This is a genomic window from Atopomonas hussainii, from assembly GCF_900109735.1.
GTDB lineage: Bacteria > Pseudomonadota > Gammaproteobacteria > Pseudomonadales > Pseudomonadaceae > Atopomonas > Atopomonas hussainii.
Genome location: NZ_FOAS01000001.1, coordinates 1 through 359612, shown reverse-complemented (window position 1 = coordinate 359612; position 359612 = coordinate 1). Strand labels below are relative to the sequence as shown.

The 359612-nt window shown below is 60.1% G+C and carries 331 protein-coding genes, 1 tRNA gene, 1 rRNA gene and 1 pseudogene; 158 read left to right on the top strand and 176 right to left on the bottom strand.

The window, feature by feature from the left end:
- Both BMX80_RS01665 and BMX80_RS01660 read left to right on the top strand, forming a co-directional pair.
- A partial coding sequence (locus BMX80_RS01665) for a transposase (RefSeq protein ID WP_139213987.1) occupies window positions 1–190 on the top strand: 190 nt, incomplete at its 5' end.
- Between the two features lie 196 nt (window positions 191–386).
- Window positions 387–824, top strand: a complete 438-nt coding sequence (locus tag BMX80_RS01660; RefSeq protein WP_074864392.1) for a hypothetical protein — start codon at window positions 387–389, stop codon at window positions 822–824.
- Window positions 825–999: 175 nt separating this feature from the next.
- On the opposite strand, the gene BMX80_RS01655 is transcribed toward BMX80_RS01660, so the two are convergent.
- Entirely contained in the window at window positions 1000–4698 is a 3699-nt protein-coding gene (locus tag BMX80_RS01655; protein WP_074864390.1) for an EAL domain-containing protein, read from the bottom strand.
- 433 nt (window positions 4699–5131) lie between these two features.
- On the opposite strand from BMX80_RS01655, the gene BMX80_RS01650 reads away from it, so the two are divergent.
- Window positions 5132–6046: a LysR family transcriptional regulator gene (locus BMX80_RS01650; RefSeq protein ID WP_071871457.1), complete on the top strand. Its 915-nt coding sequence runs from the start codon at window positions 5132–5134 to the stop codon at window positions 6044–6046.
- On the opposite strand, the gene BMX80_RS01645 is transcribed toward BMX80_RS01650, so the two are convergent.
- Window positions 6047–6886: a substrate-binding periplasmic protein gene (locus BMX80_RS01645; protein WP_074864387.1), complete on the bottom strand. Its 840-nt coding sequence runs from the start codon at window positions 6884–6886 to the stop codon at window positions 6047–6049.
- A gap of 102 nt (window positions 6887–6988) precedes the next feature.
- Between BMX80_RS01645 and BMX80_RS01640 the strand changes: the two genes are divergently transcribed.
- The 4 genes from BMX80_RS01640 to BMX80_RS01625 all read left to right on the top strand — a co-directional run bounded on the left by BMX80_RS01640 (window position 6989) and on the right by BMX80_RS01625 (window position 12186).
- Window positions 6989–8083, top strand: coding sequence for an FAD-dependent oxidoreductase (locus BMX80_RS01640; RefSeq protein ID WP_071871459.1), 1095 nt, complete (start codon window positions 6989–6991; stop codon window positions 8081–8083).
- Window positions 8084–8189: 106 nt separating this feature from the next.
- Window positions 8190–9380 carry a DesA family fatty acid desaturase gene (locus BMX80_RS01635; protein WP_071871460.1) on the top strand — a complete coding sequence of 397 codons (1191 nt, stop codon included), beginning with the start codon at window positions 8190–8192 and terminating at the stop codon, window positions 9378–9380.
- A gap of 192 nt (window positions 9381–9572) precedes the next feature.
- Window positions 9573–10553 (top strand): sensor domain-containing diguanylate cyclase, encoded by a 981-nt coding sequence (locus BMX80_RS01630; RefSeq protein WP_074864385.1) that lies wholly within the window; start codon window positions 9573–9575, stop codon window positions 10551–10553.
- A gap of 235 nt (window positions 10554–10788) precedes the next feature.
- Window positions 10789–12186 carry a pectin acetylesterase-family hydrolase gene (locus tag BMX80_RS01625; protein ID WP_074864383.1) on the top strand — a complete coding sequence of 466 codons (1398 nt, stop codon included), beginning with the start codon at window positions 10789–10791 and terminating at the stop codon, window positions 12184–12186.
- Here BMX80_RS01625 and BMX80_RS01620 read toward each other — a convergent pair.
- A complete protein-coding gene (locus BMX80_RS01620) occupies window positions 12174–12881 on the bottom strand; it encodes a hypothetical protein (RefSeq protein WP_083394199.1) in 708 nt (235 codons plus the stop codon). The two genes, BMX80_RS01625 and BMX80_RS01620, sit on opposite strands and share 13 nt — an antisense overlap.
- A gap of 98 nt (window positions 12882–12979) precedes the next feature.
- Here BMX80_RS01620 and BMX80_RS01615 point away from each other — a divergent pair, with 98 nt between their 5' ends.
- Complete coding sequence (locus BMX80_RS01615) at window positions 12980–13714, top strand: substrate-binding periplasmic protein (protein ID WP_083394198.1); 735 nt, start codon at window positions 12980–12982, stop codon at window positions 13712–13714.
- A gap of 41 nt (window positions 13715–13755) precedes the next feature.
- Here BMX80_RS01615 and BMX80_RS01610 read toward each other — a convergent pair whose 3' ends face one another.
- Complete coding sequence (locus BMX80_RS01610) at window positions 13756–14145, bottom strand: PaaI family thioesterase (RefSeq protein WP_074864381.1); 390 nt, start codon at window positions 14143–14145, stop codon at window positions 13756–13758.
- Window positions 14142–16454, bottom strand: coding sequence for a Tex family protein (locus tag BMX80_RS01605; RefSeq protein WP_074864379.1), 2313 nt, complete (start codon window positions 16452–16454; stop codon window positions 14142–14144). The genes BMX80_RS01610 and BMX80_RS01605 overlap by 4 nt, the downstream gene beginning before the upstream one ends.
- Window positions 16455–16618: 164 nt before the next feature.
- On the opposite strand from BMX80_RS01605, the gene ompR reads away from it, so the two are divergent.
- Together ompR and BMX80_RS01595 are read left to right on the top strand one after the other, a co-directional pair.
- The gene (gene ompR / locus BMX80_RS01600) at window positions 16619–17353 is read left to right on the top strand and encodes an osmolarity response regulator transcription factor OmpR (RefSeq protein WP_071871467.1); all 735 of its coding nucleotides are present in this window, start codon (window positions 16619–16621) and stop codon (window positions 17351–17353) included.
- Between the two features lie 47 nt (window positions 17354–17400).
- Entirely contained in the window at window positions 17401–18654 is a 1254-nt protein-coding gene (locus BMX80_RS01595; protein WP_074864427.1) for an ATP-binding protein, read from the top strand.
- Between the two features lie 58 nt (window positions 18655–18712).
- Here the strand turns inward: BMX80_RS01595 and BMX80_RS01590 are convergent, their stop codons facing one another.
- Window positions 18713–19690, bottom strand: coding sequence for an NADPH:quinone oxidoreductase family protein (locus BMX80_RS01590; protein WP_071871468.1), 978 nt, complete (start codon window positions 19688–19690; stop codon window positions 18713–18715).
- Between the two features lie 247 nt (window positions 19691–19937).
- Between BMX80_RS01590 and BMX80_RS01585 the strand changes: the two genes are divergently transcribed.
- Window positions 19938–20312: a flagellar basal body-associated FliL family protein gene (locus BMX80_RS01585; RefSeq protein WP_235821587.1), complete on the top strand. Its 375-nt coding sequence runs from the start codon at window positions 19938–19940 to the stop codon at window positions 20310–20312.
- A gap of 90 nt (window positions 20313–20402) precedes the next feature.
- On the opposite strand, the gene rmf is transcribed toward BMX80_RS01585, so the two are convergent.
- Window positions 20403–20618, bottom strand: coding sequence for a ribosome modulation factor (rmf, locus tag BMX80_RS01580; protein ID WP_074864375.1), 216 nt, complete (start codon window positions 20616–20618; stop codon window positions 20403–20405).
- Between the two features lie 252 nt (window positions 20619–20870).
- Window positions 20871–22439 (bottom strand): glutamate--cysteine ligase, encoded by a 1569-nt coding sequence (gshA, locus tag BMX80_RS01575; protein ID WP_074864373.1) that lies wholly within the window; start codon window positions 22437–22439, stop codon window positions 20871–20873.
- A 279-nt stretch (window positions 22440–22718) separates the two neighbouring features.
- Here gshA and BMX80_RS01570 point away from each other — a divergent pair, with 279 nt between their 5' ends.
- The 3 genes from BMX80_RS01570 to BMX80_RS01560 all read left to right on the top strand — a co-directional run bounded on the left by BMX80_RS01570 (window position 22719) and on the right by BMX80_RS01560 (window position 25951).
- Window positions 22719–24752, top strand: coding sequence for an alkyl/aryl-sulfatase (locus BMX80_RS01570; RefSeq protein ID WP_074864371.1), 2034 nt, complete (start codon window positions 22719–22721; stop codon window positions 24750–24752).
- A gap of 169 nt (window positions 24753–24921) precedes the next feature.
- Window positions 24922–25401, top strand: coding sequence for a DUF3299 domain-containing protein (locus BMX80_RS01565; RefSeq protein ID WP_074864369.1), 480 nt, complete (start codon window positions 24922–24924; stop codon window positions 25399–25401).
- Window positions 25402–25411: 10 nt separating this feature from the next.
- The gene (locus BMX80_RS01560; RefSeq protein WP_139213986.1) at window positions 25412–25951 is read left to right on the top strand and encodes a hypothetical protein; all 540 of its coding nucleotides are present in this window, start codon (window positions 25412–25414) and stop codon (window positions 25949–25951) included.
- A 54-nt stretch (window positions 25952–26005) separates the two neighbouring features.
- Here BMX80_RS01560 and BMX80_RS01555 read toward each other — a convergent pair whose 3' ends face one another.
- Both BMX80_RS01555 and BMX80_RS01550 read right to left on the bottom strand, forming a co-directional pair.
- On the bottom strand, window positions 26006–27373 hold the full coding sequence (locus BMX80_RS01555; RefSeq protein ID WP_074864425.1) for a glutamine synthetase family protein: 1368 nt from the start codon (window positions 27371–27373) through the stop codon (window positions 26006–26008).
- Window positions 27374–27526: 153 nt separating this feature from the next.
- Complete coding sequence (locus tag BMX80_RS01550) at window positions 27527–28918, bottom strand: aspartate aminotransferase family protein (protein ID WP_074864365.1); 1392 nt, start codon at window positions 28916–28918, stop codon at window positions 27527–27529.
- A 124-nt stretch (window positions 28919–29042) separates the two neighbouring features.
- Here BMX80_RS01550 and BMX80_RS01545 point away from each other — a divergent pair, with 124 nt between their 5' ends.
- The gene (locus BMX80_RS01545; RefSeq protein ID WP_074864363.1) at window positions 29043–29690 is read left to right on the top strand and encodes a GntR family transcriptional regulator; all 648 of its coding nucleotides are present in this window, start codon (window positions 29043–29045) and stop codon (window positions 29688–29690) included.
- Between the two features lie 97 nt (window positions 29691–29787).
- A complete protein-coding gene (locus BMX80_RS01540; protein WP_074864361.1) occupies window positions 29788–30468 on the top strand; it encodes a Fe2+-dependent dioxygenase in 681 nt (226 codons plus the stop codon).
- Between the two features lie 201 nt (window positions 30469–30669).
- Here the strand turns inward: BMX80_RS01540 and BMX80_RS17790 are convergent, their stop codons facing one another.
- Window positions 30670–31824 (bottom strand): autotransporter outer membrane beta-barrel domain-containing protein, encoded by a 1155-nt coding sequence (locus BMX80_RS17790; RefSeq protein WP_175474867.1) that lies wholly within the window; start codon window positions 31822–31824, stop codon window positions 30670–30672.
- Window positions 31825–32718: 894 nt separating this feature from the next.
- Between BMX80_RS17790 and BMX80_RS01530 the strand changes: the two genes are divergently transcribed.
- The 3 genes from BMX80_RS01530 (at window position 32719) to BMX80_RS01520 (ending at window position 36031) form a co-directional block, all read left to right on the top strand.
- Window positions 32719–33612 (top strand): alpha/beta fold hydrolase, encoded by an 894-nt coding sequence (locus tag BMX80_RS01530; RefSeq protein ID WP_074864357.1) that lies wholly within the window; start codon window positions 32719–32721, stop codon window positions 33610–33612.
- A gap of 71 nt (window positions 33613–33683) precedes the next feature.
- Complete coding sequence (locus tag BMX80_RS01525; protein ID WP_074864354.1) at window positions 33684–35444, top strand: histidine kinase N-terminal 7TM domain-containing diguanylate cyclase; 1761 nt, start codon at window positions 33684–33686, stop codon at window positions 35442–35444.
- 23 nt (window positions 35445–35467) lie between these two features.
- A complete protein-coding gene (locus BMX80_RS01520; RefSeq protein ID WP_074864352.1) occupies window positions 35468–36031 on the top strand; it encodes a cysteine hydrolase family protein in 564 nt (187 codons plus the stop codon).
- A 27-nt stretch (window positions 36032–36058) separates the two neighbouring features.
- On the opposite strand, the gene BMX80_RS01515 is transcribed toward BMX80_RS01520, so the two are convergent.
- Together BMX80_RS01515 and uvrD are read right to left on the bottom strand one after the other, a co-directional pair.
- Complete coding sequence (locus BMX80_RS01515; protein WP_074864351.1) at window positions 36059–36274, bottom strand: dodecin; 216 nt, start codon at window positions 36272–36274, stop codon at window positions 36059–36061.
- Window positions 36275–36336: 62 nt separating this feature from the next.
- Window positions 36337–38508 carry a DNA helicase II gene (gene uvrD, locus BMX80_RS01510; protein WP_074864349.1) on the bottom strand — a complete coding sequence of 724 codons (2172 nt, stop codon included), beginning with the start codon at window positions 38506–38508 and terminating at the stop codon, window positions 36337–36339.
- A gap of 173 nt (window positions 38509–38681) precedes the next feature.
- On the opposite strand from uvrD, the gene BMX80_RS01505 reads away from it, so the two are divergent.
- The gene (locus tag BMX80_RS01505) at window positions 38682–41552 is read left to right on the top strand and encodes a bifunctional diguanylate cyclase/phosphodiesterase (protein ID WP_074864347.1); all 2871 of its coding nucleotides are present in this window, start codon (window positions 38682–38684) and stop codon (window positions 41550–41552) included.
- Here BMX80_RS01505 and BMX80_RS01500 read toward each other — a convergent pair.
- The 4 genes from BMX80_RS01500 to BMX80_RS01485 form a co-directional block, all read right to left on the bottom strand.
- The gene (locus BMX80_RS01500) at window positions 41549–42031 is read right to left on the bottom strand and encodes a GNAT family N-acetyltransferase (protein ID WP_074864345.1); all 483 of its coding nucleotides are present in this window, start codon (window positions 42029–42031) and stop codon (window positions 41549–41551) included. The genes BMX80_RS01505 and BMX80_RS01500 overlap by 4 nt on opposite strands.
- 45 nt (window positions 42032–42076) lie before the next feature.
- Window positions 42077–42604 carry an acyl-CoA thioesterase gene (locus BMX80_RS01495; RefSeq protein WP_071871483.1) on the bottom strand — a complete coding sequence of 176 codons (528 nt, stop codon included), beginning with the start codon at window positions 42602–42604 and terminating at the stop codon, window positions 42077–42079.
- Between the two features lie 188 nt (window positions 42605–42792).
- Complete coding sequence (locus tag BMX80_RS01490; RefSeq protein WP_074864343.1) at window positions 42793–43116, bottom strand: DUF3301 domain-containing protein; 324 nt, start codon at window positions 43114–43116, stop codon at window positions 42793–42795.
- Window positions 43113–43649, bottom strand: a complete 537-nt coding sequence (locus tag BMX80_RS01485) for a DUF3299 domain-containing protein (protein WP_139213992.1) — start codon at window positions 43647–43649, stop codon at window positions 43113–43115. Before BMX80_RS01485 ends, BMX80_RS01490 begins: the two co-directional genes overlap by 4 nt.
- 91 nt (window positions 43650–43740) lie before the next feature.
- Here BMX80_RS01485 and BMX80_RS01480 point away from each other — a divergent pair, with 91 nt between their 5' ends.
- Window positions 43741–44373: a YceH family protein gene (locus BMX80_RS01480; RefSeq protein WP_074864339.1), complete on the top strand. Its 633-nt coding sequence runs from the start codon at window positions 43741–43743 to the stop codon at window positions 44371–44373.
- Window positions 44370–44765 (top strand): ACT domain-containing protein, encoded by a 396-nt coding sequence (locus tag BMX80_RS01475; protein WP_074864338.1) that lies wholly within the window; start codon window positions 44370–44372, stop codon window positions 44763–44765. Before BMX80_RS01480 ends, BMX80_RS01475 begins: the two co-directional genes overlap by 4 nt.
- A gap of 16 nt (window positions 44766–44781) precedes the next feature.
- On the opposite strand, the gene BMX80_RS01470 is transcribed toward BMX80_RS01475, so the two are convergent.
- The gene (locus tag BMX80_RS01470; protein WP_074864337.1) at window positions 44782–46131 is read right to left on the bottom strand and encodes a GGDEF domain-containing protein; all 1350 of its coding nucleotides are present in this window, start codon (window positions 46129–46131) and stop codon (window positions 44782–44784) included.
- A 228-nt stretch (window positions 46132–46359) separates the two neighbouring features.
- On the opposite strand from BMX80_RS01470, the gene hemB reads away from it, so the two are divergent.
- Together hemB and ppk1 are read left to right on the top strand one after the other, a co-directional pair.
- Window positions 46360–47370 (top strand): porphobilinogen synthase, encoded by a 1011-nt coding sequence (gene hemB, locus BMX80_RS01465; protein ID WP_074864335.1) that lies wholly within the window; start codon window positions 46360–46362, stop codon window positions 47368–47370.
- A gap of 57 nt (window positions 47371–47427) precedes the next feature.
- Window positions 47428–49584 (top strand): polyphosphate kinase 1, encoded by a 2157-nt coding sequence (ppk1, locus tag BMX80_RS01460; protein WP_074864333.1) that lies wholly within the window; start codon window positions 47428–47430, stop codon window positions 49582–49584.
- A 64-nt stretch (window positions 49585–49648) separates the two neighbouring features.
- On the opposite strand, the gene BMX80_RS01455 is transcribed toward ppk1, so the two are convergent.
- Both BMX80_RS01455 and BMX80_RS01450 read right to left on the bottom strand, forming a co-directional pair.
- Window positions 49649–50539 carry an SDR family NAD(P)-dependent oxidoreductase gene (locus BMX80_RS01455; protein WP_074864331.1) on the bottom strand — a complete coding sequence of 297 codons (891 nt, stop codon included), beginning with the start codon at window positions 50537–50539 and terminating at the stop codon, window positions 49649–49651.
- On the bottom strand, window positions 50536–52077 hold the full coding sequence (locus tag BMX80_RS01450) for a flavin-containing monooxygenase (RefSeq protein WP_074864329.1): 1542 nt from the start codon (window positions 52075–52077) through the stop codon (window positions 50536–50538). Before BMX80_RS01450 ends, BMX80_RS01455 begins: the two co-directional genes overlap by 4 nt.
- A gap of 110 nt (window positions 52078–52187) precedes the next feature.
- Between BMX80_RS01450 and BMX80_RS01445 the strand changes: the two genes are divergently transcribed.
- Window positions 52188–52895 carry a TetR family transcriptional regulator gene (locus BMX80_RS01445; protein WP_074864327.1) on the top strand — a complete coding sequence of 236 codons (708 nt, stop codon included), beginning with the start codon at window positions 52188–52190 and terminating at the stop codon, window positions 52893–52895.
- Here BMX80_RS01445 and BMX80_RS01440 read toward each other — a convergent pair whose 3' ends face one another.
- Window positions 52896–53735 (bottom strand): metal-dependent hydrolase, encoded by an 840-nt coding sequence (locus tag BMX80_RS01440; RefSeq protein ID WP_074864325.1) that lies wholly within the window; start codon window positions 53733–53735, stop codon window positions 52896–52898.
- 229 nt (window positions 53736–53964) lie between these two features.
- On the opposite strand from BMX80_RS01440, the gene BMX80_RS01435 reads away from it, so the two are divergent.
- Window positions 53965–55197, top strand: coding sequence for a TIGR03862 family flavoprotein (locus BMX80_RS01435; protein ID WP_074864323.1), 1233 nt, complete (start codon window positions 53965–53967; stop codon window positions 55195–55197).
- A gap of 52 nt (window positions 55198–55249) precedes the next feature.
- On the opposite strand, the pseudogene BMX80_RS17785 reads toward BMX80_RS01435, so the two are convergent.
- From BMX80_RS17785 to BMX80_RS01400, 8 genes and pseudogenes are all read right to left on the bottom strand, one after another.
- Window positions 55250–55459 (bottom strand): annotated as a pseudogene (locus BMX80_RS17785) (alanine--glyoxylate aminotransferase family protein); the annotation flags it as partial.
- Window positions 55460–55609: 150 nt separating this feature from the next.
- Window positions 55610–57370, bottom strand: a complete 1761-nt coding sequence (locus BMX80_RS01430; RefSeq protein WP_074864321.1) for a J domain-containing protein — start codon at window positions 57368–57370, stop codon at window positions 55610–55612.
- A 2-nt stretch (window positions 57371–57372) separates the two neighbouring features.
- A complete protein-coding gene (locus tag BMX80_RS01425) occupies window positions 57373–59067 on the bottom strand; it encodes a molecular chaperone HscC (RefSeq protein WP_074864423.1) in 1695 nt (564 codons plus the stop codon).
- 264 nt (window positions 59068–59331) lie between these two features.
- Window positions 59332–61272, bottom strand: a complete 1941-nt coding sequence (locus BMX80_RS01420) for a sensor histidine kinase (protein ID WP_074864319.1) — start codon at window positions 61270–61272, stop codon at window positions 59332–59334.
- Window positions 61269–62132 (bottom strand): transporter substrate-binding domain-containing protein, encoded by an 864-nt coding sequence (locus BMX80_RS01415; RefSeq protein WP_074864318.1) that lies wholly within the window; start codon window positions 62130–62132, stop codon window positions 61269–61271. Before BMX80_RS01415 ends, BMX80_RS01420 begins: the two co-directional genes overlap by 4 nt.
- A 111-nt stretch (window positions 62133–62243) precedes the next feature.
- The gene (locus BMX80_RS01410) at window positions 62244–64136 is read right to left on the bottom strand and encodes a PhoX family protein (protein WP_074864316.1); all 1893 of its coding nucleotides are present in this window, start codon (window positions 64134–64136) and stop codon (window positions 62244–62246) included.
- A 94-nt stretch (window positions 64137–64230) separates the two neighbouring features.
- The gene (locus tag BMX80_RS01405; RefSeq protein WP_074864421.1) at window positions 64231–65121 is read right to left on the bottom strand and encodes a peptidoglycan DD-metalloendopeptidase family protein; all 891 of its coding nucleotides are present in this window, start codon (window positions 65119–65121) and stop codon (window positions 64231–64233) included.
- 133 nt (window positions 65122–65254) lie between these two features.
- Window positions 65255–66154, bottom strand: a complete 900-nt coding sequence (locus tag BMX80_RS01400; RefSeq protein WP_071871500.1) for a response regulator — start codon at window positions 66152–66154, stop codon at window positions 65255–65257.
- 133 nt (window positions 66155–66287) lie between these two features.
- On the opposite strand from BMX80_RS01400, the gene BMX80_RS01395 reads away from it, so the two are divergent.
- Together BMX80_RS01395 and BMX80_RS01390 are read left to right on the top strand one after the other, a co-directional pair.
- Window positions 66288–66779: a copper chaperone PCu(A)C gene (locus tag BMX80_RS01395; RefSeq protein ID WP_074864314.1), complete on the top strand. Its 492-nt coding sequence runs from the start codon at window positions 66288–66290 to the stop codon at window positions 66777–66779.
- A gap of 73 nt (window positions 66780–66852) precedes the next feature.
- Window positions 66853–67338: a hypothetical protein gene (locus BMX80_RS01390; protein ID WP_074864312.1), complete on the top strand. Its 486-nt coding sequence runs from the start codon at window positions 66853–66855 to the stop codon at window positions 67336–67338.
- On the opposite strand, the gene BMX80_RS01385 is transcribed toward BMX80_RS01390, so the two are convergent.
- The 9 genes from BMX80_RS01385 to BMX80_RS01345 form a co-directional block, all read right to left on the bottom strand.
- Entirely contained in the window at window positions 67335–68642 is a 1308-nt protein-coding gene (locus BMX80_RS01385) for an ATP-binding protein (RefSeq protein WP_071871503.1), read from the bottom strand. The genes BMX80_RS01390 and BMX80_RS01385 overlap by 4 nt on opposite strands.
- Window positions 68643–69257: a chemotaxis protein CheC gene (locus BMX80_RS01380; protein ID WP_074864310.1), complete on the bottom strand. Its 615-nt coding sequence runs from the start codon at window positions 69255–69257 to the stop codon at window positions 68643–68645. It abuts the gene before it with no gap.
- Entirely contained in the window at window positions 69257–69616 is a 360-nt protein-coding gene (locus BMX80_RS01375; RefSeq protein ID WP_071871505.1) for a response regulator, read from the bottom strand. Before BMX80_RS01375 ends, BMX80_RS01380 begins: the two co-directional genes overlap by 1 nt.
- A gap of 97 nt (window positions 69617–69713) precedes the next feature.
- On the bottom strand, window positions 69714–70451 hold the full coding sequence (locus BMX80_RS01370; protein ID WP_071871506.1) for a hypothetical protein: 738 nt from the start codon (window positions 70449–70451) through the stop codon (window positions 69714–69716).
- 311 nt (window positions 70452–70762) lie between these two features.
- Entirely contained in the window at window positions 70763–71488 is a 726-nt protein-coding gene (phoU, locus tag BMX80_RS01365; protein WP_074864309.1) for a phosphate signaling complex protein PhoU, read from the bottom strand.
- A gap of 110 nt (window positions 71489–71598) precedes the next feature.
- Entirely contained in the window at window positions 71599–72432 is an 834-nt protein-coding gene (gene pstB / locus BMX80_RS01360; protein ID WP_071871508.1) for a phosphate ABC transporter ATP-binding protein PstB, read from the bottom strand.
- A gap of 57 nt (window positions 72433–72489) precedes the next feature.
- Entirely contained in the window at window positions 72490–74166 is a 1677-nt protein-coding gene (gene pstA, locus BMX80_RS01355) for a phosphate ABC transporter permease PstA (RefSeq protein ID WP_139213991.1), read from the bottom strand.
- Between the two features lie 18 nt (window positions 74167–74184).
- Window positions 74185–76470 carry an ABC transporter permease subunit gene (locus BMX80_RS01350; RefSeq protein ID WP_074864305.1) on the bottom strand — a complete coding sequence of 762 codons (2286 nt, stop codon included), beginning with the start codon at window positions 76468–76470 and terminating at the stop codon, window positions 74185–74187.
- Window positions 76471–76605: 135 nt separating this feature from the next.
- Entirely contained in the window at window positions 76606–77574 is a 969-nt protein-coding gene (locus tag BMX80_RS01345) for a phosphate ABC transporter substrate-binding protein PstS (RefSeq protein WP_074864303.1), read from the bottom strand.
- A gap of 274 nt (window positions 77575–77848) precedes the next feature.
- On the opposite strand from BMX80_RS01345, the gene BMX80_RS01340 reads away from it, so the two are divergent.
- Complete coding sequence (locus tag BMX80_RS01340) at window positions 77849–78268, top strand: acyl-CoA thioesterase (protein ID WP_071871512.1); 420 nt, start codon at window positions 77849–77851, stop codon at window positions 78266–78268.
- An 8-nt stretch (window positions 78269–78276) separates the two neighbouring features.
- Here BMX80_RS01340 and yrfG read toward each other — a convergent pair whose 3' ends face one another.
- The gene (gene yrfG, locus BMX80_RS01335; protein WP_074864301.1) at window positions 78277–78936 is read right to left on the bottom strand and encodes a GMP/IMP nucleotidase; all 660 of its coding nucleotides are present in this window, start codon (window positions 78934–78936) and stop codon (window positions 78277–78279) included.
- A gap of 71 nt (window positions 78937–79007) precedes the next feature.
- Between yrfG and nudE the strand changes: the two genes are divergently transcribed.
- Both nudE and cysQ read left to right on the top strand, forming a co-directional pair.
- The gene (gene nudE, locus BMX80_RS01330; protein WP_074864299.1) at window positions 79008–79577 is read left to right on the top strand and encodes an ADP compounds hydrolase NudE; all 570 of its coding nucleotides are present in this window, start codon (window positions 79008–79010) and stop codon (window positions 79575–79577) included.
- On the top strand, window positions 79567–80388 hold the full coding sequence (gene cysQ, locus BMX80_RS01325; protein ID WP_074864298.1) for a 3'(2'),5'-bisphosphate nucleotidase CysQ: 822 nt from the start codon (window positions 79567–79569) through the stop codon (window positions 80386–80388). Before nudE ends, cysQ begins: the two co-directional genes overlap by 11 nt.
- Window positions 80389–80394: 6 nt before the next feature.
- Here the strand turns inward: cysQ and BMX80_RS01320 are convergent, their stop codons facing one another.
- Together BMX80_RS01320 and BMX80_RS01315 are read right to left on the bottom strand one after the other, a co-directional pair.
- Entirely contained in the window at window positions 80395–80847 is a 453-nt protein-coding gene (locus BMX80_RS01320) for a thioesterase domain-containing protein (protein ID WP_074864296.1), read from the bottom strand.
- 139 nt (window positions 80848–80986) lie between these two features.
- Window positions 80987–81862, bottom strand: a complete 876-nt coding sequence (locus tag BMX80_RS01315; protein WP_071871517.1) for a MaoC/PaaZ C-terminal domain-containing protein — start codon at window positions 81860–81862, stop codon at window positions 80987–80989.
- Window positions 81863–82099: 237 nt separating this feature from the next.
- On the opposite strand from BMX80_RS01315, the gene BMX80_RS01310 reads away from it, so the two are divergent.
- Together BMX80_RS01310 and BMX80_RS01305 are read left to right on the top strand one after the other, a co-directional pair.
- The gene (locus tag BMX80_RS01310) at window positions 82100–83059 is read left to right on the top strand and encodes an AraC family transcriptional regulator (protein WP_074864419.1); all 960 of its coding nucleotides are present in this window, start codon (window positions 82100–82102) and stop codon (window positions 83057–83059) included.
- 99 nt (window positions 83060–83158) lie between these two features.
- Entirely contained in the window at window positions 83159–83599 is a 441-nt protein-coding gene (locus BMX80_RS01305) for an abscisic acid-deficient protein Aba4 family protein (protein ID WP_074864293.1), read from the top strand.
- On the opposite strand, the gene BMX80_RS01300 is transcribed toward BMX80_RS01305, so the two are convergent.
- Complete coding sequence (locus BMX80_RS01300) at window positions 83581–83835, bottom strand: DUF2061 domain-containing protein (protein ID WP_071871519.1); 255 nt, start codon at window positions 83833–83835, stop codon at window positions 83581–83583. The genes BMX80_RS01305 and BMX80_RS01300 overlap by 19 nt on opposite strands.
- Before the next feature lie 95 nt (window positions 83836–83930).
- Window positions 83931–84380, bottom strand: coding sequence for a YHS domain-containing (seleno)protein (locus tag BMX80_RS01295; protein WP_074864291.1), 450 nt, complete (start codon window positions 84378–84380; stop codon window positions 83931–83933).
- Between the two features lie 180 nt (window positions 84381–84560).
- On the opposite strand from BMX80_RS01295, the gene BMX80_RS01290 reads away from it, so the two are divergent.
- Entirely contained in the window at window positions 84561–86534 is a 1974-nt protein-coding gene (locus tag BMX80_RS01290) for a sensor domain-containing diguanylate cyclase (RefSeq protein ID WP_074864289.1), read from the top strand.
- A gap of 56 nt (window positions 86535–86590) precedes the next feature.
- Here the strand turns inward: BMX80_RS01290 and gyrB are convergent, their stop codons facing one another.
- From gyrB to dnaA, 4 genes are read right to left on the bottom strand one after another with little or no spacing between them, the layout of a single operon-like run.
- Window positions 86591–89011, bottom strand: coding sequence for a DNA topoisomerase (ATP-hydrolyzing) subunit B (gene gyrB / locus BMX80_RS01285; protein WP_074864287.1), 2421 nt, complete (start codon window positions 89009–89011; stop codon window positions 86591–86593).
- Window positions 89012–89015: 4 nt separating this feature from the next.
- Entirely contained in the window at window positions 89016–90119 is a 1104-nt protein-coding gene (gene recF, locus BMX80_RS01280) for a DNA replication/repair protein RecF (protein WP_074864285.1), read from the bottom strand.
- Complete coding sequence (gene dnaN, locus BMX80_RS01275) at window positions 90119–91228, bottom strand: DNA polymerase III subunit beta (protein ID WP_071871523.1); 1110 nt, start codon at window positions 91226–91228, stop codon at window positions 90119–90121. Before dnaN ends, recF begins: the two co-directional genes overlap by 1 nt.
- Before the next feature lie 23 nt (window positions 91229–91251).
- Window positions 91252–92718 carry a chromosomal replication initiator protein DnaA gene (dnaA, locus tag BMX80_RS01270; protein WP_071871524.1) on the bottom strand — a complete coding sequence of 489 codons (1467 nt, stop codon included), beginning with the start codon at window positions 92716–92718 and terminating at the stop codon, window positions 91252–91254.
- Window positions 92719–93255: 537 nt separating this feature from the next.
- Here dnaA and rpmH point away from each other — a divergent pair.
- The 21 genes from rpmH (at window position 93256) to glmS (ending at window position 113178) form a co-directional block, all read left to right on the top strand.
- Window positions 93256–93390 (top strand): 50S ribosomal protein L34, encoded by a 135-nt coding sequence (gene rpmH, locus BMX80_RS01265; RefSeq protein ID WP_071871525.1) that lies wholly within the window; start codon window positions 93256–93258, stop codon window positions 93388–93390.
- A gap of 12 nt (window positions 93391–93402) precedes the next feature.
- The gene (gene rnpA, locus BMX80_RS01260) at window positions 93403–93801 is read left to right on the top strand and encodes a ribonuclease P protein component (protein ID WP_139213990.1); all 399 of its coding nucleotides are present in this window, start codon (window positions 93403–93405) and stop codon (window positions 93799–93801) included.
- Window positions 93794–94036 (top strand): membrane protein insertion efficiency factor YidD, encoded by a 243-nt coding sequence (gene yidD, locus BMX80_RS01255; protein WP_071871526.1) that lies wholly within the window; start codon window positions 93794–93796, stop codon window positions 94034–94036. The genes rnpA and yidD overlap by 8 nt, the downstream gene beginning before the upstream one ends.
- Window positions 94037–94039: 3 nt before the next feature.
- Window positions 94040–95713 (top strand): membrane protein insertase YidC, encoded by a 1674-nt coding sequence (gene yidC, locus BMX80_RS01250; protein WP_074864282.1) that lies wholly within the window; start codon window positions 94040–94042, stop codon window positions 95711–95713.
- Between the two features lie 66 nt (window positions 95714–95779).
- Window positions 95780–97141: a tRNA uridine-5-carboxymethylaminomethyl(34) synthesis GTPase MnmE gene (gene mnmE, locus BMX80_RS01245; protein ID WP_074864280.1), complete on the top strand. Its 1362-nt coding sequence runs from the start codon at window positions 95780–95782 to the stop codon at window positions 97139–97141.
- A 493-nt stretch (window positions 97142–97634) separates the two neighbouring features.
- On the top strand, window positions 97635–99527 hold the full coding sequence (gene mnmG, locus BMX80_RS01240) for a tRNA uridine-5-carboxymethylaminomethyl(34) synthesis enzyme MnmG (RefSeq protein ID WP_074864279.1): 1893 nt from the start codon (window positions 97635–97637) through the stop codon (window positions 99525–99527).
- Window positions 99527–100162 (top strand): 16S rRNA (guanine(527)-N(7))-methyltransferase RsmG, encoded by a 636-nt coding sequence (rsmG, locus tag BMX80_RS01235; protein ID WP_074864277.1) that lies wholly within the window; start codon window positions 99527–99529, stop codon window positions 100160–100162. Before mnmG ends, rsmG begins: the two co-directional genes overlap by 1 nt.
- A gap of 12 nt (window positions 100163–100174) precedes the next feature.
- Window positions 100175–100972, top strand: a complete 798-nt coding sequence (locus tag BMX80_RS01230; protein ID WP_074864275.1) for a ParA family protein — start codon at window positions 100175–100177, stop codon at window positions 100970–100972.
- 9 nt (window positions 100973–100981) lie between these two features.
- On the top strand, window positions 100982–101854 hold the full coding sequence (locus BMX80_RS01225) for a ParB/RepB/Spo0J family partition protein (protein ID WP_074864273.1): 873 nt from the start codon (window positions 100982–100984) through the stop codon (window positions 101852–101854).
- Between the two features lie 150 nt (window positions 101855–102004).
- Window positions 102005–102406 carry a F0F1 ATP synthase subunit I gene (locus tag BMX80_RS01220; protein WP_074864271.1) on the top strand — a complete coding sequence of 134 codons (402 nt, stop codon included), beginning with the start codon at window positions 102005–102007 and terminating at the stop codon, window positions 102404–102406.
- An 18-nt stretch (window positions 102407–102424) separates the two neighbouring features.
- Window positions 102425–103288 (top strand): F0F1 ATP synthase subunit A, encoded by an 864-nt coding sequence (atpB, locus tag BMX80_RS01215; protein ID WP_074864269.1) that lies wholly within the window; start codon window positions 102425–102427, stop codon window positions 103286–103288.
- 68 nt (window positions 103289–103356) lie between these two features.
- On the top strand, window positions 103357–103614 hold the full coding sequence (gene atpE / locus BMX80_RS01210; RefSeq protein WP_067035513.1) for a F0F1 ATP synthase subunit C: 258 nt from the start codon (window positions 103357–103359) through the stop codon (window positions 103612–103614).
- 51 nt (window positions 103615–103665) lie between these two features.
- A complete protein-coding gene (locus tag BMX80_RS01205; RefSeq protein WP_071871534.1) occupies window positions 103666–104136 on the top strand; it encodes a F0F1 ATP synthase subunit B in 471 nt (156 codons plus the stop codon).
- 12 nt (window positions 104137–104148) lie between these two features.
- Window positions 104149–104691, top strand: coding sequence for a F0F1 ATP synthase subunit delta (locus BMX80_RS01200; RefSeq protein WP_071871535.1), 543 nt, complete (start codon window positions 104149–104151; stop codon window positions 104689–104691).
- An 11-nt stretch (window positions 104692–104702) separates the two neighbouring features.
- Window positions 104703–106247, top strand: a complete 1545-nt coding sequence (gene atpA, locus BMX80_RS01195; RefSeq protein WP_071871536.1) for a F0F1 ATP synthase subunit alpha — start codon at window positions 104703–104705, stop codon at window positions 106245–106247.
- Between the two features lie 50 nt (window positions 106248–106297).
- Window positions 106298–107158, top strand: a complete 861-nt coding sequence (atpG, locus tag BMX80_RS01190) for a F0F1 ATP synthase subunit gamma (RefSeq protein ID WP_074864267.1) — start codon at window positions 106298–106300, stop codon at window positions 107156–107158.
- 33 nt (window positions 107159–107191) lie between these two features.
- The gene (gene atpD / locus BMX80_RS01185) at window positions 107192–108568 is read left to right on the top strand and encodes a F0F1 ATP synthase subunit beta (RefSeq protein ID WP_074864266.1); all 1377 of its coding nucleotides are present in this window, start codon (window positions 107192–107194) and stop codon (window positions 108566–108568) included.
- A gap of 42 nt (window positions 108569–108610) precedes the next feature.
- Window positions 108611–109036: a F0F1 ATP synthase subunit epsilon gene (locus BMX80_RS01180; RefSeq protein WP_074864264.1), complete on the top strand. Its 426-nt coding sequence runs from the start codon at window positions 108611–108613 to the stop codon at window positions 109034–109036.
- Between the two features lie 105 nt (window positions 109037–109141).
- Entirely contained in the window at window positions 109142–110503 is a 1362-nt protein-coding gene (gene glmU / locus BMX80_RS01175; protein WP_074864261.1) for a bifunctional UDP-N-acetylglucosamine diphosphorylase/glucosamine-1-phosphate N-acetyltransferase GlmU, read from the top strand.
- A 67-nt stretch (window positions 110504–110570) separates the two neighbouring features.
- The gene (locus BMX80_RS01170) at window positions 110571–111329 is read left to right on the top strand and encodes a DeoR/GlpR family DNA-binding transcription regulator (RefSeq protein ID WP_074864259.1); all 759 of its coding nucleotides are present in this window, start codon (window positions 110571–110573) and stop codon (window positions 111327–111329) included.
- Between the two features lie 13 nt (window positions 111330–111342).
- Entirely contained in the window at window positions 111343–113178 is a 1836-nt protein-coding gene (glmS, locus tag BMX80_RS01165) for a glutamine--fructose-6-phosphate transaminase (isomerizing) (RefSeq protein WP_074864257.1), read from the top strand.
- A 124-nt stretch (window positions 113179–113302) separates the two neighbouring features.
- Here glmS and BMX80_RS01160 read toward each other — a convergent pair whose 3' ends face one another.
- The 3 genes from BMX80_RS01160 to BMX80_RS01150 all read right to left on the bottom strand — a co-directional run bounded on the left by BMX80_RS01160 (window position 113303) and on the right by BMX80_RS01150 (window position 116009).
- Window positions 113303–114067, bottom strand: coding sequence for a substrate-binding periplasmic protein (locus tag BMX80_RS01160; RefSeq protein ID WP_074864254.1), 765 nt, complete (start codon window positions 114065–114067; stop codon window positions 113303–113305).
- Between the two features lie 71 nt (window positions 114068–114138).
- Entirely contained in the window at window positions 114139–114945 is an 807-nt protein-coding gene (locus tag BMX80_RS01155; protein ID WP_074864253.1) for a DUF4824 family protein, read from the bottom strand.
- Window positions 114945–116009 carry a DUF2157 domain-containing protein gene (locus BMX80_RS01150; protein ID WP_074864251.1) on the bottom strand — a complete coding sequence of 355 codons (1065 nt, stop codon included), beginning with the start codon at window positions 116007–116009 and terminating at the stop codon, window positions 114945–114947. Before BMX80_RS01150 ends, BMX80_RS01155 begins: the two co-directional genes overlap by 1 nt.
- 248 nt (window positions 116010–116257) lie before the next feature.
- Here BMX80_RS01150 and cydP point away from each other — a divergent pair, with 248 nt between their 5' ends.
- From cydP to BMX80_RS01095, 11 genes are all read left to right on the top strand, one after another.
- Window positions 116258–116506, top strand: a complete 249-nt coding sequence (gene cydP / locus BMX80_RS01145) for a cytochrome oxidase putative small subunit CydP (RefSeq protein WP_071871546.1) — start codon at window positions 116258–116260, stop codon at window positions 116504–116506.
- Window positions 116484–118049, top strand: a complete 1566-nt coding sequence (locus tag BMX80_RS01140; RefSeq protein ID WP_074864250.1) for a cytochrome ubiquinol oxidase subunit I — start codon at window positions 116484–116486, stop codon at window positions 118047–118049. The genes cydP and BMX80_RS01140 overlap by 23 nt, the downstream gene beginning before the upstream one ends.
- 10 nt (window positions 118050–118059) lie before the next feature.
- Entirely contained in the window at window positions 118060–119202 is a 1143-nt protein-coding gene (cydB, locus tag BMX80_RS01135; protein ID WP_071871548.1) for a cytochrome d ubiquinol oxidase subunit II, read from the top strand.
- A gap of 12 nt (window positions 119203–119214) precedes the next feature.
- Window positions 119215–119331 (top strand): cytochrome bd-I oxidase subunit CydX, encoded by a 117-nt coding sequence (gene cydX / locus BMX80_RS01130; protein ID WP_071871549.1) that lies wholly within the window; start codon window positions 119215–119217, stop codon window positions 119329–119331.
- Window positions 119324–119614, top strand: coding sequence for a cyd operon YbgE family protein (locus BMX80_RS01125; protein ID WP_083394191.1), 291 nt, complete (start codon window positions 119324–119326; stop codon window positions 119612–119614). Before cydX ends, BMX80_RS01125 begins: the two co-directional genes overlap by 8 nt.
- A 65-nt stretch (window positions 119615–119679) precedes the next feature.
- Entirely contained in the window at window positions 119680–120804 is a 1125-nt protein-coding gene (locus tag BMX80_RS01120) for an aminotransferase class V-fold PLP-dependent enzyme (protein ID WP_074864246.1), read from the top strand.
- A 211-nt stretch (window positions 120805–121015) separates the two neighbouring features.
- Complete coding sequence (locus BMX80_RS01115; RefSeq protein ID WP_139213985.1) at window positions 121016–121636, top strand: leucine-rich repeat domain-containing protein; 621 nt, start codon at window positions 121016–121018, stop codon at window positions 121634–121636.
- A gap of 96 nt (window positions 121637–121732) precedes the next feature.
- Window positions 121733–122545, top strand: a complete 813-nt coding sequence (locus tag BMX80_RS01110; protein WP_074864244.1) for a helix-turn-helix domain-containing protein — start codon at window positions 121733–121735, stop codon at window positions 122543–122545.
- On the top strand, window positions 122542–122979 hold the full coding sequence (locus BMX80_RS01105; RefSeq protein ID WP_074864243.1) for a VOC family protein: 438 nt from the start codon (window positions 122542–122544) through the stop codon (window positions 122977–122979). Before BMX80_RS01110 ends, BMX80_RS01105 begins: the two co-directional genes overlap by 4 nt.
- A gap of 54 nt (window positions 122980–123033) precedes the next feature.
- Window positions 123034–123531, top strand: a complete 498-nt coding sequence (locus BMX80_RS01100) for a hypothetical protein (RefSeq protein WP_074864241.1) — start codon at window positions 123034–123036, stop codon at window positions 123529–123531.
- Between the two features lie 141 nt (window positions 123532–123672).
- Window positions 123673–124770: a TRAP transporter substrate-binding protein gene (locus BMX80_RS01095; RefSeq protein ID WP_074864240.1), complete on the top strand. Its 1098-nt coding sequence runs from the start codon at window positions 123673–123675 to the stop codon at window positions 124768–124770.
- A gap of 786 nt (window positions 124771–125556) precedes the next feature.
- Here the strand turns inward: BMX80_RS01095 and BMX80_RS01090 are convergent.
- Together BMX80_RS01090 and BMX80_RS01085 are read right to left on the bottom strand one after the other, a co-directional pair.
- Window positions 125557–126081 carry a DUF3806 domain-containing protein gene (locus BMX80_RS01090; protein ID WP_074864238.1) on the bottom strand — a complete coding sequence of 175 codons (525 nt, stop codon included), beginning with the start codon at window positions 126079–126081 and terminating at the stop codon, window positions 125557–125559.
- Window positions 126082–126389: 308 nt separating this feature from the next.
- A complete protein-coding gene (locus BMX80_RS01085) occupies window positions 126390–126656 on the bottom strand; it encodes a hypothetical protein (protein ID WP_074864235.1) in 267 nt (88 codons plus the stop codon).
- 359 nt (window positions 126657–127015) lie between these two features.
- Here BMX80_RS01085 and BMX80_RS01080 point away from each other — a divergent pair, with 359 nt between their 5' ends.
- Both BMX80_RS01080 and BMX80_RS01075 read left to right on the top strand, forming a co-directional pair.
- Entirely contained in the window at window positions 127016–127684 is a 669-nt protein-coding gene (locus BMX80_RS01080; RefSeq protein ID WP_074864233.1) for a c-type cytochrome, read from the top strand.
- A 266-nt stretch (window positions 127685–127950) separates the two neighbouring features.
- Window positions 127951–128355, top strand: a complete 405-nt coding sequence (locus BMX80_RS01075) for a MerR family transcriptional regulator (protein WP_074864231.1) — start codon at window positions 127951–127953, stop codon at window positions 128353–128355.
- A gap of 138 nt (window positions 128356–128493) precedes the next feature.
- On the opposite strand, the gene BMX80_RS01070 is transcribed toward BMX80_RS01075, so the two are convergent.
- Genes BMX80_RS01070 through BMX80_RS01020 form a run of 11 tightly spaced genes read right to left on the bottom strand, consistent with a single transcriptional unit; the run spans window position 128494 to window position 143082 of the window.
- Window positions 128494–131109: an efflux RND transporter permease subunit gene (locus BMX80_RS01070; RefSeq protein ID WP_074864229.1), complete on the bottom strand. Its 2616-nt coding sequence runs from the start codon at window positions 131107–131109 to the stop codon at window positions 128494–128496.
- 15 nt (window positions 131110–131124) lie between these two features.
- Complete coding sequence (locus BMX80_RS01065) at window positions 131125–131961, bottom strand: outer membrane lipoprotein-sorting protein (protein ID WP_074864227.1); 837 nt, start codon at window positions 131959–131961, stop codon at window positions 131125–131127.
- Between the two features lie 31 nt (window positions 131962–131992).
- Window positions 131993–133264: a DUF1302 family protein gene (locus BMX80_RS01060; protein ID WP_074864225.1), complete on the bottom strand. Its 1272-nt coding sequence runs from the start codon at window positions 133262–133264 to the stop codon at window positions 131993–131995.
- Window positions 133265–133266: 2 nt separating this feature from the next.
- On the bottom strand, window positions 133267–134031 hold the full coding sequence (locus BMX80_RS01055) for an SDR family NAD(P)-dependent oxidoreductase (protein WP_074864223.1): 765 nt from the start codon (window positions 134029–134031) through the stop codon (window positions 133267–133269).
- On the bottom strand, window positions 134028–134768 hold the full coding sequence (locus BMX80_RS01050) for a 3-oxoacyl-ACP reductase family protein (protein WP_074864222.1): 741 nt from the start codon (window positions 134766–134768) through the stop codon (window positions 134028–134030). Before BMX80_RS01050 ends, BMX80_RS01055 begins: the two co-directional genes overlap by 4 nt.
- A gap of 9 nt (window positions 134769–134777) precedes the next feature.
- Window positions 134778–137645 carry an aminotransferase class III-fold pyridoxal phosphate-dependent enzyme gene (locus BMX80_RS01045; RefSeq protein WP_074864219.1) on the bottom strand — a complete coding sequence of 956 codons (2868 nt, stop codon included), beginning with the start codon at window positions 137643–137645 and terminating at the stop codon, window positions 134778–134780.
- A 19-nt stretch (window positions 137646–137664) separates the two neighbouring features.
- Entirely contained in the window at window positions 137665–138873 is a 1209-nt protein-coding gene (locus BMX80_RS01040) for a beta-ketoacyl synthase N-terminal-like domain-containing protein (RefSeq protein ID WP_074864218.1), read from the bottom strand.
- On the bottom strand, window positions 138870–140162 hold the full coding sequence (locus BMX80_RS01035; protein WP_074864217.1) for a beta-ketoacyl-[acyl-carrier-protein] synthase family protein: 1293 nt from the start codon (window positions 140160–140162) through the stop codon (window positions 138870–138872). The genes BMX80_RS01040 and BMX80_RS01035 overlap by 4 nt, the downstream gene beginning before the upstream one ends.
- Window positions 140159–141223 carry a hypothetical protein gene (locus BMX80_RS01030; RefSeq protein WP_074864215.1) on the bottom strand — a complete coding sequence of 355 codons (1065 nt, stop codon included), beginning with the start codon at window positions 141221–141223 and terminating at the stop codon, window positions 140159–140161. The genes BMX80_RS01035 and BMX80_RS01030 overlap by 4 nt, the downstream gene beginning before the upstream one ends.
- A gap of 3 nt (window positions 141224–141226) precedes the next feature.
- A complete protein-coding gene (locus tag BMX80_RS01025) occupies window positions 141227–142504 on the bottom strand; it encodes a beta-ketoacyl-[acyl-carrier-protein] synthase family protein (protein WP_074864213.1) in 1278 nt (425 codons plus the stop codon).
- An 8-nt stretch (window positions 142505–142512) separates the two neighbouring features.
- The gene (locus BMX80_RS01020) at window positions 142513–143082 is read right to left on the bottom strand and encodes an acyl carrier protein (RefSeq protein WP_074864211.1); all 570 of its coding nucleotides are present in this window, start codon (window positions 143080–143082) and stop codon (window positions 142513–142515) included.
- Window positions 143083–143280: 198 nt separating this feature from the next.
- On the opposite strand from BMX80_RS01020, the gene BMX80_RS01015 reads away from it, so the two are divergent.
- The 4 genes from BMX80_RS01015 (at window position 143281) to BMX80_RS01000 (ending at window position 147326) form a co-directional block, all read left to right on the top strand.
- Complete coding sequence (locus BMX80_RS01015) at window positions 143281–143631, top strand: DUF3147 family protein (RefSeq protein WP_074864208.1); 351 nt, start codon at window positions 143281–143283, stop codon at window positions 143629–143631.
- 155 nt (window positions 143632–143786) lie between these two features.
- Window positions 143787–144743, top strand: coding sequence for a TAXI family TRAP transporter solute-binding subunit (locus tag BMX80_RS01010; protein WP_074864207.1), 957 nt, complete (start codon window positions 143787–143789; stop codon window positions 144741–144743).
- Between the two features lie 166 nt (window positions 144744–144909).
- Window positions 144910–146940, top strand: coding sequence for a TRAP transporter permease (locus tag BMX80_RS01005; RefSeq protein WP_074864205.1), 2031 nt, complete (start codon window positions 144910–144912; stop codon window positions 146938–146940).
- On the top strand, window positions 146934–147326 hold the full coding sequence (locus BMX80_RS01000) for a DUF1850 domain-containing protein (RefSeq protein ID WP_074864204.1): 393 nt from the start codon (window positions 146934–146936) through the stop codon (window positions 147324–147326). Before BMX80_RS01005 ends, BMX80_RS01000 begins: the two co-directional genes overlap by 7 nt.
- 125 nt (window positions 147327–147451) lie before the next feature.
- Here BMX80_RS01000 and BMX80_RS00995 read toward each other — a convergent pair whose 3' ends face one another.
- Genes BMX80_RS00995 through folE2 form a run of 6 tightly spaced genes read right to left on the bottom strand, consistent with a single transcriptional unit; the run spans window position 147452 to window position 152504 of the window.
- Entirely contained in the window at window positions 147452–148789 is a 1338-nt protein-coding gene (locus tag BMX80_RS00995; protein ID WP_074864202.1) for a dihydroorotase, read from the bottom strand.
- Window positions 148782–149213: a phosphoribosyl-AMP cyclohydrolase gene (gene hisI, locus BMX80_RS00990; protein ID WP_074864200.1), complete on the bottom strand. Its 432-nt coding sequence runs from the start codon at window positions 149211–149213 to the stop codon at window positions 148782–148784. Before hisI ends, BMX80_RS00995 begins: the two co-directional genes overlap by 8 nt.
- Entirely contained in the window at window positions 149210–150079 is an 870-nt protein-coding gene (locus BMX80_RS00985; RefSeq protein ID WP_074864198.1) for a metal ABC transporter substrate-binding protein, read from the bottom strand. Before BMX80_RS00985 ends, hisI begins: the two co-directional genes overlap by 4 nt.
- Window positions 150080–150091: 12 nt before the next feature.
- On the bottom strand, window positions 150092–150952 hold the full coding sequence (locus tag BMX80_RS00980) for a metal ABC transporter permease (protein WP_074864196.1): 861 nt from the start codon (window positions 150950–150952) through the stop codon (window positions 150092–150094).
- Window positions 150952–151617: a metal ABC transporter ATP-binding protein gene (locus tag BMX80_RS00975; protein ID WP_074864194.1), complete on the bottom strand. Its 666-nt coding sequence runs from the start codon at window positions 151615–151617 to the stop codon at window positions 150952–150954. Before BMX80_RS00975 ends, BMX80_RS00980 begins: the two co-directional genes overlap by 1 nt.
- The gene (gene folE2, locus BMX80_RS00970; protein WP_074864193.1) at window positions 151614–152504 is read right to left on the bottom strand and encodes a GTP cyclohydrolase FolE2; all 891 of its coding nucleotides are present in this window, start codon (window positions 152502–152504) and stop codon (window positions 151614–151616) included. The genes BMX80_RS00975 and folE2 overlap by 4 nt, the downstream gene beginning before the upstream one ends.
- A gap of 94 nt (window positions 152505–152598) precedes the next feature.
- Between folE2 and zigA the strand changes: the two genes are divergently transcribed.
- Complete coding sequence (zigA, locus tag BMX80_RS00965) at window positions 152599–153804, top strand: zinc metallochaperone GTPase ZigA (protein WP_074864191.1); 1206 nt, start codon at window positions 152599–152601, stop codon at window positions 153802–153804.
- Window positions 153804–154445 (top strand): DUF1826 domain-containing protein, encoded by a 642-nt coding sequence (locus BMX80_RS00960; protein ID WP_074864190.1) that lies wholly within the window; start codon window positions 153804–153806, stop codon window positions 154443–154445. Before zigA ends, BMX80_RS00960 begins: the two co-directional genes overlap by 1 nt.
- 32 nt (window positions 154446–154477) lie before the next feature.
- On the opposite strand, the gene BMX80_RS00955 is transcribed toward BMX80_RS00960, so the two are convergent.
- Both BMX80_RS00955 and BMX80_RS00950 read right to left on the bottom strand, forming a co-directional pair.
- Complete coding sequence (locus BMX80_RS00955; RefSeq protein WP_074864188.1) at window positions 154478–154837, bottom strand: hypothetical protein; 360 nt, start codon at window positions 154835–154837, stop codon at window positions 154478–154480.
- Window positions 154838–154868: 31 nt separating this feature from the next.
- Window positions 154869–155354: a GNAT family N-acetyltransferase gene (locus BMX80_RS00950; RefSeq protein ID WP_074864187.1), complete on the bottom strand. Its 486-nt coding sequence runs from the start codon at window positions 155352–155354 to the stop codon at window positions 154869–154871.
- 97 nt (window positions 155355–155451) lie between these two features.
- Between BMX80_RS00950 and BMX80_RS00945 the strand changes: the two genes are divergently transcribed.
- Window positions 155452–156402 carry a CobW family GTP-binding protein gene (locus BMX80_RS00945; protein WP_074864186.1) on the top strand — a complete coding sequence of 317 codons (951 nt, stop codon included), beginning with the start codon at window positions 155452–155454 and terminating at the stop codon, window positions 156400–156402.
- Here the strand turns inward: BMX80_RS00945 and BMX80_RS00940 are convergent.
- Window positions 156399–157001: a nitroreductase family protein gene (locus BMX80_RS00940; RefSeq protein WP_074864184.1), complete on the bottom strand. Its 603-nt coding sequence runs from the start codon at window positions 156999–157001 to the stop codon at window positions 156399–156401. The two genes, BMX80_RS00945 and BMX80_RS00940, sit on opposite strands and share 4 nt — an antisense overlap.
- Before the next feature lie 109 nt (window positions 157002–157110).
- Here BMX80_RS00940 and BMX80_RS00935 point away from each other — a divergent pair, with 109 nt between their 5' ends.
- The gene (locus BMX80_RS00935) at window positions 157111–157485 is read left to right on the top strand and encodes a winged helix-turn-helix transcriptional regulator (protein WP_074864182.1); all 375 of its coding nucleotides are present in this window, start codon (window positions 157111–157113) and stop codon (window positions 157483–157485) included.
- A gap of 59 nt (window positions 157486–157544) precedes the next feature.
- Here the strand turns inward: BMX80_RS00935 and BMX80_RS00930 are convergent, their stop codons facing one another.
- From BMX80_RS00930 to BMX80_RS00900, 7 genes are all read right to left on the bottom strand, one after another.
- Entirely contained in the window at window positions 157545–159086 is a 1542-nt protein-coding gene (locus BMX80_RS00930) for a phosphoenolpyruvate carboxykinase (RefSeq protein ID WP_074864180.1), read from the bottom strand.
- 194 nt (window positions 159087–159280) lie between these two features.
- The gene (locus BMX80_RS00925) at window positions 159281–159901 is read right to left on the bottom strand and encodes a TIGR04282 family arsenosugar biosynthesis glycosyltransferase (RefSeq protein ID WP_074864178.1); all 621 of its coding nucleotides are present in this window, start codon (window positions 159899–159901) and stop codon (window positions 159281–159283) included.
- Window positions 159898–160581 (bottom strand): TIGR04283 family arsenosugar biosynthesis glycosyltransferase, encoded by a 684-nt coding sequence (locus BMX80_RS00920; protein WP_074864176.1) that lies wholly within the window; start codon window positions 160579–160581, stop codon window positions 159898–159900. The genes BMX80_RS00925 and BMX80_RS00920 overlap by 4 nt, the downstream gene beginning before the upstream one ends.
- On the bottom strand, window positions 160581–162722 hold the full coding sequence (locus BMX80_RS00915; protein ID WP_074864174.1) for an FAD-dependent oxidoreductase: 2142 nt from the start codon (window positions 162720–162722) through the stop codon (window positions 160581–160583). The genes BMX80_RS00920 and BMX80_RS00915 overlap by 1 nt, the downstream gene beginning before the upstream one ends.
- A 30-nt stretch (window positions 162723–162752) precedes the next feature.
- Window positions 162753–163715: an arsenosugar biosynthesis radical SAM (seleno)protein ArsS gene (gene arsS / locus BMX80_RS00910; protein WP_074864172.1), complete on the bottom strand. Its 963-nt coding sequence runs from the start codon at window positions 163713–163715 to the stop codon at window positions 162753–162755.
- A 106-nt stretch (window positions 163716–163821) separates the two neighbouring features.
- Window positions 163822–164988 (bottom strand): HDOD domain-containing protein, encoded by a 1167-nt coding sequence (locus tag BMX80_RS00905; protein WP_074864170.1) that lies wholly within the window; start codon window positions 164986–164988, stop codon window positions 163822–163824.
- Between the two features lie 3 nt (window positions 164989–164991).
- Window positions 164992–166200 (bottom strand): HDOD domain-containing protein, encoded by a 1209-nt coding sequence (locus BMX80_RS00900; RefSeq protein WP_074864168.1) that lies wholly within the window; start codon window positions 166198–166200, stop codon window positions 164992–164994.
- A gap of 259 nt (window positions 166201–166459) precedes the next feature.
- On the opposite strand from BMX80_RS00900, the gene bcsQ reads away from it, so the two are divergent.
- The 11 genes from bcsQ (at window position 166460) to gltS (ending at window position 183414) form a co-directional block, all read left to right on the top strand.
- A complete protein-coding gene (gene bcsQ / locus BMX80_RS18025) occupies window positions 166460–167692 on the top strand; it encodes a cellulose biosynthesis protein BcsQ (RefSeq protein ID WP_328586293.1) in 1233 nt (410 codons plus the stop codon).
- 45 nt (window positions 167693–167737) lie between these two features.
- Complete coding sequence (bcsA, locus tag BMX80_RS00890; RefSeq protein ID WP_074864413.1) at window positions 167738–169879, top strand: UDP-forming cellulose synthase catalytic subunit; 2142 nt, start codon at window positions 167738–167740, stop codon at window positions 169877–169879.
- Complete coding sequence (gene bcsB, locus BMX80_RS00885; protein ID WP_083394189.1) at window positions 169876–172284, top strand: cellulose biosynthesis cyclic di-GMP-binding regulatory protein BcsB; 2409 nt, start codon at window positions 169876–169878, stop codon at window positions 172282–172284. Before bcsA ends, bcsB begins: the two co-directional genes overlap by 4 nt.
- Complete coding sequence (gene bcsZ, locus BMX80_RS00880; protein ID WP_074864166.1) at window positions 172284–173450, top strand: cellulose synthase complex periplasmic endoglucanase BcsZ; 1167 nt, start codon at window positions 172284–172286, stop codon at window positions 173448–173450. The genes bcsB and bcsZ overlap by 1 nt, the downstream gene beginning before the upstream one ends.
- The gene (locus BMX80_RS00875) at window positions 173429–177463 is read left to right on the top strand and encodes a cellulose biosynthesis protein BcsC (RefSeq protein WP_074864165.1); all 4035 of its coding nucleotides are present in this window, start codon (window positions 173429–173431) and stop codon (window positions 177461–177463) included. Before bcsZ ends, BMX80_RS00875 begins: the two co-directional genes overlap by 22 nt.
- A 12-nt stretch (window positions 177464–177475) precedes the next feature.
- Window positions 177476–178126, top strand: coding sequence for an SGNH/GDSL hydrolase family protein (locus BMX80_RS00870; protein WP_074864163.1), 651 nt, complete (start codon window positions 177476–177478; stop codon window positions 178124–178126).
- Window positions 178127–178174: 48 nt separating this feature from the next.
- Window positions 178175–178837 carry an SGNH/GDSL hydrolase family protein gene (locus BMX80_RS00865; RefSeq protein ID WP_074864161.1) on the top strand — a complete coding sequence of 221 codons (663 nt, stop codon included), beginning with the start codon at window positions 178175–178177 and terminating at the stop codon, window positions 178835–178837.
- Complete coding sequence (locus tag BMX80_RS00860) at window positions 178837–179493, top strand: alginate O-acetyltransferase AlgF (RefSeq protein WP_074864159.1); 657 nt, start codon at window positions 178837–178839, stop codon at window positions 179491–179493. The genes BMX80_RS00865 and BMX80_RS00860 overlap by 1 nt, the downstream gene beginning before the upstream one ends.
- A 10-nt stretch (window positions 179494–179503) precedes the next feature.
- A complete protein-coding gene (locus tag BMX80_RS00855; protein WP_074864157.1) occupies window positions 179504–180919 on the top strand; it encodes an MBOAT family O-acyltransferase in 1416 nt (471 codons plus the stop codon).
- 11 nt (window positions 180920–180930) lie between these two features.
- Window positions 180931–182064, top strand: coding sequence for an alginate O-acetyltransferase AlgX-related protein (locus BMX80_RS00850; RefSeq protein WP_139213983.1), 1134 nt, complete (start codon window positions 180931–180933; stop codon window positions 182062–182064).
- Between the two features lie 171 nt (window positions 182065–182235).
- Window positions 182236–183414 carry a sodium/glutamate symporter gene (gene gltS, locus BMX80_RS00845; RefSeq protein WP_217641963.1) on the top strand — a complete coding sequence of 393 codons (1179 nt, stop codon included), beginning with the start codon at window positions 182236–182238 and terminating at the stop codon, window positions 183412–183414.
- Here gltS and BMX80_RS00840 read toward each other — a convergent pair.
- From BMX80_RS00840 to BMX80_RS00825, 4 genes are all read right to left on the bottom strand, one after another.
- On the bottom strand, window positions 183411–184400 hold the full coding sequence (locus tag BMX80_RS00840; RefSeq protein ID WP_139213982.1) for a GGDEF domain-containing protein: 990 nt from the start codon (window positions 184398–184400) through the stop codon (window positions 183411–183413). The two genes, gltS and BMX80_RS00840, sit on opposite strands and share 4 nt — an antisense overlap.
- Window positions 184401–184586: 186 nt before the next feature.
- Entirely contained in the window at window positions 184587–185867 is a 1281-nt protein-coding gene (gene gabT, locus BMX80_RS00835; protein ID WP_074864152.1) for a 4-aminobutyrate--2-oxoglutarate transaminase, read from the bottom strand.
- A gap of 258 nt (window positions 185868–186125) precedes the next feature.
- Entirely contained in the window at window positions 186126–187583 is a 1458-nt protein-coding gene (gene gabD, locus BMX80_RS00830) for an NADP-dependent succinate-semialdehyde dehydrogenase (RefSeq protein WP_074864151.1), read from the bottom strand.
- A gap of 203 nt (window positions 187584–187786) precedes the next feature.
- Window positions 187787–188791, bottom strand: a complete 1005-nt coding sequence (locus BMX80_RS00825) for an AraC family transcriptional regulator (protein WP_074864149.1) — start codon at window positions 188789–188791, stop codon at window positions 187787–187789.
- A gap of 137 nt (window positions 188792–188928) precedes the next feature.
- Here BMX80_RS00825 and BMX80_RS00820 point away from each other — a divergent pair, with 137 nt between their 5' ends.
- Complete coding sequence (locus BMX80_RS00820) at window positions 188929–189978, top strand: fatty acid desaturase (RefSeq protein ID WP_074864148.1); 1050 nt, start codon at window positions 188929–188931, stop codon at window positions 189976–189978.
- A 43-nt stretch (window positions 189979–190021) separates the two neighbouring features.
- Here BMX80_RS00820 and BMX80_RS00815 read toward each other — a convergent pair whose 3' ends face one another.
- The 5 genes from BMX80_RS00815 to BMX80_RS00795 form a co-directional block, all read right to left on the bottom strand.
- A complete protein-coding gene (locus BMX80_RS00815) occupies window positions 190022–191206 on the bottom strand; it encodes an acetyl-CoA C-acyltransferase (protein ID WP_074864146.1) in 1185 nt (394 codons plus the stop codon).
- 10 nt (window positions 191207–191216) lie between these two features.
- Window positions 191217–191657, bottom strand: coding sequence for an acyl-CoA thioesterase (locus tag BMX80_RS00810; RefSeq protein WP_074864143.1), 441 nt, complete (start codon window positions 191655–191657; stop codon window positions 191217–191219).
- Between the two features lie 228 nt (window positions 191658–191885).
- Window positions 191886–193049: an iron-containing alcohol dehydrogenase gene (locus BMX80_RS00805; protein WP_074864141.1), complete on the bottom strand. Its 1164-nt coding sequence runs from the start codon at window positions 193047–193049 to the stop codon at window positions 191886–191888.
- Window positions 193050–193069: 20 nt separating this feature from the next.
- Complete coding sequence (locus BMX80_RS00800) at window positions 193070–194848, bottom strand: acyl-CoA dehydrogenase C-terminal domain-containing protein (RefSeq protein WP_074864139.1); 1779 nt, start codon at window positions 194846–194848, stop codon at window positions 193070–193072.
- Window positions 194845–196080 carry a 3-hydroxyacyl-CoA dehydrogenase gene (locus BMX80_RS00795; RefSeq protein WP_074864137.1) on the bottom strand — a complete coding sequence of 412 codons (1236 nt, stop codon included), beginning with the start codon at window positions 196078–196080 and terminating at the stop codon, window positions 194845–194847. Before BMX80_RS00795 ends, BMX80_RS00800 begins: the two co-directional genes overlap by 4 nt.
- Window positions 196081–196174: 94 nt before the next feature.
- Here BMX80_RS00795 and BMX80_RS00790 point away from each other — a divergent pair, with 94 nt between their 5' ends.
- The 3 genes from BMX80_RS00790 to BMX80_RS00780 all read left to right on the top strand — a co-directional run bounded on the left by BMX80_RS00790 (window position 196175) and on the right by BMX80_RS00780 (window position 198623).
- On the top strand, window positions 196175–197080 hold the full coding sequence (locus tag BMX80_RS00790; protein ID WP_074864407.1) for a LysR family transcriptional regulator: 906 nt from the start codon (window positions 196175–196177) through the stop codon (window positions 197078–197080).
- Between the two features lie 57 nt (window positions 197081–197137).
- Window positions 197138–197986 (top strand): helix-turn-helix transcriptional regulator, encoded by an 849-nt coding sequence (locus BMX80_RS00785; protein ID WP_074864135.1) that lies wholly within the window; start codon window positions 197138–197140, stop codon window positions 197984–197986.
- A gap of 79 nt (window positions 197987–198065) precedes the next feature.
- Complete coding sequence (locus BMX80_RS00780) at window positions 198066–198623, top strand: YbhB/YbcL family Raf kinase inhibitor-like protein (RefSeq protein WP_074864133.1); 558 nt, start codon at window positions 198066–198068, stop codon at window positions 198621–198623.
- 88 nt (window positions 198624–198711) lie between these two features.
- Here the strand turns inward: BMX80_RS00780 and BMX80_RS00775 are convergent, their stop codons facing one another.
- Entirely contained in the window at window positions 198712–200061 is a 1350-nt protein-coding gene (locus BMX80_RS00775; protein WP_074864131.1) for a DUF1329 domain-containing protein, read from the bottom strand.
- Window positions 200062–200071: 10 nt separating this feature from the next.
- Window positions 200072–201958 carry a DUF1302 domain-containing protein gene (locus BMX80_RS00770; protein WP_074864129.1) on the bottom strand — a complete coding sequence of 629 codons (1887 nt, stop codon included), beginning with the start codon at window positions 201956–201958 and terminating at the stop codon, window positions 200072–200074.
- Between the two features lie 139 nt (window positions 201959–202097).
- On the opposite strand from BMX80_RS00770, the gene BMX80_RS00765 reads away from it, so the two are divergent.
- On the top strand, window positions 202098–203138 hold the full coding sequence (locus BMX80_RS00765; RefSeq protein WP_074864127.1) for an AraC family transcriptional regulator: 1041 nt from the start codon (window positions 202098–202100) through the stop codon (window positions 203136–203138).
- Between the two features lie 36 nt (window positions 203139–203174).
- Here the strand turns inward: BMX80_RS00765 and BMX80_RS00760 are convergent, their stop codons facing one another.
- From BMX80_RS00760 to BMX80_RS00725, 8 genes are all read right to left on the bottom strand, one after another.
- The gene (locus BMX80_RS00760) at window positions 203175–204653 is read right to left on the bottom strand and encodes a DUF1254 domain-containing protein (protein WP_074864125.1); all 1479 of its coding nucleotides are present in this window, start codon (window positions 204651–204653) and stop codon (window positions 203175–203177) included.
- Between the two features lie 172 nt (window positions 204654–204825).
- On the bottom strand, window positions 204826–207369 hold the full coding sequence (locus BMX80_RS00755; RefSeq protein WP_074864122.1) for a LuxR C-terminal-related transcriptional regulator: 2544 nt from the start codon (window positions 207367–207369) through the stop codon (window positions 204826–204828).
- A 100-nt stretch (window positions 207370–207469) separates the two neighbouring features.
- Window positions 207470–208831 carry a DUF1329 domain-containing protein gene (locus BMX80_RS00750; RefSeq protein WP_074864121.1) on the bottom strand — a complete coding sequence of 454 codons (1362 nt, stop codon included), beginning with the start codon at window positions 208829–208831 and terminating at the stop codon, window positions 207470–207472.
- Window positions 208832–208851: 20 nt separating this feature from the next.
- Window positions 208852–210690: a DUF1302 domain-containing protein gene (locus tag BMX80_RS00745; RefSeq protein WP_074864119.1), complete on the bottom strand. Its 1839-nt coding sequence runs from the start codon at window positions 210688–210690 to the stop codon at window positions 208852–208854.
- A 217-nt stretch (window positions 210691–210907) separates the two neighbouring features.
- On the bottom strand, window positions 210908–212242 hold the full coding sequence (locus tag BMX80_RS00740) for a spinster family MFS transporter (protein ID WP_074864117.1): 1335 nt from the start codon (window positions 212240–212242) through the stop codon (window positions 210908–210910).
- A gap of 167 nt (window positions 212243–212409) precedes the next feature.
- Window positions 212410–213627, bottom strand: coding sequence for a CaiB/BaiF CoA transferase family protein (locus tag BMX80_RS00735; protein WP_074864115.1), 1218 nt, complete (start codon window positions 213625–213627; stop codon window positions 212410–212412).
- Complete coding sequence (locus tag BMX80_RS00730; RefSeq protein ID WP_074864113.1) at window positions 213615–214517, bottom strand: extracellular catalytic domain type 1 short-chain-length polyhydroxyalkanoate depolymerase; 903 nt, start codon at window positions 214515–214517, stop codon at window positions 213615–213617. Before BMX80_RS00730 ends, BMX80_RS00735 begins: the two co-directional genes overlap by 13 nt.
- Before the next feature lie 79 nt (window positions 214518–214596).
- Window positions 214597–215769, bottom strand: a complete 1173-nt coding sequence (locus tag BMX80_RS00725; protein WP_235821585.1) for an acyl-CoA dehydrogenase — start codon at window positions 215767–215769, stop codon at window positions 214597–214599.
- A 238-nt stretch (window positions 215770–216007) separates the two neighbouring features.
- Between BMX80_RS00725 and BMX80_RS00720 the strand changes: the two genes are divergently transcribed.
- Together BMX80_RS00720 and BMX80_RS00715 are read left to right on the top strand one after the other, a co-directional pair.
- Window positions 216008–216084, top strand: a tRNA-Arg gene (locus BMX80_RS00720).
- Window positions 216085–216201: 117 nt separating this feature from the next.
- Window positions 216202–216945, top strand: a complete 744-nt coding sequence (locus tag BMX80_RS00715) for a class I SAM-dependent DNA methyltransferase (protein ID WP_074864109.1) — start codon at window positions 216202–216204, stop codon at window positions 216943–216945.
- A 25-nt stretch (window positions 216946–216970) separates the two neighbouring features.
- On the opposite strand, the gene BMX80_RS00710 is transcribed toward BMX80_RS00715, so the two are convergent.
- The gene (locus BMX80_RS00710; protein ID WP_217641962.1) at window positions 216971–217402 is read right to left on the bottom strand and encodes an acyl-CoA thioesterase; all 432 of its coding nucleotides are present in this window, start codon (window positions 217400–217402) and stop codon (window positions 216971–216973) included.
- Window positions 217403–217485: 83 nt separating this feature from the next.
- On the opposite strand from BMX80_RS00710, the gene BMX80_RS00705 reads away from it, so the two are divergent.
- Window positions 217486–218907, top strand: a complete 1422-nt coding sequence (locus BMX80_RS00705; protein ID WP_074864107.1) for a rhomboid family intramembrane serine protease — start codon at window positions 217486–217488, stop codon at window positions 218905–218907.
- Here the strand turns inward: BMX80_RS00705 and BMX80_RS00700 are convergent.
- Window positions 218904–220331, bottom strand: coding sequence for a tetratricopeptide repeat protein (locus BMX80_RS00700; RefSeq protein WP_074864104.1), 1428 nt, complete (start codon window positions 220329–220331; stop codon window positions 218904–218906). The two genes, BMX80_RS00705 and BMX80_RS00700, sit on opposite strands and share 4 nt — an antisense overlap.
- A gap of 73 nt (window positions 220332–220404) precedes the next feature.
- Window positions 220405–222033, bottom strand: coding sequence for a methyl-accepting chemotaxis protein (locus tag BMX80_RS00695; protein ID WP_074864102.1), 1629 nt, complete (start codon window positions 222031–222033; stop codon window positions 220405–220407).
- A 195-nt stretch (window positions 222034–222228) separates the two neighbouring features.
- Between BMX80_RS00695 and BMX80_RS00690 the strand changes: the two genes are divergently transcribed.
- From BMX80_RS00690 to BMX80_RS00680, 3 genes are all read left to right on the top strand, one after another.
- On the top strand, window positions 222229–223071 hold the full coding sequence (locus tag BMX80_RS00690; RefSeq protein ID WP_074864100.1) for a CvfB family protein: 843 nt from the start codon (window positions 222229–222231) through the stop codon (window positions 223069–223071).
- A 126-nt stretch (window positions 223072–223197) separates the two neighbouring features.
- Complete coding sequence (hexR, locus tag BMX80_RS00685) at window positions 223198–224070, top strand: transcriptional regulator HexR (protein ID WP_074864098.1); 873 nt, start codon at window positions 223198–223200, stop codon at window positions 224068–224070.
- A gap of 101 nt (window positions 224071–224171) precedes the next feature.
- On the top strand, window positions 224172–224366 hold the full coding sequence (locus tag BMX80_RS00680) for a PA3496 family putative envelope integrity protein (RefSeq protein ID WP_071871625.1): 195 nt from the start codon (window positions 224172–224174) through the stop codon (window positions 224364–224366).
- A 5-nt stretch (window positions 224367–224371) separates the two neighbouring features.
- On the opposite strand, the gene BMX80_RS00675 is transcribed toward BMX80_RS00680, so the two are convergent.
- Window positions 224372–225295 carry a LysR family transcriptional regulator gene (locus BMX80_RS00675; protein ID WP_074864096.1) on the bottom strand — a complete coding sequence of 308 codons (924 nt, stop codon included), beginning with the start codon at window positions 225293–225295 and terminating at the stop codon, window positions 224372–224374.
- Between the two features lie 305 nt (window positions 225296–225600).
- Between BMX80_RS00675 and BMX80_RS00670 the strand changes: the two genes are divergently transcribed.
- The 9 genes from BMX80_RS00670 to BMX80_RS00630 all read left to right on the top strand — a co-directional run bounded on the left by BMX80_RS00670 (window position 225601) and on the right by BMX80_RS00630 (window position 232962).
- Window positions 225601–227016, top strand: a complete 1416-nt coding sequence (locus BMX80_RS00670; protein ID WP_074864094.1) for an acetyl-CoA carboxylase biotin carboxylase subunit — start codon at window positions 225601–225603, stop codon at window positions 227014–227016.
- Window positions 227017–227070: 54 nt separating this feature from the next.
- Window positions 227071–228873 carry a sodium-extruding oxaloacetate decarboxylase subunit alpha gene (gene oadA, locus BMX80_RS00665; RefSeq protein WP_074864092.1) on the top strand — a complete coding sequence of 601 codons (1803 nt, stop codon included), beginning with the start codon at window positions 227071–227073 and terminating at the stop codon, window positions 228871–228873.
- A gap of 69 nt (window positions 228874–228942) precedes the next feature.
- A complete protein-coding gene (locus tag BMX80_RS00660) occupies window positions 228943–229884 on the top strand; it encodes a sodium-dependent bicarbonate transport family permease (protein WP_074864090.1) in 942 nt (313 codons plus the stop codon).
- Window positions 229885–229892: 8 nt separating this feature from the next.
- Window positions 229893–230195: a P-II family nitrogen regulator gene (locus tag BMX80_RS00655; protein ID WP_074864088.1), complete on the top strand. Its 303-nt coding sequence runs from the start codon at window positions 229893–229895 to the stop codon at window positions 230193–230195.
- 33 nt (window positions 230196–230228) lie between these two features.
- Entirely contained in the window at window positions 230229–230618 is a 390-nt protein-coding gene (locus BMX80_RS00650) for a DUF4345 family protein (RefSeq protein WP_074864087.1), read from the top strand.
- Between the two features lie 57 nt (window positions 230619–230675).
- Window positions 230676–231713, top strand: a complete 1038-nt coding sequence (locus tag BMX80_RS00645) for a methyltransferase domain-containing protein (protein WP_074864085.1) — start codon at window positions 230676–230678, stop codon at window positions 231711–231713.
- Window positions 231710–232309, top strand: coding sequence for a hypothetical protein (locus BMX80_RS00640; protein WP_074864082.1), 600 nt, complete (start codon window positions 231710–231712; stop codon window positions 232307–232309). The genes BMX80_RS00645 and BMX80_RS00640 overlap by 4 nt, the downstream gene beginning before the upstream one ends.
- A gap of 17 nt (window positions 232310–232326) precedes the next feature.
- On the top strand, window positions 232327–232620 hold the full coding sequence (locus BMX80_RS00635; protein WP_071871633.1) for an antibiotic biosynthesis monooxygenase family protein: 294 nt from the start codon (window positions 232327–232329) through the stop codon (window positions 232618–232620).
- 84 nt (window positions 232621–232704) lie between these two features.
- On the top strand, window positions 232705–232962 hold the full coding sequence (locus tag BMX80_RS00630) for a hypothetical protein (protein ID WP_217641961.1): 258 nt from the start codon (window positions 232705–232707) through the stop codon (window positions 232960–232962).
- A 28-nt stretch (window positions 232963–232990) separates the two neighbouring features.
- Here BMX80_RS00630 and BMX80_RS00625 read toward each other — a convergent pair whose 3' ends face one another.
- Complete coding sequence (locus BMX80_RS00625; RefSeq protein ID WP_074864080.1) at window positions 232991–233971, bottom strand: asparaginase; 981 nt, start codon at window positions 233969–233971, stop codon at window positions 232991–232993.
- A 31-nt stretch (window positions 233972–234002) separates the two neighbouring features.
- A complete protein-coding gene (locus tag BMX80_RS00620; RefSeq protein ID WP_074864078.1) occupies window positions 234003–235418 on the bottom strand; it encodes an aspartate ammonia-lyase in 1416 nt (471 codons plus the stop codon).
- Window positions 235419–235609: 191 nt separating this feature from the next.
- Between BMX80_RS00620 and BMX80_RS00615 the strand changes: the two genes are divergently transcribed.
- Window positions 235610–236515, top strand: a complete 906-nt coding sequence (locus BMX80_RS00615) for a LysR substrate-binding domain-containing protein (RefSeq protein ID WP_074864077.1) — start codon at window positions 235610–235612, stop codon at window positions 236513–236515.
- Window positions 236516–236523: 8 nt separating this feature from the next.
- Here the strand turns inward: BMX80_RS00615 and BMX80_RS00610 are convergent, their stop codons facing one another.
- The 8 genes from BMX80_RS00610 to def all read right to left on the bottom strand — a co-directional run bounded on the left by BMX80_RS00610 (window position 236524) and on the right by def (window position 243782).
- Window positions 236524–237828 (bottom strand): NAD(P)/FAD-dependent oxidoreductase, encoded by a 1305-nt coding sequence (locus BMX80_RS00610; RefSeq protein ID WP_074864075.1) that lies wholly within the window; start codon window positions 237826–237828, stop codon window positions 236524–236526.
- A 140-nt stretch (window positions 237829–237968) separates the two neighbouring features.
- Window positions 237969–238352 carry a hypothetical protein gene (locus BMX80_RS00605; RefSeq protein WP_074864073.1) on the bottom strand — a complete coding sequence of 128 codons (384 nt, stop codon included), beginning with the start codon at window positions 238350–238352 and terminating at the stop codon, window positions 237969–237971.
- Window positions 238353–238480: 128 nt separating this feature from the next.
- Window positions 238481–239119 (bottom strand): thiopurine S-methyltransferase, encoded by a 639-nt coding sequence (gene tmpT / locus BMX80_RS00600; RefSeq protein WP_074864070.1) that lies wholly within the window; start codon window positions 239117–239119, stop codon window positions 238481–238483.
- Window positions 239120–239123: 4 nt separating this feature from the next.
- Complete coding sequence (locus tag BMX80_RS00595) at window positions 239124–239432, bottom strand: tetratricopeptide repeat protein (protein WP_074864068.1); 309 nt, start codon at window positions 239430–239432, stop codon at window positions 239124–239126.
- Window positions 239433–239579: 147 nt separating this feature from the next.
- Window positions 239580–240953, bottom strand: coding sequence for a Trk system potassium transporter TrkA (trkA, locus tag BMX80_RS00590; protein ID WP_074864067.1), 1374 nt, complete (start codon window positions 240951–240953; stop codon window positions 239580–239582).
- Between the two features lie 20 nt (window positions 240954–240973).
- Complete coding sequence (gene rsmB / locus BMX80_RS00585) at window positions 240974–242272, bottom strand: 16S rRNA (cytosine(967)-C(5))-methyltransferase RsmB (protein ID WP_074864066.1); 1299 nt, start codon at window positions 242270–242272, stop codon at window positions 240974–240976.
- Window positions 242269–243216 carry a methionyl-tRNA formyltransferase gene (fmt, locus tag BMX80_RS00580; protein WP_074864064.1) on the bottom strand — a complete coding sequence of 316 codons (948 nt, stop codon included), beginning with the start codon at window positions 243214–243216 and terminating at the stop codon, window positions 242269–242271. Before fmt ends, rsmB begins: the two co-directional genes overlap by 4 nt.
- A gap of 53 nt (window positions 243217–243269) precedes the next feature.
- Entirely contained in the window at window positions 243270–243782 is a 513-nt protein-coding gene (gene def / locus BMX80_RS00575; RefSeq protein WP_074864062.1) for a peptide deformylase, read from the bottom strand.
- A 152-nt stretch (window positions 243783–243934) separates the two neighbouring features.
- Between def and BMX80_RS00570 the strand changes: the two genes are divergently transcribed.
- The 5 genes from BMX80_RS00570 (at window position 243935) to aroE (ending at window position 248642) form a co-directional block, all read left to right on the top strand.
- Window positions 243935–244960, top strand: coding sequence for a LysM peptidoglycan-binding domain-containing protein (locus tag BMX80_RS00570; protein WP_074864060.1), 1026 nt, complete (start codon window positions 243935–243937; stop codon window positions 244958–244960).
- 57 nt (window positions 244961–245017) lie between these two features.
- On the top strand, window positions 245018–246118 hold the full coding sequence (dprA, locus tag BMX80_RS00565) for a DNA-processing protein DprA (RefSeq protein WP_074864059.1): 1101 nt from the start codon (window positions 245018–245020) through the stop codon (window positions 246116–246118).
- A 187-nt stretch (window positions 246119–246305) separates the two neighbouring features.
- Window positions 246306–246860, top strand: a complete 555-nt coding sequence (locus BMX80_RS00560; RefSeq protein WP_074864057.1) for an L-threonylcarbamoyladenylate synthase — start codon at window positions 246306–246308, stop codon at window positions 246858–246860.
- Between the two features lie 19 nt (window positions 246861–246879).
- Entirely contained in the window at window positions 246880–247806 is a 927-nt protein-coding gene (hemF, locus tag BMX80_RS00555) for an oxygen-dependent coproporphyrinogen oxidase (RefSeq protein WP_074864055.1), read from the top strand.
- Entirely contained in the window at window positions 247806–248642 is an 837-nt protein-coding gene (gene aroE, locus BMX80_RS00550) for a shikimate dehydrogenase (RefSeq protein WP_074864053.1), read from the top strand. The genes hemF and aroE overlap by 1 nt, the downstream gene beginning before the upstream one ends.
- A 212-nt stretch (window positions 248643–248854) precedes the next feature.
- Here the strand turns inward: aroE and BMX80_RS00545 are convergent, their stop codons facing one another.
- On the bottom strand, window positions 248855–250816 hold the full coding sequence (locus tag BMX80_RS00545; protein WP_083394188.1) for an alkyl/aryl-sulfatase: 1962 nt from the start codon (window positions 250814–250816) through the stop codon (window positions 248855–248857).
- A gap of 102 nt (window positions 250817–250918) precedes the next feature.
- On the opposite strand from BMX80_RS00545, the gene BMX80_RS00540 reads away from it, so the two are divergent.
- The 6 genes from BMX80_RS00540 to BMX80_RS00515 all read left to right on the top strand — a co-directional run bounded on the left by BMX80_RS00540 (window position 250919) and on the right by BMX80_RS00515 (window position 256477).
- Complete coding sequence (locus BMX80_RS00540; RefSeq protein WP_074864051.1) at window positions 250919–251863, top strand: LysR family transcriptional regulator; 945 nt, start codon at window positions 250919–250921, stop codon at window positions 251861–251863.
- Window positions 251864–252005: 142 nt separating this feature from the next.
- Window positions 252006–252863, top strand: a complete 858-nt coding sequence (pbpG, locus tag BMX80_RS00535; protein WP_083394203.1) for a D-alanyl-D-alanine endopeptidase — start codon at window positions 252006–252008, stop codon at window positions 252861–252863.
- A gap of 276 nt (window positions 252864–253139) precedes the next feature.
- The gene (locus BMX80_RS00530; RefSeq protein WP_074864047.1) at window positions 253140–254123 is read left to right on the top strand and encodes a phospholipase C/P1 nuclease family protein; all 984 of its coding nucleotides are present in this window, start codon (window positions 253140–253142) and stop codon (window positions 254121–254123) included.
- Window positions 254107–255363 carry a peptidylprolyl isomerase gene (locus BMX80_RS00525; RefSeq protein WP_074864044.1) on the top strand — a complete coding sequence of 419 codons (1257 nt, stop codon included), beginning with the start codon at window positions 254107–254109 and terminating at the stop codon, window positions 255361–255363. The genes BMX80_RS00530 and BMX80_RS00525 overlap by 17 nt, the downstream gene beginning before the upstream one ends.
- Entirely contained in the window at window positions 255360–255938 is a 579-nt protein-coding gene (locus tag BMX80_RS17655; RefSeq protein ID WP_074864042.1) for a hypothetical protein, read from the top strand. The genes BMX80_RS00525 and BMX80_RS17655 overlap by 4 nt, the downstream gene beginning before the upstream one ends.
- A gap of 83 nt (window positions 255939–256021) precedes the next feature.
- Complete coding sequence (locus BMX80_RS00515) at window positions 256022–256477, top strand: 3'-5' exoribonuclease domain-containing protein (protein WP_071871657.1); 456 nt, start codon at window positions 256022–256024, stop codon at window positions 256475–256477.
- 9 nt (window positions 256478–256486) lie between these two features.
- Here BMX80_RS00515 and BMX80_RS00510 read toward each other — a convergent pair whose 3' ends face one another.
- Window positions 256487–257317 (bottom strand): extracellular medium-chain-length polyhydroxyalkanoate depolymerase, encoded by an 831-nt coding sequence (locus tag BMX80_RS00510; protein WP_074864040.1) that lies wholly within the window; start codon window positions 257315–257317, stop codon window positions 256487–256489.
- 183 nt (window positions 257318–257500) lie between these two features.
- Between BMX80_RS00510 and BMX80_RS00505 the strand changes: the two genes are divergently transcribed.
- Both BMX80_RS00505 and BMX80_RS00500 read left to right on the top strand, forming a co-directional pair.
- Entirely contained in the window at window positions 257501–259252 is a 1752-nt protein-coding gene (locus tag BMX80_RS00505) for a DUF1302 domain-containing protein (RefSeq protein WP_175474864.1), read from the top strand.
- Window positions 259253–259264: 12 nt separating this feature from the next.
- Window positions 259265–260626 (top strand): DUF1329 domain-containing protein, encoded by a 1362-nt coding sequence (locus BMX80_RS00500; protein WP_074864037.1) that lies wholly within the window; start codon window positions 259265–259267, stop codon window positions 260624–260626.
- A 21-nt stretch (window positions 260627–260647) separates the two neighbouring features.
- Here the strand turns inward: BMX80_RS00500 and BMX80_RS00495 are convergent, their stop codons facing one another.
- Window positions 260648–261277, bottom strand: a complete 630-nt coding sequence (locus BMX80_RS00495; protein ID WP_071871661.1) for a TetR/AcrR family transcriptional regulator — start codon at window positions 261275–261277, stop codon at window positions 260648–260650.
- A 110-nt stretch (window positions 261278–261387) separates the two neighbouring features.
- Here BMX80_RS00495 and BMX80_RS00490 point away from each other — a divergent pair, with 110 nt between their 5' ends.
- On the top strand, window positions 261388–262194 hold the full coding sequence (locus BMX80_RS00490) for an alpha/beta fold hydrolase (protein WP_074864036.1): 807 nt from the start codon (window positions 261388–261390) through the stop codon (window positions 262192–262194).
- Here the strand turns inward: BMX80_RS00490 and BMX80_RS00485 are convergent.
- A complete protein-coding gene (locus BMX80_RS00485; protein ID WP_074864035.1) occupies window positions 262174–262596 on the bottom strand; it encodes a PA0061/PA0062 family lipoprotein in 423 nt (140 codons plus the stop codon). The genes BMX80_RS00490 and BMX80_RS00485 overlap by 21 nt on opposite strands.
- A 61-nt stretch (window positions 262597–262657) precedes the next feature.
- Complete coding sequence (locus tag BMX80_RS00480; protein WP_074864034.1) at window positions 262658–263200, bottom strand: gamma carbonic anhydrase family protein; 543 nt, start codon at window positions 263198–263200, stop codon at window positions 262658–262660.
- 49 nt (window positions 263201–263249) lie between these two features.
- Between BMX80_RS00480 and prlC the strand changes: the two genes are divergently transcribed.
- The 6 genes from prlC to BMX80_RS00450 all read left to right on the top strand — a co-directional run bounded on the left by prlC (window position 263250) and on the right by BMX80_RS00450 (window position 268465).
- The gene (gene prlC / locus BMX80_RS00475) at window positions 263250–265298 is read left to right on the top strand and encodes an oligopeptidase A (RefSeq protein WP_074864033.1); all 2049 of its coding nucleotides are present in this window, start codon (window positions 263250–263252) and stop codon (window positions 265296–265298) included.
- Window positions 265295–265561 (top strand): YheV family putative zinc ribbon protein, encoded by a 267-nt coding sequence (locus tag BMX80_RS00470; RefSeq protein WP_074864032.1) that lies wholly within the window; start codon window positions 265295–265297, stop codon window positions 265559–265561. Before prlC ends, BMX80_RS00470 begins: the two co-directional genes overlap by 4 nt.
- 217 nt (window positions 265562–265778) lie before the next feature.
- Window positions 265779–266219, top strand: a complete 441-nt coding sequence (locus BMX80_RS00465; RefSeq protein WP_074864031.1) for a nitroreductase family protein — start codon at window positions 265779–265781, stop codon at window positions 266217–266219.
- A 113-nt stretch (window positions 266220–266332) separates the two neighbouring features.
- The gene (locus BMX80_RS00460) at window positions 266333–267223 is read left to right on the top strand and encodes a DMT family transporter (RefSeq protein WP_074864030.1); all 891 of its coding nucleotides are present in this window, start codon (window positions 266333–266335) and stop codon (window positions 267221–267223) included.
- Entirely contained in the window at window positions 267220–268083 is an 864-nt protein-coding gene (locus tag BMX80_RS00455) for a bifunctional helix-turn-helix domain-containing protein/methylated-DNA--[protein]-cysteine S-methyltransferase (protein WP_074864029.1), read from the top strand. Before BMX80_RS00460 ends, BMX80_RS00455 begins: the two co-directional genes overlap by 4 nt.
- 175 nt (window positions 268084–268258) lie before the next feature.
- Entirely contained in the window at window positions 268259–268465 is a 207-nt protein-coding gene (locus BMX80_RS00450; RefSeq protein WP_074864028.1) for a hypothetical protein, read from the top strand.
- Between the two features lie 4 nt (window positions 268466–268469).
- On the opposite strand, the gene BMX80_RS00445 is transcribed toward BMX80_RS00450, so the two are convergent.
- From BMX80_RS00445 to glyQ, 5 genes are read right to left on the bottom strand one after another with little or no spacing between them, the layout of a single operon-like run.
- The gene (locus BMX80_RS00445) at window positions 268470–268703 is read right to left on the bottom strand and encodes a DUF333 domain-containing protein (protein WP_074864027.1); all 234 of its coding nucleotides are present in this window, start codon (window positions 268701–268703) and stop codon (window positions 268470–268472) included.
- The gene (locus BMX80_RS00440) at window positions 268696–269469 is read right to left on the bottom strand and encodes a lysophospholipid acyltransferase family protein (RefSeq protein ID WP_074864026.1); all 774 of its coding nucleotides are present in this window, start codon (window positions 269467–269469) and stop codon (window positions 268696–268698) included. Before BMX80_RS00440 ends, BMX80_RS00445 begins: the two co-directional genes overlap by 8 nt.
- 31 nt (window positions 269470–269500) lie before the next feature.
- Window positions 269501–270037 (bottom strand): D-glycero-beta-D-manno-heptose 1,7-bisphosphate 7-phosphatase, encoded by a 537-nt coding sequence (gene gmhB, locus BMX80_RS00435; RefSeq protein WP_074864025.1) that lies wholly within the window; start codon window positions 270035–270037, stop codon window positions 269501–269503.
- A 2-nt stretch (window positions 270038–270039) separates the two neighbouring features.
- Window positions 270040–272091 (bottom strand): glycine--tRNA ligase subunit beta, encoded by a 2052-nt coding sequence (glyS, locus tag BMX80_RS00430; RefSeq protein ID WP_074864024.1) that lies wholly within the window; start codon window positions 272089–272091, stop codon window positions 270040–270042.
- Window positions 272091–273038: a glycine--tRNA ligase subunit alpha gene (gene glyQ / locus BMX80_RS00425; protein ID WP_071873114.1), complete on the bottom strand. Its 948-nt coding sequence runs from the start codon at window positions 273036–273038 to the stop codon at window positions 272091–272093. Before glyQ ends, glyS begins: the two co-directional genes overlap by 1 nt.
- 122 nt (window positions 273039–273160) lie before the next feature.
- On the opposite strand from glyQ, the gene BMX80_RS00420 reads away from it, so the two are divergent.
- Genes BMX80_RS00420 through BMX80_RS00410 form a run of 3 tightly spaced genes read left to right on the top strand, consistent with a single transcriptional unit; the run spans window position 273161 to window position 275600 of the window.
- Complete coding sequence (locus BMX80_RS00420; RefSeq protein ID WP_074864023.1) at window positions 273161–273715, top strand: DNA-3-methyladenine glycosylase I; 555 nt, start codon at window positions 273161–273163, stop codon at window positions 273713–273715.
- A 56-nt stretch (window positions 273716–273771) separates the two neighbouring features.
- Window positions 273772–274659, top strand: a complete 888-nt coding sequence (locus BMX80_RS00415) for a lysophospholipid acyltransferase (RefSeq protein ID WP_074864022.1) — start codon at window positions 273772–273774, stop codon at window positions 274657–274659.
- Entirely contained in the window at window positions 274659–275600 is a 942-nt protein-coding gene (locus BMX80_RS00410; protein WP_074864021.1) for an L-threonylcarbamoyladenylate synthase, read from the top strand. The genes BMX80_RS00415 and BMX80_RS00410 overlap by 1 nt, the downstream gene beginning before the upstream one ends.
- Here the strand turns inward: BMX80_RS00410 and BMX80_RS00405 are convergent.
- From BMX80_RS00405 to BMX80_RS00395, 3 genes are all read right to left on the bottom strand, one after another.
- Complete coding sequence (locus BMX80_RS00405; RefSeq protein WP_074864020.1) at window positions 275597–276034, bottom strand: PaaI family thioesterase; 438 nt, start codon at window positions 276032–276034, stop codon at window positions 275597–275599. The two genes, BMX80_RS00410 and BMX80_RS00405, sit on opposite strands and share 4 nt — an antisense overlap.
- Window positions 276035–276102: 68 nt before the next feature.
- A complete protein-coding gene (locus tag BMX80_RS00400) occupies window positions 276103–277068 on the bottom strand; it encodes an NAD-dependent epimerase/dehydratase family protein (protein WP_074864018.1) in 966 nt (321 codons plus the stop codon).
- 89 nt (window positions 277069–277157) lie between these two features.
- A complete protein-coding gene (locus tag BMX80_RS00395; protein ID WP_074864016.1) occupies window positions 277158–278387 on the bottom strand; it encodes a nucleoside recognition domain-containing protein in 1230 nt (409 codons plus the stop codon).
- Window positions 278388–278454: 67 nt separating this feature from the next.
- On the opposite strand from BMX80_RS00395, the gene BMX80_RS00390 reads away from it, so the two are divergent.
- Window positions 278455–279111 (top strand): DUF3313 domain-containing protein, encoded by a 657-nt coding sequence (locus tag BMX80_RS00390; RefSeq protein ID WP_074864014.1) that lies wholly within the window; start codon window positions 278455–278457, stop codon window positions 279109–279111.
- A gap of 3 nt (window positions 279112–279114) precedes the next feature.
- On the opposite strand, the gene BMX80_RS00385 is transcribed toward BMX80_RS00390, so the two are convergent.
- The 7 genes from BMX80_RS00385 to BMX80_RS00355 form a co-directional block, all read right to left on the bottom strand.
- Window positions 279115–279903 carry an N-acetylmuramoyl-L-alanine amidase gene (locus BMX80_RS00385; protein WP_074864012.1) on the bottom strand — a complete coding sequence of 263 codons (789 nt, stop codon included), beginning with the start codon at window positions 279901–279903 and terminating at the stop codon, window positions 279115–279117.
- A gap of 3 nt (window positions 279904–279906) precedes the next feature.
- Window positions 279907–280497: a MarC family protein gene (locus BMX80_RS00380; RefSeq protein WP_071873192.1), complete on the bottom strand. Its 591-nt coding sequence runs from the start codon at window positions 280495–280497 to the stop codon at window positions 279907–279909.
- 96 nt (window positions 280498–280593) lie between these two features.
- Entirely contained in the window at window positions 280594–282363 is a 1770-nt protein-coding gene (locus BMX80_RS00375; RefSeq protein ID WP_074864010.1) for a sensor domain-containing diguanylate cyclase, read from the bottom strand.
- Between the two features lie 68 nt (window positions 282364–282431).
- On the bottom strand, window positions 282432–283274 hold the full coding sequence (locus tag BMX80_RS00370) for an endonuclease/exonuclease/phosphatase family protein (RefSeq protein ID WP_071873124.1): 843 nt from the start codon (window positions 283272–283274) through the stop codon (window positions 282432–282434).
- A gap of 3 nt (window positions 283275–283277) precedes the next feature.
- On the bottom strand, window positions 283278–283898 hold the full coding sequence (locus tag BMX80_RS00365; RefSeq protein ID WP_071873125.1) for a thiol:disulfide interchange protein DsbA/DsbL: 621 nt from the start codon (window positions 283896–283898) through the stop codon (window positions 283278–283280).
- 129 nt (window positions 283899–284027) lie between these two features.
- Window positions 284028–284636, bottom strand: coding sequence for a c-type cytochrome (locus tag BMX80_RS00360; protein WP_071873193.1), 609 nt, complete (start codon window positions 284634–284636; stop codon window positions 284028–284030).
- Window positions 284637–284684: 48 nt separating this feature from the next.
- Entirely contained in the window at window positions 284685–284990 is a 306-nt protein-coding gene (locus BMX80_RS00355) for a c-type cytochrome (protein WP_071873126.1), read from the bottom strand.
- Between the two features lie 193 nt (window positions 284991–285183).
- Between BMX80_RS00355 and yihA the strand changes: the two genes are divergently transcribed.
- Window positions 285184–285834, top strand: a complete 651-nt coding sequence (gene yihA, locus BMX80_RS00350) for a ribosome biogenesis GTP-binding protein YihA/YsxC (RefSeq protein ID WP_074864008.1) — start codon at window positions 285184–285186, stop codon at window positions 285832–285834.
- 257 nt (window positions 285835–286091) lie between these two features.
- Here the strand turns inward: yihA and BMX80_RS00345 are convergent, their stop codons facing one another.
- From BMX80_RS00345 to BMX80_RS00330, 4 genes are all read right to left on the bottom strand, one after another.
- Window positions 286092–287528, bottom strand: coding sequence for an NAD(P)(+) transhydrogenase (Re/Si-specific) subunit beta (locus tag BMX80_RS00345; RefSeq protein ID WP_074864006.1), 1437 nt, complete (start codon window positions 287526–287528; stop codon window positions 286092–286094).
- The gene (locus BMX80_RS00340; protein WP_071873129.1) at window positions 287529–287840 is read right to left on the bottom strand and encodes an NAD(P) transhydrogenase subunit alpha part 2; all 312 of its coding nucleotides are present in this window, start codon (window positions 287838–287840) and stop codon (window positions 287529–287531) included.
- A gap of 11 nt (window positions 287841–287851) precedes the next feature.
- Window positions 287852–288973, bottom strand: coding sequence for a Re/Si-specific NAD(P)(+) transhydrogenase subunit alpha (locus BMX80_RS00335; RefSeq protein WP_074864004.1), 1122 nt, complete (start codon window positions 288971–288973; stop codon window positions 287852–287854).
- Window positions 288974–289378: 405 nt separating this feature from the next.
- Window positions 289379–289750, bottom strand: a complete 372-nt coding sequence (locus tag BMX80_RS00330) for a cupin domain-containing protein (protein ID WP_071873131.1) — start codon at window positions 289748–289750, stop codon at window positions 289379–289381.
- A 203-nt stretch (window positions 289751–289953) separates the two neighbouring features.
- Here BMX80_RS00330 and BMX80_RS00325 point away from each other — a divergent pair, with 203 nt between their 5' ends.
- From BMX80_RS00325 to BMX80_RS00310, 4 genes are all read left to right on the top strand, one after another.
- Window positions 289954–291447, top strand: coding sequence for an aldehyde dehydrogenase (locus BMX80_RS00325; RefSeq protein ID WP_074864002.1), 1494 nt, complete (start codon window positions 289954–289956; stop codon window positions 291445–291447).
- Window positions 291448–291528: 81 nt separating this feature from the next.
- Window positions 291529–292722 carry an MFS transporter gene (locus tag BMX80_RS00320; protein ID WP_235821584.1) on the top strand — a complete coding sequence of 398 codons (1194 nt, stop codon included), beginning with the start codon at window positions 291529–291531 and terminating at the stop codon, window positions 292720–292722.
- Window positions 292706–293299: a GNAT family N-acetyltransferase gene (locus BMX80_RS00315; protein WP_074864000.1), complete on the top strand. Its 594-nt coding sequence runs from the start codon at window positions 292706–292708 to the stop codon at window positions 293297–293299. The genes BMX80_RS00320 and BMX80_RS00315 overlap by 17 nt, the downstream gene beginning before the upstream one ends.
- A gap of 32 nt (window positions 293300–293331) precedes the next feature.
- On the top strand, window positions 293332–294069 hold the full coding sequence (locus tag BMX80_RS00310; RefSeq protein WP_139213981.1) for an alpha/beta fold hydrolase: 738 nt from the start codon (window positions 293332–293334) through the stop codon (window positions 294067–294069).
- 173 nt (window positions 294070–294242) lie between these two features.
- Here the strand turns inward: BMX80_RS00310 and BMX80_RS00305 are convergent, their stop codons facing one another.
- The 3 genes from BMX80_RS00305 to BMX80_RS00295 all read right to left on the bottom strand — a co-directional run bounded on the left by BMX80_RS00305 (window position 294243) and on the right by BMX80_RS00295 (window position 296962).
- On the bottom strand, window positions 294243–294713 hold the full coding sequence (locus BMX80_RS00305) for an SRPBCC family protein (RefSeq protein WP_074863996.1): 471 nt from the start codon (window positions 294711–294713) through the stop codon (window positions 294243–294245).
- A 309-nt stretch (window positions 294714–295022) separates the two neighbouring features.
- Entirely contained in the window at window positions 295023–296327 is a 1305-nt protein-coding gene (locus BMX80_RS00300; RefSeq protein WP_074863993.1) for an NAD(P)/FAD-dependent oxidoreductase, read from the bottom strand.
- A gap of 146 nt (window positions 296328–296473) precedes the next feature.
- A complete protein-coding gene (locus tag BMX80_RS00295; RefSeq protein WP_071873137.1) occupies window positions 296474–296962 on the bottom strand; it encodes a winged helix-turn-helix transcriptional regulator in 489 nt (162 codons plus the stop codon).
- 147 nt (window positions 296963–297109) lie between these two features.
- Here BMX80_RS00295 and dadA point away from each other — a divergent pair, with 147 nt between their 5' ends.
- The 5 genes from dadA (at window position 297110) to BMX80_RS00270 (ending at window position 301015) form a co-directional block, all read left to right on the top strand.
- Window positions 297110–298408 carry a D-amino acid dehydrogenase gene (dadA, locus tag BMX80_RS00290; RefSeq protein ID WP_074863991.1) on the top strand — a complete coding sequence of 433 codons (1299 nt, stop codon included), beginning with the start codon at window positions 297110–297112 and terminating at the stop codon, window positions 298406–298408.
- Window positions 298383–298733, top strand: coding sequence for a RidA family protein (locus BMX80_RS00285; protein ID WP_074863989.1), 351 nt, complete (start codon window positions 298383–298385; stop codon window positions 298731–298733). The genes dadA and BMX80_RS00285 overlap by 26 nt, the downstream gene beginning before the upstream one ends.
- A gap of 12 nt (window positions 298734–298745) precedes the next feature.
- Window positions 298746–299813 (top strand): alanine racemase, encoded by a 1068-nt coding sequence (alr, locus tag BMX80_RS00280; RefSeq protein ID WP_074863986.1) that lies wholly within the window; start codon window positions 298746–298748, stop codon window positions 299811–299813.
- Window positions 299814–299917: 104 nt separating this feature from the next.
- Window positions 299918–300466 (top strand): cupin domain-containing protein, encoded by a 549-nt coding sequence (locus tag BMX80_RS00275; RefSeq protein WP_071873141.1) that lies wholly within the window; start codon window positions 299918–299920, stop codon window positions 300464–300466.
- Window positions 300467–300592: 126 nt separating this feature from the next.
- Window positions 300593–301015 carry a c-type cytochrome gene (locus tag BMX80_RS00270; RefSeq protein ID WP_074863984.1) on the top strand — a complete coding sequence of 141 codons (423 nt, stop codon included), beginning with the start codon at window positions 300593–300595 and terminating at the stop codon, window positions 301013–301015.
- 60 nt (window positions 301016–301075) lie between these two features.
- On the opposite strand, the gene BMX80_RS00265 is transcribed toward BMX80_RS00270, so the two are convergent.
- On the bottom strand, window positions 301076–302179 hold the full coding sequence (locus tag BMX80_RS00265; RefSeq protein WP_074863983.1) for a TRAP transporter substrate-binding protein: 1104 nt from the start codon (window positions 302177–302179) through the stop codon (window positions 301076–301078).
- A 555-nt stretch (window positions 302180–302734) separates the two neighbouring features.
- On the opposite strand from BMX80_RS00265, the gene BMX80_RS00260 reads away from it, so the two are divergent.
- Both BMX80_RS00260 and BMX80_RS00255 read left to right on the top strand, forming a co-directional pair.
- Window positions 302735–303280: a TRAP transporter small permease subunit gene (locus BMX80_RS00260; protein ID WP_071873144.1), complete on the top strand. Its 546-nt coding sequence runs from the start codon at window positions 302735–302737 to the stop codon at window positions 303278–303280.
- The gene (locus BMX80_RS00255; protein ID WP_074863980.1) at window positions 303273–304649 is read left to right on the top strand and encodes a TRAP transporter large permease; all 1377 of its coding nucleotides are present in this window, start codon (window positions 303273–303275) and stop codon (window positions 304647–304649) included. The genes BMX80_RS00260 and BMX80_RS00255 overlap by 8 nt, the downstream gene beginning before the upstream one ends.
- Window positions 304650–304706: 57 nt before the next feature.
- Here the strand turns inward: BMX80_RS00255 and BMX80_RS00250 are convergent, their stop codons facing one another.
- On the bottom strand, window positions 304707–305531 hold the full coding sequence (locus BMX80_RS00250; protein WP_074863977.1) for a hypothetical protein: 825 nt from the start codon (window positions 305529–305531) through the stop codon (window positions 304707–304709).
- A gap of 204 nt (window positions 305532–305735) precedes the next feature.
- On the opposite strand from BMX80_RS00250, the gene BMX80_RS00245 reads away from it, so the two are divergent.
- The 4 genes from BMX80_RS00245 (at window position 305736) to BMX80_RS00230 (ending at window position 308803) form a co-directional block, all read left to right on the top strand.
- On the top strand, window positions 305736–306764 hold the full coding sequence (locus tag BMX80_RS00245; RefSeq protein WP_074863974.1) for a zinc-dependent alcohol dehydrogenase family protein: 1029 nt from the start codon (window positions 305736–305738) through the stop codon (window positions 306762–306764).
- Complete coding sequence (locus BMX80_RS00240; protein WP_083394185.1) at window positions 306757–307119, top strand: hypothetical protein; 363 nt, start codon at window positions 306757–306759, stop codon at window positions 307117–307119. The genes BMX80_RS00245 and BMX80_RS00240 overlap by 8 nt, the downstream gene beginning before the upstream one ends.
- Before the next feature lie 70 nt (window positions 307120–307189).
- Window positions 307190–307666, top strand: a complete 477-nt coding sequence (locus BMX80_RS00235; protein ID WP_074863971.1) for a GNAT family N-acetyltransferase — start codon at window positions 307190–307192, stop codon at window positions 307664–307666.
- A gap of 87 nt (window positions 307667–307753) precedes the next feature.
- Window positions 307754–308803, top strand: a complete 1050-nt coding sequence (locus BMX80_RS00230; protein WP_074863965.1) for an MBL fold metallo-hydrolase — start codon at window positions 307754–307756, stop codon at window positions 308801–308803.
- Window positions 308804–308832: 29 nt separating this feature from the next.
- Here BMX80_RS00230 and BMX80_RS00225 read toward each other — a convergent pair whose 3' ends face one another.
- The gene (locus BMX80_RS00225) at window positions 308833–310224 is read right to left on the bottom strand and encodes a 3-oxoacyl-ACP reductase (protein WP_235821583.1); all 1392 of its coding nucleotides are present in this window, start codon (window positions 310222–310224) and stop codon (window positions 308833–308835) included.
- A gap of 196 nt (window positions 310225–310420) precedes the next feature.
- Here BMX80_RS00225 and BMX80_RS00220 point away from each other — a divergent pair, with 196 nt between their 5' ends.
- Entirely contained in the window at window positions 310421–311701 is a 1281-nt protein-coding gene (locus tag BMX80_RS00220) for an acetyl-CoA C-acetyltransferase (protein WP_071873150.1), read from the top strand.
- A gap of 244 nt (window positions 311702–311945) precedes the next feature.
- Here the strand turns inward: BMX80_RS00220 and BMX80_RS00215 are convergent, their stop codons facing one another.
- On the bottom strand, window positions 311946–312749 hold the full coding sequence (locus BMX80_RS00215; protein ID WP_235821582.1) for an amidohydrolase family protein: 804 nt from the start codon (window positions 312747–312749) through the stop codon (window positions 311946–311948).
- A gap of 240 nt (window positions 312750–312989) precedes the next feature.
- On the opposite strand from BMX80_RS00215, the gene BMX80_RS00205 reads away from it, so the two are divergent.
- Complete coding sequence (locus BMX80_RS00205; RefSeq protein ID WP_139213980.1) at window positions 312990–315755, top strand: S8 family peptidase; 2766 nt, start codon at window positions 312990–312992, stop codon at window positions 315753–315755.
- A 15-nt stretch (window positions 315756–315770) separates the two neighbouring features.
- Here BMX80_RS00205 and BMX80_RS00200 read toward each other — a convergent pair whose 3' ends face one another.
- From BMX80_RS00200 to trxA, 4 genes are all read right to left on the bottom strand, one after another.
- Window positions 315771–316760 (bottom strand): CDP-6-deoxy-delta-3,4-glucoseen reductase, encoded by a 990-nt coding sequence (locus BMX80_RS00200; RefSeq protein ID WP_071873154.1) that lies wholly within the window; start codon window positions 316758–316760, stop codon window positions 315771–315773.
- Complete coding sequence (gene ubiD, locus BMX80_RS00195) at window positions 316757–318226, bottom strand: 4-hydroxy-3-polyprenylbenzoate decarboxylase (protein WP_071873155.1); 1470 nt, start codon at window positions 318224–318226, stop codon at window positions 316757–316759. Before ubiD ends, BMX80_RS00200 begins: the two co-directional genes overlap by 4 nt.
- Window positions 318227–318289: 63 nt before the next feature.
- Window positions 318290–319549, bottom strand: a complete 1260-nt coding sequence (gene rho, locus BMX80_RS00190) for a transcription termination factor Rho (protein ID WP_071873156.1) — start codon at window positions 319547–319549, stop codon at window positions 318290–318292.
- A gap of 210 nt (window positions 319550–319759) precedes the next feature.
- Window positions 319760–320086 carry a thioredoxin TrxA gene (gene trxA, locus BMX80_RS00185; protein WP_071873157.1) on the bottom strand — a complete coding sequence of 109 codons (327 nt, stop codon included), beginning with the start codon at window positions 320084–320086 and terminating at the stop codon, window positions 319760–319762.
- Window positions 320087–320298: 212 nt separating this feature from the next.
- Here trxA and ppx point away from each other — a divergent pair, with 212 nt between their 5' ends.
- Entirely contained in the window at window positions 320299–321798 is a 1500-nt protein-coding gene (gene ppx / locus BMX80_RS00180; RefSeq protein ID WP_074863950.1) for an exopolyphosphatase, read from the top strand.
- 39 nt (window positions 321799–321837) lie between these two features.
- Here ppx and hslU read toward each other — a convergent pair whose 3' ends face one another.
- The 5 genes from hslU to BMX80_RS00155 all read right to left on the bottom strand — a co-directional run bounded on the left by hslU (window position 321838) and on the right by BMX80_RS00155 (window position 326275).
- A complete protein-coding gene (hslU, locus tag BMX80_RS00175; protein WP_074863947.1) occupies window positions 321838–323178 on the bottom strand; it encodes an HslU--HslV peptidase ATPase subunit in 1341 nt (446 codons plus the stop codon).
- 22 nt (window positions 323179–323200) lie between these two features.
- Complete coding sequence (hslV, locus tag BMX80_RS00170; RefSeq protein WP_074863943.1) at window positions 323201–323737, bottom strand: ATP-dependent protease subunit HslV; 537 nt, start codon at window positions 323735–323737, stop codon at window positions 323201–323203.
- A 157-nt stretch (window positions 323738–323894) separates the two neighbouring features.
- A complete protein-coding gene (locus BMX80_RS00165) occupies window positions 323895–324689 on the bottom strand; it encodes a thymidylate synthase (RefSeq protein WP_074863939.1) in 795 nt (264 codons plus the stop codon).
- Entirely contained in the window at window positions 324686–325480 is a 795-nt protein-coding gene (gene lgt, locus BMX80_RS00160; RefSeq protein ID WP_074863936.1) for a prolipoprotein diacylglyceryl transferase, read from the bottom strand. Before lgt ends, BMX80_RS00165 begins: the two co-directional genes overlap by 4 nt.
- A 12-nt stretch (window positions 325481–325492) precedes the next feature.
- Window positions 325493–326275: a sulfite exporter TauE/SafE family protein gene (locus tag BMX80_RS00155; RefSeq protein ID WP_074863933.1), complete on the bottom strand. Its 783-nt coding sequence runs from the start codon at window positions 326273–326275 to the stop codon at window positions 325493–325495.
- Between the two features lie 133 nt (window positions 326276–326408).
- Here BMX80_RS00155 and BMX80_RS00150 point away from each other — a divergent pair, with 133 nt between their 5' ends.
- The gene (locus BMX80_RS00150; RefSeq protein WP_074863930.1) at window positions 326409–327167 is read left to right on the top strand and encodes an NRDE family protein; all 759 of its coding nucleotides are present in this window, start codon (window positions 326409–326411) and stop codon (window positions 327165–327167) included.
- Window positions 327168–327308: 141 nt separating this feature from the next.
- Here the strand turns inward: BMX80_RS00150 and BMX80_RS00145 are convergent, their stop codons facing one another.
- From BMX80_RS00145 to ureE, 5 genes are all read right to left on the bottom strand, one after another.
- On the bottom strand, window positions 327309–328481 hold the full coding sequence (locus tag BMX80_RS00145; protein ID WP_074863927.1) for a benzoate/H(+) symporter BenE family transporter: 1173 nt from the start codon (window positions 328479–328481) through the stop codon (window positions 327309–327311).
- A 160-nt stretch (window positions 328482–328641) separates the two neighbouring features.
- Window positions 328642–329208 carry a HupE/UreJ family protein gene (locus BMX80_RS00140; protein WP_074863924.1) on the bottom strand — a complete coding sequence of 189 codons (567 nt, stop codon included), beginning with the start codon at window positions 329206–329208 and terminating at the stop codon, window positions 328642–328644.
- 15 nt (window positions 329209–329223) lie between these two features.
- Window positions 329224–329838: an urease accessory protein UreG gene (gene ureG, locus BMX80_RS00135; RefSeq protein WP_071873167.1), complete on the bottom strand. Its 615-nt coding sequence runs from the start codon at window positions 329836–329838 to the stop codon at window positions 329224–329226.
- A gap of 33 nt (window positions 329839–329871) precedes the next feature.
- On the bottom strand, window positions 329872–330546 hold the full coding sequence (locus BMX80_RS00130; RefSeq protein ID WP_139213979.1) for an urease accessory protein UreF: 675 nt from the start codon (window positions 330544–330546) through the stop codon (window positions 329872–329874).
- Window positions 330543–331046 (bottom strand): urease accessory protein UreE, encoded by a 504-nt coding sequence (gene ureE, locus BMX80_RS00125; protein ID WP_074863917.1) that lies wholly within the window; start codon window positions 331044–331046, stop codon window positions 330543–330545. The genes BMX80_RS00130 and ureE overlap by 4 nt, the downstream gene beginning before the upstream one ends.
- A 284-nt stretch (window positions 331047–331330) precedes the next feature.
- Between ureE and BMX80_RS00120 the strand changes: the two genes are divergently transcribed.
- Window positions 331331–332323 carry a substrate-binding domain-containing protein gene (locus BMX80_RS00120; RefSeq protein ID WP_175474863.1) on the top strand — a complete coding sequence of 331 codons (993 nt, stop codon included), beginning with the start codon at window positions 331331–331333 and terminating at the stop codon, window positions 332321–332323.
- A 7-nt stretch (window positions 332324–332330) separates the two neighbouring features.
- Here the strand turns inward: BMX80_RS00120 and ureC are convergent, their stop codons facing one another.
- The 10 genes from ureC to urtA all read right to left on the bottom strand — a co-directional run bounded on the left by ureC (window position 332331) and on the right by urtA (window position 341670).
- The gene (ureC, locus tag BMX80_RS00115; protein ID WP_074863913.1) at window positions 332331–334031 is read right to left on the bottom strand and encodes an urease subunit alpha; all 1701 of its coding nucleotides are present in this window, start codon (window positions 334029–334031) and stop codon (window positions 332331–332333) included.
- Complete coding sequence (locus BMX80_RS00110) at window positions 334031–334336, bottom strand: urease subunit beta (protein ID WP_074863908.1); 306 nt, start codon at window positions 334334–334336, stop codon at window positions 334031–334033. Before BMX80_RS00110 ends, ureC begins: the two co-directional genes overlap by 1 nt.
- Entirely contained in the window at window positions 334333–334851 is a 519-nt protein-coding gene (locus tag BMX80_RS00105; RefSeq protein ID WP_074863906.1) for a GNAT family N-acetyltransferase, read from the bottom strand. The genes BMX80_RS00110 and BMX80_RS00105 overlap by 4 nt, the downstream gene beginning before the upstream one ends.
- Before the next feature lie 15 nt (window positions 334852–334866).
- Entirely contained in the window at window positions 334867–335169 is a 303-nt protein-coding gene (gene ureA, locus BMX80_RS00100) for an urease subunit gamma (RefSeq protein ID WP_071873174.1), read from the bottom strand.
- Window positions 335170–335201: 32 nt separating this feature from the next.
- Window positions 335202–336041, bottom strand: a complete 840-nt coding sequence (locus BMX80_RS00095; protein ID WP_074863904.1) for an urease accessory protein UreD — start codon at window positions 336039–336041, stop codon at window positions 335202–335204.
- A 16-nt stretch (window positions 336042–336057) separates the two neighbouring features.
- On the bottom strand, window positions 336058–336756 hold the full coding sequence (urtE, locus tag BMX80_RS00090) for an urea ABC transporter ATP-binding subunit UrtE (protein WP_074863901.1): 699 nt from the start codon (window positions 336754–336756) through the stop codon (window positions 336058–336060).
- Between the two features lie 24 nt (window positions 336757–336780).
- Window positions 336781–337605 (bottom strand): urea ABC transporter ATP-binding protein UrtD, encoded by an 825-nt coding sequence (urtD, locus tag BMX80_RS00085; protein WP_083394183.1) that lies wholly within the window; start codon window positions 337603–337605, stop codon window positions 336781–336783.
- Window positions 337602–338684: an urea ABC transporter permease subunit UrtC gene (urtC, locus tag BMX80_RS00080; RefSeq protein ID WP_074863898.1), complete on the bottom strand. Its 1083-nt coding sequence runs from the start codon at window positions 338682–338684 to the stop codon at window positions 337602–337604. The genes urtD and urtC overlap by 4 nt, the downstream gene beginning before the upstream one ends.
- A 3-nt stretch (window positions 338685–338687) precedes the next feature.
- Window positions 338688–340256, bottom strand: a complete 1569-nt coding sequence (urtB, locus tag BMX80_RS00075; protein WP_074863895.1) for an urea ABC transporter permease subunit UrtB — start codon at window positions 340254–340256, stop codon at window positions 338688–338690.
- Window positions 340257–340398: 142 nt separating this feature from the next.
- A complete protein-coding gene (urtA, locus tag BMX80_RS00070; protein ID WP_074863891.1) occupies window positions 340399–341670 on the bottom strand; it encodes an urea ABC transporter substrate-binding protein in 1272 nt (423 codons plus the stop codon).
- A gap of 489 nt (window positions 341671–342159) precedes the next feature.
- On the opposite strand from urtA, the gene argS reads away from it, so the two are divergent.
- From argS to BMX80_RS17650, 3 genes are all read left to right on the top strand, one after another.
- Window positions 342160–343899, top strand: a complete 1740-nt coding sequence (argS, locus tag BMX80_RS00065; RefSeq protein ID WP_074863887.1) for an arginine--tRNA ligase — start codon at window positions 342160–342162, stop codon at window positions 343897–343899.
- A 2-nt stretch (window positions 343900–343901) separates the two neighbouring features.
- Window positions 343902–344501 (top strand): SPOR domain-containing protein, encoded by a 600-nt coding sequence (locus BMX80_RS00060; RefSeq protein WP_074863882.1) that lies wholly within the window; start codon window positions 343902–343904, stop codon window positions 344499–344501.
- Between the two features lie 71 nt (window positions 344502–344572).
- A complete protein-coding gene (locus BMX80_RS17650) occupies window positions 344573–344854 on the top strand; it encodes a hypothetical protein (protein ID WP_139213978.1) in 282 nt (93 codons plus the stop codon).
- Between the two features lie 68 nt (window positions 344855–344922).
- Here BMX80_RS17650 and BMX80_RS00055 read toward each other — a convergent pair whose 3' ends face one another.
- Window positions 344923–346281, bottom strand: coding sequence for a GTPase/DUF3482 domain-containing protein (locus tag BMX80_RS00055; protein WP_074863879.1), 1359 nt, complete (start codon window positions 346279–346281; stop codon window positions 344923–344925).
- On the bottom strand, window positions 346278–347636 hold the full coding sequence (locus BMX80_RS00050) for a DUF2868 domain-containing protein (RefSeq protein ID WP_074863877.1): 1359 nt from the start codon (window positions 347634–347636) through the stop codon (window positions 346278–346280). Before BMX80_RS00050 ends, BMX80_RS00055 begins: the two co-directional genes overlap by 4 nt.
- Before the next feature lie 89 nt (window positions 347637–347725).
- Between BMX80_RS00050 and BMX80_RS00045 the strand changes: the two genes are divergently transcribed.
- Window positions 347726–348247 carry a dihydrofolate reductase gene (locus BMX80_RS00045; RefSeq protein ID WP_074863875.1) on the top strand — a complete coding sequence of 174 codons (522 nt, stop codon included), beginning with the start codon at window positions 347726–347728 and terminating at the stop codon, window positions 348245–348247.
- A 16-nt stretch (window positions 348248–348263) separates the two neighbouring features.
- Here BMX80_RS00045 and BMX80_RS00040 read toward each other — a convergent pair whose 3' ends face one another.
- The 7 genes from BMX80_RS00040 to BMX80_RS00010 form a co-directional block, all read right to left on the bottom strand.
- Window positions 348264–351275 carry an ATP-binding protein gene (locus BMX80_RS00040; RefSeq protein ID WP_074863872.1) on the bottom strand — a complete coding sequence of 1004 codons (3012 nt, stop codon included), beginning with the start codon at window positions 351273–351275 and terminating at the stop codon, window positions 348264–348266.
- Complete coding sequence (locus tag BMX80_RS00035; protein WP_074863869.1) at window positions 351272–352237, bottom strand: ABC transporter substrate-binding protein; 966 nt, start codon at window positions 352235–352237, stop codon at window positions 351272–351274. Before BMX80_RS00035 ends, BMX80_RS00040 begins: the two co-directional genes overlap by 4 nt.
- Window positions 352238–352431: 194 nt before the next feature.
- On the bottom strand, window positions 352432–354270 hold the full coding sequence (gene ilvD / locus BMX80_RS00030) for a dihydroxy-acid dehydratase (RefSeq protein ID WP_074863866.1): 1839 nt from the start codon (window positions 354268–354270) through the stop codon (window positions 352432–352434).
- A gap of 133 nt (window positions 354271–354403) precedes the next feature.
- Window positions 354404–355252, bottom strand: a complete 849-nt coding sequence (locus tag BMX80_RS00025) for an ABC transporter permease (RefSeq protein WP_071873188.1) — start codon at window positions 355250–355252, stop codon at window positions 354404–354406.
- An 8-nt stretch (window positions 355253–355260) separates the two neighbouring features.
- Entirely contained in the window at window positions 355261–356493 is a 1233-nt protein-coding gene (locus tag BMX80_RS00020) for an ABC transporter permease (protein ID WP_074863864.1), read from the bottom strand.
- Window positions 356494–356551: 58 nt separating this feature from the next.
- Complete coding sequence (locus BMX80_RS00015) at window positions 356552–357625, bottom strand: ABC transporter substrate-binding protein (protein WP_071873190.1); 1074 nt, start codon at window positions 357623–357625, stop codon at window positions 356552–356554.
- Window positions 357626–357673: 48 nt separating this feature from the next.
- Complete coding sequence (locus tag BMX80_RS00010; RefSeq protein WP_074863862.1) at window positions 357674–358792, bottom strand: ABC transporter ATP-binding protein; 1119 nt, start codon at window positions 358790–358792, stop codon at window positions 357674–357676.
- Window positions 358793–359454: 662 nt separating this feature from the next.
- On the opposite strand from BMX80_RS00010, the gene BMX80_RS00005 reads away from it, so the two are divergent.
- Window positions 359455–359612, top strand: a 16S ribosomal RNA gene (locus tag BMX80_RS00005); the annotation flags it as partial.

Sequence of the window (359612 nt, the reverse complement as noted above, 5' to 3'; positions counted from 1 at the left end):
GAAAGCCAAAGTGCGCGCCAAAGTCGAGCATCCCTTTCACGTGGTTAAAAATCTGTTTCATTACCGCAAAACGCGCTATCGCGGTCTGACGAAAAACACGGCGCAGCTGTTCAGCCTGTTTGGCTTCGCGAATTTGCTGCTATCCAAGCGACATTTGATGCGTGCTCACGGGATAAATCCGTCTTGCTGACGGGAAATGGCCTCTACGGAGGCTGCGCTAACGCCAAAAGGCGCTAGTCATGCGGGGAATCGAGCTGGTTTTCTGATTTTGCGCTGCGAATCGGCACTGGTGCTGGTGTGAGGCTTAATAAATCAGCGTTTCCCTAAATAAAGACGAATTCTTTATTTTTAAGTTATTAGTCAAAGGTGAGCCTTCTAGCAAAGACTTGAAGTTCAAGATCGTCGCAGATGACTTGCCACCAGAATTAAAGATTCAGCGTCTAACGCATAATCAGATCGAGCGAGAGTCAAAAAACGAGAAAAGTGGATTTGAACTGGAAAATTTAATTGCCGGTCTAGTGTTTTTGGCGTTTGCGTTCTTTTCCGGGATTTTATCTCACTACATTCCAAGTGACGCCCTACCGGAGTTGTCTAACGCAAAATTACAATGGATAAATCATTTACCCATCATGAGCATCGCATCCTTTGCTGGATATATTCTAACAGGTATATTAACTCTAATCGGAGGAGCACTTACTTTTGGCGCGATTTTTGGGAATTTTGAATTCCCTAGAAGTAAAAAATTTCGCCTACCTAACGAGTTCGCGATTGGTAGCTATGGTATACGGCAAATAGCGTTTGAAGATTCTATTATCGTCGAGTGAGAAATTGCTAACAAGTCAATGCAGCCGACCGCTAGTGCGGCGGATGATTGAAGCGTTGAATACGGTACGCCTTGCGCTTGAGCCGTTCGCCGATTAACTCAGACCCCGTTTAGGCTTCACTGATAAATAAAAACGCCGCTGCATCTGCAGCGGCGTTTTTTATCAGCTGAGCACATTAGCCGGTCTTTTGTTTATCCGGTGTGCCGAGCTTCTCGCTGATCCACTGGCGGAAGTCGGCGGCCTCCAGCGGTTTACTCCACAGATAACCTTGGCCCAGATGGCAACCGCGCTCGCGGAGGAATTGCCACTGCGGGTCGTCCTCCACGCCTTCGGCCACCACCTCTAAATGCATCTGCTTGGCGATGGCCAGCATGGTATCCACCAGCACCACGTCGTTGCTGTCTTTGGGCAAGTCACGAACAAAGCTGCGGTCGATTTTTAGCCGGTCCAGTGGCAGGCGCTTAAGGTAGGTGAGCGATGAATAGCCGGTGCCGAAATCGTCGATAGCAAACTGCACGCCGAGCGCTTTGATGCTGCGCATCAGGCTGATGCCTTTGTCGACGTCATACAGCATGCTGCCTTCGGTGATCTCCAGCTCAAGCAGTGAGGGGGCAATCCGGTGGCGGCTGACGGCGCTGACCACATCTTCGCGCAGCTGATCGTTGCGCAGCGATTGCGAGCTTAGGTTGACCGCCATGCGCAGCGGTCGTGAAGGCCACAGACTTTGCCAGCGGGCTTGCTCGGCACAGGCTTGGTCGATCACCCAGCGGGTTAGCTCGGTCATCAGGCCGACTTCTTCGGCCAGCGCGATAAAGCGATCTGGCGGCACATTGCCCAGCAAGGGGTGCTGCCAGCGCAGCAGTGCTTCGGCGCCGGTGGGGTGCCCGGTGTGCATGTCCACTTGCGGCTGGTAGACCAAGCGCAGCTGGTTGCGGCGCAAGGCGTGGCGAAGCTCGTTTTGCAGCGTAAGGCGCTCGTCGAGGCTTTCCTGCACTTCTGCAGAGAAAAACCGCAGCGTGTTACGCCCGGCGCCTTTGGCCAGATACATAGCCGCATCGGCTTGGCGGAACACATCTTCGGCTTCTTGTTCGCATTGCGGGAACAGGCTGATGCCCAAGCTGGCGCTGATGGCTAGCTCCAGTTCGCCAACCGGCAGGCTGTCTTGCAGGCCGTTGATCAGCTTGGCGGCGATGCGCGTGGCGAGGTCGATGGCCTGCTCACGTGACTCGCCTAAGCCATCCAGCAGCACGACAAACTCATCGCCACCGATACGCCCGAGGGTGTCTTCATCACGCAGGCGTTCACGCAGGCGCTTGGCGGTAGCACACAGCAGTTGGTCGCCTAAGGTGTGGCCGAGGCTGTCGTTGACGTGCTTGAAGTGATCGAGATCGATCAACAGCAAGGCGCCAAATTGATTTTGCCGGCGCGCACGGGCCATGGCTTGTCCGAGCCGATCGTTGAGCAATACTCGGTTCGGCAGACCAGTGAGCGCATCATGAAAGGCCAATCGCTCGATTTCTTTCTGGTAGCGCAAACGGTCAGAAATATCGTTAAAGCTGGCGCGCACCAGCGGCCGCGCACCGGGCATGCGAATCAGCCGCACCTCACAGGTGCGCGCATTGCCTTCGGCGTTTAGCAGTTGCCATTCAAACACCGGCTGGTGGCCTTCCAGCGCTTGCTGGAAGTATTCGCCAAGGTCCGGCAGTTCGACTTTTTGCTGTAGGCGCTCGCGCAGGGCCTCGATGCTTTTGCCGTATAAACTTTCTCGCCGGCAGCGCAGTAGGCTTTCGGCATGGCCGTTGGCTTCGACGATGCCTTGCTCGGCATCCCAGAGAATGATCGCCTCGGGGGCGAATTCGACCATCGCGCGGTAGCGCTGCTCAGCTTCACGCCGTTCGGTGATGTCTTCAATCAGGCCAATGCAATACTCCAGCTGGCCTTGGCGGTCGCGCACGGCCTGCACCAGCAGGCGTGCGTAGACCACTTCGCCATCGGCGCGACGGTAGCGTTTTTCCAGCTCGTAGCTATCGCGCTCACCGGCTTCCAGCTCATGGAAGAGGCGCAAGTCTTTGTCGAGGTCTTCCGGGTGGGTCAGCTGGCGCCAGTTGAGCTTGAGCATTTGCTCGCGGCTGTAACCGAGCATCTGGCACAGGCGCTGGTTGACCTCGAGCCATTGCTGGTGGGGCGAGGTCAGCGCCATGCCCAAAATCGGCGCATCGAAGAACAAGCGCAAACGCTGGTCTTGATCGCGTAGCTGCTGCTGCGTGGTGCGCCATGCGCTGATGTCTTGAATGGCGCCGTAGAGGCGGGTTGAGCGGCCATTTTCTTGCTGCACAAAGCCTTTAATGCGTAGCCAGATCAGGCGTTTTTGCGCAGTTTTCGCCTGCACTTCAAAGTCGAAAGGTTCGCCATGGCTAACCGCGTGGCGCATGGCTTGCCGCACGCGCAGGCGGTCGTCGGCAAGGTAAAACTGCAAGGTGCTTTGCAGCGTGGGGGTGAAGCTGCTGGGCACATCGAGGATGTTGTATACGCCGTCGGTCCAGAAAATGTCTTCGCTGCCCACGGCCCACGTCCAGCCGCCAATATCGCTAATGGCCTCGGTTTGGCTGAGCACACGGGCTTGGCGCAGCTGGGTTTCGCGGCTGTGCATGAGCTCGTGCATTAAGCGTTCGCGAGCGGTGACATCTTGATGGAGCAAAATAAAGTAGCGCCCGTGGCGGGCATTGATTAGCGGTGCGAGGGTGATTTCGTCCCAGAACAGGCGGCCATCTTTGTGGTACTGGCGCACCACCACTTGGCAGGGCTCGCCGTTGGCCATGGCTTCGCGCAGCAACAGCATGCCGCCTTGGGCGAGGTCTTCGCCGCTTAAGCGCTCGTCACCTTGGCCAATCAGTTCGCCGGCACTGTAGCCGGTCATGTTTTCGTAGGCTTGGTTAACGTAGCTGATGGGCCGGTTGAGTGGTTCGGCGTTCATCACCACCACCCCCAGCGGACAGGCGTTGAGCACTTGGCGGCTTAAATCCAGCTCTGACTGAATCGATTTGCGCCAGCGATAGGCGCGGCGCAAATCACTGAGCAGGCGCCCGAGCAGCGCGCAGCTGCCGCTGATCAGGGCGAGATAGGTGAGCTCTAGGTTCTGCAGGGCTTCGCCTTCTTGCGGCAGCGCGATTAACCACAGCCCTGCCACGCCAATCGCCAAACTGGCGCCGGGCATGGCGGCTAATAGAGCACTGCCAAGCATGATAAAGCTGATCAGCAGCAGGGCTTCTTCGGCCGGGATGACATGCAACAGGGCCAGCGTGGGCAGGCTAAGCAGCAGCATCCACAAGGGTGGCCGTTGCGGTGCCTTAAGGCCGGCACTCATCGAGCGCATGGCTTTGGGGTTGACCCAGCGGCTGGCAAAGCTCAGCAGCGGCACTGCTAAGCAAATTAGCAAAGCCAGTTGGGCAACGCTGTTGGCGAATAACTGCTGCGCGGTGCCCCATTGGCAGAGTGCCGCCACCACGCTGGTAACCAGCGCCAGCCAGAGCAGGCGCTGCACGGCCGATAGCCGCAGCAATTGCTGATCAAACGGCGCCCAGCGCAGCATGGCCACGGCCGCAAGCAGCGGTAGGCCGTGAGCGAGCAGCAACGGCAGGGTCAGCGGGACTTGCCACAAGGTGCTCAACAACAGCAACAGTAACGGTTGAATAAGCAGCACCGGCCAGCCGAGCCAGCACAGTGCGACCACGCTGACCGCAAGGCCGGCAAATGCCGTGACCGGATGGCCCTGTTGCAGCAAATACAGATCCGCGCTTTGTGCCACTGCCCACAACAGCATCACTGCTAACCATGCCTGGGGGGCAACGGACAGGCGGCGAGAGCCTTTTTCCATGAGCATTCTCCTTGCCTCATGTAAAAGGTAGTCACTGCCACGCCAAGCGCACGGCCAGCGCATGCCGGTAAATGACCAGCGGTAGGGCAGAAGGGCTTGACGTCAACTTTGCCGCCAAGGTGTCGGTTTTAAGGCACTTCTACGGCTGTTTGATAAATGGATATTTAGCGGCTATCTACGACAATTGACGGCGATCATGCGGCTAATATGTGAGCATTATGTTTTCTGCTTGAGTGGCTTTTGCAGCGTCATTACCGCTTGCTGTTAATGGCTTTAAGCAAATTCTGATTTGGAATATTGCCGCGCCATAGCGGCGATCTGCGCCGCTTGACTGAACGGCTGTGACGACAGGGGCCGAGTGCGCGTACCGAAACATCCGCTCAGCCTAGGTATACTCAGCGACAAAGCCAGCGCCGATGATGTCGAGGTAGGGATGAACCGCAACGATCTGCGGCGAATTGATCTGAATTTGCTGATTGTGTTCGAAACCATGATGCACGAGCGCAGCGTGACGCGAACCGCCGAGAAACTGTTTCTCGGTCAGCCAGCCATCAGTGCTGCGCTAGGGCGTTTGCGCGGGATCTTTAACGACCCCTTGTTTGTGCGTAATGGCCGCCTGATGGAGCCCACCGCGCGGGCGCAGGAGTTGTTCGAGCTGTTGGTGCCGGCGCTGGATTCAATCTCTAACGCGATCAGCGCCACCAGTGACTTCGAGCCGGCCAACAGCGATGCGGTGTTCCGCATTGGCTTAAGCGATGAAGTGGAGTTTTCCCTGCTGCCGGCGCTGCTCAAGCGTGTGCGCATCGAAGCGCCCGGAGTCAGCTTAGTGGTGCGGCGGGTGAACTACCTGACGTTGCCGGGCTTGCTGGCCTCCGGCGAGATCACCGTGGGGGTCAGTTACAGCGAAGACCTGCCCGCCAACGCCAAACGCAAAACCTTGCGCCGCAGCCAGCCGCTGTTACTGCGCGCCGACACCGCGCCCGGCGCGTTAACCCTGGATGACTACTGCCGTCGGCCACACGCGATTGTCTCGTTTGCCGGTGACTTGCACGGCTTTATTGATGACGAGCTGGCGAAAATCGAACGCAAGCGCCGCATGGTGCTCGCCGTGCCGCAATTTAATGGCTTGGCAAGCTTGCTCGGCGGCACCGATATGTTGGCGACAGTGCCGGACTATGCCGCCAAAGCCTTGGTGGCCATGGGTGGCTTGCGCTCAGAGCCGCTGCCGTTTGCCGCGCAGAGTTATGAGCTGTCGATGGCGTGGAGCGGCGCGCACGACAACGACCCGGCCGAACGCTGGCTGCGTTCACGACTTCAGATGTTTATCGGCGACCCAGACAGCCTGTAATCAAGGCTGGCGTAATAAATAGCTGCACTGGGGGCACTGGGTTTGTTGCTGCACGTAATCTTTGGCCATTTGGTAAATCTCGCCAGTGCCGTGCATCTCCAGCAGGCGATCGTTGAGCTGCTCCATGAAGTCCCGCCAGTAGGGATAGCGCGCGGCAAATTGCTGATTAAAGCCAACGTACACAGCCTGTTGTGACACCGTGGCGGTATCGCGAATCTGCATTAACTCAGCCAGCACAGCATCATCTTGCACGCTGTTTTGCAGCCGTTTTAGCTCTAGCCGTGTGGATAGCCGGTCGTTAAGAAAGCAATCGCTGCGCCCTTTGGCCATCATCAGCACATTCAGCTCTGTCGAGCGGGCATACACCTCCGTCAGGTGGCCGCCTGCTAACAAGTGCTTGTAGTGTTCGCCGCCTTGGTCGTAGCCGCTAGTTTGGCTGATGCGCAAGCCTTGAAAGGCTTCCGGCCAACGTGCGCCGGGGCCTGAGGGCGAACGCTGAAAGTGACAATGCACAGCCACAGTCTCCTCAAACAGCGCCACGCTGTAGGGCCACATAAAGGGGCGCGTCTGCGGGTGCCAATACGGCGGGTAAATCGCCATCACCTCGCCGCGCTCCAGCGCTTTGAGCGCGCGCTTCCAAGGCTTGGGCTCGATACGCACCTCATAGTCGGGCATGCGGCTGAAGGCTTTGCGCAAAATTTGCGCATACAAACCCCGCGCCTGCCCCTGTTCGCTGAACGAATAGGGTGGATAGGCGTCGTCGGCGTACAGCACGACCTTTTGTGCTGCCGCAATGAATGGGCTGATACACAGCATCAGCACAACAGCGATTGCGCGCATGCAGAGTCTCCCGAGCATGGTCTGAGTGTAGACCACAGGGCTGAACTGGCAGACTGCCAGTAGCCCAGCCACACTGAAAGTATGTGATAAGGGGGAAGGCCGATGAAATCATGCGATGTGGTGTTGCTGGGTGCCGGGCACGCGCACTTGGGCGTGCTGCGCCTGTGGGCTGCCGGCCAGCGCCCGCCGGGGCGCATTGTGTTGATAAGCCCGCAGCCGTATGCGTGGTACTCGGGCATGTTGCCGGGGCTACTCAGTTGGCGTTATCAGGCGGAGGATTGCCGCATTGCGCTGGAGCCTTTGTGCCAAGCCGCCGAAGTGGAGTTAGTCAGCGGCAATGTTGAGCACCTCGATGCGCGGCAGAGTTTGGTGCACTTAGACAGCGGGCAGCTGGTTAAAGGGCGTTTTATTTCGGTCAATTTGGGTGGGCAAACGCGTCTGCCGCCGCTGCAAAACCCCACGCTGGATATCCTCAGTGTGAAGCCGTTTAGTCAGTTTTTAGCCGGCTGGCATCGCTGGCAGCAAGAAGGTCATAGGTCGTTAGCGATTATTGGCGGCGGCCCGGCCGCCGTGGAGTTAGCGCTGGCGCTGAGCAATCAACCGGTTGGCCAAGAGTTAGCGCTGATCTGCCAAGGCGAACTGTTAAGCCAACATCCGCCCGGTTTGCGCCAGCGGGTGCGGCGCTTGCTGGCGTTGCAGGCAGTGGAGCTACGCGAGCACAGCCAAGTGGAGTGCGTGCAAGGCGATAGTGTGCGCGTGGCCGGCGGGCGCAGCCTGCCCTACGAGCGCCTAATCATGGCCACCGGCAGTGCGCCGCTAAGCTGCTGGCAAAGCAGCGGGCTGGCGTTAGATAAGCAGGGTTTTATCAGCGTTAACCCGCAGTTGCAGGCACTGCACCACAAACACATCTTCGCCGTGGGTGATAGCGCCAGCTTGCCCGGCGCGACGCGTAATGGCGTGTATGCGGTGCGCATGGGCCCAGTGCTAGCGGCCAACTTAAGCGCCAGCCTGAAAGACAAGCCACTGCAAGCCTACAAACCGCAGGCGCAAAGCTTGGCCTTGTTGTCGGATGGCAGCGGCGGCGCCTTGCTCAGTTGGCATGGCTTGAGTGCCAGTGGCCGTTGGGTGGGTTGGTGGAAGCACTGGCTCGATCAGCGCTTTATGCAGCGTCATCGCATCGCCGGCTTGCCCGCTTAGCAGACGCTTCGTCGTAAGAACTGAATCTGCGTTCATTTTCCGTCATAATGCCGGCCACGGCGTCTATTCAGGCGCCCTCTGGCAGTTCATCTGAGGATTCATGCCCATGTGGTACAACGGTTTGCTCGACCTTTCTGGTTGGCAATTAGTGCTGGTCATCCTGGCGCTGACGCACGTCACCATCGTCAGTGTGACGGTTTATCTGCACCGCTACTCGGCGCACCGCGCGCTGGATTTGCACCCGGCTTTGCAGCATTTCTTCCGTTTTTGGCTATGGATGACCACCGGACAAAACACCCGCGAGTGGACCGCGATTCACCGTAAGCACCACGCCAAGTGCGAAACCAGTGAAGACCCACACAGCCCGCAAGTGCTGGGTTTGATGACCGTGCTACGCCGCGGCGCCGAGCTGTACCGCGACGAGGCCAACAACCAGCAAACACTGGAAACCTACGGCAAAAACTGCCCCGATGACTGGATCGAGCGTAACGTCTACAGCCGTTACACCTTCGGCGGTATCGTGCTGATGGCGATCATCGACCTCGCCCTGTTCGGCGTACTGGGCATGACCGTATGGGCCGTGCAGATGATGTGGATTCCCTTCTGGGCCGCCGGGGTTATCAACGGCATTGGCCACTTCTTCGGCTACCGTAATTTTGAATGCAGCGATGCGGCCACCAACATTAGCCCGTGGGGCATCTTGATTGGCGGCGAAGAGCTGCATAACAACCACCACACCTACCCCAACTCGGCCAAGCTGTCGGTCAAGCCGTGGGAGTTCGATTTGGGCTGGGCCTACATTCGCCTATTCAGCGCGCTGGGCTTAGCCACCGTGAAGCGCACCACGCCGATTGCCCACCGTGTGGAAGGCAAAAACAGCCTTGATCTGGATACTGTTATGGCGATTGCCAACAACCGTTTTCAGGTCATGGCCGAGTTCCGACGTACTGTGATTGCGCCTATGGTGCAGGCAGAAAAAACTCGCCTAGAAAGCAAGTTCAGCGGGATTGGCCGCAGTGCCAAACGCCTGCTGGCGCGCGAAACCAGCCTGCTCGATGCACGGCACAAAATGCGTTTAGAAACCCTGTTTAGCCGCAGCGATGCGCTCAAGCAGGTGTACGAAAAGCGCCTAGCCCTGCAAACCATCTGGACCGAGCGCCGCAACAACGCCCACGAGATGCTCGAAGCCCTGCGCCAGTGGATTGCCGAGGCCGAAGCCAGCGGCAACCAAGCGCTGCAAGCGTTTGCCGAGCAACTGAAGAGCTACTCGCTGCGCCCGGCCATGCAGCCGGCCTAAGGCGTGGCTCGCGCCATTAGCGAGCCAGCCCATGATAGCCCTTTGCAATAAGCCCACTTTTTAGTGGGCTTTTTTGTTCTTTCAGTCAGCCACGGCCCTGCCGCTAGACTGGGGTAACTCATTGCTGGGCATACCCCGTTGCAACCGGAGTCCAGCACAGCCAAGGAAGCGAATACGCGGGACAGGTGTTCTATGGTGGTAGGCAAAGACCACCGCGCAAGTCAGCCAGCAACCACTGACAGTGCGGCGCAACTTGGCCAGTCGCTGCATAGCGTAGAGCTGCAGCTACTGGTACGGCAGCTGAATATTCTCAACCGCTTGCTCGCTACGGTGCCGTCGGTGTTATGGGTGTTTGACCCCAACGCCGAGCGGGTGTTGTACGTCAGCCCCGCCTATGAAGAGGTCTTTGGCTTACCGCTCGGCCAAGTGTTGGAAGACTGCGAGCATTGGTACTCCGTGGTGCATGCCGACGACGTAGCCGCCCTCAAGGCCAGCGTTAAGCGCACCATCGAGCATGGCGAAACCCAAGAACAGGAATATCGCATTCTGCGCGACGGCAAGCTGCGCTGGATTCGCGACCGCAGCTATTTAAGTGCCGACGATGACGACGGCCGCCCGCTGGTGGTCGGCATCGCCGAAGACATCACCGAAAACAAACACCTGCACTGCGAGCTGGAACGCTTGGCCACCGAAGATGGCTTAACCCAGTGCCAAAACCGCAATCACTTTATGCGCTGTGCCGGCTTTGAGCTGACACGCGCACAAGAGAATGGCTTGCCGCTGGGCTTTTTGATGCTCGATGTCGATGACTTCAAACAGATCAACGATGAGCACGGCCACCAAGTCGGCGACCAAGTATTGCGTCAGCTGGCCGAATGCGGACGGCATGTGCTGCGCCGTGGCGACCCGTTTGGCCGCGTGGGTGGTGAGGAATTTGCCGCGGTGTTGGTCAATTGCCCACCGGCACAAGGACGGCAAATTGCCGAGCGCTTGCGCGATGCCATCAGCGTATTAACAGTGAAAAGCCTGCAAGGCCCAGTGCAGATCACCGCCAGTATCGGCCTATGCTGGCTGCGCCCCGGTGATTATCTCGATGGCCTGTATCGCCGTGCCGATCAAGCCATGTATGCGGCGAAAAGTGCCGGCAAGAACTGCATTATCGAGTGCCATTAAGCCCGCAAACCCTCTGCCTGCCTGCGTGCTGGCGATGCTGATCGCCAGTCACTATTTCCCGCGCCTGCCTAATAGCTAATCCGTCTTTCAAGGGCCATGGTGCGGGCAAAAGCTGAACTATCGTTGACTTTGCCGTGCTGCATGGCGGCCCCTGTTTCCCCGTTGTACTCAGTGGATACAGGCTGGCCGATGGTCTGGCCAGCCCTCGCATAACAAGAACATGAGGGACTCTCACATGCGTTTGCCTAGGCAATCTCACTCCTTGCTCGCCGCCCTAAGCCTGTCGTTGCTGTGTGCCGTGCCCGCCCACGCGGAGCTTGGCGACTACAACTTCTGGACCACCCTGAAACACCTCACCTCGCCGCCCAAGGCGGATAACAAGGTCAGCGCCGCGCAGCGTGTTGGCCCGTACCCGATGCTGGCCAACCCGTCGGGCTTCCCCAGCAGCTTTAAGCCGGGCCTGTATTGGAGCTGGCAGAAGGTCGAAATGGCGCCGCAAACCGGCGCGGTGTGTGGTGATGGCTCGCCGTATAAGTTCTTCGTTAACCGCGTGCCCAACACCAGCAACACGATTATCTATTTAGAAGGCGGCGGCGCGTGTTGGGACTACGCCAGTTGCAGCGGGCAAAGCGGCATTCGTGGTGCGCGTAACCCCAACGGCATCCCGGATAACTACATGAGCTTGCTCAACCCCGGCGCCAGCCTAGTCAGCCCATTTGTGGTGCGCCTGCACCCGTGGACGCGCACCAAAAGCCAGAACTGGAACATGGTCTATGTGCCCTACTGCACCGGCGATATTTACGCTGGCGACAAGGTGGCGGTGTACCCCAACCCCAGTGATGCGGCCAAGCCCCTGGTGTGGCACCACAACGGTTTGCGCAATATGCGCGCGACCTTGGGTTGGTTAAAAGACAACCTGCAACGCCCAGCGCAGTTGCTCACCACAGGTTGCAGTGCCGGTGGCGCCGGCAGCCTGAATAACTACGCGGCGATTCGCCAAGACATGGCGCCGAATAAGGGTTATCTGATCAACGACTCGGGGCCGATCTTCACCGCGCTGGCTAATGGCAGCAATCAGGACTACCCCTCCAAACCGCTGCAAGCGCTGATTCGTGGCGCCTGGGGGTTGGACAGTGGCCCGCTGGGGTATTTGCAGAGTCGCCTACCGGGCTTCAACCCCAATGACTTGGGCACCCTGTATTCGGCGCTGTCCAGTCATCTGCCCAGCGACCGCTTAGGCCATACGCATTTCTGGCAAGACCAGAACTATTCGGGCTACTCCTACGAGCGCTTCTACGGCGACATCATCAACGCGCCGGACCAAGCCACTAAGGAGGCGCGCATCACCGCCCGCTGGAGTGTGGATACCGGTCGGCTGAAAACCCAGTTAGCGAGCCTGAATAACTTTGGTGGGTATTTCCCGCAGTACCGCGCGGTGAATGAAAGCCACTGCACCACCATCATCGAGTTCGCCAACGCGGATATTCAGGAGCAAAACCTGCAACTGGATAACTTCGTCAATAACGTACTCGAAGGCTCAGGCCCGGTGCTCTCGGCCAGCGAAAGCAGCGATGCCGCCGACCGCGCCAAGCCGTTTAACTTGCTTTACTACCTGCTCAATCAATTGCTCTGAGGCGCGTTCTGCGAGGTGCCGCTGGCTTGTGCCAGCGCTGCCTCGCGGGCGCTTTGCAGGCGCTGACGGAGGTATTCGTCACGGCTTACGCCTAAGGGCAAGGCCGCTTCGTTCATGGCCATCACCTCGCTGACGATTTCGCTTTCTTGGCTTTTATACAGGACGAAGGCTTGTGCCTCGACGGCGTCTTTTAGGCCGGCCTGCACCCGCTCGGCACTGCGCTGCCGGTAGCGCGCCACTAAGGCATCGGCGGCGGCTTTCTGGCTGGCTTCATCGCCGCCACGGGCTTCGATCAGGGCGAGATCCAATAACAGCGCTTCATTGAGCGCCAGTTCGCCACGGCCCTCGCGCTCGGCAATCGCTGCGGCGAACGCCTCAATTTGTGCATCCCGCTGCGCTTCGCTGAGCTGTTTGGCTTCGCTTAAAAAGCTGCGCAGGCGGGTGGCAAAGGCCAAGTTGTCTTGGTAGTGCTGGGTTTCTGGTGCGTTTAATAGCGCTTGTTGCTCGGCACTTAAGGCGTCTTCTGGCTGTGCGGGGTTTGCGCTGTTGGCAGGCATTGCTGTGGCCGCTGGCGCGTTGTTGGGCGTCGCCGCTGGGGTGTTGGCGGTGTACAGCCACCAGCCGCTGCTGCCGAGCACTAGGCCAGCGGTTAAGGTAACGAGGGCACGAGCGAGTGGTGTTTTAAGCGGGGTCATCGGTCTTCCTTGTGCAGCGCAGCGCAATGCCGGTGGGCTTAGTCTAGGCTCAGAAACAGGGCACAGCGAATCATCAACACAGGTGCTAGGGATTAGCGATGCACACTTTCAGGATGTTATTGGTCGGTATGCTGCTCGGCGCTGTGGGGCATGCCAGCGCTAGTCAAGCCACGGCGCCACTGCGGGTGGTAACGGCCGATGGTCCGCCGCATATGAGTGCGGCCACGCAAACTGGTTTAGATATCGACATTGCCCGTGCCGCCTTGGCGCGTGCCGGTCACGCCGTCACCCTTAACTTTATGCCGCTGAACCGTGCGTTTGCCTCGCTGCAGGCGGGCAAGGCCGATGTCATGCTGCCGTACTTTAATCAGCCGCAAGAGGGCCTGTACCTCTCGCAGCCGTATCTGCATTACCGGCCAACGGTATTTGCTCACGCAAATGCTAAAGAGGTGCGGGTCAGCACGTTAAGCGACTTGGCGCGTTATCGGGTGGCTACCTTTCAAGGTGCACGTGGCTATTTTGGCCCAGAGTTTGTCGCCGCCGTCGAGCAGTCGCCGGACTACAGCGAAGTGCAAAACATGGGTTCGCTGGTGGATATGTTGGGTTTTAAACGGGTGCAAGTGGTGGTGTTGGATTACTGGATTTTCCAGCATTACTACCGCGACAAGCGCCATAGCTACCCATTGCGCGCGTTAGAAGAGGTGATCCCGGCGGTGCCGGCGGTGGCGGTATTTAACGACCGCGCTTTGCGCGATGCCTTCGACCGAGGCTTAGGGATGCTTAAAGAGACCGGCGAGTATGAAACCTTGCTGGTGTATTACCAGCGCCATTAAGGCGCCTCCGGTTTAATCGGCGCCTACTGCACTTAAGCTGTTCAGCCGGTAAGCCGCGCAAACGTCGCTAAGGTTTTCACCACCAGTTTGCCCTGCTGCACTACTTCCGCCTCCAGCACTAAGGTGCGTTTGCCGCTGTGCAGGATGCGCGCGTGGCAGTCCACGCTGCCATCGGCTACGGGGCGGATAAAGTTCAGCTTGCACTCCACCGTTACGCACGGCTCGGCCTCGCCAAAGCGCTCGAAGCAGGCCAGGCCCATGGCGGTGTCGGCCAGCGCCATCAGTGCGCCGCCGTGCAGCATGCCGGAGAGGTTGCGCAGCGCAGGCGTCACCGTCATGCGCAGGTGGGTGGTGCCCTCCTGCGCGGCCAACACCTCGATACCGAGGTGCTGGCTAAACGGGCTGCCGACAAAGCCGGCGGGCAGGCTCACTTTTTCAGCTGCTTGGCGTTAGCAAACAGCGCGGCCATGGCGTTGTTAGCCGGAGCCGCTTGTTGCTTAGGCGCCGCAGCGCGGGCGTTGCCTTGGCCACGACCACGTTGGCCGCCGCGTTGGCCTTCGACCTTCTCGCCGGGGGTGTCGTCCATGCGCATCGACAGGGCGATACGCTGGCGGGGGATGTCCACCTCCAGCACCTTGACGCGCACTACGTCACCGGCTTTGACCACTTCGCGCGGGTCCTTCACAAAGGTGTGCGACAGCGCGCTGATGTGCACCAGGCCGTCTTGATGCACGCCGATGTCCACAAACGCGCCGAAGTTGGTCACGTTGGTCACCACGCCTTCCAGCTGCATACCGAGCTTTAAGTCGTGCAGGGTTTCCACGCCGTCTTGGAAGCTGGCGGTTTTAAACTCAGGGCGCGGGTCGCGGCCGGGTTTATCCAGTTCTTTGAGGATGTCGGTGACGGTGGGCAAACCGAAGGTTTCATCGGTGAACTTAGCCGGATCCAGACGCTTCAAGAAGCTCGAATCACCCAACAGGCCGCGCACATCGCGGCTGGTATCGGCGGCAATGCGCTGCACCACCGGGTAGGCTTCCGGGTGCACGCCGGAGGCATCCAGCGGGTTGTCGCCGTTCATCACGCGCAAGAAGCCCGCCGCTTGCTCGAAGGTTTTCTCGCCCAAACGCGCTACTTTGAGCAGCTCGGCGCGGTTGTTAAACGCGCCGTGGGCATCGCGGTGGGCGACGATGTTCTGCGCCAGCGTGGCATTCAGGCCCGAGATACGCGCCAGCAGCGGCGCGGAGGCCATGTTGACGTCCACGCCGACGGCGTTCACGCAGTCTTCCACCACCGCATCCAGCGAGCGGGCCAGTTTTAACTGCGACACATCGTGCTGGTACTGGCCCACGCCGATGGCCTTGGGCTCGATCTTCACCAGCTCGGCGAGCGGGTCTTGCAGGCGGCGGGCAATCGACACCGCACCACGCAGCGACACATCCAGCTCGGGGAATTCCTTGGCGGCCAATTCCGAGGCGGAATACACCGAAGCGCCGGCTTCGCTGACCATGATCTTGGTCAGGCCCAAGCCCGGCACTTTTTTGATCAGTTCGGCGGCCAGCTTGTCGGTTTCGCGGCTGGCGGTGCCGTTGCCGATGGCGATCAGTTCGACACCGTGTTTGGCGCACAGCTTGGCCAATACCGCGAGGGCTTCATCCCAACGATTGCTCGGCGCGTGCGGGTAGATGGTGGCGGTGTCGAGCAGCTTGCCGGTGTTATCGACAATCGCCACCTTGCAGCCGGTGCGCAGTCCAGGGTCCAGGCCCAGGGTGGCGCGCGGGCCAGCCGGGGCGGCAAGCAGCAGGTCTTTCAGGTTGCTGGCAAACACGCGAATCGCTTCGTCTTCGGCGGCTTCACGCAGCTCACCGAGCAGCTCGGTTTCTAGGTGGGTGTAGAGCTTAACTTTCCACGTCCAGCGCACCACGTCGCTCAGCCATTTGTCGGCAGCGCGGCCTTGGTTGGCGATACCCACGTGGCTGGCGATGATCGGCTCGGCCGGGTGGGCCACGCCCGGTGCTTCGTCACCGACTTTCAGGGTGACGCTCAAGATGCCCTCGTTGCGACCCCGGAAAATCGCCAGCGCGCGGTGCGACGGCACGCCTTTAAAGGCTTCGTCGTGCTCGAAATAGTCTTGGAACTTAGCGCCTTCGCTTTCTTTGCCGGGGCTGACGCGGGCGGTAAGGGTGGCGTCTTGCTTGAGCAGGCGGCGCAGCTTGTCGATCAGCGCGGCGTCTTCGGCAAAGCGCTCCATCAAGATATAGCGCGCGCCTTCCAGCGCGGCCTTCACATCGGCCACGCCTTGCTCGGCATTCACAAAACCGGCAGCGAGGGCTTCCGGGTCTTGCGTCGGGTCATCGAACAGGCTGTCGGCCAGCGGGCCGAGGCCGGCTTCCAGGGCGATCTGGCCCTTGGTGCGACGCTTGGGTTTGTAGGGCAGGTAGAGGTCTTCGAGGCGGGTTTTGGTGTCCGCGCCGTTGATCTCGCGGGCCAGCTCCGGGCTCAGTTTGCCTTGCTCGTCGATGCTGGCGAGGATCGCCGCGCGGCGCTCTTCCAGCTCGCGCAAATAGCGCAGCCGCTCTTCTAAGTGGCGCAGCTGGGTGTCATCCAAGCTCCCGGTCACTTCCTTGCGGTAACGGGCGATAAACGGCACGGTGGAGCCTTCATCGAGCAGGGCCACGGCGGCCTGCACTTGTGGTTGACGTACGCCAAGTTCCTCGGCGATGCGCTGGGCAATACTGATCATGCGGCGGCTAAACTCTAAGCGATTGAAAACGCTCGATTATAACCAGCGGGGCGGCGAGCGCGAGCCGCATGGCCAAGGCTTGTGTAAAGTCTTGCAAAGATTGCGCACTGGGCCGACCGCCGGCACTGGGCCACAATGCCACGTCTGAAAAGGGAGAACAGCCAATGACTGAGGTGACCCCGGTAGAAAACGGCAAAATTCTGGTCGTGGACGACGATGCCCGACTGCGCCGTTTGCTGGAGCGTTTTCTAGAAGAACAAGGCTTTAGCGTGCGCGCGGTGGAGAACACCGAGCACATGAACCGCATGCTCGAACGCGAGCACTTTAATTTGGTGGTGCTGGATTTAATGATGCCCGGCGAAGACGGCATCAGCGCCTGCGCGCGTCTGCGCGCCGAAGGCAACCCGATTCCGGTGATTATGCTCACCGCCAAAGGCGATGAAGGCAGCCGTATCGAGGGCCTAGAAACCGGCGCCGATGATTATCTGCCCAAACCCTTTAACCCGCGCGAGCTGCTGGCGCGGATTAAAGCCGTGCTACGTCGCCAAGCGCCCAGCGTGCCCGGCGCGCCGGTGAATGAAGAAGCCGAAGTGAGCTTTGGTGATTACCGCCTCGACTTAAGCACCCGCCAGCTGCACAAAGGCGACGAGGTGAGCATGCTCACCAGCGGCGAATACGCGGTGCTGAAAACCCTGGTGCAGCATCCGCGTGAGCCACTCTCGCGCGACAAGCTGATGCAGCTAGCGCGCGGCCGCGAGTGGGACGCGCTGGAGCGCTCCATCGATGTGCAGATCTCCCGTCTGCGCCGCATGATCGAGGTCGACCCGTCTAAGCCGCGCTATATCCAAACCGTGTGGGGCGTGGGCTACGTGTTTGTTCCGGACGGCACTAAGTCGTGACGGCGAATTGGCTGCCGCGCAGCATCTTCGCGCGCACCTTGCTGTTGATGCTGGTGGTGGTGCTGCTCTCCAAGGTGCTGACCTTTCTGTATTTGTGGGCCAATGAAGATGCCTTGGTCGATCGCCATTACAGCGTGAATACCGCCCGGGTGATCAAAAGTTATTGGGCCACCGATGCCGAAGACCGCGAGGGGCTACTCAAGGCGCTGGATATGCGCACCGTGGATGACGCCGGTGTGCCAGATGGCGAATACCACTGGCCGTACAACGACATCTTCCAGCGCCAGTTAGAAGAAGCCCTCGGCGGCCCGGCAGAAGTGATTCTGCGCGTGGCCAACGAAAGCCGCATGTTGGTACGCGCGCCACAGCTGGGCCCGCAGTGGCTGGAGTTTCCCTTATCGCCGCACCCGCTGCGTGGCAAACGGGTGTGGAATATCTTGGGCTGGCTGGCGGTGATTGGCTTGGCCTCGACCTTATCCGCGTGGTTCTTGGTCAACCAGCTGCTGCGCCCGTTTGAAAAGCTCAAACAAGCCGCCGGCGCCGTTGGGCATGGCGGCAAGATGCAGCTCAACTTAGGGCGCGAGCCCAGCGAGATGACCGAAGTCTATGAAGCCTTTAACCGCATGAGCGACAGCATCGACCAAGCCGCGCTTGAGCGCGAACTGATGCTGGCGGGGGTTTCCCATGACTTGCGCACACCACTAACGCGCATGCGTTTAGCGCTGGAATTGGGCGCGGTCGATGACCCAGAAATGCAGGACGACATGATCCGCGATATCGAGGACATGAACGAAATCCTCGACCAGTTCATCGCCTTTATCCGCGACGGCCGTGATGAAAGCGAAGAGTCGGTCGACCTTAACCTGCTGGTCAGCGAGGTGGTCGCCGGCTTTAACCAGCGCGAGCAATGCGTAAGCCTCAAGCAAGAGGAGATTCCCCTGCTACCGCTACGCCGCGTGGCCTGTAAACGCATGCTCAGCAACTTAGTCGGTAACGCGCTGAAGTACGGCGGTAAAGCCGTGGAGGTGCGCACCTTCACCGAGCAAGACAGCGTGCTGCGCTTCAGCGCTGTGGTCAGCGTGGTGGACCGTGGCCCCGGGGTGACGGAAGACGATATCGAGCGGCTGTTCCAGCCCTTTGCCCGGGGTGATCAGTCGCGTGGTTCTAGCCAAGGCTCCGGACTGGGCCTGTCGATTGTGCGGCGCATCGCGCAATTGCATGGCGGCAGCGTAGAGCTGAAAAACCGCCAAGGCGGCGGTTTAGAGGCTCGGCTGCGATTGCCCTTGCCGCTAGAAGATTAACGCCGCGCCCCGGCCACGGGCTTAAGCGTGGCCGGGGGCGCATCCAAGCGCGCTGCTTTTAGCGCACCTTCACCACGACTTTGCCCACCGCCTTGCGCTGGCCTAAGGCGTTGATCGCTGCGGCGTAGTCTTCTAGGCCGTAGGTTTGCGACACCAGCGGCTTAATCTGCCCTTTGGCGTACATGGCGAACAGTTCTTGGAAGTTGGCCAAGTTGGCTTCTGGCTCGCGCTGGGTGAAGGCACCCCAGAACACGCCTACCACACTGGCGCCCTTTAACAGGGTGAGGTTGATCGGTAGCTCTGGAATGCGCCCGCTGGCAAAGCCCACCACCAGCAAACGGCCACGCCAGTTGAGGGTGCGTACGGCTTCATCGAACAGGTCGCCGCCTACCGGGTCGTAAATCACATCCACACCTTGGCCGTTGGTGAGCTTGCGCACCGCGTCTTTCAGGCTGGTTTCGCTGTAGTTGATCAGCTCGTCGGCACCGGCGTTTTTCGCCACCTCGAGTTTTTCCGCACTGCTGGCGGCGGCAATCACCCGCGCGCCCATGGCTTTGCCGATTTCCACCGCAGCCAGCCCCACGCCGCCGCTGGCGCCGAGCACCAGCAAGGTTTCCCCGGCTTGCAGATTGGCGCGCTGCTTAAGCGCATGCATTGAGGTGCCATAGGTCATGCTAAAGGCCGCGGCGGTGGCGTAGTCCATCGCATCGGGCATCGGCAGCACGTTGTAGCCGGGCACTGCCACTTGTTCGGCAAAGCTGCCCCAGCCGGTTAAGGCCATCACCCGGTCGCCGGGTTTCAGGTGGCTGACTTTCTCGCCGACTTCGGCCACCACGCCTGCAGCCTCACCACCGGGCGAGAATGGGAACGGCGGCTTGAATTGGTATTTGCCTTCGATAATCAGCGTATCGGGAAAGTTAACCCCGGCGGCATGCACATCTAAGAGGATTTCATTTTTCTTGATGGTGGGGCTGGCGACGTCTTCCAACACCAGATCTTCAGCAGGGCCAAAGGCTTTGCACAACACAGCTTTCATGCGGGGTCTCCCGGGTGTTCTTTTGCTTATCGAAGCAGTGTAGAAAGCGCAGCCTTGATCACAAGCAGCATCCTTGCGGCTGATAGCTAGGGCATCACGCGGATGATTGCTAGCGGCGCTGCCTTTTGCCGCCAGTGAGCAGGGCAGCTAAGCTTGCTGCAGTGCGAATCAATTGGCCGTTCGGCCCCCGGAGTGCTTTGTGAAAAAACTGACTGCCCTGTTGGCTGCCGCCTTATTAGCCCTCGCCATGCCCGTGCTGGCCGAGGAAGAAGAAGCCGCCGAAGGCGAAGCCCCACCCAAGCCCCAAGCGCAGTACGTGACCATGACCCCGGCGTTTGTCGGCAACTATGGCGTTGGCCCACGGATCAAGTTTTTTAAGGCCGAAGTGTCGTTGCGGGTGAGCAGCGACGAAGCCAAAGCCCAAGTCGAAGCCAACCAACCTTTGCTGCGCAACCAACTGGTGATGCTGTTTAACAGCCAACCTGATGAGGCCTTGGCCAGCGTCGAAGCCAAAGAAGCGCTGCGCAAACAGGCACTGGCCGAAGTGCAAAAAGCCTTAAAAGAAGAAACCGGCGCCGAGCAGGTGGAAGACTTGCTGTTTACCAACTTGATTGCGCAGTAACGCGCGCGAGTCTGTGGGACTACAAAAGCCCCGCCGGTTGAGCCGGCGGGGCTTTTTATTGCAGAAAAATCGCTGGGGAGCAGCGCCTGGTTAGGCGCTGACGCGTTGATGCAAGAGACGTTGCTGCTGGCCATCTTCCCAACCGGCATGCCATGCCGCAGCAGGTACTTCAGCAGGGTAGGGGCAGCGCGCCTGCGGACGCGTAAGACCGGCCATATACCCTTGTTGGTAAGCCTTGTTGAGGCTTTCCAAGCTCCACTCGGTTGAGACGTCAGGCACTGGCTGGGGTGCGTGTTCCTTCGCCATGGTAATGCCGTCGCGTTAGTGAATACGCGTTAAGCATAGCCCCGGCACAGCGCTGCACCGCGATGGCGATATAGTGGCTGTGACCTGTGTCACATTTCGCCAGCCAGCCTAAGACCAGTGGCCGCTAAGCCGGTATCAGCGGTGCCTGTCTTCGCTGGGCGTTGCTTAAAAAGCTCGGCAAATCAGCGTGTTGCTGCAGCTTAGTGGCAGTAGCGGCGGGCTTAAACGGATAGCGAATAAGCCCGCATGCACTTAGTGAACTTGCGCCACGTAGTCGGCAACAAAGCGATCCATGTCCACCGCCGGCTCGGCTTCCAGCGCGGCTTGCGCGGCCAGTGAGGCGGCGGCGCTGGCTTGGAATTGACTGTGCTGCGCAGGGGCCAGCGGCTGCTCGCGGTAATCCGCCGCATGCTGCGCGGCTTGCTGCCGGGCGAAGGTGAAGAAGGCGCAGTGCTCACGCTTGAGCTGGCTGAGCACCTTAGCCGAAGGCGTTAAGGCCGGGTCGGTCAGGCGCTGGCGCATGTGGCTAAGCGCTTCGTGATGGGCATGGCCGCCATAGGCGTGGTCCAGTGCTATCGCGCAGGCTTCCATGGCATCGAACAGGCATTCGCCCCAGTCGCGCAGGGTACGCGGGCGGCCGTTTTCGCTGAGCAATAAACCTGGGCGACGGCCTTCTTTCACGGTTAAGGCAAAGTTTGCGGTGCTTTCCCGGCATTCTTCACCGGTCATCGGCGGGCTTTCGTGCAGAGCGCAGAACAGCAAGAAGGTGTCGAGGAAATGCGCTTGCTGAGCATCGATGCCCAGCGGCAGAAAGGGGTTGATATCCAACAGACGCACTTCCACGTACTGCACGCCACGCCGGCCGAGTGCTTGCAGTGGGCGTTCGCCGCTAGCGGCGACGCGTTTGGGGCGAATGGTCGAGTAGTACTCGTTTTCGATCTGCAACAGGTTGGTGTTGAGCTGCTGCCATTGGCCGTTTTTCTTCGTGCCGATTGCCGCATAAGTGGGGTAAGGCGTGCTCACCGCATGGCGCAGGCTGTCGAGGTAGGTGTCCAGCTGGTCGTAACAAGGGGTGAGGCTCGACTGCGCGCTGTTTTGGTAGCCCAAATCACTCATCCGCAAGCTGGTGGCATACGGCAGGTACAAGGTGTGTTCGTCAAGCTGGTCAAGCCCGTGCGGGCGGCCTTGCAAGAAGCTGGCGCACACCGCTGGCGAGGCGCCAAACAGGTACATCAATAGCCAGCTGTAGCGGCGAAAGTTACGGATCAGATCGATATAGGCTTGCGATTGGTAGGCCTGCGGCGCGTCGTGATTGTCTTCGGCGCGTTGCAGCAGCGGCCACAGTTCATCGGGCAGCGAGAAGTTGTAGTGAATGCCGGCGATGCACTGCATGGCCTTGCCATAACGCACCGCCAAGCCTTGGCGGTAAATGGTTTTCAGCTGGCCGATGGGGCTGCTGCCATATTGGGCGATGGGGATATCCGCCTCGGCCGGCAGTTTGCACGGCATGGAGTGCGTCCACAGCAGCTCTTCGCCCAGCTCGGTGTAGGTGAAGCGTTGGATGTCATCCAGCTCGGCCAACGCGGCTTGCGGTGTGCTGTGCGCGGCGGTGATGAACTCCAGTAGGGCTTCCGAGTAATCCGTGGTGATCTGGCTGTGGGTCAGCGCCGAACCCAGTGCCTGCGGGTGTGGCGTCATGGCCAAGCTGCCATCGTGATTGATGCGCAAACTCTCTTTTTCTAAGCCGTGATGGCACTGCCGGAGTAGCTCAGGGGCTTGGGATTGCAGCAATGCGAGGCGCTGGGTGAGCAAGCTATGCACGGCGGAGTTCCTTAAACAGTATGAATGGCCACTATGGGGGCGCACTGCGACAAGCTCAAGGCTGGTGTGCGCTTGTGTGATTGACGGGTTTGCCGCGGCGGCGTTACAGCGTGCCTTAGCTGGCTGACGCTCGCGACACCGCTGGCCCTGCTGCAGTGCATGAGCGGAGGCCATTGTTAAGCAGTGCTTAAAGCACTTATTCGCTTGAGTGCATCGTTTCTCGGGCACTGAAATGGACAATGGCGTTACGCCCATCACGCCCGTTTTAGGAGTCTGGAAATGCACAAGACCACCCTCGCTCTTGCCGTAGCCTCTCTGGTGGCCGTACCGGCTTTGGCTGCCTTCAATGCTGAGCAGAAGCCTGCCACTGAACATACCAAGCAGTTCCAGAACGAATTACGCGCCTCGTTACCGTTTGCCGACCAGCAAGACTGGGCTCTGGCGCAGAAGGGCTTTATCGCCCGCGAAGAAAACCTCGAGATTAAAAACGCTGACGGCAAAGTGGTCTGGGAGCTGGGCAACTACCAATACCTGACCCTTGGTAAAGACTGGGACAGCATCCACCCGAGCATGCAGCGCCAAGCCGAGCTGAACCTCAAGCACGGCTTGTTCAAAGTGCGCGAAGGGGTTTATCAGGTGCGTGGTTACGACTTAGCGCACATCACCTTTATTCGCACTAAAACCGGTTGGGTGGTGCTCGACTCGCTGACCATTCCAGAAACCGCTCAAGCGGCGTATGCGCTGTTCAAGCAGCATGTGCAAGACGGCGATCTGCCGATTAAAGCGGTGATCTACTCGCACTCCCACGGTGATCACTTTGGCGGTGTGAAAGGGGTGATTTCGCAGGCCGACGTGGATGCCGGCAAGGTGCAAGTGATTGCCCCACGGCGCTTCTCCGACTTTGCCATCGCCGAGAACGTCTTGGCCGGTAACGTGATGGCCCGCCGGGTGCAGTTCCAGTACGGCAATACCTTAGCCAAGAGCGAGCTGGGCCAAGTCGATGCGGCGATCGGTAAGGGCGTGGCCAACGGCGGTTTGTCGCTGATTCTGCCCACCTATGAGGTCAATCAGGATGAAGAAACGCTGACCATCGACGGTGTCGAGTTCGTCTTGCAAAACGCCGACGACACCGAAGCACCGTCGGAAATGAACATCTACATCCCCAGCATCAAAACCTACTGGGGTGCCGAAACCACCGTGGCCGGCCTGCACAACATCTACACCCTGCGTGGCGCCTTCACCCGTGACGCACTGGCCTGGGCCAACGCCATCAACAAGGCGCTGTACTCTTTCGGTGGCGAAGCAGAAACCCTGATTGCCTCGCACGGTTGGCCGCGCTGGGGTAATGCACACATCCGCGATTACCTCGAAAAGCAGCGTGACATGTACGGCTACCTGCACGACGAAACCCTGCGCCTGATGAACCACGGCGTGAGCATCAGCGACATGCAAGATGAGTTCTGGGTGCCGCCGGTGCTGGCTAACGAGTGGTACCTGCGTGGCTACCACGGCTCTTACCACCGTAATGCCAAGGCCGTGGTGAACAAGTACATTGGCTACTTCGACATGGACCCGGCCACCCTGCTGCCGCTGGATAAGCAAGAAGCGGGTAAGCAGTACGTCGCGGCATTCGGCGTCGACGCCATCATGGCGGCCGGTAAAAAAGCCTACGACGAAGGCAACTACCGTTGGTGCGCCGAGATCGTCAACAAGGCGGTCATGGCCGATGGGAACAACATGCAGGCGCGCTATTTAGCCGCCGACTGCTACGAGCAGTTGGGCTACCAGAGCGAATCCTCCGGCGAGCGCAATACCTTCTTGGCCGGCGCCTTAGAGCTACGCCAAGGCGTGGTGAAGGCGGCAACGGTTAAAGCCGTAACGCCTGATGTGCTGGCGGCGATGCGCGTGGGCGACTTCTTGAACTTCATGGGCGTACGCCTGAATGGCCCGAAGGCCGCTGCGGATAACTTCGCGTTCAGCGCCACGCTGATCATGCCCGACGAAGGCAAGCAGTACGCGCTGGATCTGAAGAACGGCCGCCTATCGAACATCGAAGGGTTCGCCGCGCAGAACCCGACCTTCACCCTTGAACTGACTCGCGCCGACTTCACCCGCCTACTGACCAAGCAAGTCACCATGCAGGAGCTGCTCAAAACCGGTCAGGCCAAAGCCACTGGGCAAATCGAGGTGTTCGGCAAGCTGACCGCTTATCTGGATGACTTCGACGCCTTCTTCCCGATGGCCCTGCCGGTGGATCACAGCGGCTACAGCTACGGTAAGAGCAAGACCGGGGTATCGCCGATCAACCGTTAATCTCAACCGGCAACGCACCCCGCCAGCAACGTCGGCGGGGTTGGGTATGCCGCGTTGCAGGCTGCGTTTGTAAAGCACGGCTTAATCGAGTGTTACGGCTGACGCTGTGTTTCGCCGCCTAAGGCCTAGGCATCATGCAATCAAGCCATTGCTTAGCGAGGACAACACCATGTTGCGCCGACTCACCGCCCTATTGTTTAGCCTGTCATTCAGTGTACAAGCCGCACCGTTAGCGCTGGATTGGCTCGATCTGGTGCCCGCCGCTGAGCGCAATGCGCAAACCAGCCAGCCACTGTTGCTGCCAGCCCCGCACGAACAAATGCGCTTTGCGCAATCCATGGCGGGCAGCATGCGCGCAGAGCTCGACCAACAAACGGTGCAGCTCACCGGCTATGTAGTGCCTTTGGAGGGTGACTTTGAAACCGTCACCGAATTTCTCCTGGTACCCTTTGTCGGCGCTTGCGTGCATGTGCCGCCGCCACCGCCCAATCAACTCGTGCATGTGGTGTTTGAAAAAGGCGTTGCCGCCACCGCCCTGTGGGATGCCGTGGTGGTGGAAGGTGTGCTGAGTGTCGAGAACAGCGCCACCGACCTTGCCGAAACCGGCTACCAACTGCGCGGCCAACGTGTCTCCGTGCTTAAGCCTTGAGGAAACCGTCATGGGAAAATTTCGCCACGCTATTACCCGAACCGCTTTAGCCTGTGCCTTCACGGTGAGCACATTGAGCAGTGCCTGCGTGATGGATGGCGCCACCGATGGTGTCCTCAGCACCGTCCCGAAAGACACCTTCGCAGTGGCCAGCGCGATTAACCACGCCGTGCAGCAAGGCACCTTGCAACTGCTGCCGGCCTCGGCCAACCGCCTAACCATGGTGTTTTGGCAGTTGGAGAAGCAGCTACAGCGCCACTACCAAGGCGAGCAATTCAATGTCTACCTGTACGAGCTCAGCGGTAATCACTACATGCAGCTCAAAGCCGATGGTGAAACGCTCGAACTAATCGCCCACAACCCGCCAACCCGCGATGAGCTACTGGCCGACACGCCGCTGATCGTCAGCGATATCGACGTGCTGCAAGCCCTGCTGATGAAACGCCTAAGCTTTGCCGCTCTAGAGGAGCATGGCCTGTATGCCAGCCAAGGCAGCAGCCAAGGCGTGAATGCCGCCAAACAGCTGTTTGCGCGGAGTTTTAAAGGCTGAGAGGCACCCTAGATGCCTCTTGGATGAGCGGTAAGCGCCTAACCACTAAAACCGTTAAGCGTGCTGCAAATACCAGCGCCAATCCTGCTCGCCGACTTCGCCCATAAACTGGCGGTATTCGGCGAATTTAATCGCCAGATACACCCGCAAGAAGTCTTCGCCCAGCGCCTCTTTGGCCCAAGTCGATTGCGCCAAGCGGCTCAGTGCGCCGAGCCAGTCGGTGCTTAAGCTGTCGCGTACTTGCGCGTAGCCGTTGCCTTCGATGGCTGGGCCGGGGTCGAGCTGTTCGCGGATGCCCTTGTGCATGCCCGCCAGCAGCGCGGCGGCAGCCACGTAAGGGTTGGCATCGGCACCGCAAATGCGGTGTTCGATATGCCGACTATTGGGGTGCCCGCCCGGCACGCGGAACGACACCGTGCGGTTATTCACCCCCCAGCTTTTCGCCAGCGGCGCGTAGCTGTTGGCCTGAAAGCGGCGGTATGAGTTGGCGTGCGGGCAGAACAGCGCCAGCGCGTCGTCGAGGGTGGCCATCATCCCGGCAATGGCATGGCGCAGCAGCGGCGTGCCTTGTGGGTCGTCGCTAGCCATTAAGTTGTTGCCCTGTGCGTCGGCCAGGCTCACGTGCAGGTGCATGCCGCTACCGGCCAGATCGGCGAAGGGCTTGGCCATAAAGCAGGCGTCCATGCCGTGTTGGTTGGCCACGCCTTTGACTACGCGCTTGTAGCGCACGCCTTCGTCGATGGCTTGCAGCACGTCGTAGCGGTGTTCGAGGGTGATCTCGACTTGCCCCGGCGCGTATTCAGAAATCGTCGTGCGGGCCGGCAGGCCTTGGGCTTCGCAGGCGCGGTACAGGTCATTCAAGAAGCCTTGCAGCTGTTCTAATTCGAGCACGCCATACACTTGGGTTTGCTGCGGGCGTTGGCCGTTACCTTGGCGGCCCGGTTGCGGGCGCTCATGCGGTTGGCGCTGTTGGTCGAGCAGGTAGAACTCCAACTCCACGGCCATCACCGGATGGTAGCCGTCGGCTTTCAGGCCGTCGGCAACGCGTGCCAGCAGCAGGCGTGGGTCAGCCACTGCGGCGGGCAGGCCGCGCTCGGGGTGCATGCAAACCTGTAGTTGCCCTGTGGGCTCGGCGCGCCAGGTTTGCAGGGTGAGGCTGCCGGGCAGCGGGTAAGTCCAGCAGTCGGCATCGCCGACTTCCCAGACTAAGCCAGTGTCTTCGACGTCTTCACCTTGAATGGTCAGGCCGAGAATTGTGCTGGGCAGCGGGCGGCCATCGCGGAACACCGCCAGCAGTTCGTCGCGGTGCAGCAGCTTGCCGCGTGGCACGCCGTTGGGGTCGATCAGAAACAGCTCGATATGCCGCACGTCAGGGTGCTGGGCGAGGAAGTCGAGGGCTTCCTGAGGATCGGCGAATTGCATGGTGAAGTCCTTGCTTTGCATTCCCCTCGCCCTTTGGGAGAGGGGCTAGGGGTGAGGATTGTTCAGGCGACGCTACTAAGCGGTATGTGTCGAGCTTCCCTCACCCCGGCCCTCTCCCTAAGGGAGAGGGGGCAAGAGCCGCCCGAGAACGGCTTACAGCCGCGCGCCGGGTATCGCCAGCAGGTCGCTAATGGCGCCGTCCAGCGTGCTGATCAGCTGATCCACATCGTGTTCACTGGTGCTCGGGCAGCACAGCGTCATGTTGTGGAACGGGGTGATCAGAATGCCGCGGTTGATCAGGTACAAGTGGATGGCCATCTGCAACTCGTCGTGGAAGGCGGCTTCGGCCTCGGCGCCGGTGCGCGGCGAGACGGGGCAGAACTGGAACTCGCTGCGCGCGCCTAGCTCAGTCACCGACCACTTAAGGTTGTGCTTGGCGATCAGGCTGCGGAAGCCATCGGCCAGCCGCTTAGCCAGCGGCAGCATGTGCTCGTAGGCGGCTTGGGTCATCACCTGTTCAAGGTTGGCGCGCATGCAGTGCATGGCCAGCGCATTGGCCGACAGCGTGGTGCCCATGCCGCTGTGGCCGTGACCGTGACTGTCTTGCTGCGCACTCTTGCGCGAGGCGGCCATGCGCTCGGCCATCTCGGCGCTACAGCCGAAGATGCCGCACGGCACGCCACCGGCGATCGGTTTGCCGACCACGAAGAAGTCCGGGTCGAGGTTCCACAGCTTGGTGCAGCCACCGATATTGGTGGAGATGGTGTGGGTCTCGTCGATGATCAGCAGCGCACCGTACTTGCGCGTCAGCTCGCGGCACTGCTGCATAAAGCCCGGCTCGGGCAGCACCATGCCGATGTTGGTCATCGCCGGCTCACAGAGCAGGGCGCAGACATCCCCCTTGGCTAGCGCGGCTTCCAGGGCGGCCACATCGTTAAAGGGAATGGCGCGGCTGTGCTCGGTAAGGTCGTAAGCCTGACCGACTAACCCCGAGCGGTGCACGGTGGCACCGTCGCGGCAGCGCACCATCACGTCGTCCACGGTGCCGTGGTAGCAGCCGTCGAACACCAGCAGGGTGTTCTTGCCGGTCACCGCACGGGCCCAGCGCAGCACGTAGCGGTTGGAATCGGTGGCGGTAGCGGTGACTTGCCAGTACGGCAAGCCGAAGCGCGCGGCCAGCAGCTCGCCGCAGACCACCGCATCTTCGCCGGGCAGCATGGTGGTCAAGCCGTTGTTAGCTTGCTCGGCAATGGCTTTGGCGACGGGGTCCGGCGAGTGGCCGAACATAGTGCCGGTGTCGCCCAGGCAGAAGTCGATGTACTCGTGGCCGTCCACATCATAAAAGCGCGCCCCTTTGGCGCGTTCGACGAACAGCGGGCAGGGGGTCGACCAGTCGGCCATCCAGTGCATCGGTACGCCGGCATACAGCGATTTGCGCGCGCGCTCGGCGAGCCGCACCGACTTGGGGTTGCGCTCGAGAAAGCGTGCGCGCTCACGAGCGGCAAAGGTTTCTACGGCGGCGGGGCTAATACCACTGGCAGTCATCACGGCCTCCCATCAGGGCGTTGTATATTTTGCACGCATTCTTGAATTTGTGATCACAAAAAGTCAATATGCCGCCCATCTACTCGATTAACACCCGGATCAACGCCAGCCAGCGCTCAAAAAAATGCACGACGACAGCGAAGCCAATCGGCAACTTCAGGTCTATCACGCCCTGCGCCAAGCGCTGCTGGATGGCGAATTACAGCCCGGCCAGCGGTTAAAAATCCGCGATTTGGCCGAGCACTACGCCGCCAGCACTATGCCGGTGCGCGCCGCGTTGCAGCGTTTGGTGGCCGAAGGCGCATTGCGCAGTGCACCGCAGCGTTCGGTACAGGTGCCGGTATTGCGTCGTGAGGAATACCAACAGTTACTCAGTGTGCGGTTAGCGCTGGAGCCCATGGCTGCCGCCCAAGCGTTACCGCGCTTAACCCCAGACGAGCGCGCGGCCTTGGGGGCATTGGTGCAGCGCATGGCCAGCGCGCTTAGCCAGCAGGATGCCGCCGGCTATCTGCGCGGCAATGCGGATTTTCACCTGCGCCTATACCGTGCCTGCGGCAATCCGGTGCTGCTGCGGCTGATCGAAGGCTTGTGGCTGCAAGTCGGCCCGGTGTTTACCCAGTTATTCAACGATCAACGCTTGCACGCCGGTCTGAATGCCGCGCACGAGGCGGCGTGGAAGGCGCTGCAAGCCGACGATAGCCCAGCCTTAGCCCGCGCCATTCACGATGACTTGGCCGACTGCGGCGAGCTACTGGCGCATTTGCTGCCTTAAGGCGTCCTTTAAACGTGCTGACTGATCAATAGACGGCAAGCTGCTTGCCTGTGCAGGGCGATTGCATAACCATGCCCGCAATAAACAAGGGGGCATTATGCTGCTACGCATTCCACAGGTATTAACCCTAGAGCAGGTCGATCAGTGCCGAGCGTTGCTGCGCCAAGCCAACTGGCAAGACGGCAAAGCGACCGCTGGGCCGCAGGCGGCGCGGGTGAAAAACAATCACCAAGTGCCAGCCGACAGCCCCGAAGCGCAGCAGATGGCGGCGCTGATTATTCAGGCGCTGCAAAACAACCCGCTGTTTATGAGTGCGGCGCTGCCGAGCAAGATCTTGCCGCCTAAGTTCAGCTGCTACCAAAACGGTCAAGCCTATGGCGCGCATGTGGATAACACCGTCATGCGTATTGAGAGTGGTGAAGCCTTACGCGCCGATGTGTCGGCTACCTTGTTTCTCACCCAGCCGGAGGAGTACCAAGGCGGCGAGTTGATTATTCACGACAGCTTTGGCGAGCAGCAGATCAAGCTCGCCGCCGGTGATTTGCTGATCTATCCCTCAGGCAGCCTGCACCAAGTGGCTCCTGTTACTAGCGGCGTGCGTTTGGTGGCGTTCTTCTGGATTCAAAGCCTTGTGCGCAGTGCAGAGCAACGCCGCACCTTGTATGAGCTAGACGGCCTCGCGCAGCAATTACGTGGCGAATTGACGGCAGAGCATGCCGGCCTGACCAAACTGTCGGGCATTTACCAAAACCTGCTGCGCCAGTGGATGGATAGCTGAAGGCAACAAAAAGCCCCCGAGCAGCACGCTACGCCAGACTGTGTGAAAACTACTGCACTTGGCTATGCGGCGTTAAAAACAGGCTCAAAATGCTCATTTACCACACGTAAACTGCGCTTTTTCGCTTGTTTTTGCCTTGCCTAGCCTGCGTTCGCGACGTTTTCACTCAGCCTGATGCGGGGGCTTTTGTGGCGCTAAAACTTAGAAGTCGTAGCGCACAGAAGCCTCGACGGTATTCGCGTCGAAGTCTTCACGGCCAAGGTAGTCGTAGCTCACGCCAAAGGTGGTGTTGCCCAGCGCATAGCTGGCACCCACGCCCACTTCATAGCTGGTGCGTGCCGGAGTAGCACCTACCGACAAGAACGGCGAGCCACCGGCAACGAAGGTCGAGGTGGTGCTAACGCTGTCAGCAATAAAGTCGTGATACACCATGGCGGTGGCTTCCGGCTGCAGGACGCCGCTACCCAGCTCCAGTGCACCAGCAATACGCGCACCGGCACCTAACTGGCCGATCTCAAAGCGCTGCTCTTCGACGTTTAGCGACGCCAGTGAGCCCTTTTCGCGGTAGCTGTCGGTATCCACACGTCCATAACGAGCGCCAACACGCGGCTCCAGCAGCAAACCGTTGTCGAGGTTAAAGCCGTAGCCGCCGACTACATCTAGGGCGATGGACTGGCTGTCGTAATCCGCCTCGGCCTTAGTGCCGGCGATATAGCGCTGGCCGTCGTTGTGCTGCAAACCTGCTGTCAGGCTGCCGTTCACGAAGTAGCCATTTTGTGCAAAGCCACCGTACGCGGTGATGGCATGGCCGTCGATCTCGGTGCTATTGCTGTCGCCGCTCACATTGCTGTGCAGGTAGCTGTAGGCCAAACCGACGGTGAGCTGCTCGTTTAGCTTGCCGTCAAAGCCCAAGGCCATGCCGTTAGATTCAGCATCGAACCCCGCCACTTGCTGGCGCATATCTTGATCAGCCTTGCTGTGCAGGGCTTTCATCCACAAGCCTTGCTCGGCGAGTAGGTCGCCCGAACTAGCGCCTTGCAGGCGGTTATACGATTGCTGCTGCATTTGATGCGCTTGTTGCTGCGGGGCGAAGACATTGCCACCGTTAACCTGCGGCACTAACTCATCGCTGGTTTTACGCACTTGCTCGGCATTACCGGCCAGCGCGTCGAGCACCGGGTTGTTGGGGTTGTTGCCCGCTAATGTGCTCAGTTGCGGTAATAGTGCAGAACCAGCGCGCTGACCGTTGGGGGTGCCGCCGAATTGGTATTGACCCGCCACGCTAATGTTAGCGCGTAAGTCATTGCTGGTGGCTAACCAAGAATTAACCGTTAATAACGGAGAGTCGCTTAGCACTTGTAATCCGGGTGCTGAGAAGGTTTCGCCGGCAGCACTTAATAATACATAACCTTTATTGTTGACGGCAAAGTCGGAGCCTTTGGGCTTAAGGAATACTTGGCTGTTGCTGCCTAAATTAATTCCGCCGCTAGCTGTGAATAGCGGTGTGCTATTGTCGCTGCTGACTTGTAGGCGAATGATGCTGTTAGGTGCTGTGGATAAGGATCCGCCGGTGCTGGCGTTGGCTTTGCTGATATTGAGTTCTTTTAATCCAGTTAAGTGGCCAGATATTGTGCCGCCGAACCAATTTAGAGTGGTGTAGTTACCACCATTAATTGCGTGATTGCCGCTGATAAAGCCAGAAAAATGATTAATTTCTAATGGGATGCTAAAATTGCTCTGGATTCCAGCAGTTGCGCCGCTTATTTGTACATGGTTGTTAATTGTGTTTACTCTGCCAAATAAAAAAATCTCCACTCCGTAAGAGCTTCCGTCAATTATCCCTCGGTTCTCCAGTGTGTCAACGGTTGCATCAACCCTAAGAGCAGAATCACCCAAAATTATAGTTGTATTTGGGATGGTTACTAACTCGCAATTACTGCTAATTCTTTGGTCGTTAGAACTGGGTAGGTTTAAATGGCAGCTAGTCCCCCATGCAGAGTGACTGGCACCAGCAACGGCAAGCGCTAATAGGGTTTTCTGCAGGGAGTGTGTATTGGGCATAGAGGCAGGCTCAAAAAGTTGTAGTTGTTTGGAAAGGTTCTTTTTTGCCCGACAATTTTAGGGCGATGCGAGATCAAAATGCCACTTGGCAGGCGGCTTTGGCGGTGTGCGTTGGTCGGCTGGTGGTGATTTGCTGCCTCACTTAAGGCTGTTTACACTGCCAGAAAGCAATCAAACGAGCGTTTAAGCATGGACCTGATTTCTTGGTCGCACGCCTGTTCGGCAGGCTTCACCCAACGTGGTCTACGCAGCGCGCCCAGTGGCAAGCCGGTGTTGCACTTCTTGCACGGCAATGGCTTTTGCGGTGGGGTGTACTGGCCCATGCTGGCGCCGTTGGCTGAGCACTTTGATCTGTTTTTAAGCGACACCCAAGGCCAAGGCGATAGCGATCACGGCGGGCGTTTTCATGGCTGGAATCGCACCGCCGAGCTGTGCGTTGAAGCTTGGCAGGCGTTTGCCGGTGAATACGCCGGCGTGCCAATCTACGCCGTGGGGCATAGCTTTGGCGGGGTGCTGACCAGTTTGATGCTGGCGCAACACCCTGAGCTGTTTCGCCGTGCGGTGCTGCTCGACCCTGTGCTGTTTACCCCCAAGCTGATCGGCGTGATGGCGCTGTCGGACGTGGTGGGTTTGTACTCGCGCAATAAACTGGCCACGGCCACGCGCAAGCGCCGCTCGCACTGGCCCGATCGCCAAGCGGTGGTGGAGGGCCTGCGCGGTCGCGGCATGTTTAAAGGCTGGACGGAAGACGCCCTGCAAGCCTTCGCCGAACACGCGCTCAAGCCCGCCGCCGATGGTGGGGTAGAACTGAAATGCCGCCCCAGCCGCGAGGCCGAGGTGTTCAGCTCGTTCCCGCGGCGCTTGTGGTCGAGCCTGAAGAAAGTCCAAACCCCGGTTCAAGTTATCTACGGCGAGCGCACTTATCCCTTTGTTGGCGAGGCCGTGCAGCGCTGGCGTGCCATTAACCGTAACGCCAGCGGTTTACAGGTGCCGGGCGGGCACTGCTTTATGCAGGAATACCCCGCAGCCAGCGCCGAGCGAGTATTGGCTTTTTTGCACGCGCAAGCAGCCGTTGATGCCTAACAGCGAGGCGCTGTTTCGCCTCGCTCGGATTAAAACGCTAGCATGGCGTTAAGCACACCAGAGTCCGCGATATGGATTGGCAAGTCCTCTACATGCTGGGCGTACTGGTTGCCCTGATTGCCTTAGCCGGAGCCGGTCTGCACGCTTGGCGCTATCGTCATCTGGGCACCGCCAAGCCCTTGCTGTTTTTCGTCGCCACCGCGTGGTGCTGGTCGCTGTGCGTGGTGCTGATGGCCACGGCCAGCCCGGCCTTCGCCATCCATTGGTTGAAAGTGAAGTACCTGTTTATCGGCATGACGCCGGTGGGCGCGTTTATTTTTGTGCTGTGCTTTACCGGTGGCGAGCGTTGGTCGCGACCGGGCCTGTGGGCGGCCATGCTGGCGCTGCCGTTGGGCACCCAGTGGCTGCTGTGGAACCCCGCCACCACCACGCTCATGCTGCAAGACGTGCGCTTTACCCGCATCGACGCCCTCACCTACACCGACACGCTGATTTTTGGCCCCTACTACTGGTTATTCACCGCCTACGGCTATCTGCTGATTCTCGCCGGCATCTGCCTGACATTGGCCACCTTGTGGAGTGGCAACCCCTTACTGCGCCGCCAAGGCGGGCTGCTGGCGGCGGGCTTGCTGATGCCCTTGATCGCCAACGTGCTGCTGATCACCGGCTTAGTGCCGCGCCAGTACGACTTAGTGCCGCTGGGCCTCGCGCTGGCCGTGGGCATGTTGTGGCTGGCCATGCTGCGCTATCAGCTGTTTAACGTGCTGCCGGTGATGCGCAACCGCGCCCTCGATGCGGTGCGTGATGGCGTGTTGGTGCTCGATACCCATCAGCGCGTGGTGGATATGAACCGCGCCTTTGCGCAGATGACCGGCGTAGCGAGCAACCATGGCCTAGGCCGCTTACTGACGCAGGCTTTCGCCAGCCAGCCGCTGCTGTGTGAGCATTTAACCCAGCGCTTGGGCGACACGCCGGTGGCGGTGAGCAGTCAGGCCTTGCTGCAACTGGCCGGGCATGATTACGAGCTGGACGTCAGCCCCATCTTCAACACCCGCCAGCAACTGCAAGGCCACACCGTAACCCTGCACGACCTTAACGACCGCGTGGCTCTGGAAGCCCAACTGCGCGCGCGCAATGCCGAGCTGGAACAAGCCAACCTCGACCTGACCCAACACAGCCTCACCGACCCGCTCACCGGGCTGCGCAACCGCCGCTTTGTGCTGCAACACATAAGCCACGACCTCGAACGCTGCTGTGAGCGTTACCGGCGCTGGCAGGATGAAGGGCATAGCGAACGCCCGGATGACGCCGACTTAATCGCCTTTTTAGTCGATATCGACCACTTTAAAGAGGTCAACGACAGCTACGGCCACAACGCCGGCGACAGCGTATTGCAACAAGTGCAGGCGCGTTTGCAACGAGTGTTTCGTGAGGATGATTATTTGGTTCGCTGGGGCGGCGAAGAGTTTCTCGTTGTCACTCGCCAAGTGCCGCGCCAGCAAGCCCCGCAGCTGGCCGAGCGGCTGCGTTTGGCGTTTGCCGAACAGCCGTTTCGCTTAAGCAATGGCCAACCGCTGCGCAAAACCTGCTCGGTAGGTTTTGCCTGCTACCCCTTTCTGCCCCACGAGCCGAATGCCGTTGGCTGGCTGCAAGTGATCGATCTGGCCGACCAAGCGCTGTACCACGCCAAACAAGCGGGGCGTAATCGCTGGTTTGGCTACCAAGCCAAGCCCGACGCCCGCAGCGACGCGGTGCTGCCGTGGCTGCAAACCCCCGCCGCGCAACGCGAACAGAGCCCGTGGCTGACGCTGTTTGATCAGTCCGGGCAGTAATCATTACCTAGGGATAGGACCGTATGCCGTTACCTGCTCTGCTACTCATTGATATGCAACGTGGCATGCAAATGCCGTCATTACCGCCACGCAATAACCCACAGGCCGAGCACGTCATCGCTCAGTTATTGCAGGTGTGGCGCGCGCGTGGCGCACCGGTGGTGCATATGCGTCATCTTTCTCGCACGGTGGGCTCGGTATTTTGGCCCGGCCAAGTCGGTGCCGAGTTTCAGCCAGAACTCGCGCCCTTCGCTCACGAGCATGTTGTGGATAAACACGTGCCGGATGCCTTTGTGCACAGCAACCTAGAGCGCTGGCTGCATGTGCGCGGGATTAGCGAACTGGTGCTGGTCGGGGTGAGCACCAACAACTCGGTCGAGGCCACAGCCCGCAGCGCAGGCAACCTAGGCTTTGCCACCTACGTGGTGGCCGATGCCACGTTCACCTTCGCCAAGAGCGACTTTAATGGTGTGCCGCGCAGCGCCGAGGAAGTGCACGCCATGGCGCTGGCTAACCTACAGGACGAATACGCCCACGTGCTTAACAGTGCGGCGGCGTTGCAGCTATTGGCTGAGGCCGCGATCTAGGCAGGCGCTGATTAAAGCAGAGGCTCCCTAGCTGCCCTCAATGCGAAAACCAATCTTCAGCCCCACCTGATAGTGCGCCACCTTGCCATCGAGAATGTGGCCACGGGTTTCGGTGACTTCGAACCAGTCCATGTTCTTAATGCTTTTGCTGCATTCGGCGAGGGCGTTGTTGATGGCGTCTTCGATGCTGGTTTTCGATGAGCCAACCACTTCGATTTTTTTGTAGGTGCGATGGTCAGACATGACAGAACCTCCGGTGAGTGTTCTGTCAGCCTAGTCGCTGCCAGTGGCCTATGCCTGTCTGCTTACAACCCTTCCAGCTTGGCGTAGGCGAGCATCAGCCACTTCACCCCTTGATCGCCAAAGTTGACCTGCACGCGGGCCTGCGCGGCGCTGCCTTCGAAGTTGAGGATCACCCCTTCGCCGAACACGCTGTGGCGCACGCGCTGGCCGAGGGTGAGGCCGGTGTCCGGCACTTCGGCGCCGGCAAACGGGCTTAAGTTAGCGCGCGGTTGGCCGCCGAAGGGGCGGTTAACGCTGGTTTGCAGGCGCACTTCGCTCAGGGTTTCCGGCGGCATTTCGCGCACAAAGCGCGAGACCTTGTTGTAGGTCTCGTTGCCGTACAGGCGGCGGGTTTCCGCGTAGGTGATCACCAAGTTGCGCATCGCGCGGGTGATGCCCACGTACGCCAAGCGGCGTTCTTCTTCTAAGCGGCCCGGTTCTTCGAGGCTCATCTTGTGCGGGAACAGGCCTTCTTCCATGCCGGCCAAGAACACCAGCGGGAACTCCAGCCCTTTGGCGCTGTGCAGGGTCATCAGCTGCACACTGTCTTCGTATTCGTCGGCTTGCGTGTCGCCGGCTTCCAGCGCGGCGTGGTCGAGGAAGTCGGCTAAGGGCGACAGCTCAATCTCTTCGTTCTCGTAAGCACGCGCGGCGCTGACCAGTTCTTCGAGGTTTTCCACCCGCGCTTGGCCTTTGTCGCCTTTTTCTTCGCGGTGGTAGGCGATCAGCCCGGACTGCTCGATCACGGTTTGCGTCATCAAGCCCAGCGGGAAGGTTTCCACTTTGGCGGCGAGGTTTTCGATCAACTCGATAAACGCGCCTAAGCTGCTGGCGGCGCGGCCACTGACGCCTTTGTTGGCGACCAGCTGCTGCATACCACGCCACATCGAGAGGCCTTGCTCGCGGGCATGCTGGCGCAGTGCTTCGACGGTTTTTTCGCCGATGCCGCGTGGCGGTACGTTGATCACCCGTTCCAGCGCGGCGTCGTCATCGCGCAGGCGAATCAGGCGCAGGTAGGCCAAGGCGTTTTTGATTTCTAAGCGATCAAAGAAGCGCTGCCCACCGTAGATGCGGTAGGGCACTTTCTCGCGCAGCAGGGCTTCTTCAAGCACCCGCGATTGCGCGTTGGAGCGGTACAGAATGGCGATTTCGCTGCGTGCTAAACCTTCGCGCACCGCTTGCTCGATGCGCTCGACAATAAAGCGCGCTTCATCGTGCTCGTTAAACGCGGCGTACAGGGCGATGGCCTCGCCTTCGCTGTCTTCGGTCCACAGTTCTTTGCCCAAGCGCCCGGCGTTGTTGGCGATCAGCCGGTTGGCGGCTTTAAGAATGGTGCCGGTGGAGCGGTAGTTCTGCTCCAAGCGAATCAGCTCGGCGTTGGGAAAGTCGTCAGTGAACTGCTGGATGTTCTCGATGCGCGCGCCGCGCCAGCCGTAAATCGACTGGTCGTCATCGCCGACCACCATCAGGTTGGCGTTGTTGCCGGCCAGATGACGCAACCAGGCGTATTGCACGGCGTTGGTGTCTTGGAACTCGTCCACCAACAGGTGCTGAAAGCGTCGCTGGTAGTGCTCCAGCAAGCTGGGGCGATTGCGCCATAGCTCCAGCGCACGCAGTAGCAGCTCGGCAAAGTCCACCGCGCCGGCGCGCGCGCAGGCGGCTTCGTAGGCTTGGTAAATCTTCTGCATGGTGGCCAGAAACAGATCACCGCTGGGCTGGATGTTGTGCGGGCGCATGCCCTCATCCTTCTGCCCGTTGATAAACCATTGCGCCTGTTTGGCCGGCCAGCGCTGCTCATCTAACTGCAACTCGCGCAGCACGCGCTTAACCAAGCGCAGCTGGTCGTCGCTATCGAGGATCTGGAAGTTCTCCGCCAAGCCAGCCTCTTGCCAGTGCTGGCGCAGCAGCTTGTGCGCCAAGCCGTGGAAGGTGCCCACCCACATGCCCGCCGGCTCGTGGCCGAGCATTTGCGCGATACGCGCACGCATTTCATGGGCGGCCTTGTTGGTGAAGGTCACCGCCATGATGCTGTGCGGCGCGGCCTGCACCACCTGCAATAAGAAGGCGATGCGGTGCACCAGCACGCGGGTTTTGCCCGAGCCGGCGCCGGCCAGCACCAGTTGTTGACCGAGCGCCGCGCTGACGGCGTCGCGCTGGCCACTGTTGAGATGATCGAGAAGATTAGAAACGTCCATGGGCCGGCATTCTACGGGGCCAGCCAAGCGGGCGGCAAACCACGCCGACCACCCGCCGGTGCAGCACCAAAGTTAGGCTCAAGGCCATAACTTGTCCGACAAGACGGCTTGGGTCGCTGGGCACTCCTAGGTATGCTGGGGGCTCCCTTGGGTCCGATACTTATAAAAAACCAATGACCGCCGCACTGTCGTTTGTGCCGCTTCGGGAAGCTGCCGCCGAGTTATCCGCCCGCTACGCCATGGAATTACGCGTAGCACGGACCAATCTGCTCTATCAGGGCTCCCGCCTGCCCACCTTATTAATGCTCTTGGCCGTGACCAGCTGCGCGGTGCTGCATTGGCAACAACAGGCCAATGTTTGGCTGTTGGTGTGGCTGGGCACCGTGGGCGTGTTGGCGTTATTGCGCATCACCCAAGTGGTCGCGTTCGAACGTGCCAGCCTCAGCCGCAAAGCCTCGCGGCATTGGCGGGTGAACTTTTTAATTGGCGCCTTGCTGTCGGGCATCAGTCTGGGCTTAACCGCGTTGTTTATTCAGGAAGTGCCGGGGTTTATCCAGCAAATGCTGGTGTATGGCCTGCTTGCCTGTGCGGTGCTCAGCGCCAGCGTGGCCTATGCGGTGAGCGTACCGGCCTTCTTAACCTTTGCCTTGCCCAGCTTGCTGCCGGCGAGCGTGTTTCTGCTTAGCCAAGAGGGCGCTTACGCCAGAGGCTGGGGCTTGCTCGGCCTGATCATGCTCGCCGGGCTGGTGCTGATTGCGTGGCAAATGCACCGCTTAATTCAGCACAACCTGTTACGCCGTTTTCAGCATCAAGCGCTGATCGAAACCCTGCAGGAAGCCAATAACCGCAGCGATCAACTCAACAGCCATCTGGCCGAAGAAGTGCAGCAACGCCGCCGCGCCGAGCAAGCGCTGCGCGAAGCTCATGACGAGCTAGAGCAGCGCGTGGTAGAGCGCACCGCCGCCTTGCAGGCCACCAGCAGCGAGCTGACCGCCAGCAAAGAACGCCTCGACCTTGCCCTGGAAGCCAGCCGCTTGGCGCTGTGGGACTGGGATTTAGACACCGACCAAGTGTTCCACTCACGTGTGCAAGAGCTGTTCGGCGTCGAGCCTGAGCTGGTCACCGGCATGCTTAAAGACCTGCGCCCGCGCCTGCACCCCGACGATGTGCCGCTGCTGCGCAAAGCCCTGATGGACCACCTGCGCGGGCAAACCAGCGAATACATCGTGGAATACCGCGTACGGCATAACGACGGCCACTGGGTGTGGCTGGAAGACCGTGGCCGCGCAGTAGCCCGCGACAGCGCCGGGCGCGTGCACCGGATGCTCGGCACCCGCCGCGACATCAGCCTGCGCCGCCAGCGTGAAGACCAACAGCGCTTGGCGGTGACGGTTTTCGATGCCGCCAGCGAAGGGATTTTTATCCTTAACGTGGAAGGCGAAGTGCTGTCGGTGAACGATGCCCTGCTGAAGATCACCGGCCAGCGCCGCGAGCGCGTGGAAGGTTTTCGCATCGACGAAATCGCCGGCAACTTCGACCTGCTCAAGCGCTATCTGCAAATTCGCGGCGAGCTGATTCGCGTCGGCCGCTGGCAGGGCGAACTCAGCGGCACCCGCGAAAGCGGCGAGCACTACCCGCAATGGCTGGAGATGACCGTGGTGCGCAACGCCCAAGGGCGCATCACCCATTTTGTCGGCTTCCTCACCGACCTCTCGGCACGCCGTGCTATCGAAGACCGACTGCGTTATTTGTCGCACTACGACCCACTCACCGGCTTGGCCAACCGCGCGCTGTTCCGCGAGCGCCTGCATCAAGCCAGTCAGCGAGTGCGCCAGCAGGGGCGCAATCTGGCCTTGCTGCATATCGATCTGGACCGCTTTAAGCACATCAACGAAAGCCTCGGCCAAGAGTTTGCTGACCGCGTGTTAACGCAAATCGCCCAGCGCCTGACCGAAGCGGTGCCCGAAGCCGAGATGCTCGCACGCCTGTCGGCCGATGAATTTGCCTTGCTGATCGACCACCACACTAGCCTGTCGGCGCTGTCGCGCATTGCCAGTCGCTTGCTGAGCAAGATCCGCGAGCCGCTGCAGCTGGACGGCCACGAACTGGTGCACAGCGCCTCGGTAGGTATCAGCCTGTATCCAGACAACGCCCGCGAAGTGTCGGCACTGATGAGCCAAGCGCAGCAGGCCATGCAGCACGCCAAGCATGTTGGCGGCGACACCTTCCAGTTCTACAGCGACAACCTGCAAGCCTGTACCGTGGAGCGCTTACAGCTGGAAAACGACCTGCGCAAAGCAATTCGCGAAGAACAACTGGCGGTGTACTTCCAGCCCAAGCTGGATGTGCGCACCGGGCAGGTGTGCGGCGCCGAAGCCTTGGTACGCTGGCGCCACCCAAGCCTTGGCTTGATTGCCCCTGCGGCGTTTATCACCTTGGCCGAAGAAACCGGGCTGATCGCCGCGATTGGCGAATATGTGCTGCGCGAAGCCTGTCGCAACGCCTGCCAATGGCGCGAAGCCGGGCTGGATGAACTGCGTGTGGCGGTGAACTTATCGGCCCAGCAGCTGCGCCAAGGCAACTTGGTGTCGTTGGTGCGCGGCATTCTGCAAGAAACCGGTTTAGCCCCCCATTTGTTGGAGCTAGAGCTGACCGAAAGCCTGCTGCTGGATAACCTCGACAGCACCTTGCTGACCCTCAACCAGCTGAAAAGCTTGGGCGTGGGCTTAGCCATTGACGACTTCGGCACCGGCTATTCGTCGCTCAGCTACTTAAAGCGCCTTCCGGTGGATAGCGTGAAGATCGACCAATGCTTTGTCAGCGACTTACCGCGCGAAGGCGAAGACGCGGCGATTATCCGCGCCATTATTGCGCTGGCCCATGCGCTGGACTTACGCGTGGTGGCCGAAGGCGTGGAAGAACACGCACAACTGGCCTTCCTTAAGGCGCAGCAGTGCGACGAAGTGCAGGGCTATCTGATCAGCCCGCCGCGCGATGCGGCGGCTTTTGAACGTTTATTGGTCGAGCAGCAGGCGCTGGCTTAATCGGTTTGCGCCGCCAGCCAGTAGTGCCGCTCTGCGCCGGGCTCGCTCGGCTCGGGGCGAAACCCCAGCTTGAGCAGCACCCGCGCCGAGGCTGGGTTGTCGGCACTATGACAGGCATACAGGCGCTGAGTGGGCCGGTTGTGCGCGGCCCAAGCGCACACGGCGGTGGCAGCCTCGCAGGCCAAGCCCTGTCGCCAATAGCGTGGGTTTAGCCAATAACCGAGCTCCCAAACACCCACTGCACGCGCGGTTAAACCAATGGCGCCGAGCAAGGTTTGCTCGGCCCAGATCAGCCAGTGCAGGTCGCGGCTGTGTGCAATAGCCGCCAGCCAAGCCTTGGCATCGGCCTGCTGATACGGATAGGGCAAACGCGTGTGCTCGGCAATCGCCGGGTGATTGGCGCAATAAGCGAGCGCTTGGGCATCCGCCGATTGCGGCGGTTGCAGGCGCAGCCTAAGGGTATGCAGGGTGGGGTGCATGGCGGCCTTCCTTGGGGTGAGCCGCCAGCATGGCAGGTTGCCGGCTTACTGCAATGTCTGCCGAGTCTCTTTGCTGCTTTCTTCGTGCAGCAGCGCGGCTTGTTTAATCGCCTTGTGGCGTTGCTGCATTTCTTCACGCAGCTGCCGGCGCAGGCGGGCGGCTTCGAAGCGGCGGCGTTCGAGGTCGTTTTCCGGAATCAATGCCGGCACGGCTTGCGGTTTGCCTTGGGCATCTAAGGCCACCATAGTGAAATAGCAGCTGTTGCTGTGGCGTTTGGCGCGGGTTTGGATGTTTTCACAGGTGACCTTAATGCCGATCTCCATCGACGAGCGCCCGGTGTAATTCACCGAGGCGTGAAAAGTCACCAGCTCGCCCACATGCACGGGGCGACGGAACATCACTTGATCGACGGAGAGCGTCACCACATAGCTGCCGGCATAGCGGCTGGCACAGGCGTAGGCGACTTCGTCGAGGTATTTGAGCAAGGTGCCGCCGTGTACATTGCCGGAGAAATTGGCCTTATCCGGGGTCATTAGCACGGTCATCGACAGCTGGTGGGCAGGTTCGCTCATGGCGGTATTGGCTCGGTTGGCGGAACAAGCGCAGAAAATTCTGCCCTTTGCACAGCGAAAACCATGCCAGTGCACGCAGCCGCTCTAGATCAGGGCATTAGTGCGAAACGCGCCCCCATAGCGGGCGGCCCTGTGCCGTATTTCGGGGCGCACTTGCTGGCCTATGGCCTGCTTTGGTGCGCGCCGGGCTACTCGGGCATGCGGTGCGGCGCCATGGTAATCGTGCCTTGGCGGGCGCCGCGCAGCTCTACGGTGCCAGGGTAGCGGTCGCTGCCATCGGCGCTGAATTCAAAGCGGTAAATGCGTTGGATATACCAGCGGCCATTATCGCCACGCCTCACGCGCAGCTGGTTTAAGGCGATGGTTTGGTCGAGCAGTTGCACATCTAAGCGCTCGCAACGGCGCCGCGCGGCCAGTAATGCGGCTTGGCGCAGGCTGCTGGCGCGCATCCACCACGCCACGCCACAGCCGAGCAGGAGGAAAGCCGCCACATGGCCAAGGCTTAAATTCATGGTTGTTCTTCGGTTAGCAATTGCACGCTAGAAGCCTGCATCACGTACGCGGCGTCGGCCAGTGGGTCGCTCACGCTTTCGATGCGCAACTCGCCGCTGACTTCGATGGGGATGTACAGGTCTTCAATCAACAAGCCCTCGGCAAAGCTGACCAGAATGATCTGGTTCGGCGGTGGCGGCGGTACATGAATACACGCCCCGGCGTAGGGCACCAGAAAGAATTCGCGGCTTAGGCCTTGGCCGTCGCTATCCAGTGGCACGGGGTAACCGGCGAGGCGAATCTGCTGCTTGTCCAGCGCCGCCACAGTATTGGCGGAATACATAACCGCTGGCAGGCCGGGCGCTTGTTTCATGCCGCCGGGGGCAGAAAAATCGCCGGGGCGTTCGGGGCTCACGCCGTGGTCGATATCGGGCATGTTTTCCAGCGCAATCCGATCGGCTGCGGGCATCAGTTCTAGCCAATCCAGCTCGCGCGGCTCGGCATACAGCCAGCTGCTGGCGGCGATTAGCAACACGGTGGTGAGGTGGCGCAGTGATTTCAAGGGCGCTCTCCAAAAGCGTGAGGTCTGTTTGTCGGTGATTGTGCGGTAAAGTTCAAGCGATCAATTTGCCGGAAGTCATCCTATGAGCGCTGTAAACCTGAATGAAACCCCGCTGACCGCCATCGAGGCACGCGTGCTGGGCTGCTTGGTGGAAAAACAGGCGACCACGCCGGAAAGCTACCCGCTGACCTTGAACGCCGTGCAGCTGGCCTGCAACCAAAAGACCAGCCGCGAGCCGGTGATGAACCTACAGCCCGGCGAAATTGCCCATGCCCTGCGCGAGCTAGAAAACCGCGGCATGGTCAAACTGGTGATGGGCAGCCGCGCCGACCGCTGGGAGCAACGCATGGACAAAGCCCTTGAGCTGGTCCACGCCCAGCTGGTGCTGCTGGCGCTGCTGCAACTGCGCGGCGCGCAAACCTTGGGCGAACTGCTCACGCGTAGCAATCGCCTGCACAGCTTTGACAACACCCAAGAAGTGCAGCATCACCTAGAACGCCTGATCAGCCGCGAACTGGTCTGCGTGTTGCCGCGCCAAAGTGGCCAGCGTGAAGACCGCTACATGCACCTGACCTGTGGCCCAGAAGCCGTCGAACAAGCCGCGCAAAGCAGCGCCAGCGCCGCCGCGGCAGTGGCCGACGACCGCCTGAGCCAGCTCGAAGCGCGCATCGCCGAGCTGGAAGAACGCCTCGCTGCGCTGGAAGCCGCGCAATGAGCGGCGAGCGCGATCTCGCCCGCTTGCTGGCCAGTCTTAAGCCGCAGCTGCATGCTCAGCAGTATGTATACGTGGCGTTAGGCGGCCAGTACGGCGACTTCGCCGAGTACCAGCCGCTGGCCATGGTGCGCGAAGACGAAGGCATGACCTTAGTGGTGCCGCAAACCGTCGCCGACCAGCACCAGCTGATCTACCACGCAGTGTTTGCCTGCATCAGCCTTACCGTGCATTCCAGCCTAGAGGCCGTCGGTTTAACCGCGGCGGTGGCCACGGCACTGGCCGAGCAGGGCATTAGCGCTAACCTGCTGGCGGGCTTTTATCACGACCATATTTTGTTGCCGGCGGCGCGCGCCGAGCAAGCGATGGCCGTGTTGCAGGCCTTGGCCCGGTAGCGTGCGGGCCAGAGCGCTAGTTCGGCGCTTTCGGCATTAAGGTCATATTGGCGGGGTGGCATTGATCGCTAGTACAGATTTGGTTACGCCCGGCATGTTTGGCTTGATAGAGCAGCTCATCGGCACGTTGCAGCAAGACGTGCGGCATATCCACCTGCCAAGTGCTCAGACTGCACACGCCTAGGCTGATGGTGACAATCGGCACCACGTTGTCGCGGTGCGGCAAAGCAAGGTCGCGCACGCGCTGCAATAGGTTATGGGCCTGCGCTAGCTGCTGCAAACACACATCACCGGCAGGGTGGCCATAACGGTCGTTGTAGGCCTTGAAGTTATCCACATCCACCATAATCAGGCTGATTGGCTGCTGCGAGCGCTGCATGCGCAGGCATTCGCTGAGTAAGTCGTGCTCAAACTGACGGCGGTTATCCAGCCCAGTTAACGGGTCGGTGTTGGCCGACACCTCCAGCAGCGACAAGTTGTTTTCCACTCGCTGCATAAGGGTATTGAAGGCTTTGGCGAGCGCGCCGAACTCATCGTCATAGCGCACCGTGAGGCGGTTATTGCCTTGCCCAAGAGTAAACTGCTCAGTGCGCGCCACCATGCCCAGGAGCGGGCGCACAATGCGCCGTGAGATCAGCAGATGGAATGCAGTAGCGGTGGCAACGCCAGCCAGCAACACCACGATCAGCCAAACACTGAACAGCAAGCGCTGATCCTCGGCGCGTTGCAGGGCTTTAACTTGACGTGCCTCTAACAGCGCAAACGCTTGCTCAATGGGCTGCATAATGCCGCGCTTGGCGTCTAGATAAGTTTTGTCGTACAGCAGTTTGGTGGCCATGCGTGGCTCTGCCGGGCCTTCGCGAGTGAACTTGCCGTAACTGTCGAGAAAGCGCCCGTGCGCGGCGTGGATGGCCAGTTGCTCGCGCTCCGTCAGGGCTATCGAACGGCGCTCAGCCAGTGCCAGCAGTGTGCGCTCTTGCTCGGTAAAGGGCAGTTCATGCAGCTGCTGTTCGAAGTCGGCAATGCTGCTATGCGGGCCATCCCAATGAGTTGAGCTGAGCCAATCTTGTTGTAAGTCTTGCTGCCAATTGAGCGATGGCGTTGTACCGCTACGCAGTGCCAGCAGGTCATTGAATAAACGGTGGTAGACCGGCTTTAAGGTGATCACCGCAGTACGCGCATAGCGGGTGAGGTCGTCGGAACTTTCCTGTAGCTGGTGCGTTAAAGCGTGCGCGCGTTGATAGTCGCGGCGCTGTTGGTCCAGTTTGTCGTAGGCGTCCAACAGGCCAAACACGCCAATAAGCGCAAGCGCCAGCAGCACAGAGGCCAGCGCAGAAAGGCTAATGAGCAAGCGTTGAATCGACACACAAGCACCACAAGTGTGACAGGGCGTTTATTCAGTAAAGCTGTTTTTCGCGCCGTTGCGAGCCGTATGGCCGCATAGCGTGTGTCGCGGTTGTCCTAGGTGGCTGCTCTAGGCGGTTGCGCGAGCGCACTAGGCCTGACCCAAATCAGCCACCGCCGTCATGATTCGGTCATAATGACCGACTAGATTTGTCATATTGCCTCTGCCTGGCAGAGTCTGGAGTTGCCTGTGTCGTTCAGCCCTGTTGCCCGTCAGTTTCCGCAGACCCGTTTACGCCGCATGCGTCGTGATGCGTTTTCGCGCCGTTTGATGCGTGAAAACCAGCTGACGGTCGATGACCTGATCCTGCCGGTGTTTGTGCTCGACGGCAGCAACCAGCGCGAAGCCGTGGCCTCGATGCCGGGCGTGGAGCGCTTGTCGATCGACCTGCTGCTGGCGGCGGCTGAAGAATGGGTGGCGCTGGGCATTCCCGCACTAGCCCTATTCCCGGTTACGCCGCTGGAAAAGAAATCCCTCGACGCCTGTGAGGCGTGGAGCGCCGATGGCATTGCCCAGCGCGCCACCCGTGCGCTGAAAGCGCGCTTCCCGGAGCTGGGGGTGATCACCGACGTGGCGCTCGACCCGTTCACTACCCACGGCCAAGACGGCATCATCGATGACAGCGGTTATGTACTGAATGACATCACCACCGCTGCCTTGGTGAAACAAGCGCTGTCGCACGCCGAAGCCGGTGCCGACGTGGTAGCCCCATCAGACATGATGGATGGCCGCATCGGTGCCATTCGTGAGGCGCTGGAAGCCGCTGGGCATGTGAATACGCGCATCATGGCCTACTCGGCCAAGTACGCCAGCGCTTACTACGGGCCGTTCCGCGATGCGGTGGGCTCGGCCGGTAACCTCGGCAAAGGCAACAAGAACACCTACCAGATGGACCCCGCCAACAGCGACGAGGCCCTGCACGAAGTGGCGATGGATTTGGCCGAAGGCGCCGACATGGTGATGGTCAAGCCCGGCATGCCCTATCTGGACATCGTTCGTCGGGTCAAAGATGACCTCAAGGCGCCGACGTTTGTCTATCAAGTCAGTGGTGAGTACGCCATGCACATGGCCGCCATCCAGAACGGCTGGTTGAGCGAGGCAGTGATTTTAGAGTCGCTGCTGGCGTTCAAGCGCGCCGGGGCCGATGGCATTCTCACGTATTTCGCGGCCGATGCCGCACGGATGTTACAGCGCAGCTAACAGCCTTGGCGTGGCGGGATGCCGCGTCATCGCCTTGGCGACGCAAGGAAGAAACGTATGACACTGCCAGGCGCCCCCGAAACCCTTGTGGAAGCCGCCCTCGAAATGACCAGCGAAGCCCCCGCCGTGGTTGCCCCCACGCCGCCGGATCTGAACGACCCGAGCTTGTATATTCACCGCGAATTGTCGCAGCTGCAGTTCAATATCCGCGTGCTGGAACAAGCCTTCGACGAGCGCTACCCGCTGCTGGAGCGGCTGAAGTTTTTGCTGATTTTCTCCAGCAACCTCGATGAGTTTTTCGAGATTCGCGTCGCCGGCTTAAAGAAACAAATCAACTTCGCCCGCGAACAAGCCGGCCCCGATGGCCTGCTGCCGCCGCAAGTGTTGGCGCAGATCAGCGAGCTGGTGCACGAGCAAGTGGCCCGCCAATACGCGGCGCTGAATGACCTGCTGTTGCCGCAACTGGCTGAGCACGGCGTGCGTTTTATTCGCCGCCACGAGTGGAACACCAAGCAAAAGCAGTGGGTGCGGCGTTTCTTCCGCGAGGAAATCGTGCCTCTGATCGTGCCGATTGGCCTCGACCCCACGCACCCCTTCCCGCTGTTGGTGAACAAGAGCCTGAACTTTATCGTCGAGCTGGAAGGCGTCGACGCCTTTGGCCGCGATTCCGGCTTGGCGATTATTCCTGCGCCGCGTTCGCTACCACGGGTGATCCGCATGCCCGATGAGATTGCCGGGCCGGGCGATAACTTCGTGTTCCTCTCTTCGATGATTCACGCCCACGCCGATGACTTGTTCTCTGGCATGAAGGTGAAGGGCTTTTATCAGTTCCGCCTCACCCGTAACGCCGACTTGTCGGTGGATACCGAAGACGTCGAAGACCTGGCCCGTGCCCTGCGCGGCGAGTTACTGTCGCGCCGCTACGGCGATGCCGTGCGTTTGGAAGTGGCCGATAACTGCCCGAAACACTTAACCGATTACCTGCTGCGCCAGTTTGGTTTGTCTGAGGCCGAGCTGTACGAAGTCAACGGCCCGGTGAACTTAACCCGGCTGTTCGGCATCACCAGCTTGCCCAGCCGCCCGGAGCTGCAGCACCCGCCGCTGGGCCAGTCGCTGCCCAAGGCGCTGGTGGATAACGAAGACCTGTTCCGCGTGGTGGCCAAGCAAGACATCCTCTTGCTGCACCCGTATGAGTCGTTCACCCCGGTGGTGGACTTCTTGCGCCGCGCCGCCAAAGACCCGCACGTGTTGGCTATTCGGCAAACCTTGTACCGCACCGGCGCTAACTCCGAGATGGTCGATGCGCTGGTCGAGGCCGCGCGCGCCGGTAAAGAAGTCACCGTGGTGATCGAGCTACGCGCGCGCTTTGATGAAGAGTCCAACCTGCAACTGGCCAGCCGTCTGCAACAAGCGGGCGCGGTAGTCACCTACGGCGTGGTGGGCTACAAAACCCACGCCAAGATGCTGCTGATTCTGCGCCGCGAAAACGGCGAGCTGGTGCGCTACGCGCATTTGGGCACCGGCAACTACCACGCCGGTAATGCGCGCTTGTACACCGACTACAGCCTGCTGACCTCCGACGAGGCGCTGTGTGAAGACGTCGCCAAGCTGTTTGCCCAGCTGATCGGCATGGGTAAAACCCTGCGGATGAAAAAGCTGCTGCACGCGCCGTTCACTCTGAAGAAGGGCATGCTCGACCTGATCCAACGCGAAACCACCAATGCGCAAGCCGGCAAACCGGCGCACATCATCGCCAAGGTCAACGGTTTAACCGACGAGAAAATCATTCGCGCGCTGTACAAGGCCAGTCAGGCCGGGGTGAAGATCGACCTCATCGTGCGCGGCATGTGCTGCCTGCGTCCGGGTATCCCCGGGGTGTCACACAATATTCAGGTGCGCTCGATCATCGGCCGCTTCTTAGAGCACAGCCGGGTGTATTACTTCTTGAATCACGGCGGCGAAGAACTGGCGTTTATGTCCAGCGCCGATTGGATGGAGCGCAATCTGGATAAGCGCGTCGAGACCTGCTTCCCGGTGGAGGGCAAGCGCCTGACCCAGCGGGTGAAGAAAGAGCTGGATGTGTTCTTAACCGACAACACCCAAGCTTGGCTGCTGCAAAGTGATGGCAGTTATGTGCGGCAAAACCCCAGCGGCAACCAAACACCGCGCAATGCGCAGGCCACCCTGCTGGAGCGCTTAGCGGCGACTAAATAAGCGCCTTGCTGCCCTGCTCACAACGCCCCGATACCGCGTGTATACGGGACGTTGTGCTTCTGGCTTACGGTGTTTCCGCCTTAGCGTGGGCCGTTGCCGCGCCTTGCTGCTTAAGCGCTTGGGCGCGCATTTTGCCGCTCAGCCACACCAATAACGCCTGATAGGCGCTGGGCATTAAACGCTGCATGAGATCGGTGGCCTTGGCGTCGATGCCAATCAGCACCCGACGGCGGTTTTTCTCCACAGCACGAATGATGACCTGCGCGGCTTTTTCCGGCGAGGTCCGCAGCAATTTGCCGAACTCGGCGCTGGCCTCGGCGGCGCTCTTGCCGGCCACGCTGCGCACGCTGTCGTTCATCCGCGCGCTGTTGGCGATATTGGTGCGAATGCCGCCGGGGTGCACGCAGGTGGCGCTAACGTTGGCCGCGCTTAAATCCAACTCTTGGCGCAGCGACTCGGTAAAGCCGCGCACGGCAAACTTGCTGGCGTTGTAGGCGCTCATGGTCGGTTGGGCGAACAGGCCGAAGATGCTGGAAATGTTCACCACATGGCCAGCTCCACTGGCTTTTAAGTGCGGCAAGAAGGCCTTAGTGCCGTACACCACACCCCAAAAGTTGATGCCCATCAGCCACTGGTAATCGTCCAGGCTGTTGCCTTCCACCGTGCCGGACTGTGCAACCCCAGCGTTGTTAAACACCAAGTTGATCTGCCCGTGCTCGGCGGCAGCGGCATCGGCCCAGGCCTTTACCGCCTCGGCATCGCTAACATCCACCACGTGCTGGGTGATGCGCACGCCGTAGCGGTTAGCCAGTTGTACTGTGTCTGCCAGCCCTTGCGCGTTGATATCGGCCAACGCCAGATGGCAGCCGCGCCCAGCTAAGGCACAGGCCAAGGCGCGGCCAATGCCGGAACCGGCGCCGGTAATGGCGGCGACTTTATTGTGCAGGTGCTTCATGCGTTGGCTCCTTCTGCCTCGGGCTGGGGTTGTGCTTGGCGCAGCGGGTGCTGCACGCGGTCAAAGTGATAGGCCGCCGGGTCGAAGTGACGGGTAATCTGGCGGAAGCGCCAAGTAAAGCCCGGCCACACCGTGCAGTTGCGCCCGCTCACCGGGTGCAAGTACCAACTGTTGCAACCGCCGCTGTTCCACACGGTGGGGCCAAGCTGGTTTTGCAGGCGCAGGTTGAAGGCTTGCTGGGCTTCGGCCTTAGGTTCGAGGCTATCCAGCCCGTTGCGCTGGAGCAGCTGCATGGCGCTGAGCACGTAGTGAATTTGCGACTCGATCATGTACACCATCGAGTTATGCCCCAGCCCGGTGTTGGGCCCCATGAGGAAGAATAGGTTGGGGAAGCCCTGCGTCATGGTGCCTTTGTAGGCTTCGGGGCCTTGCGGCCAAGTATCGACCAAGTCGATGCCGTCACGGCCAAACACGCAGCCGCGCGGAATCGGGTCGTTGGGAGTAAAGCCGGTGCCGAAGATGATCGCATCGACCGCTCGCTCCACGCCTTGGCTATCGACAATGCTGTGTGGGCGAATTTCGCCGATGCCGTTATCCAGCACGCTCACGTTGGCTTGCTCCAGCGCCGGGTAGTAATCGTTAGACAGCAGAATGCGTTTGCAGCCGATGGTGTAGCTGGGCGTTAACTTGGCGCGCAGGGCGGGGTCTTTGACTTGTTTGCGCAGGTGTAGGCGCGCGACCCACTCGACCAGCTTCATCGCCTTGGGGGTGACGGCAAAGCCCAACACGCGGCTTTCCAGCAGGCTGTACAACCCGCCGCGCCAGAGTTTTTGCAGCCACGGCCAGCGGGCGAAACGACGTTGCTCGGCGGCGGAAATATCCCGGTCGGGCTTGGGCATGATCCACGGCGGGGTGCGCTGGTACAGATCCAACTGGGCTACCTCACGCTGAATCTGCGGCACGAATTGAATCGCCGAGGCGCCGGTGCCAATCACTGCCACGCGCTTGCCGCGCAGCTCGTAGTCATGGTTCCAGTCTTGCGAGTGAAAGCGCTCGCCTTTAAAGCTGGCCAGCCCCGGCAGCTCGGGGATCGACGGAATCGACAGCGCGCCCATCCCCGACACCACATAGCGGGCGCTGAACTGCCGACCATCGGCGGCGGTGAGCAGCCAGTGCTGCTGTGCTTCTTGCCAATGCAAGGTACGAATCTCGCAGCCCAGCTGGGTTTGTTCGGCCAGCGCGTACTTGTGCCAACAGCGCTCTAAGTAGGCTTTGATCTCCTGCTGCGGGGCGAACATGCGCGTCCACTGCGGGTTAGGCTCAAACGAGAAGGAATACAAGTGCGACTGCACATCGCACGCGCAGCCGGGGTAATGGTTAACGCGCCAAGTACCGCCGACGCCCTGTTCTTTGTCGAACAGAAGAAAATCATCGAGGCCTTGCTGACGCAAACGGATAGCCATGCCGAGGCCGGAGAATCCAGTGCCAATAATGGCCACTTGGCAATGCTGCACTGGGGCTGACGCGGGCGCATTCATGTTGCAGACTCCTGATTGTGGTTATGTGGTCTACAGCTGTGCACTGAAGGTAGACACTTGTATACTTTGCGTCAAGCGATTGTCTGACAACCCCCATCCAAGGTCGGGATATGCCCAGCAGTGATACGTCTTTAGAAAGCCCCGCCAGCGAGTTCGCGCCGGGTAAACGGCAACTGCTGCAAGCCGCGCTGCGTCTGTGTTGCGACAGTCGCAGCCTAAGCAGCTTGGGCCTGCGCGAGCTGGCCCGCGAGGCGGGGTTGAACCCAAACACCTTCTATCGCCACTTCAGCGACATCGACGATCTGGGCCTGACCTTGATTCGCGATATCGGCACTCAGCTACGCGGCCCGTTGCGCGCTTTGCGCCAGCAAGCCGCCGCGCGCGCCAAGGGCGATAACAAGCTCAGCGTGCCGCGTTTGTTCGGCATCAACCTGATCCGCAGTCGTCGCGTGGTGCATGAAACCGTGCAGCTGTTTTTCGATTTTGTCGATCAGCAGCCCGAGGCGTTTATCGTCGGCATTCGTGAGCGTTACGGCGCCTCACCGGCCTTGCGCCAAGCGCTCAGTGAAGTGATGAACGGCTTTGCCGCCGATATGCGTGAGGACATCCGCGACCTCAAGCTGATGCCTACCGGTATCAGCGACAGCCAACTGGCGGTGATTTCCGAGCAGATCACCCATCATCTATTCCAGATGGCGCTCGATTACCTGAGCACCCCGGCCCGCCAGCACGAGCTACGCCAGCAAGCCGAGGAGCATATCCTCATGCTGGCCAGCGGCGCTGCGGTGTTGCAGCGCCTCGGCCAGCTGCGCTTGTAATCAGGCGGCGCTGGGCAGGCTAAAGCCCAAACGGCGCCGCCAGTGGTTTTCTAGGTCGCGGGTGTCTTGCTGGGCGGGGTGGAAGCCCGGCTTGTAGTACTCCAGATACGGCTTGAGCAAGCCACGCACATAACCGTGGCGACCGAACAGGGTGGTCAAGCCATAGCGCCAGCTGCGCCAGTTAGTCAGCTGACCATCACGGCGCAGCAAACCGAGCTGGAACCACGCGATCACGCCAATAAAGGTCAGGCTGGTGACCGCCATCGACAGCACCCGGGTGAAGTAGCCGCCGCCAATCGCCTGATAGGCATCGTAGGCCACCGACTTGTGTTCGTTCTCTTCAATCGCGTGCCACAACCACAGGCGGTACATGCGCGGGTCTTGCATCTGCAGGCTGATGTCTTCGCGCTTGAGCAGCTGCTCGGCCATGGTGGCAGTGAAGTGTTCCAGCGCGCAGGTCACCGCGAGGTTCATCTTCTTGGTGCTAAAGCGGGTGACGAATTCCATCAGGTATTTGATGCGCAGCTCTAAGGTATGCAGGTCGATGTTATGCGCCTGGGCATACTCGTTATAGGTGGCGTGCTCCTTAGAGTGCATGGCCTCCTGACCGATAAACGCGCTGATGTCTTTTTGCAGCTGAGCATCGGTAATTTGCTCGCGCACGGCACGCACGCTATCGACAAAGAACTTCTCGCCATAGGGGAACAGCGACGACAGGTTGTTCATGAAGTGGGTCATGAAGGGGTTGCCGTTCCACCAATATTTGTCGGTGTCGGTAAAGCTGAAATCCATCCGCCGCACGGGGAAGTGGGCGGTCACTTTGGCACTTGCTGAGGTCATCTTGGGCTCCTGGCGTGGTTTATTAGTGTTATCGCCACGCGTGATTGAACAGGGCGCCGCGTTCCTCCGTGAACAGCAGCGTTGGCACTATTGATCAGGGTTGCCACCCTCACCACCAACCAATGGCGGGGTCAGTCGCACGGTGACCGAAGCGTCACAGGGCATGGCCGATTTGCCTAAGCCCGCTTGGCTGCCGACAATAGTCGGCACTTCATTGCTGTGATTGCTTATGCCTAACCCCTCGCACACCGTTGCCGTGATTGGCGCCGGCCCCGCCGGCTTGATGGCCGCCGATATCATCAGCCGCGCCGGCGTGCCGGTGGCGGTTTACGACGCCATGCCCTCGGTGGGGCGCAAGTTCCTCTTGGCGGGCATCGGCGGCATGAACATCACCCACAGCGAAGCGCTGCCGGCGTTTATTGGCCGCTATGCGCCCGCGCAAGACTGGGTGGCCGATTGGCTGGCTGACTTCAGCCCCAGCCAACTGCGCGAGTGGATTCACGCGCAGGGTATCGAGACGTTTGTCGGCAGCTCTGGGCGGGTGTTCCCCACCGACATGAAAGCCGCGCCGCTGCTGCGCAGCTGGCTGTCGCGGCTGCGCCAACAAGGCGTGCAACTGCACCCGCGCAGCCGCTGGCTGGGTTGGCATGCCGACGGCAGCTTGCGCATTGCCCAAGGTGACACCGAGCTGAGCATTCAGCCCAGCGCCTGCGTGCTGGCCTTAGGCGGCGCCAGTTGGGCGCGGTTGGGTTCCGATGGCCAGTGGCAAAGCCTGCTCGCCTCGCGCGGCGTAGCGCTGAGCCCGTTACAGGCAGCTAATAGCGGTTTTACCTGCGTGTGGAGTGAGCACCTGCGCAGCCAATTCGGCGGTGCGCAGTTAAAGCCGCTGGCAGTGCATTACCGCGATGAACACGGCCAGCCGCACAGCCTGCAAGGCGAGTGCGTACTCACCGAACACGGCATCGAAGGCAGCCTGATCTACGCCATTTCGCGCCTGCTGCGCGAAACCATTAACCGCGACGGCCAGGTCACCATTGGCCTCGACCTGCTGCCACAGCGCACCCAGGCCGACATCCAACAGCGCCTGAGCAAACCGCGCGGTAAACAAAGCTTGGGTAAGTTTTTACGCGCTCAGCTAAAGCTGGATGCCGCCAAAGTCGCCCTACTGCACGAGCTGAGCAGCGCCGAGCAACGCCAAGACCCAGCCACCTTAGCGGCTCTGCTAAAACACCTGCCGCTGACCCTCACGGGCCTACGCCCTCTCGACGAAGCGATCAGCACCGCCGGCGGCGTGCAACGCGCGGCGCTGAGCGATGACTTGATGCTGCAGGCGCTACCCGGCACCTTCTGTGCCGGTGAAATGCTCGACTGGGAAGCACCCACCGGCGGCTATCTGCTCACCGCGTGTTTTGCCAGTGGGGTGAGAGCGGGGAATGGGGTTTTGCGCTATTTACAGCGCTAATTGAAGCATGCGGCCATGCCCAGCAAACAGGAGGCACCGCCTCCCGCAGCCTTTACAACTGCTTTAACGCCTCTTCGAGGCTAGCCATGGTGCGGCTGACGTTGTGCAGTTTGTCGAGGCCGAACAGGCCGATGCGGAAGGTAAAGAAGTCTGCGCCTTCGTCGTATTGCCGCGGTTCGCCGCCGGCCACTTACAGGCCGATGGCGGCAAACTTGCTGGTATTTTTGATCGCGGGGTCTTGGGTGTAGCTGACCACCACGCCGAGGGGGCAGCGACACTCTTGTAGCTATTCTCAGCCAGCAAGCGGCGCTTGATCAGCTCAAGTGCGAACCTCTTTGGCAGCAGTTGGAGCAGCGGTATTTGCAGTGAGATTTACGCTCAGCAGCCAATCCAAAACCCCGTGTGAGGCTCTCTAGTTATCACCTACCGAACGTTTAGCTGCTTTCATCTGCTCAAGCTTAATACATCCATTTCTAACGACCATATTGCTCGCATATTGCTCGCAATGCGCTGTGCTGCTGGCTGGATCAACGTCCTCTGGCTTTACTTTGATTAAACTCATCCCCCAGTAGATCAGCAAAAGCGTAAAGCACACCCATAAAGCTTCTTTATGCGCTTTCCAACTCTGCACTAAATCAGCCAACCACCGATCAATTAGCATCGCTGGCAAGCGAACGCTGTAATGCACAAACGCCAACCCTGTGCAAAACACTACCCCGCTCAGAAGCAACGAATACGGCAAAGATAGCCGACTCATACCTGCACTCAGCAGTCCAAGCCCTGCAGCAGAAACTCCGTGACGCAAGAGCAATATACCCGCGCCCTGCCGGTTTAATACTTGTGGCAATAGAGCATTGCTTAGCCTCACATCCATTTCAGTAAGTTTTCGCGCGAAAAACCTCCAGCCACGATACAACAACCTAGATAACAAAAAGCCTATGGAAGCCACCCAAATTGCGTCGATCAGCGCAGACCATCCTGTTTGAGCCGAAAACACGCCTAATCCGCTCAGCTCAACGGCCAGATGAACCAGAAAAAACAACAGCCAAACCATGCCGTCCAGATTGCCCCAGCCCGGGCCAGGCTGCCACTCACGCCAATCACGCAAGCCCTTTTCACTTAATTGCTCAAGCACACCCTGATAGCGGTACTCCAGCAGGTCGCTCAAATGCGAACAGGCTTTCCAGTCGTTATCGTCAAAATGCTCTACCAACACTCGGCACTCGCTAGGAGCCAAAGGCTTGAGCAACAACCAAGCAGCACGCGCCTCGGCTGAGCAGGGCCAAAAATCATTAATATGGCCACGCAATCGGCGCAACAACTCAAACTCATCACAACGCTGGAGTAACTGCTGCCATTGCCAAGCAGGGCATGGCGGCTCTTGGCCTGCGATATGCCAGCCCAAACCATTAGCCAGCTGTTCAAAAAAGGTTGGGGTCCAGCTCTGCTCATCCAGCAACCAGTGCACCAAGTGCTGCTGAAACCAGTTTTGCTGATCAAAAGCACTCAACCATGGGCTCTGCGCCGCCTCCACGAGCAACTTAGCTGCAGTGGATGGGTTTTGCGCCAAAGTGTTCTGAACAGTCTGCAAGCACCCGTGCAGCCAACGCTCCAGCAAGTAATTGCCAGTAGCCTCTGATATTTGCAGTATCTGCCATGGGGTCAGCCAATGGAGTCGGCGCAAAGCCCACTCCGTCATCGCCAAGGCATCTTCGCGGCCACTCAAGCACAACGTTAATAAATGTTGCTCAAACAGTAGGCGGTAACCCTCGGCTTCCGCTTGAGCCAAACAAGCATCTAACGATGCAGGCGTGGCTTCAGCCAGCATCGCCACCACCTCGGGCTCTAGACTACGCTCTTGCTCATGCGGCGTTACAACCTCCAAGCAAGCCGGTGCCATGCTTTCTTTCGGCTTAATTTCGGCTGTATTGGCGTTAAGCTCCAGCGGAGCAAATCCTGCTTCGCTCTGTTCTTCAGAGCTACTATCTTGTTCGTAGTCCTGACGCCAGCGAATAGCCAGTAACGCCTGCTCATAGGCCTCGCGTAAAGCTTGAAATGCGCTCGGTGACTCCTCCGGACGATGCCGTTTGAGCAATTGGGCATAACGCCTTTTAACACTGCGCTCATCGCTATCAGCGGCAAGCTCGAGCACCTCCCAGCAATTACCGGACATGCTTAAATCCCCACATCCAATTCGCTCAAATGGCGTTCGATGGATTTGCGCAGCTCGCGAATCTGCCGCTCATCTTGGCTATTCAAAACCTGATGGAAGTCCTGTGCCATCTGTCCGAAGCATTGCCGAAGTTCACCCAAATGCTCTTGATACAAGCGCTCAATGCGGGCCAGTAGCAAGCTATTAACCTGCTGATCTCGGGGGTGCACTTTTAAGCTCTCTAGCTCGCTCAAGCGCTGAGCAATCTCTGCTGGACTCAACACGCCAGCGTTATTCTCTATGATCAGATTACGAGTTTCACCGGTCATAGGGATGCTGACCTGCACATCCAAAAGACCACTATTGTCATAGGTAAAGCGCACATCCAAGGTGACTTCACCGGCCTTACGCGGAGGCACAGCAATGCTCAATTCGCCAAGGTAGATATTGTCTTTCACCAAGCGGCTCTCACCCTGATAAATCTTCAACAGCACCTGTTGCTGATTGTCATGCAGGGTTTGCAGCTCCCTCACCTTGCTTACCGGCACCACCGTATTGCGTTCAATAATCGGAAAATAATGCCCAGCTTCGGTTTGTTGGCCGAACTGCACTGACGTTTCCACGCCCAGGCTATACGGGCAAACATCCGTGAGCACCACCTCTTCCAGTGCCGCCGCCCGCGCTTTTAACGCCGCCTGAATTGCTGCACCCTGGGCGACCACCTCATCTGGGTTCAGATTCAGCGAAGGGAAACGCCCAAATAAACTGGCAACCAGCTTACGCACTAACGGCATGCGGGTACTACCGCCAACCAAAATCACCTCATCTAGGTCACTAACTCGTATGCGGGCGTCACGCAGGGCACGATCAATTGGCGCGCGCAGTCTACTCAATAACGGGGAAACCACTTCATGCAGGCTATTTTGATCAATCTCTAGGCACAGCTCGCGCTCGCCTTGTAGCACCCGAAATATTTCTCGCTCTTGCTGACCTAAGGCATGACGCACACGCTGAGCTTCGCGCCGTAAGCGCTGGTTAAAACCATGCTGGTGTAGATCCAGCAGGTGACCCGCACTACTCTGCGCAGCCACAAAATGCGCCACCAACGCATCATCAAAGTCTTCGCCACCAAGGAAGTTATCGCCGGCGCTAGCACGCACCTCCATAACGCCCTCGAATAGTTCAAGAATGGAAACATCAAAGGTGCCACCGCCCAAATCAAACACTAAGAAGGTGGTTTCATTTTTTTGATGTACGCCGTAAGCCAATGCCGCTGCAGTCGGCTCATTGATCAGCTTCTCAACCTTCAGCCCAGCAAGCTCTCCGGCAATGCGAGTGGCCTTGCGTTGGGCATCGCTAAAGTAGGCAGGCACACTAATGACTGCCTCCGTCACTGGCTCGCCAAAAGCTCGCTCAACATCCGCCTTAAGACTTTTCAACACCAGCGCAGAAAGCTCTTCTGGACGAAAGCGCCGAGCCCCTAAACGCACATCGTGGGCGCTACCCATATAACGCTTGAACAACGCTGCGGTGAGCTGCGGATGAGTTTGCAAGCGCTCTCTCGCAACTTGGCCAACCAACACTTGTCCATCGTCATCCAACCCCACCACGCTGGGGGTTAGAAAGTGGCCGAGAGCATTAGGCACCAGCTGCGCTGCATCCTCACGCCATACCGCGACGAGGCTATTAGTAGTGCCAAGATCTATACCCACGATCATGTCGAACATCACTCCCTTGATGAGAAGAATCGCCAGCCGCACAGCCAGCACAAAGCTGACGATTTGAACCCAGCTAAGCGCCCGGGTAAAGGAGTAATCGCGTTACAGCCTAGAGATTATGGGCAATCTAAATAAGGTGCTCGGGGGCAACCACGAAGAACGAATTTATTGGCAACCGACAAAGGTTGAGGCATCTTTTTAGCAAACCAGCAGCGCTAAAAAGGCGCGTTTATATCGCTTCTCCGCGATGGCACTTTAGATAGCCTACTCCGCCGCCAACAAGCGGAACCAAAAACACGTGCCCTGTTCGGCATCGCTGGTGAAACCTATTTCGCCTTTCATGGCCTCTACCAAGGCGCGGCTGATGCTTAAGCCAAGGCCTGTGCCTTCGCGCTGGCGGCGGTCGCTGCCGTCGGCTTGGCGGAACGGTTGGAAGATATGCGCGCGAAATGCCTCTTCAATCGGCGGCCCTTGATTAGTGACGGATAAGCGCACACCTTCGCTATCGCGGTTGAGGCTAAGCAGCACTTGCGAGCCGGTGTCGGCAAACTTCGCGGCGTTGGATAGCAGGTTGCTGAGCACCTGCTGCACGCGCAGCTCGTCGCCCAGCGCGTAGAGGGTTTGCGCTGGCGGCTGGAAAACAAAACGCACCTGATACTTAGCAGCGTAGGGCTCTAGGGTGACCAAGCTTTCACGCACGGCGGCGACCATATCCAACGGTTTTGCATGTACCTCCAAACGGCCGGCGCGGAGTTTTTCTAGATCGAGGATTAGGTTGACCAGCTCCCCGAGGCGTTTGGTGTTGCGGGCGGCAATGTCGAGCAGGTTTCTGCCGGCTTCCGGCAGGTGCTCGGCTTGGGTGTGGCTTAGCAAATCCAGCGCGCCGCGCATGGCGGTTAGCGGGGTGCGCAGTTCATGGCTAACGGTGGCGACAAACTGGCTCTTGAGCTGGTCGAGTTCTTTTTGCGCGGTGATATCGCGCACCACACCCCACCAGCGTTGCTGCCCGGTGCTGTGCGACTCTACCCGTCCGAGCAGTTGCAGCACCCGCACGGCTTGGACTTGCTCGTTGGGCGCGTAGTCCAGCTCTAGCTCCCAGGGGGCGCCACTGACGCTGGCTTTTTGCAGGGCACGCAGCAGTAATTGCCGGCTTGCCGGGCTGAAGTGCGGCATGAGGCTTTCCCACGTGCGCGGCTGCGACTGGCCGAGAATATGCGCCAGCTGGGCCGACCAATACACTTTGCCGCTGGGCCAATGCTGCTCCCAAGCACCGAGGCTGGCGAGGCTGCCAGCTTCTTCCAGCAAGCGCCCTTGGTGGCTGAGTTCGCGCTGCCGTTGGCGGCTTTGCTCTAGCGCGCTGGCCAACAGCAGGGGGGCCAGTACAGTGAGGACGATCGGCACGTAAGTCCACAGGCTTTGCCAGTGCGCGGTGATCGGCGGCGGAATGAAGTGCCCCAGCGCCAGCATGACATTGATGGTTAGCCCCGTAAGCCACACCGCCAGCCCGGTGAGCAGCACTGGCGCAAGCATGGCGCACAACAGCAGCGGCAGCATGACCAAGGCAAACGGGAAGGGCAGTTGGGTCAGCGCCAACAAGGTCACGGCCTGACACAGCACCAGCAAGCTGAGGCTTTCTGGCCAGCCGAAGCGGCGAAGGTTTTGCAGCGGTTCGTGGCGCAAAGCCAGCAACAAAGGCAGCAGGGTGATCATGCCCAGCACATCGCCTTGATACCAACTCAGCCACAGCTCGGCATAAGGCACGGGCACAGTCAGTTTTAGCACCGCAGCGCCGAGCGCGGCGCCAAACATAGGTGTCAGCGCGCCGGCCAAAGCCAGCAGCTGCAACAGGGCTAACGGGCTGTGCGCCAGCTCGGCCAAGATGCCGATGCGCCGCAGTAACCACGCCGTTACGCTGATTTCCAACAGATTGCCCGGCACGAACTGCACCGAATGCAGCAACGTATCGCCACTGAACCAATTAGCCGCCGCATTACCCAGCGCGATAGCCACCAGCAACACCAGCCAGTCGGCGCGTGGCGCGGCCAATAGCATGGCCACGGCAAAGGCATTGGCATACCACACGGCAGCCACGGCGCCCGGCTGCTGCGAGAGAAAAATCCCCAGCATGCCGAACAAGCAGTAACCACAAGCGGCCAACGGCGCCGCCTGCTTAAGAGGTAAGCGCAGCAGGTGATTGGCCGTCATGCCGTTGGCAACCGACGCTGACGCCGCCACAACGCCCATGCCGCCAAGAAGGCCGCCAGCAGTAAGCCAAACAGGCCGACGGTTTGCGGGGTTAGGCCGGGGTGTTCTTGCCGCGCCAGCGCATCACTGGGCATCCAACGGTTGATAATCTCTAAGCGTTGCGGCTGTTCAATCGCCGCTAGCCCCGCCTCTAGCGCTTGGCCAAGGGCCTCGTCATCTTTGCGATAGGCCATGCTCAGCGGGTAATCAAAGCCCACCGCGGCACCGAGTTGCAGGCCCTCTAGCGCCTCTTGTTTAACGATAAAACTGACGCTGGCAATGTCGGCCACCGCGGCGTCGACCTCGCCCGCTAAGAGCTGCTGCAACGCCACGCCGTCTGAGGGAACCGCCTGCCAGTTGATCTGCGGATACGACTGCCGCACAAAGGCTTCCACCGCATAGCCTTTGCCCACGGCAACTTTGGCCCCGCTCAAGGCGGCCAAACTCAGGCGTTGTGCGCTATCACTGCGGTCCACCACAACGGCTGGAATCTGCACATAGGGTTTAGTGAACCCCAAGTATTTGGCCCGCTCGGTGGTTGGGCGCAACGAGCTGACCACATCGACCTGGCCTTGCGCGACATCTGCAAGAATCTCGGCCAAAGGTTTAGCCGGCAGAATATTCAGCGTAAGGCCCGCATGGCGGCTGATTTCTTGCAGAAAATCCAACGACAGGCCGGCTATCTGACCATCGTCCTGCTGGAAGATAAACGGGCCGTAATCGGCCTCGGGGGCAAAGCGTACCTCTTGCGCCTGCACGGCACCGGCACACAGCCAGACACTGGCAAACAACACCGCAGCACCGCGCAATAAGGCCGACATAGAGCACTCCTTAAACAATTAACCCACCAGCCACGAGGGCGACTGGTGGGTTAACTATAGGCGCTATGCCGCCGCAGTGCCGACGGCTTAGCGGCAGCACAGCGGCGCACGTTACCCGCCGATGATGCCGCCATCCTCACGGGTGATAACCACCACGCTAGAGCGTGGCATGCCGCCATGCGGGAAGTGCGACGGGGCTTTTTCCTCGCCGGGGTGCTGAATGCCGACGAACATGGCGGTGTGATCGGGGCTAAAGGTTAGCCCGGTGATCTCGCAGGCGATCGGCCCAGTCAAGAAACGCCGCACTTCGCCGCTGTTGGGGTCGGCGCAGAGCATTTGGTTATTGCCCATGCCAGCGAAGTCGCCTTGGTTGGAGTAATCGCCGTCGGTTTGAATCCACAGCCGCCCGTCAGCGTCGAAGCCGATGCCATCCGGGCTGTTGAACATATTGTCGGCGTCGATATTCGCCGTGCCTGCGTAAGCTGTGCCGGGGTGCACGCTGGGGTTACCGGCCATAAGGAACAAGTCCCAGCTGAACGTCTCACTGGCATGATCGCCGCCAGCCGGCGCCCAGCGCAGGATCTGCCCGTAGTGATTGGCCGCGCGCGGGTTTGGCCCGCCCACGGGCTGGCCTTCAGTGCCACGGTTTTTGTTGTTGGTGAGGGTACAGAAGGCCTGCTGACCACTGGGGTGCACGGCCACCCACTCGGGGCGATCCATGGTGGTGGCGCCCACTACCGTTGCGGCTAAGCGGGCGTGAATCAGCACGCTGGCCTGATCGGCAAAACCGTTTGCCGCGGTCAGGCCGTTGTGCCCGTGCACCAACGGCAGCCAGCGGCCTTCGCCACGAATCTCGCCGTCTTTGGCGCTGAACTGCGCCACGTACAAGGTGCCGTCATCCAGCAAGTCGCGGTTGGCTTGCGGGTTGCTCTTATCGAAGCGCTGCGCCGAGACGAACTTGTAGAGGTGTTCGCCACGTTCGTCATCGCCCAAATAGACCACCACACGGCCATCGCTGTTGATGTGCAAGGCGGCGTTTTCGTGCTTGAAGCGGCCCAGCGCGGTGCGTTTTTTCGGCACCGACTGCGGATCGCGCGGGTCGATCTCTACTACCCAGCCGTGGCGGTTGGCTTCGTTGGGCTCTTTAGCCAAGTCGAACCGCGCATCGAAGGCATGCCAGCCAAACCCGGCATCCACGGCGGCAATGCCATAACGCTTCTGCGCGGCGCTAAGCGCCAGCGCCGGGTCTTGGCTGCCGAAGTAGCCGTTGAAGTTTTCTTCGCAGGTTAAGTAGGTGCCCCACGGAGTTTCTCCGTTGGCACAGTTGTTAAAGGTGCCGAGCACGGCGCGACCGCTGGGGTCGGCTTGGGTTTGCAGCAGAGCATGGCCGGCGGCAGGGCCACTCAGCTGCATCGGCGTATTGGCGGTGATGCGGCGGGTGTAGCGGCTATCCAGCACGCGCTGCCAGCGGCCGTCTTTAAGAGCGATTTCGATGATCGACACACCGTGCGCCGCTTGGTCGGCACGCACATCCGCAAGGCTGGTCACTTTGCCGGCGGGCAGCAGGTATTCCTGATTGGTGTACTCGTTATTGATCGCCAGCAGGGCGCGGTCGGCAGCCAGCGGGAAGAAGCTCATGCCGTCATTGTTGTCGCCAAACTGACGGCTCTGCGCCGCCTCGCTGCGCTCGCTTTCGCTAAACGCCGGGGCATCGGCAAACAGCGGGTCGCCCCACGATACGAGCACCTCCCAACGGTAGCCTTGCGGCAGGCGCAGGGTGTCTTCGCCAGAGGCGCTAATCGCGTTAAAGCCCAGCAACGGGCTGTTAGCCGCAGCGGCCACTGCGTGGCTTAGCGGGTTTAAGGTGAGAAAACTCGCAGCACCGGCCGTCGCGCCCACGCCGAGAAAACGGCGGCGGCTCAAGGCGCGGTCGATCAGCGCGGTCAGCGCCGGGGTTGAGTTACGGGGGTGGTTACGTTGGTCTTGCAGGTCAAAACGGCTCATCGGGCAATCCTTCGGTCTTGGGCCAAGGTCTTGCCGCAGGGTGCTGCGCGGTTATGACGACGACATAACCAAAAGATGTCCAAATGATGACTGGCTAATCACCACCCACAGCGAAATTGGGCAGGCTGTTAACCGGTTGGCTGAAGTCGAAGGGAATCGACTCGACGGCCAGGCCAACGTTGCGCTGCACCACAAAGTGCAGGTGCGGCCCGGTGCTGTTACCGGTGTTACCGGAGCGCGCGAGCAGCTGGCCAACCTTGACCCGTTCGCCTTCCAGCACCTTCACCGAGCCACGCATCAGGTGCAGGTACACGCTCATGGTGCCGTCTTCATGCAGCACGCGGACGAAATTACCCGACGGGTTATTACCCCGGCCGCTCTGCTGGTTTTCGGTTTTTACCACCACCCCAGCGCGGGCGGCGACAATCGGCGTGCCCACCGGCATGGCGATATCCATGGCGTAGCGGCCTTTGCGGGTGAAGTGGCTGTATTTGCCGTTGGCGCCTTGGGTTAAGCGAAACGGCCCGCCACGCCAAGGCAGTGGGTAGGCGTAGTTTTTCGGCAGCAGGCGCGGGTCACCCAAGGCGGTTTTTAACCGCGACTTGTAGCGCATCGGCTTGCTGACATCACGCGGGGCCAAGGTGAGCAGGCGGATTTTGCTGCGCGGCGGCAGCACCCAGGTCAACGGTTGATCCGGCGCGCCGCTGACGTTGCTTAAGCCCGACAGGCTCAGCTCGATTTGTACCGGCGCATGCAGTTGGTTATCGACGATCAGGGTTTCGCCGGCTTCGTGCTTTTTGCTGCTGAGTTTTACTTGGCTTTCGATGCGCTCGACCATGCGATCACGAAACTGAAACACTTCCGCGCCGGGCGCCGCTTGGTCGCTGTAGGTCACCACGCCGTTTTTATCGACGTACTTGTACACCGTCAGCGCCATCACGGGGGCCGACATCACGAGCAAGGCACTGGCGCCAACAGCAAACATCAATAAACGCAGCATGGCCGTGGAACACATTAAGAACAGGGATTAAAAAGACTAGCAGGGCAGGGCGCACACCGCGAGGGCCGTGGCTTTGGGCTGTGAAACAGCGCACCTGATTAACCCTGCCGAGCGTGCCTTAAGCACCGGGGGAGTAATGCTTCTGTACCGAGCCACGAGCGATCAGCCGTGACAGGTAATCGAGCTTCTGCGGGTCTTTATCAACAAAGCGAAACAGCACCAGCAGCCACTCGCTGGCCGGGCTGTTTTCCATCGCCGCGACACTGTGCAGATAGCCATTTAAGCGCGCCACTTCGTTGTCTTCGCCCTGTTGCAGGTCGAGCACGGCGGACTCCAGCACCTGCGGTAACGGCTCCTGCACTTTCACCACCAGCTGTGCTTCTTTAAGGCTCAGGGCTTTGATCACGCATTCGCAGCTGCTGTTGGGCAGGCGCAACGTGCCTTGCCCACGCCCTGCTGGGGCCGGCTTGGCAGGTTTCGCCGCAGGCGTTGCCGGGGCAGCGGCAGGCGGCGCGCTGGCGGCTGGCTTGCTGGGTGCCACGACTTCCGCCTTGCCACCGGTTAAGGCGCTCAGCGAGTCGCCACCAAAACCTGTGCTGGCCGGTTTTGCCGCCTGCTGCGCTAATAACTGCAACTTGCCGGCTTTGGCCAAGGCTTTCTTAACTTTGGTGACCAGTTGATCGTTAGAGAAGGGCTTGCCGATGTAGTCGGAAACGCCCGCCTGAATGGCCTGCACGACGTTTTCTTTATCGCCACGGCTGGTGACCATAACAAACGGCACCTTGGCGGTTTTTTGCTCGCTGCGCACCCAAGTCAACAGCTCTAGACCGCTCATTTCCGGCATTTCCCAATCGCACAGCACCAAGTCAATCGGCACCCGCGCGAGAATTTGCTGCGCCTTACGGCCGTTGATCGCCTCTTCGATCTGCACGCCGGGAAAATGCGAACGCAGCCCCTTTTTCACCAGATCACGAATAAACGCGGCGTCATCGACCACCAGCACCGTTACTTTGCTCATAGGGACTCCCAAAAACTTACCTCAAGCATAGTCGCTAACTGCCAAAGGCACGCGGCCAATGTGACAACCTGCCACAGTAAGCAGCCCCTATCGGCATGCTAGGCTGTGCGCTTTAATCTTTTTCGGAGACGCCATGCGCCGTTTGCTCGCCTTGTTTGCCGCCGCCACCCTGCTCAGCGCCAGCCCTTGGACACTCAGCCATGAATACCAAGCCGGCGCTCTGCATATTGATCACCCGTGGGCGCGCCCGCTGCCACCCGTGGCCCCCAATGGCGGCGCTTATCTGACCATCATGAACCACGGTGGCGAAGCGGACCGCTTATTAGGCGCGCGCACCGAGCGCGCCGCCGTCACGGAAATTCATACCCACGTACACGAAAACGGCTTGATGCAAATGCGCCAAGTCGATGCTGTGGATATCCCCGCGCACGGCACCGCCACCCTGAAACCCGGCGCTGATCACCTGATGCTGATGGGCTTAACCGCACCGCTGGCCGAAGGCGATAGCTTTGCCCTGACGCTGATTTTTGAGAAAGCCGGCGAAGTGCAGGTCGAGATCAAGGTTGAGCAGCCCGCCAGCGCCGCACAACCTGCCGCCGCGCACGACGCACACCAAGGCCACTAAGGCGCACGCGGCTTGTCCTTGTTGGGCGCCTTGGTTAATGTGGGTAGCTTATTTCCCCCTGCCAAGGACGCCCATGCGCAAGCCCCTTCTTCTTCTCGTGTTTAGCCTTTTACTCAGCGCCTGCGAGCAACCCGAAGCGGAAGTTAAAGCGCTGGTGGCCGATAGCGCCGAGCAACGCATCTGGGCCTTTATTCACTTTAATGTGCCTAGCGAAAGCGGCATGGACAGCTACTACTATTACGGGCGCATCGCCCAACCGCTGTATCGGCTGATCAAAAACAACCGCGCGCAGCGTGGCTTTATCACCCTGGAAGAGGTGCGCTACTGGGGTAACGACGACAAAATTCACGCCTACGCCGACCGTGAAAACACCGGTGAAATGGTGTTTCGCATCGAAGACATCAAGCAAATCGAGCTGATCGCCAATCCGCCGCAGGTGGGTTTAGGTTACGAGCAATACCGCGAAGCTAAGCCGCAAACGCCAAGCCCCAGCGAAGCCGCCCCGCCGGCTAGCGAAGCCCCGGCAGCACCCGGGCGTTTCCCCGCTAAGGCCAGCTAAGCGCTGGCCACTTCTGCAGCTTTAGGCTGGGTCTTGGGCAACCAGACGGTGAACGTGGTGCCCTGACCGACCACGCTACTCACCTCGAGGCGGCCATGGTGTTTGTTCACAATGCTGTAGGCCAGCGATAAGCCAAGCCCGGTGCCCTTGCCCACCGGCTTGGTGGTAAAGAACGGCTCAAATAAGCGGCCAAGGTTTTCTGCGGCAATACCGCAACCGTCATCTTGCACCTGCACAAACACTTCATCGTCGACTTGGCCAGTGCGCAGCCAGATATGACCGCCTTCGCCCAAGGCGTGTGAGGCATTGATAATCAGGTTCATAAACACTTGGTTGAGCTGCGCGCCGATGGCTTCCACGGCGGGAATATCGCCGTATTCCTTGATAATGTCGGCGCGGTATTTGATCTCGTTCCAGATCACATTCAGCGTGCTGTCGAGGCCCTGATGCAGGTCGGCCATGTTCCATTCGCTGCTATCGACATGCGAGAAGTCGCGCAGATCGACGACGATGCGCTTGACCCGATCCAGCCCGCCCTGCGATTCGCGAATCAACTCGGCCAAGTCTGAGATTAAGAAATCTAAATCGGCCTTTTTATTCAGCGCCGCCAGTTCGCTTTTTAGCGCCTCGTTGCCGTGTTGCTCGATCAGCGCTTGATAGCTGTTGATCAGCGCAAACACTTCATCGACATAGCCTTTAAGCGAGCCTAGGTTGGAGTTCACAAAGCCCACCGGGTTGTTGATCTCGTGGGCAACGCCGGCAGCCAGCTGGCCGATGGCGGCCATTTTTTCTGATTGCAGTAATTGCGCTTGGGTTTCTTCCAAGCGCTTGATCAGCCGTGCTTGTTCTTCTTTTTCGGCGCTTAGCAGGGCATTGAGCTCGGCCAGCTCCAGTTGCTGCATGGCGATATCGGTGGCATCGGTCAGCGCTAGGCACACCAAGCGAATCACTCCATCGGCCTCACGCAAGGGGAAGAAGGTCGCGTTCTGGAACATCTTCTGCGCTTGTCCGGTAATCGGTCGGCTACCGGCAAAATTGAACGGGTGCGGGCGCTGCTGCCAGCTACTGAACGCCATGTTCTCGAGCATAAACACGCTATCGAGCTTCTTGCGCAGCCACGGCTCGGGCAGATCGGGGAATAACTCGCACAGCGCTTTGCCCAGCGCCTGTTCAGGGCGTAAGCCGGAATTGACCGCCATGAAGTCATTCCAGAAGTGCACCCGCGCTTGGTCATCCAGCAGCACAACACCCATGTTGATCTGCTGCAGGATCGAAATCAGCGTTGGGCTGCTGACTTCACTCATTTAAAACTCACTCAGCAGTTTATCGACCGCTTCAATCACCACAGCCACCGAATCATCGGTGATGCACACCAACAGATCGCAGGTGAAGCTGTGCGAGGCCACTTCAAAGCGCACCTCCAATACCAGCGACTGGTAACCCTGGGCAATTTGCTCCGCGAGCACTTCGCGCAGCGCCTTAGCGCGGGCCATTAACGACGGCGCGCCAAAGCTCACCATGGCTTGAATTTGCGCCGCCAAGCCATTGATACACGCGCCGGTGAGGATGTTGGTGACATCCATCAACAGCTCGTCGCCACTGGCGACATCATTGTTTTCATAGCCCATTAGCTCGGCCAGTTCACCGGCACCGCTGACAGCAAAACACACCAACACTTCGCCACGTAACTTGCCGAGAAACGATTGCCGAGTCACCAATTGAGGTTCATCGCCAATGCCCAAGTCAGTAAGGACTTTATCCAGCGTCTGCGTGACGGCATGCACGCGCGGCACCGACAGGGTTACAAACGTGCCGGTCAACCGCGCTAAGCGATCGGCACTCTGGCCCATGGCGACGTTCATTAGCTCCTGCAGCGCATCGCGCTGGTCTTCGCTCAATACCGTGAGTTGGCTGGTCATCAGATTAGGCCCACATCAAATAGCGCCTTCTCCATGGCCTCAGGGGTGATGGGTTTCTTCACAAAGGCGGCCGCGCCTAAGCTGCGCACGCGCTCTTGTGCCAGCGGCTGAATGTCCGCGCTGATCACAATCACAATGGCGTTGGCATCCTCTTTTTTTAGCGCCTCAAGGGTATTGAAGCCGTCCATTACCGGCATGGTGAGGTCGAGGAAGATCACCTCGGCCAAGCCATCATGAAAGGCATCTAAGGCTTCCGCGCCGTTAGCTGCTTGGGTGATCTGGGTGGCAAAGCCTTCTGGTAAGGCTTTAAGCACCAGTTTGCGCGACATGCTGGAATCATCAACGATCAGTACTTTCACGGGCGCCCTCCGTCGTCACCGTGCCGTTAGTGTCTGATCTAAGTAAGGTAGGTTTTTGCAGATTTCGCCAGTCGCACTACGCAACTGGCGAAAAACCTTATTGCAGTTGGGCAATCCGCGCGGTCAATGCACGCGCATGGCGATCGACCACCAAGGGCGCATAGGCACGCCCAGAGCGGGTGCCGACCATCACACCACCGTCGTTGGTGTTCATGTCACTGAGCGCCACTTTAAGAAACTTCCAGCGCCCTTGGGCTTTGCTGTCTTGCAGCTCGGGGTTCTTGGTTTTGTCGGTGAGCGATGCTTCGATGCTGCTGATCAGCACTTGCTCGTTCTGCCCCATGTACATATCCGGGCGCTCGCGCAGTATCTCGAACAAGCCAAAATAAGCCCGGTATAGATACTGCACGGTGAGGTATTCGATACGCGACGAAAGGCCGGTCACCGCCTCACCACCGCTGGCATCGACACTGGCCAGCAGTACATCACGCAGTGAAGCGGCCAAGTCTTCGGGGTAGCTCCACGGCATGTCATCTTCGTTGGGGCCAAAGGTCAGCCCTAAGCGCAGCTGACGATCCAGTTCGGCGTGCTTTTGCGCTAACGCTGGGGTGCTGGCCGGCAAAGCGGCCATTTGGTTGGCCAACTGCTGCAGGTCTTCGCGCAGACGCTGGGAATATTTTTCTTGCAGGCCTTCACCGCGGTAGAGCAGCAGGCTGTTGACCGCTTGGCAGGCTTCGGCTTGAAACAGGTCATAGGGTGAATCCGCACTGTGCGCAGGCACAGCTAACAGCGTCAGGCACAAGAGCGCACAACGACGCAGTACGACACGGAGCATGGCAGGGTTCCCTTTGTTGTTGTTCTCGGGATGTTGTGCCGGGCACAACTTTAACCATGCCACTGTAACCACTGGGCGGTCACAGCTCACTCATTACTAAGAGTGATTTTTATGCCGAGCGGGCCACATAGCAGGCAGCCGAAAGTGCTGGCTGCGATTTGCCGGCAGAGAGTGTTTCTTGAGGTGACACGCAGAAAAAGACCCCGGTTCTAAGCCGACACACAAGGTGAACCGGGGTGGATTGGTGCGACAGCGCCAGTGGCTGCCGACTTAAGCTGGAAGACGCTGACGAAAGCCGCGTCACGAACCGCTTATCGACCGCGCTGGACTTCTTCTTCCATGCGGGTCAAACCGATGTGACGCACGTCGGTACCCTGCACCAGATAGATCACCAGCTCGGCGATGTTGCGGGCATGGTCGCCGATTCGCTCCAGCGAACGCAACACCCAGATGACGCTGAGCACGCGCGAGATCGAGCGCGGGTCTTCCATCATGTAAGTCATCAGCTCGCGCAGCGCGCTTTTGTATTCTTGGTCGACGGCTTTGTCTTGCTGCGCCACGGTAAGGGCCAGCTGGGCATCGAAGCGGGCGAAGGCGTCCAGCGCCTCTTGCACCATCTTGCGTACTTTGTCGCCGATGTGGCGAATCTCAACGTAACCCTTGGAGTTATCACTGGCACCTTCGCTGAGCTCAATCGCGCGCTTGGCGATTTTCGACGCTTCGTCGCCGATGCGCTCCAGATCAATCACCGACTTGCTGATGCTGATGATCAAGCGCAGGTCAGAGGCCGCCGGCTGACGACGAGCGAGAATGCGCACGCACTCTTCGTCGATATTGCGCTCCATCTGGTTGATCTGATCGTCGATCTCGCGCACTTGGGTGGCTAGGCCGGTATCGGCATCAATCAGCGCGCTGATGGCGTCGGTGACTTGTTTTTCCACCAAGCCGCCCATGGCCAACAGGTGGCTGCGGACTTCTTCCAGCTCTTCGTTGTATTGCTGGGAGATGTGATGAGAAAGCCCTTCTTTATCGATCATGTTTCGCTCCGCGAACGCCGGTCAGATGCGCCACCGGCCAAAAATAGTTACCCGTATCAGCATAGCGGCTTGGGCGCAAAAGGCCGGCAAGCCGCCGTTCAGGCGCGGCCTTAGCCGTAACGACCGGTGATGTAGTCTTCGGTCTGCTTGATGCTCGGGTTGGTGAACAGGGTGTCGGTGTCGCCAAACTCGACCATTTTGCCCATGTACATAAAGGCGGTGTAATCCGACACACGCGCCGCCTGCTGCATGTTGTGGGTCACGATGGCGATGGTGAACTTGTTCTTCAGCTCGTAGATCAGTTCTTCCACCTTAAGGGTCGAGATCGGGTCGAGCGCCGAGCACGGTTCGTCGAGCAGCAGCACTTCTGGCTCTACGGCGATAGTGCGGGCAATCACCAGACGCTGCTGCTGACCACCGGACAAGCCCAGTGCCGATTCGTGCAGGCGGTCTTTCACTTCGTCCCACAGCGCCGCGCCTTTGAGAGCCCACTCGACGGTTTCGTCGAGCACACGCTTTTTGTTGATGCCCTGAATGCGCAGGCCGTACACCACGTTCTCGTAGATGCTCTTGGGGAACGGGTTGGGCTTTTGGAACACCATGCCCACGCGGCGACGCAGCTCGGCGACATCCACGCCTTTTTCGTAGATGTTCTCGTTATCCAAGAGGATTTGCCCGTCGATACGGCAGCCATCCACCAGATCATTCATGCGGTTGAAGCAGCGCAGCAGGGTGGATTTACCGCAACCCGACGGGCCGATAAACGCCGTTACGCGCTTGCGCGGAATGCTCAGACGAATATCGTGCAGGGCTTGTTTGTTGCCGTAGTACAGGTTCAGACCCGGCACATCCAAAGCTACGGTTTCATCTTCCAAACGCAGCACTTGTTTGCCACGACCCAGTGCTGCCATGTCGATGCCGCGGGATGGGTTTTGCTGTTGCATGATCTACTCCAGTGAGAGCGTTGGCCTGCCGCTTAAGCAGCAGGCACAGGCGTTCAATTAGTGTTCCAGCGCCTTGTACTTTTCGCGCAGGTGATTACGGATAGCGATGGCCGAGAAGTTAAGCAGGGCAATCACGATCACCAGCAGCAAGGCGGTGGCGTACACCAGCGGGCGCGCTGCTTCGACGTTGGGGCTCTGGAAGCCGACGTCATAAATATGGAAGCCCAAGTGCATGATCTTCTGATCCAAATGCAGGTAAGGGTAGTTGCCATCCAGCGGCAGGCTGGGGGCCAGCTTAACCACACCGACCAGCATCAGCGGTGCCACTTCACCGGCGGCACGCGCCACGGCGAGAATCAAACCCGTCATCATCGCCGGGCTAGCCATTGGCAGCACGACTTTCCACAGGGTTTCGGCTTTGGTGGCGCCTAAGGCCAGCGAGCCTTCGCGCACCATACGCGGAATCCGCGCCAGGCCTTCTTCAGTGGCCACGATCACCACCGGCACGGTGAGAATCGCCAAGGTCAGCGAGGCCCACAGCAAGCCGCCAGTACCCAGCGTCGGCGCCGGCAAGGCTTCGGGGAAGAACAGCTGATCGAGCGAACCGCCCAGCACATAGACAAAGAAGCCCAAGCCAAACACGCCGTAGACAATCGACGGCACACCGGCCAAGTTGTTCACCGCAATGCGGATCACCCGGGTCATGGCACCTTGGCTGGCGTATTCACGCAGGTACACCGCGGCGATCACGCCGAACGGGGTGACGAACACGGTCATCAGCATGACCATCATCACGGTGCCGAAAATCGCCGGGAAGATACCGCCTTCGGTGTTCGCTTCACGCGGGTCATCGGCGAGGAATTCCCACAACTTGCTGCCGTAATGGCTGATCTTCTCACCCAAGCCCATGCCGTTAGGGCGATAGGCGCGGACGATTTTGCCCAAGTTGATTTCAACTTCGCGGCCATCGCTGATCACGAACACGGCGCTGTCACGATTGAACTGGCCATGCAGGGCGGTGAGCTCGGCCTCCAGCACCTTGTACTGGGCATCCAGCTCGGCGCGTGCGGCATCCAGATCGGCTTGGGCGGCCGGAGTCAGTTGCTCTTTAAGCTCCAGACTACGCTGCTGCAAACGCAGTTTTTCCAGGCCGTGGTTGATCTTGCCGATGTCTTTCTTTTCTAGGCGCATCACGTCGTGGTGCAGGTCTTCGACGCGCTCCAGGCGTTCTTCCAGCGCGGCCCACGCGGCATCACCTTCGGCGACCTGTTGACCGTTTTCTTTCACGCTCAGCAGACGGCCGTAGAAGTTGCCCCACTCACGGCGCTCAACCGCCACCAGCTCAGCCGGGTAGCGCTTGTTTTCCAGCCAATCGTCGACGATCCAGCTGAAGTCGGCGCCAAACTGCTCGCGGTTGCCGACCTTCATCAGCTCACGGGTCATAAACTCCGGCGCATCGTCAGCCACCGGGTAGCCGGCGCCGCGCAGACGAGCGCTGGGCACTTCTTCTTGCTGCACCACCTCGCCGATCAGCACCTTGGCGCTTTGCCCGGGGATGACGTAGTCGGCTTCGAGGATGTCCGCCGGCCAGAAGTGACCCAAACCGCGCACAGCGATCAGGGTCAGCAGGCCGATGGTCATGATGATAGCGATGGCCACGGCGCCGCCGTTGAGCCACACCATCGGCGCGCCGCTTTTAAACCAGCCGCCGAGTGTTTGTTGTTTACGCTTCAGAGACATGTTTTGGCTCCCTTACAGCGAGGCGTATTTGTTGCGCAGGCGCTGACGAATCAGCTCTGCCAGCGTGTTCATCGCGAAGGTAAACAGCAGCAGCACCATGGCGGCCATAAACAGCACGCGGTAGTGAGTACTGCCGACTTCCGACTCGGGCATCTCGACGGCGATGTTGGCCGACAAGGTGCGCAGACCTTCGAAGATGTTGAATTCCATGATCGGTGTGTTGCCGGTGGCCATCAGCACGATCATGGTTTCGCCCACGGCGCGGCCCATACCGATCATCAGCGCGGAGAAAATGCCCGGGCTGGCGGTGAGAATCACAACGCGAGTGAGGGTCTGCCACGGCGTAGCACCCAAGGCCAGCGAGCCGTAGGTGAGGCTCTTCGGCACGCTGAAGATGGCGTCTTCGGCAATCGAATAAATGTTCGGAATCACCGCAAATCCCATCGCCAAGCCAACCACTAAGGCGTTGCGCTGGTCGAAGGTGATGCCCAAATCGTTGGTCAGCCACAGGCGCATATCACCGGCGAAGAAGGCGTTCTCCATCACCCCGCTCATGCTCAGGCTAAACCAGCCGATGAACAGCACCACGGGTATCAGCAGCGCGGCTTCCCAGCCATCCGGCACGCGCAGGCGGATGGACTCCGGCAGGCGGCTCCAGCCGAAGGCGGCGAGCAGCATGCCCATTGGCATGAGTATCAATAGGCTGAAGATGCCGGGTAGGTTGTTCTCCACAAACGGGGCGAGGAACAAACCGGCGAAGAAGCCCAAGATCACCGTCGGCAGCGCTTCCATCAGCTCGATCACCGGCTTGACCTTGCCGCGCATCTGCGGAGCCATGAAGTAAGCGGTGTAGATGGCCGCACAGATGGCCAGCGGGGCGGCCAGCAGCATGGCGTAGAAGGCTGCTTTCAAGGTGCCGAAGGTCAGCGGCGAGAGGCTCATCTTCGGTTCGAAATCGTTGTTGGCGGCAGTGGATTGCCAGATGTACTTAGGCTCGTCGTAGCTTTCGTACCAGACCTTCTCCCACAGCGCGCTCCACGATACTTCCGGGTGCGGGTTATCCAGCGCCCACGGCTTGAACTGGCCGGCTTCTTCAATCAACACGCGGTTCGCGCGCGGCGACAGGGTAAACAGGGCTTTACCCTCAGCCGCCGGCTCCACCAGCAAGGTGCGGTGCGCGGTACTGTGGAAGACGCCCAGCTCGCCTTGACCGTTTAAGGCGACGAAGCCTTTGCGGCGGTCTTCAGCAACAATCTGCTGGACGGGGCTATCGCCCAGCTGGAAGGTGCGGATTTCCTTAAGCCCGGCCACGCCGTCTTCATCACGGGCCATAAACCACTGGCTGATACCGCCTTTACTGTCGCCGACCAGCAGCGAAATACCGCCAAGCAAGGGCGTCGCAGCGGTTACTTCGGTGTCGCCATCGGCTTCTAGCTTGTAACGACCATTGAGCTGATTGCTGCGCAGATCGAATACGTCAGCTTTGGCACGGCCGTTAAGCACGTACAGCCACATGTGGCGTGGGTCGATGAACACGTCTTTGATCGGGTCGGCAATCTGCGGCAGGGCAATGCGCTCTTGCTCCACCGTGGTTTCGCCGGTGAGGAAGTTCTCTTCTTCACTGATCGACAGCAGCATCAGCTCGGCGCCCACCGTAGCGGCCAGCAGCTTGGCATCGCCTTTATCGCTAAAGGCGACATGCTCCAGCGCACGGCCTTGCTCATCCATGCTGATTGGCGCTTCACCCAGCGGGTATTGCAGCTCGGCACTGATGGTCTTCACGTTGTTGGGGTAGGTGACCTTATAAAAGTGCTTAAACACTAAGGCCTGACCGTTGGACAAACCCAACACCACGCGGTCGGTACCGGGCTGGTCTTCGGCGTACGAGGTAATGCTCGCGCCTGCCGGCAACGGCAGCTGGAAGCGCTTACGCTCGCTGCCATCTTTAACGTTAAAGAACACCACTTGGCCGTCGCGCCCTAAGCGCATGCCGACCTTGTTTTGCTCTTCAATCGACAGCAACAAGGGTTCGCCCGCTTCGCTCAGCCAAGCAGGGCTTTGCGCTTTTTTCTCGGCAAGTTCGGCGCCGGAGAACACCGGCAGCACCACCCACGCAAGGTAGAAGAAGATCAGCGTCACGGCACCCAGCACGGCCAAGCCGCCAAAGGTGACATACCAACGCGCGAGGCGGTCTTTCAGCGCGCGCAGTTTGCGCTTGCGCTTGAGGGCTGGCGTATTGAAGTCGATACGCTGGGTAGAGCTTTTTGCAGACATGGAGGGCTCGGCCAGATTAGTTATGCGGGCATACCCTAACGGGCTTGTGTGACAAAAAGATTACAGCCATTTGACGCGACAAAGCCCGCCGACGGGATCACCGTCAGCGGGCTTGGCCTCCTTGCCTGCTAAGTCTTGCTTAGCCTGTCTTGGCCTTTATTACAGGCCCAGATCCTTCAGAGTCTTTTCAACAACCTTGGCCGGAACCGGGATGTAACCGTCCTTAACCACGATTTCTTGACCAGACTTGGACAGCACCATCTTAACGAATTCGGCTTCCAGCGGGCTCAGCGGCTTGTTCGGTGCCTTGTTCACGTACACGAACAAGAAGCGCGACAGCGGGAAGTTGCCAGACAGAGCGTTGGCTTCGTTAGCGTCAAACGCTTCGGCGCCTTCTTTCTTAGCCAGCGGAACAGTCTTTACCGAAGCGGTCTTGTAGCCGATGCCCGAGTAACCAATGCCGTTCAGCGACTGGCTAACCGACTGCACCACAGAGGCAGAACCGGGCTGCTCGTTAACGTTCGGCTTGAAGTCACCCTTACACAGGGCTTCTTCTTTGAAGTAACCGTAGGTGCCGGATACCGAGTTACGACCAAACAGCTGAATCGGCTTGTTGGCCATATCGCCAGTCAGGCCGACGTCACCCCAGGTTTTGATCTCTTTAGCAGCGCCGCACAGGCGAGTGCTGGAGAAGATCGCATCCACTTGCGCCATGGTCAGGCTCTGGATCGGGTTGTCTTTGTGCACGAACACGGCCAGGGCATCCACAGCCACCGGAATGGCGGTCGGCTTGTAGCCATGCTTTTCTTCGAAGGCCTGCAGCTCAACGTCTTTCATCTTGCGGCTCATCGGGCCGAAGTTGGCAGTGCCTTCAGTCAGCGCCGGCGGCGCAGTGGAGGAACCGGCCGCTTGGATCTGAATGTTCACATTGGGGTAATGCTTTTTGTAATCCTCGGCCCACAGAGTCATCAGGTTAGCCAAGGTGTCCGAGCCGATGCTCGACAGGTTGCCGGATACACCAGCAGCCTTTTGATAAGTTGGCAGAGCCGGATCAACACCTGCGATAGCGCTGGTCGCGGTACCGGCGGCAACAACGGTCAGGGCCGCCATCAAACGCTTCAATTTCATGCCTTTGCTCCTTGTCAGCAAGGGTGGTGGGTTTGTTGGGAGAGCAGTCTCCGCTGAATGCATGACGAGTCTATGAAGCGTATGTGACAGTTCGATGAACGCTAGAAACTTTTGCGCTAAGCAGCTGCCCAACCAGCACACGCCGTGTGTGCCAATACTTGCCTAACACTGCGCAAACCTTGCACGAATAGCCAAAAGCATGGTCGAAGCCCGACTCTGCGGTCGGTATACTGCCAACAGAAGAACGACACTGATAACAATAAGATCCGTGACCATGCTGGAAGAACTCGATAACGACCAGGATCAAGACCTGGACGAACCTACCCCCCAAGGTGTGCTCGCCATGCAGCTCACCGCACTGCCGCGTGACACCAACGCCTTTAACGATATTTATGGCGGTTGGCTGGTCAGCCAGATGGATCTCGCCGCCAGCAGCAGTGCCAGCCGCATTGCCGGTGGACGCATTGCCACCGTGGCCATCGACCGCATGGCCTTTATGGTGCCGGTGAATGTCGGCGCGCAGTTGGCGTTTTACACCCAAGTCGAAGAGGTCGGCCGTAGCTCCATCAAGGTGCTGGTCGAAGTCTGGAGCGACGACCCGCAAGCCATCGAGCGCCGTAAAGTCACCGAGGCGCTGTTTGTGTTTGTCGCCATCGACGCTCACGGCCGCACCCGCGCGGTGCCGCAGAAGTAAGCAGCGGCTTATAGGCCACTGAGCAGCGCGCGGTAATCCTCCACGGCGGCAAATTCTTCGGTGTCTTTCGGGCCTTTTTGGCTATCCGGTTGGCGCACCGCCAATAGCTGCGCCACGCCAAAGCGCTGCGCGCTACGCAGCACCGGCAGGCTGTCATCAATAAACAAGCTGCGCGCGGGGTCTATGCCCGTATCACTCACCAGTGCCTGCCAAAACGCCTGCTGCTCTTTGGGAAAGCCATAGTCGTGCGCGCTGATTAAGCGCTCGAAGTAGGGCGCCAACTCGACCCGCTCCAGCTTGAGCGACAGCGAATCGCGGTGCGCATTGGTGATCAACAACACGCGCTTACCGCTGTGCTGTAAGGCCTGCAAAAACGCCGCGGCATCGTCACGCAGGCTGATCAAATGCATGATCTCGCGTTTTAAGCCCACAATCGGCAAGTCCAGCTCACGCGCCCAGTAATCCAAGCAATACCAACTTAACTGACCTTGCTGCGCCGCAAACAAGGGGTACAACTCAGCCTTGGCGTGCTGCAGGGTAAAGCCGTGCTTGTCGGCGTAGCGGGCGGGCAGGTGCTCTAGCCAGAAGTGGTTATCAAAGTGCAGATCGAGCAAGGTGCCGTCCATATCGAGCAGCACGCAATCGAGCGCATTCCAAGGTAACTGCATGTTGAAGATTCCAAGGCCACAAGCCGCGATTCAGATCAGCGTATGATAACCGTTCACTTAGGGAGAGCCGCATGCGCGAAAAACCAACCGTCCTGAGCCGCGAGATTGTCGCTCGCAGCCGCTTGTTTGCCGTCGAGCAACTGCAGCTGAAATTCACCAACGGTGTGGAGCGCACCTACGAACGCTTGGCCGGCAAAGCCAACGGCTACGGCGCGGTGATGGTAGTTGCCCTGCGTGACGCCGATACCGCGCTGTTGGTGGAAGAATACTGCGCCGGCACCGATGCCTACGAACTATCGCTGCCCAAAGGCCTGATCGAGCCGGGTGAAGACGTGCTCGACGCCGCCAATCGTGAATTAAAAGAAGAAGCCGGCTATGGCGCGCGGCATTTGGAGCACTTAACCGAGCTGTCTTTGTCGCCAGGGTATATGAGCCAACGCATTCAAGTGGTGCTCGCTTGGGACCTGTACGAAGAAAAACTGCCCGGCGATGAACCCGAACCCATGGGCCTCGATAGCGTGCGTCTAAGCCAGCTCAGCCAGCTGGTCAACCACCCGCAATTCAGCGAAGGCCGTGCCCTCGCCGCGCTGTATTTAGCCCGCGATGTGATTGCTCAACGAGGTGGCCTGCATGCACGCTGAACTGCCGTTAAACGCCCTCAAACAACTGGTGCGCGAGGCCGGCGCGGCCACCCTGCCGTTCTGGCAGCAAGCCATTGATGTCGAGCGCAAAGCCGATGACTCGCCCGTGACCGCCGCCGACTTAGCCGCCAACCGCGTGCTGATCGACGGGCTAGCGCAGCTCACCCCGGATATCCCGGTGGTGTCTGAAGAGTCGTGCAGCATTCCCCTCGCCACACGGCAAGGCTGGTCACGCTGGTGGCTGGTCGACCCACTGGATGGCACCAAAGAATTTATCAGCGGCAGCAGCGAGTTCACCGTCAACATCGCGCTGATCGAAGCGGGGCGCGTGGTGTTTGGTGTGGTTGGCGTGCCAGCGCAAAACCTGCTGTATATCGGCGGCGCCGGGCAGGGCGCGTGGCAAGAAGATGCCGACGGCGTCCTGCATGCCCTGCAAGTGCGTAGCCAACACACTCCGTTGCAGGTGGTGGCCAGCAAGCGCCACAGCAGCGCCGAACAAGAGGCGCTGTTGGCCTCGCTAGAGCACAGCGTTGGCGCCTTCGAGCGCATCAGCGTCGGCAGCTCATTAAAGTTCTGCCAACTGGCCGCCGGCCAAGCCGATCTCTACCCGCGCTTGGCGCCCACCTCGCAGTGGGATACCGCCGCCGCGCAAGCCGTGCTGGAAGGCGCCGGTGGCTGCGTGTTGCGTTTAGATGGCAACGTGCTGGAGTACCCCGCCGCCGACAGCTACCTCAACCCGCACTTTATTGCCTTACCGGCCCAAGCCCCGTGGCGGGCAACGCTGCTTAAGGCTGCGGCGAGGTTGGCTTAAAACCGTTTAGCGGTGCAACACATACTGTCCGCTAAAGCTGACCACTTCTTGGTTGTCACACAGCACACGGCTCTGCAGGTTTAGCCGCGCGCGGCCGTGGCGTTGGTAGACCTTGAGAAACTTCTCCCACGCCGCGTCACCCGGGTCGCTGCATTCGCTGACCACATCGCCTAACGCCGGCACGGGGTAATCCACGGCGCCTTGCTGAATCACGATATGGCCGTCGTTAATGCCGGCTTCGTGCAAGCGCATATGCAACCAGCCCCAGCCGGCCAGCACCGCCGCGCAGTACAAACTGCCGCCAAACATGCTGCTTTTGTGATTGATGTTGGCCGCCAAGGGAATACCGAGGCGTAACTGACGATCTTCCCAGCTCAACACCCTGAGCCCCATGGCGCGGGTTAGCGGAATATCGTGATGAAGAATGGCTTCCAGATAGCGGGGAGTGGCCTGCGCCATACCAGGTTCCTTGTGAGTTCTTTTCGCAACAAGGAGTCAGACGCTAAAAGGTGACCAATAGGTCACCATCACACGTAGCAATAGCGCAAAAGGCTAAGTTGCTATGTCAGGGTCGTGTCAGTCAGCGCGGCGCCGGCCACTAGCGTAAATAGTCGAGCTGGCCTTGCAGGTGCAGCTCAGCGCCATCGGCGCTGTACAAGGCAAAGGCGGTTTTATGCTCGTTACGCTTGGCCTCACGCAGGCTCAGTTCAGCAGGGAGAAACACCGGGCGCTTAAACTCAACCGCCACCTGCACAGCGCGGCGCTCTTCGACCGGCAACAGCTTGGCTAAGGTACGTGCTTTAAGCCACATGCCGTGGGCGATATGACGCTCAAAGCCAAATAGCTTGGCGCTCAGCGGGTGCAAGTGAATCGGGTTCAAGTCACCAGAAATACGCCCATAGGCACGGCCTAAACTGCCGGGCAAATCCCAACGGGTGGTTTCTTGCAATCCTTCCAGAGCATCGTCGACAACCGGCTGTTTAACCGCCTGCGGGCCACTGGCAGGCTTGCCACGGAACAGGTTGACGCTTTCGCTGCGCCAACAGCATTCACGCCCAGACCAAATCTCACTGTGAATGCTAAAGGTTTGCCCTTTGGCATGCGGGCGCAGCTCGCCCAAATAACAGCGCACGCGTAGGTTCTCGCGCGGCCACAACGGACGCAGTTGCTCGATACGGTTGCTGACGTGGACTAAACCCAGTAACGGAAACGGGAAAGCCTTGTCGGTCATCAATGCCAAGTGCAGCGGAAATGCCAACATATGCGGATAACTGACCGGCAACGGGCCTTGCCCGGTGAAGCCACAGATATGCCGGTAGTGCTGTACATGGCGAACATCAACGCGCTGGTCATCCAGCTCGATAGCCAATTCGGGTAACGGTGCCTGCCCGTCTGCCTTATGCAGCAAGGCACGCGCATACAAGCCCGTCATTGCTGGACTACGTTGTAAGCGCAGCAGAGTATCGCCAGCCATCTGTTTCCTCCGTCTTGGCTACTACGTCAAAACCTGATTAAGCCCAGGTACAGCCGCAAGACTGCCAATATGCCCAGCCGCGCAACAATGGCGGTACTGCCCAAAAGGTGGGCTGCCCGGCCAACGGCGCGGCTTTGCACATGGCTCAGCGCCCAGTAGGATGGGCACTTTGTTACGAGAAGAGTTTAAGCCGTGCTGACGGATTCTGGTGTGTTACTTCGTCTGATTTTGCAGGCCATGACCCGTGCTGGCATTGATGTGCCCACCCTGATTCAACGTTGTGGCCTGCGTCTAGCCGATCTGGAAGACAAGCGCTTACGCACCCCGCACGCCGCGCAACAGCAGTTCTGGCAAGTGCTGCAAGAACTCACCGATGACCCGGATATCGGCCTCACCTTGGCGCGGCATTTACCGGCCTACCACGGCCAAGTGCTGGAATATTTATTCTTGAGCAGCCCCACCTTTGGTGAAGGTTTGCGCCGCGCCATGAACTACGAACGCCTGCTTAGTGATGCCTTACAAGGCCAACTTCGCCGCGACGGCGAGGTCGCCATTCTTAGCCTCAATCTACCGGCCGACAGCCAACGACCGTTCATCGAATTACTCGCCTTTGGCGTGATTGAGTTTTTCCGCAAGCTCACTGCCGATAGCTTTGCGCCACTGGCCCTGCATTTCTCGTTTAAACACGGTGCCAACGCCGAGCAATACCAAGCGCTCTATGGCTGCCCGGTATTGCTCGGCCGCGAAGAAAATAGCCTGCATTTTCCTGCGCACTGGCTAGACACCCCCAGCCCGCACGCCGAACCTGAACTGCTCGCCTTACACGAGCAAGTGGCCAGCGAACGGGTCGCCGAGCTGGAACGCCAAGACCTGATCTACGCGGTGCGCAAAGTGATTGCCGAGCACTTAGAAAGCGGCGAGCTGAGCCTTGAGCAAGTCGCCGAACAACTGGGGTTACGTTCGCGTTTATTGCGCTCGCGTTTAGCCAGTGCCAACAGCAGCTTCAATCAGATTTTGGGCGACTATCGTTGCCGCTTGGCGAAACGCTTATTGGCCGGTACGGATGAGTCCATCGACCAGATTGTCTACCTCACCGGGTTTTCCGAGCCGAGCACCTTTTACCGTGCGTTTCGCCGTTGGACGGGGCAAACCCCTGTCGAATACCGCCGCAGTCGGCGCGGTGTGAGTGATAGCTAAAGCCGTCAAGCTTCGCTTCTAGAGCCTTATTCAGCGCCGAAATAATTCGCCCGCAGGCGACTAAAATCAGGCACAACAGAGGCTTTTGAGGGGCAGATCATGACGTTATCGCAACCACGCTTATTTCAGCTCGCTAGCCTCACCGCAGGTGCCGGCTGGCTGATTTTGATGGCATTGCCGATGTGGGCCAGCGGACCGCTGTTTGTCCTCGGCGTCGCCATTGTGCTGCTCTGCGTGTTGTATGCGGTGAGCTTGCAACAAGCGCTCACCAGCCGCGCAGAACCGGGCAGTGGTAAACCCGGCTTCTTTACCCTTAAGGGCGTGCTGGCATTATTTCGTAATCCCAAAGCCGTGTTGGCCGCTTGGGTGCATATTCTCGCCTTTGACCTGCTGGCCGGGCTGTATATCCACCAACAAGGGGTAGCGCAGGGCATGGGCCATGTTTGGCTGCTGCCCTGCTATGTGCTGGCCATGCTGTTCGGCCCACTGGGGCTGCTACTGTTTCTCGGCCTCAGCCAACTTCACGCCGGCATACAGTAACCGGCCATACAGTTATGGTCGTACGCCGGCAACGGTTGCTGTTTCAGCGCCTCTGCTGAAGCAATGCGCTGCTGGCGGCGTAGCCAAAACTTCTCGTGAAAATAGAACGCCACTGTGTTCACCGCAGGCTCAAGCACGGCAATCGCACCGCCTACCCAAGCACTGCCCGACAATGCGTAGGCCATACCAAACGCCACGGAAAAATGCACAACGGCGAAACTGGCTGTCTTTTGCATGCTGCACCTCGGGTCTACTGTGGAATAGGCCTTCAGTGTCACGCGGCAAACGTATAGTTAAAAATGATTATCAACTATACAGTCGATAGCCTTTCTCACTTATGCAAAACCGCCGGCCAATTCTGGTTGGCTTGGGCAATCTTGTTGCTTTGGTCTTTTTCCCACAGCTTAAATGAGCTGGGATTGTTGTTGAGGTACAGCTTACCGTCGACCACTTTCCAGCTGTTCACCCGTGGCGAGGTAGTAAAACCATGGGCCACGGCAAACGCACAATACCCCCCATACTGCGGGGCATAAGCCGCAGGATTTGCCACAAAGGCTTGCCGATTAGCCGCATTGGCGAAATACCAAGTCAGCCCTTGCCACTGATACTCGATATCCGGCTTACCTTTTAGCGCATTGGCCCCGGCGGGCAGGCTGTAATAAGCCACCACATCAAAGCCCTTCAACGCGGTTTTGCCATCGTGGGAATACACCGGCGCCGTAGCGGCCCACAGTGGAAAACTCATCATTAAGGCGCATAGGCCGGCTAATAGGGTGCGCATGCTGATCCTCTTTGGCTGCTTGCCGGCAACACCGGCGACCAGCAATAGATGCACACACCCGCACGATGTTACACAGCGCTTAGCACGCCATAGCTCTTTGCCAGCTATGCTCAGGCTAGTGATGGCTGTGCGCGGCCCATTTGGCTGCAGCTCAGCGTTGTCCGCTAGCGTTGAGACTGCATGAACACAGCCGAATCCAACTCCAGTACCAAACACTCCATCCGCCGCCACATCATGTGGCGCGGCGCTTTACGCAGTCTTGTGGTTGCCTTAGTGCTCGCGTTGGTCAGTTATTACCATGCCATCAGCCTGCTGGAAGGCGAAACCCGAGCCCAGCTACAGCAGTACATTATTGAACGCGGCAAACTAGACTCCGCCCCCTTTAACCAAACCGAGCTCTATCACCAAGCGATCGAAAAAGTTCTGCTGGAGCAATTAAACAAAGTGCCGATCAAACAGGGTGTAGCCCAGTTTGATCAGTATTTTGAGCAGTGGCCTGATAAGACATGGCGCACTAAGCAGCCGTGGTACGACGGCAAGGTCGCCGCCGACGGGCTTTATCACGAGGGTTTCACCGCCTTTATCGGGCACGACGTGCAGCTCACTGATGAATATCGCCACCGCACCGCTGTTATGGTCGGCCTGTTGGATTGGTACGGCAGCGCGCTGATCGCCACCGAGCAATACATCAATTACTACCTCTCCACGCCAGAAAACTTCCTCGTCGGCGAGTTTGTCGGCGTGCCGTATATGCATCAGGTGCCCAGCGATACCTACTTCCCCGATGAAGTCTTTGTCGCCCTAGCCGACGCGCGCAATAACCCCAGCCGTCAGTTGGTGTGGAGTGAGGTGTATTTCGATAGCACCGCGAAAATGTGGATGGTCAGCTGCCTAAAGCCGGTTTACCGCGCCGGCGAACACATCGCGACATTAGGGCAAGACATCCTGCTCGATGACTTTATCAATCGCACCCTCAAGAAAGCACAACAGGGCACCGAGAACCTCGCCTTCAACAGCCGTGGCGAGCTGATTGCCTACGGGGCGCTACAAGAGCAAATCCTCGCGGCCGGTGGCGCTTTGGTCTTAGGCAACGACCAGCCTCAAATAAGAAACCTAGTACTTAAAGTCATCAAACAAGGCCAATCCAGTGGCGTAGTAGAGATCGCCGATGCCTATGTGGCCTTTACCCACTTGCAGGGGCCTGACTGGTATCTGGCCAACATTTACCCCAAACACTTACTGCAAGATAAAGCCCTGCTCGCCGCCAGCGTTATTTTTGCCATCGCCTTACTCGGCCTACTGAGCGAGTTTGCCGTGCTCTGGCACCTCATCACCCGTTATGTGCTGCAGCCGTTGCAGCACTTCACCCGCGTTAGCCGCGCCGTTGATCACGGAGATTTCCGCGCCTTGCAGGAGTCCGACATGCTCAAGCGTGACGACGAATTTGGTCTGCTTGCACGCCATCTACAAGGCACCGCGCAAGCCCTGTTAAAAGCCCAAGACGCCGTGGTGGATTCTCACGAAGAATTAGAACGGCTGGTGACCGTACGCACGGCTGAGCTCACCTCGGTTAACGAGCGGCTTGCTCGACTCGCCATCACCGATGAGCTTTCTGGGTTATTTAACCGCCGGCACTTTCAACAAAAACTGCCGCTCGAACTGGCCCGCTTAGCCCGCCATAACAATCGGCAAATCTGGGCGGTGTTTGCCTTACTCGATGTCGACCACTTCAAGCAAATCAACGACCGCTACGGCCACAGCAGTGGCGACTGTGTTATCCGAAAATTGGGCGCGAGCTTACACGGACAAATGCGCCGAGCAGGGGATAGCGCCTACCGCATCGGCGGCGAAGAATTCGCTGTTTACACCACCTTGGTAGAGCCGAATGTCGAACTTATCCAAGAACTCGCCACACAAATGCTCGACAGCATTCGCAGCATTGAACTGCATGAAGAAATCAGCCACTTCGAAGGCCCGCTAACCGCCTCCATCGGCATGGTCTGTTTACCCAGCGGCCACGAGCCGCTCCAGCTCGACCACCTCTACAAACTGGCTGACCAAGCCCTCTATCAAGCCAAGAATGCAGGCCGTAACCAAGCCCATCTCATCGTCCAACGCGCAGCAGAACAACTCGAGCATTACAGCGTTAACTAAGCGTCCATAAAAAACCCCGGCAAGCCGGGGTTTTTACATTACTGCTAACTTGGCCGTTAAACGTCCAAGTTAGTCACCGCTAGAGCATTGCTCTCAATAAAGTCACGACGCGGCTCTACTGCATCACCCATCAGGGTGTTGAAGATTTGGTCGGCGGCGATCGCATCTTCAATGGTGACCTTAAGCATACGGCGCACGTTCGGGTCCATGGTGGTTTCCCACAACTGGTCTGGGTTCATCTCGCCCAGGCCCTTATAGCGCTGAATGCTGTGGCGCTTAGTGCTTTCGGTCATCAGCCATTCGAGGCCTTCTTTGAAGCGCGTTACCGGCTTAGTGCGCTCGCCACGCTGAATGTAAGCGCCGTCTTCCAGCAGACCATTCAGTGCTTCGCCCAAGTTGGCGATGCTCTTGTAGTCATTGCTGGCGAAGAAATCACGGTTGAAGGTGATGTAGTTCGACAAGCCGTGGGCCACGGTTTCGATCACTGGCAGCCACAGGTGACGCTCTTTGTCTTCGTGCAGGCTGGCGGTATAGGTGAAGCCTGAGCTTTCCGCAGCGCTTAAACGCGCTTGCAGGCCTTCTAACCAAGCTTGCATCACCGCTTGATCAGCCAGCTGCTCAACACCCACGCGCGGCAGGTAGATGAAGTGCTCTGTCAGCTCTTGCGGGTACAACCGCGCCAGACGCTTAAGAGTTTTCATCACGCCACGGTATTGGTTGACCAAGGCTTCCAGCGCTTCGCCCGACAGGCCCGGGGCGCTTTCGTTAACGTGCAGGCTGGCATCTTCCAAAGCCGACTGAGTCATGTATTCGTCCATGGCTTCGTCGTCTTTGATGTACTGCTCTTGCTTGCCTTTCTTCACTTTGTACAGCGGCGGCTGCGCGATATAGATGTAGCCTTTCTCGATCAGCTCGGGCATCTGGCGGAAGAAGAAGGTCAGCAGCAAGGTACGGATGTGCGAACCGTCGACGTCAGCATCGGTCATGATGATGATGTTGTGGTAGCGCAGTTTGTCGATGTTGAACTCTTCACGACCAATGCCGCAGCCGAGGGCGGTGATCAGGGTGCCGACTTCCTGCGAAGACAACATCTTGTCGAAGCGTGCTTTCTCGACGTTAAGGATCTTACCTTTAAGCGGAAGAATCGCTTGGGTCTTGCGGTTACGGCCTTGTTTGGCCGAGCCACCCGCAGAGTCACCCTCCACTATGTAGAGTTCAGACAGCGCTGGGTCTTTCTCTTGGCAGTCGGCCAACTTGCCCGGCAGACCGGCGATATCCAGCGCGCCTTTACGGCGGGTCATTTCACGGGCTTTACGCGCCGCTTCACGAGCACGCGCGGCGTCGATCATTTTGCCGACCACCAGCTTGGCTTCGTTGGGGCTTTCCAGCAGATAATCGGCGAAGTATTTGCCCATTTCCTGTTCGACGGCGGTTTTTACTTCTGAGGAAACCAGCTTGTCTTTGGTCTGCGAGCTGAATTTTGGGTCTGGCACTTTCACCGAGATGATCGCCGTCAAACCTTCACGGGCGTCGTCGCCAGTGGTGTTGACCTTCATCTTCTTCAGCAGGCCTTCCTGCTCGATGTAGGTGTTCAGGTTGCGGGTGAGGGCAGAGCGGAAGCCCGCTAAGTGAGTACCACCGTCACGCTGCGGAATGTTGTTGGTGAAGCAGAGGATGTTCTCGTTAAAGCTGTCATTCCACTGCATGGCCACTTCAACGCCAACGCCATCTTCCTCACGCTGACAGGTGAAGTGGAAGATGTTGTTCACCGTGGTTTTGTTGGTGTTCAGGTACTCAACAAATGCCTTAAGACCACCGTCGTAGTGGAAGGTTTCCTGCTTACCGCTGCGCTCGTCCTTCAGCACGATGCACACACCGGAGTTGAGGAACGACAGTTCGCGCAGACGCTTGGCGAGAATATCCCAGCTGAAATGGATATTGTTGAACGTGGCCGGCGAGGGCTTGAAGTGAATCTCGGTGCCCGAACCTTCGGTTTCGCCCACCGGTGCGAGCGGCGCTTGCGGCACGCCGTGGTGGTAGGTTTGCTCCCACACTTGGCCGGCGCGGCGAATGGTCAGCTGCAATTCTTCCGACAGCGCGTTCACCACCGACACACCTACGCCGTGCAAGCCACCGGACACCTTATAGGTGTTGTCGTCGAACTTACCGCCGGCGTGCAGCACGGTCATGATCACTTCGGCTGCGGAAACGCCTTCTTCTTTATGGATATCCACCGGAATACCACGGCCGTTGTCACGCACGCTGATGGATTCATCGGGGTGGATGCTAACCAAGATTTCCGAACAGAAACCTGCCAATGCTTCGTCGATTGAGTTATCGACGACTTCAAACACCATGTGGTGCAGACCTGTCCCATCATCGGTGTCACCGATGTACATGCCCGGACGTTTGCGTACGGCATCCAGGCCTTTCAGCACTTTAATACTGGAACTGTCGTACGATTTTTCTTCGCTCATGCCTTCACTCCTGATGGGCTAAGGTCTGTGTTATTCGTCCATGTTCCACGTGGAACATGGCAAGCGGCGTGTCCTCACGCCAGAAACTTTCTATTTGTGCAGCCTCAACGCCGGTAATAAACACTTGGCAATCGAGCGCTTCCAGCAAGCGGCACAACGCACGCCGATGCTGTTCATCTAACTCCGAGGGCAGGTCATCGACCAAATACACACAACGCCCCCGTTTAACCGCCTGCAACAAATGCCCTTGGGCGATACGCAACGCACAGACTACTAACTTCTGCTGCCCCCGCGACAACACATCGGCCGCATTATGACTGCCAATGCGCAAACGCAAATCAGCACGCTGCGGACCCGCTTGGGTATAACCCAACTGACGATCGCGCTCTAAGCCAGCCTGTAAGACCTCGGCCAGATCGCGCTCTTTATCCCAGCCTCGCGAGTAACTTAACGTCAGCCCAGACAGGTCAATCAGCTCAGCCAGCACCTGCTCAAAGGCTGGCTTTAACTGCTGCAAATAGGCTTGACGTAGGCGGTCGATTTGCTCGCTGGCGGTGACCAATTCGCGGTCCCACGCGGCTTGCAAAGCGGCGTCCATTCTACCATGCCGTAGCCACGAGTTTCGCTGCCGTAGGGCAGTCTGCAGGCGCTGCCAGGTAGGAAGAAACTGATGTTCCACGTGGAACACACCCCAATCCAAAAATTGCCGACGCACTTTCGGCGAGCCTTCCAGCAAACGAAAACTATCGGGGTTAATCAGTTGTAGCGGCAAACACTCGGCCAGTGCAGCCGCGCTGCGTAGATTTTTCCCGTCTTGGCGAATAACAAATTCACCTTGGCGATCACGCTGCACGCCTAACTGCGAGCGCAGGCCATCGGCAAACAGCACTTCACCAAACAGCTGGCAATGCGCTTGCTCGTATTGAATGACGGGGGTTAAGCGTGTGCTGCGAAAGGAGCGGGCCAGGCCCAGCAGATGGATAGCTTCTAGCAGGCTGGTTTTGCCACTGCCATTCGCACCAAAGAGAAGATTGATTCGAGGGGAGGGGGTGAGGTTCACGGGGTGCAAGTTGCGCACCCCACTGACACTCAAACGCGTTAGAGCCATTACAGGCGCATAGGCATAACAACGTAGTGACAGTCGTCGCTGTCGCCTTCTTGCAGCAGGGCGCTGCTGTTGGAATCGCTCAAGGTCATGCGCACGGTTTCGCTGCCCATCACACCCAGCACATCCAATAGGTAGCTGACGTTAAAGCCGATCTCTAACGAGCCACCGGCGTAATCAACGGCGACTTCTTCTTCGGCTTCTTCCTGCTCAGGGTTGTTAGCCTGAATTTTCAGCAACGCTTCCGACAGGCCTAAGCGAATACCACGGTACTTTTCATTGGACAGAATCGCGGTACGGCTAAAGGCTTCTTTCAACGAGTTACGCTCACCAACCACCAGCTTGTCGCCACCACGCGGCAGAACGCGCTCGTAATCGGGGAACTTGCCGTCCACCAGCTTTGAGGTGAAAGTGAAGTCACCACTGCCGGTGGTCGCGCGAATATGGTTGCTGCCGAGCACAATGCGCACATCAGTATCCGGCTCGCTCATCAAACGGGCTAATTCCAAAATACCTTTACGCGGCACAATCACTTGGTGTTTGTCTTGGTAATCAATACCGGCATCCAGCGTGCACATGGCCAAGCGGTGACCGTCGGTGGCTACGGCGCGCAGCTTGCCTTGCGCCACTTCCAGCAACATACCGTTTAGGTAATAACGCACATCTTGCTGCGCCATGGCGAAGCTGGTGCGGTCAATCAGGCGTTTGAGCTTGGCTTGCGGTACTGAGAAGTTCAGAGAGCCTGGGCCTTCTTCTACGGTAGGGAAGTCATTGGCTGGCAAGGTAGACAAGGTAAAGCGGCTGCGACCGGCTTTGACCAGCAGCTTTTGCTCGTCCAGACGCACGTCGATCATCACGTCGCTGGGCAAGCTTTTGCAGATATCCATCAGCTTGCGCGCTGGTACGGTGATCTCACCGGCTTCGGCGGGCTCTTCCAATTCAACGCGGCCTACCAGTTCGACTTCAAGGTCGGTACCGGTCAACGACAGCTGTTGGCCTTCCACCACCAGCAGCACGTTAGACAGCACTGGCAGGGTTTGCCGACGCTCAACCACACCGGCTACCAGCTGCAGCGGTTTTAACAAAGCTTCTCGATTGATAGTGAAATGCATGTTTCGTCCCTCTGTAGCTGCTATCAGGTGGTCAGTGTACGCAACAGATTTTTGTAGTCTTCGCGGATGTCTGCATCGCTTTCGCGTAATTCAGCAATTTTGCGACAAGCATGCAACACCGTGGTGTGATCGCGCCCGCCAAAGGCATCACCAATTTCCGGCAAGCTGTGGTTGGTTAGCTCTTTTGACAACGCCATCGCCACCTGGCGTGGCCGCGCTACCGAACGGGTGCGCCGCTTGGAGAGCAGATCCGCCACTTTAATCTTGTAGTACTCGGCCACCGTGCGCTGGATGTTATCAATGCTGACCAGTTTATCTTGCAGGGCCAATAAGTCTTTTAATGATTCGCGGATCAGCTCAATGGTGATCTCACGGCCCATAAAGTGCGCGTGGGCTATCACCCGCTTGAGCGCGCCTTCCAACTCACGCACGTTGGAGCGAATACGCTGAGCAATAAAGAACGCAGCATCCGGCGGCAAGTCGATGCGCGCCTGCTCGGCTTTTTTCATCAAGATGGCGACGCGAGTTTCTAACTCCGGCGGCTCGACGGCTACCGTCAGGCCCCAACCGAAGCGCGACTTTAAGCGTTCTTCCAGGCCGTCGATTTCTTTCGGGTAACGGTCGCTGGTCAAAATCACCTGCTGACCACCTTCAAGCAGCGCGTTAAAGGTATGGAAGAACTCTTCCTGCGAGCGCTCTTTACGGGCGAAAAATTGAATATCGTCGATCAGCAGGGCGTCCACCGAGCGGTAGTAGCGCTTGAACTCGTTGATCTGGTTCATCTGCAGCGCTTTCACCATGTCAGCGACAAAGCGTTCGGAATGCAGGTAGACGATCTTCGCGTTGGGGTTCTTCTTTAATAAGTGGTTACCCACCGCGTGCATCAAGTGGGTTTTACCCAAACCTACGCCGCCGTACAAAAACAGTGGGTTGTAACCATGCTTGGGATTATCGGCAACCTGCCACGCCGCCGCGCGGGCGAGCTGGTTAGATTTACCCTCAACAAAGTTCTCGAAGGTAAAACCACGGTTTAGATAGCTGGTGTGCTTAACCACTGGCTCGGCAGCGCGAGGGGCACTGCTTGAGCTAGTTGGTGCTTCGCGCAGCACCTCTTCAGCAGAGCCCGAGGCAACCTCTTGTAGTAAAGCCGGGTTGCTCACCGCAGCCGGCGCTTGGGTGCGGGGGGCTTCATTAATAGCAGCAGATGGTGTGGCGACAGCGCGAGCCACTTGCGGCTTAGCCGCACGCTTGCTGCCGATTAGCAGTGACAAGGCCGGCACAGACTCCACAGCCATCTCACCCATCAATTCTAAAATGCGCGACAGGTACTTTTCATTCACCCAGTCGAGCACAAAGCGATTGGGGGCAAACACCCGCAACTCATCGACGTCGCCTTCAACCTGCAACGGGCGTATCCAAGTATTGAACTGCTGGCTGGGCAACTCATCACGCAGGTGATCAACACACTGCTGCCAAAGCTCTACGGACACGCCGTCTCCTTGCTGGTGGGGGTCAGCTAAAAGAGCCATTTTAGCCCTGCCTTAGACCACTTATCCACACCCAATAAGGCAAATAATTGGCTTGACAATCAGCCACTTAAAGGTGACCAACGATACACAATGAGCGCCCTAAGCATTGTGGAAAACTGCTGAAAAACCCTGCCTATAAGCCTGTGTGCAGCGAGGTGGATAAACCCGCTGTGGAAAAACCGCCATTCTATCCACTGCTGATCAGCAGCTTAGCGACAAGACCACGACAGCTTACGCACAGACTTACAGAGCGCTGTAAGCCTTGCTAGTCATGCCTCTTGCAGGGTTATCCACAGATCGAGCCGCACTTATAAGCTTTAACAAACACTATCTTTTTAAAAATTCATTCTTTTATTTTTAATTAGCTTGGCCCTCAGACGACGAAAAGCACTCAAGCAAATTGACCTTGGCAAGACCTTTCCTTAGAATTGCCGGTCCTTTGGAGGGGGGTCTGCAGTTGGCAGGCTCGCCATAACTTATTCACCCAGGTACATCACCATGAAGCGTACTTTTCAACCCAGCGTCCTGAAGCGTAAGCGCGTACACGGTTTCCGTGCTCGTATGGCCACCAAAAACGGCCGTCAGGTTATTGCTCGCCGTCGCGCCAAAGGCCGTAAGCGTCTGACCGTCTAATTGAACCCGCTGGTGGCCGATCAAAGCTTCAGCCGCGATAAGCGCCTGCTTACGCCGCGGCAATTCAAAGCAGTCTTTGATGGCACCACCGGCAAGGTTCCTGGCAAGCAGGTTTTATTGCTTGCTCGCGCGAATCAGCTAGACCACCCTCGCATTGGCTTTGTGATAGCTAAAAAGAGTGTGCGTCTAGCTGTTGAGCGTAACCGCCTGAAACGGGTTATCCGCGATAGTTTTCGCCGCCATCAAGATGTGATCGGTGGTTGGGACATCGTGGTTTTAGCGCGTAAGGGCATGGCCGATAGTGATAACAGTGAGCTGCACGCGCATTTCGCCAAGTTGTGGAAGCGCTTTTCCCGCCTCGCCACTCATCTGCCTGCTGCCAAAGACAGTCCCGCTCGCCGCAATGCGTAGTCTGGCCCTCGGCCTGATCCGCGTATACCGCTATGCCATCAGTCCTATGATGGCCAGCCACTGTCGCTTTTATCCCAGCTGCTCCTGTTACGCTCAAGAAGCCATCGAACGGCACGGTCTTGCGCGTGGCGGCTGGCTAACAGTGCGCCGTTTGTCGCGCTGTCACCCTTGGCATCCCGGAGGGTATGATCCGGTGCCTGAACATCCTTCCCGCCCTTCTTCGATGGCCGAATAGCTCATGGATATCCAACGCTCCGTCCTGATTGTCGCTTTAGCGGTGGTGTCGTACTTCTTGGTTCTGGCTTGGAACGAAGACTACGGCCAGGCGCAATTGCCGCCAGCTGCGTCGAACGCTCAACCCCTCAACAGTTTGCCGACGGACGTGCCCAGCACAGCCACCGCCAGCAATGATGATGTGCCGGTGGTTGCCAGCAGCACCGAAACTCCGGTGGAAACCAGCAAAGCCAGCACTGCGCTAATCACGGTGAACACCGACACCCTGCAACTGGCGATCAACCCAGTGGGCGGCGATGTGGTGCATCTGAACCTGCCGCAGTACCCGCGCAGCCTGAAGAACAAAGACGTTCCGTTCACCTTGTTCGATAACGGCCAAGAGCGTGTGTACGAAGCACAGAGCGGCCTGATCGGCGTGAATGGCCCCGATGCCTCTAGCGTTAGTCGCCCACTGTACAGCGCTTCTGCCAGCGAATACCGCCTGGCCGATGGCGAAGACAAGCTGGTGGTTGATCTGAAGTTCAGCGCCGATGGCGTTAACTACACCAAGCGTTTCAGCTTTGTACGCGGCAGCTATCAGGTGGATGTCGAATACCTGATCGACAACCAGAGCGATAGCGCTTGGAACGGCAATCTGTTCGCGCAGATCAAGCGCGATAACAGCGCCGACCCATCGTCCAGCACCGCAACTGGCATGGCCACTTTCCTTGGTGCTGCGCTGTGGACGCCGGATGAGCCGTACAGCAAGTTGAGCATGTCCGACATGGACAAAAACAACCTGCGCGTTGATGTACAAGGTGGCTGGGTCGCTTGGCTGCAGCACTACTTTGTCACCGCATGGGTACCGAGCGCCGAAGGCCAGCACATTGTGCAGAGCCGTAAGGACAGCAAAGGCAACTACATCATTGGCTTCACCGGGCAGACCTTAAGCGTTGCTCCGGGCAGCCATGAAACTGTAGCGCTGAAGCTCTACGCCGGCCCGAAAATCCAAAGCACCTTGGAAGCCCTGTCACCGGGTCTTGAGCTGACTGTCGATTACGGTTTCCTCTGGTGGTTGGCCCAGCCGATTTTCTGGCTGCTGGAACATATCCACAGCCTGCTAGGCAACTGGGGCTGGTCGATCATCGTGTTGACCATCCTGATCAAGCTGGCGTTCTTCCCGCTATCCGCCGCCAGTTACCGCTCCATGGCCAAGATGCGCACCTTAGCGCCGAAGATGCAGTCACTGCGCGAGCAGTACGGCGACGATCGGCAGAAGATGTCGCAAGCCATGATGGAGATGTACAAGAAAGAGAAGATCAATCCGCTGGGCGGCTGCTTGCCGATTCTGGTGCAGATGCCAGTCTTCCTCGCCCTGTACTGGGTGCTGCTGGAAAGCGTCGAGATGCGCCAAGCGCCGTGGATGTTCTGGATTCACGACTTGGCGGTGATGGACCCGTACTTCGTGCTGCCGATCATCATGGGCGCGAGCATGTTCATTCAGCAGACGCTCAACCCCACCCCGCCGGACCCCATGCAGGCCAAAGTGATGAAGATGCTGCCGATTATCTTCACCTTCTTCTTCCTGTGGTTCCCGGCTGGTCTGGTGCTGTACTGGGTGGTCAACAACGTCTTGTCCATCGCTCAGCAGTGGTACATTACCCGCCAGATCGAAGCGGCTGCCGCGAATAAAGCCTAAGCGCTCGCGGCCCTTGCAAACGCCCCCTCGTGGGGCGTTTTGCGTTTCACTCAGACGAGAAAAGTTATGCACATCAGCACCGATACCATCGCCGCTATTGCCACCGCCCCCGGTCGCGGAGGCGTTGGCATCGTGCGCGTGTCTGGCCCTGCGGTAAAACAGATTGCCGCGCAGCTGTGCCGAACGGAGTTAAAGCCACGCATGGCCCATTACGGCGCCTTTCATGGCCCACAGGGTGTGCTCGATGAAGGGCTTAGCTTGTTCTTCGCCGGCCCGCACTCGTTTACCGGCGAAGATGTGCTGGAGCTACAAGGCCACGGCGGCCCCGTGGTGCTTAACCTACTGCTCGACGCCTGTGTGAATGCCGGCGCGCGCCTGGCCAAGCCCGGTGAGTTCAGCGAACGGGCCTTTCTCAACGATAAGCTCGACCTAGCTCAAGCCGAAGCAATTGCCGACCTGATCGAAGCCAGTTCCGTACAAGCCGCGCAAAATGCCCTGCGCTCCCTGCAAGGCGCGTTCTCGGTACGCGTCAACGAACTGAGCGAAGCGCTGATCGAACTGCGTATGTACGTAGAAGCGGCCATCGACTTTCCCGAAGAAGAAATCGACTTCTTGGCCGATGGCCATGTGCTCAGCAAGCTCGATGACGTGGGCAACAAACTGCTCGCCGTGCAGCGCGAAGCCGGCCAAGGCGCCTTGTTGCGCGATGGCATGAACGTGGTGATTGCCGGGCGCCCGAATGCTGGTAAATCCAGTCTGCTGAATGCCTTAGCGGGCCGCGAAAGCGCCATCGTCACCGACATTGCGGGCACCACGCGTGACATCCTCCGCGAACATATCCACATCGATGGCATGCCCCTGCATGTGATTGATACCGCTGGCCTGCGCAGCACCGACGATGCGGTGGAAAAAATCGGCGTCGAACGGGCGCTGAAAGCCATTCACGAAGCCGACCGTATCCTCTTGATGGTCGATGCCAGCGACCCGCAAGCAGCCGATCCATGGGCCTTGTGGCCGGAGTTTCTCGACCAGGCGCCCGACGCCAGCAAGGTCACGCTGATCCGCAACAAGATCGATTTGCTCGGCGAACAACCCAGCCAAACCGAAACCGAACACGGCTTGTTACTGGGCTTATCGGCCAAGCAAGATCAAGGCTTGGACTTGCTGCGCGAACACCTCAAAGCCTGCATGGGCTATCAGCAAACTGCCGAGAGCGGCTTCAGCGCACGTAGCCGGCACCTGCAAGCGCTTAAACAAGCGCAGGCCTATCTGGACAACGGCCGTGCCCAACTACTCGGCAGCGGTGCTGGTGAGTTGCTTGCCGAAGACTTGCGCTTAGCGCAGCACGCCTTAGGTGAAATCACCGGGCAGTTCACCCCCGACGACCTTCTCGGGCGTATCTTCTCCAGCTTCTGCATCGGTAAGTAAGTCCCACGTACGCATAGAGTGCCTACCCGTTTAGCCGGGTGGGCAGCTTTGCCGTGGGCGAAAACTACGCCAACGCGCTATCCACACGGCGACTTAAGCTCTGTGGAAAACCGCCCCTAAGCCCTGCCCATAAGTGCTCGATAAAGCCGTGGAAAACTGACCCTGTGGGTAACTGGCACTTTCATCCCCAAGCTTTGTACAGGCTACACCAAGGATTTGCCCTGCTCATACACAGACTTAGTAGGTGCCTCTAGATCAGTAAAATCAAGGCTCTTAGCGGGTTATCCACAGAAAACTGCTTAGCTATTAATGAAAAATAAAAATAAGAAAAAATATATATTCATTTTTTTATTTTTAATCGTGCCTCATCCACAGCGCGGGGAAGCACGCAGACTGGCATTGGTCATTTTTTGGCCAGAAGCGCTTCTGACTTAAGAAACCTTGCCTGTATACTGTGCGGCTCTCTTTAACCTGCCCAAGGCAGAGGTGTGCGGTGGATTTTCCCAGTCGTTTTGACGTGATCGTGATCGGTGGTGGCCATGCTGGCACTGAGGCTGCGTTAGCCGCAGCACGCATGGGCGTTAAAACCCTGCTGCTCACCCACAATGTAGAAACCCTTGGGCAAATGAGCTGCAACCCCGCTATCGGTGGTATCGGCAAAAGCCATCTGGTGAAAGAAATCGATGCTTTGGGCGGCGCCATGGCCATGGCTACCGACAAAGGCGGCATTCAGTTCCGCGTGCTCAACAGCCGCAAAGGCCCAGCGGTACGCGCTACCCGAGCGCAAGCCGATCGCGTGCTGTACAAGGCGGCGATTCGCGAAACCTTAGAAAACCAGCAGAACCTGTGGATCTTCCAGCAGGCTGCTGATGACTTGATCGTCGAGAACGAACAAGTGCGCGGCGTCGTGACGCAAATGGGTCTGCGCTTCTTGGCCGACAACGTGGTACTGACCACCGGCACCTTCCTTGGCGGACTTATCCACATTGGCCTGCAGAATTACTCAGGTGGTCGCGCCGGTGATCCGCCGTCGATTGCTTTAGCCAAGCGTTTACGTGAATTACCGCTGCGCGTTGGCCGCTTAAAAACCGGCACACCACCGCGTATCGATGGCCGTAGTGTGGATTTCTCGGTGATGACCGAGCAGCCGGGCGATACGCCGACGCCGGTGATGTCGTTCCGTGGCTCGTTGGCCGATCATCCGGCACAAGTCAGTTGCTGGATTACCCACACCAACGCGCGCACTCACGAGATTATTCGCAATAACCTCGATCGCTCGCCGATGTACTCCGGTGTCATCGAAGGCGTAGGCCCGCGTTATTGCCCGTCGATTGAAGACAAGATTCACCGCTTTGCCGATAAAGATCAGCATCAGGTGTTCTTAGAGCCGGAAGGCCTGACCACCCACGAGCTGTACCCCAACGGGATTTCCACCTCGTTACCGTTCGATGTGCAGTTGGAGATCGTGCGCTCGATTCGCGGCATGGAAAACGCGCATATCGTGCGCCCCGGCTACGCCATCGAATACGACTTCTTCGACCCTCGCGACTTGAAGCACAGCCTAGAAACCAAAGTGATCGGCGGCCTGTTCTTCGCCGGGCAGATCAACGGCACCACAGGTTACGAAGAAGCCGGTGCGCAAGGCTTGCTGGCCGGCATCAACGCCGCCCGCCGTGCGCAAGAGCTAGACGCGTGGACTCCGCGCCGCGACGAAGCCTACATCGGCGTCTTGGTCGACGACCTGATCAGCATGGGCACTCAAGAGCCCTACCGTATGTTCACCTCGCGCGCCGAATACCGCCTGATTCTGCGCGAGGACAACGCCGACCTGCGCCTCACCGAACAAGGTCGTCAGCTGGGTTTAATCGACGATGCTCACTGGGCGGCCTTCTGCGCCAAACGCGAAGCTATCGAGCAAGAGCAACAGCGCCTGAAAACCTCATGGGTGCAGCCTAATACGCCGGTGGGTGAAGCCATCAGCCAGCGGTACGGCACCCCGCTGAGTCACGAATACAACCTGCAAGATTTGCTGCGCCGCCCGGAAATCGACTACGCCAGCCTAGCCGAGCTGACCAACAGCCCGGTGGTGGATGCGCAAGTCGCCGAGCAGGTAGAGATTCAAACCAAGTACGCCGGTTATATCGACCGCCAGCAGGAAGAGATCGACCGCCTGCGCCGCAGCGAGTCGGTAAGCTTGCCGGCCAATCTGGACTACAGCGCCATTTCCGGCTTGTCGAAAGAAATCCAAGCCAAGCTCAGCCAGGCGCGGCCGCAAACCTTGGGCCAAGCCTCGCGTATTCCTGGGGTAACACCGGCTGCAGTGTCGTTATTGCTGATTCACCTGAAAAAACGCTCGGCTGCCAAGCCGTTGGAGCAAAGCGCTTGATGGCTGTGGATAACCCTCATCGCGCCGCCTTAGTGCGCGGTGCACAAGCGCTTAACCTGAGCTTTAGCGAGGCGGTGATCGAGCAGTTGCTCGCCTATCACGCGCTGTTGGTGAAGTGGAATAAGGCCTACAACCTCACCGCCGTGCGCGACCCGCAGGAAATGATCGAGCGCCACTTGCTTGATAGCCTCAGCGTGCTGCCGTTTATCGAGGGGCAGCGCTGGGCCGATATCGGCAGTGGCGGCGGCATGCCCGGCATTGTGCTGGCGATTGTCTACCCCGAACGGCAGTTCACCTTGGTCGATAGCAACGGCAAAAAGACCCGCTTTCTCCAGCAGGTGAAAATGGAACTGGGCCTAAGCAATGTCACTGTGCTGCATAGCCGCGTAGAGCAAGTCGAACTGCCTGCGCTGGATGGCATCGTCTCACGGGCGTTCAGTTCGTTACACGACTTCACCCACTGGACACGCCACTTGGGTAATAATCAAACCCGCTGGCTGGCCATGAAAGGGCTTTATCCACAGGATGAACTGGCAGAGTTGCCGGCAGATTTTCAGCTGCTGACGTCACACACCCTGTCGGTGCCGGGTTGCGAAGGTCAGCGTCACCTGTTGATATTGCAGCGCAAGGATTGAGGGGGAGCTGACATGGGTAAGGTATTGGCGATTGCCAACCAGAAAGGCGGTGTGGGGAAAACCACCACCTGCATTAACCTCGCGGCTTCGCTGGTAGCCACCAAGCGCAAAGTGTTGCTGATTGATCTTGATCCGCAGGGCAACGCCAGCATGGGCAGCGGTGTGGATAAACACACCTTACAGCGCTCGGTGTATGACGTGCTGATGGATGAATGCGAGCTGACCGATGCCCTGCAAACCTCGGAAAACGGCGGTTATCAGGTGTTGCCCGCCAATGGCGACCTAACCGCCGCTGAAGTGCAGCTGCTGGAAATGAAGATGAAAGAAAGTCGCCTGCGCTATGCCCTATCGGCGGCGCGCGACAAGTTTGACTTCATCCTCATCGATTGTCCGCCATCGCTCAACATGCTCACCGTCAATGCCTTGGTCGCCGCCGATGGCGTGGTGATCCCCATGCAGTGTGAGTACTACGCGCTGGAAGGCCTGTCGGCGTTGGTCAACACCATCAAGCGTATAGGCCAAGTGCTCAACCCCAGCCTGAAGATCGAAGGCGTGCTGCGTACCATGTACGACCCGCGCAATAGCCTGACCAACGATGTCTCGGCGCAGCTGGTGCAGCATTTCCCTAATCAGCTGTACCACACAGTGATTCCGCGTAACGTGCGTTTGGCTGAAGCGCCTTCGTTTGGCATGCCGGTACTCAGTTACGACAAGCAATCTAAAGGGGCGATTGCCTATTTGGCCTTGGCAGGCGAGATCAATCGCCGCCAAGAAGTGGCCAACAAAGCCATCCCCGCTCCAGCACTCTAAGGACTGACAATGGCCAGCAAAAAACGTGGCCTAGGCCGCGGCCTGGATGCCTTGCTCGGCGGCGCAGCCGTCAGCCAGATTGAACAAGACGTTCAAAACACCGACAAAAGCTTACTGCGTGAGCTGCCGTTGGATTTAGTCCAGCGTGGCCAATATCAGCCGCGTCGCGATATGGACCCACAAGCGCTGGAAGAACTCGCCGCGTCGATTCGCGCGCAAGGCGTGATGCAGCCGATTGTGGTGCGTCCGATTGCTGGTGGCCGTTACGAGATCATCGCCGGTGAACGCCGTTGGCGCGCCAGTCAGCAAGCCGGCAAAGACAGCATTCCGGCCGTGGTGCGTGAAGTGCCTGACGAAGCCGCGATTGCTATGGCGCTGATCGAAAACATCCAGCGCGAAGACTTAAACCCCATCGAAGAAGCCATCGCGCTGCAGCGTTTGCAGCAAGAGTTTGAGCTCACCCAGCAGCAAGTGGCCGATGCCGTCGGTAAGTCGCGCGCCACCGTGGCTAATTTGTTACGTCTGATTGCCCTGCCGGATGAAATCAAAACTCTGCTCAGTCATGGCGACTTAGAGATGGGCCATGCCCGCGCCCTGCTTGGCTTGCCAGAAGACCAACAAGTGGATGCCGCTCGTCGGGTTGTTGCCGAAGCGCTCAACGTGCGCCAGACCGAAGCCTTAGTGCGTGGCTTGCTCAAAGACAAACCCAGCAAACCGGCGGCAACCGCTCAAGATCCAGACATTCAGCGTTTGGAGCAACGCCTTGCCGAAAAGCTTGGCGCGGGTGTGCAAATCAAGCACGGCAGCAAAGGCAAGGGTCAGCTGGTGATTCGCTACTCAAGCTTGGATGAATTGCAGGGCGTTTTGGCGCACATCCGCTAAGATGACCAGATTTGGTGCGCCAAGTATGGATTGCAAGGCCTTTGCGGTTGATGCCGCCGGCAAAGCTCCCTATACTTTGCGCGCTTTTTTGCGGCATTTTTCATGCCTGTTTTTTAAGTTGTGGCTCAAAGCATTGAGCGTGGGGAAAGAATGACTGCAAGAACACCTGCCGTTCTGCCCTTGTACCGACTGCCAGTGTTTCCTGTCCTGGTAGCTCAGTTCGCGGTTGCTGTGCTGTTGGCGTTGCTCGTTACCTTGGTTTGGGGCGTCACAGCAGGCAAATCGGCTTTGTTAGGCGGCTTGGTGGTCGCTGTGCCGACGCTGTACTTAGCGCGTAAAGCCTTTCGTCATCAAGGTGCGCGAGCAGCACGCGAGATTGTCCGCGGCTTCTATGCGGGCGAAGCCGGTAAGTTGGTGTTTAGCGCCTTCTTGATGGCAGTGATTTTTGTAGGGGTGAAACCATTGCATGCGCCGGCGTTTTTCGTCGCCATGCTGCTGACGCAAGCGACCAGCTGGTTCGCACCCCTGCTACTGAAACTTAAAAAAACTTAAAACCTTCGAGGCAAACTCATGGCAGGCAGCGCATCGGATTATATCCAGCATCACTTGCAGAACCTGACCTATGGCAACCATCCGGTTAACGGTTGGAGCTTTGCGCACACCGCGCAAGAAGCCAAGGAAATGGGCTTCTGGGCATTCCACGTGGATACCCTAGGCTGGTCGGTCGTTCTGGGTCTGATTTTCATCTTCTTGTTCCGCGCTGCGGCCAAGAAAGCCACTTCGGGTCAGCCGAGCGGCTTGCAGAACTTCGTTGAAGTCATGGTCGAGTTCGTTGACGGTAGCGTCAAAGACACCTTCCACGGCCGTAACGCCTTAATTGCTCCGCTGGCATTGACCATCTTCGTCTGGGTTTTCCTGATGAACCTGATGGACTTGATTCCGGTGGACTGGCTGCCGATGGCTGCCGCCAAGATTGCTGGCGACGACCACCTGTTCTTCCGTGTTGTACCCACCACTGACCCGAACGCCACCTTGGGCTTAGCCTTCAGCGTGTTCGCCTTGATCATCTTCTACAGCATCAAGGTCAAAGGTATCGGCGGCTTCTTGGGTGAACTGACCCTGCATCCGTTCGGTTCCAGCAACAAGCTGGTCCAGGCGCTGTTGATCCCGGTGAACTTCCTGTTGGAATTCGTCACCCTGATCGCCAAGCCAATCTCTTTGGCACTGCGTCTGTTCGGTAACCTCTACGCTGGCGAGCTGATTTTCATTCTGATCGCCGTGGTCTTCAGTGCCGGTTGGGTACTGGGTCTGTTCGGCGTGGCGCTGCACTGGGCTTGGGCTGTGTTCCACATCCTAGTTATCGTGCTGCAAGCGTTCATCTTCATGATGCTGACCATCGTTTATCTGTCGATGGCGCACGAAGATAACCACTGATTTTGCTTTAACCCTTAACCACAACTCACCACAACCCTTAATCACACGACGTAGTGTCGGGAGGAAAAATGGAAACTGTAGTAGGTCTGACCGCTGTTGCTGTAGCTCTGCTGATTGGTCTGGGTGCTCTGGGCACCGCGATTGGCTTTGGTCTGCTGGGTGGCAAGTTCCTGGAAGGCGCTGCGCGTCAACCGGAAATGGTGCCAATGCTGCAGGTTAAGATGTTCATCGTCGCAGGTCTGCTTGACGCCGTAACCATGATCGGTGTTGGTATCGCCCTGTTCTTCACCTTCGCAAACCCCTTCGTTGCTCAGGTAGCTGGCTAATTCGCCGAGTGCGATTGGTTTAACTGAACAACGAATAAGCGAGGTGTTGGCGTGAATATCAATGCAACTCTGATCGGCCAATCCGTAGCTTTCTTTGTATTCGTGCTGTTCTGCATGAAGTATGTATGGCCTCCGGTCATCCAGGCTTTGCAGGAGCGCCAAAAGAAGATCGCTGACGGCTTGGACGCTGCCAACCGTGCATCGCGTGACCTTGAGCTGGCCCAAGAAAAAGTGGCCGCTCAACTGCGCGATGCTAAGGCTCAGGCAGCCGAGATCGTCGAGCAAGCGAAGAAAACCGCTAACCAGATCGTCGAGGAATCGCGCGATCAGGCCCGTGCCGAAGGCGACCGCCTGAAGGCTCAGGCCAAAGCGGAAATCGAGCAGGAACTGAACCAAATCAAAGACGCCCTGCGCGCCCAATTGGGTGGCCTGGTTGTCGCTGGTGCGGAGAAGGTCCTCGGCGCTTCCGTCGATCAAAATGCACATGCGGAGCTGGTCAACAAACTGGCAGCCGAACTCTAAGCGGAGGCGACCATGGCAGAATTGACCACCCTGGCGCGCCCTTACGCGAAAGCGGCTTTTCAGCACGCAGTCGCCGCCCAACAGCTGACCCAATGGTCTGGCATGTTGGGTTTGGCTGCGGCGGTAACCGCTGACAACACTATGCAGGCTTGTTTAAAGGCCCCGCAGCTGACTAACGAACAAAAGGGCCAAGCCCTGATGGACGTATGCGGCGAGGAGCTCGACCAGGCAGCACGCAACTTTGTAAGCGTGCTGGCGGAAAACAAGCGTCTGGAGCTGTTGCCAGAGATTGCCGTGCTGTTTGAGCAGTACAAGGCTGAACAGGAACAGAGCGTTGACGTCGAGGTGACTTCCGCCTTCGCGTTGAACGCTGACCAGCAAGACCAACTCGCTAAGGCACTCAGTGCAAGGCTCCGTCGGGAAGTGCGTATGCAAACCCGCGAAGATGCCAGCCTGATTGGCGGCATCGTTGTCCGTGCCGGAGACCTCGTCATTGACGGCTCCGTACGTGGCAAGCTTGCCCAATTGGCCGAAGCGTTGAAATCAAGAGTTTGAAGGGGCGGAGCATGCAGCAACTGAATCCTTCCGAGATCAGTGACATCATCAAGCAGCGCATCGAGAAACTCGATGTGTCCTCCCAGGCGCGTAACGAAGGCACTGTTGTCAGCGTTTCCGACGGTATCGTCCGCATCCACGGCTTAGCCGATGCGATGTACGGTGAAATGATCGAGTTCCCAGGCGGCCTATACGGCATGGCCATGAACCTCGAGCAGGACTCCGTAGGTGCCGTAGTACTGGGTAACTACCTGGGTCTGGCCGAAGGCATGACCGCAAAGTGTACTGGCCGTATCCTCGAGGTACCGGTTGGTCCGCAACTGCTGGGTCGTGTCGTAGACGCCCTGGGTAATCCGATCGACGGCAAAGGCCCGATCAACGCTGAAGCCAGCGACGCCGTTGAAAAAGTGGCGCCGGGCGTAATTTGGCGTAAGTCGGTAGACCAGCCGGTTCAGACGGGCTACAAGGCGGTTGACGCCATGATCCCGATCGGCCGTGGCCAGCGTGAGCTGATCATCGGTGACCGTCAGATTGGTAAAACCGCGATGGCCGTTGACGCCATCATCAACCAAAAAGACAGCGGCATCCGCTGCGTCTACGTAGCTATCGGTCAGAAGCAATCGACCATCGCTAACGTAGTGCGCAAGCTGGAAGAAAACGGCGCTCTGGCGAACACCATCATCGTGGCTGCCAGTGCTTCCGAATCTGCCGCGCTGCAGTTCATCGCACCGTACTCCGGTTGCACCATGGGCGAATACTTCCGCGATCGCGGTGAAGACGCCCTGATTGTGTACGATGACCTGTCTAAGCAAGCTGTGGCTTATCGTCAGATTTCCCTGCTGCTGCGTCGTCCGCCGGGCCGTGAAGCCTACCCGGGTGACGTGTTCTATCTCCACAGCCGTCTGCTGGAGCGTGCATCGCGCGTTTCGGAAGAATACGTTGAGCAGTTCACCAAGGGCGCTGTGAAAGGCAAGACCGGTTCTTTGACCGCTCTGCCGATCATTGAAACCCAAGCCGGTGACGTGTCGGCCTTCGTACCGACCAACGTGATCTCCATTACTGACGGTCAGATCTTCCTGGAATCGTCGCTGTTCAACTCGGGTATCCGTCCGGCCGTTAACGCCGGTATCTCGGTATCTCGTGTAGGTGGCGCGGCGCAGACCAAGGTGATCAAGAAGCTGTCTGGCGGTATCCGTACCGCACTGGCTCAGTACCGTGAACTGGCGGCTTTCGCCCAGTTCGCTTCTGACCTGGACGAGGCAACTCGTAAGCAGCTGGAGCACGGTCAGCGCGTTACCGAGCTGATGAAGCAGAAGCAGTATGCGCCGATGTCCATCGGTCTGATGGCTGTCAGCCTGTATGCCGCGGAAAAAGGCTTCCTGGCCGATGTTGAACTGGAAAAGATTGGCGCGTTCGAAGCAGCCCTGTTGGCCTACTTCCAGCGTGAAAAAGCCGATCTGATCGCTCAGATCAACGTAGCGGGTGACTACAACAACGATATCGAAGCCAGCATTAAAGAAGGCATCGAGAAGTTTAAGGCCACCCAGACCTGGTAAGCCGCAGCGGGGGCGTAACGCCCCCGTCTGTCCAAACCGATAGGTGATACATGGCAGGCGCAAAAGAGATTCGCACCAAAATTGCGAGCATCAAAAGCACGCAAAAGATCACTAGCGCCATGGAAAAGGTAGCTGTGAGCAAAATGCGCAAAGCACAAATGCGCATGGCTTCCAGCCGCCCCTATGCGGAGCGTATTCGTCAGGTGATTGGTCACCTGGCTAATGCCAACCCCGAGTACCGCCACCCGTTTATGGTGGATCGCGCCGTTAAGCGCGTGGGTTACATCGTGGTCAGCTCCGACCGTGGTCTGTGCGGTGGTCTGAATATCAACCTGTTCAAGTCGCTGGTCCGCGATATGTCTTCTTGGAAGACTCAAGGCGCGGAAATCGACCTGTGCGTGGTGGGTAGCAAGGGCGCTTCCTTCTTCCGCAATTACGGCGGCAACGTGGTGGCTGCAATCAGCCATCTCGGTGAGGAGCCCTCCATCAACGATCTGATTGGTAGCGTTAAGGTCATGCTCGACGCTTACCTCGATGGTCGTCTTGATCGCCTGTTCGTAGTGAGCAACAAGTTCGTTAACACCATGACTCAGAAGCCGACCGTGGAACAGCTCGTTCCGCTGCAAGCTGATGAGGACACGAGCCTCAAGCATCACTGGGACTACATCTACGAACCCGATGCCAAAGCCATCCTGGATGGTCTGATGGTGCGCTACGTAGAGTCTCAGGTGTACCAGGCTGTGGTTGAGAACAGTGCCTGCGAACAAGCCGCGCGGATGATTGCAATGAAGAACGCAACCGATAACGCCGGTGACCTGATCAGCGATTTGCAGCTGGTCTACAACAAGGCGCGTCAGGCTGCGATTACCCAGGAAATCTCCGAGATCGTCGGCGGCGCTGCGGCGGTTTAAGCACAGGTTTCAGTCTCTTAGAGGAACCAAATGATGAGTAGCGGACGTATTGTTCAAATCATCGGGGCCGTGATCGACGTGGAATTTGCCCGCGATCAGGTGCCGAACGTCTACGACGCCTTGAATGTTGAAGGCGTAGCAACAACCCTAGAAGTCCAGCAGCAGCTGGGCGACGGCATCGTTCGTTCGATCGCCATGGGCTCGACCGAAGGCCTCAAGCGTGGCCTGAGTGTTAACAACACTGGCAAGGCCATCACCGTACCGGTCGGTAAAGCGACTCTGGGCCGGATCATGGACGTGCTGGGCAACCCGATTGACGAAGCTGGCCCGATTGGCGAAGAAGAGCAGTGGGAAATCCACCGCGCTGCGCCGAGCTACGCCGAGCAAGCTGGCGGCAACGAGCTGCTGGAAACTGGCATCAAGGTTATCGACCTGGTTTGCCCGTTTGCTAAGGGTGGTAAGGTTGGTCTGTTCGGTGGTGCCGGTGTGGGCAAAACCGTAAACATGATGGAACTGATCCGTAACATCGCCATCGAGCACAGTGGTTACTCTGTGTTCGCCGGTGTGGGTGAGCGTACTCGTGAGGGTAACGACTTCTACCACGAGATGAAGGATTCCAACGTACTGGACAAAGTAGCCCTGGTATACGGCCAGATGAACGAGCCGCCGGGTAACCGTCTGCGCGTTGCACTGACCGGCCTGACCATGGCTGAGAAGTTCCGTGACGAAGGTCGTGACGTACTGTTGTTCGTCGACAACATCTACCGTTACACCCTGGCCGGTACTGAAGTATCCGCACTGCTGGGCCGTATGCCTTCTGCAGTAGGTTACCAGCCGACCCTGGCCGAAGAGATGGGCGTACTGCAGGAGCGTATTACCTCCACGCAGAAAGGCTCGATCACTTCGATCCAGGCCGTTTACGTACCTGCGGATGACTTGACTGACCCGTCCCCGGCGACCACCTTCGCCCACTTGGACGCCACCGTTGTACTGTCTCGTGACATCGCCTCGCTGGGTATCTACCCTGCGGTTGATCCGCTGGACTCTACTTCGCGTCAGCTCGACCCGCTGGTCGTTGGTGAAGAGCACTACAGTGTTGCTCGCCAGGTGCAGTATGTTCTGCAGCGCTACAAAGAGCTGAAGGACATCATCGCGATTCTGGGTATGGACGAACTGTCCGAAGCCGACAAGCAACTGGTAAACCGTGCTCGTAAGATGCAGCGTTTCCTGTCGCAGCCGTTCTTCGTGGCCGAAGTCTTCACCGGCGCGCCAGGCAAGTACGTGTCGCTGAAAGACACCATCGCAGGCTTCAAAGGCATCCTCAATGGCGACTACGATCACCTGCCAGAACAAGCGTTCTACATGGTAGGTAGCATCGAAGAAGTTATCGAGAAAGCCAAGAAACTGTAATTGAGTGCGCCCGTTCGCGGGCGCCTACTTGAGGCGAGTACTATGGCTATGACAGTCCACTGCGACATCGTAAGCGCGGAAGAAGAAATCTTCTCCGGGCTGGTTGAAATGGTTGTGGCACACGGCAACTTGGGTGATCTGGGTATTGCACCCGGTCACGCGCCGTTGATCACCGACCTGACGCCGGGCCCGATCCGTGTGATCAAGCAGGGTGGTGAAGCCGAGGTGATTTACATCTCCGGTGGCTTCCTGGAAGTCCAGCCGAACATGGTGAAGGTTTTGGCCGACACCGCCATTCGTGCCGGCGACATCGACGAAGCGGCTGCCCAGCAGGCGCTGAAAGATGCCGAAAAAGCACTGAATGAAAAAGGCGCCGAGTTCGATTACGGTAATGCCGCTGCTCAGTTGGCCGAAGCCGCTGCTCAGCTGCGTACCGTGCAGCAACTGCGCAAAAAGTTCGGCGGTTAAGCCTGCGCTGGCCTTTGTGCCAGACAGCGCTTCATCCTGCTGTGAGAAAGGGGTAGCCTTGGCTACCCCTTTTTTTATTCCTGCATTGTTTCACGTGAAACCCTTATGACTTTAGAAGTGATTATTCTCGCGGCCGGCCAAGGCACGCGCATGCGTTCGGCCTTGCCGAAAGTACTCCATCCGGTAGCGGGCAAAGCCATGCTGGGCCACGTGATCGATGCGGCGCGTGAGCTTAAGCCGAGCAAAATTCATGTGGTGATTGGCCACGGCGCCGAGCTGGTACGCGAGCGCCATGCCGCGCCAGACATTAACTTTGCCGTGCAGGCCGAACAACTCGGCACCGGCCATGCAGTCGCGCAAGCGCAGCCAGAGGTAGGCGAGGGCAGTACTGTGCTGGTGCTGTATGGCGATGTGCCGTTGATTCAAGCCAGCACCTTGCAGCGCTTACTAGCGCAAGTGACACCGGAGCAGATCGCCTTGCTCACGGTGAACCTCGCAGATCCCACCGGGTACGGCCGTATCGTGCGCGGCGCCGATGGCGCGGTGCAGGCCATCGTCGAGCAAAAAGACGCCAGTGAGGCGCAGAAGCAAATCCGCGAAGGCAACACCGGCATTCTCGCCGTGCCCGGCGCACGTTTGGGCGATTGGCTAGGTCGCTTATCCAATAGCAATGCGCAGGGCGAGTACTACCTCACCGACGTGATCGCCATGGCCGTTAGCGATGGCCTGCGGGTTGCCACCGAGCAGCCCAGCGGCGAAAGCGAAGTGCTCGGTGCTAACGACCGTGTGCAGCTGGCGCAGCTGGAGCGCTTCTACCAAGCGCGCCAAGTGGAAGCTTTAATGCGCGCCGGTGCCACCGTACTCGATCCTGCGCGCTTAGACGTACGCGGCAACGTGAGCGTCGGTAAAGACGTGCTGCTGGATGTGAACGTGATTCTCGAAGGCAACGTCGAGCTGGCCGATGGCGTGCAGGTTGGCGCGCACTGTGTGCTGAAAGATTGCCGCATTGGCGCCGGCACGGTGATTAAACCCTTTAGCCATATCGACGGTGCTGAATTGGCAGCCGATTGCGACATCGGCCCCTACGCGCGCTTGCGCCCTGGCACGGCGCTGGCGGATGGGGTGAAGGTAGGCAACTTTGTCGAGACTAAGAAAGCCAAGATTGCCGCTGGCTCTAAGGTCAATCACTTGTCCTACATTGGGGATGCCGAGGTGGGCACGAACTGCAACATCGGCGCCGGAACTATCACCTGTAATTACGACGGGGTGAACAAGTTCAAAACCGTGCTCGGTGATGACGTCTTTATCGGCTCGAACAACTCGCTGGTGGCGCCAGTCACTATCGGCAACGGCGCGACGACGGGCGCAGGTTCGACCGTGACGCAAGATGTGCCAGATGGCGCACTGGCTGTGGGGCGTGCCAAGCAGCGCACGATTGATACGTGGAAGCGACCCGTTAAGCAGTAATGGCTTGCCTCCCGTAAGACGCTTATGTTTTGATTCGCCCACTTAACTTACGAATCGAAACTTAATTGTGACGAAACGCAACACCGCACAGCGCCGCCATCAGATCCTCGCCTTGCTTAATGAGCAGGGCGAGGTCGTTGTGGATACCCTAGCGGCACGGTTTAGCACCTCGGAAGTCACCATCCGCAAAGACCTCGCCGAGCTGGAAAAACTCGGCTTGCTGCTGCGCCGTTATGGCGGAGCGGTGAGTTTACCCAGCGAGTTCGCCCACGAGCCGAGCATCGCCCCGGTTAAGCAGCAGATCGCCAAAGCCGCCGCCAGCTGTATTCGCGAACACAATCGCATCTTGGTGGATTACGGCAGCACTACCGCAGCATTGATTCCTGAGCTGGCTAACAAGCGTGGCCTGCTGGTGATGACTAACTCACTGGCGGTAGCTAACGCGCTGCGCGAGTTGGAAAACGAACCTACCCTGTTAATGACCGGCGGCACCTGGGACCCACATTCGGAGTCCTTTCAGGGCCAAGTGGCGGAGCAGGTTTTGCGTTCGTACGACTTCGACCAATTGTTTATCGGTGCCGATGGCATCGACCTCAATCGTGGTACCACCACCTTCAATGAGCTGCTTGGCCTATCCCGTGTGATGGCCGAGGTGGCGCGCGAGGTGGTAGTGATGGCTGATTCGAGCAAAATCGGCCGCAAAATTCCTAATCTGGAGCTGCCGTGGGCAGGCATCCAGACCTTAGTAACCGACAGTGCTATCAGCGCGGAGGCTGCCGAACAGATTCGCAGCCACGGGGTAAAGCTGATCATTGCCAGCGAATAAATGGAGAGTAGCTATGTGTGGGATTGTTGGCGCCATTGCCGAACGTAATGTCAGCGCGATTCTGATCGAAGGCCTCAAGCGCTTGGAATACCGTGGCTACGACAGCGCAGGTGTGGCGCTGATCAACACCTCTGGGCAACTCAAGCGCGCCCGCCGCACCGGCAAAGTGGCTGAGCTAGAAGGCGCTCTTGAGGCCAGCCCGCTGCCCGGTAGCCTCGGCATTGCCCATACCCGTTGGGCCACCCACGGCGTGCCGAGCGAAGCCAACGCGCACCCGCATTTTTCTGGCGACAGCTTGGCGGTGGTGCATAACGGCATCATTGAAAACCACGAAGTGCTGCGTGATGAGCTTAAAGCCTTGGGCTATGTGTTCACCTCGCAGACCGACACCGAAGTGATCGTGCACTTGCTGCACCATAAGCTGAAGCAATTCGATGACTTGGCTGACGCCCTTAAAGCCGCCGTGCAAGAGCTGCACGGTGCCTATGGCCTCGCGGTGATTTCTGCTGCGCAGCCCGATCGCTTGCTGGCCGCGCGTAGCGGCAGCCCGTTGGTGATTGGTTTAGGCATTGGCGAGAACTTTTTAGCCTCCGACCCGCTGGCCCTGCGCCAAGTGACCGACCGCTTTGTCTATTTAGAAGAAGGCGACATCGTCGAGCTGCGCCGTGAGAGCCTGCAACTGTGGGACAGCCAAGGCGAACCCGTCGAGCGCGAGACCGTGCAGTTCAAAGACAGCGCCGAAGCTGCCGATAAAGGCCAATACCGTCACTACATGCTGAAAGAAATCCACGAGCAACCCGCCGTGGTGCAGCGCACGCTGGAAGGCCGTTTAGGCCAGCAGCAAGTGCTGTCCAGCGCCTTTGGTGCCGAAGCCGACGCGCTGTTTAAGCAGATCAAAGCGGTGCAGATCATCGCCTGCGGCACCAGCTATCACGCCGGCATGGTGGCGCGTTATTGGCTGGAAGACCTCGCCAAGCTGCCTTGCCAAGTAGAAGTAGCTAGCGAATACCGTTACCGTCCCGTGGTGGTACAAGACAGCACCCTGTTCATCACCATCAGCCAGTCTGGCGAAACCGCCGATACTTTGGCCGCCCTGCGCATGGCCAAAGAGCTGAACTATCTGGCCAGCCTGACCATCTGTAACGTCGGCACTAGCTCGCTGGTGCGCGAGTCGGATCTGGCCCTGCTGACCAACGCCGGCCCTGAGATTGGCGTGGCCTCCACCAAAGCCTTCACCACCCAGCTGGTCGGCTTGCAGCTGCTCACCTTGGCCTTAGCGCAAACGCGCGGCACCTTGAGTGCGGCACGCGTTGCCGAGCTGGTCGCAGGCTTGCGTCAGCTGCCGAATAAACTTGAAGAAGCTTTGGCGATGGATACCGTGGTCGAGCAGGTCAGCCAGCGCTTTGCCGAGAAACACCACACGCTGTTCTTGGGCCGTGGCACGCAATACCCGGTAGCGATGGAAGGCGCGCTGAAGCTCAAGGAAATCTCTTACATTCACGCCGAAGCTTATCCCGCTGGCGAGCTAAAGCACGGCCCGCTGGCCTTGGTGGACAGCGACATGCCGGTGGTCACCGTAGCGCCGAACAACGAGCTGGTGGAAAAGCTCAAATCTAACCTGCAGGAAGTGCGCGCGCGCGGCGGTGAGTTGATTGTCTTCGCCGACAAACAAGCCGGGCTGCATGACGAGGAAGGCTGCAGCGTGATTGCCATGCCGCATATCGATGACATTCTGGCGCCGATTTTGTACACCGTGCCGCTACAGTTGCTGTCGTACCACGTGGCGGTGCTCAAGGGCACGGATGTGGATCAGCCGCGTAACTTGGCCAAGAGTGTGACGGTGGAGTAAAGCTAGGGGGCTTGCTTACGCGCGCTCGTTTCAGCGTTTGCAGCGAGCGCGCTAAGCCTAGCGGGTTACGGATTTTTGCGGGTTTTGCCTGTGCTCACCTGAGGGTGTTTGGGCCTACCGCCTTTTAGCGCAAATACCGCTGCTCCAACTGCTGCCACAGCGGCTCCCGCTTGAGCTGATCTAGCGCAGCTTGCCAATCGCGGATCAGTGCATCTTCGGTATCCAGATTAAACGCTAAATACAAATCATCCCGCGCGAGTACCCAGGCGATTTGCAGCTCGTCCGGGTCGTAGCTGAGCAGCCGGGCTTTTTCGCGGGCGCTGGCGACGGTGGCTACCCACAGGTTGATGCGGCCTTTGTAGAGGCGGTGGATGTTGGGCGTGCCGGCTTCGTCGGGCAGGGCGGCGGCGGCGGTGTCTAAGTTGGCAAAGCCGAGGCTCATTAGGGTGTAGTGGTAGGCGCTGTTTTCTTGCACGCCGATGCGCTCAAGGCTGCGCGCGTCTTCAAGGCGGCTAAGGGTGATGGGGCGGTCGCGGTGGGCGAGTAAAGCAACATTGGCGCTGGTTAGTGGGCCGACCCATTTGTAGCGTGCGGCGCGTTCTTCGGTGCGGTAGATGGAGAAAAGCCCGCGGTTCGGGGCTTTCTCCACATCTTGTAAGGCGCGGTTAAACGGCACCACGCGAATATGCAGGGGTTGCTTTAAACGCCGGCTGAGTTCTTCGAGCACGGCCACGCTAAAGCCATCAGCGTGCTCGTCGTTGCCGTAGTTATAGGGCGGGAAGTTTTCCGTATACAGGGTCAGACCGGTGTGTTCGGCGCTGGCCTGTGGGCTGAGGCCGCAGAGCGTCAGCACTAGGCTGAGGGCTAGGGTAAAACCGCGAACCGGCATGGCGACGCGAACTCCTTGTCTTTGGCTTCCTGCCGGTTCTTCCATTGTGTGGATTGATCTTAGCAGTGGGCTTATTCGGCCAGCCAGGGTTCGTAACGTTGGCCATAATGCACGCTGATAAAGCGACTGCTCTGGCTGTCTTGCCAGCGTTGCGGCCAGTCGGCCAAGCGTTCGCGCCAGCTGGCCGGCACGTGAATATGTTCGTTTAGCAGCTGCGGGAAGGCCGTGTAGTAAGGCTCTTGGTGTTCATGATTAGCGTAGCGCACACCCGGTGAGACACGGCCGGGCACGATCAGGTAGCGGCTGCGGTCTGGGTAGCGCTCACGCAGCCGCGCGGCATCGCTGTCGGCGTCGAGCAAAATTAAGCGGCTGGCTTGCGTGCGCTCGTGGTGCGCGGCGCGTTGGGCGTCGTCTAGCTCGCGTTGGCGCTGTTGTTTGTCGCTGAGTTTTCGCAGTGCTTCGGTGGCTTTGGCTACGGCGTCGTCGGCTTGTTTCAAGCGGGTTTGATAGGCGGGGCCATCCAGCTCAAGCAGCAAGTACGCAGGGCGACTGAGTTGGCGGATATAACGCTCGCGCTCGTCGTGGCTAAACCCCTTGGGCACGTTAAAGCCGATATTGTGCAGCGCGGCTTGGCTAAGCCACGCCGAGTCATAGCGCCAGTTGAAGTCTGGGTATTGCCAGCGCAGCTCAAGCAGCAGGCCGCTGTCGTCGCCTTCATCGAGCAGGCGGCGTTGGTCTAGGCGCAATTCGCGCTCGCTGAAACGCAGACTGCTGTCCGGCACGCCGGCGCGGTTTTGCCAAACGCCCGCCAGTACGATGGCATTCGTGCCCAAAATAACGGCCAAGCCCAACCACAGGCTGCGACGTGGGGTGAGCATTAGACACCTCCTTGTAGCTGGCGGCGCCAGCGGGTCAGTAGCACCAACAGCAGCAATGAGATCAGCCCCAGCAGGAGGAAGAACAGGTACTTAGGCAGTAGCTCCCACCACCAGTCGAAGAACTTGGTGTACAGGTACAGCAGCAAGAACACCAAGCTGGTGTTGCGCACATCGCTGTGGGCGAACTTAACCCCGGCGGCCACGCCCAGTGCGCTAAGCACAAAGGCGAGGGTCTGGTAGAGCAGTTCGATGCTGCTGGCCGACCACGGCAAGTAACTGCTTTCGCCCCAATAACCGAGCACCAGCAAGGGAATGTACAAGCACAGCAGCCCGGCAATCCGGTAGGTGGCGGCAAAGCCGTACCAGCGCTGTTGGCTGAGCAGTGCAGGAATACTCAGTAGCAAGACGCTGGCGGGGAAGAAATGCTCCGGCCGCTCGCCCACGCTGAGCCAATACACCCCGCCCCAAGCGCCGACCCGCGCGGCAATAAAGGCCACCAAGCAGGCAATCGCCGCCACCAACAGCAAGCGCAAGCGACACTGATAGGCCAGCAACAAGGCCAGCGCGCCCCACGGCAGCAAGGCTTTGTCGCTGGGGGTGATATTGAAGATTTGCCCGAGCAAACTGAGGTTCAGCACGAAGGCGGTAAAACACAGCAGCGCCGCCAGCTTGCAGTAATAGCCGCTGCGATCGACCTGATTCAGCCACAGCGTTAGGCCTAAACTGGCCACGCTGCTGCCAATCAGCACGGCCACTTGGCTGGGCGTGTTGAACAACCCCCAAAAGCGGTAGAACAAGAAGAACAAGGCACAGGCAAAGGCCAACGCGCCAAAGAGCGAGGCCACGCGCATGCCCAACGACAGTTGCTCGCTGCGCGCGCTGGTGTCGATATCCAGTTGCTGACTAAAGCGTTCGAGTAAGCGCTGGTGATGTTCGCCCAAGCGCTGCCGCTGGCTGTCGTTAAGGCTCAACACCTGTTGGCGTTCGAGCAGCTCTAGCTCGGCATGAAAGGCATGGATTTGGCTGGCGCGTTGCTGCGCCTGTTCGCGGGTCACTTCGCTCATACAGCTCCTCGTTGCACGGCCCACGCTGGGCCAGCCTTGTGCTGTGCGCACTGTAGCCCAGAATGGCTGCCGATGTTGTCGGCTAGGCCGCAGCGTCGGCCTTGCGGCTTGGCGGCTTAAGCTGCAGTTTGTCGTTGTTCACAATCAAGAAGCGGCCCCTGCGACATTTAGCCGCAGCGTGCACAGGCTCTGCAGGGCTTAACATTGTGTTACCAAATGACCCAGGGCTTTGCCCGAGGAGTGCGGCCATGCCTGCACTGCCGTCTACCCCTTCTGTGCCTGCTCGGCCTTGGTGGCGCATCCCGCTGGTGCGCGAGTTGGCCGTGGTGGTGTTGATCAAACTGGCCGTGCTGCTGGTGATCCGCGCCTATTGGTTTGCTGCCCCTACGGTGCCCGTCGATGGCACCGCGCGCGTCGCCGAGCGCCTGCTCGGCAGCGCTACCCCGAATCCCGTAAGCCTAGAGGAAAACCGCGATGATCTCAGAAGCGGTCGTTGACCTGTCGCGTCTGCAATTTGCTATGACGGCGATGTATCACTTTCTGTTTGTTCCGCTCACCCTGGGGCTGGCGTTTCTGCTGGCGATCATGGAGTCGGTGTATGTGATGACCGGCAAACAGGTCTATCAGGACATGGTGAAGTTCTGGGGCAAGCTGTTCGGCATTAACTTCGCCTTGGGCGTCACCACCGGCCTGACCATGGAATTCCAGTTCGGCACCAACTGGGCCTACTACAGCCATTACGTGGGCGATATCTTCGGCGCGCCGCTGGCCATCGAAGGCTTGATGGCGTTCTTCTTGGAATCGACCTTTATCGGCCTGTTCTTCTTCGGCTGGGAGCGCCTGTCCAAGCTGCAACACTTGGCTGTGACTTGGCTGGTGGCGATTGGCTCGAACATGTCGGCGCTGTGGATTCTGATCGCCAACGGATGGATGCAGAACCCGGTGGGTGCCGAGTTCAACTACCAGACCATGCGCATGGAGCTGACCGACTTCGGCGCCTTGCTGTTTAACCCGGTGGCGCAGGTCAAGTTCGTGCACACCGTGGCCGCCGGCTACGTGACCGGGGCGATCTTCGTGCTGGCGATCTCCAGCTACTACCTGCTGAAGAAGCGCGACCAAGGCTTTGCCCGCCGCTCGTTTGCGATTGCCTCGGCGTTTGGTTTGGCGTCGATTCTCTCGGTGATCGTGCTCGGCGATGAGTCTGGCTACGAGGTAGGCGACGTGCAAAAAACTAAGCTCGCCGCCATCGAAGCCGAATGGGACACCCACCCAGCCCCGGCCGCCTTCACCCTGATCGGCTGGCCCAATCAGGAAGAACAGCGCACCGACTACGCGGTGAAGATCCCCTACGTGCTGGGCCTGATCGCCACGCGCTCGATTGATAAAGAAGTCACCGGCATCAAAGACCTGTTAGTGCAGCACGAGGCGCGCATCCGCACTGGCATGCAGGCCTACGGCTTGCTCGAACAGCTGCGGGCGGGCGACACCAGTGACGCTACCCGTGCGGCCTTCGAAGCGGTCAAGCAAGACCTCGGCTACGGCCTGTTGCTGAAGAAGTACACCGCCAACGTGGTGGATCCCACGGAAGCGCAAATCCAACAGGCCGCGCTGGACACCATCCCCAACGTGTTCAGCTTGTTCTGGAGCTTCCGCGCTATGGTCGGCGCCGGTTTCCTGATGTTGGCGCTGTTCGCCTGTGCCTTCTGGGCCTCGGCGCGCAAAAACGAAGAACGCAAACCGTGGCTTTTAAAGTGGGCGTTGTTCAGCCTGCCGCTGCCGTGGATTGCCGCGCAAACCGGCTGGTACGTGGCCGAACATGGCCGCCAGCCGTGGTCGATTGCCGAAGTGTTGCCCACCCATTTGTCGGCTTCTAGCGTGAGCAGTGCCGATGTGTGGGGCTCGCTGCTGGCGCTGATTGCCTTTTACAGCGTGCTGCTGGTGATCGAGATGTACCTGATGATCCGCTTCGCGCGCTTGGGGCCATCCAGCCTGCACACCGGGCGCTATCACTTCGAACAAGCCCAACCGGCGCACGCCTGAGGAGGCCACCATGTTTGATTACGAAATGCTCAAACTGATCTGGTGGGTGCTGGTCGGCGTGCTGCTGATCGGCTTTGCCCTCACCGATGGTTTCGACCTCGGTGCCGCCGCGCTGCTGCCGATTGTTGGCAAAACCGACGACGAGCGCCGCGTGGTGATTAACACCATCGCCCCGCACTGGGATGGCAATCAGGTGTGGCTGATCACCGCCGGTGGCGCGCTGTTTGCCGCGTGGCCCTTGGTGTATGCCGCGGCGTTCTCTGGCTTGTACTGGGCCTTGCTGCTGGTGCTGTTTGCCTTGTTCGTGCGCCCGGTGGGCTTTGATTACCGCAGCAAGCTGGACAACACCCGCTGGCGGCAAAGCTGGGACTGGGGCCTGTTTGTTGGCGCACTAATCCCGTCTGTGGTGTTCGGCGTGGCGTTTGGCAACCTGTTCCTCGGCCTGCCGTTTGGCTTTGACGACACCCTGCGCTCCAGCTATCAGGGCAGCTTCTGGCAGCTGCTCAGCCCGTTCGCTCTGCTCGCCGGGGTGGTCAGCCTGAGCATGCTGATGCTGCACGGCGGCACTTGGCTGATGATGCGCAGCGAAGGCGCCATCGCCGCGCGCAGCCAACGCGCCGCGCAAGTCTGCGCGCTGGTGTTCTTGGCGGCGTTTATTGGCTGCGGCGTGTGGCTGTGGCAGGGCGATATCGTCGGCCTGCATATCAGCCAAATCGGCGCCGTAGACAGCGCGCTGAATCCGCTGAACAAAACCGTGCTGGCCGATAACCCCGGTTGGTTGGCCAACTACCAGCTGTACCCGCATACCAAGTGGGCGCCCATGTTGGGCATTCTCGGTGCGGCGCTGGCCTTTGCTGCCGCCACCGCTGGGCGTGGTGGCTTTGCCTTCGCCGGCTCCAGTCTCGCGATTGTCGGCACCCTGTGCACCGCCGGTTTTGCCTTGTTCCCGTTTGTGATGCCGTCGAGCCTTGATTTGGCCTCTAGCCTTACCGTGTGGGACGCCGTGTCGAGCCACAAAACCCTCGGCATCATGCTGGTGGCGGCGTGCATCTTCGTGCCGCTGATCCTGCTCTACACCCTGTGGAGCTACGCCAAGATGTGGGGCAAGGTCAGCACCGCGCATATCCAAAACAACTCGCACAGCCTGTACTGAGGAGCACAACCTATGTGGTACTTCACCTGGATACTCGGCGTGTTGCTAGCTTGCAGCCTCGGCATCATCAATGCCCTGTGGCTGGAAACCACCCAGAACCTCGACAGCGAAGTCGATGAGGATGCCTAACGCCTTCAAACACCCAGCGGCGCGCGGGCTGTCTTGCCTGCTCGCCACGCCGCTGGTGTTGGTGCTGCTGGTGCATCCTGGGCTGTTTGTGGATGCCAGCGGGCAGTACAACCACAGCGCGCTGATGTGGCTGATGCTCGGCTTAAGCGCGGCGATTGTGCACGGCGTGGGCTTCGACCCGCAGTCGCGCCCGTGGCGCTGGGTGTTTCAGCCGCTCGTCGCGTGGCCGCTGATGGCCTGGGGTTATGTGCTGCTGGCGCAAGCGCAAGGTGTTGCCCTGTAATCGCGCACAGGTCTGGTAAGCTGCCCTTCTTTACCGTTGACAACTGTATATAGAAGGAACGCTCTATGCCCGCCCTGCTGCCGCAACCCGATGCCGATGGCCTGCTGGAATATTCGGTGGTTTACACCGACCGTGCGCTTAACCATATGTCACAGCGCTTTCAGGGCGTGATGCGTGAGCTGTCCAGCACCTTAAAACAGGTGTACGGCGCCGATGCCTGCGCCATCGTGCCTGGCAGCGGCACCTTCGGCATGGAGGCCGTAGCCCGCCAGTTTGCGCAAAACCAGCACTGCTTGGTGATCCGTAATGGCTGGTTCAGCTTCCGCTGGAGCCAGATCTTCGACATGGCCCAGCTGCCAGCGAAAACCACCGTACTCAAAGCCCGCCCCATCGAGAGCGGCGCCGAAGCGCATTTTGCCCCTGCACCGATCGACGAAGTGGTCGCTACTATTCGTGCGGAAAAACCCAGCCTAGTGTTTGCCCCGCACGTGGAAACCGCCTCCGGCATGTTGCTGCCCGATGACTACCTGCGCGCCGTGGCCGATGCCGTGCACGAAGTCGGCGGCTTATTCGTGCTCGACTGCATTGCCTCGGGCTGCTTGTGGGTGGATATGCGCAAAGTAGGTGTCGACGTGCTGATCAGCGCGCCGCAAAAAGGCTGGAGCGCCACCCCGTGCTGCGCCATGGTGATGCTCGGCGAGCGTGCGCTGGCGCGTATCGAACAGACCACCAGCAACAGCTTCGCCTGCGACCTGCGCAAGTGGCTGGAGATCATGCGTGCCTACGAAAACGGCGGCCACGCCTACCACGCCACCATGCCCACCGACGGCTTGGCACAATTGGCGGCGATCATGCGCGAAACCGCCGAGTACGGCTTCGAAAAAGTGCGTGATGAGCAACTAGAACTAGGCCGCGAAGTACGCCGCTTGCTGGCTGAGCACGGTTACAAGAGCGTCGCCGCCCCCGGCTTCGAAGCGCCCGGCGTGGTGGTCAGCTACACCCAAGACCCGGCGATCAAAAACACCAGCAAATTCGCCGCCATCGGCCTGCAAGTGGCCGGCGGCGTACCACTGCAATGCGACGAAGGCGCGGATTTCTCCACCTTCCGCATCGGCTTGTTCGGTCTCGACAAACTGCACAACGTCAGCCGCAGCGTGGCCAGCCTAGAGGCCGCGCTCAAGCAGCTGTAAGGCGCCCGGCGCCAGCGGGCTGGCGTGTTGCCGGCCGCGCTGGCGCGGCGGTGCTGCCCCTGACTGCTCTCCGGGCGGTTCTCGGCCTGCTCGCCTAGCCGGTCTACACTGTCTGGCGCGCTACGAAGACGAGGGAACGGCTATGCCAGAAATGCCAGAACCAGCCGAGTACCGGGACAATCAAGCTTGGGACACTTGGCCAGAGTGCGTGATGACCCTGGCCGAGGTGCCGCTCGACGCGCGGCGGGTCTCGTTTCGCCGCGAGCGGCATTCGCAGCGTGGCCTAGCTGCGCGCGGGGCGATCGAGCAGCTGGTGGCCAAACAGGTCAATCAGGCGTTTGTGCAGGAAATCGCCCAGCTCAGCGCGCTGAGCTACCTGGAAATCCATGACCTGACGGCCACCGACCTGACGCCCTTGGGTCAGTTGAAGCAGCTGCGCACCTTGAAGCTGATCGATGTTCGCGCGCCCTGCGCTTGGGAGCCGCTGCTGGAGTTGGCGAGCCTGCGCCGGCTGTTTATCGAGAACGCCAAGCACCTGCATCGGCTCGACGCTTTCCAGCAGGCTCACCAGTTGATCGCCCTCGGCATCGAAGGCGGGATGTGGCGGCAACAGCGTCTCGCCTCGTTGGCCCCGCTGGCCGGGCTGCGGCGCCTCGAGGCGTTGTTCTTGACTGCCGTCAAGCTGGACGACCCGGCGCTGCACTACCTGGCTGAAATTCCCCGCTTGCGCCTGCTGGACTGTGCCCGCTTTGCCCCGCAGGAAAACTTCGCCGACCTCCGGCGCTTGCGGCCCGAGCTGGTCTGCCGCTGGTGTGAGCGTTACGAGGTATAGCGCCGCGCCGTTGCCTGGTTGGAGCCGCTCGGGTGCTCGCGCCTGGCGGGCCGTACGGGCTAGGCTAGAGCCTGCACAGGAGGATCTATTGAGGCGATGAACTTACCCCCACCTGCGGTGCAGCTGGCATTACCGGCAGCCCCGTTGCGGCCTTACATCAGCCACTATTGGCTGGGCTTGGACAACCGCGACGACACTTTCGCCATCAGCCCCGATGGTGCGGTCGATGTCGTGCTGGTGATCGGCCCCGGCGATTATCGGCTGCGTGCGTTTGGCACCACTACGCACTGCACCGAGGTGCCCCTGGAGCGCGCGCAGCACTACTTGGGCATTCGCTTTCGGGCAGGGCAAAGTCGGCACTTTCTCGCCGCCAAGGCGTTGGAGCTGACCAACACGGTGCAGCCCGCCGATGACGCGTTCGCCGTGAATTTCAATTGGTTGGCCGCCGATCTGCCCGCGGCAACCCTGTTTGCCCAGCTGGACAGCACGCTTGTCCACTATCTGCTGCGCCATCCTGCCGTGCCTTCTCGGCTGGATGCCGTTGTGCGCTATGTCGAGCAGACCCCAGGCCCGCTCACGGTGAGCGAATTGGCGGCGCTGTATTGCAAGAGTCGCCGGCAATTTGAGCGCGCCTTTCGCGACACGGTGGGACTGTCGCCGAAGCTGTTCGCCGCGATCTTGCGCTTTCGTCGGGCAGCGGCGTTACTGGTCGGCAGCCCGTTACCGATTGCGCAGATCGCCGCACGCCTAGGCTACGTCGATCAAAGTCATCTAAGCCACGACTGTGTGCGCTTTGCCGGGCTGCCGCCGGCGCGCGCGCGGACAGATGCCGCATTTTTACAAGACCCCAGTTATCGTGCTCCGCATCCTTCAGACTCCACTTACTTGGACGAAGGAGTCCTGCGATGAAGATCACCAGCCTGTATCCCGTCATCATGAGCCACGATGTGGCGGCCTCGGCGGCTTTCTGGACAGCCCATTTTCCGTTGACAGTCACCTTCGACTCGCCGTGGTACGTGAGTTTGAAAACCACGCAGGCGGCCTGTTTTGAAATGGCGTTTCTCGACCCGCAGCACCCCAGTGTGCCGGCGGATTTCCGTGGCAAAGTGAGCAATGGCCTAATCATCAACTTGGAAGTGGAAGACGTTGATGATGAATACCAGCGGCTATGCCAGGCGGGATTGCCAATGCTAGTAAACCTGCGTGCCGAAGACTTTGGTCAGCGGCATTTCATCACCGTGGACCCCAATGGGGTGTTGATCGATGTGATTGCGCCTGTTCTGCCGTCGACAGAATTTGCGCACAACTACACTGCGCAGGCGTTGGCTGAGCTTGGCAAGTAACTCCCGGCAGCTACCGTCGCGCTAACTAAGCGGTGCTCTAACAGAAGGTTATATATGCCCGTCGCTACCTCTGTCCCCGTCGATTCCTTGTTGGCCAGCTACCAAGCCAGTGGTGCTTTCACCGATTGCTACACGCTCACGGTGCCTGGTGCTATTACATTGCCTGTGTGGATCGAAGCCTTTTACACCTCGCGGCTGTTTAAGGTAGAGCGTGGTCTGATTGGGCTGCTGATGGGCATGCCTGCAAGTGATGCACTGGCGCGGCAGTTAGCGCTTGGCGAATTGCTGCACTTCTCGGCATGGCAGGTGAGCGCGCGTAGGCCGCAGGAGATTGTCTTGGCGGTTGGACGCACACGTTCGTGGTTGAGCGTGCAGCCGCTGCCAAGCAATCCACCGGCGACACGTCTATTTTTTGGCTCGGCGGTTGTCCCGCTGCAACCGAGCGGAAAACTGGGAGTGGGCTTTCAGGCGTTGACAGGATTTCATCGCCTGTACTCGCGCTGCTTATTGGCCAGCGCTGCACAGAGACTAACCGCCATTACCGCAGGCTAAGTAATGGGTTCTGCGTTGCTCGTCATCGGCGTAATTGCTGATCTGGTTACACCTCACGAGCAAGGCTTCTACCGCTAGACTGGCAGGTCACTTTGCGGCTTGGCATAGTGCTGCCTGCCTTACCAATAACAAGGAACGCTAATGAAACGTCGTGAACTGATCGGTGCTGCGGGTTTGGGCTTGGCGGCGCTGGGTTTGTCGGCCTGCAAACAAGAAGAACAACAAGCGCCGGCAAGCGCAGGCAAGCCTGAGCAACAGCGCTTTGAGTGGAAGATGGTCACCGCGTGGCCGAAAAACTTCCCCGCCTTGGGCACCGGTGCGCAGCGCTTTGCCGATATCGTCACGCGCATGAGTGGCGGGCGCTTAACCATTAAAGTGTTCGCCGGCGGCGAGCTAGTGCCGCCAATGGAAGTGTTCGACGCCGTGTCGCGCGGCACCGCGGAAATCGGCCACGGCGCGGCGTATTACTGGAAGGGCAAAGTCGCCGCCGCGACCTTCTTCACCACTGTACCCTTTGGCCTGTCGGCGCAAGAAATGAACGCCTGGCTGCACAAAGGTGGCGGCCAAGCCCTGTGGGACGAAGCCTACGCCCCGTTTGGCGTGAAGCCCTTTGCCTGTGGCAACTCGGGCATGCAGATGGGCGGCTGGTTCAACAAGCGCATCGACAAGGTGGAAGACCTCGCCGGGCTAAAAATCCGTATGCCGGGGTTAGGCGGCGAAGTGTTGGCTAAATTGGGCGCAACCCCGGTGATCATGCCCGGCAGCGAGATCTTCACCGCGCTGCAAACCGGCGCCATCGACGCCACTGAGTGGATCGGCCCCTACAATGACTTAGCCTTTGGCCTGCACAAAGCCGCCAGCTACTACTACGCGCCGGGCTGGCAAGAGCCGCAAGCGGTGCTGGAGCTGCTGATCAACCAAACCGCGCTCAACCAACTGCCCGACGACCTCGCCGCCATCGTGGTAGAAGCCGCGCGCAGCTGTAACGCCGACATGCTCGACGACTTCACCTTCAACAACGCGCAAGCGCTGCAAAGCCTGAAAACCGAAGGGGTGGAGTTTGCCCAATTCCCTGACGAGGTGATCAAAGCGCTGCGCACCGCCAGCGAAGAAGTGCTGGATGACTTTGCCGCGCAAAGCGACTTGGGCAGCCGCATTTGGGCATCGATGAAGGCCTTCCGCGCGCAAGCCAGCGAGCTTAGTGCGCTGACCGAGCAGCAGCTGTACAACTGGCGCTAAGCTCAACTCAGCTCACGATGTGACTGCAGGGCGGTCATATCGTGGGCCGCTGTTTACCTTGCTTATCCTCTAACCTGTTGAGCATTCACTAAGGTTGCATTGGGTCTGCAAAGCGATGGGCTTTGGTGTTTTGGCGTTAAGCAGATTGCCGAGTTTATCGAGCCTTCTTGTTTCGCCCTTCCCGGGCGAGTCACTTTTGCCAGTCGCGGCAAAAGTAACCCAAAACGCTTGCCCCACTATCCGGTCCAGCTTCGCTGGATTCCTTCGCTCCGGCAGGCTTACGCAGGGCCACGGCGAAGGGCTATCCCTAGCCCATCGCCGCTTGCGCCGCATCCCTGCGGCTTACCCCGCTCCAGCCAGCCTGCACTCAGCCGGATAAAAGGGGCAGTTGGTGCGCGCTGAATCAATGGCATTCATATTCAACACCCGCACCCAACCCTCTCCCTCAAGGGAGAGGGCTTAAATGCAAACGCCTAGTCCAAGCTAATCAGCCGTTTTCCCCCCTCTCCCTTTGGGAGAGGGCCGGGGTGAGGGAATAACAAACAAGTAATAAACAAACATCAATCTAGACGTGCAAACCGCCAAACCATCGACCTGCACCAATGCCCCCTCCAGCAGGCCTGGAGCGAGGGAACTCGGCGCAGCCGAGCCAATGTTGGGGGCCTGTTTCTTGTGCTTACTATTCTTTCGCAAAGAATAGTAAGTCGCCGGGAGGCGAAAGCAGAACTAACAATGAAACACAGGCAACGAACTACATTATAAATTTCCTACTTTTTATTTTTAAAGCTAATTTCTATTTGCTCTGCTATTTTCGATTCCATGCTTAGCTGTGTAGTAAATTCCGACCATAATCCTAGCTTCCGTAAGGTCTATGCGCTTAGCAACAGATGAGAATGGAAATACTTGAGTGCCTCTTTCATTATCTGTCACCGCATAGTCAGTACCATACTTGTCGGATACGATAACCCACTTTAATCCAAAGTCTGCGGCAAGCCTTTCTCCAAGATAAGCACCAAGAATCGCTATGACCTCACGTTCGCTGTAGTCACTCACGTCATCATTCCGCCAGTGCATAACCGCTTGATCCAGCGTTTCGAGCGACAGAATTGTTACTACTGGCAAGTATTTCTGTTGGAAGTTAGAAGCCTCGCGGGCAAGAGCAGAGATCTCTGAAATAACATTAGCCTTCACTGGGGAGATATCTTGCTGAAAGGGCTCCTCAGTCCGGTGCTCGGCGACTACTTCGCCAGTCGGTGTTTTAATTACAACTTCGTTTGGATCATCTGTTTTTGTACCACCATAGGATGTCATGTGTACACATAAGAGTAGTAGATATGCGGGTAAGGTAGTATTTCGGATAGCGGTTACGGGTATTGTATTTAAAATACTCAATTCTAGTTACCAATTTGCTGTGGGGCATAATTGTGATTACATATTGCGATGCAAATGTCTCTATTGCCGCTTTACAGAGGTGTCACCACACTGACTGTTAAGCTGGCGGCTCCGTTTCTCTACTGCTTACTTTAATTATTTTTCACGCCCTTTGGTATGGTTTATGGCTAATAGTTGATTTACAATCTATCCCTCTTGTAGAGGTGGTTGATATATTTGTCTTGTTTTTATTGTGTGCCGGTGGTGTATGAGAAGATAAGGCCGCATGCTATTGATACTGCTAGGCCTTTTAAGAAAAGTTTGGCGCCGTAGTTTGCATAGTCCCAGTGTGCAATAGAGAAAATAATGCTGGCTGGGGCAAATAGTAGAATGCTCAGTCCCCAGGCTATATGCTTTGCGAATGCGGAGGTCATGATGAATACATGGCCAACGAATAGCATGGTTATGCCGATTAGCGCTCCGCAGGCGGCCATGATTTCTATGGGGTTTTCCATATTACGTCCTTGTTATGGTCTTACTTTATTGCTTGTAGGTTTGATTTTATTGGTCAAGCAGAGTTGTGTGTTTTTATTGTTTGCTTGTGTGGAGAAAAGAGTTGCCGAGTTCTCCGCCCAAAAGCTCACATATCACTTCACCTTGCTTGCCAAAAAATCACCGAAGGCTTTACATCGAAACGCAGCGTTGCTTAGTTAGAAAAACAAAAAATCAATGTCACTAGACACTACCCGCCCTCCACCCCAAAAGTCCATTGCCACAACAGCCATCAAGCATGGCTGCTCAGCCAACCACCCTTGACCTTCCCCCAAGGTCAAACCTAACACTGCGGCAACTAGCCAAGATGAGGAGCCACCCAGTGCGAAATGTCATTGCCACGTTAGTTATCACCGGGGTTGCGGTTACCGCAGCGGCAGCGGGTGTGGTGTTGTCCGGGGCGATTAATGTCGGGGCCGATGACCCGCACAGTGATGTGGTGCACCAGATCTTAGGAGTGGCGCGCGAGCGTTCCGTGGCGCGGCGGTCGGCGGGGATTGCGGTGCCGCCGTTGGATGATGCCGAGTTGATCCGCCAAGGCGCGGGTAACTATCAGGCCATGTGTATTGGCTGCCACTTGGCGCCGGGCGTGGCGGTGACCGAGCTAAGCCAAGCGCTGTACCCCGCGCCGCCGAATTTGGCCACGGCCAACCCGCCGCGCGACCCGGCGCAAAGTTTTTGGATGATCAAGCACGGCATTAAAGCCAGCGGCATGCCGGCGTGGGGCAAGAGCATGGCCGATGAGTACATCTGGGGCATGGTCGCGCTGTTGCAGCGTTTGCCGCAGTTAAGCGCCGAGGAATACCAAGCCTTAGTGGCTAGCAGCGATGGCCATCAACACGGCGGCGGTGAAAGCGCCATGCACGACCACACTGGCAGTCATCACCCACAACCTGATCACACCGACCACGCCGAGCACGCGGCACCAGCCGCGCCGGCGGCTAACGAGAACAGCCACGTGCACCCCGACGGTAACGTTCATCAGCACTGAGTAAGCTGCGTTTGCGCATGGCGTGAGCCAATACGGTGCGGCATAGCGTGCGCTGCACGCATGCAGTGCGTGGTGCACTGAAGGATCGAACGAAAAACCTGCGCCGGGCCCTTGGCGCAGTGATTGCTTGCATTGCGACTTGTCTGTTTTTTGACTTTTAATGTCGCCGTCACAAAAATGCAGCCTCAGGTCGCCAAGCTGTACGGCGAGTGATCAATGCTGCGCCGAGTTCAGCCTGGCTTGGCGCGCTCTGCAATGGAAGGCATATGTATATCGGAAAAGCAGCAGAGCTGTCGGGTACGACCATCAAGTCGATTCGTTATTACGAAGACATCGGCTTGCTGCCCCAGCCCAAGCGTGAAGGAAAATACCGGGTCTACGATCCGGCCAGTGTCGAAGTGCTGCGCTTTATTAAGTGCGCTCAGCAGTTGGGCTTCAAGCTCAAGGAGCTGCAGCATATCTTGCGTGACTACACCGGCGGACGTTTCCCCTGGGACTTGGCCCAAGCCGAGATTCAGCGCAAGAAGCGTGAGATCTGCACGGAAATCCTCCAGCTAGAAACGGTTTTTAACGCCCTAGAGGTGTTCGAGGAAGACCTGCAAGCGTCGCGGCACGAGTGCCCGCTGGAAGCCGAAGCTCTTGAGCTGAAAAAAAAACGCCAGTCTGCGTAGGCCTCAGTTGCTTATTGCAGCGCATGTTGCGGCGTTATGTGCCGGCGGCGGCCAGTTCGCTGGAGCGCTGTGCATTACACCGTGGTGTGGCTGGCCGCTTATCCCGGCGCTTGGGGATAAGCGGCAGCAGCGCACGGTTTAGCCCTCGCTAACTAAGTTGCCAGCAGGACTCAAGACCACTTCGTTTGGCGCGTTAAGTGGGCGGACGGCGGCAAAGAACCACGGTGCCACTAAGGTGATTACCAGAATGGTCATGATGCCGCTGATCAGCAGGGCCAAGGCGACCAACATGCCCAGGTCGATAATTGGCTTGTAGTCGGAGAACAACAAGGCCAAGAAGCCGACCGAGAAGATCACCACGTTGACAATCGTCGAGCGCCCCACGCTGTGCATGGCGCTAAGAATGGCCGCGTCGATAGCTTGGCCGTGCTCGACGTAGCGCTTGATGCGCGACAGCAAGTGCACCGCGTAGTCGACCACGCCAACCACTAGGAAGGTCACCAGTGCGGTACCGATATTCAGCTCGATATCGAACAGGTACATGCCGGCGTACAGGCTTACCGAGGTGCATAGCAAGGTCAGCATGCCGAGCAGGCCCAAGCGTACCGAGCGCAGCCAGAACATCATCATCCCGCCGACCACCAGCATGGCCAAGGTGAAGCTCAGCACTTGGCCACGGGTGATCTCTTGCAGCACGCCGGTCCAGATTACGGGGGTGCCGGCGTGGGTGATTTCCAGATGCGCCGGCTTGTTCTCGGCCAGCCAAACGTCGAGGCGGTCGAGCAGGCTCTGGTAATCGCTGGCCACCGAGGAGGTCATGGTGAACAGGGTCAGGGCCTTGGAGTAGTCGGCGTTCAGCACGTTGGTCAGGTCTGAGCCGCCGCCGTTTTCAAACAACATCACGTGTTGGGCGATCAGGTCGTTGCCGTCCACTTCAAATTGCTCGATTTGGCCGTCGTCATCGCGGCTGCGTATTGTCTCGCGCGGGCCGGGTACACGCAGATAAGCGGGCTGCATATCGTTAAGCACCAGATTCATGCGCTTCACATAGGTAGCCAGCGAGTAGCCGTAGCTGATATCCGGTTGTGCGCGCAGGAACTGGTCGAGCTTGTCGATGAAGGCCACCACTTCAACGTCCAGCACACCGCGTGGTTTTTTGCTGTCGATGGCAATCCAGCCGGGGGCGGTGCCAGCGACATGGCGGTTAATGAATTCATCGGAGATGCGGATGGCGCTGTCTTCTTTGAAGTAGGCGATGCCCGAGTCTTCGATTTTGACGTTAAAAGTCAGCACGGTAGCGACGGCCATCAGCGGTAGCAGCACCAGCAGAGCCAGTTTACGCCGGGCAATCAGGCGGCCGCACAGGCTAACCAAGGCAACGGAAATAAGCGAAGGCTTGCTCGCTGCTGCCGCTTGCGACTTGCTGTCACGGCCCCAGAGGCTAATCCACGCGGGAATCAGGATCAGCGAAATCAACAAGGCCACGGCCAGCCCCACCGACATGAAAATGCCGAAGTTACGGATGCTGACGATGTTGGTCATGGTGGAGATGACGAAGGTGGCGATGGTGGTCATGGTGGTCAGCACCACCGGCATGGCCATCAGGCGCATGGTTTCGCGGTTGGCTTCGCGGTTGTTTAAGCCGGCTTTTTTCTGCTCGTAGTATTCGGCCATCACGTGCACGGCGTCCGAGCAACAGATGGTGAACAGGAACACCGGCAGCACGCTGGTCAGCAGGTCAATCGGCACATCCAGCAAGGCCATGCAGCCTAGCGTCCACAGGGTGCAGAGCATGATGTTGGTCAGCGGCAGCACGACGCCTAAGGTCTTGCGGAAGAACACCAACAGCAGCGCGGTGATCAGCAAGAAGACCACCGGAAACAGCACGGCCAGGTCGTGGTCGATGATTTCTTGTTGGGCGCCGATGAAGATCGGCATGCCGGCGATAAACACCTCGTCGGTGAACTCGGGGTGCTCGGCTTGGTAGTCGGCGACGATCTTGCGGAAGATCTGGTAAGCACGTAGCTGCGCTTGGGCGTCATCTTGTTTGGTGCCGAGTTCGGCAACCAGCAGGGCGACGGTTTTGTCCGTTGAGATCACGCCGTTGAGCATCAGCTCGTTGTTCATGATCTCGCTTTCGACCTCGGCCGGGTTCATGTCATAGGCGCGCAGGGTCTTGTGGATGAGGATTTCGCCATCCTGACTGAGCAGGATGTTTTCCAGATCGCCCATCGAGGCCATCTCACGGATGGGGTTAACCCGTTCGGTGAGAAAGTCGAGAAATTGCCGGTCTTGCGGGTGCCATGCTTGGGCATGGGCGTGGTCGCGCAGGGCTTGCAGTTGGCGGTAGTCGTTTTGGCTGAGGCCCTCGGCCTGAATGTCGGCAAACAGTTGCTGCGCCTGCTGATCGGCAGGGTGTTTGGCCAGCAGGTTGGCCAACTGCTGGGCATCTTGCTCGTTGCTTAGCACCACCAAGCGCGCGGCTTGCGAGAGGGCGTACAAGGCATTCAGCGAGGTGCGGTTGAACACTCCCTGCGGGTTATGCAGTGACACCATCACCGAGTCGAAGGTGCCGGTGAATTCTTGCTGCAAGTCGATGATGGTTTTGCGTGCCGGGTGGGTGTCTTTGAGCAGATACGGGTTGGTATCGGAAGTCAGTGAGCCCAGCGCATAGGTGAAGTAGGCGGTGATGGCGAACAGCAGGAGCAGCAACGCCTTGGCATAGCGCTCGACAAAATCTAAGTAACGTTCCATGTGGACAATCCCTGCTTAGCGGGCGGAGGTTTGCAGGGCGCTGACATCGCTGGCTTTCAAGCCGCGACGCAGGGCGCTCTGGGTGAACAGGCGGTCTTCCAGCAACACGTTGTAGCGCAGGTCGGTAAAGCGCATTTCTGAACGGGTGCCGTCGATGAAGTGCTCGGTTTCACTGAGGGTGATGCTGTCGATGCCGTCGATGGTGCTGACTTCTTTGGTGCGCATCTGCTTGATCAGCACATCTTTCACGTCATAGAAGTTTTGCTGCATGACCAAGTGGTTTTGCTTGTCGATCCACACCTTGAGCTTGTTGTAGCCGGTCTTGGTGAGAATCGCTGGCGACGCAGGCTCACGCTCGATCACATAGCAGTCGCGGCCTTGCAGGGTTTCTTCGCCGACTAAGGTTTGCCGGTAATCATTGACGCGGATTTTGTCGAGGTCGGCGTAGGTGTAGTCGCTGCCCATAAACGCGCCGCGCTTGTCGGTGGTGGAGATGCGTCGGGTCTGTCGGCTGATCGGCAGGTACATCCACTGGCTGTCTTCTTGTTTTAGGGCTTCGTGGGGGTTTTCGATATGAAAGGCCACGTTGCGCACATCGCTGGGCGAGCTAAAGAACATGCTGAATTTGTCGCTGTCGGCATAGTCTTTTTGCAGGTAGGTGAAGTCGCGTACGCGGCTGTTGCCTTGCTTGTCATGCAGGATCAATGACACCTGCGAAATAAAGCTGTGACCGTCGTGACGGTCGCGGGCCTGCTGCATGATTTGTTCGGCATTGGGGGCGTTTTCCGCGTGGACCACACTGCTGATCAGCAGGCAGGAGGTAACGCAGAGACGCTTGAGTGAGGGTGACATGTGACTCTCCTTGTAGTGTTTGGGCTCGGGGTTAAAACAGGTAGCCGGCAGACAGGCGCACTTGGTCGTGCTGGCGGTAGCTGCCGAAGGCTTGCTCGCGGTTGCCGAAGAACAGGTCGATCTCCAGCCCTAACTTGAGCCAGTCAGCGGGCTTGTAGGTGAAGATGCCTTGCAGCAGGGTGTTGTCGTCGGCTGGGGGCGAGAAGGCCATCACTAGGCGGGTTTTCAGCCGGTCTTGCAGATGGCTGCCTTCGCCAGACAGAGTGAACAGGCGGTCGCGCTCGGGGGTGAGCATGCCCGGCTGCCATTGCAACAGGTGCTGCTCTTGCCACTGTGCGGAGAGCAACCAGTCGCGCCACAGGTAATCCACGCCCAGCAAGCCCTTGAGCATGTTGCTCTGGTCGCTGCCGTGGCTGCGGTAAGGGTTGGTGACTTGCCAGTTGTCGAAGTAGGCCAGCTCGCTGCGAATCACCAAGCTGTAGCCGGGGTCGATGGCGATGCCGCTGCCGAGCATGCTGTAGCGCGGATGGCGCGCCTGCACTTGGCTGCGGCCATCGGCGGCAATGCCGGTGATGGCATATACCGGGTCTTGCTGGCGGCTGTTGAGGCCGACCACGCTGACGTCTACTGAGCCGAGCTGACCGTTGGCGCTAAGCCCATAGGCGAACTTTTCGCTGCCGTGGTACTGCTCGCTGCGCTGGGTTTCGAACAGGCTCGGATCGGGGCGGGTAAACACTGGGCCGTCGAATTCGCTGCCTTCGGCGGGCCAGCGGTTGGCTTTGCTGTCGGTAATCCACAGGGCTTCCAGCTCCCAGTCACCCAGTGGGTGCACGAGGCGCGCCATGGGCAGGGCGATGCGGCTGTCTTCCAGCAAGGCGGTGAGGCCTTCGCGGTAATCCAACGGGTTGACCTGATCGAGCACGCGCAGCTCGTCGGCACGCCCCCATACCACTTGCTGCCAACCTAAGGTCAGCTCGCCATCGCCAAGGCGATGCCCCCAATACAGGTGGCGCCAGTCGGCGGTGAAGCGATAGTCGTCGCGGGCGGCATCGCTGTAGGGTTGATCGCCTTCGTAGCGCGCGTCGTAGCGTACGCGCGCTTTGGCTTTGTAGAAGCTGTCGCCCCACGAGTCTTCTAGGCTCGCCTTCAGGTACAGCTGTTTCTGCGTAATGGCCTCGTCGCCATGCAGGCGCACGGCGCTGGCTAGGCCAACTTCGCCATCCCAGTAATCCGGCTGCAGGTCGGCCAGCGCGGCGGCGCTGCACAGGCTGAGCACGCTCAGTAGAGCCAATCCACGTGGCATGCTCACATCCCCAAACCAACGCCGCCGTCGAGCAGCAGGCTTTGCGCCGTCAGTGCGCCGGCTTCGGGGCTGATCAGGTAGCGCACCAGCGCGGCCACTTCGGCGCTGGCAATAAAGCGCCGCAGCGGCAGTTTTTTCCGCGCATTGCGTTGGATTTGCTCGGCGCTGAGCCCGGCAATCTTCGCTTGCATGGCCAACTCTTGTTGCAGCATGGGGGTATCGACCCACGCCGGGAGGATGGCGTTGACGGTGATCTGCCGAGGCGCTAAGTCCAGTGCCAGCGCTTTGGTCATGCCGACCATGCCGTGTTTCGAGGCGCAGTAGGCGCTGTTGCGCACCTTGCCAGCGCGGCCGAGGATCGAGGCGATATTGATGATGCGTCCGTGATCGGCCATCAGCGGCACGCACAGCGAGGTGACGTAGAAGGTGCCGTTGAGATTAACGTCGATCACCCGTTTCCAATTGATCAGGTCTTCCGGCTCGTTCTCGTTGCAGATGCCTGCGCTGTTGACCAGCACATCCACGTGGCTGATGCGCTGGCCGAGCTCGTTAAGCAGGCTTTGCAGGCTCTCTAGGTTGCTGATGTCGACGGCATGCGCTTCGATCTGCGCCGGCCATGGCTGGCTGTCGACCCAGCTGCACAGGTGGTCGAGATCCATATCGAGGAGGATCAAACGGTGTGCGCTGTCGGTGGCCAAATCTTCGGCAATCGCTCGGCCAATGCCTTTGGCGGCGCCGGTAATCAGAAAGGTGCGTGGTGTACTCATGGCATTTTCAACCCGCCGTTGAGGGCGATCACTTCGCCAGTGAGGTAGTGCGCTTGGGCGATAAACAGCAGCGCTTGGGCGATTTCTTCGGGTTCGGCATAGCGTTTAACCAGCAAACGCTCGTGGATGGCCTCGGCTTGGCTAGCCACCAGCGCGGTGCTCATCTCGGTATTAACGATGCCCGGGGCAATGGCATTGACGCGGATATTGCGCGGCGCCAGCTCGACCGCCAGAGCGCGGGTCAGCGCCTCGACACCGCCTTTGGCAGCGGCGTAGTTGCTTTGCCCTTTGCCGGGTTTCTGCGCCGCCACCGAGCTGAGGTTGACGATGCAGCCTTGGCGCTGGCGCAGCATGCTCGGCAGCACTTGCTGGCAGCACAGCAAGGTGCCGATCAGGTTGGTTTGAATCACCAGTTGCAGGTCAGCCAGCGGCATGCTGGCGAGTAAGCCATCGCGGGTGATGCCGGCGTTGTTCACCAGCAGGTCGATGCGCGGGTATTGGCTTTCGATCTCGGCAAAGCAGTGCTGAATGCTCGTTGGCTCGGCGATATCGCAGGCGTGCGCGCTGAAACTGGCCTGCGCGTAAGCGCAGCGCAGTTCTTCCAGCAACGTGGCGGCGGCGACGTGATCGCGCTGGTAGGTAAACGCCACCTGATACCCCGCGGCGGCTAGGCTGCGCACGATGGCGCGACCGATGCCGCGGCTGCCGCCAGTGACGATGGCAATGGGCTGAGTCATGGGCTGTCCTTACAGAGAGTTAGCAGTTTTGAATTGCGCCAAGCCGAAGCCATGCGCGGCGGCCAGGGCGCGGATCTGCTGCACCTGCTCGCGGTCGATATCGCCGTAGGAGAAATGCTGGCGCGTGCCGTTTAGGCCCATCAGCACCGACTCGGCCATGCAGGCGTACAACTGGTCGTGCTGCAGATAGGCGCGCACATGCGCGGGCAGGCCATCGCCGAGCGGGGTCTGCATGATGCCGCCGTGCATGTAGAGCACGTCGGGGCGCTGTGTGCCGATGCTTTGCACCACGTTGAGCGGCACGGCGATGTCGCACACCACGCTGTTTTCGGCGAAATGCTCGGCGCCCAAGAACGGCTCAGCGGCATTCGCCGCGCACAGCACGATGCGCGCCTGCTGCAAGGTGCTGAGGTCGTTGCTCAGGGTGATGAAGGGCGTTGCGTTGGCATGCTGGGCGACGAACTCGAATACCTGCTTGCCCAGCGCAGGGCTGTTGGCATGCTCGGCCAGTAAGCGATCGAAGCCGCTCAGGCGTTGCAGGCGGTCGGCCAAGATATCGTCATGGGTGTTGCCTTGCAGCACCGCGCGGGCGGCGTCGGCGTAGATCAGCTGGGCGGTTTTCTCCAGTCGGCGCAGCGAGCCATCGCGACCGCTGCCAATCAGAATTAACTGGTCGACCTGGCGCGACAACAGCGAGGCATAGGTCGAGGCGATGTTGCCAGCGGCGCCTACCACAGCAGCGGTTTCGCGGTTCAGTTGCAGGCCTTGTTGCTGGCAACCCTGCTCAATGGCTTCCAGGCCCATGCCGATGGTCAGTGCGTTGCCTGAGGTGAGTGCCACGTCATTGATCTGTAGTGCTTGCGCGTTATTGGTGACGATCGAGGTGTACATACCCAAACCGGCCACCCGGCAGCCGTCGGCGCGGGCATCTTTGATGCGCTCGCTGATCTCGCGGCGAATCGGCTCCAGATCACCGCTGGCCAAGTAGGCCGACATGGCGTTGGAGTCCATGCACAAGGGGTACAGGCTGAACTCCACGGCGGTGCCTAGGCGCGAGCGGATCAGTACCGGGCCAATCGGTGCCGAACGCCGTTCCGGCGCCATGCGCTGAATAAAGCTGCGTTTTTGTTCGGGGCTCAGTGGCGCCAGCGAGGGATCAACATCGCTGAGCATGTCGGCGTCGATCAGGTGGTTGATAAACGCCACCTTAGTCACCACCGCCGGGTGCGCGTTGAGCGCTGGGGCGGCGGCGGTGCTGAACTGCTCGCCACGCTCGGCCAGTTGCGGAATCTGATCGGCGCACACGCCTGCGGCCAGCGGCAGCGAGTCGCGGCGGCGCAAGTGTTCGCAAACCCGCTGCAAAGCGCCGATCAGACGATCGATCTGCGCCAAACTGATGCACGCCGGTGGCTCCAGGCGGATAACGTTGGAGTTACTGCCCGACGGCGCCACCCGCAAGGCTTCGTGTTGCAGCAGGTAGCCGGCGATGATGTAGCCCAGCGCCTCGTTGTATTGCGCGGAGATCTGCACCAGCGAGCCGGTTTTGCTCAGGTCGTGCAGTTCGACGCCGAGCAGCAGGCCGCGGCCGCGCACATCGGCGATCACCTCGGGGTAAGCGGTGTGCAGCTCTTGTAGCGCGCTTTTCAGGTAGGCGCCTTTGTGGGCGATGTCCTTGAGCATGGCGCCGTCGTTGGCTTGCAGACGCCGCAGGGCGCTGAGGGCGATCTGGCAGGACACGTCGTCTTCGGCAAAGGTCGAGCTGTGGATATAGCTGAAGTCGGGCTGGTAATGGCTGGCGCGAATCAGGGTCACGGCGATCTTCGCCAAACCACCGCCGAGCGCCTTAGATAAGCAGTAGTAATCGCCTTGCAGATTGAACTGACTGCTCGCCAGCAGGCTGCCGGCACGGCCGAAGCCGGCCTGCACTTCATCGATGATCAGCGGGCATTGCAGTTGGTTGCTGAAGCGCCGCACGCCCAGATAAAACTCGGCGGGGAACTCATTGATGCCGCCTTCGCCTTGGATCGGCTCCAGCAGCACGGCGGCGATGCGCGACTGCGCATGGCGCACCAATTGCCAGCCTTCTGCACAGGCTTGCAGGCTCAGCCAAGCTTGCTGGTGGCGTTGTTGCAGCTGGGCAAACTGCTCGGGCTGCGCCGGGTCGAGGAAATCGACCTGCAGGCCGAAGCGTGCAAACGGCTGGCGGTATTGCTTGCCGTGGGTCAGCTGCACGGTATTCACCAGCTTGCCGTGGAAGCTGCGTTTAAGGGCGACGAACACCGGCGCACTTTGCAGCACTTGCAGGTTGTGTTGGCGCAGGGCTTCAGCCAACTGGCGCAGCGTGGCGCTGTCCAGCGAAGCCGGCAGTAGGCCGGCGGGTATGTCGAGGCTGGCTAGATCGAGCAGTTGATAGGCCTGCTCGCCGCTGCTCAGCTGTGCCAGTTGGTAGTCCAGCGCATCGAACTGTTCTTGTAATTGCTTCTGTCGGCAGTATTCGGCGTGCTTGACGGCAATCTCTACGGCTTCGGCGCCGCTATTGGAGAAGGTGCTGATGTAGCGCTCGCGGTTGTTTAGCTCGGCATTCAGCGCATCGCTCAGGGCATGCGCGAGCTCGCCAGCGGCGCCGCGCACCGACATCTGGGCGTTGAACGGGATCTGCGCTTCGAGCAATTGGCAGTATTGGCTGACGAACTCGGGGTCGTTATGGCCGAACAGCGCGGCGCCGTAACCGCCGAGAAAGTCATCCACGGCGACTTCGGCGCCGTCGGCGTTGCGGTAAAACAATTGACTGCCGCTGGCGCGATGAAACTGCTGCTGCAAGCCCAGCGCCTGCATCAGCTCAACGTATTTGGGGCGAACGTAATCGCGGTAATCCATGACAAGCACTTCCTTTGAATTAGGCACTAAGCGGGTGATAGGTCAGGTGGTAACAGGCACTGAAACCGTTGCTGTCGCGGTTCAGCACGGCAGCGCGGCGCAGCACAGCCGGCGTGCTGCGCTGGCGGGCCAGTGGCAGATCGTTAGCGACTGGTTGCTCTAGGCCGCAGATCGCTGGCACGCATTGCGCCTCGAGGCTGCGCCGCGCTAACAGCACATCGACCAAGCTGGGCGCGCCACTCAGACAGCCGGTCAAGCCTTGGCTGGCGCTGATTTGCTTGGGTGCGATGCGCCGCAGGCTGGCGCATAAAGCGCGGTCGTCGTTCGGTTGCGCGCGGCTGCTGCACCACAGCACGTCTGGCGCTTGCGGTAGTGGCAAGCGGGCAAAGTCGGCGTGGCCATCCAACGCATCTAGGGTGACGTGCGGGCCTGCGGGCAAATCGGCTTGGCGGCGCAGCACCAAAGCCACCGCGCCGTCGCCGCCGATGGCGCCTTGGGCGTTGGCATCGAAGGGCTGGTAGTGGGCGTTGCCGTTGTGGCTGATCGCGCCCCCATGGGCCAGCTTGGCGAGGGCCAGTGGGTCTAGCTCGCTACCGGCGGCCAGCACCAGCGCAACATCCACGCGGCCTGCCTGTAAGGCTTCGCAAGCGGTGCGCAGGGCGGCCAAGTTGCCGGACACGCCTTGCATAAAGGCGTTGCACTCGCCTTGCAGTTGCAAGTTAAGGCTGGCCACGCCGGGCAGGCCGTTACTTAGGCTGGTGAGCACTAAAAACGGGTTCAAGGCGTTATCACGCAGCACCCGGCGGCTCAGTTGCACGGCGTCGAGGCCGTGCGCCTGGCGGCATTCCCGCAGTAGCTCGTGGTAGGCGTCCAGCGCCGGGTGGGTGTAACCGCCTTGGCTGCAATACAAACCAAAACGCAGTGGGCTGTTCGCGGGCTCCAGTTGTGCTTCGTTGAGTGCTTGTTGCAAGGCGCTCACCCCCCAGACCACCGCCGGGGTGCTGTAGCGGCGCAGATTAGGGGCTAAATCGGCCAAGCTGCGTTGATGCGTGGCTGCGCTGATTTGTCCGTAGGTAGGTATTTTGCGGCTGTGCAGCAGTGGGCTGTCGAGGGCACTGATACCGCTTTGTGCTTGCTGGGCGGCTTGCCAGAGCGCCGCGCTGCCCCAGCCGGTGGCCAGCACGCAACCGGCGCCGCTGATGGCGATGGCTGAAGTGGCGGGGCTCATAAGCGTGCCTCCACATATTTGCCGACCACCAGCGCGGTGTTCAGCCCGCCGAAGCCAAACGAGTTACTCAGCGCGTAATGCACCGGCTGGTCTACGGCTTGGTTGGCGCAGTAATCCAGATCGCAGTCTTCACCGGGGTGCTGCAGGTTGACGGTTGGCGGGATTCGATCATCGCGACAGCTCAACGCACTGCAGATCAGCTCGGGTGCGCCGGCGGCGGCAATCAAATGGCCAAATTGCGATTTGTTGGCGCACACGCGCAGGCGTTGATAGTGCTGCTGTTCGGCAAACACTTGCTTGATGGCTAGGGTTTCCGTGGCGTCGTTGAGCGGTGTGGAGGTGCCGTGGGCGTTAACCAGGTCGATCTGTGTCGGCGCCAGTTGAGCATCGGCCAGCGCCGCACGCATGGCCAAAATGGCCCCGCGGCCATTCGGCTCCGGAGCGGTGACGCGGTAAGCATCTAAGCTGCTGCCATAGCCGAGCAGCTCGGCGTAGGGGGTGGCGCCGCGCGCCAGGGCGTGCTCAAGGGTTTCCAAGACCAAGAAGCCACCGCCTTCACCGGCCACCAGGCCGCTGCGATCACGGTCGAACGGTCGGCACAGGTCGGCGCCCCAGCGTTGCTCGCTGCTGGCCGCGCCAAGCAGGTACAGCGCGCCTAGGGTATCCAGATTCAGCACCGAATCGGCACCGCCGGCCACGGCCACCTGTACCTCGCCACGACGCAGCAAATACAAGGCATTGCCGATTGCCTGCGCGGCGCCGGCGCAAGCGCTGCTGATGTTCAGTACCGGGCCGCAGCAGCCAAAGTCGTCGGCAATCACGCGTGCTAGGCGGTCATTACTTTGCCGGAAGGTGCCTTCGTGATGCAGCGCCGCGCGTTGCGCGAACAGCGTTTGCCAGCTTGGCGCTGCATCGCCGTTTAAGCTCAGGCGCATGTCGGCGAGCATGTGTTGCGGCGCACCAGAGGCGGTCAGCACGGCGGCGTGTTGCAGGGCGCTGGCGTTAAGACCGCTGTCGCGTACCGCCTGACTGGCGGCGATCCAACCAAAGCGCGTGCGGCGTTCCAAGTCGGTGTGCCAAGCCGGGTGCTCGGCCAGCTCCGTGGGCAGTTGTTGCATATCCACTGGTGCGGCATAACGCACTGGGAAGCTGTCGTCGCTGAGTTCTTCCGGCTGCCAAGGGCGGACGCAGTGTTCGCCTTTAAGCATGCGCTGCCACAGGCTGGGCCATTCGAAGCCGAAGCCGGTGACGGCGCCCATGCCGGTGATGACTATCCGTGTGCGGCTCATGCGTGGGCCTCCTGAGGGCTAAGGTGCAGTAGCAACAGACCGAGGTGGCCCTGTCGGCTGTGACTGCACAGCAGCACATAGCGCGCTTGTTGCGCGGCGGTGTGGCTGGGGTGGGCGCAGGCATAGGCGATGTCGGTCAGCGGGCTGCTGGCGCCGAGGTCGCCGGTGTGGCTGCGGCTGCTGTGTAAGCGGCAGCCGGGTAACAGGGCCTGTAGCAGCGGGTCGCTGGGGTCGGCCACCACCAGCGCTAAGTCGCTCAATTGCAGGTGCGCTTGGCTCAGGCAGGCGGTTAGCCGCTCTTGGGCAATGGCCAAGGCATCTGCCCCAACAGGGCAATAGGCGCGCACGCAGTGCTGCACGCTGATCTGCCAAGCGTCGGCACTCGGCTGCTGACTAAGTAGCAGCGCGGCGGCACCTTCGCCCAATGGTGTGAGCGGTGGCTGGGCTTCTTCACGCAGGTACACGGCGGGGGTCAGGTTAGGACTGCTGCTGATCACCAGCGCACTGTCGGCACGGTCTTCGCGCAGGAGTTGCCACGCCTCGTAGAGCGCGTCGAAGGCGGCGCTTTCTTGCGCGCAATAACCGGCCATCGGGCCGTGACAGGCGAGGGCTTCGGCGACATAGGACATCACGCTGCTGTTGAGCAGCGTCAGCGCATGCAGCGGTGGGGTGTTGTTGAACAGGCTAGCCAAGAGGGCGTCGGGGTTTTCGCCCAGTGCGGCGATGGCATCCCAGCAGGGACTCGGGGCATCGACTTCCGGTAATGCCGCGCACAGGGCTAAGCGTTCGGGGGCGCTTGGCAGGGCCTGTACGGCGGGCGCCAAGCGGGCTACGCAGTCGAGCAGGCGCAGGCCTTGGTCTTCGACGCTGCGCTGAATCTTACGGTCGTAGAGGCGGCGCTCAAGCGCTGGGGTCTCGACGTGAAAGGCGGTTATTTGGTTAGCAAAAGCTAACGGGCTGGGTGTGGGCGCGGGGCCGAACAAAGCGTCGACGCTGTTACCGGCGGCATTCAGCAGACTGCTGGCCTGTAGGTAAACCGCGCGGGGAGCTGGTTGGGTCATGGTTTAGGCTCTCCCTAGCACGATGGCGCTGTTGATGCCGCCAAACCCGAAGGAGTTGGACAGCACGGTGTTGACGGTTTGCGTTTGCACTTGGGCGTGCAGGTTCAGGTGCGGGTATTGCGCGCCGTCGGCGTGGTAGTTGAGTGTCGGCAACTGCACGCCGTGGGCGATGCTTTGCAGCGACAGCACCGCTTCGATGGCACCGCTGCCAGCCAGCGAGTGGCCAACGGCAGACTTGTTGGCGGTCAGCTGCAGCTGCGCGAGGTGGTCGGCAAACACTTGCTCCAGCGCCAGGGCTTCACAGCTGTCGTTAACGGCGGTGGAGGTGCCGTGCAGATTGACCTGATCAATCTCGCCGGGCGTTAGGCCGGCATCGGCCAGTGCCGCCTGCATGCACAGGGCGTATTTACTGCCGTCGCGGCTACTGGAGGTCATCTTCTCGGCTTCGCAAAGGTTGGCGTAGCCGAGCACTCGACCCAGCGATACGGCTTGGCGCCGTTCGGCATGCTCGCGGGATTCCAGCACCAACATCGCGGCCCCTTCGCTGAGCACAAAACCGCAGCGATCACGCATAAACGGCCGGCTTTGCGTGTCTGCGGGCCAATCGCCCTTCGCGCACAAGGCGCCGAGGCTGCTGAACATGTAGTAAGGCAGCTCATTGGCCATCAGTTCGGTGGCGCCACACAGGGCAATATCCAGATGACCGTCGGCAATCGCGCGGTAAGCGCTACCGATGGCCATGGTGCCGGCGGCACACGCATCGGCGTGGGTGGCGATGTGTTGGCCAACGCCTAAGTAGTCCGCTAGGTGTTGGGTTTGCTGATCGACCCGCCAGGCGAAAGGTTCGCGCTGGCTGCTCGGGTGATCGAGGTAGGCATCCAGATCGACGCGGCCGTGGGCATCAAAGTACTGGCTAACCACGTCGAGCTCTTGGGCGCTGGCACAGTATTTATTGGCGCCGATAAACAAGCCGCTGCGTGGCTTGGCTAAGCTCTGCCGGTCGAACTGGGCATGCTGCAGGGCCTGCTCGGCGACATATTGCGCCAGCGCGGCCTGACGCGGCTGGCCGCCGCAGGGTTGCTCCAGCGCGGCATAGATGGCTTGCCACTGCTGACTATCGAGATAGCCAGCGGCGGTGTTGGCGAAGCCTAGCTCGACGAACAGCGGATGCGCGCGAATGCACGATTGTTCCTCACAGAGGCGGGTAAACAGCGCCTGGGCATTGAGTGCCATAGGCGCTACTAGGCCGTAGCCGGTGACGTGAACTTCGCGGGCCAGCATGTGACCTCCTAGGCTGGCTCGCCGGCTTGTGTGGCCATAAAACCCGCAACCAGCTGGCGCGAAACGTCATCGCCATCCAGTGGGGTTAGGCGGCCGCTGCAGTCACCACACACCACTTGTTCACGCTCGTTGACCGCTGCGTGATGCGAGCCGCATTGCGGGCAGGTATCGGGTAGGTAGTTGAACAGGTTGTGGCACTGCTGCGCCCAGTTGCGCACGGTGGTTTGCGCAAACACTTCGGTGGGCTTCATGCCGACGCGCAGTTGTTCGGCGCTGTAAGCGCTAAGACTGTTGCGCAGCAAGGCCACGCCGCTGGCGGTGAGGCCTTTGTTTTCGACGAGGCCGTCGAGGTCGCCATTCAGTTCGCTGGCGTGCTCCAGTACGCTGGTTTTGGGCAGGGTGCAGCCGTACTTACGACCCAGTTGGAAGCTCAGGTCAACGATATCCAGCGAGTCGGCGGACAGGTCATCGACGATGCGGTGATCAGCTTCGACTTCGTCCAAGTCGAGTGCCAAAAGTTGAGCTAGGATGCTACGAGTGCTGGTGATGACGGCGTTCAGATCCAGTGGGTTGTTCATATCAACTCCTTTTTATGAGCCATACACGAGGTGAAAGCGCTGCGCTCTAGCGCGGGGCATTCACGCAGCCCGGGCACGCTAAAGTCTCTCCTTAGGGGGAGAGTCAACCCTTGCGAGGGCATTTGGCGCTAAACGGTCGTGGCACTGCGGTCTAGCTCACACAGCAGAGCGAAAATCCCGGTTTAGAGGGCTTGCGGCATGGCGTATCTGATCAGCAAATACCTGATTACAGCCGGTTTAGTGGTGCTGGTTTCTGAGCTGGCCAAGCGCAGTGATCGGCTGGGGGGCTTATTGGCGGCGCTGCCGCTGGTCACGGTGCTGACGCTGATTTGGCTGTATGTCGAGCAACAGCCGCTGAGCAAGATTGAGAACCACGCGTGGTACACCTTTTGGTATGTGCTGCCGACCTTGCCGATGTTTTTAGTCTTTCCCTTTTTGCTGCCGCGCTTGGGCTTTTGGTTGGCGTTGTTGGCTTGCTGCGCGATCACCGCGTTGTGCTTTCTTGCCTTGGCGTGGGCATTACGGCTGTGGGGCGTGCATCTGTATTGATGGCGGGTTTTCGCCACGGTAAAGGCTGCTTTTGGCGGATATCCGCCAGCTGTTCTGACTAAACACCCGCGCTAGAGCGTTGCAGGCGCTGGCACAGGCCCTGCAATAGCCCATCCCGTCGAACAACAAATCCAACACGACTGGGAGAAACCCTCATGCGTTTAGCCAAGCGCCTCGGCCTGTTTGCGGCTGCTGCCACCCTCACGGCCAGCACCGCAGTACTCGCTGCACCGACCTTTATTAACATTCTTACCGGCGGCACCAGCGGTGTGTATTACCCCATTGGCGTGGCCTTGTCGCAGTTGTATGGCGAGCATATCGACGGCGCTAAGCCCTCGGTGCAGGCCACCAAAGCCTCGGTAGAAAACCTCAACCTGCTGCAAGCCGGGCGCGGTGAGCTGGCCTTAGCGCTGGGTGATTCGGTGGCCGATGCGTGGGCAGGCGACAGCGAAGCAGGCTTTAAAGCGCCGCTGAAGAAGCTGCGCGCGATTGCCGGCACTTACCCCAATTACATCCAGATCGTTGCCAGTGGTGAGTCGGGCATCAAGACGTTGGCTGACCTCAAGGGCAAGCGCATTTCGGTGGGTGCACCGAAGTCCGGCACCGAGCTAAACGCCCGCGCCATCTTCAAAGCGGCGGGCCTGAGTTACGAGGACATGGGCAAGGTGGAGTTTCTGCCTTACGCCGAGTCGGTGGAGCTGATCAAAAACCGCCAGCTGGATGCCACCTTGCAGTCCGCCGGTTTGGGCATGGCGGCGATTCGTGATTTGGCCTCGGTGATGCCGATTGAGTTTGTCGCCGTGCCCGCTGACGTGGTGGCCAAGATTGGCAATGCCGCGTACCAGCCGGCGAGCATTCCGGCCGGCACCTATGAAGGCCAAGACGCCGACGTGGCCACTGTGGCGATCACCAATATCTTGGTTAGCCACAGCGGTGTGTCGGATGAACTTGCCTATCAAATGACCAAGCTGATGTTCGACAACTTGCCGCGCTTAGTCACCGCGCACTCGGCGGCCAAAGACATCAACCTCGCGGCTGCCGCGCAGAGTCTGCCGATTCCGCTGCATCCGGGGGCGGAAAAGTTTTATCAGGAGCAGGGCTTATTGCCCTAAGTGCCGGGGCAGTGCTGCGTGATGGCGTAGCGCATTAACCCCGCCCTTGCCGAGCGGTGAGGAAGCGCCGGTTTCTCTCGTCCGGTGCTCTGCTGGGCAAGGGTATTTTTCTTCAGGCGGGCAGGCTGGGTTTCTAGCCTGCCGGCACTAGCTCCGCGAGTGGCGTATGTCTGCACCTGCTAACGATCTTGAGCAAAGCCCCGCACAGTGGCCCAAGGCGCTGTTTGCCGTGGCGTTGTTGTTTTCTGTTTTTCAAATTGTCACGGCGGCCTATCACCCGGTGTCGACGCAGGTGCTGCGCTCGGTGCATGTGGGTTTTTTGCTGCTGCTGATTTTTCTCTGCTACCCGCTGTGGGGCCGTGCGCGGCCGTGGCGGCCGCTAGCGTGGTTGCTCGGTTTGGCCGGCATGGCCACCGGGCTGTATCAGTGGTGGTTTGAGGCGGATTTGATTCAGCGCAGCGGCGAGCTGACCGACCTCGACATGCTCACCGGCCTGCTGCTGATTGGCTTAGTGTTTGAGGCCGCGCGCCGCGTGATGGGCCCAGCACTGCCGCTGATTTGCGCGGCGTTTTTAGCCTACGGCCTGCTCGGGCAATACCTGCCCGGCGACTTGGCGCACCGCGGCTATGGCCTCGATCAGGTGGTCAATCAGCTGTCTTTCGGCACCGAGGGCCTGTACGGCACGCCCACCTATGTGTCGGCCACCTATATCTTTCTGTTCATTCTGTTCGGCTCGTTTTTAGAGCAAGCGGGCATGATCAAGCTGTTCACCGACTTCGCCATGGGCTTGTTTGGCCACCGCTTGGGCGGCCCGGCTAAGGTGTCGGTGTTTTCCTCTGCATTGATGGGCACCATCACCGGCTCGGGCGTGGCCAATGTGGTCACCACCGGCCAGTTCACCATTCCGCTGATGAAGCGCTTTGGCTACAAACCGGCGTTTGCCGGTGGCGTGGAAGCCACGGCGAGCATGGGCAGCCAGTTGATGCCACCGGTGATGGGCGCGGTGGCGTTCATCATGGCGGAAACCATCAACGTGCCGTTTGTGGAGGTGGCCAAGGCGGCGCTGGTGCCGGCCTTGCTGTACTTCGGCTCGGTATTTTGGATGGTGCACTTAGAGGCCAAGCGCGCCGCGCTGGTCGGCCTACCGAAAGACCAATGCCCCAACCCATGGGCGGCGCTTAAGCAGCGCTGGTACCTGTTGATTCCGCTGTTGGTGCTGATTGCCTTGCTGTTCTCCGGGCGCACGCCGCTGTTCTCCGGCACTGTGGGCTTGGCGCTCACGGCGATTGTGATTCTTGGCTCGGCGGTAATTTTGCGCGTGTCGGCGTTCAAGCTGCGCGTGGCCTTTTGGGTGGCCTTGGGGCTGATCTGCGCGGGCTTCTTTCAGCTCGGCATCACCTTAGTGTTCGCTGTGATCGCCGCGCTGATCGGCCTGTGCTGGTGGGTAAAAGGTGGCCGCGACACCTTAACCCTGTGCCTGCATGCCTTGGTAGAAGGCGCGCGGCATGCCGTGCCGGTGGGCATCGCCTGCGTGTTGGTAGGGGTGATTATTGGCGTGATCTCACTCACCGGCGTGGCTACGACCTTTGCCGGATACATTCTGGAGCTAGGCCGTGACAACCTGTTCCTCTCGTTGCTGCTGACCATGCTCACCTGCTTGGTGCTGGGCATGGGTATTCCGACCATTCCCAACTACATCATCACCAGCTCGATTGCCGCGCCGGCCTTGTTGGAACTCGGCGTGCCTTTGTTGGTCTCGCACATGTTCGTGTTCTATTTCGGCATCTTGGCTGACCTTACTCCGCCGGTGGCGCTGGCCTGTTTTGCCGCCGCGCCGATTGCTGGCGAGAAGGGCTTAAAGATCAGTTTGTGGTCGGTACGTATCGCCATGGCTGGGTTTGTCGTCCCCTTCATGGCCGTCTACGCCCCAGCGCTGATGTTGCAGGGGGATGCCGGCGTGCTGGCTACCCTGTATTTAATCGGCAAAGCCGTGCTGGCGATTGGTTTGTGGGGCATGGCGGCGATTGGTTATTGGCGTGGCGTGTTGCCGTGGTGGCAGCGTCTGCTCGCTTTGGCGGCCGGCGGCAGCTTGATTGTGGCGCTGCCGGTGACCGATGAAATTGGTTTTGCCTTAGCGGCCTGTGTGCTGGGCCTGCACTGGTGGCAACAGCGGCGCGCCGAGGCCGCCGCGTGCTAGGCCTGTGCATGGGTTTAGCCGGGGCCGTGTGGGCCGAGTTGCCGGTGGCCGAGTTCAGCTTGGCCTGGCAACACAGCATCGAAAAGGTGCGTTGGGAAGAAGATTACCGCGTCACGCCAGCCGGTTTGCAGCTGGGCTGGGCGCGGGTGAAAGGCAGTGGCGCCGGTATGGAAATCCCGGCCGACGCCACCCTACGCGAGGGAGCTTGGCATTACCTGCGCCAAGTGCCACCCTTGCAACCGCTGCGCTTGGGGCGTACCCCCGAGGCCGGCGATTATCAGCTATGCGTCGATGGACGCTGCCAAGCCCTCAGTGTTTGGCTCGGCCCGCCACAAGCGGCCGAACCGGCGCTGGAACTGTGGAGTTGCGCGGTGCACTCCCCCTGATTAGTCAGGTAAGTACGGCCACAAGCCGTGCTAGCCGCCCGCGTCACCTCGCGCGGCGTAAGAGGAAAACCCCCATGGGCCTTGGCCTGCGGGGGTTTTGTTCTTTTTGCGGGCTTAACGAGCCCTTAAGCGCGTTGGAATAACAACGGTAAGCCCTGACAGTCCTCTTGCACTCGCCCGGCGTGCCACGCCACTTGGCCGGAGACTAGCGTGGTGCGCACCGCATGGCGAAAGCGGCGGCCCTGGAAGGGTGTCCAACCGCAGTGCGCCAGAATCGGCTCGGCCTCTACCGGGCGCGGCTCGGCTAAGCGCTCAATCAAGGTCAGATCGGCCCAATAGCCTTCGCGCACATAACCACGCTGGGCAATGGCAAAGCGCTCGGCCACCGCATGGCTGGTTTTTGCCACTAAGCGCGGCAGGCTCAGCACGCCGTCGGCGACTAACTCCAGCAGTGCTGGTAAGGCGTGCTGCACCAGCGGCAAGCCTGCGGGTGCTTGCAAGTAGGGGCGCTGTTTTTCTGCAAGGGTGTGCGGCGCGTGGTCGGTGCCGATGATATCCAGTCGATCGCACAGCAGCGCTTGGCGTAGCGCCGCGCGGTCGCTGGTTTGCTTCACCGCCGGGTTGCACTTGAGCAAGTGACCGAGCGCGGCATAGTCGCGGTCATCGAAGAACAAGTGGTGGACGCAGACTTCTGCGCTGATCTGCTTGTTCGCCAGTGGGCCGGGTTGGAACAGGCTCAACTCGCGGGCGGTGGTCAGGTGCAACACATGCAACTGGGTGCCGAAGCGCTTGGCCAGCTCGACGGCCAGCTTGGAGGATTGATAGCAGGCCTCGGCATCGCGAATCAGCGGGTGCTGATCGGCGGGGATGTCGTCGCCAAAACGTGCTTGCCACTGCGCCTCGCGCTCGCGGATGCGCGGCGTGTATTCGCAGTGAGTAAGTAGCGGGGTGGGGCAGTCGCGAAACAGTCGTTCCAGCGAGGGCAAATCATCGACCAGCATGTTGCCGGTGCTGGCGCCCATAAACACTTTCACTGCCGCCACACGGTTGCGCTCGAGGCGCGCCACGGTGTCGAGGTTGTCGTGGCTAACGCCAAAGTGAAACGCATAATTGGTTTTCGCGCAGCTGGCAGCGCGCCGCTCTTTGGCCGCTAGCGCGTCTAGCGTGAGGGTGGCGGGGTGGGTGTTGGGCATGTCCATCACGCTGGTGATGCCGCCAGCTACTGCGGCGGCAGACTCACTGGCGAAGGTTCCCTTGTGCGGCGCGCCGGGGTCACGAAAGTGCACTTGGTCATCAATCATGCCGGGCAGCAGGTATTGGCCTTGGGCGTCGATTTCGCGCTTGGCCGCGCGCTGGATGCTGCTGGCGATCTGCTCGATACGCCCGTGGCTAACCAGTACATCGGCGTCGAACTCGCGGCCTTCATTAACGACCCGCGCGTTGCGAATCAGTACATCAGCCATTGGCGCTGCCCTCGTGGCTTGGTGCGGCGCAGTTGACGGTTAAGCCGTGCTGATCCAGCGTGTGATAAAAGCAGCTGGCACGTCCGGTGTGGCAGGCGCCGCCGTGTTGCGCAACACGCAGCAGCAGGGCATCGCCGTCGCAATCGAGGTGCGCGCTGATTAACCGTTGGCGGTGCCCGCTGGTGGCACCTTTGCGCCACAACTGTTGGCGCGAGCGCGACCAATAACAGGCCCAACCGCTGGTGAGGGTTTCCTCCAGCGCGGCGCGGTTCATCCATGCCAGCATCAGCACTGCGCCGCTGTCGTGTTGCTGAGCAATGGCGGCGATTAGCCCTGCGTCGTTCCACGGCAGGGCGTCGAGCACTTCAAGCAGTGGCCGCTGCGTGCCGGCAGCGGCGTATTCCAGTTGCTGCCACAGGCTCATGGCGCCAGTGCTGCTAACAGGGTGTCGAGGTTGTGGCGGAACATGCCCAGATAGCTGCTGGCCGGACCTTCGGCGGCGAGGGCGTCGGAATACAAGGTGCCGCCTACGCTGGCGCCGGCTTCTTCGGCGATTTGCTCAATTAAGCGCGGATCGCGGATGTTCTCGACAAACACGGCGCGCACGCCTTGCTGACGAATCTGGCGAATTAATGTGGCCACTTCGGCGGCGCTGGGCTCGTCGTGGGTGGTTAAACCCTGCGGGGCAATAAAGCGCAGCTGCCATGCTTGGCCTAGGTAGCCAAAGGCATCGTGGCTGGTGACGATAGTGCGCTGGCTGGCCGGCACGTTGGCAAAGCGCTGTGTGGCCTGTTGCAGCAGCACGTGCAGCTGCTTGAGGTAGGCATCGCGGTTGGCGGTGTAATGCCGGGCGTTGGCCGGGTCATGCTGGCTCAGCGCCGCGGCGATGTTGCGTACATACAGCTCGGCGTTGGTCAGGCTCTGCCAAGCGTGCGGGTCGGGTACACGCTGGCCGTCTTCGTCGGTCATCAGGGGCACAATGCCGCGGGTGGCTTCAATGTGCGCGGCCTTGCTCTCGCTGCTGGCCAGTAAGCGCGCGAGCCATGGCTCAAAGCCCAAGCCATTGCTGATCACCAGATCGCTGCGTTGCAGCAGGCGCGCATCGGCCGGGCTAGGTTCGAAGTGGTGGGCATCTTGGTCGGCGCCCACTAAGTTAGTCAGCTGAATATGCTCGCCGCCCACGGCGCGGGTTAGGTCGGCGAGAATGCTAAAACTGGTCACCACCTTGAGTGGTTCGGCGGCAGTAACGTTGCTGAGCAGCAGCAAGAGGCAAGCGATCAAGGCGCGCATGCAGGGTTCCTTTTAGGTTGGGTGAGGCAAAGCCGGGGTGCGACACAGCCCATGCACAGGGCCAAACAGCACGGAAAACAGGTAGGCCGCGCCGGCCAGCAGCACGATGCACGGGCCGCTGGGCAGGTTGGCGTAATACGACAGCAGCAGGCCCAGCCACACGCAGGCAGCGGCCAGCAGTGCGGCAAGCAGCAGTAGACTGGGTAAGTGGCGACTCCAAAAACGCGCCGCCACCGCCGGCAGCAGCATTAAGCCGACCACCATCAGCGCGCCGATGGCGTGAAAGCCGATCACCAGATTGAGCACCACGAGGCTCAAAAACAGGCCATGTACCAGCGGCCCAAGGCGACTCACGCTGCGCAGAAACAGCGGGTCTAGGGTGTCCAGCAGTAGCGCCCGATAGATCAGGGCGAGCAGTGCCAAACTCAGCCCGGCGACGGCCAGCATGGCGGTTAAGGTGTGCGCATCCACCGCCAGCGCCGAGCCAAACAACAAGTGCAGCAGATCGATTTTTTGCTCTGCCAAACTAAGCAGCAGCACGCCACCGGCCAGCGAGATGGGGTAGATCGCCGCGAGGCTGGCCTCCTCACGCAGACCAGTGCGACGGCTCACCCAGGCAGCCAATAACGCCATGCCCAAGCCGGCAGTTAGGCCGCCGAGCACCAACAGCGGCAGGCTCAGGCCAAAGCACAGAAAGGCCAACGCGGTGCCGGGCAGAATGCCGTGGGCGACCGCATCACCAATCAGGCTCATGCGCCGCAAGATCAGGAACACCCCCAGCGGCGCGGCACTGCTGGCCAGTGCGATGCCGCCGAACAAGGCGCGGCGCATAAAGGCAAACTCGGCAAACGGCTGCCAGAGCGCGTCGAACATCAGGCCACCTGATAGTGCGGCTGGCTGCGTAGCTGATTAAGCGGCGCGTACACGCAGCCGTGGGCCGACAGCAGCAAGGCGTTGTCCAGCCGCGTGCTCAGGTGGCTAAGCCCATGACTGACCACCAGCACGGTGCGGCCCTGCGCTTGCCAGGCGTGCACGCGCTGCCAGAGCAGGGTTTGCCCGTCGGCATCCAACGCGGCTTCGGGCTCGTCGAGCAGCAGCAGTTCGGCGTCGCACAACTCCAGTCGCGCCAACAGCGCACGTTGTAGCTGCCCGCCAGAGAGCTCAGCCAAGGGCTGCTCGGCCAGCGCGCTGATCTGCCACTGCGCGAGTGCTTGCTCCAGTTGCCTTTGCCGCGTGGCGCGCGGCTGTTGCGAGCGCCATAGGCCGCTGGCGACTAACTCGCGCAAGCGCAGCGGAAACTGCCGGTCGAAGCCCTGTTGCTGCGGCAGTAAGGCGCTGCCACCGGGGCGTTGGCAGCGCACTTCTAGCCGCCCGCTTAGCGGCGGCTGCAAGCCGGCCAGTACCTTAAGCAAGCTGCTTTTGCCGCAGCCGTTATGGCCGATGATGCCGGTCAGACTGCCGGCCGCCAGCTCGAGGCTTAGCGGTGGGGTCAGCGGGCGCCCCGCAGGCCCCCATTGCAGCGCATGGCAGCGAATCATAACGGCGCCTGCCAGCGACTGCGCGCCACGGCATCGTGCGCATGCAGGCTTTCGGCATGCACCACGGTGAGGTCAAAACCCAGCAGCGCGGGGTGGTTTTCCAGTGCGTTATGCAGGCGCCGCGCGGCGTCTTCGCAGAACATCAGGTTTTGCCCGTTGGCCAAGGCGAAGGCTTGCTCGTCGGCGCGTTTAACGGCGGTTTGTAGCGCGGTGCCAAGGGCTTTTTCGGCGCTATCTAGCAGCTGGGCAATCGGCAGATTGCTCAGCGTGGGTGCCAGTTGCAGCTGCAAGGTGGCGGTGCTGCGTTGGCTATGCGGCGTGGCGACAATCCCTTCAGCGCTGCCGAGCCATGTGCTGATGGCAGCATGATCGAAGCTTTTGCCCGCAAAATAGCGCGCAAATTGCTGCTGAATCAGCTGCCGCGCTAATGCCGCCGAGCACGGGCAGGTGGATGAGTAGCCGATGTCGAGGGTCAAGCTCAGCTGCAAACCGTTGGCGCCGAGCTCCGCGGCAATGCTCAGTGGGTAGGCGCGCCAGCCAGACAGCGGGCTCACCAGCGCCGGGCGTTGAATCAGCACCTCGCCGTGCAGGCGGATATACGCACGCTGCGCCATGCCTTGGTGGTAGTCCAAAAACTGTTGCAGCACGGCGCGCAGCCCGCCAACGTCGAGCGGCTGTTCACTTAGCGACTCCAAAGCCAGATACAAGCGCGACATATGAATACCGCGCACGCCGGGGGTATCTAAGCTCACGCCGGCATCCACTTTGGCGGCCAAGGTATGTCCCAGTAGCTGAATGGGCAAGGCGATACCTTGCATGCCAACCCAGTCCAGCGGCTGGGCGTGGGGGTGAAGTTGCGCGGCAATATCGGGCAGGGCGGCGGTCATAGAAGGCTCGGTTGGTCGGGTGGGTCTTGCGTTAGAAATGTTATGTTATAACAATATAAAAACACACCCATCGTCAAACCGCAGGACTCATCCCATGGATACCCGCCTACCCGTTACTGTGTTGTCTGGCTTTTTAGGCGCCGGCAAAAGCACCTTGCTCAATCATGTGCTGAAAAACCGCGATGGCCTGCGCGTGGCGGTGATCGTTAACGACATGAGCGAGATCAACATCGACGGCAGCGAAGTGCAGCGCGATGTGAGCCTGAACCGCGCCGAAGAAAAACTGGTGGAGATGAGCAACGGCTGTATCTGCTGCACCCTGCGCGAAGACTTGCTGGCCGAGGTCAGCCGCCTTGCCCAAGAAGGCCGCTTCGATTACCTGCTGATCGAATCCACCGGCATCAGCGAGCCGTTGCCGGTGGCGGAAACCTTCACCTTCCGCGATGAGCAAGGCCAGAGCCTGGCCGACATGGCGCGGCTAGATACCATGGTCACAGTGGTCGACGGGGTGAACTTTCTGCGTGACTTCCACGCCGCCGAAAGACTGGCCAGCCGAGGCGAAACGCTGGGTGAGGACGATGAACGCTCAATCACCGACCTGCTGATCGAGCAGGTGGAGTTCGCCGATGTGCTGCTGATCAGCAAGATCGACCTGATCAGCCAAGCTGAGCGTGAAGAACTCAGCGCCATCCTGCGCCGCCTGAATACCCACGCCGAGATTGTGCCGATGGTGATGGGCCAAGCGCCGCTTAAGCAGATCCTCAACACTGGCCGTTTCGACTTCGAGCGCGCCGCGGCAGCCCCAGGTTGGCTAAAAGAAATCCGCGGCGAGCACGTGCCGGAAAGCGAGGAATACGGCATTGCCTCCACCGCCTATCAAGCGCGTCGGCCGTTTCACCCCGAGCGCTTCTTCAACTTCTTGAATCAAACGTGGAGCAACGGCCGCCTGCTGCGCTCCAAAGGTTATTTCTGGCTGGCTAGCAAGCCCGAGGAAGCCGGCAGTTGGTCGCAGGCTGGCGGCTTGATGCGCTACGGCTACGCCGGGCGCTGGTGGCGTTATGTGCCGCGCGCCAACTGGCCGCAAGATGCCGAAGGCCGCGACTTAGTAGCGCAACATTGGCTGGGTGAGCACGGCGATTGCCGCCAAGAGCTGGTGTTTATTGGCCAGAACATCGACTTTGTGCGCCTACGCGCCGAGCTGGCTGCCTGCCTGCTAAGCGAAGCGGAATACGCCGCCGGCATCGACAGCTGGCGGCGCTTGCCCGATCCGTTCGGCGCGTGGCACGAGGAAGCAGCCTAATGTATGCCCTCAAGCTACGCCAACCGCCACAGCAGCATTTGGCCGCCAGCCCGGCGGTGCTCGCCGATGTGTTGGACGACAGCGTTAACTTGGCCGTCTGGCAGCGCGAATTAAGCCCGAAGGTCAGCGCCTTTGCTCAGCAGTTGTTGCTCGCCGAGCCGCAGCTGGCGCTGGCTTTTACTTGCGAAGCGGATGGCGAAGGCTTGCTGACGCCGCTGGGTGACGCCATCCCCGGTGCGCAGCTGCCCGGCTACGCCGAGTTTTGCGCCGACTTGGATTGGCTGATGAATGCCTTTGTCTGCCTGCTCGGCGCGCAGCGCATTGGCATGCGTTTGCGCAGTCTAGCCAGCCCCATGTGTCCGCGTTGGCATGTCGATCATGTGCCGCTGCGCCTGATCAGCACCTACAGCGGCCCGGCTAGCCAATGGTTGCTCGAAGGCGCGATGGATCGCCGCCAACTCGGCTCTGCAGCCCACGAGCCGCAAGACCCCAGCGCAGCACAACATCTGCAAGCCGGTTGGGTGGCGTTAGCCAAAGGGGAAAAGTGGCAAGGCAACGAAGGCGCCGGGCTTATCCACCGCTCGCCCGCCGTGCCCGATGGCGCACGGCGCTTGTTGCTAACGATGGACTGGTTGGCGTGATGTGGGCTTTCGCTAAGGAGGCGTAGATTTAATCAACGCCTCCCTAAGTCGTGCCACTGACCGTGATACTGCTTTTCACAGGCCACGCTTAAATAAACGCCGTCGCTGGCATGCCCGTAATAGTGAATATGCTGGCGATACGGCGTACCTTGCACTTGTGCATTGCGGCACACGCCGTAGCTTTCCGCCGGGCACTGCTCGACAAAGCTTACGGTCACCACTTTGCCCTTGAGCTGCGGCTGACAAAAGCCGCTACTGAACAACTGCTTAGGAATGCTCACGTTCTCTTGGCACAGGCGCACGCTTTGGTGGTCATCAATGGGCGTCTCCACCACACAGGCTTGCGCCCACACCCAAGACGGCAACATCGCTAACACTAACCCTGCACGCATAACCGCTAGCTCCAAAAAATCTGCGCGCAGCCTAGCATGGGATAGCTCGGCGCAGGTGTAGCAGCATCACAGCGCGGCCTTGCCAGTCTTGGCGGGGCTCCATGGCGAAGGGGCTAAAGCCGAGTTGTTGGTAGCACAACAGGCCGGCGCTGTTGTGGTTAAAGCAGGCCGCGCGTAGCTCGCGGATGGCAAAGTTGGTGCGGGCTAAGTGCTCAAGATGCTCGATCAAGGCGCGCGCCGCACCTTGCCCGCGCGCCGCTGGCGCAACGACAAGGTTGCCCAAACTGGCGTATTCGCCGGGCACTACCTTGAGCAGGTTGGCGTAGGCCACAGGTTGCTCGTCACGGAGTAGTACGATGCCGTGCTGGCGCTCGGCCAAAGCGCTGGCGAGCTGCGCGGCACCTAAGGGAAAGTGCGCCTTAGGGAAGAAGTAAAACAGCGTTTCGGCGCTCTCGGCAAAACCGCTAATCAGCGGCAAGTCGGCCGGGGTAACGGGGCGAGCGGTAAAGGCGGGCATAGGGATCATCCTGATCAAGCCGGTAAGATGGTTAAGCTGAATATTTTTATACCGAGGCGCTGATTAAACCAGTGTCTCCGCAAGGACACGCAAGCACATGTTGGTCAACATCCCCACCACCTTAATTGCCGGCTCGTTGGGCGCGGGTAAAACCAGCGTGCTGCGCTATTGGTTAGCCAATAAACCGGCCGATGAGCGCTGGGCGGTGTTGATCAATGAATTCGGCCAGATCGGTCTGGATGCCGCTTTGCTAGAAGGCAGCGGCCAAGGTGCAAAGTTGGCCGAAGTGGCCGGTGGCTGCGTGTGCTGCGTGAATGGCGCGCCGCTCACCGTGACCTTAAGCCGCTTGCTGCGCCAAGCCAAACCGCAGCGCTTGTTTATTGAAACCTCTGGCCTTGGTCACCCTGCCGCGTTGGCCGCGCAACTGGCCGCGCCGCCGTGGCAAGGCGTGCTGGCGCTACAGCCGGTGTGCGTGGTGTTGGACGCCGAGCGTTTGCAGCGCAACGAGCCGCTCAGTGAACAACTTGAAGACTGTCTGGCCAGCGCGGCGCCGCTACTGATCAACAAGAGTGAGCTGCTCAGTACTGCCGAGCGGCAGGCTGTGCAGGCACGCTTTGCCAATGCGCAACTGATCAGCCACGGGCAGACGCCGTGCCCAGCGGTGTTAAGTGCGGCGCAGGCGGGTAACCCGCTGTTGCCCAGCGCAGGCGCGCCATTGGGCGAGGTGTGGCTCGACCCCAGCCAGCCCATCGTCGCTATCCAACAGCGCGAAGAAGGCTGGAGCATCGGCTGGCGCTGGCACCCCAGCCAGCGCTTTAACTTGTCGGCGTTAAGCGATTGGCTGCAGGGGCAGCGTTACCTGCGCGCCAAAGGCATAGTACAAACCGTCGAAGGTGCCGCCGCTTGTAATCTCACCCCCGGCCAAGCTATCGACTGGCAGCCCAGCCCGTGGCGGCGCGACTCGCGCTTAGAGCTGATCTTTAGCCAGCCGCAGGACGCGCCAGCACTGAGCCAGTCGCTGCGTCAGTGCTGCGCCAGCCAGGCTTAGAAGCGATCGCGGATGACCACCTCGCCCAGCGGGCGTTGCACGCCGCGTGGCCAGGCCGGCTGGGTGGCTTTGCCCACCGCCAGCATCAGGCTGATGGCGTGGTCTTCCGGTAACTGGATGAGTTCGGCGACTTTCGCGAAGTCGAAGCCATCCATCGGGCAGCTGTCGTAGCCTAGGCCGCGTGCGGCGAGCATCAGGGTCTGCGCGACGATGCCGCAGCTGCGCATGATTTCATCGCGCTGCACCTGTGGTTTGTCGCGGTAGTAGCCGTCGATTAAGGGCACGATGAAGTCTTGTACTGCGCTGGGGGCGTGCGTCCAGAGCTGTTCGGGTTGCTTGCTCCAGGCGTTCAGATCGGCGCACAGCACAATCAACAGCGAGGCGTCGGTGACTTGCGCTTGGCCCAACGCTGCTTCGCGAATTTGCTCGCGCAGGGCGGGGTTTTCCACCACCACAAAACGCCAGTGCTGCAGGTTAAACGCGGTGGGCGAGAGGCGCGCCAGCTCAAACAGCTGGGCTTGTTCGGCGGCGCTTAGGCGGTGTTCGGGGTCGAAGTGTTTCACCGCGCGGCGGCTTTCGATGGCTTCGAAGATATGCATGGGCGTTTGCTCCTGACGGGTAGGTAAGTCAGGGGCATGCTAGTGCAATGCCTGCAATCGTGTAAGTATGCACTTTTATGGCCTATACATACCTAAAGGTAACTATCCCATGACAGAGGCGCAGAAGGTGTTTTCCGGTTGCCCGGTGGAAGTGTCGCTGGATGTGATCGGCGGCAAGTGGAAAGGCGTGATCGTGTTTCATTTGCTGCAAGGCACGCAGCGCTTTAATCAATTGCAACGGCTGTTGCCGGGCATCAGCCAGCGCGTGTTGACTAAACAACTGCGCGAGCTGGAGAGCCATGGCCTGGTGGTGCGCACCGTGCACCCTGTGGTGCCGCCGCATGTGGATTACGCCTTGAGCGATCTGGGTCGGCAGCTGGCGCCGGTGATTGCCGAGCTAAAGGTTTGGGGGCAGGCGTTTTTGCAGGCCGGTGGCGAGCCGCAGCGTTGCGATGAGGCGCAGTGGCAGGCGCCAAACGCATAACGGTTTAGGCATAAAAAAACGCACCCCTCGGGGTGCGTTTTTGTTCGCTGGCGCGGCGCTTACAGCTGCGGGCCGGCGGCCTTGATGGCCTCGGAGACATCGAACTTCTGGAAGTTATCCACAAACTGCTTGGCCAGGGCTTTGGCGGCTTCGTCGTAAGCGGCACCGTCGGCCCAGGTGTTGCGGGGGTTGAGTAGCTGGGTTTCAACGCCCGGTACGGCCTTGGGCACGTCCAGATTGATGATATCCAGGTGCTCGGTCTCGGTGTCGATCAGCGCGCCACTTTGGATGGCAGCAATCACGCCACGCGTGGTGGGAATGCTGAAACGCTGGCCAACGCCATAACCACCGCCAGTCCAGCCGGTGTTAACCAGATAGACCTTAGAGCCGAACTCTTTGATGCGCTTGATCAGCAGCTCGGCGTATTCGCCAGCCGGACGCGGGAAGAACGGTGCGCCGAAGCAGGTCGAGAAGGTCGACTTGATGCCGCCGCCCGAGCCCATTTCGGTCGAGCCCACCAGCGCGGTGTAGCCAGACAGGAAGTGGTAAGCGGCCTGCTCGTTGTTGAGGATCGACACCGGCGGTAGTACGCCAGTCAGGTCGCAAGTCAGGAAGATCACCGCGTTCGGCTCGCCGGCACGGTTCAGCTCGGCACGCTTCTCGATGTGCTCGCGCGGGTAAGCGGCGCGGGTGTTTTGGGTCAGGCTGTCGTCGGCGTAGTCAGCAGTGCGCTGCTCGTTGAGCACGACGTTTTCCAGCACGGCGCCAAACTTGATGGCGTCCCAAATCACTGGCTCGTTCTTCTGCGACAGGTCGATGCACTTGGCGTAGCAGCCGCCTTCGATGTTGAACACAGTGCCTTTGCCCCAGCCGTGCTCGTCGTCGCCGATCAGGAAGCGGCTCGGGTCGGCAGACAAAGTGGTCTTGCCGGTGCCAGACAGGCCGAAGAACAGGGTCACGTCGCCGTCATCACCGACGTTAGCGGCGCAGTGCATCGGCAGTACGTCTTTTTCTGGGAGCAGGAAGTTCTGCACGGCGAACATGGCTTTCTTCATTTCGCCGGCGTACTGCATGCCTGCCAGCAGCACTTTGCGCTTGGCGAAGTTGAGGACGACCACGCCTTCAGAGTTAGTGCCATCACGCTCCGGTACGCATTCGAAATGCGGCGCGTTGATGATCTGCCAGGCTTCTTTGCCTTTGGGGTTGTAGTTGTCCGGACGGACGAACAACACGCGGCCAAACAGGTTGTGCCAAGCGGTTTCGGTGGTCATACGGACCGGCTGGTAGTGCTCTGGGTCGGCGCCCACGTGCACGTGCGATACAAAGCTGTCGCGCTCTTCGAGGTAGGCTTCCACGCGCTCCCACAGGGCATCGAACTTGTCGGCCGGGAACGGGCGGTTGATGTTGCCCCAGGCAATGGCGTCTTTGGTGCTGGCTTCTTCGACGATGAAGCGGTCCATCGGCGAACGGCCAGTGCGGGCCCCGGTCTTGACTACCAGTGCGCCGGTATCGGCGAGATCACCTTCACTGCGGCGAACGGCCAGTTCTACCAGTTCAGCGGCGCTAATGTCGGTGTAAACGCGAATGTTGCTATCGGTCATCTAGTTACCATCGGCGGGGGCCGATTCCTCCGGTAATTCACTGTGCGACAGGTTTGCCGCAGAGGCTGGATGCAAGGGGGCTGCGGCAAAGAGCGCGGATTATGCCAGATGTAGCCAGTCAAATCGACTCACTACCTGACAGCCTGTCGTGAATGCCTGGTATCGCCGGGTTTGTGTGGCGAACGGCGGCGAAATCAGGGGCATTCGGCGACCAGCGAGTCGAATTTTTGTAGTGCGCGCAGGCGCTGTAAATCGGCGCCGTCGTCGATATCCCACAGGCTGGGGTTAAGGGTCAGCGATAAACCGCTGCATTGGCAGGCGCGTTGGCTTTGCGCCAGCACTTGCGGCGTGCTCCAAGCGATGTCGGTAAACGGTGCCGCGTGCACGCGGTTGAGGCCGATCAGCACATAGCCGCCGTCATCGCTGGGGGTGAGGGTGATATCGCTGTGCCGCAGGCTGTGCTCGGCGTGGCGCAGTTGCTCGGCATCCAAGAAGGGGCAGTCGCTGCCGATCAGCAGGGCCGGGGTGCCCAGTTGGGTAAACGCATGTTGCATCCGCGCGCCTAAATCGCCTGGGCATTGCACGCTGAGCTGGGCGTTAAATGCTGCGGCCAGCGCTTGCAGTTCGGGGTGTTCGGCATCGGGGCTGACATGCAGGTGTAACTGCTCGGTATACGCCGCCGCATGGGCCAGCGTATGGCGCAGCAGGCGCCGGTACAGATCACAGGCGGCCTCGGCGCCTAAGCTGGCGGCGAGACGGGTTTTCACCGTGCCCGGCACCGGCGCTTTGGCCATCACAATCACCGGCAGGCTCATGGCTTGCTGCTGCCGTAATAACGTGCGGCCAGCGCGGCGGGGTCGGCGCCTAGCCAGTAGCGCAGGCGCAGTGACCACATCAGGCCAATGGTGCGCAGCGTGCCGTGCTTGAGCCAACGGCGGCTGGAGGTGATCAGCGGCGTGCCGATGGCGGCGAAACGGCCGCTACGTTTAAGGCGTTGGCATAGCTCGATGTCTTCCATCAGCGGGATGGGCGCATAGCCGCCAAGCTGCTGGAATAAATCGCGGCGCACGAAGATGGCTTGATCGCCGGTGGCGATGCGGGTCAGGCGGGAGCGCCAGTTCATCAACCGCGCCACCCAGCGCAGCAGGAAGCTCGACGGCGCTAAGCGTACGTCGAAACGGCCCCAATCCGCGTGCTGTACAGCGGCTTGGATTAGCGCAGCAAAGTGTTCCGGCAGTTGAGTATCGGCATGCACAAACAGCAGCACCTCGCCTTTGGCAACGGCGGCGCCGGCGTTCATCTGCTGCGCGCGGCCGGGCGGGCTGCTGAGCACCTGATCGGCCAAGGGTTGCGCCAGTGCCACGCTGTTGTCGGTGCTCTGGCCGTCCACCACGATCAGCTCCAGTGCGCCGCGCTGGGTTTGCAGGCTGTGCAGCAAGCTTGCCAGCGCAGTGGCGTCGTTGCGCACCGGAATAATCAGCGACAGCCACGGCATCACGACAAACGCCAGCGGTGGAACTTGCCCAGCAGGTTGAGCACGCCTTGCGGGGCGTGGGCGCGTTTCCATTCACCGGCGGCGTATTTATTGGCCTCGGCCAGCGTGGGGTAGATGTGAATGGTGCCGAGAATTTTGTTCAGCCCATAGCCGTGCTTCATCGCCGCCACGTATTCGGCGATCAGGTCGCCGGCGTGCTCGCCGACGATAGTGACGCCGAGGATTTTGTCTTTGCCGGGCACGGTGAGCACCTTCACAAAGCCATGCGCGGCTTCGTCGGCAATGGCGCGGTCGAGGTCATCGATGCCGAAGGTGGTTGCTGTGTAAGCAATACCTTGGGCTTTGGCGTCTTGCTCGTTAAGGCCCACGCGAGCGACTTCCGGGTCGGTGAAGGTGGCCCAGGGGATCACCCGGTAATCCACCTTAAAGCGCTTAAACGGTGCAAACAGCGCATTCACCGCGGCGTACCACGCTTGATGTGCGGCGGCGTGGGTGAATTGATATGGCCCGGTCACATCGCCCACGGCGAATACGTTGGGGTACTTGGTGGCCAGATGCTCATCCACCGCTAAGGTGCCGTTGCTGCGCACCTCAAGGCCCAGTTCTTCCGCGCCATAGCCGGTGACATTGGCCACGCGGCCGAGGGCGATCAGCACTTCGTCGAATTCAATCCGCACCGGCTCGCTGTGCTCTTTGGTGCGGCAGTACAGCACCTTAGTGCCGTCTTCCACGGCAAAGCGCTGCGCTTCGTGGCCGAGGCGCAGGTCGATGCCTTCGGCGCGGAACTTAGCCATTACGGCTTCGCTGGCGTCGTCATCTTCACGCGGCAGCAGGCGGGCGCCGCGCTGCACTTGAATCACTTGACTGCCCAAGCGGTGGAAGGCTTGCGCCAGCTCGCAGCCGATTGGCCCGCCGCCGAGCACCAGCAGGCGCTTGGGCTGCTCGCGGATTTGCCAGATGGTGTCGGAGTTATACGCGCCGACGCTGTCGATGCCCTCTAGCGCGGGCATCAGCGGGCGGGCGCCGGCGGCGATGATGATATTGCGGGTGGTCAGGCGCTGGCCGTTGACTTCTACCTCCCACGGCGAGAGGAGCTTGCCGTTGCCTTGGATGCACTCGACGCCGAGGCCGGTGTAGCGCTCCACCGAGTCATGCGGTTCGATGGTGTTGATCACCTGCTGCACGCGCTCCATCACTTTGGCGAAATCCACCTGCGCTTGTGCGCCGCTAAAGCCCAGTTGCTCGGCTTTTTTTAGCTCGGCGGCAAATTTGGCCGAACGAATCAGCGCCTTCGACGGCACGCAGCCGGTGTTCAGGCAGTCGCCGCCCATCTGGTGTTTTTCGATCAGGCTGACGTTGGCTTTCACCGCCGCAGCGATATAGGCGCTGACCAAGCCGCCGGAACCGGCGCCGATCACCACTAAGTTGCGGTCGAACTGCTTAGGTTTAGTCCAGCGCTGATACACGCGGCGCGCCTTGAGCATATCGAGCAGCTTGCGCGCGATGAGTGGGAACACGCCAAGCAGCACGAAGGCGCCGAGCACGCCGGGCGACAAGATGCCGCCGAGCGAGTCCAGCTGGCCCAGCTCGCGGCCGGCGTTCACGTACACCAAGGTGCCGGGCAGCATGCCCAGCTGGCTTACCCACCAGAAGGTGCTGGCGCGCAGCTTGGTTAAGCCCATCGCAAGGTTAATCACGAAGAACGGCACCACCGGCACTAAGCGCAGGGCGAACAGGTAGAACGCGCCTTCGTGCTCGACGCCTTGTTCGATGCCGCGCATGGCGCTGGCGAACTTGTTCTGCACCCAGTCACGCAGCAAGAAGCGCGACAGCAGCATGGCCAGCGTGGCGCCTAAGGTGGAGGCGAACGAGACAATCACAAAGCCTTCCAACAGGCCAAACAGGGCACCGGCGAGTAAGGTCATTAACGCCGCGCCGGGCAGCGACAGCGCGGTGACCAACACATAAACGGCGAAGAACACCCCAGCGGCTAGCCACGGGTGGGCCTGCACCTGCGCGGTGAAGGCGGCTTGTTGGCCTTTGAGGTAGTCCAAGGTAAAGAACTGGCCAAGATCGAAGGCGAAAAACGCCGCAATGGCAGCGATCAGGGCGATAACGATGAAGAGTTTGCTAGAGCGCATGGGGTAACTGCACCTTGATTGATAGAGGGGTTAAGCCAGTGCGCCGCCGCAACTGGAGCCTTGCCCGGCGGTGCAGGCAAAGCAGTGGTCGCGCGTGACGATGGGGTTGCCGTCTAGGCGTTGCGCGAGCAGGTCGCGCAGGTGGCTGCGCTCGCGGCCAATCAGCGGCAGTGGCAGGTCGAGCATCTGGTTGAAGTCGCAGTCGTACAGGTAGCCCTGATAGTCGACGCTGACCAAGTGCTTGCACATCACCGCCGCGAGGTTGTCCTCGCGGTAGCTGTCGCGCAGCAACTGCATGTAGTCGTGAAAGGTGCCCTTGCTGATCAGGGTGCTGCCAAAGCGCTGAATCGGCATGTTGGTGATGGTCAGCAGGTGGTTAAAGACGATGCCGAAGTCCTCCTCAAGGTGCGCCTTGTAGGCTGCCTCTAAGTTGGCCTGCGGCGGTGGCAAGCTGGGGCCTTGCGGGTTGTAGACCAAATTAAGGATCAGCCCGCTACCTTCGACGCCATAGCCTTGCGCATTGAGCGCTTGTAGCCCGGCGATGCTGCGCGCAAACACGCCGTCGCCGCGCTGCGCATCAACGTTGTCGCGCGCATAGCAGGGCAGCGAGGCACTGATCTCGACCTGTTGCTTGGCGAGAAACGCGGCCAAATCGTCATGGCCTGGCTCGCTCAAAATGGTCAGGTTGCAGCGGTCGATCACTTGCAGGCCTTCTGCGCGCGCGTGTTGCACCAGCTCACGAAAGCGTGGGTGCATTTCTGGTGCGCCACCGGTGAGGTCGAGCGTCTGCACCGCGTGGGTGGCAATCACTTGCTGGAGCAGCGCCAGGGTGGCGTCGTCCATGCGTTCGGTGCGCGTTGGCCCGGCATTCACGTGGCAATGCAGGCAGCGCTGGTTACACTCGTAGGTCAGGTTGACTTGCAGGGTGGTCAGCGCGCCGCGAGTCAGCGGCGGAAAGTCCAAGGCGTTGAGTAAGGGCAGCGTCGCGTGCACGGTCACTCCAAAGGGTTAGTCCTGTGCTTAAGACGTCAGTGTGGCGGCTGTGTTACAGCGGCGCCAGTTTGCTTTGCGCCTGTGATGGGCGGCTATTACGCGCGGCTTAGGCGCTGGGCTCGCGCAGGCGGGTGGCCTCGGCTTGGCTGAGGCCGAGCATCGACAGCAGGCGCGGCAGTTGTTCGTCCGGGTTGTCGATGCCGGGTAAGCGCAACAAACAGCCGGCGGTATGCATGATGCGCCGGTCGCGGCCGACCTGACGCTCGTCGAGAAAGTACACCGCAGCAATCAGCTCGCGCAGCGCTAAGGGCAGGCGCCACTGCACTTTTAAGCGGGCGGCAAAGGGCCGACTGCACTCCTCCAGCGCTTCGTGCAGGGCTTCTGCGGGCAGTGGATTGCCGTCATCCAGCCAACGCTGCGCTTGTTGCAGCACGGTCAGTTCGCCGATGCAGTGCAGCAGCGCGGCGGTGTAACAAGCTTCGCCGGGGATATGGCAGGTTTCCGCGAGGCGCAGGGCTAGCTCGGCCAGTTGTTCGGCTTGCTGCCACAGTTGCACACCATAAGGGGCCAGCAGCGGCTGGCTGAGCGTACAGCTGTGGCGCAATGCTTGGCCAAGGGCGAGGTTTAAGCTGTGCGCAATGCCTAAGCGCAGCACGGCGTTGCGCAGGTCGGTGCACTCTTCGCCGCGGGTGTAAGCGGCGCTGTTAGCGACGCGCAGCAGATAGCTGGTCAGCGCGGGGTCGGCTTGGGCGAGGTTAAACAGGTCTTGCAGGGCTTGCTTGTCGGGTTCTTGGCAGCGTTCGAGCAGTTCGACCAGCGGCTGATTGATCGGTAGCTCCAGCTGGTTATCCAGCAGGCGACGTAAGTAGTTAGGAAAGCGCTCCACCGCTGGCGCGGGGCTATAGTCTTCGGCTTGGCCGAGCAGTGGCTCAAGACGGCGCATCACGCGCACCACTTCCAGTGGCTTACTAATAAAGTCGCTCAAGCCATCGCGCTTGGCTTGAGTCAAGCTGCTGCGATCAACTTGTGCGCCAACCATCACGACTTTCAGTTGCGGGTGCTTGGCATGCAGCGCATGCAGCAGGTTCAGGCCGCTGGCGTCCGGCAGTTGCCATTCGCACAGCAGCAGGTCAGTGCGAAATTCGCCGATAAAGTCACGCGCCTCGCTGGCCAGCTGGCATAGCTGCACATCGGCATCGGGGCGCAGTTTGAGCAGCATGACCTTGAGCAGGTCGGCGGCCCATGGGTCGGCATCGGCGATCAGCACTTGCATGGATTAAGCCTCGGCCAGTGGCATGTGCCGTACCGCTTCTAATAAACCGTCGGCAATCGAGCGCCCTAGGTTGAGTTGGCGCAGGCATTTGTTGAGCAGCGCTTCGCGTTCGCTGTCTTCCTCGGGGCTTAATAGCAGTGCGGCGCTGCGCATCACCAGATCAGCCTTGTCGGTCACTTGGCCGCCCATGCCATATAAGGCACCGATGCGCTGACGTAGCCCCAGTGGCAAGCGCCAGTTGGCTTTTAAGGTGGCGCTAAAGGGGCGGCTAAAGCGTGCCATGGCAGCGTCGAGCATGGCTTCATCCAGCGTTTGCTCGGTAGCGAGCCAGCTTTGGCTTTCAAATAACACCACCAGCTCGCCGATATTGCTCAGCAGAGCCGCGGTGTAGGCTTCTTCGCTGTTGTCGCCCACTTGCGCCGCGAGTGCTTGGCACAGCTCGGCCAGTTCACGGGTGCTTTTCCAGAGCGCTTCGCCACGGGCCTTTAATAGCGGGTCGGTGAGGTTGCTGGCTGGGCTTAGGGCCACGCCGAGGGCAAGGTTCAAGCTGGTGTGTAACCCCAAACGTTGCAGTGCTTGGGACAAGGTAGTGAGGGTGGTGCCTTTGAAATAGTCGCCACTGTTGGCGGCGGCGACTAAGCGCGCGGTGATCGCAGGGTCGCGCTGCCAGAGGGCGCTTAAGCTGTCGAAGTCCTGCTCGTCGGGGCGCATGCTGCGTTCTAGGGTTTCTTGCAGGGTGGGGCTGAGCGGTAGCTCCAGCTCTTCATCGCTGAGGCGGTCGAGGTATTCCTCTAGACTCAGCTCGGCCAAGCTGTTGATGTTTTCGCTGTCGCCCAAATAAGGCTTAAGGCGGCTGAGCACTTGCTCGACGGAAAACGGCTTGGCGATAAAGTCGGTCAGGCCTAGGCGCACAGCCTCCATGACGCTGCGCTTGTCGTTGCGCGCGGTAACCATAATAAAAGGTACTTGCAGGGTTTTATGGATGCCGTTCTGCCGCTCGCTCTTGCGCACTGCTTCGAGCAAGTCCAGTCCGTTCATGCCGGGCATGTTCCAGTCCGAGAGCACCAGCTCGGCACCGTGCTTCTGCCAGTGCTGCCAACCCGCTAAGCCTTCTTTGCACAGGGTGATGTGTGCATCGCTGCGTTGATTGCGCACTAAGCTGGTCAGCAGCTCGGCCATCCATGGGTCGTCTTCAATAATAAGAACCTGCATCGGTTCCACCTTATGCGAGGCTTGGTTTTGTTGAGCTTAGCTGGTGAATGAGACGATGGTCAGACAGAAGCTGCGTTGGCTGTTATAGCAAGCAGAAATAAGGTTGCAACGCAATAGCAATATTGGTTATCGAATAACCATCAGCTTGACATCATCTAGACAAGTCTTGATTATGCGCAACATTTTGTAATAGCCAGAAAATGTGATTTAAGTCAATTTCCTGGCAACAAACTTTTGACTAATGCAGTCAGGTGTAGTCATGAGCGCTTCCGATATCGCCAGCTTATTCAAGAAATTTGGCGGCAGCCCCGCCCAATATCAGGAAATTACTCAGGCTGAGACCGAGAAGGCCTCGCAGAAGCGTTGGCCTTCGATGTTCGGTGGCAAAAAAGCCGCTGCACAATCGGACGTGCCGGCCGATGAGCCTGAGCAGCAACCCGCTGCCGAGCCAGAGGTAGCGCCGGCCGCGCCTATTGCCGAGCAACCCGCGCCTGCCGCCCCAGCCCCGGCTGCGGCGCCTGAGTCTAAGCCTGCACCTACGCCCAGCAAAAAACCGAGCGCTAAGACCCCCGACGCCTGGTCTTCTGCTGGCCTGCAAAGCTTGCTGGCCAAGCTTGCCGATGAGGCCAACAAGCCCGCCACCCCAGAGCCGGAACAGCCCAAAGAGCCCGAGCCGGTTGCTGCCGCGCAACCGTTGCGCAGTAAGCCTGAGCTGAGCGAGATCAAAGTCGTTGCCGTGGTGTCAGGCAAGGGCGGCGTGGGCAAGAGCACCATGGCGGCGAATATTGCCGCTGCGCTACAAAAGGTCGGCCGCCCAGTGCTGGCGATTGATCTGGACCCGCAAAATGCCCTGCACCATCACTTCCAGCCCGAGGGCGAGGTTAGTGAAGAGCAAGGGGTTGTGTGTTTTCAGCAAGATTGGCGCGAGCAAGCGGTGCCAACCAAAGATGGCGTTTTTGTCTTGCCGTATGGCTTGGCCGATGAGGCCCAGCGGCGCATTTTTGAAGCGCAACTGGCCGATGACCCGCTGTGGCTGGCTTATCAGCTGAGCGATTTGCAGCTGTCTGAGGGGGCTGTGGTGGTGATCGACACCCCGCCCGGCCCGTCGATTTATCTGCAGCAAGCGCTGACGGTGGCCAATGTGGCCCTGGTGGTGAGTTTGGCCGATGCGGCTTCGTACACGGCGCTGCCGATGATCGACCGCTTGATCGCCTCGTACACCGATGAGCGCGATGACTTTGCTGGTACCGCCTATGTGGTCAACCAAGTTGACCAGTCGCGCCAGCTGAACAAAGACATCACCCAAGTGATGCAGGGCTTGCTGGGCGAGCGTCTGATTGGCCGCATCACCCGCGATCAGTCGATCAGCGAAGCGCTGGCCTATAACCGTAACGTGATGGATTACGATCCGCATGGCCGTGGCTGTCGGGATATTCTCGACTGCACTATGGCCCTGGTCGGCTACTTCGCCAGTGATGACGAAGGCGCCTAATACATGAGGCCATGGCGCAATGGGCAATTCACCCAGCTGAGCCACATGGCAGTCCGCATCAGCGCCACCCTTTGGGCGCAGGTGTTGATTGCCGTGCTTGCGGTGCTGGTGGTGTCCATCACGGTGATCGCGCCTTTGCCCTTGGAAGAGCAAATGCTCTTCACCGCCGCCTGCATGACCGTGGCGCTGATCCTGCGCCGCAAAGCCAGCCGCTTAGCCGTATTGGCGATGATCATGATGTCGGTGATCGCTTCGCTGCGTTACATGTACTGGCGCTTAACCAGTTCGCTGGGCTTCGAGCACTGGCTCGACATGGCCTTCGGTTATGGCTTGGTGCTGGCCGAGCTCTACGCCTTGTTGGTGCTGCTGCTGGGTTACCTGCAAACCGCCTGGCCACTGCAGCGCAAGCCTTATCCGCTGCCGCAAGATCAAGCCTTGTGGCCGTCGGTGGATGTGTACATCCCCACCTATAACGAGCCGCTGGACATCATCCGCTTAACCGCGTTTGCCGCGCAGGCGATTGACTGGCCAAAAGACAAGCTGAATGTTTACGTGCTGGATGATGGCCGCCGTGACGAGTTCCGTGAGTTCTGTGAAAGCGCCGGCATCGGTTACATCATCCGCCCGGATAACTTCCACGCCAAAGCCGGTAATCTGAACCACGCGCTGAAGATTACCAAGGGCGATTACATCGCGATTTTCGATGCCGACCACGTGCCCACGCGCTCGTTCTTGCAGGTGGGCATGGGCTGGTTTTTGCGCGACCCGAAGTTGGCGATGCTGCAAACGCCGCACTTCTTTTTCTCCCCCGATCCGTTTGAGAAAAACCTCGAAACCTTCCGTTCGGTGCCCAACGAAGGCGAGCTGTTTTACGGCCTCGTGCAGGACGGCAACGACCTGTGGAACGCCACTTTCTTCTGCGGCTCGTGCGCCATCATCAAGCGCGGCCCGCTGGAAGAGGTCGGCGGCATCGCCGTAGAAACGGTGACCGAAGACGCGCACACCGCGCTGAAAATGAGCCGCTTGGGCTACAACACCGCCTATTTGGCGCTGCCGCAGGCCGCCGGTTTGGCGACCGAGAGTCTCTCCGGGCATATCGGCCAGCGGATTCGCTGGGCGCGTGGCATGGCGCAGATCTTCCGTACCGATAACCCACTGCTCGGTGGTGGCCTCAAGTTTGGTCAGCGGCTGTGCTATCTGAACGCCATGCTGCACTTCTTCTACGGGTTGCCGCGTTTGGTGTTCCTCACGGCGCCGTTGGCGTATTTGTTTTTTGGCGCGCAGATCTTCCAAGCCAGTGCGCTGCTGATCATGGCGTATGCGTTACCGCACATTTTGCTCGCCAGCGTCACTAACTCGACCATCCAAGGGCGCTTCCGCCACTCGTTCTGGAACGAGGTCTACGAGTCGGTGCTGGCTTGGTACATCATGCGCCCGGTGTTGCTGGCGATGGTTAACCCCAAGCTGGGTAAGTTCAACGTGACCGCCAAGGGCGGGGTGATCGAGAAAGGTTACTTCGACTGGAAGATGGCGCGGCCCTACATCGTCGTGCTGCTACTCAACGTGATCGGCATTGTGGTGGGCTTGAGCAAGCTCGGTTTTGCCGCCGATAGCGACGTGGTGGCGACGCTGCTGATTAACCTAACGTGGACGCTGTACAACATCATCATCAGCGCCGCCTCGGTGGCGGTGGCTGCCGAAGCACGGCAGGTGCGCGTCGAGCCACGGGTGTACGCCAACTTGCAGGCCACGCTGGTGCTCAGCAACGGTAAGACGGTGGTCTGCGCAACCCACGATTTTTCTCAGCGCGGGATTGGTATCACCCTGCCGGATGGGGTGGACGTGCCGCAAGGCGAGCAGGTCTTGGTGTCGCTTTTGCATGACCAAGAAGAATGCGCCTTCCCGGCGTTGGTGGCGTTTAGTCGCGGGCCAACCTTAGGTTTAAGCTTTGCCAACCTGAGCATCGAGCAACAGCGCGAGCTGATCCGCATGACCTTTTCGCGGGCCAATACGTGGGCGGCTTCGTGGGGTGAGGGGGTTCCCGACACACCGCTGGGCGCGCTGGCTGAAGTCTCGACCATTGGTTTGCGCGGCTTGCGCTTGTTAGGCCGGGCCACCGCTAACGAAACCCTGATTCATTTACGCAGCCTGCTGGCACAACTCAAGGCTTCTGTGAGGAGCACATGACATACACCTACGGAAAGATCCTTGTTCTCGCCTTAGCGTTGTGCGGCGGCTTTTCTACGGCGTGGGCCGAAGAAGAGTACGACTACAGCGAAGACGCGGCCTACGAAGAGGGCGCTGAAGGCGAAGAAAGCGTCGTGGACGTGGACTGCGTGCCGCCCGCCGAAGGCGAGGAAGCTGCCGAAGGTGAAGAGTATGCCGAGGGTGAAGAAGCGGCTGAAGGCGAAGAAGCCAGCGTCGATGATGGCTGCCTCGATGCTGAAGAGCCGTTTAACCCGACCTTTAGCGCTACCTTGGCGCAGTTGGGCATCAACTACACCATGCAGCTGCGTGGTATCGAAGGCAGCGATAGCGTCAGCTTCGATGTGCGCGCCGATCAGGTCGTCAGCAAAGCGCGGGTAAATCTGGAATACAGCTACTCGCCCGCCTTGATCCCAGAGCTGTCGCAACTCAACGTGATGGTCAATGACCAGCTCGCCACCAGCTTGGCCTTGCCGCAAGAAAACGCCGGCTCGTTGCAGCAGGCCGTGGTGGATATCCCGCCGCACCTGATCACCGAATTTAACCGCTTAAGCCTGCAGCTGATCGGCCACTACACCATGGAGTGCGAAGACCCACTGCACACTAGCCTGTGGGCCAAAATCAGCACCAGCAGCAGCCTCGAGATGGAAGCCACGCCCATCGTGCTGCCGGATGACTTAGCCAAGCTGCCGCTGCCGTTCTTCGACCCGCGTGATTCGCGCCAGTTACAGCTGCCGTTCGTCTTCACCAGTACGCCGGACAACCTCACGCTGGAGGCCGCCGGTGCGGTGTCGTCCTGGTTTGGTGCGCTGGCGAGCTACCGTGGTGCGCGTTTCTCCGCGACCCTTAACGAGCTGCCCAGCGAGGGCAGTGCGATTGTCTTTATGACGCAAGCGGCGCCGCTGGAAGGCTTGGAAGTAGAGAGCCTCGATGCGCCGGTGGTCAGCATCCAAGCGAACCCCAATGACCCGTACGGCAAGCTGCTGATTATCTCCGGGCGTGATAGCGAGCAACTGCGCACGGCGGCACTGGCCTTAGTCACCGGCAGCCAAGCGATGGCCGGCCCCAGCGCTCGTGTGGACGGCTTGGTCAGCCTAAAAGCGCGTAAGCCTTACGACGCCCCCAACTGGCTACCGAGTGATCGCGCGGTGCAACTGGGCGAGCTGTTGGAAGCGAAAAAGCTCAGCGTGGCCGGTTACAACCCCGGCACCATCAAGTTCCCGCTGCGCCTGCCGCCGGATCTGTTCACTTGGCGTGACGAAGGCATTCCGCTGCACCTGAAATACCGCTACACCCCGCAGCCGGTGTCGACCAATTCATCGCTGTTGATCAGTGTCAGCGGCAAGTTCATCAAGTCGGTGCCGCTGCCTTCGCAAGAGCACTACAAAGACGATCAGGCCTTGCTCGAGCGCCTGCAAAGCGATGACAGCCTGCTCAAAGAAGTGCAGCTGCGCGTGCCGGTGAACAATATCCCGCAGCGCGCCGACCTTGAGCTGCGCTACATGTACGACTACATCAAGCAAGGCGACTGCCGCGACATCATCATCGACAACATGCGCGGCACCATCGAACCCGACTCGACCATCGATATCAGCGATTACGACCACTACATCGTGATGCCGAATATGGGCGTGTTCCAGAGCAGCGGCTTCCCCTTCACGCGCATGGCCGACTTGTCGGAAACCGCCGTGGTGGTCGCCCCGTCGGTGAGCCTTGAAGAGTTGGGTCTGTTCCTCGATGTGATGGGCCGCTTTGGTGAATCCACCGGCCTGCCGGCCAGCGCCTTTACCGTGAGCCAAGGTGAAGACGACAGCCTGCTGGACGGCAAAGATATTCTGCTCATCGCCACGGCCGGCAATCAGCCATTGCTGCAACGTTGGGCCGAGTACTTACCGGCCAGCTTACAAGCCGGCAGCAGCTTCGAGTTCTCTGACTTGGCCTACCGCCTGCGCACTTGGATTAGCCCCGACGACCGGGTTAACCGCCGTACCGCGCGCAATAGCGTGGCGCTGGGCAGTGGCGGTGCCGGTGCTTATCTGGCCGGCTTTGAGTCACCGCTGGGCAGCGGTCGCAGCGTGGTGGTGTTAGCCGGTGCCAACGGGGAACACTTGGCCAATATCGCCGGCGCCTTGCGTGGCGACAGCGAATACGACCAGCCCGTGCAGGGCAGCCTGGTGGTGGTCAACGGCACGCGCGTTAACCCGCTGGTGGCGGAAGACGAATACTACGTGGGCAGCCTCGGCATCGTGCGTTACTTGCAGTGGCTGTTAGCAAGAAACTTAGGCTGGATGGTGTTCTTCACCGCCTTGGGCGTGTTGCTGGCTAGCGTGTTCCTCTACCTGACCCTCAAAGCCCGCGCCAATGCGCGCCTTAAGGATGCCCAGTGATGTTGCGCAGTCTGCTGCTTAGCGTATGTCTGTTGACTAGCCTGTCGGCGCAGGCTGCGGTGCAGTGCACGGCCGCTTGGCCGCATTGGGAGTTGTTCGCCAAGCAGTGGATTCAACCCGATGGGCGTGTGCTGGAATCGAGCCTAGAGAAAAACCACAGCACCTCAGAAGGTCAGTCCTACGCGTTGTTTTTTGCTTTGGTCGCCAACGACCAGCAACGCTTCGCGAAGATTTGGCGCTGGAGCCGCGAGAACCTTGCCGGTAATGACCCGGCGAATATCTTGCCGGCGTGGCACTGGGGCCAAGGCAAAGATGGCCAGTGGAAAGTGCAAGACCCGAACTCGGCCTCCGACGCCGATTTGTGGTTCGCCTATGCCTTGCTCGAGGCCGACCGCCTGTGGAAGAAACCGGCCTACCGCGCCGATGCCATGGCGCTGCTTAAGCTGATCAAAGAGCGTGAAATCACCGAATTACCGGGTATTGGCCCGGTGTTGTTGCCCGGACCGATTGGTTTTTCCCACATTGGTCATCTGTGGCGCATTAACCCCAGCTACCAGCCGGTGTCGATGATGCGCCGCCTGCAAGCGGTGGACCCGCAGGGCCCGTGGCAGGCAATCGCTAACCTCACCCCGCGACTGATGATAGAAAGCGGTGAACACGGTTTTGCCCCGGACTGGATCGGCTATCGTGCGGTTTCGCCGCAAGCCGGCATGTTCACCACCGACCCCATGAAGGGTGATATCGGCAGCTACGATGCCATTCGCGTGTACCTCTGGGCCGGCATGACGCACCCCAGCGACCCCTTAGCTAAGCCTGTGTTGCAGAGCTTGTGGGGCATGGCGCGGGCCACGGCCTCCAGCGGTGTGCCGCCTGAAAAAACCAATGTGCAAACCGGCCATGTAGAAGGCGAAAGCCCCAGTGGCTTTGCTGCGGCATTGGTGCCGTATTTCCGTGCGTTGAACCAGCCGTGGCTGGAAGAGCTGCAATACCAGCGCGCCATTGCCGCGCTGGATCAATGGCAAGCCGGCACCGGCCGTGCACCTTTCTACTACGATTACATGCTGACCCTGTTTGGCCTTGGTTGGGCGGATGGGCGCTTCTCTTTTACTGCTGATGGCCGTGTGCAGCCATATTGGGAGTCTCCATGTTCCGCTACCGCCCGTTAACACTGGCGCTCATCGCCACTGTTGCTGTAACGAGCGCACAGGCCGAAACCACCGACCCAGCAGCCTTGCTGATTGAGCAAGGGCATTTCTGGCAAGCGCAGGAAAAGCCCAAACGCGCCAGTGAGGTGTGGCACAAGCTGCTGGTGATTGACCCTGCCTCGCCGGATGCCCTGTATGGCTTAGGCCTGATTGCCGTGCAAGAAGCGAAGAAGAGCGTCGCGCAGGGCTTTCTGCAACAACTGCAAGCCATTGACCCGTTGCCGCGTCAGGCGCTGATGCTGGAACAAGATATCCACCTGCTCGACCCCGACAACCAAGCGTTGATCGATGAGGCGCGCCTGCTGGTGGAAGAAAACGAGCGAGAAAAAGCCGCCGAGGTGTATCGCCGCGCATTGGGCAATCGCCCGGCGCAAGGCATGATCGGCCGTGAGGTGTTTAACAACTTAGGTTTTGTGGAAAAACACTGGCCCGAAGCTCGCGCCGGCTTTGAGCGTCTGCAGCGTGAATTTCCTGCCGACCCCTACACTAAGCTGTTCTTTGCCCAGCATTTGGCGCGTCGTTTAGATACCCGTAATGAGGGTGTGCGCTACCTCGAGAAGCTGGCGCAGCGTGACGATATCGGCGGTGCTGCCGAAGAAACCTGGCGGTTAGCCCTGACCTGGATGGGCCCGCCGGACAAGAGCCGTCAGCCCTTGTTCGAGTCGTTTCTAAAGACCCATCCCGATGACGAAGAAATCCGCGAGTTGCTGGCCGAAGGCCGTCGCCGTGGACAGGCGTCTAACAACAAGGCCGCAGCGGCACAGGTGTGGCGCCGTGATCCGGTGCTGGATCGCGCCTTAAAGGCACTGGAAAAAGGCGATATGCAGGCGGCGGAAACCGACTTCACCGCCTACCTAAAAACCAAGCCCAAAGACCCCGATGCCTTGGGTGGCCTAGGCATTGTGCGTCAGCGCCAAGACCGCCTAGAAGATGCCGAAGTATTGCTCACCACCGCCGTGCGTAATGGCGGCGGCCGCGCGTGGCAAAGCGCGCTGAATGATGTGCGCTACTGGTCGCTGCTCAAAAGCGCGCGGCAGAATATCGAGCGCAGCCGGCTTAGCGATGCCCGCGCGCAACTGGAGCAAGCCCGCAAGCTCAAGCCCAACGACGTTGAGGCGGTGCTGACCCTAGCCGACATGCAAGCTCAGCAAGGCCAACTCAAAGAAGCCGAGGCCAATTACCGTTTGGCGCAGCGCTTGGGCGAGCAAAAAACGCGCGCTTTGCGCGGCTTAGCGCAGGTCATGGGCCGCCAAGGTAAAGCCAGTGAAGCACTGGGTTTGCTGCAAGAACTTCCGGCCAGCGAGCGCGGTAAGGTGGGCAATATCGCTCAACTGCGCGCCGAAGAAGCGCTGCAGCGCGCCCGCATTGCCGAGCAACGTGGCGACACCAAAGGCATGCGCGCCGCTTTAGAAGCCGCGCTGAAAGACGACCCCGACAACGCCTGGGCACGCTTTGCCTTAGCGCGTTTGTACGTCGATATGGGCGCCATCGGCGAAGCGCGCAGCCTGATGGATGGCCTGCTAGCGAAAAACCCCAAAGACCGCGATGCCCTGTTCACCAGCGCCTTGCTGTCGGTGCACTTGGAAGAGTGGGAGCCGGCCAGCAAGACGCTGGCGAAGATCCCCCACGATCAACGTGATGAGCAGATCAACAATCTGCAAACCGAGGTCGACTTTAACCTGCAGCTGCAGCGGGTAGAAAAGCTCTTGAAGGTTGGCCAGCGCCCTGAGGCGCGCGCTTACCTGCGTCGCCTAGAGCCGATGATGCAAGGCAAGTCGGCACGCATTGTGGCCGTGGCACGCGGCTACGCCGATGCCGGCGATGGCCACCGCGCCACCGCCTTGATGCGCGACTTGCTGGCGCGTAGCTCCGGTGATGACTTGTCGTTGCTGCTCAGCTACGGCGGCGTGCTGCTGCGCGCCGAGCAAGATGTTGAAGTCGGTGGCTTGCTGCGTGACCTGCAAGGGCGGCAGATGACCACCGAGCAGCAAAAGCAGTATGCCGACTTGCTGTTCTACTACCGCGTACGCCAAGCCGAGCAACTGCGTTTGCGCGGCGAGCTGGCCGAAGCCTATGACGTGCTGTCGCCGGCCTTGGCGCAGCGTCCGCAAGATCGCTTGGCCCTGGCTGCGCTGGGGCGCATGTATGGCGCATTCGGTGATACGGCGAAAGCCTTGGAAATTTTCCGCCCGCTGGCTAAGCGCTTCCCGGACGATGCCAATATCCAAGTCGGCGCTGCCGACATGGCGGCGCAGCAATACGAAACCAGTTATGCCGAAGACGCCCTTGAGCAAGCGTTAAAGCTCGCTCCCGAAGACCGCGACATCCTGACCACCGCGGCGCGGGTGTACCGTTTCTTGGGCCGCACCGGCACCGCAGAAGACCTGCTGCGCAAAGTGGTCGCCCAAGAAGCGCGCGACAAGAAGCCTGAGTACGTGGCCGCTGCGCAACCGGCTACGCCGGTGAATCCGTTTGCGAAGCCGGGGCATGTCAGCGCCCCGCGGGAAAACATTCCTACCCCGGTACAAAATCGCCCTGTGGCGCTGCGTAGCACCAGCACAAGCAGCAGTGCCGTGCCGCGCCCGGTGGTCAGTCAGGCGATTCCTGCGCCGGTCACCAGCAGCTCGCCGAGTGCCCAGCCGTTTAGCCGCGAAGCGCCGGTTGCTGCCAGTCGCTATGCCGCGCCGGTCGAACAGCGCACGGCCTATCAGGCCGATAGCAGTCAATCCCGCGCCGCAGTGAATCCGTTTGTCGTGCCGGTGGGCGAGGACGAGCCCGATCCACGTGCCGGCATGAGCGAAGTGGCTAAGGCATTGGATGACATCATCCAGCAGCGCAGCCCATACGTTGCCCAAGGTCTGCAAGTGCGCAGCAATGACAGCGAGACGGGCTTAAGCCAGATGACCGACATTCAGGCGCCGTTCGAAGCCAGCATGCCGATTGGTGATCAGCGTATTGCCCTGCGGGTAACCCCGGTGTCGCTGAATGCCGGCTCGGTGGATGGCGAAGCGCGCAGCCGCTTTGGCGGTGGGCCGATTGCCAGCCAAGCGGTGCCCAATGGCTCGCCAGGTTCGCAGAAAGACTCAGGCGTGGGTTTAGCGGTGGCCTTGGATAGCGCCCCGCATGGCTTGAAAGCCGATTTGGGGATCACCCCCGAGGGCTTTTTGTACAGCACCGCCGTGGGCGGCGTGAGCGTGCAGCGCACGTTTGCCGGCCACCCCAATATGCATTGGAGCTTGAGCGCCTCGCGCCGTGCGGTGACCGACAGCGTGTTGTCGTTTGCCGGCACCCAAGACCGCCGCACCGGGCAAAAGTGGGGCGGCGTGACGGCCAACGGTGGCCGTGCGCAAATCAGTTACGACGACCGCAAAGTGGGTGCCTACGGGTATGCCTCCATGCACCGTTTACTGGGGCATAACGTCGAAGACAACACCCGCGCCGAAGTCGGTGCCGGTGTGTACAAGTACCTGCAAAACGACGAAACCACGCAAACCACCGTGGGTCTCAGTTTGCTGGGGCTTAAGTACCGCGAAAACCTCGGTCAGTTCACCTATGGCCACGGCGGTTATTTCAGCCCGCAGACGTTTGTCTCGTTGGGTGTGCCGGTGGCGTGGTCGATGCGTGACAAAAACTGGTCGGTGCAGCTCAAAGGCTCGGCGGGGATGCAGGTCATTCAGCAAGACTCGGCGGATTACTTCCCCGGCGATGCGGCCATGCAGGCACAAGCCAGCAGCATCTTGGGTTATCCGGCGGAATACGCCAGCAACACCAGCTCCGGGATTGGCTACAGCTTTAGCGGCGCGGGGGAATACCGCGTCGACCGCAATGTGTTTGTCGGCGGCCACTTTGGCTTAGACAACGCTCAGGATTACCGCCAATGGAATGGTGGCCTCTACTTACGTTACATGCTGGAAGACATCACCGCGCCGATGCCGCTGCCTGTCTCCCCGTATAAGTCTCCGTATTCTCAATAAGAAGGTTATTTCATGGCGTCTTCACTGCTGGCTGGTTTGTCTATTTTGGTCATTGGCGATAGTCACATGGCCACCCCGTATTACCTAATCGATGGCCTGCACAGCGATCTGCAGCGCAAAGGCGCTAACGTGCACTCGATTGGGGTGTGCGGTGCCAATGCTGGCGACTGGCTGAAAGTCACCAAGGGCGGCTCTTGTGGTGCCGCCGAGCGCCGTGGCAAAGACAAAGCCGTCTCGCTGCGTGGCGCTAAGGCGCAAACCACGCCGATCAGCGAGCTGATCAAGCAGGACAAGCCGGATTTGGTATTGATCGTGATGGGCGACACCATGGCCAGCTACGACAAGCCGTCGTTCTCCAAAACCTGGGTATGGCAGCAGACCTCCAGCCTGACCAAAGCCATCGCCGCCACCGGCACTAAGTGTGCGTGGGTTGGCCCGAACTGGGGTACCGAAGGCGGCAAATACGGCAAGACCTTCCCGCGGGTGAAGCAGATCTCGTCGTTCCTGTCGGCCAACGTTGCGCCGTGCAGCTATATCAATTCATTGAAGTTCTCTAAGCCCGGTCAATGGGCAACCACGGATGGCCAACACCTCACCCAGCAGGGCTACAAGCACTGGGGTGCAGCGATTAGCAAGGAGCTCGAAGCGGTACTGAAAAAGTAATCCGCTCGTCAGTCAGCCTTATCACCACTGTTCATCGAGGAGTATCCGATGCCTGCCTCCGTTCTTGCCGGTTTGTCTTTGTTAGTGCTTGGCGAAAGCCACATGAGCCTGAATAACCACCTCACCCAGCCGCTTAATGCTGCGCTGGTAGAAAAAGGTGCCAACGTCTATTCCATCGGTGCCTGTGGCGCCAGTGCCGCCGATTGGCTGGTGACCAAAAAGGTCGACTGCGGCGCGGTGCAGAAGAACAAAGAGAAGCTCAAGCTCAACGGCAGTGGTGCCACCACTACGCCGATCAAGCAGCTGATTGCTACCCACAAGCCCGACGTGGTGGTGCTGGTGATTGGCGACACTATGGCCAGTTACGACAAGCCGGCGTTCCCCAAAGCCTGGGCCTGGCAGAGCGTCACTAAGCTGACCAAAGAAATCGCCGCCACCGGCACTAAGTGCGTGTGGGTTGGCCCGGCTTGGGGTAAGGCCGGTGGCATGTACCACAAGAACGACCCGCGCACGGTGCTGATGTCCAAGTTCCTCGCCTCTAACGTGTCGCCGTGCACTTACGTTGACTCGCTGAAGATGTCCAAGCCCGGTCAGTGGATCACCACCGACGGTCAGCACTTCACCGTGGCCGGTTACAAGGCGTGGGGTAAAGGCATTGCTGAGGCGATGAGCAAGCTGCCGGCCAGCAGCCTGAAGAAAGGGGCTAAGTAATGAAGCGCGCATGCTGGGCAGTCCTGTTGGGCCTGCCGCTGCTGGCGCAAGCCGCAGAAATCCCGCTGTACCCTACAGGCCCCAGTGAAGATGCCGCCTTCTTGCGCTTCTTCAATGCCGGTGAGCAGCCGTTAGCGCTGAGCGCCGCTAATGGCGCCAGCCTGACCTTGGATGCTCAGCAGCGCGCCTCAGACTTTCTTACGGTGCCTGCCGGTAAGCCGATTCAAGGCACCCTTAAGCAAGGTGAGCAGAGCGCCGAGCTGGATGTCAGCGTCGAGCCCGGTGAGTTCGCCACTGTGATTGGCTTGCCCAGCGCGGCTGGCTTGAGCCTGCATACCCTGCGTGAGCAGCCGGATGACTTCAACGCACTGAAGGCCTCGCTGGCCTTCTACAACGCCGATGCCAGCTGTGCTGATGCCAGCCTGCAAGTGGCCGGGCGCGCGGTGGATATCTTCAAGGCCGTTGCCCATGGTGATGTGCAACGTCGCTTTATCAATCCGCTAAAGCTCAGCGTGCAACTGCAATGCGCGGGCACTGCCGCCGGTGCGCCGTTAGAGCTGGGCCAGCTAGAAGCTGGGCAGCGCTACAGCGTGCTGCTGGTGCCGTCGGCCCAAGGCCCGCGCCTGTTTCAGGCCGTGGATAATTTAGCGAACTGATGCCGACAACATGGTCTTCACCTCCCTCGAGTTCCTGACGCTCTTTTTACCGCTGGTTCTGCTGATCTATGTGCTCTCGCCCACGCAGTGGCGCAACGGCGTATTGCTGATCGGCAGCTGGGTGTTTTTTGGCTGGCTCAGCCCGATGTTTATGCTTCTGCATACCGTGCTGACAGTGATCACTTGGGTAGGTGGTCTGCTAATCGATCGCGCGCCGCTCGGCTCCAAGAGCCGGGTGCGCTGGTTGACGGCCATGATCGTGCTCAACGTGCTGGTCTTGTGCTGGTACAAGTACTCCAACATCCTCGCCGCGACCCTCAGCGAGTTGCTGATCTCGCAGGGCGCCATGCCACTGGAGTGGCAGAAGGTAGCCTTGCCGGCGGGCTTGTCGTTTATCGTCCTGCAGGCGATTTCCTACTTGGTCGATGTGTACCGGCAAACCGTTAAGGTCGAGCGCAGTTTTGTCGACTATGCGACTTACCTGCTGATGTTTGGTCAGTCCATCGCGGGGCCAATCATTCGTTACAGCTGGGTGAGCGAGGAGCTGTCGCATCGGGGCTTAAGCTGGGGCAATTTCAGCCTCGGCGCGCGGCGCTTCATGATTGGTATGAGCATGAAGGTGTTGGTGGCCGATAGCCTGTCGCCAGTGGTGGATGCCGCGTTCGCGCTGCCCGAGCCGAGCTTTGTCGATGCTTGGGTGGGCTGTCTGGCCTATTCGCTGCAATTGTTCTTCGACTTCGCTGGCTACAGCGCCATGGCCATCGGTATCGGCCTGATGCTCGGCTTCCACTTTCCGGAGAACTTCAATCGGCCGTATCTGGCCAGCAGCATTCAAGACTTCTGGCGCCGCTGGCACTTGTCGCTGTCCAGCTGGATTCGCGATTACTTGTACATCCCCTTCGGTGGCAATCGCGGCAGCAAGTGGATGATCTACCGCAACCTGCTGCTGACCATGGCGATTGCTGGTTTGTGGCACGGTGGCGATAGCTGGAACTTCCTGCTCTGGGGCACGGCGCACGGTGTAGCGCTGTGCGTGGCGCGTATCTGGGCTGGCGCCGGTTGGTTCCGCATCCCCACCGCGTTGTCGCATGTGCTGACGCTGCTGTTTGTGGCACTGGCCTGGACGCTATTCCGCGCGCCGGACTTCGCCACGGCGATGACTATGTATGCCGGGCAGTTTGGCCTCAATGCCTTTGCGCTGGGCGATGCCCTCGCGGCAACGCTGCGCCCGACCCACGCTATCGCCGCCTTGCTGGGCGTGTTCTGCGTAGTTGCACCTATCTATCAGCAGCGTTTCGAGAACCGCTACGGGCACCATGCGCTGTTCGTTGTGCTGGGTTCTGCGTGGCCGGTGCTGGGTTTCTTGCTGTCGTTCGCCCTGATCGCCAGCCGTGAAACCGTGCCCTTCTTGTACTTCCAGTTTTAAGGCCAGAAGCGATGACTGATACCCACAATTCAGCAGCCGAAGCTTTAACCGCCAAGCTCAGCCCCCTGGCGGGCATGGTGATGCTGGTCTTCTTCGTGGCGGGGTTGGCCTCGGTGATTTGGTCCGTGGTCAGCGGCAAGGTTGCGGTTCAGCCGCCCAAAGAGCTGACTAACGAGCAGCTGTTTAATGGCGCCTTTACCCACCGCATTGCCGATGAGCTGGCCAATGTACCGTTTGCCGAGCAAGCCGCTAACTTAGAGCGCGCCGCTAGCTGGCTGGCGATTGGCGACACCGGCACGCGCGTGCGTCGTGGCTGTGACGGCTGGCTGTTTTTGGCCGATGAAAACCGCATCCACCACCATGCAGAGGCCAATGCTGCGGCCAAAGCAGAGAAAGTCACTGCCGTGCGTGATTGGCTGGCCAAGCGCAACATCAAGCTACTGGTCGCCGTAGTGCCGGATAAAAGCCGCATCGCTAGCGAGCAGCTGTGCGGCTTAGCGCGCTCGGCGCAACTGGCTGAGCGGGTGAAGGATTGGCAAGCCCTGCTGGCGGCGCAAAACGTCCCGGTGTTGAACTTGGCCGAGGTCATGGCGCCGCTGGGCAGTGACGCCTTCTTGCGCACCGACACGCACTGGAGCGAGCTGGGCGCCGCAGCCGCTACTCAGGCGATTGCCGCCGGGGTAAGCGCGCAGGGCATCAGCGCGACACCCGCGCAGCAGCTCAAACGTGAGGCCGGCGAAGCGCAGCTTTGGCATGGCGACTTAGTGCGCTTGGCGGGCCTCGATTGGCTGCCGGTAGCTTTGCGCCCTGCGGGTGAGCAATTGGCCGCGTCGACCTTTACCGTGCAGGAACAAGCCAGCGATGAGCTGAGCTTGGACGACCTGTTTGGTGACAGCCAACTGCCCAACATCGCGTTGATTGGCACCTCGTTCTCGCGTAATTCCAACTTCGTGCGTTTGCTGGAGCAAGCCCTCGGCGCCAGCATCGGCAACTTTGCCAAAGATGGCGGCGAGTTTTCCGGTGCGGCCAAGGCGTATTTCAGCGGCAAAGAGTTCAGCCAAAGCCCACCGCAGTTAGTGATTTGGGAAATCCCCGAGCGCGATCTGCAATCGCCGTATGTGGATGACATCGCACTCGCCGACTAAGCGCGGCGGGGTTCGAGAAAGGCTGCGTGGCGTTCGCCCGCAGCCTTTTTTCTTGCCCTCCATCAAGGCATGGGCAGAAAGCCCCAGCCGCTAAGGCCACCCACGCTAAGCTAAAGGCTTTGCTATTTAGCGGGGGGCGCTATGCCAGAGCAGATCAATTTGGGCGGGGCTATGGGTCTCGCCTTAGCGATTATTGCCTTGTGGCTGGGCATGGCGGTGAATGCGCGGGTGGGTTTTTTAGAGCGCTATAACATTCCCGCTGCTGTCACTGGTGGCTTGCTGATTAGCTTAGTGCTGAGCTTGTTGCAGGCGCTGGCCGGTTTGCAGGTGCAGTTCGATTTGGCCCTGCGTGATCTGCTGCTGATTGTGTTTTTCAGCACCATTGGTTTGTCGGCGCGGTTACGCGCCTTGTTGGTGGGTGGTCGCGCGTTAGCGTTAATGCTGCTGTTGGCGGTGGCGTTTTTGCTGCTGCAAAACGTCGTCGGGGTGGGCATGGCGGTGGCGTTTGACACCCACCCGGCGTACGGCTTGATTGGTGGCAGCATCTCGCTGGTGGGCGGGCATGGCACCGCGCTCAGTTGGGGGCAAGTGTTTGCCGACGAGCTTGGCTTAGAAGATGCCGCCGGCCTAGGGATGATGTTTGCCACCGCCGGGCTGATTACCGGCGGCTTATGCGGCGGCCCGCTAGGCGCTTGGCTGATTAAGCGGCATAACCTCAGCAGCACGGAAAAAACCGTGGAGATGGCGCACATCGAAGCCCACGGCACCCTGACCTACCTGATTAACGTGCCGGACTTTATGCGTGCGCTGTTTTTAGTCGCGCTGTGCTTTGGCGTGGGCGCGCAGGTTAACGACTGGTTAATTGGCTACAACGTGCGCTTGCCGGGCTTTCTGACCGCCATGCTGATGGGCATCGTGATGGCCAATGTGCTGGATGCCAGCGGCGTTAAGCTCGACACCCGCCCGGTGGATTTAATGGGCGCGATCAGTTTGCAGCTGTTTTTAGGCTTATCGATGATCAGCATGCCGCTGCTAGAGCTGCGCAGCGCCTTTGGCGCGGTGTTCCTCGTCATGCTGCTGCAAAGCGTATTGATTGTGGCGTTTACCGTGCTGGTGATCTTCCGCGCGCTGGGCCGTGATTACGATGCCGCGTGTATCAGCGCGGGGTTTATCGGCATGGGCCTAGGCGCCACACCGGTGGGTATCGCCAACATGAACGCGATCACCGACAAGTTTGGCCCCAGCTCGAAAGCCTTCTTGGTCATCCCACTGCTCGGCGCGTTCTTTATCGATATCGCCAACGCCAGCGTGGTGCAGTTTCTGCTCGGCTTGCCGCTGTTTAGCGGTTAGAACAAATCGATGCTACCGGTCTCGGGGTTAATGGTTTGCGTGGCGCAAATCTGGTGGTAAGCAAACACTTGGTTGCGGCCCCGATGTTTGGCTTGATACAGCGCCTGATCGGCCTCACCCAGCGCTGTGGCGGCACTGCCTTGGTTGAGTAACTGGCAGTAGCCGATGCTGAGGGTGACGCTGTCGAGCTGGGGAAAGCGATAGCGTTCAACATCGCTGCGAAAGCGCTCTAGAGCACCCAGTGCGCCGTCTTCATCGACACCGCCGAGCAGCACGACAAACTCTTCGCCGCCGTAGCGAAAGAGTTGATCTTGATTGCGGAAGGCGCCCTGCATTAATTGGCTGACGGTGAGCAGCACCTCATCGCCAAACAGGTGGCCTAGTGTGTCGTTGATCTGCTTGAAGTGGTCGATGTCCATCATCGCCAGCCAGTACTGGCCACCGGTATGCGGGGTGCGGCGATTGAGTAATTGATGGATGCCTTCTTCCAGCTGATGGCGATTGAACAGGCCGGTAAGGCGATCACGGTTCTTTTCGCGCAGCAGTTCGGTGAAGTTTTCCACAATGCGAATCAGGCTGCCGATCACCTTACGGGCTTGCCCCGATAAGCGCGTGGTGCGCAGGGCTAGCAACGCGTGGGTTGGGGTGAGGGTGTCGAGCCGGCTGAGCGGGTACAGGTAATACTCGCCATACACGCCGGGCTTACGCTCGGGGTCATAGTGCAGTGTGTGGCGCAGCGAATAGAGCGGATGTTCGGCATGCAAGGGGCTGCCGTTGTGCTCGGCAAACTGGCCATCCAGCAGGGCGCCGTACTCAATCAGCTCGCCATCGTGCCACGTCAGTAGGTGTAGACGGTCTATCTGTGGGTAGATTTCGCCAATGGTTTTCAGCAGGGCTGCTTCCACTGTCTCTAACGAGCGAAGCGCGGTGATGGCTTCTAGGGCGGCAAGTAAAGGGTCATTGGCCATGCCGGGGTCTCGCAGCACGGCAGCGGCCTTCGTGGCGTTGCCGAGAGGGTTGGTTAAGACCAGCTCCCAGTTGGTCGTGTAGCCGAGACAGTCGGTGATATTGCTTAGTGTAGAAGAGAGTTGCGTACGCGATATGGCATTTGGCTATACCGCAGGCCTAAGCCGCCAACCGCTCAGCAGAGGGGTTGGCGGCGGGCGCTGTGTTTACGCCAACTCGGCGAAGCACTCGGCGATAATCGCCATGCCACGGTCGAGCAGCTCGTCGCTGGCGGTCAGCGGTACGAGAATACGCAGCACGTTGCCGTAGGTGCCGCACGACAGCAGGATCAAGCCTTTGTCACGCGCGCGGGCGACGATCTTGCCGGTCAGCGCCGCATCGGGTTTGTGCACATCGCCGCCTTCAAACAGCTCCACGGCCACCATGGCGCCTAAGCCGCGCACATCGCCAATCGCTTTGTGCTTGCTCTGGATAGCCTTAAAGGCATTGGTCAGGCGCTCACCCACCGCTTGGCTGCGGGCCAGCAGGTTTTCTTCCTCGAACACGTCCATTACCGCCAACGCGGCGGCGCAGGCAATCGGGCTGCCGGCATAGGTGCCGCCCAAACCGCCGGGGGCGATGGCGTCCATGATTTCAGCCTTACCGCACACGCCGGACACCGGAAAACCACCGGCAATCGACTTGGCAAAGGTGGTCAGGTCGGGGGCGACGCCCATTTGCTCCATAGCGAAGAAGGTGCCGGTACGGCCCGCGCCGGTTTGCACTTCGTCGGCGATCAGCATAATGCCGTGCTCGTCGCACAGTGCGCGCAGGCGCTTGAAGAAGCTCGGCGAGGCGACATAGAAGCCGCCTTCGCCTTGCACTGGCTCAAGAATAATCGCTGCGATGTCACACGGCTCGGCATCGTTTTTAAAGATGCGTGCGATGCTCGCCATGGCGTCGTCTTCGCTCACACCGTGCAGCTCGCAGGGGTATTGGGCGCGGAACACCGGGCCGGGCATCAGGCCCATGCCGGCGGAGTAGGGGACTTTCTTGCCGGTTAGCGCGAGGGTCGCCATGGTGCGGCCGTGGTAGCCGCCGGTGAAGGCAATCACGCCTTCGCGGCCGGTGGCGGCGCGGGCCACTTTCACGGCGTTTTCTACCGCTTCGGCGCCGGTGGTCACCAGCAGGGTTTTCTTAGCGAAATCACCCGGCACCTTGGCGTTGATCTTCTCGCACAGCTCGACGTACGGCTCGTAGGCCAGCACTTGGAAGCAGGTGTGGGTGACCTTTTTCAGCTGGGCTTCCACAGCGGCGATGATCTTCGGGTGCAGGTGGCCGGTGTTGAGCACCGCAATGCCGCCAGCGAAGTCGATAAATTCGCGGCCTTCAACGTCCCAAACCGTAGCGTTCTCGGCGCGATCGACGAAGATCGGGTGAATCTGCCCTACGCCACGCGGCACGGCGGCGTTACGCCGTTGCATCAGCTGCTCATTGTTTTGGCTCATGGTGTTCCTCATGTTCAAGCTTGCCGTGCGGCACGGCAGAGTTAATAAAGCAGCGCAGCGGCCGGAGTGGCCGACACAGCCGCTGCGCAAAACGGTGACTGCATAGTGCAGCGATTAGGGAGGCGCTGATTTAATTGGCGAACGGTTCAAGCACAAGGCGTACGGAGCACAGCAACCGAGACATACCGCTTGGTAGGCGAGGTTGCGAGCACCGCACAACGCAGTGATTGAGCCGTGCAGACATTAAATCAGTGCCTCCTAGATGCCCATGCACAGGTATTTCAGTTCCAAATACTCTTCAATGCCGTGGCGCGAGCCTTCGCGGCCAAGGCCGGAGCTTTTCATGCCGCCAAACGGCGCTAGCTCGGTGGAGATCAGGCCGGTGTTGATGCCCACCATGCCGTACTCCAGCGCTTCGGCAACACGGAACACGCGGCCCAAGTCGCGCGCATAGAAGTAAGCGGCCAAGCCAAATTCGGTGTCGTTAGACTGGGCGATCACATCGGCTTCATCGCTAAAGCGGAAGATCGGCGCCAGCGGGCCGAAGGTTTCTTCGCGGGCCACGGCCATCTCGCGGGTCACGCCAGTGACGATAGTCGGCTCGAAGAAAGTGCCGCCAAGTGCGTGCGGTTTGCCGCCGGTAATCACTTGGCCGCCTTTGCTCACCGCGTCGTCCAAGTGGCGCTGCACTTTGGCCACTGCGTTGGCGTCGATCAGCGGGCCGGTGGTGACGCCATCTTCCAGACCATTGCCGACTTTCAGTTTGGCCACCGCCTCGGCAAGCTTGGCGACAAAGGCGTCGTAAACGCTGTCTTGCACGTACAGGCGGTTGGCGCACACGCAGGTCTGCCCAGCGTTGCGGTATTTGCTGATCATCGCGCCTTCTACGGCGGCATCCAGATCGGCATCGTCAAACACGATAAACGGCGCGTTGCCGCCCAGCTCCAGCGACAGCTTTTTAATGCTCGGTGCGCATTGCTCCATCAGTTTCACGCCCACGCCGGTGGAGCCAGTGAACGACAGCTTGCGCACGATGGGGTTGCTACACAGCTCACCGCCCACATCACGCGAGGCGTCGACATCGGCGGTGATCACGCTGAACAAGCCCTTGGGCAGCCCCGCGCGTTCAGCCAGCTCGGCCAGTGCTAAGGCTGAGAACGGCGTTTGCGGCGCAGGCTTAAGCACCATGGCGCAACCGGCGGCCAACGCAGGGGCGGCCTTACGGGTGATCATGGCGCTGGGGAAGTTCCACGGGGTGATCGCCGCAGCCACGCCAATCGGCTCGCGCTGCACGATGATGCGCTTGTCCGGTTGATGGCCGGGGATGGTCTCGCCGTACACGCGCTTGGCCTCTTCGGCAAACCACTCAATAAAGGAGGCGGCGTAAGCCACTTCGCCACGCGCTTCGGCCAGCGGCTTGCCTTGCTCGCAGGTCATGATGCGGGCGAGGTCTTCTTGGTGCAGCATCAGCAGCTCAAACCACTTGTGCAGCAGCTTGGCGCGCTCTTTGGCGGTGCGCGCACGCCAGTCTTTTTGTGCAGCTGCGGCGGCCTCGATGGCGCGGCGGGTTTCCGCTGCGCTCATGTTCGGCACGCTGCCCAGCAGCTCGCCGGTGGCGGGATTGCGGATTTCATAGCGCGCGCCGTGATCGGCCTCGCACCAGTGGCCATCCACATAGGCTTGCTGGCGGAACAGGCTGGCGTCTTGCAATTCCATCGGTCATCTCCTGACGGTTGCTCAAGATGAGCAACGTTAGTGTTCAAAAAGTCAAACAAATCGTAGGCGTAGCCGCTGCGTTCGGCAATAGCCTGTTCAACAAAAACAACAAAATAGATCAAAAGCATGAGCCGTGTTTGCTGCGCTGGCGGCGCAGTTTGGCGTTTCGCGCGGCATTTGCTCGGCGTTCGATATCGTGAACGTTAGCTGGCGTGGCGGGCGCGCCATTGGCTGGGGCTACAACCCAGCCAACGGCGAAACGCGCGGCTAAAGCTGCTGCTGTCGGCAAAACCAAGCAGATAGGCCACCTCACTGATCGACAAACGCGGGTCGGTCAAGTGCTCGCAGGCTAAGCGCTGACGGATGCTGGCGAGCAGTTGCTCGAAGCTGCGTTGCTCGTCGTGTAAATGGCGCTGCAGGCTGCGCAGGCTGACGCACAGGCGTTCGGCTATGCGCTCGGCGCTGGGTTCGCCGGCGGCTAAATGCTGGCTGATTTGCGCTTCGACACGTTGGCTCCACGGGCGTTGCAGCAGCGCCAGTTCGCGTTCTAGCAGGGCTTCGTTGTGGGCGGCCAGTTGCGGGTGACCATCGGCCAGCGGGCGCAGTAAGTCGGCGCGGGCGAAACGCAGGCCATCGACCGAGGCGGCAAACTGCACCGGTGCGCGAAAGGTGTTGTGCCACGGGCTTGGGTCGCTGGGTGCCAGGCGCCGCAGCAGTACCGCTTGCGGGGCGTAGTCACGGCCCAAACGTTGGCGGCAGGTGCGCACGTAAATGGCTAGAAAGGCATCCACCGCCGCCGGGTGCGGGGCGGCGCTGTCGCTCGGCTGGCGCAGGCTGAGCAAATAGCTGTCGCCGTCGGCTTGCAGGGTGGGCGCCAAGGCATCGGTCACCACTTGGTAGTAGCGGGTGATGCGCTGGAACACGTGTAGCAGGTTGTCGCTGGCGACAATCGCCAAGCCCAGCGCATGAAAGGTGGTGGGCCAGACAAACCGTGAGGTATCCAGCCCTAATGCGGGGTTGTCGCTGTGCTGCACGGCCAGCGTCCATAGCCGGCTGGTGGCCGACAGCGGCAGGCGGCAGGGCGCTTGTGCGGCGCTGGGCAGTTGCACCCCGGCGGTGCGGCACAGGGCTTGGCTATCCAGCCCGAGGCTATCGAGCTGGCGGCACAGGGCGCCGGTCCAGCTACTTAATGTGGTGGGTTCGCGCATGGTTGGCGTCCTCGAACAACAGCTTGGCGTGTGCTGACAGGCGGGTGCACGGTAAACCGCGCACAGTGAAGGTGAGTGAAGCTGTCAGACCACCGCGCTGTGCCCAAGCGGGCCAGCCGAGCCAAGAGGATGTCTTGATGTCGCAACAAAATACAAGCGCGCTGTCGGCGGCGGCGCGCGCCGAACATATCCGCTCGGTGGTGCTCGCCGAAGGCCAAGCGTTGCGTGCGCGTTATCCGCTGCTGCAGCGGCAGAACCTGCTCGGCGCGCTGATTTTGACCTTTGCCTTGCTGGGCATGCTCGGCAGCGCTTGGCTGTATATCGAGGGCGTTTTGCCGTGGTGGGCTTGCCTGCTGCTCAATGCTTGGTTTGCCTCGCTGACTCACGAGCTGGAGCACGACCTGATCCACAGCATGTATTTTCGTAAGCAGCCGCTGGCGCATAACGTGATGATGTTGCTGGTCTGGCTGGCACGGCCGAGCACGATTAACCCCTGGGTGCGCCGTGGCTTGCACCTTAATCACCATAAAACCTCGGGCAGCGAGGCTGACTTGGAAGAGCGCGCCATCACCAATGGCGAGCCGTGGGGCTGGGCGCGTTTGCTGATGGTGGGCGACAACATGATGGCGGCCTTGATTCGCCTGCTGCGCGCGCCAAGCTGGGCGCGTAAGCGTTATATCGCCGGGCGCACGCTGGCGGTGTATGCGCCGCTGGGCTTGCTCAACTGGGGGGTGTGGTACGCGTTTTTGCTTGGCCACGGTGCGCAACTGCTGGCGCAGCTGTGGGGCCAGCCGGTGTTGTGGAGCAGCAGCGCAGCGGCTTGGTTGCCTGTGCTGGATATCCTTGTGGTGGTGTGGGTGGGGCCCAACGTGCTGCGCACCTTCTGCCTGCATTTTGTCAGCTCGAACATGCACTACTACGGCGACGTTGAGCCGGGCAATGTGATCCAGCAAACCCAAGTGCTTAACCCTTGGTGGTTGTGGCCGTTGCAGGCGTTTTGCTGCAATTTTGGCAGCACCCATGCGATCCACCATTTCGTGGTTAAAGAACCGTTTTATATCCGCCAACTCACCGCCCGTACGGCGCACCGGGTGATGCGCGAGACGGGCGTGCGCTTTAATGACTTGGGCACCTTCCGCCGTGCCAATCGTTGGCAGGCCGATTACCGTCCTGCTGTCGCCGAATAGCTAGCAAGCTACCCGGCGCGGTGAGCCCGCGCCGGGCAAGGGGTTACAGCACTTCGAACAGGCCCGCCGCGCCCATGCCGCCGCCGACGCACATGGTGATCACCACGTACTTCACGCCACGGCGTTTGCCTTCCAGCAGGGCATGGCCAACCATGCGCGCGCCGCTCATGCCGTAGGGATGGCCGATGGCGATGGCGCCGCCGTTGACGTTCAGCTTGGCCGGGTCGATGCCGAGCTTCTGCGCGCTGTACAGCACCTGGCAGGCGAAGGCTTCGTTGAGTTCCCACAGGCCGATATCGTCCACCGTCAGGCCGTGTTGCTTGAGCAACTTGGGCACCGCGAACACTGGGCCGATGCCCATTTCCTCGGGCGCCAGGCCAGCCACGGCAATGCCGCGATACAGGCCCAGCGGCTGGATACCGCGCTGCGCGGCCAAGGTGCCGCTCATCAGTACGCTGGCGCTGGCGCCGTCGGACAGCTGACTGGCGTTGCCTGCGGTGATGCAGCCACCGTCGATCACCGGCTTGAGGTTCTGCAAGTCGGTCAGCACGGTTTGCGGGCGATTGCCTTCGTCTTGGCTGAGGGTGACGTCTTGGTAGCTGACGGCACCGGTTTCCTTGTCGACCAGCTTCTTGCGGGCCGTGACCGGGACGATTTCGCCCTCGAACAAGCCAGCAGCCTGCGCGGCGGCGGTGCGCTGCTGCGACAGGAAGCCGTACTCATCCTGCGCCTCGCGGCTGATGCCGTAGCGCTTGGCGACGATTTCGGCGGTTTGCAGCATCGGCATGTAGGCGTGCTCGGCCATCTTGACCACATTGGCGTCGGCCTCGGCGGCGGTCCACTTCATGTGGGTGTTCTGCACTAGGCTGATCTGCTCCTGCCCGGCACCGACGGTGACTTGCATGCCGTCGACCATGATCTGCTTGGCGGCGATGGAAATCGCCATCAGCCCCGAGGCGCACTGGCGGTCGATGGTTTGCCCGCTCACCGACAGCGGCAAGCCTGCGGCCAGCAGCGACAGGCGCGCGAGGTTGGTGGAAGCGGTGCCGCCTTGCATGGCGGTGCCCATGATCACGTCTTCGATCTCACCCGCCTCAATGCCGGCGCGCGCGACCGCCGCTTGCAGGGCAATGGCGGCCATGGATGGCGATTTGAGGTCGTTAAACGCGCCGCGAAACGCCTTGGCGATGGGCGTGCGGGCGGTGGAAACAATCACAGCATCTTGCATGGCAAGCTCCTTACGGGGTGGTGCGCTGCAGGCGGCTAAGCGCCTCGCGCAGCGCCGGGGGGATAGACACCGGGCGGTTGCTCGCCCGATCGACAAACACATGAACAAACTGCCCGGCGGCGCAGGCTTGCGCTTGGCCGTGCTTGAAGATGGCCAGCGCGTAGTGCACCGAGCTGTTGCCTAACTTGGCGACCCGTAGCCCCACCTCGATGCGCTCGGGGAAGGCCACTGGGGCGAAGTAATCGCACGCCGAACTGACCACAAAACCGACCACGCTGCCGTGGTGGATATCCAGCCCGCCGTGCTCGATCAGGTAGGTGTTCACCGCGCTGTCGAAGTAGCTGTAATAGACAACGTTGTTCACGTGGCCGTAGATATCGTTGTCGTGCCAGCGCGTGGTGATTGGCTGGAAGTGGGCGTAGTCGGCGCGCAGGTGCTCAGCGTGGCTCATGCTCTGTTCTCGTCTGACCTGCCCAGCAGCCTAGAGGCTAGGCGTTGGGCGCAATAGTTTGATTCGCCGGCTGTATTGCCAGCCATTGACCACCCCTCTCCCGCTGGGAGAGGGGCCGGGGGTGAGGGATATCTCAAGCGGCTCCGAGCTGCCTGCATCGCCCTCAGCCTAGCTATGCCCTCACCCTAGTCCTCTCCCAGAGGGAGAGGGGAATACAAACAGAGGGATTCAATACGCCGCCTGATAGATGGCCAAGGCATCGGCCTCGTGCACCTCGCGCGGGTTATTGACCAGCAGGCGCTGCTGCAGCAAAGCGTCGCGCGCTAAGGTGGGCAGCAGGTTGTGCGCCACCCCGGCTTCACTCAGTCGGCTGGGTAGCCCGCAGCGGCGGTTTAGCCCGGCTAAGTAGTGAATGACATCGGCGCAGCGTTGCCCGGTGCCGCTGCCGCGGTAGTTGTCGCCCAGCAGCAGCGGGGCCAGTTCGGCATACAGCGGCGCGGCGGCCGGGGCGTTAAAGCGCAGCACTTCGGGCAGCACCAAGGCATTGGCCAGCCCGTGCGGCAGGTGGCAATGCCCGCCCAGTGGATAGGCCAAGGCATGCACGGCGGCCACTGGCGCGTTGGCAAACGCCTGCCCGGCCAAGCAAGCGCCGAGCAACATGGCCTGACGTGCTTCGCGCTGAGTGCCGTGGTGCACGGCTTGCTCCAAGTTGCCCGCGAGCAGGCGTAGCGCCTCGCGGGCGAGTAAGTCCGACAGCGGGTTTTTCTTCAACTTGCTGGTGTAAGCCTCAATGGCATGCACCATAGCGTCGATGCCGGTGGCGGCGGTCACCGCAGGCGGCAGGCCTAAGGTCAGCTCGGCATCCAGCAGCGCCAAATCCGGCAACAGCACCGGTGAGACGACGCCGAGCTTAGTGGTTTCGCCGGTGGTGACGATGGCAATCGGGGTGACTTCCGAGCCGGTACCTGCGGTGGTCGGCACCTGAATCAGCGGCAAGCGCGGGCCGCGCGCTTGGTTCACCCCGTACAGCTCGGCCAAGCTTTGCCGTTGATTGGGGTGGGCGAGCAGCGCCACCAGCTTGGCCACATCCAGCGAGCTACCGCCGCCAAAGCCGACCACCAGCTCCACGGCCAGCTCGCGGGCTTGTTGCGCGGCGCGCAGCACAATGGCTTCGGGCGGGTCGGCGAGCACTTCATCGAACACCGCCACGTGCAGCCCGGCTTTGCTGAAGCTGGCTAAGCAGTCGTCGAGCAAACCGCAGCGCACAATGCCGGGGTCGCTGATCAGCAACACCCGCTGCGCGCCGCGCTCGCGGCATAACTCGCCCAAACGGCTGGCCGCGCCCGGCTCACAGAGAATTTGCGCGGTGGTGGCAAAGCTAAAGGCTTGCATAGTCGGCTCTCGTGCGGGGGTTAAAAGGCAAAGTGTTCGGCGTCTAGCGCCAGCAAACAGGCGGCGCCGCCCAGCAGGGCTTCGCGGTGCGCGCTGGCTCGCGGCAGGATGCGCTTTAGGTAAAACGCCGTGCTGTGCAGTTTGGCTTGGTAAAACGCATGCTCGTCGCTGGCGTTATCCAGCGCTTGCTGGGCACATTCGGCGGCGCGCAGCCACAGGCTGGCGAGCAGCACATAGGCACTGTAGTGGAGGAAATCCACCGACACCGCGCCGATCTCCTGCACATCGGCGTGGCAGCGTTGCAGCACCTCGGCGCTCAGCGCCCGCCACTCGGTCAAGCGCTGTTGCACCGGCGCGGCCAAGGCGGCCAGTGCCGGATGCTGCGCGGCGCGCTCGGCCTGCGCGGCGCATTCATCGAGCAGTGCGTTGAGCTCGGCACCGCCGTCGCCGAGCACTTTGCGGCGGACCAGGTCGAGCGCCTGAATACCGTTGGTGCCCTCGTACAGCTGGGTGATGCGGCTGTCGCGCATCAGTTGTTCCATGCCCCACTCGCGGATATAGCCGTGCCCGCCGTACACCTGTACGCCGAGGCTGGCGACTTCTTGGCCAAGGTCGGTAACAAAGCCCTTGAGGATAGGGATCAGCAACGCCGTCCGACGGGCCGCCGCGCTGTCGTGTTGCTGCTGTTCGTTATCCAGCTGTAGCGCCGTGTAGGCAGCGAGCATGCGCGCGCCTTCGACGAGGGTCTTCTGGGTCAGCAGCATGCGCCGCACATCCGGATGCACGATGATCGGGTCGGCCGCCTGTGCAGGCGCTACGGCACCGGCCAAACCACGCGACTGCAAACGCTCGCGGGCATAGCGCAACGCGCCTTGGTAGGCCGCCTCGGCAATCCCCAAGCCTTGCAGGCCGACTTGAAAGCGCGCGTCGTTCATCATGGTGAACATGCAGGCCAAGCCTTGGTTGGCGTTGCCAATCAGATAACCGCTGGCGCCATCGAAGTTCATCACGCAGGTGGCAGCACCTTTGATGCCCATCTTGTGTTCCAGCGCGCCGCAACTGACGGCATTGCGCGCGCCTAAGCTGCCGTCGCCATTGGCGATGAACTTAGGCACCAAAAACAGCGAGATGCCTTTGACCCCCGTTGGGGCGTCGGGCAGGCGGGCGAGCACCAGATGGATGATGTTTTCCGCCAGATCGTGCTCGCCGCCGCTGATAAAAATTTTGCTGCCGCTGATGCGGTAGCTGCCGTCGGCCTGCGGTTCGGCGCGGGTGCGCAGCAGGGCCAGGTCGGTGCCCGCTTGGGCTTCGGTCAGGCACATGGTGCCGGTCCATTGGCCGCTGACCAGCTTGGCCAGATAGTCACGTTGCAGCGCGGGGCTGCCGTGTTTGTGCAGCGCCAGCACGGCGCCTTCGGTGAGCCCGGAATAAATCCGCAACGACAAACACGCGCTCATCAGCATCTCGTGCACGCAGGCGGCTACCAGCAGGGGAAAGCCTTGCCCGGCAAAGTCTTGCGGGCCGGTCATGCTCGCCCAGCCGTGCTCGACATACTGGCGGTACGCGGCGCGAAAGCCCTGCGGGGTGGTCACCTGGCCGTCGTCTAGGCGGCAGCCTTGTTCATCGCCGCCACGGTTGAGTGGGGCCAGCTCGTGGGCGGTGAACTGCGCGGCTTCTTCCAGCACGCCGTCGATCAGCTCGCGGTCCAGACCCGTGCCGAGCGCGGCGCAATGCGCGCTGGCGTCGAACAGCTCGTGCACAACAAAACGCATGTCGCGCAGTGGCGCTTGGTAACTCATACCTGGCCTCCCTGCACATCGCTGAAGCGCTTGCCGTAGGCGGCCAAGCGCTCGATCAGCGGCGCCGGTTGCCAATGTGCGCCGTGCTGCGCTTGCAAGGCGCGCAGGCGGGCGGCGATATGCGCCGGGCCTTGGTCGTCGGCCCAGTTCATCGGCCCGCCTTTGGCCGCCGGAAAGCCGTAGCCGTTGAGGTACACCAAGTCGATATCGTGGCTATTGGCGGCGATGCCTTCGGCGAGAATTTTCGCCCCTTCGTTGACCAGCGCGAGCAGGCAGCGCTCGCGGATTTCCTCTTCGCTGATCGCGCGGCGGGTCATGCCTAAGCGCTCGCTCACCGCGACCACTAGGGCATCGACGGCGGGGTCGTGCTGCGCCTCGCGACTGCCTTGGGCGTAGCGGTAATAGCCTTGGCCGCTCTTCTGGCCGAAGCGGCCCAGCTCGCACAGGCGGTTATCCACTTGCACTGCTGGGGCGTCTTGGCCGCTGCCGGCCAGTTCGCGGGCGCGCCATTCCAAGTCGATGCCGACCACGTCGTACATGCGGAATGGGCCCATGGCAAAACCAAACTGTTGCAGCACGCCATCCACCTGCGCGGGCAGCGCGCCTTCGAGCAGCAACATGCGCGCTTCATGCACGTAGGTGTGCAGCATGCGATTGCCGATAAAACCATCGCAGTTACCGGCCACCACGCACACCTTGCCCAAGCGTTCGCCCAAGGCGCGCGCGGTTTCTAGGGTGGCCGCGCTGGTGTGGGCACCACGGACGATTTCCAGCAGCTTCATGATGTGCGCCGGGCTGAAAAAGTGCAGGCCCAGCACCTGTGCCGGGCGCTGGGTGACGGCGGCAATCGCGTCGATATCCAGCGCCGAGGTATTGCTGGCCAGCAGCGCCTCGGGGCGCAGGGTGGCGTCTAAGGTGCGGAAGATCTCCTGCTTTAGGGCGAGGTTTTCGTACACCGCCTCGATCACCACATCGGCATCGGCCAGCGCCGCGTAGTCGCCCACCGGATGCACATTGGCTAAGCGCTCGGCGGCCTCGCTGCAAGTGAGGCGGCCTTTGCTGATTTGCTGTTGCCAGACGTCTTCGAGGTTGCGCAGGCCCTGTTCGAGCATCTGCGGGTTGTTGTCGAGCCAGAGCACCTCAAACCCGGCGTTCGCCAGACTGATAACAATGCCCCGACCCATAGTGCCCGCGCCGATCACGGCGGTTTGGCGAATTGCGCTTGCGTGCATGACCTGCCCTCGCAGAGTGAAAAACCTGCACAGCACCTTAGGCAAGGGCTTACTATTTGAGAAATTGTTAGTTGTGATAGGTTGGATTTGGCCAGTGAATATATTGAACTTCGATCTCAACCTGTTGCGCGTGCTCGATGTGCTGTTGCGCGAGCGCAATGTGTCGCGCGCGGCCGAGCAGCTGGCGCTCAGCCAACCGGCGGTGAGTAACGCCCTAAACCGCCTGCGTGAAACGCTGGATGACCCGCTGTTAGTGCGCGTGGGCCGCCAGATGCAACCCACCCCACGCGCCTTAGCGCTGGAGGCACCGCTGCGCCAAGCCTTGCAGCAAATCGCTTGGCAACTGAGCGATGGCCGCGACTTCGACCCGGCGCGCGCCGAGCAACGTTTCGAGATTGCCGTCACCGACTACGTGGAGCAGCTGCTAATGCCCGAGCTGCTGGCGCGCCTCGCCGAACAAGCGCCGGGGCTGGCCGTGCGGGTGCGTCACTTAACCCCCCAGCTGCCTGCCGAGGCGCTGGATAGCGGCGAGCTGGATGTGCTTATCGGGCGCTTTTTCGAGGTGCCGAACCGCTTTGCCCGTCGCGCTTGGCGCAGCGAAACCCTGCGTATTGTCGCCGCCCGTGAACACCCGCAGCTGCGCAGCGCGCCGGATTTAGCGCAGTTTTTGCGCCTGCGCCACTTGTGGGTTAGCGGCGGGCAAACGCGCGGCATGGTCGATCAATGGCTGAGCGAACAAGGCCTCAGCCGGCAGGTGGTGTACACCACACCCAACTACCTGCAAGCCGCGCACTTGGTGGTCGGCAGCGATTTAGTCACCGTCTTGCCCACCAGCTTGGCCGAGCACTTTGCCCAGTTACTGCCGCTGGCCTTGTACCCGCTGCCCTTCGCCTTGGGCCCGTTTCACCTGCAAGTGGTCAGCAGCGCGCTGCGCGCCCGCGACCCTGCGCTGCAATGGCTGCTGGAGCAAATCGACCAACTGCGTGGCACCGCGGCGTAGCTCCGCTGGGCTGGTGGCATTATCCTGCCCAGCGATAAACCGGCAGGAGGCCGCCGCATGCACACCCTTATTCACGCCTGCCAAGCGCTTGCCAGAGAAGACCGCGCCTTGCCCTTCGCGCTGTACAGTGCGGTGCACGCTCAACATCTGCGCAATGTGACCATTGCCAAGCCGCTGCTGGTGGTGGTGCTTAGCGGCAGTAAAGCGTTGGGCTATGCCGAGCCGCTGACCTGCCGCGCCGGGGACTTTGCCTTGCTGGCCAATAACGCCACCCTGAGCGTGCGTAACCTGCCAGAGGCGGGGGATTACTTGGCCTTGTTGATTGAGTTTGAGTTCGCCGACTTCGCCCCGCCAACGCCGCACCAGCCCGCCCCGGCGTTGCCCAGTGTGCCTAGCCAGAGCAGCCCGGCACCGCGTTATGTGCATGGCACGGTAGAGCCTTTGCTGCACACCGCGCTGCTGCAGTTTGTGCAGTGGTCGGCGTGTGCCCCGGCGGCCTTGTGGCCGCTGCGGCGCCAAGAGTTACTGCAGCTGTTGGCCGTTAGTGGTTACCCGGCGGTTAGCCAACTGTGCCTGCCGCCCAGCCTAAGCCAGCGGGTTTATGCCGTGCTCGGCGCCGAGCCTAGGCAAACGCCGGACGCGGCCACGCTGGCAGCGCAGCTGGCGATGAGCGAAGCCACCTTACGGCGGCGTTTGAGCGCCGAAGGCACCAACCTGCAAACCCTCAAAGACAACGCCAAACTCAGCCGTGCGCTGCACCTGCTGCAAACCGGCTTTGCGCCCATTGGGCAGATTGCCGAGCAGTGTGGCTACCACTCGCAGTCGCGCTTTACCGAGAAGTTCAAACAGCACTTTGGCCTCACGCCCACGGCGCTGCGGCGGACCCGATTGCGCGAAACAGGATAATCATTGCGCGCTTTGGTGCTAATCAGCCCGGCGCGCCGCGAGTAGGGTAAAGGCTCCATGCACAGCCTTAGGAGTCATCATGTTCTTTGTTAAACACCCCTTAACCTGGTTGGCGCCCTTGGCGCTGGTTGCCCACAGCGTGGCGGCCGAGCCCTTTACCTTACGCAGTGCCGACATCGCGCACGGCGAGTTTATGAACCAAGCGCAGGAGTTTGCCGGGTTTGGCTGCAACGGCGCCAATCGCTCGCCGCAACTGAGCTGGAGCGGCGCCCCGGCGGGCACGCAAGCCTTTGCCGTGTTTGCCTACGACCCCGACGCCCCCACCGGCAGCGGCTGGTGGCACTGGCAGTTGGTGAATATCCCCAGCACAGTGACCAGCTTGCCCAGCGGCGCGGGCGATGCCGAGCAGCCGCGTGCGCCTAAAGGCAGCCAGCACGCCCGTAACGATTACGGTGTGGCGGGCTTTGGCGGCGCTTGCCCGCCAGAAGGCCACGGCGCGCACCGTTATCAGTTCACCGTGTTTGCTTTGTCGCAACCGCTTGAGCTACCCGCCGGGGCCTCGGCGGCGCTGACCGGTTATATGGTCAAGGCCCATGCCCTGGGCTCTGCCAGCTTGGAAGCGTTGTATAAGCGTTGAAGAGCGAGCGGCTTAGCTAGGGGGCATACAGCAAAAAAACAGCCAGCCTTGAGATTGTGTTTAGGGCTGGCTGATTTTTTCGCGCTGCTTAGTTCTTGCCCCCTAGGCGGCGCAGAGCATCCGGTTTGAAGTCTTGGCGCAAAGCGGTGTCGCCGAAGCGTGCTTCTCGTTGCACTTCATTGCTGAGGCCACTGACCAAGTAACGGCGCGACTGTAGGTCATGAATAGCCTCGGCGGTCATCCACGGTACTAAGTCGTTATAGAAGTTCATCTGATAAGCAATGGAGGTTCGCCAGAGCTCTCCGCGCGCGTCGTAGTGGTCGGCAAGGGCAATCTGCCAGGTGTCTTCGTCAATAAAGAATGTGCGCTTCTGATACAGGTGACGCTGACCGGGCTTGAGTTCCCCGGTGATTTCCCAGACGCGGTGCTTTTCGTAACGTACGTAGTCGCTGTTCAGGTGCCCCGGCTGAATGAGCTGGCTGTACTTCAGGCTTTTGTCATGCAGGCGGTAGTTGTTGTAGGGAATCAACAATTCGCGCTTGCCTTTAAGCGTCCAGGTGTAGCGGTCAAAGGCGCCATTAAACATGTCCATGTTGTCGGAAGTGGCGAGGCCCTCCGAGCTGTTTTGCGGCGAGTCATAGGCCAGCGTCGGTGCGCGCCTCACGCGTCGTTGTCCGGCGTTGTAGGCCCAGGCTTGGCGCGGGCTCTGTAGTTGATCGAGGGGTTCGTGAATCAGGGCAATATTCCCTGCCAAACGCGCTGGGGCTAAGGTCTGCCCGATGAAGTAGAAGAGAATATTGTGCTCTGGGCTGTTGTCTTGAATGTGGCTGGCAAAGACCTGTGTTTGGCGAATCAGGCTGGCCTGGTAGCTGCCATCGATTTGCACTGGCATGCGGTGCGTTTCTCGGTTAACCGAACCACCGCGGTAACGAGTGATATGGTTCCAAAGCACTTCCTCGGCACGTTCTGGGATAGGGAAGGGCACTCCCTGGCTATACCCGCCTACCAAGCCACTGCCGCTGGCGTTAAGGCTGATCTGGGTAGCGTTTAAGCGGCTTTGCTGCAGGATGGCTTCTGGATACGTAGCGCTGCGGCGAGTCGGGTACTGGTTTAGGTAAAAGCTTTTCGGGTATTGGCGAAGCATCGCTTGGGTGCCCGGACTCAACCATTGTGCAAACTGCGCGATGTTGCTGGTGTCGATGCGCTGTTGCAGTGGGTCGGCGTGGTAAGGGTCCGTTAGGCTTTTGCTGGCGCTGCGCAAGCCGCCGTCCCACGCGGGGATGCTCCCGTCGGCATTAGCGGCACGCTCGGCGCCTATTGGGGTTAGCTGTTGATCCAGTTGCGTGGCGGTTTGCGCTGACACGGCACACAGTGCCGGCTTGCTGAGTAGCAGCCCGACGACCAATAGCGTTCGGCAAGCGGTAGGGCGATTAAACATAAGGGTTTCCTCAGAATTTTGCGCCAAGCGTGAAGGTGACGAAGTCGCGATCGGTTTGCGGGTTAAAGTCGCCGCCAAAGAAATCGGTGTAACTGACGGCGGCGCTGTAGCGGTTTTGGTAGTCGAAGCTCAGGCCTAGCGTGATGGCTTGGCGGCCTTCGACGAACTGAGGGGCTGGCGAGGGCGCATTGCCGTTCACATCGTGGCGCCAGGCCAGCGATGGGGTGACTTCAATGCCAGGCAATAGGCTGCTGTAGGTCAGGTTGGCGCGGGCGGCATAGCCCCATGACCACGCCGTGGTGTAGCCCTCCAGCTGGCAATATTTAGGGTCGAGAGCCGGGTTTTTGCAGGCGATCGCAGCCCCCTCAACTCCCGAACCGTAGACAGCTTCGCGGCCATAAGCGAGTGTCTCCACAGGCTCTAAATCGGCGACATGCACAGCACCTACTTCAGCAACCAGCAAAAGGTTGTCGGCGCCCCAAATGTTGCTAACTGTTTGGATTGCGGTGAGTTGTGCTTGGCTAACAGGTTTGCGTCGATAGCCCTGTACGGCCGTGCCATACAAGCCCGCAGCTTTCGCCAAAATAGGGCCGCTGCCTGGGGTGGTAATGTTGAGACCAAACAGCTCATCAACAATCGGCGACTCGGTATCTAAAAAGCCGCTGGCATAGAGAAAGTCTTGACCATTAATGGCGATGGGCTGGTTGGGGCGGTGGCTAATTTCACCCGCTAAGGAAACGCCCCAAGGGCCTGATGTGTTGAAGCTCAGGCCATACAGGCGGATGTCTTTGGGGTAGGCCATTTGATACTGCGGCGCTTGGGCCAACGGGTTGGCGTTGCTGCCGCCGTAGGCGGGATTGTTGGTGACCCCGGGTAAAAAGAAGCCGCTGCCTGGGCGCCGCGAGTAGTCGGCTGTGATGGCGTTTAGGTAGGGCAGTCGACTGTGGTAATTCATCGCATAGAAGGCGAACTCGGTACTGTTTAGCGCTTCGGCAAAATAGTCCAAGCGTAACCCCCACTGTCCGCCATCACTGGGTGTGTCATCGCTCAGGCGCGGAATACGCATATTGGCCCCCACAGGGAGCAGAGGATTGACTAGCTGCAGGTTGTCTTGTTGCGCCTCGGTTCGGCCCGCTACGGCATACAGTGGCTCACAGCCGGGTTGGCTGGCATCGGATTGGGCGAAGAAGGTACCGCAACCGGGCTGTACGGTGGCTCGCCACTCCAGCTGATAGAAGGCGCTGGCGGAGAGGTTGTCACTAAGCCCCAAGGACAGGTTAAACAGGTTGACGGGGATTAACGCTTCTTTGATTTCGACACCTGGGCTGGTGAGGGCATTGGCGTCGATGGGGTTTATCACGTTCAAGCCACCTTGAATAAAAGTGCTTTCGCCCCAGCTCAATACTTGCTGGCCCAAGCGCAGATCCAGTGGCCGATCATTGAGCTGAAATTCGCCCCAAACGTAGGCATCCATCAGCTCGGCGCCGCTAAAGGTTGCCAGTGAATCAAAGCCTGAGTCGTCGAAGTCTTTAAAGCGTGCGTTACCGTTTTCCAGCAGATCGTCGTACCACAGCTTGCCACTGAGCTGTAGGCCAAGATTGTCGTGGCTCAGAGCCAACTCTGAGATGACTTTTAGCCGCCGTGAAAAGGTATCGCCGGCGTTAAAATTTTGTCGTCCATCATTGCCGTTAATCCCGGCGGCAGAACCGCCGTAGGCAATCGGAATAAAGCCCTTGTCTGGATTACTGGTGCTAACACTGAGGCCGGCTGACAAGCTGTTGTCCCAGCGTCCGCTAATACCGTTATCGAGTTCGAAGGTGGCGGCCTGACAAAGTGCGCTACTGAACGCGAGCAGCGGGCATAGGAAGGCGCCGCGCCCTTTGCGAGATGTGTGCATGGAATGCCTCAATGATTGTTTTTTTTGTTGTTAGCACTAGCGGTTGTCCCGCCGAGCTGGAGGCTTAAGATAGGGAGCGGCGGCGCAGCTTTCTTGGCATGTCGGGCCGCTTTTTTGGCATTTCCAGACAGGACGACGAATGCATAGCGCTCCTCATGAGCTAGTCCACACCACCATTGCGACTTGGGCGCTGGCGATTCAGCGAGCGTTACAGGGCTATGGGATAGAGGCCGAACCGCTGATGCGAGAGGCGGGAATCGATCCGGGTGCAGTGCTCGACCCGGAGTCTCGGGTCGCGGTGGTGAATATGTGGAAGCTGTGGCACTTAAGCGTGGAAAAAACCGCCAACGATGCTTTTGGCTTGCAGGTTGCCGCGAGCCTTTATCCTACGCATTTGAATGCCATGGTGTTTGCCTTACAGGCCAGCACGACTCTACGGGAAGCCCTGCAGCGCTTGCAGCGTTATGTGCGGGTGGTGACCACCATTGCGCAGCTTGATGTGCGGGAGAGTGAACACGGTGTGATGTTGATTTTGGGCTCTGATAGCACCGCTTCGCCGCAGCGGCCGTACTACCCGATTGATGCGTTTATGGGTGTCTTGTTCAGAACTTTCCGCGAGCTATTGGGTGCTTATGCGGCCGAAGGCTTGCTTTCGGTGCAGCTACGCCGGCCTCGCCCGCAACAAGCGATGGCGTTTGAGCAGTTTTTTGATGTGCCGGTGCATTTCTCGGCGCAAACCAATGCGCTGCTGATGGCCACTGGCGTGCTGGACCGTGAGCTGCCTTGGGCCAACGCGACGATTGCCGGAATGCATGATCAACTGCTGCGCGATTACCTGGGGCGTATGCGCCATGAGCACGTCAGCCTGCAAGTGCGCAAAGAAATCATTGCCTTGCTGGGCACCGATCAGTGCGGCTTAGAGCAGGTAGCGCTGCGTTTAAACATGAGTGGGCGCAACTTGCACCGTAAATTGACTGAGGAAAGCACCTCGTTTAAGGAGCTGCAGGACGAAATTCGCCAGGACTTAGCATTGCGATATCTGAGCATGCCCAGCATGAGCTTGAATGAGGTGGCATTTAATCTGGGTTTCATTGACCAGAGTAGTTTTAATCGGGCCTTTAAACGTTGGACCGGAACGAGCCCCGGGCAATACCGGCGCGGCTCGAAAGCCCGGTCATGAGACAACGCCGGGTGTGTGCCCGGCGTTGTCTTGCGCTTATTGAACCCTTTGCACACCAGGGATAAAACGCTGCAGGGTGCGAGGGTTGCGTGTGGCCTCATTAGGCAAGTAAATGCGGTAGTTAAGGCGGAACAGCCCCGATGCGGGTGTTGGCAGCCAATTGCTGGCCTGCCCGGCAGGCGGTTGATGTTGGATATACAGTGTTAACGAGCCGTCGTCGTTGTACTGCAAGCCGGGGGTTGAGCTGCCAATGGAGTAGCGGTTGATGGCGTTATCGACGAGCTGGAAGTTCGTCCCGTACAAGGTGATCGACCAAAAGCCTTTGTCTTGCAATTGCGGCAATGCCTCGCGTGCAAAATGCAAAACATAGCGGCTTTGCCCGTCCAGCAGTTGCCCGTTGCCGTCTTCGTAGGTACTGAAATACACCCCTTCCTCGCGATCATGCACCATCAGCCCCTCTAGAGCGCCTTCGGCGCGACTGATGAAGTGAAAACCGTAGGTGCCCTCGTGCAGGTTGTTCCACCGAGTGGGGTAAGGGGTGCCGCGATACTTCACTTTCCATGTCATCAGGTCTTGGCTGTCGTGCAGGGCGCGCTTGAGACCGGCGATTGTTGCCGGGTGAAGCGAGCTGGCATCGAAGGGCTTGCCCAGTTCAATACCGATACTTTGGAACATGCCAACTGCTGCGCGTTGCTCTTGGCGTGGCGGGTTCTCATTGAGCAGATCGACCATGCGCTCGAAAAAGGCCAGATCCCCCTCGTAGGTCTTACGTGTCATGGCAACCGGCGTTACCTTGCCCAATCCATCGGGCTGCCCCCAATGGCTCAGCGAGGTGGTTTTAACCTGCTGTTGCAGGGCCAAGACACGCGGCAAATCTTGCGGGTCTTCTTTACTGACGCCGTAACGCAGGGCTAGGGCGCCGGAGTGCGTGGGCAAGCGCCGTAGCTCGACACCTTCAGGGACTACACCTTGCCAGTCGGGGCCGACGAATAGGTAGTGCCCGCCTTTGCCTTGCGTGGCTCGCGTGCCGATATAGCTGACGTTTTCCAGATAGGCATCGACCACTTGGACGCTCCAGTAGCGGTCGAGCACATCCGGCAAGCTGAGAATCACAGGGTCGTCTTTTAGCTCTAGCATCACGCCGCTATAAACGGTGTCGTTGTTGGGGGTGTAGGGCAGCTCATCTGCGGAGGTGGCCAGTTTAGTCATGTGGCCAATTTGGTTAATGGGGGCGCAAGGGCAAATTTGTCGCTCCGTGACAAAGCGCAATTTACGCTCATTGAGGCGTAACAAGCGTTCGCGATCGGTAATCGTTAGCGGTAGGCCCCACACATAGGCTTGCATGCCTAAGGAGTAGGCCCAGTTTTCCTGGGCTTGGGCGTCGCGGGCGCGCACCTGATCTCGCGTCAGACCGGCATCGGGATCTTTTTTCTGCAGATTGGGGATGGCTAGGTATTGGTAGCCAGCGGCCAAGCCTGCACACAGCAGTGCGACCGCAAATAGTTTGCGCTTCATGGGCATTCCCTGTTGTTGAAAGTATTGGGAATGTCACTCTAGGCAGGCCGGCTTGGCGATTCTCCGCTCTGGGCGCCAGTTTTTTAGCCATTGCCGACAGGCTAGACGGATGAAGTGTGTCGCGCTGTTTGGATGAATAACTGCGTATGTCGGCGATTCCTTTAGGTTGCATTCAACCCAGCCAACCCTGTGCCTTGGCGTAAGCCACGGCTTGGGTGCGGCGCGCTACGCCGAGTTTGACGTTGATGCGCCGGGCGTGGGTTTTCACCGTGTGCAGGGAGATAAACAGCCGCTCGGCGATCTGTTGGTTAGAGTCGCCAGCGGCGATGCGCTCAAGCACATCGCACTCGCGTTCCGACAACGGGCAGGCTTGGCTGGCCTGTTGCTGGCCATGTAAACGCTCTGGCCACGGGGCTTGGCTGAGCAAGCTGTGGCAGTCCGGCGCCCAGCGTGCGTAGTGGCGCAGTAAGGGCCAGTGCGGATGGCTTTCGGCGTGGCTGAGCGCGCTGTGCCAGGCTTGCTGTGCGCCTTGACTGTCGCCCTGCACGGCCAGTGCCTGGCCGTAGATCAGGTACGCCGCGCTGGCTAAGGCCATGCCTTGCTGGCGCAGTTGCGCGGCCAGCGGGGCCAAACGCGCGGCGCAGGCAGCGGGTTGGTTTAAGTGCAATTCGGCTTGGGCGAGCAGCACAGTGCAGCGCGGAATCAGGTCATAAAAGCCCGAGGGCGCCAGTTGCGTGTGACTGGCCATATCACCCAGCACTTGCTGGGCAATGCTCTGCGCTTGTTCGGCTTGGCCCTGTTGCAGCGCCAACCAGGCGTGACCGTAGCGCAGCACTTGGCGGTAGCGCGCCGGTGAGACATGCAGCCACTGCATTTGCCGTTCGGCGCGGCGCAAGGCGTCGTGGGCTTGGTCGAATAAGTCGAGCGCGAGGGCCTGCTCGACTTGGCTCATGTAGCCCAGCAGCAGGTAGGCGTCTTCGCAGCTGTGTGCTTCACGCAGGCCGTGGGCCAGTGCGTTGCGGGCCTCCTCGGGGTGCTGGCGACTATCCAGCAGTTGTCCTTTGAGCAGCAGCAGGCGGGCATACACCGGGCCGCGCACGCTGTGTTGCTCAAGGCTGTTGAGTGCTTGCTGGCACAGGCTTAAGCCACGCGCCAGATGCCCTTGCAGGCACAAGAGGTGTACCCAGTCGACACTCAGCAGGGCTTCGAACAGGCTGTTGCCGCTCTCGCGTGCTTGGCGCAGGCCTTCTTCGATATGTTGCTCAGCCAGCCCCAGCTGCTGCTCGGCGAGCGCCTGCTGAGCCAGTGCCTGATGGCAGAGGATATGCTGCGACCAGGCTTTGCGCGGCAAATAGGCCAGCGCTTCGCCACACAGCTGGGCGGCGTCGGGTAGGCCGCGTTGGCGGCTGAGCACACCTTGAATGGCTTGGTATTGCGCCAACAGCTGGCGCTGGCGGGTGGCGTCGGGTTGCGGCAGAAAGTTGGCCAAAGGTGCTAGGCATGGTTCGACATCATCGAGCTTGGCGCAAATGATCAGCGCCCACGCTTGCAGGGTGATCAGGCGCGGCGTGCTGCGCAGCAGCTCGGCGGGAAGGGCGCTGCGCCACTGTAAAAACTGCGCCACGCTGTGACCGATCAGCAGTTGGTCTTGCCCATAACGCTGCAGATATGCGGCGGCGATCTCGTTATCGCCAGCCCACACCGCGTGTTCTACCGCCTCGCGCAGCAGGCCTTGTTGGGCAAACCACTGGCAGGCCAGTAGATGGCTTTGCTTGATCGGCAGCAGTGCGGGCAGGCGGCGCAGGCATTCGGCCAGCGGTTGCCAGAGTCGATACCACTGCCCTTGGCTATCCAGCGGGAGGAGAAACAGCTGCTGCTGAGCGAGGCTATCCAGCAGGCTGGCGCCGCCTTGTTCGGCCAGCAGTAGTTGACACAGTTCGGCATTAAAACGTGGCAGATGGGCGAGCAGGCACAACGCTTCGCGAAGGGTTTCTGGCAGGCCGCTGAGCACTTCGTGCTGGATATAATCGGTCAGTAGCGGGCTGCCTTGGCGCAGTCGCTCGCTGAGTTCTGCCGGCTCACCGAGCAGCAGCAGGCAAACCCCGGCCAGCCAGCCTTCGCTGTGTTGCAGCAGGGCTTTGCGGCTGGCGCCGGGCAGGTTGAGGGCGCGGGCTTTGAGCAGCTGATCCAGCTCGTCGCGCGTCAGCGCTAAATCGGCGGCGTTCAGCTCACGCAGGTCACCCTGTAGCAGCAGGCGCGGTAGGTGCCACGCCGGGCGGCGGCGCCCGCTGATCCACCAACACACGGTGTGTGGGGTGCGCTCTAGGAGGCGCTCCAGCGCGGCGTCTAGGTCGGCGTTGGGTTGTCTGGGGTAGTCGTCGAGCACAATCCACAGCGGCTGCCGTGGGCGTTGCAGCAAGGCGCAGAGTTGATCAAACGGCTCGGCGGCGCTGCGGGTGTGGTCTAGGGCGCTGCTTAAACGGCTGGCGAGCGTATCGAGGGTTAGTGGTTGGCCGAGCAAATCTAGCCAGAGCACTGCGGTGTTGCTGGGGGCTTGGCGCACGCATTCGTTGAGCAGCACGCTTTTGCCAAAACCCGCCGGTGCGCAGATCAAATTGACCCGGCTGCCTTGTTGCAGGCGTTCGGCCAGCCGTGCGCGGGGTGCGTGGGCGTGGGGTAAGCGGGGCAGGTGACTGTAACGATCAGAGGCAGGCATAACGGCAGCGCTGTTGGTTGTTGTCGCTTGAGTATGTCGCGTGGCGAAAAAAAGGCGACCGCAAGCGGTCGCCTGAATACAGGAGCAAAGTCGTCGGTGATCAGCGCACGCCAGCGTTACGCAGCGCCGCCGGGGTGAAGTCTTTGGCGGAAGCCTCGGTGCCATACAGCACGCCGACTTTCTCTTCGTTCTTCATGCCGATGGCCAAGTAACGGCCAACGGTGAGGTCGTAGAGCGCTTCGAAGGCATACACCGGCGCCTCGACCGCGTAGTGCTGCAGGAGCATGGCTTGCCCCACGCGCCACAATTGGCCACGGCCGTCGTACAGCTCGCTGGCGGCGATCTGCCAGGTGTCTTCGTCGAAGTAGAAGCGGCGTTTGGCGTAGATGTTGCGCTCGCCGTTTTTCAACGTGGCTTCTACTTCCCAAACCCGGTGCAACTCGTAGCGGGCCAGCTGCTGGTTGGTGTGCCCAGCTTGCAGAATCTGCTCGTAGCTCACCTTGGGCGAGTCCAGCTCGTAGTTGTTGTAGGGGATATACAGCTCGCGCTTGCCGATCAGCTTCCAGTCGTAACGGTCGGGTGAGCCGTTGAACATGTCGAAGTTGTCCGAGGTGCGCAGGCCGTCAGAGGCGGTGCCCGGGCCGTCGTAAGCCACCTGCGGGGCGCGACGTACACGGCGTTGCCCAGCGTTATACACCCAGGCCATGCGCGGCTCGGCCACTTGGTCGAGGGTGTCGTGCACCAACAGCACGTTACCGGCTAAGCGCGAAGGCGCGGTGACGCGTTGCTTGAAGAACAGCAGCGCGTTGCTGGCACGCTCCGGCGCGAGGTCGGGCATGTTGCTGGGGGAGGCCACTTCGTCTTCAAAACGCACGATGGTGAACGAGCCATTGGCTTGCGGCGTGGCCTGCACGATGTTGCGCTTCAGGTTGCCGCCGCGATAGCGGGTGATGTGGTTCCACACCACTTCCAAGCCATTTTGCGGAATTGGGAAGGCGTAGTAGCGGCTGTCGGCGAAGTTTTTCAGCCCGTTGCCACCGGCGAGCAATTGCGTGTTCAGCGCGCTGCGCTTGGCCGCCTCGTTAATGGCCTGCGGCACGCGGGCCGTGCGGTGGCTGGGATACACCTTGATCACAAAGCTTTGCGGGTAGCGCTTGAGCAGGGCGATCTGCCCCGGTGCCAGCTTGCTTTCATACTGGGTGTAGTTGTCGGCGGTGATGGTGAACAGCGGCTGTTCGCTGGCAAACGGGTTGCTGAGAAAGCCGCCGGCGTCCATCTGCCCGGCATCGGGGCCTAGGCCACCGGTCCATGCGGGAATGCTGCCGTCGGTGTTGCCGGCCAGTTCACCACCGAGCGGGGTCAGTGCGCTGCCGAGTTTATCGGCTTCGGCCGGGCTGACCGCGGCCACGCTGTAACTGCTCACCGCCAGCGCTAGGGCGGTGACTAAGGTGCGAAGCATCATACAAAGCATCCTGTACTGAATTAGAAGTTGACGCCGACGCTAAAGGCCACGAAGTCGCGGTCGGTCAGGGTGTTGTAATCACCGCCAAAGAAGTCGGTGTACGACAGGCTGGCGGTGTAGGTGTTTTGGTAGTCGGCATCCACACCGAGGCTCACGGCCTTGGCGCCTTCGTTGAAGGTGGGGCCGTAGCCATCCACGTCATGCGCCCACGACACGTTGGGCTTGAGGTTCACCCCGGCAAAAGCGTTGCTGTATTCCCAGATGCCGCGCACCCGGTAGCCCCACGAGTTGCTGGTGGTAAAGCCGTGGTAGCCGTAGTCGCGCGCGGCGGCCACGTTGCTGGCGGCGGTGCCGTAGGGCGAGCCGTAGATTGAGTCGCGGCCATAGCGCAGCTCGTTTTGGCTCTCCAGATCGCCGATGTGGGTGTAGCCCAGCTCGCCGACCACCGTGAAGCGTCCGGCGCCCATCACTTGATCGAAGAAGTGCGTGAAGGTGGTTTGCAGCTGCGTGACCGGCTTGCGACGGTAGCCCGCAACATCCTGACTGCCTTGCGCCATGGCTGCGGCGACTCCACCGGCACCGCCACCGGCGGCGGTAAAGGCCCCGGCGGGAATGGTCGCCAGCTTGCCGGTCATGTCGGTGCCGTTGAGTTGCAGCGGCTGATTGGGGCGATAGCTCAGCTCACCCGACCACGCGGTGCCGGTGGGCAGACTGGTGGAGAAGCTCAGGCCGTACAGGCGGATATCCTCAGGGTATTCGAGGTAGTAACGGCCGTTACCCAGCAGCAGCGGTTGCGCCAAGGCGCCGCCGGCGGTAGTGAAGGCGCTGGCAATTTGCGCCGGGGTGGCGGTAGTGAAGCTCACGTTAGGGGTGCGGCTGTGGTAGTTGATGAAGTACGCGCCGTATTCGGCGTTATCACCCAGCCAACGCAGTGCCACACCAAACTGGCCGTCGTCACGCGCATCGCGGTCGCCGCCACGCGGCACAATCAGGCCCTCGTCGACGAGGGTTACACCACGGCTGGCCAGCAGCGTAGCCGAGCCTTGCAGTGCATTCACGGTGCCACGGTCGAGAATCGTGTAGTTGTTCACGCAGCCATCGGCCAGCACATCGGTACCGAAGAAGGTGCCGCAGTTGTCCAGCACGGTCTGGTCCCATTCCAGCTGGTAGAAGGCTTCGGCGCTCAGGCGGTCGGTGAGGGTTTGCGAGACATAGAACATGTTGACCGGAATCAGACCTTCTTTGAGCTCGGCACCGGGGCGGCGCAGCGCCGACACATCAAACGGGTTGATGGCGTTGATGCTGTTGCCGATAAAGGTGCTCTCGCCCCAGCTGACCACTTGCTTGCCCAAGCGCACGGTGCCGGGCAGATCGGCGATGGCGTAGTTGTGGTAAACGAACGCGTCGAGCAGCTCGGCGCCGCTGGCTTGCGCGCCTTGCTTGCGGTTGCTGTCGTCGATGTCTTTGAACAGGCGGCTCTCGTCTTTGAGCTCAAAGTCGTACCAGTACTTGCCGCGCAAAAATACACCGCTGTCGCGGTAGCGCAGCTCGAGGTCGTGGATGCCCTTGAAGATTTTCGAGAAGGTTTCGCCCTTCTTGAAGTTCAAGCGGCCATCGTCACCGGTCTGCGTGTAGCCGGTGCCGTAGCGGTTGTTGCTGGCGCGGTTGGCGCTGCCGACTAAGTCGGGATCGGCGCCGCGCACGCTCCAGCTGGCGCCGAAGGTGAGGTTGGAGTCGAGCTGGCCTTCGATCTCGCCAATGTTGAACGTGACGGCCATGGCCTCGGCGCTCATGGCCATGGCGATCGCCAGCGTTAGTGCGTGTGGCTGGAACAATCCCGGCCTTGTTCTTGTTGTCATACGGCTCTCCGCGGTTGGGGTGTAACTGCACGCACCCTAACCAGCGGCCCGCAGAGCGATAAGCGCACCAAGGAATGATTTTGCCTGTCGCTCGAAAGTATGAAAGCCCACGGTTAACGGGCTCTAGAAATGCAAAAAGCCCCAATGAATGGGGCTTTATTGCTGTGGGTGATGGGTCATCCTTTGGCGGATGACCCTGTGCGCGTGAGCGGCTGCCTTAGCGCGCCGCCGACCACTGCGCCAGCGTGCCTAAGCTGGCGCGGTACGGTGCCAAGCCACGGCCCAGCAGCCAGATCGAGCTGAGCACCGCGAGGCTACTCACACCGGCCAGCGAGTAACGCAGCGCGGCGGGGTCGCCGAGCACGAAGTCGGTCACCAACGCCACGGCAGTGGGGCCTAGGCCTAAGCCGATCAGGGTGATCACGAACAGGTAAATCGCCGAGGCTTGGCCGCGCATGCTGTTGGGCATTAACTCTTGAATGGCCGCTGGCGCCACGCCAAACGGCATGCTGAGGAAGAACACCGACGGCACCAGCAGCGCGGTGGCTAACCAGGGGTCGTTCACCAGCGGGAATAGCGCCACGCTGGGCAGCGCGCCCACGGCGGCGTACCAGCCCACGCGCATGTTGGCATCGTCTTGGCCACGGCGGCGCAGCCAATCGGCCAAACGCCCGCCGGACAAAATACCCAAGCAGCCGCACACCGCGACGACCGAGCCGTAGACCACGCCCACCTGCCCGGCATCCCAGCCGTAGGTGCGAATGTAAAAGGTCGGAATCCACGCCGAGCTGCCATAACCGGCCAGCGCCAAACCGGCAAAGCCCAAGTTGTGATGGATGACTGTGCGGCGAATGCTGCGCAGATATCGCCCCACTTCGGCCAGCGGAATCGCTTGCCCGGCGCTCACGCCACGGCGCACCGGCTCACGCACGGCCAGCATCAGCAGGGTAAACAGCACCCCGGCGACGCCGAGCAATAAAAAGATGAACTGCCAAGGGCGCACTTCGCCCACCACCGGCAGCTGCACGTTGCCTTGTTGCTGGGCAAAGTGAATCACCAGCCCGCCGAGCAAAAATGCCAACCCCGAGCCTAAGTACACGCCCATCGAATACACGCTCATCGCCGTGGCGCGGCGCTCGGCGGGAAAACTATCGGCAATCAACGAGTAGGCCGCTGGCGACAACGCGGCCTCGCCGACGCCCACGCCAATCCGGCCGAGCAGAAACTGCCCGTAGCTCTTGGCCAAACCGCAGGCGGCGGTGGCGGCACTCCAAAACAGCACGCCCACGGCAATCAAACCACGGCGGCTACGGGTATCAGCCAAACGGCCCAGCGGAATGCCGCACACGGTGTAAAACAGCGCAAACGACAAGCCCATCAGCAGGCTCATCTGCGTGTCGTTAATGGCTAAATCGCGCTGAATGGGGCCGACCAAGAGGTTAAGAATCTGCCGGTCGATAAACGACAGCACATAGGCCAGCATCAGAATGATGACACTGCTCCAGGCAGCCAGCGCAGAAGGGTAGGGCGGTTGGTTCGGGGCAGCAGACATGGCAACACTCCAAGGCAGGGGGATGGGTTCCAGCGTGCAAGAACCCCCAGCCTAGGCAGCGATAGGCACTGGGCCTATCGCTCGAAGGTATTATTGGCGGTGTTATTGGCGTGTTGAATCACGCTGATGGCGCACACTGAATACCCGCGGCCATCCCGGCCGCGCCGCTACACTACCCCGTTGCCTTGCAAGGCGGCAATCTCTGCGGCGCTCAGCCCCAGCACCCGCGCCAGCACTTGCGCGCTGTGCTCGCCCAGTTGTGGCGGCGGCAGGCGGTAGTCCACCGGGCTGGCCGAGAGGCGCAGCGGGCTGGCCACCTGCGGCACGCTGCCCACGGCATGCGGCATCTCTACTTTCAGGCCACGGGCGATCACCTGTGGGTCGGCAAACACTTGCGCCAAGTCGTTGATCGGCCCGCAGGGCACGCCGACGGCTTCTAGTTCACTGAGCCACTGTGCGCTGGTTTTAAACACCGTGACTTGGCGAATCAGCGGAATCAGCTCGGCGCGGTGTTCCACGCGCGCGCGGTTAGTGGCAAAGCGTGGGTCATCGGCCCATTCGGGCTTGCCGGCCACTTGGGCAAATTTACGAAACTGCCCATCGTTACCCACAGTGAGAATGAAATCCCCATCGGCGGTGGGAAAGCTCTGGTACGGCACGATATTCGGGTGCGCGTTGCCCAAACGCTGCGGCGCGCGGCCGGTGGTTAAATAGTTGAGCGCCTGATTGGCCAAGCAGGCGACTTGTACATCGAGCAGCGCGGTATCGATGTATTGGCCAACGCCTTCGCGCTCGCGGTATTGCAGCGCCGCCAAAATAGCGATGCTGGCGTACAGGCCGGTGAGCACATCGGTGAGGGCCACGCCGACTTTCACCGGCCCGGCGCCTTCGCTGCCATCCGGTTGCCCGGTAAGGCTCATCAGGCCGCCTAAGCCTTGCACCATAAAGTCATACCCGGCGCGGCTGGCGTAGGGGCCATCCTGACCAAAGCCGGTGATCGAGCAATAAATCAGCTTAGGGTTAACAGCTTTCAGGCTGGCGTAATCCAGCCCGTAGGTAGCCAGCCCACCGACCTTGAAGTTTTCGATCAGTACATCCGATTTGGCCGCCAGTTCGCGCACCAAACGTTGCCCCTCGGGCTGGGTGAAGTCGATGGTTAGCGACTCTTTATTGCGGTTGGCGCAGAGAAAGTACGCCGCCTCGCGGCTGTCGTGGCCGTCGCGGTCTTTCAGGTACGGTGGCCCCCACTGGCGGGTGTCATCGCCGCTGCCGGGGCGTTCGACCTTGATCACCTCGGCGCCTAAGTCGGCGAGGTTCTGCCCGCACCACGGGCCGGCCAGCACGCGTGACAAATCCAAAACCCGAATACCGCTTAGTGCACCCATGCTGAGCGTCCTTTACTGGTGAATGATTGGGCGAAGTCCCAAACCGCTTGACTGGCCGAGAAATCGCCGCCGAAGTTCCGGCGATTGCGCCGACTGTGGCCGCCGGGCCACACATGCTCACCGCCGGGCACCAAGCGCAGCTGCACAGGGGCTTGCGGGCACGCCCAGCGGGTGAGGGTGGAGCCATCGGCGAGTGTTTCAATGCTCTGTTTAGCGTCACAGCCACGTGCTGCGGCCAACAGCTGCAAGCTGTCGCGCACGCCACGGTAGTGCACCCCGGCGATCGAGTTTGCGCCCACGCCACCATTGAAGGGCACGTGCGAATCGGCACTGCCGTGGATATGCAGCACGGCGGTGGTTTGCGCGCCGGGGCAGTCGTCTAGGGTTAAGGTGCCGGCCACCGGCACGATGGCGGCAAATACGCCCGGCAGCTCACAGGCCAAGCGATAACTGAGCATGGCGCCGTTGGAGTGCCCGGTGGCGTACACCCGCGTGGCATCCAGCGTCTGCTGTTGGTCGATAGCCACCAGCATGGCCTGAATAAACGCCACATCATCGACCTGCTCTTTGGCGGCGCGGCCACAGCATTGCCCGGCATTCCAGGTGCGTTGGTTACGCAACAGGCGCCCGCCGGTGCCATTGGGATAGGCGACCATAAAGCCAGCGGCGCTGGCGACGTTGTTCATCGCCGTGCTGCGTTCGACTTGGGCTGCATTGCCTAAACCGCCGTGCAACACCAGTAGCAAAGGCCGTGGCGCGTCGGTGGCTGGCGCGGGCACAAACAGGCGGTAACTGCGCTGCTCGCCGTTAACGGTGAGGGTGTGGTCTTGCCCCTCGGCGGCTTGCACCGTCAGGCAAAGCATACCCAGCAGCATCAGCAGCGTGCGCATCTTGCTCTCCCAGTGGCCTGTGGCGCACTCGGCAAACACCGCGCTGACGCGGTGCTTGCCGAGGCCGAACGTGGCGTGGTTAGCCGGCGAACGCCGCGATGCCGGTGATGGCGCGGCCGAGAATCAGCGCGTGCACATCGTGGGTGCCTTCGTAGGTGTTGACCGCCTCGAGGTTCAGCACATGGCGAATCACCCCGTACTCGTCAGAGATGCCGTTGCCGCCGTGCATGTCACGCGCTACGCGGGCAATGTCGATGGCCTTGCCGCAGTTGTTACGCTTGATCAGCGAGACCATCTCGGCACTGGCGTTGCCAGCGTCGAAGGCACGGGTAATGGTCAGCGCGGCATTCAGGCCCAGAGCGATTTCGGTCTGCATGTCGGCGAGTTTTTTCTGGATCAGCTGATTGGCCGCCAGTGGGCGACCAAACTGCTGGCGATCCAGTGTGTATTGCCGCGCGGCGTGGAAGCACGCCTCAGCCGCACCCATCGCGCCCCAAGCAATGCCCAAACGTGCGCGGTTCAAGCAGGCAAACGGCGCAGAAATGCTGGTGGCGTTCGGCAGGCGGTTTTCTTCCGGCACAAACACATCCTGCATGACGATTTCGCCGGTGACGGATGCGCGCAGACTGAACTTGCCTTCGATCTTCGGCGCGCTCAGGCCCGGCATGCCTTTATCGAGCACGAAGCCGGCGATCTTGCCTTCGTCAGTTTTCGCCCACACGACAAACACATCGGCGATTGGCGAGTTGGTGATCCACATCTTCGCGCCGTTGAGCAGATAACCGCCGTCGACCTTTTTGGCGCGGGTTTTCATGCCGCTGGGGTCGGAGCCGTGATCTGGCTCGGTGAGGCCAAAGCAGCCGACGAACTCGCCGCTGGCCAATTTGGGCAGGTACTTCTCGCGCTGCGCTTCGCTGCCAAAGGCATGGATGGGGTACATCACCAGGCTCGACTGCACGCTCATTGCCGAGCGATAGCCGGAGTCGACGCGCTCAACTTCGCGCGCCACTAAGCCGTAGCTGACATAGTTCAGGCCCGCGCAGTCGTAACCTTCGATGGTGCAGCCGAGCAGGCCCAGCGCGCCCATCTCGCTCATGATCTCGCGGTCGAAGCGCTCCTCGCGGAAGGCGCTGCGCACGCGCCCGGCGAGCTTGTCCTGACAGTAGGCATGCGCCGAATCGCGCACCTGACGCTCTTCGGTGGTCAACAGGTCATCCAGATGCAGGATGTCGTCCCAACGGCAGGCGGCCAGCTTATGTGATGCCAATTCCCCTTGCTCCTATAGATGCGGCAGCGTGAGTGCTGCGGGTGTGTTGTGATTAGCAGACAGAGCGTTTGAAATCTTTAACGCATGCTATGCCTGTCCTCAGCAGGGGGCAAGCCGCTGTGCAAAAAAATAAACACAAGTGACGAAAACTTTGAAAACCGCTCACGCGGATGGCATGGACGCTCTAAGTCAGGATGGGTATCATGCGCGGCCTACACTGCACGCACCTGTAGCTCAGCTGGATAGAGTATTGCCCTCCGAAGGCAAGGGTCGTGGGTTCGAATCCCGCCAGGTGCGCCATCTTAAAAGCCCGAGCTACTGCTCGGGCTTTTTGCGTTATTTGAGAAGCATCCGTTGCCGCAGTGCACAGTGAACCTGCACGGGCTTTGCTGCATGAATAAGTAAAGGCTGTCGCTGATGTCTGTGAATGCGCTGTATACCGACCTGTCGGGTTATTACGATTTGCTTTGTAGCGACGTGGATTACGCGGCGCAAAGCCAAGCCGTGCATCGCCTGCAGCAGTTGTTTGGCAACGGCGGCACGGCGCACCTCGACTTGGCCTGCGGTACGGGCGCGCATGTACGGCATTTTCTTGATTTGGGCTATCACAGTAGCGGCTTAGACATTAATCAGCCGATGCTCGACCAAGCGGCACAGCGCTGCCCCGAGGCGCAGTTTGTCTTGGGTGACATGGCGAGCTTCAGCGTGCCGGCGCGGCAGGACTTGATCACCTGCTTCTTATATTCCATGCACTACAACCCCAGCGTCGCCGCGCTGACGCAGTGCTTTGCCAGCGTGTATGCCGCCTTAGCGGTAGGCGGGGTGTTTTGTTTTAACGCGGTGGCTAAAGACCAGATCGATAACCGCCTGTTTGCCACCCACAGCTTGGCGCATCAAGGTAGCATGCTGACGTTTCGTTCCAGCTGGTACTACGCAGGCTTTGGCGAGCAGCAAGCATTAAAACTGCGCATTGAAAAAGACAGCGCCGTGCAAACCGAACAATGGCAGGATGAGCACGCCATGGTGGCCGTGAGCTTTGCCCAGCTGACTGAGCTGCTTAGCCCTTATTTTGATGTGCACCTGCTCGCCCACGACTACGAGAAAATTGTCCCCTGTGAGGCCACCGCCGGTAATGCCTTGTTGGTGTGCGTAAAGCGGTAAGTGCGGTGCTTGAGCGCAGTGTTAGCTAACTTTCAAAGCCACTCTGAATCGCCTCAATCTTCGCCACGATGCTGGCGGGGATTTCGCAGCTTTTGCCGGCGTTGTAGTCATAAAACACCACCAGCCCTGTGCCTTCGGCGGCAAGGCGCTGGTGGGTGAGGCTGAATACTCGGTAGTGCATGGTGAAGCGCTTGGGCTGGATGTTGTCGATCCAGCTGACGATACGAATGCGCTCGGGGTGGCACAGCGGGGCGCGGAAGTCGCATTGCGTGCTGGCCAAGATAGGGCCGATGCCGGTGGCCTCTTTGTGCTCAACCACCCCCGCTTGGCTAAAAAATGCCATGCGCGCATCTTCAAAATAGCGGAAGTACACCGTGTTATTAACGTGCTGGTAGGCGTCCATATCGCCCCAGATTACTTCTTGTTCGAGGCTGATGGGGTAGGTTTTGTCTAACATGCGGGCTCCGGTTAACACCTTGGATTGACCCACCGGAGTGCGCACTGGACAATCGCGCTTTTGCTTGCCGAGGCACCACACGGATGTTGGTCATTCCCATTGAAGATAAATTCAGCTGGCGCCACCTGCCATGGGTGACGGTGCTGCTGATTCTGTGCAATAGCCTAATCCACCTGTACATGGAAGGTCGCGATCAACGGCTCATGGTGCAGGCCGAGCAGGTGTATTTAGATGCTCAGTTGCAGCGCAAAGAGTGGCCGCTATTTCTCGCCTATTTAAAGCCTAAAGATGCCGAAACCTGGCAAGAGTTGCATGAACTAAGCCCGGCCGATGCGGTGAGCAGTGGCGTGTTGCCGCTGCTTTGGTATGACCGCGACTTTACCGCGCACCTAGAGACGCACTGGCAGAAATCGCCGGATGCGCTGTGGCAAAGCAGCCGTGAGTCTTTTCAAGCGGCGCTGCAGCGCGTCAGCGCCTTTGCCTATGGCTTGACGCCTGCCGAGGCTAAACCGTGGGCTTGGTTGAGTTACCAGTTTCTGCACGGCGACTGGGGCCATCTATTGGGCAATATGCTGTTTTTGGCCCTGTTTGGTTTTGCCTTAGAGCGCCATCTTGGCGCTGGATTGTTTATCGGCCTGTATTTGCTCTGCGGTGTGCTGGCTGGCTTGGCGCATGCGCAAAGTGATTGGACGAGCGCCGTGCCCTTGGTGGGCGCCTCGGGTGCGATTGCTGGTTTGATGGGCATGTACTTGGGCGTGTACGGCCTTAAGCGGCGCGAGTTCTTTTATACCGTGGGCTTCTGGTTTGGCAGTTTCCGCGCGCCTGCGGTGATCATGTTGCCCGTGTGGCTGGGTAAAGAGTTGTTCGGCGCTTATTGGTCGGACGATAACGTCGCCTATTGGGCGCATGCCGGCGGCTTAGTGGCGGGCTTTGTGCTCACTTGGGCGCTGCGCCGTGGCTGGCGTAAGGTCGATGAGCAGCTGACGCAGAGTGTGGAAGAGGCGCCGGCTGTGGTGCTGCCGATTCCTGAGCGCCTGCTCGATCAGATTGAGGCCTTAGAGTACGAGAGTTCTTGGCCTGCCCTGCAGCGCGTGTGTCAGCAAGAGCCCAACAATGTGCAGGCGTGGCAGTACGCGCTGGAAGTCGCCAGTGCGTTGCGTCAGCGCGAAGCGTGGTTACAGCAGGTGGTGCAAGTCGCTTTGGCTGGTCAGCTGAATAAAGCCGAGCAGCAAACCTTACTTAAGCTGTATTTGCCCAGCGGGCAATTTGGCCCGATGCCGGCGGGGCTGGCCTTGGGTTTGAGTGAGGTGCTGCTGCGCTTAGGCAGTGCTAACCGCGCCGCGCCGCTGATCTTGACTGTGCTGCAAGCCGGCACACGGCATCCGAAGATTGTCCAGCAGGCTTCGCGTATCGAGCAGGCGCTGGCCGGCATGGTGTTTGAAGAGTTGCGCCTGCAACTGCAGCAGGCGCGTGAGCGTGTGACTAAGGCGGCGCCGACGGCCTAGTTCGCTACGGCGCTGCGTCGCAGCCCTGCTAGCACCGTGGCGAAGGCTTGTGCTTCCTGTGCAATGCTGGTGCCGGCAGCGCGTTTCAGTACAAAACCCAGCAGTTTCTCCGCGTTGCCAAGCTGGCCTAGGCCTTCGGCCTGAATGCGCGCCAGCAGCAAATAAGCTTGTGCCAGCGCCGGGTAGCTCGGCGCTTGTTGATGCAAGCCGACCAGCAAGGTATTGGCTAACTCATGGCGGCTTTGCCGGTAAGCGTGCTCCGCCAGCTGATGGCGCAGGCGCGCATCGTGCGGCAGTAGCTCGGCTTGTTGCTGACGGGCACGTTGCAGCGCTTCTACGGCTTTGCCACCTTGGCCTTGTTGCAGCAGTAAGTTTAAGTACACCTCAAGGTGCGCCTGCATGGCTTCGCGATCACCGAGCAAACTTAGCAGGCGCTGCATGCGTTGGTGTAAGGCCAGATCTTGGCTTTGCCGCGCTAGGGCGCGATTCAGCACCTCGCGGGCTTCATTCAAGCGCTGTGCGCGAATCAGCACGGTGGATTGGCCCAGCGCCTGCTGGCTGAAGTAGTCAGCCTCTAGCAAGGTTTCGCCTCGCTCGGGCTCATCGGTAATGCCGAGGCTCTCGGCACGGCTGAACAGCACGTAGCCCATCATGGCGTGACTGACTACGGCGAAGTAGCAGCTGGTCGCACCGAGCAGCGCGCTAAACAGCGCGTTGTTTTGTTCTTCCGGTAGCCACGCCGCGACGATAAAGGGCCCAGAGGTCACCACCGAAAAACACAGCCACAGCAGTAGATAGCTCCAGCCGATACCCAGCATCACCTGTGCGAGCAGAATCGGGTTTAGCGCGCGTAATGCCGAGCGTGTCATGGCCAGCACCATGATGCTGGCGGGCAGCGCCAAACCGGCAAACGCCAGATAGGCCAGCCCGAACAGCGGATGCACGCTGGCTGCACTCAGGCCTAACGCGGTAAAGCCGACATACACGCCAATTTGCTTCAGAAACAGGTTTTCCTCTTGGCCGAGCATCACGCTGCTCAGCGCTGGCGGTGTCCAGTTGTCTTCAGCGAGCAATTCCACCACGTGCAAGCTGAAGCGAATCACCATGGCGTAAAACAAAATGTTCAGCAGCAGGCCCAGCAAGCCATCTGGCGCGGCGCCTTGGAGCAGGGCGCCGAGTAGCACCAACAGCATCGCTTGGCCCTTGATGGGGTAGGTAAAGAAACGCGCGCTGATTTGCCAAAAGGGCGTCTTGGTGTTGGCCGGCGGCAGGTACAGCAGCGGCGTGCGACAGAGCACGCAGCGCGGCTCGTCAGCGGGGAAATTGCCATCCCCGCCGGGCACGCAGGTGGCGCAGAAATGCGTGTGGCAGCCGGGGCAGTTCCAGCGCGTGGCGAGTCGATGGTGGTAGTGGCAAACGTCCATGGCCCGAGTTCCAGAAAATAAGACGGCGCAGAGCATAGCGCAGATGCTCTACGCCATGCCCGCGGTAACCCGCCTACGCCGTGCGGAAGGTGCCGCAGAGTTGCGTCAGTTGCCCAGAAATGCCGGTTAAAGTTTGCGTGGATTGGCTGATGCGCTCGACCGCTTCGTTACTGCTGCGCGCGGCATCGCTGATGTTGACTATGTTTTTGTTGATTTCATGAGCCACCGCCGTTTGTTGCTCGGTGGCGCTGGCGATTTGCGCGTTAAGGTTGTTGATCGAATCAATGGCTTGACTGATCGCCTGTAGGGAGGTCGCCGCCTGACCGGCTTCGCCTTCGGTGCTTTGCGCGTTGCGCCGGCCGGAATGCATGGCGCTGACGGCATCGTGAGTACGCCGCTGTAGCTGCTCGATCATGCCGTTGATTTCTTGGGTGGATTCTTGCGTGCGCTGCGCCAGTGAGCGCACTTCGTCGGCGACCACGGCAAAGCCACGGCCTTGTTCGCCGGCGCGCGCGGCCTCAATGGCGGCGTTCAGGGCCAGTAGGTTGGTTTGCTCGGCAATGCCGCGAATCACGTCGAGCACGCCGCCAATATTGTTGCTGGCGCTTTCCACATCACCGATCAAGCGGGCGGTTTGTTCCAGCTCTTCGCTTAAGCGCGAGATGGCTTGCAGGGTGTTGGTGACTAACTGATTGCCTTGGCTGGCGTCGCGATCGACTTGCAGTGCCGACTGCGCGGCGGAGTTGGCGTTGCGCGCCACTTCTTGAATGCTTTCCGCCATCTCGGTGGTGGCGGTCGCCACTTGCTCGGTTTCATGCTGTTGCCGGGCCGAGCTGCTGCGCGTGTTCTGGGTGATTTGCTGCAGGGTTTGGCTTTGTTCGGCAATGCTGCCGGCGATGTTTTTTAAATTGCCGGTCAGCTCTAAAAAGCGCTTGAGCATGCCGTTAAAGTTCTGCGCTACCTCGGCGATTTCGTTGCGCCCGGTGATTTCCGCGCGCACGGTGAGATCAGCTTGTTCTTCGGCGCGGCGCATGGCCTGCGAGAGTGTACCTAAGGGTTGGGTGATGCTGCGGGCAATGAGCCAGCCAAGCACTAAGGCGGTGGCGGCAATCAGGCCGACCAGCAGGCTCAGGGTGATCAGCGCTGCTTGGTAGGCGCTGGCAGCTTGCTCGCGGGTTTTCTGCGCTTCGTCCAGTTGGAGCTGGATGAGCTTACCGATGGTTTCGGTGATCGGGTCGATGGTTTGGTACAGCGGGCCGTTGAAGTCTTTCATCTGCCCGGTCAGATCATTGCTGGCGCTGGCGAGAAAGTTCTGCACGCGTTGAATATCTTGATTGGCGGCGCCAAAGCGCTGCTGGGCTTCTTTGATCAGGGCTTGCTCGCTGGCAATGAAGCTGCCTTGGTTGTAGGCACGCCACAAACGGTCGATCTCGCTGGCGGCGGTGTTTAAGTCTTTTTGCGCTTGCTGGCGGTCGCTAATGCCGTGGTCGGCTTTGTTCACGGCGTCGATGATATTCACCGCGTAGTAGTCGCTGATTAGCTTGAGCTCTTGCAACGGCACCACGCGCTCGTCGTAGATGCGTGCAATGTTGCTGTCGATCTCAGCGAGCTTATTCAGGGCCACGCCGAGCATGATTAGCATCGCGACCAGCGGCAGGAGGATCAGCGCAAACAAACGCTGGGTAACGGTTAGGTTATGCATGGCAGTACTCCCAGAGCGAGCTGCTTCCCTGCCGCGGAATCAGTCCCGGTCTGATGAGTGTGGTCAGTCACGGCGCAGCTTGCCCAGAGTACTTAGACGGATTGGCGATTAGCTTTTCACCCTAGTTATAACGCGCGCCTTCAAACCGCTAGGGGCTGCGGCCTACAATGTGGTTTGCCTATAAGGAGTACAACCATGGCCGACGTTGGTCGCTACAACCGCTTAACCATCGCCCGCTTTGCGGATATCGGCGCTTATTTAAGTGACGGCCAAGGCAATGAGATTCTGCTGCCCAAGCGTTATTTACCGCGCGAACCGGAGCCAGAAGTGGGCGATGCGCTCGAGGTGTTCGTCTACCTCGACAGCGAAGACCGCCCGATTGCCACCACCGAGCGCGCCAAGGTGCAGGTCGGCGAGTTTGCCAGCCTGAAAGTGGTCGAGATCAACAAGATTGGCCTGTTTCTCGACTGGGGTTTAAGCAAAGACCTGCTGCTGCCTTACTCGGAAGAAAAGCGCCCGCTTAAGACCGGCGACTACTGCGTGGTGCATGTGTACCTCGACCGCCACAGCGGGCGCCCCACGGCCAGCGCTAAGGTTGACCGCTTTTTGGATAAGAGTGCCGCGCACTACACGCCCGGCCAAGCGGTGGATGTGCTGATTGCCGAGGCCACCGACTTGGGCTTTAAAGCCATCATCAACAATCAGCACTGGGGTTTGCTGCATAAAAACGAGCTGTTCAAGTTCGTGCGCCGGGGCATGCGTGAGCAGGCGTTTATCCGCGAAATACGCCCAGACGGCAAAATCAGCCTCACCCTACAGCAGCCGGGGCGTGCCGGTGCGGAATCGCTGCAAGAGCAAATCATTGCCGCGCTAAAAGAAAACGGCGGCGTGCTGATGCTCAGCGACAAGAGCAGCCCGCACGAAATCGAGCAGTGGTTTAAGGTCAGTAAAGGCAGCTTCAAAAAAGCCATTGGCGCCTTATATAAGCAGGGCGCGCTGGTGATTCATCCCGACCGTATCGAGCTGCCAGAGGCATAAAGCCTGCGTGGTTTGTGGCCGGTGTCGCTTACCGGCAAGCCTTCTGCGCATTCGTGCTGGTCGCAGGTGCGGTGTTTTGTAGTATAACTACGCGCTCAACTACAAAATGACCGCCGAGTTTTCTGCATGACGCCCAACCTGCTGCACCATATCGATCAGAGCCGTGCCGAGCTGCGTAAATCCGAGCTGAAAGTGGCGGAGTATGTGTTGGCCGAGGCCGCGCAGGTGGTGCATAGCTCCATGGCCGAGGTGGCCGATAAAGTGGGCGTTAGCGAGCCAACCATCGTGCGTTTTTGCCGCGCCATTGGTTGCGCCGGGTTTCAGGATTTAAAACTCAAGCTGGCGCAGAGCTTGGCCTCGGGGGCGAGCTTTGGTCAGTTTGCGATCAACGAGCAGGACTCGGCGCTGGATTTATCGCGCAAAATCTTCGACACCACGCTATCGACCTTGATGGAAGTGCGCGAGCAGCTCGACCCGGTGGCATTGGAGCAAGCCATTGCCGCCATCGCTCAAGCTAAGCGTGTGGAGTTCTACGGTTTTGGTGCCTCGGGCGCGGTGGCCATCGATGCGCAGCACAAGTTCTTCCGCCTGTTGCTGACCAGCGTGGCGTATTCCGACCCGCACATGCAGGCGATGAGTGCAGTGACCTTGCAGCCGCAAGACGTGGCGATTTGCATCTCGCAGTCGGGCCGCTCGAAGGATTTGCTCACCACCGCCAATGTGGTGCGCGAGAGCGGCGCTACCTTGATCACCTTGTGCCCGGCGCTAACGCCGCTCGGCGATATGGCGCATATCAACTTGGCGATTAACGTGCACGAGGACACCGATATTTACACCCCGCTGACCTCGCGAATTGCCCATTTAGTGGTGATCGACGTGCTGGCCATGGGCGTGGCGATGACTCGCGGCCCCGAGCTGGTCAATCACCTAAAGAGTGTTAAACGCAGCCTGCGCTCGCTGCGTTTGTCGCAAAAATCGCTGAAACATCAGGACGACTAAGCCCCGTCATCGCCACGTCATCACAGCTTCATCGGCTTGCCGCGCGGTTGTCATGCTGACTTGGCAGGCTCCACGGACCACCACCGTGAGAGGCTGTCGCTATGCACCTGCATCTTGAACCGACTCTGGCTGAAGGCATCGACCTGCAACAGTTCGATGCGAAAACCCGCCGCAAACTTGCCGACAAGCGGCGCATGGCGTTTCGCCGTGCCATCGAGCGCTACAGCGAAGAACAGCAGCTAGCGCGCGAAAGCTACGACTTTTATTGGGATGAGCCCGGCACTAGCAGGCACTAGTGGCTTTAGGCGAGCTGGCGTTGCAGGTTTAGCCGTTCTTGCTGGCAGAAGCGGTAGAACGCCTCGGCCACCGGCGATAGGCGTTTTTGCCGTGGATAGAGCAAGCACCAGCTGCGTTTAAACGGCAGGCCCTCCACAGGTAGTTCGAGCAATTGGCCACTACCTAATTCGCCACGCACTGCATGGCGCGGCAAAAGGGCGAGGCCAAGGCCGGCTAAAACACCTTCGCGCTGCGCCTCTAGGCTCATCAATTCCATGCCTTGCTTAAAGTGCACGCGCTGCTGCTGGAGAAATTCTTCCACTGCCTTGCGGGTGCCCGAGCCCGGCTCGCGGCTAAGCAGCGGGTAGTTTTCTAGCGCCGACAGCGGTAGCTGCGCGGCATGGCTCAGCGGATGGCCAGCCGGTGCCACGGCCACAATGGGGTTATCCAGCAGCGGGAAGAACTCCAGCGCCATGTCTTGCGGCGGCTGGCTCATCAGCGTCAGGTCGTCGCGGTTGTCGCCAAGACGGCGGATCAGCTGGGCGCGGTTGGTGACGGTCAGGCTCAGGCTCACCTTCGGGTGCTGGGCGCGAAATGCGGCGAATAAATGCGGCGTGAGGTACTTAGCGCTGGACTCCGCCGCCAACTGCAGCGTGCCCTGCAAAGCGCCTTGCAGGGTGGAAAGGCGCATATCCAGCGCCTGTAGCTGGCTGAGTAACTGCTCGCAGGTAGCCAGTAGCGCCTCGGCGGCGGGGGTTAAATGCAGCTTTTTGCCCACGTAATCAAACAGCGGTTGGCCGAGTAACTCCTCCAGCTGTTTGATCTGCAAACTCACGGCGGGTTGGGTGAGCGCCATGGCCTCGGCGGCGCGGCTGTACGACAGGTGTTCACACACAGCGCGAAAAACTTCCAGCTGGCGGAAGGTGATACGGGTGAGTTCTTTGCGCATGAGCTATACCTCTCAACGATGCCGTGCGTGGCAAGTGGCACTGACCTAACGGCTGCACAGCCCAAACCCTGCGTTACGCGGTGCTCGTAACCTCGCCTACCCAGTGGTATGGCTCGGTTTCTGCGCTCCGGGCGCCTTGGTTTTGGGTTGTTCGCTCATTAGTTCAGTGCCACCATAAGTAATTGCTTATGGCTAAGCAAAGAAACATTAATTTTCTTTAATCGCGCTGGCTGCATAAGGTAGGCAAACCGCACGGTTGTTCGTGTGCGACCGCAGGGCCTAGGCCCGAGCTGAGGGAGAAACCAGTGATCAAGAAGATTTTGATTGCCAACCGTGGCGAGATTGCCGTCCGCATCGTGCGCGCTTGCGCCGAGATGGGCATTCGCTCGGTGGCTATTTATTCCGACGCGGACCGCCAATCGCTGCACGTGAAGCGTGCCGATGAGGCGTACAACGTCAGCGAAGACCCGCTGTCCGGCTATCTCGACCCGCGCAAAATCGTCAGCTTAGCGGTCGAGACCGGCTGCGATGCGCTGCACCCCGGTTACGGTTTTCTCTCCGAGAATGCCGAGCTGGCGGAGATCTGCGCCGAGCGTGGGGTGAAGTTTATCGGCCCCTCAGCCGAGGTGATTCGCCGCATGGGTGACAAAACCGAAGCGCGCCGCAGCATGATTGCCGCTGGTGTGCCGGTGACGCCCGGCACCGAAGGCAACGTGGCCGATTTGGCTGAAGCCCTAAGCGAAGCCGATCGCATTGGTTATCCGGTCATGCTCAAAGCCACCAGCGGTGGCGGTGGTCGCGGTATTCGCCGTTGTAACAGCCGCGAAGAATTAGAGCAGGCTTACCCACGGGTGATCTCCGAGGCCACCAAAGCCTTCGGTAGCGCCGAGGTGTTCCTCGAGAAGTGCATCGTTAACCCCAAGCACATCGAAGCGCAGATCCTCGCCGACAGCCATGGCAATGTGGTGCACCTGTTCGAGCGTGATTGCTCGATTCAGCGCCGTAACCAAAAGCTGATCGAAATCGCCCCCAGCCCGCAGCTCACCCCCGAGCAGCGCGCCTACATCGGCGAGCAAGCGGTGAAGGCCGCGCAGGCGGTGGGTTATGAAAACGCCGGTACCGTGGAGTTTCTGCTCGCCGAGGGCGAGGTGTACTTCATGGAGATGAACACCCGCGTGCAGGTGGAGCACACCATCACCGAGCAGATCACCGGCATCGACATCGTGCGCGAGCAAATCCGCATCGCCGCCGGTTTGCCGCTGTCGTTTAAGCAAGAAGACGTGAGCTTTCGTGGCTATGCGATTCAGTTCCGCATCAACGCCGAAGACCCGAAAAACAACTTCCTGCCCAGCTTTGGCAAGATCACCCGTTACTACGCCCCCGGCGGCCCCGGCGTGCGTACCGACACGGCGATCTACACCGGCTACACCATCCCGCCGTATTACGACTCGATGTGCCTAAAGCTGATCGTCTGGGCGCTCACTTGGGAAGAAGCGCTGGAGCGCGGCCTGCGCGCGCTGGACGACATGCGTGTGCAAGGGGTGAAAACCACCGCGCCGTATTACCAAGAAATCCTGCGCAATGACGAGTTCCGTAGTGGCGTATTCAACACCAGCTTTGTGGAAGCCCACCCCGAGCTGCTTGAGTACTCGATTAAACAAAACCCGTCGCATTTAGCCATCGCCATTGCCACCGCGATTGCCGCGCACGCAGGCCTGTAACGCCGCCTAAAGGATGCAGCCGTGAGGCCCAGCCTGCGGCGAGGAGACTGAACAATGAAAAAAATCAACGTAACTGACACGATTCTGCGCGACGCCCACCAATCGCTGATTGCCACCCGCATGCGTTTAGACGACATGCTGCCGATCTGCGACAAGCTGGATAAAGTCGGCTACTGGTCGCTGGAAGTGTGGGGCGGCGCGACTTTCGACGCCTGCGTACGCTTCTTAAAAGAAGACCCGTGGGAGCGTCTGCGCAAACTGCGCGCCGCGCTGCCCAACACCCGTCTGCAAATGCTGTTACGTGGCCAGAACTTGCTCGGTTACCGCCACTACAGCGACGACGTGGTCAAAGCCTTCGTCGCCAAAGCCGCCGCCAACGGCATCGATGTGTTCCGCGTGTTCGATGCCATGAACGACGTGCGCAACCTGCAAGTGGCCATCCAAGCGGTTAAGGCCGCCGGTAAGCACGCGCAAGGCACCCTGTGCTACACCACCAGCCCAGTGCACACCATTGATGCGTTTGTTGAGCAAGCCAAGGCCATGCAGGCCATGGGCGTCGACTCCATCGCCATCAAAGACATGGCCGGTCTACTCACCCCGTTTGCCACCTTCGACTTGGTCAAGGCGCTGAAAGATGCCGTCGATCTGCCGCTGTTTATCCACAGCCACGACACCGCAGGCCTCGGCAGCATGTGCCAGCTGAAAGCCATCGAAGCCGGTGCGGACAATATCGACACGGCGATTTCTAGCTTCGCCTGGGGCACCAGCCATGCCGGTACTGAGTCTATGGTCGCCGCGCTGCGTGGCACGCCGTATGACACCGGGCTGGACTTAGAAGCCATCCAAGAGATCGGCATGTACTTCCACGCGGTGCGCAAGAAGTACCACCAGTTCGAGAGCGAGTTCACTGCCGTGGATACCCGCGTGCAGATCAACCAAGTGCCCGGCGGCATGATGAGTAACCTCGCCAACCAGCTTAAAGAGCAAGGCGCGCTGGGCCGCATCAACGAAGTGTTTGAGGAAATCCCGCGGGTGCGTGAAGACCTAGGCTTCCCGCCCTTGGTGACGCCCACCTCGCAAATCGTCGGCACTCAAGCAGTGTTCAACGTGCTGGCCGGCGAGCGCTACAAGACCATCACCAACGAGGTGAAGCTGTACCTGCAAGGCCGCTACGGCAAGGCGCCGGGCAAGGTGAATGAGGCGCTGCGCAAGCAAGCCATCGGCAGCGAGGACGTGATCGACGTGCGCCCCGCCGATTTGCTCAAACCAGAAATGAGCAAGCTGCGCGAAGAAATCGGCACGCTGGCAAAAACTGAAGAAGACGTGCTGACCTTCGCCATGTTCCCCGACATTGGCCGCAAGTTCCTCGAAGAGCGCGCTGCCGGCACCTTAAAGCCCGAAGAATTACTGCCCGAGCCTGTGGCCGGCGCCGCTGCACCGAGCAGCGAAGGCACACCGACCGAGTTCGTCATCGACGTACACGGCGAAAGCTACCGCGTGGACATCACCGGCGTGAGCGTGAAGGGCGACGGCAAGCGCCACTTCTACCTAAGCCTCGACGGCATGCCGGAAGAAGTGGTGTTCGAGCCGCTGAATAGCTTTATCGCCGGCGGCCCCGGCAAGCGTAAGCAAGCCAGCGGCCCGGGCCACGTGGCCACCACTATGCCGGGCAACATCGTCGATGTGCTGGTTAAAGAAGGCGACAGCGTGAAGGTTGGCCAAGCTGTATTGGTCACCGAAGCGATGAAGATGGAAACCGAGGTGCAAGCGCCGATCGCCGGCAAAGTCACCGCCGTGCATGTGGCCAAAGGTGACCGGGTGAATCCGGGTGAAGTCTTGATTGAGATCGAAGCGTAAAAAAGTACGTGCTGACGATGGGCGCCGCAAGGCGCCCATTTTGTAATGGCTGTTTGAGGTAATACTGCGATGGGCCTGTCCGACCCTGTGGTGCTGTTCTTCCTGCTTGGCTTTGCTGCCAGCTTAATGAAGTCGGAGTTAAAACTACCGGCTTCGCTGTATGAAACCCTGTCCATCCTCCTGCTGCTGGCCATCGGCCTAAAAGGCGGGGTAGAGCTGGCCAAGCAAGCCAGCTGGGCGCTGCTGGGGCAAAGCCTCGCGGTGTTGGCGATGGGCGTGATCTTGCCGATTTTGGCCTTCCCGTTACTGCGTGTGTTTGGCTTTGCCCGTGCCGATGCAGCCAGCTTAGTGGCGCACTATGGCTCGGTGAGTGTGGGTACTTTTGCCGTGGCCGTGGCGTTTTTGGCCGCGCAAGGAGTGAGCTTTGAAGAGTACCTGCCACTGTTTGTGGTGGTGCTCGAAGTGCCGGCGATTTTGGTCGGCATCGTGCTCGCCAAAGGCATCAGCCGCGATACCGACTGGAAGGCCCTCGGCCACGAGTTGTTTCTCGGTAAAAGTATCGTGCTGTTGATCGGCGGCCTGCTGATCGGCTGGATTGCTGGGCCGACCGGGGTCAAACCGCTAGAGCCTCTGTTCTTCACCCTGTTTAAACCACTGCTGGGCTTGTTCCTGCTGGAAATGGGCTTAATCGCCGCCAGCCAGCTCGGCTCGCTCAAGCGCTATGGCGTGCCGTTGGTGGTGTTCGCCACGGTCATGCCGCTGGTATCTAGCGTGGTCGGTGCCTTGCTGGGTTTGGCGTTAAATATGTCGGTCGGCGGCGTGGCGATGCTCGCTACCTTGGCCGCTTCGGCGTCTTACATCGCGGTGCCGGCCGCCATGCGTATGGCCGTGCCGGAGGCCAATCCGTCGCTGTCGCTCACCGCTTCGTTGGGCATCACCTTTCCGTTTAACATCGTGATCGGTATTCCCCTTTATCTGCAGCTGGCCCAGTGGCTGGCCGCCAACCTGTGAGGCACGTGATGCAAACCCATCAACGCACCCTGCTCACGGTGATCTGCGAAGCCGTGTTGGAACACAAACTCGAACAAGCGCTAGAAAAACTCGGCGCGCCGGGCTGGACCATCTCCGACGCCCGTGGTCGTGGTGGTCGTGGCGTGCGCAGCGCCGGTTGGGACACCGAAGGCAATATCCGCCTTGAGATCATCTGCAACCGCGAGCTGGCGCAAACCATCGCCGACTACCTGCACGAAAACTTCTACGCCAACTTCGCCATGGTCTGTTACCTGTCGACGGTGGAAGTGTTTCGCGCCGACAAGTTTTAGCGCCCATCTATCCAACAATCACGGAAGAACCTTATGCCCCACGTTGCACTGTTCTTAAAGCTCACCGGCGTCTTGATTGGCTGTGTTGGCTTGGCCTATGGGCTGCAGCCTGATCTGGTCTTGGCGCAGTGGATGGGGCTGACGGTGGCGCCCGATACACTGCAGATCTTTCGCGCCATCATGGGGCTTTATCTGGGTATCGGTGGCTTGTTGATTGCCGCTAGCCTAAAGCCTGCGCACTACCAAAGCGGCTTATGGCTGCTGGCGGTGTTTATGGCAGGCCTTGCCGGCGGGCGCGTGCTTAGCCTGTTGGTGGATGGCTACCAGCATTGGTTCACCCTGCTGGCCGCCGCCTTGGAATTGGGCGCTTTGGCCGTGGGCGTGTGGTATCTCAAGCAAGCATCCGCGCCAGCGGCTGTGTAACACCGTGGCGCGCTGCGCGTCATTGCCTTATCCGTTTATTCAGCGTTAGGAGCCAGCATGCACGAAAGCGTTCAGGACTATTACGGCAAAACCCTGCAAAGCAGCAGTGACTTAAAAACCAGCGCCTGTTGCGATGCCTCCAGCATGCCCAACTGGCTCAAGCCGCTGCTGGCCAATGTGCATGATGAGGTGATGGCGCGTTACTACGGCTGCGGCCTAGTGGCGCCGCAGCTGCTGGATGGCTTATCGATTCTCGACTTGGGCTCCGGCTCAGGCCGCGACTGCTATGTGCTGGCGCAAATGGTCGGTGCGCAGGGCAAGGTGTTGGGCGTGGATATGACTACCGAACAGCTGGCCGTCGCGCGTGAGCACCAAGGCTGGCATGCCGAGCGTTTTGGCTTTGCCAATGTTGAGTTCCGCGAAGGCTATATCGAAAAGCTCGACGCGCTGGGTTTGGCCGACAACAGCTTCGATGTGATCGTCTCGAACTGCGTGATCAACCTCTCGCCGGATAAAGACGCCGTGCTGCGCGAGGCCTACCGCCTGCTTAAGCCCGGTGGCGAGCTGTATTTCAGCGACGTCTACGCCGACCGCCGCGTGCCTGCCGAGGTGCGTGACGACCCCGTGCTGTATGGCGAATGCCTAGGCGGCGCGCTGTACTGGAACGACTTCGAAAACCTCGCCAAACAACACGGCTTTAGTGACCCGCGCTTGGTGGAAGACCGCCCCATCGAAGTCACCGACCCCGCCTTGGCCGCCAAGCTGGGTAATATCCGCTTTTATTCCGCCACCTACCGCTTGTTCAAGCTCAAAGGCCTAGAGCCCGCCTGCGAAGACTACGGCCAAGCCGTGATCTACCACGGCAGCATTCCCGGCAGCGAGCACGCCTTCACGCTGGATAAACACCACTTTATCGAAACCGGCAAAGTCTTCCCCGTATGCGGCAACACCTGGCACATGCTCCACGCCACGCGTTTTGCTCCGCACTTCACCTTTATCGGTGATTTCAGCCGCCATTACGGTTTGTTTGAAGGCTGCGGCGGCGGGATTCCCTATGACCAGCAAACGGCGGCGGGCGCGGGGGGCTGCTGTTGACTAGGCGGAAACTAACTATTGCAGTTTATAGGGCTAAACTTTTAAAGGGAGTTTTTCTGCTTTTAATTCTTTTTGCGCAAGTGTCGCATCTTAAAGCTGCTGAATTTAGGTTGGCGGGCGTTGGTCTAGGCTTTGAGTTTGAGCAAACGGTGCTTGCTTTGCAGGAGCATTTTAAGATTTCAAGGGGTGAGCTGGCCTTTGCTCCGGCTACAGATGATTTATTGACGGGTCTCTCTGTGATTAAGGCGGTAGAATATTCAAGCCAAGAAGAAACAGTTTTCGTCGGGCTTGAGTTTACAGACTTGAACACCCCGAAGCCTCGGCTGGTTGTGGCTTTTGTCCAATATAAAGCGGAAAAACTTAATAGAGATTATCTTGCAGCTCTGGTTGAGAAGTATGGTGCGCCTTCTGAGGTTTTAGCGGTCGGTGAAGTTTACTTGTGGTGCGATGACCTGATAAATGGTCGCTGTGATAGGGGTGGAAAGAGCTTGGATTTTAATGGTGCGCAATTAATGCTATCTGATCCGCGTATTACAGGAGAGTATTTTTGTAACTTAACCGCGCTTTCAAATGTTGATTGCCACCAACTTGATTGAATAAACAATGGCTGCCTATGATTCTCGAAATCGCCCAACTGCAGGTTAAACCCGAGCAAAGCGCCGACTTTGAGGCGGCGTTTGCGCAGGCGCAGCGCATTATTGCCGCTATGCCCGGTTATTTAGGCCACGAGCTGCAACGCTGTGTAGAGCAAGCAGGGCATTACATGCTGCTGGTGCGCTGGCGCACGCTAGACGACCACCAAGTGGGCTTTCGTCAGTCGGCGCAATACCAAGAATGGCGGGCGTTGCTCCACCACTTTTATGACCCGTTCCCGACGGTGCTGCATTACGAGCAAGTCGCTCTCTAGCTCTCTTGCTTTTAACCCCCGCCACAGCAATCATCCGCGCCGTTTTGTGCTGCCGTTCGGCGGCACGCTCTGCTGGGATGCCTGATGAACGCCTTTATCCTCAAACACCTGAAAACGCTGGAAATGCTCGGCGTGCTGATGCGTATCGCCAGTTTTACGGTGGTCAGCTGGCTAGGCCCGGCGAGCCCGTTTTTGTGGGTGTGGCTGGTTAATACCGTGGATGCTGTACTGCTGACGTGGTGCGCGGTGCTAAAGGCCGATAAGGCCTATACCTTGCTCAATGCGTTTTGGGTGCTGGTGGGCGCGGTGGGTATCGCCCGCGCCGCAGGCTGGGTGGCCTAAGCCTAAGCCTGGGGTTTAGTGTCGCGGTTTATTCGCGCATCTCGCCACACCAATCCAGCGCTACCAGCGGCGCGCACTCTTTGTGGTTGAGGCGTGAGCCGAGCAGGCTAAACAGCTTGCCCAGCGCGGCTTCGCGGGTCATGCCGCCGCCGTTAATCAGGCCGCAGGCGGCCAGTGCGCTGCCGGCGGCATAGGTGCCGAAGTTCACTGCGCCTTCGACGCATTGGCTGATGCCGAGCAGCAGCACGCCACGGCGATGGGCGCTGTGCAAGGTTTGCAGCAGGGCTTGGTTGTCGGCTGGGCCGGTGCCGCTGCCGTAGCATTCGATCACCGCACCTTTGACGTTATTCAGCTGTGCGCTGACCACCTCGGCGCTGATGCCGGGGTACAGGCTGATCAGCGCCAGCGCCACTTCGTCGCGCGGCTGCTGCCAGCTGAGCGCGGCGGGTAGCTCTGTGAGTGCTTTTGCTGCACGTGGGCGCGCCACTGGGGCAAAGGCGTCGAAGCGCGTGCTGCTGCGTTTGCTCACCCGCGCGCCATGCATCAGTTGGCCGTTAAAAAACACCTGCACACCGGCCTTGGCGCTTTCTAGCGCATTGAGGGCGCCAAACAGATTTGGCCATGCATCGCCGTCGGGCGTGCCGGCGGGCAGCATGGCTCCGGTGATGAGTACCGGCACCGGCACATCGGGCATTAGCAGGCGCAGGGCGGCGGCGCTGTAGGCGAGGGTGTCGGTGCCGTGTAGCACCAGCACGCCGGGGCTACCCGCGTTGACCGCATCAATCACCGCTTCGTGCAGGGTGAGCCACTGAGTGGGCGTCATGTTGGCGCTGTCCAGCAGTGAGGTCAGCTCGTGCAGTTGCCAGTCGGGCAGGGCCACGCCTTGCTCCTGCTGCGCGGCGCGAATGCGCTCGGCAAAGCCGCCTGCCGGGGCTAAACCATCGGCGCTGGGTTGCATGCCGATGGTGCCGCCGGTGTAGAGGATGGTGATGGGCTGGGCTGCGGTCATGACGCGCTCCAAGGGTGGCAAAGAGGTTATGTTAGCGCGCCAAGGGCAATAAGCGCGGTGCCACCATGTGCTCGGGGCGCAGAATGTCGGCCAGCGTGGCTTCGTCGAGCAACTGTTCTTCGCGCACTAGTTCAAGTACGCCGCGGCCGCTGTCCAGTGCGGTTTTGGCGATGCGTGTGGCGTTTTCGTAGCCGATGTACGGGTTTAGCGCGGTGACCAGACCGATGGAGTTCTCCATCAGCGCTCGGCAATGCGCTTCGTTGGCGCTGATGCCGTCGATGCACAGCTCGCGCAGCATATCCATGGCGCGCTGCAGCAGGCGAATCGAGTCGAGAATCTTGTAGGCGATCAGCGGCTCCATCACATTCAGCTGCAACTGGCCGCCCTCGGCGGCGAGGGTTAGCGCCAAGTCGTTGCCGATCACCTCGAAGGCCACTTGGTTGACCGCCTCGGGGATCACCGGGTTGACCTTGCCGGGCATGATCGAGCTGCCCGGCTGGCGCGCCGGCAGGTTGATTTCGTTGATCCCGGTGCGCGGTCCGCTGGACAGCAAGCGCAGGTCGTTGCAGATCTTCGACAGCTTCACCGCCGTGCGCTTGAGCATGCCGGAAAACAGCACGAAGGCGCCCATGTCGCTGGTGGCCTCAATCAAATCGGCGGCGGGCTTAACCGGGTGGCCGCTGATCACCGCCAGGCGCTCGACGGCCAGCTTTTGGTAGGCCGGGTCGGCATTGATGCCGGTGCCAATGGCCGTGCCGCCTAAGTTCACTTCGTGCAACAGTGTCGGCACTAGGCATTTGAGGTGCTGCAAATCTTCACCCAAGGTGGTGGCAAAGGCGCGGAATTCTTGCCCTAAGGTCATCGGCACGGCGTCTTGCAGCTGGGTGCGGCCCATCTTGAGGATGTGGGCAAACTCTAGGCCCTTGGCTGCCAGCGCTTGAATCAGCTTGTCAAGACTGACCAGCAGGGCGTCTTGGCCGAGCAGCAGGCCGATGCGGATGGCCGTGGGGTAGGCGTCGTTGGTCGACTGCGCCATGTTCACGTCGTTGTTGGGGTGCAGGTATTGGTATTCGCCCTTCTCGTGGCCCATGGCCTCCAGCGCGATATTGGCGATCACCTCGTTGGCGTTCATGTTGGTCGAGGTGCCCGCACCGCCCTGAATCATGTCCACCACAAACTGCTCGTGGAATTCGCCCTGAATAATCCGCGCGCAGGCGGTGCTGATCGCCGTGTGCTTGGTGGCGCTCAAATGCCCTAGCTGGCGGTTGGCATCGGCGGCGGCCTGCTTGACCATCGCCAAGGCAATCACCAAGCGCGGAAAGTGCGCCAGCGGCACGCCGCTGAGCTTGAAGTTATGCACGGCGCGCAGGGTTTGAATGCCGTAATAGGCATCGGCAGGCACGGCTAAAGTGCCCAGCAGGTCTTTTTCGATACGGGTGGTGGTCATGGTGGCCTTGGCCTTATACGGCAGGGAGATGGCGCAGAGGCTAGGGCGCGAGGCGTTGGCTGGCTAATGCTGTTGGCGGCTACACTATGCCGTATCGGCATAATGTGGCTGTGACTTACAGATAAGCGTCAGCGCCCAACAGGGGCGCGACACACACCACTCGATTGCCCCGATAAGGCCATGAGCAAGCCATGAACCTCGAACAAAAATGGTTGGAAGACTTCGTTGCCTTAGCGGTAACGCGCAGCTTCTCGCAGGCAGCAGCTAAGCGCTTCGTCACTCAGCCGGCGTTTAGTCGGCGGATTCGCAGCTTGGAAGAGGCGCTTGGTCTGACCTTAGTCGACCGCAGCCACACCCCGGTGGAACTCACCGAGGCCGGACGCTTGTTCTTGGTCACCGCTCGCAGCGTGGTCGAGCAACTCGGCGAAGCTATGCGCCAGTTGCATAATCTGGCCGATAGCCAAGGTGAGATGCTGCAATTTGCCGTGGCTCACTCGCTGGCGCTGAGCTACTTCCCCGGCTGGCTGGCCAGCTTGCGCGCGCAAGGCGAGCCGCTGCGTAGCCGTATGGTGGCCACCAACGTCGGCGAAGCCATGTTGGCGTTAAGGGAAGGGCGCTGCGACTTGATGCTCGCCTACCACGACCCGGAAGCCACCTTGCAGCTCGACCCGCAGCTGTTTCCTTCACTGAGCCTCGGCAACAGCGAGCTGATCCCGGTGTGCGCCGCCGATGAACACGGCCAGCCGCTGTTCAGCCTGCACAGCAGTGAGCCGGTGCCGTTGTTGGCCTACAGCAGTGGCGCATTTCTCGGCCGCTCGTTGGGCCTGCTGCTACGAGAGCGCAATCTGCGTTACATCACCCAATACGAAACTGCGATGGCCGAAGGCCTCAAAGGCATGGCGTTGGAAGGCTTAGGCGTTGCATGGCTGCCGCGCCTTACCGTGCGCCGCGAACTGGCCAGCGGCGACTTGCTGGAATGCGGCGAGCAGCATTGGCGTGTTCCGCTGGAAATTCGCCTCTATCAATGCGCGCTGGTGCACAAGCCGGCCGTTGAGCGCTTCTGGCGGCGTTTGCAGAAGCTGCACAACGGCGCCTAGCACTGCAATTAGCGCAGTTTTTCCAGCAGCTGGTAGTACCACATGCCGGCGGCCAGCATCGGGTTGCCGAACACCTCGCCCAGCGGCACTTTAATGTGCTTACAGGCGGCGAAGGTGTCGAAGCGCTCTAATTGGCCGCTCATGGCCTCGGCCATGATCTCGCCCATAATGTGGCTGGTGGCTACGCCGTGGCCGGAATAGCCCTGGCAGTACCAGACGTTATCCGACAGCTTGCCCAGCTGCGGGATGCGGTTCATCACAATGCCCATCGCGCAGCTCCACTGGTAATCAATTGCCACGCCCTTGAGCTGCGGGAAGGTGCGCTCAATGCACGGGCGTAGCTCGGCGGCGATATCCCGCGAGTCGCGGCCCGAATAGTTAGCTCCGCCACCAAACAGCAGGCGGCCATCGGCGGTCATGCGGTAGTAATCGAGCACAAAGCGGCAGTCGTAGACGGCCAAGTCTTCCGGGTTGAGGGTCTTGGCCAGCTCGCCCAGTGGCGCGGTGGTGACGATGCCGCCCATCGCCGGGAAGATCATGCCGCCCAGCTTGCGTTTCTCCAGCTTGTGATACACATCGCCCGCCAAGAGGATTTGCTTGGCATGCACGCTGCCGTGGTCGGTGATTAGCGCCGGTTTGGCGCCGTGGACTATCTCCAACACGGGCGAGTCTTCAAAGATCAGCGCGCCGTGACTGGCCGCCGCACGGGCCTCGCCCAAGCACAGGTTGAGTGGGTGCAAATGCATGTTGCGGGTGTTGTGGATGGCGCCGCAGTACAGCGCGCTACCCAGCTTGGCGCGCACGTCGGCGGCATCCAGCAGGGTCACCTCGTCGGCCATGCCGTGGGCGTGGGCCTCGTCCACGCTGGCTTTGAGCTCGTCCATGTGGCTGGGCTTCATCGCGGCATGCAAATGGCCGTGCTTTAGGTCGCAAGCGATAGCGTATTTTTCGACGCGCTGTTTGATGATGCGGTGGCCGCGCCAGCGTAAGTCCCAAATAAAGTCTTCCACCGCGCTGCCGAGGGTTTCGCGCATTTGTTTGCGCATCGCCCCATCGCCGGACAGCGAGCCAGTGACTTGCCCGCCATTGCGCCCACTGGCGCCCCAGCCGACTTTGTTGGCTTCCACCACCGCGACGCGATAGCCGCGCTCGGCGAGCTCGACCGCCGTGGCTATGCCGGTAAAGCCCGCGCCGACGATGGCGATATCCACGCTCACCTCGCCACGCACGGCGGGGTAGTTGCTCTCGGCCACAAGGCTGGCGCTGTAATACGACGGACTGCGCACGGCGTGCGGGGTGGCGAAGGCAGGCATGCAAAAAACTCCTAAGTAGACACCACGGTGCGGCGCCTAAAGCTATCCAATAACCCGAGCGTGGCACGGGCTATTGGTTAGTTAAATAGGGATTTTGCGACTTAAGGTTTAGTCGCTGCTAACCGGTGAGCTGGTCGGTGTTAACCGGCGGGTTGCCACTGGCCGCCGCTGGCAGAACAACTGGCCGGTAGGCTATTCAGGTCGTCGGCGCTGCGTTGGTAGTAGTAAGCGTCTTGCCCGCTACCTGCGAGATTCTTGCACACGCCTTGAGCGGGCTGTGGGCATTGCGCCATGTAGGTGACTGTTCCGGCCTGCCCACCCATCGCCAGTGGCGCTTGCGCTAAGCCCGAACAAGTGCCGCGTAGGGCTTCTGGGGGCTGGTTCGGCGCGCCTTGCAGGCAATCTTTTATGGCAATGGTTTGCCCCATCATGCTGAAGCTGCCTTCGATCATGCAGGCGTTATCGGTTGCGTTGGCAGTGTGTGCAAGCAGGGCAAAGGGTAGGGCAAGTAAAGATAGGCGCATGGGGGAGTCCTTTCGTGGGTTGCAGTGGGGTGATGCACCGCCGTTTTTACCCTATTTCAAATAAGTACGGGTTGTTTTGCCGACCAGTGAACGGCTAGCCCAACGTTGACTGTTCATCGTGTAGGTACTTAGCGCTTGCTCAGCAGCCAGACTTGTTCATCGGCGGCGCATTGCCCTTTAAGGCCGCCCTCGACCGCCACGCTGGCCAGTCGTTGGCTGTGGTAATGCCCGTCATACAGAGCATGCACAGCGCTGGCGGGCACGCTAAACGGCGGGCCGGCGAGTTGCTCCTGTGCGTAGTCGAAGCTGATCAGCAGTTGCGGGGCGCATTGGCTGATGGCAGCAAGGTGTGCGGCATAGTCGCTACGCATCTCGGCTGGCAAGGCGACCAGAGCGGCACGGTCGTAAATAGCATCGACAGGGCCCAGCGTGGCAGCGTCTAAGGCGAAAATATCGCCCACAAAAACCTGCAATTTGCCCACGTGATAGCGGCGCAATGCGCCTATTTCGTCGACGTTGGCGACAAGATTAAGCTCGGCAAATAACTGCTGTACGGCGCTTTCGTTGAGTTCTGCACCGATCACCTGAAAGCCTGCGGCGAGCAGCCAGTGGATATCCAAGGTTTTGCCGCACAGTGGTACCAACACGCGGCTGCCGGCAGCCAGCTTAAGCTGCGGCCAGTACTCCAAGAGCAGCGGGTTAACGTCGGCCAAGTGAAAGCCGATTTCGTTGTTGGCCCAACGGCGGTGCCAAAAGTCTGCGTGCATGGGGTTATTTATCCAGCTTGCGCAGGAACACCTGCATTTCTTTTTCCGCTTGCTTATCGCCTTTGCGCTGTGCGGCGGCTAGGCCGGCTTGCCAAGCGCTGCGTGCGCCGTCGCTGTCTTGCTGGGCAGCGAGGGCTTTGCCGAGCAGCTTCCACGCGGCGGAATACTCACCATCAAAGGCCAAGCAGGCGCGTAGGTGCTCGGTGGCTTCGCTTAGCTCGCCAGCGTCGAGGCAGGCTTTGCCTAAGCCAAAGCGCAGCAGGCTGCTGTCCATGCCGCGGGCGAGCATCTTTTCTAGACTGGCTTTGTCCATAGGTTAATAAGCCTTCATTAAATCGGCGAACGCCTCTAGCACAAGGCGCACGGAGCGCAGCAACCGAGGCATACCGGCTGGTAGACGAGGTTGTGAGCACCGCGCAACGCCGTGATGGGGGTGTGCAGCCATTTAATCCATCTGCACTTAAAAGAAAGTCAGGCCAACTTGGAACAAGCGCTCCACATCGCGGATGTACTTTTTGTCGATCAAGAAGAGAATGATGTGGTCATCGGACTCGATCACGGTGCTATCGTGCGCGATTAGCACCTCATCGTTGCGAATAATAGCGCCGATGGTAGTGCCCGGTGGCAACGGAATATCGCGAATCGCGCGGCCCACTACCTTGCTGGATTTCTTATCGCCATGGGCAATCGCCTCGATGGCCTCGGCTGCGCCACGGCGCAGGCTGTGCACGCTGACGATGTCGCCACGGCGCACGTGGGTGAGCAGAGTGCCGATGGTGGCCTGCTGTGGGTTGATGGCGATGTCGATGGCGCCGCCCTGAATCAAATCCACGTAGGCAGGGTTGTTGATCAGGCTCATCACCTTTTTAGCGCCCATGCGTTTGGCGAGCATGCACGACATGATGTTGGCTTCGTCGTCGTTGGTCAGGGCGAGGAACAAATCGGTGTCGGCGATGTTTTCTTCTTGCAGCAAGTCGCGGTCGGAGGCACTGCCTTGCAGCACTATGGTGCTTTCCAAGGTTTCCGACAGGTAGCGGCAGCGTGCCGGGTTTTTCTCGATGATCTTCACCTGATAGCGGCTTTCGATGGCTTCGGCCAGGCGCTCACCGATATTGCCGCCACCGGCGATGACGATGCGTTTGTGGCTTTCATCGAGGCGGCGCATTTCGCTGATCACCGCACGAATGTTGTTGCGCGCGGCGATGAAGAACACTTCGTCGTCGGCTTCAATCACTGTGTCGCCCTGCGGAATAATCGGCCGGTCGCGGCGGTAAATGGCTGCCACGCGGGTGTCCACATTGGGCATGTGCTGGCGCAGATGGCTGATCGCATGACCCACCAGCGGGCCGCCGTAGTAGGCCTTCACGCCGACCATCTGCGCTTTGCCTTCGGCGAAATCGAGCACCTGCAGGGCGCTGGGGTATTCCACCAAGCGTTTGATGTAGTTGGTGACCACTTGCTCGGGGCTGATCAGTACGTCGATCGGAATCGCTTCGTTGGCAAACAAGCCGCTGCGCGTCAGGTAGGCGGCTTCGCGCACGCGGGCGATTTTGGTCGGGGTGCGGAACATGCTGTAGGCGACCTGACAGGCGATCATGTTGATCTCGTCGGAGTTGGTCACGGCGATCAGCATGTCAGCATCGTCGGCGCCGGCTTGGCGCAAAATGGTCGGCAGCGAGGCGCGGCCTTGCACAGTGCGAATATCCAGACGGTCGCCCAAATCGCGCAGGCGGTCGCCATCGGTATCCACCACGGTGATGTCGTTGGCTTCGCTGGCGAGGTGCTCGGCCAAGGTGCCGCCCACTTGTCCTGCGCCGAGAATGATGATCTTCATGCCTGCCTCGTTATGCCTGTTTAAGCCGCGCTGATCTTAATCAGTTTGGCGTAGTAAAACCCATCGTGGCCGTGTTCGCTGGGGAATAATTGGCGGCCGTGTGCCTGTTTCACGCCCCAGTGGCCGGGCATATCGAGCTCGCGCGCGCCGGGGGTGGTGGCTAAAAATTGGCCGATCACGTGGCTGTTTTCTGCCGGCATGATCGAGCAGGTGGCGTAGAGCAAAATGCCGCCGACCTCTAAGGTGGGCCACAGCGCCTGTAACAGCTCAAGCTGCAGCTTGCTGAGCGCTTGAATGTCGGCGGCCTTGCGCAGCCATTTGATATCCGGATGGCGGCGGATGACGCCGGTGGCCGAGCACGGTGCGTCGAGCATGATGCGTTGCAGGGGCTTGCCGTCCCACCAGCTGGCTACGTCGCGGGCATCTCCGGCTTTTAGCGTGGCGGTTAGCTGCAAGCGGGCGAGGTTTTCTTCCACGCGGGTGAGGCGCTCGGCTTCTAGGTCGATGGCCAGCATGCTGACGTCGTGCTGTTCGAGCACATGACAGGTTTTGCCGCCGGGGGCGCAGCAGGCGTCGAGTACGCGCTGGCCATCTTGCGCTTCGAGTAAATCTGCGGCTAATTGCGCCGCTTCGTCCTGCACGCTGACATGCCCTTCGGTAAAGCCGGGCAATTGCTGCACATCGCAGGGCGCAGCGAGGGTGATGCCTTGCGGGGCGTGCTCGCAGGCGCGCGCGTCGATACCGGCATTGGTTAGCCGTGCCAAATACTCATCGCGGTTGGCGTGGCGCACGTTAACCCGCAAGGTCATCGGCGCTTGTGCATTGTTGCCCGCGCAAATGGCTGGCCAGTGCTCTGGCCAGTCTTTTTTCAGGCGCTTGAGTAGCCAGCCGGGGTGGGCGTAGCGAGCGCTTTCGTGCTCGTCGGCTTGCGCGGCGAGCTGCTCTGGTTCGCGCTGGGCGCGGCGCAGCACCGCATTCAATACACCGGTAGCCCACGGCTTACCCAGTGCGGCGGCCAGCGCCACGCTTTCGCTCACCGCCGCATGGGCGGCAATGCGGGTGAAATTAAGCTGATACAGGCCGCAGAGCAGCACGGCTTGCAGGTCGCTATCGTCTTTTTTAAACGGCTTGTCGAGCAGCAGCGCGGCCATGGTTTGCAGGCGCGGCAGCCAGCGGCAGGTGCCGTAGACCAGCTCTTGCACCAGACCGCGCTCACGCGCTTCTACTTTGGCCAGCAGTGGCGGCAGTAGGCTGGCCAGCGAGCCATGCTGCTGCAGCAAACCGCTTAGCGCATGGCAGGCGGCGAGGCGCGGGTTCATGCCAGCACCAAACCGGGGGCGAATTGCTCGCGGCGACTGTTCAGCAAGTCAGCCACAGCCAAGGCTTTACCGCCGGGTAATTGCAGGTGAGTGAGGCGCAGGGCGTTGCCGCCACAGGCAATCAACAGGCCATCGCGCTCGGCAGCCAGAATAGTGCCGGGGGCTTGTTGGTGGCTGTGCGCTTCTGCGCGGGCGCCCCAGATTTTCAACGCGGCATCGCCGAGGGTGGTGTGGCAAATCGGCCAGGGGGTAAAGGCGCGTACCTGTTGCTCGATGGCTTGCGCGCTGCGCTGCCAATCGACGCGGGCTTCGTCTTTGTTGAGCTTGTGCGCGTAGGTGGCCAGCGCGTCATCCTGCACTTCGCCACTCAGCGTGCCGGCGGCCAACTGCGCCACGGCGTCTACCACAGCGCGTGAGCCAAGCTCCGCTAAGCGGTCATGCAGACTGCCGCCGGTGTCGTCGCGGCTAATTGGGGTGGTGACTTTCAGCAGCATGGGGCCGGTATCCAGCCCTGCTTCCATCTGCATCACCGTCACGCCGCTTTCTGCATCGCCCGCTTCAATGGCGCGCTGAATCGGCGCGGCGCCGCGCCAGCGGGGTAGCAGCGAGGCGTGGCTGTTGATGCAGCCTAAGCGCGGGGTATCCAGCACCGCTTGCGGCAGAATCAGCCCGTAGGCCACCACCACTATGAGGTCGGGCTTGAGCGCGGCCAGCTCGGCCTGCGCTTCGGCGTTCTTCAGGGTTTGCGGTTGATAAACCGGAATCTCGTGCTTGAGCGCCAGCTGTTTGACTGGGCTCATCATCAGCTTGTGGCCGCGACCGGCAGGGCGGTCGGGTTGGCTGTACACGGCGATGATCTCGTGCGGGCTATCCAGCAAGGCAGCGAGGTGGCTGGCGGCAAACTCCGGCGTGCCAGCGAAGATGATACGCAGAGGTTGGCTCATGGCGGTTCCGTTCAGCGAAGAAGGCCAGCGCGAGGCTGGCCTTGGGAGTTAGATCAGGCGCGGGCCTGTTGTTTGTGCAGTTTTTCCAGCTTCTTTTTGATCCGGTCGCGCTTGAGTGCCGACAGGTAATCGACAAACAGCTTGCCGTTTAAGTGGTCGCACTCGTGCTGAATGCACACGGCGAGCAAGCCCTCGCAAATCATCTCAAACGGCTGGCCGTCGCGGCCTAAGGCGCGCACTTTGACCCTCTGCGGGCGATCGACGTTTTCATAGAAACCTGGCACTGACAGGCAGCCTTCCTGATATTGGTCCATCTCGTCAGTCAGCGGCTCGAAACTGGGGTTAATAAACACCAGCGGCTGGTCTTTTTCTTCCGAGATATCGATCACCACAATGCGCTGGTGAACGTTCACTTGGGTGGCGGCCAAGCCGATGCCCGGTGCGTCGTACATGGTCTCGAACATGTCGTCGATCAGGCGGCGAGTCTCGTCTGTGACTTCGCTCACGTCTTTGGCCACGGTGCGTAGCCGCGGATCGGGAAATTCGAGAATGCTCATAATCGCCATATGCGTTTGTGATCCACTTATGGAATAAAGCTAAAAAGCGCTGCTAAGATGATGAACAGCTTGGAAAACGTTTTGCCCCAAGCAGCCCACAAGGGTTTGCAAGCGTTGCGGGGGCGTGTCACGTCAATACACATAATAAAGGGATTCCGCGCATGAGGAAAACACTCGTCGCCTTGCTGCTGGCTGCTGCCGGCACCCTCGCTCACGCCGAAGCACTGCTTAAAGACGGCCACCCGCAAAATTACACTGTGGTTAAAGGCGATACCCTGTGGGACATCGCCGGCAAGTTCTTGACCTTGCCATGGAAGTGGCCAGAAATCTGGCACGCCAACCCGCAAGTGAAAAACCCCCATCTGATTTACCCCGGTGACACTTTGTCGCTGGTGTATGTCGACGGCAAGCCGCAGCTGATGCTCAACCGTGGCAGCGACCGCGGCACCATCAAGCTGACCCCGGGCGTGCGCGTGACCCCGATAGCTGAAGCCATCCCGACTATTCCGCTGGATAAGATCAATGCGTTTTTGATCTCGAACCGCATTGTTAACAGCCAGGCGGAATTTGAGAATGCGCCGTATATTTTGGCGGGTAATCAAGAGTCAGTGGTTAATGCTGCCGGCGATCGTATCTTCGCGCGCGGCCAATTTGCTGAGGCAGATAAACGCTATGGCATTTTTCGCCCAGGTAAGACCTACACTGATCCGGTAACGGGTGAGTTTTTGGGTATTAATGCTGACGACATTGCTACGGCAGAAAAACTCGATACTGATGGCGACATCGCTACCTTGGTTTTGATGCGTACCACTCAAGAAACGCGTTTGGGCGATCGCTTGATGCCTAACGAGGAGCGTGGTGTGACATCGATTTTCCAGCCTAGCGAACCAAGCTTGCCCATTGATGGTGTCATCTTAGATGTGCCGCGCGGTGTAACGCAGATTGGTGCTATGGATGTGGTGACTTTAAACAAAGGCAGCCAAGATGGGTTGAGTGAAGGTAACGTTCTGGCAATCATGAAGGCGGGCGAACGAGTTCGCGATGTGGTTACTGGCGAGTTTCTTCATGTGCCAGATCAGCAGGCAGGGTTTTTAATGGTGTTTCGCGCTTATGACCGGCTGAGTTACGCGTTAGTGTTAAAAGCAAATCGCCAATTGTCGATTAACGACCGAGTCGTAAACCCCTAAGCTAGTCAACGCCGCTTTTTAGCGGCGTTGTTGTTTCTGCCGCCAAGGAAGGTGGATATGTTTCAAGCCCCCGATCAGTTGCAGGCCTTGTTGCGCCTGCAAATGCTGCCCGGCATTGGCAGCCGGCGCCTGAGCCAACTGCTGGCCGCCTTTGCTAGCCCCGTGGCAGCCCTGCAAGCGCCCGCATCGGCGTGGCGCGCCCTGGGCATGCCGCGCGAAGCTTGCGAGCAGCGCCGCGCTAGCGAGCTGCGCGAGGCCATCGACACCACCATGGCGTGGTTACAGGCCCCACATCATCATCTGCTATGCCTAGGTGATGACGCCTACCCCGCGCTCTTGGCGGAAATCGACGATGCGCCGTTTCTGTTGATGGCCGAGGGCGACCTTTCCTGCCTACAAGCGCCGGCTTTAGCCATGGTTGGCAGCCGCAATGCCAGCAAGACAGGTGCCCGCTGCGCCCGTGACTTTGCCGCCACTTTGGCTGGCGCGGGCATGCTGATTGTCAGCGGCTTGGCCCGTGGCATCGACACCGCCGCGCATCAAGGGGCGCTAGCCGGTGGCGGTAAAACCGTGGCCGTGTTGGGCACGGGGCTGGGGCATATTTACCCGGCCAGCAATCAAGCATTGGCAGAGCAGATTGTCGCCCAAGGCGGCGTCTTGCTCAGCGAGTTGCCGCTGGCTTGTGCGCCGGTGGCGAGTAACTTTCCACGACGTAATCGCATTATTAGCGGTTTAAGTGTGGGCACCTTAGTGGTGGAGGCCGGGCTCAACAGCGGCTCGCTGATCACAGCTAAGCTGGCCGCTGAGCAAAATCGTGAGGTGTTTGCCATTCCCGGCTCTATTCAGCACCCCGGCAGCAAAGGTTGCCACCAACTGCTGCGCGAGGGCGCCGTGCTGGTCGAGCAGGTGCAGGATATTTTTGCCCAGCTGCAAGGCTGGCAAACCAGCGCACCGGCCAAGCCCGTGCAGGCCGACTTGCTGGCCGGCACAACGCGACAACAGCAGGTGCTGCGCGAACTGCGGGCACAGGCGCAAAGCAGCGACCAGCTCTGTCAGCTGCTCGCGTGGCCGCTGCACGAGTTATTGGCTGAGCTTACCGAATTAGAGCTTTCTGGCGTCATCGCCCAACAGGGCGGCCGCTGGCAAGTGCTGAACTGAGCACTCTGAATAAGACGTTGGCTGTTTAATCTTGGCGGCGCTTTTGCTCGCCATTCAGCGTTGCCACTCCTCGTCATAGAACCACTATGGCTCGTCACGGCGCCTAGCTTGGCGAGCAATATCACTCGCCAATTTTTAAACGAACGCCTTATCCAGAGCGCTAAACTCCCTAAAAAAGGGGGCGCCTATGCCAAGTCAGTTTGCAGTTCAGCGTGCGGCGCGGGTCATTGAAAGTGGTGGCGTTTTGGCCTATCCCACCGAAGCGGTGTGGGGCCTCGGTTGCGATCCGTGGGATGCCGGGGCCGTACAGTGCTTGCTGGCGCTTAAACAGCGGCCCTTAAGCAAAGGGCTGATTCTGGTCAGCGGCACGCTTGAGGATTTCGCTTGGCTGCTGCATGACTTACCCAGCGCCAAACTCAGCGAGCTGCGCCTGTCGTGGCCCGGCCCGCATACCTGGCTGGTGCCGCACCAAGGCCGCGTGCCGCATTGGATTAGCGGCGAGTCTGAGTTGGTAGCGCTACGGGTCAGCGCGCATCCGGTGATTGCCGCGCTAACGGCATTTACCGGTCCGCTGGTGTCCACCTCGGCTAACCCCAGCGGCAAGCCTGCCGCGCGTTCACGCTTACGCCTTGAGCAATATTTTCACCAACAACTCGACGGCATTCTGCCCGGCGCGTTGGGCGAGGCGGCTAATCCCAGTATCATTCGCGACTTAATCAGCGGCGCCGTGCTGCGCCCGTAAGCTTTCGCGAGGAATTGCCATGAACTCTGCCGACGCCGTTGAAGCGGTCAAAGCCTACCTGCTCGACCTGCAAGAGCGCATTTGCGCCGGCCTGCAAGCCGCCGACGGCCAAGCCGTGTTTGCCGAAGACAGCTGGACCCGCGAAGGCGGTGGTGGCGGGCGTACGCGGGTGATCGGCGAAGGTGCGCTGATCGAAAAGGGCGGGGTTAATTTCTCCCACGTGTTCGGCACTAACCTGCCGCCGTCAGCCTCCGCGCATCGTCCTGAGCTGGCTGGGCGCAGCTTTCAGGCCATGGGCGTGTCGCTGGTGATTCACCCGGAAAACCCGCACGTGCCCACCTCGCACGCCAATGTGCGTTTCTTTATTGCCGATAAACCCGGTGAAGAGCCGGTGTGGTGGTTTGGTGGTGGCTTCGACCTAACCCCGTATTACGGCGTGGCTGAAGACTGCGTGCACTGGCACCAAGTGGCCCGCGACGCCTGCGCGCCGTTTGGTGACGACGTGTACCCGCGCTATAAAAAATGGTGCGACGAGTACTTCCACATCAAGCACCGTGGCGAGCCACGTGGCGTGGGCGGCTTGTTTTTTGATGACTTAAACCAAGGCAGCTTCGAAGAATGCTTCGCCTTCTTGCGCAGCGTTGGCGATGCCTACTTGAAGGCCTATCTGCCGATTATCGAACGCCGCCGCCTGACCCCGTTCAGCCAAGAGCAGCGTGACTTCCAAGCCTTCCGCCGGGGTCGCTACGTGGAATTTAACTTGGTCTACGACCGTGGCACCTTGTTTGGCCTGCAATCGGGCGGGCGTACCGAGTCGATTCTGATGTCGCTGCCGCCCATCGTGCGCTGGGGTTACGACTGGAAGCCGGAGCCCGGCAGTGCCGAAGCCAAGCTCACCGATTACTACCTGCAAGACCGCGACTGGCTCGGCGAGGCGGGGCTGTAATGGTTGCCGGGCTTGATCAATACGGCGTGTTCGGTAACCCCATCGGGCACAGCAAGTCGCCGCTGATTCACCGCCTGTTTGCCGAGCAAACCGGACAAACCATGAGCTACGAAGCCTTGCTGGCACCGCTGGATGGTTTTGCCGATTTCGCGCGTGATTTTTTCGCCCGTGGCGGGCGCGGCGCTAACGTCACCGTGCCGTTTAAGGAGCAAGCCTTCGCCCTAGTAAACCAGCTCAGCGAGCGTGCCGAGCGCGCCGGTGCGGTAAATACCCTATGCCGGCATGCCGACGGCAAGCTGCTCGGCGATAACACCGACGGCGTAGGATTAGTCCGCGATCTCACCGTGAACGCCGGTTGGTCGTTGGCCGACCAGCGCATTCTGCTGCTTGGCGCCGGTGGCGCGGTGCGCGGTGTATTGCAGCCGTTGCTGGCACATAAGCCGCGCGAGTTGGTGATCGCCAACCGCACTTTGAGCAAGGCAGAAACCCTCGCCCAGCACTTTGCTGATTTGGGCCCTGTGCTGGCCAGCGAGTTTGCCTGGTTGCAGCAGCCGTTCGACCTGATCATCAACGGCACCTCGGCGAGCCTTGCCGGTGAACTGCCGCCTTTGCCGGCGGCGGTGATCAAGCCTGGGCACACGCGCTGCTACGACATGATGTACAGCGCCGAACCCACCGCCTTTAATCGCTGGGCCAGCGACTTGGGTGCTGCCGCCTGTATGGATGGCCTCGGCATGTTGGTCGAACAAGCCGCCGAAGCTTTCTTGCTTTGGCGCGGCGTGCGTCCCGACAGCGCGCCGGTATTGGCTGAGTTGCGCGCGCAGTTGGCGGGGTAATGCGCACCTCGTTATGACGACAAAAGGCTGACCGGCTAACCGGCCAGCCTTTTTTGTTTAGGCGGTATTAAGGGAGGCGCTGATTTAATCGCCGAACGCTTCAAGCGCAAGGCGTACGGAGCGCAGCAGCCGAGGCATACCGTCTGGTAGGTGAGGTTGTGAGCACCGCACAACGCAGTGATTGGGTCGTGCAGGCATTAAATCAGCGTTTCCTAAGGCCGCGTCACAATCGGAAAACGCCCATCCGGCTTATCCAGCAGGCCAAAGAACTCCCCGAGCTTAAGAACGCTGCCATCGATGCTCACCTCGTCGGAGGTTAGCAAGGCCGCCGCGCCCGCTTTACCAATCACCATTTGCAGGAAGAAGTCCTTGGTGAGGCTGAGCTGAGCATCCGGCTCGATGGTTTCTTCGGTGGCGAGCATGCGGTTATGCAGCACGGCGTTTTCTAGCCACAGTAGGTAGCGCTCGCCGCTGTCGGTGAAGTTGAGCACCACGCGCAGGTTTTTGTCTGCGGCGGCCTCGGCATCGAGGCGCGTGGCCATGCTGGCGAGAAACTCGCGGGTGTCGGTGTGGCGCAGCATGTCGAGCATCATTGCCGGGCTAAAGGGTTGCTCGGGCAGGCCGTGGCGCAGCTCATAAGCGCCGCTTAGGTAGAAATTGCGCCATGGGGTGCCTTCGGCTTGGTAGCCCAGTTGCTCAAAGGCTTTGGCTTGCAGTTCGCGCGCGGCTTGGTTGTCGCGGTCGGCATATACCAAGTGCTTGCCCAGCTCGGCAGCCCAGCGGTAGTCGCCTGCGTCGTAGGCCTGTTGCGCTTGGCTCAGCAAGGCTTCAGAGCCGCCGGCGAGGGCGAGGTATTTTTCAGCAGCGGCCACCGGCGGCAGTGGGTCGAGGTTGGCGGGGTTGGCATCAAACCAGCCGAGATAAAACTGATAAATCGCCCGCACGTTGTGCTTCAGCGTGCCGTAATAGCCATGCACGGCCATCTGCTGATCAAGGCTGGCGGGCAGTTTGAGTTGCTCGGCAATCTCTGGGGCGGTCAAGCCTGCGTTCATGCCGCGCACGGTTTGGTCGTGCAGAAAACGGTACACATCGCGCTGGGCGGTTAAGAATTGCTGGATGTTCGCTGTGCCCCACACCGGCCAGTGGTGCTGGTTGAACAGCACTTCGGCTTGCTCGGCGTAGTGCAGCATCTGCTGGATATGCTCCGACCACAGGCGTGCATCGCGCACTTTGGCGCCGCGCAGGGTGTACAGGTTATGCAGGGTTTGGCTGACCATTTCGGCGCCGGCAAAGGCCTTGTGCTCGGGCAGGCTAAAGGTCAGCTCGGCGGGGGCTTCGGCGCCGGGCATGCTGTGGAAGATAAATTCCACGCCATCCACAGTCAGCGGCTGCGCGGCCTCATTGATCAGCACCGTGGGCGGCAGAATGCCGGCGCGGCCAAAGGCCACGGCTTTGCCTAAGCCGTTATCCACTAAGCCCGTGGCCGAGCGCGGCAAGCGCTGGCCGTACATAAAGCTGGCGCGGCGCGACATAGCCAAGCCCATCAGCAGGTTCTCGCTGGTCGCCTCGGCCATAAAACCTTCAGGGGCGATGATCGGCGTTTGCTGCGCGCGGGCGTCTTCGGCGCTGAGAATGCCCAGCGCGCCGCCAAAGTGATCCACATGGCTGTGGGTAAAAATCATCGCGCTCACCGGCTGCTCGCCTAAGTGTTCGCGGGCAAAGGCCCAGGCAAAGGCGGCGGTTTCGCGGCTGGTCAGCGGGTCGATAACAATCCAACCCGTCGCGCCTTGAATCAGCGTCATATTGGCTAAGTCGAAGCCGCGCAGCTGCCAGATGCCCTCGCTGACCTTAAACAGGCCGACTTGGTTATTCAGCACGGCTTGCCGCCACAGACTGGGGTTAACCGTGTCGGGCGCATTGCCGTGGAGAAAGTTAAAGCTGTCGAAGTCCCAAATCACCACGCCTTGCTCGTTGCGCACTTGGCCACTGGGCTTGGCAATAAAGCCGCGCTGGGCGTCTTGCAGCGCCTGTTGATCGCCCAAGTTATACGCCTTGGCCACGGCGGCGTTGGCCGCTTGCGTGCTGGCGCTGGCGGCGCTGTTGCTGGCCTCGTTGGCGGGTTCGCAGCCGGCGATAGCCAGCAGGGTGGTGAATAAACACAGGCGACGCAGCACGGTGGGCTCCTTAAATCGGTGGTCTTGCCAGCAGCATGCGCTGCGGCTGATTATGCGTCCAATGCATGGTTTTCATTTATTGAATGCGTAAAAGGTATTGCTATGGAGCTTCGTCACTTGCGTCATGCGTTGGCCTTAGCGGAGCAGCGCAACTTTGCTCGCGCGGCAGAAACGCTGCACATGACCCAGCCGGCGCTGAGCCGCAGTATTCAAAGCCTAGAACAAACCGTGGGTGAGCTACTGTTTGATCGCGGCCCGCGAGAGGTCACGCCCACCGCACTCGGCGAGTTGGTGCTGCGCCATGCGCGCGGTTTGCTGCTCGCCGCCGAAGAACTCGAGCGCGACGTGCAGCTGGCGCGTGGCCTTGAGCTGGGCGAGTTGCGCGTTGGCGTCGGCCCGTTTGCCGGTGCGGCGTTGGTGGATGTGCCGCTCGGCCAACTGATTCAGCGCTATCCGCAGTTGCGCTTAGCGGTGGTGGAAGCACCGTGGCAAGAGCTGCCGGGGCGTTTGCAGCGCCGTGAAATCGATCTTGTCGTGGCGACCGTGCATCAACTGGAGGGCCAAGCGGAGTACGAGTTTTTGCCGCTGGGCGATCACCCCACCGTGCCGCTGTGCCGTGCTGGGCATCCGCTGCTCAGTGGCCCAGCACCAAACTTATCTGACTTGCTGCGCTACCCCTTGGCCGGCCCGCATCTGCCAGAAGAGGCGCGACAGCAGCTGTTCCGCCTAATGCCGCCGCCGCTGCGGCGCAGCACTCAGGAGCACCTGCGCCAAGCGATTGTCTGCGACAGCTCGGCGATGCTGCGCAATATTCTTAAGCAGTCTGATGCCCTGACCTTAATGCCGCTGTTTATTGCTCTGGCAGATCTGTACGCCGGGCAATTACAGCTATTGCCGCTGCCAGCGCTTAATGTGCGCGGCCGCTTTGGCGTGGCGTGGTTGCGTGGCCGCACGCTGTCGGCCCCGGCGCAGCAGTTTATCCAGCGCCTGCAAGCGCACGACCAAGCGCTGAGCGAGCAGGAGCAAGCGCTTCTGGCGACTGCGTGATGATTATTCAGCCTTTCAAGCAGCGCCTATCTAGGCGGTTAAATTGCCAATCCCTATACTGCGCCGCCCGCGCTATGCTGAGCGCATCCACCCTTTTTGTGAGAGCCCTATCGTGCCGTTATCCCGTGCCTTCGGCAGCTTGATGCTGCTGTGCTGTTTGGCCTTTTCCAGCGCTGTGCAGGCGGCGCCGAAACAACAGCTGGCTTCTGGCAGCGCGCTGCTGGTGGATTTGAACAACGGCCAAGTGCTGTTCGAAGAAAACCCCGACTGGGTGGTGCCGATTGCCTCGGTAACTAAGCTGATGACCGCCATGGTGGTGCTGGATGCCAAGCAATCGCTCGACGAGCCGCTGCCGATCATCATTCGCGACGTGAAAGAAATGCAGGGTGTGTATTCACGCGTGCGCATTGGCAGCGTGATCAGTCGCCGCGAGATGCTGCTGCTGACCTTGATGTCGTCAGAAAACCGCGCCGCCACTAGCTTGGCGCATCACTACCCCGGCGGCGTGCCGGCGTTTATCAAGGCGATGAACGCCAAGGCGCAGGCGCTGGGTATGAGTAATAGCCGCTTTGTCGAGCCTACGGGTTTGTCGGAGTTCAACGTCTCCAGCGCGCGCGACTTGGTCAAACTGCTTAAAGCCACTCAGCAATACCCGCTAATGAGCCAACTGAGCACCACCGGCGAGCGCACCACGCAGTTCCGTCAGCCGCATTACAGCTTGGGCTTTCGCAACACCAACCGCTTGGTCTACAAGCCCGACTGGAGCATTCAGCTGACCAAAACCGGCTTCACCAATGCCGCCGGCCATTGCTTGGTGATGCGTACCCGTATGGCGGACCGCAACGTGGCCTTTGTGGTGCTGGATGCCTTCGGCAAATACACCCACATGGCCGACGCCAACCGCTTAAAGCGCTACTTGGAAACCGGCAAAGTCAGCCCCGTGCCAGCGGCGGCGCTGAGCTACAAACAACAGAAGCTGGCGCAACGCCAAGCGTACTGATGGGTAACGCCCGCCGGGCGCTGTGTTATTGGCAGGGCGTGTGCGTTTGTCGATTACGGACACGCCTTGAGCTATCGGGTCAATCTGCCGGCTGACCCTTGTTTGGCGATTTTTTGCGCAATAGTCTGCGCCTAGGACTCCTTCATCACGGCTTGCCCATAACGATTTCGTTGGGCGAGCTTAAGTGTGTCTAGGGCTCCAGCGGCGGTGCTGTCACCGCAGCGACAACTTCACCTGTTGTGATGCTCAAACCCAATAACAAAAGAGAGCTAACCCATGAAACACCTCACCGCGCTCGCGGCGGGCGTGGCGCTGGCAGTGTCTGCCGGTAGCGCCAGCGCCTGGACTCAACCCACGCACAAAAACATCGTTAAAGACGCCTTGGCGTTTATGAACTCCAGCTACGCCACCGCCGATATGAAGCGTGCGTATCAGTTCTACGTCAGCGCTGCCGGTAGCGAAGCCAAAGCGGGGGATATCCTTGGCCAAGCGGCTTACGACGTGGACGACTTCAAAGACACCCGCTTGGGTGGCTGGTGGGTCGGCTACGAACGTGCGCCTGTGTACGGCCTTGCTGCGTCGATTGTTAGCTACACCTCGTACTGGCACTTCATCAACATGGGCCGCCAAGGCGACTCGCACGGCAACGACCACGGTGGTTACGACTACCGCTACCACAAGGTCGACGGCGGGATTGCCGATGTCGACTGGTACGCGATGGTCTACCTGTACAACCGTGGTCTGAAAGACGACGACTACAACACCACCGAAGCCAACTACCGCCAAGGCAGCCGTTCGAACTGGAAGGAGCACTACGACGACTTCCAAGCGATGGCCTTCCAGCCGATCGATAACTTGGCTAACTACTGGTTCGAGCAGTTCAAGCGCGCGCCGTCGCTGCAGACCATTGGTTACTCGCTGCACGCCACCGGCGACGTAGCGCAGCCGCACCACACTTGGATTACCTCGGCCAATGGCCACTCCAGTTGGGAAGGTTGGGTCGAAGATAACTACGCCAAAGAAGGCTTTAACAACCAAGCCGCTGTCGCTGCCGTAGTGGGTAACTACAACGCTGCCAAGCCGCTGCGCGACATCATCACGCAGACCGCGCAGGTGGCCTACCAGCACCCTGAGCCGCTGTACGACACCAGCAGCACTACGCGGGTACGCGTAGCGAAAAAGCTGATCCCAGAATCGATTGCCTCCACCGTCACTGTGCTGACCAAAGGGGCGAATCAGTTCTATGGTCAGTCGCTCTAAGACGGCCTGCGTGTTCACCCTGCTGCTGGGGCTTGGCCTCAGCAGCAGCGGCTGGGCAGGCAGCGACCTTGTCATCAATGGCACCCGCTTACCGGCGAAAAGCATCGCCGTGCTGGAAAAAGCCCTCACGCGGGTCAAGTTCAACACCGATTTAGCCGAAGTGCGCCAAGGCTTAGTGGATAACCGCTTGGTGGCCGAGGCCGTGCAAGCGCAGCTAACCCCCGCCAACCAAGACAGCCTGAAGGTGGATGTGCAGCTCGAGAGCAGCGACTTGATAGAGCGCGTGCTCGGCAAGCAGCTAGACAACGACTTTCAACCCTATTTAAGCGCCCCGCAGCCGCTCACCAGTGCGCAGCTGCGCGCTGTGCTGCAACCGCGTGCCGGCTTAGTGGCGCTCAACAGCCTGTGGCTGGATGAGCAACAACGCGCCGAGGCTGGAGCGACTGAGCTGGTGACGTGGACCTTTGCCGGTGAAGCGCCGCATACCCTCAACCTGCTCGAGGTGTGGGACAGCGTGGCCGTGCAAGGCAAGGTCGAGCTGCAAAAGGGCAACCTGCAATACCTCGGCGGGCAAGTGGCGCAGCATGTGCAGCGTCAGTACCACTGGCATCAGCTGAAAAAGCTCGGCTACAGCGCGGCGGAGATCGACGGCATTCGCCAGCTGGTCAGCGACAAGCTGGTGCGCCACAAGTACATGCACCAGTTGGGCTTGCACAGTGACTTTCACCACGAAACACCGGTGCTTAAAGAACTCGCGGCAAAGGTCAGCGATGCCGACGCCAAGGCCTACTACGCCGCCAACAAGGCGCAGTTTATGAATGTGGCGCAGGTGCAGGCCGCGCATATTCGTGTGGATAGCCAAGCCAAGGCTGATGCCGTGTATGCCGAGCTGCAACAAGGCTTGGCCTTTAGCGAAGCGGTGCATAAGTACTCGCTGGCGGACGACAAAGCGCAAGCGCTGCCCGGCGACTTGGGGCTGATCCGCCACGATGACCCGAGCCTGAGCTTTCTGCACAAAACCGCGCTGATCCAAAAAGCCGACACGATTTCGCAGCCCATGCTGATCGATGGCTTCTTTGAAATCGTGCAGGTGCGCAGCCGTAAAGATCGCCTGCTGCCGCTCAGCGACCCCAGCGTGCGCCGCGAGGTGAACCAGTACGTGGCGCGCCAACAGCTGGCCAAGCAGGTGGAAGATCAGCTCGCCAGCCTGCGCGCCAACGCCAAGGTGCAAGGGTTATGACGCGCTGGTTGTTGTTAGCGCTGGGCTGCGTGAGCGGCGGGGTAGCGGCGGCGTGGCTGCTGTTTAGCGCGCCGCCCGCCACGCTCAATCACCCTTTAGCGGGCGTGGCGACCCAGCCCGCCAGTGCCACAGCGGCTAAACCTGAGCTGGCCAAACCGGCCAGCGATGCGTTTAGCGTCAGCCCCGCACCAGAGCGCCCGATAGAAGCGGAGGCCGCGAGCGAGCCCACCTTAAGCCCTGCCGAGGCGATTACCTTGATGCAGGTGATGGCCGAGCAAGGCGACCCGCGCAGCCCTGCGTTGTTAAAAACCACGCCACGGCGTTTGCCCAGCGCTGAGCAGTTGGCCGATAGCGAGCAATACAGCGCCTTCGAGCAAGAGCAGCTTAACGACCTGCTGCGCAGTTACACCGGCATCGTTAACGACATTCCGGAGATTAAAGAACGCATCGACCAAGCCGAACAGTTGGGTGAGCGCACACCGGACGAAATCAACGAAGCCCGCGAAGCGGTAGGGCAGCTGGAAGCCATGCAGGCACGCCTGCAGCAAGAGAACCCAGCACTGCTGCCGCAGTAATGGTTTTTCCTCTGTCGGTTAGACGATTACGCAGCCAGCGCCTAGGCTGAAAATCATCATCCCCCGAGCAAGGATGCCCGTGCATGGCGCTGGTTTTTATCGATACTGAATTTACCGCCTTGGCCGACGATGCGCGGCTGATCTCGTTAGCACTGGTGGGCGAGGGCGGCGCGCCGGTGTTTTATGTCGAAGTGAACGACCACTGGGATGAAACCCAGTGCAGCGAGTTCGTCCGCGAAGTGGTCTTGCCGCAGCTGAATATGGCCGAAGACGGCATGGGCCTCGCCGAAGCCGCACTGGCGCTGCGCTGCTTTATCGAAGCGCTTGGCGAGCACGTAGAAATCGCCAGCGATGCGCCGGGTTGGGACGGCGCCATGCTCGAACAATTGTTCAGTGCCAGCGGCGTGCCATGGCCCGGCCGCCTACAGCGCAAACTGCGCAATGTCGGCCACCTGCGCGATCACCTGCCAGATAGCTTATTTCCGCACCACGCCCTCGACGATGCCAAACAACTGGCGAGGGCGTGGGCGGCGTTGTAATCCGCAGGCTTAGGGGTGCTGATCAAACCACGCCTTGATCTTGCTCGGTGAGCGGGCAAACCACTCATGCCCGCCGCTGAGTTCGGTATAACGCGCTGTGGCGATGCCTTGTTGCAGCAGGCGGTCGTAGTACAAATCCATGCTCCACCAAGGCACCACGGCGTCGATAAAACCGTGCACAAACAGGGTGGGCGGATGGTCTGCCGGCAAGCTGCTCGGCACCACACACAGCGGCCCCGCACAGGTGGCATACGAGCCCGACTGCACCGCCAGCGCGCGGAATTGCCCGGCAAACGACACCGCCATACGGCTTGTGTTATAGCCGCCGCTGGAAATACCCGTGGCGTATTGGCGCTGCGCATTCAGCGGGCCAAACACGCCGTTATGCATGGCAGCCAGTACATTGCTGAGAAAGTCGAAGTCAGTGCTTAGCTCATAGGCCTGCGCAAGGCCGGGAATATTGGTTTGCCAAAACAAATCCGCCGGCGCGCTGGGGGCAATCACCGCATAGCCGCCCTCCAGCAAGGCCTGGATCAGCTTGCCTTGGTAATAACCGCCAAAGGGCATGTTGCTGTAGTAGGTGAAGTTATTCAGCGGAAAGAACGAGCCTTGGTAAATCAGCACCACCGGCCAACCCGCTGCCGGTGGGGTGCCGCTGGGCACTTGGTAGATCACTTTGCGTTGACCCACCACGCCGGAATCAATCCAGCGCGATTGGTAACTGCAACTGACTTTGGCGGGCAGCAAGAGGGTTTTCGCGCGTTCGCTACAGGGTGACTGAGCAAAGCTGAGGCCGCTGAGTAAGCTCAGGGCAAAGAGACAACACAGGGAGCGCAACATGTTGAAGGTCCTCAACAGGGCTAGGGGTCTATAGCGATAAATCGGAATTTAAGTTCCGTAAATGCCATTCTGACCAACGGTCTATATCGCGACGGTTACAAATTAATGCTTGCGCAGTGCCGCGCTTGGGTCTATTTAATGGAACCGATGTTCCGATTCCAATAAAAACCAGAGGACTGCATCGTGAACGTACAGGGATACCGCCCCCTCGCACTCGGCACTTTGGTGCTGATAGGCTGTAGTACTGCGAGCCAAGCGTTTCAGATCCGCGAGCCGGACTGGACGCTCTCCATCGACACCACGCTTTCCTACGGCGTCAGCTACCGCATGGAAAGCCAAGATCGCCGCCTAATTGCCCGTGCCAATGGTGGGCGCGGCGATAACGCCGCGCTAATCAACAGCGATGACGGCAACCTCAACTTCCAAAAAGGCGAGCTGTTCTCCCAAGTAGTGAAAGCGGTCAGTGACTTGGACTTCAACTACCAAGGCCGCTATGGCGTGTTTTTGCGCGGCAAAGCCTTCTACGACTTCGAGTTGGAAGAAGATGGCCGCCGGCACCGCAAAATCAGCAGTGATGGCCTCGCTGAGGCAGGCTCCAGCGCCGATATTCTCGATGCCTTTGTTTACGGCAGCGGCACTTGGCTGGATGAGCGCGCGTTTAACCTGCGCGTGGGCCGGCAGGTGATCAACTGGGGCGAGGGGCTGTTCTACCAAAACGGCATTGGCGTCACTAACCCGGTGGACATCAACGCCTTGCGCGCCCCCGGCTCGGAAGTCAAAGAAGCCTACATGCCGACCTTTATGCTCTACGGCTCGTTCGAGCTGCGCGATAACTTGAGCGTCGAGGCCTACTGGCAACCCGGTTGGGCGTGGGAAGCGTCGAAAATCGACCCCTGCGGCACCTATTACTCCACCCTCGATGTGCTCGGCGAAGGCTGCGACTACCTAAGCGTATCGCCACTGCAAGAGCCGCTTACCAGTGGTCGCGCCTTCGACAGCCCGGCTGCGGCGCAAGCTTATGCCAATGCCTTGCCGGCGAGCCCGCTAAATAATTTGCTCAAAGGCTATCTGCCGAGCACGTTTATTCAGCGTGACAGCGATGTGGATGCCGACTCGGCCAGCCAGTACGGCCTTGCCTTGCGTTGGTTTGTGCCGGAGTTGAACGACACCGAGTTCGGCGCCTATTACCTGCGCTACAGCATGAGCGCGCCGATGCTCGGCCTCACCGTGGCACAGACAACTACCTTGCCAGTGGTGGGCACTCTGCCCTTGGCCAATACCGCACGTTATTACGCCGAGTATCTTGAGCATCGCGACCTGTATGGCCTGAGCTTTAACACCACCTTAGGGGGTGACACTTGGCTGAATGGCCTGTCGCTGGCCGGTGAGTTGAGTTACCGCCCAGATGCACCGATTGCCTTGGGGTTAGGCGAATACCTACCCACGGCACTTACCGGCAGCACGCGTGGTATCAGTCCCGGCACGCGCCTCGATGGCTATCGCGAGAAAGACATGCTGCAGGCTTCGCTGGTGGGCATCTACAACTTCAACGGCTTGCTTGGCTCCGACTCTGCCACCTGGATGAACGAAGTAGTGGCCAGCCGTGTGCAGGGGTTGGAATCCAATGTGGATTACTACGGGGCCACGAGCAGTGCTTGGGGCGCGCAAACCAGTGTGTCGCTGACTTATAGCAACGTCTTCAATCTGGTCAATTTAGTGCCTTCGGCCAGCTATCAATACGGCATTAACGGTGTGGCGCCGCAACTCACCAACGGTTTGTTGGAAGAAGCGAAAAGCTATTCGTTGGGCGTCGATGCCATCTATCAAGAAGCCTTTACCGTCGGGGTGAAATACGTCGGTTACAGCGGCGCGGGGCTGGCGAACAAGCGCAGCGACCGCGACTTTTTAAGCTTCAACGTTAAATACAGCTTCTAAGGAGAGATGCGCATGAACACCACCATCCTAGTGCGCGCCTTGGGCGCCTTTGCCTGCGGTTTGCTAGCCGCCAGCGCACAAGCCAAAGTCAGTAGCGAAGAAGCGGCGCAATTGGGCGCGAACCTAACGCCCCTAGGGGCCGAGCAGGCCGGCAACGCCGCCGGAACTATTCCGCCATGGCAGGGCGGCTTACAGCAGCAAGCTGATGCCTATGTGGAGGGCGAAGGCTACCGCGACCCCTACGCCAGCGATCAGCCGTTATTCACTATCGATAACGCCAACGCTGCGCAATACCGCGAGCAGTTAAGCCCCGGGCAAATCGCTATGTTGCAGCGCTACCCCAAAACCTGGCGCTTGCCGGTGTACCCCACGCGGCGTTCGGCCTCGTACCCCGACAAGGTCTATCAAGCGGCCAAGGCCAATGCGCTGAGTGCGCAACTGCTGGATAGCGGCAATGGTTTGGCTAATTTCAGCTTGGCTACACCATTCCCCGTGCCTAAGTCGGCGCTAGAGGTGCTGTGGAATCACTTGGTGCGTTATCGCGGCGACAGCGTTAAGCGCTTCTACGCACAAGCGGTGCCGCAGCAAAACGGCAGCTTCTTTGTCAGCAGTATTGAGGATCTGTTCTTGTTCAACCCAGCCGCTGGTGATCAGTCACAAGCCAACGGCAATGTGCTGTTTTACTTCCGCCAGTCGGTGTTGGCCCCGGCGCGTTTAGCCGGTACTGAGCTGCTGGTGCACGAGACCGTGAACCAAGTGCAAGAGCCGCGATTGGCCTGGCTGTATGCCGCCGGCCAGCGGCGCGTGCGACGCACACCTAATGTGGCCTACGACTCGCCCGGCACCGCGTCGGATGGCATGCGCACCACGGACAACTTCGATATGTTCTCCGGCGCGCCGGACAAATACGACTGGCAGTTGCTGGGTAAGCGCGAACAATACGTGCCCTATAACAGCTATAAATTCGCCAGTAAGAAAAATCGTTATGCCGAGATGATTCAAGCTGGGCATGTGAATCCTGATTTATTACGTTATGAGCCACACCGCGTGTGGCACGTGCGTGCCACGCTAAAAGCCGGGCAGCGTCATCAATATAAAACCCGTGATTTTTACTTTGATGAAGACAGCTATCAGTTATTGGTAATCGATCATTACGATAATCGCGATAATTTATGGCGCGTGGCAGAGTCATACACCATTAATTATTACGATCAACCTTTGCTGTGGACCGCCGGCGATGCCGTGTATGACTTAACCAATGGCCGTTACGTGATGGGTATTTTGTCTAACCAAGAGCCGCGCGCGCAGTTTGGTGTGGCGTTAAGCCCGAATGATTTCACTCCAGCACAATTGCGCCGTGAAAGTCGTCGCTAACCGGGACGGGGCAGGCGCTGATTATTCAGCGTCTGCCCAATCGTTATGCAGATAACTGCACACCATACGCGCCAATTCGGCAGGTAGTTGTGCGTTGGGGGTGCGGCCTAACTGGCCGGTGAGGGTGTGGTAGTTCATGCTGGCCAGCAGCACATGGGCGAGCAAGTCGGCGGCTTGTGCGGGGTTGGCGTGTTTACGCCCTTGCAAGCGGGCCAAGGTGAGCAAGCTAAAGGACTGCGCGATGTAGGCGTTAAGTTCGTGAAAGCGTTGGCGAAATTGCATGTCGCTGCTGCTGCGGCGAATCAGTGCACGTAATAAGCCTTCGCGACCATGAAACAGCGTGAGTACTTGGCTGATATAGCGCTCGGTTTGGCTAAATAAATCCAGCGGCTGACTGAGTAAGGTTTCATTAAGTTGGTCGATAGCCGCGCGGCTTTGTTCTACAAAACGTTGGTGCACGGCGTAGAGTAATAAGTCTTTGTCGCCAATTAAGCGATAAAACGTACCCACGGAGGATTCCGCCTGCTGCGCAATTTGCGCAATACCGGTGTCTTCGAATTGATTGCTTTGCAGTAATTCGGCAGCCACGTTTAAAAAGCGCTCAAGCGCTTGTTGGCTACGGGCTTGGCTAGGGCGGGGAATGCGCTGCATTCAACGTTCTCACATTAGAGTGCAATTAAATTATGCACATTAATGACGGCGAGCAAACATCCTTTTTTGCAGCATTGTTTTTATTGAATCGCATCACAAGGAGCGATGTCATGTTACAGCTTGAGTTGCCCCAAGGCACTTGGTGTTACGAGCGTTATGGTAGCGGTAGCCCGGTGTTGTTGCTACATGGCTTAGGTTCGGCCCGGCAAGACTGGCAAGCCCAGTGGCTGGCGCTGTCGCAGCATTATTTGGTGATCTGTGTTGATTTACCTGGCCATGGCGAGGGGCGACGTTTGCTGCAGCGCACCCCGTTGCCAGCCTTGGCCGACGAGCTGGCCGCCTTTATCGATGCCCTAGCGCTGGGCCCTTGCGCGGTGGTGGGCATGTCGATGGGCGGAATGTATGGCTTTGAGCTGCTGGCGCAGCGGCCCGATTTAGTAACGCGCTTTGTCGCAATCAACACTGCGCCGCATTTTCCGGTCGATACATGGCAAATCCGCAGCAAGCTCTGGCTGCGCGAGCGCTTAGTGCGTTGGTTTGGTCTGTCGGCGCTGGCCAGCAGCTTGGCGAAAAAACTCTTTCCGTATCCGCAGCAGGCTGCGCTGCGCGAGCAGCTAATCGCCCGCATCAGCGCCAACCGTATGCCCGATTATTTGCATGCGTTACAGGCCTTTCCCGGTTGGTCGGCATTGCCGCGCTTAGCGGGGTTAAACACGCCGATATTGGTGGTCAGTGGTGATCGCGATTACACCCCGCTGGCGTTTAAACGCGCCTATGTGGCGGAGCTAGCCAATGCGCGGCTGGAGGTCATTGCCGACTCTGGGCATGCCACACCGCTCGATCAGCCCGAAGCGCTTAATCAGTTGATACTGAGTTTTTTGGCCGAGCCGCTGCCGTTAAAAAGCCCCGCAGCGTAGCTCTTTGGCGCGGGCCAGTACTTGGCCGGTTTCGTCGTATAAACGCACGTAGCCGCGCCAGCCTTGTACTTGGCCGTGCAGGCGGTAGCGCTGGCCCGCGGCGAAGTCGGCGTAGTGCAGGCGGTAATGGCAGGTGACCTGCACCGGCTCGCTCTCTTGACCTAAGCTGCCGCCGCCGGGGCGTTCGAAGATCAGCTTGCTCTCCAGCGTGTGCGCACCGGGGGCTAGGTCGAAGTAGCGGCCATCGGGCCAGCGCTGCTCGTCGAGTTTTTCCGCCATCAGCAGCTGGCCGGGGTGATAGCTCAGGCTCACCCGCACTTGGCCCTCGGCCAGCGGTGGAATCGGCGTGCTGGCGCAGGCGCTAAGGGCAACGCCGGCCAACAGCAGAGTGATTAAGCGCATGGTGTTCTCCTCGGCACGGCAATCAGACCACAGACTTTGGCCATTGTTACGCCGCAATCGACTAGGCGCGATAGCCCTGTTGCAGATGCTGGTCTTTAAGCTTCACGTAGTTAGCGGCGGTGTAGCGGAAGTATTCACGCTCTTTGTCGCTCAGTGGCCGCGCCTGTTTAACGGGGCTGCCGACGTACAAATAGCCGCTGACAAGCGTTTTGCCCGGCGGCACTAAGCTGCCGGCGCCGAGCACCACTTCGTCTTCGATCACCGCGCCGTCCATGACAATCGCGCCCATGCCGATCAACACCCGATTGCCCACCGTGCAGCCGTGCAGTAGGGCCTTGTGGCCGATGGTTACGTCGTCGCCAATGGTCAGGGGGTAGCCGTCGGGGTTATACGGCCCGGCGTGGGTGATGTGCAGCACGCTGCCGTCTTGCACGCTGCTGCGCTGGCCAATGCGGATGCGGTGCATATCGCCGCGAATCACCACCAGCGGCCATACCGAGCTGTCGTCGCCTAAGTGCACATCGCCGAGCACCACGGCGCTGGGGTCGATAAACACCCGCTCGCCCAGCACCGGGGTATGTTCGAGGAAGGGACGTACGGCCATGCTGCTGCTCTCCTGTTAAGATGCCCGCATTGTGACTGAGGATAGCCCCGTGACCCAAGCCAACCCGCTGCTCTGCGCCTACGACCTGCCCCCTTTCAGCCAAATTAGCGCCGCCCATGCGCAGCCGGCCATCGAGCAAATTCTGGCCGACAACCGTACGGCGATCGCCGAGATTCTGGCTCAACAACCGGCCGCGCCGAGCTGGGCAAGTCTGGTGCAGCCCTTGGATGAACTCGGCGAGCGCCTAGGCCTCGCCTGGGGGCCGATCAGCCACCTCAACGCCGTGTGCAATAGTGCCGGGTTGCGTGAAGCCTATCAGGCCTGCCTGCCGCAGCTGTCGGCCTATTGGACCGAGCTGGGGCAAAACCGTGAGCTGTTCAACGCCTTCGAGGCGCTGGCCAACAGCCCCGCCGCGGCTGGTTTTAGCGTGGCGCAAAAGACCATTCTTGAGCACAACTTGCGCGACTTCCGCCTCACGGGTATCGACCTGCCCGCCGAACAACAACAGCGTTTTGCGGCCATCTCGGCGCGCTTGGCGGAGTTGTCTAACCAGTTCTCCAACCAACTGCTCGATGCCACGCAGGCGTGGACCAAGCACCTGACGGACGCCAGCCGTTTAGCCGGTCTACCCGATTCGGCGCTGGCGCAAATGGCCCAAGCCGCCGCAGCCCGCGAGCTGGAAGGCTATCTGGTCACGCTGGAGTTCCCCAGCTACTACGCGGTCATCACCTACGCCGACGACCGCGCCCTGCGTGAAGAGATCTATCAGGCCTACAGCACGCGCGCCTCGGAGCAAGGCCCGAATGCTGGCGAGTTCGATAACGGCCCGCTGATGGCGGAGGTTCTCGACCTGCGCCATGAAATGGCCCAGCTGCTCGGTTTTGCCAACTACGCCGAGCTGTCGCTGGCCAGCAAGATGGCCGAGTCCACCGAGCAGGTGCTGAGCTTCCTACGTGACTTGGCCGCCAAGAGCCGTCGCTTTGCCGAGCAGGATTTAGCCGAATTGCGCGCCTTTGCCGCCGAGCAAGGCGTGAGCGATCTGCAGAGTTGGGATGTCGGCTACTTCGGCGAAAAACTGCGCCAAGCCAAATACAGCGTCGCGCAAGAAGAGCTGCGTCCGTACTTCCCGATCGACAAGGTGCTGGGCGGCATGTTCGCCATCGTTGAGCGCCTGTACGGCATTCAGATCAACGAGCTGCACGACGTCGAGCGCTGGCACGCCGATGTGCGCCTGTTTGAAATTCGTGAAAACGGCGAACAAATCGGCCGCTTCTTTATCGACCTCTACGCCCGCGCCAACAAGCGCGGCGGCGCGTGGATGGACGGTTGCAAAGACCGCCGCCTGACCAGCGCCGGCAGCCTCAAGCTGCCGGTAGCTTACTTAGTGTGCAACTTTACCCCAGCGGTGGGCAGCCAGCCGGCGCTGCTGACGCACGATGAAGTGACCACGCTGTTCCACGAATTCGGCCACGGCCTGCACCACCTGCTCACTCGGGTGAACGAGGCAGGTGCCTCGGGCATTAACGGCGTGGCGTGGGATGCCGTCGAGTTGCCCAGTCAGTTTATGGAAAACTGGTGCTGGGAGCCGCAAGGCCTAGCGCTGATCTCCGGCCACTATGAAACTGGCGAAGCGTTGCCGCAGAGCTTGTTGGACAAGATGCTCGCGGCGAAAAACTTCCACTCAGGCCTGATGATGCTGCGTCAGTTGGAGTTCTCGCTGTTCGACTTCGAACTGCACGCCAGCCACGGCGATGGCCGCTCGGTGGCCGAGGTGCTGCAAGCTATCCGTAGCGAAGTGGCCGTCATGCAGCCACCGGCCTACAACCGCTTCCCCAACAGCTTTGCGCACATTTTCGCCGGTGGTTACGCCGCCGGTTATTACAGCTACAAGTGGGCCGAAGTGCTGTCTGCCGATGCGTTCAGCCGCTTCGAAGAAGAAGGCATCTTGAACGCCGACACTGGCCGCGCCTTCCGCGACTGCATTCTCGCCAACGGCGGTGCCGAAGCACCGATGGTGCTGTTCCAGCGCTTCCGTGGCCGCGCACCGAGCATCGACGCCCTGCTGCGCCACAGCGGCTTGAGTGAGGAGGCCGCATGAGCGACGTGCAAAAGCGCTTTATCGCTGGGGCTGTGTGCCCCGCCTGTAGCGAGATGGACAAGCTGCGCATGTGGCAAGTCGACGGCGTGCCGCACCGCGAGTGCGTCGCCTGCGGCTATGCCGATACGCTGGACGAGCGCGGCAACGCGGTGAGCCGCGAATTGCCCACACGAGTGAATGCCGCTGCGCCGAAGAAACCAGCTAACCCGCAGGTGCAGACGGTGCAGTTTTTCCCTAATCCCAAGCTTAAAAAGCCCGATTAACCCGGCGCTGCAACATTTGGCAAACACTTAGCGGAAAAGCGGTCTTTATCGATTTTTGCCGATATTGGCCGCTTTTATTCGCTATTTGGCCACTATTTTGCCGATGTTTTCTTCTTGTCGGTCGTTTGGCAACTGCGGTTGATCATTTTTTCGCCAAACGGCACTGGGCCACCACGCTGGCGCTCCTATACTGGCTGCAGTTTTTAGGAGGTGTCCCATGATTAACGGCCTTGGCAATTCGCCCCTGCCCACCCAAGTGATTCGTCGCGTGGGCGACGCGGCGGCGCAAAATCCGCAGGCGGGCATCACCCCTGAAGACGTCAATCGCGCCGTCGACACCACTCAAGACCGCCTGCAAAACGCCCAAGCGGCACAAGAGGCCACGCAAACCAGCCGCCGCAGCGCCGCTGCCGACATCTACACCGGCCGCAGCCAACAACAGCAGCTCGACACTTACCTCGCCGTCACACTGGAAGGCGATGCACCGAGCAGCAACACCCTCTCGCTGACCGATGCCAACGACATCCGCAACCTGATCAACCGCAACGACGCGATCAGTAACTTGCCCGAACAAGATGCCGGGCAACGCTTGCAGGATTTAGTCGAGAGTTTGGCCGAGCGGCCAAGCACCCTGCCAGCGGTGGATGTGCAGGCGTAAGCTTCGCGCAGCAGGGGTTCGCTGCATGCCCCATTAGCGCAAGAATCGGGTGGAGGGCCTATGCCTAGCACCCTATAGTGGCGGCTCACTCACGGTTGATCTTGAGGTAGGCCATGACGGCGGCCAATGCACTGCGCCTGCTGAGTTTGGCGGCTATTTGGGGCGCGTCCTTTCTCTTTATGCGTATCGCTGCGCCAGCGCTGGGTAGCGTGTGGTTGGCGGGCGGGCGCGTGTTGGGCGCTGCGCTGTTCTTGTTGCTGTGCGCTGCTTGGCTAAAGCGCCTGCTGGCGCTGCGCGTGCATGCGCGGCATTTCTTGATTCTTGGCCTGTTCAATAGCGCCTTGCCGTTTTGGCTATACAGCCATGCCGCGCAGCATTTATCGGCGTCGCTGATGGCCATTCTTAATGCGACGGCGCCCTTATGGGGGGCGCTGATTGCTGCGTTGCTGTCGCGCCAAGCGCTGCCAGCGCGGGTTGCTTTCGGTTTGTTTTTGGGTGTGGCGGGTGTGGCGCTGTTGGTGGGGTTTACCCGGCAGCAGTTAAGCGCGCCGGTGTTGTGGGCGGTGCTGGCCTGCTTGGGCGCGGCGTTGTGTTATGGCATTGCCTCTAACTATGCGCGTGGGCATAGCGAGGTGGATGCCTTCAGTAATGCGCATGGCAGCATGTGGGCGGCGAGCTTTTTGTTATTGCCGTGGCTGCCCACCGCCGTGCCGGCGCAGATGCCGGGGTGGGACGTAGCAGCCGCCGTGTTGGCGTTGGGGGTGGTTTGTTCTGGCGTGGCGTATTTGCTGTATTTCCGCCTGTTGGCCGAGTTAGGCGCCGCGCAGGCGTTAACGGTGACGTTTTTAATCCCGCTGTTTGGTGTGCTGTGGGGCTGGCTGTTTTTGCACGAGCCGGTGGGCTGGCACACCGCTGGCGGTGCGCTGGTGGTGTTGCTCGGCACGGCGTTGGTCACCGGCTTTAACCCGCGCGTGTTGTGGCGCAAGACGGAGCTCAGCCCATGAACGACGCGGCATTGAGCGCCGAGCATTACGCGCAAATGGCGGCGGCGATTCGCTACCTGCGCGCGCAACAAGCGCAGCAGCCGAGTCTGGCCGAAGTGGCCGCGCAGGTGGGGCTCTCGGAGTTTCATTTTCAGCGTTTGTTTAGTCGTTGGGTGGGCGTGTCACCCAAGCGTTTTTTGCAGTTCTTAACCAAAGAGCGCGCCAAGGCCTCCCTTAAGGCATCGCAATCTTTGCTGGAGGCCAGCTTCAGTGCCGGGCTCTCCGGCCCTGGTCGTCTGCATGATTTGCTGGTCACCTGTGAGGCCATGAGCCCCGGTGAGATCAAAGCGCAAGGCGCCGGACTGACCATCGGCTTTGGCGCCGCCTGCTCGCCGTTTGGTGCGGTTTTGCTGGCCTGGACAGCGCGCGGGCTGTGCCATCTGGCGTTTTTTGATGACGACGGCGCACTCGCCCAAGCCGAGCTCCAACGCCTTTGGCCGCAGGCACAGATGTGTGCCGAGCAAGGCGCCGCGCAGGCGTATGCCATGCGCATTTTTGCCCCGGCAGGCCACCGCCAGCCGCTGAACCTGCTGCTACGCGGAAGTAACTTCCAGCTGCAAGTCTGGCAGGCCTTATTGGCCACGCAGCCGGGGCAAGTGCTCGGCTACGCCCAGCTGGCCAGCTTGGCCGGCAAGCCCAAAGCGGCGCGGGCGGTGGGCTCGGCGCTGGCGGCTAATACCTTGGGTTTTTTGATTCCCTGTCATCGGGTGATTCGTGAAACCGGTGAAGTGGGTCAATTCCGCTGGGGTAGCGAGCGCAAAGAGCTGATGCAGGGCTGGGAGGCGGCGCACACAATTTGCGATAAGCGGTCAGCTGAATAGTGGCTGATGGCTATAAAAAGCAATGAGCTATGCTAAATTGCCGGCCGCCAAGAGGGCTGCGGCGGCTGAATGATTGAGCCGTCGGTCTGGAGTGACCAACCTCGTTACATGGAGGTGTTTCTTCTTTGGGCTGCCACCGCGTGAGGGCACCCCTAGGTTTCTTAAGGAGAACCCTTTGACCAAAGACCAGCTACGCGCGCAACTTGAGCAACAAGCGCAAGCTTTTCTGGAAAAAAACGGTGCCGAAGTGGTGCTGTATGCCGCGCAAATGAAGCCCGATCGTCGCGCCTGGCGGCGCAAAAGTAGCGTGCAGGAAGAACAGTTCCAGCGCGAATTGGGCAAGATGGCGAAAGACGTCGAGAAAGACCGCGATCAGGCGTAAGCCGTTATTGGTTGGGCTTTTCTTGCAGCAGCATCGCCGCATCCCGCGTGGTGCCATTGGGTAAATGACAGTAGCCCGCGCCTTGTAGGGCGCGCTCATAACGCCCGCCCTGCGTTTCGCAGTAATCGGCGGCGGGGTTATTTTGCGCGCTAAACGCTTGTGGGCGCTGTGCCTCCGGGGCTTGGCTGGCGCAGCCGGCCAGCAGCAAGGCGGCGCTGAGTAGACTGATATTACGCATCGCGTAAATCCGCCAGTTCGCCTTCGGCGAAGATGCAGCCTAGCTCGGCTTGCCGCGCCACAATCCAGTCGTGGCAGCGCGTGTTCAGCTCGGCAATCGCTTGGCTGTCATTGCCGTTTGGCGCGATGGGCGCACCAATCACTACGTCGATCACGCCGGGGGTTTTCCACCAAGTATGGGTGGGCCAGCAGGTGGCGGCGTTGTGGGCAATCGGCAGCACCGGCACACCGGCAGCGCAGGCCAGCGTGGCGCCACCGCGCGAGAACTTGCCCACCCGGCCATTGGGGATGCGCGTGCCCTCGGGGAAGATCAGCACCCAGTTACCGTCTTTTAAGTTTTCCCGGCCTTGCTCAATCAACTGATGGAGCGCTTGCTGGCCGGCTTTGCGGTCGATGGCGATGGGGTTGATCAGCGCAAACGCCCAGCCGAAAAACGGCACGCTAAGCAGTTCGCGCTTGATTACCTGCACTTGCGGAGCGATTAGGGTTTGCAGGAAGAAGGTTTCCCACGTGCTCTGGTGCTTGGCCATGATCACGCAGGCGTCACGCGGGATATTTTCTGCGCCATGTACGCGCACCTGAATGCCGGCCACATGGTGAGCGAAGAACATCGCCATGCGCGTCCAAGTGCCGATAATAAAGGCGAAACGCTGCGGGAACGGTAAGAAGGGCCCCACCAACAAACTGAGCGAGCCCCAAACAAAGGCGCTGCTGGCGAGTAAGAAGTAGAACAATGCCGTTCGCAATCCTTGGATCAGCAAAGCCATGTTGTGGCTCCCCCTGTTTAGTAACCCTTCTTTAACTATTTTGTAGCAGATGGCGCGCCACGGCGGCCAAGTCGTCGAACACCAGCGTACCTGCTGGCAGCGGCTTGGCCAAGCTGCGCTCACCTTTGCCGGTTTTTACCAGCACTGGCTGACAGCCTACGGCAAGGCCCGCTTCGAGATCGCGCAGGCTGTCGCCTACCAGCCAAACGCCGCGTAAATCTGCGTCGAACTGGCGGCCAATGGCTTCGATCATGCCGGGTAGTGGCTTGCGGCAGGTGCAGTCGTCATCTGGCCCGTGCGGGCAATAATGAATGGCATCGACGCGTCCGCCGTGCTCGCCGACTAAGCGCTGCAGCTCGACGTGCATGGCCTCTAGCGTGGCCAGATCAAAATAGCCGCGCGCCAAACCGGATTGGTTGGTGGCTACGGCAATCGTCCAGCCCGCCTTAGACAGTGCCGCGATGGCCTCGACCGCGCCGGGCAGCGGCAGCCACTCGGCGACACTCTTGATGTAGTCGTCGGAGTCCTGATTGATCACTCCGTCGCGGTCGAGAATCAGCAGCTTCATGCTTAGCCCAGCAGCGAGATGTCAGCGGCGCCCAAAAACAAGCCGCGCAACTGCGCCAGCAAGGCGTAGCGGTTGGCTTTCACGGCAGCGTCGTCGGCATTCACCAGCACTTGCTCGAAGAAAGCATCCACCGGCGCACGCAGGCTGGCCAGCTGAGTCAGTGCAGCACGGTAATCGCGTGCGGCAGCTAGCGGGGCAACCTGGGCTTGCGCGGTTTGGATGGCCTCGGCCAGCGCTTGCTCGGCGCTTTCGCTCAGCAGCGCGCCGTCGATGCTCTGCGGCACCGCCACATCGGCTTTGGCCAGCAGGTTGGACACCCGCTTGTTAGCGGCGGCCAGTGCTTCGGCTTCAGGCAGCGCGCGGAACGCCTGCACGGCCTGCACGCGCTGGTCGAAGTCCAGCGGCGCGGCGGGCGACAAGGCGCGCACGGCTTGGTACACGGCCACGTCGATGCCTTCGTCTTCGTAGCGCGCGCGCAGGCGGTCGAAGATAAAGTCCAGCACTTGCGCGGCCAAGCCGTCGGCTTTGACCTTGTCGGCGTACAGCTCGATGGCCTTGGCCACGGCAGCGACCAAGTCCAGATCCAGCTGCTTCTCGATCAGAATCCGCAGCACACCGAGCGCGGCGCGGCGCAAGGCATACGGGTCTTTACTGCCGGTGGGCAGCATGCCGATGCCGAAGATGCCGACTAAGGTATCCAGCTTATCGGCCACCGCCACGGCAGCGCCGGTTAAGGTTTGCGGCAGTTCGGCGCCAGCGCCGCGCGGCATGTACTGTTCGTTCAGCGCGTGGGCAACGTCTTCGGCTTCGCCGCCGTGCAGGGCGTAGTAGTAGCCGGCGATGCCTTGCATCTCGGGGAACTCGCCGACCATCTCGGTGGCTAGGTCGCACTTGGACAACAGGCCAGCACGCGCGGCGCGCTCGGCATCGCCGCCAATCTGCGTGGCGATAAACGCGGCCAGCGCAGCAACACGTTCGGCCTTGTTAAACACGCTGCCTAGCTGCGCTTGGAACACTACGTTGGCGAGGCGCTGGTTGAAGCTTTCCAGCGCGTGCTTTTTGTCCTGATTGAAGAAGAACTCGGCGTCGGACAAACGCGGGCGCACCACTTTCTCGTTACCGGCGATGATTTGCGCCGGGTCTTTCGATTCGATGTTGGCCACGGTGATAAAGCGCGGCAGCAGCTTGCCGTTGCCATCCACCAAGCAGAAGTACTTCTGGTTGTCCTGCATGGTGGTGATCAGCGCTTCTTGCGGCACGGCGAGGAAGCGCTCCTCGAACGAGCAGACCAGCGGCACGGGCCACTCGACCAGTGCGGTCACTTCATCCAACAGGCTTTCGGGGACGATCGCGGTGCCGCCCTGTTCAGCCGCCAGTTGCTCGACGCGGGCTTGGATCGCCGCGCGGCGCTCGGCGAAATCGGCCACCACATAGGCGGCGCGCAGGTCGCTGGCGTAGCTGGCGGCGTTGCCGATGGTCACATCCTGATCGGCATGGAAGCGATGGCCGCGCGAGGTGCGCCCGGCTTTATGTGCCAGCACAGTGCAATCCACCACGTCGTTGCCGTGCAGCATGACGAGCCACTGCACTGGGCGGACGAACTCTTCTTTACGCGCGCCCCAGCGCATGCGCTTAGGAATCGGCAGATCGGCCAGCGCTTGCTCAACAATGCCGGGCAGCAAGCTGCTTGCGGCTTGGCCGGCAATTTCTTGACTAAAGCGCAGCTTGGGGCCGGAGGTGTCGATCTCGCTCAGCTCCACGCCACACTTGCGGGCAAAGCCCAGTGCGGCTTGGGTCGGCTCGCCGTCTTTAAACGCGGCGGCCAAGGGCGGGCCGTCGAGGTTGACGGTGCGGTCGGGTTGCTGGCTGGCCAGCTGCTCAACAATCACCGCCAAGCGGCGCGGCGCGGCTAAAAAACGCGTTTGGCTGTAGGTTAAACCGGCGGCCTTGAGGCCTTTCTCGACCCCAGCGGCAAAGGCTTGGCCTAAGGTTTTCAGCGCTTTAGGGGGCAGCTCTTCGGTGCCCAGTTCCACCAGAAAATCATAGGCGCTCATTATTCGGCCTCCTTCAGTTTGGCCAGTACTTCATCACGCAGCTCAGGGGTGGCCATCGGGAAACCGAGTTTGGCACGCGCCAGCAGGTAGCTTTGCGCGATGCTGCGCGCCAAGGTGCGCACACGCAGAATGTATTGCTGGCGAGCAGTCACCGAAATCGCTCGACGCGCATCCAGCAGGTTAAAGCTGTGGCTGGCCTTGATGACCATTTCGTAGGCTGGCAGCGGCAGTTGCTGTTCCATCAAGCGGTTAGCTTCGGCCTCGTAGAAATCGAACAGGTCGAAGAGTTTTTCGACGTTGGCGTGCTCGAAGTTGTAGGTCGATTGCTCCACTTCGTTTTGGTGGAACACATCGCCGTAGGTGACCTTGCCGAATGGGCCGTCGGAGTAGACCAAGTCATACACTGAGTCGACGCCTTGCAGGTACATGGCCAAGCGCTCTAAGCCGTAGGTGATCTCGCCAGTCACCGGATAGCACTCCACGCCGCCCACTTGCTGGAAGTAGGTGAACTGGGTGACTTCCATACCGTTGAGCCACACTTCCCAACCTAAGCCCCAGGCGCCGAGGGTTGGCGACTCCCAGTTGTCTTCCACAAAGCGCACATCGTGCACGTTGGTGTCGATACCAATGTGGCGCAGCGAGGCTAAGTACAGGTCTTGGATGTTGTCCGGATTGGGCTTTAACACCACCTGAAACTGGTAGTAGTGCTGCAGGCGGTTGGGGTTCTCGCCGTAGCGACCATCGGCCGGGCGGCGCGAGGGCTGCACGTAGGCGGCATTCCAAGTCTCGGGGCCAATGGCGCGCAAAAAGGTTGCGGTGTGGAAGGTGCCGGCACCCATTTCCATGTCATAGGGCTGCAAAATCACGCAGCCTTGCTCAGCCCAGAAATGTTGCAGGGCAAGAATCAGGCCTTGGAAGGTACTCACGTCGGGCGTAGTCTGGCTCACGAATGTCACCGCTATCAGGCTTTAAAAAATAGCCCGCGAGTATACCTTGCAGGCGCTGGATAACCCACCGCCGCGCAGGCGGCGATTATTCGGATTGGCTCGCGTTTTTGCAGGGAGGCCTCATGCAACGCTGTTTCTGGTGCACCGACGACCCGCTGTACATCCACTACCACGATCACGAATGGGGCGTGCCGCAGCGCGATGCGCAGGCGCTGTTCGAATTGTTATTGCTGGAAGGCTTTCAGGCTGGGCTGTCGTGGATCACCGTGCTGAAAAAGCGCGAGCGCTATCGCGAGGTGCTGTGGGGTTTCGATGCACAGCGGATTGCCGCGATGACGGCGGACGACGAGGCACGGCTATTGGCCGACCCCGGCATCATCCGCAATAAACTCAAAGTGCGCGCCGCGCGGCAAAACGCGCAGGCGTGGCTCAAGCTCGAAGACCCTGCGACTTGGCTGTGGTCGTTTGTCGGTGGTGCGCCGAAGATCAATCACTTTGCAGAGCGCAGCGACGTACCGGCGATTACCCCTGAGGCCGAGGCGATGAGCAAAGCACTGAAAAAATCCGGTTTCACCTTCGTTGGCCCAACCATTTGCTATGCCTTTATGCAGGCCACCGGCATGGTGATGGACCACACCACCGATTGCTTTCGTTACCCGCCATTGGCCAAAGGGTGAGCCTGACTGCGTAGTCCGCTACAATCGCCGCTCTTTGTATTGTTCGGGATAGTTCTGTGGACGCATTTAAAGGCGCCGTGGTGGTGGCACTGCTGAAGTTGTTTGCCTTGCTGCCGTGGCCTGCGGTGAAAGCCTTGGGTGGTTTGATTGGTTGGCTGCTGTGGCGCGTGCCGAATCGCTCACGCGAGGTGGTGCACATCAACCTGCAGGCGTGCTTCCCCAACATGCCGGCTGCCGAACGTGAGCAGCTGGCGCAGCGCAGCCTCAAGCACATCGGCCACACCATTACCGAAGCGGCCAGCGCATGGATGTGGCCCGCCGAGCGTACGTTAAAGCTGATTCGTGAAGTAGAGAACGAGGCGCTGTTCGATCAGGCTATCGCCAGCGGCAAGCCCTTAGTGCTGATCACCAGTCACTTGGGCAACTGGGAGGTGCTGAACCAGTACGCGGCCTCTAAGTGCAAAACCATCATTCTGTATCGCCCGTCCAAGTTAGAAGTGGTGAATAAACTGATCACCGAACGCCGCTCGCAGCAGGGCAACCCGCTGGTGCCGTCTACCCGTGAGGGCATCCTTAAGTTGGTTAAAGGCTTGCGCGAAGGTGGTGTGGCTGGCATTGCCGCCGACCCCGAGCCTTCGGTATCCAGCGGCGAGTTTGTGCCTTTTTTCGGCGTGCCGACCTTAACCAGCAAATTCGTCCCTAGCCTCGTCGTCGGTGGTAAGGCGCAGGCCATCGTGCTGCACGCGCTGCGCTTAGACGATGGCTCGGGCTTTAAGGTAGTGATCGAGCCCGCGCCTGAAGACTTGTTTGCCGAGGACGTACCCACCGCTGTGACTGCCTTAAGTGCCGCGATGGAGCGCAGTGTGGCGCGCTACCCGAATCAGTACATGTGGAGTATGAAACGCTTTAAGAAGCGCCCTGAAGGCATGCCGAAGCTGTACTGATGGCTACGATCACCCACGATATCGCCCTAGCCGCTGCGCAGTTAAAAGCCGGTGAGCTGGTCGCCTTGCCGACCGAAACTGTCTACGGCTTAGCCGCCGATGCACGTAACCCTGCGGCGGTGGCTAAGGTGTTTGCGCTTAAAGGCCGGCCGGCGAGCAACCCGCTGATTGTGCATGTACCGGGACGTGAGCAGGTCGATGCGTGGGCCGCCAGCGTGCCGGAGGCCGCCGAGCGTTTGATGGCTGCCTTCTGGCCGGGGCCGCTGACCTTAGTGCTGCCCGCGCAATCGGATGTGCTGCCAGCAGTGACGGCCGGGCAAGCCAGCGTGGCTTTGCGCGCCCCGGCGCACCCGCAAGCGCAGGCGCTGCTCAGTGCCTTTGGTGGTGCGTTAGTGGCGCCTTCGGCGAACCGTTATATGTCGATCAGCCCCACCTGCGCGGCGCATGTGGCGCAGCAGTTTGCTGGCGATGAGCTGCTAATCGTGGATGGTGGCGCGTGTGCGGTGGGGCTGGAATCCACCATTGTCAGCTTGCTGGATGAACAGCCGCGTTTGTTGCGCGCCGGCACCTTAGATCCTGCAGCGATTGAGCAAGTCCTCGGCGAACCCTTGCTGCGCGGCAGCGCTGGCGAGGTGCGCGTGCCGGGCCAGCATCACAAGCACTATGCGCCGGGTACGCCGGCGTTTGCGGTAAGCGAATTGCCCGCTAGTGCGCTGCAAGACCCACGCTGCGGCTGGTTATTGCTAAACCCGCGTAACGACTTAGCCGGCCCAGTGCAATGTTTAGGCAGCGAGCCGATTGCCTATGCGCGTGGCTTGTATGCCGCGCTGTATGCGCTGGATAACGCCGGGCTTGAACGCATCTATGTTGAGCTGCCGCCCAGCGGCGAGGCGTGGACGGCGGTGCACGATCGCCTTAGCCGCGCCACGCAGCCGGGTTAATCGTTATAGCCGCGCGCTTCTTTTAACGGCGCTTTGCCGCGCACGAAAATTCCGTTACCACGGCCCACTTCGCGGCCTTGCTCGTCATAGGCCACGGCCTCGGCAATAAACTGCGTGCGGGTTTGGCTGACCACCTTGCCCACTGCGCGTAGCGGGCCGCTCACCACCGGGCGGGTCAGGTAGGTGGTAAAGCTGGCGGTGAGTACGAAGAATTCTGGCTCTAGCGAGTTCGCAGCAAAAAACGCCGCATCATCGAGCATCTTGAAATACACCGAGCCGTGTACCGCGCCCGCGCTGTGGTGCAGCTGCTCGCTGAGTTCAATGGTGATTTCCGCTTCGCCTTCGCCCACCGTCAGGGTCGGTTGGTAGATCTGATTAATCGGCGCCGCGGCGTACATGCTAATCAGGCGGCGGTAATGTTCGGTGGCGTGCATAAGCGAGTGTCTCGTAGGCAGGGCAAAGCCTAAGCCTACGTGATGTCGGGGTTAATCCGCAGTGGCGATTAGGCCGGCGCTGCGGTGGATTGTGCCGCGATAAACGCTGCCAGCGCCTGCTCGCTGGTGAAGCGCGGGGTGTAGCCGAATTGCTCCTTTAAGCGCCGATTGCACAGCACCGGGCGATAGCGGAGAAAGTCCACTTGGTCGCTGTGGTATTGGCTGAGCTGCCAGTAGTTCAGCACTTTTAGGGCACCTTTTAGCAGCCATGCAGGCGGGGCAATAAAGGGTTTATCCAGCTGTGCGGCAATCTGCGCCAGCGGCACGGCGCCATCGCCGGCGAGGTTAAAGCAACCGCTGCGCTGTTCGAGCAGGCCGAGGCGGATGATTTCCACCACGTCTTCATCCCAAATAAACACGAACGGGCTTTGACTACCGCGCACGCCGAGCACCCAGCGCTTGCGGAATAAATCGCTGATCAGGTTATCGGTGTTTGGCCCCAGCACAGTGCCAATACGCAAGATCAGCTGTTTCAGTTGCGGATGCTGAGCGCGGTAGTCATCCAATAGCGCTTCCACGGCGACCTTGTTTTGCGCGTAAGCAAACGCCGGATGACCGCGCAGCGGCATGTCCTCCGTAAGCCACGCCGGGTTGTCGGCGTGATAGCCATAGGCGGCGCCGGAGCTACTGACAATCACCTGCTGACAACCGTGGGCGAGTGCGGCGTCCAGCACATGACGGGTGCCATCCACCTCGATGGTGCGCAGTTGCTCGTGGCTCATCCCCGCTGGCGGGTTAAGTACGGCGGCTAAGTGCACCACCGCGTGCGGGCGATGGGCGGCAAAGGCGGCCTGCACCGCAACGCGGTCGCTGACATCCAGCGGCTGCCAGATCAGCCCTGCGGCGGCTTGGGCAAATGGCGTGCGCCGCGAGGTGGCAATCAGTTGCCAGTGTGGTTGCTGCTGGCGCAGGTGTTCCAGCAAACGGCGGCCCAGATAGCCGCCAGCGCCGGTGATTAGAATGCGTAGGCTCATCAGCACACATTAGTGTGTTTGCCAGTGGCCGGGCAGGGCTGTGGCGGCCAGAGATTGGCAGAAACGCGCCAGCGTTTTAACGCACTGGTTTAGGAAAAAAACGCATAGCACACGGCAATCGCCGCCAGCACCCCGGCTAAATCCGCTACTAAGGCGCAGCCCACCGCATGGCGGGCGCGCTGAATGCCGACCGCGCCAAAGTACACGGCCAACACATAAAAGGTGGTTTCGGTGCTGCCTTGCACCGTGGCGGCCAGTAAGGCGGGGAAGCTGTCTACACCATGCGCTTGCATGGTTTCGATCAGCATGGCGCGTGCGCCGCTGCCAGAGAACGGCTTCATTAAGGCCGTGGGCAGGGCATCGACAAAGCGGTTATCCAGCCCGGCTAAGTCAACCAAGTAACGAATGCCGCTGAGCAGGCCATCCAGCACGCCGCTGGCGCGCAGCACGCCAATCGCGCAGAGCATGGCAATCAAGTACGGCAGCAGGTCGCGGGCGACGTTAAAGCCTTGTTTGGCGCCCTCCACAAAGGTCTCGTACACCGGCACTTTGCGCAGTGCGCCGACGGTGACGAACAGCAGAATTAAACCGAACAGGGTGGCGTTGCCCAATAAGCTCGACAGCTCATTCAGCGCGGTCACCGATAGCCCGGCCAAAAACGCCATAAAGCTGCCAAGCAGCAAGGCACCGCCGCCTAAGTAGGCCATCACCACCGGGTCCCAGAGTTTTAAGCGCTGGACTAAGCTCACCGCCAACAAACCGGCCAAGGTCGACGCGCTGGTGGCGAGCAGGATGGGTAAGAACACCAACGCCGGGTCTTCTGCGCCTTGTTGCAGGCGGTACATAAAGATCGACACCGGCAGCAGGGTCAGTGATGAGCTATTCAGCACCAAAAACAGAATCTGCGCGTTGCTGGCGGTGTCGGGCTTAGGGTTGAGCGTCTGCAACTCTTTCATCGCGCGCAGGCCAATCGGCGTGGCGGCGTTATCCAGCCCTAGGCCGTTGGCGGCAAAGTTTAGGGTAATCAGCCCCAGCGCCGGGTGGCCGGGCGGCACCTCGGGCATCAGGCGTTTAAACAGCGGCGCTAGCAGCTTGGCGAGTAGGTCGATCAGCCCCGCGCGCTCGGCAATCGCCAAAAAACCCAGCCACAGGGTGAGGGTGCCGAACAGCAGCACCATTAACTCAACCGACACCTTTGCCATGCTAAATAGGCTATCGACCAGCGCGGCAAATACGGCAGCGTCACCCTGCACCAGCCAGCGCCACAAGGCGGCCAGCGCGGCCAGCCAAAAGAAACTGAGCCAAAGGGTGTTGAGCATAAGGTTTCCTTACCCTGTTTTGGGTTATCGACTAGGCTGTTACGGCCATTAACGAAGGAGTGTGCACATGATGCATAAAAGCGCTTTGCTCGGGCTAGCGTTAGCTAGCAGTGTGCTGGTCGGTTGTGCGGGTAAAACCACTGCGCCGGAGCAATATTCAGGTTTCTTGGCCGATTACTCACAGCTGCAGCCGCTTGAGGCGGCCAGTGGAGAACCCGTGCTGCGCTGGGTGGCCGACGGCTTTGATGTGAACAACTACGCCAGCATTATGGTTGAGCCGGTGTGCTTCCACCCCAAACCACAGCCCAGTGAGCAAGTATCGGCGCAGGTGATTGATGACATTTGCCGCTACTCGCAGCAGCAGCTCACCGCTGAGCTGGCCAAGGTTCGTCCCATTGTGCAGCAAGCCAGCAGCGATACCTTAGTGGTGCGCGCGGCGCTGACCGCGGTGACTACCGCCAACGAAGAATGGCAGCCCTACGAGGTGGTGCCGGTAACCTTGGTTGTTGCTGGCGCGATGATCGCGGCGGGTAAGCGTGATCAGCAAGTGTCGTTGTACTTTGAATCCGAAGCGGTCGATGGTGGCACTAGCCAGCCGATGCTTCGTGCGGTGCGCAAGGCCTTTGGCGAAAACCTGTCGAATAAAGACGCGCAGCTGACGCTCAACGATGTGAAGCCAGTGATCAATCGCGTAACCCGCGACGCGCGTTTGGTGTTGCAGTAAATCTTACTGATCGGTCAGTGCGGCCAGTAAAGCCGCGCTGGCCAGATCGGGCTCGCCATTAAAGTCATTCGGCCGATAGCGCAGCTGAAAGGCGCTGAGTGCTTTACGCAGCTGCGTGTGCTCAGAGTCTGCCGTTAGCACATACCACGGCGCTAAATACCCCAGCTTCTTTAAGCGTTCAGCAAACCAATCCGCTGTTGGCACTTGGCTGGCCAGTGTGAGACGCGCTTGGGCAATAGCGCGCTCACTGGGCGCTTGCGCCAATCCTTCAGCAGCCAATTCAGTCCAAGGGAAGAGTGGGCCAGGGTCGACTTTGCGGCCGGGGGCAATATCGCTATGGCCTAACACGCGCTCGGGGCCGAGTTGATGGCGCTGTAGCAGTTCGGCCAGCAGGGCTTTCAGGGCGCGGATTTGCCGAGGGTCGTATGCATGCCAGCGCCGCGTGCCGTCGGCTTCGTCGGTGTAGCCCAAGTTGACCAGCTCGATGCCTAAGCTCGTCGCGTTTAAGTAGGTGCGGCCTTGCCATTGGCTTTCGCCGGCGTGCCAGGCGCGCGCGTGGTCATCCACCAGTTGCCAGACGTGGCCGTCTTCGCCAATCAAGTAATGACTGCTGACCTGCCCGCGACTCAGCGTGGCCAAGGATTCGGCCAGATTGCTTGAGGTGTAGTGCAGCACTATGTACTGCACGCGGCTGTCTTGGCTGCTGGCACGCACACTGCGCTCCGGCGCCAGCGGAGTGCCGCTGCAGCCAGCGAGCAACAAGACAGCGACGAGCAGCCAAATCGTGCGCATGGCTTAGCCCAAATGCAGCGCTGATTTAAAGCTATCGAGCAGCATGTCGACGCTGAGCATGATTAGCAGCATACCCATCAGGCGCTCACAGGCGGTTAGGCCACGCGGGCCGAGCAGGCGATGCAAGGTGGCGGCTTGCAAGAGGATCAGCGCGCAGCCAAACCAGGCCAAACCAAGGCCGGCGTACAGCTCCCATACCGGGCCTTCGTGGGTGTTGCGCAGGGTCATCAAGATGGCTAATGCCGAAGGGCCAGCCACCGCAGGGGTGGCCAGTGGCACTAGCATCGGCTCGCCATCGGGGCTGTCGCCGAACAGGCCTTCTTTACTGGGGAAGATCAGGCGCATGGCGACCACGAACAGGATGATCCCGCCGGCAATCGAGATTGCCTCGCGCGAGAGGCCCAGCGCGGTGAGGATGTGCTCGCCAAAGGTGAGAAACAGCAACAGCAGCACCAAGGCGAACAGCAGTTCGCGAAGAATGACTTTGGTGCGCCGCGCGGCGGGTACGCCGCTGAGTGCGGAGAGAAAAATGGCAATGTTGCCGAACGGGTCGATCACCAGAAAGATCAACACCGCGATACTGAAAATTTCCATACCGTGCATAAGGTTAGCGGCTTAAAGGGCCGCGCATGCTAACAAAAGCAGCAGGCGGCTGACTGTGAGTAGGCGTCAGGGCTGTGCAGATAGACGTCATGTGCTGGGCGTTTCGGCCTTGCGCACTTGATTGCGCCCGCCATTCTTGGCTGCATACAGCGCTTGGTCGGCACGCTCAAACACCTGCGAGGCGCTGTCTTTGTCGGCAAAAGCGCTGATGCCGCACGACACGGTGATGGTCAGTGGCGCGCCTTTAAAGTGGAACGGGCAGGCTTCAATGCCACGGCGCAAATCATCGAGCACCTTAAAGCCGGCCTCAAGATCGGTTGCCGGCAGCAGCACGACAAACTCTTCGCCACCAAAGCGCGCGACGAAATCGGTTTTGCGCAGCCGTTTGGCCACCTCTTGGGCAATGATGCGCAGCACCTTGTCGCCGGCCAAATGGCCGTAGCTGTCGTTGATCTTTTTAAAGAAGTCGACATCGATAACCGCTAGCTGCAAGTCGCCGCCATAGCGCTGCCAGCGTGCCACCTCAAGGCCTAAACGTTCTTCCCAGGCGGCGCGATTGGGCAAGCCGGTAAGGGCGTCTTGCAGGGCTTTTTGCTTTTGCTCTTCAAGGTGGGCGCGGAAGTTCTTCGCTTCATCTTCCATGTTGGCCACCTTGTCGACCAAGGTTTGCAGCTTTTGCGCGACCTGTTTTTCGCGCTGGTCGCGGGCCTGCTGATAGGTGTCCATGGTGCTTAACAGGCCGTCCAGGCGGCTCTCGACGGTGCGTTTTAGGTTGTCTAAGTCGGTGGCTTGTTTGACGCTGGATTGCAGGCCATCGACTTGTTCGCGCAGGTCGCGGTCCAGCTCATGAGCGCTGGAGAGCGACTCTTGATAGCCGATGTGCGCATCTTTGAGGTTGTCTTGGAAGCTGGAAAGGCGCTCATTCAGCGCGGCTAGATAGCGTTGGAACTCATGCTCCCCCTGATTCAAACAGGCCAGTACCAGTACTTTCAGCTCATCTAACACGGCGGCCAGTTCGTACCAGTTCAGTCCGGCGGTGACGCGCTCAATCAGCGTTTCACCTTGGCTGCGATGGGTGTCGGGGATCTCCAGCGCGCTCAGCAAACTGCTCAGGGTGGCCTCGATATGCTCGGCAATCGCGCTGTAGCCAGGCTCGGGTGCCTCGTTGATGGCGTAGGCTTTCGGGCCGGGGGTTAACGGGCTGGCCGCTGGCGCCGGGTCGGGCGTGACGGCGGCGCTGCTGGCGGGCGGCTCGGCCGTTGGCGCAGCGGCGGTGCCGGCGCTGGGAGCGGCAGCAGGGTCGTCTTGCGCGGTGCTGTTGGCTTCGGTCTGTTGTTTGCCTTTGATCAGGCGCTGCCAAAAGCCAGGGCGCTCTTCTTCGGCGCCCTGAATTTGCACGATGATCTGTGCTTGCAGGCTGCCCAACTCTTCCACCAGTGCGGGCAAGTCTTTGAGGTGGCGCACGCGTTGATCGACTTGTTTCGCCAGCTGCTTGAGTTGTTTGCCCAGCGGCTTGGGAATCGGCAGCTCTTGCAGTTGTTCGCTAAGTTGGCGCAGGGCTTTGGCCAGCAAGGTGAGGCGTTCCTCACGCTGCTCTTCCGAGTGCAGAACGATTTTCTCTAAGCGCGGAATCAGCGCCGCCATGCCTTGGTCGTTGTCGTTTTGGCGCAGCTGCGTGCGCAGCTCGCCCATGCACTGATCCACCGCCGGATCAGAGCCTTCGGCGGCCATGCTGGTGCGTACTAAGCCACGGCGCAGCAGGTCGAGGCGGCCTTGCCAGTCTTTATCACGGGCGTCCTGTTGTTCCGCTAGGGCGAGGTATTTCTCTTTCCAGCGTTGGGTGTCGTTAGCGGCCATAACACGTCTCTTCAGGGGCTGGGCACAGTATAGGCAGGGCTGTGCGGCGCTGCCCCGCTGCGGCGCAATTAACGCAACGTGGTGTCGCTGGGCAGGCGCAGCTCTAGGGCCACCGGTAGGTGATCGGAGATAGGTAAGTCGAGCACCCGCACCGACTCCACCTGCAAGCTCTGGCTATGCAGGATGTGGTCGATACAGCGCTGCGGTCGCCAGCTGGGGAAGGTGGCGTGTTCGTGCGGCGCCTGTAGCTGGATATCGTGCATGGCCGGATGCTCGACCAGTTCGTCGGCGTGGGCGTTCATATCGCCCATCAGCACCACATTGCGGTAGTCGCCAATCAGCTCGCGCACATAGTGCAGTTGCTGCACGCGGCCACGGGCACCTAGGGCTAAGTGCAGCATGATTACCACCAAACCACGCCCGGGTTCGCCAAAGCGCATGGCAATCGCCCCGCGCCCCGGCAAGATGCCGGGCAGCGGGTGGTCTTCAATGCTGCACGGCTGCACGCGCGTCAGCAGGCCGTTACCGTGCTGGGCGATACGCCCCAGATTGCGATTGAGTTGCTGATACCAAAGAGGGAATTCGCCCACTTGGGCCAAGTGTTCGACTTGATTAACAAAGCCTGAGCGCAAGCTGCCGCCGTCGACTTCTTGCAGGGCGACTAAGTCATAGTCTTGCAGCACCCGCCCGATGCGCCACAGGTTGTGCGCGCGGTGGCTGTTGGGCAGTACATGCTGCCAGCCACGGGTGAGGTAGTGGCGGTATTGGCCGGTGTTGATGCCGACCTGAATGTTGAAGCTCAATAAGCGCAGCAGCCCCGGCGTGGTCAGGCCGAGGCTGCGGTTGCACAGGCTATTGCTTTGCAGCTCGCCGGCAGCGGGGCTGCGCGGGCGGCGTAGCGGGTTAAGCATGGCTTACTGGGCGGCGCGCTCTTTGGCGATCAGCTCGTCGGTGACCTGCAGCAGCTCTTGCTTGCCGCCGGCGGAGCCCACGTCTAAGCGGTATTTGCCGTTGACGATCACGCTCGGTACACCGGTGGCGCCATAGGCCATGCCGAGTTTTTTGATCTTCTCGACCTTAGATTTCACCGCGAAAGAGTTGAACGTTTTGCTGAACTCGGCGCGGTCTACACCGTGCTCGGCGAGCAGATCAGCCATGGCATCTACATCAGCCAGCTTGTTGCCGTCTTGGTGATAGGCCTTGAACACCACTGGGGTCAGCTCTTTGGCTTTGCCCATGGCCTCAAGGGTCAGGTACAGCTGGCCGTGGGTGTTCCACGCACCGCCGAACATGGCCGGTACACGGACGAAGTTGACGTCTTCCGGTAGCTGCTCCACCCACGGCTCGATGGTCGGCTCAAGGTCGTAGCAGTGCGGGCAGCCGAACCAGAACAGCTCAACCACTTCGATCTTGCCGGGCTCGGCGGTGGGTACTGGGGCGCGCAGTTCCTGATAATGCTTGCCGGCTTCGGCAGCCATGGCTGGGTTAAACAGGGCCATGGCGGTCAGGGCAGCGGCGGCCATCAGCTTCTTCATTCAGTGCTCCTTAGTTAAGCGAAACGCCTGTAATAGACAGGCGTTGTCGGTAGAGGTTTCAGGGTAGCGCAATTTTGTGCACAAAAAAGGGCAGCCTAGGCTGCCCTTTTGACCAGTAATCCGTAGCGCTTAGTGCAGGCCTTGGATGTAGCTGGATACCGCAGCGATGTCTTTGTTCGACAGCTTGGCAGCGATGGTGCGCATGATGCCTGCATCGCCAGCGTCGTTGTTGCGATCGCCTTCGCGGAAGTCGGTCAGCTGCTTCGCGGTGTACTGCGCGTGCTGGCCATTGAGTTTGGGGAAGCCTGCCGGGGCGTTACCTACGCCGTTCGGTGCATGGCAGCCGGTGCAAGCCGGCAGGCCGGTTTCTAGGTTGCCGCCACGGAAGATAGCTTCACCGCGCTCAACCAGTGCCGGGTCAGCGGCGCCGATGCTGCCGGCTTGACTAGCAAAATAAGCCGCGATATCGGCGAAATCTTGCTCGTTCAAGTTGTCCAGCAGGCCGGTCATTTCAACAATGGTACGGCGACCTTCTTTGACGTCCTTCATCTGTTTGATCAGGTAGTTTTCGCCCTGACCGGCCAGTTTCGGGAAGTTCGGTGCGGCGCTGTTGCCGTCAACACCGTGGCAAGCGCCACATACGGCAGCTTTGGCCTGACCAGCAGTCGCATCGCCAGCAGCGTGTGCGGCGCCAGTCAAACCGAGGCCCAGGAGCAGGGTCGCAAGTACTTTGTTCATCAGCTTATCCATCGGCAATGGGTAGTGGGTTTCGGTGACGGCGGTGGCTTACTTGGCCATCCACTCGATCACGGCTTGGTAATCTTCGGCAGTGCAGTCCATGCATAGGCCGCGCGGTGGCATGGCGTTGAAGCCATTAGTGGCGTGTTGCACTAAGGTTTCCATGCCTTTTTCATCAATGCGTTGTTGCCAAGCGGCGGTGTCGCCCTTTTTCGGCGCGGTGGGCAGCTGGCCGTTATGGCAAGCGCCGCAAGCGCGGGTGAAGACAGCTTCAGGGTCTTGGGCAGCGACGGCCGCAGTGGCCAAAGTGCCAGTCAGGGTCGCCATGCTCAATGCGATAAGCAGCTTTTTCATACTGTTTTGCCTCATGCAGGGTGCTGGTGGGTGATCTTCTGGTGGATCTTCTCGCCAGCCAAGGATTGTGACCTTCGGGACTAAGCACACAAAAAACCGGGGCATTATATACTGCTCACCTAGAAACTGAAACGAAGCGGCAAGCCTTGCGCGCTGTCTACCAGCCGCTTTGCGCCCGATAAAGAGAGTGTTCATGTCGAGTAAAAACCCGATTCTTGGTTTGTGCCAGCAAGCCAGCTTTTTAAAAAGTGCCGCCAAGGTGCAGCAATGTCCGCCGGATGAGGGTTACGAAATCGCCTTTGCTGGGCGCTCCAACGCGGGCAAGTCCAGCGCGATGAATACCCTGACCCACGCCCGCTTGGCGCGCACCTCGAAAACCCCCGGGCGCACCCAGCTGCTCAACTTCTTTACCTTGGATGAACAGCGCCGTTTGGTCGATTTGCCCGGCTATGGCTTTGCCAAAGTGCCGATTGCCCTCAAGGAACACTGGCAGCAGCACCTTGAGGCCTACCTGCAGCAGCGCCACTGCTTGGCCGGCGTGATGCTGATGATGGATGTGCGTCATCCGCTCACCGATTTCGACACTATGATGCTCGACTGGGCCGAAGCCAGTCAGCTACCCATCCATATCTTGCTGACCAAGATGGACAAGCTGACCTTTGGCGCGGCGAAAAACACCTTGCTGAAGGTGCAGCGCGAACTGCATCAGAACTGGCCGCACACCGCCAGCGCGCAGCTGTTCTCCTCTCCGAAGCGCCACGGCGTGGAAGAGGCGTTAAGCGTGATGAGCGGCTGGTTAGAGCTGGGCGACGATAGCGAAGCAGAAGGCGAGTTGGCCGAATAACAGGCAAAAAAAACCCTGAGCCGTTGGGGAGGGGAGAGCTCAGGGTTTAGTCGTACCAAACAAACCGTTTGGATTTTCTGCCAACACACAAAACATCGAAGGAGCTGAGTGGGTTTGCGCCCCACTCATAAGTTCAGACTGGGCCTTCGTGGGAAAGTTTCATTTGTTTCCATAATTTTTTGTTCTTTCTTTTAGAGCCAAAAGAAATAAAAAAAGCCCGTCGCAAGGACGGGCTTTTTGGTGCCAGAGGCGTGGGCTTATTCCACGGCTTTGACCATGTCTTCGATGACTTTCTTCGCGTCGCCGAACACCATCATGGTCTTGTCCATGTAGAACAGCTCGTTATCCAGACCGGCGTAACCGCTGGCCATGGAGCGCTTGTTCACAATCACGGTCTTGGCTTTGTAGGCGTCCAGAATCGGCATGCCGGCAATCGGTGATTGCGGATCGGTCTTCGCCGCGGGGTTAACCACGTCGTTAGCGCCCAGCACCAGCACCACGTCGGCTTGGCCGAACTCGGAGTTGATGTCTTCCATCTCGAACACCATGTCGTAAGGCACTTCGGCCTCGGCGAGCAGCACGTTCATGTGGCCCGGCATACGACCGGCTACCGGATGGATGGCGAACTTCACGGTCACGCCTTGGTGAGTCAGCTTCTCGGTCAGCTCCATCAGCGCGTGCTGGGCACGGGCAACGGCCAAGCCGTAGCCGGGCACGATGATTACCGTGTCAGCGTTGGTCAGCAGGAACGCTGCGTCATCACTGGAGCCAGACTTCACGTTACGCTCAGCTTGTGCGCCAGCAGGGCCGCCAGCACCGGCGTCGGCACCGAAGCCACCCAGAATCACGTTGAAGAACGAGCGGTTCATCGCCTTACACATGATGTACGACAGAATCGCACCCGAAGAACCCACCAGCGAACCGGCGACGATCAGCATCGAGTTGTTCAGCGAGAAACCGATACCAGCCGCTGCCCAGCCCGAGTAGCTGTTGAGCATCGAGACCACCACCGGCATATCGGCACCACCGATTGGGATGATGATCAACACGCCGATGATGAATGCCAGTACCAGCAGAATCGCGAAGGCACTCAGGTCGCCAGTGAAGGTGTACACCAAGCCCAAGGCCAGAATGGCCAAGCCGACCAGCAGGTTCAGCAGGTGCTGACCTTTGAACATCACCGGCGCACCTTGGAACAGGCGGAACTTGTATTTTCCCGACAGCTTGCCGAAGGCAATCACTGAGCCGGAGAAGGTGATCGCACCAATTGCCGCACCCAAGAACAGCTCTAAGCGGTTAGCCGAAGGGATCGGGTCCAGCGCGGTGGCGACAATGCCCAGCGACTGCGGCTCAACCACGGCAGCCACGGCGATGCACACAGCGGCCAAGCCGATCATGCTGTGCATGAAGGCGACCAGCTCCGGCATCTTGGTCATTTCGACGCGCTTGGCCATGATGGTGCCGACGCTACCGCCGAGCAACAGACCAACCACCACCCAGACGATGCCAGTGGCGGCGATTTCGGCGTTGATTTTCACGATCAGCGCGATGGTGGTGACCACCGCAATGCCCATACCGATCATGCCGAACACGTTGCCCTGACGGGAGGTGGTCGGGTGTGATAGCCCTTTCAGCGCCTGAATAAAGCAAATCGAGGCAGCCAGATACAGCAGGGTAATCAGGTTCATGCTCATTTATTTGCCCTCCGCTTTCGCCTTGGGCGCTTTCTTTTTGAACATTTCCAGCATGCGGCGGGTGACCAAGAAGCCACCAAACACGTTGACCGCTGCCAAGGCTACGGCCAGCACGCCCATGCTCTTGCCGAGCACGGTTTCGGTCAGCGCGGCAGCCAGCATGGCGCCGACGATAACGATCGCGGAGATGGCGTTAGTCACGGCCATCAGCGGGGTGTGCAGGGCCGGGGTGACGTTCCACACCACGTGGTAACCCACGTAGATGGCCAGCACGAAAATGATCAGGTTGTAGATGCCGTCAGAGATTTCCATCGTCCAGCTCCTTAAGCGTTTTTGCGCACGGCTTCGCCGTCGCGGCACATCAGGCACGCGGCAACGATGTCGTCGTCGAGGTTGACGTGGAACTGGCCGTCTTTGTCGAACACCAGTTTCATGAAGTCCAGCAGGTTGCGGGCATACAGCGCCGAGGCATCGGCACCGACCAGCGCCGCCAGATTGCTGTGGCCAACAATGGTCACGCCGTGGGTGTTGATCACTTGATCGACTTTGGTCAGCGGACAGTTACCGCCCTGGGCTGCGGCCAGGTCGATGATCACTGAGCCTGGCTTCATTTCGGCCACGGTGGCTTCTTGCAGCAGGGTCGGCGCCTTGCGGCCGGGGATCAACGCGGTGGTGATGACGATGTCGGACTGCTTGGCGCGCTCGTGCACAGCCTTGGCCTGACGCTCCATCCACGATGCCGGCATCGGACGCGCATAGCCGCCCACGCCTTCGGCGCACTCGCGCTCTTCGTCGGTTTCAAACGGCACGTCAACGAACTTGGCGCCGAGCGATTCGATCTGCTCTTTCACCGCCGGACGCACGTCCGAGGCTTCAACCACAGCACCCAAGCGCTTAGCGGTAGCGATAGCCTGCAGGCCTGCCACGCCAGCGCCTAAGATCAGCACGCGGGCCGCTTTCACGGTACCAGCGGCAGTCATCAGCATCGGCATAAAACGCGGATAGTGGTTGGCGGCGAGCATCACGGCTTTGTAGCCGGCGATGTTGGCCTGCGACGACAGCACGTCCAGACTCTGCGCACGCGAGGTGCGCGGCGCGGCTTCCAGAGCAAACGCGGTAATGCCCTGGGCGGCCATGCGTGCAATGTTGGCGTCATCAAAAGGATTGAGCATGCCAATCAGCACGCCGCCTTTTTTCATATGAGCCAGTTCGCTTTCGGTCGGCGCGACCACTTTCAGCACGATATCGGCGCCAAAGGCGGCGGCATCGCTACCGATCGTAGCGCCAACGGCTTCATAAGCACTGTCGATAATGCTCGCGCTAACACCGGCACCGGTTTGCACGGTTACGGTATGCCCTTGAGCAATGAGCTTTTTGACGGTTTCTGGCGTCGCGGCAACGCGCGTTTCGCCAGCATGCGTTTCGAGAGGAACACCAATGTGCACAGCAACTTCCCCGCAATAGTTTGCAAGTGGGTCTGGGCGACTCTGCGGTCACCGCAGGTGTGTTGGTTATTCCCGCACTACAAGGTTTAGGAAGTGGCGCGGGGCTGCGCATTGTGCAGACTTGGGGGGTGTGCTTCAAGGTGTGATGTAGTGCCAAAACAGTGCGACTACAAAATTGAACGCACTTAAAAGAGGCAAAAAAATGGCGCAAAGCTAGGCGTGGTGCGGGTTTGCCGCTGTTACGAAATTAAACACAAGCGACAGCAACCCCGATGACGTGAATGTCCATTCATCGGATCAGATGTCGCTTTTTTGTATTGACCCAAGGGTTTTTGCCCCTTGAGCGGGCGCTTTGTAGTGCCTGAGCGCGCCGTGCTGACCTTGCGTCAGCGCGGCGCAGCGCCTTTACGCGGGGGCTTGGGCGGGTTCGAAGATCACATACACCTTGCGGCACGGCTCCAACACTTCCCAGGTACCGGAGAAACCGGCGGGAATCACAAAACGGTCGCCGGCGCGCACGGTGCGACTGTTGCCGTCATTATCGCGCAGCACCGACACGCCTTGCAGAATCTCGCAGTACTCGTGCTCGGTGTAGTTAACCTGCCACTGGCCCACGGCGCCTTCCCAAATGCCGCTGCTGAACTGCGCGCAGGGGCTGGAATAGTGGTTGCGCACACTTTGCTTGGGCTCGCCCTTGAGGACTTTTTCCGGCGCCGGCGCGTAATGCTCGGGGGCGGTGGTGGCGCTGGCGAAATCAACGATCTGGCTTACATTCATGGCTCGGCTCTCGGCGGTAGGCAGGTCAGGCCTGCTTTAATTCGGGCGGTGGCTGGCCGGCAGTCTAGTCAGCCGCCAAGCTCAGTGACAAGTTTTTCTGCACGCCGTGTAAAAAATATTGAAAACCCACTGCGCCGCCAGTAGTGTGCTCGGACTGCTTTACTCAACATTTTGCCGATTCGACTTTTATAGAGGTGTCCACCATGAGCAACCTGACCCGTGCCGACTGGGAAGCGCGCGCTAAAGCCCTGCAAATCGAAGGGCGCGCCTTTATTCATGGTGCGCTCTGCCCGGCTGCCGATGGCGCCACGTTCGATTGCGTGAGCCCGGTGGATGGCCGCTTCTTAACCAAAGTCGCCGCCTGTGACGCCGCCGATGCCGAGAAAGCCGTGGCCGATGCCCGCGCCACGTTTGAGTCCGGCGTTTGGTCGCAGATGGCCCCCGCCGAGCGCAAGAAGATTATGGTGCGCTTCGCCGACTTAATGGACGCCCACGCCGAAGAACTGGCGCTGCTGGAAACTCTCGACATGGGTAAGCCGATCAGCGATTCGCTGGGGGTGGACGTGCCCGGCGCCTCGCGGGCGATTCGCTGGAGCGGTGAAGCGATCGACAAGATTTATGACGAAGTGGCTGCCACCCCGCACAACGAGCTGGGCTTAGTCACCCGCGAGCCGGTCGGCGTAGTGGCGGCTATCGTGCCGTGGAACTTCCCGATGATCATGACTGCGTGGAAGCTCGGCCCGGCGCTGGCGACCGGCAACTCGGTGATCGTCAAGCCGTCGGAAAAATCTCCGCTGACTGCCATCCGCATGGCCCAGCTGGCGCTGGAGGCCGGGATTCCCGCTGGCGTGCTCAACGTGTTGCCGGGTTACGGCCACACCGTGGGTAAAGCGCTAGCGCTACATATGGATGTCGACACGTTGGTGTTCACCGGCTCAACCAAGATTGCCAAGCAGCTGATGATTTACGCTGGCGAATCGAATATGAAGCGCGTGTGGCTGGAAGCCGGCGGCAAGAGTGCCAATATCGTCTTCGCCGATGCGCCGTGCCTGAAAGACGCCGCCGAAGCAGCCGCCGCGGCGATTTGCTTTAACCAAGGCGAGATGTGCACCGCCGGTTCGCGCTTGCTGGTTGAGCGCTCGATCAAAGACCAGTTCATGCCTATGGTGGTCGAAGCCATGCAGGGCTGGCAGGCTGGTCACGCGCTAGACCCCGCCACTAAGGTGGGTGCGCTGGTCGACCAAGGCCATCTCAATACCGTGCTGGGCTTTATCGAAGCCGGTAAGGCCGATAACGCCGACTTGCTGTGCGGCGGCGCGCAAACGCTGCAAGAGACCGGCGGCGTGTATGTGCAGCCGACCCTGTTCGACAACGCGCACAACGCCATGCGCATCGCTCAAGAAGAAATCTTCGGCCCGGTGCTGACGGTAATCCCCTTCGACAGCACCGAAGAAGCCATCCAGATTGCTAACGACAGCATCTATGGTCTGGCTGCTGCGATCTGGACCAGCAACCTCAGCAAGGCCCATCAAACCGCCCGCGCCCTGCGTGTAGGCAGCATGTGGGTGAACCAGTACGACGGCGGCGATATGACCGCGCCGTTCGGTGGCTACAAGCAATCCGGCAATGGCCGCGACAAGTCGCTGCATGCCTTTGATAAGTACACCGAACTGAAAGCCACGTGGATCAAGCTGTAAGCGATTAGTTAGGGGTACAAGCCCCGCACAGCCTGACAGGGAGGATGCGCCAAGCCAGCGCTTGCCGGCTCGGCGCCTTGCATGATGAGCAATGCGGTGATGACCAGCGCCGAACGCTGGCTGACGTATCTGGCCGTGAGCAGCAGCGTGGTGCTGGTCGGCCTGTCGCTGGGCGTAAGCCTGCCCTTGGTATCGCTGCGTCTAGAAGCGCAAGGCTACGGCACCTTCGCCATCGGCATCATGGCCGCCATGCCGGCCTTCGGCACCTTAATTGGCGCGCGCTTAACCGGTCTGCTCGCCGCCCGCTTGGGCGGCCCGCGCAGCCTGCAACTAAGCCTGTTACTCAGCGCCGTGGCGGTGGCGGGTTTAAGTCTTGTGCCCAATTACTGGGTGTGGCTGCTGCTGCGCTTATTGCTCGGTAGCTGCCTGACCATCACCTTTGTACTCGGCGAAAGCTGGATCAACCAACTGGCCGACGAGCGCTATCGCGGCCGTTGGGTGGCGCTGTACGGCACCGGCTTTGCCGTGAGCCAGCTGCTCGGCCCGCTGCTGCTGGCTTTACTCGGTACGGCCACCGATGCCGGTTTTTGGCTGTCGGCGGCGTTGTTAGTGGGCGGCATCTTCTTACTCATCGGCCGCCAAGGCGCGCCGGTGGTGGATGCCAATGCCGCCGTGGGCAAGGGCTTAATCGGCTTTATCCGCGCCCATCCGGCGTTGGCGTGGGCGGTGATTCTGTTTGCTGCGTTCGAGTCCATGGTGCTCACCCTGCTGCCGGTGTATGCCCTGCAGCAGGGCTATACCGAAGCGCTGGCGCTGACCATCGTCAGCGTGGTGGTGATTGGCGATGCCTGCTTGCAGTTGCCGATTGGCTGGCTGGCCGACCGCGTGTCGCGCACCCGCTTGTATGCCGTCAGTGGCGTAGTTTTGCTGAGCACTTGCGTGGCCATGCCGATGGCCTTGCACAGCTGGCTGTTGTGGCCGCTGTTGGTGCTGTTCGGTGCCAGCGCCGGTGGTTTGTATACCTTGTCGCTGATCTTGGTCGGCGAGCATTTTCGCGACACCGCCTTAGTGCGCGCCAATGCCTTTATCGCCATGCTCTGGGGCGTGGGCGCTCTACTCGGCCCCACCAGCACCGGCGCGGCTAGCCAATGGCTCACCGGCCATGCGTTGCCGTGGCTGTTGGCCCTCGGCGCGCTGTGGTTCCTTTGGTTATTGAAGCGCTACCCCTTATTTGCTGCACATTCGCAGGAGGCGAAAGATGGCTCACTGGCTTGAAGCTGTCACCTTAACCGGCGAGCACGTCTGCTTGCGCCCACTGACCCGCGACGATGCCGACGCCCTGCGCGCCGCCGTGCAAGACGGCGAGTTGTGGCAGCTGTGGTTTACCTCGATTCCCGCGCCCGACAAGGTTGAGGATTACATCGACACCGCCCTGCGTATGCAGACTGCACAAGGTGCGCTGCCGTTTGTTATCACCGAGCGCGACAGCGGCAAAGTGATCGGCTGCACGCGCTACTTTGCGGTCGATGCAGCCAATCAGCGCTTGGAGATTGGCTACACCTGGTACGCCGCCAGCTACCAGCGCGGCCCCTATAACACCGAAGCCAAACTGTTGCTGCTGCGCCACGCCTTCGAGCAGCTGCACTGCATCGCCGTGGAGTTCCGCACCCACTGGCACAACACCCGCTCGCGCGCCGCCATCGCCCGTTTAGGCGCCAAACAAGACGGCATCCTACGCAGCCACCAAAAAGGCCCCGACGGCATCCTGCGCGATACCGTGGTGTTCTCCATCATCGCCAGCGAATGGCCGGCGGTAAGAGAGAATTTGCGCTTTCGGTTGCTGCGCGGGTAAGTAGGCGTATGCAGCGCTCGCTTAGAGGCCTCGTGATTGAGCCACTTAAATCCTCAGGTGATACCGAGGTTGAGCTTGTCGTGCTTCCCGGACTGGATGGCACGGCTATGCTGCATGACGATTTTGCCAATGCTGTTTCGCCGCTCTTTAAGCGCGTTCACGTCATTGCCTACCCGCCTGAGCAGCCGCTTAGCTACAGCGAGCTTGAATCATTGGTTCGGGCGCAGTTGCCTAAAGAAGCTCACTTTGTTCTTTTGGGCGAGTCTTTCTCAGGCCCTCTAGCAATCACTATTGCTAGTGCACCACCGACCAATTTGGTTGGGTTGGTGCTTTCCACTACCTTTGCCAAGCCGCCTATTCCATTTGCGCGAGTTATTTCCGCTTTGGTGCGTATCGGCCCAGTTCGTGCCTTGCCGATGGTGCTTCTCTCGTGGCTGCTTTTGGGCGAGTGGTCTACTCAGACTCTTAGGGAAAATCTGCGTACAGCGCTTCAAAAGGTTTCACCTCGGGTGCTGCGTGCCCGTGCGCTGGCGTCGCTTCGTGTAGATGTGACGGCTCTGCTGCCTCTGATAAACGTTCCAGTGCTTTGTCTGTTCGCATCTTCTGATCGACTGCTTCGGTTCGGTAGTGCCACAGATTTTCAATTGTGCGTGCCATGCGTAACGATTACCGAGCTAGCTGGACCTCACTTGCTCTTGCAGTCAGTACCTCAGCAATCTGCAAGGGTTATTGAGGCGTTTTTGGCAAGGACGGTAGGCCGCTTGATTTAGAACTTTGCTTCAGCATGAAGCAGCTGGTCTATCTACTCGGCTGAGCAAGGCTGGCTGGAGTGCTGTAGTGGCAGGGAATGTAGCTGAGCTGCAAGGTTAAGCCTGCGGGTTAACCTGCTTGATGCAATAGGTTTACAGCTCACTTCTTTACCGCTCTATTGTTGGCTCCATAACTACCGATGCATCCCCTGCGCAATTTGCTTTTGCAATTCCCGCAGCGCCTGCGCGGATTCCTTTTCTACCTTATGTCGCAGCACTAAACGGTGCAGCCAGTGCAGCAGCGGGTGGCGGCTGCGGTAGTCCAGCGTGCGCTGGAAGAGCACGCCGTTGGGGGCGTTGGTGAAGTCGTAGCGTAGGGTCAGTTCGATGCCCAAGGTGCCGTCGGCGCGGGCGATCCAGCATTGCTCGGGCTGTACGTGGTCGACGTGCCAGTGCAGGTGGGCGTTAACCGCGCCGGCACGGATGTCTTCTTCAAAGCGGGCGCCAACCCCCAGCGGTTGTTCGGCACCGGGGCCGGTGCGCAGTGACGAGTGGTGCCACTCCTTCCAGCGTGCGGGGGTGGTGACGTAGTGAAATAGCTCTGCGGGGCTGCAGGCGATTTCGGCTTGGCTGTGGATGCGGATAAAACCTTCGGGGCAGGGCATGGCGGCTCTCTCAGACTTTTCATCAGCCTAGTCAGAAACCGCGGTGTGTGCCGCGCGTGGCGCGCCAAGGCGGTGGCCAGCAGACTGTGTGAAAACTACTGCACTTGGCTATGCGGCGTTAAAAACAGGCTCAAAATGCTCACAAACCCGCAGGAGCGGGTTTGAACAGCTTTAGCTGGCCCGCAGGGCGGAGCACAGGATGTGCGGAGTATTTTTACCACACGTAAACTGCGCTTTTTCGCCTGTTTTTGCCTTGCCTAGCCTGCGCTCGCGACGTTTTCACACAGCCTGCTGAGCGCGCCATGTGGCTTAGACGATATCCAGCAACCGGTGCCAGAGCATGCCGGCCGCCAGCAGCGGCGAGCGTAGCGCGGGGCCGCCGGGGAAGGTCATGTGCGGCACTTTGGCGAACAGGTCAAAACCGTTGCTTTGTCCGTGAATCGCCTCGGCGAGCAGCTTGCCGGCCAGATGTGTGGCGTTGACGCCATGGCCGGAATAGGCCTGTGCGAAGTACACGTTGGGCTGCTCTGGCAAGCGGCCAATTTGTGGCAGGCGGTTTGCGCCAATGCCGATCATGCCGCCCCAGGCGAAGTCGATGCGGGTGTTGGCTAGCTCCGGGAATACTTTGAGCATCTTCGGGCGCATAAAGGCGACGATGTCTTTGGGGTCGCGTCCGGAATAGTTGCATGCACCGCCGAACAGCAGGCGGCGGTCAGCCGATAGGCGGTAGTAGTCCAGCGCGACACGCTGGTCGCACAGCGCCATGTTCTGCGGAATCAAGCGCTGCGCTTGTTCTTCGCTCAGTGGTTCGGTGGCGATGATGTAGCTGCCGGCGGGCAGCACTTGGCCGCCCAGCTGCGGGTTGAGTTGGTTCATGTAGGCGTTGCAGCCAAGAATTAACGTGTTGGCCTGCACGCAACCTTGCGCGGTGTGCACGGCTACGCTGTTGCCGTAATCGATGCGGGTGACCGCCGATTGCTCGTGCAGTTGCACGCCCAAGCTTTCGGCGGCGGCGGCTTCGCCCAAGGCTAAATTGAGCGGGTGCAGATGCCCCGAGCCCATGTCGATCAGCCCGCCGAGATAGCCTTCGCTGCCGACCACTTCGTGCATCTGGGTTTTATCCAGCAGGCGCAGTTCGTGGCGGTAGCCGAGTGCTTGCAGCTCGTGCAGGTCTTCAAAAAAGTCTTCAACATGCCGGCGCTTGTTGGCTAAGTCGCAGTAGCCCCAAGTCAGGTCGCAGTCGATTTTGTATTTGGCCACGCGCTGGCGGACGATCTCGACCGCTTCCAAGCCCATGTGCTTCATGGCCAGCACGCCTTCGCTGCCGATGTGTTTCTCGAACTGTTCAAGGCCGTGGCCGACACCGCGAATCAGCTGCCCGCCGTTGCGCCCGCTGGCGCCCCAGCCGATTTTGCGGGCTTCGAGCAGCACCACCTTGTAGCCGCGCTCGGCCAGCTCAATCGCGCTGTTCAGGCCGGTAAAGCCACCGCCGACGATGCACACATCGGCTTGCACGGCGCCTTTGAGCGGCGCGTAGCTGGTTTGCCGGGTGGCGGTGGCGGCGTAATAAGACGGAGCATGTTGCTCGCTGTGCACGGGAATGCGCGCGCTCATGGTGAATATCCTGAATTTTTTGCTCAATAAATTGCACGCAGACTAGCAATGCCCCGGCCTTAGGCCAAGGGCACACTGCTAAACCTAGGTTTAGCCAGTGGCTATCTATGCTTGGTTTATTCCGGTTTGCTTCACGCCGGTGTCGCTCAGTCCGGCACGGGCAGCTGCAAGGTCTCTTTGACTTCTTCCATTACGATGTAGCTTTTCGATTCGCGCACATGCGGCAGTTTCAGCAGGATGTCGCCGAGCAATTTGCGGTAGCTGGCCATTTCCGAAATACGCGCTTTGATCAAATAGTCGAAGTCGCCGGACACCAAGTGGCAATCCAACACATGCGGCAGTTTGAGCACGGCGCGGCGGAACTCTTCAAAAATATCCCCGGACTTAAACGACAGGCTGATCTCGACGAACACCAACAGGTTGGCCTTGAGCTGCTGTGGATTGAGCCGCGCGGAGTAGCCAAGGATCACCCCTTCGCGCTCTAGGCGGCGCACCCGCTCGGTGCACGGCGTGGTGGATAGGCCGACGCGCTCGCCCAGCTCAGTGAACGAGATGCGCGCCTCTTCTTGCAGGATGCGCAAGATCTTACGGTCGATTTTGTCCAGCTCGCGGCGGCTTTGATGTTGAGTGCGCATCAGGAAAACCTTTTGTTTGAGTGCTTTTGGTCGAGACTATTCAACAAACAGCGCTTTATGTTTGGTGAATAAAACTGCCTATGCAGCAATAGACTAGCCAATATCTCTGTATCGGCAAGTGGCGCAGCGGCGCGACGGGAGTTTTCCATGCGTGTATTGGTTCTTGGCAGTGGCGTGATTGGCACCACCAGTGCGTACTATCTGGCCCGCGCGGGCTTTGAAGTCGTAGTGGTCGATCGTCAGCCGGGTTCGGCGCTAGAAACCAGCTACGCCAACGCGGGGCAAATCTCCCCCGGCTATGCCTCGCCGTGGGCCGCGCCGGGCATTCCGCTGAAAGCCATGAAGTGGCTGCTGCAAAAGCACGCGCCGCTGGCGATCAAACTCACCGGTAATCCGGATCAGTACACCTGGATGCTGCAGATGCTGCGCAACTGCACCGCCAGCCGCTATGCGGTGAACAAAGAGCGCATGGTGCGTTTGGCCGAGTACAGCCGCGACTGCTTGGACGAGCTGCGCACCGAGACCGGCATTCACTACGAAGGCCGCACGCTGGGCACCACCCAATTGTTCCGCACCCAAGCGCAGCTCGATGGCGCGGCGAAAGACATCGCCGTGCTGGAGCGCAGCGGTGTGCCGTTTGAAGTGCTCGACCGCGCCGGCATTGCCCGCGTTGAGCCAGCCCTAGCCGGTGTGGCGGATAAACTCGCTGGCGCGCTGCGTTTGCCCAATGACCAAACCGGCGACTGCCAGATGTTCACCCGCGAACTGACCGAACTGTGCCGTGCCATGGGTGTGGAGTTCCGCTTTGGTCAGCACGTGCAGCGCTTAGAGAGCGATGGCGACAGCATCAGCGGCGTGTGGATCGACGGCCAGCTGGAAAAGGCCGACCGCTACGTGCTGGCCATGGGCAGCTACACCCCGGCGCTGGTTAAGTCGCTGGGCATCAAGGCGCCGGTTTACCCGCTCAAGGGCTATTCGCTGACTGTGCCGATTGTCGATGCCAGCATGGCGCCGACCTCGACCATTCTGGATGAAAGCTACAAGGTGGCGATCACCCGTTTCGACAATCGCATCCGCGTTGGCGGCATGGCAGAAATCGCCGGTCACGACTTGAGCCTCAACCCGCGTCGCCGCGAAACCTTAGAAATGGTCACCCGTGACTTGTACCCGGCCGGTGGCGATTTACGCCAAGCCGAATTCTGGACTGGTCTGCGCCCAGCGACCCCGGATGGCACGCCGATTGTGGGTGCGACTAAACTGCGCAACCTGTTCTTAAACACCGGCCACGGCACACTGGGCTGGACCATGGCGTGCGGCTCCGGTCGCCTGCTGGCCGATCAAATCGCCGGCCGCCGTCCGCAGATCAGTGCCGAAGGGTTGGATATTTCCCGTTACCGCAAAACCAAGGAGCCCAAGCTCAATGTCCGTCCAGCGCCTGCGCACTGAAAAGCGCTTTAGCGAAATCGTTATCCACAACGGCACCGTGTACTTGGCGGGCCAATTGGCCGAAAACCTCGATGGCGACATCGTGGCGCAAAGCCAAGAAACCCTCGCCAGTGTCGACCAATTTTTGGCCGAGGCTGGCACGGATAAATCCAAGGTGCTGTCGGTGACGATTTATGTCAAAGACATGGACGCCCACTACGCCGGCATGAATCAGGTGTACGACGCGTGGGTGGCCGAAGGCTGCGCCCCAGCGCGTGCCTGTGTGGCTGCCGCTATGTATGACCCGCGCGTATTGGTCGAAATGACCGTCATCGCCGCCCTGTAAGTTGAGACTGCCATGCGCCCGGCCCAAGCCCTGATCGACCTCGCCGCCTTGCGGCACAACTACCAGCTGGCCCGCGAATTAAGCGGCGGGCGCGCCTTGGCGGTGATCAAGGCCAATGCCTATGGGCATGGCGCGGTGGTGTGTGCCGAAGCGCTCAGCGACGCCGATGGCTTTGCCGTGGCCTGCATCGAAGAAGCGCTGGAGCTGCGCGCCGCCGGTATTCGCCAGCCAATTCTGCTGCTGGAAGGCTTTTTTACTGCCGATGAGTTGCCGCTGATTGAACAACATCAGCTCAGCACCGTGGTGCACAGCGACTGGCAAGTGCAGGCCATCGAGCAAGCGAGCCTCAGCACGCCGCTGCAGGTGTGGCTGAAAATCGACAGCGGTATGCACCGCGTCGGCGTGGCGCCGATCGAAGCGGCTGGGTTGTACCAGCGTCTGCTGGCCAGTGGACGGGTAGGCAAAGTGGTGCTGATGACCCACTTTGCCCGTGCCGATGAGTTGGATTGCCCGCGTACCGTCGAGCAGCACAAAGTGTTTTTAAATGCCGTGGCAGGGCTAAAAGCCGAGGTCAGCTTGGCCAATTCGCCGAGCCTGCTCGGTTGGCCGCAAGTGCGTAACGACTGGGGCCGCGCGGGCATTATGCTCTACGGTGCCACCCCGTTTAGCGCGCCGCACGCCGTGGCCGAGCGGCTCAAGCCGGTGATGCGCTTGCAGTCGAAAATTATCGCCGTGCGCGAACTGCCAGTGGGCGAGCCGGTGGGTTACGCCGGACGTTTTGTCACTGCGCGTAAAACGCGGGTAGGCGTGGTGGCGATGGGCTATGCCGACGGCTATCCGCGCCATGCGCCGGATGGCACGCCGGTGGCCGTCGATGGCCAACGCACCCGCCTGATTGGCCGGGTGTCGATGGACATGCTCACGGTCGATCTAACCGATCTACCCAGCGCCGGGGTGGGCAGCGCAGTTGAACTCTGGGGTACGCAGGTATTGGCCAGCGAAGTAGCCAGCCTTGCCGACAGCATTCCCTATCAGCTGTTTTGCAATGTGCGTCGTGCGCCGTTGGTGTACCAAAATTAAGGGTTAAGCGGCCAAGGTATTCGACACGGCTGTTGAAAATTCCGAACACCCTTGCCATGATGGCGTCCACTTTTTGGCTGATCCTACTTAGGAGGACACCACCCTTGGACGTTGGAGCCCGTCTGCGCGCCATTCGCAAACTCAAAGGTCTTTCGCAACGTGAGCTGGCCAAACGTGCCGGCGTCACCAACAGCACCATTTCCATGATTGAGAAAAACAGCGTCAGCCCCTCAGTGAGCTCGCTGAAGAAGGTGCTCAGTGGTATTCCCATGCCGTTGGTGGAGTTCTTCTCCCTCGATTTGGAGCAGGGCAACCCGACGCAGGTGGTGTACAAACACGAAGAGTTGATCGACCTCTCCAGCGGTCAGGTGGAAATGAAGTTGGTGGGCAAGGCACACACCAATCGCATGATTGCCTTCTTAAATGAAATGTACCCGCCGGGTGCCGATACCGGTGACGACATGCTTTCGCACGAAGGCGAAGAGGCCGGCACTGTGGTGTCGGGCCGCTTGGAGCTTACCGTGGGCCTTGAGACCTACATTCTTGAACCGGGCGATAGCTACTACTTCGACAGCACCCAGCCGCACCGTTTTCGTAACCCGTTTGAAGAACCCGTGCGTTTGATCAGCGCCACGACCCCCGCCAACTTCTAAGCGCGCGTCACGCAAACCCTTGCAGTTGACAGGGTTGTTTCGACAAACCGGCATTGCCGTTATACTGTGCGCCGCCCGCGCCACCGTGAAGCTCGGGTCCACACAGCCATGATTGAGGGTGTAAGGGTGAACCTGATTAAGAAGATTCTGACGGCTCAAGCCGCTGTTCTGGCTCTGGTAGCAGTGAGCGCCCAGGCCGCCTCCAACGATGACATCGCTGCGCGCATCAAGCCGGTGGGCGAAGTGTGTATCCAAGGCGAAGAGTGTAAAGGCGCTGCGGTTGCCGCTGTGGCTGCTAGCTCTGGCCCGCGCTCGGGTGAAGACGTGGTCGCTAAGTCGTGCAACGGTTGCCACGCTGCTGGTGTGCTGGGTGCGCCGAAAGTGGGCGACAGCGCCGACTGGAAAGCCCGTGCCGATAAAGCCGGTGGTCTGGACACGCTGCTGCAGCATGCCATCAATGGCATCAACGCCATGCCGCCGAAAGGCACCTGTGGCGATTGCTCCGACGACGAGCTGATGGCTGCCATCAAGCACATGTCTGGCCTGTAAGGCGAGCATGTACTAAAAAGGCCGGCGTAATGCCGGCCTTTTGTATTTCTGAGCGCTCAATCAGCCGCGAATATTCAAAATATCCTTAGTCGTGGCATCGCTATAACCACGCAGGCGGCCCAGATAGTCTTTCTGTGCGGCCCACACTTTGGCACTGGCGGGGTCGCTGGCGGCAGCGGCTTCGACCACTTCGGCGGCGATTTCTTTCAGCTTATTCAGCACGTCTTCCGGCAGACGACGCACTTCCACGCCTTCGGCCTTAAGCTTTTCCAGTGCGTCCATGTTGCGGGCGTTGTATTCGTCGAGCATCGAGCTGTTCACTTCGCGCGCGGCGGCTTTGACGATGGCTTTTAAGTCATCGGGCAACTGTTGCCAGGCTTTTTCGTTGATCGACAGTTCAAACGCCACACTCGGCTCTTGCCAGCCGGGGGTGTAGTAGTACTTGGCGGCTTTATGCAGGCCCAGCGCCAAGTCGTTGTAGGGGCCAATCCACTCGGTGGCATCGATGGCGCCGGTTTGCAGGGCGGTGAAGATTTCCCCCGCCGGCAGGTTCACCACCGTCACGCCAACCTTCGACAGCACTTCGCCGCCCAGGCCCGGGGTGCGCATTTTTACCCCGTCCAAGTCGCTTAAGCTGTTGATCTCTTTATTAAACCAGCCCGCCATCTGCACGCCGGTGTTGCCGCAGGCCAGCGGAATCACGCCGAAGGGTTTGTAGATTTCTTCCCACAGCGCCATGCCGCCGCCTTGGAAGAACCAAGCGTTCATTTCTTCGGCGGTGGGGCCAAAGGGAATCGCGGTAAAGAACTGCGTGGCGGGGATCTTGCCTTTCCAGTAATAGGGCGCGCCGTGGCCCATTTCGGCGGTGCCGCGCGATACCGCGTCGAACACTTCCAGCGCCGGTACCAGCTCGCCGGCGGCAAACAGTTTGACCTGCAGACGGCCGTTGCTCATCTCCTTAACCAGCTGAGTGAAGCGCTCAGCACCCACGCCCACACCGGGGAAGTTCTTCGGCCACGAGGTGACCATCTTCCAGGTAAAGGTTTGCTGTGCGGTTTGCGGGGCGTCTTGGCTGTCGCAGTTGGCTTCTTGCTTTTGGCAGCCAGCCAGCGCCAAGGTGGTTAAACCGAGGCCTGCGGCGGTGAGCATGTCACGACGTTTCATGCGCTATCTCCATTGTTTTTGTTGTGTAAGGGCCGGGATCACCGGCAACCGTCACCCTGTCGCTGCGGCTGGTGGGCGCGTTAAGTGGCGCGCCAAACAGCTGAGCCTGCAAAAAGGGTCGCCTTACAGACTGTGTGAAAACTGCTGCACTTGGCTATGCGGCGTTAAAAACAGGCTCAAAATGCTCATTTACCACACGTAAACTGCGCTTTTTCGCCTGTTTTTGCCTTGCCTAGCCTGCGCTCGCGACGTTTTCACACAGCCTGCTTAGGAGGCGCTGATTTAATCGCCGAACGCTGCAAGCACAAGGCGTACGGAGCGCAGCAACCAAGGCATACCGTCTGGTAGACGAGGTTGCGAGCACCGCACAACGCAGTGATTGGAGCGTGCAGGCATTAACTCAGTGTTTCCTTAGCATAGGCTTGCGGGCAAGCTTAGACTCTACGACCAAAGTTGCAGTGACATTGTGACTGGTCAGTCCAACTTACTAAAATGACAGCGCCGCGCCCACCCTGAGGTGCGTGCCAGCCAACAATAAGAAAGGAAAGCCCCGCTATGCCTGCTCCAGCCCAGCCAGCGCTCTTGCGCTTGGCCTGTCTGATTAATGCCCTTAACCATCGCCTCGGCGTGTTCTGCGCTTGGCTTACGGTGCCTATGGTGCTGGTCACGGCAGTGGTGGTGGTGCTGCGCTATGGCTTTGATACCGGCGCGATTGCCGCGCAAGAGTCGGTCATGTACCTGCATGCGCTGGTGTTTATGGGCGCCGCCGCGTGGGCCTTGCAGCGAAATGCGCATGTGCGAGTGGATATTTTTTACCAAAAGATGAGCCCGCGCCGCCGCGCCGTGGTGGATTTGCTTGGCACGCTGCTGTTTTTGCTGCCGGTGTGTTTGTTCCTCGCCTACAACAGCTGGAGTTACGTCACGGAAAGCTGGCAGGTGCTGGAGAAATCCCGCGAGGCCGGTGGCTTGCCGCTGGTGTACCTGCAAAAAACCATCATCTTGGTGCTGGTCGCTAGCTTGATTTTGCAGGGCGTGGCGGAGGTCATCCGCAATGCTTACGTGATGCTGGGCCTCGTGGATGCGGAGGTGCAGCATGGCTGAGTTCATGTCCATCCTGCTGTTTATCAGCATTTGTGTGGCCTTGATGGCTGGCTATCCAGTGGCCTTTACCTTGGGCGGTATGGCGCTGCTGTTTGCCGGTATTGGCGTGCTGACCGGCACGTTCGATCCGACCTTCCTCACCGCCTTGCCGAACCGTTTGTTCGGCATCATGAATAACGAAACCTTGCTGGCGGTGCCGTTCTTCGTCTTTATGGGCGTGATGCTGGAGAAGTCCCGCGTTGCCGAAGATTTGCTCGAAGCCATGGCCAAGCTGTTTGGCGGCGTGCGCGGCGGTTTGGCGTTGTCGGTGTGCATCGTCGGCGCTCTGCTGGCGGCGAGTACCGGTATTGTCGGTGCGACTGTGGTGACTATGGGCCTGCTGGCGCTGCCGACTATGCTGCGCAAGGGGTACGACCCGGCGGTATCTACCGGCACCTTGTGCGCCACGGGCACGCTGGGGCAGATCATTCCGCCGTCGATTGTGCTGGTGTTGCTGGGTGATGTGATGTCCAGCGCCTTCTCGCAGGCGCAGCTGAAAATGGGCATCTTCTCGCCGAAAACCGTGTCGGTGGGTGACTTGTTCGTCGGCGCGCTGATCCCCGGCTTGATGCTGGTGGGCCTGTATATCGTCTACTTGCTGGCGGTGGCGTATCTGCAACCGCACAAGTTGCCGCAAATCCCCAAAGAAGAGCGTGAGGCGATCAACTGGCCGCAGCTGCTGCGTGCCTTAGTGCCGCCGCTGCTGTTGATTGGCGCTGTGCTGGGTTCGATTCTCGCCGGTGCCGCGACGCCTACTGAGGCCGCTGCCTTGGGCGCCGTGGGTGCCATGGCGTTAGCGATCAGCAAGGGCCAGTTCACCTTGGGTAAGTTCCGCGAAGTGGCGCAGGGCACCACCGAAATCACCAGCATGGTGTTTCTGATCTTGATCGGCGCGTCGCTATTCTCGCTGGTGTTCCGTGGCTTTGGCGGCGAAGCACTGATCGAAGATGTACTGGCCAATCTGCCCGGCGGCGTGCTCGGCGCCTTCTTCGTGGTGATGCTGGTGATCTTCCTGCTCGGTTTTATTCTCGACTTTATCGAGATCACCTTCGTGGTGGTGCCGATTGTTGGGCCGATCCTCTTGGCCATGGGCCTCGACCCTGTGTGGCTGGGGGTGATGATTGCCCTGAACCTGCAGACCTCGTTCCTCACCCCGCCGTTTGGCTTTGCCCTGTTCTATTTGCGTGGGGTGACGCCGCCGTCGATCCCCACCACGGCGATGTACAAGGGCGTGGCGCCGTTTATTGCTATTCAGGTGTTGATGCTGGTGATTGCCTATATCTTCCCCGAGATCATTACTTGGCTGCCGGAGCAGCTGTACGGCAAGTGATGTTGTTAACCACCTCGGCGCGTGTTGCTGCCGAGGTGGTTAAGTGGCTGCCGGCGCTTAAGACGCTTCGTCCCATGTTGACCACTGTGGCTCGTCGGCAAAGTGCGTGACATCGTCTACCCCCTGCGGCAGTAAAGGCAGCGGCTCTGGGGTGACCAGCGCAGGCTCAGGTGTTGTTTGCGCCCATTCGCCATGCTCTGGGGTAACGCTCGTTTGTTCAGGCTCCGCCAGCTGGTTGTAGTCTGGTACGGCAATGGGCGCCTCTGGAGTTAGCAGATGCTCGGCCCATTCGTTGTAGTTAGGCGTGGCTATTGGCGGCTGCACCTCAATGTGTAAGTGCTGCTCGGGCACGACAATAGGCTCTTGCGGAGTGACCTGTTGTGCAGCCCAGTCGTTGTAATCCGGTACCGCAATGGGTGGCTGCGGGGGCTGCACACGGGGTTGCTCCGGCACGGTGATGGGCGGCGTTACCTGCCGCGCGGCCCAATCGTTGTAGTCGGGCACCACAATGGGCGTGTTCGGCGCTGGCCGTTCGGGCACCACCAGCACCACCGGCGGTTGTACCGGCGGTCTAGTCGCCGGTGGCTGAGTTTGTGGTTGCGGCGGCCGTGTTAACGGTGGTTGTACTTGCGGACGGCTGGCCATGCCGCTGTGATAGCCCGCGTTATACGCCTGCACTGCGGCTTGCTGCTGATAAGGCGGGCAGTAGGCGTTGAACCAGGTGGTGTCTTTACTGTGGCCATAGGCACCATCGCGCTGGCCGCGTTGCTGGGCAAAGCTGGGCTGGCAATCACGGGCGACTTGTTCTTCATGCATACGCTGCAGTTCGGCGCAGCCTGAGGTGAGGCTTGCGACGCTGATCAGGCAGAGAATTTTCTTCATAAGGTGCTCTTAATAGGGGCGGCTCGCAGCAGTGCAAGCCCGATGCGCTGCATCCTAATGTGCCCCGGCTGAACGAATGCTGAACGTCATGCAAGATGCCCTATCACCGCTAGGCATGGCGGCTATCAACCGCATCACTTGGCCCTAGGCGAGCAAGCTGGGTAGAGTGCACACTCATCGTGATTCGCTGTGTATGAGGTTGTTATGCCGCAACAGATTCGTTTTCACCAATTCGGTGGCAGTGCCGAGCTGCGCTTAGAGGACGTCACCTTGCCTGCGCCCAAGGGGCGCGAAGTGTTGGTGGATGTTCGCGCGGTGGCGGTCAACTGGGGCGATATTTTGCGTCGGCAGAATTTATCCGGTGAGCATGTCGAGTTGCCGGCCGGGCTTGGCTACGAGATCAGCGGCGTAGTGCGCGCGCTGGGCCCTGAGGTGCGCGACTTAACCGTCGGCCAGCGCGTAGCGAGCATCCCCGCGCACGACTTAAACCTGTATCCCGGCTACGGCGAGCAAGCCTTATTGCCGCGCGAAGCCTTGCTGGTGGTGCACGACAGCTTGAGCGATGAACAAGCGGCGGGTTTTTACGGCCCGCTGATCAGCATGTACTTAGCATTAACCGACTTGGCCCGTGCCAAGCCCGGTCAGCGTGTGTTGGTGACCGCCGCCAGCCAATGCCATGGCCCGGCGGCGGTGCAAATGGCCAAAGCCTTGGGCATGCACGTTATGGCAGCCAGCCAGTTTGCTGAAGATGCGCAGTGGCTGCAGTCATTAGGCGCCGACAAGGTGATCAACTGCGCCGAGCAGGACTTGCTGCTCGAAAGCGAGCGCTTTACCGGCGGCCTTGGCCTTGATATCGCGCTGGACGGCCAATGCAGCACCAACCTGTGCCTACTGGCCGAAGCACTCGGCACCAGCGGCAAGTTGGTGCTCTACGGCTACAACGGCGGTAACGAAGCGGTGTACCCGGCCTGTGTGAGCTTTCAAAAGCACCTGCAAATTTTGCGGCACTGTTTGATGGATTACAGCGGCTGCCCCGAACTGAATATTGCCGCGCAGCCTGAGTTGCTTGAGCAAGCGTATCAACGCGTGCAGCAGCTGCTCGATAACGGCCAACTGCAAGCCACAGTGGCCGCGCGTTTTAGCTTAAGCCAAGCCGCAGCGGCGCATGACCTGATGGAAACCTGCCCACGCGGTGGCCGCGTGGTGCTGAGCGTGGAGGCCCAGCATGCTTAGAGCGCTAATCATTCTGTTCAGCACGGTGCTGTTAACCGCCTGCGGCGTTGCCGCCGATGGCGGTGAAGTGCAGGTATATCGCAGCACTGGCGCCGTGCAGTGCGAGGCCAATAGCGGGCGCACCGTCGAGCAAGCGCAAGCCCAGCTTGAGGACATCGGCGTGGCGGTATCCAGCGCCGCGTGTGGCAGCCAAGACATCATGGTGATGACTGTCTGCGGCGCCGGTACGACGGATATCCACCTGCTGACCATCGCTCGTGTCGATCTGCCGCAAGCCGAAGCGCTGGGTTATCGCGCCGTGGCAGAGCTGGGCTCGAAAAAAGCACCGGGCTTTCAAACTGCCACCTGCCAGTAAATCCCGCGCTTGTGCGGCGCACTGAGCGCCGTACAATGCGCCGCTTCTTCGTCAGTCCGCTTAATTCTGTATGCAGATCGTGCCCGTTACTGCTGAAAACCTGCGCTTGTACCTCAACTTGGCGCAAAGCTACGAAGGCGAGTTTTCCGCCATCACCGGTAAACAACCGGGGCCGGACGGTTTATTTGCCTTAGATACGCCACTGACGGGTGATGTGCGCGGCTATTTGCTGTTGCTCGACAGCATCCCCCTCGGCATCACCGCCATCGCCCACGGGCCAGACCAGTATTACGAAATCTGCGAGTTCTACGTGGTGCCCAGCGTGCGCAAACGTGATTTGGGGCGGCGCTTTGCCCATGCGTTATGGCAACAGTTGCCGGGTCACTGGCAGATTAAACAGTTGCCGCAGGCGCAGTACGCCAGTGCCTTTTGGCGCAAAACCATTGCCAGTTTTGCCGTCAGTTTTGCTGAGGATCAGTACCTTGATCCGTATTGGGGGGCGGTGCAGCGCCAGCGCTTTTCGGTTGCGCCGACGCTGGCGGCGTAACATCCCATTACATTTGTGCGTTTTGCCTGTTCGGCGTTCGCCTCTAGACTCGGATCATCATTTCGATACTTGTCGAACAGAGGCTTTATGTCCAGCAGCATCGCTAGCTCAGTTAACTCACCTGCACTGCAGCCTGTCACTACGGCGTCACAGGGCGCCCGTCAGGTGGCTGGGCGTTATCGTAATGCGCAACGTGCGCCCCAACGTGGCTTGTGGGACACCCTGCGCATCTTCGCCAAGTTCACCTTTAATCGTCCCGCCGGCACCGTGCCGGAGGATGCCATCCCGGTGCGCGCGCTCAGTCGCGCTGAGTTAGACCAAGCCCCCAACGGCAGCTTGTATCGTCTCGGCCACTCGACGTTGCTGTTTAAGCTGGATGACGGCTGGTGGATTACCGACCCGGTGTTCTGCGAGCGCGCCTCGCCGCTGCAATGGCTGGGGCCCAAGCGCTTTCATGCGCCGCCGCTTAGCTTGGCGGAACTGCCGCCGCTACGCGGGATTTTGCTCTCCCACGACCATTACGATCACCTCGACAAGGCCAGCATGCTGGCGCTGGCGCCGCGTGCCGAACACATCATCACCCCACTGGGCGTGGGCGACCGGCTGGTGGCGTGGGGTATCGACGCTAAGAAAATCCGCCAGCTCAGTTGGTGGCAAGAAACCCAGGTCGGCGCACTGACCTTAGCCTGCACACCGGCGCAGCATTTCTCCGGTCGCGGGGTGAATGATGGCAACCGCACCCTGTGGGCCTCGTGGGCGGTGCTGAGCCCAGAACTGCGGCTGTTTTTCAGCGGCGATAGCGGTTATTTCCCCGGTTTTGCCGAGATTGGCGCGCAGTACGGCCCGTTTGACCTCACCCTGATGGAAACCGGCGCCTACAACGGCGACGATTGGCCGCACGTGCACATGCTGCCCGAGCACAGCCTGCAAGCGCACCTCGACGTGCGTGGCCGCTGGCTGCTGCCGATTCATAACGGCACCTTCGATTTGGCCATGCACGGCTGGCGCGAGCCGCTGGAGCGCATCTGCACGCTGGCCGAGCAGCACAGCGTGAGCGTGACCACGCCGATGATGGGCGAGCGCTTAGACATGCTCGCCCCACAACCAGCCCAAGCTTGGTGGCAGGGCCTGCGTTAAGCGGCGCTGCCACTGGCCTTAGGCGCGGGTTAAGCGCCGAGCAAGCTCTGCCCGCAGACGCGTACCACGTTGCCGGTTAAACCATTGGAGGCTGGGTTACCCAGCCAGGCGATGGTTTCGGCCACGTCCACCGGCAAACCGCCTTGGCTCAGGCTGTTCATACGCCGTCCGGCTTCGCGGATGGCGAAGGGGATGGCAGCGGTCATCTGGGTTTCGATAAAGCCCGGCGCCACCGCATTGATGGTCACCTTGTGCTTGGCCAGCGGTGCGGCCATGGATTGCACCATGCCGATCACGCCGGCCTTGGACAGACCATAGTTGGTTTGCCCACGATTGCCGGCAATGCCGCTGATCGACGCCACGCAGACGATGCGCGCGCCAGTCTTGAACAGCTTTTCAGCCAACAGATGATCGTTGATGCGTTCTTCGCTGAGCAGGTTGATATCCATCACCTGATCCCAAAACGCTTCGCTCATGCGCGCGAGGGTTTTGTCGCGGGTGATGCCGGCGTTATGCACCAGCAAATCCACCCCACCGTGCGGCTTTAACGCGGCGGCGATTTGCGCCGGGGCGTCGGCGGCGGTGATGTCCACGGCCAGCGCTTCGCCTTCCAAACGCGCCATGGCGGTTTGCAACTCGCCAGCGGCCGGCGGAATGTCCAAGCCAATCACTTTGGCGCCATCGCGGGCCAGTACTTCGGCAATCGCCGCGCCGATACCACGGCTGGCGCCGGTCACCAGCGCCACTTGGCCGGCCAGCGGGCGCTGCCAATCGGGTGTGCTGGTTTGGCTAGCAGTGACGCGCACATGCTGAGCGCTGACATACGCCGAACGCGGCGAGAGGAAGAAGCGCACGCTGGAATCCAGCTGCGCTTCGGCGCCTTCTGCCACGTAGATCAGGTTGGCGGTGCCGCCGGCGCGCAGTTCTTTGCCCAGCGAGCGAATAAAGCCTTCCAGCGCGCGCATGGCGGTGGCTTGCTTGGGCTCTTTGCAGGCTTCTGGCGGACGACCGACCAGCACCACGCGGCCGCTGTTATCCAGCTTGGCCAAGTGCGGCTGGAGGAATTGCAGCAGCACCTTGAGCTCGCCGCTGTGCTGCACGCCGGACACATCCAGCAGCAGGGCTTGCAGCTTTTCGCCGTCGGTCACGCTGCCGACGCTCACGCCGGCCTCTTGGGCCAGCGGGTGCAGGTTATCCAGCAGCTCGCCACGGGCGGCGTAGATCACCGCACGGCTGTCACCCAAGATGCGCAGCAGGGCGCTGGTCACTGCGGTGTTGCGTGCGGCACCGAGCAGCACCGGGGCTTTGAGCAGCGGCACGTGCGTTTGGTGGCGCTGTAGGTTGACCGGGGTCGGCATGCCCACCGATTGCAGTAACGAACGGCCAAAGCCGGACTGGGCGAACGCGGTGTAGCGGTCCATGAGAATCTCCTCGCTGGGGGCGGTGTGCAGGCCCCGCATGGTTAATCAGTGGCTGCATTAAAGCAAAGCCGGTGCAGGCTTCGATTGACCGCGACACGCCCTTGAGTGTCGCCACGGCCAATGAGCGACCCCGCGCATGGGCTAAGCTTGGCCGACCAGCGCAGGGCTGAAGCTGCGCCATTTTCAGGAGATTTGCATGAGCCAGATTCGCCGCGTAGCCATTATTGGCGGCAACCGTATCCCTTTCGCCCGCTCGAACGGCGCCTACGCCAAAGCCAGCAACAGCCAGATGCTCACCGCAGCGCTGGAAGGCTTAGTGCAGCGCTTTAATCTGGCCGGCGAGCGCGTCGGCGAAGTGGTCGCCGGTGCGGTGCTCAAGCATTCCCGCGACTTCAACCTGACCCGCGAATGCGTGCTGAGCAGCTCGCTGGCGCCGGAAACCCCCGCCTATGACATCCAACAAGCCTGCGGCACCGGCCTTGAAGCGGCGATTCTGGTCGCCAACAAGATCGCCCTTGGGCAGATCGACTGCGGCATCGCCGGCGGCGTGGACACCACCTCCGACGCGCCAATCGGCGTGAACGAAAAACTGCGGCAGATTCTGCTCGAAGCCAACCGGGGCAAAACCACCGGCGACAAGGTCAAGGCGCTGCTGAAGATTCGCCCGAGCCACTTGGCACCGTCGATTCCGCAAAACGGCGAGCCGCGCACTGGTCTCTCCATGGGCGAGCACTGCGAGCTGATGGCCAAGACGTGGCAAATCCCGCGCGCCGAGCAAGACGCGCTGGCGTTGGCCAGTCACCAAAACATGGCCAAAGCCTATGCGGATGGCTTTCATGCCGATTTGATGACGCCGTTTATGGGCTTGGAGCGTGACAACAACCTGCGCGCCGACATCACCGCCGAGAAGCTCGCCGGCCTTAAACCCTGCTTCGACCGCTCGGCGAGCGGCACCCTGACGCCGGGTAACTCCACCCCGCTGACCGACGGTGCGTCGATGGTGCTGCTGGCCAGCGAAGAGTGGGCCAAGGCCCGCAAGCTGCCGGTGCTGGCCTACTTAACCTTTGGCGAAGCCGCCGCGGTGGACTTTGTGAAGAAGGGCGAAGGCCTGCTGATGGCCCCGGCGTATGCAATGCCGCGCATGCTCGAACGCGCCGGGCTTACCCTGCAAGATTTCGACTTCTACGAGATTCACGAAGCCTTTGCCGCGCAGGTTCTGTGCACCCTCAAAGCGTGGGAAGACCCAGCGTACTGCAAAGACAAACTGGGCCTGAAAAAGCCGCTCGGCAGCATCGACCGCAGCAAGCTCAACGTGCGCGGTAGTTCGCTGGCCGCCGGCCACCCGTTTGCCGCTACCGGCGGGCGCATTCTCGCTAGCCTCGCTAAGCAGTTGGCGGAGAAGGGCAAAGGCCGTGGTCTGATCTCTATCTGCGCCGCCGGCGGGCAGGGTGTGGTGGCGATTGTTGAGCGCGATTAAGTGTTAATCGACCGCTGCGGCTTAATCCGCAGCGGTCTAATCATTTCTCAATGCTGTAAGCACCCTTGCGCCGGCTAGCCGGCGCTTTTTTATGCGCGGGTATTAAGTGGAGCATGAGGCGCTGATTTAATCGGCGAACGGCTCAAGCACAAGGCGTACGGAGCGCAGTAAGCGAGACATACCGTCTGGTAGGCGAGCTTGCGAGCACCGCACAACGCTGTGATTGGGTCGTGTAGCCATTAAATCAGAGCTTGAACACCCGCTGGGCATTGCCGGCTAAAAACAACGCGCGGGTTTCGTCGTTGAGCTGTAGGGCATCCAGCTCGCTGAGGCAGGCCTCGGGCGTCAGCATCGGGTAGTTGGTGCCGAACATCACCTTATGTTTGCCGTGCGCTTGCATATAGGCCACCAGCTCGGCGGGGTAGCGCTTGGGCTTGTAGGCCGAGGTGTCGATATACACGTTGGGGAACTTAGTGGCGAAGGCGATCATCTCGGCGTGCCACGGGTAGCCAATGTGCCCGCAGACGATTTTTAGCTCGGGAAAGTCCAACGCGATGCGCTCGATATGCAGCGGTCGACCGCTTTCGGAGCTGCGCAGCGGGCCGGTCAGGCCGACTTGCAGGCACACCGGCACATCCAGCTCTACACACGCGGCGTATAGCGGGTAATACAGCGGATGGGTGCATGGCAGCTCCCACAGCCACTGGACAATGCGCAGGCCCTTAAAGCCGTGCTCGGTCACGTAATGGCGCAGCTCGCGCACGGCGGCCACGGGGTCGCGCAAGTCTGCCGAAGCCAGGCCGGAAAACTGCTCGGGGTACTGCTGTACCACGCTCAGCACATCTTCATTGCTAATCAATGCGCCTTGCGGGCCGTACCACGCGGTGATTAAGGCTTTATCCACGCCGCCGGCTTGCATTAGCTGGCGGGTTAGCTCGACCGGCACGGCGGCGAAGTCTTGCCGCGTCCACTTTTTCAGTGAATCGAAAAACGGCTCGGCTAAAAAACGCGCGGTGGGGTGTTGGGCCCAAACATCGATCACCTGCATGGCGGTTACTCGCTTATTGCTCGCATAAGCCAGCAGTGTGGGCCAGTTGCGTGGCAAGAGCGCCAAGCCTTTTGGCCAAAGGTGCGGGGGATTTGGTCAGTCGGCGGAGAGGCTTTTGCGAGCTGCATCACGCTTCTTAAATGTTGGCCGCTTTTCCAAAGTTTGCCGCGAACTGTGCACACCTTAAGCGCTGAGCCGCACTTTAGACTCCGCGGCCGATTTGGATGTTGGGGTGTGATGATGCGTTGGCAGCAAGCTTTGCTGGGGTTGGGTTGTGGACTGGTTTGGCAGGGTGCCGTGTGGGCCACGCCTTTGCCGCCGGTGGAGTTACCAGCAGAAATTCAGAGTGAATTTATTCGCCTGTATGAACTGCCCGACGAGGCTTTAGCCCAGCAGCTTGAGCCGACCTTAGACATCTTCCCCGAATACCGTGAAGACTTGCTGCGCTATTTGGCCCAAGAGGCCAGTGTCGAGCGCCGGTCGCTGTTAGCCCAAGTGGGTAAGCTAAGCCAAGCCGAGCGCTTTGCATGGTTAGGCACCACGGCCGGTAAAGTGGGGCTCGCCGCTGTAGCGGTCGGTGGTATTGCTGCCGCCACAGGTAGCTCTGGTGGCGGTGGTGGCTCAGGCGGCGCTGCGACAACGACTCCCACGCCTAGCCCTGCGCCAGCACCAGCACCGACGCCCGCGCCAACGCCGCCGGTTGCGCCGACGCCAGATCCCGCGCCAGCACCGACGCCAGCACCCAATCCAACTCCAGAACCTACGCCAGAGCCCACGCCGGACCCTGCGCCTACACCCACGCCGCCCACGCCGGCGCCAAACCCAACCCCGGCGCCCGAGCCGGTCGACCCGGAAACCTTCCGTACCACAGAGTTCAAGAAGGACTGGGGCCTAGCCACCATCAAAGCCGAGCATGCCTACGCACGTGGCGCTACGGGTAAAGATGTAGTGGTCGCGGTGGTGGATACCGGGGTGGATATCCAGCACAAAGAGCTGCAAGGGCAGATTGCCAACGGCGGCAGCGTGGTGCGTGACGGCGGCCCGGCGATGACCGATGGCCACAGTCACGGCACCCATGTGGCTGGCACGATTGCCGCTAAGCGCGATGGCCAAGGCATGCACGGCGTAGCGCCGGAGGCGAAGATTCTGCCGATCAAATACCTCGATGATGGCGTCGAGGGAAGCGTTACCCTTGGCACCAAAGAGGCGCTCGATCGTCAGGTGGCCTATGGCGCGCGGGTCTCCAACAACAGTTGGGGCCAACGCACCACAGTCGGTAATGCCTACCGCTCGAAAACCATCGCCGATTTGTCGGAATCCGAGCGCAGTTACTACACCAATAGCATCGCCAGCTTGTACAAAGCAGCGCAGAACGCCGGCATCGTCTTCGTCTTTGCCGCTGGCAATAACACCACCGGCGACACCAGCATTGCCGCGCAGCCGAGTTTCTATGCCGCCTTGCCCCTACTGGCGCCGGAGCTAGCCGGGCAGTGGCTGGCGGTGGTGAACATTGCCAGCAACGGCAAGATTTCCTCGGGTTCGCACCGCTGTGGCGATGCCCAAGCGTTTTGTTTGGCGGCGCCCGGCTCGGGCATTTACTCGGCCACGCCGGGGGATAATTACGGTTACAAAACCGGTACCTCGATGGCCGCGCCGCATGTCTCTGGCGCATTGGCCTTGTTGATGGATCTATTCCCCACCTTAAGCGCGCAACAAGTCACCGAGCGCGTGCTGGTGTCGGCCAATAAAAGCGGCGAATACGCCGACAAGGCGGTTTACGGCCAAGGCCTGCTCGACTTGCAAGCGGCCAGTAACCCGATTGGCGGCCTGATGATTAATACCCAAAGCGGCGAAGTGGTGGCGCTCGATCAAGCCAAACTGGCCGCTAGCGACCCGCTAGGCAGCAGCCTGCGTGAAGCGCTGAGCCAGGTCGATTTGGTGGTGAAAGACTCGCTGGATGCGCCGTTTGTGATGGCCGGCAGTCAACTGAGTGGCGACGACGCCCAGCATGCCCGTGTTGATACCGGCGCGTATCTGGCGCGTTTAAACCGCGAGCACAGCATGACCGAGCTGAGCGACGGCCAAGGCTTAACCCTGCGCTTTAGCGCCGGCGAGCAAGGCAGCGGCTTGGCCTCGTTAGGCGAGCTGCAAGCGTGGCAAGGCTTCGGCCCCGACATGGCGGTCAGTGCCAGCTTTAATACCGACCCGTCGTGGAGCCAAGGCTTGCTGCAATTACAGCCTGAGCTGCGTGATGCGGGCATGACCCAAGCGCTGAGCAACCCTTACCTGAGCTTGCAGCAACAAGCGCTGGGTGGCGGCTTGCACTGGCAGTTGGGCCAAGGCTGGCATGCCGGCGTACAAGTACAAACCGCCGCGGCTGAAGAGCAGTTCGCGCAGAGCGCCGACAGCCGCGATTATCAGCACAGCGTGCAAACCGAGTGGGGCTACCGTGCCCTGCAAGGTTGGAGTGCTAGCGTGCAGCTCGGCGCACTGATGGAGCAGCAGCGCATGCTTGGCGCACAGGGCAGCCAGTGGATTAACGGCGACAGCCAAACGCTGTTTGCTGGCCTGAATGTCAGCGTGCCGCTCAACGACGCTTGGCAGGCCTTTGCCCGTTATAACCTCGGCCAGACTCAGCTGGATTCGCGCGGTTGGCTGCAACAGGCTGAGCTGAATAGCGACAGCTTCACCTTAGGCTTAGCCGGGCAACCGGCGGCGGGCTGGCAGGTAGGTGTATTGGCCTATCAGCCGCTACGGGTGCGTGATGGGGCTGGGCAGCTGAGTCTGCCGACTGGCTTAAACGCCGATAACAGCGTGCAGTGGCAAACGCGCGAGAGCAGCTTGGCCAGTGCTGGCCGGCATATGGAGTACGAAGCCTTCTTCCGCTACGAGCTACCTACGTGGCAGCTGAGCTTTAAAGGCAGCCTGCTGCATATTCAGGACTACCGGAACCAGCGCGGCAATAACGACAATCTGATTCTGCTCAGCACCGGCCTGCGTTACTGAGGCCGGCGCGAGCGGTTAATCGCGCGGCGCGTAGGCGAATACGTCGGCGCGCATTTGCGCAGGGCTTAGGCCCGCTGCTACTAAGCCGTCGAGGGTGGCGTAGACCATCGGCGGCGAGCCGCTGGCATAGACTTGCACAGCGCTTAAGTCGCTAAAGTCGGCGCATACCGCTTCAAACAGCAAGCCTTGGCGGCCTTGCCAGTTGTCTTCCGGCTGGGCGTCGCTCACCACTAAGTGCACGTTGAGATTGGCCACGTTGTGCCAGTCGGCCAGCGCGGCTAAGTGGTAGAAGTCTTCAGGGCGGCGCGCGCCCCAATACAAATGCACCGGATGGGCAAAACCCTGCGCACGGCAGTGTTCGATCAGGCTGTGCATTTGCGCCATGCCAGTGCCGGCGGCAATCAGCACCAGCGGTGCGGCGGGCAGCTCAGCCAAGTGGCAGTCGCCAAAGGGCAGCTGCACTTTTACCAGCGGCTGGCTTTTTAGGTGATCGAGCATGTGCTGGCTGGCGCTGTCGCGCACTTGAATGTGCAGCTCTAGCTCGCGGCCTTGATGCGGTGCGCTGGCGATGGAAAACGCCGCTTGCTCGCCGTCGGGCTTTTCTAGCAGCAGGTATTGGCCGGCGTGGTAGCGCAGCTTCTTACCGGCTGGCGCGCGCAGTTGCACACGGGTGACGCCAGCGCCGAGGTCTTCTAGCGCCACCACTTGGCAGCTCAGGCTGTGCACCGGCAGCTCACCGGGGGCGAGGATTTTGTCCCAGTGCAGGCGGCAGTCGGTCAGCGGCTCGCACAGGCAGGTCATCACTTCGCCTTGGCTAATCACAGCACCTTGGTAGCGCACTTGGCCCTCTAACAGCAGCGCGGCGCAGATTTCGCAATTGCCATTGCGGCAGCTGTGCGGCACCTCAAAGCCTAAGCGGCGTGCGGCATCCAAGATGCGCTCGCCGGGGAGCACGGCCAGTTGATGGCCGGAGGGCTCTAGGGTGACCGTGAGGGTGTTACTCATGGATCAATCCCGAGGCTGGCCCACAGGTCGTCGACGCGGGTTTTTACCGCCTCGTCCATCACAATCGGCACGCCCCATTCGCGGCTGGTTTCGCCGGGCCATTTATTGGTGGCGTCGAGACCCATCTTGCTGCCTAGGCCGGAGATCGGCGAAGCGAAGTCCAGATAGTCGATCGGCGTGTTGTCCACTAGCACCGTGTCGCGCTTGGGGTCCATGCGTGTGGTGATGGCCCAAATCACGTCGTTCCAGTCGCGGGCGTTGACGTCGTCATCGCAGACAATCACGAACTTGGTGTACATGAATTGGCGCAAAAACGACCACACACCGAGCATCACCCGCTTGGCATGGCCGGGGTACTGCTTCTTCATGGTCACCACCGCCATGCGGTACGAGCAGCCTTCCGGCGGCAGGTAGAAGTCGGTGATCTCGGGGAACTGCTTTTGCAGAATCGGCACGAACACTTCGTTGAGAGCCACGCCCAAAATCGCCGGCTCATCCGGTGGGCGGCCAGTGTAGGTGCTGTGGTAGATGGCTTTTTCGCGCATCGTCATGCGCTCGACGGTAAACACCGGAAAGCGATCGACTTCGTTGTAGTAGCCGGTGTGATCGCCAAACGGGCCTTCGTCGGCCATTTCGCCGGGGTAGATATGCCCTTCCAGCACAATCTCGGCGCTGGCTGGCACTTGCAGGTCGCTGCCGATGCATTTGACCAGCTCGGTACGGCTACCGCGCAACAGGCCGGCAAAGGCGTATTCCGACAGGGTGTCCGGTACCGGCGTGACGGCGCCTAAGATGGTCGCAGGATCAGCGCCGAGCGCTACGGCCACGGGGTAGGGCTTGCCGGGGAATTTTTCGCACCACTCGCGGAAATCCAGCGCGCCACCGCGATGGCTCAGCCAGCGCATGATCAGCTTGTTGCGACCAATCACTTGCTGACGATAAATGCCGAGGTTCTGGCGTTCTTTATTCGGTCCACGGGTGATGGTCAGGCCCCAAGTAATCAGCGGGCCTGCGTCGCCCGGCCAGCAGGTTTGCACCGGCAGACGACTTAAATCGACGTCATCACCTTCAAACACTTGCGCATGGCAGGGTGCGTCTTTGACCACCTTGGGGGCCATCGACAGCACTTTCTTGAAGATCGGTAGCTTAGCCCACGCGTCTTTCAGGCCTTTTGGCGGATCGGGCTCTTTTAAGAAGGCCAGCAGTTTGCCGATTTCGCGCAGCTCGCTGATGCTCTCGGCGCCCATGCCCAGCGCCACGCGCTCGGGGGTGCCAAACAGATTGGCCAGCACGGGCATGCTGTGCCCAGTGGGGTTTTCAAACAGCAGCGCAGGGCCTCCCTTGCGCAGGGTGCGGTCGGCAATTTCGGTCATTTCCAGCACCGGCGATACCGGCACTTGGATGCGCTTTAGCTCGCCGCGGCTTTCCAGCACGCGGATGAAATCTCGCAGGTCGGAGTAGTGCATCGGGCCCTCACGCAGCCAAGCCCACGCTGCAAGCAGAGTGGGCTTGCAGCGCGAGGCAGCGGCTTACTTGCGCTTCATCAACTGGAAGAATTCTTCGTTGGTCTTGGTGTCTTTGAGCTTGTCCAAGAGGAATTCGATCGAGGCAATTTCGTCCATCGGGTGGAGGATTTTGCGCAGAATCCACATGCGCTGCAGTTCTTCCTCGCCGGTCAGCAACTCTTCGCGGCGGGTGCCCGATTTGTTGATGTTGATCGCTGGGAACACACGCTTTTCGGCGATGCGGCGATCCAGCGGCAGTTCCATGTTGCCGGTGCCTTTGAATTCTTCGTAGATCACTTCGTCCATCTTCGAGCCGGTATCGACCAGCGCGGTGGCGAGAATGGTCAGGCTGCCGCCTTCTTCGATGTTACGCGCGGCACCAAAGAAGCGTTTGGGCTTCTCTAGGGCATGGGCATCCACACCACCGGTGAGTACCTTGCCGGAGCTTGGGATCACAGTGTTGTAGGCGCGCGCCAGACGGGTGATGGAGTCGAGCAGAATCACCACGTCCTTCTTGTGCTCGACCAAACGCTTGGCCTTTTCGATGACCATTTCGGCCACTTGCACGTGACGCGCCGGCGGCTCGTCGAAGGTTGAGGCAACCACTTCGCCGCGCACGGTGCGCTGCATCTCGGTCACTTCCTCGGGGCGTTCGTCGATCAGCAGAACGATCAGGTACACCTCGGGGTTGTTACGGGTGATGTTGCTGGCGATGTTCTGCAGCATGATGGTCTTGCCCGCTTTCGGCGGGGCGACGATCAAACCACGCTGGCCCTTACCAATCGGCGCACACAGGTCGATCACACGGCCGGTGAGGTCTTCGGTGGAGCCGTTACCTGCTTCCATCTTCAGGCGCAGGTTGGGGAACAGCGGGGTCAAGTTCTCGAACAGAATCTTGCTCTTGGCGTTTTCTGGGCGGTCGAAGTTAATCGTGTCGACCTTTAACAACGCGAAGTAGCGCTCGCCATCCTTCGGTGGGCGAATCTTGCCGACGATGGTGTCGCCGGTACGCAGGTTGAAGCGGCGGATCTGGCTGGGCGACACGTAAATGTCGTCAGGGCCGGCCAGATAAGACGCATCAGAGCTACGCAGGAAGCCGAAGCCGTCTTGGAGGATTTCCAGTACACCATCACCGGAGATTTCTTCGCCGCTTTTCGCGTGTTTTTTCAGGATCGAGAAGATCACGTCCTGCTTGCGCGAGCGGGCCATGTTCTCGACGCCCATGGATTCGGCGAGTTCTAACAGTTCGGTAATGGGTTTTTGCTTGAGTTCGGTCAGATTCATAAGAGAAAGAAAGGATGGGATGCGGGGTCGCGTTATCGGGAATCTGCTCGACTGTCATCGGTCAGGGCGCCGATGGAGCATGTCAGAGCGGGAAATTACTTCGTTAGGAAGGCTGCAGAAAATGCAGTGATTTGAACCATAGCACCGCAACTGCACAGCGGCAAGCGGCAAAACGACAAAGCCCCGCACGGGGCGGGGCTTTGTGGGCTATTACAGGTTGCTGTCGAGGAACGCCGCCAGCTGCGACTTCGACAAGGCGCCAACCTTAGTGGCTTCGACGTTGCCGTTCTTGAACAGCATCAAGGTCGGGATGCCACGCACGCCGTACTTCGGCGGGGTGTCTTGGTTTTCGTCGATGTTCAGTTTGCAGACCTTCAGCTTGCCTTGGTAGTCCTTGGCAATTTCATCCAGCACCGGGGCGATCATTTTGCACGGGCCGCACCATTCAGCCCAGTAGTCCACCAGTACAGGGCCGTCAGCCTGCAGCACATCAGCGTCAAAAGAGGCATCGGTAACGTTGTTGATGAATTCGCTCATGGGGCAATCTCCAGGATTCGTCTAAGCAGATTTGCGGCACATAATAGCTTGGCTTGGCCCGATGGGAAACGCGCGCCGGATTGATAGGTATTATTGATCTGCACCGGGCCGACTATGGTTAAGGCTGGCACAATGCCCGACATCCAGCGCTGCGCTGCTTTAAATAGCGCCTGCTGGGGCACGCTGTACGGATTAAATTGAGGATGTTGTCTATGCCGCAGAGCAGCGAAAGCGGGTTTTCACGGGTTGCCGCGATCGACTTGGGCTCGAACAGTTTTCATATCGTGGTGGCCAAGCTCGATCACGGTGAAGTGCGCCCGATGGAGCGCTTGGGCGAAAAAGTGCAGCTGGCCGCCGGCCTTGATGAAGCCCGTCAGCTGAGCGAAGAAGCGATTGCGCGTGGCTTAGAGTGCCTAGGCCGTTTTGCCCAACTGCTGCGCGGTATGCCGCGTGGCAGCGTGCGTGTGGTGGCCACCAGTGCCTTACGCCAAGCGAAAAACCGCCAAGTGTTTATTCGCCAAGCCTCGCAGGTGCTCGGGCACCCGGTCGAGCTGATCTCTGGCCGCGAAGAAGCCCGTTTGATCTACCTCGGCGTGGCGCACACCTTAGGTGACGGCGACGGCAAGCGCTTGGTGATGGACATCGGTGGCGGCAGTACCGAATTCATTATCGGCGAGCGCTTCGAGCCGCTGCTGCGCGAGAGCCTGCAAATGGGCTGCGTGGCGTTCAGTAAACAGTTTTTCCCTGACGGCAAGCTGTCTGCCGCGCGCTACGCTAAGGCCTACACGGCGGCGCGCCTCGAGCTGATGAATATCGAGCAGTCGCTGCACAGTCACGGCTGGGACAACGTGGTGGGCTCCTCAGGTACCATCCGTGCCGTGGGCGCGGCGATTGCTGCCATGGGGCTGGGTAAGGGCGAAGTGAACCGCGACGGTTTGCTCAAGCTAAAACGCCAAGTGCTCAAGTGCGAGCAGCTCGAAAAACTCGCTATTGATGGCGTCAAAGCCGACAGAAACGCGATTTTGCCCGCCGGTTTGGCGATTTTAGAGGCGGCTTTCGATGCCTTGGGCCTGGAAATCATGCACCACTCCGAAGGCGCATTGCGTGAGGGTGTGCTGTACGACTTATTGGGCCGACATGCCCATGAAGACGTCCGCGAGCGTTCTTTAAGTGCCCTTGTGGAGCGCTATCACGCTGACCCACAGCAGGCGCTGCGGGTGGAGCAAAAGTCGCTGCTGATTTTGAGCAAGGTCGCCGAAGACTGGCACCTGCAAGGCCCGTTATGGGCTGAGCGGCTGAGCTGGGCGGCGCGCGTGCACGAGATCGGCTTGGACATTGCCCACAGCCAATACCATAAGCACGGCGCGTATTTGCTCGAGCATTCGGATTTGCCGGGGTTTTCCCGCCACGATCAATTGATTGTGTCGCTGTTGGTGCGTGGCCACCGGCGCGGCTTGGGCGCCGACCGTTTCCGCGAGTTGGGTGAGGATGGCGAGGGCTTGCTGCGCCTGTGCATCATCCTGCGTTTGGCGATTTTGCTGTTTCGTAACCGTGAAGATGAGGCGCCGATTCTAACTTTGACGGCCGGCGAGCGCAGCTTGCAGATCATCTTCCCCGATGGCTGGCTGCAGGCGCGGAGCCTCACCCAAGCCGATTTCGAGCAAGAAGCACAGTGGCTGGCCAAGGCCGGCTATGAGCTGACCTTGGCTTAACTGCTGGCTGGCACGTGCGTGCCAGCCGTTAACGGCTGGTTAGAGGATATAGCGCGACAGGTCTTCATCCTGCGCCAGCTCGCCCAAGTGGCTGTCCACATACGCCGCGTCGATGCGTAGCGGCTGGTCACTGTGCTGGCTAGCTAAGTCGGCCGCGCTGAACGACACCTCTTCCAGCAAGCGCTCAAGCAGGGTGTGTAAACGGCGCGCGCCGATATTTTCGGTTTTTTCATTCACCTGATAGGCGATCTGCGCGAGGCGCTCGATGCCGTCGTCGGCAAATGCCACGCTCAAGCCTTCGGTGGCCAGCAGCGCCTGGTATTGCTCGGTGAGCGACGCATGCGGCTCGCGTAGGATGCGCTTGAAGTCGTTGGGCGTGAGGGCTTTGAGCTCGACGCGAATCGGCAGGCGGCCTTGCAGCTCGGGGATCAAATCGCTGGGCTTGCTGAGGTGGAAGGCGCCGGAGGCGATGAACAGGATATGGTCGGTCTTCACCATGCCGAGCTTAGTATTCACCGTGCTGCCTTCGATCAGCGGCAGCAAGTCACGCTGCACGCCCTCACGCGAGACATCCGCGCCACCGCTGTTGCCGCGCTTAGCGACCTTGTCGATCTCGTCGATAAACACGATGCCGTTTTGCTCGACGGCTTCCAGCGCCCGCACTTTCAGCTCGTCTTCATTGACCAGGCGTGCGGCTTCTTCATCACGAACCAGCTTGAGCGCTTCTTCGACCTTCAGCTTGCGGGTCTTCTTGCGGCCCTTGCTCATGCCGGAGAACAAGTTTTGCAGCTGATTGGTCATTTCTTCCATGCCCGGCGGGGACATGATCTCCACGCCCATCGGCGCTTCGTTGACCTCAATCTCGATCTCTTTGTCGTTCAGCTGGCCTTCGCGCAGTTTCTTGCGAAACAGCTGGCGGGTGCTGGAGTCTTCGCGGCTGGCCGGCTCGTCGCCAAAACTACCCCGCGCGGGCGGCAGCAGGGCATCGAGGATGCGTTCTTCGGCGGCATCTTCGGCGCGGTAGCGGTTTTTATGCACTTCCTGCTCGCGGAGCATTTTCAGCGCGGCATCCGCCAGATCGCGGATGATCGACTCCACATCGCGGCCAACATAGCCCACTTCGGTGAACTTGGTCGCTTCCACTTTTAAGAACGGCGCATTCGCCAGCTTGGCCAAGCGGCGGGCGATTTCGGTTTTACCCACACCGGTGGGGCCGATCATCAGGATATTTTTCGGTGTCACTTCTTGGCGCAGCTCGGCGGGTAGCTGCATGCGCCGCCAGCGGTTGCGCAGGGCGATGGCCACGGCGCGCTTGGCGTCGTCTTGGCCGATGATGTGGCGGTCCAGCTCGTGGACAATTTCGCGGGGCGTCATAGACATGAAAGGGGCTCCGTGGCTCGGCTTAAACGTCCGAGTCCAACTCTTCAAGCGTGAGATTCTGGTTGGTAAACACGCAGATGCTGCCGGCGATGTTCAGCGCGGTTTCGGCGATTTCACGGGCACTCAACGCCACGTCGCCTTTGTCCAGCAGGGCCAGCGCGGCTGCTTGTGCGTAGCCACCGCCAGAGCCCATAGCGATTAAGCCGTGCTCGGGCTCTACTACGTCGCCATTGCCGGTGATGATCAGGCTGGCGTCTTTGTTGGCTACTGCGAGCATGGCCTCTAGGCGGCTCAGGCTGCGGTCGGTGCGCCAGTCTTTGGCCAGCTCCACGGCAGCGCGCACCAGATGGCCTTGGTGTTTTTCCAGCTGCGCTTCAAAGCGCTCGAACAAGGTAAAGGCATCGGCGGTGGCGCCGGCAAAACCGGCCAGTACTTTGCCGTGGTAGAGGCGGCGCACCTTCTTGGCGTTGCCTTTCATCACGGTATTGCCCAGGGAAACCTGGCCGTCGCCGCCCATGACGACTTTGCCGCCGCGACGCACTGAAACGATGGTGGTCAAGGGGAGTGCTCCTGCCCGCTTACTGAATGCTTAGGCCAGTAGTGGGGGCAAGGCGGGGGGATTTCAACCGAGCGAGGTTTTACCAGATGTTGCCAGCGGGCAAGAAAAAGCCCAGCGCGTATGCTGGGCTTCTCGGGCTTCTCGGGCTTGATGGCGCTTACACCGCCACCGGCGCTTTGATATGCGGGTGGGCGACGTAGTTTTGCAGTTCGAAGTCTGCAAACGTAAACGCAAACAAATCGCTGACTTCGGGATTGATATGCATCTGCGGCAGCGGGTGCGGTTCGCGGCTTAGTTGCAGGTCGGTTTGTTCGATGTGGTTGGCGTACAGGTGGCAGTCACCGCCGGTCCAGATAAATTCGCCGGGCTTTAGGCCGCACACTTGCGCCACCATCAAGGTCAGCAGGGCGTAGCTGGCGATGTTGAACGGCACGCCTAGGAAAATATCCGCCGAGCGTTGGTAGAGCTGGCAGCTGAGCTTGCCGTCGGCGACGTAAAACTGGAACAGCGCATGGCACGGTGGCAGGGCCATCTGTTCGACGAGGGCGGGGTTCCACGCGCTAACGATGAGGCGGCGCGAGTCGGGGTTGCGCTTGATCATGTCGATCAGCTTGCTGATCTGGTCGATGGATTCGCCGTTGGGAGCCGGCCAGCTGCGCCACTGGTAGCCGTACACGGGGCCGAGGTTGCCGTTTTCGTCGGCCCATTCGTCCCAAATACTTACGCCGTGGTCTTTCAGGTATTTGATGTTGGTGTCGCCCTGCAAAAACCACAGCAGCTCATGAATGATCGACTTTAGGTGGCACTTCTTGGTGGTCACCAGCGGGAAGCCCTCGCTTAAGTCGAAGCGCATTTGGTAGCCAAACACGCTGTAGGTGCCGGTGCCGGTGCGGTCTTCTTTAAAGGTGCCGTTGGTGCGCACGTGGCGCATCAGGTCGAGGTATTGCTTCATGCGGTGGCTCCTTGGCGGCGATAGGCCCAAGCGATCAGTGCGGCGCCGGCCATTAACATGGGGATAGTCAGCAGCTGGCCCATGGTCAGCCAGCCAAAGGCGATGTAGCCCAGCTGGGCATCGGGCTCGCGGACAAATTCAATGAGGAAGCGGAACACGCCGTAGCCGATCAGGAACATGCCCGACACCGCCATGGTGGGACGCGGTTTGCGCGTGTAGGCCCACAGCAGCAGGAATAGCGCGAGGCCTTCCAGGGCGGCTTGATACAGCTGCGAGGGGTGACGGGCCAGTTGCAGCGGGTCGTTGGGGAACACCATGGCCCACGGCACATCGCTGGCGCGGCCCCACAGTTCGCCGCCAATAAAGTTGCCGATGCGCCCTGCGCCAAGGCCGATTGGCACCAGCGGGGCGATAAAGTCCATCAGTTGGAAGAAACTCTTGCCGTTTTTGCGGCCAAACAGCCACGTGGCCAGCATCACGCCGATCAAGCCGCCGTGGAAGGACATGCCGCCTTCCCACACCTTAAACAGCCATAGCGGGTTAGCGAGGAATTGCTCGAAGTTATAGAACAGCACGTAGCCGCAGCGGCCACCGAGAATCACCCCCATGGCGACCCAGAAAATCAGGTCGGAGAGCTTCTCGTTGGTCCAGCTCGGGTCGAAACCGGCGAGGCGCTTCTTCGCCAGCAGCCACGCGCCGCCGATGCCGATTAAGTACATCAGGCCGTACCAGTGCACATCTAAAGGGCCAAGGCTAAAGGCCACGGGGTTGATTTGCGGATAGGTCAGCATCAGAAAAACTCGTCAGATCAAGAAAGACACGCCCACCACGGTGAGCAACAAGGCAAACAGGCGCTTGAGTAAGCGCGGCGATAGGCGGTGCGCCAGCTTAGCGCCCACGCGGGCAAACGGCATGGAGGTTAGCGCGATACCCAACAGCGCCGGTAGGTACACATAGCCAATGCTCCACTCGGGCAAGTTCGGCGTGCCGTGGCCGACCCACATAAAGCTCAGCGCACCGGCCAGCGCAATCGGAAAGCCGCACGCCGCGCTGGTGGCCACCGCCTGTTGCACCGGCACGCTGCGCCAAGTGAGGTACGGCACGTTTAGCGAGCCACCGCCAATGCCGAAAATTGCCGAGGCCCAACCCACCGCAGTGCCGACTACGCCTAGGCCGACTTTGCCCGGCAGTGGTTTCTCGGCTTTGGGTTTTAAGTCCAGCGCCAGCTGAATGGCAATGAGGATGGCGAATACGCCGATCAGTTTTTGCAGCCACGGGCCTTGGATGGCATCGGCGGTCAGCGCGCCCAACGCAGCGCCGACTAAGATGCCCACGCTCATCCACAAAGCCACCGGCCAGAGCACGGCACCCTTCTGATGGTGGGTGTGTACCGAGTTGATCGAGGTGAAAATAATCGTCGCCAGTGAGGTGCCCACCGCCATGTGGGTCAGTACGCTGTCATCCACCCCTTGGGCGACAAAGCTGTACACCAGCACCGGCACAATCACCGTGCCGCCGCCCACGCCAAACAGGCCGGCGAGCGTGCCGGCAGCGGCGCCCAGCGCTAAATAGAGTAGAAATTCCATGCACAGTCCCCCGCTTGTGCCAGGCGTTGGCACAAGTAAAAACGCGATGGTAACACCGCTAGCTGCCTTTCGAGGTTGCCCTAACGGCCAACATTTCTGAGACTGTGCGGACAGTCATCGCCGTGAGAGCGCTATGTGCCTGATCGTGTTTAGCTGGCAGCCTACCAGCCAGCAGCCGCTGCGTTTAGCGGCCAACCGAGATGAGTTTTATGCCCGCCCGACGGCCGCGTTGGACTGGTGGGCCGATGCGCCACAGGTGCTCGCCGGGCGCGACTTACAGGCCGGCGGCACCTGGCTGGGGGTGACACGTAGCGGGCGCTTTGCCGCGCTGACTAACGTGCGCGACCTCACGCAAAAACAAGGCTCGCGCTCGCGCGGCGAACTGACTGCCGGTTTTTTAACCGGCCACAGCCCGCCGCTGGCTTACTGCCAGCAGCTGGCCGAGCAAGGTGGAGACTTCACCGGTTTTAATTTGCTGGTCGGCGATCATCAGCAGCTGGTGTATTTCAACCCGCGCGAAGGCGCGCCGCAGGTGTTGGCTGCCGGTACTTATGGCTTGTCCAATGCGGCGTTGGATACGCCGTGGCCTAAGCTGCTGCGCACCCGCGAGGGCTTGCTCGGCTTAAGCGCCGAGGCAAGGCTTGAGGATTACCTCGACCTGCTCGCCGACCCCACGCGTCCGGCCGATCATCACTTGCCGGATACCGGCATAGGTCTTGAGTGGGAGCGTTTGCTCGGCAGCGCGTTTATCCACAGCGGCAGTTACGGCACCCGCGCCAGTAGCGTGCTGCGCATCGGTGCCGAGGTGGATTTTTTCGAGCGCAGCTTTGGCCCGCACGGCGAGAACGTAGGCGATGTGCAGCAGCGGTTTGTGCGGGAGCCACTGATTTAATGGCTGCACGACCCAGTCACTGCGTTGTGCGGTGCTCGCAAGCTCGCCTACCAGGCGGTATGTCTCGCTTGCTGCGCTCCGTACGCCTTGTGCTTGAGTCGTTCGCCGATTAAATCGGCGCCTCTTTAGCTCGGTAGATCATCAGCGGCGCTGCAGAAACAGCGCTAGACAGCCAATCACAATCCCCCAGAACGGCGCGCCAATGCCCCACAGGCTGATGCCCGAGGCGGTGACCACAAAGGTCAGCAGCGCCGGTTCACGCTCGTGTTCGTTCACTAAGGCCTGATGCAAGCCGTTGCCCACACTGCCCAGCAAGGCGATACCGGCGATGCCCAGCACTAGTTCACGCGGGAAGGCCATAAACAGCGCGCCAATCGAGGCGCCAAACACGCCTAATAGCAGGTACAAAGCGCCGGCAGTGATGCTTGCCCAATAGCGTTTGTTCGGGTCGGGGTGCGCATCAGGGCTGATACACAACGCGGCGGTGATCGCCGATAAGTTCAAACTAAACGCGCCCAACGGCGCCAGCAGCAGGTTAAGCCCGCCGGTGGTGCTGATCAGCGGCGACACCGGCACGCGGTAACCGCCACCATGCAGCGCGGCAATGCCGGGCAAGTTCTGCGAGGCCATGGTCACCAAGAACATCGGCAGGCCGACGCCGAGCAACACCGGCAGGTTAAACGCCGGGGTTACCCACACTGGGGTAGCGATATCCAGCGTTAATTGCGCGCTGTCGATGCTGCCGTTCAGCGCCGCCAGCAGCACGCCCACGGCAAAACACACCACCACGGCATAGCGCGGTTGCCAGCGGCGCATCAATAAATAGCTGACCAGCATGGGTAGCAGCAGCGCCCAGGCACTGGGTAGTAGCTCAAAGGCATGCAAGGTGAATTGCAGCAGAATGCCCGCCAGCAAGGCGGCGCCTAAGGATTGCGGAATGGTGCTGAGCAAACGGGCAAACAGGCCGGTAATGCCAGAGAGCCAGATCAGCGCGGCGCTGAATAAAAACGCCCCGGTGGCCTCGGCCAGCGAGATATCCCCGGCGGCGATCAGCAGCGCGGCGCCGGGCGTCGACCAGGCCACGTTGATTGGCGCGCGAAAACGCCACGATAAATACACCGCACCCACGCCCATGCCGACGCCCAAACTCAGCAGCCACGAGGCAATCTGTGCGCTATTGGCGCCCAGCGCCCGCGCGGCTTCAAACACCACGGCGGCCGAGCTGGTGTAGCCGACCAATACCGTGACAAACCCGGCGATCAGCGGGGCCAGCCAGTCTCTGGCGTGGGGCAGGGTTTTTAGGGCGCTGAGCATGGCGGCTTCCTTGGCAACTTTGTTCGCGGATGTGCAGGCATGCACAGTAGCAAGAGCGCCAGAAGACGCAGCGTTACAGTTGGCCGAGGATTAACGACAACAGTGCAAGCCCGCTGACGCAGCGGTTGCCGCGTCAGTGTTGGCCAAGCGAAGCGGCTGCTTAGCCGATCAGCAGGGCCGCGCCACTGGCCGCCACACCCCAGCCGAGGCCTTGGCTTAGCAGCGGTACACGGCGCAGTAGATGACTCAGCGCGCCACTGCTGGCCAGTAGCAGAGCGCTGGCCAGCAACATGCCGCCGATAAACAGCGTGGGGCTGAGCCCGGCGGGAATCTCCTGCCCGTGCGCCACACCATGCAGCAAGGCGAAGCCGGCCAGTAGCGGCAGGGCTTTAACGGCCGACAGACGCAGGCTGAGCGCCAGCATCAGGCCCAAGGCCAACACGCTAAAGGCAATCGCGCTTTCCAGCGCACTTACCGCTAGGCCTGCCGCACCCAATACCGCGCCGGTTAGCATGGCCAGTGCGAAGCCCAGCGGCGCCTGCCAACGTAGCGCGCCGTTTTGTCGCGCCGCCCACACGCCCACGCAGAGCAGTACCAGCAAGTGATCTAAACCCAGCAAGGGGTGGGCTAAGCCGGCGTACCAGGTGGCGTCGTGGCCGGGGTGGGCGAAGGCCAGCGACGGGGCGCTGAGTGCGGCCAGTAGGGTGAAAAGCTGTTTGCGTTGCATAAGAGGTTCTCCGTATCAGGCGGCGCTGAGCATGCCTTGGTGTTCGATAAAGGCGATGATTTCATCCAGGCCGTAGCCGGTTTTTTGGTTGCTGAACACAAAGGGGCGCTCGCCGCGCATGGTTTTCGCGTCGCGCTCCATGACCTCCAGCGAGGCGCCGACTAATGGCGCTACGTCGATCTTGTTGATTACCAACAGGTCGGACTTACAAATGCCGGGGCCGCCTTTACGCGGGATCTTGTCGCCGGCGGAGACGTCGATCACGTACAGGGTGAGGTCCGAGAGTTCCGGGCTGAAGGTGGCCGAGAGGTTGTCGCCGCCGGACTCGACCAAGACGATTTGTAAGTCGGGAAAACGCTGGCACAGCTGATTGACCGCTTCGAGGTTGATGGAGGCGTCTTCGCGGATCGCCGTGTGCGGGCAGCCGCCGGTTTCTACGCCGATGATGCGCTCGGGGGCCAAGGCTTCGTTGCGTACCAGAAACTGCGCGTCTTCTTGGGTGTAGATGTCGTTGGTGACCACGGCAATCCGGTAGCGGTCGCGCAGTGCGCGGCACAGCGCCAGGGTTAGTGCGGTCTTGCCCGAGCCAACCGGCCCGCCGATACCAATGCGTAAGGGTTGCGTGTGCATCCTTGAGGTCTCCCTAAGCGAAAGGCCGCTGTCTCATGAGCGAAACAGGCGGCTGTATTGTTGTTCGTGAGCCATGCTCGCCAGCGCCAAGCCAAACGGCGCGCTGCCACAATTGGCTAAGGGCTGCGCGCAGGCGTGTTGATAGGCGTCGTGCAGCGTCGGTTGCAGCGCCGAGAGCAAGCCTTGCGCGGCTTGCTGGCCAAGCGGCAGGGCTTTCATCAGCACCGCCAGTTGGTTCTCCAGCCAAGCCCAGAGCCACGCCTGCACGGCGCTGGCGCTATCCACTTGCCAGCACTGCGCGGCCAGCGCCCAGGCGGCGGCCAGGCCGCAATCGGGCTGATCGGCCAGGTAGCGCTGCGCGGCGGGGCTGAGCTCGGGCAGATGGCTGAGCAACTGGCGCAGCGAATAGCCCATTTGACGGTTTTCTTGCGCCAGCTCGCGGGTTTCGCGGCTGCTGCGCTGACGGGCGTCCAGCTCGGCGACCCGCGGCCAATCTCCGGCCTCTACGGCATCGCACAGCGCCTTGAGCAGTGGCACCTCGAAGCGGGCGAGGTTGAGCAGCAGTTGGTCGCCCAGCCAGGTGGCGGCGCTGGTGCTGTCGTGCACCAGACCTTGCTCGATGGCCAGCTCTAGCGCTTGCGAGTAGCTGTAGCCGCCAATCGGCAGCTGCGGGCTGGATAAGCGCAGCAGGCCCCACGCAGCCATCAGCGGCGCACTCCAAATTGGTGCAACTTGGGCGCGTAGTGAAACTGCGCGCTGTCATCGCCGTGCGAGTGATGATGACCGCCGCCGTAGGCGCCAGCCTCGGGGTGGAAGGGCGCCTGCAAGCTGCGCAGCTGCGCGCCGAGTTGTTCGAGCATATGCGCCAGTACGCTGTCTTCGGCCAAGCGCAGCCAGTGCTCGCTCAGTTGCAGCGGCACATGGCGATTGCCTAAGTGATAAGCGGCGCGCATCAGCTCGAAGGGGCTGGCGCAGGTGACTTCCAGCAGTTGCTCGGGCGCGGCGACGATTTGAAAAACGCGGCCATCGCTGGCGCGCAGGCAGTCGCCATCAGTCAGTGCCGTTTGCCCGCGTGGCAGAAACAGGCCTAGCTCCACGCCCTCGGCGCTGTGGCAACGCAGGCGTACTTTGCTGCGCTGCGCGTAGTTAAGGTGCAGCTGGTCATCGGCCGGTTGTGGGCTGGCTAAGCGTTCGCTGACGGTGAGCATGGGCGACATCCTGATCAATCGTGGCAGGTATCCAGCAAGAGCCTTGCCAAAACGAGCCGGCGCCTAAGGGCGGATCACCGCGGGCGCAAACGGGGCAAATGGGCGCGCATTTGTGGTGCGGGGCTGTGCGCATGCACTTTCTTGGTGCGCTGCTATTCTGTTGCGGCAAGCAGCAGGCTTGGCAGCTAGAGTTAATGGCAGATAAACCAAGCAGGCTGGGCATTGCGCCGGTGGTGATGGCTGGCCCTGCTGGGGCAAGTGCCGCAGGGCACAAGGTAGAACGTATGTGCGTCGAACGTTGTCGCTCGCTGAGCATAGTGATCGGTTTGCTGGTTGGGTTGTGGGCAGGGCTGGCGCAGGCGCAATGCGTGGCCTTAGTGCCGGCCAGTGGCGGTGCGTCGTTTTGGGATTTAGTCCGCCAAGGTGCCGAGCGGGCCGGTGCCGAGTTGGGTGTCGAGGTGTATTACCGCGGCACCCCGCGCAGCGAAGATGCCAGCGCGCAATTAAAGATCATCGAATTGAGCCTTAAGCATGGCTGCAAAGCCATGGTGATTGCCCCCGTCGGCCCGAAAATTACCGCTTATGCCGCGCAGCTGCGTGCGCAGCGCGGGTTGCCCAGTGTGTATATCGACCGCGATGTTGGCGGCGACCCCGACGGTTGGTTAATTGCCACCGATAACCGTCGCGCCGGTGAGCAAGCCGGGCGCTGGTTGGCGGATTACTTAGGCGGGCAGGGAGAGGTGCTGCTGGTGCGTTTATCGCCGGATATAGCCTCGACCACAGCACGTGAAGAGGGCTTCTTAAGCGCCGCACGGGCTGGCGGCTTGAGCGTGGATGGCAGCCAAGTGCTGGGCGATGACGCGCAGCGTATCCACACCTATTTGCTCGGTAAGCCGCAGCGCTTTAAGGCGCTGTTCTCGGTCAATGCCTCGACCACCAGTGCTAGCTATGCCGCGCTGCGTCATTTAAATGCGCAGCCACCGCTGGTGCATGTCGGCTTTGATAGCAGCGTGCAGTTGGCTTCGGCATTGGCTGCTGGCGAGATTCAGGCCTTGTTGCTGCAACAGGCGCAGACCATGGGGTATGACGCCGTGCATCTGGTGTGGCAGCTGGCGCAAGGCAAAACGCCCAGCGGGCCCAAGGTGCGTGGCTTAGACGCCAGCATTGCCACCGCCGATAATCTTGATGATGCGGATATCCGCGCCTTATTGAGCTATCAGCCGCGCCCGGCGCCGGGTAATGCGGCGGCCACCAGCACCGCCGGTGGCACGCCTTAAAGCTGGCTTAGAAGAGGAAATAGCGCTGCGCCAGTGGCAGCACCTCAGCCGGTTCGCACCACAGCAGTTGGCCATCGGCCTTGACCTGATAGTTCTGCGGATCGACCTCGATATTGGGCAGATAACCGTTATGGATCAGATCGGTTTTCTGCACTGCGCGACAGCCTTGCACAACGCCAATCTGCTTTTTCAGCCCCAACTGCGCAGGCACCCCGGCGTCGAACGCCGCCTGGCTGATAAAGGTGATGCTGGTGGCGTGACGGCTGCCGGCAAAGCTGGCGAACATCGGCCGGTAATGCACCGGTTGCGGGGTGGGAATCGACGCATTGGCATCGCCCATTAAGCTCGCAGCAATCGCCCCGCCTTTTAAGATCAGGCTCGGTTTAACACCGAAAAACGCCGGTCGCCAGAGCACCAGGTCGGCCCATTTTCCCACTTCAATCGAGCCCACTTCGTGGCTAATGCCGTGGGTAATCGCCGGGTTGATGGTGTATTTGGCGATATAGCGCTTGGCGCGGAAGTTGTCGTTGCCGGGCGCATCTTCCGGCAGTGCGCCGCGCTGGCGCTTCATCTTGTCGGCGGTTTGCCAAGTGCGGGTGATCACCTCGCCGACGCGGCCCATGGCTTGGCTGTCGGAGCTGATCATGGCGAACGCACCTAAGTCATGCAGGATGTCTTCGGCGGCAATGGTCTCGCGGCGAATGCGGCTTTCGGCAAACGCCACGTCCTCGGCAATGCTCGGGTCGAGGTGGTGGCAGACCATCAGCATGTCGAGGTGTTCGTCGATGGTGTTCTTAGTGAACGGCCGGGTCGGATTGGTCGAGCTGGGCAGTACGTTAGGGAAACCGCAGGCCTTGATGATGTCCGGCGCGTGGCCGCCACCGGCACCCTCGGTGTGGTAGGTGTGAATGGTGCGGCCTTCAAACGCGCCGAGGGTGGTTTCGACAAAGCCGGACTCGTTCAGCGTGTCGGTATGAATCGCCACTTGCACGTCGTAGTCATCGGCCACGCTTAAACAGTTGTCGATGGCCGCCGGGGTGGTGCCCCAGTCTTCGTGCAGCTTGAGGCCAATGGCCCCAGCTTTGACTTGCTCGATCAAGGGCTCGGGCAGCGAGGCATTACCCTTGCCGGTAAAACCCAAATTCATCGGGAAGGCATCGGCGGCCTGGAGCATGCGCGCCATGTGCCACGGTCCCGGTGTGCAGGTGGTGGCGTTGGTGCCGGTGGCAGGTCCCGTGCCGCCGCCAATCATAGTGGTGACGCCGCTCATTAGCGCCTCTTCGATCTGCTGCGGGCAGATGAAGTGAATGTGCGAGTCGATACCGCCAGCGGTGAGCAACATGCCTTCCCCGGCGATGACCTCCGTGCTGGCGCCGATGGCGATGCTCACGTCGGGCTGAATGTCCGGGTTGCCTGCCTTGCCAATGGCATGAATGCGCCCGTCTTTGAGACCTACGTCGGCTTTGACGATGCCCCAGTGGTCGATGATCAGCGCGTTGGTGATCAGCGTATCGACCACCTCGGCGGCGCACAGTTGGCTTTGCCCCATGCCGTCGCGGATCACTTTGCCGCCGCCGAATTTGACCTCTTCGCCGTAGGTGGTGAAGTCCTGCTCGACTTCAATCCACAGCTCGGTATCGGCCAGGCGCACCTTGTCGCCGACGGTGGGGCCGAACATGTCGGCATAGGCTTGGCGAGAAATTTTCATCACAGCGCTCCCATCACGCGGCCAGCAAAGCCGTACACGGTGCGTTTACCGGCCAGCTCGACCAGCTCGACCTCGCGGCTCTGCCCGGGCTCGAAACGCACCGCCGTGCCGGCAGGAATATTCAGGCGCATGCCACGGCTTTGCACGCGGTCGAAGCTCAGCGCGTCGTTGGTTTCAAAGAAGTGAAAGTGCGAGCCGACCTGAATCGGCCGGTCGCCGCTGTTGGCGACGGTTAAGGTCAGGGTGCGGCGGCCGGCGTTGAGTTCGATCTCGCCGTCGGCAATCTGGTATTCACCGGGAATCATGGGGTACTCCGCTGCGGGGTGAGGATCAGTTGCATGAAGGTCAGGTCCAGCCAGCGGCCAAATTTGCGGCCGACTTGGGGCATCTGGCCGGTGGTGCTGAAACCAAGGCGTTGGTGCAAGGCGATAGAGGCGGCGTTGCCGCTTTCGATGGCCGCCACCATGACGTGTTTATTGCAGCCAATTGCGCGTTCGATCAGGGCGGCCATCAGGGGTTTGGCTAAGCCTTTGCCACGTTGATCGGCGCGGATGTACACCGAGTGCTCGACGGTGTGGCAGAAGCCATCAAATGCCCGCCAGTCGCCAAACGAGGCGTAGCCGAGCACGGCATCGCTGGCATCGCAGGCGACCAGAATCGGGTAGCCCTGCGCGTGGCGCGCGGCAAACCAGCTTTGCCGGTTAGCGAGGTCGACTTCGGCATCGAGCCAGATGGCGGTGGTGTTGCGCACGGCATCGTTAAAGATGTCGCAGAGCGCCGGCAGGTCGCTGGCTTGGGCATCGCGAATGACGCAGCTCATGCTCACTCTACCGGCTCAAACAATCGGCTGGTGCACGGTCACCAGCTTAGTGCCGTCGGGGAAGGTGGCCTCGATCTGTAGCTCGGGGATCATCTCCGGCACGCCGTCCATCACCTGTTCGCGGCTTAATAATGTGGTGCCGTAGTGCATCAGCTCGGCGACGCTTTGCCCGTCGCGCGCGCCTTCTAACAGCGCGGCGGAGATATACGCCATGGCCTCGGGGTAATTCAGCTTGAGGCCGCGCGCCAAGCGCCGTTCGGCGACTAAACCAGCGGTGAAGATCAGCAGCTTGTCTTTTTCGCGGGGGGTTAAATCCATAACAACTCCAGTCAGGCAGCGCCGCGCGCTGCTCAGGTATTCCAGATCCGTGGTGGCACGGCGGCGCGGCCCAGCAAGGCCGGGCGCAAGATTTGCCACAGGCTGATCAGCCAAGCGCGGGCGTGTAAGGCCTCGTGGCTTAAACAGCGCGCTACTACTAAACCGGGCAATTGAGTCAGGTCGCCACGGCCTTGGCAAGGCAAGGCGCGGCAGGCACTGAGCAGTTCGCTGTCGATTTCGCCGGTGATGATCAGGGTGGCCAATACCGGATAACCGTCGAGGCCAATCGGGGAATCGAGCAGGCGATCGTCGCCGTGAATGCGTTGGCGCTCGTGCCACAGCCACTGGCCGTCGCGGCGAATGTCCAGCGCGGCGCTGAGATAACCGTGGTTAAAACGCTCGCCAGCGGCGGGGCGGCCGAGGGCGATGATGTCCCAGTAGCACAGCTGGGCATCGCCACTGAGTTCGATCTGCGTGCTCAGCTCAGCTTGGGCGGCGCTGTAGACGATGGTTTCTTGCGGCAGCCATTCCAGCGTGGCGCCGGGGGCGACCTGCAACTGTACGTGCTGGCTGGCGCGGCAGTTGGCGCGATACCACTTGGCGGCGCCGGGGCTGGTCAGCTGCGCCCACGCGTTGTCGGCCACCTGGGCGCTGATCTGCAAGCTATCGCCACCGGCGATGCCTGCGGGCGGGTGCACAATGATGTGCTGGCACACCTCAGGCCCCTCACCGTACAGGTGTTTTTGCACCCGTAACGGGCCTTGATGGCGGCGCAGCACCGGCCGCGTGGTGTCGCCAAGGCGCGCATAGCCGAGCTCTAATTCGGCGTGCCAAGCGGGGGTAAAGAGCGGGGTGGGTAGCGGTGCATTCATAGGCTAGGCGCGCCGTTTAAATGGCGACGAGGCCGCGCACGCCGTCGGCCTCCATCTGTGCGCCACGGCCTTGCTGGATGATTTCGCCACGGCTCATCACTAAGTACTGATCAGCCAGCTCGGCGGCAAAATCGTAGAACTGCTCGACCAGCAAAATGGCCATGTCGCCGCGTTCGGCGAGTTTTTTGATCACCGCGCCGATCTCTTTGATCACCGAGGGCTGAATGCCTTCGGTGGGCTCATCGAGAATCAGCAAACGCGGCTGGCTGGCCAAGGCGCGGCCAATGGCCAGCTGCTGTTGCTGGCCGCCGGACAAATCGCCGCCACGGCGCTGTTTCATCTCGTGTAGCACCGGGAATAATTCGTAGATAAACCCTGGCACCTCGCGCGCTTGGCGGGCGGGGAAGCGCGATAAACCGAGCAGCAGGTTTTCTTCCACGGTTAAGCGCGGGAAGATTTCGCGGCCCTGCGGCACGTAGGCCACCCCGGCTTGCATGCGCTGGAAGGGTTTCTTGCCGGTGATGTTGTGGCCGTCCCACAGCACTTGGCCTTCTTTGGCGGGCAGCAGGCCCATCAGACATTTCAGCAGGGTGGTTTTGCCCACGCCGTTACGGCCCAGCAGGCAGGTCACCTCGCCGATTTCGGCGGTAAAGCTCAAGCCGCGCAAAATGTGGCTGCCGCCGTAGTATTGATGCAGTTGTTGTACGTCGAGCATGGCGAACTCCTTCACGTGCTGGGCTTAGCGGCCCAGATAGACCTCAATCACCCGGTCGTTGGCTTGCACTTCATCCAGCGAGCCCTCGGCCAATACGCTGCCTTGGTGCAGCACGGTGACATGGTCGGCAATCGCGCCGACAAAACTCATGTCGTGCTCGACCACCATCAACGAATGCTTGCCGGCGAGGCTTTTAAACAGCTCGGCGGTGAATTCGGTTTCCGCATCGGTCATGCCGGCGACCGGCTCGTCGAGTAGCAGCAGTTGCGGCTCTTGCACCAGCAGCATGCCGATTTCGAGAAACTGTTTTTGCCCGTGCGACAACAGCCCCGCCGGGCGCTGGCGCTGGTTTTCCAGCTTGATGGTGGTGAGTACCTCTTCAATGCGGCTGCGCTGCTCGCCGGTTAACCGCGAGCGCAGGCTGGCCCACACCGATTTGTCGGTCTTTAGCGCCAATTCGAGGTTGTCGAACACGCTGAGCGCCTCAAACACCGTGGGTTTCTGGAACTTGCGGCCAATCCCGGCTTTGGCGATGGCTACCTCGTTCATCTGCGTCAGATCCAGCGTTTCGCCGAAAAACGCGGTGCCGCTGTCGGGGCGGGTTTTGCCGGTGATGACGTCCATCAGGGTGGTTTTACCGGCGCCGTTGGGGCCGATGATGCAGCGCAGCTCACCCACGCCGATGTACAAGGTCAGCGCGTTTAAGGCTTTAAAGCCATCGAAGCTGACGTTGATGTCTTCCAGCGTGAGCACAGTGCCGTGCGGCGTATTGAGGCTGTGGCGGTCGCGTAGCGCCGGACGAACGCCGCTGACTTCGCCCAGATGAGGTTGCGAGTTAGGCTGGTTCATGAGCGCTCCTTACGCAGCAGGCCGAAGATCCCGCGCGGCAAAAACAGAGTGACGACGATAAACAGCAGGCCCAAGAAGAACAGCCAGTAATCGGGGAAGGCCACGGTGAACCAGCTCTTCGCGCCGTTGACCAACCCGGCGCCGAGCAGCGGGCCGATCAGCGAGCCACGCCCGCCCAGCGCCACCCACACTGCGGCCTCAATCGAGTTGGTCGGCGACATTTCGCTGGGGTTGATGATGCCCACCTGCGGCACATACAAGGCGCCGGCCACGCCGCAGATCAGCGCCGAGACCACCCAGATAAACAGCTTGAAGCGCTGCGGGTCGTAGCCACAGAACATCACCCGCGATTCGGCGTCGCGCACCGCAGTAAGAATGCGCCCGTACTTGCTGCGCGTTAGGCGCCAGCTCAAATACAAGCAGCCGAGCAGCGCCAGCACGGTAAGGGTAAACAGCGTGGCGCGGGTGCCCGGCGCGCTGATGCTAAAGCCCAGCAGGGTTTTAAAGTCGGTAAAGCCGTTGTTGCCGCCAAAGCCGGTTTCGTTGCGGAAGAACAGCAACATGCCGGCGAAGGTCAGCGCTTGGGTCATGATCGAGAAGTACACGCCCTTGATCCGCGAGCGGAAGGCGAAGTAACCGAACACCAGCGCCAACAAGCCCGGCGCCAACAGCACCAGCGCCATGGCCCAGAGGAAGTGCTCGGTGCCGGTCCAGTACCACGGCAGTTCCTCCCAGGCGAGAAAGTGCATAAACGCCGGCAGGCCGTCACCGGCGGCTTCGCGCATCAGGTACATGCCCATCGCATAGCCGCCCAAGGCGAAGAACAAACCGTGGCCGAGCGACAGCAGCCCGGCATAGCCCCAGACTAAATCCAGCGCTAGGGCGACCATGGCGTAGCAGAGAATCTTGCCCACTAAGGTCAGCGTGTAAGCGCTGATGTGCAGGCTGTGTTCGGCGGGTAACAGGTGCAGCAGCGGTAGGGCGAGGAAGATCGTCACAAGCACCGCGCCAATCCCCAGCAGTCGGCGCTGGCCGAGCGTCTGCGCCACGCGCAGGCTGATTGCTTGATGTGCGCTCATGGCTTACTCCACCACCCGGCCCTTGAGGGCAAACAAGCCCTGCGGACGCTTTTGAATGAACAGAATGATCAGCAGCAGAATCAGGATCTTGCCCAGCACTGCGCCAACTTGTGGTTCGAGAATCTTGTTCACCACGCCCAAACCGAAGGCGGCCATCACGCTGCCGGCCAACTGGCCGACACCGCCAAGCACCACCACCAAGAAGGAGTCGATGATGTAGCTTTGGCCTAAGTCCGGCCCCACGTTGCCGACTTGGCTAAGCGCCACGCCGCCCAGCCCAGCAATGCCGGAGCCTAGGCCGAAGGCGAGCATGTCCACACGGCCGGTGGGCACGCCGCAGCAGTCGGCCATGCTGCGGTTTTGCGTCACCGCGCGCACTTGCAGGCCAAGGCGGGTGCGAGTCAGCAGTAGCCAAGTGAACAGCACCACGGCAATCGCAAAGCCGATGATCACGATGCGGTTATACGGCAGCACTAAGTTGGGCAGCAGTTGAATGCCGCCCGATAGCCAATCGGGGTTGGCCACTTCGACGTTTTGCGCGCCGAAGGTGACGCGCACCAGTTGGATCAGCATCAGGCTGATGCCCCAGGTAGCCAGCAGGGTTTCCAGCGGGCGGCCATACAAGTGGCGAATTACCGTACGCTCCAGCGCCATGCCGATCAGCGCGGTGACTACAAACGCCACCGGCAGCGCGGCCAGTGGGTACAAGGCGAGGTACTGCGGCGCCCAGCTTTTAAACAGCACTTGCACCACGTAGGTGGTGTAGGCGCCGAGCATGAGCATTTCGCCGTGCGCCATGTTGATCACCCCGAGCAAGCCGTAGGTGATGGCTAGGCCCAGCGCGGCGAGCAGCAAGATGCTGCCCAGCGACAAGCCGCTAAAGGCGTGGCCAAGCAGCTCGCCCCACAGCAGGCGCCATTTCACTTGGCTTAGGCTCTGTTCGGCGGCGGCGCGCACGCCGGGATCGGTTTCGCCACCTTCGGCGAGCAGGCTTTCCAGCTTGGCGCGCGCTTGTGGTTCGCCACTGTCACCTAAGCGCTCGACGGCATTCAGGCGAATCTGCGGATCGGGGCTGGCCAGTTGCAGGTTGGCCAATGCCAGCAGCAAGGCGTCGCGGGTGTTGGCGTCGGTTTCGTGGTCTAAGCGCGCTTGCAAGAGCGGCAGATGCTCGGCGCGCGCTTTGCGCTGCAGCAAGGCGGCGGCGCTGCGCCGCGCGGCGATGTCATCGCCAAGCAGTGCATGGCTGGCCTCGGCCACTTGCAGCAGACCGCGCAGGCGGTTGTTTAAGCGCAGTTTGCGCAGGCTGCCGGTGGGGCTGGCGGCACTGCCTAGGGCTTGGGTTTGCCCGGCCTGGACGAGAAAAGCGTGCTTGGCACTGTCTAATTGCACCTTGCCGCTGCTTAACGCAGTGAGTAGCGGCAGGCGGGCGAGTTCCGGGGCGAGCGTCCAGCTGTGCAGCAATTTGATTTGCTGTGCGGCGCTGGCGCGGCTGAACTGGTCGGCGTCGTTGGCCTGGGCTGGCGTGCTGAGCAGGCCTAGCACCAGCAGCACGGCAGAAATCCAGCGGTTCATGGCTGATCCTTAACAAAGCACCGTCGGCGGCATCCCGCGGCCGACGGTGCAGGCCGAGTGGCCACAGGCTCCGCTGTGTCACTCCTAATGCACATCCCTGTAGGCGGCTGCTAACTCTTACGGTCAGTCAGCCCGGCGGCCCTTACTGGGCGCTCTTGACCGGTGTGTCCGGCTTCTTGTCATTACCTGCAATGAAGGGGCTCCACGGTTGCGCGCGGATCGGCCCTTCGGTCTGCCAAACCACCGAGAACTGGCCGTCTTCCTGAATCTCGCCAATCATCACCGGCTTGTGCAGGTGGTGGTTTTTCTCGTCCATCTTCAGTGTGTAACCGCTCGGTGCGGCGAAGCTTTGCCCGCCCATCGCGGCGCGCACTTTATCCACCTCGGTGCTGCCGGCTTTTTCCACCGCTTGCTTCCACATGTGGATGCCCACGTAGGTGGCTTCCATCGGGTCGTTGGTTACCGCAGTTTCAGCGTTGGCTAGGCCCTTGGCCTTGGCGTAGGCCTTCCACTGCTCAACAAAGCTGGTGTTGACGTCGTTCTCGACCGACTGGAAGTAGTTCCACGCCGCCAAGTGACCGACCAGCGGCTTGGTGTCGATGCCGCGCAGTTCTTCTTCACCCACCGAGAAGGCCACTACCGGTACTTCGGTAGCGTCTAGGCCTTGGTTAGCCAGCTCTTTGTAGAACGGCACGTTGGAGTCGCCGTTGACCGTGGAGATCACCGCAGTTTTGCCACCGGCAGCGAACTTTTTGATGTTGGCCACGATGGTTTGGTAATCGCTATGACCGAACGGGGTGTAGACCTCTTCGATGTCCTTGTCGGCCACGCCTTTGCTGTGCAGGAAGCTACGCAGAATCTTGTTGGTGGTGCGCGGGTAGACGTAGTCGGTGCCGAGCAGGAAGTAGCGCTTGGCAGCGCCGCCGTCTTCGCTCATCAGGTATTCCACGGCGGGAATGGCTTGCTGGTTTGGCGCGGCGCCGGTGTAGAACACGTTGGGCGACATTTCTTCGCCTTCGTACTGCACCGGGTAGAACAGCAGGCCGTTGAGTTCTTCAAACACCGGCAGCACCGACTTACGCGACACGCTGGTCCAGCAGCCGAAGACCACGTCGACCTTGTCTTGGGTCAGCAGTTGGCGGGCTTTCTCGGCGAACAGCGGCCAGTTCGAGGCCGGGTCGACCACCACCGGCTCGAGCATCTTGCCGTTGACGCCGCCTTTGGCGTTGATGTCCTCAATGGTCATCAGGGCCATGTCTTTCAGCGAGGTTTCCGAGATGGCCATAGTGCCGGACAACGAATGCAGAATGCCGACCTTAATAGTGTCGGCCGCGTGCACGGTGAACGGGAACAGGCCGCTGAGCATTAAGGCGCTGGCAGCGAGGGTGGTTTTTAGCAGTGGACGGCGTTTCATACTGAGCAAGCCTCCTGGCTTTGTTTTAAGGGTTATGCGCTGTTCTGGAACAATGGCTAGGGTCTGTTGTCGTTTCAGCACAAGCCGCGTTGCTGCGAAAAATCGCGCTAGGTTAGGCGCGGGACGCAGGTAATGGCGGCCCCTTGGCAAGCGCCGGCGCGGTCGTGCTGAAACGACAACAGACCCTAGAAGGTCACGCAGAGCTTCGCAGCATCCATGCCAAGTTTTTAACTGCTTGAATTTGCAGGGCTTCGCCTGAGATTTGCGTAGGGGAATAGGCGCCTGTGCACTGTTGTGGTGCTCTTGCTCACCACGGGGCGTGCTCTTTGCTCGTCGATGAAGCGGTGCACGCAGGCCGCGAGCAGCGCGGAAAAATGGCCTGCGGCACAAACACGCGCGGCCAAGCGCTGACAGATCAAACGCATCCCTTATAATGCGCGCTTTGAACCTACAGCCCGGCGGTTAGCACCGCCCAGCCAGTGCGAGTGTATGAAGAATCAAATCCGTCAGCTGATCCAGCACGCCATCGACACCTTGAAAGCCCAGCAGGTGCTGCCCGCTGAGCTAAACCCTGAGATTCAGGTGGAAAACACCAAGGACAAAAGTCACGGCGACTTCGCCTCGAATATTGCGCTGATGCTGGCCAAGCCGGCCGGTAAAAAGCCGCGCGATTTGGCGCAAATGCTGGTCGACGCGCTGCCGGCCAATGCTGCCATCGCCAAGGTCGAGCTGGCAGGCCCCGGCTTTATGAACTTCTTCCAAGACGAGCAATACTTGTCGCGCACCTTAGATGCCGCGCTGAATGACGTGCACTTGGGCATCAACTTGGCCGACGAGCCACAGCGCGTGGTGGTGGATTTGTCCTCGCCGAACCTCGCCAAAGAGATGCACGTCGGCCATCTGCGCTCGACCATCATTGGCGACGCCGTGGCGCACGTGCTGGAGTTCTTGGGCCACACCGTGATTCGCCAGAACCATGTGGGCGACTGGGGCACCCAGTTCGGCATGCTGCTGGCCTATATGGAAGAACAAGGCAGTGCCGGAGACGCCGAGCTGGCTGACCTAGAAGTGTTCTACCGCGCCGCCAAGGGCCGCTTTGATGAGAGCCCAGCGTTTGCCGACCGCGCCCGCGAGCTGGTGGTGGCCCTGCAAGCCGGGGATGCGCAGTGTTTAGAACTGTGGAACCGCTTTAACGAGATTTCCCTAAGCCATTGTCAGGAAGTCTACGAGCGCCTCAACGTGAGCTTAAGCCGCGACGATGTACGCGGCGAAAGCGCTTATAACGCCGAGCTGGCGGGCATCGTCAGTGCGCTGCAAGCCAAAGGCTTGCTCACCGAAAGCGACGGCGCGCAGTGCGTGTTTTTAGACGAATTTAAAAACGCCGAGGGCAATCCGCTGCCGGTGATCGTGCAAAAGGCCGGCGGCGGTTATCTGTACGCCACCACCGACTTGGCCGCCATGCAGTACCGCAGCCTGCAGCTCGAAGCCGACCGCGTGCTGTACTTCGTCGACCAGCGTCAGGCGCTGCACTTCCAGCAGGTGTTCAAGGTCGCCAAGCTGGCCGGGTTTGTTAGCGAGAACATGAGCCTGGAGCACATGGGCTTCGGCACCATGAACGGCGCCGACGGCAAACCGTTTAAAACCCGCAGCGGCGGCACCGTAAAGCTGATCGACCTGTTGGTCGAGGCCGAAGAGCGCGCCTACGCGCTGGTGAAAGGCAAAAACGCCGAGCTGGATGACGCCGAACTGCGCCAGATCGCCCGTGCCGTGGGCATTGGCGCGGTGAAGTACGCGGATTTGTCCAAGCACCGCACCAGCGACTACAGCTTTAACTTCGAGCAGATGCTCAGCTTCGAAGGCAACACCGCGCCCTACCTGATGTACGCCTACACCCGTGTGGCGAGCATCTTCCGCAAGCTGCAGCGCGACCCGGCCAAGCTGGACGGGCAGATCAACCTGCAAGCCGCGCAAGAACAAGAGCTCGGCGCTAAGCTCGCGCAGTTCGCCGATGTGCTGCGCAACGTGGGCGAAAAAGGCGTGCCGCACCTGCTGTGTGCCTACCTGTATGACCTCGCCGGGCTGTTCTCCAGCTTCTACGAGCATTGCCCGATTGCCAGCGCCGAGACGCCCGAGCTACAAGCCAGCCGCCTGCGCTTGGCCGCCTTGACTGGGCGTACCCTGCAACAAGGTTTGGCCCTGCTGGGCATTGAAACGCTGGAGCGCATGTAAGCATGGCCGCCAAACGCAAAGCCTCGCAGCGCGGTGCCAGCCGCTACCAAGCCCCCGCGAAAAAGCCGGTGCCGGGTTGGATCTACCTGGCTGCGGGCATTGCGATTGGCGCCGTGATCATGTTTTTAAACCAGCTAGAGCCGGGCAAGCCTGCCGTGCAGCGTCCCCAGCCTGCGGCGAAACCGGCGCCGGCACCTAAGCCCGCCGAACCAGCCAAGCCCAAGTACGACTTCTACACCTTACTGCCAGAATCTGAGGTAGTGGTGCCGCCGGGCGCCCAGCCCAAGGCCGAGGCCAAGAAACCCACGGACACTGCGCCGACCGACGGCGAAAAAACCGCCGACAGCGAAGCCGCCAAACCGGCGAAAGTCGCGCAGTTTTACCTGCAAGCGGGCGCCTTCCGCAGTGACGCTGCCGCCGACAAATTGCGCGCTCAGCTGCTATTGCTTGGCGAAGACGTGCACGTGGAATCCGGCAAAGTGCGCGAAGAAACCTGGTACCGCGTCTTGGCTGGGCCGTATAAAAACGAAGCCGAGCTAAAACAAGCCAAGCAAGAATTGTCGGCGGCCGGTTTTAGTAATTTGCAATTACAGCGGCGCTAAATGAATTGTTGCTGCGTAATCGAGTGAAGGCGGTAAATATTATCCAAACTTTCTAACTTGGTGGTTTGTGAATGATCGCGCTACCTGTAGCTAGTAAGCCTTTGGTTTTAAGTGCTCTTATTGCGGTGACGTGCGTTAGCGCTCTAAGGTTTATCGGCGAGTGGGGCGATTTCTACACCGTCTTTATTGGCCACGCTTGGTCTGGTCAGGCGCTTTTTTCGTTTTTAACAGGTGGCAGAGTTGTGCTGACTGGCGGCGGTGGGGTTGAAAAAGATGCCAACAAATATGTGCGACTATTGGTGGGCTTGGTTAGTTTAATTATATTTTTGTCGTTTTTATTTTGGCCTTGGTGATTGTTGGTTGTTTCCTGGTTTTTTGTTCGGTTTCACGTTTTATTAGCATATTTTGATATTTAGGCCTGTCAGTCAGCTGTTGTTGAAAGGTTGCGAAGCAGCGCTTCCAAAGCCAACAAGCGCTCACCACTGCTGGCGCTGGCTATCCAGCTGCACCATTCGGGGTGGGCGCGGGCGTCTTGCAGGGCGCTGGGTAGCGCATCCGCCCACGGCGCTTCCGGTGTGTGGCCTTGCAGTTGTGCGGTGGCCGCGTGGCCACGGGCGTTCAGCGCTTGCAGCAGCCATAGGCCACGGGCAGCAAGCAGGCGCAGCAGCACATCATCCACGGTTAATTCGCGCGCGCCGCGTAATTTGCCGAGCAGGCGTTGGCCGTAATTGCGCGCGGTTTGCACACCGCCGCCGGCTAAGGCACCCAGCAGTGCGGCGGCGCCTAAGGTGATGCCGCCGACCATTAAGTCGATACCCACCCCGGTGGCCGCACCGGCGGCCATGCCGCTGCCGACTTTAATGCCCAGCTGTTTGAGGGTTTCCGGATTAAACAGGTCATCGCCCCAGCGCCCGGCGATTAACGGCAGGTGATCGGGCAGGGCGTCATCGCGGTGAAAACCATACAGGGCTAACAGCTGCTCGACGCAGGCTTGTTCGCGGCGTTTTAATTCGTTTTGCAGCGTGCTAATCGCCTGTTCAGCGGCGCTTTCGGCCACTTGCTGGCGCCACGCGGCGGCGTCGAGCAGTAAGTTAGCGAGCAGGCGTAGGCCGGCTTGTTGGCGCTGCTGACGCTGTTCGTCGAGTTGCTGGCTGAGCGCAGCGAGCACGCTTTGTTGGCGGCCCAGCAGCAAGCCAAGGCTGGCGTACAGCTGCGCTTCGCCGTCGGCCGGTGGTGCTACGGAATCGAAGCTGACCGAGGCATGTAGCCCGGCGCGGCGCAGTGCGGTTTGCCAAGCGTCGCGGCGCTGCGCGGGGGCGCTGGCAAAGTTGAGCACCGGCAGCAAAGGCCGCGCGCAGTGGGCCAGAATGGCTAACTCGTCTTGGTGTTTGCCGAGCACCGGGTCGCGGCTGTCGAGCACATACAAGCCGGCATCGCTGGCCAGCAATTGGCGCAATACTTTGGCCTCTTGCTCGTAGCGACGGGTGGCTTCGGCGCTGGCGAGAAAGCGCTCGATGCGCGCCGGGCCGTCGAGGCGTTCGTGGCTGGGGCACAGCTGGTCGAGGTAATCGCGCAGGCCGCTGGGGTCTTCCAGGCCGGGGGTGTCGAACAGTTCGAGGGCGTCTTGTTCGCCAATTTGCAGGCGAGCGCCTTCCACATGCCGGGTGGTGCCGGCGCGGTCGGCGACTTGGCCGAAGTCGCGGTCGCGCAGCAAGGTGCGTAGCAGCGAAGTTTTGCCGGTGTTGCTGTGCCCAACCACGGCAATGCGCAGGGTGTTCATGGGCTCTCCAACCACGTGTGGGCTTGGGCGCTGTCGGTGAGCAGCGGGTGCGGCCAGTCGAGTTGTTGCCATAAGGCGAGGCGCGGGCTGTGTTCGGCGTGCAGCAGGTACAGCGCCGCTTCGCCGCTGCTGTCGGCCAGTTCATGCAGCCAGCGGCTCAGGCCACGGTCGGGGGTTTGCCGTGCATCGCACAGCAACAACAGCTTGGCCGGTGCGCCGTGCTGCCAACTGTCGAGCAGCACGTGGCTTTGCTGGCGTTGGCGCAGCACGCCGCCGTCGCGTAGCTCGGCGTGGCTTAGCGCCGGCCATGGCTCGTCGTCGGCCAGTTCAAGGCCCACTAACCAGTGACCAGCCGTTTGCGTGGGGCGTGCGCTGTGCGCGGGTGCGCCGCCGGGCGCCGGGGTTTCGGCATCTAATACGCCCAAGTGTTGCTGTTGCAGGCTGTGCTGCAGACGAATAAAGCCGGGTTGGCTTAAGTCGAGCGCTAAGGCGTTGCGGCGGCGCACGACTAAAACGGCGCAGAGCAAGGCAGCGAGTAAGCGCGGCAGCAGCACGCCGAGTAGCAAGATGCCCAGTAACCAGCCCGACCACGCTTGCTGCAAGGCGGCATCGTGGCGTTGCCATTGATCGCTACGGCTGATTTGCTCCAGCGTTGGTTGGCTTAAACCCAGCCATTCAGCGGCATGGCCAAGGCTTTGCGCCAGTGCAACAAAGCCGTCGGCACTGAACAGGGTGCTTTCCCAGACAAAGCCATAGCGGCGCAGACTGAGCAGCACTAACACAGCACCGAGCGCGCCGAGTAGGTGCAGCAACCAAGCGATATGGCTGAATGCGGCGAGCTGCCAGCTAAGCACTTTGCCGCGTAGCAGCAGGCTGACGTAACCGCGCATCAGCCACGCCGCATTGCCATCGTGATTGAGCGCTTGTTGCAGGTTGAGCCATAGCTGCCCGATCACGCTGCCGGGCTTGCCAAGGCATACGCCGAGTAGCCAGAGCAGCAAGGTCAGACTGCTGAGCCCGCCAAGGCCTAATAGCAGCACAAACACATTCACCGGCGCACTGCCGCTACCCAATAACGCACTGGCTAAGCTGGCCCCAGACAGCACGGCAAACAGCGCCAACAGCGGCAGACTTAAGCGCTGCACGCCTTGCCAGCGCTGCAAGGCGGCGCTGAAACCGAGGCGGCTGCCGTGCACGGCGGCGCGGGCCAAGATGCGTTCGGCAAGGCTGCCAGCCGGCAGTTGGCGGCGCACGTCGTGGTCATCCAGCGGGCCTTGCTGTTCTTCTAACAGTCGCAGGCTTTCGGCCAGCCACAGGCGTTCGAAGTGGGTGTGCGGGTGAGCGGTGTTGGCCAAGGGCGCCTCTGTGCAGGGTTTACCCCATGATAGCGGCACTGGCGCGCGGAGTGCTTTTGTTCTGCGTGTGGGCTGGTTATGCTCGCGGCATGAATCGCACACACCTACCGCTTTGTATGATTGCCGCCCTCGGTGAGAACCGCGTGATCGGCGTCGATAATCAACTGCCTTGGCATTTGTCCGAAGACTTGCAGCACTTTAAGCGCATGACCCTCGGCAAGCCGGTGATCATGGGCCGCAAGACTTGGGACTCGATCGGTCGCCCACTGCCGGGGCGGCTGAACATTGTGATCAGCCGCCAGGCCGATTTACAGCTGTCTGGCGCCGAGGTGTTTGCCGACTTGCCGGCTGCCCTGCGCCGCGCGCGGGACTGGGCCAAGCTGGAAGACGCCGAAGAAATCATGTTGATTGGCGGCGCGCAGCTGTACCGCGAGGCCTTGCCGTTAGCCGAGCGCTTGTACCTCACTCACGTCGCGCTGGCGCCGGAGGGCGATGCCTTCTTCCCCGAGTTAGACAATCACTGGCACTGCACTAGCAGTGTTGAGCATCCGGCGCGTGAAGATAAGCCGGCGTTTGCCTTTCAGACGTGGCAGCGCGTAGGCCTTAACTAATCTGGCCTAATCCGCTTTAGGGCGCGACCGGCGCATGTTCGCTGAGTTCGTGCAGGTGGTTTTCCAGGGCGGCAAGGCTGTCATGGCTGATGCCCGCGGGGCTGTCGGCGAGTGCCAGTAGGCTCTGAATTTCTACCCGCAGCCCTTCCAGCTCTAAGGTGCTACAGGCTTTTTGCAGGCTCTCTAAGTGTTGGCAGGCAGCGTGTTTATCACTGCGGTGTAGGGCTTCGCGGGTTTTGCTCAGTAGCGCATGAGCCTGGCGGGTAAAGCTATTGAGCAGGCTGCGCAGGGCCTCTTCGCCTAGCTCGTCGGCCAGCAAGCCGAGCACGGCGGAGTAGTCTGGGCGATTGCCGGCGGCGCAGCAGCCCAGTGGTTCGGACATAGCTGCGTCCAAGCTGTCCAGATAATGGCTTAGGGTTTTGAGTAGTTCCTCGCGCAGCACCGGCTTGGTGAGGAAGTCATCCATACCGGCGTCCATGCATTGCTCGCGGGCTTGGCTGTAGGCGTTGGCCGTGAGGGCGATGATGGGTGTGGCGGGTAAGCCGCGTTGTTGCTCAATGCTGCGAATCTGCCGGGTGGCTTCAAAGCCATCCATCACCGGCATCAGGCAGTCCATCAAGACTAAGTTCCAACGGCTTTCCTGAAACAACTGCACGGCTTCAGCACCGTTATTGGCAACCACAATTTCCAGCCCCAACGGCCCCAGCATGGCTTGAATCACTTGCTGGTTGATTTCGGTGTCTTCGACCAGTAACAAGCGCCCGGCTAATTGCTGCACCACGCTGTCGTTGGGGCTGGCGATGGCCTCGGCAGGCATCGGCGTGCCCAGCAGCAGGTGGAACAGTTGGCTGCGTTGCAGCGGCAAGATCAGCCATGGGCTGCCGTTGGCGGGCGCGGTGTCATTGAAGGCCATGGGAATGCAGCGCAGGCCAAGGTTTTCTTCGCCATGGCCGTTGATTTGCCACATATTCCACGCGTCGCTGTCGATAAACAGCAAGTCGGGCAGCCAGCCTTGGCGTTGCAGGGCTTCTAGATCGCTAAACGTGGGCTCGCCTTCTTTGACTTTGGCGCCGCAGCCGCGCAGCAACAGGGCAAGGTTTTGCCGGCTAATGGCTTGGCTGCTGAGCAGCAAAATGTTGTGCCCGCTGAGGTCTGGCAGTGGCGTGAGCGGTTGGCAAGGCAGGTTGAGGCTGACCTCGAAAGTGCTGCCTTGCTCGGGAATGCTGTGCACACCAATGCGCCCATGCATCAGCTCGATCAGCCGCTTGCTGATCGATAGGCCTAGGCCAGTGCCGCCGTAGCGTCTGGTGGTGGACGAGTCGGCCTGCGAGAAGGGGGTGAACAACTTGCCCAGCTGATTGAGGTTCATGCCAATGCCGCTGTCATTGACTCGTAACAGGTACTCGGCGTGGCCGTCTTGGCAGGCGCTGATATCCAGCTCGGTCAATACGTGGCCGCTGTGGGTGAACTTAATCGCATTGCCCACTAAGTTGATGAGGATTTGCCGAATCCGCGTGACATCGCCGCGCGCGTTGAGCGGCACTTGCGGATCGATGTAGAGCACCAGCTCAAGGCCTTTTTCCCGCGCTTTGGGCAGCAGTATGCGGTGCACATCGAGGGCGACCGCTTCCCAGTTGAAGTCGACTTCTTCCAAGGTCAGCATGCCGGATTCGATTTTGGAGAAATCCAGCGTGTCGTTCAGAAGGCTCAGCAGCATCTGTGCCGAGGTCTGCAGGGTGCGGATGTACTCGCTTTGCTGCGAACTGAGCGGGGTGTTTTTTAGCAGTTGCGCCATGCCAATCACGCCGTTCATGGGCGTGCGAATTTCGTGGCTGATGGTGGCGATAAACTCGCCTTTGGCGCGGCTGGCGGCTTCGGCGCTGTCTTTGGCCTCGCGCAGCAGGCGCATTTGCTCGCGGCGCTGGGTGACGTCGCGCAGGCTGGCCATCAGCATAGTGTGGCCATCCAGCGGGATGCGTGAGGGGGTTAGTTCTAGCTCTAGCGAGTGCCCGGCGCTGTGCAAGGCGACGATGTCGAGGGTCTCTGGCAGCGGGTCTTGTGGGTTGCCGTAGGCCAGCCGGCGTACTTCTAGCATGCGCATTCGCGTGCCTTCGTCGGCAAACAGCATGCGCGCGTTTTGCCCTACGAGGCCTTCACTGGGGTAGCCCAGCAGCTCGCACACGGCCGGGTTGACGGTGTGGATGATGCCTTGCTCATCGACAATAATCAGGCCTTCGCTGGCGTGGTCGATGATGGTGCTCAGGCGTTGGCGGTATTCCACTTCGCGGCCAAACTGATCGCTTAAGGTTTGGCTTAGTTGGCCAAACTCGCCGGCTAAGTCTTCGGCGGTGCGGGCCAGCTGAGCTTGCGGGCTATCGCTGTGCAGGGCTTGGTTCAGTCGATCCAGTGGTGTGAGTACCAAGCGGTGCAGCAGCCAACCCAGCAGCAAGGCAATAAAGCTGATTGCCGTGATGATCAGCGCGGCTTGTTCTTTTAGATCGGCTTGGCGTTGGGCTTCTAGCTCGCGCACATCCAGCTGCAAGTAGGCAACGCCGACACTGCGCAGTTGGCCAGTGAGGCGTGAGTTGGTGATGTACACCGGAATGGCAAATTCGTAGTGCGCACCTTTGCGTAGCTGGCGCACAGGTTTTTGCTCCATTAACACGTCCAAAATGACCTTGCGGGCGTGTTCGTCGGGCAGCTCGCTTAAGTCTTTGTCGCGGTTGATGGCGTTGGTGGCGGCATACACAGTGGCAGGGCTGCCGGCGACGAGCATCAGCTGGGTAATGCCTTCTTCGTTACCGAGCGCGGCCACCAAACGGTTGAGCTGATAGCGCCTTTCTACCGTTTCGGTACTCATTTGCAGCGCATCGAGCAGGGTTTGCGCGCGGTGTTCTAGCTGGGTGACTTGGGTAATTTCACTGCGGTAATTGGCCAAACTGAGAATGAACACGCACAGCAGCAGCCACAAGAGCACCATGGGGATGAGGATTTTGCTGCGCAGGCTGAACAGTTGGCGCGCTTTCATGGGGCCAGCCCTTCAATCAGTTCTTGCACGGGGGCGCTGGAGTCCAGATCGCCACTGGTGCGCAGCACCGCTTGGGTGCGTTCTAAGCTGCGCAGTAATTTGTCGCTGGGCGGAAAGAAGCTGGCCTGCTCGTGTTTATCAATCAAGCGAATGTCTTCCTTAACGATGCGGGCAAACTCTGCGGCGCTGATATGTTGCCGCGCGGCCATCATTTGATAAGCCTTGTCGGGTTGGCGGCGGGCAAAATCTTGTGCTTTGGCGTAGGCGTTGAGCACAGCGCGAATGTCGTCGGCGCGCTGCTCAATCGTGCTCTGGTCGAACACCAATACGTCGAGGACTTCTTCGGGAATTTCCCGGCTGGTGAACAGGGTGTGGTTGCTGGCGCCTTCGAGCATGTTGACCGAAAAAGGTGGGTAGGTGACGGCGGCATCCAGTTCATCGGCGGCCATGGCGGGGCCCATGGCTTCTTGGTTCATGCCGACTAACTGCACATCGCTAAGCTTCATGCCTTGGGTTTCTAGGGCGCGTTGCAATAAGTACAGATTCAGGGTGCCTGGCTCGACACCTACGCGCTTTTCGCGCAGGCCGTCGAGATCGGCAATGCTGGCTTTGGCAATCAACACATCGCCGCCGTTGGAGTAGTCGGTCACCAACACAATACGCGGCTGACGGCTGCTGAACTGGCGCGCCATCAATACTTCGATCAGGGTGCCGGTAAAGCCGTCGGCTTGGCCGCGCTCAAAACTCACCCGTGAGTCATTCAGCGAGGCTAGCTCGAGCAACTTGACCTGCACGCCGTACTCTTCGTAATAGCCGAGCATTTGTGCCAGATGCAGAAACTCGTAGCCAGGCCAAGGGTTGGTGGCAATGCGCAAGGCTGGCCGATGCTCGTTTTGGCAGGCGCTCAGCAGCAGGCCGAACAGGGCCAGTATCAGCGCATAAATAACACGCGGTGCGCGCATGCAAAGTCCTTATTGGGCAAGGCGGTGGCTCCTTTCAAGCAGGCGGCGAGCCTGCGGCTAAGGGCTGGCGCTGCACTGTCAGCTGGGCTGGTTTGGCGCAGCGCCGTATTGCTCTCACTATAGACGCCGCTTAGCGTGCAGGCAGAAAAAAGCCCAGCGTGTGACGGCTGGGCTTTAGCTAGCTGCGCGGCGGTTTAGCCTTCCAGCAAGCTCTTGTCGCGTACCGCACCTTTGTCGGCACTGGTGGCCAGCAGGGCGTAGGCTTTTAGCGCGGTGGTTACCTTGCGGGCGCGCGGGGCGACCGGCTTCCAGCCTTTGGCGTCTTGCGCGGCGCGGCGGGTGGCCAGTTCTTCATCACTAACCAGCAGGTTGATGGCGCGCTGCGGGATGTCGATCAGCACTTTGTCGCCGTCTTGCACTAAGCCAATCGCGCCGCCGGCTGCGGCTTCTGGCGAAGCGTGGCCGATGGACAGCCCCGAGGTGCCGCCGGAGAAACGCCCGTCGGTGAGTAGTGCGCACTGCTTACCTAAGCCCTTGGACTTGAGGTAGCTGGTGGGGTAGAGCATTTCCTGCATGCCGGGGCCGCCTTTGGGGCCTTCGTAGCGGATGATCACGATGTCGCCGGGCTTTACTTCGTCGGCCAGAATGCCTTTTACCGCGGCGTCTTGGCTTTCGTAGATTTTCGCTGTGCCTTCAAACACGTGGATCGATTCGTCCACGCCGGCGGTTTTCACCACGCAGCCATCCAGCGCGATGTTGCCGAACAGCACGGCCAAACCGCCTTCTTGCGAGTAGGCGTGCTCGACGGAGCGAATGCAGCCGTTTTCGCGGTCGTCGTCCAGCGTCTCCCAACGGGTGCTCTGGCTGAAGGCGACTTGCGTGGGGATGCCCGCAGGGCCGGCGCGGAAGAAGGTATGCACGGCTTCATCGCTGGTTTGGGTGATGTCCCACTGGGCGATGCCGTCGGCCATGGTTTTGCTGTGCACGGTGCTGACGTCGGTGTGCAGCAGGCCGCCACGCGCCAGTTCACCGAGAATCGAGAAGATGCCGCCGGCGCGGTGCACGTCTTCCATATGGTACTTCTGAATGTTCGGCGCCACTTTGCACAGCTGCGGCACTTTGCGCGAAAGACGGTCGATATCGCGCAGGTCGAAGTCGACTTCCGCCTCTTGGGCGGCAGCCAGCAAGTGCAGGATGGTGTTGGTCGAGCCGCCCATGGCGATGTCTAGGGTCATTGCGTTTTCAAAGGCTTTGAAGTTGGCGATGTTGCGCGGCAGTACGGATTCGTCGCCTTCGCCGTAGTAGCGCTGGCACAGCTCGACCACTAAACGGCCAGCGCGCAGGAACAGCTGCTCGCGGTCGGCGTGGGTGGCCAGCGTCGAGCCGTTGCCCGGCAGGGACAGGCCCAGCGCTTCGGTCAGGCAGTTCATTGAGTTGGCGGTAAACATACCTGAGCAGCTGCCGCACGTCGGGCAGGCGCTGCGCTCGTATTCGGCAACGGTTTCGTCGGAGCAGCTGTCATCGGCAGCGGCGACCATGGCATCGACTAAGTCCAAGCCGTGGCTGGCCAGCTTGGTTTTACCGGCTTCCATCGGCCCGCCGGAGACAAACACCACGGGGATGTTCAGGCGCAGGGCGGCCATCAGCATGCCGGGGGTGATCTTGTCGCAGTTGGAAATACACACAATGGCGTCGGCGCAGTGGGCGTTGACCATGTACTCCACGGAGTCGGCGATGATCTCGCGCGACGGCAGGCTGTAGAGCATGCCGTCGTGGCCCATGGCGATGCCGTCATCCACGGCGATGGTGTTGAACTCTTTGGCCACGCCGCCGGCTTTTTCGATCTCGCGGGCGACCAGCTGGCCCATGTCCTTCAAATGCACATGGCCGGGCACGAACTGGGTGAACGAGTTAGCCACGGCAATGATCGGCTTTTTGAAGTCCTCGTCCTTCATGCCAGTGGCGCGCCACAAGGCGCGGGCGCCGGCCATGTTGCGGCCAAAGGTGGAGGTTTTCGAGCGGTAGTCAGGCATGATAAAAAGTTCCTGCGGCGATCACGGTAAGCCTTCAAGGATACCGCAGGGCTGTCGCCCTCAGGAACGCTTTTGTCGGTGCGGGTTAATTCTGCCTGAGCTTAAGAAAGGTACTGACTAGCTTGATGGCGAATTAATTTTCGATCCCGCGCATGTGTTGGCTACGGCGGCGCAGCCACTCTAGCGTCAGCAGCAGGATCACCGACAGCACAATCAACAAGGTGGCCACGGCCAAAATGGTCGGGTTGATCTGCTCACGCAGGCCCGAGAACATCTGCCGCGGAATAGTGCGCTGCTGTGGCCCGGCCATAAACAGAATCACCACCACTTCGTCGAACGAGGTGATAAAGGCGAACAGTGCGCCGGAAATCACCCCGGGGCGAATCAGCGGCATGATCACATCGAAGAACACCTTCACCGGCGCCGCGCCCAAGTTAAGCGCAGCACGCACCAGCGACATATCAAAGCCAGCCAGCGTGGCGGTCACGGTAATGATCACAAACGGCGTGCCCAGCGCCGCGTGGGCGATCACGATGCCGCTGTAAGTCGCGGCCAAATTGAACTTGGAATAAAAGAAGAACATCCCCGCGGCGGTAATAATCAGCGGCACGATCATCGGTGATAGCAGCAGCGCAGTGATAAAACGCCGCCCGGGCATTTCATCACGCGCCAAACCAATCGCCGCGCAAGTGCCGAGCACCGTGGCCAGAATGGTGGAGAAAATGCCGATGATGAAGCTGTTCTTGATCGACAGTAGCCACTTAGGGTCGGTAAAGATTTGCTCATACCAGCGCAGCGAATAAGCCGCTGGGTCTAAACGCAGCATGCCTTCGGTAAAGGTGAAGAAGGGCTCGGCGTTAAACGACAGCGGCACAATCACCAGAATCGGCAGAATCAAAAACAGCAGCACTAAATAGGAGCTGCTTTTTAACAGCAGGCTGCCGAGCTTGTGCCAGATGCCGTAGTACGCAGGATGAGCCATCGTCTACCTCAGCCGAGTTTGATGTTGCGGGCGCCGACAAACCGGTCGTACACCCAGTACAAGAGCAGAATCAGCGCTAGTAGCAGCGAACCAAGCGCGGCGGCGAGCTCCCAGTTATTCGAGCTCTGCATATGGAAGGCGATGATGTTGCTGATCATTTGCCCGTCGGTGCCGCCAACTAAGGCGGGGGTGATGTAGTAGCCCACCGAGATAATGAACACCAGCAAGGCCCCCGCGCTTAAACCCGGCAAGGTCATCGGGAAGTAAATGCGCGCAAAGGCGGGGATCGGCTTGGCACCCAGCGACAGCGCAGCGCGCAGGTAGCTGGGATCAATACCGCGCATCACGCTGTACAGCGGCAGCACCATGAAAGGAAGCAGGATATGCGTCATCGCCACTACCGTGGCAAACGGGGTGTAGAGCATGTCCAAGGGGCTGTCGATGACGCCAACACCCATCAGGAACGAGTTAATTACCCCGTTGGTTTGCAGCAGGGCAATCCACGCCGTAGTGCGCACTAAGAGCGAGGTCCAGAACGGTAGCAACACCAGAATCATCAGCAGGTTGGCTTTCTTATCCGGCAGGTTGGCCAGAAAGTACGCCAGCGGGTAGCCGAGCAAGGCGCAAAGCAGGGTAATCACCAGCGCCATATTCAGCGTTTTGCCATACAGCTGGCGGTAAATCTGCGCCTGCTCGCGGGACTGAATGCCGCCGTCGGCGGTGACCTCCATATCCAGCGCGGTCAGATAATAGTCGTAGGTAAACACTTGCCCGGCGCGCTTGACCTGAAACCACAGCTCCGGCTCGCTCCAGCGTTTATGCATTGCGAGCAGCTTGCTGGCGCCTTGCTCGGCCAGTAGCTCGGGGCTTTCGCGGCGCAGCTTGCGCGCGCTGGATTTCACCACGCTGGACATACCGGCATAGGCGCGGTTGAACTCTTCGGCGAGCTTGCCAGATAAGCGCTCTTTGGCCAGTGCCTGTAGCTCGACAGTAAACACGTTGAGGGTTTGCTCATCGGGTACGCCTTGGCCGTCCCAGCGCTCCAGTTGGCTAAGCGTCTGCGGGATCAGCTCGGCCACCGTCGGATGGTGCACGCTGCGATAGAGCATGGCGCCAATCGGCGCGACAAACGACAGGATGATGAACACCAACAGCGGCACCACAAAGGCGAACGCCACCCAGCGCTTGCGCCGTTCGGCGCGGCGGGCTTGCTGTTGTTCGTCGAGGGTTAGCGCAGTCATGCCGTCATCCTGTGCAGAATCAGTGCCCCGACGCGGTGCGCCGGGGCGGTTGGGTCACTTACTTGAGCAGCCACTCGTTGAACTTCTCACCCAGCGACTCGCCGTAGTCCGCCCAGAACTCCGAGCTGGCACGCAGGCCTTTGTCCAGATGCGCAGTCGGCAGGTGCGGTGCGGCAGCGGGGTCCATCAGCGGGGTAGAAGACTTGCGGGTCGGGCCGTAGGCCACATCGCTCATGCCCGCCAGCGGCTTAGACTGCGTGGCAAAGGCAATGAACTTGAAGGCTTCTTCTTTATTCTTGGTGCCCTTGAGTACCGACCAAGCATCTAGGTCGAACACATGGCCATCCCAAACAATCTCAAACGGCTTGCCTTCTTTACGAATGGCATCGTAGAAGCGGCCGTTGGCGGACTGCACCAGTACCGCGCCACCGTCGTTCAGCAGCTGCGGGGCTTGTGACCAAGAGTCGAACCAGACGATGTCTTTCTTAATAGTGTCGAGCTTCTTAAACGCACGGGCTTGGCCTTCCGGGGTGGCCAGCACTTCGTAGACATCCTTAGCGGCTACGCCATCGGCCAGCAGTGCCCACTCCATGTTCACCTGCGGGCGCTTACGTAGGGCACGCTTACCAGCGATTTTGCTGGTATCGAAGAAGTCTTGCACACTGGCAGCGGGTGTCGCGCCAATGGTGTCTTTGTTGTAGGCAAACACCACCGACCACACGATATTGCCAATCGCGCATTCGCTGGATAGTGCGTCAGGGATGAAGTCATCCGCTGCGGGGGTGCCATCCACGCCGGCCGGCAGAATATCCCGCGGGATCTCTTCCAGCAGGCCTTCGGAGCAAGCGCGCTCCAAGTCGATCACTTCCACATCGACCACATCCCACTGGATATTGCCGGACTCCACCTGTGCCTTCATCTCGGCAATACCGCCGGAGTAGTCCTCAAACAGCACCTTAGTGCCGCTCTCTTTCTGGTACGGGTCGATCATGTGGTTCTTCTGCGCCGCGCCATAGGCGCCGCCCCACGAAACCACGGTGAGCGTCTGTTCGGCCTGCGCGCTTAACGCAGTGCCAAACAGCACAGCACTGCAAGCCAAGGTCGAAATACGGGTCAGGGTTTTCAGTCGCATGCGAATATCCTTCTCTGTTCTTCGGGGTGTGCAAGAGGCTGGGGGAAATTACGGCGCTCGGCTGGCCTCACCACGGTCGAGTGCCTGACTATCCAGCGCATCCCACGTTAGCCAGACGGCTTGCTTGGCAGAAAGCTGTGGGGCGTTGCTGTCATTCAGGGTCTTCACCACCACTTCGGTGCCATCGCGCAGGGCAAAGTGGTAGCGGATGTACTCGCCTACATACAGGCGAGTAATAAAGTCGGCGGGCGCGTGATTGCCGTCGGCGGGTTGCTGCATGGCAATGGCGATTTTTTCTGGGCGCACCGATACGGTGATCGGCGCGCCGGCCTGCTGCACATTGGCGATTTGCGCGTGCACCGTGCTGCCTTCGGCGAGCTGGCAGGTGGCGGTGTTACCGTCGATAGCCTGCAAAGTGCCCGGCAGCTTGTTGCTCTCACCAATAAAGTCGGCCACAAACAGGTTGGCCGGGCGCTCGTAGAGCTCATCCGGCGCCGCGCACTGCTGCACGATGCCGGCATTAAACACCGCAATGCGGTCCGACATGGTCAGCGCTTCGGTTTGATCGTGGGTGACGTAGATCACCGTAAAACCGAGCTGCTCGTGTAAGCGCTTGATTTCGTATTGCATCTGCTCGCGCAGCTTCTTATCCAGCGCGCCGAGCGGTTCATCCATCAGCACTATGTCCGGGGCAAAGATCAACGCGCGGGCCAGTGCCACGCGCTGACGTTGGCCGCCAGAGAGTTGCCCGGGGTAGCGATTGCCGAAGGCTTGTAGCTCTACCAATGCCAGATACTCATCAACCTTGGCGTTGACTTGCTCTTTAGGCAGCTTGCGAATGTTCAGGGGGTAGGCAAGGTTTTCGCGGATGGTCATATGCGGGAACAGCGCATACTGCTGAAAAACCATGCCGATGTTGCGCTTGTACGGCGCGATGCTGTTCACCGGGCGGCCGTTGATGAGGATCTCGCCGCTGGTCACATCTTCAAAACCTGCCAGCATCATCAGGCAGGTAGTTTTCCCCGAGCCGGAAGGGCCGAGCAGGGTGATGAACTCGCCTTTGGCGACATCCAGATTGAAGTCCACAACAACCAGGGTTTTCTGGTCATAGGTCTTCTTCACACCCTTAAACTGCAAAAACGGTAACGCATTGGCCGGATCAGCCATACAACCCCCGGTTCTTCTTATTTAGGAACGGCCACTTATGGTGCCCATTGCCGGTGTTAGCGTGGTGCGCAGGCCTAGGTGTACCCGCTAAACGCTGCTTTGTCACCTCGGCCAGCATAGACCAAAGTCGTAGTTGTCATTTTCTGTACATAAATGTCGCGACAAAAAGATTGACCGCAGAAAATCCTCCCCTATAATGCGCCCCACTTCGCAGCGAGCCGTAACTGATTGACTTAGTTAAGGTTTTTGCGGAGTGGGGCGGCAAGAGGAGCTGTCCTGAGGGTTTTCTGGCTCGCTTCGGCGAGGCGCGAAAAGACTCGAAAATGAGGTGTTGACACGGAGCTTGCTCAGTGTAGAATGCGCCTCCCGCTGACGAAGCTGGCTTTAACGAGTGGCTTTTTTAAGTGGCTGAATCGAAAGAAAAAATTCTTCGGAACAGTGCTTGACAGCGGAATGAGGTGCTGTAGAATGCGCCCTCGGTTAAGCGAGCTGCTTAGCCAAATTGCTCTTTAACAACCTGAATCAAGCAATTCGTGTGGGTGCTTACGATGAATGATGATCGCATGATTATCAGTAAGAGTAAGTAACTCTGTGAATTCACAATGAGTTTATTTGCGATTACTGAGCCAAGTTTAGGGTTTTCTCAAAACCCAGATTGATTTGAACTGAAGAGTTTGATCATGGCTCAGATTGAACGCTGGCGGCAGGCCTAACACATGCAAGTCGAGCGGATGAAGAGAGCTTGCTCTTGGATTCAGCGGCGGACGGGTGAGTAATGCCTAGGAATCTGCCTAGTAGTGGGGGACAACAGTTGGAAACG

Excerpts from the sequence above, each read along its gene's own strand:
- BMX80_RS01655 (WP_074864390.1), bottom strand. The coding sequence starts at position 4,698 with ATGGAAAAAGGCTCTCGCCGCCTGTCCGTTGCCCCCCAGGCATGGTTA.
- BMX80_RS01650 (WP_071871457.1), top strand. The coding sequence starts at position 5,132 with ATGAACCGCAACGATCTGCGGCGAATTGATCTGAATTTGCTGATTGTG.
- BMX80_RS01645 (WP_074864387.1), bottom strand. The coding sequence starts at position 6,886 with ATGCGCGCAATCGCTGTTGTGCTGATGCTGTGTATCAGCCCATTCATT.
- BMX80_RS01640 (WP_071871459.1), top strand. The coding sequence starts at position 6,989 with ATGAAATCATGCGATGTGGTGTTGCTGGGTGCCGGGCACGCGCACTTG.
- BMX80_RS01635 (WP_071871460.1), top strand. The coding sequence starts at position 8,190 with ATGTGGTACAACGGTTTGCTCGACCTTTCTGGTTGGCAATTAGTGCTG.
- BMX80_RS01630 (WP_074864385.1), top strand. The coding sequence starts at position 9,573 with ATGGTGGTAGGCAAAGACCACCGCGCAAGTCAGCCAGCAACCACTGAC.
- BMX80_RS01625 (WP_074864383.1), top strand. The coding sequence starts at position 10,789 with ATGCGTTTGCCTAGGCAATCTCACTCCTTGCTCGCCGCCCTAAGCCTG.
- BMX80_RS01620 (WP_083394199.1), bottom strand. The coding sequence starts at position 12,881 with ATGACCCCGCTTAAAACACCACTCGCTCGTGCCCTCGTTACCTTAACC.
- BMX80_RS01615 (WP_083394198.1), top strand. The coding sequence starts at position 12,980 with ATGCACACTTTCAGGATGTTATTGGTCGGTATGCTGCTCGGCGCTGTG.
- BMX80_RS01605 (WP_074864379.1), bottom strand. The coding sequence starts at position 16,454 with ATGATCAGTATTGCCCAGCGCATCGCCGAGGAACTTGGCGTACGTCAA.
- ompR (WP_071871467.1), top strand. The coding sequence starts at position 16,619 with ATGACTGAGGTGACCCCGGTAGAAAACGGCAAAATTCTGGTCGTGGAC.
- BMX80_RS01595 (WP_074864427.1), top strand. The coding sequence starts at position 17,401 with ATGCTGGTGGTGGTGCTGCTCTCCAAGGTGCTGACCTTTCTGTATTTG.
- BMX80_RS01590 (WP_071871468.1), bottom strand. The coding sequence starts at position 19,690 with ATGAAAGCTGTGTTGTGCAAAGCCTTTGGCCCTGCTGAAGATCTGGTG.
- BMX80_RS01585 (WP_235821587.1), top strand. The coding sequence starts at position 19,938 with ATGCCCGTGCTGGCCGAGGAAGAAGAAGCCGCCGAAGGCGAAGCCCCA.
- rmf (WP_074864375.1), bottom strand. The coding sequence starts at position 20,618 with ATGGCGAAGGAACACGCACCCCAGCCAGTGCCTGACGTCTCAACCGAG.
- BMX80_RS01570 (WP_074864371.1), top strand. The coding sequence starts at position 22,719 with ATGCACAAGACCACCCTCGCTCTTGCCGTAGCCTCTCTGGTGGCCGTA.
- BMX80_RS01565 (WP_074864369.1), top strand. The coding sequence starts at position 24,922 with ATGTTGCGCCGACTCACCGCCCTATTGTTTAGCCTGTCATTCAGTGTA.
- BMX80_RS01560 (WP_139213986.1), top strand. The coding sequence starts at position 25,412 with ATGGGAAAATTTCGCCACGCTATTACCCGAACCGCTTTAGCCTGTGCC.
- BMX80_RS01555 (WP_074864425.1), bottom strand. The coding sequence starts at position 27,373 with ATGCAATTCGCCGATCCTCAGGAAGCCCTCGACTTCCTCGCCCAGCAC.
- BMX80_RS01550 (WP_074864365.1), bottom strand. The coding sequence starts at position 28,918 with ATGACTGCCAGTGGTATTAGCCCCGCCGCCGTAGAAACCTTTGCCGCT.
- BMX80_RS01545 (WP_074864363.1), top strand. The coding sequence starts at position 29,043 with ATGCACGACGACAGCGAAGCCAATCGGCAACTTCAGGTCTATCACGCC.
- BMX80_RS01540 (WP_074864361.1), top strand. The coding sequence starts at position 29,788 with ATGCTGCTACGCATTCCACAGGTATTAACCCTAGAGCAGGTCGATCAG.
- BMX80_RS01530 (WP_074864357.1), top strand. The coding sequence starts at position 32,719 with ATGGACCTGATTTCTTGGTCGCACGCCTGTTCGGCAGGCTTCACCCAA.
- BMX80_RS01525 (WP_074864354.1), top strand. The coding sequence starts at position 33,684 with ATGGATTGGCAAGTCCTCTACATGCTGGGCGTACTGGTTGCCCTGATT.
- BMX80_RS01520 (WP_074864352.1), top strand. The coding sequence starts at position 35,468 with ATGCCGTTACCTGCTCTGCTACTCATTGATATGCAACGTGGCATGCAA.
- BMX80_RS01515 (WP_074864351.1), bottom strand. The coding sequence starts at position 36,274 with ATGTCTGACCATCGCACCTACAAAAAAATCGAAGTGGTTGGCTCATCG.
- uvrD (WP_074864349.1), bottom strand. The coding sequence starts at position 38,508 with ATGGACGTTTCTAATCTTCTCGATCATCTCAACAGTGGCCAGCGCGAC.
- BMX80_RS01505 (WP_074864347.1), top strand. The coding sequence starts at position 38,682 with ATGACCGCCGCACTGTCGTTTGTGCCGCTTCGGGAAGCTGCCGCCGAG.
- BMX80_RS01500 (WP_074864345.1), bottom strand. The coding sequence starts at position 42,031 with ATGCACCCCACCCTGCATACCCTTAGGCTGCGCCTGCAACCGCCGCAA.
- BMX80_RS01495 (WP_071871483.1), bottom strand. The coding sequence starts at position 42,604 with ATGAGCGAACCTGCCCACCAGCTGTCGATGACCGTGCTAATGACCCCG.
- BMX80_RS01490 (WP_074864343.1), bottom strand. The coding sequence starts at position 43,116 with ATGAATTTAAGCCTTGGCCATGTGGCGGCTTTCCTCCTGCTCGGCTGT.
- BMX80_RS01480 (WP_074864339.1), top strand. The coding sequence starts at position 43,741 with ATGAGCGCTGTAAACCTGAATGAAACCCCGCTGACCGCCATCGAGGCA.
- BMX80_RS01475 (WP_074864338.1), top strand. The coding sequence starts at position 44,370 with ATGAGCGGCGAGCGCGATCTCGCCCGCTTGCTGGCCAGTCTTAAGCCG.
- ppk1 (WP_074864333.1), top strand. The coding sequence starts at position 47,428 with ATGACACTGCCAGGCGCCCCCGAAACCCTTGTGGAAGCCGCCCTCGAA.
- BMX80_RS01455 (WP_074864331.1), bottom strand. The coding sequence starts at position 50,539 with ATGAAGCACCTGCACAATAAAGTCGCCGCCATTACCGGCGCCGGTTCC.
- BMX80_RS01450 (WP_074864329.1), bottom strand. The coding sequence starts at position 52,077 with ATGAATGCGCCCGCGTCAGCCCCAGTGCAGCATTGCCAAGTGGCCATT.
- BMX80_RS01445 (WP_074864327.1), top strand. The coding sequence starts at position 52,188 with ATGCCCAGCAGTGATACGTCTTTAGAAAGCCCCGCCAGCGAGTTCGCG.
- BMX80_RS01440 (WP_074864325.1), bottom strand. The coding sequence starts at position 53,735 with ATGACCTCAGCAAGTGCCAAAGTGACCGCCCACTTCCCCGTGCGGCGG.
- BMX80_RS01435 (WP_074864323.1), top strand. The coding sequence starts at position 53,965 with ATGCCTAACCCCTCGCACACCGTTGCCGTGATTGGCGCCGGCCCCGCC.
- BMX80_RS01430 (WP_074864321.1), bottom strand. The coding sequence starts at position 57,370 with ATGTCCGGTAATTGCTGGGAGGTGCTCGAGCTTGCCGCTGATAGCGAT.
- BMX80_RS01425 (WP_074864423.1), bottom strand. The coding sequence starts at position 59,067 with ATGATCGTGGGTATAGATCTTGGCACTACTAATAGCCTCGTCGCGGTA.
- BMX80_RS01420 (WP_074864319.1), bottom strand. The coding sequence starts at position 61,272 with ATGACGGCCAATCACCTGCTGCGCTTACCTCTTAAGCAGGCGGCGCCG.
- BMX80_RS01415 (WP_074864318.1), bottom strand. The coding sequence starts at position 62,132 with ATGTCGGCCTTATTGCGCGGTGCTGCGGTGTTGTTTGCCAGTGTCTGG.
- BMX80_RS01410 (WP_074864316.1), bottom strand. The coding sequence starts at position 64,136 with ATGAGCCGTTTTGACCTGCAAGACCAACGTAACCACCCCCGTAACTCA.
- BMX80_RS01405 (WP_074864421.1), bottom strand. The coding sequence starts at position 65,121 with ATGTTTGCTGTTGGCGCCAGTGCCTTGCTCGTGATGTCGGCCCCCGTG.
- BMX80_RS01400 (WP_071871500.1), bottom strand. The coding sequence starts at position 66,154 with ATGAGCAAAGTAACGGTGCTGGTGGTCGATGACGCCGCGTTTATTCGT.
- BMX80_RS01395 (WP_074864314.1), top strand. The coding sequence starts at position 66,288 with ATGCGCCGTTTGCTCGCCTTGTTTGCCGCCGCCACCCTGCTCAGCGCC.
- BMX80_RS01390 (WP_074864312.1), top strand. The coding sequence starts at position 66,853 with ATGCGCAAGCCCCTTCTTCTTCTCGTGTTTAGCCTTTTACTCAGCGCC.
- BMX80_RS01385 (WP_071871503.1), bottom strand. The coding sequence starts at position 68,642 with ATGAGTGAAGTCAGCAGCCCAACGCTGATTTCGATCCTGCAGCAGATC.
- BMX80_RS01380 (WP_074864310.1), bottom strand. The coding sequence starts at position 69,257 with ATGACCAGCCAACTCACGGTATTGAGCGAAGACCAGCGCGATGCGCTG.
- BMX80_RS01370 (WP_071871506.1), bottom strand. The coding sequence starts at position 70,451 with ATGCTCCGTGTCGTACTGCGTCGTTGTGCGCTCTTGTGCCTGACGCTG.
- phoU (WP_074864309.1), bottom strand. The coding sequence starts at position 71,488 with ATGATCGATAAAGAAGGGCTTTCTCATCACATCTCCCAGCAATACAAC.
- pstB (WP_071871508.1), bottom strand. The coding sequence starts at position 72,432 with ATGCAACAGCAAAACCCATCCCGCGGCATCGACATGGCAGCACTGGGT.
- BMX80_RS01345 (WP_074864303.1), bottom strand. The coding sequence starts at position 77,574 with ATGAAATTGAAGCGTTTGATGGCGGCCCTGACCGTTGTTGCCGCCGGT.
- BMX80_RS01340 (WP_071871512.1), top strand. The coding sequence starts at position 77,849 with ATGCTGGAAGAACTCGATAACGACCAGGATCAAGACCTGGACGAACCT.
- yrfG (WP_074864301.1), bottom strand. The coding sequence starts at position 78,936 with ATGCAGTTACCTTGGAATGCGCTCGATTGCGTGCTGCTCGATATGGAC.
- nudE (WP_074864299.1), top strand. The coding sequence starts at position 79,008 with ATGCGCGAAAAACCAACCGTCCTGAGCCGCGAGATTGTCGCTCGCAGC.
- cysQ (WP_074864298.1), top strand. The coding sequence starts at position 79,567 with ATGCACGCTGAACTGCCGTTAAACGCCCTCAAACAACTGGTGCGCGAG.
- BMX80_RS01320 (WP_074864296.1), bottom strand. The coding sequence starts at position 80,847 with ATGGCGCAGGCCACTCCCCGCTATCTGGAAGCCATTCTTCATCACGAT.
- BMX80_RS01315 (WP_071871517.1), bottom strand. The coding sequence starts at position 81,862 with ATGGCTGGCGATACTCTGCTGCGCTTACAACGTAGTCCAGCAATGACG.
- BMX80_RS01310 (WP_074864419.1), top strand. The coding sequence starts at position 82,100 with ATGACCCGTGCTGGCATTGATGTGCCCACCCTGATTCAACGTTGTGGC.
- BMX80_RS01305 (WP_074864293.1), top strand. The coding sequence starts at position 83,159 with ATGACGTTATCGCAACCACGCTTATTTCAGCTCGCTAGCCTCACCGCA.
- BMX80_RS01300 (WP_071871519.1), bottom strand. The coding sequence starts at position 83,835 with ATGCAAAAGACAGCCAGTTTCGCCGTTGTGCATTTTTCCGTGGCGTTT.
- BMX80_RS01295 (WP_074864291.1), bottom strand. The coding sequence starts at position 84,380 with ATGCGCACCCTATTAGCCGGCCTATGCGCCTTAATGATGAGTTTTCCA.
- BMX80_RS01290 (WP_074864289.1), top strand. The coding sequence starts at position 84,561 with ATGAACACAGCCGAATCCAACTCCAGTACCAAACACTCCATCCGCCGC.
- gyrB (WP_074864287.1), bottom strand. The coding sequence starts at position 89,011 with ATGAGCGAAGAAAAATCGTACGACAGTTCCAGTATTAAAGTGCTGAAA.
- recF (WP_074864285.1), bottom strand. The coding sequence starts at position 90,119 with ATGGCTCTAACGCGTTTGAGTGTCAGTGGGGTGCGCAACTTGCACCCC.
- dnaN (WP_071871523.1), bottom strand. The coding sequence starts at position 91,228 with ATGCATTTCACTATCAATCGAGAAGCTTTGTTAAAACCGCTGCAGCTG.
- rpmH (WP_071871525.1), top strand. The coding sequence starts at position 93,256 with ATGAAGCGTACTTTTCAACCCAGCGTCCTGAAGCGTAAGCGCGTACAC.
- yidD (WP_071871526.1), top strand. The coding sequence starts at position 93,794 with ATGCGTAGTCTGGCCCTCGGCCTGATCCGCGTATACCGCTATGCCATC.
- yidC (WP_074864282.1), top strand. The coding sequence starts at position 94,040 with ATGGATATCCAACGCTCCGTCCTGATTGTCGCTTTAGCGGTGGTGTCG.
- mnmE (WP_074864280.1), top strand. The coding sequence starts at position 95,780 with ATGCACATCAGCACCGATACCATCGCCGCTATTGCCACCGCCCCCGGT.
- rsmG (WP_074864277.1), top strand. The coding sequence starts at position 99,527 with ATGGCTGTGGATAACCCTCATCGCGCCGCCTTAGTGCGCGGTGCACAA.
- BMX80_RS01230 (WP_074864275.1), top strand. The coding sequence starts at position 100,175 with ATGGGTAAGGTATTGGCGATTGCCAACCAGAAAGGCGGTGTGGGGAAA.
- BMX80_RS01225 (WP_074864273.1), top strand. The coding sequence starts at position 100,982 with ATGGCCAGCAAAAAACGTGGCCTAGGCCGCGGCCTGGATGCCTTGCTC.
- BMX80_RS01220 (WP_074864271.1), top strand. The coding sequence starts at position 102,005 with ATGACTGCAAGAACACCTGCCGTTCTGCCCTTGTACCGACTGCCAGTG.
- atpB (WP_074864269.1), top strand. The coding sequence starts at position 102,425 with ATGGCAGGCAGCGCATCGGATTATATCCAGCATCACTTGCAGAACCTG.
- atpE (WP_067035513.1), top strand. The coding sequence starts at position 103,357 with ATGGAAACTGTAGTAGGTCTGACCGCTGTTGCTGTAGCTCTGCTGATT.
- BMX80_RS01200 (WP_071871535.1), top strand. The coding sequence starts at position 104,149 with ATGGCAGAATTGACCACCCTGGCGCGCCCTTACGCGAAAGCGGCTTTT.
- atpA (WP_071871536.1), top strand. The coding sequence starts at position 104,703 with ATGCAGCAACTGAATCCTTCCGAGATCAGTGACATCATCAAGCAGCGC.
- atpG (WP_074864267.1), top strand. The coding sequence starts at position 106,298 with ATGGCAGGCGCAAAAGAGATTCGCACCAAAATTGCGAGCATCAAAAGC.
- atpD (WP_074864266.1), top strand. The coding sequence starts at position 107,192 with ATGAGTAGCGGACGTATTGTTCAAATCATCGGGGCCGTGATCGACGTG.
- BMX80_RS01180 (WP_074864264.1), top strand. The coding sequence starts at position 108,611 with ATGGCTATGACAGTCCACTGCGACATCGTAAGCGCGGAAGAAGAAATC.
- glmU (WP_074864261.1), top strand. The coding sequence starts at position 109,142 with ATGACTTTAGAAGTGATTATTCTCGCGGCCGGCCAAGGCACGCGCATG.
- glmS (WP_074864257.1), top strand. The coding sequence starts at position 111,343 with ATGTGTGGGATTGTTGGCGCCATTGCCGAACGTAATGTCAGCGCGATT.
- BMX80_RS01160 (WP_074864254.1), bottom strand. The coding sequence starts at position 114,067 with ATGCCGGTTCGCGGTTTTACCCTAGCCCTCAGCCTAGTGCTGACGCTC.
- BMX80_RS01155 (WP_074864253.1), bottom strand. The coding sequence starts at position 114,945 with ATGCTCACCCCACGTCGCAGCCTGTGGTTGGGCTTGGCCGTTATTTTG.
- BMX80_RS01150 (WP_074864251.1), bottom strand. The coding sequence starts at position 116,009 with ATGAGCGAAGTGACCCGCGAACAGGCGCAGCAACGCGCCAGCCAAATC.
- cydP (WP_071871546.1), top strand. The coding sequence starts at position 116,258 with ATGCCTGCACTGCCGTCTACCCCTTCTGTGCCTGCTCGGCCTTGGTGG.
- BMX80_RS01140 (WP_074864250.1), top strand. The coding sequence starts at position 116,484 with ATGATCTCAGAAGCGGTCGTTGACCTGTCGCGTCTGCAATTTGCTATG.
- cydB (WP_071871548.1), top strand. The coding sequence starts at position 118,060 with ATGTTTGATTACGAAATGCTCAAACTGATCTGGTGGGTGCTGGTCGGC.
- cydX (WP_071871549.1), top strand. The coding sequence starts at position 119,215 with ATGTGGTACTTCACCTGGATACTCGGCGTGTTGCTAGCTTGCAGCCTC.
- BMX80_RS01125 (WP_083394191.1), top strand. The coding sequence starts at position 119,324 with ATGCCTAACGCCTTCAAACACCCAGCGGCGCGCGGGCTGTCTTGCCTG.
- BMX80_RS01120 (WP_074864246.1), top strand. The coding sequence starts at position 119,680 with ATGCCCGCCCTGCTGCCGCAACCCGATGCCGATGGCCTGCTGGAATAT.
- BMX80_RS01115 (WP_139213985.1), top strand. The coding sequence starts at position 121,016 with ATGACCCTGGCCGAGGTGCCGCTCGACGCGCGGCGGGTCTCGTTTCGC.
- BMX80_RS01110 (WP_074864244.1), top strand. The coding sequence starts at position 121,733 with ATGAACTTACCCCCACCTGCGGTGCAGCTGGCATTACCGGCAGCCCCG.
- BMX80_RS01105 (WP_074864243.1), top strand. The coding sequence starts at position 122,542 with ATGAAGATCACCAGCCTGTATCCCGTCATCATGAGCCACGATGTGGCG.
- BMX80_RS01100 (WP_074864241.1), top strand. The coding sequence starts at position 123,034 with ATGCCCGTCGCTACCTCTGTCCCCGTCGATTCCTTGTTGGCCAGCTAC.
- BMX80_RS01095 (WP_074864240.1), top strand. The coding sequence starts at position 123,673 with ATGAAACGTCGTGAACTGATCGGTGCTGCGGGTTTGGGCTTGGCGGCG.
- BMX80_RS01090 (WP_074864238.1), bottom strand. The coding sequence starts at position 126,081 with ATGACATCCTATGGTGGTACAAAAACAGATGATCCAAACGAAGTTGTA.
- BMX80_RS01085 (WP_074864235.1), bottom strand. The coding sequence starts at position 126,656 with ATGGAAAACCCCATAGAAATCATGGCCGCCTGCGGAGCGCTAATCGGC.
- BMX80_RS01075 (WP_074864231.1), top strand. The coding sequence starts at position 127,951 with ATGTATATCGGAAAAGCAGCAGAGCTGTCGGGTACGACCATCAAGTCG.
- BMX80_RS01070 (WP_074864229.1), bottom strand. The coding sequence starts at position 131,109 with ATGGAACGTTACTTAGATTTTGTCGAGCGCTATGCCAAGGCGTTGCTG.
- BMX80_RS01065 (WP_074864227.1), bottom strand. The coding sequence starts at position 131,961 with ATGTCACCCTCACTCAAGCGTCTCTGCGTTACCTCCTGCCTGCTGATC.
- BMX80_RS01060 (WP_074864225.1), bottom strand. The coding sequence starts at position 133,264 with ATGCCACGTGGATTGGCTCTACTGAGCGTGCTCAGCCTGTGCAGCGCC.
- BMX80_RS01055 (WP_074864223.1), bottom strand. The coding sequence starts at position 134,031 with ATGAGTACACCACGCACCTTTCTGATTACCGGCGCCGCCAAAGGCATT.
- BMX80_RS01050 (WP_074864222.1), bottom strand. The coding sequence starts at position 134,768 with ATGACTCAGCCCATTGCCATCGTCACTGGCGGCAGCCGCGGCATCGGT.
- BMX80_RS01045 (WP_074864219.1), bottom strand. The coding sequence starts at position 137,645 with ATGGATTACCGCGATTACGTTCGCCCCAAATACGTTGAGCTGATGCAG.
- BMX80_RS01040 (WP_074864218.1), bottom strand. The coding sequence starts at position 138,873 with ATGAGCCCCGCCACTTCAGCCATCGCCATCAGCGGCGCCGGTTGCGTG.
- BMX80_RS01035 (WP_074864217.1), bottom strand. The coding sequence starts at position 140,162 with ATGAGCCGCACACGGATAGTCATCACCGGCATGGGCGCCGTCACCGGC.
- BMX80_RS01030 (WP_074864215.1), bottom strand. The coding sequence starts at position 141,223 with ATGACCCAACCAGCTCCCCGCGCGGTTTACCTACAGGCCAGCAGTCTG.
- BMX80_RS01025 (WP_074864213.1), bottom strand. The coding sequence starts at position 142,504 with ATGCTGGCCCGCGAAGTTCACGTCACCGGCTACGGCCTAGTAGCGCCT.
- BMX80_RS01020 (WP_074864211.1), bottom strand. The coding sequence starts at position 143,082 with ATGAACAACCCACTGGATCTGAACGCCGTCATCACCAGCACTCGTAGC.
- BMX80_RS01015 (WP_074864208.1), top strand. The coding sequence starts at position 143,281 with ATGGCGTATCTGATCAGCAAATACCTGATTACAGCCGGTTTAGTGGTG.
- BMX80_RS01010 (WP_074864207.1), top strand. The coding sequence starts at position 143,787 with ATGCGTTTAGCCAAGCGCCTCGGCCTGTTTGCGGCTGCTGCCACCCTC.
- BMX80_RS01005 (WP_074864205.1), top strand. The coding sequence starts at position 144,910 with ATGTCTGCACCTGCTAACGATCTTGAGCAAAGCCCCGCACAGTGGCCC.
- BMX80_RS00995 (WP_074864202.1), bottom strand. The coding sequence starts at position 148,789 with ATGGCTGATGTACTGATTCGCAACGCGCGGGTCGTTAATGAAGGCCGC.
- hisI (WP_074864200.1), bottom strand. The coding sequence starts at position 149,213 with ATGAGCCTGTGGCAGCAACTGGAATACGCCGCTGCCGGCACGCAGCGG.
- BMX80_RS00985 (WP_074864198.1), bottom strand. The coding sequence starts at position 150,079 with ATGCGCGCCTTGATCGCTTGCCTCTTGCTGCTGCTCAGCAACGTTACT.
- BMX80_RS00980 (WP_074864196.1), bottom strand. The coding sequence starts at position 150,952 with ATGTTCGACGCGCTCTGGCAGCCGTTTGCCGAGTTTGCCTTTATGCGC.
- BMX80_RS00975 (WP_074864194.1), bottom strand. The coding sequence starts at position 151,617 with ATGATTCGCTGCCATGCGCTGCAATGGGGGCCTGCGGGGCGCCCGCTG.
- folE2 (WP_074864193.1), bottom strand. The coding sequence starts at position 152,504 with ATGACCGCCGCCCTGCCCGATATTGCCGCGCAACTTCACCCCCACGCC.
- zigA (WP_074864191.1), top strand. The coding sequence starts at position 152,599 with ATGGATACCCGCCTACCCGTTACTGTGTTGTCTGGCTTTTTAGGCGCC.
- BMX80_RS00960 (WP_074864190.1), top strand. The coding sequence starts at position 153,804 with ATGTATGCCCTCAAGCTACGCCAACCGCCACAGCAGCATTTGGCCGCC.
- BMX80_RS00955 (WP_074864188.1), bottom strand. The coding sequence starts at position 154,837 with ATGCGTGCAGGGTTAGTGTTAGCGATGTTGCCGTCTTGGGTGTGGGCG.
- BMX80_RS00950 (WP_074864187.1), bottom strand. The coding sequence starts at position 155,354 with ATGCCCGCCTTTACCGCTCGCCCCGTTACCCCGGCCGACTTGCCGCTG.
- BMX80_RS00945 (WP_074864186.1), top strand. The coding sequence starts at position 155,452 with ATGTTGGTCAACATCCCCACCACCTTAATTGCCGGCTCGTTGGGCGCG.
- BMX80_RS00940 (WP_074864184.1), bottom strand. The coding sequence starts at position 157,001 with ATGCATATCTTCGAAGCCATCGAAAGCCGCCGCGCGGTGAAACACTTC.
- BMX80_RS00935 (WP_074864182.1), top strand. The coding sequence starts at position 157,111 with ATGACAGAGGCGCAGAAGGTGTTTTCCGGTTGCCCGGTGGAAGTGTCG.
- BMX80_RS00930 (WP_074864180.1), bottom strand. The coding sequence starts at position 159,086 with ATGACCGATAGCAACATTCGCGTTTACACCGACATTAGCGCCGCTGAA.
- BMX80_RS00925 (WP_074864178.1), bottom strand. The coding sequence starts at position 159,901 with ATGAGCCTGCCGGTGATTGTGATGGCCAAAGCGCCGGTGCCGGGCACG.
- BMX80_RS00920 (WP_074864176.1), bottom strand. The coding sequence starts at position 160,581 with ATGCCGTGGCTGTCGCTGATTATTCCGGTGCGCAACGACGCCACTGCG.
- BMX80_RS00915 (WP_074864174.1), bottom strand. The coding sequence starts at position 162,722 with ATGCGCTCTAGCAAACTCTTCATCGTTATCGCCCTGATCGCTGCCATT.
- BMX80_RS00905 (WP_074864170.1), bottom strand. The coding sequence starts at position 164,988 with ATGCAAGTGCTGATCGCCGATGCCGACCCATGGGCCGCCGACCTGCTC.
- BMX80_RS00900 (WP_074864168.1), bottom strand. The coding sequence starts at position 166,200 with ATGCAGGTTCTTATTATTGAAGACGACCCATGGATGGCCGAGCTGCTG.
- bcsQ (WP_328586293.1), top strand. The coding sequence starts at position 166,460 with ATGAGCGCTTCCGATATCGCCAGCTTATTCAAGAAATTTGGCGGCAGC.
- bcsA (WP_074864413.1), top strand. The coding sequence starts at position 167,738 with ATGGCAGTCCGCATCAGCGCCACCCTTTGGGCGCAGGTGTTGATTGCC.
- bcsB (WP_083394189.1), top strand. The coding sequence starts at position 169,876 with ATGACATACACCTACGGAAAGATCCTTGTTCTCGCCTTAGCGTTGTGC.
- bcsZ (WP_074864166.1), top strand. The coding sequence starts at position 172,284 with ATGTTGCGCAGTCTGCTGCTTAGCGTATGTCTGTTGACTAGCCTGTCG.
- BMX80_RS00875 (WP_074864165.1), top strand. The coding sequence starts at position 173,429 with ATGTTCCGCTACCGCCCGTTAACACTGGCGCTCATCGCCACTGTTGCT.
- BMX80_RS00870 (WP_074864163.1), top strand. The coding sequence starts at position 177,476 with ATGGCGTCTTCACTGCTGGCTGGTTTGTCTATTTTGGTCATTGGCGAT.
- BMX80_RS00865 (WP_074864161.1), top strand. The coding sequence starts at position 178,175 with ATGCCTGCCTCCGTTCTTGCCGGTTTGTCTTTGTTAGTGCTTGGCGAA.
- BMX80_RS00860 (WP_074864159.1), top strand. The coding sequence starts at position 178,837 with ATGAAGCGCGCATGCTGGGCAGTCCTGTTGGGCCTGCCGCTGCTGGCG.
- BMX80_RS00855 (WP_074864157.1), top strand. The coding sequence starts at position 179,504 with ATGGTCTTCACCTCCCTCGAGTTCCTGACGCTCTTTTTACCGCTGGTT.
- BMX80_RS00850 (WP_139213983.1), top strand. The coding sequence starts at position 180,931 with ATGACTGATACCCACAATTCAGCAGCCGAAGCTTTAACCGCCAAGCTC.
- gltS (WP_217641963.1), top strand. The coding sequence starts at position 182,236 with ATGGGTCTCGCCTTAGCGATTATTGCCTTGTGGCTGGGCATGGCGGTG.
- gabT (WP_074864152.1), bottom strand. The coding sequence starts at position 185,867 with ATGAGCCAAAACAATGAGCAGCTGATGCAACGGCGTAACGCCGCCGTG.
- gabD (WP_074864151.1), bottom strand. The coding sequence starts at position 187,583 with ATGGAATTGCAAGACGCCAGCCTGTTCCGCCAGCAAGCCTATGTGGAT.
- BMX80_RS00825 (WP_074864149.1), bottom strand. The coding sequence starts at position 188,791 with ATGCGCGAACCCACCACATTAAGTAGCTGGACCGGCGCCCTGTGCCGC.
- BMX80_RS00820 (WP_074864148.1), top strand. The coding sequence starts at position 188,929 with ATGTCGCAACAAAATACAAGCGCGCTGTCGGCGGCGGCGCGCGCCGAA.
- BMX80_RS00815 (WP_074864146.1), bottom strand. The coding sequence starts at position 191,206 with ATGCAAGATGCTGTGATTGTTTCCACCGCCCGCACGCCCATCGCCAAG.
- BMX80_RS00810 (WP_074864143.1), bottom strand. The coding sequence starts at position 191,657 with ATGAGCCACGCTGAGCACCTGCGCGCCGACTACGCCCACTTCCAGCCA.
- BMX80_RS00805 (WP_074864141.1), bottom strand. The coding sequence starts at position 193,049 with ATGCAAGCCTTTAGCTTTGCCACCACCGCGCAAATTCTCTGTGAGCCG.
- BMX80_RS00800 (WP_074864139.1), bottom strand. The coding sequence starts at position 194,848 with ATGAGTTACCAAGCGCCACTGCGCGACATGCGTTTTGTTGTGCACGAG.
- BMX80_RS00795 (WP_074864137.1), bottom strand. The coding sequence starts at position 196,080 with ATGCACGCAAGCGCAATTCGCCAAACCGCCGTGATCGGCGCGGGCACT.
- BMX80_RS00785 (WP_074864135.1), top strand. The coding sequence starts at position 197,138 with ATGCACACCCTTATTCACGCCTGCCAAGCGCTTGCCAGAGAAGACCGC.
- BMX80_RS00780 (WP_074864133.1), top strand. The coding sequence starts at position 198,066 with ATGTTCTTTGTTAAACACCCCTTAACCTGGTTGGCGCCCTTGGCGCTG.
- BMX80_RS00775 (WP_074864131.1), bottom strand. The coding sequence starts at position 200,061 with ATGTTTAATCGCCCTACCGCTTGCCGAACGCTATTGGTCGTCGGGCTG.
- BMX80_RS00770 (WP_074864129.1), bottom strand. The coding sequence starts at position 201,958 with ATGCACACATCTCGCAAAGGGCGCGGCGCCTTCCTATGCCCGCTGCTC.
- BMX80_RS00765 (WP_074864127.1), top strand. The coding sequence starts at position 202,098 with ATGCATAGCGCTCCTCATGAGCTAGTCCACACCACCATTGCGACTTGG.
- BMX80_RS00760 (WP_074864125.1), bottom strand. The coding sequence starts at position 204,653 with ATGAAGCGCAAACTATTTGCGGTCGCACTGCTGTGTGCAGGCTTGGCC.
- BMX80_RS00755 (WP_074864122.1), bottom strand. The coding sequence starts at position 207,369 with ATGCCTGCCTCTGATCGTTACAGTCACCTGCCCCGCTTACCCCACGCC.
- BMX80_RS00750 (WP_074864121.1), bottom strand. The coding sequence starts at position 208,831 with ATGATGCTTCGCACCTTAGTCACCGCCCTAGCGCTGGCGGTGAGCAGT.
- BMX80_RS00745 (WP_074864119.1), bottom strand. The coding sequence starts at position 210,690 with ATGACAACAAGAACAAGGCCGGGATTGTTCCAGCCACACGCACTAACG.
- BMX80_RS00740 (WP_074864117.1), bottom strand. The coding sequence starts at position 212,242 with ATGTCTGCTGCCCCGAACCAACCGCCCTACCCTTCTGCGCTGGCTGCC.
- BMX80_RS00735 (WP_074864115.1), bottom strand. The coding sequence starts at position 213,627 with ATGGGTGCACTAAGCGGTATTCGGGTTTTGGATTTGTCACGCGTGCTG.
- BMX80_RS00730 (WP_074864113.1), bottom strand. The coding sequence starts at position 214,517 with ATGCGCACGCTGCTGATGCTGCTGGGTATGCTTTGCCTGACGGTGCAA.
- BMX80_RS00715 (WP_074864109.1), top strand. The coding sequence starts at position 216,202 with ATGTCTGTGAATGCGCTGTATACCGACCTGTCGGGTTATTACGATTTG.
- BMX80_RS00710 (WP_217641962.1), bottom strand. The coding sequence starts at position 217,402 with ATGTTAGACAAAACCTACCCCATCAGCCTCGAACAAGAAGTAATCTGG.
- BMX80_RS00705 (WP_074864107.1), top strand. The coding sequence starts at position 217,486 with ATGTTGGTCATTCCCATTGAAGATAAATTCAGCTGGCGCCACCTGCCA.
- BMX80_RS00700 (WP_074864104.1), bottom strand. The coding sequence starts at position 220,331 with ATGGACGTTTGCCACTACCACCATCGACTCGCCACGCGCTGGAACTGC.
- BMX80_RS00695 (WP_074864102.1), bottom strand. The coding sequence starts at position 222,033 with ATGCATAACCTAACCGTTACCCAGCGTTTGTTTGCGCTGATCCTCCTG.
- BMX80_RS00690 (WP_074864100.1), top strand. The coding sequence starts at position 222,229 with ATGGCCGACGTTGGTCGCTACAACCGCTTAACCATCGCCCGCTTTGCG.
- hexR (WP_074864098.1), top strand. The coding sequence starts at position 223,198 with ATGACGCCCAACCTGCTGCACCATATCGATCAGAGCCGTGCCGAGCTG.
- BMX80_RS00680 (WP_071871625.1), top strand. The coding sequence starts at position 224,172 with ATGCACCTGCATCTTGAACCGACTCTGGCTGAAGGCATCGACCTGCAA.
- BMX80_RS00675 (WP_074864096.1), bottom strand. The coding sequence starts at position 225,295 with ATGCGCAAAGAACTCACCCGTATCACCTTCCGCCAGCTGGAAGTTTTT.
- oadA (WP_074864092.1), top strand. The coding sequence starts at position 227,071 with ATGAAAAAAATCAACGTAACTGACACGATTCTGCGCGACGCCCACCAA.
- BMX80_RS00660 (WP_074864090.1), top strand. The coding sequence starts at position 228,943 with ATGGGCCTGTCCGACCCTGTGGTGCTGTTCTTCCTGCTTGGCTTTGCT.
- BMX80_RS00655 (WP_074864088.1), top strand. The coding sequence starts at position 229,893 with ATGCAAACCCATCAACGCACCCTGCTCACGGTGATCTGCGAAGCCGTG.
- BMX80_RS00650 (WP_074864087.1), top strand. The coding sequence starts at position 230,229 with ATGCCCCACGTTGCACTGTTCTTAAAGCTCACCGGCGTCTTGATTGGC.
- BMX80_RS00645 (WP_074864085.1), top strand. The coding sequence starts at position 230,676 with ATGCACGAAAGCGTTCAGGACTATTACGGCAAAACCCTGCAAAGCAGC.
- BMX80_RS00635 (WP_071871633.1), top strand. The coding sequence starts at position 232,327 with ATGATTCTCGAAATCGCCCAACTGCAGGTTAAACCCGAGCAAAGCGCC.
- BMX80_RS00630 (WP_217641961.1), top strand. The coding sequence starts at position 232,705 with ATGAACGCCTTTATCCTCAAACACCTGAAAACGCTGGAAATGCTCGGC.
- BMX80_RS00625 (WP_074864080.1), bottom strand. The coding sequence starts at position 233,971 with ATGACCGCAGCCCAGCCCATCACCATCCTCTACACCGGCGGCACCATC.
- BMX80_RS00620 (WP_074864078.1), bottom strand. The coding sequence starts at position 235,418 with ATGACCACCACCCGTATCGAAAAAGACCTGCTGGGCACTTTAGCCGTG.
- BMX80_RS00615 (WP_074864077.1), top strand. The coding sequence starts at position 235,610 with ATGAACCTCGAACAAAAATGGTTGGAAGACTTCGTTGCCTTAGCGGTA.
- BMX80_RS00610 (WP_074864075.1), bottom strand. The coding sequence starts at position 237,828 with ATGCCTGCCTTCGCCACCCCGCACGCCGTGCGCAGTCCGTCGTATTAC.
- BMX80_RS00605 (WP_074864073.1), bottom strand. The coding sequence starts at position 238,352 with ATGCGCCTATCTTTACTTGCCCTACCCTTTGCCCTGCTTGCACACACT.
- tmpT (WP_074864070.1), bottom strand. The coding sequence starts at position 239,119 with ATGCACGCAGACTTTTGGCACCGCCGTTGGGCCAACAACGAAATCGGC.
- BMX80_RS00595 (WP_074864068.1), bottom strand. The coding sequence starts at position 239,432 with ATGGACAAAGCCAGTCTAGAAAAGATGCTCGCCCGCGGCATGGACAGC.
- trkA (WP_074864067.1), bottom strand. The coding sequence starts at position 240,953 with ATGAAGATCATCATTCTCGGCGCAGGACAAGTGGGCGGCACCTTGGCC.
- rsmB (WP_074864066.1), bottom strand. The coding sequence starts at position 242,272 with ATGAACCCGCGCCTCGCCGCCTGCCATGCGCTAAGCGGTTTGCTGCAG.
- fmt (WP_074864064.1), bottom strand. The coding sequence starts at position 243,216 with ATGAGCCAACCTCTGCGTATCATCTTCGCTGGCACGCCGGAGTTTGCC.
- def (WP_074864062.1), bottom strand. The coding sequence starts at position 243,782 with ATGGCGATTATGAGCATTCTCGAATTTCCCGATCCGCGGCTACGCACC.
- BMX80_RS00570 (WP_074864060.1), top strand. The coding sequence starts at position 243,935 with ATGAGGAAAACACTCGTCGCCTTGCTGCTGGCTGCTGCCGGCACCCTC.
- dprA (WP_074864059.1), top strand. The coding sequence starts at position 245,018 with ATGTTTCAAGCCCCCGATCAGTTGCAGGCCTTGTTGCGCCTGCAAATG.
- BMX80_RS00560 (WP_074864057.1), top strand. The coding sequence starts at position 246,306 with ATGCCAAGTCAGTTTGCAGTTCAGCGTGCGGCGCGGGTCATTGAAAGT.
- hemF (WP_074864055.1), top strand. The coding sequence starts at position 246,880 with ATGAACTCTGCCGACGCCGTTGAAGCGGTCAAAGCCTACCTGCTCGAC.
- aroE (WP_074864053.1), top strand. The coding sequence starts at position 247,806 with ATGGTTGCCGGGCTTGATCAATACGGCGTGTTCGGTAACCCCATCGGG.
- BMX80_RS00540 (WP_074864051.1), top strand. The coding sequence starts at position 250,919 with ATGGAGCTTCGTCACTTGCGTCATGCGTTGGCCTTAGCGGAGCAGCGC.
- pbpG (WP_083394203.1), top strand. The coding sequence starts at position 252,006 with ATGCTGCTGTGCTGTTTGGCCTTTTCCAGCGCTGTGCAGGCGGCGCCG.
- BMX80_RS00530 (WP_074864047.1), top strand. The coding sequence starts at position 253,140 with ATGAAACACCTCACCGCGCTCGCGGCGGGCGTGGCGCTGGCAGTGTCT.
- BMX80_RS00525 (WP_074864044.1), top strand. The coding sequence starts at position 254,107 with ATGGTCAGTCGCTCTAAGACGGCCTGCGTGTTCACCCTGCTGCTGGGG.
- BMX80_RS17655 (WP_074864042.1), top strand. The coding sequence starts at position 255,360 with ATGACGCGCTGGTTGTTGTTAGCGCTGGGCTGCGTGAGCGGCGGGGTA.
- BMX80_RS00515 (WP_071871657.1), top strand. The coding sequence starts at position 256,022 with ATGGCGCTGGTTTTTATCGATACTGAATTTACCGCCTTGGCCGACGAT.
- BMX80_RS00510 (WP_074864040.1), bottom strand. The coding sequence starts at position 257,317 with ATGTTGCGCTCCCTGTGTTGTCTCTTTGCCCTGAGCTTACTCAGCGGC.
- BMX80_RS00500 (WP_074864037.1), top strand. The coding sequence starts at position 259,265 with ATGAACACCACCATCCTAGTGCGCGCCTTGGGCGCCTTTGCCTGCGGT.
- BMX80_RS00495 (WP_071871661.1), bottom strand. The coding sequence starts at position 261,277 with ATGCAGCGCATTCCCCGCCCTAGCCAAGCCCGTAGCCAACAAGCGCTT.
- BMX80_RS00490 (WP_074864036.1), top strand. The coding sequence starts at position 261,388 with ATGTTACAGCTTGAGTTGCCCCAAGGCACTTGGTGTTACGAGCGTTAT.
- BMX80_RS00485 (WP_074864035.1), bottom strand. The coding sequence starts at position 262,596 with ATGCGCTTAATCACTCTGCTGTTGGCCGGCGTTGCCCTTAGCGCCTGC.
- BMX80_RS00480 (WP_074864034.1), bottom strand. The coding sequence starts at position 263,200 with ATGGCCGTACGTCCCTTCCTCGAACATACCCCGGTGCTGGGCGAGCGG.
- BMX80_RS00470 (WP_074864032.1), top strand. The coding sequence starts at position 265,295 with ATGAGCGACGTGCAAAAGCGCTTTATCGCTGGGGCTGTGTGCCCCGCC.
- BMX80_RS00465 (WP_074864031.1), top strand. The coding sequence starts at position 265,779 with ATGATTAACGGCCTTGGCAATTCGCCCCTGCCCACCCAAGTGATTCGT.
- BMX80_RS00460 (WP_074864030.1), top strand. The coding sequence starts at position 266,333 with ATGACGGCGGCCAATGCACTGCGCCTGCTGAGTTTGGCGGCTATTTGG.
- BMX80_RS00455 (WP_074864029.1), top strand. The coding sequence starts at position 267,220 with ATGAACGACGCGGCATTGAGCGCCGAGCATTACGCGCAAATGGCGGCG.
- BMX80_RS00445 (WP_074864027.1), bottom strand. The coding sequence starts at position 268,703 with ATGCGTAATATCAGTCTACTCAGCGCCGCCTTGCTGCTGGCCGGCTGC.
- BMX80_RS00440 (WP_074864026.1), bottom strand. The coding sequence starts at position 269,469 with ATGGCTTTGCTGATCCAAGGATTGCGAACGGCATTGTTCTACTTCTTA.
- gmhB (WP_074864025.1), bottom strand. The coding sequence starts at position 270,037 with ATGAAGCTGCTGATTCTCGACCGCGACGGAGTGATCAATCAGGACTCC.
- glyS (WP_074864024.1), bottom strand. The coding sequence starts at position 272,091 with ATGAGCGCCTATGATTTTCTGGTGGAACTGGGCACCGAAGAGCTGCCC.
- BMX80_RS00420 (WP_074864023.1), top strand. The coding sequence starts at position 273,161 with ATGCAACGCTGTTTCTGGTGCACCGACGACCCGCTGTACATCCACTAC.
- BMX80_RS00410 (WP_074864021.1), top strand. The coding sequence starts at position 274,659 with ATGGCTACGATCACCCACGATATCGCCCTAGCCGCTGCGCAGTTAAAA.
- BMX80_RS00405 (WP_074864020.1), bottom strand. The coding sequence starts at position 276,034 with ATGCACGCCACCGAACATTACCGCCGCCTGATTAGCATGTACGCCGCG.
- BMX80_RS00400 (WP_074864018.1), bottom strand. The coding sequence starts at position 277,068 with ATGAGCCTACGCATTCTAATCACCGGCGCTGGCGGCTATCTGGGCCGC.
- BMX80_RS00395 (WP_074864016.1), bottom strand. The coding sequence starts at position 278,387 with ATGCTCAACACCCTTTGGCTCAGTTTCTTTTGGCTGGCCGCGCTGGCC.
- BMX80_RS00390 (WP_074864014.1), top strand. The coding sequence starts at position 278,455 with ATGATGCATAAAAGCGCTTTGCTCGGGCTAGCGTTAGCTAGCAGTGTG.
- BMX80_RS00385 (WP_074864012.1), bottom strand. The coding sequence starts at position 279,903 with ATGCGCACGATTTGGCTGCTCGTCGCTGTCTTGTTGCTCGCTGGCTGC.
- BMX80_RS00380 (WP_071873192.1), bottom strand. The coding sequence starts at position 280,497 with ATGGAAATTTTCAGTATCGCGGTGTTGATCTTTCTGGTGATCGACCCG.
- BMX80_RS00375 (WP_074864010.1), bottom strand. The coding sequence starts at position 282,363 with ATGGCCGCTAACGACACCCAACGCTGGAAAGAGAAATACCTCGCCCTA.
- BMX80_RS00370 (WP_071873124.1), bottom strand. The coding sequence starts at position 283,274 with ATGCTTAACCCGCTACGCCGCCCGCGCAGCCCCGCTGCCGGCGAGCTG.
- BMX80_RS00365 (WP_071873125.1), bottom strand. The coding sequence starts at position 283,898 with ATGAAGAAGCTGATGGCCGCCGCTGCCCTGACCGCCATGGCCCTGTTT.
- BMX80_RS00360 (WP_071873193.1), bottom strand. The coding sequence starts at position 284,636 with ATGAACAAAGTACTTGCGACCCTGCTCCTGGGCCTCGGTTTGACTGGC.
- BMX80_RS00355 (WP_071873126.1), bottom strand. The coding sequence starts at position 284,990 with ATGAAAAAGCTGCTTATCGCATTGAGCATGGCGACCCTGACTGGCACT.
- yihA (WP_074864008.1), top strand. The coding sequence starts at position 285,184 with ATGTCGAGTAAAAACCCGATTCTTGGTTTGTGCCAGCAAGCCAGCTTT.
- BMX80_RS00345 (WP_074864006.1), bottom strand. The coding sequence starts at position 287,528 with ATGAGCATGAACCTGATTACCCTGCTGTATCTGGCTGCCTCGATTTGC.
- BMX80_RS00340 (WP_071873129.1), bottom strand. The coding sequence starts at position 287,840 with ATGGAAATCTCTGACGGCATCTACAACCTGATCATTTTCGTGCTGGCC.
- BMX80_RS00330 (WP_071873131.1), bottom strand. The coding sequence starts at position 289,750 with ATGAATGTAAGCCAGATCGTTGATTTCGCCAGCGCCACCACCGCCCCC.
- BMX80_RS00325 (WP_074864002.1), top strand. The coding sequence starts at position 289,954 with ATGAGCAACCTGACCCGTGCCGACTGGGAAGCGCGCGCTAAAGCCCTG.
- BMX80_RS00320 (WP_235821584.1), top strand. The coding sequence starts at position 291,529 with ATGATGAGCAATGCGGTGATGACCAGCGCCGAACGCTGGCTGACGTAT.
- BMX80_RS00315 (WP_074864000.1), top strand. The coding sequence starts at position 292,706 with ATGGCTCACTGGCTTGAAGCTGTCACCTTAACCGGCGAGCACGTCTGC.
- BMX80_RS00305 (WP_074863996.1), bottom strand. The coding sequence starts at position 294,713 with ATGCCCTGCCCCGAAGGTTTTATCCGCATCCACAGCCAAGCCGAAATC.
- BMX80_RS00300 (WP_074863993.1), bottom strand. The coding sequence starts at position 296,327 with ATGAGCGCGCGCATTCCCGTGCACAGCGAGCAACATGCTCCGTCTTAT.
- BMX80_RS00295 (WP_071873137.1), bottom strand. The coding sequence starts at position 296,962 with ATGCGCACTCAACATCAAAGCCGCCGCGAGCTGGACAAAATCGACCGT.
- dadA (WP_074863991.1), top strand. The coding sequence starts at position 297,110 with ATGCGTGTATTGGTTCTTGGCAGTGGCGTGATTGGCACCACCAGTGCG.
- BMX80_RS00285 (WP_074863989.1), top strand. The coding sequence starts at position 298,383 with ATGTCCGTCCAGCGCCTGCGCACTGAAAAGCGCTTTAGCGAAATCGTT.
- alr (WP_074863986.1), top strand. The coding sequence starts at position 298,746 with ATGCGCCCGGCCCAAGCCCTGATCGACCTCGCCGCCTTGCGGCACAAC.
- BMX80_RS00265 (WP_074863983.1), bottom strand. The coding sequence starts at position 302,179 with ATGAAACGTCGTGACATGCTCACCGCCGCAGGCCTCGGTTTAACCACC.
- BMX80_RS00260 (WP_071873144.1), top strand. The coding sequence starts at position 302,735 with ATGCCTGCTCCAGCCCAGCCAGCGCTCTTGCGCTTGGCCTGTCTGATT.
- BMX80_RS00255 (WP_074863980.1), top strand. The coding sequence starts at position 303,273 with ATGGCTGAGTTCATGTCCATCCTGCTGTTTATCAGCATTTGTGTGGCC.
- BMX80_RS00250 (WP_074863977.1), bottom strand. The coding sequence starts at position 305,531 with ATGAAGAAAATTCTCTGCCTGATCAGCGTCGCAAGCCTCACCTCAGGC.
- BMX80_RS00245 (WP_074863974.1), top strand. The coding sequence starts at position 305,736 with ATGCCGCAACAGATTCGTTTTCACCAATTCGGTGGCAGTGCCGAGCTG.
- BMX80_RS00240 (WP_083394185.1), top strand. The coding sequence starts at position 306,757 with ATGCTTAGAGCGCTAATCATTCTGTTCAGCACGGTGCTGTTAACCGCC.
- BMX80_RS00235 (WP_074863971.1), top strand. The coding sequence starts at position 307,190 with ATGCAGATCGTGCCCGTTACTGCTGAAAACCTGCGCTTGTACCTCAAC.
- BMX80_RS00230 (WP_074863965.1), top strand. The coding sequence starts at position 307,754 with ATGTCCAGCAGCATCGCTAGCTCAGTTAACTCACCTGCACTGCAGCCT.
- BMX80_RS00225 (WP_235821583.1), bottom strand. The coding sequence starts at position 310,224 with ATGGACCGCTACACCGCGTTCGCCCAGTCCGGCTTTGGCCGTTCGTTA.
- BMX80_RS00220 (WP_071873150.1), top strand. The coding sequence starts at position 310,421 with ATGAGCCAGATTCGCCGCGTAGCCATTATTGGCGGCAACCGTATCCCT.
- BMX80_RS00215 (WP_235821582.1), bottom strand. The coding sequence starts at position 312,749 with ATGCAGGTGATCGATGTTTGGGCCCAACACCCCACCGCGCGTTTTTTA.
- BMX80_RS00205 (WP_139213980.1), top strand. The coding sequence starts at position 312,990 with ATGCGTTGGCAGCAAGCTTTGCTGGGGTTGGGTTGTGGACTGGTTTGG.
- BMX80_RS00200 (WP_071873154.1), bottom strand. The coding sequence starts at position 316,760 with ATGAGTAACACCCTCACGGTCACCCTAGAGCCCTCCGGCCATCAACTG.
- ubiD (WP_071873155.1), bottom strand. The coding sequence starts at position 318,226 with ATGCACTACTCCGACCTGCGAGATTTCATCCGCGTGCTGGAAAGCCGC.
- rho (WP_071873156.1), bottom strand. The coding sequence starts at position 319,549 with ATGAATCTGACCGAACTCAAGCAAAAACCCATTACCGAACTGTTAGAA.
- trxA (WP_071873157.1), bottom strand. The coding sequence starts at position 320,086 with ATGAGCGAATTCATCAACAACGTTACCGATGCCTCTTTTGACGCTGAT.
- ppx (WP_074863950.1), top strand. The coding sequence starts at position 320,299 with ATGCCGCAGAGCAGCGAAAGCGGGTTTTCACGGGTTGCCGCGATCGAC.
- hslU (WP_074863947.1), bottom strand. The coding sequence starts at position 323,178 with ATGTCTATGACGCCCCGCGAAATTGTCCACGAGCTGGACCGCCACATC.
- BMX80_RS00165 (WP_074863939.1), bottom strand. The coding sequence starts at position 324,689 with ATGAAGCAATACCTCGACCTGATGCGCCACGTGCGCACCAACGGCACC.
- lgt (WP_074863936.1), bottom strand. The coding sequence starts at position 325,480 with ATGCTGACCTATCCGCAAATCAACCCCGTGGCCTTTAGCCTTGGCCCT.
- BMX80_RS00155 (WP_074863933.1), bottom strand. The coding sequence starts at position 326,275 with ATGGAATTTCTACTCTATTTAGCGCTGGGCGCCGCTGCCGGCACGCTC.
- BMX80_RS00150 (WP_074863930.1), top strand. The coding sequence starts at position 326,409 with ATGTGCCTGATCGTGTTTAGCTGGCAGCCTACCAGCCAGCAGCCGCTG.
- BMX80_RS00145 (WP_074863927.1), bottom strand. The coding sequence starts at position 328,481 with ATGCTCAGCGCCCTAAAAACCCTGCCCCACGCCAGAGACTGGCTGGCC.
- BMX80_RS00140 (WP_074863924.1), bottom strand. The coding sequence starts at position 329,208 with ATGCAACGCAAACAGCTTTTCACCCTACTGGCCGCACTCAGCGCCCCG.
- ureG (WP_071873167.1), bottom strand. The coding sequence starts at position 329,838 with ATGCACACGCAACCCTTACGCATTGGTATCGGCGGGCCGGTTGGCTCG.
- ureE (WP_074863917.1), bottom strand. The coding sequence starts at position 331,046 with ATGCTCACCGTCAGCGAACGCTTAGCCAGCCCACAACCGGCCGATGAC.
- BMX80_RS00120 (WP_175474863.1), top strand. The coding sequence starts at position 331,331 with ATGTGCGTCGAACGTTGTCGCTCGCTGAGCATAGTGATCGGTTTGCTG.
- ureC (WP_074863913.1), bottom strand. The coding sequence starts at position 334,031 with ATGAAAATTTCTCGCCAAGCCTATGCCGACATGTTCGGCCCCACCGTC.
- BMX80_RS00110 (WP_074863908.1), bottom strand. The coding sequence starts at position 334,336 with ATGATTCCCGGTGAATACCAGATTGCCGACGGCGAGATCGAACTCAAC.
- BMX80_RS00105 (WP_074863906.1), bottom strand. The coding sequence starts at position 334,851 with ATGAGCTGCGTCATTCGCGATGCCCAAGCCAGCGACCTGCCGGCGCTC.
- ureA (WP_071873174.1), bottom strand. The coding sequence starts at position 335,169 with ATGGATTTAACCCCCCGCGAAAAAGACAAGCTGCTGATCTTCACCGCT.
- BMX80_RS00095 (WP_074863904.1), bottom strand. The coding sequence starts at position 336,041 with ATGAATGCACCGCTACCCACCCCGCTCTTTACCCCCGCTTGGCACGCC.
- urtE (WP_074863901.1), bottom strand. The coding sequence starts at position 336,756 with ATGCTCGACGTACAACAACTGCATCAATACTACGGCGGCAGCCACATT.
- urtD (WP_083394183.1), bottom strand. The coding sequence starts at position 337,605 with ATGAACCAGCCTAACTCGCAACCTCATCTGGGCGAAGTCAGCGGCGTT.
- urtC (WP_074863898.1), bottom strand. The coding sequence starts at position 338,684 with ATGAGCGCACATCAAGCAATCAGCCTGCGCGTGGCGCAGACGCTCGGC.
- urtB (WP_074863895.1), bottom strand. The coding sequence starts at position 340,256 with ATGAACCGCTGGATTTCTGCCGTGCTGCTGGTGCTAGGCCTGCTCAGC.
- urtA (WP_074863891.1), bottom strand. The coding sequence starts at position 341,670 with ATGAAACGCCGTCCACTGCTAAAAACCACCCTCGCTGCCAGCGCCTTA.
- argS (WP_074863887.1), top strand. The coding sequence starts at position 342,160 with ATGAAGAATCAAATCCGTCAGCTGATCCAGCACGCCATCGACACCTTG.
- BMX80_RS00060 (WP_074863882.1), top strand. The coding sequence starts at position 343,902 with ATGGCCGCCAAACGCAAAGCCTCGCAGCGCGGTGCCAGCCGCTACCAA.
- BMX80_RS17650 (WP_139213978.1), top strand. The coding sequence starts at position 344,573 with ATGATCGCGCTACCTGTAGCTAGTAAGCCTTTGGTTTTAAGTGCTCTT.
- BMX80_RS00055 (WP_074863879.1), bottom strand. The coding sequence starts at position 346,281 with ATGAACACCCTGCGCATTGCCGTGGTTGGGCACAGCAACACCGGCAAA.
- BMX80_RS00045 (WP_074863875.1), top strand. The coding sequence starts at position 347,726 with ATGAATCGCACACACCTACCGCTTTGTATGATTGCCGCCCTCGGTGAG.
- BMX80_RS00040 (WP_074863872.1), bottom strand. The coding sequence starts at position 351,275 with ATGAAAGCGCGCCAACTGTTCAGCCTGCGCAGCAAAATCCTCATCCCC.
- BMX80_RS00035 (WP_074863869.1), bottom strand. The coding sequence starts at position 352,237 with ATGCGCGCACCGCGTGTTATTTATGCGCTGATACTGGCCCTGTTCGGC.
- ilvD (WP_074863866.1), bottom strand. The coding sequence starts at position 354,270 with ATGCCTGACTACCGCTCGAAAACCTCCACCTTTGGCCGCAACATGGCC.
- BMX80_RS00025 (WP_071873188.1), bottom strand. The coding sequence starts at position 355,252 with ATGGCTCATCCTGCGTACTACGGCATCTGGCACAAGCTCGGCAGCCTG.
- BMX80_RS00020 (WP_074863864.1), bottom strand. The coding sequence starts at position 356,493 with ATGACTGCGCTAACCCTCGACGAACAACAGCAAGCCCGCCGCGCCGAA.
- BMX80_RS00015 (WP_071873190.1), bottom strand. The coding sequence starts at position 357,625 with ATGCGACTGAAAACCCTGACCCGTATTTCGACCTTGGCTTGCAGTGCT.
- BMX80_RS00010 (WP_074863862.1), bottom strand. The coding sequence starts at position 358,792 with ATGGCTGATCCGGCCAATGCGTTACCGTTTTTGCAGTTTAAGGGTGTG.